The sequence below is a fragment of the Enterococcus sp. CR-Ec1 genome (assembly GCF_002850555.1).
Taxonomy (GTDB): domain Bacteria; phylum Bacillota; class Bacilli; order Lactobacillales; family Enterococcaceae; genus Enterococcus_D; species Enterococcus_D entomosocium.
In genome coordinates this window covers 1,353,186-1,814,558 of the sequence record NZ_CP025223.1, presented here as the reverse complement: position 1 = coordinate 1,814,558, position 461,373 = coordinate 1,353,186, and the positions used below count along the sequence as shown (strand labels likewise).

Genomic DNA, 461,373 nt, shown 5'->3' with positions numbered 1-461,373 from the left:
CCGTATGGGCAGAAATTTCTATTTCGATCGCTTGATCAGAACCATTTTCGATCTCTAAAGCCAATTCATCACGTTCTCCTGCCCCAAGATTTAAATCGAAATACCCCAACGCCCCTCCTTCCAGCTGACTTTCCGGTAAGATAGGCGTCACATAAAAGTTTAATTCTGATTCTGTCTGAGCATAGCTCATTCTTGGTGAAAAAAAGAATGATAGTAGGATGACCGCACAGGTAACCGTTTTTATCCATTTCATTCTCATACGTTGTTCAGTCAAAAGTGGTTCTCCTTCCAAAAAAGGCAGGAATAATTTACTATTCCTGCCAGTTGTTTCTTGTTGCAAGCTATGATCCTTCTTACGGATTTACTGTTTCGCCGCCACTATCAACAGAAGCAGTTAGCGTCCATGTCATTTCAGCAGTATAGTTAGTTGCTAGCTGCGTGGTAGAGCCTGGTACAAATAGTTGAATATCATCATTTCTGATCATTTCGCCTTCTTGTTTATTAAGATTTTGTTCCGTCAATTTTTCCTGATCTCCCCAGTAAATCGATGAAGCGCCCGCGCCTTGACCGACCGAAGCACGCATGACAGGAATGTCTTGATCGTTGACATCTAGGATCAACGCATTTTGTTCTTCATTATTGATAACGGCACTTGGCTGTAAGTCTCGATCACCCTCGCCTTTGTTGAACACGATTTCAGGGTTTGCCAACTTGATTTTTGCCCCAGTCAAGACATCTCCTGATTCAGAAGTAAAATCAGTTAGACTAACATTTAATGTCCAACCAGCATGCGTTCCTCGGGTATCTTGCACTTGGGCAAACGATACGTACGGTGTCGTCCCTGATTGATCAGCCAAATTACGTTCGTCAGCAACGATTGAATACCAACGATCACTGGTAGAAATAGCATTCTGACCAAAATCGAATGTTTGTGGTGCATAAGCAATGGTAAATGGGCCCGTTTGTCCTGGCGGTGTTGGTTCGATTGTTTCTACTTCTGGGTGCACGACTGGCGGTTGTACCACTGTTAGATCGCTTCCGTCTGAGGTAAACCCTACAACGTTATCGGTAGTCGTTTCTAATGAAGATTGGGCAAAGGCTTGAACGCCTCCTGCTAGTAAAGTGGTGGATAATACAGCGACCGTAGCTAAACGAATCTTTTTCATTTCTAGTTCCTTCTTTCTTTTTTTATTCAGTACAAAACCAAGTTACTGAACCGTTTCTCCGTCCGGTCCAGCTGTTGCAGCCAAAGTCCAAGTAAGAGTTGCTTCATAAAGAGCAGCGTCTTTTGCTGTTGATCCAGGAACAAGTAACTCAATTCCAGCATTTTCAACAACCTCTGCACCTGCTTCTACTTGTCGATTGATTTCTTCCTGATCGCCCCAAACGACTGACGATACGCCAGCACCTTTTGTTTGAGCAGCGGTCAGAACCGAACGTTCACTATTTGTAGCATCTAAAATCAATCCATCCGCATGAATTTGTGGCTCATTTTCTTGGTTGCTTCCGTTATATTCCAATTTTGGCGAATTAAAACGAATTCTTGCTCCAGTCAGTTCATTATTCTGTGTTCCTGATTCAAAAGCACTTAAGGAAACTTTTAAATCCCAACCAGCATTTGTCCCACGCGTATCTTGGACTTGGGCAAATGAAACATAAGGAACTCTTTCTTCACTATCTTCCGCGTCTTTTAGCTTGTGTAATTCAGCCACTAGCTTATATTCTTGATCTGTATTAGAAATCACTTGCTCACCGAAATTAAGCGTAGGTGCGTAAGAAATGGTCAATGGTCCCGTTTGTCCTTCCGGGCCGACTGGATTGATCTCTACATCTGGACCATTAGGACCAGGATTTGGTGGTTGAACTACTGTCGCTTCGCTATCGTTTGGTACAAAGAGAACTTTCCCTTCTGTATCATGGTTTGTTACACTCTCAGTAGCGAAGGCTTCCGCGCTAATAGTAAATAAAGTTGCAGCTAAAACAGCTGCCGATGCAAATCGTACGAATTTCAAATTCATCCCTGCTTTCAAATTATTTGTCTTTTCTTTTTAACCATCACAAATTTTGATCGATGTTTGGTATATTGCACATACAATACAACCAGTACAAGCAGTAATCCAAGAAAGATTACGCCGTAAGTTCTTGTCTCGTTGGTCTTTGGTAAAATACCACCTGGTTTTGCTACCTTGTTTGGTGGCGATATATTCTCTGTAGGGCCTGCTGGCGGTCCTGGTTCGGGTTGCCCAATAGGCTCATAAACACCGGTAAAGAGCACAGAGCTTTCTGTTTCAACCGACTGCACTTCCTGAGCATTCACCGCTGCCGTAGAAATAGTTATCCCATAAAAAAGAGTGCAAAACAGAACCATACGAACTAATTTCCATACCTTTTCTCCTTTCATTCTCCCTCCTCCTCTATACTTGCCACGTCTTATAAGTGATCTTTTCAAAACAGCGTTTGCCTAAGACCCGTTAACAAAAATGATTTTGAGATCGTTTCAGAATCATTTGAGATGTGCAACGCTTTTTCTGTCATTCGTAAAATAGCAGAGAAAGACTTATAACTTTTGACAAAGTTCACTATACTGATGATTTTCACAGATTTGAAATATTATTTTTCACCAATGGGTGAATTTTCTTATTAATTTTACGTTTTATTGACCAAAAATAAGCATTTTTATAAAAAGAAAGGGTAAAAATTTTGCGAAAGAAGCCCATCATACTAAGCTTACAAATAGTTTCAAAAAAAGGCGTATTGGAAGGTTCATTTCGCATCGAGCATCCCCCCCACACGATCTCTTTGTGAAAAAACACCTGATTTTGAGTGGTGTAAAAAAAAAATTCAGTAAGCTTATGTTTTTCCAGTTACTTGAAAGGGCTTCAATAAAGGGTATTACGTTAATCACCTGTTCTTTTATCAATTTATGCAAAAAAACGCTAAGCGATTTCGCTTAGCGTCTTGATCCTAGTTACTTTTGGTCTATGTTCACCATTAAATGGTTTTCTTCCCCTTCATGCGAAGCTTTCCTTCTTGGCACATCGCCAACAACGGGCAAATCTCACACTTTGGCGCCCGTGCTGTGCAATGATAACGGCCAAAGAAAATCATCGTATGGTGGGTTTTGACCCATAATGGTTCGGGAATCTTTTTCATCAACGTTTGTTCAACTTCTAGTACATTGGCATCTAATTTACAAATGCGCAATCTTTTTGACACCCGTTCGACGTGGGTATCGACAGCGATTGCCGGTATCCCATAGGCATCACCAAGTACCACATTCGCAGTTTTTCTGCCGACACCTGGCAAAGAAACCAAATCTTCTCTTGTTTTCGGCACTTCACCACCAAAACGTAGCAATAGTTCCGAAGCACAAGCTTTGATATTTTTTGCCTTGTTTCGATACAGACCGATCGACTTGATTTTTGCAATCACATCTTCTAAAGGTGCTTCGCTCAAAGCTTGCGGTGTAGGATAAGCCTCAAAAAGTGCCGGGGTGACTTTATTTACCGAGACATCTGTTGCTTGCGCACTTAAAATGACTGCGATCAATAATTCAAACGCATTTTTGGATACTAATTCACCATGCGCTTCGGGAAACATCTCGTACATTGTTTCGATGGCGATCATAGTTTTTTCTTTGCTGATCATAGGACTATTTGAACTCCTTGTCTATTACTCTCCTTCTAACCAATTATGCATAGGGATTTTAGGCATTGGCCCTTCTTCCTGTGAAATACTCTCATTTTGAAGAAATTGTTTTTTTCTTCTTTTTTGTTCTTCCTCAACTTGCGCTTTCGACGTGATATTCTTACGTTCCCAAGAAAGTAAGATACGATCGATGTAATTTAAGCTATAAGCCTGATTCAAAACCGCTTCTCGCAAAGCAAACTGAATCAGTTCCGGATCGTAATGGTCCTCATCCAACCACTGCCCGATCCGCTGGTATTCGATTGCTGACAATGGCCGACCAAACTCGCCTTCAAACAAGCGATATAACCCACGGATTTTTTCTTCATTTGATTCTACTGCCTCATTTTTCGATTGCTGTGTCAAGAGAAATTCTAAACGGTCATAGATTCCTGTGAAATCATAATAATCAACCATTTTTCCGGCAGCATCTTTTTTTGATTCCATTCGCAATACATCTTTTTTAAGTAATTGATTTAACCAATGGTAAATTTCTTTTTGATCACTCCCCATCACAGAGGCAATCTCACGTAAATCGGGGAAATCATTTCCTTGCTCATGACTGCGATACAACTGCAGCCATAACAAAAATTCGTCATTTGTCAATCCAAGATGATGGTAATTTTCTAAAAGCAAATTTGATATCGTTGTTTGCCCTTTTGCTAAATAGTCCTTTAACGAAACCATACTGTATCCTCTTCTCCTTGATTCACCTGAAACTCTATGATCCTTTGGTCCAAGATCGATCCAATAAAAAGGGGACGACGCAAAGGCGGACGTCCCACGATTCATTCTTGGTTACGCTTTTTCTTTGACTGCTGCGATGATCTCAACTTCAACCAAAACATCTTTTGGCAAGCGGGCAACTTCTACAGCAGAACGTGCAGGTAACTCTTCATTGAACAATGTGCTATAGGTATTATTGAAAGGAACGAAATCATTCATATTTTTTAAAAAACATGTCGTCTTAACGATGTCATCTGGCGTAAGTTCCGCCGCTTCAAGAATCGCGTTGATATTTTTCAATACTTGCTGAGTCTGTACTTCAATCGTCGTACCGACAACTTCCCCCGAAACAGGATCTAATGGCACTTGACCAGAAGCAAACAAAAAGCCGTTTGCGATTTTTGCTTGAACATAAGGACCGATTGCTTGTGGTGCTTGATCTGTAGAAATTATCTTCATTTTGTTTCCTCCTCTTTCACTTGGCATTCGGGACATAGACCATAAACTTCTAGTCGATGGTTATTTATTTGATACCCAGTTAATTTCGAAGCCGCCATTTCGACATCTTCCAATCCTGGATAGTAAAAATCAGCGATCTTTCCACACTTTTGGCAGATAGCATGATAATGAGGCTCCGTTGTAAAATCAAAACGACTGGAGGCATCTCCATAATTCATTTCTTTTACAAAGCCAATTTCTGTGAACAAACGTAAGTTATTGTATACCGTTGCGACACTAATACCAGGAAAATGAACTTCAATCGCTCGATAAATCTCTTCAGCGGTCGGATGGGCATCGTGACTGGCTAAAAACTCTAATATCGCTACTCGCTGCGGTGTAATACGAATATTTTCATGTTTTAATCGTTTGATCGCTTCATCGTAGATCGTACTCACAGGAGTTCCTCCATTTCTCTTATCTCACCTATCATACTATGTAAAACCTAAAAATTCAAACAGCTTTCCTTATTTTTTCAAAGGCAAAACGCTTTTTTCAGCCCGCTTCCGTCCCCTTTTTTCGAGAAAGAAAAGCAGACATTTCAATGCCTGCTTTCTCTCGATTGTTAGTCTTCAAACTGATACAGTGCTGTGGACAAATAACGTTCGCCATTGTCAGGCACGATTGCTAAAACTTTTTTGCCTTTGCCTAGTTCTTTTGCTACCTGTAAAGCAGCTTGGATCGCAGCCCCTGAAGAGATTCCAACTAAAATCCCTTCTTTCATCCCAACTTGCCGTGCAGTTTTCATCGCATCGTCACTGGCAATTGCAATGACTTGATCATAAATTTCGGTATCTAATACTTTAGGGACAAATCCAGTACCGATCCCTTGAATCTTATGCGGTCCTGGCTTACCACCTTCTAAAATCGCAGATTCAGCAGGCTCAACACCAACTATTTTCAAATTAGGATAGACGCGCTTCAGTTCTTTGCCCGCTCCAGTGATCGTTCCACCAGTGCCGATTCCAGCGACAAAAGCATCTAAACCTTTTGATTCAAATGCATCCTCAATTTCTTTTCCTGTCGTTTTTTCATGAATTTCTGGGTTAGCTGGATTTTCAAATTGTAATGGCATATAGTAGCCGTCTTGCTCCGCTAATTCTTTTGCTTTGTTAATGGATCCTGTGATCCCTTCAGACCCAGGCGTCAAAATCAACTCTGCACCATAAGCTTGTACGATTTTCCGTCTTTCGATACTCATCGTTTCTGGCATAACCAACACAACCCGATAGCCTTTTGCCGTACCGATCATGGCTAAACCGATCCCCGTATTTCCTGAGGTTGGCTCGATAATCGTATCGCCGGCTTTCAATAAGCCGCTTTTTTCGGCTTTTTCAATCATGGCTAAAGCAATTCTATCCTTTACGCTACCCCCAGGATTGAAAAACTCTAATTTCACATACACATCAGCAGAACCTTCTTCTACGATATGATTTAATTTGACGATTGGCGTATGACCAACTAATTCATTGACCGATTGATAGATTTTTGTCATTGAAAATCCCTCCCGTTCTTATTCTTCCATTCTACCTAAAATACCTCGGAGTTGCGAATAAAAAGTAAGCAATTTCAAATTTTTTTTCATATAGTTTTATACTTTGTTCTATTTCCACTGACCAGAGTTTGATTGCCACGTCAAAAAAACCTTAAGATTGGCTGCAATTGTAGCAATCCATCTTAAGGTTTTTAACTTACTTATACGATCAACTCTTGTCCGATAACGATGATCTCACTGGATAATCCATTCGATGCCATCAACGCATCAACGGTTGTGCCAAATCGGTTGGCGATATCCCAAAGCGTATCCCCAGAAGCAACTTGATAGCTCTGTGCTGAAGATGTACTACCTGAATACGTGGTCGTCGTTGTTTCGCTGGTCGTTGTGCTAGTTGTGTTTGTCCAGGCTGTATTTTGTGTCGTTCCTGTATCGAACCGTGTAAGCTGATAGGTTTCGATCAACCAGTTCAGTTTTTGTGCGTAACCTGGATCGGTAGCATAACGTCCCGTCAAGTAATTCGTTGCATCATAAAATGAGGTTGTTTGGCTTTTCCAGACACCACTGTAATGAGCAGTCCCTGTCGCGAAACTTGTACTTCGCAAGACGTTCGCATGATCCTGAAACGATTCCCAATAAGAGTTATATTGACGAAACGGTTCATTCATCTCTACCCACTGACCATTCAAATACTCTTGGGTAGGCATATACACACTTTGTCCGTTGTAACTGCCTTTGACCCCAAATAAATTGTAATAGGGGGCATTGGATAATGCGGAAGAACCATAGCCGCTTTCCAAAATCGCTTGAGCGATCATCACAGAAGCATATAGATCATTGTTGGCAGCAACATCTTGTGCTGACCAGCCAATTTGTTCGATGAACCCTGAGATGTCCTGCGTCGCATATTGATTCTCAGCAGCTTGTACCTGTTGAGGAACGAAAGTGACCGTCATTGGCGCTAACATCATTCCTGCACCCATCAAAGAGACCACCGCCTTTTTACTAGGTCTTTTCATCGTCTTCTTTGGTTGATGATGTCTTTCACTTCTTGTTTGATAACTTCCCATCTTTTTCCTCCAGTAACTGTACGTTTTTTCAAATAAATCAATACAGCTATTATACGGAAAAATGCCTAGCAGTGCAAACAATGTTCACTTCCGACCCGACAAAAGACTTTTAAAAAACTTCCTGGACATCCCTCTCAGTTTGTTAATCACTGAGAAGTTTTTAAAAAAACTATTAGAATGGGGTTGTATTGCTTCTCTCTTACTATTTAAAAAAGTCTATATCTTGTGGTGAAACCATTTTTCAGAAATCTTAGCCACTACTACCTTAAATAAGTCACTCTGGCACTTTCAGAGTGAGCAGTACTCGAAAAAAACACGCTCGAAAATCGAAAAGATTCTCGAACGTGCTAGCTTTGATTGATTGTCGATCAATTAATCGATTGATTTAAAAGTATTCACAACATTTTCAACACTAAAGCCGAATTCTGCTAATACTTTGTCGCCAGGTGCTGATGCACCGAAGTGATCGATCGCGATCACTTTTCCATGGCAACCGGTGTAACGTTCCCAACCAAATGGGGAAGCCGCTTCAATCGCTACCCGTTTCTTCACTGCTTTTGGCAAGACGCTTTCTTTGTATTCTGAGCTTTGTGCTTCAAACAAATCAAAGCTTGGTAAGGAGACCACCGATACATCGATGCCTTCTTCTGCCAATTTAGCTTGTGCTTGGACCGCAAGATTCACTTCAGAACCTGTGGCGATCAAAATACCCGCTGGTGTTTCACCAGCTTGTTTTGAAATCACGTAACCACCTTTTGCGACATTTTCATCCGCACCGGTTTGCGTGCCTTCGATCACTGGTAGATTTTGTCGGCTTAAGACTAAGACCGTTGGTTTATCCGTTGTTGTCATAGCCAGTTTCCAAGCAGCACGGGTTTCGTTGCCGTCTGCTGGACGAATCACTTGGACATTTGGCATGCAACGGACGCTAGCTAATTGCTCGATTGGCTCGTGGGTCGGTCCATCTTCCCCAACCGCCACGGAGTCATGTGTCAAGACATAGATCACAGGTGCATGCTGGATCGCAGACAAGCGCACCGCTGGACGCAAGTAATCAACGAAGACGAAGAAGGTCCCGCCATAGATTCGGGTACCGCCATGCAATTGGATGCCGTTCATGGCTGCCGCCATCGCAAATTCTCGGACACCAAACCAAATGTTGCGGCCTTCGTATTGGCCAGGTTCAAAGTCTTTTTCTGCTGCCACCATCGTGTTGTTGGAGCCAGAAAGGTCAGCCGATCCACCCCAGAGACTAGGGACGGCTTTGGATAAGGCTTGGATCATCTCTTTGCTAGAAACCCGACTAGCTTGTGAGCTGCCAACTTCGTAGCTTGGTAATGTTGCATCCCAATCTGCTGGCAATTCACCCGCAAAGGCTTGTTTGAATTGCGCAGCAAGTTCTGGGTAGGCTGCTTCATAGGCACGGAAGGTTTCGTTCCAAGCGGCTTCAGCTTTTTGCCCTTCATCGATCATGGTTTCTTTGAAGCGCGCGGCAACTTCTTCAGGTACGGTAAATTCTGGGTATTCCCAACCATAAATCGCTTTAGCTGCAGAAATGCCTTCGGCACCGATCGGCGCACCATGAACGGCAGAGGTGCCTTGATTTGGCGCACCGTATCCGATCACAGTCTTGATTTCGATCAAGGTTGGTTTGTCGCTTTCAGCTTTTGCTTCGTCGATCGCTTTTGAGATTGCTTCTAAATCATTGCCGTCTTCAACGAGAATGTGTTGCCAGCCATACGCTTCAAAACGCGCACCGACATTTTCTGTAAAGGCTTTTGAAGTCGGACCATCTAGGGAAATGTCATTTGAATCGTACAAGACGATCAGTTTATCTAATTTCATGTGACCCGCCATGGATGCAGCTTCTTGCGAAACACCTTCCATCAAATCCCCATCGCCACATAAGGCATAGGTATAGTGATCGATGACTTGATACTTGTCGCGATTGTAGGTTGCAGCCAAGTGGGCTTCGGCCATTGCCATACCGACTGCCATGGCGATCCCTTGTCCTAAAGGTCCAGTGGTTGCTTCCACGCCGTCTGTGTGATCGACTTCTGGATGTCCTGGCGTGCGGCTATCCCATTGACGGAAGTTTTTTAGATCCTCAATGGTCACATCGTAACCAGACACATGCAACAAGCTGTACAATAACGCCGAACCGTGTCCAGCAGACAAAACAAAACGGTCACGATCCACCCAGTTGCGAGAAGTCGTTGGATTGACTTTCAAGTGTTTGGTCCACAAGGCATAGGCCATGGGTGCTGCCCCCATCGGTAATCCTGGATGTCCTGAATTGGCTTTTTGTACGGCTTCGATACTTAATGTACGAAGGGTGTTCACTCCTAATTGATCGATTTTATCAAACAATGGTAGTTCCTCCTAATTTAGGTTTTTTTTACCTTTATTACATCTTTTATTATACGTGATTCAGATGCTTATTTCAATAGCAATGAAAAGGAATTCACAATTATCTGCCGTGGAGACCTTTTTTCTTTTGAATCTCTTTTAATTTCTCTGGTGTCACATCAGCACCTTCAGGATCAACGATCTTCATTCCTTCGATATGGTGACGCATTCCTCCACGAAAGGCGGTTAAATACTCGTCACGTAGAACTTTTTGTTCGTTCGTTTCTGCCTCAGTCAAACCCTCTGTTTTTTTCTTGTTGGCAAGTTCATTGATTCGAGCTAATTTTTCTTGAGATAGCATATTCGTTCCTCCTTTTCCCTCTTGATTTTACTACAAACTAGCGAATAAAAACAATAGTGTAAAAAGCGAACATTTGTTTGAATATTCGATATACCTATGGTACACTAATGTTATCAAATGAAAGAAGGTGTCAGTTTTGGCAAAACGAACAGAAAATCGACAAATCGAAATTCTTAAGTTCATTCATACCCGTGTCACTGAAAAAGGCTATCCGCCGACTGTTCGCGAAATTGGCGAAGCCGTTCAGTTATCTTCTACCTCAACTGTTCATGGCCATTTGTCCCGACTTGAAAAAAAGGGGTTGATCTTGCGAGATCCTACAAAACCCAGAGCCATTGAATTAACTTCTTCCGGTCTTGAAAAAATCGATGTTCAGCCAGCATCCATTCCGATGCTTGGTGTCGTAACTGCGGGAGAACCGATTTTAGCAGTGGAAGATGCATCCGATTTCTTTCCAATTCCGCCAGATTTAGCAAATAGTACCGGTAGTTTGTTTATGTTGACGATCCGAGGAGAAAGTATGATCAATGCTGGCATCCTTGACGGCGATCAAGTGATCGTTCGCAAACAACAAAGTGCGCAAAATGGTGATATTGTGATCGCTATGACAGATGAAGATGAAGCTACTTGCAAACGATTCTATAAAGAAAAGAATTACATTCGTTTACAACCGGAAAATGATTACTTAGAACCAATCATTTTGCCTGACGTAACGATTTTAGGATTGGTTGTTGGGTTGTATCGACATCTGCTTTGATGCTCAACGAGCTGACTAGGAAATCTTCGTTTTTACGAAGATTTTTTTTCTTTCCTCTTTACAAACCGAACAAACATTCGTATAATAAGTATACAAACATAAGTTCGTATTATTTAAGGAGTGAATGAGATGAAAGCAGTTCGTCGATTTGGTTTTATGTTATGGGTTTTATTGATGGGTATTGTTATTGGCTATTTTGGCGTTCTAAGTGCTGTTCTGATTTTTTGTCCTCTAATGATGCTTTGGTTCATGCTATGGGATGAAAAGAAATTCCGCCAAGCAGAGCGCAAACGTAACCGCCATTATTATCACGATCATGATTTTTATCGTTACGAACCATGATCCTTCCCCTACATACGCCATAAGGCAGAAGAAACAAAAAAGGACTCCTGCGAGTCCTTTTTTGTTTCTTCTTTTTTAGTATTCCATTAACGTCTTGATTTCAACACCTTGGATTTTATCTCTTCCATGTAAATCCATTAGTTCGATCAAAAAGGCACAGCCCACAACGATACCGCCTAGTTTTTCTACGAGTTCAATCGTTGCTTTGATCGTTCCGCCAGTTGCTAGTAGATCGTCACAAATCAAGACACGTTGTCCTGGTTTGATAGCATCGGCATGCAACGTCAAAACATCCACGCCATACTCTTTTTCATACTCTGCTTCAATGGTTTCCCGTGGCAATTTGCCTTTTTTACGTACTGGGGCAAAGCCGACACCTAACTGGTACGCAACTGGGCAACCAACGATAAATCCGCGGGCTTCTGGTCCTACCACCATATCGATGCCTTTTTCTTGTGCATACTCAACGATCTGCTGTGTCGCATAACGATACGCTTCTCCATCAGCCATTAGCGGCGAGATGTCCCGAAAAATAATTCCCTCTTGGGGATAATCCGGAATACTAGCAATATACTCTTTTAAATCCATTTTTTTTCCTCCTAGACTGTCAACCACTGACGTAGGGTTGATAAATCACTCATTAATAAAAATTCTTCTGTTTTGATCATTTTTTGTCGTTGCTGATACAAATGACTCTCTGTCAGCGGACGAGAAACAGGATCAGCCGTTTTATTCAAAACACCATCTTGTATTGTAACAAATTCCAGCTCAGAAAACACCTGAATCATAAAAATAAGTAATTTTTCTGGAATTTTTAGATAGTTAGCGACCATCTTTAATTTGTAGCGAATATCCAAACGAGGCTGCTGCTTGATCAATTGAAAAAGCCGACCATATTGCTCTCTGGTTCCTACCCCGTCTAAATAGGCATCTTCCGTCGAGTAAAACACAAACGCAATTCTTGAAGCATGAAGCGCTTGAACGACCTCTTTGATCACAGCAATATCAGCAGGACAATCTAAAAACGCGATCTCTTGGAACGGACCAGCACAAAATGTATCTTTCACAGCAGCCACCGAGTCGAATAAGATCGTTTGTCCACAAAATCCTTGCAGCTCTCGAGGCAGTTTCTTATTGAAAACGACCCCTAATGTTTCATTTCCCAGAGAGACACCTTGCCGACTCCTTTTCGAACGATAATCAAACAACTGCAGCCCTTCCACTGCAAAGTCATCCAACATCAGCTGCGGTTTTTTGTTGCCATTCCATTCATTGATTGAAAGCTGACCGACGATCGATAGTCGATCATTTTCAAACTCTACTGAGTCTTTTCCAAAACCAAAGCCAATCACATCTAGCTGTAGATTGGACTCATCTGTCATCACTAACTTCAAGTGCTGGTTTTCGGTACCAATCTGGCGGGCATTTTGAGTCGATAAATTGGAAAACAGAAATTTCGGTAACGGATTGTCCGTTCCGAAAGGCGCTAAAACGTTTAAAGACTCAATAAAGTTGATCGATACTTCCGCCAATGGCAGTTCCTCATCGATCGCTAAGGGGATTCCCTGACTAAGATCAATTCCATTTTCTTCCACATAGCGATTCATCTGAGCTTGTAGCATGTCCAAATGATCAATCGGGATACTTAAGCCAACCGCCGCATGATGACCACCAAAACTGGTAAACATGTCTTTCATCGTAGCCAACATTTCAAATAGATTCAACGCAGCGACACTTCTACCTGACCCTTTTGCTAACCCATTTTCTTTTTTGGTCAAAACAATCACGGGCTGTCCGGTACTTTGCATGATACGTCCAGCTACGATTCCTAAAACCCCTTCGTGCCAGTTATCACCTACGACCAGATGAACATGATTGGCAGGGTCGATTTTTTCTTGCGCTTCTTTCATGATTTCTTCAACGAAAGTTTTTCGCTGCTGATTGATCGTATCTAATGTCTTGGCTAAGGTTACTGCTTCTTCTTCATCAAATGTGGTTAACAAACGAACAGCAGGATTAGGATCTTCCAACCGACCAATTGCATTGAGGCGGGGGCCAACAGCAAAACCAATATCGATTTCGTTGACTGTTCGTTTTTTCAATCCACTGACCGTCAACAACTCATTCAAACCAAGCCGATCAGTTTGTTGGATCATTTTCAGGCCATTGCTGACTAGTAGTCGATTCTCATCTGTCAAAGAAACCATATCAGCAATCGTCCCAATTGCAACAAGGTCCAGCAGTTCGACGGGCACTTCTTCTAATAGGGCACAAGCCACTTTAAATGCGACACCGACTCCCGCTAAATCACCAAACGGATAGTTTCCTTCAGGGTGACGGGGATGAACGATGGCAAAGGCTTCTGGGAGTTCTGCAGGAAGTTCATGGTGATCCGTCACGATCACATCGACCCCTTGCCCTTGAGCATAAGCAATTGCCTCATGTCCAGATACCCCATTATCAACGGTGATGATCAATTGAGTCCCTGCCGCAATTTTATCTTGATAGACAGTTATGTTGGGACCATACCCATCTGAAAAGCGATTGGGCAGATAATATTCAGCTTCAGTCCCTAGCAACTCCAGTGTTTCTTTTAATACGGTGGTGCTCGTAATCCCATCTGCGTCATAGTCGCCATAAATCAAGATCCGCTCACCATTTAAAATGGCTTCATGGATCCGTTCCACGGCCTTATCCATATCATGAAAGAGAAACGGATCATGAAGGTATTGCAGATCCGTTGATAAAAAAGCGTCTAGCGCTTCTGCTGTTCGAATATTTCTTTGCCATAGCAACGCGCCGATGCGCTCAGGAATCTTTCTTGCTTGGATCAATTCTTTAAATACAGGGGTAGCTTCGCTATCTTGCGGTCGCACCCAATGAAAATTTGCACGTTTCACCAAATCACTCCTAACTAGGTTATTATAGCAAAGTTTATGTAAAAAGGAAAAACAACGAAAGAAACAATTTATTTTTTCATATCACAAAAAAGAGCTTGCAGCGAACGATGCGCCGGCAAACTCTTTTCTTAATTGCTCTCATGTATTCTAGGCTTGCGATTCAAAAGACTTCATTTCTTCATCAATCGTTGGCGGCGTTGAGGCGCCTGCAGCACGTGACGAAAGTTGCGCTTCTTGATCGTCGAGTTGTTGCTGCCTAGCTGCTAACTCCGCCTGCTTGTTGGTATATTCTCGTTCCAAGGCTTCTCGTTCATCTTGCAGAACTTTCTCGTTATTCGTGCGATAATCCGAGAGCTCTTTTCTCAATTGTTTTAGTTCTTTTTTTTGACGGAACATTGCACTTGTGGAAACCAGCAACAAAATCAATGCGCCTAACAAAGCAGAACCAATAATGACTAAGATCAGTGGCGATTGAATCGTTGTGAAGCCAAAATTGATCGGAACAGTCATATTGTTTGCAACCGCAAATAAAACGATCACTAAAATCAGTAAAATACCAACGATAACACGCCATTGATTTTTCATGGGTTTCAACTCCTATTTTTTGTTGAACATCGTTCCTGCCATATAATCCCCGATTGCAGGAAACAGTGTATACAGTTTTGCTGCCGCCCCTAAAATATGTGGGCGATTGATTTCTCGTTTTGGATGAATCATGGCTTTGACGATCGTTTGTGCCAATTTGTTTGGTTCAAGGACAAGGCTGCCCACCGATGATAAGTAACTACCGCTAGGATCTGCTTGGTCAAAGAATGCCGTTTCGATCGGCCCTGGGTTGACCGTTGTTACGTTGATCCCCAGTGGTTTTAGTTCTAAACGTAAGGCGTTAGAAAAACCAAGTACAGCAAATTTCGTTGCAGAGTAAACTGCGGTCTTCGGCGTAGCGATCTTACCCGCAATTGAAGCAACGTTTATGATATGACCATGCTTTTGTTCAGCCATTTGAATCGCAACTTGCTGAGTCAAAACCATCATCCCAAGTACATTGACTTCAAACATATTACGGATGACCGCAGGATCCATCTCTGTAAACTCTTGAAAGATCCCATAGCCAGCATTATTGACAAAGACATCGATCTTTCCGACTTTCTCACTAATTTTTTCTAATAAGCGCTCCACGCTTTCAGGATTTGCTACGTCCAATTGAAACGCATACGCTTCTTTGCCGCTTAATTCCATACATTGCTCTTTGACTTTCCCAATCAAATTCGTCCTCCGGGCACAAGTCACGACGATCGCACCACGTTTTGCGGCTTCATAACAGATTTGTTCTCCAAGTCCGGCAGAACCTCCTGTTACAACGACAACTTTATTCTCCAAGTTCATCTGATTCTTCCTCTCCGGCAAAAGGGATCTCGACAACATCAAAATCTTTGACGATCAACGTATTCGGAAATACTTCTTTTGCTTCATTTACTAAATTTGTAATATCTTTGCCAACATAGCGCGCGCTGATATGGGTCAATAGCAAACGCTTGGCGTGAGCTTCTTGGGCAACTTCAGCAGCTTGTCGCGTCGTCGAATGAAAATAAGCGCGAGCCAACTTGGCTTCTTCTTTGTTGAAGGTACTTTCATGTACCAAAACATCCGCATCTTTCGCTAAAAGCACGGCGTTTTGACATTTACGGGTGTCACCTAATATTGTCACGATCCGTCCTTTTTTGGCTTGACCTAAAAAATCAGCCCCATTGATTTGACGACCATCATCGAGGGTAACTACTTCACCTTTTTTCAAACGTCCGAAGACAGGACCAGGTTTCAGCCCAAGTTCAAGCAATGCTTGCACTTGCAACTCCCCTTGATGGCTTGCTTCGACAATACGATAGCCAAAACTATCAATCCCGTGATCAAGGCGCAGACAAGATACTTCAAATTGCTGATCTTTAAAAAGAATCCCTTCTTCTTCAATCTCAAAAAAATGCAATGGATAGCTGACTTTCGTCTGAGAAATCCGCAAAACGGTTTGAATGTATGCTTTGATCCCCTTGGGTCCATAAATCTCTAGAGGTGTGTCTCCGCCTTGAAAGGAGCGGCTGCTGATCAATCCTGGCAATCCATAAATATGATCACCATGAAGATGGGTAATAAAGATTTTTTCAATCTTTCTCGGTCTAATCGTAGAATGCAAGATCTGCATTTGTGTCCCTTCGCCACAATCAAAAAGCCAAACGGCATTGCGTTCATCTAATAATCGTAACGCAGTGCTGGTCACATTTCGATGTTTCGCAGGCACTCCAGCACCTGTTCCTAAAAATTCTAATTCCATAAGCTTCTTTCCTTTCATCTCTTTCCAATTTTAGCGGAAAAGAAATCAAGTTGCAATTGAAGCTTGCGGTTTTTATTTCTCGGATTGGCTATCGGATTCATCGTTATGGGAATTTTTCCAATCCTCTTGAACACGTGCCTTGGTGGATTCTTCGACTTTTTTGGCCGTCTCGATCTCTGCCTCGACATCATCGTAGTCAAAACGAGTGATGTCACCGCCTAATTCATTCATGATCTGTTGGTTCAAAGGACGATTGTCCTCTTCATCGGCAATCAATAATAACCCCGTATCGCCTACACCAATTTGGTTTCCGACGTGTTCGAAGAGCATTTGCGCATTTTGGATCTCTTTTGCGTCACGAGTAGCACCGATCATACTACCGCCAAACCAGCCCAGCATGATTCCCAAAGGCCCACCTAACACACCAACGAGCATCCCGATCAAACCACCAGTTGATGTCTTATTGTTTCCAGTAAAATCAAGAAAATCCTCGACTTTAAATTGATGTACGCCTTCATTGGTATGGGTAAGAACCGCCATTTGCTCTCCTTTGATCTTTCGTTCCATATGCATCCGTTTCACTTCAGAAAAGGCTTGATACGCTTTGGCACTAGCATCAAAGTTCATTACAATGACTCGTTTTGACATAAAAATCGCTCCCTTTGGTTTATTTGTTTTTTTCTTTATTTTAACAGTAAATCATTTAAATGAAAAAAGAAACCAAAAAGACTGCCGATCATTGATTTCTTAGAGAAAATCAATGATCGGCAGTCAAAACCAATTCAACTATGAAGGATTTTTTTAAAAAAATGATGTTCTTTTAAACGCTTATTCGACAAACTCAAATTCAAAATTACCGATACGCACAATATCACCGTCTTTGGCACCTCTCGCACGCAATGCTTCATCGACACCCAATCCACGTAATTGACGAGCAAAACGCATTACAGTCTCATCGTGATCAAAGTTCGTCATTTGGAATAGTTTTTCGATTTTCTCACCGCTCAAGATCCAAGTTGCATCAGGATCGCGATCGATTGCAAACTCCGGTTCATCCGATTGGAAGCCGTAATGAACCACATCTTCTTCGATTTCTTCATCGTACAAGAGGAACTCAGGAGTGACTTCCAATAGATCCGCTGTCGCATTCAGCAAGGCATCGATTCCCTTACGAGTGACACCAGAGATTGGGAAAATCATTGGTTCATCCGCGAACTCATCCGTTTTTTCTTTTGCCAGCTGCTCTTTGAAAAGGGCTAGGTTTTCTTCAGCATCCGGCATATCCATCTTATTGGCAACGATGATCTGTGGGCGTTCTAGTAAGCGCAAGTTATGGGTCGACAATTCATTGTTGATGGATAAATAGTCTTCATATGGATCGCGCCCTTCCATGCCGCTCATATCGATCACATGTAAAATAACCCGCGTCCGTTCGATATGACGTAAAAACTGAGTCCCTAAACCAACACCTTGCGAAGCACCTTCGATCAAGCCAGGCAGATCGGCTACTGCAAAACTACGACCATCAGTGGTCGTTACCATGCCTAAATTTGGTACCAGTGTTGTAAAATGATACGCGCCGATTTTTGGACGAGCAGACGAAATCACAGAGAGTAATGTTGACTTCCCAACTGAAGGGAAACCAACTAAACCAACATCTGCTAAGACTTTTAGTTCGAGCTCGATCTTTCTTTCTTGACCGGGTTCTCCGTTCTCTGCTAATTCTGGGGCTGGATTTTTTGGAGAAGCAAACCGAATGTTCCCACGGCCGCCCCGCCCGCCTTTTGCGATTACTAATGTTTGACCTTGCTCAATCAAATCACCTAATAAGGCACCTGTTTCAGCATCACGAACGGTGGTGCCTTGGGGTACTTTGATGTAAGTATCATCTGAGCCACGGCCGTGCATTCCTTTACTCATACCATTTTCCCCGGGTTGCGCTTTAAAATGACGATTAAAGCGGAAATCCATTAATGTACGCAAACCTTCGTCTACGACTAAAATGACATCACCGCCACGTCCCCCGTCCCCACCTGCGGGTCCGCCGTCTGGGACATATTTCTCTCGGCGAAAAGCAACCATCCCGTCGCCGCCTTTTCCTGCTTTGACATCGATTGTCACTTGATCTAAAAACATGGACATTATTTGTCCTCCATTCTTTTTTTACTACCTTCTATACTTTTTGATTATCAGTTATCTCACTTTAAGTGGTTACTATTTCTCTAATAAGAAAGTCTATTTTATTGTAACGACCGAAACGCCTTTTGTCTATCTTTTCTCATGGGTTTCCGTAAGAAATCGCGAATTCTTAAGGGTTATTCTTTGACAGTCACAGGAAATCGTAGCAAACTTTTAAGTGTACCAGTACACAATCAAAGGAGGAAACAAGAAATGACAGTAAAAGTTGGAATCAATGGTTTTGGACGAATTGGACGTTTAGCTTTTCGTAGGATCAGAGAAGTTTCTGCCGATATTGAAGTTGTGGCAATCAATGATTTAACAAGCCCCGTAATGTTAGCACATCTATTGCAATTTGACTCGACCCACGGCACGTACCCTGGAACTGTTACTGCAACGGATAATGCTATCGTTGTCGATGGCAAAGAGACCCGAGTGTACGCTGAACCAGACGCAAGCAAAATCCCCTGGGCAAAAGAAAATGGCGTCGATATCGTATTAGAATGTACGGGTTTTTACACTTCCGCAGAAAAAGCCCAGGCCCATCTTGATGCAGGTGTCAAACGAGTCGTTATCTCCGCACCAGCTGGTAATATGAAAACGATCGTTTACAATGTCAACTCAGACACGTTAACACCGGATGATACTATCATATCCGCAGGTTCTTGTACGACCAACTGCTTAGCTCCAATGGCCTACTTTTTAAATGAGGAATTCGGGATCGAAGTTGGTACGATGACGACGGTTCATGCGTATACTTCTACTCAAATGCTATTGGATGGTCCTGTAAAAGGCGGAAACTTAAGAGCCGCTCGTTCCGCTGCTGACAACACGATCCCTCACTCAACGGGTGCCGCCAAAGCAATCGGTTTGGTTATCCCAGAATTAAATGGCAAATTACAAGGCCACGCCCAACGGGTTCCGGTCGTCGATGGTTCTTTAACAGAGTTAGTCTCAATTTTGAAAACCAAAGTAACCGCCGATGAAGTCAATGAAGCGATCAGAAAACACACCGTCGATAATCCGTCATTCGGTTACGATGACCGTGAAATCGTCTCTGGAGATGTGATTGGTACCACTCAAGGGTCTATCTTTGATCCGACACAAACAGAAGTAACCACTGCTGGCGATTTCCAACTGGTGAAAACCGTCGCTTGGTATGATAATGAATACGGCTTTACTTGCCAAATGATTCGCTTGCTAGAAGAATTTGCTCGTTTATAAGCTAAAGGTCAAGCAAAAAGTGCCGGTTCTTTTTTAGAACCGGCACTTTTTTATTCACTTGCTGGATGATCGTATTTGTCCAAAAAAGCTGCAATGTTTTCTTTATAAAGGTCTGGATCTGTTTTGTAGCTTTTCGCATGCTCGGCACCTGAAACAACCCACTTTTCTTTTGGTGCATCGGTCGCGTTATACAAAATATCCAGCATCGAATAAGGAACAAACGTATCCGCATCGCCATGGATAAAAAAGATCGGACGCGTATTCCTTTGCAGTTGTTTGACTGCATCTGCTTCACCGAAGAAATACCCCGCTCGGATTTTTGTGACAAGACTAGTGACATTCATCAATGGAAAGGCCGGTAGACCAAACAATTGATCGAGTTGATAACCCAATTCTTCATTGACGTTGGTATACCCACAATCTTCAATAATAGAAGTGACATTTTTCGGCAAGTCTTCCCCACTGGTCATCATTACCGTGGCAGCCCCCATACTGATGCCATACAAAGTGATCGTTTCTTCAGAACCATTTTTTGCGAGTACCTCATCGATCCATTGCAAATAATCCTTACGTTCGTGCCACCCAAAACCAATATAATCTCCTTCGCTTTGACCATGCCCTCGAGCGTCTGGAACCAAGACATTATAGCCTAAATCATGATACATCTTAGCGTAGTCCGCCATCGTTTCTGCGTTCCCCATATAGCCATGCGCGATGATCGCCGTTTTCCCGCGATTCTTCTCCTCCGCCGGTAGATAAATGGCGGATAATTTTAAATCATCTTCAGAAGTTAGCTGCCACATCTCACGATTTGTTGGATCTGTAAACCAATTTTGCGATTCATTTCCCGTCTGATTTTCATCAGTCCCCGGGGTATCTCCTTCCAAAAAATCTTTTTCTGAAGGAACCACCGCATAATCATAAAAATAATTTCCAGCATATCCTAACCCCGCAATCGCTAATACAGCCACTCCGATGGCAATCTTCCAGCGCAATTTCACACTTGTCACGTCCTCTTGTTATATAGTTTACATAATATTATTATGGTTTCGTCATTCCTCAAGGAAAGAACCCACTACTTAAATTACCGTTTTTTGCCCATGTTTGTCAATCGCAAGCGCCCAAAAAGAAAACCATTGCCAACAATCTTTGTTGGCAATGGCTGATTTTCGTGGTAATTAGTTATTTTCGACCAATTTAAAACTTGACCAAGGTTTCAAAAATTCTAATAAGAATAGTTCCTCATCAGCGATCTTACCAACGACATTGACTCGACCATCATTTTTCATTGCTTTCAAGGCGATTTGCGTCTCCCCTTTGTATTGTCCATAGCCAGCATTATCGATCAAGACATCCCCTCTTACCATATCACGGGTATCATGAGGTGGAAATTCCTTGTCTTTATAATAGATCCGCGTCATCGTTGAACGCAAGATGTATTCCGAACGATCTCCTCGATAGCTGTGCAGATTATCGAAGAGACAAATTCGTTCATCTTCAGTGATTCCGTCAACGACATCGACTCTTAATGTCGGATAATCCGCGTGAAACGCTTCAGCCATTGCTGCCAATTCTGCTTCTGAAGCATAGGCATTTCCAACAGAGATATCATCGATCAAACCCGTCAACACTAAATGTTTGACTTGCGTAGCTAGTGGCAGATCACGATGATCTTCCAAAGAGCATAAACCATCTTGTGTTGGCCATGGACCGAAATCAGCTTCGTGAGAATTCACGAAAGCCATCGTATTTAAATTGTATTTGCGGAATTTTTCCGAACAAAAAACGAAATGGTCGTAGCCCAACCCTGAATAGCGATGAGGATAGAAGTTATGCGAGCCGAGTAAATTTTCAGTATTAGGTGAATAACTCATGATGTTATCCACGTAGCTCGTACCACTGCTCATATTGATTTCGATTTTAATCCCGTAAGGATTACGCGTCATTTTGGCTTCTTCTGAACCAGTAAAACCAATATCTAACCGAACACCGTAAGCGCCCATCTCATCAAAGAAGGATAAATCATCATAAGAAATACCTAGCTGTTCGAATAAACCAGGATTGATATCTACCATGACTTCCATTCCTAACTGATTGGCATAATCCACGACTTGTTTAAAGTCTGCCAAGACTTTTTCTTTGTCATCGTTGATTTGCAGCAAACTGGTAAATACCCGTTTAAAGCCGTATTTGTGTGCCAAGTCTAAATACGCTTTGTCCTTTTCAAACGTTGAGCGCTCTGGATAAATCGATATCCCTAATTTTCCCATCAAAAAAACCTCCTGTAAATTCTATCCGTTTATTATAATGAATCCTCTTTCATTATAGCAAACATCTAAAAAGTGGTCTACACCTTTCCGCCTGTTTCTTTCTCATTCCACAAAATCTGCGCTTTCTTCTATGTCTCTTTTTTGTTATGATTATCATTAAGAAAACTGGAAGGAATGAAAGAATGAAAAAAATCCTATTCACACTGACAGCAGCTGCTAGCCTTTTATTATTAGCTGCTTGTACAGGTTCAAGTACCACCGATCCCTCATCAAGCAATTCGGCAGAAAGCACGTCGACCTCAGAATCCGTTGACTTGAATGCCCTGGAATTGCCGCAATTATCAACGGATGTGCAAGAGAATGAAGCTTTAGTTGAAATGGTGACGGAGGAAGGCTCGATCAAAATCAAACTTTTCCCAGAGATTGCACCCAAAGCAGTCGAAAACTTTTTGACCCATGCCAAAGATGGTTATTATGACGGCTTGACTTTCCATCGTGTCGTAGAAGAGTTTATGATCCAAGGGGGCGACCCTAATGGTGATGGCACTGGCGGAGAAAGCATATGGGGCGAAGGATTCGGCGAAGAATACTCGAACCAGCTTTATCACTTGCGAGGCGCATTGGCAATGGCAAAATCAAGTGCGCCAAACAGCCAAGGCAGTCAATTCTACATCGTTCAAAATGATCAAGACGTATCCGACGGTCTAGCGATCCAACACTATCCTGAAAAAATCATCGAAGCCTACAAAAATGGTGGAACACCACAATTGGACGGTAGCTATACCGTTTTTGGTCAAGTGATCGAAGGCATGGATGTCGTAGATAAAATTGCGCAAGCAGAAACCCAAGACTCTGGCAATGGTGAGAATTCTCAACCGGTTGAGCCAGTGAAGATCGAAACGATCAAGGTCTTACAAGAAGCCAAAGAATAAATAAAAAAACCGCTGAAGTCTCCGATACTCGGGAATTTCAGCGGTTTTCTTTTACTTTTGGTCGCCAACTATTTAATATTATTTTTCTATCTTTCCCTATTTACTTATTGTTTCAAATTCCCGTTAAATCAAGAATTTACAACATGATTTACACCTAAAGAGGTTTTCAAAGTTTTCTCACTATTCTTGTCTTTCATTTAGCAATCACCAAAACAATCACCAGAAATTTAATTCCGTGTTCGCTTTACCACAAGAACAAACGTTCGTATAATTTCCTTGAGGGGGGGACAAAATATGAGCGTTCTAAAACCATATGAAGACAGAAAAAAATTGAAGTGGATAGGATTCTTTTTTGTCAGAGCATACAGCCGACATCGCAAGAATAGATAAAGAGTTGAAGTACACCTGCCCTGCTAAGCCGGAAATGGCAGAAGAAGAAATAAATGAATTCTTACAAGCAGCAATCACAAAAAGTAAGAAGCTAGCTATACAGCTCAACTATACTGTCGATGACAAATTCATGCCTGTTGTTACAGGAACACTGAAAGGTTACGATGATATAGGAATTTATTTAGACGACACTCTTGTCCATTATGATGAAATTCGAAATGTTGACTATTATAATGATGTAAAATGGTTTGAAGTATGAATCTTATTACTCAATATGAGCAAGGGTACCTATCTCTTTATTAGTTTATAAATGAATTTTCCCGGACTCAATTTCTGAAGCACAGGAAGCTTTATACGGCTCAAAATGTGTCGATTTCTATGTTGCTGTCACTTTAGGTAAAACGGATTGCTGCTATTATATACAACACTATGGAGGCGATTGTTATGAAATAGATGAAAGACTATGTATCGAAGATGCGAGTGTTGAAGATGAGCAAGATCCCTTTGGTGCGGTTTTCGCTTGATAGAGTGAACTGTTTGATTGCTTCGCATAGTTTGAACTTTTTAGCCGATGTGCATGAAGGAATGCAGATCTTGGTAGCTGGTGAATATAATAGTAGGAAACAATTTGTTGTTAGGAAGTATTCGGTGATTGGCAAAACGAGGATTATGATTGAATTTGAAAATATCAATGTTCGCTAAGCGTATTACTTTGCCTATTCAGTAAATTACTATATGATTATTATGATGACGGAACATAGTTCCACTTGCACGGCATATGAGAATATGCTGTGCTATTTTTTTGCAAAAAAACAACCACTCCCGGGGAGGAGTGGCACAATTAGATAAAAAAGTTTTTTATAAGGTAAATTAAGTATATGAGTTATTTACAAGTTGTTCAAACTTTTTGCTCAAAAATAGCCACTCAGAAAAAAATTGGCTCCGCACAAAAAACTAAAGATGTTTGCCTATATTACCGCTATGAATACTATTCTAAAATCTTTCTCAAAGTAATTCAAGCAATTTACTTTTTCAGGCAAAATTATCCAAGCTTTATTTATATCTATTTGAATTTTTTAGTGCTACAATCAAAAACGAGCAATGGCCAAAAGAAGACTTCCCCAAGCCGCTTTTGCCATTGCTCTAAGTGTTACTGAGAGACCATACTTAAATGTTAGGTTAATTATTATAATATTTCAATTAAGTTGCTCTCACAAAGATATTCTATAGTTTAATTTATATAGAATAATAATAAGAGTACTAGGCCTTGTCTCTAAATTCCCCAATTTAAGCCTAGTACTCTACATTAGTGCATATGCACCATTAATATGATATTCGATTAAAATACTTATTGCAACAGAGAAAGATCTGCCTTATTAAACATAAAGTAAGTCCCAAATGAGAATGAGGAAAATTAAATTGCTTGGTATGAGTCCAAATTGTGACTCTATACTAATTTAAACTGAATCTATTTATGACGGTTTACTAATCAATAATATCTATTAAATAGTAATTCATGATAAAATATAAAAATCGAAGAGTAGCAGGCACACTTCCCCAAGCATTGCCGCCTAATACTCTTCGTAGAGTATTGCACGCATCTCCTAATCTAAAGTATAAACTCTGTTAATGCAAGTAAAACGAATATGATTTATATATAAGCCTGTCATAGCGGGCTATTTATTTACACTAAAGACAGTTGTTCAACGATCATTGCAACTATCTATATTGAAAGCCCTCTCCGAGATCATTCATAAATAACAAAGCAACATAAGACAATCTCAAGTAATCTAAACAATTGATTAAAGTACGCAAAAAGCCCATTCTAATTAAAGAACGGGCTTTTATAAAGAAGTAAAAATGAAACAAAGTTTTAACTGATACGGGTATCTTAATGCTACACCCCGGATCCTTTTTGTGCAAATAAAATGCCCACTTCTTGGGGAGAAGCGGGCAAATAGAACTTTGAAAAAGATATTTTATAGGATAATTTAATCTTGTATCGGGTACTGATACTTGTCAATAAATTGTATCTAAAAAAGAAACCTAGATCGATATTCTGAACAATCGTGTCTAATAGTGCTGATTGATTATAAAATAGAAAAGAAGAGTACCATGCACACTTCCCAAGCCTCTCCGCCTAATACTCTTCTTTTTATGCACGTTACATAATTATGGTATGCTAAAGGGAATGTTATCACAAACAATACGTCCTATCTTAAGTATCTCTTATAAAAAAACGATTTGTATCTTTGGGATTAACAAAATTTTATCTCTGATCTAATGTGAGCAAGATGATATTTTGTCCGGTCCAACACTATTAATATTTCTCAATCGTAATTGCTAGGTAAGCAGGTTTTCTTGCCCAATCGATAGTTTGGTGTATAATTACATTGATGACGGAATATAGTTCCACCTGCGCGGCGTATGAGAATATGCTGTGCTTTTTTTCGCAAAAAAATAACCACTCCCGGAGAGGAGTGGCATTGTAAAGAAGGTTAAAAATGAAAAAGTGTTAGCTAAGGGTAGTTTAAGGTTACTTTTTATTCGAATTTTGTGCAAATAAAAAGCCCTCTCCATGTAGTGAAGTGGGCATGCTCTAAAGAAGTTTTAGATACATTCATTTGTGTACAAATCACAACCAATAACAATAGTAGTAGTAATCTCTCTCCTGCACGACTCTATTAAAGATAGTTTTTATCGTTAAGAAAATACCATATTTTTTAAATTATACACCAAAACAAAAGTTATTGAAAATCGATTAATTCGTATAGATAAGAATTAATCGATTCGACTTACAGACAACTTAAACATTACAATGTAACCGTAACCAAATATTAAGGAGGTTTTCATATGTTGTCAAAGAAATCTGTTTTAACTGCTGCCTGTTTCACGCTTATTAGTTCCGTTGTATTTTTGGCCTTTCCGAAAGAGTCACATGCTCATGGATATGTAAGTACGCCAATCAGTCGAGGATATCAAGGTCAATTACACAATAGGGAATGGGGTTGGAATGCTGCGCATCAAGTTTATGGAAACGTAATTTCAAATCCGCAATCTTTAGAGTATAGAAAAGGTTTCCCAGAAGCTGGTCCTCGAGATGGAAGAATTGCATCTGCAGAAGGTGGATTAGGTCAGATTAACGATTTCGTTCTGGATAATCAGGATGCAGATCGTTGGACAAAGCAATCAGTTAAAACTGGCAACTTGGATTTGAAGTGGACCTATACTGCTTTGCATCGTACAACTAAATGGCACTACTATATTACAAAACCTGGTTGGAATCCAAATGAACCCCTGAATCGTGCATCATTTGAAAAAATAGCAGAAGTATCACACGACGGTACATTGCCTGTAGTTGGTGATACGCACAGTATAACAATACCTGAAGATCGAATTGGATATCATGTAATCTTAGCAGTTTGGGATATCGCTGATACTCAAAATGCATTCTATAATGTGATTGATGCGAATATTACACCTGGTTTAGGTATCTAAGTTATTTAAGACAGAATAATCTAATCTATTCTTTTCATATGAAAAATCGAAAGAACCTCTTGCTCGAATCTGAGTAAGAGGTTCTTTTACTTCATAATTGAAATCCCATATTTAAATAAGCTAGTATTTAAGATCTAAGTAAAGTAGATTGTACTTACTCAACAACAGATATCGTATTAAAATTTTTTTCTAATACTCTCATACTTCTTCCAAACTTATCCTCTGCTTCATCAATTTGAGAATAACCCCATTTTTCATAAAGACCAACGTGTTGCGTTACAATATAAACATCTTGAAATCCCTCTGTTATCAATTGTTGTTCGGCAATCTCAACTAACTCTTTACTTATTCCCTTCCCTCTAAAAGTTGGATCAACATATACAATTGCTATATATGGGCTATATGCTAAATCAACAATATCTTTAAGAACAAACGAACAAAAACCAACAATCTGATCATTATTTTCTGATATAACAAGTCCTTCCCATTCTTTAAAGTCATAATTTTTCATCTTTTTTGCTAAATACTTAGCAGCTTTCCAATCAGCCTTGTTTATTTCTGCAGCTACTGACAACCATTTAGAGTCTTTTTTTTTCAGCACATAATAACTCATAGCGGTCCTCCCTCTCTGAAAACACTGATCCTTATTATACCTCAAAAATTTAAGTGAAAATTCGTTTAATTGATAAATAGTGACTGATACTTACAAAACCGAAAGAGGTTTGTTAGCTTATTAAATTTCAAAACACTTGTTTTCCATATATTCTTTAAGAATACTAAAGGAGGTTTTATCTATGACATATTCAGAGAAAAAAAATTGCTGGCTTTCTTCAATACTACTAATTCCCTACGGATTGGGTTTTTACCTGTCATTGATGCAAATAGCAGGTTTTTTCGTCACAAATAAAGGTATAGCTGACCCCACAATACCTGGTTTTAATTTAATTAACTCACTTTCTATTACTATTTCAAATTTTCTTCCTTTAACAACGGATTTACTATATTTGGGTATCATAATAGTAACAATCTTAGCGTCACTCATCACACCACTTTACCTTTTCACAAAAAATATTTATCGTCACTTTTCAGGTTGGCTTTTTGTCCTAAATCTGATTATTTCAGCACCTACGTTACTATTAATATTTATTGGTGTTGCTATGAATATATAATTCTGAGAGAAAAATTTAACTAGATTAGAAGTACTCGGAAAATCATTATTTCTTTTGTTAAAATAAATTAGGGTGCTTACATTTTTTATAAAGTTTATTTGTATTTTAAAAAGTATCCGTTGATCCTATAGCTTATCGTAAATTTACATCATATAAATAAAATTTAGATCTGTCATATCAATTGAACCTATAAAATGATAAAATAAAAAAGAAGAGTATTAGGCACACTTCCCCAAGCTTCTCCGCCAAATACTCTTCTTTTTGCACATGCTACATAGTGATGGTATGTTAAAAATAATGTTATCGCAAACAATAGGTCTTATCTAAATTCGATTGGTATTTTCTGGAATAACACAAAATATCTCTCATTTTCTATTAAAGCAAAAGTTCTATTCTCAAAATACGTTTGAACAATGCAATTCAATGATGTCAAAATCTATAGCTAATATTTGAAAGTCTTATCCTATTGAAGTTGAAGAGAAATACAAACCATACCTTGCAGACATGCTTATCATTAATAAAAATTCACAAGAAAAAAAACTGCATCTTTCGTTTAAATAAGCCCCGGTTCGCCTACATGAGCGGGGCTTATTTAAGTACTCTCTGGATTTCACAAAACAGTTACTCTTTAGATTTTGACTCTTCCTCTTTTTTGTTATCTTTATTAGGCACTTGTTTCTTCTCCTGATGTATTAAAGAATCCATAATATTGTTTAATGTTGCATCTTTGATTTTCACATTTGCAGCTTTTAATTCCTGACTTATTGATTGTTTTACAAATTCTTGATCAGCTAATTGCTTTTCAATTGCAATTTTCTTTAACTCGTCAGAATATTTTTCAATATCATCTCCTTTTTCCTGATTCTGAATCATTTTAACTATATAGTAGCTCGTTTGTTTTGTCATGAGATTCTTCACCGGAATAATATCAGAAATATCTTTGTTATTTAGTTTGAAGCTCGCTTCTTTCACTTCTTCTGGTACAGATGATGTATGTGAATGAAATGTCACTTTCCCATCATTGGAATTTGATTTTTGATCTATTGATTTTTCCTTCACCAACTTCGAGAAATCTTCTCCCTCATCTAAAGATTGCTTTGCTTTTTTTGCATCCTCTTCATTTTTAAATTTAATTTGCTGCACTTTTACTTCTGGATGGAAGGTCTCCCATATTTTTTGTATTTTCTCTTGATTTACTTCTACATTGGTTTCAAGCCCCTTTTTAAAGGCTAGTTGTTGCTTTATCTTCCGCTTCAATTCTGCTTCCGTATCGCCAGACTTAGCTAATTGAGAATTAAATGATTTACCAGCTTGCTCTTTGATTTTATTAAACTCTTTCTCAATATCCTTCTCAGTTATTTCCTCTCCATACTTATTCTCATAGACTCGTTTAATTACCATCTGCTGAATAGCTGAATCAGCACCTTTAATTTTTTTTAATTGATCATTAATGTCTTTTTGTGTTATCGTACCACCTTTAAAACTTACTGCAGTTTCTTTTTCATCACTCTTAGAGCATGCAGAAAACAAAAGCAATCCTACTGACATAGCTACAAATAAAAGCTTTTTTCTCATCTTACCGATCCTCCATTTTTATGAATGTTTGATAATCAAATACGTATTTTCACTTAAAGAAGTCCTGGTTCTCCTGTTTGAACCGGGACTTCTTTAACCATTATCTATAATTGATAGACAAATTTATTCTTGCGTTTTCCGATTATTTGTTTCCTTTGACTTTGATTCATCTCTTTGTTCATTATTTTTATTAGGTTCTTGTTTCTTAGGCGATTGTTTCTTAGGTGTCTGTTTTTTAGGCGTTTGTTTTTTGGGTGTCTGTTTTCTTTGAGCCGGTTTCTTCGACGATTGCTCGGTACTGGATTTGTTTTTTTGCTTTTGCTCGATTTGTGGTGATTTTTCTGGGTTTTTTTTTGAAGCTCCAGGACCACATGCTGCTAAACCAATGACTGCCAATGCCGCTGTTAATACCAAAAAAACTTTTTTCATAAAATCCACTTCCAATCTATTTTTTTGTGTCCTAGACACACTTTTAATTTAAACGATAGGAAGGAATATTTTTATTTCATTTCTTTAATTATCATTTAAGTTAAGCTTACATTAACGAAAGGTAACAATTGTTCGAAAATTAAGTTTGAATAAACAAAGTCTTTACCACATTTAAAAACAATCGTTCTTAATAAAATATTCTTTTATTACACAAATATGGTCCCAATATGATTTTTTTGCTTATAAATAATTATTCAACTCTATTTTATATAAAATCTTCTTTCATATATTTGAAGTATTTAAACAGTTTACTCCGATTAATTGGATGCTGAAATTAGCTAAATACTCGCTTTCTGACTTAATAAAATGTAAAATTAAACAAAATATAAAGGAGGTGTTTATTATGTTAGTTATATTAAAAAGAAATTTTAAGAGTCACGCAATTCTCAGAGCTATTATCTATATAATTTTTGGGATAGCTATTACAATTAATCCAGCTGGTTTCTTCAATTTTATTGGGTATGTACTTGCTGGTTACTTAACTTTGATCGGCCTAATTAATATTCTAGAAGATTTTAAATCGAGAAAAGAATCTGGACACTGGGGATTAGGACTATTCAGTGGAATATTTTTACTTGTATTAGCCCTTGTCGTCCTTCTATTTGCCACTACCATTGCATCTATTCTCCCGATCCTATTAGGTTTATCTATCATTTCTAATGGGGCCTTTCAATTAGTACTGGGTCTTAATACTAAATCTATGGTTTGGATTATTTATAGTGTAATTTTAGTTATAGGTGGTGCATTTTTGCTATTTAATCCATTCGCAAGTTTGTTGATTCTTCTACAAGTATTTGGCTATACATTAATTGCAATGGGAATTCTAGAAGTCATTGGATACTTTATGTTTCGATCTCAATTAAAACAATAGGTCATCATCAATCAGTTCGAGTTTTAAGCCTAAGTATATTTTTATTTGCACAGCGTTCGAAATTACGCTGTGCTTTTTTTAAAAGAAACAATATTAAACAAAAAAAGAGTGGATTTCTCCACTCGATAAACTTTTTTTTCGATTGATAAATATAGCAATTACTATTTTTCAATTAAGAACCCCACTTGTTTTCATCCCAATCAACTATTATTATTTCCAAAATTTTTAAAACCTCTTCGCATGAAGGATCATATTCGACTTTTTTTTTTACAATAATAAGGTCTTTCTTCAAGAAACATTTGTTTCCAAATTTCTTCTGACCTTAAGTTAGAATTTACAGTGAATCTATAAGAATTACCAACTTGAACTAAATCTGTTTCAGTTTCTGTGACCTCAATCCGACCACTTAACTTACTATACGCTCCGTCAATTATCTTTCCCTTTAACGAGAAAATACGATCTTCAGTAAAAGTTCTTTTTAGAGAAGATTTCTTTATCTTGCTAATCAAAGAAGATTACATCTTTTTGTTCTGATTTTTCACTACTTGAAATCTCAATAGAATTAACTTTTTGACCATCAATCTGCTTAGAAATTCTAGTAAATTCAGGAACAAGTTTTAATGCTTGTTCAGGGATTCCGGGATATACATTTATAGTTAGATTATCACCTGTATTTCGATCAACATAAACATTAACGCCTTGTTCTGAAGCCGTTTGATTTACGCTCACTTCCTTCCCCTCCCTCTTTGCCGATAATTTTGCTTTTAAAAAATCATACGAGGCTTTGACAGTATTCCAGATTACTTCTTTATTTTCTACAACTACAGGAACCAAAGGAATAATCACACTACTATATATTATTTTACACTCAGACAAAAATGACCCTTCACTTACATCCATTAGTCTTATTGTAAAATCTTCATTATCCTCATACGAAAATTTACTTTTTCCAACCAGACTCAAATAAACCTTTTTCGAAGCACTCTCAAATGAACTTAATGTAGCTAAGACCTCACTTAGATTATACCCTTCTGCTTTGTTCATTTGCTGTCCGGATATCCTAATTTGAATATCTTCAATATACTTTACAGGTAATTCTTCTGATACTACTTTTTCATTATATTTTGCCATAAAATAATACTTACTTTTCAATTATATCTGCTAATTAAATTAAAACAAAAGGAAGCCTCGAAAACAAGCGTTTTCTAAGACTTCCTAAAGCAGATATAATCTCTTGAGGATTATGTGCTAATTATAGCAAACATCAGTTTGTATTTCAATAAAGAGATTTATGTGCTCTCTCTTTGCTTGATAAGATAGTTTTTACAAAAAACTCTGCCCCCAATGACAGGACAGAGCTTGGCCAAATATGTAGGTTATTACCGTAACCTACATTTGAATACTAAAGCAATCTCTCGAATTACTAAAGAGGATTAAATAATTCTTATAATTTTCAATCCAAATGAAGCAATTTTAGAAGTTTGAATCGATACTTACAAAAACGAAAGAATTTTGTTAGCTTATCAAATTTCAAAACACTTGTTATCTGTATATTCTTTAATTCATCTTGAGGAGGTTTTATCTATGACAAATTCAGAGAAACACTTTTACTGGTTTTATCCTATTCTACTAATCTTCTATGGAATAGGATTCTATTTATCATTAATGCAAATAATGGGCATTTTCATTTTAAACCAAGGAATAGCGGATCCTACAATACCAGGTTTTGATTTTATTAATCAATTTTCTATTAATCTTTCAAAATTCCTTCCTTTAATGACAGAATCATTGTACTTTGGAATCGTAATAACAATTATTTTAGCTTCTCTCAGCATACCGCTTTATTGTTTTATCAAAAATATTGAACGACACTTTTCAAGTTGGCTTCTAGCTCTAAATCTTATCGTTTCTGCTCCTACATTGTTACTAATATTTATTGGTATAGCAACAAACATGTAAATATAAAAATAGCCTAAAGATATTTCTTTGAAACTTAAGTATCCATCTGTTAAAATCAATTAAAAAGCAGGTGTGATTATGGAAAAATTTACAGGAAAGTTAATAAGAATCAGTGTGATAAACATGTATCCTGCCCTTGTAAAATTTACTTTAGAATCGCCGGACCTAATGCTCAATTGTTTAACACTAAACCCAAATATCATTGAAAATATCCTAATGATTGGAGAAAATAAATATATTGCTACTGTCAGTGGGAATTTCAACAGTCGTAATCAACTTATTGTCACTCAATTTCAAACTTTTAATCCAGATGATACAATCAAGGAACTTGGTATATGAAAATTGTATAGACTAAAAATAAAAGCCTTACAAAATCGTTAGCATACATTTTCCCCACAACATGATATTCTGATCTACTATTCACAACTAAAATTAAGGAGGGAATATCATGAATGGAAAATTTAAATCAATCGTTTTAATTAGCGTTTCGTCACTACTCTTCGGCTTAGTTTGCCCAGGGATCAATGCATTGGCTGATGAGGAACGAAATGGGCAAGTTACATTGTGGGACATTGAGGAAGAGAACGAAGTTCAGTATGATAATAAAGGAACATCAGCTACAGTTGAAGTAACAAAAAACAAGCTCATCATAAATGGCGTACCATATAACGAATCAAAGTTAATTAATTTACTAAACACTGCTTATGAGACATCCCCCACAAGTAGCAGTAATCGTCAGGCCCGTTTTGCTGCAGCAGCTGGAGTCTATTTGATTCCTGGTGTGGGCGAAGTTGCACTGGCCGCTACTGGGGCCATCATCCTTGGCGGGGTAACAATTGGTGCTGGTCACTGGGCATATAAGACCATTAAAAATTATTTCTCCAATAAAGGAAGTGGTCCAGTTGGCAAACCCAATCTAAAAAAACAGGGACGCGAGTTGAATAATAAAGCTAGAAATAATAAAAATTTCAAATCAAGATCAAATAAGAATCCAAATAGGCCTATGAAAAAACATACACCTAGTAAAAAACACAATGGGGGAAAATAGTGATAAAATTATCTGTAAGACCTACAGTCAATAAGCTAATAGCAAAAAAAATAACCAACTATATTGATTGGCTTTCAAAAAATTACGATTTTCCGTTGCCAGTAGATATAAATATTACAGGGGCTAAATTTGTATATAATAGCATAACTGTTGAAAAAGTACTTGGAACTTTCTATGCACCTTTTGATAAAGAAAAAAGATCAAGAATAAAAATTTCAACAGGCGACTTTGCTCAATTGATGAAGTTACATGGAAAAGAAGACGCTATCTTCTATATACTGGAAACTATCTCCCATGAGGTTCAACACTATTATCAATGGGTTGATGATTTAGATTTTGACGAGGAAGATGCCAAGTATGGGGCAACAGAGTTAACCGCAGAGTATATGGAAAGTCTAACATCTGTGTGATTGATGTTTTGTATCTAAGATCTTTTCGTTAAAGTAAGCCAAAAAATCCCGCATACTCGATTCTGAGCATGCGGGATTTACTATGTACCTTATAGGACTCGAACTTACGACCGGACGGTTATGAGCCGTCTGCTCTAACCAGCTGAGCTAAAGTTACAAAAAAACCATTCCGTGGGGCGGAATGGTTAAAAGAAAAATAAACAAGTTATTTTTACTAAGGTAAGTTCAATTTAACACAAATCACAAAAGATTCAATAGCAATATTTATTTACACTCGCCCTACTTAATAAGGCGGGAATTTTTGTTATTAAAACGGTGAGCGACCAGCATTTAGATCACGCTGAATTGCCATGACTAACTGACTTTGCGGTGCACTGATAAATCCATCTGCAGTTGTGCCTTTGGCACGCTGCATCGCAGTAATTGTTTGTGGACCGCATAACCCATCTTGCTTAATCCCAAGACGTCTTTGTGTGTCTCGGATGAGGTTGGATCCTTTCAACGAGTTATCGAAAATAGCCGCATGAATATTTTGATTCTGAGTCTGTCGCCATTGGTGACTGATACGTCCATCTTGAATCTGCATCTTAGTTACTTCTTGCCAACGTCTCGCCGTCAAAGGTCCAAGGGATCCATCTACTGCAAGCTGTTTCGGTTGGGTTGGTGTTGGCGTAGGGCTAGGAGTTGGCTGTGGTGTTGGTGTTGCTACTGTAGATCCACCATCATTGCTTGATCCTCCGCTAGAAGTGGAATAGCCCATCGCTTTCAAGGTTGCATTTACCGCATCGTCCATTTTTTCGCTTAGAATATCCATGTCCCGCTTGCTATCAATAAAGCCCCACTCAATCAGCACTGCGGTACCCACAGAAACGCGGATCACGTAAAAAGACGTGGTAGCTTTTGCTCCTCGGTTTGCCCATCCTGTTGCTTTACAAACCTCATCGCAAATCGCCTGCGCTAGTTTCCGAGCAGTTTCGTTTCCTGCGAAGTACCAAACTTCAAAACCATTCGCTTGGCCATTGAATGCATTCAAATGGTGACTGACATGAAAGCTAATACCTACACGATTCATTTTTGCAACAATATTTACTAGATTCGCATTTGCAGTAGTTCCGGCATCATCAGTACAATCAACTGCCCTCGTTTCTTTGATAAATTTTTCGTGGATCGTTTGGGCCACTTCGTGCTCTCTTAATCCGTTGCCGGCAGCCCCTGGTGTGCGAGCATTATGACCACGGTGTGAGGTTGAGTTATTGTATTTTGTCATTTCTTATTCCTCCATCCCTACATAATAAAAATCATCGATTTTTTCAGTTGGATCATCCGTCTTTTCACGTTGTTTGATCTCGAACTTAAATGAAACTAGTTTATTTTCTTTGGTGAAAGGCGCAATTAATTGATAAATGGTGCCGCCGATATGGTGCATAGTGTGTGCCGCATCTTCTACCGGATCTACTTCCTTCACAATTTCTGGTGTTGCTACTAACTCAAAATCTTTGATAAACTGCTCTTTGTTTCTCATAATTCTTCCCTCCTAATTTTTCGTATAGAAAAAGATCAGCCCTTCGACTGATCTTGATTCTCATAGATTGTGTTTTCTGTTTCTGATTGACCATCGCCATAATCTGGTGGATCATCACTGTGAATCAAGTGATCTCCCTGAATCACAAATTGATGCCCTAATACTGCAGCACCAGTCACTAGAACTGCTTGCACGAGATGTTCGGCCGTGTATCCTCCCAGAAAAAGTGGAGTAAATACGAAACTAATCCCTAACAACAAAAAAGGAATCCACTCAGTGCGAGTAATTCCTAAGTGTTTGATGAAATAGCCCATGATCCACAAAATAATGATCATTACTAGCCCCTCATCCATAATAAAATCTGTTATACTCATTTCTTTCCTCCTACTTAATTTTATCGTTGATCTTGTCCAATAATAATTTGATGTGATCCATGTCACCAAGAGACTTCGTTAATCGTTCGATCGTATCCTGATACCGTTTCTCACGTGAATTATTTTGATACATCACCCAAACAAGTAAGCCAGAAAAAAGCAGTCCCATGATTGTTTGTTCTGGATGCTCTGCAATGCTTTTAATCAATACATCCATAAGTCACCTACCTATCCGTCAATTCCTAAAATAGTATTTGCCTGTTCCTCTGTGATCGCACCAAGTGCCAGAAACTGATTGACATCCTCTTCTGTCATCCAGCCACGATTGTACCAATCTTGAATCGTCTCAAAATTAAGCATGTTCTTGCCCTCCTTGAGTCAATTCTCTTACTTGCTGTGACAGTTGAAGGTTTTGTAACGTCAGCTGTACAACTTGTCTGCCCAATGTATCAGTTGTTTCTTGTAACTCCTCAACCTCTTCTGGTGTTGCAGCACTTACCACATTCCAACCTTGGCGATTAAAATCAAAACCAATAACCACCACGTGCGGATCAATTGGTGGTGCGACTTCCGTATAGGGATGGAACACTTTTCTATCTTCCGGCGTATATAGCGCTCGCAGATCTTGTAAGTCCCTTGTATCATAAATTGCTTTGTGTTCTTCCATTTGTATCATCCTCCTACTTGTTTTAACAGATTTAACTGTTCTCTTTCTGTTCGTCATAAAAAACTTTATACTTTTTTTATCAGTTATTGCATGCTGAAATTTTGAAAGTGGGGGTTACTTATGGCGGCAGTCGATACTAAAGATATATTGGATTTAGTTAACAAAAAGATAGTTGATATCCAACATCCTACGTTTGATAAGTCCTTGAATGCAATCTGGGACCAGATTGGAATCTTGTTCCCAGATAGAACATGGACCGACTATGAGGCAGATGCACTATCTAACGCTATCTTGTTACAATCAAAAGCTACATCTCTCGCTACCATAGAAATCATGATAGAGATTTTTATAGAACTAGGTTTCTTGGAAATGGAGAAAGAGAGTAAATAACGTTGTTTTTAACGGTAAATGTTTTTTAACTCTGTTTCTTTAGCCTGGATTGGTTTTCCTTTCCAGGCTTTTTCATTTTCAATCTTGTCTAATTCACTTCAATCATCCTTTCTTTTCTAATTCGTTGACGCGTTGGGCTAATTGATTAAACATATCAATAGTTGGGCTCGACATCTGATCGATTCTTTTTGATACATAGAGATCTGACAGACGAAATTCAACCGTATACTCCACTTTTGCATAACGCACTCGTATCGTGTTCTGACTTGTAGTTTGACGATCCGGTCCTCTTAAATACACAACAGCTTTCCCTAAACTAGCGTTCGTTGTTTCATTCCCTCGCTTAATAACAAGTTCTACAGGAAAAGAGAGCGCTTCTGGCGTTGTCGCCTCATGAGTGGCCATTTCTTCCCAAGAAGTACTTGTATTTGCCGGCGGTCTTCTATAGCCGATAATCGGGTGAGCGGTCGTCGAATTGATAAAAGCATAGGCCGTGAACTGGATTTTTGTGACTACTCGTTGAATGATCTGCAGCTCTTCTTCTCTCGTTTGTGGCGAGAAAAAAGCAAACAACTCCGGAAATCGTCGCTTCATATCTTCTAAAATATCCCATGCAAATAAGACATACATACGCCCATTAGATGTAGTGCTGCTGATAGCAGAAACTGATTCATCATCACGTGCAATTGCATTGTATTGGGCTTGCGTGATTTCTGTTCCTGCAACCGAAGAACTCGGTACTGATGTAGTCAGATTCCCCGAGGCTCTATGAAGATTTTCAACAAAGCTTCCTCTGATTTTGCCAGTATAATCAATTGACGGGTTCCGAATCAGAGGCTCGCCAAACATAAATTTACCTACTGTTTGATCCACACTTTCTTCAGTAACAAAATCAGCATCATCCAGCCGTTTCTCAATATCACTTAACCGTTCTTCGACAGTTGTTCGTATCTCTGCTTCGATTTCTTTTGCCAGTGCCTCGATATCAAATGCAGCGAGGCCCGATTCAATTTGATTGATTCGGTTCTCAAACTCGGTTAAATCACGATCGATTCCCGCTGCTTGTTCTAGAACGAGGTTTCGTAGGTCCTCGAATCGCTTCACATAAAACTGCGCCATTTCTTCCAGATCTTGATCAATCCAAGATTCTTGGAACTCCGTACTAAATGCTGGATAGTCCAATGATTGACCGTTGGAAAATTCGACAAAGACATAAATAATCACTGAGCCAGAGTACGCATAGATGTCATTTGGCAACATCACATTCACTTTTCCGGCGGTAGGATCTTCAATTACGATTGATTCATCAGCACTTTCAAAAATGACTGACTGACCTGCAGTCACGAAATCAAAACCCAGAATGACATTGGCTTCTGATAGGTCCAACGGCTCTCCTTTAAACTGAAAGTTGATCGTCTTTTTTGCAACACGCTGATCATAACTGAAAAACTCTGTGTTAGTTGGTACTGGAGAAGAACGTTTTTCCGCCGTTTTGTTTAACGTGATCTCACTGGTTACGTAGAGATTTTCCATCGTTCGTCCCCCTTCAAGCTTTGTCTTCTAACGCCCACAGTTCTTTCAAAAATTCTTGAATTCCTTCACGGCAAGTTTTTTTGTTCTTTTGGTACAATTCTGGATCTTGGATACTGATACTAGGTGAGGTTGAAACGTCTTGATCTCCATCAATCGATGCAGAGAGGTAGACAACCATCTTTTCGTCGATCATGACCTGTCCTGTAAATGTGCTACTTGTATTAGTCTTTAACATCTTGATTCTCCTCCTTTTCAAATTCATCCATTAGTCGATCGTAAATGTCAGCTTCTTTTCCTGAAATCACACCATTGTAATCGGCAAGCACTTCTCCAAACTTCTCGAAATTTCTAGCGTATAGCCCACTCTTGATCACGATTTCTTCATCTAGAAGAACATTCATTTCTTGGTAGAACTGATTGCGATTTTCCGGTTTAACTTCATAGCCAGTTTTTTCTTCATTGACAATCAATTGTCCCTCATCATCTTTCCTTCCGTAGAGATCATACAATTCCAACTCTGACTCCTGCAGTCCTTGAACGGCTTCCATCAGAGCTTTTTTAAACTTCGAACGATGGCGACTATCCGCAGCTTTAAGTTCCATATTTTGGATAAATAAAAGAGCAGCCCCTAATTCATAATTCTTTAGTGTGATTTTCATGCGATTTTCTCCATTTCTCGTTCTAATTTTTGAATACGCTTTTCTTGTTTTTCAACGATGGCGATTAACTCTTGATTTGTCTTCGTATTAAGATTCACTTGCTTGTTCAAGTCGATAGACAAATAATGGTTTTCTCCATCAACTTTTGCTTGTAAGAAAGGCACCTCTTGAGCAATCATGCCAAATTGACGTTCAGTAGATGGGGGATTTTCCTTGTCTATCGGACGATAGTTCCGTTTCCAGTCAAAATCAACCATACGAATCCGCTTCGTTTCTTTGATTCCTTCAACAGAGGTTTGTTCGATATTTTCTTTCAATCGAATATCTGACTGATTGGTGATGCTCCAATTATTCATATTTATGTTGGCATGCATTTGAATTGCTGCAGTATTCCCTCGAATCTCCATCAAAGGTATTCGCTGCTCGCTAGATCCTGTTGAGCTAGTGATCCTCCCCAATACAAGGCTATAAGCATTTCTTGCAAAATATGCAACACAGGTTCGTCCGCTAATGCTACTACGTTCAAAACCGCCAATTGCTGTGCTTTGCCCTGTATAAAATTCAAGTCGCGTACCGGTCATTTCCATAAATCGAACAGTCGAACTTTGCCAAAATGCCAACGAAGTAGGAGTCAATCTAAGGCTATTTCCCATTGAGTTGAACCCAACTTGAATGGCATTCGTAGCTAACTTATCCGCAGAAACAGCACGTGCTGCAATCGTAGTAGCGGTGACTGCGCCTGCTGCAAGTTTAGCTGTCGTAACAGCCCCACTCGCTATTTTCCCAGCAACAATTGAATTAGCAGTAATATGACGAGCAATAATAGCGTTAGAGGCAATACTGTCTCCAACGATCGTCTGCGCACGAATTTCATTTGCAGTGATTGTATTCGCTGCAATCTGCGCTGCTGTAATAGTGTTAGCAGAAATTTTTGCTGCAGTAACAGCTTCAGCATCCAACGTCACTGTTGTCACAGCATTTGAAGCGATTTTCACTGCAGTGATCGCTCCGGAAGAGATTTCTGTTGCTGTAATTGTTCCAGCAAAGATGTGACTTCCTCGAATCGTATCCGCCGCAATCTGAGTTCCTGTGATCGTTCCTGCTGCGATTTCCGTCGCTGTGATTGTTCGTGCCGCAATCTCATTGGCAGTAACTGCGTTAGTTGCAATATGCCTTGTAATAATCGCATTTGTGGCTATCTCATTAGCCGTAATGGTTTGAGCATTGATTTCTCTTGCTGTGATTGTATTTACCGCCAAATCATTACCAACGATGCTTCCTGCTTGAATTTGAGTAGTTGTGATACTTCCAGCAATTATCGATAACGCTTGGATCGTGTTGGCACGAATTTTGCCGCCATCAATTTCCACCGTATCTTGCCACTGCCAATCCGAAAGGAGATCCTCAACTTCTCGAATATCTGCCATTGCATCATAGATTCGTTTTTGTGCATCAAGGAAGTTTTGTTCCGCTGACTTCAAGCGCTCATCCAATAATGGCAGAGAAACATTATTCAATTCATTCAACGCAAGCTCGTTATCAAGTAATTTCTGCTCAAGTCCCGGTAACTTTACCGTGGTGAGTATGTCCATTTCAACTTCGAGGTCTTTCAGCCGTCCTTCGAGATCCGGCAAAATGTTTTGCTTCAGATCATAAAGTGCCTGATCGTTTTCTGTCAGACGTTCATCTAATTCCGGAAGAATCCGATTGTTTAAATCGTCCAAGATGCCTTCTAGCTCGTCGAGATCTTTGGTATTTGCCGTTTGGCCAAACACTTCCGCACTAAAAGGACCAGCAACATCATGATGGTTGACCGCCCTTACTCGGTAGTACCATTGCAATTTTGTTTCTGTTCCGTGGCTATACGCGTTGACGTTTGTTTTTCCAAGTAAATTACTTGGACCCGGAACGAAGCCTTTTTCTTGCGAACCATAAATCTCGTACTCCCTTACCGTCAGGCCCTGCATATCCCAATGAAGCAGTACTTGACTAAAACCGCCATAGGCGACTAGATTTGTAATCGTGCCAGGTCGAACGTTGGCTATGTTTCCGGGTCCAATCACTGGTGGTCGATTGATCTGTTCCTCACGATCGCGATCCTGTTCTTTTTGGTTGGACCCCAATGTCGCTCTTGGGTCGCCAATCTCAATCGATTCGTACTTATCTAACAGCACGTTCCAAACCGTCTGATTGATCTTTGCATTGACGTTGACACCTAGCTTGTTAAAAGCCACGGTGACTGTGTCATAGAGTTCCAACTGCTCGAGCAGCCGATGTTGTTCTTCACCAGTTGCGCTGTATAGATCCGCAAACTTTACTTTCAGATTCACACGAGGCAACCCGACCTGATTGCTTGAAATGTAATACTGACCAAACTGACGAAGTTCTGCGACTGTTTGAGGGTTTCGACTGCTTAGATCCACCGTCTGCACCCGACGTTCCGGAAACTTGTCGACATGGGAACTATCTAAAATGACTTCTGGAAGAACTAACTCACTTGCCCCCTCTTCATTCGCTCGAGCATATGGCCGAATCGATGTATAAGTGCTCTCGATCGTTTTCTCTTGTACGAGATCCACTAGATTCTTGCCATAAGCAATGACCACTCCAGTCTCCTTGCCACCTTCTCGCATCAAGCGGATTTCGTTGTTATCAAAAATATACCCACCGTTATACTTTTGAAGAATAGAGCCTTCCTTTCCTCCCAAAGCTTCGGCGGCACTTTCGAAATGGCCAACTTCGGAAAAGTCCATGGCAGTGACGGTTGTCAGATCTGTGAATACGTTGAAATCACGTTGAGGAACTAAAAGAGCACGCCACTGATTCAACGCTTCTTGCGCTGAAATAGCGGAGTGCTTCTGTCCTTTATTTAACGCTGTTTTTTCAGTTAAAAGTGAAATATGATCACATTTAATAGAAATAATGCCGTGTTGAGGTTTAGTAATCTTAGTGATTTCAAATCGTTGCCTCTTCGATCGAGTACCCGGTCCTACATCAACTACTACTTTCTTGCCTTCCTTCAACTGAGAAAACAGCTGGCCGTTGATCGGATAGTTGAAGGTAAGATATGGAAATTGATTTCTATGCCTTACAGCCAACACGCTGCTTGCCTCATTCAAAAGACCTAAACCGAGCGTGCTGTAATCGTTATTCGATTCATTGTAAAGAATTGGCACACTCATATCGCTATCGACCTCCATCTTGGTGTAATCATCATTTGTGTGATTTGTGTAGTAAATGAAATAGTATTATTACCTGCTCGCAACTGTGGCACATGATAGCCATCAGATTGCATTAGAATTGCATTGGATATATTGGCTATACCATCCCGATAAGCGGTGCCTAGTTCGCTGTCAATCGTAATCACCCCAGCTCCGGCAGCTCTTAAAATGCGGAACTGCTTTCCATTGATGGTCAAGGTCGCATCAGCCGTGCCGCTATATCTAAATTGGATCACCGGCAATGATTCAATTGGTTCGGGGTTCTCCAAGGTTCGCCCGGACACATGAGCAGTTGCAGTTTGGCCATCTAGTCGAAACATTACTGGCTTGCATCGAAAAGGCAAGGCCACGTCAAAGTGATCACGCCATCGATCGAGAATACGAACTTGCGAGTGAAAGATGCCCTCGTAGAAGTATTCCGGATCCTCAGAAAAAAGAAGCCGACTATATCGCTTGGGTTCCTTCAGCCAGTGAGTGATCTCTCTGACTTGTTGGAAAAGCGACTTGCCTGCTTCTTTTCTAAGTTCCATGGGAAATGTTTTGATGATATCTTTTTCTCGCTCATTGTCATAAATGATTGCGCCTTGTCGACCATCCACCTCGTCAAATCGAAGATCTGATTCAGGAATCGTCAACTCCATCTCATTCAGGAGATAGAGGTTCTTGTCGATCGACTTATGGCCGTTAAATTCAAAATAAGGTTCTCCACTTGTCACTCTAATCTCCTCCTTATTTCATCTGCCGTGTGTTCCGCCAGAAGCTCCGATATTTCAGCAATATCACGATTGTCATTGATTGTGATTTCATCAAAATGAATATCGATATGCGGTGTATTATGGATCGTTTGGTTGGTGGTTTTCGATTCACTCTTAACCGCTGGCAGTGATAACCCAAAACCAGAATTACCAGCAATGGCTACCGATTCAGCTTGGATATTCGGTAAGACAAGTTGCGCACCTAAATCCTCAATGGCATCTAGTGCAAAATGCTTGAATCGTTCAATCCCTTCACCTATTCCGGCAGGGATCCAACGTCCTACATCCATCATCATCACTTTCGATGGTGAATTGATATCTAAGGCGCGCTGCATCGTTTGAGCCACTTGATTGGCAATCGTAGCTGCAGTATTCAATACTTGTGCTTGACCTGCGATTAAGCCATTGTTGAGCCCAATCATGGAGTTTTGTCCGATGTGATAAAACTGATCAGGCAAATGACTCATCTGATCTGGCATGAGTTGAGCACCTTCACGGATTGTGTCGTTCGCCTCTCGCATCCCCTCACGGTAGGCTTGATTTGATTCACGCATAGTGGCTGCGGCAATTCTTGGCATGTTCTGCAAGGTTCGATCAACATCACGATCCATTTTTTCAAATTCCTTGACTACGTCTTCTGCAGCCTTTTTGGACTTTTTAATCATCTCATCTGTCATTTTTGCAATCGATGCCAGGACTTTGGAAGAATTCTGATCAATCCCTTGGGCGATTCCTTCTACCATCGGCTGCCCGATTTGTTTGCCCATCTGATTGGCATTTAATTCCTTATCTAATAAAGACATGAGCTTCTTGGCCAACTGTACGATCGCTCGTTCAGGTGCGCTGCTATTTTGCTCGATCCCTTGGGCAAGACCGGTCGTAATGTTACCCCCATATTCTCGGTAAACACCGGACGGTGAGTTGATATCATTTTCCTTACGGAAAGCTTTGTTTGCCAACTCAGCCATCTGTTTCGTGGCATTTTCAACTTGCGGTGCAGATTGATCTATCCCTCCAGCTGCACCTTCTCCAATATTTACGCCGAATCCTTTAAACGTTTCTGGATCCATTTCTTTTTCAAAGACTTCTCGTGGCACACCTGATAATTCGGCGGCACTTGCCTGAACTGCTTCCTTACTTCGATCGATGCCTTCCACGTATCCTTTACCCGGCGTCTCACCGTGAGCGACAAAAACATCTTGATCGATCACTTCACCAAATAGTTTCTCAGGTGTTTCAGCTAGCTCTTTCGATGCATCTCCTACAGGTTGGATCCCTGCCAAAATGCCGTCTGATGTCCCCTTGGCAAGTGGATCTGTAATTTCTGCGTAATTGGTATTAGCGATCGTTTCTTCAATCACTTGACCCGGAACTTGTGCGATATTCTCTGCTGCTTCTGCAACTTGGGCTTCACCTTCAGCCATTCCTTCTGCAGTTTCTTCAGGAATTTTTTTGCCGACGGAGGTCAAATCTGCTTTATCCAACTCATCCCGAAGAGTACCCACGGATACATTGGCTAACTCTCTTGAAGCGAGTCGCACATCTTCTTCCCCAAGACCATGGGTTTTGGCGAATTGTTTCGGTGCATTTTCACCAATTTTGGCGTATTCCTCTAATAATTTCGACATTTCCTCTTCAGAAGCATTCACCATGTCTGCAGCTAAAGCGCGCATCTCCGGTGTGCCTTCTGCCATCTTCTCAAGCAAACCTGTATCCATACCATCCCCGGCTCTAGCCCACAATTTCTCCATATTGTCGGCGTGTTCGGCTTGATAGGTGAGGTGATCTTTCAGATGTTGCCTAGCCTGCCCCATGCCGTACTCTACTTTTTCAGGGACATCTTTGAAAACATCCTCGTTCTTCTTTTGAAAACTATCTAGCTGACTATTTAACTCGTCGACTACTGCCTTTTGACTGTCACTCAAATTCGCATAAGAAACGATCATCATTTCGTTTGCTTCTGCGGTAGCTTCAGATGTTTCTTGTCTTTTCGCTTGCTCTTCATCCGAAAGTCGGTCTTTTTCGGCATAAATGCCTTCGAGATTCCCCATAGCCTCTGCTTCTTTAGCATCCAATTCTGCTAGGGATTCCTGAACAGCTTTCTTGCCATCGACCCCTGATACAGCAGCATCATATTCAAGCATCGCTCGTTCTTTCGCAACTTCCTTAAGGGTAGTCTCATAATCAGCGGCTTCTTGTGTCAATTGGTTTTGACGTTCCACCAGACTATTGACTTTTTCCATGCCTTTAGAGGCTTCAATGCGTTTTTGAATTTCTTCGGTTGTGGCATTTAAAAGGCCAGATTCTTCATCATAGGCAAGATTCAACCCAGCAACTGAACTATTTAACTCTTCGACGGTATCAGCCATCAATTGCTTTTCAGCAGCTGACTTGCCTTCTATTGCGGTCAATCGCTCTAATTCTGCAGCTAAGTCTTTGTTTCGTTCGGCATTGGAATCAATGACTTTTCCTTGTGCTTCAAATGCTTTTGCGTTGGATTCCGTTGCATCATTTAGGCCATCAAATTCATCACCTAAACCATCAATTTCACTTGCCAATTCTTTGGCTGCTTTTCGATTATCATTCCATTTTTTGGTTAACCACGCTGCCCCACCAGCAAGCAAGGTTAATGTCCCTCCAAGCGGATTCATAACCATTTTTAGCGCCATCTTCGCCGCAGTAAGGGCTCCGGTAGCCAATGTATAAGCTTTGGTTCCAGCTGCCGACCCTGCCATAAGAGCCTTTGTTTTGGCTGTTTCACTTAAATGTGTTTTCTCCGCAACAGTTAATGTTTTAGTCACTGCAGCCGCAGCTGTCTTAGCACCTGTTAAGGTTTTGATTGACGCAATAAAACCACGAGTGTACAATTCTGCTTTCTTGATGACCATATAACCAGCGATTGCTGTGGTTACCCCAATAATCGCTGGTGCCAAGATAACCGATGATTCTTTAAGGTCAATAACCCCGCCTACCATCGTATCGATTGCTGAAACAACTGGCGGAATAACACCTGCTACACCGTTTAACACACCTTCAAAGGTTTTCCCAAATCCTTGGACATTTTCTTTCATGGATCCAAAGCGAGTTTCTCCAAATGCTTCATCAGTAGATTGAATAATGCTTGCGGTTCCCCTTGCAGTGGCGGTGGCCATGTTCGCAAATGAGCCTTTCCACGTATCTCCTGCTTGTTGGGCCATCCCGGTAACAGAAGCGAGTTCGTTACCCCCTTCACGCATCGCATGCTCCACAGCATCGAAAAACTCGTTTGCTCCCATCTCGCCATCGCGCATGGCATCTCTAACTTCGCCGACACTACGACCTGTAGCATCTGCATAGATTTCCCAAGGATCAACGCCACGTCGGACCATCCGATCCATTTGTGACATGTTGACCGTGCCAGTGGCACGCATCTGGATCATCGCATCCATGACGTTATCCATCGCATCGGCGGATCCATCACCATAGAAAGCTACGGCATCTCCCCAAATTTTGTAACTCTCTGTGGATTTTTCAAGATCCTTATTCTGCATAACCAGTCTCTGGACAGTTTGAGCCGCACTATCTAGCATGTAGTTCGTTCCTACTACCGCATCACGAACACCCTCCATCCCTTCAGCCGCTTCTTCTGAGCTTCCAGTCAAGCGTGTCATCGTGTTTTCAAAGTTATTCAAGGTATCGATTCGACCAAAAGCACTGTCCAATGACCCTTTAGCCATAGACAATGCTGCTGTTGCACCTTTCGTGATTAACATTGCGGCACTTAATTGTCCGATCGTTCCGGTTAGTTTTTGCGCCTTCGGTTCTGGAATATGAAAGGCATTGCCTGTTTGATTTCCTACCTGTTCTGCACTATCTCCGAGATCTCCCAGATCCTTTTTCATGATAGCAACTGCATCTGCAATCGATCGTGCGCCATCTTTCCCAGCAGCCTCTAGGTGTCGATACAAGCTATTTCCAGCTGCTGTTGCCGCCAGATTTACTTCTGGCACCATTTTAGCAGAGGATTGTTTGATCGCATCCATTGATGCGGTGGCATGTTTCGAACCGATAATAAACGGCTCGCTGATTGCTCCACCGAGACCTGGCATGGCTATTTCTACTGAACCAACCATATTCGATACAGATTTAGTGATTCCATCTGTGGAGTTGCTTGCATCTTTGGCACCTGATTCGAAGCCTTTGGCTATTGAATTGGATGCTCGAGTCGCATGGGCTTCAACAGCTCCACTCATTTCCCCTGTCGCATTTGAGATCTTGTACGTAGATGCTTCTGAATCTTTCGCAGCGCTTAAGAAAGTTTCACTAATGCTGCGCCCCATAATTGGTGCAGAAGATTCGACAGATGATGCAAGATCTGCGACAGTCTTGGCCACACTATCAGTCGCTTGATTGGCTTCCTTTGATCCTGAATCAAAGTTATCACCGATTGATTTACCTGCTTTGGACGTTGATGATTCAGTCGTCTTACCTAGATCTGAAACCGTCTTTTCCACCGAATCCACCGCTTTATTAGCGGACTTGGCACCTGATTCGGTGTTTGTTCCCATATCAGAACCGACTTTTTTCATCACATCGTCGGCATTTTTACCTAGTCGGGAAAAACCTTGTTCGACTGTGTCGATTTCTTTCGTGACTTGTTTCCCATTGACAATAATGTCGATCGTTACCTTGCCATCACTTCTGCTCATCTTCTTCACCTTCTTTCGGTAGTGCATAGAGTTTCTTCAATTTCCGAAGCTCATCCTTTGCTTCATTGTTCCCTTTTCCTGTTGGCATTTTTTTCGTCCGAATGGATACGATTTGGCGGAATCTTGTTTCATCCGGCAATCCACCAAACAAAGCAATAAACTTCTCCCACCTCATTTTTCCTCGCTGATCAAACAAATCAATTCCGTAAGCTTGGTAAAAGGCTGCGTAGATATTTGGCGCATCATAATCGAAAGAAAAATGCTGGTCCGCGATCTCTTTCATTTTTGGTTTTAATTTTTTGCCTTTCTTGTCGTATCGTGGTTTCGGCTTTTCCCAAATATCAAAAGTCTCCAAGATCGACAAAAAAATCGTATTTTGCGTTTCGATGTCATATAAAAAGGAAACACCCAGCAACAGATTGATGCCTAAAAGTATTTTTTCTGACTCCGATAGAACCGGGTCTTTTAATAAATCGAAAAGGCGAAGTACCGTATCGAAAGAAAGATCGATCGGATAACTTACACCTTCGATTTCCACCGTGTCTTCTAATCGATACTGTAATTTCATTGATTTAACCTTCTAAGTAGTGCTGCATTTTTTCAAAATACTGCTTCTTTCGACCACCAAGCTCTTCTCCTACCGCTGAACAAATCTCCATATAATACTCAGAAATGAAGATATACTCTGGGGAAAGCTCGTACAGCTTTTCAAATGCGCCATCACCTAAAAGTTGATCAATCACTCTTTCAAGCTCTTTTTTTGCTTGCTTATCCGCTCTTTCAGGTGTGATCGTCTCTTTTTCCACTTTTTCAGTAATCTTTGCTGACTTGGACGCATACCCTGAAACTAACTTCCAAAAGGCTTCTGCACCTTTTTCCGATGTGTCGACGTAAAATGTATGTTCGCCAATTTCAATTGGTAACTGTGTTAGTTTTACTTGGATTTTTACCATTGTTGTTGCCTCCATTCGTTTGTATGTAAAAAAGAGAAGCGATAAACGCCTCTCTTACTTGGTTTCTTCCTTCTTATTTGCCTTGGCATTAACTGGCGCCGAATTCAACGCCGCATCTGCATTATTCCCCCCAGAACCCGGGACACCTTCCGTTGGGGTTGCGTCATAGGTAATCGTACAAGAAAAGTCCTCCGTAGTATCTGCTGCACCAGATCCTGCCACGATGTCAGTAACTGTCGCATGCCCAGTCCATTGTTTCGTCTTGTCGGCACTTACCACTCGATGCCAAACTTTTCGACCAACACCCGTTTTGTATTTCATATCTGCGACAATTTTCTGCGCTGGATCTTCAGAATCGTAATCTCCGCTGATATTGTAGGCACCAGATACACGGTTAACTAAGTTTGTTGTTACGCCATTGTAGTAAGACTTTTCTTCTGTAGCCTCCGTACTTGCGTCCGAAATGTCTTCAATTCCGTCAGCCAATTCTACCCACGCTGATTCCGTAGGTGCTGTGTTGATACTCGTAAATGGTGCAATGAAATGGCCACGCTCGCTGTTTACATTTTTCATTTAGTCTTCACTCTCCTGTTTTCGTTTTTTGATATAAAGTTTTGCTTGTACAACTAAGCGATAGTATAGATACTGTTGATTGTCACGACCTGCAAAGAACGGCTCGTTGACGATCGTTAGTCCCATAAAGCTATAAGAATCATCCTGCGAAGGAATTGATCTGGCATTTTCGATAATACTTGCTAGTCTCGCCATCACCTGATCACCAGTCGCTTCTTTTGTCTTCAAAACAAATTCGAACGGGATAACTTTGATTTTGTCACCGTTCATGTAAGATTTTTCCGTACGTCCACCAGCTTGCGTTGACAATCTGATTGAATCTTCCTGATCCATCGCATGGGCAATCACTGGTACATCGATCTGACTTGCTACTTCTTGTAGTCGATGAATAAAATCCATTAGAGGTTCGCTCCTTTCTTAAAGGCTTGTAGCCAATCATTGATAAAAATGGGCTTCGTAGTTTCATCCCAATAGGGACCCGTCCCCGGTTGTTTATTAACAAACGGAATCCAGACACCTGTCGTTGGATGTTTTCGACCACCATAGTACTGAGGGCCTGCATAAGGAACATCCCAAACCAACTGACTTCCCACCCCTGATACATGACCGCTATCTCGCAAATGCTCGGTGTCCCAAGGGACGACTGTCTCATTTATTGTTTGGAGCATACGATTGGCCATGTTCAATTGTCCACGCCCTAAATTGTCTTCGCTTAGTTTGGAGCGGACACCTGAAAGATCGATGTCAATCTTGATTCCAGCCATCAAACCACCTCAATTTCATAGCCAAACGGTTCAGGTGAATCAGCAAGTAATGGGATTACATGAGCAATCGTGTACTGCTTTCCTCCGAATTCGATTTGATCAGCAACAAAAAAATCTAGCAATGGTCCAGTGTACTTGCTTACCATCGAAATCAAAGCATTAGGTATTTGAACCTCACCATTAATATCTCTTGGTGAGAATTTGACAGAAAAATCAAAGCGAACATTTCGGATCACTTGTTCCTCTTCTTCAAATAGAGTTTCACCAATCGGTGAAATCCCCGTTTTCTTACGATAAATCACTTCATGGGGAAAGAACTTTTTTGGTGGTAATCTCATTCTCATCGGCTCACTCCTCTGTACAATAATCCAGTTCCCGAAAGCTGCATCATAGCGTCGCCAGAGAGTAAAGGAGTTTCTTCCTTTAAAGCACTCCCCTTTGAACTAGAAACACTCATCCGATTAATGGACCAACTGTCAGGCTCCTGCATGCCAAATGAGGTAGTGGCATCTGCTTCATGCATGTACTCGATTTGATAGGCAACAGCCAATTTAAAAGCGTTGCGCCGCATTGGAATATCTGATTCGAGATCATTGCGTTGATAGAAACGTCTCGTTTGGATGTCCAACAATGCACTGGCTCTCCTAAGAAGCTTTCGGAAATCTTTTTCTGTCAGTTCCGGTTCTTTGTCAACCAAACGTTTGTACTCTTTAAGAGATAGGTAGCCACAAGACTCGATGCTTTCCTGATCGTCAAAGATTTCATTCAACGGCTTTCTACGTAATCTCTCCATGGTTTCACCTCCATGAAAAAAGAGAGCGATTATTCACTCTCTTTTAACAGCTCTATTAATTCTGGTTTCTTGGCAGCAGCCGGGTACTCAATCCCGAGACGGTCTAACTCGGCTTTAAGCTCATCAACTTTCATGTCATCGATAACAATTGATTTACCTTCTACCCCAGACTTCCCCGGTTCTTCCGGGGTTACGCTTTTGGGTCGTCATAAGAGATATAGATCGCAGGACGTGCCTTCTTAAGTACCAAGCAGTCGTAATAGTCCAACCCTTTGATGGTGTCACGGTAACCGCCACGATCCTGGTCAGCAGGAACCAAATCAATCGTATTGTACTTCTCGATTGGCTTAGCAACGGTGATAGGTGTCATAATGAAGTTAATATGCTTGTCTTCATCGACCTGCAATCGATTTTTTGCAACCTTTTGAATGATGATATTCGTGCCGTCCAGCATTTCAACACGTCGATCGATACCGTTGAATTGAACAGTATTGGTAGTAAAAGTCTTAGAAACGCCATCTGCATTCTTCAATGCTTTGTATGCATCACTAGACATAAACGCCACAAACTGCCCAATGACTTCTGTATCAGTCATGTACGCTTCAGCATCATCGAAACTATCTAAAATGTTAGATTTAGTGATTGTTTCTTTGACCGTTTTTCCTTTGTAAACATTGTCAGAAGTGTCAAATCCGGCTTCAAGTAAACGAGCAACAGCGGTTTGATCTTTCTCTGGAATAGTAACCAGTCGAGTGTGCTCTTCAATGACAGCACCTACTTGATACGCTGCATTTTCCGATTGATCCAAGCGATCCATATCGTAGCCCATCCAACGTTCCTTTTCCAATTTTAAAGTTGATTTCTCAACTGAAATATTGTTCCGTTCGTTTTCTTTATTCCGCTTATAATCAGCAGCAGTAAATCCTTGCATTTCATTTACACGTACTTCATGAGTCCCCACAAAATCCTCTTCTGTGATATCTTTTGCCCCTTGCGTTAATACTTCCCATACTTGCGACTCGGCAGCAAATTCCTTGTCGATTTTCGCTAAATCTTTACTGTCTAAAATTACTGGCATTTAAACCACTCTCCTAATTATTTTTTGTTTTTGCGATATTCTCGGCTAGATTATCTTTCCAGCTTTTTTCTTTAGGTGGTTCGCCACCACCTGTATTCCCAGCAGCCACAAATTGCTTTTTCTTTGGCTGCGGTGTAGGATCATTCGTTTGAAACAAATAGCCTTCATCTTTTTTCAATGTGGCTACTTTTTCATCTAATCCTTTGACACCTTCGTCAGTAATTTCCAACTCATCTGTCTTCAACAAAGCTTTCACAGCTTTAATGTTCTTAGCTCCAGCTTGCGTTAAAGCTAATTCGATCGCAGCGTTCTTACGATCTGCTAGTCGTTCAGCGGTCACGGTTGCTAACTGTTTTTTATAGTCATCAATTTGCTTTTGCAAATCTTCGTTGCCACTGTTCGATGCTTTCAACTGCTCAACAAGCGCATTTGCGGCAATTAAATCCTCATTTGCCGTTTTCAACTTTTGAGACTTATCGTTAAAATCAGCTTTTGGCACTGCATTCTTTGGAAATTCTGATTTGATTTCCTTTGTTGCCCCGTCTAAATCAAACTTCCCATCCTCTCCGACGTGTTTTGACAAAATTTCTTTGATCCATTCCATAATTCATTCTCCGTTCCTTTTTATTCTGGTTGGTACCAGTTAGAGTGCGAGTTGTACCGCTCACTCGGTAAATCGAATAGTTTTATGTCATGTTCAGGACAAAATAAATAGCCATCGCTATGATGACTCTAATTCACAGTATATTTTTCATTTAACTTTTATTTATTTTCGTATATCATTTAGGTATAGTGAAAAAAGGACGGTGAGACTATGATTACCTATGTCTACAACATTTCTTTAGTATTAGATGATAAACAAAATTATGAAAGTCTATATAATTATTTAGATTCTTTCGGGGACGATTATTTCGCCATAACAAAAACGAGTTTCATAATTGCTACGTCTCTTAGAGTAAATGACCTAAAGAGCCAGCTTGTTAGCAAGACAAATAAGACTGATAAAATATACATTTTTTCCTTATCAAAAGGATTTGTAACTTGGCAAGGATTAGATGATTCAGAAGAAGCATTGCAATTAATACTTTCAAAAAACACATACAGATGATAAGCTTCCACAACTACCTTTCAGTTTTTGAGTTTAGGTATAGACTTGTTCTCTTGAATAATCTCGGCGTAACAATTGATCATGCTCATTGATAAATATTCGCAATGCTCCTTGTCGTCGTCTAATCAACTGTTTGAAATGCTGGACATCTTCTTTATTTTCAATCGTTATTGCGGCATTCAGTTGTCTTTTGGCACGACGAATAGCTACTTCCATGCGTCGCTGTTTGGCAACTAGGTCCGCATTGTCAATCGCTTCTTTGGGATCGTACTGCTTCATATGAACATCTAAATCAGGATCATAAATTTGAATGTACAATCGATGCCTGCAGTTTATCCCCTGTGTGCCATCAGGCTCACCGTATCCATGATCATAAATCGATGAAATGTGTCGTAATTCTTCCGGTGCATCTTCAGTGCGGACAAGCAACACCCATCCACCTTGAATATGGGCACATTGTGGTCGTGCAGCCACATGGCTACTCATTAAAGCTGTGACGATGCCATGATCTAAGCCTCGCTTAAGTCGCAGATCCTGATAAACACGGTGAGTGGTTGCTTTTAAAACCATCCGAACGTAGCGCTCAAGGCTCCATTCACGACCTGCTTTATCGACAAAGGTCGTCATCACCCCTTTTTCCACCATCGCATAGATTGATTCTCTAAGTGCCTGTTGCGGCGTTTTAACACCACCGATGATTTTAGCTACTGTATCGTTAAGAACTTGCTGATACATTTTCGCTAAAGGATTGTCAGGGTAATTGGTGTCGATCAGTGTTTGATTGACATGGTTGTCGAGATCACGCCACTGTTGGTTGAAATATGACTCCATCACATTATCGATTTCAGTCCTTGGAGGCGGTTCTGTTCCTTTTTGCTTAGACAAATTCTTGTCCAGATCAGAAACGACGTCAAAACCCGTGTCCACGACGATCTTACGTAGTTGATCATAAGAATACTGACTTGTTTCGTTTACTAGTTGCTGCAGCGATTGCTGATTCAACAAATTTAATTGCTGCATCTTCTCGATCTTCCACCGAAATGCGTTTTCTTCTGTGAGCGGCGTTCTTATCGGCATGTTTAACTGGCGGACAAGCATCTTCATGATTTCGTCTTCCATCGCCATATAAGCATCTTGAACGTAAGAAGCCTCAATCTCTAATTGTTTTGACGTAATTGTCATTCAATCACTCCTCAAAGTCTTCGTATCCAGAATCAAGTATTTTCCCAGTAGTTTCATCGACCACATCCAATTGCGCTTGGCGATAAAGATCCCTAGCTTTACTTTCAGGCAACTTCATTATTTTAGCAATGGTTAACCACCCTGGAATCAGCCCATCATTTTTCAGTTCACGATAATAATCAGATTCTGACTTTTTATCTAAGAAGATGCCATCATCAAAGTTAACGCCAATATCCTCACGATTTGGAGGTTCTCCGCCAAACAATGGTTTGCCATCAACTTCTGTGGCTCGGCCAAGCTCACACAGCGCTAGCACCACATCCTGAATAAATTCTTCTAGTTCGGTTGTTTGTTGGTTTCTTGATTGATACGTTTGCGAGTTCTCGCTAATAACTTCGGTTGCTGTCTTATTTGTAGTACGTACACCAGCACCATCAAAAACAAAAGTCCCGGTAGAAAGACCCACTTCCATTTCTAGAAGCCGTAAGCGGTGATTGATCGCCCCGATGTACTGTTCTGTTCGTATATCTTGTGTCAAATCAGTAATTTTAAACTCATCAGGGTTAGTACCAGGAACAATGACATAGAAATCATCGTTGGGATCAAAGGTCAAGTCAACTGTTCCTGTTTCTTTGTTAGAGACACCATCAAGCATAGATTCAGGAAAAGCCGTGCGTCTCTTTCCCACATCTATTTCATGATCAAATGCATCTAGAGCTTTGTTTAGTCGATCGAGCGTCCGCTTGCAGTTGTCGTAAACACCAACACCAAGTGGTGAGTACGGATGGATATTATTAAAACCAGCTGTTTTGAAATAAGAGAAGATAGGACGTTCAATTTCTTCCCCATGTCTCGATGGATCCAACTCTGCATATTGTTCCAAAGTGTCCAACGATACCTGCATCCCTAGAACATTAAATTTTTCACTTTCACAAAGCTCATTGAGCACCCAATATTCTCCGTCGATCCACTGATGAAACTCAAGAAGCGTGTAAAAGAATGTTTTGGAGCCTTCAGTTTTGATGGTTTTAAACGCAATCGCACACTGACTGATTTTATTGGTGCTACTCTCCAATGGATAAAATGCATCAGGCAGCGCCCACGAGAACTCAATTTGCCCTGATTGGTCATTGAAATAAGGGCGTACAACTAAGCCTCCTAGTGCCATTGCTGGCTCAAGGTACTTGCTGAGATTGCGCTTGAAGTCATTATGTCGAAAAACAGATTCTATCCAAGCACTAGCTTCATCATACTTTTTAGATTTATCCTCTTTCCCGATCGTGATTTCTGCCTGTTCATTGAACATTACCTTCGCGTACTCAGAAGCAACCTTGCGGGCCATATTGATATTAGCCTTTGTTCTTTGATCAGAATTACAATGCGTGTACCCTTGGTAATAAAGCAAGCTGTTTTGAATACGATCATACTCTTCTCTGCTCATTTGGATTTTAGGATGATCTAAAATACTTTGTAGCTCTTTTTTCGCACCTATCGCAACCGCCCCCTTTCCAAATACTCTTTTTATTGACTGCCAAATTGACACTGAACCACCTCCTATTAGAGAACATAGCGTTTCGTAAAGTAATTGATTGCGTACCGACATTCATCAAGAGCGTGGTTGTTTTTATCAACTGGGTAGCCATTATCATTACGGACATACATCCCTAGCTCCTTGATAAAATAATAATGGCCATATTTGCCTTCATGATCGTAAAGAAAAAAGCGTCCTTTTGACAAGGCGCTTTGCATGCGTTCAATCCCTATTTCAATTTTGGTGCCGTTACTCGTTACTTTATCTTTTGAATTGTTATCTGCTTTTGTAGTGACAATCCCCAATACACGCAACTCCTCACTCAACGACTTACACGCCGGATCGACAAAAAATTTCGAATGCTTAGGCAACCACGACCACTCTTTATAACACCATTCTTTGAACTGCTTGATTTCCTTGGCATATTCACTCATTGCTTTTGTGACACCAGTATCAGCGCCGCTATGATAAAAATTTGCCATTCGATAAAGATAATACTTTTTATCTTTCCACGTCACGAGATTCAACGAACAAGTGGTCGCATCACTTTGACCACCATCAGCACTAAAGAACGCTTCTACAGGCTTGCCTATGATTTCTTTTGTCATATGGGTATCTTCATTAAACATTGAATAGATCACGCCTTCGGGCATCACTCGATCGCCTAGCCAATCTCGTTTGTAGAGATAGTCAGAGACCTTACACTCTGCTTCCCATTCTTTTAATGATCTTTTCGTTAAAATAGGATTATCTTGTGGCCGCCAATGACGAAACTTGTAAGAACCCGTTTCAATGAACGGCTTCAGCGTTTCAAGATTCGGATGATTTGGAGCCGGTGGGTTTTGTTCTGCAAGATGGTAACGAAAACTAGAAGCCTTGGTCCGGCGAAAAGCTTCTTCGATAACCGCCTTATTCAGAAGATTAAACTCTAAAAAAGTGACCGTACCAAAGGACATCCCAGTGATAGCACCGACAGCATTCACTTTCCCGCCACCTTTGTAATAGATCCGCTTCTCTCCTGTCGGGAGATTGATCCATAAGTGGTCGCCGTGCTCATCGTGTCGAATCTCAGCACAGCTGGCAAAGATATGTTCAAGTCCAAATCCTTCGCAATCCATAAACATTCGATATGCTTGTTCTTGGTTATAAGCGAGTACAAGATGATTTGTATCGGGATGTCCTGCGTAGATTAAAGCCATCTTCTGAGCATCCGACATCGTCTTACCTGACCGAATCGTTCCCTCGTTCAGTTCCATCCGAATCCCTTGAGCGATTGAAAAATATTGTCTTGTTGCTTAGTCGATAATTTCAATTGATTCATCGGTATCACTCTCCTCATCTTCTTCTATTGGACCAATAAGTGCTTGGCCAATATCAATGAGACCTTGCACTTTACTCTGTTCTTTTTCATTTAACACAAGTTTTGATGCCTTATTTTCAATAATATCCGCCTCGGAATGAACTTTACGAATTTGCGCATCCATAATATTCAATTTCTTATGGCGCTCGTCTTGTTCATCAGCCAATGAGACAAACTGCTTGATAAGGTTCGATAAAGTAGAAGTCGCTCTTGTAATTGTATTGATATAGTTCGCATGTTTATCCCAAGCGTATTGAAGGGCATATGTTTCGGAGGTTCCACCCTCGCCGGATGACCATCCAGACACTTCTTTCGAATGATCTTCGTTGTCGGCGACATACATGATTTTGTGTGTTTGTAAGATTAATGCATGCGTTGTTGTGATTTGCCTCCACAGTAAGTCTGCTGGGTCCTCTGTATCGAAGGCCTTAGCAAGCTCATACGTTTCACTAGGAAGATACTTTGCATATAAACCATGCTTAAACGCATTACTGTTTCTTTTTGGTGGCGAGGCATTCTTATTGCCTTTGTTGCCAACAGCGTTTTTGTTTCGCGGAGGTGCCCCACCTTTATTTGTAGTACTACAATCATCTTTTGCAGTACTACATTTTCCGCTTTGTAGTACTGCATTCCATTTATCACGAGACTTCCAAGCTGAAATTGTCTTTTCCTGAACCTCTAATTGTTTTGCGATTTCTCTATTCGTAATTGTCCCTTTTGACTTTTCAAATAATTTAAACGCCTGATCACGTTTGGGATCACGTTGTCTTGCCATCCATTACACACCACCTCACATTCTTTATTGGTTGAGTTTCGTTTCGAAAACATTCTACCGTAAATACTGTACATTTATTTCTTAATAACTTCTTGATTCTTTTCAAAGACTACATCTTCTAATAAATAAAATCATTTAAAATTATCACTACTCCCATGATTAATGACTATTATTTGATATAATTGAAGAAAAAAAGGGCGGGTTAATATTCCTTGCTATGTAATCAAGAAGAAAAAATTAAAAGTTTCGAACAATCGATTCGTAATTCACGATCGTGATTGTCCACAAATTCAAAATAGCGATGTAGTAACAGATATTTGATTTCATACGGAGCATAACGGGGCACTTCTTCACATTAGTTTAAAAAGGCCTCCCGACAAGTTTTTCTTATGCAAGTTTTGTTGTAAAACACGATTCTAAAAGAATGATGATCCATTTATGCTATACTAAACTCAGACATAAGAACCTTTCCAGATGAATGTACAAAATACAAATCAATCTGCCTAACCACCGAGTTCCTAACTCTCGGTGGTTATTTTTTTCTTATACTCTAAAATTTTCCTCAAAGTATTTAGTACCAGTAATAGTACATAATCTGGTAAAATAAATTATCGGAATTTTTTTCTGAAATTTTATTTAAACGGAGCTGTTTCCACATGATTAACTCACAGTCGAGTGCTATTACTGAAGACTTGAATTACGTCTTGAAAAAGTTACCAGATGGATTCTATCTGACAGATGAGACAGAAAATGAGATTGTAAGTATTAAAGCAACCGGCCCATGGATCATTGAATTGATTTACGCTAACAACGAATCAAGTTTTGTACATTGTTCAAACATAAGAATTTTTTCAAAAAAGCGATAATTTTTAATTTTAATTAAAGATTATAGTTTTTTTGATACAATTTAAACAGGCAGTTCCACTTTACTCAAAACAAAACAGCTAACTATCTTAAAGTCGTTATCAGCCTAAAGCTGTCGGAATTGCTTCCGACAGTTTTTATTTTGCCTCGTATCATTTTCTACTTCTATACTCCATTCGAAATACTGAAGTGGCAATATCTGCTAATGTAAAGATAATAACCACTTCAAAACCAAATAACTTGTAAAACATAAAAAATATAATGAATTTCAAGAAATCATTTACTGCTTCCTAAATAACGGAATTCTTTCGGCTAATTTTCTTCATCATGATATAACTTCCTATTAATATGAGGATAGAAAGACTCTGTAACATCCAAGTTTATTTCGCACATTCTAAGTGATGGACTAGTATACCAAGTTTTATAAGGAAGATATGTTTTTACAAAACGTTGTACAAACAATTGACGCTTGAATTGCTTACGCGTCTTTATCTGATACTTTCTGACCATCCTTCTTTTTTCCGATTCACATAATTTATGCATGAAATCCATTTCTTTCATTGGTATAATAAATAAAAACGAGAGGTGAGCTTCTATCCCTGTTTATGTAATAAAAATGTTGTCAGAAAATAAGAATGTTTTTATGCTACACGACTGTGAATGCCCGCAAGTTAAAGACAGAATACGCATTTTAGAAATTGGGTTTCATACAGAACATCAAGCTGCGCTTCGACACCTAAGACTAAAAAGATCATCAAACAAATTTGTATTATGCAATCTCTGTTGTAAAACTCGTATATTAAAAAAATAAAAAGATTAATTTCCATATGTTATACTAAATTTTGGCAGAAGAACCTTTCATGATGAATGCACAAAATACAAATCAATCTGCCAAGCCACCGGGTTCCTAACTCTCGGTGGTTTTTTATGTGCTATTTTGTTACCATTTAGCTAAGCAGATCCGCTTTACTCAAAACAAAACAGCTAACTATCTAATAGAGTCGTTATCAGCCTAAAGCTGTCGGGATCGCTCGCGTCAGTTTTTTATTTTTGTTATAAGACCTATTTTCTTTCGTTAAACAATCCCTTGATTTTGATATAATCTTGTTATCAGCGCGCAAACTGAAATACTTACAATAAGGGGAGTTATTTATAATGGAAGAATTCAATGCCTTGGAACTAGCTGCTATGCATACAGCGTTAAGCAACTATTTATCTACACTAAACAGATTAGTTACCTACCCGATAGATACGAAGCTAGCCGGAGAAATTGCTGTCACTAAAAATTCAATTGAGAAAGTGACGGTTTTGTTTGCATCAAAAACTGGTGATATAAGTTTATTAGGCTAATTCAATATTCATCCAAAATAATTTAGATAATCGGAATCAGATCCATCAATCTACCGTGCTCCTTGCTACCTTCAATAGCTTGGAGCACTTTTTTTCAACTTCTGCGTATTTCATTCCAAATAAATTGACGCTTATAAAAAATGCAGCGGCATCCCTTTTGCGCAACAAACAATATCGTTTAATACTAGATCAACTAACGCCGTCAAAATAGCCACCTCCAAAATAAAAAGCCACTCGCAATAAGTGACTTCGTTAAGTAGTAAGATGATCAGGTGGGCTCTAACGGCCTAATCTTATCTATAAAGTTTCCCGCGGACATTATAGACCATCTCATTTTATCTGAATATCAACAAACCTGCAGTTTAGTACTAAAAAGACAACACGAGCAAATTCTGAAATGAGGTAATCCACCTCTTTCAAAAAATTGTGCTGTCTTTCTATATTCGTCAAAGAATTAACGCGATGAGGGATTAGCCCCCTTTCGGTTTATGAGTTATTTTGTGAGTAGCCCACCAACCACATCTCTTAATCTTTCGACACTAACATAATATCACCTTGAATCGAACGAACCCCCTAAAAAACCCCTAACATTTCCCTATAAAATCCCTATTTTTTTTGAGCTATTAACACACCACCTGAATATGCTTCTGCAAATTCAAATAAAGCCAGCGATCGAAGACGCTCGATATTCTTTTCACTATATAGAATACGCTCAAATTTCCCAGATGGCGTAACCTGGTAGATATCAAGTTTATATGCAATGTCTCGAATTGTAAGTTTGTTGGGATCACAATAACTGAAACGAAGGATTTTTTTAGAGATATCCGATAGGCTGTCAATCGCTTGATCAATCAGTATAATCTCTCTTGAATAATTTTCCATAAGTCCAACTAAACTTAATTGATGCAGCATGACTTTCTCTGTACCGTTCGTATTACTTCGATGAGCAGGATCATCGGTTATTTCCGGAGAACGGATCAATGAATATGGATCTATACTGGCACCCACTAAACGCCGTTTCTTTCTTCTGTATGTCATCAGAAGCTTTCTTGCGTTAGCGCGTGTTTTATTCTCATCTATTTCCTGTAATAAAGTCATAGCGCATATCCCTCCGATTTGGTGTAATTAATCTACCTCTAGTATCAATAATTTTGAGATGAATCTGTTTTTGTTTATTCTACATATTATGGAAATAAATATTCTAAGTTATTAATTAACTCTCCTTAACCTGGTTTGCAATCCATTATTCATAGGTGTATTTTGAACTTGAGGGTCAGAGCGATCATATCTTCAAAAATGAATATTCTGCTAATGGTTGCTTTCAAAGATATGCCTCCGCCCTCTCCTAGCGAGAGATAATAATCTAACATAATAACGCAGCTACGCTTTTTAAATCCTCGCTAGGATACATAATTATTCCAGAAGCATACGATTAATGATAGTCAGAGAAATCCAATTTTTTTGTTACTTTGAGATCTTAAGAAATAACCTGTTATAGATTAAGCTTTCTTAATCTGTTTGATAAATGTTATTTAAATATAGTAGTCTGTTTTCGAAGGCTAGTATCGAATCTCCTTTTAATGATATGGGTATTTAAATTAGAACATCTATTCGATAAATTGCTAGCCTTCTCCTAGCGAGGTTGCCTCATCCAACTAAGGCTCTGCTGTATCCATCGCGCCTCGCTAGGGTACATAGCTAGTTTAAATTAAGTGTCTTTTTGTATTTTCAAATAAGATATTGACCATTAGAAAATATTATTCAATTCTTCTAACTTACTTTATTATCTCTTTACTTTTACTTTTTATACTACAAAACTATAAGGAGTTGATTCCAAATGTATGTTGTGAAAGTATTGCATGGCTACATCACCTCTACTGGATGTCGAACACGTCTAAAAAGTAAAGCACGATTGTTTAAGTGTAAAGCTGATGCAGAAGAATTTGCATCCAAGATAGGTGGGAGAGTAAAGAAAATTGAATAGTACTGGATAATAAAGAGTGCACTTCTATAAATAGTAGGCACTTTTTATTTTACTTAAATTGTTTCAATTAATTTCGAACAAACATTAAATTAATTTATAGCTATATCGTTCAATTAATAACAATTTAAAGAAAAGACATTTTTTGTATCTTCCCTATTCCATCTGATTGACACTCGATATCATAACTATTAATATCTTTCATAATTTGAATAACTTACTAACCTTTAAAAACTGTTTTATGCTTTTCAGAGTACTTACTTCGTCTACTTAATTATCACTTTCATTTACTAAATATGTTGACCTTGCAAGAATTAAAACCCTTGTTTAAAGACTTGTTGGCAAATACATTGGCACCTGTTCCTAACTTGTCAAAGCCTACTTCAACTAATTCACCATAAAAACAAAAGTTATAGATTAAGAAAGCTTAATCTGATTGAATTCTATTTTCCATAGGAGTACTCTATTTATGAAGGCTGACATACAATGTTTATTTTTCCTTTAAAGCTTGTCACGATAAGAATAGATTAAGTTTAGATTCTTCAGCCTTCTCCTAGTGAGATAAGCAATAGCCACTTAGGTTAAATGCTACTCCTAAAGTTTCTCACTAGGATACATAATTAATTTCTAAAAAATGAGGTTGGTTGAAATGCAGTGCCTAAATTGTTATTGTTTCAAGATGTCTTTTATTCATCCACCGCAAAAATTAAAATTCGTTTGTTTAACTGTTGATGAAGATTTTTGCAATCCTGATAAAGGTAAAATAATTTTGGTTGATATGGCAGTTTGTAGAGATTGCGGTTTTGTTGAGTTATTTTGTAACGCATTCACTCACCAACCTATTAATATCAATCAATTATTTAAATCTAGTTGACTAATGTATAGATAACTAACTTGCAGCGGTTATTGCCGATAGTATTAATACTATAAAAGTTTTATTTTTCATCTTAATCACTTTTCCATTCCTTACTATTAGTATTTTTATACATTGATCTGATACAAAATAGCTTTAATGTGGAAAACTGGCAGTTCATTGTTTGAGGTGGCGAGTGGTTTGCCATCTCTTTTTTTGTAAATAGCATTTTTCTTGACGGATACGCAACACTTACTTTAGAATGTCTGCAATGCCTTTATATTCTTTTAATTAACCCTTTCAAGTTTTTAGGCATCGCCAGCAGCTATATAGCTGTTGGTTTTTTTATTTGCTCAAAAAGACTGATTAAAGTAATATTTAAAAAAGGCCACTCCTAACCAAATGAAATTGAGGCCCGATTCATTTTAAATTTAGCCTTTCCAGTACCCGGATGCTCCAAGGTACTGGTTTTTTTCGCATATATATAATTTTTTTACTTACACACTTTGTTCTGTTATCCTTTACTTCGAAGGTGCTTTTATGGATAACTGTAAGAGAATTGATATATGTGATTTATTTGATTCAAATAGCACAGATATAAACGACTTATTGCTTCAAGGTATCTATGATAGAGAAATGTATATTGTATGGTATGAAATAATTTTTCCTTACAAAAATATAAAGATATGTGATATTTTTGAAAATGATTATACGATGAAAGTTTCTTCAAAATATTTTTAGAGGAGTAGCATTGTGAAATTATTTTAAAAAATTTTTTTTATCTTTATTTTGTTTTCTACCTATGGTTGGTGTGGTTAGTTTGTTCACTGAAATCACCTTGATTTTTTCTACATTCTTGAAACATCTTTTTATATTTTCCGGTCTTTTTTTTGGCTATTTTTTTACTATCCTCTTTACTCAAGCTTATGAAAAGAAAATCAAAAAAGGTTGATTTGTTGTTTTAACTGTAAGCGGCTATCTTTCAAATTTGTTATATTAGTGTCACGACAAGTAAATAGATACTATGATAATATTCCCCTTAACAACAATTAGTTAAGGAGTACCTATGCAAGCCCTAAAAGTTATGATTTTATCTCTTCTTTTTATCTTTTTTTTGGTATTAATTTGCCTGATGATATGCATATTATTGTCACTTTTTAATAGTTTGTATAAGTTAGTTGGTGAAGATGTCCCTGCTAAACAGACTTTCAAAAGAACTTTTTTTAAATTAGTTACATTCATGTGTGATCCTTTAAAAAACTTATAGATTCTTATCTCGTATGATAGTTAACTCCCCGATTCTATTTTTGCAACGTGATCCAGATAATAGGACTCACTATCAATATCAACGTAATTTGAAAGTATATCCTCATCATCAACATCTACATTATCGGGATACTCACCGTTGGACCATTTCTGATACGCTTCTTCAATACTTTCAGCTTCAATTTCTAATGACACTTGTTGTCTTCGTTCCCAGCTGATATTAAAAGTAGTCACTTTCAAAAAACATCCTTTCTAGCCTGCTGTGTCTCCCCTAAAAAAAGGGCAATCATCACCCAAAGCTTTTTTACATGTAATTACACCAACGAAAATGATGATCACGCAAAAAACAAAACCGATTACTGATAGTCTGTTCATTCACTTATCTCCGCTGATTTACTATCTGGCTCTTCAAAAATTTCCTCGAAAGGATTGCCTTCATTTTTGAAAATCATCGGTTCACTAGCAGTATAAACGCATCCCCATGAATTTTTTTCGCCAGCTACACCTGTCGCAAATTTGTTATGGAGTTTCTCTTGACAATGTTTGCATTTCGAAAATGAATTTCCCCATCTAGTGTGAGCCTTCCCATAAAAGCCGCAAAAAGGACACGTGATTTCCACTGATACAGTTTCCCCTTTTTCAATCCATGCTGGTTTGCTACCAGAATCACTACTATTTTTCGTCTCATTTGCCAAAGGCTCTGGCTCTTGATCAGAACGATTCAGATCATCCGAATCGTCATTAACAAACAACGCTTCGAAATTTCCGGTGGCCAGCTGATGGCCCATCACAATCTCTTGTGTCGACAAATCTCTACCTGCAGTTTTTAATGTCACTGTTATTTCTTTTCCTTGAATCACGGTTCTCATAGCCCTGCCTCCAGTTTTTAATCCCAAACTGCCAACGCTTTTTCCTCTGCTCGTGCCGAAATTGCTGCCAGCGTTTCTAGATTTTCTACTTCCATCTTATTTACTCCAAAACGAATCTTTCTACCTGATCATGCTCCACATTATTACCAACGTAACTAATATCACGATGGCATGAATTGCTTTGTTACGATGTTCTCGTTCTTCCGCAAGATTGGTAACACTCGTTAGAACAATGATTCCTAAGAAGAATAAAAATAGATTCATTCATCCGCCTCACTTTCACAGTCCTTACAGTCTCTTGGATATCCAGGCGCTTCTCCGTCGACAAAACTGCCACATGTCTGACAGATAAATCCTTCAAGCATATCATCCACTACTTGTGACATTCACTTTTTTCCTCCTTTGGCACATTCTCTAATCGCCATTTCATCCATCGGTAATTACTGATCCCTAATGCATTGATAATTGCTTTCACACTATAGCCCTCATCAATTAAATCCATATAATCTTCGTAGGTAAATGTGTATAAATCGATTGGCTTTAGTGGCCTTGAATGATCCATGATCGGCGATCCTATTAATTTGCCGATCTGTTGGACTTTTTGCAACTCGTTTTTTGGGATCTCCTCAACAGTTCGATCCCCGATGATAAAAATCATTCTACGTCGATAAAATAATTTTTGCTGTTTGGTTAACATACGCTCCTCCTATCCAAACCGTTTCCTGATTTGAAAATCGTTGTTTATGAGTTCCGTCAACGTATCCTTTGGATACACTTTCTGTTTTCCTGCCCGCTTCTGATGCTGCTTGCATAACCACTCAAGCTTCTTTATTGTGTCATCATCCAGCGCATATCTAGGGCGTTTTTTCTTTGTCGGCACTAGGTGGGACACCTCCTATGTTAGGGTGGGACACCTTCTGATTTAATCCTTTATCCGGTAATACCGCTTTTTTCGGTCAGGTCGATTCCATCGCAACTTCCTGCTCATATTCGAGTGACTGATTCCAAATTCTTTGCGGACCTCTTCCCTATAACCAGTGAAAATAACATTTCCTTCGTATAGCACTTCTACCTGAACATTTGCCATGTTGGGAGTGGGATACTCGTTGCCTCCCTTGAGTCGTTCCCACTCCGCTCTTATGTTTGGGTTCGTTTCAAAATCCGGATGTTCGGCTAAAGCAACTAAACGATAGAGTTCCTCACGCCGTCGCTTACGATTTTCCTTTTCTATCGATTTTCTCCCCCTTTAATTTCTTATACAATCGCTGAGCCTCATCCCACAATTCATCAGTTGTCGCTTGAATAAAACTATTGCCAAAATAATCCGCGGGGACTTTTTTTTCTGAAATTAGCCAGTGGCGGTATAGCAACATAAATGTTCGAAATTTTGCTTCAGCACCTTTCCCCTCAGTATCACCAGTCTCTTCTACGTACCCAATCATAGAATCCAAAGGAAACTCCATTAGCTTCTGCTGCTCTTTGGGCAAGAGATTATGAATTAATTTGACCGGCTTACTAAAATCCCTCTTCTCTGTCTGAGACATTTAAGAATCTCCTCCGATCTTCTTCGGTCACTTTCGGCTTATTCGTAGAATAATCGATTGGTTCGGTCGCCCATTCCGGCAATGTTTCATTTCTCGTAAATATTTGTTGTTTCCGAACAGCTTGATTGTTGGGCTGTTTGTCCTTCTTCGCCCACGCTCTGATTGTGGCTAAATAATTCTTGTAAGACTTTCCTGTGACTTCACAGTATTCAGAAACTCGATCGATTCTTTGATCCCAATCGTTTGGAAATTCAGATTTGAGCTTTTCCATTTGGTCATCACTCAAGAGAACATTTTTATATTCACCGTATTTATGACGGACTGGCTTTTTTTTCTTTCTCTTTATCTCTTTATCTATCTCTATATCTTTCTCTAACTCTATCTCTATCTCTGGTGGATTTTTGTCCGGACATTTGTCCGACATTTGTCCATTGGTTGACAAAGCTTGTTTTTCCAACTCTATTCGTTGTCTGTATCCTCTTTTTCTGTCAGCTTCTGTTGACGATTCACCAATAAAATTCTGAATGTCCGCTAGATAGATCGCTCCATTGTCCAAAACCTCTATCAATCTGAGATCACTGAAAACTTGTATTCCTTTTTCAACATCTCCAACTGAGTGCCTTGTTACCTGAGCCAACATTGTAGAGTTAAAGGGGATTTTATCGTTAAACATTAATCTTCCTTGATATTTCAGACTTCTTAGATATAGCTTTAACAAAATATTTGAATAGATATATCCGTCAGGCATACTTTCCAAAATAATCATTTCGTCACTATCAAAAAAGTTATCCTTTAATTTCAAGTAATAATATTTTTTGTTATCCGCCATGCCTCAACCCTCTATAGCTTTCTTGAAAATTTCTTCTGTTTCATATTCTTTATCAAATCGTAAGATCTGAGCATTGTTCATAATTCCAATCTTAATCAGCGCTTCCTTGTCCAAATAGACAGGCGTAATCAAAAATTCATTAATTAACTGGATTTCCCCAATCGCATGAGCGATATTGTGATGCACCCAGCACAAGCTTGCGAATGGGAATAATCGGTGATTTACCTTGTTCCTGTTTCGTTTACCCACTGCCTTCACGTGGTGAATCTGGGCATGTGGCTTCCCACATATACAGCACCTGCGGTACTTACAGCAATAATAAAAGAACTTCTCGTACTCTAATAAATAGCTATATCGTTTAGGAAGAGAAATTCCTTCGCTTAGGACATGTTCAATCAGAAACTCGACCCAAGTGTTCATTTCAGTCATTGATGCTTCAGCATGGCTGAATTCAATGCCCTGACCTTCTTTGTACAAGTCTTTCAACATTTGTTTTGCCTTGTGCAATGGCCATTCCTGATGCTTTGCGATATCTTTGATCAATGCGTGTGCCAAAGCATTTTGTCTTGCAGACTTTGGCTCATTATCAATCAACTTCACATCCGTAAGATTTTCTTTGTCTCGTGCAAGTAACTTTAAAAACTCTGGGTTGATTTCCTCTTCAAACTCAATCATTAATCGATTACCTTCGTGATAAATGACCTTGCCTAGCATTATTCGCTCACATTGACGACTTCAATTCCTAATTTGACAATTGTTTTATTTAGCAAAAAGAATTGATCGTCGGTTCCTTTTAGTTTTAAAGTTACGACCTTTCCGATACTCGAAGTTTCCTTTTCTTCAATTGGGCTTTCTTGGATTTCACCTGTATCCTTATCAATTGGTACCGAGGGAACGTGCTCTTTTTGTCTGACTACTTGAACGACTTCTTCTGCTTTGGCAAGACGAGCTTTTTGTTCTGCGACCACTTGGTCAATTTTCGACATGATGTCATCAACAGTAAGTCCCTGATCAAGTAGAATTACCCATGAAACAGGATCTAATTGAGCTGCTTTCGCATACCCCTCTACGATTCGTTTATTGACAGCTGCTTGTTGACGCTTCTCGACAATTCCGTTGATCGTTCCTGTGATTTCATCGATAATTGCTTTTTTCAACTCTCCTTTGGTTGTTGTATAAGCTCCCTTATTAGTCCATTTATCAGGGATTTGAATATCTTTTGGATCAACTCCGACAACGGCGCACAATTCATTAATTTTCGCTTGCACCTTTTCAAGACGTGCATCTCGTTCCGTTGATTCGAATTGTTTTAAACTTTCGGAAATACCCTCTTTAGCTTCTCCCATTTGATTGACATACCCTTTGATTTTCTTTTCAAAAGCTTCTAAGGGCGCTGAGTATTCGCTCTTTATTTCTTTGCGCTTGGTTTCAAGAAGCTTGATTTTGTCTGTCAAAGATTTTTGTGCATGCTTTGCACCTTCGATATCTCCCTCGGAAAAAACAAGGCTTTTGTAATGTTTAACAGTATTAGTAACGAGTTCAGTTAACTCAGCTTCATTTTTGATTTCAATCGCACTTGGTTTGAAATCAATCTGAATCTTTGTATCAGATTTGATTAATTCATTCATTTATCATTTCCCCCATGTAAAGTTTGTCGTTTGTGGTGCCGAAGTTGGTTTCTCAGTCACTTTTGCAGCTGTTTCGTTCTCCTTTAACTGCAACTCAGCTCTTTTGCCCATTGCTTTGACAGTGCCGATTACCTGTGCATACATATCAGGACTCACATCCTCCAATCGAGCAAAAGTATTGACACCTAAGACATTCGCCTCGATTTCTTCATACGGCTTATTAGTCAATTCCGCAACTCCGTTGGCATAAAACTTAAAGTAATCGAAAAAGACTTCTTGCTCGGACTTTTCTGGTTCATTCTCACCATCATTTAATGAATCCGAATCAATTCCATCATCGATCAGGTACATGCCCTGTAGCGCGTATTTACGAGCATATGAAGATGCCGATCCAGTCACTTGGCTATCATCCATTTTAGGTTTCGAATCAGCTTCTCGGGCGTAAGCTTCCACTTTTAGCGAATCCTTTCCATCAGTTAGTGTTGCAGTAGCTTTAATATAAAAGCGACCATCCATAAAAATAGGTATATCTGTCAAAGTCAGCAAAAGTCCATTGTTTAAATTATGTGGCTTTACTGCTTTCAAAATATCTTCTGCATTTCGGAAGTTGTATCCTCCAAAGTCGCTATAATTACTTTTTGGGACCTTTAATTCCGCTTGGATTTTTAGCAGTTTCTGATTAAAAGTCAGTTCTAATTCCCTCATAGCGGCACCGGCTTTCCTAGTTTTGATTTGCAATACTCCAACAGATCATCCTCATGGATGAATTGATCATCAATGGAATAGACTAGTTCACCTTGGAAAAGAGGATTTCCACGCCAATCAAACGCAATCGGATCCGGTTCATCAGTTGGCAACTGTTTTGCCCCTAGACTGTCAAATTGATCCATGTTACACTCTCCTTAAATACATTTTGTTTGTGACTCAATGCTTTGGTCGGCTGAGTCACTTTTTTTGTTTCATTCGTTCAATATGTTGTTTAGCTAAAATAGATGGCTTTTCAACCTCATACATGCGATCAGCAATGACTTTACCGATGCGCAAAGCTTCTGTTCTAGTCATACCGTCTCACCTTCCTTTTGCTTTTGTAATTAAGGAATACTCCATAGGGGCCAGTATCCGCACTTAGGAAAACCGGTCCTTTTTTTGCGGCAAGATTGATGTCCCCATCCACCGTTTCTAAATTGAGGAATACGGGTGTTTCTGTGATTCTCAGATACCAAATGCATAGCTTTTTAATCATGATGATCCTCCTAAAATTCGTTATTCCAAACGCCATACTTAATCGCAAATTCTTTAACAATTGCCAAGTAGATTTCCAACAAACGTTTGTCCTGTGCAATAACGTCTAAACGGCTTGTTTTATCTCGTTGTGACTTTGTGGCACCTTCTCCAGCCATTCGATTCCGTAGATTTGTCAAACGGATTTTTAAAGAAGAACCAGCGCGCCGATCAAGTTCTTGATAAATGTCAGATTGGATCTCCCGATAAGCATCGTATCCGCCTTGGGTTTTTGCAATCTGGTTGATCAATTGTCTAGAATCCTTCCGCCAATCAGTAGAATTAAGAGCAACGATCTCAGAGATACTATCTACTTTTGTCGAAAGACGCTTTGTTGCCATTTCTTGACTAGCGACAGCTTGGAACAGTCCGTTGAACATTTGCAGCTCTGGACTAAGTTTCGAAGTATCAAGTTGGTGCTGCGTATATTCTTTTTCGACTTGAATAAAATACTGTCTAGCCTGCTTTCCTTTCTCTGTTCGCTGAATCATTGAAACTTCTTTCGCCATGTCTAATTTCAGAGAATGGTTAATTTGCGGACGACCTCCAAAAGGTTTATCGGATTTTTCCGAGAAACTAACAAAATCGATATTTTCTTCAAATCCATATTTAATCATTCGCTTAAACCAATCCGTGTAGTTGTCCTTTACCTCTAAAAATCCATGCAATTCTCGACCGCTAACTAACTGATCATTGTTTGCATCAATTGTAACTTTGACTAACTCTTTCATTATTTCACCTCATGTTTATTTGGCGATTAAGCCTATTTTGATACTGCAGATTTTGGTATTGTTCAAGTTCACAACGAGACGCTACAAGTTGCCAATCGCTTATCAAGCCTCTTTTTTCATGGACAAGGTGTTGCAAGTTTGAATAGCTTCTGCAACTAACTTCTTGCTCAAAAGTATATGGACTATCAGTTGTTACATTTTTCTTGTTTTGCTTTTTCCTTGGCACAGTTACTCCCTCCAATAAGTTATTGAGAATTTTTAATTTCCCACTTCTTAACTTCGTCCAAATCATATTGCAAGACACCACGGAGCCTTCTACTAGGTAGTGGATCATCTTTTTGGTTAGTCCACCTCGAAACTGTAGCTAAGCTCACACCAAGATAGCTAGCTACGAATTTAGCTTTTTTCCAATCAACTTTGGTTTGTTTACTTTTAGGTTTCCCTTGAGTATTAATAATTTGAATAGGCTTTGCTTTGGAAATCTGCACTCCCATTCAATATCCTCCTCTCAAACTTTCAATTTTTTTCAATGTATTCTTTGATTCTTTCAATTTGATGCTTTGGTTCATCTCGACCGTTTAAGATACGAGAAAGATAACCTTCATTAATTTCTAACTTGTTTGCTAACCACGATCGTGTCTTACTTTTTAAAGCAAGAAAAACATCAACCTCTTTTTTTAAGGTCATTACCTCACACCCTACTCTTACGTCATTTTTCTTCACTTGATTCACCTCACTTACAGTTATTGGCAAGAATATTTACAAATTTTATTGCAAAAAAGTATTGTTTACAGTACAATATAAACATACAGAATAAACCTAATTCACACATTAATACTTGCTGGGGAGCGGTTTTAATGGGTTCTATTTAGTAATTTATTTTGTAAATATTCTTGCTTACGAGATAACTATAACCGCAAACAGTACTTTTGTCAAATTAATTTCAACTGTTTTCGATACTTTTTTTCTCGAAGTTAGCATGGAGGGCTTTAAATGACCTTGTTTGATCGCCTAAAAGAGCTTTCAAAAAAAAGGGGGAAAAACCTTAAGCAAGTCGCTTTAGAACTTGGTTATGGAGAGAATCTTTTTTATACTTGGAAAAAGAGTACTCCCAATGCAGATAAACTAAAAGAAGTAGCTGATTACTTCAACGTCACTACAGATTACCTATTGGGAAGAGATGATTCCAAAAAAGTAGAGTTAGATCCTGAGGAAGATGAACTAATCGTAATGTTCCGGAAAAATACCGCAGATATGGATTCAGAAGAAAAAAAAGAATTCAATGAATCCCTAGACAAACTTATGTCTGTAGCTAGAGATCTCTTCGAGAGAGATAAGAAAAAGAAGTAAGGACTGCTGCTTATGTATAATCACGAAACTTATGAGTACAGAGAGATTGATTATCTAGACTATAACTTATATTCCACGCATGCTTACGATTTACTAAATAGTATTTCAGATTGGGCACAAACGCCCATATCTGAAATTACCTATCTGACAATCATTGATTATTTTAGTAACAAATTTGATATTGGAGTCGTTTATTTTGATAACAAACCCTGCCCAATTAATTCTAAACACGATTTCATCCATCCTGAAGTAATTGAAGTAACCAAAGCCTTTAGTAAGAGAGTATCAGGCTTTACTGTCTCTAGTGCTTCGGGCTCACGATTTAAATTATTTCTTCGCAAATATAATAGCAAGCAACGTATGATTTTTACTCTTTTACATGAACTAGTTCATATATATTTTCATTGCTCAGATAGAGATTATATGCAGATATTTGCATCTGTGGATGTAGACAGGTTTTATCCAGATGAAATACTCCCCTTTGAAGATGAGGCAAACGTAATCGCATCGATTCTTTATCTAAACAATGAAAAATTGATTGAGTACCTAGATGAAGGTTTATCATTTGATCGAATTTTAGTTAAACACTGTATTAGTCGTAAAGCTCTACACAACAGAATAAATAATTACCTAATATATGATGTTGGTTTAAATCCAAAAGTAGCATTCTTTAACTATTTATTACCCTATAAAGATGAAGTATATGGTAACGATGGCATAACTCACCTGCAGTCACTAATGGCTATGAGTAAAAACAACTACCGATAAACGCAAAAATCCCCCACAGAAGCTGCACACTTCAAGGAGGAAATTTTTTTAACCTTACAAACACAATTTTACCAGAAAGGAGAAAACCATAAAAGTTTTTTGAAGATATTTCACAAATATCGCACGTTTATTGAAAGGGAAGTAAGATAGGAGGATTTTAACAAAATGAAAAAGATTACCGCTCTAATGTTTTCAGCAATGCTCACGCTTCCCCCACCCGTGATTACGAATGCTGCAACTGTCTCTTTAATTGATAGCAATGATCAGGTTAAGGAAATACAGATCCCGATTCCTGAGTTTAAAGAAGATCGTATATGGATATGGCAAGAAGACGATGGTTTGTTAACGAAAGCAGAATTACTAGACTATGTTGAATATGATGGGAATAAAAATGAGCTCGAACTCACAATTGAATCGCACTCAGTTTATGTGATTAAAGGTGAAAATTCGTATTACTATCATGATCTTAACAGAGTACTAAAAAAAGCAAACTTTGATGATCTTTACAGTTTTGATGAAGAATATGCAAAGCGACTTGGCTTCACTGCAGCTAACGGAAGCTCGCCTTTTATCGACATGATTAACTTAACACACGGTGGAGGAACTTATTATTCACTTACTGTGTCTAATGAGCATGGATCATCCTACTCCTTTCTACAAGTTCACAATAGGTGGGTTCCTGAACCTGAGACACCGGTAGAGCCTGAGCCCCCTGTTATTGATCCCGATCCCGAACCTGAGACACCGGTTGAACCGGAACCACCTATAGTGATCGATCCTGAACCAGAGCCTGAGCCTCCTATAGTAGAAGAACCTGAAAAACTACCAAATCTAAAATTTATTAATCAACGTAATAATTTTTCTGTAAAACCTTACTCAACAATTTCCATGAAGGAATTACAAGAACTTGTTGAATTTGACAACAATAAAAAGGACTTGGAATTTGTTATATTCTCGGATATGGTTTACGTTCCTAAAGATAGTAAAAATTATCATTTTGATCTAGATGAACTTTTAAAAACTAGCAAGGTTGATGACATAACAGTTTACACTGAAAAAGATGCTATTTCAAAAGGATTAACTTCCTCAGATGAAAATGGATCAGCAGTTTCATTAATCAATCGAAGCTTGCCTGGGAAGTATACTTTTGAAGTGAGCTATGATTTTAGTGAAGAAGAAGGAAGAAGAATCTCAGTTACAGGAGAAATACTAATAACTGGTCAAACGGTAAAAGATCGCGATCCAGACGACTCTACTGAACCCGATGATGTTACAAATGATGATAATAAATCAGCTAGTGGATCTAATAACGGTTCTATTAATGGCTCTAAAAATATAAACACAAACAAACAGACTAGAAGTAATTCGAAACAATCTAAGTTACCGGCTACAGGTTCCCAACAGTCAGCAACTATTTCCATTATTGGATTAGGAATTTTCGCTGCTGGTGCATACATCTTATTTAAGAAAAAGCAATTTAATAAATTAGATTAGCCTTCGGGCTTTTCTTCTTAACGCTAAAAGAACGTACATTCGAATTTCATAAAAACTTGTACTGTAAAATAATTGTTTAGTATCTTTAATATTAAAAAAAAATAATCTTGTATGAAAGGATTTAATTTCATATGGTCAAGAATAAAACCACATCCGGTGATGGGATATACCCTTACTATCTAAAAAATGGCAAATTAAGATACGAAGCCTATGCTTTTAATGGTGTTGATAAAGGCACAGGAAAACAATCAAAAAAGCACAAAAAAGGATTCCTTACTTATACAGATGCAAAAAAATGGAAAAGAGTTACTGAAGGTGAATTTGCGGATGAGGAATACATTCATCACAACCCGAGCAGAGTAAAAATCAAAGATTACCTAAATGAATGGTTAAATGTCTATAAACCTAACTTGAAATTGGGTGCAAAAATCAACTATAGGCAAACTATCGACTTTTATGTAATACCTTATATTGGAAATTATGTTTTAAGCGAATACAATACACGCATCCATCAAAAGTACATAAATTCACTTATGTGCGATAAGAATATCGGGAAAGACAAAAATGGCTTATCATTAGGTTCAGTCAAAAAAGTACATGACTTAATCTCTAGTGCCTTTAATCAGGCTGTAGTGTTGGGAATAATGAAAAATAATCCAGCAAAAGGTGTTTCGTTTCCAAAAAAGAAACAAGATGACACCCTACATTATTTCACCTACCAGGAAACAGAAATATTTTTGGAAGAAGCACGGAATCAGAAAGATCCTGCTTGGTATCCTATTTTTCTAACTATTTTCGATCAAGGTTTAAGAAAAGGCGAAACGCTAGGTTTGGAATGGAAAGATATCGACTTCAGCAAAAACGTTATGCATATACGTCGTACTCGAATTTTTGCAGCCGAAAACAAAAAGAAATGGACCTACGTAGTGGATGATCCTAAAACAATTTCTAGTATACGTGATCTTCCTATGACTAATAGGATGAAGCAAGCTCTCCTCTCCTATCGGAACTATGTAATAGGAATCTTTGGTCACTTGCCTTATACCGGTGAAAACCAGTTTATATTTCTCAAAACCGCTTATAACAACGAAATCGGTACGCCATTCCGTGGGCAAGCGATTAATCCAGCAATGAACAGAATAATTGAATCACAAGATCTCCCTAAAATAAAAGTACACGACGGTCGACATACCTATGCTGTGAGGCTCAGAGAAGCTGGTGTTAGCCTTGATGATATAGGAGAGCTTCTAGGACACACAGACGCCAAAACTACCCGCATATACGCTCATATAACCCCAGAAATAAAGGAGCGAGCTGTAGATAAGCTCGAAACATATCTAATATCTAAACAAAACGCTTTAGTTCACTAACTCCTATCAATCACCAAAACAATCACCATCTACTTTCACATTTATCGTTGTTACAATCACCAAATAGCCAAGAATACTATTTTATAAGCATTCTTGGCTATCGATAAACAAACAAATTAAATCGTTTTTTACTTTTGGTCGCCTACAATAAAGGTAAATTCGCACTCAGCAGCTTTTTTGCCATCCACTGTCGCTACCGCATCAGCAGTTCCAACGGAGCCTTTGATTTTGGTGATCTCAAAAACAAGTTTCATAGTATCTCCCGGAACAACTTTTTGACGGAATTTGGCTTTGTTGATGCCGCCGATATACGCCGTTCTACCTTGGAATTCCTCGGATTTCAAGATCAGGATCGATCCTGCTTGTGCCAATGTTTCTAAAATCAAGGCACCCGGCATTACTGGATTTCCCGGAAAATGACCTTGGAAAAAGTCTTCGTTGATAGTAACATTTTTCGTTGCGATAATCTTTTTGCCAGACTCGATTTCATCGACATAATCAATATATATAATTGGGTAGCGATTTGGAATCAAATCCATGACTTCTGTTTCAGTCAATAGTTTTTTCATGGTTTCCCTTCCTTGCTTAAGAATTTATTATAGTTTGATTATCAAAGTATCATAGTTCAGCGGAATTCGCAACTAAATATTTATTAAGAAAAAAATAGTTTGACAATCAAACAATTATGCTTAATAATTAGAAATCAAGATAGTTTGATTTACTATTTGTCATTATACGTATTTTATTATTGTTGAATTTATTAAGGAGTGGAATTATGAGTTTTTTAACCGGTAAAAAAGTTGTCGTCATGGGCGTTGCCAACAAACGCAGTATCGCTTGGGGCTGTGCACAAGCATTAAAAGCACAAGGAGCCGAAGTGATCTACACGTATCAAAACGACCGCATGAAGAAGCCTTTAGAGCGCTTATTGGAATCTGATGAATTTGTAGTGGAGTGTGACGTCGCTAATGACGAAAGCATTGCTGCCGCCTTTGATACAATCAAAGAATATGCTGGAGAGATCCATGGTGTCGTCCATGCCGTCGCTTATGCTAATAAAGAAGATCTTTCTGGCGACATTTTGAATATTTCTCGTGACGGTTATGCTTTGGCGCAAGACATCAGCAGTTATTCATTGATTGCCGTCACTAAATATGCCAAACCAATCTTAGCTGAAAATGCTGGAATCGTTACCCTTTCCTACTTAGGTGCCGAACGGGCAGTACCAAACTACAACATGATGGGTATTGCGAAAGCTGCTTTGGAATCAAGTGTTCGCTATTTAGCTGCCGAACTTTCACCGCAAAAGATCCGTGTCAATGCGATTTCAGCTGGCGCCATCAAGACGCTGGCAGTAACTGGTGTAAAAGACTATCAAAAACTGATCCAATTGTCAGAGGATCGAACACCAGATCATATTGGTGTAACGATCGAAGAAGTCGGCAATGCTTGTGCCTTCTTGATCAGTCCTTTATCAAGCGGGATTGTCGGCGAAGTGATTTTTGTTGATAAAGGCGTTCATTTATCTTAATCAATAATTGTCATAGAAAAGTCTGCTATTTGCCTACCCGTTGGCTGAGCAGGCTTTTTCTGAAAAAAACAGGTATTTCAGAAAACCTCCTTTGCATTTCTATTTTATCTTCGTTAAAATAGATGCAGTAAGACTTGGAGGGATTTTATGAAACAACTGCTACTCGCAGCTAGCACGACCGATTCAAGTGGTTCCAGCATTACTGAACCAGCAGCTGCTCAGCTCAATGCATTGCAAAAATGGTGGGCGTCCATCGACTGGGAATCGATCATTGGCCTACTGATTCAAAAAGCATTGATGTTGCTTTTTTTATGTATCCTATTCGGTATTTTATTGAAAATAAGCAATATGATCATCGATCGGATCTATCGTTCCTATGAAAAAAAAGCCAGTTTCAATGTGAGTCGAATCAACACGATCCATACCCTGATCCGCAATACGGTTCATTACACATTAGGCTTCTTTTTTGTCTATGCACTCCTTTCAACCATCGGCGTACCTGTAGGCTCGCTACTAGCCGGTGCCGGAGTCGTCGGTGTCGCCCTTGGTTTAGGCGCCCAAGGTTTTATGAACGACTTGATTACTGGCTTCTTTATTATTACCGAGCAACAAATCAATGTTGGTGATTACGTCCGCTTGACCAATCTGACGCTTGAAGGTACGGTGACGGCAGTCGGTATTCGGACTGTTCAATTAAAATCCGTTGATGGAACCGTTCATTATATCCCAAATCGTAACATCACGACCATCAGTAATACATCAAGAGCCAATATGCAAGTCGTGGTCGACGTACGAATCTTACCATCTGAAGGCTTAGATGAAATACGTGCCATCATTGAAGAAGTCAATGAACAGATTGCTCAGCAGCATGAAGAAGAGATTCAAACGGCCCCTACGGTCTTCGGTTTAGTGGATCTGGGGAACAACAACTTTGCAATTCGTACGACCATGTATGTGACCAACGGTACGCAATGGAAAATCAAAGAGGAATTTTTGGCCGCATCGATCGATGCTTTAACTGCCAAAGGCTATACGATCCCCAATGCGCCGATCGTCGGTATTTAAAAAAGGTTATCCCGAAGCTGGGATAACCTTTTTTCTATACCACATGCAGTTCATCTGTCATCTTTGGGGCATCTTCTTTAGAAATCAGCAAATAGCGTCTTTCAATTTCGTGCGCCAAATGATTGACGGATTTTAAAATCTCTTTGCGGGTGATAATCCCAACAAAGACATTGTCATCATCAACGATCGGCAAGAATGCTTGATCTACTAACAAATGCAGCATACTTTCCAACTCATCGTTTTCTTTGATGCAATTCACATTGACTTCCATGACATCTGCCACAGTCAGCCCTTCAATATTTTCCATACTGAAGCCAGTGAGATCCATCATGCGTTCTACGATGTTTGAGAGGCTGATTAAGCCGACTAAATGGTCCTCACTATCTAGTACAGGGATCTTTGAATAGCCCACTTTTGATAAAACAAGCAATGCGTGACTCAAAGGGTGGTTATAAAATACCGATGCCACATTTTCTGCCGGCACCAAGAAATTTTCTTGGTTCTCGAGTAATATTTTTTCTACGGTCTGTCCTATCAATCTAATTGCCTCCATTTCACAGCTACTCTTCTATTTTACTTGAAAATGAGAATAGAAAGTAGAAACCTGCAAAATTATAATGAAATTTTTACTTTTTGATTCCGCTTACTTAGCGTGTGAAAACAAAAGCTAGCTCAGGGACTTTATGAAAGGAACGATCATAGTATTGGATTGCCCATTGTTCTGGCGTACTTTCGATAATCGCAAAGCTTTTGATTTGAATTTGCCCTCGCGGTTGGGAAATACTGCCGGGATTCAGGAAAAGTCGATTCCCGACTTTCTCACAAGCAATTTGATGCGTGTGACCAAACAGTGCGACCGAGGCATCGGCTTGTTGCGCTTGCAGCCCTAATTTCGTTACACCAAAACGGACATCTGCTAAGTGGCCATGAGTCATATAGATGGTGTCCAGCGGCGTTTTGATGATACGCTCATTGGGAAAACCACCGCCATAATCGCAATTGCCGCAAACGACTTGAAAAGTATCCCACAAAGGGTCTGTGTCAGGTAGTTCGGAGTCCCCACAGTGCAGGAATAAATCGACTTGATTTTCGAATTCATTTTTAAGATCATCAAGAATCTCACGATCTGAATGATTGTCACTGACAACTAAATATTTCATACATTTTCTCCTTCTAACCACTCCTGCCACTGTTCCTGCAGCTTTTTGATTGCTAGACCACGGTGGCTCACTCGGTTCTTTTCTTCTTGACTCATTTGGGCTGCGCTTTGCTCTGAACCATCAGGAATAAACAATGGATCGTAACCGAACCCATTTTCTCCACGAGGGATACGGCCGATTCTTCCCGGCCATTGAGCTTCAACCACCAAACTATCTTTTCCTGGCGCTGCGAAAACTAACGTACAGTGAAATTGAGCACTGCGCTTGTCATCTTCGACATCCGTCAATTCGTAAAGTAATTTTGCATTATTGGCAGCGTCACTTTTTTGCTCACCAGCAAATCGAGCAGAGTACACCCCTGGTCGACCCCCTAATGCATCGACTTTCAGTCCTGAGTCATCAGCTAACACCGGTCTTCCCAAAATTCTGGCGATGGTTTCCGCTTTAAGGCGGGCATTTTCTTCAAAGGTGGTGCCGGTTTCTTCAACATCTGGCAAGGAAGGATAGTCTTTTAAGGTGCGGACATCGTAACCTGCTGCGCCAAATACGGCTTTAAACTCCTTGGCTTTTCCTGGATTGCCTGTAGCAATGACAATCGTTTTTTCGGGAATCTCATAAGGGGGTTCATCTGGTAAAAACAGTGCCTCTTTTTGATAGGCAATCAATTCTTCGATAGCTGTTTTTCCGTAGATCAGCATCTCATTCAACTGCTGGCCATCAAAGGTTGCTTCTTCCCCAGTTCCTTGCAATTCGACAAATCGACCAGATTCCGTCATCACCAAATTCATGTCAACAGCAGCTGAAGAATCTTCTTGATAATCGAGATCAGTCACACAGGTACCATCTGGTAAGATCCCGACACTAATTGCTGCCAAATGCTCCTTGATTGGATCTTCCGTCAATGCTTTGTCACGCAACAAGGTATCGATAGCTAAACGCAACGCGACAAAAGCGCCGGTAATACTGGCTGTTCTGGTACCGCCATCCGCTTGGACGACATCACAATCGACGACGATACTACGTTCCCCTAATTTTTCTAAATCGACTACGGCTCGTAAGGAACGAGCGATCAGCCGTTGGATCTCCATCGTACGACCAGAAAGCTTGCCTTTGGCACTTTCTCGACGATTACGAGTGTTGGTCGCTCGTGGGAGCATACTGTATTCGGCTGTGACCCAGCCTTTTCCCGTATCTCGTAAAAACGGAGGGACCCGATCTTCAATCGTTGCCGAACAAATCACGGTTGTGTCACCAAAAGAGATCACAACCGATCCTTCGGGGTGTTTGTAGACGTTGGTTTGAATGTTGACTGGTCTTAACATTGTTTCTTTTCTGCCATCATGTCGCATTTAAAAGCCTCCTAAATCAGTGTGAATCGATGAGATCGTGTCTAAATCAAGCCAATCATTGGCAATCTCATCAAATATTTTCGGTGAACCAGTAGTAAAAAATGCATGTTGCGGATGCGGATCGTCCTGACTCGTTGCTGCAATGGAAAAATAGTCCAACAAGGTACTGACTTCCCCCACCGTTTCTGCCCCTGAATCAATCAGCTGGATATGGGCGCCTAATTCATTTTGGATCAAAGGGCGCAATAAAGGATAATGAGTACAGCCCAGAATCACTGTATCTAACCGCTTGTTTTTCAATGGACGCAACGTTTCTGCCACGATTTTCTTGGCGACCGAGCTATGGTATTGTTTGCTTTCTACGATCGGCACAAACTTTGGGCAAGCCAAACTGACGACTGACGCATGGGGCGCTTTGCCATGAAGAGCGCGCTTGTAAGAGTCGCTTTTGATCGTTCCATTTGTTCCGATGACACCGATTCGCTGGTTTTTGCTTGCTTTGACTGCTGCTCGACTACCGGGCAGGATCACGCCAATCACCGGGATCGCTAGTTTTTCTTTGATTTCTTCAAGGGCGACCGCTGTCGCTGTATTACAAGCGATCACCAACATTTTAATGTTTTTTTCTAATAAAAAACGGGTCATTTGCCACGTATACGCGATAACTTGCTCAGCAGGTCTCGGACCATACGGGCATCTGGCTGTATCTCCCAGATAAAGAATCGATTCGTTGGGTAATTGCTTGATTGCTTCTTTGACGACCGTCAACCCACCAACACCAGAATCGATAAAACCAATTGGTCTGTTGTTTGTCATAGTTTCCATCCTTTACATGAAAAAAAGAGTTTGGTGCGTTTTTCTCTCTTATTCATTTTGGACTTTTTTTGTCTATTTTTCAAGTATTCCTTTCGTTTGCTAAAAAAGCTTTCCCAAAAAATACGAAACGGTCAAAAAGAAAAAAGCCCCAACGATTGGCTCACAACCCACAAGTTGCACTTGCATGGGTAAAAGACCGATCGTGGGGATGTTTTTGTCGATTATTCTTTTTAGTAATCGTACTGACGTTTTTCCAAAAAGCCAGAAAGCAATGACAATGCATAACAAACCAAAAAGTATAAAACAGTCATTGCCAAAAACATAGGCAAAACATAGTTTGTATTTTGACCATAAATGATTCGAGCATGATGAGTCAGCTCTGGTAAAGAAATAATCACGGCTAATGACGTATCTTTGATCAAAGAGATCAACTGACTGACGATCGCTGGCAACATCGCTTTAAATGCCTGTGGCACGACGATACTCCGCAATACTTCGACATAGCTTAGCCCTGTTGACAAACCAGCTTCCATCTGCCCTTTTGGCACAGCATTCAAACCAGCACGAAAGATTTCAGAGAGCATCGCTGATTCAAAAATCGTCAACGCCACAACCGCTGACCAAAAAATATTAAAGCGGATACCGATCTGCGGCAATGCAAAGTAAGTGAAAAAGATGATCAAGAGCAAAGGCAAGTTACGAATAACATCGATCACGACACCTAATACTTTAGAAAAGACCGGGATCGAGCTGAAGCGCAAAATGCCGGCGATCCCTCCGATAATAAAGCTAAATAAAATCGATAGGATCGACACTTCAACTGTTACCCGCAAGCCATCGATCAAGAAGCGAATGTTAATCGCTGAAAAAGCTTCAAAAAAATCCATAGTTCGTTAGCTCCTTTCTATGAGCGGACAGCCCAACGCCGTTCCAAGTAAACCATCAAATAAGACAATGGTAGGGTAATGATCAAATAGAAAAGACCAACAATGATATACGTATCGAATGTATTGAAGGTCTCACTTGCGATCAAATCCCCTTGATACATAATATCTAATCCTGCGACCATCGCCAAAATTGATGAGTTTTTAACAAGATTGATAAATTGATTGCCTAACGGCGGTACGACGATCTTAAAAGCCTGAGGCAAAATAATGTAACGCATCGCTTGGCTGTACGTAAAACCAGAAGACAAGGAAGCTTCCATCTGGCCTTTAGGAACCGTTTGAATCCCTGACCGGATCGTCTCAGCGATAAATGCCGATGTATAGATCGTTAAGCCAATCGTTCCCGCTTGAAAACCGTCAAAAGAAACCCAATACATTGGCACAACGACATAAAAGAACATCACGATGATCAATAAGGGAATATTTCTAAAAAACTCAACATACGCTTTGGCAATCCCTTTGATGAGGCGATTGTCTGACAACTGAAAAATTGCCATTAAGGTTCCGATCAAAAGACTAAAAAACAGTGCGATCAAACTCGCCATGACTGTGTATTTAAAGCCTTCAATAAACTGACCGGTATACGTTTGAAATAATTCAACCATTCAGTTTCCTCCTACTCTACTTTTCCTGATTCGTCTTCAGGGAACCACTTGTTGTATATCTCATCATAGGTTCCATCTTCACGCATTTCCCGCAAGGCTTGATTCACTGCATCAAGAAACGGCTTTTGTCCTTTATTGATGGCAATCCCATAAGGTTCTTCTGTAAAAGTTTCGCCAACTAAATGGTAATTGGGATTTTCACTCGCCATCCCTAATAAGATCGCATTATCCGTGGTCATAGCATCCCCTTGACCAGATTGTAAAGCAGTAAAGGCTTCCGCATAATTCTCAAGTTCTAAAATTTGCGCTTCTGGTGCTGCTTCACGGATGTTCACAGCTGAGGTAGAGCCTTTAACGACCAATACAGTGGTGTCTGCGGTCAAATCTTCGATCCCTTGAATAAGACTGTCTTTGGCAACTAATAAAGATTGACCTGCATCAAAGTAGACATCGGAAAAATCGACCTGTTTTTTACGTTCTTCCGTGATAGTCATCGTGGCGATGATTGCATCGATGTTGCCGTTTTTCAAAAGAGGAATCCGGGTTTTTGAGGTAACTTCAACAAAGATGGCATTGCCATCACGACCTAAAATTTTCTCAGTGATTGCACGAGCGATATCAATATCGAATCCCCGTACTTCTCTAGTCGCGATATCCATCAATCCAAAAAGACGGGTATCGTTTTTTACGCCCCAAACGATCTGATTCGTCTCTTTGCTGTTTTCTAAAATATCGATATCTGCGGCACTTTGTCCTTTACAACCTGAGAAAGTCACAAGGGCAAAGGCTAAGACTAGAAAGGAAAATATTTTCTTTCTCATAAGGGTTCCTCCTATTGCTTAATGATTTGTGACTTTACTCAAGAATTGTTTTGCACGTTCGTCTCTGGGTGCATCAAAGAATCCATCAACATCGCGCCGGTCTTCTAAGACTTGTCCTTCCGCCATAAAGACGATTCGATCTGCTACTTCACGGGCAAAGCTCATTTCATGGGTAACAACGATCATGGACATACCTTCACTGGCAATTTTCTTCATGACATCCAATACATCACCAATCATTTCTGGATCCAATGCTGACGTTGGCTCATCAAAAAGCAGCATCTCTGGTTTCATCGCAAGCCCTCTGGCAATTGCGACCCGCTGCTGTTGTCCGCCGGATAACATGGAAGGATAGGAATCTTTTTTATCTAACATCCCTACCCGATCAAGAAGTTTTTCCGCCAAATTGATGGCTTCTTGCTCATTTTGTTTTAATACTTTAATCGGTGCCAACGTAATATTTTCTAACACGGTTTTATTTGGATACAAGTTGAAATGTTGAAACACCATGCCGATGTTTTTTCTAATTTCTGTCATTTTGACATCTTTGTCAAACAAGTTCTTACCATTGACCAATAATTGACCACCTGAAATGGTTTCTAGACCATTAATCGTACGGAGCATTGTACTTTTACCAGATCCTGAAGGCCCGATAACAACAACGACCTCACCTTTTTCAAATTCAAGGTTGATGTTTTTTAATGCATGGAACTTTCCGTAATATTTCTCTACGTTCTTAAATTCGATCATTGCCATTGATTCACACTCCTAGCTTTTTTTAAAATTAAATGAGTAATTGGAAAGATTTGATTCATATTATAGCTCAATCTTTTTTCATTTGTAAAGGTTCTTTTCCAATGTTCCCCCCTTATTTCTGAAAAGACAAGTGCTATTTTACTTTGATGTGAGGTTTTTGTCCATGAAAATTTTTCTCACCCCATCAGATCACAAGGAGAACCGGTTGTTTCTTTTGCTAAAAAAAGGTAAGATAAACCATATAACAAAGGAAAAGGTGGAAAAAAAGTGAATACGATTTTAACTGGCGACCGCCCAACTGGCAAATTGCATCTTGGCCATTATGTGGGGTCTTTAAAAAAACGGGTCGAAATGCAAGCTGACCCTGAAAATCAGCTTTATATCATGGTCGCTGACATGCAGGCACTAACAGATAATGCGAAAACACCTGAAAAGGTCTCAGCGAATATTTTAGAAGTTGCTTTGGATTATTTAGCCGTTGGATTGGATCCAGCAAAAACAACGATGTTTATTCAATCGCAAATCCCTCAGCTCTCTGAATTGACGATGTATTATCTCAATCTAGTCAGTGTTGCTCGAGTACGACGCAATCCAACCGTTAAAGCCGAAATTGAACAAAAAAAATTTGGTGAAGGCGTTCCTTCTGGTTTCTTCATCTATCCTGTCTCTCAAGCAGCGGATATCACCGCTTTTAAAGCAAATTTAGTCCCAGTCGGCGAAGATCAAAAACCAATGCTGGAACAAACGCAAGAAATCGTGCATAGTTTTAATTCTACGTATAGTGAAGTATTAGTCGAACCAAAAGCGGTTTTACCGCCAAAAGGCATGGGACGTTTAGCGGGGATCGATGGGAACGGGAAAATGAGCAAATCATTGAACAACGGTATTTACTTAGCTGATCCAGCCGATGTATTACAAAAGAAAGTGATGAGCATGTACACGGACCCAAATCACATTCATGTCAACGACCCCGGACAAGTTGAAGGCAATATGGTCTTCACTTATCTTGATGTATTTGGTACCGAAAAAGAAAAAATTGCTGAATTAAAAGAACATTACACCCGTGGTGGATTAGGCGATGTCAAAATCAAACGCTATTTGATTGATGTTCTGGAAGCCGAATTTGCACCCATTCGTGAGCGCCGTGAAGCTTTTGCCAAAGATCCCGGTGAAGTGATGAACTTACTAAAACTTGGTAGTGAAAAAGCTGAACAAGTTGCCGCTCAGACGTTAGCTGAAGTCAAAAATTCAATGGGCATCAATTACTTTGCTTAAAAAACAAGCCTTTACGGCTTGTTTTTTTGTTTACAAATCGGAATGAATTCTTTCATGCAAAACATATGTACAAACTCTGTGTTAGATTTCACGAGAACACTTCCTCCCCAGACTGACACTTTGTGTATTTTGATTTGATGCTGTTTCTTGCGCAATAACCAAGAGAGCTGTCCTAAAAAATAACTTCATAAAACGCTGATTAGAAAATGTATTTTTTCAGCCTAGCCAGTGTTTAAAAAAGGTTGTACCAAAAAAACTGGATTGCCTTCTATAGAGAAATCTTTTACGGCTTTCACTCAACTCCTAACATTCTTGTGTCATCTGAGCATCTATTATAATAGTAGAAAACGTTCCCCACCCAACTTCTTTGTATGGTGGAGAACGTTTTTCTACTTATTTGATTAGCGGATTTCTGCTTGAACGTTTTCTTCTAAGTTACGAGTAATTTTCGCTATTGCTTGATTGATCTCTTCATCCGTCAGGGTAGCTTCCGGATTGCTAAAGGTCAGACTGTACCCTAGAGATTTTTTACCTGCTTCAATGTTTTTCCCTTGATAAACATCGAATAAACGAATATCACTTAAGAAGCGACCTGCACTTTCACGAATGATTTCCATCACGGATTGGTTATCGATCGTTTCATCGAGCAAGAGTGCCATATCTCGGGTCACTGATGGGAACTTAGAAACTGGTTGATAGACCAATTGTTCTGTTTTAGCTGCTAACAACTGATCTAAGTTCAATTCAGCAACATAGGTTTCACTCACTTCGTAGGCTTTGGTGATCGATGGGTGGACTTGTCCCAAGAAGCCGATTTCTAGGTCATCTAGCAAGATCCTTGCCGTACGCCCAGGATGCATCTCTTTGATAGCTGCCGTTTTTTGATAACGAATACGGTCGGTTAATGCCAACGAATCAAAAAGATTTTCTAAAATGCCTTTCAAATGGAAGAAATCAACTTTTTGAGCTTGGGTTTGCCAGTCTTTCTCATGGATATTTCCCGTCAATGCTAGCCCTAAGTGATTGACTTCTGTTGGCAGTTCGTGTTTACTGTCGCCCGTTTGATAGAAGACGCGACCAATTTCATATAAAGCAACACGATTGTTTTTACGTGCCAAATTGTACGCAACGTCGTCTAACAAACCTGAAATCAGATTCAAGCGCAAGACGGCACGCTCTTCGGTCATTGGCCAATCCAATCGAGTCACTTGGCTCGATTTATCCGTAAATTGTTGCGCCTTCTCTTCCGTTGTCAAAGCATAGCTGATGGCTTCACTGACCCCGTTGCCTTCCAAAAGAGTCCGAACTTCTCTAGTCAGACGTTGCGCTTTGGTTAAATGACCGGCAACCGTTTCTCCTTGCGGTAAAGTCGATGGCAAACGATCATAACCGTAAATACGCGCCACTTCTTCAATGATATCTGCTTCGATCGTAATATCCCAACGACGAGGTGGGACTGAAACAATATAGCTGTCTGCTTCTTGACGATGACCAAAGCCTAATGCATCAAAGATTTCTTGCACTTCTTCATCAGTGATTTCTGTGCCTAAATAGCTATTGATCCGTGCTAAAGTAATCGCAACCTCCACAGGTTCTACTGCTACTTGGGAACCTATTACTGCCTCTTTCAAGACCGTTCCGCCAGCAAGTTCCGCAATCAGTGCTGCTGCTGCATCACAAGCTTTTGCAACCGTTGCTTGGTTGATCCCTTTTTCAAAACGAGCGGATGATTCGCTTCTTAAATTGAATTTTTTCGAAGTCAAACGAATCGCTAATGGATCGAACAAGGCCGCTTCTAAAGCGACTGTGGTCGTCGTTTCCGTGATTTCAGAATCAAGACCTCCCATGACGCCTGCGAGCGCAACGGGTGTCGTTCCGTTGGTGATAACGATGTCTTCTGGGGAAAGCTGACGAGTTTCTCCATCTAAGGTAACCAGGCTTTCATTTTCTTTGCCGCGACGTACCAGTATTTCCTTGCTGTCTAGCTTTTGATAATCAAAAGCATGCAATGGTTGACCAAATAACAGTAAGATATAATTCGTCACGTCCACGACATTATTGATTGGACGAATGCCTTCATTCATCAAGCGATTTTGCAGCCATTGTGGACTTGGGGCGATCGTTACGCCATCAATGATTCGAATTTGGTAGGCGGGTGCATCCGTTACTTCAGTGACCTTCACCTGAATTTTATCGGCAGCAGCTACTTCACTTTCGGTAAGCGCAATTTCAGGAAACTTCGGTGTTTGCCGATAGATTGCACCGACTTCATAAGCAACCCCCCGCATGCTCAACGCATCCGCACGATTCGGAGTGATCGATAATTCGATAATGTGATCATCCATATCAAGATAAGGAAAAACTGGTGTTCCTACTTCTGCTTCTGCTGGTAAATAATAGATTCCTTCTGCGTATTCTTTGGGAATCACGCTATCTGCATATCCCAACTCTTGCAACGAACAAATCATGCCGTTGGAAACTTCTCCCCGCATCTTGCCCTTTTTGATTTTTACGTTGCCCGCGATTCGAGAGCCTGGTAATGCCACGATGACTTTGATGCCGCTTTTGACATTCGGCGCACCACAAACGATCTGTGAGTCTTCATCCTCGCCAATATTTACTTGGCAAATTGATAGATGATCAGAATCTGGATGTGGTCGGCAGTCGGTCACTTCTCCGACAACGATTTTTTTTAAACCCTCTTCAGGCACGTCAATACCTTCGACTTCGATCCCCGTCACTGACATTTTATCCGCCAGCTCTTTGGGTGTGATCTCAGACAGATCAAGGTATTCATTTAACCATTTGTATGATACTAACATTTATTGTTCCCCCTTGAACTGGCGAATGAAACGCACATCATTTTGATAGAATTGGCGAATGTCGTTCACGCCGTAGCGCAGCATTGCCACTCGATCAGGACCTAAACCAAAAGCAAATCCTGAATATTGGGTTGGATCGATCCCTGACATTTCTAAGACGTTAGGATGCACCATTCCAGCACCGAGGATCTCGATCCAGCCAGTTTGTTTACAAACATTACAACCGGCACCACCGCACTTGAAGCAGCTGACATCGACTTCGACCGATGGTTCTGTGAAAGGGAAATAGCTTGGTCGCAAGCGAATTTGGCGATCTTCCCCAAACATTTTTTGCATCATGACTTCTAAGGTTCCTTTTAAGTCACCCATCGTAATATTCTTATCGATTACCAAACCTTCAATTTGATGGAATTGGTGGCTATGGGTCGCATCATCTGTGTCACGACGGAAAACTTTCCCGGGTGAGATCATCCGCAGCGGCCCTTTAGAAAAATCATGAGTCTCCATTGTTCTCGCTTGCACTGGTGACGTATGGGTTCGAATCAGCACTTCCTCTGAAATATAAAAAGTATCTTGCATGTCTCTGGCTGGATGATCCTTTGGCAGATTCATCCGTTCGAAGTTGTAATGATCTTTTTCCACTTCGTAACCTTCGACTACTTGGTAGCCCATACCAACAAAGATATCTTCGATTTCTTCCATGATTTGCGTTAGCACATGGCGTGTTCCTCGGTCCATCTTTTTACCAGGCAACGTCACGTCGATGGATTCTTCAGCAAGAGCTTTTTCCAAGTTTGCTGCTTCGATAGACGTCTTGGCTTCTTCAATCGCTTCTGTCAAGATATCACGAATCTCGTTGGCATAGCTCCCCACCTTCGGCCGTTCTTCCGCAGAAAGATCTTTCACTCCCCGCAGAACTTCTGTTATGGGACCTTTTTTTCCAAGCACTTCCACTCGAATCTGATTTAAGTCATTCATGGTTGGACTTTCTTTGATTTTAAGCAATGTCGTTTCCTTCAATGCTTCTAATTTCTCTTGTAAAGACATGTATTTCCTCCTTCTATGCTGTGAATAGTGTAAGAATAAAAAGACTGGATTGACTGAATAAAGTGAGTATCATTCGTATAAAGACAAAAAAAGACATCATCCCTTAAAAAAAGGAACGACGTCTCGTGTTACCATCCTCATTCGCGAAAAAAACCGCGCACTCACTTCGGCTAACGACAGCAAAACTGCCGACTGACTGTAATCAGCAAGCTCCAGAAGTGAAATTCATTTTTCGAATACAGGACTTGCTTTCAGTCTGTGACAAGTCTCCCTTTTTCTGATTCAGCCAAATTACTAGTTTCTATCAACGCTTTTTATCTATTCATTTAAGCTTAGTTTACCTAATTTCCGGTGAGAAATCAACTGCATTCTTCCTCACGCACCCAGGTTTCTGCCCAACGCTTCACACTCATCATACTCTTTTCAAGAGCAATACCTCTTGGCGTCAAGCAGTAAAGATTGTTTTCTTTGCAGACAATTTCTTCCCGCTCTAATTCTTTCAAGCGTTCGACTAACACCCGATCACTCACTTGAGGAATCTTGTTTGCTAACTCAACAAATCTTTGTTTGCCGTCTTCAAGAAGGACATCAATGATCAAGCCGTTCCACTTTTTGCCTAAAATAGAAAAAGCTTTTTCAAATTTAGGACAAAGGGCGTAATCCGATTCTACTTTTATCATTCTCCATCACCTCTTTTACCTATTATAGCATATGACTTACGAATTGTAAGAAACTAGGATCGATCAGCTAGAATGCCACGATCATTTTAGGTTTTAACAGCACTAAATAGGTCTGTTTCACTGATTTGTTCAATGCTTTCTCCAATGCTTGGCAGTAGAGTTTCAATTGACCATAATATCGTTCGCGCATTTTCTTTTCAATCTGAGCCTGACTGCCGAAAACATCATCTGTTTTAAAGTCATATAAAATGATTTCATCCGCCAATTCAATATAGCCGTCGATAATACCATGGATCAAAAGCGGCGCATCTGGTTCGTCAAACCCTTCAAAGATCGTATCAGCCTCTTTTAGCATCGAAAACGGCTGCTCCCGCTTCACCACATCAGAGGATCGGTTCAGCAGTTCACCTAGTTCAGTTTGATAAAACCACAAAATGCTCGATCGGTCAATTTTTTTGGCGATTTCTTCAGAAAAAAATTGCTTTTTCACGAGTTCAGCAATCAGGAGCTCCAAAGTATCTTGTGTTGGCGTCATTCCTAATGGGATCATTTGCAAAACCGTATGTGTTGCTGTCCCGATACTGCTGGCGAGAGGCTTCGTTTCTTGCAGAAATTTCGGTTTCGCCAATTCATCCTGTACGTAGCGATATTGCTGAGGATTCGTCTTCTCGGAAACCGACCGCCATTCCAACAAAGTGGTCTGTTGATCATCGGGATCGTTATAGAGTCTTTTCAATTCTGATACAGATTGATAACTAGTCGTTTGGGTCGCTTTTTGATAAGGATAGCGATATGCTAGGCGTTTCAAAAGATCATCGATATTGCTATCTGGCGCAAGCAATCGTTTAGACTCCTCGACTGGCACAAGGGTCTCTTGGACTTGTTGCGTGATCGTTTCTTGATTCCACCATGACAGACGAAAATGAGCAGGATGATCGATCGTCCGCTTGCGCTCTGACGCTTCAGAGAATACTGCTTCCATATCTGGATGGCGCATCAGGGTCCGTCCGACCCAATCCATCAAGCTCCCCCGGGCAACAAGCCGTAATGCAGGATCAAGAACCATCTCGGCTTGTGTCAGGCCAGATTGCCAAGTCTTAAAGGCATCCGCTTGATTTTTATAGGAGCCCACTAAAAAAAGCTTCTGCTCTGCTCGTGTCAATGCTACGTATAATTTTCGCATTTCTTCTGACAAGGCTTTTTTCAAACGAACTTGCTTGATGGCTTGAAACGGCAGTGTCTCAAATTTAAGGTTTTCTGCTGGATTCACATATTGGATCCCAGCCCCCAGCTGTTCTTCAAAGATATAGCGCTTTTGAAAATCTTGGTAGTTAAAGAATTTTGTTGTATCCAGTAAGAACACAACAGGGAATTCCAAGCCTTTACTTGCATGAACGGTCATCACTCGAACGGCATCTTCTACAGGAGTAGCCACAGGCTCCGCCAAATCTTTGTTTTTTTCTTGCATTTTTTCGATGAAGCGAATGAATTGGTACAAACCACGGAAACTGCTCTTTTCGTATTTTTCAGCTCTGTGGATCAATGCCACTAAATTTGCATAACGCTGCTGTCCTGCAGGAAGTCCCACAACATAATCCAAGTAAGCAGTATCTTCATAGATTTGCCATAATAAGGTTGGGATCGGTAATCTGCGTGCTTCTTCGCGCCATTGATTTAGTTTGGCTAAAAACCCATCCAACGTTTGCCACAAGGGTGACTCTTCTTGTTGAACATGATAATCCAATACTGCATCATAGTAGTCGCTGGAACGATTCGCTAAACGGATCTCAGCCAATTGATCTTCTGTTAGGCCGACGATTGGCGAACGCAAGACCGCCACAAGGGGGATATCTTGGTACGGATTGTCAATGATTTGCAGCAAAGAAACGACGGTTTGGATTTCCGTTGCCTGAAAATAGTTTTGAGCATCATTGACCGCCATCGGAATCCCAAACTGCTTAAAGACATCTAAAATGACAAGATTGTTTTTACGTGTAGGGGTCAATAAGACGATATCGTTGTAAGTGATTGGTCGATTTGTTTTGGCTTTTTTGTCATAGATCATGAATTTTGATTCAATCAACTCTCGAATCTTCAATGCAGTAATCTGCATTTCACCCTCTGTTTTGTCATCGATCAATTGTTCTTCGGATTCATGCTCTTTTTCATATAACAAGAGCTCTGTGGCAAAGGCGTCGCTTTCTGGAAAATGAGGAAAACCGGTAATCAAGGCTGCCGCCTCATCATAAGGGATTTGTCCAACCCGTTCATCCATCAGCTGTTGAAAAACTAGATTCGTAAAATCCAATACGTCGGAGCGAGAACGGAAATTTTCTGCTAAGACGATTCTCCGCCCACCATTCTCCGTTTCAAATGCCAAGTATTTTTCGATAAATAGCGTCGGATCTGCTAGTCGAAACGAATAGATCGACTGCTTTACATCCCCCACCATAAACATATTGCCGGGGTTATGATCGACTTGTCTCACCCAATATAAAATTGCCTCTTGCAGCCGATTGACGTCTTGATATTCATCGACTAAAACTTCTTCAAAGCGATCACGATAATAGGTCGACGCTTCACTTCCACTACCGTCTCCTTGTAAAATCTGCAAGGTGAAATGTTCCAAATCATTAAAGTCTAAACGGCCTTTTGAAAGTTTCCTTTCTTGGAATGCTTTCATAAACGCTTCGGTCATAGCTGCCATTTTTTCAACGACAGGTGCGGACCGATGAAGCAGCTCCATCATTTCAGCCGGTGGGTATGGAAAGGCCGCTTTCAATTGCTCAACCAATTTTTTCGCATCATCTCGCAAAGGTTTAATTTCTTGAGAGAGTTCCTTTTGTTCTGGTTTGCGAAAAGCTGGGTAGCGAGCAAAACGCAACACTTGGATTTGCTCATAGAAGCCATCAACATCGTCTGAATCAAGCAGAGCCTTTAAGGTTTCCACCATTCCTAATTCGGTATCGATCAATAGTGCCGCTTTTTCCATCGCTTCATCAGAACGGGCATAGTCTTGCGCCGCCTGCAGCAAATGCGCCGCTGTCTTCAAGTTTTCTTGCAAAGTCGGCTTGATTTGCGATTGGTACAGGGTATTTTCAGCAAAGGTTTCTTTGCCGATATAGTGATCACTTAGATGAGCTAACCAGTTTACTGGATCCGGATTTGCTCGGGCAAAGTCATAAAGAGACAGGATCAGATCCCCGACGCCTTCATCGGAACGATCACTAGAAAAATTTTCCGTCAAACGAAAGAACGCTTCATCATTGGCTTCATATTGTTGATCTCTCAGCTGTGTCCAGATTTCTTCTTTCATCAATAAAATTTCGGTTTCATCAGTCATCATGCGGAAATTTGGATCTAAATCGATCAAATAATAAAAACGCCGAATCACAGTTAAACAAAACGCATGCAAGGTAGAAATGTTAGCTGTCGGCAATAGCTGCAGCTGACGGACGAAGTGCTGGCGCTTTTGCTCGTCACTTTCTTGATTGATGGCCTGCTGCAATGCCGCTTGAATCCGTTCTTTCATTTCTCGAGCAGCTGCTTCGGTAAAGGTCACGATCAGTAAAGAATCGATCGTCGTTCCTGCTTTTAGCTTTTCAATCACTCGCCGAACCAAAACGGTGGTTTTACCTGAACCCGCTGAAGCGGAAACGAGGATATTATCCCCTTTATCAAAAATGGCTTGCCATTGGGTATCCGTAAAGGTTTCATTTTGCGGTTTTAAAGGGATCTTACTCATCTTCTTCCTCCCTTAAGCGATGGATAATCTCATCTTTAGATAAGTTTTCTAAACGGTGGTACTCATTTTCTTTCAATAATACATCAAAGTCACAGATGCTGCGAAACGGACAAAACTCACACGCCCTTTTTTTGTCTTTTAATTTATAAGACGGGTTTAAGGCGATTTCACCGCTCAACAGCTTCTCACCACTTTGTTGCATATTTTTCCGATTGTGTTTTCTTAATAGTTCAAGCTCTTCTTCTGTATAAAACTTGTTTTTCGCCTGTGTTGTTTTTTGATAATTGCCGTTTTTGTCTTTCCGAACAGGAAATACCGGCGAATTTTTGCTGGCTTCAACTTCCTCATCGAGTAACGGGAAAACAGCCGGTTCGTCAATAAACAACCCGTCATACTTGAAACGTTTTAAACGTTCTTCTTCACTGGCTTCTTGTCCGTCCAAAAGCGGATTATGCACATGCAGATAATATGCCCCCGCTGGTCGAACCTTTGGCGAACCAACCAGTTGGACAGCATCCGTCAATGCGACGTCGAGATACGTGATCAACTGCATCGCAAGTCCGTAGTAGGCTTCAGAAAGGTCAAAATCTCGGCTGCTAGATTTATAGTCAACAACGGAAAGCCATTGTTCTTCTTCCGTTTTCGCCGTATCGACACGATCAATCTTCCCCCGCACATGTAGTTTCCCGCCAGAACTTAATGGTAATTCGATCCCGTTGATCCCATTTGAGCCAGCGATCTGGCCGAATAGCACCTCCGTCTTTTCAGGACTAAAATGCATTTTTTGTCCTTGTTTCGCTAATGCCCACGCTACTCGCTGAATCGTCTTGCCTAATTGATACCGAATAAAATTCATCCGAGCAGAACTCGTCAGTAAGCGATAACGGCTTTCGCCAAAAATTTCCTGCAAAACGACTTCCACAAATTGCACGCGTTGGTCAGCAGTTAACTGGGTCAAGGAAATATTTTCAGCAATTAGGACTTTGACAAAGCGGTCCAACGCATCATGGAAAAACTCACCGGTCATTGCTGGATTTAAGCCATAAACTTCCCGTTCTTTTAACCGTAATCCGTAGCTGACGAAATACTTGTATTCACACTGATAGAACGTCTCCATCTGAGAAATGGAGCTGTAGATCGACGGGCCATATAGCGCCGCAGCTTGTGCTTGAGACAAAGGAATCGGAATATTTTGATGGGTTTGGCTTTCAAATACTTGGGCAGCTAAATCTGTCCATTCCGAACGTAACAGCGCTTGTTTCAGTTGCTCCCACACTCGAGGCAAATTCTCTTTGTTTTTTTGCGCTTGCTGACTGAGATTATTGATTTGGTAGATCAGGCCACGATAACTGCCAACATAGTCTCTCGGGTCACTGACTAGCGTCAAGATCCCCCGCTCTTGCAGTGGTACATCCAAATGCTTGACCACGCGGTCTAAATAAGGCGACATCTTGATGTTTTGCTGTGTATCAAAATTAACGGCATAGGACAGTGATAAGTGCTCTGTCGCTGAAAGCAAGACAGAATAAAAGGCAAATGGTTCTTTGACACTGCCTTCCACCACTGTGTCTCTAAGGTATTTCTCACCATTGAATAACTGATTGAAATGCTGACGTTCTTCATTCGTCAACAATGTTTTATTTTCCATTTTTCTTGGCAAAGCCGTTTCATTCAATCCCGGTGCAAATGTGATCTTCGCTTGTTTCGGACGCGCCAAATCAAGGCGGTTGATGTTGACTTGGTCGATCGCTGTTGGGATCTTTCCGAATGTGACATTTTCTAAGCCAGTCAATAAGACATCTTCAAAGAGCGCAAAATCAAAGGGCTCATCTCCATAGATCGTGGCATACTCATCCAGCAGATCCATTAAAGCTTGCCATGCTTGTTCATGATTGCGGGCTTGATCTAATTTTCCTTGTTGGATTGCCTGGTCTCGCCAATGCCTCAGCTGTTGCTCGACACCCGCATTCAGTAAAAAGCGATACAGCAGTTCTACGGCATCTCGATTTGTTCTAGCTGCTGTCAGCCAATCGAGTGTATCCACGACATCTTGCTTGAAAGCCCTGCGAAGCTGATTGGTGTACGCCGTCAAATCCACTTTGTCCACTGCTTCTTCTTCCGATTGTAAATACTCGATCAGTTCCCAATCTTCGTTTCTCGTCCAACTCGCTCCTTGGAAATCATGAGCCAGCGCTTTGTTCTCGGTAATATCCACCAACTTACGAAACTGGTCACGCCCAACAAGCCAATCTGCTTCGGAGCGATAGGCTGCCGGTAAGTAAAGTTCCGTTCTAAGCAACCGTAAAATATCATTTAAGCGAAAGCCATAGGATTGACAAGCAAAAAAAGCATTCAAAAACTCAACCAATGGATGTTGCGCCATCATCTGCTCTTCATCGATATAAAAAGGAATCTCAAACTCAGTAAAAATTTTAGGAATATACTGATGATAGACTTCTGGTTCGGCGATCAGTAATTGGATATCACGATACCGTAATGTTGGGTACCGTTTCTTATCACTCATCATCCCGCGGATCGACGCTGCGATTTGACGAATCTCTTCTTCGGGATTCCCAACTTTCCAGACAGCCAAGAAGTCTTTGACGGACGTCTGCTGATGATAATTGGCTTGTGATTGGGTCTGCCGCCAAAAAGTTTCTACTTCCTTGTATGCCTGCGGGATCGATCCCTCGTCTTCTTTGTCCACCTCTTGGTTGACGGAAAGTTTCTGATCTAAGTAAATGTTCACTTGATTGTCACGAGCAGAACTGATCAACTGATAATAGGTCCGTCCTGCTTCGTAAAATAAATTCAATGGCGTGGGCATCTCTTGTGGGTACCCGCGATCCAAAATAAGATCAATCACTACATGACTTCTCTTCATCAGTACTTGAATCAACTGTTGCTCTTGTGTTGAAAAAGCGGAGAAACCGCTGATAATAAATAAGGCGTGGGAAAGATCTGGCGCTTTGTTCAAAGAAACAGTGGTTGGCATTGCATGATCCACCGAGGAATCACCCAGCAAGGAACCTTCCAGAAAGCGTGTCAGTAAGGTGATCGGTTGTTCGACTTGCAAGGCACGCTCTAGAAGTTCTTGTTCAAATCGTTGAAAAATTATCGCTAATTCACTGTATTTTTTTTCTTCGTCTTGGGTTGCGCTTGGTGCAGCACCACCTGCTAATAAATCTTCGATCCCCAATCGACTTGTATGCATTTCTTGATAGAAAGCCAACAATTGTTGGATAAAACCCGCTTTGTTGATCTCACCACGGTATAAGACGAGTTCTTCTTCTAGTTCCAAAAGCAGCTTACGCATGATCATGGAGGCACCATTTTCAGTGATGGCATTTTGAGAAAGCAAGCCGGTTTGCTGCAGATAAAACCAAGCCAAACGGTGAAAACTATACACTTGCGCGCGAATAGAAGCAAAATCTTCTACGCGATCCTCTTTCAGTAATTGAAGGATCTCGCGCTCTCGTTCAAATTTGTTGTAGTTAGGTACCAGGAAAAATACTTCTTGATGGTCTTTTTCTAACCAGCTTTTTGCATTTTCTATCACTGCTTGATCATGACGACAACGGCCATCGCCAAGAATAAATCGTAAACTCATGAAAGGACTCCTTCTCTCCATCGTCTTTTAAAAAAATCCACTAAAAAATCAGCGACACGCTTTTTCGAATGCGTCTTTATTTTTAAGAGACTCTCCTTAAAAACAAAATAACAATCGCAGAATTTCATTCTTTGCCTACCATACCAAAATCGGCAATTGGCCAGAAAACAAATTTTACATCCCCCAAAATTGTTGATTCATCGATCAGACCTAATTGACGACTATCTTTGGAAATTCGACGGTTATCCCCTAACACTAAAATTTGACCTTCAGGAATGACTTCAACACCAAATAACCCCATATCAAAATCACTAGTCAACGGAAAGCCATCTGCGACAGCTGCTTTGAATTCATCCAAGTAGGGTTCATCATATGCTTGTCCATTGATATAAAGGGTATCGTTTTGATAGGAAACCTGGTCGCCAGGTAATCCGATTACGCGTTTGATATAGTTTTTGCCTGCTTCATCCGGTGCTTCAAACGTTATGATATCGAAACGTTCGATCTCGGTATTTTTCAAAGCAATCACCCGCTCACCATCATGTAATGTGGGGTCCATCGAATCTCCTTTTACGATCACAGGGGTAAAGACATACTGTCTTAATAACAAGAGGAATAAAGTAAAGATCACGACAAATCCTACTGTTTTTAAAAGCTCTTTTACTTGTTGCACGCGTCCCTCACTCCTTGAATGTTTTAACTATATTTTCCAAGAATCGAACAAACATTCTTATTTTTCTATTCTACCATAAAATGAAAGGAGCAGGACATCTCCTCTCTGGTTCTTTATGAAAATTTGGGGAATCATTGGACTTGCGTATGAATTGTCATCTTATCTAATCCGTGCTACGGTTGAAATAGAACCCATTATTGAAAGGAAGTGCCAAAATGAACCAACAGTTACCACAAGTGCCCACGAAGTTATTGATTGACGGAAAATGGCTTGAAGGAACAAAAGAGTCGGTTTCGGTTACCAATCCTGCCACTAATGAAGAACTGGTAAAAGTCAGCCAAGGAGGCATCGATGAAACAAAACAAGCGATCGATGCCGCCGCGAAAGCCTTCACAGATTGGTCAAAACGTTCGCCTCGAGAACGAGCCGATTTGATGAACAAGATTGCTGATTTAATGGAACAAGAAAGCGACCGTTTGGCAAAAATTATGAGCATGGAACAAGGAAAACCATTAAAGGAGGCAGAGGCAGAAATCCAATCCAACGTAGACAATTTCCGTTGGAATGCCGCCGAAGCACAACGGGTCTACGGCGAAGTGATTCCAGCTCCTGCACACAATCATTGGCTGGTGCGAAAAGAAGCCATCGGTGTTGTTGGTGCGATCACGCCTTGGAACTTTCCTTCCAATATGATTGCTCGAAAAATCGCTCCTGCCATGGCAGTTGGCTGTACCCTTGTTATGAAACCATCTAAAGAAACACCCCTATCAGCATTGGCTTTAGGTGAACTTTTTCAACAAGCGGGCCTTCCTGACGGAGTCGTCAATATCGTCTTAGGGGATTCTTCTGAAATCGGGAAAGAATTGACTGAGAACAAACAAGTCAAAAAAATCACCTTTACCGGCTCCACGAAAGTTGGGATGAAATTATACGAACAAGCTGCACCAACTCTGAAAAAAGTTTCATTGGAGTTAGGCGGCCATGCCCCGTTTCTTGTTTTTGCTGATGCTGATTTAGATTTAGCTGCTGAAAAATTAATTGCAGCAAAATTCCGCAACAACGGTCAGGTCTGTACATCCCCCAATCGAATTTTTGTCGAAGAATCCATCAAAGAAGCCTTTACTAAAAAGCTATTAGGGCAAATGGAAGCCGTAACTGTTGGTAATGGTTTAGAGAACCCCACCGTTGGTCCTTTGATCAATCAAGCAAGCGTTAAAAAAATCATCGACCAGCTGGAAGACGCGGTAAATAAAGGGGCTAAAGTCTTATTCGGTGGGAAGAAGCTTACTGAAGGTGAATACGAAAAAGGCAACTTCTTTGCACCAACGGTCATCGACGGCATCACTCCTGACATGACTATTTACTATGAAGAAACCTTTGGACCCGTGATTCCATTGATCTCATTTACGGATCGACAAGCAGTCATCGCTGCGGCAAATGATACGGAATTTGGATTAGCCTCTTACTTCTTTTCAACGAATCTGCAAACAATCTCGGATGTAGCCCAAAACCTCCAATATGGGATGGTTGGGGTCAATGACATTGCGATCTCAAACCCGGCGGCTCCCTTCGGCGGCGTCAAACATTCCGGTTTTGGTCGTGAAAACGGCAAATATGGTCCTGAAGAATACGTGACTGTCAAATTTATCGCCATTGATGCCCAGTAAGAAAAAAAGTCAGGCGCGTTTGCCTGACTTTTTTCTTACAAAGCATTTTGTTTTACTAACATTAAGTAAGAATGTATACTTCATTCTATGACAATAGAAAAGGTGGAATACTATGACAAAATTTCTTGATACGATCAAACAGCGCCGTTCAATCTATGGATTAGGCAAAGATGTTTCACTCTCAGATACAGAAATCGAAGCCATCGTGAAAGAAGCAGTAAAAAACAGCCCAACTGCTTTTAACGCACAATCGCCACGTGCCGTGATTTTATTTGGCGATGCCCACGAAAAATTATGGACGTTAACGGAGGTTGCTTTAGAACCATTGACACCACCGGAGGCGTTTGAAGCAACGAAACAAAAACTTGCTGGCTTTAAAGCAGGTTATGGGACCGTTCTATTCTTTATTCACACAGATACCGTTAAGAACTTGCAAGACCAATTTGCCCTTTATGCAGATAACTTCCCGGTCTGGGCAGAACAATCGAATGGGATTGCCCAAGCGAATGTTTGGGTAGCTTTAGAAGAAGCCGGATTAGGCGCCAACTTACAACATTATAATCCAGTAATTGATGATGCTGTTGTAGCTGAATGGTCAATTCCTGAAAATTGGCAGCTGCGGGCCCAATTAGTTTTTGGTTCAAAACAAAGCGAACCAAATGAAAAAGAATTTTTAAATGATGACGAACGTTTCCGCGTTTTCCATTAAAAACGATTCCCGATTTTAAAAAAAAGACCCTTGATTACGGCCACATACGGCAGCAATCAAGGGTCTTTTAGTCATTTTTTCCTTGATCATGATCGACCAGAATATCGATCGGTGTTCCTTCATTCAAGTGCTCCGACAAAAAAACCACCAATTCAGCTAACGGTTGTTTGAATTTCATTAATGGTCCCCGCATCCCTTTTCGAAAATAGTTCATCTTGATGGGCTGCCCTTCCTTTTCTTGAAATAATACGACCCGATCAATGTCTTGGTACAGTACCCCTTTAATACTCATTGGATGGACAATAATTCGATCTAGGGCTAACCCGCGGCTGTCTAGCACAAAGCTTAAAAAGACAAAACCTGAAACGATTCCTCGCACCTGATTATCCAATTGGTCATCCATCATCAACATGGATAGGATAATCATTACTGAAAAGATCGTAATAGCGATTTTGCTTAGTTTGCGCTCAACAGCAATAAAGTGAATCTCTTTGCGTACCACCAATAAATAGAGGTACAAAACGATCGTAAAGGCACACATCAATAGCGTTAACCCACTCATAAAACTCTCCGTTCTGTTTTCTTTTCCCTATTTTACCAAAAAATGATCTGTTACAAAAGGCTTAGTCTATTTCCTAGGTTTTTTGATATCTATTTTCACCAGAATTCGGTACAATAAGAAAAAAAGGAGGAATTATCATGAATGCATTTTTTGATAAATTACAACGCTATGACTTGCTTCGTGCCGTCGTATATATCGTCTTCGGCTTCATTATCTTGATTGCACCACGATCTGTTTTCAACACGATCGTTTATCTCGTTGCCGGATACATCGCATGTCTAGGGATTATCAGCTTGTATACGAGCTACAAAGAAAAACAAAAGGGCTATCGCAATGTGCAATCCGTCTCTGGTATCTTACTGTTGATTGCGGCAGCTGCGATTTTAGTTTTTGCCAAAGGATTACTTGCCATCGTGCCATTTTTCTTAGGAATCATGATCACCATCAGCGGTTGCACCCGATTGATGGCAAGCTTTAACCAAAAACGCATTGGCTTACCTTATATCACTAGCTTGATCATCAGTCTATTGATCATTGCTGCAGGGATCATCCTAGTATTGAATCCCTTCGCCACTTGGTTGTTATTCTTCCAAATTTTTGGCGGGATCTTGATTTTCATGGGTGCCTCCGATGCGGTCAACCATTTTCAACGAAAAAGAGCCTAATAAATGAGAATGTTTTAAAATTTCCTACGAATCTAACATCTACATGTAGACTTTTCCCGCTATTCCTTTTAAAATAGGAGATATCAAACAGTCAGTCCATTGACACGCGGGAGGTGCGACATGAAGAAAATCAAGCAAGAAGCAAAACATCCAAACGATGTACCGGTAATTTTTTTGACCGATGCAACTGGCAAAGTCGTACGAAAAATCTCGATCAATGAGTGGCGTGCGTTAAAAGCGAATCCAGAACAAATCGAAGAACTCGATATCAAATTGTATCGTGAAGCGATCAGTTTCTATCTTCAAGAAGACTATGCGAAAGCAAAAGATCTCTTGCACTTCTTGATCAATAAAACGGACTATAGTCATTACGAATATGTTGAACGATTAGCCAATATCTATCGCATCGAAAATCGTCCTGCTAAAGAAAAAGTCCTATTGCTGACTGCTTATCATGCAATCAAACCGTTAGAATCCTCTGAAGGAATTCTAAGAAGGATCGAAAATCGATTACAAAAAATCGATGCCTTTGATTTTCCAACTTCGACACAATTCAGTCATTAAAAAAGCAGCTATCTTTCGATAGCCGCTTTTTTTATGCTTCTGGCAGTTTACGCAAAAGACGTAACCCGTTAAACAATACGATCAATGTACTGCCTTCATGGGCAAATACCCCCAACCCAATGTTCATCATGCCGAATAGATTCAAGCCGACTAATAACGCGACGATAAACATGGAGAAAAAAATATTTTGCCAAATGATCCGATCCATCTTCTTCGCTAAGCGATAGGCATATGCAAAACGCGAAAGATCATTCTTCATGATCACTGCGTCTCCTACTTCAATCGCAACATCTGACCCTTCCCCCATCGCAAAGCCGATGTCTGCTTGAACAAGTGCAGGGGCATCATTGATACCATCACCCACCATGGCGGTTTGTCCGTATGCTTCTTGGAGTGCTCGTACCGCTTCCGCTTTGTTCTCAGGCAAAACATTGGCAGCCACTTGGTCAACCTTTAAGCGCTGACCGATTGCTTCACCAGCAGAAGCACTGTCTCCGGTAATCATAACAGTATGGATACCTTCATTTTTCAAATAATGAATCACAGAAGCTGCCTGTTCGTTCGGCTCATCCATCAATGCGATGATCGCCGTAACCTCTTCGTTGATGGAAAACACGACCATTGTTTTTCCTTGCGCTTCCAATTGACGGTACTGTTGCTCCATCAAACCTGTTAACTGGGTGTTTTCGGTTCTTTTTCCTAATCGATAGGTTTTTGTTCCTGCGACGGCACCTAAACCGGAACCAATCTCGTTTGTGACAGTCAACTGTTCGATTTCTCGTATTTTCTCTGTCTTCTCGAAATAAGTAACGATCGCATCTGCTAATGGGTGGTTGGCTTGCTTTTCCATCGAAACGATGACCGCTGCTGCCTCTGCTCGATCGATCGTATCAGCGAAAACGGCTTCCGTGACTGTAGGTTTTCCGACGGTCAAAGTTCCCGTTTTGTCAAAAGCCACCGCTTTGATCTGAGCGAAATTGGTCAAGTAATTGCTCCCTTTAAAAAGAATCCCTTTTTTCGCTAGATTCGAGATCGCCGATAAACTAGCAGGGACGGCGCTTGCCGCTAAAGCACAAGGAGAAGCCGCAATCATCATTACGATCCCACGATAAAAACTTGTATACCAATCCCAACCAAAGAGAAACGGTGCAGTCAAAATGAACAAAGGAACTGCAATGAAAACAACTGTTACATAGATTGGTTCGATTTTTTTGATTCGTGTTTCGGTCGGTGATTGATTTGATTGCGCCGCTTCCACCACTGAAAGAATTTTTGCGAAGACTGTTTCAGAGCTGTCTTTCGTGACTTCCATCAAAAATGTGCCGTTTCCATTAATCGTACTCCCATAGACTTCGTCTCCTGTAGTCTTTTCTCGAGGAATACTTTCCCCATTGATCGAAGCTTCATTGATGGCACTCGTTCCAGAAAGGATTACGCCATCTGTTGCTAACTGATCACCAGGTAGCACTTGCAAAATATCTCCTTTTTTTATCTCAGAAGCGGCAATTTTTTTGGTTTTCCCATCCGGACCCATCAAACGGGCTTCCGTGGGATTCAATTTGAGAAGATTGGTGATTTCTCTTCGACTTTGTCCCTCGGCGTATTCTTCTAAGAAGTGAGCGCCTGCAAAAATCAAAATCAACAAAGCTGCTTCATTAAAATTTCCTATGACCATGGAACCAATCGCTGCCAACAACATCAAAAGATGTACATTCGGTGTGAATCGCCGATTGGCTCTGGTACTCTTTATGGTATCCTCGATTCCTTCCCACGAAATGTGATAACCTGCTAATAAAACCGCAGCAAAATAAAACCCATCTTTCACCCATTGGTTCGGAACAAAAAGTGCCAGTATAAAGAGCAGTAAGCCTACAAAATAAATGTTACGTGGGAGAGTCCCATGATCGTGAGTATGAGAATGCCCCTCCGTTTTTGTGTGATCATGTTGACAAGTATGTTCAGCCATCAGTAAAACCTCCTCTAGTCCATCTATCATATGAACGATCAATCATATTTATAGACTTATTATATATGAATAAACAATCATATGTCAACCGAAAGAAGTTTTTCTTGTGAAATGTAAGCGTTTTGGGTTTTGTGATTCCTTATGGCATGCTAGAATAAACTTAGGAGAGAAAGGAGTGTTGGTTATGAGAACATTTACTGGCGGTATTTCACTAAGTCCCCCATTAAAAATGTTAAAAGAAAAATTAATGATCGAACAAGATGAAATTCTTACCTTTTCACCCACGATGGTCTTTATCCCTTTAGCACAACATATTGGTGCTCCGGTGGAACCGATTGTTTCCGTTGGTGATTACGTCAAGCAAGGGCAAGTGATCGCTGAGTCTGATGCGTTTGTATCTGCCAAAATTCATGCATCTGTTTCGGGTAAAATCGTCGACATGGTCGATTGGCCGAATCAAAACAATGAAGAAGGAAAAACCATCATCATTGAAAATGATTATGCTTATCAAAATGATTTTTTGTCAGCCCCCTTCGACTGGCAATCTGCTGCTAACGAAACCATCCTCAACAAAATCCGTCAAGGCGGCGTCGCCGGCAAAGGCGGTGCAACGTTTCCCACCCATGTCAAATTCAGTATTGATGAAACCCAAAAAATCCATACTTTGATCTTAAATGGTTCTGAATGTGAGCCGTTCTTACGCAGTGATGCTTTCTTAATGCAAAAAGAAGCCCAGAAAATCATTCACGGTGCAAAGATCGCCCAAAAGTTACTGGATGGTCCAAAAATCATAATAGGCATCGAAGATGACAAACCAAGAGCCATTTCAGCCATGCAAGCCGCAAGTGCAGAGGATGACACGATAGAAGTCGTTACTGTCCCAACTGTTTATCCAACCGGTGGTGAAAAGCAGTTAGTAGAGTTATTGACCGATCAAGAGGTGCCGTTAGGTGGTTTGACTGCCGATATCGGTATCGTCTTGATCAATGTTGCCACCAGCTTTGCCATCGCCGAAGCGGTCTGTTATGACAAACCGTTGATTGAACGCTATACAACCGTTACCGGCGATGTTCAAAATCCCTGCATCGTCAAAAATCCGTTAGGAACACTCGCAGGAGAATTGATCGACTTTGCCGGCGGCTTTCAAGGAGCCCCCAGCAAATTGATTCTTGGTGGACCAATGATGGGAAAATCCGTCAAAACCTTGAAAGTTCCGGTCACCAAAGGCAGCAACGGCATCGTTGTTTTTAATGAAGAAACCGATTGGCTCTATGCCGAAAATCCCTGTATTCGCTGCAACAAATGTGTCGAAGCTTGTCCAATGCGCCTCATGCCAATGGAGATCGATCAGTTTTATCGAGCGGGGGATTATCAAAAGTGTGAAGAATTATTGGCAGAAGCATGTATCAATTGTGGTGCCTGTACCTTCGTCTGCCCAGCTAAACGTTCCTTAGCTGCCAATATCACTGCCGCAAAAGGCAAAGTTGCCCAGTTGCAAAAGGAGGCGAAGGAAAGTGCCTGATTATTACAAGGATTCCGATAGCGAACGTCTCTTTCAGCAAAGGAAAAATCAAGAAACACCCCCAAGCCCCCATATTCGCAGCAATGACGAGACCATTAAAATCATGGGGTGTGTGGTATTAGCCTTGCTGCCAGCAGTTTTATTCTCTGGCTACCTTTTTGGATTGAAAGTTTATGGCTTGTTTTTCATTGCACTAGCCACGGCGTTTGCTGCCGACGGACTTTGGTCCTATCTTGTCAAACGGCCGTTTCGCTTCGATTTAAGCATCGTCGTGACGGCCTTGCTTTTAACGATGAACCTCCCACCAACCGCACCTTGGTATTTTCCCGTGATTGGGGTGGCGTTTGCCGTAATCATCGTCAAAGAATTTTTTGGCGGTATTGGTTATAATTTTCTAAATCCAGCCCTCGGCGGTCGAGCCCTGTTGATTGGCTTGTTTTATAACCAAATGTTTCTAATCAGTTGGCCTGATCCACCTTTTGGCAGCATCGCACCTGATGTCGTTTCGCAGGCTACAGCGAACGATGTTGTTTCTGGTGCCACACCATTAGCTGTCATGAAAGCAGGAGAAACGTTGAGTGGCTCTGAACTAGTGGATGCCTTTTTAGGATTTACCGGAGGACGAATCGGTGAAACCAGTGCCTTACTTTTACTGTTGGGTGGGATTTTTCTCGTTTACAAGAAAATCATCTCCCCTCGTATCCCACTGATTATCTTTGCGACGATCGGGCTCTTTGCTTTTATCCTTGGTCCAGAAGGACTTTTTACTGGCAGTTGGCAAACGGTCATCGGTCATATCATCAGTGGTGGTGCCATGTTGGGTGCGATTTATATGGCGACTGATTATTCTTCGACACCAGGAACAAAAGCAGGAGAAAATCTTTTTGCCTTAGGCGTTGGCCTCCTCGTTGTGCTCTTCCGTTTCTTTGGTTTTACAAATGAAGGCATGAGCTATGCCATCTTGATCATGAATTGTTTCACCCCACTTATTGATCGCTTCTTACGCCTTCGCATATTAGGGGAAGGAAAAAAGACCCCGTTCAACCTTAAAATCATGAGCTAAATCGTAAAAAAGGAGGGTTCCTTATGATGATCGCCAATCGGCTAGTGGTCTTTCTAGTCATTCTACTCACAAATTACGCCTGTCAAAATTTGGCACCAACCGTCAAAGAGAAAAAACCGAACGTGACGACACGGGTGGTTTTCCTCTCAGGGATCATTGCGGTCGCTTACTTGTTCAGTGGGTTAAGCTTTTATCTTTTACTTCAAAATCGTTTCGTCTATGGCAATCAAGTGGTCACCAACTTGGTAAGTGCTGCCATCATCGCCTTGATTGCGGGGGGCTTGTGTTTACTGATCGTTCCTGCAAAAAAACGTTTCTTGACGAATGATCTAAAAAAGACGACCCTAGTCAGTGTCTTCTTGCTGACGATCGCCACCGTGACCCAATTTCCCTATACCGATTATTTAACCAATTTATTTGTTGCTGTAGGCATGTATTTCCTCTTTTCTTGTGCTTTGTCAGGGGTTCATACACGGAATCAAATTGCCACGATTCCGCCAATTCTAAAAGGTTTACCACTGGATATCGTAACACTTTTTCTATTCTATCTAAGCTTTTCCTTTCTCAATGGTGTCTTCTTCAATTATTTATTCTAAACAAAAAGCAAGTCCCGCTTTGGCAGCGGAACTTGCTTATTTTTTGCGGAATAACTCTCTGAAGGAACCGATCAAAAAACCAGTCGAAAAAGCATTTTGTGCTTTTTGCTCTTTTTCAGCAGCGATTTTTTGTCGGGTTCGCAGCCCCTTATTGGCATTTTTGGACTTCTTCCCTTCACGGAGTTCTTTCGAAGCCTTTTGAAACTCATTTGAGAAACGATTATACCCAACCATGTCGTTTCCCTCCTTTCTTTGTGCTTGACCTATAATAACGAGGATTTATTATAGGAATTGCCTTTCTGATGCAAATCAGGTAACATAACAGACAGAAAGATGATTTATCCCAGGTTTATCAGAAAGGAAGATCCCATGAACGAAACCCACACTGGATTGTTAGTCAATAGCCGCGTTTTTCAAGAAACGCCAATGATGCTGACAGGTATCCAACTTTTAGAAGACCACAAAATCGTAAATTGCATTATTAAGGATCGCTACTTAGCCAGCTATGTCTTACGCCTTCCATTAAATAAATACCAATTAGAAGTTGAAGGAAAATGGAACAAGCGGGAACAGTTAGTGATCAAACATATGAAGATCAAGAATATCGATGAATTTATTAAAATCGTCGGTACGCCAGAATAACAGGACTCACGAAAAGCAAGTGCAGACAACTGCCCTTGCTTTTTTTCTGAAAAAATCCAGCTGATTTTTCCCGCGTGTTCCTCCGATGTTTATCGCGACATTCTGGTAAACCGATCGATCAAGGCTTTTTGCTCCTCTTTGATACCGATCGCCAACGGTTTGATCATTAATTTGACAGTGGACGAAGGTGTCTGAATCTGAACTTTTTTATTTACCACACCGCCTAGTTGTAATTTTGTGATCTCATGGATCATAATTGTCTGCATCCCTTTTTCATGAAATTGCAGATCTAACTGAATCAAGTGGATTTTTTCTTCTTCAACCACCACGATAAAATACTTTGGTGTTGGCAGGGCAATCATTTTGGCTTCCTCGGCATAACCAGCCAGTTTTCCATGGAACTTCGCACGGTAGCTTTCTAAATCATCTTTTTTCACGATCCATTTCATCAAAAGCCACATCCTTCCTTAGCTACCTTAAGGATACCTGCAGAAAACGCTTTTGCACAACAATATGCCTGCTTGTTTCCTCACATAGCCCCATTCAACACGTTTGATTATCAAAGACTTTTCCTCTAGACATAGACGTTTTTGTCACCACGACTGCTGAGTCAAGCAAAAAGGGCTCTTTGTCAATAAGGACTGATGAGTTGTGCAAAATCAAATCTGGGTCAGAATGAACCGCATTCTGGCTCAGATTTTTTGTTATCTTACATTGATTAATTGATTGATCAAAAAGATTCTAATTCTCATGTTCTCGAATGATTTAAATCCGTAGGATACTCGTTTCATTGTCTTTATGTGGGTATTCTTCGCTTCTATTTTTCCATTGGAATAAGGATAGATCATTGCGTTGGTGATGCCTTCTTCATAGGTCAGAAGGTTTTGAAGCTTCTCCCGAAAGCCGTCATCTAACGTTTCGGGAAGTTCTGCCAATATGCAGAAAAATAAGTCAGGGTCTTTGTCTCGAAAGGCTTCAACTAATTCATGAAAAAAGGGATACGCCTCCTTCAGGGGCGTAGAAAACTCAAGCAATCGATCAATCATCATTGCTTCAGTAAGAAATGGGTATTTTGGTGCTCGGAAACTTTTCCATGTTTTGTATTCATAATGGTTGATGTTTGCACGATTTTTTAGCAAAAAGCGCCAGTTCTTTTTCAGTTTTTCTGCCTGGCTTTTCTGTCCTACTTTACGAAGTTCATTCATTTCACGGATACGCAACTCATTGAACGCTTGATTCATGTGTTTGACAATATGAAACCGATCAATCACTATTTTCGCATTTGGCAGAACACGTTTGGTGAGCTGGAAGTAGGCAGCGTTCATGTCTGTAACCAAGAATTCTACTTCTTCTGGATTGGTACAACCTAAGAAATAGCTTGTTAATCGAGGTAATTTACGCGTAGGCAAAACATCTATTAATTTTCCTGTTTCGCCATCTGCGCAAATAAAGCTCATTTTATCTTCTATGGAAGCATGCGAACGAAATTCATCAACCATCAATACTCTGGGGAGAATCTTCTTAGATTGCTTTGGTAAATAGCTTTTAAACTCTTTCAATGTACGAATAACGGTGGTCAAAGATACCTGACAGCTTTTCGCAATAAAAGATAAAGATACTTTTTCAGTCAGTAAAGAAGCAATTTTATATCTAACATGATTTGCGATTGAATGTCTGGGTTGGACAAAATAACTTTGAGCAGTCCAATGGGTTCGGCAGTTTTTACAGGTATAGCGCTGTTTTTTTAGGCGCATAACCAAAGGCATATGATTGTATTGTTCAAAACGGACAATCGTTTCCTTCTTCCCATTTTTCACTATAATTGCTTTCCCGTTTCCATCTACCACAGTAGAACCACAACTTCTACAAGCACGAGGAGCAGGCGAGAGAACAGCATCGACGACCAACGTCTTTTTCTTCTGAAGGGTCTCGTAAGAGACCTCTATAATCATCAAATCTTTCTCTATTATTCTCAGCATTTTTTTGATAGAATCATTCATATAGCATATCGTCCTCTCAGTTGTTTATTTTGTGGTGATTTAATCATACTAGAGAACGATATGTTTTTTAATACCTAAAATGAAAATGGGACTGAAGAATCAATTCTGATTCATCAGTCCCATAAATTATAGAGCCGCAAAAAGACAGCGAGGCGCTTAGTGCCCTTCGCTGTCTTTATTTGGATAGTAGTGTTGGAAAAGTCGCAGAAAAATCGGTGCCAGCATCAAATAAAAGATGCCATTCCCCGCTGCATGCAACGCATCAAAGCTCACTCCTTGAAAATAGTAAGCCCCAAAGCTAGGAAACCCATAAAGCTTGACACTGATCCAAGATATCACAAAGCCATACGCAAAACCTGCAAATACACTATAAATGACTTGTAAATACAACTTTTTCATAAACAGTTTGCTTTTTGATAATAGATACATTCCAAAAATTACGACGGCATAGCTAATCAATTGGGCAATCGTCCATACCCCCATTCCCATGTAAAAATTGGTAATCAGCATCGAGAGCAGACAAACGATCAATCCACGACTAAGACCTAAATGGATGGTTACTAATAAAAAGATCACCGTCATTGGTTGAACATTGGGTAAAGGTTGAAAAAGTGTCCTGCCGACGACGGCTGCTGCTACAAGCAACCCTAAATAAGCAATTTCTTTTCCAGCAAATACAAGTGGTTTATTCGAATTTTTCATAGGTGAAAACCACTTTATCGTTGTTTCCTAAAAAGGTATCATCTGCCCCAGTCGTAATCATTTCATCATTGATCGTATATGTCCAATAATAGCCAGCTTTTTCATCTTGGGCTAAACCGTCGATGCTGGTGATCATCCCTTGATTTTCTTCCAAGTCAAAGTTCTCTTTCATGATAGTCATCAAAGAAACCCCTTCTTTAAAAGTGACCGTTTTGGTTTCGATCTCCTGGTCTTGCTCTTCACTTTTATTATTGAAGCTGATTTGGGCAGTGCGCTCTTCGGCATTTTGTTGGACTGACGAAGAGTCACTAGAGGAGTTACCCGCATCCATCGATGGTTTGGCACATCCGGCAAAAACCAGACTTAGTAAAAAAATATAACTAAAAATTACTGTTTTCTTCATAATAATGGCTCCTTTGATTTTTTTTACAACACCTTATTGTACTAAAAATAAATAAAAAAGGCGAAATTTTTTTGTTCCCCTCTATAGAAAGCATTGTAAATCCATGTGACTATGGGTATACTAGCTTCAATCATTCGTAAGAAGAAATGAAGGAGTGTTGGAAAGATGGATAGAAAAAAAGCGTCCTGTACCACTTTACTAGTAGGAAAAAAAGCATCGATTGACGGCTCGACCATGATTGCCCGTAATGAAGATTCAGGGAGCGGTTCGGAACCGCAAAAATTCGTCGTCATCACTCCAGAACAGCAAGGAAATGAATTTTACGCCGTTTTAAGCGGCTGTCGAATCCGTTTACCTAAGGATCCCTTACGTTATACTTCGACACCTGAAGCAGATGAATCCCAAGGAGTCTGGGCAGCTTCAGGAATCAATGAAGTAAATATCGCCATGACTGCGACAGAAACGATTACGACCAATTCACGCGTTTTGGCCATTGATCCATATGTGGAAGATGGTATCGGGGAAGCTGATTTCGTCAGCATTGTACTGCCTTACATTCATTCCGCTAAAGAAGGTGTTCTTCGCCTAGGGGAACTCTTAGAAACCTATGGGACCTACGAAGCCAACGGGATCGCGTTTTCTGATGCCGAGGAAATTTGGTATATGGAAACCATCGGTGGACATCACTGGGCAGCTGTTCGCATACCAGATGATGCCTATGTCGTGGCACCCAATCGCTTAAACATTGATCACTTCGATTTCGCCTCAGAAATGACGTTGTGTTCGCAGGATCTCGAACAGTTGATTGAAGACTATCAATTAAATCCTGATTTTGAAGGCATTAATCTACGCCATATTTTTGGCAGCTCCTCAGAAAAAGATACCCGTTACAACAACCCGCGGGCATGGTACATTCAAAAACACTTTAGCGGAACAGTTGCTGAACCGATCGATCAAGAGCTCCCGTTTGTATGCTACCCAAAACAAAAGCTATCCGTGGAAGATGTAAAATGGGCATTGAGCTCCCACTTCCAAAATACGCCTTTTGACCCTTACGGTACAGGGACCGAGACACAAAAAACACAATTTCGATCGATTGCTCTTAATCGCAACCAGCAAGTCCATATTTTGCAGATCCGCAACCACGTGCCTGCAGCAATCGCTGGCATTCATTGGCTCGCCTTTGGCCCCAATACCTTCAACGGCGTTGTGCCCTTTTATGCAGCTATCACTAAGACCCCACTTGGCTATTGTGATACGACAAAGACCTACGATCCAACAAATAGCTATTGGTTAGGACGCACCTTGGCGTTGATTGGGGACAGCGACTACGATCGCTATAGTGATCTTGCCAACCGTTTTGAAATGGAAACGATGGCGGCTTGTCGCCGCATCCAACAAGAAACTGATCGTAAAGCTTCCGCTGAAAAGGAGCCTACTCGTCTGCTTGAAGAAGCCAACGCTGAGATGGCCGAACTGTATTTAAAAAATGCAACAACGTTACTAGGAAAAATGGTGGAGTCTGGCAGTAATAAAATGGCCTTGCGTTTTTCTTTAGCCGATTAGTCAATCGTTGAAAATAAAAGGATTAACAAAAACTTTACATGGAATTGCAGCAATCTAAACATTGCTCTCCTATACTAAAGATACCAATTCGTTTTCTTTTTCCTTGCTGGTACAAATCAAGCAATTGATTTGTACTGGTCCCCCTATTGAAGACCAGTTGGGAAAAAACGTTGGGAGGAATGAGCATGACTGCAAGTATTTATCGGACTGTCACCAACGAAATTGTTAAAGGTGAAATCATCAAAAGCCAGAGTCAGCAAGATATGCTGATCATTCAAGACAAAAAAGGCTATTTCCATGTCGTTGAACCAATCCCCGCTACTACTACATCAACTCCCCACAGGACGAAAGACTAAAAAATCCACTGGCGATCAGAAAGAATACAGGATCTTTCTGATTGCTCAGTGGGTTCTTTTTTGTTATGTCAAACTCAATGTGAATCGGTTCAATCCATCAATGAGTTTTTCTCGCGAACAGCCAACGTTTAGGCGTAAAAAATTTCTCCCTTCATTCCCATAGATTTCCCCTGACATAATCGCGACTTTTCCCTTACGAATCATTCGTTGCTGCAATTCCACCATCGTTAAATCCAGTGCTGTACAATCAATCCACATAAGATACGTGGCTTCGCTTTTCGTGACCACGAGTTCTGGATGATATTCCTGTAAATAAGCAATCACATAAGCAATGTTATCATCCAGATAGTCATTGAGCTGATCCACCCACTTACTTTCATTATCGTAGGCAGCAATCGTTGCGGTCATGCCAAAAATACTGGTGGAGCTCAACCCATCGGCTTCTTTTAACTGAGTTAAGAAGCGATCACGCAATTTGGAGTCAGGAATGATTCCATAAGAATAAATCAACCCTGGGAAATTAAACGTTTTGCTACCCGAAGTAACAAGGGCTACTTTTTTTTGCAACAAATCAATGATTGGTTGATGCCTTTGTCCTTTTCTTACAATATCCATATGAATCTCATCAGAGATGATAAATACATCATGGGTTTTCGCCAATTCGATCATTCGTTGCAACTCATCTTTTTGCCAGACTCTCCCAGTTGGGTTATGAGGACTACATAAGAGAAGAACTTTGTTTTCAGGCTGTGCCATCAATCTTGTTAGCTCTTCAAAATCAATGCGATACGAGTTGGCATCATAGATGAGTGCATTAGGTACGATTTTTCTTTTGTTCTCTTTGATCATTTTATAAAACGCATCATACGCTGGCGTCTGAATAATAATCCCATCTCCTGGATTGCTGAGTAAGGTGACGAGTAGTTTGATGCTATACATGACGGAAGGACTGTAGACCAGCCAATCGCTGTCGATCCTACTTTTAAAGCGTTCAGAATACCATTTGCAGACCGCTTGCTTGAATTCATTATGATTCCAACGTGTATACCCAAATACCGGGTGCTGCATCCGCTTGATAAGTGCCGCTTCAACTGCAGCTGGCACCTTGAAATCCGTATCGGAAATCGTAAATGGCAACAAGTTTTTTTCACCAAAACGGTCTTCCACATAATCCCACTGGGTACAATGGGTTCCTTTACGATTGATTGGCTCATCAAAAAACATTTTCTTCACTCCTACTACTTGACAATTTTGCTAAAGAATCGCATCAAGTTGATTTCTGACTGTTGTTACTTTCGTTCCAATGATTACTTGAACGTTCGTATCATCTAAGTGAACGACCCCAAGCGCACCTAGTTTTTTTAGCCGTTCATCATCAACCAATGTACCATCGTTTAGAACGAGGCGTAGCCGTGTAATGCAATTGTCTAAAGAATCAATATTGCTTGCTCCCCCTAAAGCTGCCAAAATACCATGGGCATCGTAGCCACTCTTTCCAGAATAGGTCATTTCCTCTTCCAACTCATTCGTTTGATCATTGTTCTCTTCTCTACCAGGTGTCTTCAAGTTCTTGCGAAGGATCACTGTTTTAAAAACAAAGTAATACAGGGCAAACCAGCAAGCTCCTACGATCAGAACGAGCCACCATTTTGTATATGCGCCTTGCATCACGCCAAAGATAAGAAAATCAAGCACGCCCCCATCGGTATTTCCAATCGTGACACCCAATAGACTCATTACCATAAATCCAGCACCTGTCATGATGACATGAAAAATCCATAATAAAGGGCTGATGAATAAGAATAAAAATTCGATTGGTTCAGTAATTCCTGTCACAAAAGTTGCAATGACGCCTGAAATCAACAAGCCTTTTATCTTTGAACGATTCTCAGGTTTTGCTGTCTGGTACATAGCTAATGCTGCTGCCGGTAAGCCAAACATAAAGGTTGGCATTTTCCCTTGAGACAAGAACGCCGTTGCACTTGGTGAGATGCTTAAACCGTTTTGTAATTCCGCATAAAAAATATTTAACGCCCCAAAGACTTGCTGACCATCGATCAGCTGACTTCCCCCTGCTTCGGTAAAGCGAATCATGGAAACCAAAATATGGTGTAACCCAAATGGCAGTAATAAGCGCTCACCTGAACCAAATAAGAACGGACCGAAAGGACCAGCTTGTTGGATCAAATGTCCGATTCCTGTGATGATCATAGCAAACAATGGCCAAATCATCGGAATGATCACCCCGACCACAGCTAAAGTAAGCGAGGTGATGATTGGAACAAACCGGGCTCCTGAAAAGAAGGCAAAACTATCTGGCAATTGAAAATGGTAGAAGCGCGTATGCAATTTATAAACGATCAATCCTGCGATAATACCACCTAGAACACCCATTGATAATGTTTGAATGCCAAAAACGATCTCTTGTCCTGCTTCTCGAAGTTGATCTGCAGTAGCTAATTGATTCGTTTCTTGTAAATAAAAATTGATGGATAAATGCATCACGACATAGCCCACAAAGCCTGAAAATGCCGCAACTCCCTTCTCTTTTCGTGCTAGACCTAAAGGAATCGCCATCGCAAACATGACGGGTAAGTAACTAAAGGCAAACCCACCGATCGTTGACATGAAACGAAAAACCACTTGAAGCCAAGAGGCACCTAAAAATGGGAAAACGTCGATCGTTGAAGAAGATGAAAATGAACTACCAATCCCTAAAAATAAACCCATGAATGCGAGTAAAGCGACTGGCAACATAAATGTTTTCCCAAGTCCTTGAAAAATTTCCATCCAGCTTGCTTTCTTTCCTTTTTGCATATCATTTCCTCCTAACACTTTTATCTCTTAAAATGTAAACGATATCAAGAAGGCTTACAATACAGTTACCAAAACAAGAATGACCATTCACAAAATGGAATGGTCATTCAGGATCAAGTCCTGGTTCGATTTGATTGGCGTATTGAATAATTAAAATATCCAGTAACGCTGCTAAAGAGATCCGTGGGCTCAAATCGACTTCATGATGATAAATCGTTGTCATTTCAACAGAAAAAGAGAAGGTGGCAAGCTTTTCCAACGTGCTTGTTGATTGACCAATACAGGCTAAAATCGGCACACCTCTTTGTTTCAACCGGTTAGCATAATTTAGCATCCCGATTGTTTCCCCACTATGACTAATAAAAATAGCCATATCTTTTTTTGATAGTTGATTAGCGATGGTTGTCAATTCATCCCAATCCGTTGAAGCGCCAACCGTTTTTCCTAAGAACCGCAACTTTCGACTCGCAGATAATGCAACCGGCGCACTTTGCCCTAAAGCAAAAAATTCGATTCGTTGTGCTTGCTGCAACATTTCCACAGCACGCTGAAAGTCAGCCTCTTCAATCATTGATAAGGATGTCGTCAGCTGGTCAATCATTTGCTTGATCAGTGGGGATAAGCCAAGAGAAGCTTGAGTAGATGATTTTCTTTCAAGAGTTTGATAATTCTTCAGTGAAAATTTGAATTCTTGAAAACCGGTAAAGCCAAGCTTTTTTGCCATTCTGCTGATCGTCGCTTGACTGGTGTACGTTTGGGAAGCTAACTCATCGGCCGTCATTTCTGAAACTTTCTCGGGCGCCCTTAAACAATAGTTAAGGACCGTTCTTTCTACTCGGTTCAGCTCTGGAATTTTGTATTGGATTCGTTTATATAAATGATTCATCACCTGCTTCTCCTCCCTACTATTGCTTCATTCTTCCGTCTCCACTATGCTTCATTTACTCATTATACCTTCCCTCAACAAAAGTACAAACTGATGATGAATGGCTTGAAATAAAAAAAGGACTCACCCTTTGAGGAGTGAGCCATCTTTGTTATTTTCTTTGCATCGGTCATCTGTAGACAGTCACTTCAGTAAACTCTTGCCCGTTGCCGTAATCATTTTCTTTCGTTTGACGCTTTCCATCAATTCGTTGTTTGCAACTGGCAAGTCCATTTTCGACATAGTTCACTGTATTTGCAACGATCCTTATTATAGTTGCTAGACCTTTCATCAAGGGATCATTTGATTCCATCCTCTATTCCCCCATTTCTATCACGCTTAAGCCGCTACTGGCTTTTTCTTATAACAAGTATAAAAGAAGTACCTTAAACGAAACTAAAAGAGAAGAACTTCGACAAAAAGAAAAGCAGACTAGTTTCTCTTTTTGGTAAAATATGGTAAATGTAATAGGAAAGGATGATCAGTCTCATGATAAAAACTTTAGTGGTAGCCAGCCATCCGGATTTCCACAATTCGCTTTCCCAACGATTCTTTAGTGAAAGTGCCAAGCTTCCTAACGTCACCATGCATTTCCTTGATGATCTTTCTGATTTTTCTCTCGCCAATGAACGGATGCTGTTGCAAACATGCGATCGTTTGATTCTACAATTCCCCCTATATTGGTACAGCGTTCCAGCAAAAATGAAAGCTTGGATCGATACGGTTTGGGAAAAATGTGCCCCTGCATTGGTGGGCAAGGAAATCAGTTTCGCCGTTTCTACCGGCGTTGCCGCCAAAGAATTTCAGCTAGGCGGCCGAGAAAATACGACCTTCAATGAAATTTTGCACCCACTGGTACTCATGGCAAAAAAACACCAAATGACGGTACTCCCCATCGTTGTCCTCGATCAACTGATGTATAAATCAGAACAAGAGAAACGAGCCTTTGTCATTGCCTATCAGCAACTTTTATTAATGCCGGCTCCCTTTACATTTGATCAAAAGCAACAATGGTTTAGCGAAAAGCTGGCGCGTTTGGTTTCTGAAAAACCGCAGCTTGCTCCTTTGCTATCCTTGTTGCAGGAAAACCATGAAACGTTGATCGAATTAGATGACGCTTTAACTGAATTGGAGGTGCTGTGATGGATCACGAATGGCTGAAGCCACTGATAGAGCAGTCAATAAAAGAAACAGCTGACTATCACGAAAAAGCATTTTTGCAAGAACTAGAGAAGTTGCTTCATCAGCAAGAAATTCGAATCGAATTGAAACAAGGAGAACTTGACGGAAAATTGTGGAATCCTAGTGAATGGTAAAATCTGCACTTGTATCCAAGAAAAAACTTTGTTCCACCTAGCTATAAAACATGCTGGGTGGGCCAAAGTTTTTTTGAATCGTTTCTTTTGCTTGTTAACTAGGATTCGCACATACTCTTTGTAGCAGCGATATAGGCTGCTTGCAAACGTTTCGTGATCGAACCCAATGTACCATTGCCAACTGATTTCCCATCTACTTTGACGATAGGCACAATTTCCCAGACAGAATTGGTCAAAAAACATTCTTGCGCGTTGTTTAGTGCCTCAACAGGGACAGGTTCTTCTCGATAAGGAATTTCTAATTGCTGACACAACTGTAGCACCTTCATTTTCGTGATACCTGGTAATACCAAGCGTCCATCCGGATGTGTATAGACGATACCATCAATGACAAACCAGAGATTTGATGCCGAAGCTTCCGTGAAACATCCATCTCGTTGCAGGAGTGCATCATCGAACCCCGCTTCGATCGCTTGATCTAGCGCTAACAGATTTCCTAACAAGCTCAATGATTTGATATCACAATGCAACCAACGCTCATCTGGAAGAACGGTCGCAGATAGCCCTGCATGCTGCATTTCCAGAGGTCGTTCAAAGGGGATCACATTTGCGGTCACGACTCCTTTGACTGCTCCAGCAGACGGAAACTCGTGATTGCGGGGAGAGGCGATTCCTCTGGTGATTTGAATATAGATCTCTCCTTCTGTGATTCCTTCGGTTTTAACCAGTAACTTAAGGTTTTCAGTTAATTGGGGAATTGTATAAGGCAACGTCAGTTTAATTTTTTGCGCACTACTTTCTAAGCGAGTCATATGCTCCCCTAACATAAAGCAGCGACCATTATAGATTCGAATCACTTCATAGATTCCGTCACCATACTGATAACCGCGATCTTCAATGTCAATTTTCACCGCTTCTCGATCAACGATTTGATCGTTCCATAAAACCTTCATTTCCTCACTCCTATCGTCCTTCTCGTTTCAATAAGTATAGCATTTGTCTTTAGGCCTTGCTACGTAGTGCTTAAAAACAAAAAAACCTGCTGATGGAGACCGCTCCAACAGCAAGGTAGAACATTTTCGTTATAATGAATCTTTATCAATTACAGATCGTTCTAATTTTCGTTCTTGAAAAAAACGCAACAATGTACCAGACATTGCCATCACGATCGAATACACTGGCAGTGCCACAATCATGCCTACAAATCCAAGCAAGTTGCCGGCAATCAATAATAAGAAAACCGCAATGATTGGATGGATATGCAATACTTTTTTCATCACTAATGGTGAAACAAGATATGATTCACCTAACTGAATGATCGTGATTCCGACAATCAGAAAAATAGCTGTTCGAATGTCTTGACTTAACGCAAATAAAAAGGCTGGTGCTGCTCCGATAAAGGGGCCGAAATAAGGAATAATGTCCAGAACGCCGCAAATTAATCCTAATAGTAAGGCATTTTGTAAGCCTAGCAAAGAAAAAATGAAATAGCTTGAAACCGCAACATAAGAACAAACCAGCAATTTTCCACCGATGTACGCTGACGCTGCTTGATGAAAATCACTACAAAGTTGTCGCATTAAGCCTTGATAGTTTTTCGGTGTCTTACTTGCCAAAAAATCAGGAACTTTCTCACCGTCTTTAAACATATACACTAATAACAGTGGGATCGTAAACAAGACGATCGCTGAATGAGAAACGATGGAGATCAAACTCGTCAGACTATTGGTTGCCCCGGTAATAAACTGTAAGGCAAAGTTGCTAGCTTGGGAAATATCAATCGAATCAATAAAAGGACCAAATAATTCTTCTAAATAAGAATGATCAATAGTATCGATCACCAAATTGATGATGATGGGAATTTGATTGATAAAACGCCCCATCTCATAGGCTAATGCTGGTCCAATCACCTGAACGATCAAATACGCTGCAAAAACGATCAGCAGCAATGTCGAATATAGCGCAATGCTTTTCTTTTTCGTTCTTTTTTTTACCCAATTAAAGAAAGGTAAAAAGATGTAAAAAATAAAAATTGAAATCAATACTGGTAAAAAGACACTAGAAAAGATGGCTTCCAGCGGTCGAAAGACAAACAGTATATTTGAATAGATCCAGACCGCGATCCCTAAGAGACAGACGATCACTAGACCTGCAAAAATTTTTGATTTTTTAAGAAACTCCAATAATAAATCCTCCTGATTCTAGAAAGTAATTCAACTTCTTTCAGTTTAGCATAATTTTAAAAACGAAGGATGATTTCAAGAAGAATTTTTCAAAAATCCATGTTTTTCATAGCAAACTTTCAATTAATTTAATTTTTTTCATCTCTACATCTCGAATCTAATCAATTTTGATGAGCTGAAAACGGCAACGGAATATGCAACCGTCTGACAAAGTAGACTGCTGAAGCAAACTGGAGCAACCCTAGCAAAAAGAAAATCACATGCAAGACATTCCATTCTTGTAATAAGATGACCTGCACGATGATCCAGACAACTAAACTCATGCCTAAAAGCATTACCCCGTGGTACCCTTTGTTAAGCCGCAAGAGGAAAACAACAATCAGATTACCCAAACCTAAGATAGCGAACAAAAACAAGCCGGGAATTAAGAAGGTCGTGAAGGGTGTTCCTTGCAGCATGGCCGCTTCCAAACCAGCAAATGTCTCCCCTTTGCTTAACGGCTCAATGCTTTTAAACGCCAATAGACTTCCTCCACAAGCGCCAACACCAATAAAGAGACACAAAAAAAGTAACGCAAAGCGCATCTTCATTTTTCTCCACTCCTTCTTAAAACCCAACGCAACTAAAAAAATATTCTCAGTGACACATCGATTTTCTTATTCCTTATTCGCTTTTTACTGAATAGATAAAAGCGGCAATTTGCTGCTCTTCCACAGAGGAAAAGCCACACGCCTCATAAAAATGACGCGTTTTTTCTGTGTTGTCCGTAATCAAAACCTTTTGCCGTATTGATGGATGATTCGCCAGCATTTTTTTGAGTAATCGCTGACCAATTTTTTGACCTTGAAACTCAGATGCTACTAATAGATCTTGAATATAAAGAATGGTTTGTCCATCGGTTATGCAACGGATAAGCCCCACTAGCTGCTCTTCAACATAGGCCGTGATCACCTCTGAGTGGGCTAACGCTTTTAAAAGACGCTCGGGATCTTTAGTATAGGCGCTCCAGCCAACTCCCTCATACAAAGCGAGTACTTGATTTGAATCAGATGGTAATTGGTCTTTAAAGACGATCTTCATACTTTTCCTCCTTGTAATAACTTAGCGACAGGGTGGAACAATAGAAATAGAGTTGACAGCTCTTTTCCAAACAAACTCTTGTTATTAAGCCGTAATGCATTGCTTGACTAAAGAGTATCCTGAGGAAAAGCGGCTGTCAACTCTAATTACGAAATACTTGAAGAACAAAATTGAACTGGTTCTGTTTCTAAGCCAGGACGTTAATCAATCAACAACTCATTTTTTAAACGTTGGCTCGTCGTCTGTTGCTCTTCAGGCGTTACTTCTTGATAGGAAATTCCATATTCTCCTCTGAAGCCATCGCCGGTGAACCCACTGCCAGCCATTTGGTAAGACTCGACAGTCCCTAATGCTGATTGATATTGGATAAATAATTGACTCATTTGCGAAAAAGTTAGATCGGTTTCGCCATTTTCTCCAATGATCGTTAGCAGATCCTGAATCCGCATCACGCTGGAAAGTGAAACTAACTCTTTTGCCAGAATCTCAGTCACTTCTCTCTGACGGCGCTGACGGCCATAGTCACCTTCTGGATCATCCTTTCGCATACGAGTATACTGAAGCGCCTCCCAGCCATCTAAATCGAGGATCCCCTCTGGGTAATCGATTTTCTCAGCAGTAAAAGCAAATTCATTTTCAACCGTGATGCCACCAATTGCATCAACAAGATCTGCCATCCCATCCATGTTTAAGGAGAAATAATGATGGATCGGTATATCAAGATATTGTTCGACGGTTTCAATCATCATCTTTGCCCCACCAAAAGAATGGGCATGATTGATTTTATCATGGTACCCTTGTCCCACGATTTCCACATAAGCATCTCTAGGAATACTCGTGAGGGTGGTTTTTCTTGTGGCAGGGTTCAACGTTGCTACCATAATGGTGTTGGCGCGAAAATCGGTTTTGCGACGAGAGTCATTGGCGATCCCTAACAAAAGAAGGCTTAGAGGCTCGGCATTTTCGATGACTTCCGCCTCTTCTCGTCCTTCGATTGGACGATGGATCGAGTGGGCAACATCCTCTACTTGAAAATACACCCTAACCGCATAGACAGTTCCTGCTGAGATAATTCCGGTCAGCAATATCAGGAAAATGATTATTAGTTTTTTTGCTGTACTCAATTTATCTCCCCCTAAGTACATATTTTTTGATTGAAAAGACGAAAGCATAGGTGATATAACTGATCCCACTTGCCAATAAAATACTTGCTAGCAAGTCGCTGGGATAGTGAACCCCAAATAGCAACCGACTCATCATAATCAGCAACAAATAGATCAATCCTAGAAATAGGGCCATGTTTTGGATAAAGTGACGCTTGCCTCTTTTGGCAGGAACTGTTTGCCCCAAGAAAAAGAGGAGAGAAATAATCAACGTGGTCGCTAATAATGTATGTCCACTCGGAAAACTTGCTGATGCCCGTTCCATACTGTCAGCAAAATCCGGTCTCGGTCGATCAACTACTTTCTTGATCACTTGACCAACACCACTGATCACAATCATATTCCCCATCAACCAAAGACTTTCTAACCGCTGCTTGCGCATAAATAAAAAACTTGCTAACAGGAAATGAACGAAAGCTATGGGAATGATCGTGGCCGTACTGGCAAGTGGGAGAAAAAGCGATTCCACAGCAGGTGTCCGCCATTGAGGCAACTGGGAAAAAAGGTTGTCGATGCTTTGGAACCAGCGTGGTTCTAATGCAACGAGGAAAAACAGCCATGCAAAACAGCTGCAGAGTATTCCGCCTATCACTCCTTTTTTTGCTGTTTTACTCATGTTAAGCCCCTACTTTCTTTTAATGTATACGACCTATTTTTGGCTTTTATCGGAAATTTGTCTAACCCAAAGATAATTCCCATAGCAATGCTGATCGCAATCAGAGAGGTTCCTCCTTGACTTAAGAATGGTAAGGGGATGCCGGTTAAAGGCAGCAAACCGATCGCCGCTCCGATGTTTTCAAAAATTTGAAAAACCAAACCAAACACATAGGTAATCGCAATATAGACCGATGCTTTGTTATTTGTTTTTAAAGCAGCAAAAATGATTTGATAGATCAGATAGAAATAAAGGAAGATGACTAAAGTACTTCCTAAAAAGCCATACGTTTCTCCAATGACTGTAAAGATCATATCTGACTCCCGAACCGGCACATACACCGTTGTATGGGTATCAGGTGCCCCCAATAAGCCGCCAGAACCAATCGCCCACATACTGCGGACTTGTTGGAAAGCGATGGAATCTTGGTACGCGAGTGGATCTGCCCAGGCTCTCACCCGATCCAATTGATATTGTGAAAAGTGAAGGCGAAACAACACACGATTGCCCCATTCCGTGAATACGAGTAGCAACAAAATAGCACCAAGAGCGGCAATCAAACCGATCACGACGGTCAGTATTTTCCAATGAACACCGGAAATGATGAATAAGGCACCTAACATCACGATAAACACCAAACTCGTTCCAAAGTCCCGCTGCATAAACATCAATAAAAATGTGGGTAAGCTGTATAGCAGGATCTTAGTAACATAGATCAAATCGGATTTGATTGTTCGTTCTGCTTTACGTTTCTCATAGACTAAAGTGAGATAGACCATAAAGAGCATAAAGGCCACTTTCATAAACTCAGAAGGCTGAATCGTAAACGCACCAAATCTGATCCACCGTTTGGTGTGCGTTTGTTCAAACATCGTTTGATCGTAAAACCAATGAAGAGAGGCCATCAAACCAAGTGATAGTAAGTACAAAAGACCAGAAAAGCGGAGGAGTAAATTCGTAGGAATCAAACTCGTTACAAAAAGAGCAATCGCCGAAAGGATACAAAAGAGGATCTGCCGAAAAACAATCCCTGAAGGATCATTGCCATCCATCACAGAAGCCTGATGTTGTACCCAGATACTTAACAAAAACAGCAGGAAAATCGGCAGCAATAAAGCATAGTTTGCTTCATGTCGTTTGAGGAACTTCATTAAGTATACCCTCCTCTCGTTCTAGTTTCAGGCATAAACTGAAGGCAAATGAAAGAATAAAGTAACTGGAGCCACCATAACTAATGAATGGCAAAGGTACCCCCGTCATCGGCATCAACCCTAAAATACTGGCAATATTGATACTTGTTTGTAATAACAGCAACGTGCTGGTTCCCAATAATATTAAGCCAATCTGAGGATTTGCGATTGCCGCTGATCGTATAAACAGACGTAAAATAATTACGAATAATAAAGCGATGACAAAAATGCCGAAAATCAACCCTAATTCCTCTACTAAAACGGAGAAAATAAAATCAGTCTCTGCTACTGGTAAAAAGCCTTTCTTGGTGATGCTATTTCCTAAACCAAGGCCCGTAAGACCACCATTGAACAAAGCATAGTAGGAATGGATCATTTGGAATCCTTGATTATATGGGTCGGAAAATGGATCTCCCACTAATCGAATTCGGTTATACACATGCATAAACATGTGGGGCAATAAATCATTGTTTCCTAAAAAGAGGATCAACATAGCAACCAAGAACAGACTGATTAATAACCCGCCAAACAAAAGAGCCGTGAGTTTAACGGGTACCTGAACCGTGGTAATCATGATAAAAGCCAAGAAAAGTAAAATCATCACGCCGGCTACTTTTGGTTGAATGAGGATCAACACACAGCACAAAAATAAAACGAAAAGCGGACGTTTCATTTCCTGCAAGGTAGTTTTTGCTGATTGAAAGTAATGAGCAAGGTATAAGACCATGCCCACATTCACGATCTCTGAGGGCTGAAATTGTATCCCTACAATCGAGACCCATCGTTGCGCTCCATTGACAGAAACACCGAAAAACGGCAAACGTGCCAATAGTAAAGTAAAGACGCCAAATGCCAACAGACCGATCGCTAAATATTTACTGAGCAGAATCTCACGCCGTGTTCGCTGAATAATGAAAAGGAGCACCCAGCTGAGTAACAGAAAGACAAGCTGACGCATAAATAAGCTTGCTGGCGGCTGATCTCTCGTTAATAAACGATAAGAACTTGCACTATAAATCATTAAAAGACCGATAAGGCTCAATAGCAAATAAGCTATGATCAGCAGCCAATCGATCTTCTTTTTTTCTATCATTGCTTCCACTCCTCTTGCCTTGGAGTAGGTGTTCAGACGGTACCAGTTATTATGCCCTTTGAGCTTAGTCATCCATCAAAGAGAAAAGCAAAAAAGTCTCACTTCTCTTAGGACGTCAGACTTTGCTAGCAATCTCATCGTCCGAGTTTTAGCACTATACAACGTAAAGAAAGTTGTTCCCTTTCTTAGCTATTTTATGAAAAGCCTTAATCCGACAATTCCTGTTTTACACATTGGCGTCTTTCGACGTTTCTGCGCAATAGCTTATGTTTGTATAGGAGCCTCACCTAACAAGGTTATATGTTATTTTCAATCCACTATGAATGGTACCCTTCCTCGTATAAAGATACAACCCATTCTTTGTTATTTTTATTTTTCTTTAACTTTTCTTAAAGAATTTAGATATTTCGAGTAATTTCCGACATTTAAAGAAAAATCAATGGAAATCATTCGACCATCATTGGATTCCCTTCAATCATACGCGTTATTAAAAAACGGTCATTTTCAAAAAAAGACAGCTCTTTTTCTAAAACTCGAAAAAGAGCTGCTTTCTTGATTTTATACTCCCGCTCTAAATATATCTGTGCCGATCAATCCAATGATCGTTTGGCCTGACGCTCTTGCGCTGCTTTTCGTAACTGCTTTTGCGCTTTTTTAGACCCACGTTCAATATCTCGGGTAAATTTACGTTGGGCAAAATCGGAAAATAATTGATCTAGATCATAGCCGGCTGGATAGAGTGCTTCTCGTTTGGTGAGCAGTTGCAATCGCCGAGCAGCAACAACGAAACATTGTTTCTCAATATAAATCTTCGCTTGTCCCTGTTCCAAGTATTCATAAAAGACTCCCCGTTTTTCATGCTCTGCTGAAAAGACCTGGTCTCCCTTTTGAAAAATGTGCTCAGACTTTGTTTCCTGAGGATCGGTTCGTTTTCTGGACGTCTCAAAAGGCTGCTTCTCAAAAGAATAAGATTTATTCTTTAAATAGTCCTTTGCCGTTTGCACGACCTCAGCAGGAATCGCCATTTTTTCGGCGATCCAAAACGCATTACTTTCACCGACCGCATTGGTCAACAAGCGGTATTTCGGCGTCAGGGTCTTGGCATCAAAAGCCATCGCCGCTGTTTCAAAATCTTGGTGATCAAGAGCAAACTGCTTGATTTCACCATAATGAGTCGTGGCGATCATTAACGCCCCCGATCGATAGATCGATTCCATAATGGCGATCGCTAAAGCTGCTCCTTCATTTGGTTCAGTCCCGCTGCCAATTTCATCTAACAAAACGATACTGTTCCGGCTGGCATTCGTCATGATCTGTGCAATATTCGACATGTGTCCAGAAAAGGTACTTAAAGAATTTTCTAGACTTTGCTGATCCCCGATATCCATCCAAAGACTTTTTAAAAACGGCACGCTGCTGTTGCCATTATGCGCTGGAAACAAGCCGTAATGTGCCATCGCACAAACGAGTCCGACGGTTTTTAAGACAACCGTCTTACCACCAGCATTCGGCCCTGTGATGACCATACATCGGTTCTCTTCTCCTAGTTTTAAAGATAGAGGAACAGCATTAGTGCCCAGTAAAGGATGCCGGACTTGATCAAGAAGCAAAACTTCTTCTTCAGTGATTGCTATCGGTTGACCATTGATTTCCCGACAATACTTTCCGCGAGCAAAAATAATATCTAGTACCACTAAAATATCAAGACAGGCAAATACTGCATTCATTTGTTCGGCGATTGCCCCGGTCAATTCTGATAAAACTTGGTATTGGGCGGCCGTTTCTTCCGCCTGTGCCAAAATCAATCGATCATTCAGACGGGCAGCTGCCTCTGGTTCAATAAAAACAGTCGCGCGTTTATTAGAACGTTCGATGATCGTCCCTTTAATTTGCTGTTGAAATTCGGCACGTACCGGCAGCGTATAACGGTCGTTCTTTTTGATCACACGGTTTTCTTGCAGATAGCGACTTTCTTTAAAAAACTTTGCAAAAACTTTTTTTAAATCGGCCTCATATTTCTCAATTGTGCCACGAATTTTCCGTAATTCTCGGCTGGAGTTACTATCTACCTGACCATTGCGAATTTTTTGGAAAATCATTTCGGCGATTTCAGAAAAGTCGGCCAACCCCTGAGCATAGTGATGCAATCTTGGGGCAATTGATTGATTTTTTTCAAACAATTGACGGATGATTCGAAAAGACCGTAAAAAGTCTCCGTATTCAATCAATTCCTGCGGCTCCAATACAAAGCCTTTTTCAATCTTCTCCGTATGATGTAAGACATGCTGAAGCCCCATGAAAGGGACTTGACGTCCGGCGTCTAATAGCGCCATCGCTTCAGTTGTCTCAGACACTCGTTTTTGGGCGGAATGGATCGTAGCTGCTGGTTTTTCATTGGCAAAACGTGCTTTACCATAATCGCTGATTATTTTTTTACTTACTTGTTCTTTAATTTGTTCAAATTCAGTTGCTTGAGGTATCTTCATGAGTGATCCTTTCTTGTGCCTGAGGATCCCGGTAACATCCCCGTCCAAAAAAGTGTACAAAAAAAGCGATAGTCTCCCATCACCTGATTCATCAATAACGATTTTTATCGGTATCTACAGGCACAACAAATAAACAGTCTGTTTTTGCTTATTTGTTTTAATTAGCTGATTAGATACCTACGACACTCATTAATATACCTCTTTCTTTTTTGAACGAGTTTTTTTCATTGTAATATAGAAACTGTCCTTCTGTCAACTCCCCTCAAATCTCCTTCCCCTCAAAGAAAAAACGTCTCAGAAGCTGCTAGAAGCTCCTGAAACGTTTCTGATCTAGATCAAATAATAAGCTACTTACCTACTTACGATCGAATCAGGTAATCAAACGCACCTAATGCAGCAGTGGCACCTGAACCCATTGAAGTGATGATCTGTTTGTATACACTATCGGTACAATCTCCCGCTGCAAAGACCCCTTCAATGTTGGTTGTGCCATGTTTGTCCACCACGATCTCATTACGCTCGTTTAAAACGATGCGGTCTTTTAACCATTCAGTATTCGGCATTAAGCCAATCAAAATGAAGACACCCTCCACAGCTAATGTGAATTCGCCATTCGTTTCGCGATCAACGTAGGTCAATTGTTCGACATGATCGGATCCAGCAATTTCCTTCGTTGCGGCATTCGTAATAACAGTCACATTTTCTAACGTGTTCAAACGGTTTTGTAGCACAAGGTCCGCTTTTAGTTCTGGTAAAAATTCAAGAACGTAGACATGTTTTGCCATGCCAGCTAAATCGATCGCTGCTTCGATCCCAGAGTTTCCGCCGCCAATGACAGCAACCTCTTTCCCAGCAAATAACGGGCCGTCACAATGTGGACAATAGGCAACACCTTTATTTTTGAATTCTTTTTCTCCCGGAACATTGATGTTGCGCCAGCGAGCACCGGTTGCTAAAATAGCCGTTTTGGTTTTTAATACTGCGCCATTTTCTAATTCAATTTCGATGACATCATTGCGACGAATATCCTTGGCACGCTGCCCTTTCATGACATCGACTTTATATTCGTTGATGTGCTCTTCTACCTGACGCATTAATTTTGGTCCTTCGGTATAAGGAGTACCGATCATGTTTTCGATACCAAGGGTTTCCATCACTTGGCCACCCATTGTTTCGACAACCATCCCAGTATTGATACCTTTACGCGCCGCATAAATCGCTGCACTTCCACCTGCAGGTCCGCCACCGACGACCAAAACATCGAAAAGCTCTTTTTCAGCAAAATCATCTTTACTCGTTGGACCAGCTGCTTTTTCCAATAATTGTTCGATCGTTTGACGGCCGCTTGCAAATTCTTCCCCATCTAGAAAGACTGTTGGCACAGCCATAATTTTTTTCTTGTCAATTTCTTCTTTGAACATCCCACCTTCGATCATGGTGTGACTGATGGAAGGATTTAGCACTGCCATAATGTTTAACGCTTGAACAACATCAGGACAGTTATGGCAGGTCAAACTGACATAGGTTTCAAAATGTAATGGCTTATCGATCGCTTTGATGCGCTTTTGAAGTGCTTCATCAATTTTCGGCGGACGACCGCTTACTTGAAGCAACGCTAAAATAAATGAAGTGAACTCATGTCCTAACGGTAAACCAGCAAAAGCGATGCCGCTTTCTTCACTGGGACGATTGATCGAAAAGCTTGGTGTCCGTTCACTTGCTACAGCTTGAATCGTGATTTTTGACGACATTTCTGCGATTTCTTCTAAGAATTCACGTACTTTCGTTGAAGAATCATCCTCACCTAAAGTCGCCGCAAAAACAACCTCTGATTCTAGCATCGCTAGATATTGCGTCAGTTGGTCTTTGATTGCCTTATCTAATGCCATGAGAGCCTCCTAAATCTTGCCTACAAGGTCTAAGCTTGGCGTTAAAGTTTCTTCGCCTTCTTTCCATTTTGCAGGACATACTTCACCTGGATGGGTACGGACATATTGTGCGGCACGGATTTTATCGATCAAACCACTAGCATCACGACCGATACCATCCGCATTGATTTCAACCGTTTGTACCACACCATCCGGATCGATGATAAATGTACCACGTTGAGACAAACCTGATGCTTCGTCTAATACATCAAAGATTTCTGAGATCACATGAGAAGGATCTGCAATCATGATATATTCGATTTTATTGATAGCATCAGAGTGGTCATGCCACGCTTTATGTGTGTAGTGGGTGTCAGTTGATACAGAATAAACTTCTGCGCCTAATTCTTTTAATGATGCATATTGGTCTTGCAAATCCTCAAGTTCTGTCGGACAAACAAATGAGAAATCTGCAGGATAAAAACAAACAACGTTCCATTTTCCTTTAAAATCTTCTGATGAAACATCGATAAATTTTCCATTGTGGTAAGCTTTCGCTTCGAATGAACCAATCTCTTTTCCAATTAATGACATATCATTTCCTCCAATTAGAATAATTATTTGAGAATAATCTCTATTAATTATTAGTATATCTAACTACAAAATGCAATAGTTTATTCAGAAATAGTCAAAAAAAATGTTATCATCCTCAGAAATGAGCATATTTATTTTTTATCGAAAGCAAATGGAGTATAGTAATAAGTTTGGCTAATCATTTCTAAGCAAAGTTCCTACCTGTTAGATTCTCAATTACATCTCTTATTCTCAATTAAACAAAAAAAGATTGCCTCTTCCTATGATTCCTCACAATGGAAAGTGAGTCATAAAAAAAGACAATTTTTTTATTTAGTATTGAAATAGTTGAACAATCCACCGATCGTTCGCTCCTTCAATGTAATCCGCTTGCCGTCTAGAAAAACTTCTTCGACTGGGTAATGATCTTGAAAAGGTGGAACTTCCAAGTATTGACTTGCGAGAAAGCGCTCTGGGGATTCAATTGTTGTTATTTCTTTGCTACCATTTTTCAGATAATGAATTTCTAACATATCCATTGCCTCTTTTCTTGTATTCTGAACTTTTGAAAAAGCATTGAGAGGATCTTATTTCTCGCTGTTCTTTTTGCTTGGTTCAGTTACAAGCCGTATTATAGTCTTCCTTTTTTTAAAAGTAAAGAAACCACTCTCGGTTGAAACATCTCTTATTTTTTGGCTTTTGTCTGACCGATAAAGTAGTCCTCTAAGACACCACCAATCACAAAAATGACCCAAGAGTATGCCCAGGCATGAAACATGAAGGACCAAAGCATATAAACGACCAAAATCACTGGCCAGTAGACTGTTCGAAAAAAGGTAACTCTACCAGCGGATTCGCCATATTTATGACGTGTTGCTCGATCACCAAGATTCTCTTCGTCACGAATAAAATACGTCTCAGTTGCCAGCTTCGCAAAGCCTGTACGAATAATACTTACATAAATAATAAAGAACACACCCACTGCAACTGTCAAGAAAAACAAGGAAATACCAAACTCAACAGAATAATAAAACAATTCACTTAAAAGTACAGGCGCAATTGATAAAATACAGGCACCAATTCCTAAAACAAGACCAATACGAAAACTTTTTTCATAATTTGCTAGTTGCTGAGCGGCTTCTCGTTTGGCATCCCTTTTGATTGGTCGATCATCTAACTGCTTACGAGCACCGGAAAAGTGCAAACTGCTAGAGATGATAAAACCAACCCCGATGGCGATGAAAAGAAACATCACCATTATTCCAAAGGTCTCAGCATAAACACTAACAAAGAGCATTAGGGCTGCTAGGGAGGCGATACAAAAGCCGATTCCTATCGACAACGAAAAAGCAAAGTGCCGCACAGTTCCCCAATAATCAAACGCATCGTCTTCTGTGATGGCATCGGACCAATCATCAATCGGCTCTTCTTCTTTTGAAACATCTAACTCTTGCAGCAGTTCATCCACCGAACCAAACTCGCTGATCACCGCACCGATGGCTTCATGCTCACTTTTCCCTTGGTGAATCAGTTCCAAGTAATGGTCTTCCATAATCGCTAAAAGATCTTCTTTTGCCTTCTTCGTTTCCGGTGTGATGGGTACTGATAAAAATAAGCTGTCTAGATAGTCATGAATGGTTTTCATTTGTCTCCTCCTTGTAAGAACTGGTCAACGACGATCTTCGTCTGCTGCCACTCCAATAGTTTCTCCGAAAGGCTTGCTTTTCCGTCTACAGTTATCTGGTAATAGGTCCGCTTTTTGCCATGTGTCACTTCTCCGGGATACGAACGGATCAATCCTTGTTTTTCTAACCGAGTAAAAGCGGAATACAACGTCGTTTCTTTGATCACATATAAAGCATCTGTTCCTTCACGAATACGCTTGGATATTTCATATCCATAAGAGTCTTCTTTCGAAAGAATGGATAAAATGATTGCGTCGTTATAGCCGCGAATTCCGTCACTCGAGATCACGCAATCGCCTCCTAAATTACTTCATCTGTCGTACTAATTATAAATCAATTACTACGACAGGTAAAGTAAAGCTGGATAACTTGTCAAAAATCAGTCGCAGGTCCTAGAAACAGTTCGAATAAAAAGACACGCTTTCTCAGTAAACTGATAAGCGTGTCCCTTATTACTTAATTTTTTTCACCTATTTATTCAACGGCTGGCTTGACATCATCCATCATCAATTGGATCGACTCCAATCCGGAACCAGCTAAATACCAAACCGCAGCATCTAATTCAATCACTTGATCGTTTTGCCCTGCATTTGTTTCTTGAACAATTTCATTTGCAACAAATTCACTTTCGCTTTCATTGCCACCGATCGCTTTTGTCCGATCGATCACGAAAATGACATCAGGATTTTTTTCAAGCAAGTACTCATAAGAAATACTTTGTCCATGTGTCGACGCCTCTAATTCCTCATCTACTGCTGGGAAACCAAACGTGTCATACAAGATACTGTAACGAGAACCTGGACCAAAAGCAGAAAGATTGCCTTCATTTACCATAACAACCAAGGCTTTCTCGTCAGCATTTTGCGCTTGCTCCTTCAAGGTATCAATCTGACCTTGTAACGATGCTAGTTGTTCTTGCGCTTCCTCTTCCTTACCAAAAATTTGACCAATGGTCGTAATGTTGGCTTCGATCGATGCCCAAGTATCACTATTGTCAACGCTTAAGAAAACGGTTGGCGCGATTGCAGACAATTCCTCTTGGAAATCACGTTGTCGACCAGAAATAATGATTAGGTCTGGCTGCAGTTGATTGATTTTTTCTAAATCAGGCTCTTTGATTCCCCCTGCTGATTCAACATCCGCATACGCTGATAAATAATCTGGCAAATTGCTGGTTGCGGCAGCAACGATTCGATCCCCAAGACCAAGTGCATCCATCGTATCTAATGCACTGTTGTCAAAGACAACAACTTTTTCCGGCGCATAAGGAACAGTGACAGTCCCATTGCTGTCCGTAATCTCGACTTCTGTCGGCGTTTGTGTACTTTCTTCTACTTGGGTTTGAGCTGTACCCGTTGAATCTGTTGTCCCTGTATTATTCGAGCCGCAAGCGGTCAACCCCGCTAATACGAAAATACTCATAAAACTTACTGCTATTTTTTTCATTTTTTCCTCCTTTGAAACATATTTTTTATTGGAAGGTGTAGCAAAATTGCCGCCCATCCACTTGTACCAGTTTGATTGGAATCTCATACAATGATTCTAATAATTGTTCTTGAATCACTGCCTCTGTGTCAGCCGCTTTAAAAATCTGACCATCTTTCATCGCGACGATGTGATCGGCATACCGTGCTGCAAAATTAATGTCGTGCAAAACGATCACAACAGTTTTCTGATAGTCTTCCACCAAGGTTGTCAATAGCTTCATCAGCTGGTTGGCGTGTTTTAAATCTAAATTGTTTAACGGTTCGTCCAAGAGTAGATAATCTGTATCTTGGGCTAAAATCATCGCCAAGTAAACTCGTTGTAACTGACCACCAGAAAGTTCATGAATCGATTGATCACTATATTCGGTTAGAGATAACTTAGACAAAGCGTCATCAATGATCCCATCATCTGCTGCCGATTGTCGCCCCCGGTTATACGGATAGCGACCAAATGCCACCAGCTCTCTTACAGTCAGATTGACGGCATAGCGATTGCTTTGCTGCAAAAAAGCCATTTTTTTTGCTAGCTCTTTGGACTTCCATTGACGAATCTCCGTTCCATCCAGATAAATATCACCGGTGCGTTGATCCAACATCCGACTGACTAAAGAAAGCAAGGTACTTTTTCCGGCACCATTGGGCCCGATGAAGGCAATCATTTTCTGTTCCGGCAACGCTATAGAACATTCCGTCAAAACTTGTGTTTTTGCATAATTCTTGGATACATTTTTGGTTTCGATCATGATTTTTTCCTTTCCAGCAGCAATTTGCTTATAAAGAAGATACCGCCTAATAATTGGATCACGGTGCCGATGGTCGTTTGCCATTGAAAGACCTGTTCCACTAGGAATTGACCTCCTACCAACAGGAGAAAACCAATCAAACTCCCACCGAAAAACAACCAGCCGTGACGATAAGTTGGGAAAAGCTGATAGGTGATCGTCGCCACCACAAAGCCTAGAAAAACTGCTGGACCAACTAAAGCAGTGGCGGTGCCTGTCAGTAAAGCAATCAAAAATAAAACACCTTTATGAAGCCATTGAACAGATACACCTAAACTTTTGGCTTGCCCACTTCCTAAATGGAGCAAATTCAATTCTGGAATCAGCAGAACCAGACAGATACTCCCTAGCAAAATGATCGCGGCAGCAATCAGTAGATGCTGGGTATTGATATTGCCAAAGCTGGCAAACAAACGACCTTGTAGTAAATCATATTCATTTGGATCCATCAACACTTGCAGAAAGGTGCTGAGACTACCGAACATCGTGCCACAGACCATCCCTGCCATCAATAACAAAAACAACCCAGCGACTGATTTTTGATAGAAAAAGCCAATTAAGAAGCTACCTAGAACGGCAGTTAAGCCGACAGAAAACAAAAACATCGTTGCTGTTTCTTGGCTCAGCATCTGAATTCCGCCGATAAAAAAGAAACAAAGGGTTTGAACAAGAACATACAGTTGGTCCAAGCCTAAAATTCCAGGGGTCAGATAGCGATTGCTTGTCAGTGTCTGTAAGGTGATGGTACTAAAGGAGATGGCGATTGCAACTAAGGCAAAAGCCAAGATTCGGCGTCCCCTTAATGCAAAAGCAAATGACCAGTTTCCATAGGTGTTATAGGTCAGATAGGCACCACATGCACAAAGGATCAGAAACAACAAAAGAAAAAGTTTTTTCTTCATCGAAATTTCCTCCCCAGAAGCAAAATCAAGAAACAGCAGCCACCCAGTACGCCGGCAACAACACTGACCGGCATTTCATAAGGTGCGATGACGATTCTCGCCAATACATCACACAATAGCAAGAACGCGCTTCCGGCAAAGCTGATCAAAAGCAGATTGTTTTTCAAGTGATCCCCAAAAACCATGCCGATCATATTTGGGATAACGATCCCTAAAAAAGGAATTTGCCCCACAGTCAATAAAACGATACTGCTAGCAAACGCCACCAGCGCAAATACAGCAAAACGCAAGAACAAGTAATTGATTCCCAGACTCTTAGCCGCACTTTCTCCTAAACCGGCGATCGTGATCTCATAAGCCAAGAAATACAATAGACCGAAAACGGGAATCGTCAAATACAAAAGTTCATACTGTCCAACCATAATGGTGGCAAAATTTCCTTGCAGCCAAGAAGAAACATTTTGAACCAATTGGAAGCGATAGGCTAAGAAGCTACTGATAGCCCCGATGATATTACCGAACATCACCCCTGTTAACGGCAGCATCATTGGATCTTTCTTTGGTAGAAATTGGCTTAAAAATAAAAAGAACAACACACCTGCGTAGGCAAACACAAATGCTGCTGTAGTGCGAATCAAATTTGAGGCATTTGGTAGAAAGAGCATAACCAGCAAAATTCCTAAACGGGCGCTATCCGTCAGTCCAATCGACTCCGAGGCCACAAATTTATTTTGCATCATGTGTTGCATAATTTTTCCACAGATACTAATGATCCCACCTGCAATGATCAAACTGATCGTCCGTGGAAGCCTAACTTTTACCAAAACAAGCCAATGATTCGGATCACCCTGCTGTAAACCTGATAAAGACAATTCATGGGTGCCTGCCAACAAGGAGCAACCCACTAGAAGAACAAAGATCAGCAGTAATCCGATTTTTTTAAACATGCCCCGCCCCCCTTATTGAGAATGATTCTCACTCTCTTTAATAGGGTAACGTATTTCACTTAAAATCACAAGAATTTTTTTTAAAAAATCCCTTTCCTATCGCAATTTCGAAAAAATGAGTGTGTAAAGAAAAGGATTATGTGATGTTTTTCTCTTATATCCTTGCGAGAAAACTTATTTTTATCTCAATATTGTCTATTTTATTGCTTTAATTATAAAATGCTCGCTCATACTATATTCATTTTATGAGGATCATTCAATAACAGATCACTTAGATTTGCAATTATTTTCATCTATTGAAACCCTTGTAAAGCCAGCACTTACTGATGCAATGGTGATGTAACTTTTCAGATAAAAGCAAATGACGCGCCGTCTCCTCCACCTAAACACCATTCGTCTATCGATAAGAAATTGTGAGTAAAAACAGTTTAGTCGTGGAACGAGTTTTATAGTTTTCGTTTTGAGTTTCTTCTTCCAAAAAATCATGATACCAGTTGAATTCAATCTCCGACAAAAGCCTACCTGTTTTCAATACGCGATACCAGTCACTGATTGTAATCGATAGTCTTTCCCGATTATCTGTAATTAAAAAAAATAAACCTACGATCATCGCAGGTTTATCAAGAGTTATTATTTTACTTTAACAAGCCATCAAGGGCTAATTGATTCAAAAAGTGCAAAGGGAAAGAAATGGTTGGATTGAAAAAGTAATCCATTGTCGCTAGTTGGTGCAAGGTCGTCTTGCTATTGATCAAGGTTGAGATCGTATTGATGATCTCCAAACTTCCACGATCACTCGTAATGATTTGTCCCCCCATAATCACTTTCGTTTGCTGATCAAAAATCAGTTTTAACGTTACTTCAAAATCCTCATCTGTCGCGAAAAATGTCCGAGAATGAAATGTCTGCGTCACTGAATCTACTTCAAAGCCGTAATACGGTGCCTCGGTCTCATTAATACCTGAACTGCTGACGAAATAGCCAAACAGTTTACTAACGACGGTCCGTTGCATTTTTGGAAAAGGAATTTTCGTCGTTCCCCGTTCATTTGCCAATAAATTGGTGGCAGCTACGATCCCCGTCCGATAAGCATTAGTCACTAAAGGGATATACAAAGAGCTATCCGAATGATTGAAAGGAATCGAAACCAGGTCACCAATTGCATAAATCGCTGGGTCAGACGTTTGTAAATATTCATTTGTAAATACCGTGCCATCGAGATTTAGTTTTAAAAAGTCTTCAACCAATGCGACATTCGGTCGCGGATTTACGGCATAAACGACCACGTCAGCTCGAATCTTGGTTCCGTTTGAAAGCTCGATTCCCTGATATTCACCCTTCTCGTCTTTGATCGTATGGGCGACATTGCTGTTAAGATAGATTTGTAAGTTCTCTGGAAAGCGCGCCATCAAAATTTCAGCAATTTCTTGATCAAAATAACGGAACAAAAGGGTATCCATTCGATCAATCAAATGAACGGCTTTTTGCTGGCCACTTAAAGATTCAGCCAATTCAAACCCAATCAGACCCGCGCCAACGATCGCCACGGTTTGCGCACTTTCGATTTTTTCTAACGCTTGCTTTGATTGACCAATGGTTTTGTAGGTCGTTATATGTGCTTCGACATCTGAGGCAAACTCCGAACGGAAAGTACTCGATCCCATCGCCAAAATCAAGCCATCATAACTCACTTCGTCTTCTTGCTGATAAGATTCCGTTGATGTGACAAAATGAACCGTTTGTTCTTGCGGAAAGATTTTTGTGACTTCACTGTTTAACATCACATTGATTCCTTCAGAAAGAAGCTCACTCGCAGTTGCCGTTCGGGAATCTTCCAATCGTTGAATGTAGCCTTCCAGCACTAAATTCAAACTGCTAGCAACATAACCCAGAACGCTTGATTTTTCAATAATTATCACATCGACTTTTGGGTCAACTTTTTTTAAATGACGGGCAGCAGCAATTCCTGCATGAGAGCCTCCAATAATCACTATTCTCATATCTTTTCCAACTCGCTTTCAAGGTTCTCATTGCGTATTTCATCCACGATTTGATGAAGCCGCTCTTCTTCAAATGGGGTTGCCCCACCTGTTAAAATCAATCGTTTTTTATAACGATAGCCTTCCGAGATCTCAGAATGATCAACGATCAATAAATCATAATCCTTCTCCTTCGTCCCCTCAAAATGAATATTCGGATAGCCAGCCAATTCTTTGATCAAAAAACGCCGCAAAAAGCCACTGCGTAATCGTGATTGAGTCAACAAAATGCCGACCGTAAATGCTTTTTCCTGTTTTACTTGAATCCATTGACGGATCAAAAGCAATTCATTGGTCAAATGCTGCTTTTTCTCAAGAGAAAAGGACTGGTTTACGTTTTTCTCCAACTGTTCGATTGCTTGCTGTGCCACTTCAATCAAGCTCTCATTCGCAACACTTTGAGGCTGAAATTCAGCAAAGGCAATAATGCCGCCATGAATATACAACGCTTGGATCGTCACACTCGTCAAGAAGACGCATAATTCCGTAGAAGTTTCTGTAGTCTTTCTCTCACTATCACCAATTGCCTGCAGCAACTCCCCATTTAACGCATCGATCTCTTGGAAGAAAAGTGATTTTTGCAAGGAGTCATCCAGTGAAGGGCGAATCAAGCCTTCAGCTAATAAAAATAAATAGAAATAAACCGTTTCATAATCGCTCCAGGATACGGCAAAACGACTGAGATAGCGTCCTAATATATTCCGCAAAAGCTGGAACATCGCTTCATTTTCCAATGACTTCAACAATGGATACGATGCTTCATGCTGCTGCGAGCCACGATAATCAAAACGGGCTTCCATAATACCTAACCACAGCCCGACTTTCCAGCGTTCGGATTGACTAAACGTTGTCTGTAGCTGTTTTTCGATTACTCGAATCAAATTGTTGATGGCTGGTGCATTCAAGCGAGCGATCAATTCTTCATTGGGATAACTTTGTGAAAAAAACTGATAATAGAAAAAGCGAATCTGTTTTTCATCCCCAAGCAATTTTTTATTTTTTAATTGGATGTCGAATTCTTTCAATAACTGATTGATGGCTTTGAATCGACGAAACAATGAAGCTTCACTCAACATCAGTTCTAACATCATTTTCGTCGTTGACTCATCTCGATGAAAAAACAAATACGACAATATCTGAAAATCGATTGCTTCTGAAAGATACGCATAAAAGAATTTTTTTAGTGAGAAATCAAGCGGAAGTGTTAACTGTACTTGATCATTTTCTAAATAAGTCAATGCCGCATCCTCATGGAAAGCGACTAAATTTTGATGAAGATTTTGAAGTTCTTTTTGCAAAGTGGGTGCGGAAATGGATAATGTTTTTGCAAGTTTCTTGTAAGAGATTTCTGAGCCGTTCTGAAAAAAAACAGCTAAAATTTGAAAATGAACCTGCTGATTTTTTTCAAGCAGCTGCATAACATTCATTTTTGAACCTCCTTCACCTTTCACATACTAATTTCCCAATTAATGGGTCGTTTGTCAACTATAAAAATTGCCTGAATGCCTTTGAGTTATATGGAAAAAGCGTTATTTATTGTTCCTAAAGCGCGGGAATGGTAAAATTCTTGAGAAGAAAGGTGGTGAACTATGGGAAAACGAATGTTAGCATTTTTTCGAACGGATCGATTATTTTCGATTTCCCTGTTACTAGCACTCATTGCGTGTTTTTTCGGCACCTTCCGTTGGTCATTTATTGACTTTAAAGTGATTTTATCACTGTTTGGGTTGATGTTAGTAATCAATGGGTTAGAAGAAGCTGGTCTTTTACGAGCATTTGGACAAAAATTAGTGGAAAAAAGTCGCAATCTGCGTGACTTGATCCGTTCAATCGTCTTGCTAAGCTTCTTCAGTTCGATGTTTTTAACAAACGACGTGGCTATCTTAACATTATTGCCCATCTACTTACTCTTAACGAGGAAAGAACAACAGCGCACCAGTGTCTTATTAGGCGCTGTCTATTTGATCGTGGCAGCCAATTTAGGAAGCAGCCTGTTTCCATTTGGAAATCCGCAAAATCTATTTTTATTTTCTTACTATCAGATTTCGCTGCCACAATTCATGTGGACTACCGGCACCTTTGTGGGACTTTCTTTGCTATTACTCCTTGTTTCGATCCAGCTCATCCCAAAGACTCCATTGGAAATCGCCCTGCAAGAAGAGCCCTTTGAAAAAAAGCCAGCGCTGCTCAATGCAGGATTATTTGTCCTTATGATTCTTGGTATTTTTAGTGTTCTACCTATTTCAATCGCTGTGCTCGTCGTCGCAGCCGTGGTTTGGTTTAGCAACAAACGATTATTCGCAAAAGTTGATTATCGGTTACTACTTACCTTCCTCTGCTTCTTCTTGATCGTTGGGAATATTCAAGACCAACCTCTGGTCACCGATCACATTCGACCATATTTTCAAGAAACACATCGCGCTTTTTTAGGTAGTATTTTACTCTCTCAAGGAATATCTAACGTTCCTGCAGCGATTTTGATTGCTCCTTTCACCGATTTAGAAAAAGCCGTTCTTTTGGGCGTCAATGTGGGTGGTTTGGGTACATTGATTGCTTCTTTGGCGAATTTGATTGGGTACAAATTACTGAAACAAGCCAGACCCAAAGAAGCGGGAATGTTTCAAAAGCTATTTTTTATCGTTAACGTCGTTTTTTTACTGTTATTAGGCAGTATCGTCTACCTTTTATTGTAGTAAATTCACTGTAAAACGAGATTCCAGCATAAGATGTTTCCAGTCAGCAGTCAACAGAACCCTACTTGCTGTACCTGTTTCTTGATCTTATGTCAGAATCTCGTTTTTTGATGTCTATTGTGTGATTTCTCCTAGGCTAAGAGAAGCTCAAAGGTGATTTTCGTTTGGCTTTCGACAGTCAATGCCTCACCAAAGACATGTTGAACCATTTCTTGCCGCTGTTCCAATGAATACTCCTCCTCAAAATAAAGATGAAATAATTCTTGATCGATCTCTTCCTTCAAAATATACTCGAATTGCCGACTCTGCCAATCGATCGCTTCTTCTGTAAACCACTTCTTGTAACAAGTATTTAGGTTCAGATCGTTCTTCGCTGAATGATTTTTTTCATAAGGCTGAAACACGTTCTCTTCTTCTGCGATCATTCTTAGAATAATTAATTGATGGGCCTTTCTTTGAAACTGAAGCAAAGTTTCTTTGTCTCTGACTGCTGGATTCATTGCCATAAAAATACAGGGCCAGTGCTGGTCTGCAGATAAAAAGTCTTTTTGGCTCTGCTGAACCAGATGGAGCTTGCTCATCGGATCTTCCATCGTTTCTTCGATGATTTTTAACATTTCTTTTGAAAAATCAATTGCGTAATACTCATCTACAAAAGGATAAAAAGCTGAAATGTAGCGACCAGTGCCCGCAGCAAAGTCAACGAAGGTCGATATCGGAAACACTTTCTGCTCCACCAAAAAAGCTGCTGCCTCTTCGGCGATTTTCAATTGGGATTCTCTTTGAATTTGCGCATATTCTTGCGCGAATTCATCCCAAAACAGCATCGCTTCCTCTTCTTCCATTTAGCGGACGCCTCCAGTGATCACTGTCTTTCCTTTCGTTCCTTGCTCAACCGCTTTTGTAGCGTGCTTTAAGGTCTCGATGGTAATTCCTCCATCAAACGTTTGGACCGCAGTCGTATGGATCTTTTTGTCAGCGAGCAACGAGGCGATCCGTTGCAAAATGCCCCCTTGTGTTTCAATCATCAACTGAGCATCTGTTTTTGTGAACATATACTCCCAATAAAAATCGATGCCGAGGTTTTTAAATGGATTTAAATCTAGCGCTTCTTTCGTATTCACGATCATTCCGACTTTGCCAAATGGCAAGATTGCTTTTGTTAATTGTGGCAAATAGGCAGATGCGTCATAAAAAAGTGCAACGGCTGAAAAAGGTTCAGTGATTTGTTCAGCTAACGGCAAGCGGTGATTCAGTACCTGATCCACTTGATTGTCTTTAAGCCACTGATCGTTCTTAGGACTCGCAGTGCCATAGACTGTCAATCCTGCCCATTTTGCTAGTTGCGCCGCAATCGAGCCAACACCACCGCTGGCATTGACCAATAAAATTGATCCTTCATTCGCGTTCTCTTCAGGCACATACCCAAATTTTTCAAAAAGCAATTCCCATGCCGTAATACTCGTTAATGGCATAGCTGCAAGATCACCGTCAGAAAAGCCGGCTGGCGCCTTTGCTGCGATTCGAAAATCAACGACTTGAAACCTTTGATTCGCACCAGGTCGTTGTGTGGTTCCAGCATAAAACACCCGATCACCAACGGCAAAGCCATTAACTGCTGAGCCGATTTCATGTACTATACCTACTGCATCATATCCCTGGATATGGAATTTCTCACTTAAAGTGGTTGTTTGGCGGCGTTTCGTGTCAATTGGATTCACAGAAACAGCTTGCACTTCCACCAATAGATCGTTTGCCTGACAAGTTGGCATTGGAAATTCCTTTTCAATAAATACTTCTGGATCATCTAAAGATCGTCCTTCATAAAAACCTAGTGCTTTATTTATCATCATACTGCTCCTTCCAAAAAAAGTGCTGAATAGTTATAAAAACCATTCTAGCACTTTTAACCAATTTAGAACATTTATTCTTCACCTTGAACGACAAGCGGAACCAAAAACGGATAACTTGTGAAGAAATCCAATAAAGATCGCTTCCATTGATCCGAGTCAATCGTGAGTAACGTTGATTCTGTGTACAAATGAATCGTCAAACGCTGATTTTTATCAAGCAGAACAAGGATCTCGCCTTTGTTTTCTGTGATAAAATCATACGACTGATTCTCCATCGTGATGATGAAAATTTGGTCAAGGACTTCCGCTGCAACAGGAAAATCTGTTTCCATATCGACAGCTAAGGTTTGGGTATTGTCGATCAAACTTGGCGAGACAGTAAAATCCAATTCTTTTAAATGAGCCAGTATCAAATTTACATCGTAATTAAACAGTGAAAGTTGATTGACTGAGAAAATATTATCGGCATGCCATTGACTGATCAGATGTAAAATCTGTTCATCGTTGACCACCACCGACTGGGAATTTGAATTGATTGTCAACAACGGCAAATAGTTTGATTGGTAACTTGAATTGACCGGATTTAACTTAAAACTAAACTCTAGTTCTTTTGTTTCTGTTAAACGAAAGCGGACATTGAAGTGCTTTGTCTTCCAGGTATCGTAATTGTCGGTAGCTGTTAAATGAATCACTTTTAATGGTTTCAAGAATTCATAGGCATAGTACTCAAGCAAGTTTTTTTTTGCAATGACAGAGATTTCTTGTTCTGTTAAGATCAAATGACGATAATGGTTGAGCAACCCGGAGAAATCAGCCTCCATGATTGATTTTCGCAATTTTAAATCAGCTAGTTCATTTTCGGCTTGTTCAATAAGGGACTCGATGCGCTGATGATCTTGTGCTTTTACAGCATAGTAATCATCTTCATATTTCGCTTCCTCTTCCTCTTCCACTAATTTGAAAGAATCATCCTCTACATTGTCTTCTACTAAAGAGCGATCATCAACTGTGGTAGACGCATTGGTTGCTGAATTTTCGTCGACCTCATTGACTTCTTCTGGTTGAACTTCTAGAGTCTCTTCCTGATCCATCAGTTGTGGTTCAAGAGGATTTTTCTGTGTTTCTTTCGTCAATTTCAATCAGCTCCTTTCCCGTATACTGAGCTAAGAAAGCCAATAATTTAGTATTGAATTCTTCAAAAGAACCAAAAAAAGTATCAATTTGTCGGAATTCTTTTTCTACGATTGCTTTCTTTAAACGCAATGTTTGATATTGCTGCTGCAGGCGTTCTTTTTCAGCAAAAACTTCTTCATTATTATTTGAATATCTTTCCCATTCTCTACGTTTGGCTTCTAGAGCTTTCCGGTCAGAAGTCAAACGCTCTAGTTCTTCATCGATTTTTGTCCGATTGAAAAAGCCCTTTGATTCCGTCAATTCATTTTCGGCTTCCGTAAGTTTATCGATCTGATTTTGGATTTCCTTCACTTCTGATAACGCAGTGATCCGTTTGGCTTCCAGCTTGTCCATCTGCTGTTCGATTGCTGTCAGCATCTCACGATTGCCTCGTTGGAACTTTTCCCATTCTTCATCTATCTCAGGGATAACAAAAATTTCGGGAATACTCGCATCGATACCAATCGTCGCTCGCTCATGATAATAGGTTCCTAACTTATAGTAATGCACCGTAGGAGATATTTTGGCACAATGCATCATAAATGGGAAAGCTTGGGTAAAGTTATCGTGGAACTTCCTTGATAACAATTCATCAATCTCATGATTTTGATTTGATGTTTCTTTTAACTGTTTGTGTAATCGACCATTATATATACGATAAATTTCAGGAATATCCTCTTTTTCGATCGCGACTTCAAAATCTTGCAGGTCTTGCAGCATCTGACCTATATTTTTTGAGGCCACTTGTTTTATATCGCCAAAGGATACTTCTTCATTCGTTGAAACTGAAACAACGTCTTGATCTTGAACAACATTTTGTTCTTTTTTGGCATCGTCAGTCATATGATCCCTCCTAAAAATACTTCACTACTAGTGTATCATTTTTTTCCATAAAAAGTTATTTTAAGTGATTGTTTTTAGTAAAATGATACATCGTTGTAATAACAAAAAAACACATGTCAATGAAGACATGTGTTTGACTGCGTGGCGACGTCCTACTCTCACAAAGGGAAACCCTTCACTACAATCGGCGCTAAGAAGCTTAACTTCTGTGTTCGGCATGGTTACAGGTGTATCCTTCTTGCTATCGCCACCACACTATTCAATTGAGTAAGTGTTGCTCACTCAAAACTGGATCGAAGAAATCAAAACGCTACGAGTTTACGTGCTTTTTCTTTTTGGTTAAGTCCTCGATCGATTAGTATCAGTCCGCTCCAACCATCACTGGCCTTCCACTTCTGACCTATCTACCTGATCATCTCTCAGGGATCTTACTTTCTTAAAGAAATGGGAAATCTCATCTTGAGGTGGGCTTCACACTTAGATGCTTTCAGCGTTTATCCCTTCCCTACATAGCTACCCAGCGATGCCTCTGGCGAGACAACTGGTACACCAGCGGTAAGTCCATCCCGGTCCTCTCGTACTAAGGACAGCTCCTCTCAAATTTCCAACGCCCGCGACGGATAGGGACCGAACTGTCTCACGACGTTCTGAACCCAGCTCGCGTGCCGCTTTAATGGGCGAACAGCCCAACCCTTGGGACCGACTACAGCCCCAGGATGCGACGAGCCGACATCGAGGTGCCAAACCTCCCCGTCGATGTGGACTCTTGGGGGAGATAAGCCTGTTATCCCCAGGGTAGCTTTTATCCGTTGAGCGATGGCCCTTCCATGCGGAACCACCGGATCACTAAGCCCGACTTTCGTCCCTGCTCGAGTTGTAGCTCTCGCAGTCAAGCTCCCTTCTGCCTTTACACTCTTCGAATGATTTCCAACCATTCTGAGGGAACCTTTGGGCGCCTCCGTTACCTTTTAGGAGGCGACCGCCCCAGTCAAACTGCCCATCTGACACTGTCTCCCAGCCCGATAAGGGCTGCGGGTTAGAGTGGCCATAACGCAAGGGTAGTATCCCACCATTGCCTCCATCGAAACTGGCGTCCCGATCTCTACGGCTCCTACCTATCCTGTACATGCGGTACAGACACTCAATATCAAACTACAGTAAAGCTCCATGGGGTCTTTCCGTCCTGTCGCGGGTAACCTGCATCTTCACAGGTACTAAAATTTCACCGAGTCTCTCGTTGAGACAGTGCCCAAATCGTTACGCCTTTCGTGCGGGTCGGAACTTACCCGACAAGGAATTTCGCTACCTTAGGACCGTTATAGTTACGGCCGCCGTTTACTGGGGCTTCAATTCGTACCTTCGCTTACGCTAAGCACTCCTCTTAACCTTCCAGCACCGGGCAGGCGTCAGCCCCTATACGTCATCTTTCGATTTTGCAGAGACCTGTGTTTTTGATAAACAGTCGCTTGGGCCTATTCACTGCGGCTGCTCGTTAGAGCAGCACCCCTTCTCCCGAAGTTACGGGGTCATTTTGCCGAGTTCCTTAACGAGAGTTCTCTCGCTCACCTTAGGATTCTCTCCTCGACTACCTGTGTCGGTTTGCGGTACGGGCCGTTGTTTTCTCACTAGAAGCTTTTCTTGGCAGTGTGACATCAGAAGCTTCGGTACTATTATTTCCCTCCTCATCACAGCTTGTCCGTATAGGTAGAAGCATTTGACTCCTACCAAGACTTACTGCTTGAACAGACATATCCATCAGTCTGCACTTCTTAGCCTCCTGCGTCCCTCCATTGCTCAAACAAAAACAACGGGTACAGGAATATCAACCTGTTGTCCATCGCCTACGCCTGTCGGCCTCGGCTTAGGTCCCGACTAACCCTGGGCGGACGAGCCTTCCCCAGGAAACCTTAGTCATTCGGTGGACAGGATTCTCACCTGTCTTTCGCTACTCATACCGGCATTCTCACTTCTAAGCGCTCCAGCAGTCCTCACGATCTGCCTTCAACGCCCTTAGAACGCTCTCCTACCAATGCACCTCATGGTGCACTCCACAGCTTCGGTAAACTATTTAGCCCCGGTACATTTTCGGCGCAGGGTCACTCGACTAGTGAGCTATTACGCACTCTTTAAATGGTGGCTGCTTCTAAGCCAACATCCTAGTTGTCTGTGCAACCCCACATCCTTTTCCACTTAATAGTTATTTGGGGACCTTAGCTGGTGGTCTGGGCTGTTTCCCTTTCGACTATGGATCTTATCACTCACAGTCTGACTCCCGGATATGAATGAATGGCATTCGGAGTTTATCTGAATTCGGTAACCCGAGATGGGCCCCTAGTCCAAACAGTGCTCTACCTCCATCATTCTCAATTCCGAGGCTAGCCCTAAAGCTATTTCGGAGAGAACCAGCTATCTCCAAGTTCGTTTGGAATTTCTCCGCTACCCACACCTCATCCCCGCACTTTTCAACGTACGTGGGTTCGGTCCTCCAGTGCGTTTTACCGCACCTTCAACCTGGACATGGGTAGATCACATGGTTTCGGGTCTACGACAACATACTCATTCGCCCTATTCAGACTCGCTTTCGCTACGGCTCCGTCTCTTCAACTTAACCTCGCATGCTATCGTAACTCGCCGGTTCATTCTACAAAAGGCACGCTATCACCCATTAACGGGCTCTAACTTGTTGTAGGCACACGGTTTCAGGATCTATTTCACTCCCCTTCCGGGGTGCTTTTCACCTTTCCCTCACGGTACTGGTTCACTATCGGTCACTAGGGAGTATTTAGCCTTGGGAGATGGTCCTCCCGGATTCCGACGGAATTCCTCGTGTTCCGCCGTACTCAGGATCCTCCTAGGTGTTATCCAAATTTCGCCTACGGGGTTTTTACCCTCTTTGACATACTTTTCCAAGTATTTCGACTATCTGAATAGACTACCATATCGGAGTCCTACAACCCCAACAAGCAAGCTTGTTGGTTTGGGCTTTTCCCGTTTCGCTCGCCGCTACTCAGGGAATCGAATTTTCTTTCTCTTCCTGCAGGTACTTAGATGTTTCAGTTCTCTGCGTCTACCTCGACTGCGCTATGTATTCACGCAGACGTAACATCCTATAAAAGATGCTGGGTTTCCCCATTCGGAAATCTCTGGATCATAGCTTACTTACAGCTCCCCAAAGCATATCGGTGTTAGTCCCGTCCTTCATCGGCTCCTAGTGCCAAGGCATCCACCGTGCGCCCTTATTCACTTAACCTTTGACCTTATGGTCGGTTTTGAGTACTTCTTCTAGCGATAGAAGGTTGCTCAAGAAAATAAGCGTTGAACTTATTAAAAAACTCTTTTAACATTTCAACTCGGTGTGTGTTACTTGTTTTGATTTTTTTCTTCGATATCCAGTTTTCAATGAACAAATTTTGTTTGAGAGTAAACCTCTCAAAACTGAACAAAGGCAAACGATGTGTAGTCTTCCGAAATATTCCTTAGAAAGGAGGTGATCCAGCCGCACCTTCCGATACGGCTACCTTGTTACGACTTCACCCCAATCATCTATCCCACCTTAGGCGGCTGGCTCCAAAAAGGTTACCTCACCGACTTCGGGTGTTACAAACTCTCGTGGTGTGACGGGCGGTGTGTACAAGGCCCGGGAACGTATTCACCGCGGCGTGCTGATCCGCGATTACTAGCGATTCCGGCTTCATGTAGGCGAGTTGCAGCCTACAATCCGAACTGAGAGAAGCTTTAAGAGATTAGCTTAGCCTCGCGACTTCGCAACTCGTTGTACTTCCCATTGTAGCACGTGTGTAGCCCAGGTCATAAGGGGCATGATGATTTGACGTCATCCCCACCTTCCTCCGGTTTGTCACCGGCAGTCTCGCTAGAGTGCCCAACTAAATGATGGCAACTAACAATAAGGGTTGCGCTCGTTGCGGGACTTAACCCAACATCTCACGACACGAGCTGACGACAACCATGCACCACCTGTCACTTTGCCCCCGAAGGGGAAGCTCTATCTCTAGAGTGGTCAAAGGATGTCAAGACCTGGTAAGGTTCTTCGCGTTGCTTCGAATTAAACCACATGCTCCACCGCTTGTGCGGGCCCCCGTCAATTCCTTTGAGTTTCAACCTTGCGGTCGTACTCCCCAGGCGGAGTGCTTAATGCGTTTGCTGCAGCACTGAAGGGCGGAAACCCTCCAACACTTAGCACTCATCGTTTACGGCGTGGACTACCAGGGTATCTAATCCTGTTCGCTCCCCACGCTTTCGAGCCTCAGCGTCAGTTACAGACCAGAGAGCCGCCTTCGCCACTGGTGTTCCTCCATATATCTACGCATTTCACCGCTACACATGGAATTCCACTCTCCTCTTCTGCACTCAAGTCTCCCAGTTTCCAATGACCCTCCCCGGTTGAGCCGGGGGCTTTCACATCAGACTTAAGAAACCGCCTGCGCTCGCTTTACGCCCAATAAATCCGGACAACGCTTGCCACCTACGTATTACCGCGGCTGCTGGCACGTAGTTAGCCGTGGCTTTCTGGTTAGATACCGTCAAGGGATGAACGTTTTACTCTCATCCTTGTTCTTCTCTAACAACAGAGTTTTACGATCCGAAAACCTTCTTCACTCACGCGGCGTTGCTCGGTCAGACTTTCGTCCATTGCCGAAGATTCCCTACTGCTGCCTCCCGTAGGAGTCTGGGCCGTGTCTCAGTCCCAGTGTGGCCGATCACCCTCTCAGGTCGGCTATGCATCGTTGCCTTGGTGAGCCGTTACCTCACCAACTAGCTAATGCACCGCGGGTCCATCCATCAGTGACGCAAAAGCGCCTTTCAACTTTCTTCCATGCGGAAAATAGTGTTATACGGTATTAGCACCTGTTTCCAAGTGTTATCCCCTTCTGATGGGCAGGTTACCCACGTGTTACTCACCCGTTCGCCACTCTTTTTCTTTCGGTGGAGCAAGCTCCGGTGAAAGAAAAAGCGTTCGACTTGCATGTATTAGGCACGCCGCCAGCGTTCGTCCTGAGCCAGGATCAAACTCTCATAATGATTTGTTTGAATGACCATACGGTCATTAAGCTCATAAAAATTAACTTTGCTAGCTATTGCTTGCATGTATTTGTTTCAATAAATTGAAACGTCCTACACATTGGTTCGTTTGCTTGCTTTGTTCAGTTTTCAAAGGTCTACAGTGCTGCGTTAGCAACTTTTATATCATATCAGAGCGACAATTGATTGTCAACTCTTTTTTAAAAGTTTTTTCCGCTCGTTGTTTTTCAACTTCGTAGCGGCTGTCTCAGCGACTTCATTAGAATAACAAATGATTTGTTATTTGTCAACAACTTTTTTAATTAATTTTGTTGATTTATCAACATCGATTAACCGTTTTATTATTGCGACCTTGTTATAATATCATCTGTTTCATTTTTGGTCAAGTCTTTTTTGAAGTTTTTTCAAAAGCTTTTTTGACCTGCTGGCTCAATTGCCAACGTTGAATACTTTATCATTCTAAGAATGAAAGAGCAAGCTTTTTTCTGAAATATTTTCAACTAAGTCGAGATAAACAAAAAAACTACCCAAAATAGGTAGTTTAATCAATATCGATCGTACGAAAACGGATCTGGTTTTGATCGTCTCGTTTTAAGGTTGTTTCTTCTTTCAGATAAGAAAACTTCTTCTCATTGATCGCTGGATTCTCAAGCATTTCTTCATAACCCGCAAAAATATCATGGATATATTTTTTATACGCTTTTTTCTTTTTGACTCTTTTCTTCATTTGGCACCGTCCTTTACGTGCTTATCTTAGCAAGCCGAAAGGATTCTGACAACCATTATCCGCATTTTCATACCAAAAATTCACTTTGACACAACTATTCCATTAATTCAGCCAAGTGACACTCATGGAATAGAATGTTCAGCTTGCGGTCAAACGTTTTTGAAAAGCCAATCGCTCTCCGTTCGGAAAAGGGAATGTTACCTCTCCTTTGTATTGATAGCCAGCTGCTTGGATATTCTTTTGCATACCAATATTGGCTTTATACGTATCGATACGTAAATCAACGATTCCTTGCTCTAATGCAACCACTTCAAGAGCTTGCAGCAATTTGGCGCTTAACTTTTGCCCTTTAAAATGAGAACTGACAACGACGCGATGAATGGATAGATATGGACCGTTTCCATCCCACCCTGCGCCGGTAATTGCGTTGTAGACAGGATCTTCACCGGATACTAACGCTGCCGATGCCGCAATTTTTCCATCTATCACCAACACATAGCTCTCATCGTTTGCAATATCTGCTTTGATTTGATTTTCTTTAGGACCGTATCCATCTTGCCATTGCGGAGATCCTTGTGCTTTTAAGAAAGCAATGCCTTCTTCAAAAAGCGCCATCAACTCAACCAGATCATCCTCCGTTGTTTTACGAAACTTCTCCATTAAAAACCACCTTTCTTCTATAAAAAGAAGCGGATAGTAAAGCATTCAAAGTCGTTCTTAATCAATCGTTTTTAATTTCCCCTGGAACTCACTGATTGATTGATACCCTTTTTCTTTCATGATCGCTGCTAATTCTTTCGTCAATCGTTCAAAGATCACCGGTCCTTCTTTTTGCAGCTCTGTGCCGATCTGCAACATAGAAGCGCCACATAACAAATGTTCGTACGCATCTTGACCATTACGAATCCCACCAGTACCGATAATTTTGATTTCTGGCTTGAGACGTGTATAGAAAGCCCGCACATTGGCTAATGCCGTTGGTTTCACATATTCGCCTCCCAAACCGCCAAAACCATCTTTTGGTTTGATAACTACTGAGTCAGTAGCAGGATCAATGAATAAAGCATTCCCAATACTATTGATTGAATTGATATAAGTTAACGGATACTTGTTCAATATCTTAGCCATCTCATCAAAGTGCGCCAAATCAAAGTATGGCGGCAATTTTACACCTAAAGGTTTTGTGAAAAAACCAAAGACTGTTTCCAGAATTTGATCGGTCAAAGGAAAATCATAGGCAACTTGGGGTTTTCCTGGCACGTTTGGACAAGAAAGATTTAACTCTGTGATTCCTTCAAAATCACTTTCTTGGATTTTCTTCAATAACTCAATGTTTTCAGCCACGCTCATACCAGCGACAGAGAAAAAGAAGGGCGCTTGCTGGGTCATTTCCTGCTGTTTTTTGATAGCATAGTCTAAGTAGTAGTCCACCCCTAGATTTGGTAATCCCATCGAATTGATGCTTCCTAACGGTAAATCGGTATAACGTGGTTCTGGATTTCCCGCACGTGCTTCTAGCGTTGCACTCTTCGTGACAAATGCCCCAGCTGCTGATGCCGCTAATTCATCTAATTCCTCGATCGTCATACAATGGACTCCTGAGGCGTTCATAAACGGATTTTTGTATGTATATTTCCCAAAATTCGTAGCTAACATTGATTCATTCCTCCAATCTTTTCAACTAGTTTACCGTTTCATTTCTGAAAATGCAATGCAATCTTCGCAAACTTTCTGCAAGCACTGACTAAAAGCAAGATAGTTAAAGACACGCATCCAACTTAAATCCAAAAAGACTCTTCTATCAACTTTATTCAGCTGATAAAAGAGTCTAAGACATTTATTTTCTACGATAAAATCCTTAACGAATCCCCAAAGCAATCCGTGCATAACGACTCATTTTATCAGTCGTCCATGCGGGATACCAGACTAGTTTTACTTCTGGATTTTTGACTTCTGGAATATCGCTTAATGCTTCGTGTATCGATTCAGTCAATACGTCGGCTAAGGGACAGCCCATTGTTGTTAAGGTCATTTTGATTACGGTATTGCCTGTTTCTGCATCAAATTCGACTTCATAAACTAAGCCTAGATTCACTATATCAATCCCCAACTCAGGGTCAATCACGGTTTCCAAGGCAGCCAAGACACGCTCTTTGATTGCTTCTGCTTCTACTTCAGTATATGCCACGGTTGAAGACCTCCTTTAATTCTTGTTTCAAATAATACCTTCTTTTGCAAGATTTGTAAATGGACGATCCTGGATTATGGACGGCTTTTCTTGTGTATTTTAAGTTCTGGGAAGACCCCTGTCGTTTTAAAGGTCCGTTGTTCATCATCTGTCGCAAAACGACCTGTGATCGATTGGGTCGGCACAAAGTTAATAAACGCATTGCCGTCTGCTTCTAAAACGGCTTGTTCTAAATCGTAGATCTCGTAGCGGGTCACGACCATCATGATCATATTGCCTGGTACGCCTGAATACCCTCCGACTGAGGGGAACAAAGTCATGCCACGAAACACATGCTTAGAAATATTTTTCCCAACAGCTTCCGCATTGGTCGTAATAATCATCGCCGTTACCTTTTGATGACTTGTGTGCAGCATGTCCACCACGTAGCTCATTGCGAAAATCGAAATGATCGTGTACAAGGCACTTTCCCAAGAAAAGACGAAACCTGAGACCATGACAATGATGCCGTTTAAAATAAACATATATTTACCGACCGTTTTTCCAGTCGTTTTTGATAATATCAACGAAAGGATATCCATTCCGCCGGTGGTAAAACCCATTTTCAGTGAAAACGCAACGCCGACGCCTAACAGTACGCCACCGAGCAAAGCGTTAACCAAAATATTGTCAGTGATTGCTCCTTGTGGAAGGATTATCGTTAAGACAGAAACGACAACGACATTGATAAAGCTCAATAGTGTCGATGATTTCCCGAGTTTGATGAACCCGAGAACAAAGATAGGCAAGTTTAAGAGGAAAATAAACAGCCCTGTACTAAGGTGAACGCCAAAATGTTCCAAGGCAAGTGCCACGATCAATTGGGCGACCCCGTTCATCCCAGCAGAAAGAACGTTTGCGGGAATCAAAAAGAAATTTAAAGCAATGGCTGCGGTGATACCTGACAGCAAAATAACCCCTATTTTTTTCAATCGTTCTGATTGTTCGTGCTTCGTTAATAACTTACTCACAATGATCTAGCTCCTTCACTAAAAATCTCCTTCCAAAGAATAGCAGTTTGTGTGAAAAAATGAAACAATTATTTGCAAAAATTTACTTTTGATTCCCGCATCGTTCGCCTCCATGTTAAAATCATAGGTAAGAGATGAGAGGAGTGATTGATTTTGGCAAAAGAAGCAAGTTTTGATGTCGTATCTGAGATCAACACGGAAGAAGTGAAAAACGCCATTCAACAGGCGGAAAAAGAATTGAAAAACCGATTTGATTTTAAAGGCTCCACGGTAGAAATCAAGATGACTGAGGGCAAACTGACGATCGTTGGAGATGACGAATTTAAGTTGGAGCAAATCAAAGATGTGCTCTTTGCGAAGCTGATCAAACGGAATGTACCAACGAAAAATATTCAATTTGGCGAAACGGAGCATGCCTTGGGGGCAAAAGCTCGTCAAACGGCAGAATTGATCAATGGGATCGATAAAGAAAACGCCAAAAAAATAACGACAGCGATCAAAAACGCCAAGCTAAAAGTTAAAACTCAAATTCAAGACAATCAAATTCGGGTAACCGGCAAAAGTCGTGACGATCTGCAAGAAGTGATCCAATTGTTGCGTAAACTGCCCCTGACGATCGATTTACAGTTTACAAATTATCGCTAATCAAAAAAAACTAGAACAGAGTCTAACGTGATGGTTAGGCAAAATCGGCCTTACCCGCTGATTTTGCACAACCTCTCCTGAAAGCTCTGCTTCTAGTTTTTTTCTTGCCAAAAATGAGTCAATGCCTTTGATAACTCTTGCGGCCGACGAATGTTTAAGGCATGCTGCCAGTGCAGTGGGAAAAGTTCTTGGTAACGCGGTGTCCGAAAACGTTGATCCAGCAATAACACCACGCCGCGATCGCTGACATCCCGGATCACTCGACCGGCTGCTTGCAGGACTTTATTCATCCCGGGCAGCTGATAGGCATACGCAAAGCCAGCTGCCTTTTTCTCATCGTAATATTCCCGAATCAATTCTTGCTCGTGATTGATTTGCGGCAGTCCGACTCCTACCACTGCCGCACCGATCAAGCGATCGCCTTTCAAGTCGATCCCTTCAGAAAAAATTCCACCAAGGACACAAAATGCCACTAATGTTTTTGGCTGGCTCTCTTGTCCGTCTTGACTTGTTTCTAGCAAGGATGATCGTTGCCGCTCAAGAGATTGAAACTGTGCAAGAAACGCCTCGCGCTCTACTTCGTTCATGGCTGTCCCCTGAATCAAGACCTCCACCTCTGGCGCCTGTTGGGAAAATGCTGCCGCCACATCATCCAAGTAACGATAAGAAGGGAAAAAGACCATATAGTTTCCCGCTTTCGCTGCAGTCATTTGCTGGATTGCATCAACGATTGCAGGAATGCTGGCTTCACGTTGGCGATACGTTGTTTGGATATAGTCTGCAATAAAAATCCCCTGATTTTTCGGATCAAAAGGACTTGGCAGGCGATAGCGCAAAGCTTCATTGCCGCCTCCTAACACCTCTTGATAATAGGACAAAGGAGTAAAGCTCGCAGAAAACAACAGGCTGGCCTTGCCCTTATCTAACACAGATTCCAAAAACGGCGCTGGTTCGATGCAAAATTGCCGTAGTTTGATATCATAGCGGTCGATCTCCACCGTCGTTTCGTAGTGATCATCATAAAATTCACTGATCTTCAAATAATGATTAGCTTCAAAATACACTTGCAGCACTTCTTCTTGCAATTCATGCTCAGGATTTGCCGGCAACCATTCCTTCATCAATTCAGCTACTTTGTAGAGCTGATTGACCATCGTTTCATGGGGAGCTGCTTGATGGTGGTATTCCCACTCTTCCTCTTTTGCTATTTGAGCAATAGCCGCAAATTCTTTGTCAACTTTGTTTAGGGCGCGTTTTAATTTTTGCTGGTCATTGGATAGTTTCTTCTTTAATTCCTTAAATGGCTGCCGGGTAATGGTTGCCGAATACATTTCTTTGGAACGGTTGACTAAGTTATGGGCCTCATCCACTAGAAAGAAATATTCTTCATCCGGCTCCTCAAAAAATCTTCGCAAATAAACGGTGGGATCAAACAAATAATTATAATCACCAATAATGACATCGCAAAAGACACTGACATCCAGTGAAAGCTCGAAGGGACAGACCGTATGTTTCTTTCCGTAGGTCTCGATCACTTCTCGGGTTATTTGGTTCTCGTGATGCAACAGATCCCATAATGTTTCATTGATTCGATTGTAATAGCCTTGCGCATACGCACAGTGTTCTGGCGTACAGTTTCGTTCATCTAAAAAACAGATTTTGTCTTTGGCGGTAATCGTGACACTTTTGGTTTCACTACCGTTGTCTGCTAACTTGCTCAGTGCATCTTCGGCCACTTGTCTGGTGATCGTCTTCGCCGTCAGATAAAAGACCCGATCAGCCCCTTCTTCCCCTAGCACTTTTAATGCGGGAAACAGCGTTGACATGGTTTTTCCAGTTCCAGTTGGCGCTTCCGCAAAAAGTCGCTTGCCATTTTTTAGTGTTTTATACGCCGCTGCTGCTAACTCTCGCTGCCCTTTGCGAAAGGTTTCAAAGGGAAAAGACAGCAGCTGCAAAGACGTATTGCGGACACGGCGCCAATTCTCTTGAAAAACTAACCATTTATGATATTCCTGAAGTAATTCTTCATAAAAAACAGCTAATTCTGAAAACTGAAATGTTCTTCTCGTACGGGTGGTCAGCTTTTCAGTGGTTTGATAATAAGTCAATTGTACGGCGATTCGATCGATGGGTCTCTTCGGATCATTACCTTCAGCAGTAGGTTCTGCTTCTGGTTTCTCTTGATTTTCACTGTCACTAAGCGCTGCTTGTTCATTTTCTTGTAGTAAAAACAAATAAGCATAAACCATTCCCTGGGCAAAAAACAAATCGATTTGATCTTCAGGGATATCTTCGAACGCTGGTTCTGAAGTTTTGATCTCATCGATCACCCAAGAATTAACAGTTGCATCAAAAAAGAGACCATCGGCACGTCCTTCGACAGTGATCGAATCTTTCTCAATTTGGCTTTCTCGTTTGAAAAAGACTTCTTTTTGATACGCATCCCCAGCCTCTTTTTGTAGTTGGCGATGGATACGGGCGCCTTCTTGCGCGGTATGATTACTGACTTTACGGCTATCAATATCGCCTCGGCGCAAAATAAATTCTACGATTTTTCTAACCGCAACTTTTCCTTTATACACGTGTTCACCTTCTCGTTTGCCATTATAGCGGATAGATTACTTTTGGAAAAGCGAACAGAAACAGCTTTTCATCCTCTGCGGAGAGTATCCTATTCAAACAGGTTTTATCACCATGAAAAAACCACTTGCAACAAAACACCTACTCATCAGATAATTGACTTCATTTTTTCTTCCAGAAAATGGGTTTGGCGAAGGATTTACAAAAAAGCCTACTCTACTCACCTAAGCAAGTAAAGCAGGGCTATTTTTTGAAAGATATTTATTGATCGACTTGAATATCATAACTGACACCATTTTGGTCAAAAGCTTGTTGATTGTCTAGATCTAAGGTGAACTCAAAGGTCCGTCCATCTGCTTTGATCGTCAAATGCTTCCCTTCAACCGTGTATGATGCATCTTGATAGGTGATCTCATAAATTTGATAAGGGTCGTTGGACAACTGTACCTCTGAATGGGAAAAATGACGCTGAAAATCACTTTCGATTTGTCCTTCATACAAGGCAACATCACTAAAGCTGGCTGAACTATCTTCTAAATCTGCCATCGGCAAATACTGCTTAACGATCGTCAACTCATTCTCATGAAAATCATAAACCCCTTGGCTTTGCGGAAAGATGACACTCTCATCTTGGATCAGCATCAAATCAAGGTCGCCATTTTCAACCGTTTTTGAGGCGGAAGTAACAGTTTCAGAAACTTCTTTCGAATCGTTGATGGTTAGCTCCTCTTGGCCACAGCTCACTAAAGCGAGCGCGGCGAAGCATAGAGTGAAAAAAAATTGCAGGGATTTTTTCATAAAAACACCTTCTTACAAAGAGTTGAGGTATACCAATCAAAACTAACGCAAGATACAGATCACACACTTTCCTCGAAGTTGGTCACGAAGAATGTTCATGCTTTCGTCAAAAACTAGACCCGTTTCAAACGAATCAACGCTTTCTTATTTTAATTAGTATAACAGCAGTTTTTTGCTAATGCAGTTTCTTAGAAAAATTTTCGAATTCCCACAATAATTCTAAGCTTTTCTCTCATCAAACTATTGGTTATCCTTATCACCTGCCTGCCAAAGGTTGATCACAGCATCTTCACGAAGTAAAGCCTATCCGTGCCAAGCACAGGTGTATCCGTAAGCACAGCAAACGGTTCGAAGCCGACTGCTTGGTAGAATTGCGGCGCTTGGTAGTCTTGGGTGGTAACCGTCACGGAACGACACCCCGCTTTTTTACCGTGATCAAAAAGTGCTTTTATCAATTGTTTCCCGATCCCCTGATTCTGATGGCTTGGATCAACTGCTAACAATTGAATATGGATCGTATTGCCTGTCCGTTTTCCAATCACCCCACCAAGTTGATCCTGATTGTCAAAAAAAGCAAATGAAAGCTGCTCTTGATCGGAAAAGGCACTCACTGCCTCTGTTTTTTTCGTTGAATGATTTAGCCATTGACAGACTGCCTGACGATTGTCTTCTGCGTTTATCGTTTTTATCATTAATTTTTCACTCCTAAAAACCTTTCTTTGTTTCCTCTTATACTTTAAGCTATACTTATAGTCAGACACAAGTATTTGTGATCCTAGGAGGTTTTAGCATGAAAATCATTGGTTTAGTGACAGGACCCGTTCAAGAAAATTGTTACCTAATTTGGAAAGAAGATGTTTTGTTGATTATTGATCCTGGAGCAGAAGCAGCGAGATTGATCGCTGAGATCGAAAAAACAGGCGCAAAACCAGCAGCGATTTTATTGACCCACACTCATTATGACCATATCGGCGCAGTTGACCATTTGCGGGATTATTATCAGATCCCCGTTTACGTGAGTCCGCTTGAGCAAGGATGGCTAAGTGATCCTATGAAAAACCTTTCTGGCCGTCATCCTGAATTAGGAACCATCACCGCACGTCCAGCTGAATTCGAGCTAGAGTTGAAAGAGTACGAGATAGCTGGCATGTCCTTTAAGGTTGTTGCAACCCCGGGTCATTCCATTGGCAGCGTCAGTTTTATTTTTGACAATTTTGTCGTTTCCGGAGACGCCTTATTTAAAGGTAGCATTGGTCGGACAGACCTGCCAACCGGAAATTTGGAACAATTGTTGACCAGCATCCAAACGCAACTCTTTGTTTTACCGAATCAAATGGCGGTCTATCCTGGCCACGGAGAACCAACAACGATCGAAATTGAGAAACGGACCAATCCGTTTTTTAACGCATAAACGTATGACGAATCAAAAGGAGGAATAACTAGTTATGGCAAAGACGGAATTGTATGTCGTGCGTCACGGAAAAACAATGTTTAACACATTGCAGCGGGTGCAAGGCTGGTGTGACACACCATTGACTCGAACCGGTGAACAAGGCATCCACTATTTAGGCCTTGGGTTACGCGATGTGGATTTTGTAGAAGCAGTATCCAGTGACAGCGGTCGAGCGATTGAAACCATGCGTCTGATACTGGGTGAACATGTCAGAGGACCGGAGATCCCTTATCACATCGACAAACGGATTCGTGAATGGTGCTTTGGCTCCCTTGAAGGGGCCTATGATGCAGAAATGTGGGGCGTTCTGCCGCGGATTCTTGATTTTCCTGATTATGATGAGATGATTGCTAATCATGTCACGTTTGAGGCGATCGCCAATGCGATCTACCACGCCGATACAGCCAATTGGGCGGAAACCTTTGATGTTTTGACCGAACGTGTCAAAACAGGGTTTGAAGATATCGCCTATCGCGTTGAGAAAAAAGGCGGCGGCAATGCGTTAGTTGTGTCTCACGGCTTAACGATCGCTTTTCTTTTGCATCTGATCAATGATGAGAACAATGTTCGTATGGATATTGAAAATGGTTCGGTCACTCGACTGATCTACGAAGACGGCAGCTTTACCATCGCCGAAGTTGGTAACACAGAATACATCAAAAAAGGCTTAGCGCTCTCTCAAGAGCTTTTGTCCTAAGAGAAACCTCTGACGGCTAATCAATTTCTTCAAGAAAGGAGCAGTTTTTGTTTTAAAAACTGCCCTCTTTTTTTAGGAAAAAGATTGGTATTCGAATCAGGAAACGGTATACTAAGAGTTGTATTTTGTCATAGAAAGGACTGGACCAATGTTTTTTACAAATTTTATAAAAGCGATTTTATTTGGGATCATTGAAGGGATCACGGAATGGCTGCCAATTAGCAGCACTGGTCACTTGATTCTTGCCGACGAATTTATCGGTTTGAATGTTACCCCCGAATTTATGACGATGTTCAATGTTGTCATTCAATTGGGCGCGATACTAGCAGTCGTCTACTTATATTTCCATAAACTGAACCCTTTTTCCCCACAAAAAAATGAAATAGAGAAAAAAGATACGTGGACGTTATGGTTTAAAGTTATTGTTGCGGTCTTGCCATCGGTTATTATCGGATTGCCGTTAGATGATTGGTTAGATGCGCACTTCTACAACTTTTTCTCCGTTTCGATCGTCTTGATCGTTTATGGGATCGGCTTTATCGTAGTTGAAAAACGAAACAAGAATAAAGCACCGAAATGTACCGATTTGAACAAATTCACCTACAAAGCGGCCTTGATTGTCGGCATGTTCCAGGTATTGGCATTGATCCCAGGAACTTCTCGTTCTGGTGCTACTATCTTAGGTGCTATCATGATCGGCGCTTCTCGTTATGTTGCTGCTGAATTTTCATTTTTCTTAGGTATTCCCACCATGTTTGGTGCCAGTGCCTTGAAAATCTTCAAGTTTTTGAAAGATGGCAATGCCTTTGATTTCCAAGGAACCGTCATCTTATTAACAGGAACCATCGTCTCATTCATCGTTTCGATCATCGCGATCCGTTTCTTGATGAACTACATCAAGCGTAACGATTTTACCGTATTTGGATGGTATCGTATCGTTTTAGGAATCATTTTGATCGGCTATTGGCTGATCCAATTATAAGCAAAAAGAGCAACTCTTGTGGCACTTACCTGCCCAAGAGTTGCTCTTTTTTTGTTTGAAAGGTCTCTAGTTCCTCACGTGTTTTTGATTACCATACCGTCAATAATATCCACCGCACTTTCGGTGTCGTTGATAATTGATTCAAAACGATCATAAACATCTTTCCATTTAATGATTTCAAGAACGTCCGTTTCGTCTGTGAATAACGCTTTTTTCATTTTTGAATACAAACGGTCTGCTTCTGATTCAATCGTATTCACATCATTAATCATTTGACGCAATGTTTTTGAATTTTTGAACTTAGGAAATTCTTTTAAGGCCGTTTCAACGCCTTGTGTCGCTTGAACGATCATTCCAGCAAATAAGTTGGTTTCAGGGCGGATCTTCGTAATGACCAAATTCTCAAATAAATAAGTCAGTCCCATAATGCCATCCAAAATATCATCTAGACGCTCTGAAATGACTAGGATGTCCTCGCGATCGATAGGGGTGATAAATGAATCATATAACTCATTGGTTAGCTCAGCGATCACTTTATCCCCTTCTTTTTCCAAAGCATGAATCTCAGCTGCTGCTTCGGTCAATGCTCGTTCAGAATAATCGTTGATCAAAAGCGAAAAACGTTTGGCAGCTAAATGGCCGTTCGTCGCCAACTGCTCCATTGCTGCAAAATAATCGAATCCTTTTTTTCGTGCCATTACTTTCTCTCCTCACAAAATTAGCAATAAAAATTTGACCATTAGAAACGCAATCAATCCACAGCCAGGAAAGGTTAAAATCCAAGCATAGATCATTTCTTTTACAATGCGCCAATCAACGCTAGAAAAACGCCGAGACGCTCCAACGCCCATGATAGCGGTCGTTTTCGTGTGCGTTGTTGAAACTGGGATACCAAATACGGAAGACAAGAACAAACAGATTGCTGCAGTAACATCTGCAGAAAAGCCTTGGTATTTTTCCAGTTTTACCATATCCATCCCCACTGATTTAATGATCTTCATCCCACCGACCGATGTACCGATCCCCATGGTCAAGGAACAAAGAACCATCACCCACAGTGGGATGGCAAAGCCATTGCCGGTCTTTTCAGCAAGATTGTTGTAAAAAAGGCCTAACATGAACACACCCATGAATTTTTGTCCATCTTGGGCACCATGCAAGAAGGCATTGGCACCAGCCGCGATGGCTTGACCAACCGTAAAAATTTTGTTGGCTTTTCGCCGTTGGGTATCGCGAAAGAGCCATACGATCAGTTTCGTGATCAAAAATCCACCAATAAACCCCATTAACGTAGACACAACGAGACCGATTAAGACTTTCATCCATTCTTCACCGTTGACTGCATGTAAACCACCCAGAGCCATGGCAGCCCCTGTCAATCCCGCAATCAATGCGTGAGATTCACTGGTTGGGATCCCAAAATACCAAGCTGCGACCGTCCAAACAACAATTGAAAACAAGGCAGCGGCTAATGCGATCTGTGAGACCCGAAAACTCCCGCCTGAGTCAAAAGTCACAATATTACTGATGGTTTCTGCAACTTGCGCATTAAAATACGTCATCACCAGCACACCTAAGAAATTCATGACGACTGCCATGCCAATGGCGATATTCGGGCGTAAGACTCTCGTGGAGACAGCGGTTGCAATAGCATTCGGCGCATCCGTCCACCCGTTGACGAAAATCACCCCTAATGACAAGACAATCGTTAGAAATAAAGCGATATTCACATAGATTCCCCCATTTAAAAATTCCGAAGTAATCATAGCATAGAAAGCTCTTTCTGTGTAAACTTTTTATAACTATTCAGTAAAAAATGTGCAAAGAAGCATTTTTTAAAACCATAAAGCAAAAAATAGCACGGTCAAAAAACAAATTTTTGTGTTAAGTAAAATTTCTTTACAACTTTTATTGCAATCACTCTTGGCATTAGGTATAATGACTAGTGTTGATTTATACGTTTTCTAAACGTAATTGAACTTTTTTTTCGGAGGTGAAATACATGCCAAACATTGAATCTGCAATCAAACGTGTTCGCACAAGCGAAGCGGCTAATGCTAAGAATTCATCTCAAGTAAGCACAATGCGTACAGCAATCAAAAAATTTGATCAAGCTGTTGAAGCTGGTGCTGATAACGTAGATGCGTTATATAAAGATGCTGTTAAAGCAATCGATATGGCTGAGACTAAAGGATTGATCCACAAGAACAAAGCTAGTCGCGACAAATCTCGTTTAAGTAAAAAAATTGCAAAATAAGCAAATTAAGAAAGGCGCAGCAATTATCGATTGCTGCGCCTTTCTTTTTGACTTACTGTTTGCCATGTTTTAAAACAAATAGCTGGAACAAATACTCTTTGTCCATCTGGCCACTTTTTACTAAGTAATCATTTTCGATCAATTCGTTATAGAGTGCCGCTAATTGCTTTTCTCCAAAGCCTCGCGCTTGCTGCATCGCTAACTTCACTCGGTACGGATGAATCCCCAACGTTTCTGCGATATTGGCTTGCTGGTAGCCAATTTTCATCAAAATCGCTGCCTGTAACAGTAGACGGACTTGGCTGATCAAAATAGCATTGATCTTGATCGTCTCTTCCCCTTGCAATAATAGATCGTCATACAAGCGCAACGCATCCGATACGTTCCCCTTTAAGACATCACTGGTTAATTCAAAGACATTATGTTCCAACGTCTTAGGGATCAACTGCAAGACGATCTCTTTCGTGATTTTATTGCCGTTTCCTGCATACAATCGTAGTTTCTGTAACTCCTGCATCGCTTTTGATAGTTGCAGATCCGTTAACCGTAAAAACAAATCAAACGCCTCTCGGCTCATCTCGATGCCATCATTGGCCAACGACTGTTGGAGATACTGACGCACGTCGGCTTCTTTCATAGGTGCGACATCAATCACAACTGCGGCTTTCTTCAGCTGCTTAGTAATTTTTTTCCGTTCATCTAATTTATCGACATCTGCAAAAATCACCATTACCGATGATTCCAATGGGTCTTTGATGTAATTCAAAAAATCATCTAGGTCATGCTCAGGTGCATTGCTCTTTTTTTCAGCCGTTAAGAAAAATGGCCGCTCAACGAAAAGTAATCGCTGATCGCCAAAAAAAGGCAACGATTGGGCTTCTTGGATCACCATATCAAGGGGATCTTTCTCCATGTCAAAGGAAGCAAAATTCAGATCATCTTTCCCAACGGAAAAACGCTCCAAAAAGGCCGTGCGAACTTGCTCTTGTAAAAACATTTCACTGCCGATGACTAGATAAATCGATTGCAACTCCTTGGTTCGAATTGCTTGCAACGCTTTTTGTAATTCCATCGTTCCCCCCGCTTTCATTCTTATCCTACCATTAGTCAATCGGATAGTCTAGCAGCGTTTTTATCAAAAATGATTGTTGTTTTTCAGACCAAATAAATTGGATCATGCCTTGCTGATCGGTTCGCAAAACGGTCTGATTTACCAACGTTTCAAGCACCTCTTCATGAGGATGCCCGTACCGATTGTTCCGTCCACTTGAAACGATCCCGAATTGGGGATCGATTGCCGCAACAAACTCAGGTGCCGTCGAGGTTCGACTGCCATGATGCCCTAGTTTCAATACATCAACTTTAAGATTCGGATAATCATGAATCAACTTTTTTTTCCCCTGCTTGTTCGAGATCGCCAGTAAATAAAAATGTTTTATCCCCTACCTTGGTTTTAATCACCAGCGAATCTTCGTTTTGCCCTGCACCTGATTCTGGTGCCAATACTTGCAACTGAAGGAAATCACCCACTACTTGGCCAACCGTCGTCCAAACAACGCTTGTCTGCTTAGGCAGTTCGTTTAAAAGCTTGGCGATGCGGTGATCTTGTTCACTTCCTGGTACGAGATATAACGTTTCAACGGGGATCGCCTTCATCAATGCTAGCGCATCTCCCATATGGTCCGTGTCCCCATGAGTTAGAAACAACCCGGTGATTTTCCTGACTCCCTCCCCTTTCAAAAAAGGAATCAATGTAGATTCCGCGGCAGCTTGTCGTTTGCGCTCTTGCCAGTTTTCTTTCGGAAAAGACAGAGAACCTCCAGTATCGATCACATAAACTTCGCGATTTTTTTCTGCCTGTAAAACGATACTATCGCCTTGACCAACGTCGACATAACTAATGGTGGGTAAAACGCGATTCTTCTGAAAGACGATTGGTACAACAAGCGAAAAACAGATCACCAGCAGCCACCGTTTCTTTTGGTAACAGAGCAAGCTGAGCAAACAACAACTAGCAGCCAATCCTGCAGGAACGGCACCCACCGTTATCGACACGCCTCCTACAGCGCCCACGACAACTTCCATAAGCAGCAAAAGCCCTTCAAAAAGGGCAATCAGCCCACTGATGGTTGGGAAAAGTGTCCCAGCAATGAACATTACGAAACAGGCTGGTAGCAAAACCAATTGAAAAAACGGTAAAAAGACAAACGTCAAAAAGCCCCCAAATAATGGGAATTCATAAAAGAGCGAGACAATGACAGGCGCAGCCAGCACCGTGAGGAACTGACAGCGCCAAAACCACGTCAATCCGATTGGTCGCTGCATTACTATCAAGAAGGTCATCAAAAGACTTAGTTGCCCCGATGTTTGAAGCAATACTTTGGGATCAACGAATAAAAGAGCCGTTAAGACGATCCCATAATGATCACTTGCCGATAGCCGTTGTTGATAAAGAGTGGTCACTTGAGTAACCGACAATGCCAAGACAGCACGCCAGACACTAATGCCGCCGCCACAAATCCCAATTACGACCAAGAAAAAGACCCCCATTGGCAACAGCATTTCTTTTTGCGTAAACCCCAATCGGCAGAAGCATCCGCGAAACCATTTGAAAAATAAGACAACATGCATTCCTGAGATCGTAAAAAAATGCAATAAGCCACTCGCACGATACATTTGACGTACTTCTTGAAAGTCATGGTCTTTAAAACCAAAGAGCAACGCATTGATATAGGCTGCTGAGCGTTCAGGAAAGATTCGTTGCACAGAAGAAATAACCTCTGCTCGAACTTTTGCAAGCGAAAAGCCTGAGTCTGCTTCTTCCATTCCTACAATTTTCTCAATATGGACTGTGCCAATAATCGATCGACTGGCCAAATAGGCAGAATAGTCAAAGCTATGGCGATTTCGTGGTTTTTCAGGAAGAGAAAAAAATCCTTTCACCAGCAGCTTTCTTCCCCAAACGGATCGATCCTGCCATTGCTGTTTTTCAGTCTCTGAATAAACCGTGTAACGGCCAATCACTTTACCTGCAGAGGATTTTGCTTCAAATGTAAGTAGATCGCCATTGACTTTGATCGTGTCTGGCAGCACATTGACTACCCCTTGATACTCACCTTCTTGTATGTTCCCAGTCCGAGAAAGAGAAACGCGGACACTTAACAGCAACAGTCCGACAAAACAAATCATGCACAAAAATGCTTGTCGTTTTAAGACAAGCATCCCGAAATAATAAAGTGCAATGAGTCCCAGTAAGATGGACTGCCGATAGTAAGCAGTCACCGAACAAGCAAAAATAATACTAAGAAATAAAAATGAATCAGTTCTTTTTTGTTGGTTGTGCATCATTCAGCACACCAAACGAAAGTTTTTCAAAATACACCGGATCGAGTTCAACTTGGTGGACGGAAGCACCTACTTGTTGAATCAGTTCCATTGCATACTGATTGTTGCGATAGTCATTCAAATAATGGATCTTTTTGACCCCTGCTTGCAAAATTGCTTTCGTACAGGGAAGACAGGGAAAATGCGTCACATAGATTTCCGCATTGTCTGTTGACACCCCTAATTTTGCACATTGCAATAAGGCATTCATTTCTGCATGAATCGTCCGAATACAATGGTCATCGACAACATAACAGCCATCGTCAATGCAGTGTACATCGCCACTGACGGACCCGTTGTAGCCTCCAGCGATGATTCGGCGATCTTTGACTAATGTAGCGCCGACTTCAAGTCGGGAACACGTACTGCGTAAAGACAGTAATACAGCTTGTGCCATAAAATACTGGTCCCATGGGATTCTCGTATTGCTCATTCGTTTGCTCCTTTGTCATTGATTAGTTCTATTCTAATCGAATTTCTTGAATTTTCAACCGTCATTTCTTAGTATTTCTTACATTTATTTGGTTCAGTCCGCCACTGTAATCATCTCTTTCAAGGACTCAAAGGTCTTCTCTCCGATGCCTGTGATCTTTTTTAGGTCATCAATCTGTTTAAAAAAGCCATATTCTTCTCGGTAAGCGATGATTGCTTCTGCTTTTTTGGCACCCACACCTGGCAGTTCTTGCAGTTGCTGTGCATTGGCTTGATTCAGATTGATTTGTGTCACTGCTGTTTGGCTGCCACCTACTCCTGAAGCATTCATCTCCATAAACGCTTGATCCTCTTTATGAGGGACGATCACCATCTGTTGATCTTGTAGCACTTGTGCTAAGTTTATGGCTGTTTCTAACGCCTCTTCTGTCAGACCACCTGCTTGTTCGATCAATTCATACATCCGCGCACCTGATTTCAAGCGATAAATTCCCGGTTGGTGCACTTCCCCTTTGACATCGATAACGATCTCATACTCTTCATCGTGAAGACTATCTTCTTGAAGGGCTCCACCTTCCCCCATTTCAGACGATTGACCTGCTGCATCTGCCATTGAATGCCAGTTTGTTTCTTTTTTTTGCGAGAACGGTACAAACCAGATGATCAGCAACACCATCAAAACAGCACCACCAACTGCAAATCGCCAATAGTCTTTGAACAGCTTCCATCGATCCATTTTCACCACCTCATAGATGAAATACGCAGATAATTCAGTATTATTTGGAAAACGGAAAAATAAAGACGATCTTTTTGCAGCAAAAAAATGACGGAACCAATCATAGTGCCATTTTCATAGAATGCAAATTCTTAGACAAAATGACAATGTATTGCAGAATTAGGGTGCTGTTAAGGCAAATCTTCAAAAAGCGCTTGAATCAGATTGAAACTATTGATACACTATTTGATAAAAAATCACAGGGAAATGTTGGATGTCTAAAGTAACCCAGCGTCTCAAAGTCCATGGATAAGAATGCTGCCAATGATAATCACCCTTGTGATAAATTGAACATTTCATTTGAAATTTTCCACAAAAAAAGGAGGCCGACTTGATTAAATCGTATAGATGGCAAATGATGCATATCTTACTGGGGAGTTTCTACCTAATCTTGATGATTTATTTCACTCACACTATTTATCAAACTACATATTTAGGCATTCGGGCTTACCAAATAAATGACGAATGGTTTATAAAACGTATTTATGATGGTGGTCTGGGAGCGGATACTTCGCTGCAAATCAATGATCAGCTAGTAGAGCTCGATGGAAATTTGCCAAAAGAGAATAAACAATTAACAAATTGGCTAGTTGTCGAGCAAATCAATTCACTCACGATCCAAAGAGAGCAGCAACGAATCACTTATCGCTTTGATTCGCCCAAAACATTTCTGCCGATATTTTTTACACTTTTAGCTTTTAGTGGATCGTTAGTTTTATTCTTGCTCTTTTTTTATCGAAAACAGCTTCTTTCAAAAAGATCACGGCTTTTTTATTTATGGCTCTTTGTATTTGCGTTTATTTTTTTAGCGGCGTTTCCTTCAAGTATTGGGAATACGTTAGGTAGAGTGATTTTGATTATCTCCTTATCCACTTTTCCATTTTTCTTGAATTCATTTTTGAAGATCAACAGCTCATATAAAATAAGCAATATAGGAATCTTTCCAGCACTGCTCCTCCTATTAAATCTAGCAGCAACCTGTTATGCCGCTTTTTTTCAGATTGGCTATGTACTCGCTGAATATTTAGCAGTCGGTTTTGTTTACAGCTTGATGCTACTGATGCTTGGCGAATATTGCTTCTCTTTTTTTAATAAAAGTCACAAAAAACATAGAACAGCTACCAAAGTCAACCTTCCAGTAATTCTATTTGTAAGTATTGCCCCTTTTCTTTATTTATATGCATTCCCTATTGGATGGAGTGCACCTTACTATATGCTGGTATTTTTTATCTTTCTGCCTTTTATAGGAATTTTCCATCGCTTAGCAATTGATCGCGTCTTGAAATTTCGGTACCGTATCACAACCAGATCGATCTATCTGATACTCTCACTATTTTTAACGGTAATCGTCATTTTTATCAGCCAACTTAACGCTTACGTTCCTAATCTACTAATTATTCTTTATCTCTTCCTTTTAATATATACTCTTTTGCCGCTTCTACAAGAATTATTCTATTTAGCAAGTCGCCATAATGAACCAATCAATTCACTAGATGTATTTTTAGCAGTTGAAAAAGAACGAGAGACAATTTCAAGCTATATTCACGATGGGATCATTCAAGAGATCATCCACTTGTTACGTCAAATTGAAAATGATAGACAAACAGTGCCAAAAGAAAAAATCATCCAGCAGCTTGATGAATTGATTTATGATTTAAGAGAACTTTGCTCAGATATATATCCTCTGCTTCTGCAAGAAATAGGATTAGAAAAAACATTGGCTTCTCTTTTCGTTCAAATACAGCAAAACCACCCTGTGCTCATACATTTTGCCTATGACCGAACCATCCATTCAGATTCACCTGAAATCAACAACTTCATCTTGCGCTCAGTCAAAGAATTGCTCAATAACAGTATTTTGCATGGACATGCAACAGAACTGATAATCACAAATGCAGTTGAGGATGATACAGTAGTATTCGAAATTAGTGATAACGGAACTTTTGGACAAGACTCTCTTAGTAAAGGTCCTCATTTCGGATTAAATGTAATTAAAGAAAAGCTTTCGTTATTGTCGGGTAGATTTTTCATTCACTACTCACCTACAACCATTCAGCTTAGAATTCCAAAAAATATTTTCGAAGGAGCAAACTATGCCGATTAAACTTGCATTGTTAGACGACCACGAACTCGTCCTTGAAGGAATCAAAAATACGCTGCAAAAAGAGCCCTCATTTTCGATTATAGGCGCATTTACAAAACCAACAGATTTTTTTCAAGCTATGGCAAACCAGTCAATTGATATTGTCCTCCTCGATATGATGCTAAAGGGCACGCATGCCTTTGAGCTGATTCCTCGTATTCATACCTTAACTGATGATACTTTGCCAAAAATAATTATGCTGTCGGGTTTTTATGAACCACTTCTTCATAAGCGTGCCTTTGAACTTGGTATATGGGCTTTTTTGAGAAAAGAAGCTTCGTATGATGAATTGATCACAACGATAAAAACGGTCTACCATGGCAATAAAGTTTCCCCTGAACACCTTTTTCTTGAAAAAGACATGCGTCTCTTAAGTGAGATAGAACGGCAAGTATTAGAATTGATTTCGCAGGAACAAACCAATGAAAAAATCGCAAAAAAACTATTTATCAGTCGCAGAACCGTCGAAAACCACGTTTCATCTATCTGCAATAAGTTGAACGTACAAACAAGGATCGGTGCTGTTCGAGAAGGAATCAAACTGAATTTAATCAAATGATGAACTCCGCAAAAAAACATTCGGATAATACGGATGTTTTTTTGTTTTTGCTTTATTAAGATAACAGTACATACAAGAAAACTTTAGGAGGATCAAAATGATCGAATTGAAACATATCAATAAATTTTATGGTGAAAATAATCGTAAAATCATTGCATTAAATGATGTGAGCCTCACGATCAATAAGGGTGAATTCACCATCATTTTAGGGCCATCAGGCTCAGGAAAAAGCACTCTTTTAAACCTATTAGGCGGTATGGATCGTCCAAGCCAAGGAGAGTTTCGCATGGGAGAAAAAGAAATCTCTCATCTTTCTGATGAACAGCTTTCAGATTATCGGCGTGACGTCGTCGGTTTTGTCTTCCAGTTCTACAACTTGATTCCTAGCTTAGCCGCTTTAGAAAATGTCGGCATTGCACAACAACTGAGTACAAATAATGAACCAGCCTCTCACTACCTTGAATCTGTAGGGTTATCCCATAGAAAAAATAACTTCCCTAACCAATTATCTGGCGGAGAAATGCAGCGAGTATCGATTGCACGTGCTTTGGCAAAAGCCCCAAAACTCTTACTTTGCGACGAACCAACTGGCGCTTTAGATTCACATACAGGGAAAAAAATATTATTTTTATTAAAAAAAGCTGCGGTGAATGTGGATACTGCTGTGGTGATGGTCACACATAATGCAGAGTTCGCTCAATATGCGGATAAAATTATTCATTTGCATGACGGAAAAATCAAGTCGATTGAACAAAATAAGCCTCTGAAGGTAAAAACAAAGGAGTCTTGATATGAAATTTCTGTCTATAAAACTGGTTAGAGATCTTAAAAGAAATTGGACGCAATTCTTCTCCGTCTTCTTAATGGCGTTTCTAAGTGTCCTTGTATTTGTTGGGTTACAAGGTGTTTGGGGCGGTTTGGAAAAAAGCCTGGACAACTTTATTGATGCAAATGGTCTGGCAGATGCTTGGGTTTATGGTACTGGCTTTACTGAAAACGATATCCAATCAATCCAAGCACTAGATGGGATAGAAAAGACATTCTCTCAGTACGAATTTACAGTTTCTGATTTGATTAATCAAGCGCCTTCCTCATCATCAGAACGCACTTTGACTCTTAGTGCACCACTTGGAAAACCTATCGCAGAGCCTTATTTCGTTCAAGGTACTACATTCCATGAATCCCCTGGCTTTGTTTGGATCAATCACGACTACGCACAGGCGAATGATCTTACCTTAAATCAATCACTGAGGATTATGGTTGACGGTCGCGAAATTGAATTGACCATAGCAGGGATGATTTTAACAACTGATAAGCTTTTCTTCACTGGTACACAAGAGTATATTGCCCCCGACCCGAAACGCTATGGCTACGGGATTTTATCAGAAGCGACTTTAGAAATGATGCTGGAGACATCCGTTTTACCTAACGTCGTCGAAGTCTCTGGGACTAACTCTCGCTTAAGAACCGAAATTGAATCGATTATGGGGGAACGCCATATTGCGTACTATGATCAAGCAACCTTGACGGAAGTTTCTGAAGCCTTGGGCCGCGTCACTCAAATTCGAAATCTATCCTTTATGTTTTCGTTCTTGTTTATCTTACTAGCAATTCTTGCAATGTATACAACGATCAAACGGTTGATTGATACCCAAACAAAAGAAATCGCAGTCCTTCAAGCGTTGGGGTTTTCAAATAGAACAATCGGGTTTCATTTCACTAGCTTCGGCTTGATCATCGGCAGCTTTGGCATCGCCGCTGGCTTGGCAGCAGCGCCCTTGCTTTCGCATTTTGTTTTAGAAACGCAAAAGAATATTCTATCTCTCCCACACTGGACAGTTTCCTACAATTCCCTTTCATTAATCGTTTGTCTGCTCGTGTTAATCATTTGTATGGCTTCTGCTTATTTTGCTTCTGATCAAGCATGTACTAGCCTGCCAGCGGACTTCCTTAGAGGGAATACAAAAGGCAAGAGTGCCCATTTGTTACTAGAAAAGCTTTCGTTCTTCTGGAACCCGTTAAGTTATGAAGCCAAATGGGGGTTTCGCGATGCTGCTTCTAACAAAATGAGAGTTTTAATGGGGATCATCGGAGTTGCTGGTGGTATGATGCTGATCACAGCCGGACTAGGCATGCCCCAATCCATCAACCACTTAGTTAACAAAGCTTATACAGAGGATTTTACTTATCATCAACGAATAAATACTAGTGATTCAGCATTTTTGGAAGAATCCTTTGGACAAGAGGTGCAAATTTTGCCTACCCGTTTTGCACCTGATGACGGCTACAATCGCTTACTGATGATCATTGATCAAGGGGATTTTGTTCATATGAAAACAACTGACAATGAGTTGATCACTCCTGGCGGTATTTATCTAACAGAAGGTTTTGCTAACAGAGCGGGCATTCAAAAAGGCGATCAAATAGAAGTCTTTCCTGCATTTCATGAAAGCTCATTTCGCTTTGAAGTATCTGGGATCATAACTAGTGAAACGAACCAAGGTGCTTATTTGTTAAAAAAAACTTGGCTGGAAGCTGGTGGGACTTTTCTGCCTCAGACGCTTTTAGTAGACGAGGAAACTGCTGAAGCATTGTCCGGCAATCCTGCAATCACATCAACGATTGCGCGACAAGATCAAATGGACAATGCGTATGAATTTGTTGATAGTCTAGGAGGGATCTTTACAATGATCATTGCTTTTGCAGTTTTGTTAGTCATCGTTGTCCTATACAATTTAGGGACGCTAAATTTTGTTGAACGAACTCGTGACTATACGACATTAAGCGTCCTTGGCTTTAGAAAAAAAGAACTTCGCCGAATCACCATGATTGAAAATGCTGCAACAACGATGGTTGGCTGGCTGATTGGAATTCCTGCAGGAAGTTGGTTCCTTTCACAGTATGTAAGCACCTTTTCAACCATTACGATTGAATACACCGCCCACTTCACCTGGATTAATGTCGCAATCGCCTCTATGATTGTTTGGCTTAGTTCGTTAAGTACAACATTTCTTGTCAGCCAACGGCTTAAAAAACTAGACTTGGTTTCTGCATTGAAAAATGTTGATTGATTCTCTGCAAAAGGAGGCACATCTATGATTGGTTTCTACGATTACACCGTCTTTCTAACCTATTTAAAGTTTTTTTGGAGGTATCGGTATTTATAGCACTTCAGTTTTCTGCATCTCTTTTTTCTTCTCTGTTCATTGACCACGATTGCTGCTTTTTTAATCGAAAAAGTGAATTGGGGTCTCTTTGGTACTTTCGGTATGTACTGGCTCGGACTAATTTGTGACTCATCACTAATTTTTTTCGTCATTGACAGTCTCATTCGGATATCTGGGAATATAGGAACGATCAACATTTCTGAAAAAGGAAAGCTGCTGATTGGTATAGGGTCGATCGTTTTAATCATAAGCTACTTGATTTATGGGATTGTGTCAGCAAATCGTATTGTCCATACGACGTATGAAGTAAAGATTGAGCTTGATGCTGCTAACGCAACAATCTCAAATGAGCAGTGTTTTTTAACTAATCAGTTTCAAGCAATTCAGGAATTCACGACGCCGATCCTCGGTGATACAACGTTGTATAATATGGCTGTTCGCTGGTATCGATCGCAATACCGATCCCGAGAAATTGATACTCATCGTTTAGAATCGTTGCCCGATGTCCCTCTGAATTCATTAAACCTTGATGGGCGTAAATACTGCTGGCTTGGCCAAATGCCAAATTCTCCCCTGCAGCAGTGAAGCTGATCCCGTCTTCTTGCATCCGATCAAATGGAGTCGATCCATCTAACCCAATATGGTCAAAATATCGATGTTCTGCCATGTCTTGGCTATGCTTCACGGCAGTCTCACTGGTTGCTTCACTGAATCCAAGGGGCGACAAACCAAATTTCACTCGGGTGGCATTCGTTAATTCAAATAACTGTGTTCGTAAGCCGCTTAAAATGGCGGCTTGATTTTGGCGAAAATCATTCGCATGGCGTGTTTCTAACGAGCGATTGATGATTTGAATCGCAGTCACTGTATCTTCGGCATGAACATCATAGAAAAAAGTAATCAATTGATCGTCTTGTAGGAACAGATCATAGTCGGCATCGGAATCGATGCGATACCGTCTTGATCCTCGTTGTAGACTTTCTTGGCGCGTACCCATCTGATTACGAACGCTGGCTTTTGAAGACCCGATACCTAGCGTGTCATCGATAAGAATCGTGTCTTGATTCGTATAGATCCCTTGCGCAATATCATGTTCATCGTACATCACCATCATGAAGTTACGAAAATCATCGTGATAGGAAGTCCAGTTCAGTCCATATCGATTCGCTGATTCATTGATCGCTTCTCCAAAGGTTTCTTCGATCACTTGTCGTGATTCATTATATAAATATGTCTGGGCAGGTGTTTCTGCCGATGGCCTGGCTGAAGTGTCTTGTGAAGGAGAAAATTGGGACGAGAGAGATTGAGTGATCTCGTTGAGTCGAGCATCCCAAAATGCCAAGCGCCCGTCTTGCCATGTAATCATCTGGCTTACAAAATAAAGAAGCCCGATGAGAAAAATGCTTTTGATTAAGAATTTTATTTTTTTCATATGACACCTCCGTCAATGAATCATTATGTGTTAGCTGTAGCGCGATCGTTTATCCACTCATTCATCCCTAGATTGGATCGCTGATAAACCGTCCTGCCTTTTCTAAAGACTATCATTCCTGTGGAAAATTGACCAGCTGCAGCATGAAACTTCTTAGATGGTCTATGTCTTTTTAAGCTCCTGTTAAGAAACTTTTTTACTCACGAAAACTTTGCAGCGCCATCGAACGCTCCATCAAAGGATTGGCAATTTTAGCTAAGGTATGACGATCGTATTCTTCTGGTCGCTTGATAGTGAGGTAAAGAATAAACTGTGGATCATCCGTTGGATAGATCGAGACCGCCGAATAAATATAATCAAACTCTCCTGTCATGTAACCTTGACCATTCTCATTGGCGATCTGAGCAGTCCCAGTTTTGACAGAAATCTCATGGTTCGTCAGTTGGTATACATCATAAGCGGTTCCATAGCGTTCATCCGTCACTACATCGGTCATGTATTCCAATACAGCATCAGCCGCTGTTTGTGAAATAGGCTGAGAAACGACTTCTGGAAAAACTTGGGTCTCTTCTCCCACTTGCCGAATCAATTGCGGACGAATCATCTCGCCACCATTGGCAAATGCGCTAAATAACTGCATCATCTGCATCTGATTGACCCCAATCGCATGGCCATAAGAACTCATGGCATAATCCACCCGATTTCTTGAAGGTAAGATACCAGGCACCTCACCGGGAAGCTCACTTCCTGTAACTTTCCCTAGTCCAAAATCAGTTAAATACTGCGCCCATGCATCAAAACCGATCCGTTGCTGAAGTCGAACCATCCCAGTGTTGCTTGACCAAGCTAACGCTTGTCGCATCGTCAACTCACCATTTGCTCCTGAGTCGTGGTCGTTGATGATTCGATCTTCAATCTGCATACTCACAGGATTGTAGCGTTCCGTCGGATCAAAAACACCTTCATCAATCGCTGCCGCAACGGTTGCCAGCTTCAAGGTCGAACCTGGTTCATACATCTCTTCCGTAAAAAGATTACGCCAAATAAAGTGCTCATCCGCAATTCCTTCTTGGGTCTCTGGATGAAAACTAGGTCTTTGAGCCATCGTTAAAATCTCTCCAGTTTTCGCATCCATTAATAAAGCCGTCAGATTCTCTGGTCGTGTTTGTTCCATAACTTCATCCATCACTGATTCAGTGAATAACTGCAGATGAGCATCTAATGTCGTCCAAACATCGTTCCCATCTACGCCTTCTTCTACCATTTGATTGGTTGCAGGAACAGGATTCCCTGAAGCATTGACTTGAAAAGACTCTCGCCCATTTTGATTCTTCAAAAAGTCGTTCAGTACATATTCTAATCCAGAAACTCCGACTCGAATTTCATCATCATCTGACGTTGTCCCTATCAAATGTGAAGAAAAGATGCCATTCGGATAGCTGCGACTTGAACGAGCATCGAAATAGATACCATTGATTCCAGCTGCATCAAACGCCGCTTCGATTTGATTTCGAGTGGTCACACTTAGACCACTGCCAACATTGCCAAATTCCACTTGAAAGACAGGCGGGTCTATTTGATTCGCACCGTCTGTCAAGATAGACAAAACTTGCTCGTTAGAAATAGGTAAATACTCCGAAAGAATCGTTGCGGTCTCCTCAAAGCGCGCTCTGTCTAAATACATGGGTCGTCCATTATCAATGTAATCTTCAGAAAGAACCGCTCGAACAGTATAGGAAAGAATATCCTGTGCGATCACTGTCCCCTGCCGATCAAAAATTGCCCCTCGACTTGTTTCGATGGATCGTGAACTATAATACAAATTTTCTATTCTTTCAGACAAAGAGACGCCAGCAATCACGCCGACTTGAACAATGTAAATCAAACGTGCAGAAAACCCCATAAAAAGCGCAAGACTGATTATGTATAACCAATGACCGACTAGCTTACGATTTTTCTTCGCTTTTTTCTTTTTGACTATATGATAGTCATACATCGCCAAAGCGCCCCTTTCGATCGAATATACCTCTATAGTATTGGGTATTTGTGATGATCTTGTGAGGGAAAGAACAATTATTTTTCAAAGAGTCATTTTCTTATTAATTCAGCGATTATGCTGTGATATACTTTAAAAAATATAAATTATTTTTAAGGATGTGAATAAAATTGCAAAAAATATTGATTGTCGATGATGACACTCATATGCGTGCCCTAGTGAAAACTTATGCGGAGATCGAAGGGTATCTATGTTTTGAAGCATCAGATGGAAAAGAAACTTTGGAAAAATTAACCAATCATTCATTCGATTTGATTCTCCTAGATGTCATGATGCCGGGAAAAGATGGCTTTCAGACGCTTTCGGAAATCAGAGGTAGCTGTAACACGCCAGTCATCATGATTACCGCTCGAAAGGAAGAGTATGACAAACTCTTTGGCTTCAATCTTGGTGCCGATGATTACATCGCCAAGCCATTTAGCCCTAAAGAGCTGATGGCTCGCATCAAAGCTGTGCTGAAACGAAGTAGTCAATTTCAGTTCGAAAAGATCGTTTATGGCGATCTCGAAGTCAATGTTTTTTCTCATACTGTAACGATCAAAGGGAATCCTCTGCCGCTTACGCCAAAAGAATTCGATCTGCTGGTCTATTTGACAAAAAATAATCATATTGCTTTGAGCCGAGAATCAATTTTAGAAGGTGTCTGGGGCTTCGATTATTTCGGTGATACCAGAACAGTGGATACACACATCAAGTCCTTGCGAGAGCGTCTAGGGGATTACCGAGAGTTGATCCAAACGGTTTGGGGCGTTGGGTATAAATTTGATTATGAAGACTAGTCGGTTAGGTTTTACTTACATCAAAAGTAAATTACTCGTGCGGCTTTGGTCCGCCAATATGCTGCTGGTCGTCATTGGCATTGCTTTTTTATGGACTGTTCAAATTTTGCTCTTTGAACCAAATTATATCAATGTAACAAAAGAATCACTTTTAGAAATAGTTCAAGAAACAGCTGCCGCTGTTGAAGAAATGGCAGTAGATCCAGATGATTTACCAGAAGATCCATTGCTTTTCCTCAGTAAAACGATCGTTGGGACTCTTTTTTTAGTCGACGAGTATGGCGAAATTCTGGCGGCATTTAACAATGGACAACAATTAAACATAGATGGGTTGAGCAACGAATACAGCTGGTTGTTATCTCATGCACCCACTGTCCTTAACGGTGAGAGCCTTAGTGCTGTAGAAGACTTTGAAAAGTCTTCTGCCATTCTTATTGGCGTTCCTACGACTCTTTTCCAACGCCCAGCTGCCCTTTTGCTCTCCAATACGATCACTCAAATCGAAGCGCTTCAAAGCATGAATCGACAGCAACTCTTTCTATTCACCATCATATTAACAATTTTTGCATCAACGATCTCCTTTTTTTTAGCACAGCATTTTATTCGCCCGATCAAAACCATCAAAGAAGCCATCATCCGCTTAACCAACGGAGAGCTTTATTCCGTACCCAAACTAAACCGTGGCGATGAATTAGGTACACTTTCTGAATCTGTTGCGGACTTAAGCACAGAACTTCAGCGAGTAGACGTGTTGCGAAAAGAAGTGATTGCCAATGTTTCTCATGAACTACGATCCCCCCTCGCGTTGATCACGGGTTATGGGGAGATGGTACGTGATGTTTCTGGAAGTGACGAACGCCTTCGAAAAGAACATATGGAACTAATTATCAGCGAAGCCCACCGTATGAGTGCCATGGTTGATGACATCATGGATTTCTCTATCATGCAAGCAGGCTACACACAACTTAAAAATGAAATCTGGAATACATACGAGGTGGTTTCCTCCGTCGTTGCCTACGCAAGAGGGATCGCCAATCAATATGACATCACTGTCGATTTTGAAGCAGATAGTAAGAATGGAATTGCTCTTTTTGATCGCATCAAAATGGAACAGGTTTTGCGTAATTTAATAAACAATGGCATCAACCATACACCTAAAAACGAGCGTCTTTTGATCAAATTAACGAATACATCTACAAGAACAAAAGTTGCTGTCATCAATCCCGGAAAAGATATCCCTCCAGAACAACTCGAACTCATTTGGGAAAGATACCAACGCGTCCAACATCAAGCAGGACATAAAGAAGGAACCGGCATCGGCTTAGCGATCGTGAAAACCATTTTGACTTCTCACGCCTTCGATTATGGCGCTGAGTCGAAAAATGGCGTGACTTCTTTTTGGTTTGTTGTGCCGAGACTAGAAGACCAATGAGAACCACGTTTATACCGTTCATCATAAGTAATGAATGTCTTACTTTCTTTGCACAAAAAAAGCCTTGATTTCTCAAGACTTAATGATTTCTTGTATTTCAGCCATGGATTGGACGGTATGGTCGGCGGATACATCTTTTAAGAGACCTTCTATATCATAAAATATCGTCTTGACACCTGCTCCTTGTCCTGCAAAAACATCCATCGTACGATCGCCGATCATGACGGTCTGATCTTTGTCTAAATGATATTTTTCGACAAGATAAATCAATGAAGTTGGATCAGGTTTACGGGGAAAGTTGTTTTCCGGTCCTACGATCTCAACGATCAGGTCTGCCATCTGTTCTTTTTCTAACAGCTCTTTTGTTGAAACGACATCGCGGTGGGTCAAAATGTAGTTCTTGCCACCAGCAGCAACCACGGCTTCTAATGTTTCTTTGGTTCCTACAAAGGAAAGCGGCAAACGATCATCCAGCGCTTCATTTGCTTTGAATGCTTTAGTGAACTCTTGAAAATCTAAGTTGTATTTTTCAGCAACTTTTTTGGAAGATGAATCTTTCAATATATAATAAATCTCTGCTGGATCTGGATCGAAGCCATACTCCTTCAATGTCTTAATAAAAGCTTTTAACATGATTGGGTAGCTGTCGTAAAGTGTTCCGTCAAAATCCCATATGTAAGATTGGTACATGATATCCCTCGTTTTCTCCCTTTTTCAAATGAATGAAAGTTCCATTCATTTTCTGTAACTCTAAAAAGTTTACCACACTTTGTTTGGTTTGTCTTATTTATCAAGGGATTTCCTCCACAAGAAAAAAGCCATTAACCTTGTAACAATTCCATTTGCACAAACCAAAATACAAAGGAATATGTTACAGGTTAATGAACGTTCATCTTTACTAAAAAAGCATTTGAAATAATTACCAGCTACCAGAAACACCGCCACCGCTGCTACTTCCTCCGCTAAAACCGCCAAAATCATTCGAAGAACTTTGTGTATCGGCAATGACTTGTTCTTGATGGGACACGTGATTATTCATCATCACAAAGAACAACGCCATATTCATCCCATGCGGGTCATACTCTTGGCGAGCATTATTTAAAACTGCTGCTCGATCAGAAGCATCAAATGAGGATAATTTGTTTGCTAAATCTGGGTGATTTTGATAAACCTGTTTCAAGTCAACTTGGAACAAGGCATCTGTTTTCACTTCCGCTAGAACATTAGAAACTTCTTTCGGAATGGCTTGTACCATCTCAGGATAGGTCGCTTTTTCCGTCACAAGTTGAGCTAAGTATCGCCCTTGCTCATTGCGTCTTCTGATCTCTTCTTTAGCTTGCTTGGCTATTTCTGCTCGATAAGCATCTGCTAAAGGCAGATTTTCGGGTAACACCGCATCAGTCAAATCGTAGTCTGCCATCCGTTCAGTCACTTCCCTGCCTAATTGGGCTTCATAGGTTTTTAAGGTGTCATGTTGTGTAAGGATCACCTGACCGAAATGTTTGACCGTGGTTTTTTTCTTCATCAGCAAGTTTGAAAAATAAGATCCAATTGCTGGATTCGTCAAGGCATGTTGGATAACTCGTTTATCCGCAGTCGACAATCCGGTGATCGAGCTCAATTTCGCTGGCACGTAAGTACTCGTCACATACTGCGTAAATGCTTGTTGACAATCTTTTGCTGTCTGATACTGATGGTAACGCTGATAGTTCTTTCTATTGCTAGCCCATTTCAAGAAATCTTTCTGTTGGAAGTGACTATCTTCTAACAGATGTTTCGGCAACGGCAGGTGCTCTTCAAATCGCCGTTTGGTTTTAAGATGGCGAAAACTGATGAACCCGACAAGGCTTGCAGCTGCTGCCGCTACGACACCACTGACGATTTTTCCAATAGTGAACCACATTTGCTTAGTGGCTTCTGCTTCTTGTGCCTGTTTTTCTGCTAACATTTGATTGCCATCTTGATAAATCGTCCCTAATCCAATCGTTTCATCCGCTTCTTTCATTCGCTGATAGACTTCATTAGAAGCTGCCAATATCGCTGTATCATAATCTTCATCTCGTAATGCGTCTTTGGCATCTTCATCCACTAAATCATCTTCCGATAGCTCACTGAAGACATAGGATAGTCCATCGCCATAACCCAGACGAAACTCACGATCATCAATGGCAAAGAGAAACAATAGTCCATTATTGTCCTCTGGATTCCCTAAACCATATTCATTGAACAGTTCCAAATTACGCTCTTCAATCGATTGCCCATCTAAGGAAGGGATCGTGATCACAGCATATTCTGGCGCGCCAGTCAATGATTGGAACCCCTCTTTATTCAAGGCATCGATCTGTTCGATCGTCTCTTGTGAAAGGACCCCGGCATCATCGCGAACAAATGTCTGTCCAAAGGCAATTGATGGTTGAAGGACAAAAAATCCCATCAAACCAACAAAAACCAACATCCCAAGTTGGAAGATTTTCTTCATTTTACCACCCCTTTTTATCGTGTTATCTTTCATTGTATTCGATTCCAAACAAAAAAACATCCGCCTTAGGAATGAAAAAAATAGTAACAGGACCAAAAAACCTTTAAAAGACAGCATTCTGATTAGTCTTTTAAAGGTCACTTTATCATATTTTCTTACAAAATGAACACGAGCTAGTTTTTAAATGAATGGATCGGTGCGGGAATACGGCCGCCACGCAAAATGAAATCAGTAGACTTCGCAGGATTGGTTTTCATCACTGGCGCTGTCCCTAATAAACCACCAAACTCGATGCGATCGCCGATTTCTTTGCCTTTCGCTGGAATGATTCGGACAGCTGTCGTCTTGTGGTTGATGACACCGATCGCTGCTTCATCCGCGATCATTGCGGCGATCGTCTCAGCCGAAGTATCTCCCGGAATCGCAATCATATCTAAACCGACAGAGCAGATCGCCGTCATGGCTTCAAGTTTTTCTAAATTCAATAAACCAGCTTCTACTGCTTTGATCATTCCTGCATCTTCAGAAACGGGGATAAAAGCACCCGACAGACCACCAACATGGTTGCAGGCCATTACGCCGCCTTTTTTGACTGCATCATTTAACAAGGCCAAAGCAGCTGTCGTTCCGTGGGTACCGACAGATTCTAAGCCCATTTCTTCTAAAATCAATGCCACACTATCGCCGACTGCAGGAGTTGGTGCCAGCGAAAGATCGACGATCCCAAATGGAACGCCCAAGCGCTCTGAAGCCACGCGCCCGACTAATTGCCCCATCCGCGTGATCTTGAAAGCTGTTTTTTTGACTGTTTCCGCCACGACATCAAAGGACTCGCCTTTGACTTTTTCCAAGGCACGTTTGACGACACCAGGTCCGCTGACACCGACGTTAATTTCCACATCAGCTTCACCGACCCCATGAAAAGCCCCCGCCATAAAGGGATTGTCTTCCACAGCATTGGCAAAAACGACCAGCTTCGCACAGCCCATATCTGATGCTTCGGCAGTCTTCTTGACTGTTTCTCCCATCAGACGCACTGCATCCATGTTGATCCCAGCTTTCGTTGATCCAATATTGACCGACGAACAGACAAAATTGGTTTGTGCCAAGGCTTCTGGAATCGATTCGATCAATGCAAGGTCACCGCCTTGATAGCCTTTTTCTACTAGCGCACTATAGCCGCCGATGAAATTGACCCCGACTTCTTGCGCCGCTCGATCCAATGTCTTCGCAACTTTGATACAGTCTCGAGGTGTCGGCTGGCAAGCTGCTACTACGATCGCTACAGGCGTAACCGAAATCCGCTTGTTTATGATCGGAATACCATACTCACTTTCGATTTCTTCACCAACTTTGACGAGGTCTTTGGCTTTTGTCGTGATTTTTTGAAAAATTTTCTCACAGGTACGATCAATATCGGCGTCGATACAATCCAATAATGAAATCCCCATCGTGATCGTACGAATATCTAAGTTTTCTTCTTCCACCATACGAATGGTTTCAAGTATTTGATTCGTCTCCATAGTGCCTCCTATAATTTATGCATGGTATCAAAAATCTCTTGATTTTGAATGCTGATTTTCACACCTAATGCCTGACCTATTTGGTGAAGCTCCTCACGAACACCGTCAAAATCCTGATTGGCATCCATGTTTAAAAGCATCATCATCGTGAAGTAATCTTCCATGATCGTTTGGGACACATCTAAAATATTGATTTCTAATTCTGCTAATTTCTGGCTGACACCAGCGATGATCCCAACCTTGTCTTTTCCAATAACGGTTAATACGGCTTTCATATTCTCCCGCCTTTCATTAAATTTTTCTTATTATAGCACAACAAAACCACATTTTCGATGTAACATCAAACGAAAATGTGGTTTATTCTTTAAATGTTCGTTATTACGCCCGTTCAATCAAGTTTGCTTGGCTATCAAACTCATAAATGATCGGCTGTGCGTTAGGAATATCGATCGTATCCATGTCATCTTTGGGCACGTCCTCCAAGTATTTGACTAACGCCCGCAAACTGTTCCCATGACCAGTAATGAGAATATTCTTATGATCTTTAAGTAACGGAACCACCTGATCTTGCCAAAATGGAACCACTCGGGCCACGACCATTCCCAGATTTTCTCCCTTAGGAATCAAGCGAGGATCCAAAGAATCGTAGCGTCGATCGAAATCATTTTCCTCCACATATAAAGGCGGTTCATCATATCCTCGACGCCATTTTTGCACCTGTTCTTTTCCATATTGTGCCACCATCACATCTTTATTGACCCCAACCAGTTGCCCATAATGACGCTCGTTTAAGCGCCATGTTTTGTGTACAGGGACCCAAAGCTGATTGCTAGCTTCCAAAACGGCATCACACGTGATGATCGTTCGTTGAAGCACAGATGCAAAGGCAAAATCAAAAGTAATCCCCATTGCTTTGATCTGTTCCCCTGCTACCCATGCTTGTTGCCGGCCTTTCTCGGTCAGCGAAACATCCAGCCATCCTGTCCAATAATTTTCGAAATTTGCTTCACTTTCTCCGTGTCGAATCAATACGACCTTCATCCTACCGCCTCCTCTTCACTTTTATTATCGCAAGAAATCAAAAAAATGTCTTATGTTTCGTTTTTTTTGGCTTCTTCTGAGACCATTTTCCATTTGTTCATTCAGTGTGGTCACATTTCTTTATTATCGGTTATTTTCAAAGTGAAAGATCGAATATATATGTTTAGAAAAAAGACGCTGTGCCTTCTTCACATTGCTCTTGGTTGGATTGCAAAAAAATTGAATAAATGGTTTTACGCTCTACAACATTTTTTGACTTTTTTTCTCTGACTTATTGACTTCAACTGATGTTATGCTATGATAGTTTCTATCACTTATATGTATTTTTATACATTTATTAGTTATTATTTGCATTTTTAATAGATGCGCAGAAAAAGTTAAAGGGGCGTTTACATGAAAAGGTTTAGTAAGGGTACTGTTTTATTAGGGATCATCACAGCATTGCTGCCGTTTTTCTTTGTCGGACAAGCACATGCAGAAGAAACTGATCCAATCTATGAAAAAGTCAAAGAAAATGGTGTATTAGTCGTGGGTTTATCTGCCGATTATGCACCTTATGAATTCCGTGCCAATGTTGACGGAAAAAATGAAATCGTGGGAATCGATATTTCCATTGCCCAAAAGATTGCAGATGACTTAGGGGTCGATCTGAAAATCGAGGAACTTGGGTTTGATGCGTTGTTAGGGGCGTTAAAAACAGGCAAAATTGATGTCGTCATCTCTGGGATGGCTGCTACGGATGAGCGCCGCAAAGAAGTCAATTTCACTGACACCTATATGGAAGTCCAACAGACCGTCCTGGTTCGAGCAGAAGATGCGGATCGTTTCCAATCGACGGCTGATTTTGATGGTGTAGCTGTCGGTGCACAACGACAAACCACCCAAGAAGAGCTGGCAAATACAGAATTGACTGGCTCGACCGTCACCTCTTTGCAAAGGGTGCCTGATTTGATCACCAATCTAAAATCACGCAAGATCGATGCGATCGTGATGGAAGGTCCCGTCGCCGAAGCTTATGTGATGGCGAATGATACCTTGGCATTAGCCGAAAATGTCACGTTTGAAAACGGCGTGAAGGAGACCGCGATCGCCATCTCGAAAGAAGCGCCAGTTTTACTGGAAAAACTCAATTCCTCCATTGAAACCATTATTAGTAATGATCTTTTAAGCCAATACAAAGAAGATGCCTATCGATTGATGTTTACCGAAGATGGCACGATCGATGAAGAGCAAAGCTTTTGGGAAAAATATCTGCCTTTTTACATCACCGGAACTGGCTATACCATCTTCCTAGCCTTGGTTGGGGTATTATTCGGCTCTATCGGTGGCAGTTTGTTAGCCTTTATGAAGCTTTCTAAATCAAAAGCACTGAAAGTCATTGCCGCTGTCTATATTGAATATGTTCGAGGAACACCTTTGTTAGTACAAATATTTATTGTATACTTTGGAACAGGCGTGTTAGGCTTAGAGCTTTCGAAATTAGCTGCCGGCTGTATTGCCTTAGCACTAAACAGTGCCGCCTATGTGGCAGAAATCATTCGTGCCGGGATCAATGCCGTCAACAAAGGACAGCTGGAAGCCGCTCGTTCATTAGGAATGAATCAGATCCAAGCGATGCGCTTCATCATTTTCCCGCAAGCCATCAAAAACATCTTGCCTGCTCTAGGAAATGAATTTGTCACGGTCATTAAAGAGTCTTCGGTCGTATCGGTGATCGGTGTGTCTGAACTGATTTTCCAAACAGGCGTCGTTCAAGGGGCCAGCTTCAAACCGTTTTTACCATACGTTATCGTATCATTGATCTACTTTGTATTGACCTTCGCCCTCTCACGTCTCTTGGGTGTTGCTGAAAGGAGAATGAAAACTAGTGATTAAAGTTGAAAAATTAGTGAAAACATTTGGCGAGAATACCGTCTTAAAAGAAATCGATCTTGAAGTGACACCTGGTGAAGTCGTTGTGATCATCGGACCATCAGGAAGTGGAAAAAGTACTTTCTTACGCTGCTTGAACCTTCTTGAACAGCCGACCGGCGGGAAAATCACCTTCGAAGGCAATGATTTATTGGCAAAAGGTGTGAAAATCGATCAGATTCGTCAAAAAATGGGAATGGTTTTTCAAAGCTTCAATCTATTCCCTCATAAAACGGTGTTAGAAAATCTGACTATCAGCCCGATCAAAGTCAAACAGCAAGAGCAAGCCGCTGCCGAAGAGACAGCGAAAGGATTGCTGGAGCAAGTTGGCTTAGCTGAAAAAGCGGATAGTTACCCCTCTAGCCTTTCTGGCGGGCAGCAGCAACGGGTCGCTATTGCTAGAGCGTTGGCAATGGATCCTGATGTAATGCTCTTTGACGAACCAACATCGGCTTTGGACCCAGAAATGGTCGGAGAAGTGTTGACGGTCATGCAAGCTTTAGCAGAAAAAGGCATGACGATGGTGGTCGTTACCCACGAAATGGGCTTCGCTAAAGAAGTTGCCGATCGTGTCATCTTTATGGCTGACGGTATCATTCAAGAACAAGGAACACCCGAACAAATCTTTGAGCATCCGCAAAATGCGCGGACACAGGATTTTTTAAGCAAAGTTTTATAGAAATTGGAGATGACAAAATGAACCGTCCGTTGATTGCAGAACGTTTTTTACAACCAGAAGAAAATCTTTTAATGGAGATCGCCACTCTTGCGAAGAAAACCCCAAATTTGATTGATTTGTCGATTGGTGATCCTGATTTGATTACAGATGCGACGATCATTGAAGCAGCTTTTGCTGACGTCAAAGCGGGTCATACAAAATACACCGCTTCAGACGGTAGTGCTGATTTTATCCAAACTGTCGTTGATTTTTATCAAAAGCAATACCAGCTTACTTTTTCTCCTAGCCAAGTACGAGGAACTGTCGGTGCATTGCATGGCATGTACTTAGCTTTGGCTGCCATCATTGATCCTGGTGATGAAGTGATTATTCATGAACCATACTTTTCACCTTATAAACAACAAGTCGAACTAGTCGGTGGTGTGCCGGTCTTTATCCCGACCTTTGAAAAAGATGGCTTTCAAATCGATGTCGAGGTCTTAAAATCCGCCATCACTGAGAAAACTCGGGCGATCATCATCAATTCACCAAACAATCCTACTGGTGCTGTTTTTTCTCCAGAAACTTTTGAAAAAATCGCAGCAGTTGCCATTGACCATGACTTGCTGGTCCTCTCGGATGAAGTCTATGAAGCCTTTTGCTTTGATGATACCTTTGTACCGATGGCAGCCTTCGCACCTGAGAACACCATCACATTCAGCAGTTTCTCAAAAGCCTTTGCCATGACTGGCTGGCGGATCGGCTACATGATCGCACTTGAATCGATCAATCTTACGGCAAAACTGATCAATGAGGCGATCGCCTATTCGGCACCAACCCCTTCACAACGGGCAGGTATTTACGCATTGAATCACTATGATACCCTCGTGCCGCAAGTGGTTGCTGTCTTTAAGGAACGACTGACTTACATTGAACAACGGGTTGCTGAGATCCCATTCCTTTCCTTATCCCCTGTCAAAGGAAGCATGTATGCCTTCATCAACATTGAACAAACAGGGTTGGACTCTGTCAGCTTTGTAGAGAAATTATTAAAGGAAACCAGTGTGCTGATGATCCCTGGGAAAGCCTTTGGAGAAACGACCGGTGATGGCTATGTTCGCTTAGCTGCCACCCAATCGTTGAACTTGTTAAAAGAAGCTTTCGACCGAATTGCCGCGTGCTCATTTGAATAAAGAAAATCCCACTCACTACTAGTGTGTGGGATTTTTATTGTTGATGGACACGACCAACATTTAGCAGCTGTTTCGCTAAATCACAAGTTTCATGTAGAAAAAGGGACAGAAGAATCCGATTTGATTCTTCCATCCCATGACTATCTACTCGTTTTTACTTTTTTGCTTCTTCAAGCAGTTTTGCCATCGCTTCTTTTTGATAAGCTTCTGTCAATTCAGCGATTTTTGCTTTTTGGGCTGCCTCGTCCATAGTTGGATCAGCCATTAATGCAGCTTGCATTTTTTCTTGGACATACGCTTGTCCTTGTGTTTTCATGGTGTCCGCTTGTTCTTTCGCTAAAGAAGCCAGTTTTTTTGCTTGATCCACACTCAAGACTTCCCATGAATCTGGTAATGAGAACGTATTGGTACGGCTGACATATTGGCCATCGTTATCAGCGATTCCGAACAAGAAGCGTGATAGGTCACTTTTATAAACCCAGCGCGTCGTTTTTGTTTCTAATTGAGCTGAATCAGCCCCTGTTTCCACGACATTGGTCACTTTATCAGTACCGGTTTGTTTTGGTTCCTCTTGATCAGCATCCGTTTTATACAGGTAGATTTTTTCCGTACCATCTCCTAATGGCTGATACAATAGTAAATCAAAATTCTCGTTATCGGCACTAGAAACCAGTGCTGTTGTTTTAGCAGTCGTTTCTTTTTCCATTCCAAAATGGTAAGTCAAATTGGCCATCAATGCGGCGACACTTGCTACGAAGACTAGACCTAAGACCAATGATAAACCTGTTTGCCGCTTGTTTTTGGCAAAAACATTCAGTACCGCAAACCCTAACACGCTAAGAACGATCAAAAGCAAGATCATTTGTCCGCACCTCCTTCAAGAACCGTCAATCGTGGTTCTTTTTTCTTTAAGGAGAAGGCGATCAAGAAACCTAAGAAACTAAAGACCGCTGCCACATAAAAAGCGGCATGGTAGCCAGATAAAGTCGCTTCGATTGCTTGTTCTTTGTATGCCAAAGGTGTTGCATCCAGCAAAGAATCACTTGGCAAGTTGCCTTTGGTGACGTTTGTCAAGACACTGATCAAGATAGCCGTACCAATTGAGCTGGCTACTTGACGGAACGTATTGTTTACTGCGGTACCGTGACTGATCAGATTACCAGGCAATGCATTCATTCCTGAAGTCGTTACTGGCATCATCACCATTGAGATCCCGAACATCCGAATCCCATAAAGAATGATGATATGCAAAATCGGTGTATCTTTTGTTAAGAAAGCAAATGGTAAGGTTGCGGCGGTCAAGATAAACATCCCGGTGATAGCTAAACGTTTTGCACCATACTTATCAAAGATCGCACCAGTGATCGGCATCATGATTCCCATGATCAACGCACCTGGTAATAACATCAATCCTGAATGGAACGCTGATTCACCACGAATGTTTTGGATATACAATGGGAGAACCATTTCAGCACCGATCATCGCCATATTCGTGACCCCGGAAAGGATCGATGCCAAGGTAAAGGTTGTTGATTTGAACACGCGCAACTCTAAGAAAGGATGCTCGATGTGCAATTGACGCCATGCAAAGAAAGCAATGAAAAAGACACCGGCTGCTAGAAAACCGATTACTTCAATACTGCCCCACCCTTTGTCACCGACACTTGAAAAGCCATAGAGCAATGTACCAAAACCAAGCGTTGATAAAATCGCTGAGAACAGATCGATTTTCGGATGCGACAATTCAATCACACTCTTCATTAGAAAGAGCGCTAAGACTAAGACTAAAACGACGATCGGAATGACCATTCCGAACAAATAACGCCAGTCATAATGATCAATGATCCAACCAGATAACGTTGGGCCTAAGGCTGGTGCCAACCCAATAACGATTCCAGACATGCCCATAGCTGAACCGCGTTTTTCTGGTGGGAAGATCGACAACATGATATTTTGCAAAAGCGGCATGGAGATCCCTACACCAGCAGCTTGCACTAAGCGGCCAATCAATAATGTAGAAAAGTTCGGTGCTGCAAAACAAGCGATCGTTCCAGCCAGGAAGATGCTCATTGCCGTTAAGTAAAGATTTCTTGAGCTGAACTTGTTGATCAGCCATGCGGTGATCGGGATCATGATCCCATTGACCAGCAAGAAACCGGTGGTTAGCCATTGGACATCAGATGCAGAGATGTCAAAGGCATCCATCAAGGTTGGAAAAGCCGTTGTTAACAATGTTTGGTTCAAAACAGTACAAAACGTACCGATCAGCAAAACCATAACCAGTAAGGAACGATTGTAAGGTTTGCCGTAGATATCTAAAGGACGACTCGTTGACATATTTCACACTCTTTTCAGTATATTTTTCATAAAACCTTCTTTACTTTAAATCTTTCCCTAACATTTGTCAACCTACTTGACATAAAAGTAAAACAAGTTACAATGTTAACAAATACCTTTACAAGAATGGAGTCCGTATGTCTCATCTTTTTCGAAAACTCGTTGATAATGAAAACTTGTTGGTCGGCATCAGCGAACTTAGCCAAATGTGTGATATCTCCCCTCGCCAATTGCGTTATTGGGAACAAAAAGGATTTATTCAATCGGTCCCACAAGAAGAAAATGCCCCACGAAAATACCGACTGCCCACGGTCGTCAAAGTGGAAATGATCAAAACGTTTTTAGATGAAGGCTTTACGTTAGCCAAGGCTGTTGAAAAAGCAGACAAAAAAATCAAGACCGCCCATCATATTCGCAAAGTGTTTTCTGGGGTTTTACAGAATTTAGAAGTCATCAATGAACGGTTTACGATCATCAGTCTGGGACCAGTAGACGAAGACGGAAAAATCCTCCATATCATTCACGATGAAGAAACAGAACGATTGCAATACGAAGTGCTGTCTGCTAATCAAACGATCGATTTTGAGAAGTTCAAGCAATGCACGTCAAAACAAGCGGAATAAAGGATTCCCTATCCTCACCTCCTAATGAAGCAAGCACCCTTGATGACGGTGCTTGCTTCTTTTTTGGTGTTCGCTTTCCTCTTAAAGAAGGTGTCGTTTCATTTACAAGGAAAAAGCCTCATGATATAGTCGAAGGGAGAAACGAACCTTTACAAGAATGGGAAGTGTCATATACATGGAAAAAGAAGTTTTTATCCAACAAATCAAGGACGGAGTGATCGTTTCTTGTCAAGCATTGCCTGGAGAACCCCTATATACCGAAAACGGCGGTGTCATGCCCCTATTGGCAAAAGCAGCTCAAGAAGCTGGTGCTGTTGGCATCCGTGCCAATTCCGTTCGCGATATTCGCGAGATCCAAGCCGCTGTTGATTTGCCGATCATCGGAATCATCAAAAAAGACTATCCACCGGAAGAACCATTTATCACAGCAACCATCAAAGAGGTACACGAATTAGCAGCTTTACATATTGCGGTGATCGCCTTGGACTGCACCTTGCGCAAACGTCATGATGGCTTGACAGTCAATGCCTTTATCAAGCAAATCAAAACTCTTTATCCCCATCAACTACTCATGGCAGATATCGCCACCTATGAGGAAGGCATCAATGCCTTTGAAGCGGGTGTCGATTTTGTTGGTACAACTTTGTCCGGCTACACGGCGAACAGTCCTACCAATGACGAACCGGACTATCAGTTGATCCAGCAATTGGTTGCGGCGAAGGTTCCGGTAATAGCCGAAGGCAAGATCCACACCCCGGAACAAGCAAAAAAAATTCAGGATATGGGTGTGACCGGTATCGTGGTTGGTGGTGCCATCACCCGACCAAAAGAGATCGCCAGTCGATTCGTGCAAGAGCTTCGCAACTGAGTCGTTCATTTCCTAAAATAAGTCTTTCTATGCGCCTTGTGACAGAAGGCGCATTCTTTGTTGTCTTTTTGAGAAACGTTTATACTTAAAAGAGAACGAATGACAACAGAGAAAGCGAGTGAAGAAAATGACAAAAATCAATGCTGGTACAGCAATGATCAAGATTTTTGAAGCGTGGGGCATCGACCATATCTATGGAATCCCCGGTGGATCTTTCAACTCAACGATGGATGCTTTGTACCATGAACGGCAATCGGTCAAATATGTTCAAGTACGTCATGAAGAAGCGGGTGCGCTGGCAGCGGCGGCTGATGCCAAACTAACGGGAAAAGTCGGTGCGGTTTTCGGTTCTGCTGGTCCAGGTGCCACCCACTTGATCAATGGCTTATATGATGCCCAAATGGATAATGTGCCTGTCGTTGCCTTATTAGGACAAGTGGCTTCAAGTTCGATGAACTACAATGATTTTCAAGAAATGAATGAAAATCCGATGTTCGCAGATGTCAGTATTTACAATCGCACGGTCATGTCTCCTGAAAGTTTGCCCCACGTGGTGGATGAAGCCATTAAAGCCGCCTATAAATTTAAAGGCGTTGCTGTAGTAACGATCCCGGTCGATTACGGGTTTGCAGAAATCGACGAACACGAGATTGCAACCGCCAAAAATCATAAGACGGGTGTTCTCCAGCCGGATGAAGACGATTTACGAGCTGCCCTTTCTTATTTTGAACAAGCAAAAAAACCTGTCCTTTATATCGGACAAGGTCTCTTTGGTCATTTTGATGCCATCGATGCTTTCTCGAAGCATTTCTCAATGCCTGTAGCGGCTTCTGTCTTAGCCAAAGGCATCGTGCCTGATCTTTATGAAAACTTTCTTGGATTTGCCGGACGGGTTGCGACAAAACCAGCCAATGAAGCTTTGGCAGAAGCTGATCTCATCGTTTTTGTCGGCAGTGACTTCCCTTTTGGCCGCCGCTTTTTCAATCCTGATGCCAACTTTGTCCAAGTTGATATCGACGCCTCGAAATTTGGTCGTCGTCATCAGACGGATGTCTCCGTTTTAGGAGATGGTGCGACCGCTCTTAGAAAATGGACAGAGATGGCAGCCCCTCGTCCTGCAGATGCCTGGATAAAAGCCAATCAAGAAAACGCTCGGAATTGGCATGCATGGCGCCATAGTTTTGACCATGATGCGCAAGAGCCCTTGCGTCCTGAACCTGTCTATCGAGAAATCAACCGTATCGCAGCTCCTGATGCCCTGTTTGTCACAGATGTTGGTAATGTGACGATCCACAGTATCCGTCATTTAGAAATGACGGGTGAACAGCGTTTCACAACGTCTGGCTGGTTTGCGACAATGGGCAATGGTGTACCTGGTGGGATCGCCGCTCAATTGAGCTATCCGAATCGCCAAGTATTTACCTTTAGTGGGGATGGCGGTTTTGCGATGCAAATGCAAGACATCCTTACTCAAGTGAAATATGATTTGCCAATCATCAACGTGGTCTTTTCCAATGACTCATTCGGCTTCATCGAAGCGGAGCAAGAAGATACCGAGCAAACCAAGTTCGGTGTGCAACTAGCCGGTGCTGATTTTGGTAAAGTTGGGGAAGCATTAGGTGCGAAAGGCTTCACGGTAACGAAGGCAGAAGAATTAGCATCCGTCTTTACACAAGCTAAAGAAAGCCACGGCCCCGTCGTGATCGATGTCAAGATCGCTAACGAACGACCTCTTCCCGTCGAAGAATTGAAACTGGATCCTAAACGCTTCAGTGCTGAAGAAATCGCAGCGTTTAAAGCAAAATACCAAGTCCATGATCTGCCAGCTTTGAGTGAGTTGTACGTGAATTCTGAGGAATAAAAAAAAAGAGAGAAAGACAGCAACCCTGTCCTTCTCTCTTTTTTTAATCGCTCATTTCGTGTTAATAATCCATCGCCTTACTTATTATAAATTTTCGGGCCTTTACGCATGTTTTTCCGATCATTTTTTGGGGATTCCATCTTTTTTGAACGGCCGCCGCCTTGTTTTTTCTTGATTAGTTCTAACATTTTTTCTTTTTGATCCATCGATTCCACCTCTATTTCTTAGCAATACGATCTGTCGGTTGAAAAGAAGTGTTCCTGACTTCTTTTATGTTTGCGAACAACTACTTTATTTCGATTGGGTTAGAAAACAAACGCTGCCTATTTACGTGTCTAGAGTCAGCAGTTCCTTTTGACATTTTTACTACCCTGATTTAATCTACTTTGATTTTGATTGTTTGTCAATGGCTCTTGAAAAAATCATGTGCTTTTGTTGCCTTCTCCCAAATAATAAACCACCATTTATTATATTATTTGATCATTTTATCTAATTAAATCGAATATTTTTATTATTTATTGGTATAATTATAACAGAATCTCTGTTCCTTTCTTTTGCTTCCTTCGTTCTTCTTCCGATTGTCTCCTAACTTTCGTCGTTCTCACAAATCACGCTATTTGAAAGGAGGTGGATATGTGCTGCACACTTATGCACCTGAGCAAATTTATTTGTATGTTTTGATTGGCTGTGCTATTTTAGCCTTTTTGCTGCTTCTGTTTGGGGATATCTTCGATTTCGACGGACCAGTCGATCCGATGTTAATTATTCCATGGTTTGCCTTTACAAGTCTCTTCGGTTACTTAGGAGAAACTTTTCTGTCTGGCTATTCGCTCCTACTTTTCGTCATTAGCGGCTGCCTTGCTACAGGGCTCGTTTTTCTCTTGAATTTTTACGTGCTGATTCCCATGCGAAATGCGGAAGCGACACTGTCAAGTTCTGAGAAAGATTTTGAAGGTCGCATCGCAACGGTGCTGACGCCGATTCCTTGTGAAGGAATGGGCGAAATTCAACTCACAAGTGTCACTGGTTCAAGCAATCGACCAGCTACGGCTTTCCAACCAATCGATGAACCATTAGCAGCTGGATCGAAGGTTTTGATTATTGAAGTCAAAGAACGAGTTTGCTACGTCGTTCCTTACAAAAAAAAATTTTTGGATAACTAAACTAAATCACTAAAGAGGTGTATCTATGGATATTCTATTATCACCAATCGTTTTCCCGATCGCCATCGTGGCATTCATTTTATTAATGCTTTTGATCGTCTTTGTCACGAAATATCAAACAGCCAAGCCCGATGAAGCATTGATCATCAGCGGAAGCTATCTAGGTAGCAAAAATGTACACGCCGATGAAAGCAACAACAAAATCAAAATCGTGCGTGGTGGCGGAGCCTTTGTTTTGCCAGTGTTTCAACGATCGAATCGAATCAGTTTGCTCTCCAGCAAGCTGGATGTCTCAACGCCGGAAGTCTACACTGAACAAGGGGTTCCCGTGATGTGTGACGGAACTTCCATTATTAAGATCGGCTCATCCGTGGAAGAAATTGCAACGGCAGCGGAACAATTTCTAGGAAAAACCCGTGAAGAATTAGAAAATGAAGCGCGGGAAGTGCTAGAAGGCCATTTGCGTTCGATCCTTGGTTCGATGACTGTGGAAGAAATTTATCAAAATCGCGACAAATTCAGCCAAAGTGTGCAAGAAGTAGCCTCTGTCGATCTAGCGAAAATGGGCTTGATCATTGTCTCCTTTACGATCAAAGAAGTACGAGACAAAAACGGCTATTTGGATTCTCTTGGAAAGCCTAGAATCGCCCAAGTCAAACGGGATGCTGAAATTGCGGAAGCTGAAGCACTGAAAGAAACCCGCATCAAAAAAGCCCAATCGGAACAAGAATCGCAAACAGCGGAATCAAAACGCATGACCGAAATCGCTGAAGCATTGAAGGAAAAAGAATTGAAGCTGGCGCTTTATAAGAAAGAACAAGACATCGCCAAAGCCGATGCCGATCAAGCCTATCATCTACAAAGTGCCATCATGAAACAAAAAGTCCGAGAACAAGAGATTGAAGTCGAAGTCGTTGAACGACAAAAACAAATCGAATTGGAAGAAAAAGAAATCTTGCGTCGTGAGAAGCAATTTGATTCAGAGATCAAGAAAAAAGCCGATGCGGATCGTTATGCGCTTGAACAAGAAGCGCTAGCCAAAAAAGCATCTGCCTTAGCTACCACTGAAGCCGAGCAATTTCGAACAGAGTCCTTGGCAAAAGCCGAAGCCGATAAGATTCGTTTGATCGGTTTGGCAGAAGCCGAAACCACTTTGGCGAAAGGAACGGCAGAAGCCGAAACGAAAGAAAAAGTCGCTGAAGCCTTCAAGAAATACGATGAAGCAGCCATTCTGAGCATGATCGTCGAGATCCTGCCACAATTAGTCAAAGAAGCAGCCGCACCATTAGGCAATATCGATAAAATTTCAGTCGTTGATACAGGATCAGGTGAAGGTGGCGGTGCCAATCGTGTCACCAATTACGCCACCAATCTCTTATCGACCACACAAGAAACGTTGAAAGAAACCCTCGGTCTTGATGTGAAATCGTTGATTGAAAACTTCGCCGGTTCCACTACGAGCGAGCCGCCTCAAGAGTAAATATCCACCCGTGAAACGGGTGGCTTTTTAACAGCCCTAGAAGGGCTCACCACTCGCTAGCCCCTTAAAAGGGGCTTTTTAAATGACCACCAACCGCTCACAGCCCTATCTCTCTTTAACTATTTAAATGGATCTACATACTCTTGTTTACTTATACTATCTCTTATTCGATCATCTGCTTCTTGTTCTCGAATATATTTTTCGATTGTTTTTTGATTTAACCCAACCGTACTCACGTAGTATCCTTTGGACCAAAAGCTTTTATTCCCATACTTATATTTCAAATTCGCATGTTTTTCATGGATTAAGGTTGCACTTCGTCCTTTTAAGTAGCCCATAAAACTAGAAATACTAATCTTTGGTGGTATTCTTACTAACATATGAATATGGTCAGGCATGGCATGAGCTTCAATGATTTCAACATCCTTCATCTCACACAATTTTCTTAATATCTGACCAATACTTACTCTTAACTTTCCATAAATCACTTTTCGTCGATACTTCGGGGTGAAGACTATGTGATACTTACAATTCCATCTGGTATGTGCTAAACTTTTATCGTCGTTAGACATAAAAAAACTCCTTTAGATCTGATATGCGGTTGGTAGCCACTATTAGTATATCGAAAGGAGTTTTTTATCGCTAAAGCTATTTCGTCCACGCGTAGAAACGCGCGGTTTTTTTGTTTCGTACGCTACGCGAACGAAACTGACTAAAGTCATTAATAAGAAAACTGCTGTTCGTCTTCATCGCTTTACAAGCGACAAGGCGAACAGCAGTTTTTTTCTTACTCATTGCTATTATGCTTACTCAGTAACCTCTTTGACATATTTTGCAGGTACACCAGCCACGATCGTGCGCTCAGCGACATCTTTGGTCACCACCGACCCAGCAGCAATGATCGCATGGTCACCGATGGTCACACCGGCAACGATCGTTGCATTTGAGCCAATCCAGACATTCTTCCCAATCGTAATGGGGGCTGGATAAAGCGTGCTACGATCTTCAGGGTGAAGGCCATGATTCAAGGTAGCTAGAACAACGTTATGCCCAATTAGGGTATCATCACCGATCGTGATCCCTCCTTGGTCTTGAAAATGACAACCCGCATTGATAAAGACATCTTTGCCAATGCTGATATTCTTGCCATAATCTGTATAAAAGGGTGGAAACAGCGAAAAAGTCGGCTCAACTGGTTTTCCTGTTAATTGGGCAAAAAGTTCTTGTAACTCATCAGACTCATGGTAGACTGTATTGATTTTCATCGTGATTTTTCTCGCCTTAGCACTCAGAGCTACCATTTGTTTGGAAGCTTGCGAACCGGCAAGTAAGGGTTCGCCACTTGCCATGAGTTTGTTTAATTGATCGATCGTCATGTGTTTTTCTCCTATTCATTTGTTATTCACGAGGATTTCTTAACGAAAAAATAACCTCTACGTCTTCCGCCCCAAGTACTTCTTTTAACCCCGTCGGATCTTCAATGACACCGATACGATTATAGCCACCATAAGAATTGGTAAAGGTCTGATAAAACAGCACCAACGTATGACTATTCCAGCTCATGATTTCTCCTTCGTGAATGATCTCCGGCCGTTCTGTAGTCATTTCTGGCAAATTCTCAGAAAAACGATAATATTTCTCGTTGTTGTTCAAATCACTCATTGTCACCGTAAAGGGCATTTGATTCATTAGGTGCTCAGACACCTCATTTTCATAAAACTTCGCTAGAAAATTCTGTTGACCAACCGTAATGACGACAGCTGTTGCTGCTGAAAACTGCTGGACATTCTCTTGGCTAGCTTCCGATGAAGTTTCGTTAGCGGATTGCATATTGGTTCTCTCTGTTTCGCTTGTCCCACAGGCACTTAATAAGAACAGCAAAATAGCGGATATCAATTTTATAAGCATCTCTTCGCTCCTTTCTGGTGATGATTCTATGTAGAAGCGGGCAACTGAATGCGTATTTTCAAAAAAACACGACTGCTCAGCAGAGGCAGAGTGACCGAACAGTCGTGAAGATCGTTGTGGCTATTTAGTTCAAATGTTCTTGGAAGAATTGGGTCATTTGATCAAAAGGAATTACGTCTGTTTGATCATATAGATCAACGTGCGAAGCATTAGGAATGACCGTCAACTCTTTGTTATCGCCTTGTAATTGCTCAAAGGCGTCTTGACTGAAGTAAAGAGAGTGGGCTTCTTCTCCATGGAGTAATAAAACGGCGCTTTGGATCTCATCGATATACGACAAGAGCGGCATATTTAAGAACGACAGCGATGATGTCATGTTCCAACCGTCATTGGAATTTAACGAACGTTCATGATAGCCGCGTTCCGTTTTGTAGTAATCAAAATAATCTTGCATAAAGACCGGTGCATCCTCCGGTAGTGTATCTGGCACTCCACCTGCTCTTTCGTAGCTACCGTTAGCAAAATCAACGGTCCGCTGGGCGTTCAGCTGTTGGCGCAATTCATGACGTCCTTCAGCCCCCATCTCATCAAAATACCCCTGAGCATTGACTCTCGACATGTCATACATCGTGGCGGAAACCGTCGCTTTCACACGGGTATCAATGGCTGCGGCATTCAATGCCATCCCGCCCCAACCGCAAATTCCGATCAAGCTGATTCTTTCTTCATCTACATTTTCTTGGACTGACAAAAAATCGACTGCTGCCTGAAAGTCTTCTGTATTGATATCTGGTGATGCCACATAGCGTGGTTCCCCACCGCTTTCGCCTGTGTATGAAGGATCAAAAGCGATCGTAACAAAACCTCGTTCAGCCATCGTTTGGGCATATAGACCAGATGTCTGTTCTTTGACTGCCCCAAAGGGTCCGCTAACCGCGATTGCTGGAAGTGATCCTTGCGCATCAATTGGTTCATAAAGATCAGCAACTAAAGTGATGCCGTAGCGATTTTCAAAAGTTACTTTTCGGTGATTCACCGTGTCACTTTCTGGGAAAACTTTGTCCCATTCATCTGTAAATGAAACATTTTCTGTCATCGTTTCTCCTCCTGAACTGGCTTGTGTTGCTTCGTTTGCCGCCTCGTTATTGCTGCTGCAAGCACCTAAAATAAGTGGTGCTAGCATCAATAGTGATACAAGTGTCTTTTTTTGCCAATTTTTCATTTCATTCGCCTTCTTTCATGGTCAATCATCCTGTACCTTAGGGCGACATATACAACTCCTTTTCTCTTTTGATCTTTTGTTGATTACCGGTAACTCATAGATCAAAAGAGTGATTCTCGGATTAAATCTATTGTACTTCGCGGTCTTTTCCATGTAAAATATCAATATCAAATACCTAACTATTCATTATACGAATAGCAAGAGGAGCATTTTAAATGGAATTAAAAAATCTGACCACCTTTTTAGCAGTTGCAGAAAAAGAGACAATTTCGGCTGCCGCAAAACATCTGCATCTTTCTCAACCTTCCTTGTCCCGACAATTGATGGAGCTAGAAAAAGAATTAGGCGTGACGTTGTTCACCCGAGGCAATCGCAAAATCACACTAACAGAAGACGGACTGTTGTTTCGTAAACGGGCGGAAGAAATCGTAGAATTATTAGAAAAGACCCGCTCAGAATTTTTGTCGCCTCGAGATACGATCGCCGGCAATGTATCGATCGGAGCTGGAGAAACTTATGTGATTCAGTTGCTAGGAGCAATCATCAAAGAAATCCAAGCTGAATACCCCAACATCAAATTTCACTTTTATAGCGGCAACGCCGATGAGGTCAAAGAACGATTGGATAAAGGATTGTTGGATTTTGGTGTCGTAATCAGTCCAGCAGACGTCAAAAAGTACCATTCCTTACGCTTACCTGCCAAAGATACCTGGGGCGTGTTGATGCGAAAAGACAGTCCTCTAGCTGTCAAAGAAGTCATTACCCCAAAAGATCTCTGGGACGTTCCCTTGATTACTTCGCGACAAAGTTTGGTCAGCAGTGAACTTTCTAAATGGTTGAAAAAAGACCTGAAAAAATTGACGGTCGTCGCCACATATAACCTTGTTTACAATGCATCAAAGCTGGTAGAAGAAGGTGTCGGTTACGGATTGACTCTAGATAAACTAGTCAACTTCGCCCCAGATAGCCAATTGTGTTTTAGAAAATTGAGCCCAGCACTGGAATCAAACCTTGACGTCATTTGGAAAAACACCCAAGTTTTTTCAAAAGCTTCTGGACTTTTCTTGGAGCGGATGAAGGAACGCTTTACAGTAGAATGATTTCAAATAAAAAAAGATTTATCTCAAAACAACTATGAGATAAATCTTTCTTTACGTTTTTTCTGATTCATTTTGGATGTGAACTCTTTAGACACCGCCATCCTCCAAGCTTAGCAAATTTCCTTCTGGATCGCGGAAATAAGCAACATGAAAAGCTTGGTCCCCTTCCCCCAAAACGGTTTTACTTACTTCAAACACTACACCAGCATTGTTCATTCTCGTATAATCTTCTTCAAAATCCGTAGTATGAAATGTTGCCGAAAGCGTATCAGATGAAATCCGATTCTCTGAAATCGGGTAGCCCTCCATTTGATCGATCACGGCATCCACTTGGAACATACCAAAAAAAGGCGCCTCCTCTTTCTTCGATGCAAAGCTTGTATAAGGACCTGACTCATCGCCATAAGTTGGTACCAAGCCGACTTTTTCCGTATAAAATTCATAACACTTCTGATAGTCTCCTTTGACTTGAACGCAAGCTGTGATTCGTTGAATGGTCAATTTGTCTTTTCTCCTTTTCGAATGTGTCTTTTATCTATTTAAAGTAATTAAAGCATATGTTAACCATAATAGCATATTTATCGAATAAAATTTATTGTATTGTGAATTCCATTCGACAATCTAATCAAAATTAGCGTTGGTTTTCCCAATAGTTACTTATATTAAAAATCAATCAGATGAAATGTAATAAACTTAAAGTCTTCTGATTGACTTTTACTTTTCTAAACCTAAAAATGGGTAAACTATAACAAAGATTCCTTTTTGATAGATGCAATAAAATCAGACTAGCCAAGTTAAATAAATCTTACTCTTACTTTATTTATTTTTTTTGAACACGATCAATTCGGTGATATCTTCAAAGAGTGATGGATTAGCGACATCAAAAATCACAGAAAAAAACTTCATTTTCGTGCCATTGGTCGGCGCTTTATGAATCCTTTCTTTTGTGTCATCACTGATTGGTAGAGACAATAACTGTGTTCGGACTTTCTCGCTAAAGTGAAAGGAGACTTTGAAGAAGCCCTCCCACATCGAAAGCCAAAAAATTGGTTTCACTTTATTCGTCCCACGAGTCGTTGTCCATTTGTATTCACCTTTGGACAACCACGCTTTTCCATCTTGGTAATAGCGCCAATCCATAAGAGAGATGCCCTCGTTTTCAAGCGTTTCGACAAAACGTTGATAAATGGCATATCCCTCACCCAGTGATTCCGCAATCAGTTGCTCTGTTGGTTTCACGTTTTTGTCTCGAAACAATTGCTCTTTGCCTTCCATCCTTTCGCTCAACTCCTTGCGCTTTTTTTAGGTTTTTGCTACGTTACAATTTAATTTTGTTGATATCATCAGTGATGACCCAATCATCCATATTTTTTTCACGATTGTACTGAAATGGCGTTATTTCTTCTAATTCAGCGATTTCATAGACCGCTAGATACTTTTTCCCTGCCCAACGATCGACTTGCTTTTTCGATAGATTCAACTCTTTTTCATAGCGTTCTACAAAATCTATGGATTCTTCTTTCGTCATCTTTTCAGATTCAGTCACATTGGCAATGATGCCCCGATGAGCGATGGTCAAATCGCCGCCGGTCTCCACAAAATAAACAAGATCGTTGATTTTGGCTCTTCCTCCTAAGGGTGATTTTCTGCCAGCTGCCCCCCGAATGATCATTGTTTTGTCGCCATGAATCAGTTTCTCAAGCTCTTTGGCTTCCTTATTTAAATAGACCAAATGTTCTGCCCGCCCAGCTTTTCCTTGATACCATTCTGCTGTTTTTGTCATAAGAAGTTCCTCTTTTCATATGAATTGTTTTTTAGCGTTGTCCATTCCATGCTGAATGGTTATTGGAACATTTTTTCAATCGTGTATAGGTGAGAGCTGCAACTGTTTCGATTGATGAATGAATAAAAACATTTGTGCAAAGGCATCTGGGATACCGCATTGGTCAAATGTTTCCGCATCTTCTTTCGTTTCGAACTTGGTGATGTCAGCCCAAATTTCTCAATCTACTAATCATTCAAAAGAAAGGTATCCTCTTTGTTTGAAAATGTATTCACGGTTGAATTGTTCAACGACTGGAACAAATTCTGCTGTTGAAGCACCTTTTATTAATTTGTATAAGTTATGAAATGCAACCTGTCCCATCGTGTGTTCCTCCTTTCCGATTCCCTCAAGAAACAGAGCATTTAAACAACTAATAGTCGTCGATTCAACATTCGAATGACTTTTTAACATCCCGTTGTATTTTTCCCTATAATTTCTAAACAGTTGCAACAAAAAGTCCGTTCATCTGAAGAGCATCCGATACTAAAACGATCACTCAATCACTTCCCCTAAAAGCTTGTCGTGGGGAACGATCAAACATTTCTCGATTGCTTTCCAATAGCTTTCATACAGCCTTTTTTGGGCTTTGCCATAGTTTTCTTCGGTATCAAACTCCCAATAGTGGGCATATTTCACACATTTTATGACTCTTGTCAATGGATCAGGCAGGCGTCCTTCCTTGATGGTGCTCATTTCTTTAATGTAATGGGTTCGTTTCATTAATCGAAAGAACAAAGCCCCCTCCATGGCCTTCATTGCCTCTGTTGCTTCCTGCATGATTGCTTCAAAGGTATCGACTTCACTTGGTTTTACTTGATAAATACTGATTTCTGAAAACACTCCGACCGCTCCTTTCACTTGTGATTTTCTTCTCAATTATAGTATACCAAGTTTACGCCGTTGATAGTTTGGTCATTTTATTCATTTCTCATTTATCTTCCGTTTATTATTGATTTGGCCTCCTATATGCGGGATCAAATTGCTAGATTTTAAATTCATAAAAGACTAGCAGCCAAGCTTTATCCGTAGTCACCTGCTTGCCATAGTCATTAAAAGGATCATAAAGCTTTCGCCTACAAAAAAAGCAATCAACTTTTGACAGTAGACTGCTTTTTCTTAACGCTCATTATTGCAAAAGGAACGGTTTTAGCTCTGTCTCGATAAAGTCGATTCGATCAAAGACAGTTGGCTTAAAATAAGCCGTAATAGCAATGACGCAATCTGATTCGGGATCAATATAAAGGACATTTCCGCTATTACCGATGGCGGCATAGGTGCTTTTCTCAGTATCCAAAATCCACCACAAATATCCATAACTCATGTTTTGAAATTTCTCTATGTTTGTCTCTAGCGGATTGACCATTTCAGTGAGCCATTGTGAGGAAATCACTTGTTTCCCTTGATGGATGCCTTGGTTCAAGCATAGCTCACCGATTTTGGCTAAATCTTTTGCTGAAAGGCATAGCCCGTAACCTGCCGCCCCAATATTTAAAGGATCGCAAAACCAAACTGGTTTTTTTGGTGCCTTGCTCATTGTAAAGTGCTTATGTTCTTGTGCCGTTTTCGCATAATAATTGGTTATTTCGGCTACACCAAGAGGGCGAAATAAATAATGGTTCGCATAATCAACGGTCGTCATTCCAGAAGCTTTCGCTAACAAACCAGTGAGGATCTGCAGACAAACGGTTTGATAATTGAATTCATTTGTCACTCCTTTTCTTCCTCCCAATAAATCAAGGGAGGCGCTGGTCCAGTCGTCACTCGAACAAACTTTTGTCCATGGATCACCTTTGCATTTATACGGGGCTCGCATCGTTAATAGGTGTTTGATGGTAATATCGTGAATCGTTTTTTCGCCCCGTTTTACGGAATAGTCTGGAAAATAATCGAGTACTTTGTCATTGACACTCCTGATGAGGCCTTGATCTATCGCTATTCCGACTAGTAGAGAAACGATACTTTTCGTAGCGGACATAAGGTGGCAAGTATCGTCTGGCTTATACTCATGCCATTCATCCGAGTAAACTTCCTTTCCATTTTGGTAGGCAGAAATTTGGCAAATATTGGGCTGTTTTTTACTGATACATGCATGCAGTTCTTGTCTGTTCATTTGTGAAGCCTCCCTTCAAAGATAAGCATAGTACCATTAAAAATTGTTTTCAATGTTATTTTTAAAATTGTTTTTGAAAGGACTTTTAAAAGACTACTTCAGAGGAACAAACAAAAAAGGCCCTCAATGATAGAGGTACCTTACATAAAACTTTCGAATATCGATTTTTGATTTCTATCCAGTTTTTTTGCGAGTATCGTTATCAGCAATTCTTCTAATGCTGAAATAGTGCCGATGACTCCCAAAATCAAGACAACAATTCTTTCATGGAATATTATGAGCAGCAATGGAAAAATACATAAAAGAAATCCGACTGCTTTGTTGAGCCATGTATGCAGACTGCTAAAAGACTGAAATTTTACATAGCCAATCAGATAACTGACGAAGCGGATGATAGCGATCACCAAGATCCAAACCATGATCGTTTGGGTTTCCAAAAGCTGCGGTAGAAAAGAAAGAAAGACAGCGAGAAAAAAGCTTACATCTGCGAAACTATCTAGTAAGGCACCGACCTCACTCGTGAGGTTCATCCTTCTTGCTAGTAGCCCATCGACAAGGTCACTTAAAAAACAATAGGAATAAAGCAGCCAAAACCAGCCAGACATTGGCTGAAGGAATAGTAAAAGTGGTGCTAGAATCAGTCGAGAAGTAGTAATGATATTGGGTAATTGCTTCATTTGTTCCCCCTGAAATACATTTTCTGAATACCTAAGATTGTTGCAAGTTTTTTAAAGAAGCTCAGAAACATTAAAATGTTCTTTCTTCTAAGCATTTCGGCGATGCCCCCTATCAAAGTCTCACAGCTAGTCCCTAATGCTCCTATAAAAATCGTATCCGTTCTGTACTATCTGGTATCTGATTCCGAACTTTTATCCATCGTCCTGCTCGGTAAACCTCGTATTCTTCAAAGCGGCAAGGCAGCCCTTTTGCATGGGCGATATCGTTACTGTCCATCACTTGAAAATGCAGATGAGGCGAAGTCGAATTGCCGGAATGCCCGACATTGCCAATCACCATCCCTTTGGTGATTTTTTGTCCTACGGAAACTTTGATGGATCCTTTTTGCAAATGGACGAATGCCATATATACGCCCTCAGAAGCTTTTATCACAATGTAGTTGCCAGCTATTTGTTGATACTCATCTTTTTGTTCATTAAAAAACAAGCCATTTTTTAAAGCGATCGAAAAATCGACAACCCAATGAACGACTTTGCGTTCCTGATAGCCCTCTCTTACAACAATCACTTCACCATCACAGGGCGCATAGATTTCTTTGCCCCAACAATAACAGTTCTCAAGGGGAACTCCTAAGAAGAAATAGCGCAGAAAGCTTCGGTCGTGAAAAGCTTTTGTTTTACCCTCAAAATCGACTTGTAAAAAATCAAACGCATAACGTAACCCCATTCGATCGGTGCCATGACTAGGAATCTTCTTGGCCGGTGTAGTCGGCGCAAGCCACTCACCTCTTAAGGGAAATTCAATGGTTATCGACTGCTCTTTCATAGGACTTTCTCCTTTTTGGATCAAATGATCTCTTTTATTTGGAAATGACTATCAGCCTCGCGGCAATCTATACCTGTGCTTTACTCCTTTTCACTATAGGTCACCTAAGCCTTTTTTTCAACTCTAAAAAAGTGGGCTAATAGGAGTAGCTAAAAAAAAACACCTCAATCATATAGTGATTCCAAAAAGTTAGATCAAAAATTCTAACTTCTAGAAGTCGCTTCATGGATGAGGCGTTCTCACATTCTATTTTACTGTAGGTCCTGTCGGTGACGACTCGTTCGACTAACTTTTTTTAACGGCTATTGTTTTCGCTCCACAAATCGGTAGTAGACTCTTGCAGTGATGAAATACACCATTAAATAGATCATTGTAAACAGCAGAACAGAGATAATCGATACCGTGATCAATAAGTTGCGATCTGTCAGACCAAAAAGAAGCAACAACTTCCGAATCATCGGCAAAGCAAATGCGAGATGGATGATCGCTGCCGCCAATGGAAATGAGAAAATCATCAAGACTTGCTGCTGGATCACTTGTTTGACTTCCTTATGGCTTAACCCAACTTTTTGCAAGATCTCGAAGCGTTCTTTGTCCTCCATCCCTTCGGAAACTTGTTTATAATAAATGATCAATGCGGCAGCTAAAATAAAGACCACACCAAAAATCAAGCCTAAGAAGAAGAAGCCGCCGGTAAAGGTTTTGGTCTCACCTTCAAAAAGATCTTTTGACTGAACGCTCGCATGAGCATCTGCTGCCAGAAGTTCGCTGCGAATCTCTTTTGCGATCGCTTCGCGATCGCTTGCTTCTGCTGCTTGAAAATTAAAGACTGTTGTTGTCATTGGTTGCTGGTAAAGTTGAAAATCTTCTTTTTGATACCAAGAGCTTAGCTTTTCAGTAAGCCACTGATCATCCGCCACAAGAACAAGATGCTGAACCGGGTTTTCTGTTTTCGTGAATGTTGGCAGTTCCTTCAATTCCCGCAAACGAAATTGACGATCATCGATCGTGGTCTTTTCTGGTAATGCTTGTTGGGTCCAAGTTGCGGGAAAAACAAATAATTCACCTTCAGCAGGTCCTGTTTTCCCACTGATTTCATGGTATTCAGACCTGGTAAGAAAAGTAAGGTACACGGCTTTATCTAAACTATCACTATTTTCTTCAAAAGTGGTTGAAGGAACAAAGTTTAGGCCCTCAAAGGTAAAAAGCAATGGTCTTGTTGTAGTGACTTGCTGGCGCTCTTTGATCGTTAGCTTCTCTTCAAGTCCATCAATCACTGTGTTGATTTGCTGGGAATCAGCCGCTGACTCAATTTGAACATCGTATGGAAAACGAGTTTCGATCACATTCTTTTGTCCAAAGTAAAGACTGGCGGTCGTAGCAACTGTCACTAACACCATCGTTGATAAAATACAAATACTTGCTAAACCAGCCGCATTTTGCTTCATCCGATACAGCATGGTAGAGATATTGATAAAATGGGTCGTTTGATAATAATAGGTCGTTCGTTTTCTTAAAAACTGCAATGCTTTGATACTACCAGCAATAAACAACAGATAGGTAGCCAAGATTACGAGGATGACGGCGACAAAGAACAGGCCTAAGGCACTGATGGGAGACTTGATCGTCACAGAGATCGTATAGCCCGCCACTAAACAAAGGACACCTAATAGTGCTAAAATGCCTTTCGCGCGAGGCTCTTTTTCATTACGCTTGCTTCCCTGTAGTAATTGAAGTGGATTGGTTTTGCGTACTTGCAACAGGTCAAATAAAAATAGACAACCAAACACGCACATAAAATAGAGGATCACAAATCCAATGCTCTCAAATGAAAGTTTAAAAACAAAGAATTCACCTACGGCTAAGATTTTCTTCAGAATCAAAAATCCTAATCGTGCAAACAATAAGCCGCTGATCAACCCGGCCGCAAGACTAATAAGAAAACTGTAAAAGAGTTCCCAAAAGACCACGAAGGCTATCTCGCGTTTTCCTAGTCCCAAAACATTGTAGAGACCAAATTCTTTTTTTCGCTGCTTGATCAAAAAGTTATTGGTGTAAAAGGAAAAGATCGCCGCAAAGATCATCAGGATGATATTTCCTAAATGAAACATGAAAATGGCGCTTTGACTACTAGGAAGTTCCTTCATCCCCGGATTGTTCACGATGATTTGCGTCATCATCAAAACAGCTACCAAGAAACTCATGGATACTAAAAAGGGTGTGTAGGCTTTGGCATTTTTACGTAAATTGGAGAAGGCGATTTTTTGAAAGAACATTCGTTACTCCTCCTTCGCAAAAACAGCAGTCATTGTTTCGGCGATTGCTTCTAGAAAAGCGGTATCACTCCGTTCTCCTCGATACAACTGGTGAAATACATACCCGTCTTTGATAAACAAGACGCGTTGTGCGCGACTGGCTGCGATCGAACTGTGGGTGACCATCACGATCGTCTGTCCGTTTTGATTGATCTGCTGAAATAATGTCAGTAGTTGATCAGAGGTTTTCGAATCCAGCGCTCCGGTTGGCTCATCTGCTAATAGCAGTTCTGGTTTTGTGATGATCGCTCGTGCGACGGCAACACGTTGCTTTTGTCCGCCAGACAATTCATACGGGTAATGCTGCAATAAATCGGCGATCCCTAAAGTTTGTACAATAGGCTGAAGCTGCAATTCCATTTGTTTGACGGAAACTTTCGATAAAACTAATGGCAATAAAATATTGTCCTTTACCGTAAAAGTGTCCAATAAATTAAAGTCTTGAAAGACAAAGCCTAAGTGATCCCGTCGAAAACTTGCTGCATCTTTTTCTTTGATGGTGGTCAAATCGATGCCATTCAGCTGCATCTCACCCGCTGTCGGTTGGTCTAACGTCGCCATCAAGTTCAGTAGCGTACTCTTCCGCGAACCTGATTCCCCCATGATGGCTACATATTCCCCTTCTTCTACCTTAAAGGTTATATTCTTCAACGCTTCGACGGGTTGCCCATTCAGCTGGCTTTGATAGATTTTTTTTACTTGTTGAATGTTTAAAAGTGTCATCTTGTTCCCTCCTTCCTTTTTAGAATAAGCTGACTGGCAGAAAAAAGCGACTTACAATAAAAACCGCAAACTTACAGTGTTGAAAGTTTGCGGCTATCGGTTATTTGTGGTGGGAAAATGAAGTGTGACGATGGTTCCCTGTCCCACTTCAGAATCAATCGCTAAACGGCAGCCGATTTTTTCAGCCGCTTGTTGACTCATATATAAGCCTAGCCCGCTCGCTCGTTGCTGAAAGCGACCATTTTGTCCCGTATATCCTTTCTCAAAAACCCGCGGCAAGTCTTCCTTACGAATACCAATGCCGCTATCTTGGATCACCAAGGCATTGTCTTTAGTGAAAACGTTGATGCCACCGGTTTCGGTATACTTCAAGCTGTTGAAAAGAACCTGTTCAAAAATAAAAACGAGCCACTTTCGATCGGATGTCACCGTCAAATCCACCGCCATGTCCAGTTGCAGATTCTTTTTCGAGAAAAACAAGGCATACTTTTTGATCGTTTGACGAACAAGGGGCGCTAAAGCAATCGACTCAAAGACAAAATCTTCATTGGCTAAATTTTGTCGTAAATAATTCAACATCATTTGCAAGTAATCATTCACCTTAAATAATTCCGCTTTGACCTCCGTCGGTGACAACGAATCGCTTTGCACCAAAAGATCTAGCGCCGCTAGAGGTGTTTTGATTTGATGAAGCCACAAACCGAAATCTTCATAAATTTCTTCATTTTTCATGGTTGCTTTGTAATCGGACAGCGTTTTTTCTTTTGCCAGCTGCCTTAGAAGGGCTTGGTATTCGTCTTCTAAACGATTTCGAGTGGCAGGCAAGAACGCCAACGCCGCTTCCGTCATACATTCTTTTCTTAATAAATGCTGTAGCTGCTTTCTTTTTTGTGCGTAACGAAAATAATGAAAAAGGGAAAGACCTCCTAAAATCACCCCTGAAAAAACCGCATAGTCAATGAAGGGTTCTAATGGAAGGCTGTGAAGAAAGAATAACCCTAGTAGACCCGCACTAAATAGCAGGTAAACGAGATAAAACTTTCCATACAACACGAAATATTCTTTCACATTAGTCATAGGCGTGTTCCTTTTCTATCAAATAGCCTTTATTCTTTACCGTTTGGATCAAATCGGATAGTTCGATCTGGCTCAATTTTTTTCGCAAACGAGTCATATTGACTGCTAATGTATTGTTATCGATGAACTCTTCACTATTCCAGAGCATTTCAATGATGGTCTCTTTGGCTACGATCTTCCCTCGATGCTGCAAAAGCAAGGAAAGAATCCGAGCTTCATTTGGAGAAAGCGGCAACTGTTCCCCCTGATTTTTTAATATATTTTCTGTTGGATAAAAGGTTACTTGCCCTATGTCAAAGGTCAGCGCTTGTTGGTGGCTATACTGATAGCTGCGCCGCAGCAACGCTTGGATTTTTGCCAAAACGAAGGCTAAATCAAAGGGTTTTGTTAAATAATCATCCGCCCCCATGTTCATCGCCATGATTTGATTCATCTGCTGATCCATCGACGAAAGAAAAATGATCGGTACTTCTGACGCCTTGCGAATTTCTTGGCACCAATGATACCCATTGTAATAAGGCAAGGAGATATCTAAAAGAACGAGATCAGGTTTGATGTCGTGAAACTCTTGCAAGAGTTCAGCAAAATTCTTGGCCGAATGGCATTCGTATCCCCACTGCTGCAAATAATCGGCTAAAACAGAGACGATCGTCGCATCATCTTCAACCAGATAGATTTTTTGCATGTCTTTCTCCCCTCTGTTGATTATTCGGTCGGTTCTTTAGAGACAGTGTACCAGAAAAGAAAAAGAATCGTCTAGATGGAGGAACATTCCAAAGGACTGTTTTTTCCTTAATCTTCTGCTAAGTGAGCAAGGATTTCTTGGTACCGTCGGGTGGCGAAGGAACTAATTTGTCCTTTTTTACAAAAATTCAGTTTCCCCAGTTTTGGTACAACCCGTTCTACAATAACATTGCCATTTTTAACTTTCGATTCAAACTGCTGCAAAGCCTCCAGAAACCGTGCGTCTTTTCTGGCAGAAGGATAAAAAGACAAGACATACAGATAATAAAAAAGATTGTACCCTCTAAAGGGGTATTCTGTCTGCATAAACAATGTGCCCATTCCGTAATGACAGGGACTGATTGGCTGACGAATCTCCCAATGAGCAAGCAAGCATTCGATTGCTTGATTAAGTGTTTCCATCTGTTCACGATCATGAGTATATCGAAAGGCATCAAGGACCGTTAACGTCGTCATCGGGGTTGAATAGCGGGTCTCCGGGCCGCGACCAAAACTGTATTTATTGCACTTCCAGCCGCCATCTGTTTCCTGAGTAGCAAGAAAATAGTGAAAGGTCTGTTGTAGCCGCGGGTCCCTTGCGTAACCAAGAGCACACAGCGTTCGCAAAGCCAGCGCTGTATGACAGGGATAAATCCCCCCTGATGGCGAAATTTTAAATCTGCCATCTTCTCTCCATCCTTGAAAGATCAATGCAGCGGTCTCTTTTAATAAGTTCTCCTCAGGCGACATACCAAGTTCAAGCAAATAATGAGGACACTCTAAGGTTGTAAAGGGTGCTCCTTTCAGTAATTTATGGTCTGGCGTCGACCATAAATCGGCGCCAAGATCATATTGACGGGAAATGATCGCTTCGATATCTTGCTGAACCGTCTGATCCATATTGTTCCTCCTCCATTTCTTAAGTGCCCTGCAATCAACGCAACAATCCTTATTGACCCACAATGCAACAGCTTCTAGAAAGATAAAATCGACGTTTTTCAACACATGAGTTAGATTTTTGTATTCGAATTGTCCAAATAAATTTTAGGAACCAACGAGTTTTTCAGGATGGACGTACTTAAAACAAGAGTGTTCAGATTTTCCTGATGACAGGTTCTAAAAAAGTTTCTCTCTAAACTCGCCTGATTATGCTAGCCCCTTAATGAAAGATCACCTTAATAAGAACGCGCTCACGCAATAATTTAATGCCACACTCTTCTAGTTAAAGGAATCAGGCATAATGAAATAGTTCAAAACGAATGCCTTCTGGGCTTTCAAAGAATAAGGCATAGTAGTTAGGAGCGATGCGCTCTTTGTACTCCATTGGTCGATCGTGAAGGATCTTTACCCCTAAGGCTTTTATTTTGGGAAAGATCGCATCTACTACTTCGCGGCTTTCCGCCTTAAACGCCATGTGCTGAACCGAGCCAGGTTTTCTTGAATCGATTTTCTCCTTCTTCCATTCTTTTCGTGGGGAACAAATACCGAAATCAAATGAATCCCCTATATATTCTACTACTTCCATATCGGCATGTTCTAAATACCCAGAATATTTCTTCTGAAGGTCGAAACCTAATAGTGCAAATAATTGATCATAAAAACCTTCTGCTTTTTTTACATCATTGACTGTGATTTGGATATGGTGAAACTGAATGTTCATAATCGCTCCTTTCTGGCTAACAAAATAAGTGTTTCAGGAAGAAAAGCCGCTTGCGGAAGTTTGATTCAATGGGATTAGCCAGGAAGCTCATTTAATGTAGAAATCACATTTCCCATTGCCTTTGCTACCTCTTTAGGCAACTTATTATAGCCATCATTTTCTGTTTCTTGAGCCAAAATAAAGTCCAGCCGTCCTTGCATCCGCTCTCTTAAATGAGCAACATAGGAGGCATCTTGAAAATCGACTTCGAACCCTGTTACTGGCAGGTAACTCATTTCTGTGATTTCACCAAACCTCTTAAAATTGGCCTCGCCTTTCACAATTTTTTCAATCGATGTCAGCGTGACTTCAGGTGTGACCTTCTTGTCTTTGTAAAAGCCTGTATTTAGAATATAACAAGCCGTTTGGTTTTCTTTGAATAAGTTCATGAAATGGGCAAAATCTTCTTTTAAAGGATAGACTCTAAATGGATTGGCATAAGGCTCGATGACCAGTTTATCTATATCCGTGGTCTCGACAACATGTTCAGCTGTCGTGCGCTTCGTAGCTAAGGTCAAACCAAAAACAGCGGCTAAAATCGGATCGTCAATTTTTACTACAGGAGGTAGCGTGTCATCTTTCATGATCCAAAATACTGCATCGATCGGCGAATCTAAATGATCCACCCGGTTAGGTGTGACATACCGTGACTTGACGGTTCGACCATTCCCGTTACGAATATCTTGGGTCACAAGCACCTTCTTTCCTTCCTCGTCTAAAGTAACCCCAACATTTTGACAGGTGATAAAGTAGCGGACATTTGGGTTGGTTAATGGATAATCCTGCGTTTTATCAAAATAAGAAGGCTCCAGAGCAGTGGACGCACCGTTTGTTTGATTGATCACAAACGCATCGTCATGCAGAACCTTGATATCATATTTGCCATCATGTTCTGCCAATGTAATGGTCGATTTTCCTGATCCTGAAAGACCAAAAGCAGCCATCGTAAATGTTCGATTCGGTAGCTGATATTGCTTCATTCCTCCATGACACGCCACAAAGCCATTGCGATGCGCGGTAGCCCAAGCCAAAGTTAATGTCGCTTTTTTCAATTCACCAAAATAGTTTAAGCCTAAGACTGCCGCAACATTGTGTTCAGGATCAAAGAGAGATAGCCCATAGGGAAAATCAGGATGTGTCCAGTCCGGATCAGCGTACAAGAATATATCTGTCTCTGGATAGTTCTTGGAGTGTTGATACCTTTCCTGCCATGATTTCGTCAGCATTTGAAAATTCAACAAATAAGAATAAAAATTGGTTTCATAGTACTCTGGTAGCAACAGGTGTGCTTTGACCATAAACGCTTCGTCTAACCCTACAACAACTTCACCGCCATAGAATTTTTTACGTGTCCCTTGAAATAAAGCATCTCTTAAAATCCCTTCATACAATTTTCGATCAATCCCGGGATGTCCGATGATGCGTCGAGCTGCCGCTGTCCGTCCAACAACTTTTCCGTCATTAAACACGATGACTTTAGCATCCTCTGGTAGTCCTAACTCCTTGGTGTGTGTGACCCGCATATCCGTAAGAATAGCACCAGAAGATTCTTTTGCTAAGCAATAGGCCGTGGCTAGATCATGAATCCAAGTGACATTGTTCCCATAAAAAGCTGACTCTATCAACACTTTAAAACTCGACAAATGCGTATTCTGCGGTGTAATCTCTTTGTGTGAAAATGCACGAATCGTTGCCATGTGTAATCCCTCCTAACAAAAATTTTCTATTCACTACGTTTATTATAATACTTTCTAATCACCACACGCCATATTTTTATACACATTAACTATAAATTGCCGACAAACCATTTTGTTAAAGGATTTGGCTGTCTGCATATTTGTAGCTTCACTGCTTTTTGCATTGATTTTGTCCCCGCTCATCATTAGTGAGAAAGAACAAAAAAACTGGAACAAAAAAGAATGTCTTTCTGTTCCAGTTTCTGGTTTTATATTTCATCCATTCTAAACGTCACAATCGACGTAACTAGATAGACAGATGGGTTTTAGTTGCTTATTTCTCAATTGACTTGCTTTCTCTAGTAACTTTGCTATCGTAAGATTTTATGACATTTACCATAAAAAGAATTCAAAATCAAAATTGCTGAAAAAAACTTGTTGTTTCTTAACCACGTTCTAACAACACGACACACTCCACATGGGTCGTTTGTGGGAACAAATCTACAGGTTGAACTTCTTTTGTCACATACCCTTCTTCCGCAAACAACGCGAGATCACGAGCCAAGGTTGCTGGATTGCAGGAAATGTAAACGATGCGCTCTGGTTTAACCGCAGCAGTCGTTTCGATAAAGCTAGCATCTAAACCTTTGCGAGGTGGATCAACGAAGACGACTGTCGGTTGAATGCCTTCGCGTAGCCATTGCGGCATGATTTTTTCGGCTTTACCGATAAAGTAATGCACGTTTTCGACACCATTTCTTTTGGCATTGGCTTTGGCATCGTTCACTGCTTCAGGAATGACTTCCATCCCTAACACTTCTTTCACGCGATCAGCCAAACTAATCCCGATCGTTCCGATTCCTGCATAAGCATCCACAACGACATCATTTTCAGACAGTTGCGCCATCTCGAAGGCGGTTTGATACAAGACTTCTGTTTGCGCTGTGTTGACTTGGTAGAAAGATTTCGCTGAGATTTGGAAGGTTTTACCTAATAATTGATCATCGATCGATGACTTGCCATACAACACACGCTCGAATTCCCCCATGATCACATTGGTTTTTTCTTCATTGATGTTTTGAATGACAGAAACAACTTCTGGAATCTCTTCGTGGATCACTTCCGCGATTTCTTCTCCTTTGAAGAATTTCGGTTTACGTGTCACTAATACGACCATCATTTCACCTGAGTGATGCCCACGACGAACGACAATGTGGCGTAAGAACCCTTCATGGGCTTCTTCATTGTAGGCTTTGACGTTGAACCGCTGCAAAATATCTCTGACTTTGATGATTGCTTGATCGATGTTTGGATCTTGAATATAAAAGTCTTCGATCGGTACCAGAGTATGGCTGTTTTTGCGGTAAAATCCAGTCGTTAATTCCCCATGGATTTTTTGCACAGGGATTTGCGCTTTGTTGCGGTAACCAAATGGTTTTTCCATTCCGATTGGCGCATTGACTGTGATTTCAGGCAATTTGGCGATTTTAGCCAAAACATTCTCTACTTGCTGCTGTTTGAAGGCTAATTGTTTGTCATAGCTCAAATGACTCAATGGAGCGATCCCGGTGCGCAACAATGCTTCATTCGGCAATTCTTGCCGATCAGGACTTGCTTGCAACAATTTCATCACTTTGGCAAAACCAAATTTGTTGCCGACTTTCAACACTTTGACTAAGGCACGTTCATTTGGCAGGGTGTTTTCAATAAATAATAAGTACCCATCGACTTTGGCGATCCCATTTCCTTCATGGGAAAGATCCAAAATATCAACTTCAAGTTCCTGATTCTTTTTAACAGGATAATTTTTCATAGATTTCTCCTTTGTGCTTGCTTTCTTCATTTTAAAAAGGAATGGCCGAAATTGCAAGCGGTGCTTATTCTAACGGTTCAACTTGACTTCGAGCAAAAAAGAACCGAAGGAGGGAAATCGGCTGATTGCTTTTTCTGGGTCCTGCGGCGAAGAGCCGCTGCAACACAGGAGCAATCCCTTTTCCATCCTTCGGAAAATCGAACAGATCAGAAGTGTTTAAAACTTTTGATCACTGTTTTAGTTATCAGTTATTTTTCTTTTTCTGTGATTTTTCCCGTTCGCTCTTGTTCAAGATTTGTTTTCTTAAACGAATGCTTTCTGGTGTTACTTCACAGTATTCATCATCATTCAAGAATTCCAGTGATTCTTCCAAAGAAAGAATACGAGGTTTCTTGATAACTGAGGTTTGGTCTTTGTTTGCTGAACGGACGTTGGTCATTTGTTTTGCTTTCGTGATATTGACCGTTAAGTCTTTGTCACGAGAGTTTTCACCAATGATCATTCCTTCGTACACTTCGGTACCTGGTTCAACGAAGACCGTTCCACGTTCTTCAATACTCATGATCGAGTAAGTCGTTGCTTTTCCTGTATCGATCGATACAAGTGCACCTTGATGACGGCCACCAATTTGTCCTTGGATCATTGGCAAATATTGATCGAAGGTGTGGTGCATGATGCCGTAGCCGCGAGTCATTGATAGGAATTCTGTCGTGTAACCGATTAAGCCACGAGCTGGTGCCAAGAAAATGATCCGTACTTGTCCATTCCCTGTATTGATCATATCTTGCATTTCTGCTTTACGCATTCCCAATGATTCGATTACTGATCCCATGTATTCTTCTGGGGTATCGATTTGCACCCGTTCAAATGGTTCGCATTTCACGCCATCGATTTCGCGTTCGATAACTTCTGGACGAGAAACTTGCAATTCAAAGCCTTCACGACGCATATTTTCGATCAAAATTGACAAATGAAGTTCGCCACGTCCAGAAACGATCCATGAATCAGGTCCGATTGGATCCACACGCAATGAAACGTCTGTTTGCAATTGCGCCATTAAGCGTTCTTCAATTTTACGAGCGGTTACGAATTTTCCTTCGCGACCCGCAAATGGTGAATTGTTCACGATAAAGGTCATTTGCAAAGTTGGTTCATCAATGTGTAAAACAGGTAATGAATCTTGATGATCGATTGGTGTAACAGTTTCACCAACGAAGATATCTTCCATCCCAGAAACGGCAATCAAATCACCGGCTTTGGCTTCTTGGATTTCTAAACGTTTCAAACCGAAGAAACCGAAAAGTTTCGTCACACGGAATTTTTTAACTTCTCCGTTTAATTTCATCAATGCAACTTGGTCGCCGACTTTGATTGATCCGCGGAAGACACGGCCAATACCGATACGTCCAACGTAGTCATTGTAATCAAGCAATGATACTTGGAATTGCAATGGTTCGTCGCTGTTGTCGATTGGCGCTGGAATATGTTCGATGATCGTATCAAACAATGGTGCCATCGTTTTTTGTTGATCAGCAGGATCATCTGATTCACTTGAAGTTCCGTTAATCGCAGAAGCGTAGATCACTGGGAAGTCCAATTGGTCATCGTCGGCACCTAATTCGATAAATAGTTCTAAGACTTCATCGACAACATGCTCAGGACGAGCAGATGGTTTGTCGATTTTGTTGACAACTACGATTGGCACTAAGTGTTGTTCCAACGCTTTTTTCAATACGAAACGTGTTTGAGGCATCGTTCCTTCATAAGCATCAACAACCAAAACAACACCATCGACCATTTTCATGATCCGCTCTACTTCACCACCAAAGTCCGCGTGTCCTGGGGTATCCATGATATTGATTTTTGTACCGTTGTATTCAACCGCTGTATTTTTCGCTAAGATCGTGATGCCACGTTCTTTTTCGATCGCATTTGAATCCATCGCCCGTTCTTGTAATTGGGTATGGCTATCTAACGTTTGGGATTGTTTCAATAATTCATCAACTAATGTAGTTTTTCCGTGGTCAACGTGGGCAATAATAGCGACGTTGCGGATATCATTTCTAATATTCAATTTATAAACTCCTTTTTTGGTGACATTGCACTCGACAAGCCATTATACCAGAATTTCTTTCTGAAATATAGTGCAAAGTTTTCATTTTTACAGAAAAAGCAGACATCTTAGCGATATCTGCTCCAATTTATCCTCGTTTTGGCATAGAATGCCTTACGGGAAACAGCAATTTCAGTTCAAACCAGCCATCTTCTGTTTGGATCACCATCGTTCCTTTGTATTTATTCACCGTTTCGCGGACACTTTTTAATCCATACCCATGAAAATGTTTGTCTTTCTTGGTAGTGATCGGCAAGCCGTTTTCAAACGTTAAGGGTTCTTCGTAGCGATTTTCTAGGCAGATCAAAAGCATCTCCCCTTTACGGCTGATTTTCAATTGAATCAAGCGATTATCTTCTTTGGTGATTTTGCGGACACTTTCAATGGCATTGTCGATAATATTACCAAAAAGCGTACTGATATCCACTGAATTCATAAAAGAAAGGCTTGCCCCATCTGCAATCACGGTGAAGGTGATTTTTTCTTTCTGACAAAAGATTTGTTTTCCTGTCAAAACAATATCTAACACACTATTGCCAGTGTCCATCCTTAAGTCATACGAGTTGATTTCTTTTTCCATGACAGCCAAATAATCCTGTGTCTCCTGCGAGAGAGGATCATTTTTCAAAATATTGATCAAGTGTTTCAGGTCGTGATACTTTTGATTAATGATCTCAATGCTTCTTTCCGAGGTTTGATAATTGATCATTTGATTTTTTAGCAAGCTTTCTAACTTCTGAACCTCAAATTTTTGTTTCATTTCATTCAATTGAACGTGGTAGGCAAACAGCAGCGCCACTCCCCCAAAATCCACCATCGTTCGAATATTAAAAATATCTCTAGCCATGCTGCCACTAAAAGGAGTATTTTGATACACATAGCTGATATTGCTCATGGTGAAAACAACGATCACGATAATCATCACCGAAGTGATTTCTCGATAGGTGATCACTTGTTCGGCACTTTCGATCACAAATCGTTTTTCCAATTTGTACAAAAGGCCTAACAGCATACTGCATCCCAAAAAAATAAACGCATAGGTCCCGATATAATCGAAGGAAACTTTGAAATCCAGTACAAGGAAATAGTAGATTTGATACGTGAGTGATGCAGCAAATTCACCTACGATAAATGCCCGTGCAGTGAAATACAAGGCATTTTTCCACGGAATCTCAGCAGTGGTAAAAAGAAATAGAAACATTATAAGTGCTGAAATTATAATGATCGGAATAAAATAGACTTGTGAGACATCGGCATTGATGATTTCCATATGCAGATACAAGATCAAAAGGAATACAAAGACCCGCCCAATTTTTTTCTTGGTTAGCTTCTCTGTTTTCGTCAGTAATACGAAAAGTAAGGTACTCATCCAATAAGCGATCGCATAAAAAATACCTGGAGTTTCTGATAGTTGATACGGGGACAAAATTGCTTCACCTCATCTAATAGTCATTTAGACATGCCATTGTTTCGCCAGTGTATCCATGATCAATTTGCGTTTTCCTCGGCTGATAGGCAACTCTGCTTCTCCAACGATCACAGTCGAATGATTAATACCCGTGATATGCCTCAGATTGACAATAAACCCACGATGGATCCGTAAAAAACGATCTGGTTGTAACTGCTGTTCCAATTCCCGCATGACACCGATCGATTCTAATTCTTGATCCGTTAATTTAAAAATCAATTTATGTCCTTGGCTTTCCACGTACTGAATCGCGTCTTGATTGACGCGATAATAATTCTGTCCGGCTTTAATACGCAGAAAACTGTCTTCTTTCATCTTCAGTCGCTTGATTGTTTTTTTTAAATACTCCGACAACGAATAATAATTAAAGGGTTTAAGGATATAGCCAATTGCATTGACATCATAGCCTTTGACTGCATATTGCGCCGTACTGGTAATAAAAATGACGAAGACATCGGAATCCCGCTTGCGAATTTCCTCGATCGCTGACATTCCATCGATCAATGGTAGATGGATATCCATCAACAGCAAATCAAATTCCGAGTCATAACGCTCTACGAAATCATACCCATCATGAAAGGTTTCTACTTGAAAAACGACTCCTTCTTTTTCTTGAAAAGTTTGTAAATAAGACAAGAGCTGTTGCCGATATTCTTCTTGATCTTCCACGATTCCAACACGGATCATGCGCTCACCAGCCCGCTGCGTTTTTTTATAGTCATAGTATTCAATCTCCCTCCTCATAAAAAGTAAAGCGTTTTTTTTGTCGTTTTTCTTTTTTTATTTTAACATAGTTCGTTATTTGTGAATCGATTGTTTTTACGCAGGAAAAGCATAGAGAACGAACGCTTTCACGTCATCTCTATGCTTTATTTTTTATCGCTTTAACCAGTAACTGTTTTCTTCTGTCCAACATCGAAAAAGGCTGCGATGACAGAGATCAACCAAGTGGCTACGAAGATAACGATGATCATGATGGCTTGTGAGCCCGCATCGAACGCCGCTTCATTGTTCATTTCAAGGTTAGAGCCGAAAATATAGCCAAAGGATTCAAGTCGCATGCTGATGAAGCGCACTCCACCTAAGATAATCAATAAACTAGCTACGATACGGCTGATATCAGCTGCCATTAACAGTGATTTGGTTTTTGCATGAAAGGATAACCCAATCGTCAAAAGCAGGAATACTAGCGCTGCTGCTAACAAATACAAAACATTGACTTGCATGTCTTGATAATACGCTTTATTAACGTTGGAGATATACAAGAAGACCAAACTCGTCGTAAGGACGAAAACCAGCAGATAGATATACAAACTGATTTTTTGTTTCTTTAGCATTGTCATCATTGTTCCGCTCCCTTCTTCTTCATTGAAATAAAGACATAGCCACCAAAGCTAATAACTGCTACTGCAAGGCCGCCATAGATTCCGACGGTCATGGCTGTCTCCCACCATGGCGTAATTCGGATCGTCTGAACATTTTGGGCGGCACTTTGGGCATAGGCATATAATTGATACTTCATGTTTTCTCTCGCTTGTTCAACAAATTGCGCATCTTGGGCTGCCAAATCAACGGTCAGATAAGGCCAAGCCTCTAAGACATTCGCCATCGTCTCATTTGAGGCAAAATCTGCCATCATCGTAACGCCTGCCATAATAATGGATTCTGGACGGAAGTAGCCGTTGTTGTTGACCATATCTGTCGTCAATAAGCCATTAAAGCCCCACTCTTCTCGTAAAATATTGATCAACATTGGGACAGAATTATTCCCATTCGTTGCTCCGATCCGACTGAAGGTCACCATTGCACCTAACGCGCCCGCATCCTCAAATGATCCTTGGAAGGCACGTAAATCGCCTTCACGGGCTTTTTGCTCCGTCATATAAGGCGCGATGCCACTTCGTTGTGTTTCTTGATCATTAAATGCCAGATGTTTTGGACCGATTATGATTCCGTAGTCCAAGGCACCTTTGACTGTATTTTCCGACATATAATTAGACAACATTGGGTCTTCCGAATAGTATTCATGGTTTCTTCCGTTGTAAGGGGTCCGATGAATATTAGCTGCTGTCCCCCAAATCAAGTAATTTCCACTCCATAGACCGTCATTACCAAGTAAGTTGCCCCATTCTTCTGCCAGCTCATGACTAAAGGTGCTGCCGATGATCGTAGCATTTGCCATCGTTCCTAGATGGTAATCAGCATTTTCATCATCTTCATTTAACCCTCGACCACTTAGCGTTGTGCCGAAACCATTCGGACCGTCATTTTGATAAACGAGTGGCGAATTGATTTCTTCAATGACATCACTCGTACTTCCACCTTTAGCGATTCGCGGTATCAAAATGTCTAAAGGAATCTGATTGACTAGCTGATCCCAACGAATATCATCGATGTCAGTGACCCCTGCCATATCAGAAAACATCAATGGGTCTTCGATTCCATCTACATTGGCTTCCCCATTTTCCGTAAATTGATAGTTTTCATTCGCAAGGTTTTGGACCCATTCTTCCACTTTGTCACCGTCGATCGTCAAATCGTCATAGGTTCGAGGAAAAGTTCCTGCCCAATCTTGTCGAGTAAGATAGGTGGCATAGTCTGGTTTGTAGTAGTTGATGTCGGCATCTTCCAGCTGATTCACGATCGCCGTGCCATTTTCAGAATAAGCAAATGTTTCTTCGTCAACGGTTCCTTCTTCACCGATCGCCACACTCACTACCTGAGCTTCATTTCCATCGGTATCATGCCCTTTAGCTGCCAATACTGCATTGACGGCTTCGTGTGCTCCATCACCAACAGCAAAATAATAATCGCCGCCATCTAAAATATACCCGCCTAATCCGTCTTTCGCTGTCGAATCCCAGCTAGCCATATATTTCATGTCAACTTCGATCGTAACTGTTTGCGATTCAGAAGGCTCTAATAGCTCTGTTTTCTCAAATCCGATGAGATTGACAGCTGCCTTTTCGATGTTTTGCTCACGATTATAGTCCGTGTATGGCGCATTAAAGTATAGCTGACTAGCAAATTTACCGCTTACATTTCCTGTATTGGTAACAGTCACTGTCGCAGTTACTTTATTGTTTTCTTCGTCGATATCGATCGCATCTAAACGCTGGTCAAAGGTCGTATAAGAAAGACCAAACCCAAAATCATAGGTCACTTCATTGGCATAATCCCAAACGTCTGCCCCATCGATCGCACCGACGTTGCTATCGGCTTGTCCAGCACCGACCACTGTATCATAATAGCGGGTTTCATAATATTTATAACCGGTATAAATTCCTTCGGCTTGGATCAAGTAGTGGTCGGCAGCTAATGACGCATCCCCACCAAAGCTTCCTAAAGGAGAAGTTGCTGGCAGTTCCCCCATCAAGGATTCCTCAAAACGAATTTGAGATAGATCATCCAACTCAATTTTACCAAAATTCTGCATCGCAGGGGAATTCGCAGTTGCAACAGCATAGGTGTCCGTCAAGCGTCCTGAAGGATTGACTGCTCCCGTCAAAATATCGGCAACACCTAAGAAGCCATAAGCACCAGGGAACCCAACGTACAAAATAGCATCGATGGCATCGTCTTTTTCCAGCTCGTCGATTTCCATCGTCGAACTGCTGTTGATCATAACGATCACGCGATCGAAGTTTTCTTTCGCAAGCTCAATCAAGGCTTTCTCATTTTCAACTAGACCTAGCGGCGTATCCGTACCATAAACTTCTTGATCGATGCCTTTTTCTCCAGGATAGTAATCACTGCCCTCAGAGCCTGGTCGTGAAATCACCACAATGGCGGCATCATTATACTCAGCAAAGCTTTCTGTAAAGTCGGAATCATCATTTTGTGCCGTCTCATAAAGATCTGTTGCTGGTTCAGATGGTTCATAAGGGGTTGAAAAATTAGCTGGACGATGCCCGTAGATCGGAACGGTATTCCCAAAACGCTCAAAAGAGCCGGTCTGGATCTCCCCCAGACCATTGTAGATCTCCGTCATCGTAGGATTTAATTCAAATCCTCGTTCCTCTAAAGCTTCTTGCAGATTGATTTGGGAATCGCCAACAACGGTACTCCCCATTGTCCCACCTAAAAATGGATAAGCACTCCCCATCCCCAACAAGGTGACCCGATTCTCTGTTTCCGCTAGGGGCAACGCTTGATTTTGATTTTTTAATAAAACGGTCCCTTCTGCTGACATTCGTTCACCCAGGTCACGATGTGCTTGGATCAGCTCCGCACTAGTTTCGTAATCAGAAGTGAATTTGTCATCATTGATGATTTTGGTACTTGAAGTCCCAAGGGCACCATCAATGATCGGGCGCCACTGATCTGCAACGCCGGTCAAGCCCATCAAAGCACCTGACATCGATAATGACAGTGCAGTCATCCCTCTGCATAGTCGTGATAGATTTTGATTCATGTAGATTTCCTCCTTTTTTCAACTCATGTTTTCCCTTTGGATATGTTTCTTGAATGGTATTTTCTTATCTACTCCCTCCTTTAGGTTTTCATCGCTTCTTGCGATTGTTTTGCCCGTTGTTCTTCTAAAATCAATCGTTCTTGGGGATCGATCCATTCTCCGCCAGATTGGAGAACCTTTTCCTTCTGACTAGCTAAGATCAGCGCCTGATCTTCTTTCGTGTGCTTTTCTACGGTTAGAAAAAGGAGCAAGATCGCAATACCCGCATAACAAATCAACTCAAACCCTAAAAATGCCCAAACAAGAACGGACGAAACTTGTGCGTTTTGGGTGACAGCAGTCGGGTCATAGCCGCTGAGCGTCAGCAAACTGTTGACTAAGGCATTCCCAACCCCTGTCAGACCTACCATGATCGAACCGTAAACAGACATCGTAAACCCATCGCTACGAAAGCCATTTTTGGCTTCTAAGTGATCCAGCACATCTGAAAGTAGCGCTAGTGTCACAAACATCGCAGGCACAGCACCGATCCCTTTTAAAACCAAACCGATGGCAACCGTTGTGAAATCATGGACATCGATAAAACTGATCAGGCCACCTACCACAGCAAAAACGATCCCTAGCAAAACGGAATTGCGTTTACCCAGTTTGTTTGCCAGCGGCCATGCCACCAACATCCCAATTGCGGTCGGTAAACCAGCGATCAAACCTAGTGAGCCCATTGCGACACCGGCAGAGGCTTCGTCGACCACGGAACTAAACATCCAGCGAGCGTAATACCCCATCGATCCGTTTTTTACGAGCCCACCGAACTGGAACAAGAAGAAGTAAGAGATGATCAACCACCAATACTTATCCGAAATACAGGCGGAGAACTGCTTTTTCAAAGAAATCTTCTCTTCTTTGATCGCTAGTTTGGCGTTTTCTTCAGTGATTCGTTCTCGGGTAAAGTAATACTCTAAGAAAATGGCTAGAAACGTCGTGACACATAAAAAGATCATCATCACGCGCCAGTTGTTATAGCTAGCTGCTCGATCGATCACACCCTCCGTCGAAACGAAAAGATAGCTTTGTAACAAGATCGGCACTAAGATACTTCCGCCTAACCCGACAGCCGCTACACCCGAGGCATTAGAAAATGTCGCTAATTTGCCGCGCTGATTACTATCTCGTGTGGATAAGGCGACCATGGAACTATGTGCTGTGTAAAAGAATGGATAGGCTACGGCGTAATAAAAATTATAGGAAAACGCCAGCCAGATCATCTGTAACGTCGGGGATGCGTTCGTTGGTGTAATGAATAGAAATACGATCGCTATCACCAATAACGGTGCAGAAATCAACATATACGGTCGAGCTTTTCCCTGGCTGGTTCGCGTATTATCGATTAATCGACCAACGAATAAGTTACCCAAAATGACAAAGACCACTGAGATTAATGGTAATAAGGCTGAAAAATGCCCGAACTGATTTGTATCTGTCCAACCAATCACATCTGAATAATAACGGTTCAAATAGGCACCGAAGATCGCATTGGAAAGCAATGCCAAAAAAGGCCCAATAAAATATCCTAGAAAAACTTCTTTCTTTTCGACTTTTGCGGTGGTGATTTTAGTCTTGAAGGCGGGCGCTTCAAAGAGTGTTTTGACTTTCATGCGCTGCTTCCTCCTATTGCTTCTGAAAAATGATACTGTCCGTTGGTCAACTGATGGCGCTGACCACTAGGCATTTGTAAATAAGCGGTCGTCCCGATAGGTACCTGCACTTCAATCGAAAAGTAACCATCAGCGATCTGCCAATTGCTGATAATTTCGCCATAACTACACCTTACTTTCGTCTTGGCAAAGGTCAGATCACCACCAATGATCGGTCGCACAGTGAACGCTTGATAGCCGCCTTTGATCGGTTCGATCCCGGCGATCCGCCGATAGAAAAAGTCGCCGACTGCCCCGCTGGCATAATGATTGAAGGAAACCATTCCATTGGTTCCATCATCGGCACCCGTATTACTAGTACCGTCTTCTCTCAAGGCATCCCAGCGTTCCCAAATCGTTGTGCCGCCAGCTTTTACTTGAAAAAGCCAAGATGGGCAGGTATCTGTTAAAAGCATTCGATAGGCTTCTTCTACATACCCATTATCTGCCAATGCAAACAAAATATACGGGGTACCAGGAAAACCGGTGCCGATATGATATTCGTTTTCTCGTACCAAACGTGCCAGGTTGGCTGCCGCTTTTTTCGCATCTGTCTCTGAAAGCATTTGGTAATAAAGCGGTAAGACATACGCAGTTTGAAATTCTTTTTTCACACGGGCATCTTTGTCCATCAGTAATTGGCGATAAGCAGTGGATGTTTCATGAAAAATTTTCTGATAGTACGTGCTATCTTCAGAATAGCCCAAGATCGTTGCAATCTGTGCTAAAAGATTGCTGGTGTTGGCAAGGCTAGCCGTGCCTGTCCATTTGCCCCGCAGCATCCACGTCCAAAGTTTGCCTTCAGGGGCGACCCAATCGCCATAATGATGCAGCAAACGCCAAATTCGTCGGTGCTTGCCAAAGGAAAACAGTTGTGCCCAAAACAGACACGCTTTGTGGTATTTCTTCATCGCATGGTATGTGGTGCGCAGGATTTCTGGATCACCACTACTTAAGTACTCCGCCCATGGAACCAAAATCACGGCATCTCCCCAGTGATCAACGGCCATTGGGATCATGATCTCCCATTGAAAAGGCACGACCACCAGCGGTACGGTTACTGGAATTCCGCCACTTTTTCTTTGTTCTGAACGGACATCTTGAAGCCACTTCTCATAAAAACGACGCATATCAAAGTTAGTAGAAGCCGTTCGAGCAAACAAAGCAATATCCCCGGTCCAGCCCATTCGTTCATCCCGTTGGGGGCAATCGGTGGGAATATCGACAAAATTAGATTTTGCTCCCCACAAAATGTTGCTTTGCAACTGATTCAACTGAGGATTAGAACAAGTAAAAGAGCCGGTTTCCCTTACGTCAGAATACAAAGCGATTCCTTCAATGGTGATTGCTTCTGGATCGATTCCTTCGACACTCAGATAGCGAAAGCCCATGTAGGTCAACCGTGGCTGATAGACTTGCTTTCCCTCCTTGCAGGTGTAAATAATTGCTTGCTTCGCAGTCCTGAGCGGTTCGGTAAACAGTTCGCCATCCATCAAAATTTCAGCATGTCTGATCGTTAGTTTCTGACCTTCATTTCCTTGAATGGTCAGCTTGACAATACCGGCAAAATTTTGCCCCATGTCATAGAGCCATTTTCCACTCGGTGATCGTGTCATTGACGTTGGCTCAAAAACCTCATGCTCTCGCACAGGTACACCAATTTGGGCAATGATCCGCGGCTTGATTTTGACTGTTTCAAGGGAAGCTGGTTGCCACGAGCGTTGCGTTTCATGGAACCGTGCATCGTAAATTTCGCCGTTGTAAAATTCCGCCTCTTTTAACGGACCCTCCATTGCTGTTTGCCAGTTTGTATCAGTAACGATCTTCTCAAAAGACCCATCACTGTATTCAATGTGAACCTCCGCTAAAAAGGCTTGTCTTTTGGCATAGACGCGGTTGCGTCGTGCGTAGGTAAACGCACCAGAAGCCCATCCTCCTGCCACGACAACTTCCATTTCGTTGCTCTTTGCCAACTGTTTTGTGATGTCATACGTTTGATACTGCAACTGATGTTTATAAGAGGTGAAACCTGGAGCAAAATAGTCGCGACCAATTTTTTCTCCATTCAGGGTCATCTCATAGATCCCTAACGCTGTGGCATAAATCCGTGCCTTAACAACTGACTTTTCACAGGAAAAGGTATGTTTGAAGTACATCGGTTTTGGCGATGCTTTCTTCTCCGTAAAACGATAACTTCCATTGGTGATCCATGATGCTAAAAATGAACCGTCCATCTTCCCCGTCTCAAAATCGCAACTGGCTGCTGCTTGATTTCCTTGATCATCTTCTACTGTCAAATGGACGGTATAGGTGGCGAAAGGCTCCAATGGCGGACCATCGTAATAATGATGGTTCCCACTGGTCGCATCGCACGTCCATTCCCCCAGCGTTAAGACTGCTTTTTTGATCGTTGTATTTTGTCTTTGACTGGCAACGGTATAGGAAAAACAAGGATTGGACTTATCAGTGACGCATTCTTTTTCTAAATCTTCAACAGTAAAACGCGTAATCTCTAGCATACATCCTCCTTCATTTCGTGTCATTGCTTTTTTTCACTACTTCGTTTATCTGAATGGCTGTACGCTCAGACCTACTTCCGTCAGCTGCCATCAGTTCGATTTCGTTTGCTTCAGAATCAGCTTGCACGATCGCTAGTGCTTCGCCATAATAGGTTTTCGTTTTCGAACCAGTATAGCCTTCTGGGTTGTAAGGACAAGCATGACCTAACCCTAATAGCTTACCGCCTTTGACAGAAACCGCGACTTCATGGTTTTCCATCGGCTTTAAAATGCCGTTGCGATCGGTATACCGCAAACGAATAAAGGCCAGCCCTCGAGGAGAAACAGTACTACTTTCAGGTTCAAGCGTTAACTGAGTTTCTTTTTGTGCGGTCACTAAAGAACTACGGCCAATTTCTTGCTCATTTTCGTCATAGGAAACAACGGTCAATGTGCCACTTTGATAAGTGGTCTTGACGACGGTTCGACAATCATTTTTCATTTTTTTCTTAACGACGAGCTGATCATTCAAATAAAGAGCGATTTGAGCCGCTCGAGCATAGACTTCTACTTCGGCTTTCTGACCTTCGCAGCCCGGCCATGTCCAAGAAGGCATCGCATCCGTCAATTTCCATGCGGATGGTGAATGTTTGCCTTTTTGATAAACAGGCTTCACCGCTAAAAGGGGCGTTGTGGTTTTTTCGAATGCCACTTTTGTGTAAAGGGTTTCGCCACCTGCTGCACCGGTGATATCCAAGCGACCGCTTCCAGCGGTCAACCAACCAGCTGGACTGGCATTTTTAGGATAGGCATCTTCATAAACCCACGAACCAATACCGGCTTCACCGATATAGTCCATGCCTGCCCACACGAAATCCCCAATAATACGAGGGTGTTTTTTTGCCAGTTCCAAGAAATAAAAAGCATCCTTACAGAAAGTTTCTGTGCCTAAAATCAGGCGCTTTGGATATTTTTTCAGGTCTTTTTTATAGCGTAAAATGCCGTAATTGTAGCCGGCTATGTCCATATTGGCAAATGATTCATAGGTCGTGCGGTCACTTCCTCTGAGGGTGGCCCCCAACTTCATGGTTTTATCGCCCAACAAACCAGCCAGCTTATTATAAAACTCACTTCCGACAGCTTTTTTCTTTTCTTTTTGGGCTTTTTCATCAGTATAGACCCCAAAGCCTAATGAGCTTAGATAATTGAAAAAGATGTTGACACCACATGTTACCGGTCGCGTTGGGTCCAACCCATGCAAGTGTTCCGTTAACTCTTTCGTCAGCTCGATCCCCCGTGGTTCGGCTGTTTCCGAGACTTCATTCCCCGTCGAATAGAGGATCACGCTAGGATGATTAAAATCTTTGTCCACCATATCAGCAAGATCCTGACGCCACCAATCACTAAAATCATTGGCATAATCGTAACGGGTTTTATGGGTGTACCACATGTCGACATATTCATCCATGACCAGCATTCCCAACTCGTCACAAGCATCAAGTAGTGCTTTTGAGCAAGGATTATGGGCTGAACGAATCGCATTATAGCCAGCTTCTTGCAAGAGCTTGACTTTTCGTCTTTCGGCATCTGGAAAAGCAGCGGCGCCTAACAAGCCGTTGTCATGATGTATACAGGCCCCTTTTAAGATGCGACGAACCCCATTGATCAAAAGCCCCGCTTCCGAATCCCAAGTCAAGGTCCTCAGACCAAAACGTGTCTGGTATTGACTCCCTTCGTACTCAACTTGACACTCGTATAAGTTCGGCTCTTCTGGTGACCATGCCTTTGCATTGGGCAGCGGTAGGTTGATCTGTGCTGATCCGTCGATCGAGACATTCGTCCTTGCGATCACTTCCTCCCCATCGACAATCGAGACCCGCGCTTCGCCGTTACTGTTGGATTTTAAAGTCAATGAAATCACTGGTGGTTTTGTTGATACAGTAGTGATTTTTATGCCATTTAGCAAAAGATGCTTTTTCGGTAAAACCAGCAGATTGACGGGACGGTAAATCCCTGTGCCAGTGTACCAGCGACTATTTGGCTGATCGGCATTTCGGGCAATGACCTCAATGGTATTTTCCGATCCAAAGTGCAAAAACGCATCCGCTTCGACATAAAAGTTGGTGTATCCGTATGGACGAAAACCAGCCTTTTTTCCATTGATGATCACTTCGGCGTTGCGATAGACTCCTTCAAATTCAAAAACGACTTTTTTATCTTGGTAGTCCTCAGGCACGAAAAATGTTTTCTTATAGAGGTAATCAAGTCCTTCATACCAGCCGATGTTGGCAGCGCCTAAACTCGATTCGCTTCGTGGCTCTTCGCGCATTGCATCATGTGGGATGGAAACAGGTTTCTGATTGTTTGTGCCTAAAACACCACAGACCCAACCTTCATTAAAATTTATGATCTCCAAAAGAATCCCTCTTTCTTCCTCAATTCTTTACGAAACCAATTATAGCGTGCACAACACGCAAAAAAACGCTTTCTCACGAATGGTCGACTTTTTTGCACGAACGGTTATGATCTCCAAAAAAAAGACAAACCTCATTGATTCATAAGGTTTGTCCACTGTCTTGAAATAATCTTATCTGAATTGATTTCCTTCAATTAAAGCCATAAAATTTTTGAGCAAGGTGGTAAAAGCCTAACGAAGCTTTTCGCCCGATGGCACCTGGGAAATGGACGCCGTGTCCTAAGAGACCGAACCGTAAACGAAAATACAGCAGCTGATCACGAGAGCGAATCAACTTCCACAGCTCCTTTTTCTTTAGCAAGCTTTCTTTCGACCCTTCTTTGATCAACAAAATCGTTGAAACAGTTGTGATTGCTTCTAAATATCGACGCATATAACGAGTGAGTTCTTTGCCGGTTTGATCCAGTGAAAGATAGTAATCGATCATTGTCCGGTTGACTTTCAATTGCTGGTCGATACGACTGATCATCACTTTTTCATTGACGGACTGATCCGATCGACCAATATAATAGCGATAAAAATCGACATTTAAGTAGACCATTTTTTTGACGTAGGGCAATGGTTCATAGACATACAGATTATCTACATAAAAGGTATGTTTGGGCAACTGCAAGTTTGCTTTTTCTAATACGCTTTTGCGATAGATCACCGAGTGCATCAATAGGTACTTACTGAACGGAAATCGCACGTCCCCCCAGCCGAATGGTTCATTTTCTGGCAAGAAGCGCTGATAATGAATGCAACGCTTGTTTTTCTTCCACTGGGTTTCATAGACGTAATTACTAATAACCATATCGACCGAATTTGCCTGTGGATCGCTTGTCAAAAAGATCAAAATTTGTTGATAGGCCTTTTCATCTACCCAATCGTCGCTATCTACGATTTTGATGAAGGTCCCACTAGCAGCTTGTAAGCCCGTATTGATCGCTTGACCATGACCGCCGTTTTCTTGATGGACTGCTTTGATTTGCCTTGGGTAAGATCGCTGATAGCGTTCAGCGATCGCTCCGGTTTGATCATGGGACCCGTCATTTACAATAATGATCTCAACGGTCTCTCCCCCTACTAATAATGAATCAATACAGCGTTCCATATAATCTTGCGAATTGTAGCATGGAACAATTATACTTAAAGTTTTCACACTTGATCCCTTCCCCACATTTAACTTTTCTGCTTCTTTCCCCAAAGTGTTGCAGCAGATTTATTTTTGTCTTTTGAAAAACATGTAACGATCAGTGAAGCTGCGATAGTTGTTTATTGTACTTTCTTTGAAGCTTTTTGTTGCGGATAAATGCCCGACAAAGCCCGAAGCTTCCTTTGAAGAAATGCCCATTACACATAACCAACAATTGGTCGATCATTGCCATGCTGACCATCCCATTGGTCATTTTGGCGATGCCACGAAACGGCATGTTCCAAATGAACAATAAGTTTAGATCCAATTTTCCTTTTTTTTCGTTGCGCTTCCTCATGGTATTCAAGACAAGAAAAACCAAACGACCTAGAGGACTTTTTGCCTGCTGCAACTCTGCAATGGTACTGTTTTTGGCTAATGGCTGACCGCTTGATTCTTGCGGTAATGGCTGGTTCAAAAACTGTGCAAAATCATGTAACGTTGCTTGTTCGATCCGCTCAGGATAAATAACTTGTTCGCTTACCGTTCTTGGTCGTAAAGTGGCGGCTTTCTGATCGATCAAAAGCGTGCCTTGAAGTTGGCTCTCTTCACAATTCCCACCAATAAACAGGGTATATTCTCCTGCCTCAACTGCCCAGCAATTTTGTTGGCTGTCATAAACACGAAAGGTCTTATCATCAAAAGGCAATCTGATCGTGCGTTTTTCACCACTGGCTAAGGCTACTTTTTTGAATCCTTTTAATTCTTTTTTCGGTCGCATCAGTTGACTGTCTTTCAAACCAACATACAACTGGACCACTTCTTCACCGTCTCGATTCCCAACATTTTCAATTGTAAATTTTACTTGATTTTCTTCAATGATTAAACCACTATAAGCAAATTCCGTATAACTTAGACCGTAGCCAAATGGAAACAAAACTGGTTTTTTAAACGTGTCATAATAGCGATAACCGACAAACAGTCGCTCTTTGTAATAAGCAAAACGACCTCTTGCTGGGAATTCTTCACCAAACAAAACATCATCATAGGAAGAGGGATAACTTTCTGCTAGTTTTCCGCTCGGATTATACCGACCGAAGATCACATCCAGCATCGCGGAAGCACCGGCTTGTCCACCTAAGTAGCCATGAAGCACACCAACAGCTTTATCTAGCCAGGGCATTTCAACAACCCCTCCCGCAGACAAAACAACGATTACTTTTGCAGTCGTCTGACAAAGTTTTTCGATCAACTGATTTTGATTTGCGGGCATCGCCAACGTCTCACGGTCGATCCCTTCGCTTTCATAGCTCTCATCAAGTCCGGCAAAAACCAGCACAACCTCACAGTCAGCTGCTAAAGAAACAGCTTCTTCGATCAATGCTGCTTGTTCTGTTGCTGTTTTACTACTACTTTTTCGGACATAGCCTTGTGCATAACCTGCCATTTCAGGAGTATAATCTCCAATCTTTTCTAAAATCGACTCGACTTGTTTCGCATTTACCATCGAAGACCCCGCACCTTGGTACCGAGGTGTTTGAGCAAAATCTCCAATAATTCCGACCTTTTGCTTAGGATTTAAAGGCAAGCAGTTGTCATCATTTTTAAGCAGAACCACGCTGCTTCTGGCTGCTTCTCTTGCGACTGTATGATGCTGTGCCCAATCGATCGCATCTTTCCCAGTTTGTTTCTTCGTCTCTGAGAAGACCACTGCTAGCTCAGCAACCCGTACATCAAGCTCCGCCTCAGCCAAACGATTCCTTTCAATTGCATCAATAATTTCTTGTGCGCCAGCGATCCCTTGCCCTGGCATCGCCAAATGGCAGCCATTTCTGACCCCTTCGACATGGTCATTATCCCCGCCCCAGTCGGAGACAACAAAGCCAGCAAATCCCCATTCATCTCGGAGAATCTCTTGTAATAAGCGTTTGTTTTCATTGGCGTAAATGCCATTGATCAAATTATAGGCGCTCATGATACTTTTCGGTTTTCCTTCAGTGACGGCGATTTCAAAATTTGTTAAATACATTTCTCGTAATGTCCGCTCATCAACGATGGAATCCGAGGCCATTCGTCTCGTTTCTTGACTATTGACAGCAAAATGCTTCGGGCAGGCAATCGTCCCGTTTTCTTGAATACCTCTGATATTTGCAGCCGCCATTTTCCCTGACAAATAAGGGTCCTCACTGAAATACTCAAAATTGCGCCCGCCTTTAGGATTTCGCTTGATGTTCAGACCTGGACCCAAAACGACATCAACCTCTAACGCTTTTGCTTCTGATCCAATACATTCACCAACCTTCGCAGCAAGTTCACAGTCCCAGCTGTTTGCAATTGTTGCCGCCGGCGGAAAACAAGTTGCTGGAACGCTTTCATTCAGCCCCAGGTGATCTGCTTCTCCCACTTGCTTACGAATACCGTGCGGACCATCTGCCATAAAAATCGATGGACAGATCGCTGGTAGCTCATGTGTCTCCCAAGTATTTTTTCCTGAAACAAACAATGCCTTTTGTAAAAGTGTTAATTCTGCAATTTTTTCTTGGCTATTCATCTAAACCCAACTTTCTGCTATGTATAAATCATAAGTCTATAAATCTACTAGCAGTAGTTTATCATGGAAACGCCAAGCAATGAGCGTCCTTTCATGAACGGTCGCTTTTTGCTCATGAATAACCAGCCAATTATAAAGATTCTTTGACTCTTTTAGAAAACGCTTGCTTTGCTCGGTGGCAGCCTTTATCTTAGAATTTGTATATCATAAACAAAAGCTGAGAGGAGCGAACACATGAAGACTGGCAACTACCAGTACTTGATCGTTGGTGCGGGCTTATTCGGGTCGATCTTTGCCCATGAAGCAGCCAGAAAAGGGCATCGTTGTCTGGTGATCGATAAGCGTGACCACATCGGAGGCAACTTGTATACTTATCAAGAAGACGGCATCACGGTTCATCAATACGGCGCCCATATTTTCCACACGGATAGCAAAGAGATTTGGGCTTATATGAATCGCTTTGCTGACTTCATTCCTTTTACCAATCAAGTCTTGGCGAACTACCAAGACCAACTCTATAACTTGCCTTTTAATATGAATACCTTTTATCAACTGTGGGGCGTGCGAACGCCTGCAGAAGCGCAAGAAGAGATTAAACAGCAAATTGAAAGTGCCGGTATAACAGGAAAGCCTAAAAACCTTGAAGAACAGGCGATCCAATTAGTGGGAACCGATATTTATCGTAAGCTGATAGCCGGTTATACGCAGAAGCAATGGGGAAAGCCCCCTAGCGAGTTGCCGAGCTTTATCATTCGTCGACTGCCGATTCGTTTCACCTATGATAACAATTATTTCAACCATCGGTTTCAAGGAATTCCCGAAGGTGGCTATACGCCGATTTTCCAGAAATTATTAGATGATGATCGGATCGATGTTTGTTTGAAAACGGACTTTGAAGCTGAAAAAGCAGCCTATTTAGCACGTTTTCCTAAAATAATCTATACAGGACCGATCGATGCCTTTTTCGACCAAAGATACGGTCCTCTAGAATATCGTTCGTTACGTTTTGAAACAACCAAACATCCATCACCAAACCTTCAAGGAAATCCCGTAATCAATTACACGGATGAAAAGATTCCCTTTACCCGCAGCATGGAATGGAAACACTTCGATAAGCAAGGTGAGTCAGATACAACCATTCTTACCAAAGAATATCCAGCCCCATTCACGATTGGTGCTGAACCCTATTATCCTATCAATGACGAAAAAAATAACCAGCTGTATAAAAAATACAAACAGCTGGCTGCGAAACAGCCGCAAGTCCTGTTCGGAGGACGTCTCGGCTCGTATCGGTATTTAGATATGGATCAAATCGTCAGTGAAGCATTAAAGCTAGCACAAAAAGAACTTACTGCGAACTAAAAAGGCTGGGCTGCCGTTTTCGCTACTTAGGGACAGCGTTGACTACCACCAGGTCCAACTAGTGGGAAACGGAGCCAGCCTTTTTTTCTATGAGCGTCAGTTCATCGGTTATCAGATAGTAGGCATGCTTTCTTATTGATTGACGATCGCCAATAATTCTTCAAAAGCTTTCGGTGTACCGCCGATAAACAATTCCCGTCCATTCAAGGATAGCGGCTCTCCTTTGATGTTTGCCATTTTTAATCCAAGGGTTTCTAACAAAACGCCCCCTGGCGCATAATCCCATGGCGCAAGATGAGAAAGATAGCCTGCTCTTTGTCCTTTAGCGAGGGCGATCAACTCTACCCCAGCACATCCAGTCATACGAATGCCTAATGCTTTGGCACTGACTTCAGTTTCGTGGTGGCGGTTATGGATCAACATGGGTGAATTCAAGCCAACGAGACCCTCGGATAAGGCAATATCTTTCGGCGGTTCGATCTTCTTGCCATTGTTATAAACACCAATCTCTGGACCCCCCCATAAGAATTCATCTTTCATGACATTATAGACAAAACCAAAGCGCCCTTTGCCCTCTTCGTAGATCGCGATCATGATACAAAAGTTTTCTTTTTCCAACACGAAATTCATGGTTCCATCGATCGGATCAATGATGAAGACCCGTCCACTCATGTCGGCAAGTGTGTCCAGTCCGTTTTCTTCACCTAAAATTTTGGCATCCGGATCATAGGATTGGATCTTACCAATCAGAAAATCTTGCGTGGCTTTATCCAATTCTGTCACTAAGTCTTTCCGTCCTGATTTTGTCTCGACCACCAAGTCTTCTTTATTTAAATTGCCTTTGATCCTTTCGCCTGCAGCGATCATCCACTGGCGAACTTCATTAACGATTTCATGCATTCGTTGATCTACCCTTTCATTTTTAGTTTTCCCTCAGTCTTTTTCGCTGCCTGCACGGCATGGTATAACGAATAGCCTGATAGTTCTTCAAATTCTCTACCTAAACGGCGTTCCTCGCCAATGCTGGGAACGACTTTCTTAAAGGCTTGATACGCCTCAAGAAACGTGCTGCTAGGAAGGCCTTTTTCATAGGCTTGTTCTAACCGTTCCCACATCTTCATGACGACGACCATTTCATCCGTCGACCAATCTAAGTCCAGAGGATATTGATAATCCCGCATATTACCACTCCTATTCATCTTATTCAGTGTACCACAAAATTGAAAATAGGTCAGAGCCTCCGCTGCAAAAAAGGTACATTCTGGCAATGAATGTACCTCTGGTTTACAAACTATTTGGATTTCTAGAAGCTGAACTCCATGAATCTCAAATAAGAAGGAAATTCCTTTGTTCTTTCAACGAGATCGCTTATTAAAAGATGACCGATTTCAAAAAGGTTCGTCTAGAAAAGCCCGCAAAAACAAAAAATTTTTAATGATAGCAATTGATTTCCACCACTGTTTACTAATGAAAAACTCTGGGTAATCTGTTCCCCATTGCCATGGAATGACAAATGATCCGTCTGCTTGTTGGTGTTCTAAAATTTCTTCGGCTTCTTTTTTACATATTTCTTCACTAAAAATCCCAAGCAGCTGCTCTCTTGTAAAGAAAAAATTTGAAGGTTTGCTGACATAAGATGTGAACCACTCTTCTGGCTCATTTGAGACTGCATGGCGAATTTGCCAGAATAAGATCTCGCGAAAGCGTTCATTTGCTAAAACAGGCTGATACTGGATTTCTTCACAGTCTTGTAATAATTCTAGATAGACGACTAATGTGTGCATTTCACTGGTTGGCTCCTTAAGAAAACTTGCAACTGCTGTTTCGGCGATTTCTTGTGCTTTTTGATAGAGGGTCGTTTCCCCTGTTCTTAAGATCGTACCAGCTAGACTGACCGTTGGGTTGTCTGCTGGCACGCCCACAGGACTCTCCCACCAAATCGCATGCGGATAGGATACCGTTGACGGCACTTGGTTGAGCCATTTCCCTTCAGAAAATTCTTTTCCACTAGCTAAATACCTTAGAATCCCTTGGACTTGTGGATTTGACGAATGAAGGCATTCAAGCTCTCGTAAAATTCGACATGCCTCCCACACTGCAATCGGTGTACTATTGGGATTCCAATAATCAGGTTCCAAACCATGCCCATAACCACCATCTTCATTTTGGTAGACTTGTAACGCCTGTAATACAGCCTCGCGAGATCCATTTTCAAAATGGTACTGCCAACGAGCAAGGTCTAAAGGGCGCGCGTTTTTGTAAATAAATTTTCGTGCTTTTTCGAATGCTTCCATATCTTCGCCTCCTTTGGCTTTCTTTTATTATCGCTTACTCCCCTAATGATTACAACGCTTACATCAATATCATTTCTCTGAACGACCATTCTCAGAATAGCTTCTTGGCATTTTTCAGGAAGCATACTTTTGGTGTTTCCCTTGGCATGATGTTACAGTAAGAATAACAAGAAAAAGGAGGAATTCTCTTGCGTTTAGAAAACAAAAAAATCATTGCCTTAGTCGACAATGATTTCGAAGATTTAGAACTTTGGTATCCGGTCCATCGGTTACGGGAAGAAGGCGCACAAGTCGATTTAGTCGGTGAAGAAGCGCATAAAACGTATATTGGCAAATATGGTGTACCCGCAGAATCAGCCTATGCTTTTTCTGATATTCACGCCGATGACTACGATGCCATCTTAGTTCCGGGTGGTTGGGCACCTGATAAATTACGGCGTTTCCCAGAGGTCATCTCTTTCGTGCGAACGATGGACAAAGACCAAAAAATCATTGGACAAATCTGTCATGCAGGCTGGGTCTTGATTTCTGCGAATATCCTGCAAGGTAAGACGGTTACCAGTACACCAGGCATCAAAGATGATATGACAAATGCTGGAGCCACATGGGTCGATACACCTGTGGTTACGGATGGTCATATCGTTTCCAGCCGCCGTCCCCCAGATCTACCAGACTATATGCGGGAATTTATTGCTGTTTTAGAAAAGAAATAGTACCCATTGATCAGATTCAAAAGAGTTGCGACCGAAGGAAATACGGCCGCAACTCTTTTTTCTACCTATCGATCATTCGCTTATGATCGCTAATTTTTTGTTGCTTTTAGGGATTTTTTTCACACCGATAAAGGTCAATGCAGCACCCAGAACGGCAAACCCAGTCCCAATCAAAAGCATTTCCCAGACACCAAAGCTTTGGATCAGCATCCCCCCTAAAAGGTTGCCGATCACGCCACCGATCGTGGTAGCGATAATGATAATCGTTTGTCCAAAAACCCGGTCTTCATCTGCCAAACTATGGTTGAACAAATAAGCAGAAGCAGGAATAAACAAGGCAAAACTAACCCCTTGCATCAAATGGCTCATTTCCATCAGGATGATGGAGCTGATCAACAGCATCAGCACCCCACGAATGGCAAAGGCAACACTGGACAGCAACAGCCAAAAACGGCTAGACCGTATCCTCACTAACTGTTCAAAGAAAATCATGCCCGGCAATTCGCATAACGCCGCAATCATCAGGGCGATGCCAACTTCCTTACTGCCACCGCCAATATCGGCAAAAATTTGTGCCAAAAAACTGTTGATCATCGTGTGGAAGCTGAAGAGAAAGCTAAATCCGACAAAGAGAAAGAGTAAAAAAGGATATTTTTTCAAAAAGGCACCTGAATGACTTTGTTCTGTATGCATCACGGGCATTTCTGGCTTCTTGATCGCTGGCAGCAAAAGCAAAATAATGAGAAACAAAACGGCTTGCCCGATAGCGATCATTGGTAAAAGGGCTGCCGAAAACTCCTCTAAGAGCTGCCCCAGTAAAAAGGAGGTACCCGCAAATCCTAGTGACCCACCGGCACGGGAAAAGCCAAAATTGATTTTGTTGCCGCTATTTGTGTATTCAAACGCCAAGGCGTTGAGAAAGGACTGCATGGAAACGAGCAAAATCCCTCCTAAAACATAGGTCAGTATTGATAATCCAGGGACCATCACACCTGCTAAGAGCACCGCGACCACGCCGATTGTCATCGTTTTCAAGACAACGATCAGTGGTACTTTGCTTTTTTTGATAATGACTTGACTGATGAAGGGCTGCAAAATCGTAGACGCAATATTGACTAGGGCTAAAATACCGCCAATTTTTGCTGGATCGACCTTGAAATAAATCAAAAAGAGTGTCGCAAAGCCATAGATTGAGCAAAACATCATCCAATAAAGAAATTGCAAACTTGTGTAGTAAAACCGAATCCTCTTGTCACTTGCATGATTACGCATACATCCCCCACCTTATCCATATTCCTTAGCAACTAAATATAGCATAGAACCGATGGATTTACTATCCTTCTATAAACAGAAACCGCAGTTTTATTTGAAACACTAACCCACAACAAAAAAGCGCAGCATAGTATCCTGCGCTTTTCCTACTGCTTCAACTATTTAGAGCTGTTGGAAGGCTTGCGTGAGATCTTCCAATAGATCGTCGATGTTTTCCAATCCAATGGATAGGCGAATCGTCTCTGGACGAATTTTGGCTGCTGCAAGTTCTTCTACGCTAAGCTGAGAATGGGTCGTCGAAGCTGGATGGATGATCAAGGACTTTGCATCGCCAACGTTCGCCAGTAGCGAGAATAGCTTAGTTGCGCCACAAAAGGTTTTGCTTGCTTCTGCCCCACCCTTTAATCCGAAGGAAAAGACCGAACTGGTCCCTTTGGGGAAATACTCCTGCGCCCGCTTAAAATAAGGACTGTCCGGCAGGGTTGGGAAATGAACCCAAGAAACTTCCGGGTGCTTGGCTAAAAATTCAGCAACTTGTTGCGCATTTTCTACATGACGTTCCATCCGCAACGAGAGGGTCTCGATGCCTAAAAGCAACACCCATGAATTGAAGGGAGAAATCGCAGCACCTGTATCCCGTAAAAGAATCGTTCGGGCCCGAGTGATATAGGCAGCGTTACCAGCGGCTTCTACCCATGAGATCCCATGGTAACTATGATCGGGATCGACCAGCTTGGGAAATTTGCCGTTTGTCCAATCAAAGTTGCCACTATCAATAATAGCCCCTCCTAAAGCAGCCCCGTGACCACCGAGGTATTTTGTCGTGGAATAAACGATGATGTCCGCACCATGCTCAAACCCTCGAAAAAGATAGGGAGTCGCAAAGGTGTTGTCAATGATGAGGGGAATCCCGGCTTCATGAGCGATCGCTGCAATCTTTTTAAAGTCGGCAATATCAATATCTGGATTGCCTAAAGACTCTAGAAAAACTGCTTTGGTATTTTCTTGGATGGCTGCTTTTAGTGCTGCCAGATCTTCACTATCGACAAAGCTTGTGGTGATGCCAAAATCTGGCAATGTATGGGCGAACAAATTATAGGTACCGCCATAAATTGAAGCGGCAGAAACGATATGATCTCCTGCTTGCGCGAGATTTAAAATTGCATAGGTGATCGCTGCTGAGCCAGAAGCCGTAGCTAACGCACCGACACCACCTTCTAATAGGGCTAATCGTTCTTCTAGAACCGCGGTCGTCGGATTGGTAATACGGGTATAGATATTGCCGCTCTCACTAAGACTAAATCTCGCTGCCGCTTGGTCAGCATCATCAAACACATAGGATGTGGTTTGATAAATGGGTACGGCGCGACTTCCTGTGGTAGGATCTGGTATTTGTCCTCCGTGTAATTGAATCGTCTCAAATCTTTCTGTCATACTATTCCTCCTTAATAATGCAAATAAAAAAGCCCTCTGATATCGAGATATCAAAGGACGTGTTTACGTGTTACCACCTTTATTCAAGCAGACTTTCCAGCATGCTTCTCAGCAAGTACGCGACAAATTAACGTCGTTATACTCTGACGCGATAGCGGGCGCACCCGGATCTCCTTATCTTTCGTACAAGTTCAGAAGATCACCTCTGAGGCCATTTTCGATTGATCCTACAAGTTCTTCTTGCACCTTACGAAGACTCTCTACGCTTGCCAAATCAATTTACTTTCCTCATCAACGGTTGAAATATTAAGAGCATCGTATCATTTCCAGAAGATTCTGTCAATAGGCCAGATCGTTTTATTTTTGGTGATAAAAAAACTCGTTCACCAAATGATGAACGAGTTTCACAAAGCTTAAATGTGGATTGGTAATCCTAGAGCTAACTCAGCAGCATCCATTGTGATCTCACCTAGAGATGGATGTGGATGGATCGTTAGCGCGATATCTTCTGCGTTCATGCCAGATTCAATAGCAAGAGCAAGTTCTGAAACCATATCGCTTGCTCCTAGACCAGCAATTTGCGCACCGATGATCACATTGTCTTCAACCGTTGTTACTAAGCGGATGAATCCTTCAGTTTTTCCTAGAGATAACGCACGACCGTTACCTGAGAATGGGAATTTGAATGCTTTTGCTTCAATTCCAGCATCTTTGGCATCTTTAATCGTCATACCGACAGAAGCCAATTCTGGATCAGTAAAGGCAACTGCTGGCATTGCTTTGTAATCAACGGAAACTTTTTTACCAGAGATTGCTTCAGCAGCGATTTTTGCTTCATAGCTAGCTTTATGTGCTAATGCAGCACCAGGTACGATATCACCAATTGCGTAGATGTTTGATACGTTGGTACGGCCTTGTTTGTCAACCGTGATCAATCCGCGTTCGCCTACTTCAACACCTGCTTGTTCTAAGCCCATGTCATCAGTATTTGGACGACGACCAACAGTAACCATCACGTAATCAGCAGTAACTGATTCTTCTTTACCATCTACGGCATATTTGACAGTTACGCTATCGCCATTGTCAATTGCTTCTTTCGCCATTGCGTTCGTAACGACTGTTACACCTTTTTTCGCAAAGTCTTCTTCAACCAATTTGACCATGTCTTTTTCATAGGTTGGCAAGATTTGAGGAGAGCCTTCAAGGATCGTTACTTCTGCCCCTAGGTTTGCATAAGCTGCACCTAGTTCAGAACCGATGACACCGCCACCGATAACAACGAATTTTTTAGGAACTTCTTTTAATGCCAATCCGCCAGTTGAATCAAGAACACGTCCGCCGAATTTGAAACCAGGGATTTCAATTGGGCGAGAACCTGTTGCGATGATTGCATTGTTGAAAGAGTATGTTTGTGCTGAATCTGGGTGGATGACACGCAATGTGTGATCATCAACGAAGAAAGCTTCTCCTTCAATCGTTTCTACTTTGTGTTTTTTCAATAGGAAACCAACACCTGAAGTTAACGTTTTAACGACTTTGTTGTCTTTCCATTCTTGTGTTTTGGTAAAATCAAGGGAAACATTTTCACTTGTTACACCAAACATTGTTGAATCCAAAGATTCTTGATAATGATGACCTGCAGCGATCAAGGCTTTTGAAGGAATACAACCAACGTTCAAACAAACGCCGCCGATGTATTCTCTTTCAATGATTGCTACTTTTTGTCCCATTTCAGCAGCGCGGATGGCAGCTACATAGCCGCCAGGTCCCGCACCGATTACAACTGTATCTAATTCAACAGCAAAATCTCCAACTACCATTTGTTAATCATCCTTCCATCATTAATAGCTCTGGATCAGCTAATAGACGTTTGATATTATTCATTGCTTGTTGCGCTGTTGCGCCATCAACGATACGGTGGTCGAAGCTTAATGAAAGTTTCATCACACGTCCGACAACGATTTCGCCTTCAGCGTTTACGATTGGTTGTTGCGCGATTGTACCTACACCCAAAATAGCTACTTCAGGGTAGTTGATTACTGGAGTGAACCAGCCGCCACCAACTGAACCGATGTTACTGATTGTGATGGTACCATTACGCATATCATCTGCAGCCAATTTGCCGTCATGAGCAAGTTTTGCTTTTTCGTTGATTTCATCAGCGATAGCAAACATGCCTTTACGATCTGCATCTTTTACGTTTGGTACATACAACCCATGGTCAGTATCTGTTGCGATACCGATGTTGTAATAGTTTTTGTATACGATCTCTTGTTTTGCATCATCGATCGACGCATTCAAGATAGGGAATTTTTTCACTGTTGCAGTCAATGCTTTTACAACATATGGTAAGAAAGTAAGTTTTGTGCCGTTTGCAGCAGCAACTTCTTTGAATTTCTTACGATTATCCCATAGGTTTGTTACTTCAACTTCATCATGCAAGGTTACATGAGGTGCTGTTTGTTTGCTGTTTACCATCGCTTTAGCGATTGCTTTACGTGTAGGTGTTAAGGCAACACGTTCTTCTAAATCACCTAAGTTTGATTTGAAGGCTTTTGCTGGAGCTGCTGGTTTGCTTTCAGTTGCTGCAGCTTTTGTTTCTTCTTTCGCAGGAGCTTGAGTTTCAGCTTTTGCAGCTTGTCCGCCACCTGATAGGAAGTTTTCGATGTCTTCTTTTGTTACACGTCCGCCTTTACCTGTTGCAGATACTTGGGAAATATCCACATCTTTTTCGCGTGCGAATTGACGGACAGAAGGCATAGCCAAGACACGTTTGTTAGGATCTGCTGCTTCAACAACACTTGCTGAACCAGAAGTTTCCACTTTTTCTTTTGGTGCTTCTGCAGGTGCGCTTGATGAAACAGGCGCACTGTTGTGACCAGGTGCGTCGATTTCAACTAAAACATCACCAACATTTGCAACTGTTCCTTCAGCAACAACGATGTTTTTCACTGTTCCTGTTACTGGAGATGGGATTTCTTCGACTGATTTGTCGTTTTGAACTTCAAGCAACGTATCGTCTTCATTGATGGTATCTCCTGCTTTAACGAACCATTTTACGATTTCGCCTTCTGCAATTCCTTCACCGATATCTGGTAATTTGAATTGGAAAACGCCTGCGCCTTCAGAAGAACCAGCTGATGCTTCAGCCGTTTCCGTTGTAGGTTCTGCTGCTGGTTTTGCTGGTGTTTGAGACTCTGCTGCTACACCTGCATCGCCTTCGTTGTCTTCATGTCCTGGTGCATCGATCTCAACAAGGACATCTCCAACGTTTGCGACTGTACCTTCAGGGACAACGATGTTTTTCACTGTTCCTGTTACTGGAGATGGAATTTCTTCCACTGATTTATCATTTTGAACTTCTAGTAAGGTATCATCTTCATTGATGGTATCCCCTGCTTTGACGAACCATTTTACGATTTCGCCTTCTGCAATTCCTTCACCGATATCCGGTAATTTAAATTGAAATGCCATTTTCTATTCTTCCCTTCTTCAACTATTAAAAGTTCACGATTTCTTTCACTTTGTCTTCGATGTCTTTTGCATTTGGCAACCAAATGTTTTCAGCTTGACCGAATGGGAAGATCGTATCTGGTGCAGACACGCGTCCGATTGGAGCTTCTAGTGATAGAACCGCACGTTCAGAAATTTCAGAAACGACTTGAGCGCCAACACCTGCTTGTTTTTGTGCTTCTTGAACGACAACCACACGACCAGTTTTTTCAACTGATTTGATGATCGTTTCAACATCAAGAGGAGCAACTGTACGCAAGTCGATAATTTCAGCGTTGATGTTTTCTTTCGCTAAGTTGTCAGCAGCTTTGATTGCTTCACGAACCATTGCACCATAAGTGATGATTGAAACATCAGAACCTTCACGAGTTACTGCTGCTTTGTCTAAAGGAACTTCGTATGCTTCTTCTGGCACTTCTTCACGGAATGAACGGTAAAGTTTCATGTGCTCTAAGAAAACAACTGGGTCATTGCTGCGGATAGAAGCAATCAATAATCCTTTTGCATCATATGGGTTTGATGGAATAACGACACGGATACCAGGTGATTGAGCGATCAATCCTTCCAAGTTATCTGAGTGCAATTCTGGTGTGTGCACACCGCCACCAAATGGTGAACGAATAGTGATTGGTAAATTACGTGTACCACCCATACGGTAACGAGTACGCGCCATTTGACCAACGATTTCGTCAAATGTTTCAAATACGAAACCAAAGAATTGGATTTCTGGAACTGGACGGAAACCTTCTAATGCTAAACCGAAAGCCAAGCCGCCGATACCAGATTCAGCAAGAGGGGTATCGAAGACACGATCTTCGCCGAATTTTTCTTGTAAACCTTCTGTTGCACGGAAAACCCCGCCGTTTTTACCGACATCTTCACCAAAGACTAAAATCTCTTTGTCATTTTCCATTTCAACAGCTAAGGCATCTGTAATTGCTTGAATCATTGTTTTTTGTGCCATGACTATTTCGACTCCTTCGCTTCGTAAGTTGCAATTTGTTCTTTAATGTTTTGTGGTTGTACTTCAAACATGTTTTTCAAGAAATCTGAAACTTTTTGTTTTGGCACGCGGTCCGCTTCAGCGATCGCTGCTTTGATTTCTTCTTTTGTTTGTTCAATGACTTGTTCTTCTTTTTCTTCAGACCAAAGTCCTTTTTCAGTTAGGTAAGTACGGAAACGTACCAATGGATCTTTTTGTTGCCATTCGCTGTCCATGTCTTTTGAACGGTAACGGGTTGGATCATCACCAGACAATGTATGTGGACCGTAACGGTAAGTCAAGGTTTCAATCAATACAGGACCGTTGCCGTTTGCTGCCCATTCACGAGCTGCTTTAGAAACATAGTACACTGCCAATGGATCCATACCGTCAACTTGGATACCAGGGATCCCAGCTGCTGCAGCTTTTTGTGCCAATGTTGGTGCCGCACTTTGTACTTCACGAGGTGTAGAGATCGCAAAACCATTGTTTTGGATATAGAATACAGCGTTTGCATGGTAAGCCCCTGCAAAGTTGATTGCTTCATAGAAGTCCCCTTGTGAAGAACCGCCATCACCTGTATAAGTGAATACAACATTTTTCTTGTTGCGTTTTTTCAATCCTAAAGCAACGCCGGCTGCTTGGACGTATTGTGCACCAATAATGATTTGTGGTGGCAATGCTTTTAAATCTTCTGGATAAAGGTTCCCAGCAACGTGGCCACGTGACCATAAGAAAGCTTCTTTCAATGGCAGACCGTGTTGGATCAATTGTGGTACATCACGGTAACCAGGTAATAAAACGTCTTCTTTTTCAAAAGCAAATTGACTTGCTAATTGGCTTGCTTCTTGTCCAGCAGTTGGCGCGAAGAAACCTAGACGACCTTGACGGTTTAACGCAGTTGAGCGTTGGTCTAATACACGAGACCATACCATACGAGTCATCAATTCAACTAATTCGTCGTCACTTAAATCTGGTACTAACTCTTGATTTACAATTTTCCCGTCTTTGTCCAAAGCTTGGTAAGTTGGAAAATCCGCATTGACTTGCTCCAAAATCGCTTGGAAATCAAGTGCTTTTTGTTTTTTTGCCATCTTGACACACTTTCCTCTCTGATATAAAAATTCACTTTCGTATGTAACAGGGTTTAAATCTGTACTATCGAAATTTCATTTACTCTTATAAATTATCATTTAACTTCGAAAATGACAAGTGAAAAGGGTATTTTTTTTAATAAAAGAATTCCCACTGTAGCAACTCTTAAGAAAACATTAGTGAAATTAATCACATTAAAGCAATCGCTTTCTTCAATTTTTTCTTTTCAGATTCTTTTTTTTATTTAAGAATAGTACAGCATCCACCATTCCGCTAAACAGATTTATCATTAACCTCCTTTTATCACTTGTGAAGGATTCGACTTGAATCAAAGCGAAATTTCTTAATATGAGAAAAAAATAATACAGAGAACGGATAAAAAGAAACAGATCGGCGATTCTCCCCCTGTTAGGAAGAACGCCGACCTGTTTTTTTAAATCCATTCTCTCGTGACATGAATGTAAATGCGTTTCGCAAACTCAACTGTTACTAAATAAGCTAGATTGATACCGACATACCATGGCCAGTAACTTGATGGCAGTGCTGCAAAATCAAAGACGGTATGCAATGGCGTCAAGATGACCAAGAAGCCAACTGCAATCGCTAGAACACTTGAAATCAAAACTGCAGGTGATGCGATACTTTTGATAAATGGTAATTTTCTCGTTCTGATCATGTGAACGACTAAGGTTTGTGTCGTCAAGCCAATCATAAACCATCCTGCTTGGAACAAGGCTTGCTCTTGGATGGTATTTGCACTAAAGACATGCCACATCATAAAGAAAGTCAAAATATCGAAGATGCTGCTGACAGGTCCAATGCCGACGGTAAACTTCAATAGTCCACCCACTTGCCATTTAACTGGTTTTTCTAACTCTTCTTTATCTACGTTGTCCCATGGGATCGTCAATTGGGCCATATCGTACACCAAGTTTTGAACCAACAGTTGAATGGACAACATTGGTAAGAAAGGTAAAAAGGCACTAGCAACTAAGATCGAGAACACATTCCCGAAATTCGAACTCAACGTCATTTTGATGTACTTCATCATATTGGTAAATACTTTGCGGCCTTCGATGACCCCTTTATCAAGGACATTCAAACTTTTTTCTAATAAAATGATCGAGCTGGCATCTTTGGTGATATCTGCTGCGGTATCAACCGAGATACCAACATCTGCTGTACGTAAAGCAGGCGCGTCGTTGATGCCATCTCCCATAAAGCCGACCGTATGGCCTGCCGCTTGAATGGTTTCAATGATTCGGGATTTTTGCATTGGATTTAATTTTGCAAACAGATTAGTTTTTGCAGCTTTCTCTGCTAACTCTTCATCTGACAGATGATCTATATCGGTTCCTAACAAGTATTCATCTGCATCAATACCAACATCTCGACAAACTTTTTGCGCAACGATCGCATTATCTCCCGTTAACACTTTGACATTGATGCCATGACCGTGTAAAGAAGCAATCGCTGTTTTTGCTGTTTCTTTTGCTGGATCTAAGAAGCCCATAAAGCCAATCATGATCATATCTTGTTCATCTTCTACAGAATAAACGGCATCTGCGTGGGCATCTCGTTTTACAGCAACAGTCAACACGCGCATTCCTTGTTTATTCAAGCGCAAATTCACTTGACGCAATTGTTTTCTCAATTGAGGAGTCAATTCCATCACTTTGCCATCAACTTCTACGTACTTGCAGACTTGTTCCATTTCCTCGGCGGCACCTTTAGTGACCATCAGTTGATGACCATCTGCATTGACAACAACCGTCAAGCGGCGACGTGAGAAGTCAAACGGAATCTCATCGATTTTTGTCACATCGTTAAATGGCGCTGCCAAGCCTTCTTCTTCATAGTAGTTTAAGACAGCAATATCCATCAGGTTTTTCCACCCTGTTTGATAGTAAGAATTTAAATACGTCATATCAAGGACTTGTTTATCTTCTACGCCAAATGGGTTTAAATGCTGTACCAGTACAACACGATCTTCGGTGATCGTACCCGTTTTATCGGTACATAGTACATCCATTGCACCTAAGTTTTGAATCGAAGGCAATTCTTTGACGATCACTTTTTCTTTTGATAAAGAGATCGCCCCTTTGGCTAAGTTACTGGTGACGATCATTGGTAGCATTTCTGGCGTCAAACCAACTGCTACTGCAATCGCGAAGAACAACGCTTCGCCCCAATCACCCTTGGTCAAACCATTGATCAATAAAACGATTGGGAAAAGAACCATGACCATTCGCAACAATAGCTTGCTGACTTTTGTTAAGCCATCTTCAAAGGTTGTTTTGCCCCGTTTCGTGGTCGCATTTTTGGCAATATCACCGAAGAAAGTACTTTGACCGGTTTTCAAAATAATGGCTTTTCCTTGACCACTTAAGACATCGGTACCCATGAAAACAAGATCTTGCATATCTAGTGCAGAAATTTGTTCATCGCTTTCTTTGATCCCAGCATCGACAAATTTTTCAACTGGCATTGATTCGCCTGTTAATGAAGATTGATTGATAAATAAATCTTTGGTCCAAATCAAGATCGCATCCGCAGGAATCATGTCGCCGGTTGCTAAGGTGACGATGTCTCCTGGAACGACTTCATCCATCGGAATTTCTCTCGTGATTCCATCTCGGGTTACGGAACAAGTATTTTCAATAAGTTCTTTTAACGCTAAGCTTGCTTTTTGGGAACGGTATTCTTGGACGAAAGTAATCATGACACTGGCTAAAATCATGATTCCCATCACGATCACTGCTTCAATATCGCCTGTTACAAAAGAAATAACCATTAATAATGCCAAAACTAACACAAAAGGATCTTTGAAAGCACCTAGGATCATCAACCAAGCAGGTGTTGGTTTTTGCGCATCCACTTTGTTTGGACCGTACTCTGCCAAACGTTCTGCAGCATCTTCTTCCGATAGCCCTTGGAAGGATGTCCGCATTTCCATCAGCAGTTCTCTTTCGGTCAATTTTGCCAGTAATTTTAGTTCTTGATCTTTCGATAGTTTTTTTAACATCTTTTTTTCCTCCTAGCACTTAGGAGTTGCTTACGCCACCCCTAGCGATTCGATAATTACTCCGCTGTTTCATCTGGGGACTGGGGTATTCCATGTGAATCTTCCTTTCTTTTTATTAGGTAAGTCACTGTGGAACATGCGTAAAAGACACAAAAAAACGCACGCTCCCAATAAGCATGCGTAAAAAACTCATGATCATTGTAGAGCTTTAGCACTATAGGGCGTAGATAGCAAATCTGCTATCAGCTACTTTGGGTTTAACCTTCACGATTAGACCTGTCCTACCAACTAAGTATCTCTCGATACTTTTGCGGCAGCAGCTTGTGTCCATATAGGAGCCTCACCTAACAATTATTTGTATAAAATGTCAGTTCGCCGGAAGTCTATCTTCCAACTACCCACATAATAACTGCTATCCTAGCCAATGTCAACCGCAACAATGGAAAAAAGCACCCTTTTTTCATAGATTTTCGTTGGTTTTCAAATGAAAGGTCTTACAATAAAATAACAACGTTAAAGAACTGGTGTGATTTTATATGTGACAAAACTTTTTTTACACGAACAGATAGAGAGAAATCCTCTCAGGGCAAAACCCAGAATTCATCAAGTCACTTCGGCTATCCCATTGAAGGAGAGAATGTAATAAATTTCCGAACTCGAATAAAAAATAGACAGCCATTTAAATAAACAGCTGCCTATTTCTCTTTCACATCCGATTCTGAAAAATGATTTTTTCGGTATTCTTTCGATCTAGCTCTCACGAAAAATGATCTGCTAAAATTTTCAAGATTCGCCGACTAGCTTTCCCATCGCCATAGGGATTTTCTGCATGTGCCATGGCATTGTAAGCTTCTGGATCCTCTAGTAGTCGCTTCGTTTCTTGATAAACCGCAGCTTCAGACGTACCGATCAGTTTTAACGTACCTGCAGCAATTCCTTCTGGGCGCTCTGTTGTATCTCGCAAGACCAAAACAGGAACGCCTAACGACGGTGCTTCTTCTTGGACACCACCAGAATCCGTCAAAATCAATGTGCTTTGATTGGCAACATTGTGAAAATCAATGACATCTAAAGGCTCAATCAGCGTGACATTTTCTAGTTCCCCAAGTATCTCCATAGCAATCCCTCGAACTTGAGGATTTTTATGCATAGGAAAAACCACTTTGATGGTTGGTTTCTCCTTAGCGATCTTCGCTAAAGCGCGGAAGACTTGCTTCATCGGAACACCTAAGTTCTCGCGACGGTGCATTGTCAGAAGAATCATGGTTTGATCTGCTGCAGAAAGTTCTGGATGCTGATAGTCCTCCGAGATCGTATAACGCATCGCATCAATGGCGGTATTTCCCGTTACAAAAATTGCAGCTTTATTGCGATTTTCCGCTAATAAATTTTCTTTGCTTTGGACAGTTGGCGCAAAATAAAAATCCGCTAATACATCGATCAGCTGACGATTGGCTTCCTCCGGATAAGGAGATTTTTTGTTCCATGTACGCAAACCGGCTTCCACATGCCCCACAGGAATCTGCTGATAGAAAGCTGCCGTCGCGGCTGCATAAGCTGTGGTCGTATCCCCGTGAACGAGTACGATATCAGGGGTTTCTTTTTGCAAGATAGGTTCCAGATCCAGCAAAACTTTGGTAGTGATTCCTGTCAAAGTTTGCCCTAAAGTCATAATATCCAGATCATAATCTGGTATGATTTCAAAAACCGTTAAAACTTGATCCAACATTTCTCGATGCTGCGCCGTCACCACAACGATCGATTCAAAACGCGGGTCGTTTTCCAATTCCTTTACTAGTGGCGCCATTTTGATGGCTTCCGGTCTGGTACCGAACACAGACATCACTTTGATTGTCATTTGGTCACCCGCTCCTCTACTTCTCATTGCTTCTATTATAACGAAGAAAACAGAAAAACAAAATGGTTGTTCCAACAAAAAAAAGAAACGACCGCTAAAAGGCCGTTTCTTCAGTATCCAGCTTAAATAGTATCTCCATTGAAAATCGAATTTTTCACGATTACGTAATCCACTTTACGAATCGATTCTAAATCTTTTCCACCTGCATAAGAGATCGATGACTGCAAGTCTTGCTGCATTTCAACTAACGTATCTTTTAAAGAACCTTTGTATTGAATCCAAATTTTCTTTCCTTCTACGTTTTTCTTTTCACCTTTTTGAAATTCTGATGCAGAACCAAAGTATTCTTTCATTACAACGCCATTTTCTACCTTGGTTTCCCCTGGTGATTCTTCATGCCCAGCAAACAATGAACCGATCATGACCATGGTTGCACCAAAACGGACAGATTTAGCGATATCGCCGTGTGTCCGAATGCCACCATCTGCAATGATTGGTTTGCGAGCAGCTTTGGCACACCAGCGTAATGCTGCCAATTGCCAGCCGCCAGTCCCGAAACCAGTTTTGATTTTTGTAATACAAACTTTCCCTGGTCCAATACCGACTTTTGTTGCATCTGCGCCAGCGTTTTCCAATTCACGAACTGCTTCTGGCGTTCCAACATTTCCAGCGATCACAAACGTTGCTGGTAAATGCTTCTTGATGTGTTGAATCATATTGATCACGGCGTTTGAGTGACCATGGGCAATATCGATCGTGATAAAATCAGGAACAAGCTCTTTCTCAGCTAGTTCTTCTACAAAGGCATATTCATTTTCTTTGACACCTACGCTGATAGAAGCAATCAAGCCGCGGCTTTTCATTTTTTTGATGAATGGAATCCGTGCTTCTTCATCAAAGCGGTGCATAATATAAAAATAGCCATTTTCAGCTAAAAATTCTGCGATTGAATCATCAATAATTGTTTGCATATTTGCAGGAACAACAGGCATTTTAAACGAGTGTCCGCCTAATGTCACCGTGGTATCACATTCTGAACGGCTGTTCACGATACACTTGTTAGGAATCAGTTGTATATCTTCGTAATCAAAAACTTTCATGTCAAACATAAAAAATATCCTCCAAATCTTACTAAGAGTGAAGCAAGCATCAAATGGCATCAGCCTATTTTTAACGCCCACAACAATTTAAACCACCTGGAAATGAAATACAAGCTTTTTAGAAATACTTTTTGAAAAAAAAGGATGAATGTTCGTCTTTCGCGAACATTCATCCTTATAACAACTGAATAAAACGGAATTTACGTATAAATTAAGGCAAGATGTTCCCTGCTGCTTTATACACTTCATACCATTCATGGCGGGTCAATACGATCGAAGAAGCTTGCGCGATTTCTTCGATTCGATGCGGGGTCATTGTTCCGGCAATCACTTGCATATTTGCTGGATGACGTAAGATCCACGCAGAGGCAATACCTGTCGGTGTCGTTTGATACTTGTCCGCTAGTTCGGTCAATTTTTCGTTTAACTCTGGGAATTTCTCGTTACCGATAAAGACCCCTTCGAAGAAACCATACTGATACGGAGACCAAGCTTGGATCGTCATCTCATGCAAGCGAGAATATTCAAGAATTTCTCCATCATGATCGACACTACCAGCATCCGTCATGTTGACATGAATTCCTTGATCGATCATTCCCGTATGCATGATCCCGAATTGCAGCTGATTCGCTACTAAAGGTTGGGAAACATATTTTTTCAATAGCTCGATTTGACCAGGTTTTTGATTGCTGACACCGAAGTATTTCACTTTGCCGTCTTTTTCTAATTGATCAAAGGCAGCTGCCACTTCTTCTGGTTCAAACAAAGTATCAGGACGATGCAGCAATAGCGCATCCAAATGATCGGTTTTCAATCGTTGCAAACTGCCTTCCACAGAAGAGATAATATGCTCTTTCGAAAAATCAAACATTTCACCAGGAACGATGCCACATTTTGATTGAATGAACAACTCTTCTCTTTTGGCATCCGTTTTTGCTAATGCTTCCGCAAAAATCGTTTCACACTCCCCGCGTCCATAGATATCGGCATGGTCAAAAAAGGTAATGTCATTTTCAATCGCAGTCGTCAAGACCTTCACAGGATCTTTGGCATTGTTGATTCGCATCAAGCCTAAAATCACGCTAGATACTTCTAAATCAGTGGGACCGAATTTAATTTTTTTCACGTAAAGTTCCTCCTTATTTAAGCTACACTCCTATTTTAGCACAACAAGATGAAAACGCTATACCAATGTCAAAAAAACCTCCCATAAAACGAAAACCACCAGCACAACCGATCGGTTCTACTGGCAGTCCTCCTTTACTTTCAATTTGCATTACGCATTGAAACGTTCTTTACTTCATCGCCTTTGATGAGTTGCTATAGTGTAAGGCTTTGTCACCAATGTCATTTCGATAAAACAAACCCGACAAAGGCAATTTATTGATTGCTTCATAGACGTTCTTTTGGGCAGTAGCTAAATCCTCAGCTGAAGCTTCCACAAGAAAAACACGACCACCAGCTGCCGTCAAATCGCCTTGATCAGCAGTCTCCTCCACTCCTGCATAAAAGAATTGCGTTCCTTCTCCTTCTGGGCTTGGGACAGGCATTCCTTGCTGATACTTGCCTGGATATCCTTGAGAGGCAATCACGACACCGATCGAAGCCGATTGATTCCATTGGATCGTAGGTACTTGGTCCTGTAAGAGATCATCAATGATCTGGGCTAGACTGCTTTCTAAGCGACTTAGCACGACTTGTGTTTCTGGATCGCCAAAACGCGCATTGAATTCGATGACTTTCGGTCCATCATTGGTAGCAATCAGACCTGCATAGAGAATCCCCGTAAACGGTGTATTGTTGCGAATCATCCCTTTCGCTGCAGGAAGTAAAACTTCTGCTACCGCTTGATCGACCATTTCTTGCGGAATCTGCGGTACCGGCGTATAAGCCCCCATACCTCCTGTATTCGGACCTAAATCGCCATCGAAGGCACGTTTATGGTCTTGGGCAATGACCATTGGATAGACGGCTTCGCCCTTCACAAATGCCAATAGCGAAAACTCTTCTCCAGCCAAAAACTCTTCGATCACCACTTTTGCACCACTTTCATCGAAAGCATTTTGCTCTAGCATCGCTTCGACAGCCGCATTCGCCTCATCAACGGTTTCAGCGACGACTACGCCTTTGCCCGCAGCTAAGCCATCCGCTTTGATAACGATTGGTGCACCTTTAAGCTGGATATATGCTTTTGCTTGCGCACTATCTGTAAAACTTTGGTAGTCTGCTGTCGGAATCTGATTGTCCCGCATCAATTCTTTGGCAAACTCTTTTGATCCTTCGATCATCGCTGCTTGTCGATTGGGGCCAAAAATTTCCAAGCCCGCCCCCTGAAAATCATCTACGATGCCATTTAGCAACGGAACTTCCGGACCAACGAAGGTCCAATCAACCTCCTGCTCTTGAGCAAAAGCAATTAGACTTTCATGATCGGACTCTTCAATTGCGACTGTCTTGATCCCGTCTTTTCGCATACCGGGATTACCCTTCGCACAAAAGACTGTTTCCACTTGAGGATCCTGCAGAAACTTTTTTGCGACGGCATGCTCTCTACCGCCACTACCAATAACAAGTATTTTCATCGTCTTCTCCTATTTCTTAGTGTTTGAAATGACGAACACCAGTAAAGACCATCGCCACACCGTATTTATCTGCCATGTCGATCGACTCTTGATCTTTGATACTGCCACCAGGTTGAATAATCGCTTTGATTCCTTGTTGCGCTGCATATTCAACACTGTCATCCATTGGGAAAAAGGCGTCGCTTGCCAGCACTGAACCGGCCAATTTATTGTTTTCACGGGCTTGTTCGACGGCGATTTTCACCGAACCCACGCGGTTCATTTGACCAGCGCCGATCCCGACGGTTTGCTGTTGATTGGCTAAAACGATGGCATTAGATTTCACGTGTTTCACCGCTTTCCAAGCAAATGCCAAAGCTGCGATTTCTTCTGGTGTCGGCTTTCTCTTTGTCACCACGGTCCAATCTTCTGGTGTTTCCATTTGATCATCTGGTTCTTGCACCAATAAGCCCCCAAGGACAGAGACAACTTCTGGCTGTTTGGCTGCTTTTTCGAAATCAACAACCAGCAGGCGCAGATTTTTTTTCTTCGTTAAGATTTCTAGTGCTTCTTCTTCAAATGCAGGTGCAATGATGATCTCAAGAAAAATTCGCTGCAGTTGCTCCGCAGTTGCCACATCAACTGGACGATTCAAAACAATGATCCCGCCAAAAATCGACACTGGGTCTGCTTCGTAAGCTTCTTGGAAAGCTTCAGCAATCGTTTCTCCACTTCCGATCCCACAGGGATTCATGTGCTTGAGGGCTACTGCAGTTGGCTCTGTAAATTCTTCTGCGATCCGCAAGGCAGCGTCAGCATCTTTAATGTTGTTGTAAGACAATTCTTTGCCGTGGATTTGTTTTGCGCTGGCAATCGAATATGGCACGGGTAATGCGTCTTGATAGAAGGAAGCTTTCTGATGACTATTTTCACCATAACGCAATGTTTGTTTCAAAACATAGGTTTTCGTCAAGGTCTCTGTTTCTGTTTCAGCCACCGCTTTGGTCAAGTATTCACCAATCAAGGCATCGTAAGCTGCGGTATGGCGGAAGACTTTGGCAGCTAATTTCTTTCTTGATGCCAACGTCGTATTGCCTTCCTTCAGCTCAGTTAAAACCCAGTCGTAATCCTTGGGATCAACGACAACAGTTACTGAGGCATGATTTTTCGCCGCAGAACGCAGCATACTTGGTCCGCCGATGTCGATATTTTCGATTGCGTCGGCTTCTGTGACGTCAAGCTTACTGATGGTTTCTTTAAATGGATAAAGATTGACGACAACAAGGTCGATCGGTAAAATGCCATGCTCAGCCATTGCCTCCATATGAGAAGGCAGATCACGCCGTCCTAACAGACCACCATGCACCCGTGGATGTAGCGTCTTGACCCTACCATCCATCATTTCAGGAAATTCTGTGACCGCTTCGATGCCGATCGGTTGAAGCCCCGCTTGTTCCAAGGCCATTTTTGTCCCGCCAGTTGAGATAATCTCAAATCCTAAATTGGTCAATTCTTGGACAAATGGTACGAGTCCTTCTTTGTCAGACACACTGATTAATGCACGTTTATTCACGATTCGATAGCCCCTTTTCCACGATTTCAGCTAAAACAGCTGGATAGATTTGATGTTCTACTTGATGAATTTTTTCTGTCACATTTGCTAATGTATCGTCGGTGTCGATCCGAACGATTTCTTGGGCAATGATTGGCCCTGTGTCAATGCCGGCATCGACATAATGAACCGTCACTCCCGTCACTTTCACGCCGTAAGCGAAGGCATCGGCGATCCCAGATTTACCTGGGAAACTCGGCAACAAGGAGGGATGGATATTGATGACTCTGCCTTCATAAGCGGATAATAGAGTGTTGCCGATGATTCGCATATACCCTGCTAAAACAATAAAATCGATGGCATGATCCTGCAATTCTTCGATCAGTTTATTTTCAAAGGCTGCTTTTGATGCAAATGCCGCTGGCTCTATGACAAGCGTTTCATAGTCTCTCGCGCGGGCTTTTTCTATTACTGGCGCTGTAGGTTTATCGGAAAAGACCAACCCGATCTGCGCTCCTTTGATTTTATTTGCTTGGATCGCATCGGCGATTGCTGTAAAATTGCTGCCCGTTCCAGAAGCAAAGACAGCGATCCTCATCGGACTGCCTCTTTGAAGCAAACGGCTTCGTTGTTACGTTTGGTCACTTTACCGATCCGGTATGCTTGTTCTTCATTGGCGGATAGAAGTGCCATCACAGCCGCAACATTTTCTGGCGCAACGGCTAAGACCATACCGATACCCATATTGAAAATCTCGAACATTTCTTGATGAGGAATCGCGCCATGAGTAGCGATCATATCAAATATTGGCAACTGCGGCCAAGTGTCTAAGGCGATTTCTGCCGCAAGTCCTTCAGGCAGCATCCGTGGAATATTTTCAACAAAGCCGCCACCTGTGATATGAGAAATTCCAGCTAACAATCCTTCTGTCAATAAAGGTTTCAGTGCATCAACGTAAATTCTCGTTGGCGTCAAAAAACTTTCTGCAAGCGTTTGGTTGCCAAGTTCCGCAAACGTTTCTGCTCCTGTATAGCCATGCTGTTCAAAAAAGATTTTTCTGACTAAAGAGTACCCATTGGAATGAATGCCTGAAGAAGGCAAACCAATCAGCTCATCGCCCTCTTTGATGGTTTCTCCAGTGATCAACCGACTTTTTTCGACGATCCCTACGGCGAAACCAGCAAGATCATATTCTTCCGGCTGATACATCCCCGGCATTTCAGCGGTTTCTCCACCAATCAGGGCAGCCCCCGCTTGCACACAGCCCTCTGCGACACCAGCAATGATTTGTTCGATCTTTGCCGGATCGTTTTTACCAACTGCAACATAGTCAAGGAAGTAGATAGGTTCTGCCCCTTGAGCGACGATATCATTCACGCACATCGCGACGCAATCAATGCCGATCGTTGTGTGCTGTTCTTGTTGGATCGCCAACAAAAGCTTGGTTCCTACACCATCAGTCCCAGAAACGAGTACCGGTTCTTTCAATTGGTACGATGATAAGTCAAAACAGCCGCCAAAGCCCCCGATTGCCCCCATCACGCCTAGTCGTTCTGTTCGTTTCACATGCTTTTTGATCCGTTCGACTACTTCATAACCGGCTTCGACATCGACACCGGCTTTTGCATATGCATTTGCCACGTTCGTTCCTCCTCAATCATTCATCCGCTTTTCTTCATTCAGCTCATTCGTCGTTAACGCAAGTAAACCAGCGGTCCTTCACTGCTTCGTTTGAAAAGCCATTTTTGCCTACAATTTATTCAGCTAAAGACGCGAGATAGTTTTCTTCATAATCATACAAAGGGGTTGGATAATCGCCATTGAAATAGGCCATACACAATCCTGAGTAAGGTGCGTCGAAATCTAAACCGATCGCTTCGATCAACCCGTCTTCACTTAAAAAGGCCAAAGAATCTGCTTCGATTTTTTCACAAATCTCAGCTTCCGTATATTTGGCTGCGATCAATTCTTTTCTTGTTTGAATGTCGATCCCGTAAAAACACGGATAGCGCAAAGGTGGCGAACCGATACGCACATGAACTTCTTTGGCACCTGCTTCTTTTAGCAGTTGCACGATACGGCGGCTGGTGGTTCCTCGGACGATCGAATCGTCGACTAGAATCACTCGTTTGCCTTCGACTACGCCACGAACAGCTGAGAGCTTCATTCGCACGCCTTGCTCTCTTAACTCCTGTGTCGGTTGAATAAACGTTCGTGCAATGTATTGATTTTTTACTAAGCCCAATTCATAAGGAATACCTGAAGCTTCTGCGTACCCGCTGGCAGCAGATAAGGATGAATTCGGTACACCAATGACCATATCCGCTTCGATCGGCGCCTCTTTTGCCAAGCGACGGCCCATATTTTTACGGGCACGATGAACATTGACGCCAGCGATGTTGGAATCAGGACGGGCAAAATAAATAAACTCCATCGAACAAATCGCCGGTTGTACTTCTTGGGTATACTGCTCGATTTGAATGCCTGCATCATCAATGATCACGACTTCGCCCGGTCGGACATCACGAATAAATTCCGCACCGATGACTTCCAACGCACAGGTTTCTGAAGCCACCACATAAGCACCATTGACCATTTTCCCGATTGACAATGGCCGAAAGCCATTGGGGTCTAGTGCTGCGATCATGGCATTTTCCGTCAGTAAAAGGTACGCAAATCCACCTTTAACTTGATTTAATGCCTCCTTGACCCGATCCATAAAAAGCGGTTCTTCGCTGCGACGGATCAAGTGCATGAGAATCTCTGTATCGGAATTCGAGTGGAAAATCGCACCAGCCTCTTCTAATGATTTCCGTAGACTTTTCGCATTCGTCAAGTTGCCGTTATGAGCTAAGCCAATCTGCTGATCAAAAAATTTGAATAAAAATGGTTGAATATTATCAACGCTACCATTACCAGCAGTTGCGTAACGAACGTGACCAATGGCAGCATCTCCTGTCAGACGCTGGAGGACACGTTCATCCGAAAACACTTCCGCTAGCAAACCTAAATCACGGTGACCATTGAGTTTTCCCGCATCATTCGTGACGATCCCAGCACCTTCTTGGCCGCGATGTTGCAAACTGTGTAGTCCGAAGTAGGTGACACGAGCGGCATCTGGATGACCCCAAACACCAAAAACCCCACATTCCTCGTTGAGGCTCTTTACTTCATTAAACATGGAATGGCTTCCTCCCATTTCAATTTCGCCTCAGTAAGGGGCATCTCGATCGTATCATCTTGTGCTTGCATGCGAATCTGGCCATCAGCAGTCACTTCCCCGATCGCTATTGCAGCAGCACCTACCAGTGCTTCAAAAGCTGCTTGCTTATCAGGTGCGACTGAAAGCACAAAACGGGATTGGGTTTCTGAAAACAATTGTGCTGCTGGCAATGACACGGTCACATTTAGACCAAAGCCCTTGTCAAAAGCGGATTCGGCTAAAGCGATCGCTAAACCACCTTCGGCACAGTCGTGGGCACTTTGAACAAGACCTGCTTGGATCGCTGCGGTAACCAAATGTTGGTTCGTTTTTTCTGTTTCAAGATCAAAGGACATTAAACGCCCAGCGATCTTTCCTGTCTGCAGTTTTTGCAATTCAGACCCATTGAAATCAGCATGGGTTTCCCCTAGGACATAGATCACATCCCCTGCTGCTTGGAAATGCTGCGTCGTGATATGCGCCAGCTCTTCGATCAATCCGACCATCCCAATTACAGGCGTTGGATAGACCGATTGTCCGTCCGTTTCGTTGTATAAGGAGACGTTCCCAGAGATTACTGGTGTCTCTAGTACACGACAAGCTTCTGAGATCCCGTCAGCAGCCGTAGATAACTCCCAGAATCCTTCTGGTTTATCTGGCGAGCCGAAGTTAAGGCAGTCAGTGATCGCCAATGGACGCCCACCGGAAGCGACGATATTTCGAGCAGCTTCTGCAACTGCGATCTGTCCGCCGACTTCAGGATCTAAGTAAAGGTAACGAGCATTACAGTCAGTCGTCATCGCCAAGGCTTTATTGGTTCCCTTGATTCGTAAAACGGCCGCATCACTGCCGGGTCCTACCACGGTATTGGTACGAACTTGCGAATCGTAGGTTTCAAAAATCGAGCGTTTCGAAGCGATCGTCGGCTGCTGCAGCAGATCCGCAAATACAGACGTTGCTGAATGAATCACTGGAACAAAGTCCGGTGTTTCCTTAAACACTTTGATCCGTGCTGGTTCTGCCATCTCTTTGTAGTAAGTCGGTGCATCTTCAGCTAAAGCATCCACTGGTAAATTAGCGACTTTCTGTCCATGATGGAACAAACGATAGTTGCCATCATCCGTCACTTCACCGATCACGACTGCTTCTAGATCGTATTTCTTAAAGAGAGCTTCCACTTCAGCTTCATGCCCTTTTTTGACACAGATCAGCATCCGCTCTTGGGATTCTGACAACATCATTTCATAAGGCGTCATATTGGTTTCTCGTTGTGGAACATCATCTAATGTTAAGCGCAAACCTGATCCGGATTTTGATGCCATCTCGGCACTAGAAGAAACCAATCCAGCAGCACCCATATCTTGAATTCCGACTAAAATGTCCGAATGATCCACGATCAATTCCAAACAAGCTTCCAACAAAAGTTTTTCCATAAAAGGATCACCGACTTGTACGGCGGAACGTTGTTGTTCTTCTCCTTCGACAAATTCTTCCGATGCAAAAGTCGCCCCATGTATCCCGTCGCGTCCTGTTTTTGCGCCGACATACATGATGGTGTTCCCAACACCTTTGGCCTGCCCTTTTTGAATATCCTTGTGGGCAATGATCCCTACACACATGGCATTGACTAACGGATTGCCTTCATAACAAGGATCAAATGCCACTTCACCACCGACGGTCGGAATCCCGATACAGTTGCCATAGCCACTGATCCCAGCAACGACTTCTTCCAAAAGATATTTCGTTCTTGGATTATCTAACTCACCAAATCGTAAGGAGTCTAAAACAGCAATCGGTCTTGCTCCCATACTAAAGATGTCGCGGATGATCCCACCAACACCAGTTGCTGCTCCTTCATAAGGTTCCACCGCAGAAGGATGATTATGGCTTTCCGCTTTAAATACGACAGCTAGATCATCGCCGATATCCACGATGCCCGCACCTTCTCCCGGACCTTGCAGTACTTGCGGCCCATCTGTCGGGAATTTCCGCAAAACAGGTTTGGAATTTTTGTAAGAACAATGTTCACTCCACATCACTGAAAAGAGTCCAGTTTCGGTATAGTTTGGTAAACGTCCCAAAATATCTTCTGAGATCATCCGATATTCTTCTTGGGTCAATCCCCATTGCTCGTATAATTTCGTATCTTTGATTTCTTGTGGTGTAGGTTCTTTTACGATCATTTTATCCATTTACCGGCACCTTCCCAAAATTTTTCAATAATGAAGCAAAAAACTTCTTGCCATCTTCTGAGCCTAATAAACTTTCCATCGCTCGTTCTGGATGAGGCATCATGCCTAGGACATTGCCTGCTTTGTTGCAGATACCAGCGATATTGTGTAGACTGCCGTTGACGTTATCTTCATAACGGAAAACGATTTGATTGTTGGCAACCAATTCCTGATAAGTCGTTTCATCACAATAATAATTGCCCTCACCATGAGCGACAGGAAGCGTAATGACTTGATCCGTTTCATATTCAGAAGTAAAAGCTGTTCGATTATTCACTTGCAGACGGACCGGCTTGCAAATAAAATGCAATGATTCATTTCTTTGTAAAACCCCTGGTAACAAGCCCGCTTCCGTTAAAATTTGAAACCCATTGCAGGTACCAAAGACAGGTTTGCCTTCATTTGCCAAACGAATGACCTCTGACATGATCGTAGAAAAACGGGCAATCGCTCCGCATCTTAAGTAATCACCATAAGAAAATCCTCCTGGAAGCAAAACACCGTCAAAACCGGCTAAGCTTTCTGCATCATGGCGCACATATTCTGCTTCTGCCCCCATGATATCTTTGATTGCCCACATCAAATCAACATCACAATTTGATCCAGGAAAGACGATCACTGCAAATTTCATAGGGCTGCTTCCTCCATTTGAACTATTTCATAACGGTAGGTTTCCATATTGACGTTTGCTAAAAGTTTGTCACAGATCGCTTCAATCTCCTCTGCTACTGCTGCTTGTGTTTGATTGTTGGAAGGTGTCACTTTGATTTCAAAGTATTTCCCGATGCGAATATCACTGACATCTTGATATCCTAAGCGATGAACAGCTCCTTTGACGGCTTCTCCTTGAGGGTCCAAAACAGATTCCTTATAAGTGACGTAAACTTTGACTAAATACATGTTGAATTCTCCTTTTCTAAACGATTTAAAACTTCTTCATAAACAGGAACGATGTCCCCTAAATCACGACGATAGACATCTTTATCAAGATGTTCATTTGTACCCATATCCCATAAGCGGCAAGTATCTGGTGAGATCTCATCAGCCAGGAGCAACTCGCCCTTCTTGGTTTTGCCGATCTCGATTTTAAAATCGATCAGTTGAATCTGGATACTTGCAAAGATTTCCAGTAACGCAGCGTTGACTTGTAGCGCCAGTTTTTTGATCTGGTCCAGTTCCTCTTTTGTAGCAAGACCCAGATAGAACACATGATCGTCATTGATAAACGGATCATCTAAGCGATCCTCTTTGTAGTAAAACTCCACGATCGGCTTTGGCAGTTTGGTTCCTTCTTCGATGCCCAAGCGCTTTGAAAAACTACCAGCAGCCGTATTGCGAACAACGACTTCTAAAGGAATCATGGTGACAGCTCGAATTAATTGTTCGTGTTTAGACACTAATTGAAGAAAGTGACTTGGGACATTTTTATCAGCTAAACGCTGAAAAAGATGCGCAGTGATCTGATTGTTTAGGGCACCCTTCCCTGCGACTGCATCTTTCTTTAAACCGTTCAGCGCAGTTGCTTGGTCCAGATAAAGGACTCTCAACACATCTTCTTCGTTGGTTTTAAACAATTTCTTGGCTTTTCCTTCATAAAGAAGCACTTCTGATTCCATATTCCACCTCAGTTAAGTATTATTTTTCACATAGCGATGACACACATCTTTATTTGTTTATTATTCTAACAACGCTGAAAAAGCGGGTCAACGATTATCTGTACATTTACACATTAATAAACACGAATGTTCGCCTTTTATCCCGTCAAGTAAGTTTACCTCTCCCGTTTGACTGGCGAAGGGTTTTATAAAGCGTTTACAACATTCTATTTTCATGCTATATTTAGGTCGTATTGTAGCTACATTCAAGGAGGAGTACTATATGTGGTCGCTAAAGAATCGTGCTGAACTTTTTTTAGCTCATCTAACAGACAAAGAAAAACAACATCTCCATAACGAATTATTGGCCGTGCAGCAAATCCTTTCCATTAACCAACAAACGAGTTTCTATGTATTCAGTCCCTTCAAAAAAGGGGCACGTCCTCACTATGCAGAAGAACAAAAAAGAGTTCTACAATTTCAAAATGGCCGCAATGACGAATTGATCATTCACCAGATACATCGTCAAAGCTTATTTAAACATACGTATTCTTTCCGTATTTATTTTAATTTAGAAGAAATGGACTTTTCTTTTTTAGACGATCTTTTGCATCTTTTGAAGGAACAAAGTCAAGCCCCTACCTTTAACTTAAGTCACGCTACGCACTGACGGGTGATCACTAAATAAAAATAAGATAAAAAAAACAAAAGCCCGAAATTTTACGGGCTTTTTTTGTTATACTGTTTTCAGACAAAAGAAAGGACACGATTATGCTATTTACAAAACAGTCATTTGATGCTTTTGCTTTAGAAACATTAGAAGAAAGAATGGAAAAAATCCGTTCAGAGATCCAGCCGGTTTTCCAAACCATCGGCGAGGCAGCGATCCCATTATTTGAAGAAAGCTGTCAAGACCCTTTTTATTTGCATATCGCACAGCATCGGCGTAGAACCGTCTACCCTCCTGCCGAAACGTGGGCGGGGATCGGCCCTAACAAGCGTGGTTATAAAATGGATGCCCACTTTCAAATTGGGATCAATCAAGAGTATGTCTTTGTTTGGCTCAGTGTGATCGATCAACCGAAAAATCAAGCAACGATCGCGGAATCTTGGCTGGCTCAAAAAGAATTATTTGATCAATTGCCAGCAGACTTTACGCTATCTCCTGATCATACCAAGTATGACCACTCTCCAATCGCTAAATGGCCAACCTACTTAGAACGATTACAGAAAGTCAAAAAAAGTGAACTTCAAATTGGCAAGATCTTTCCAAAAGAAATGATCGAAGACGTTGAAATGGCGGATATTTTAGCAGTTTATCAAACGCTGTTGCCGCTTTATCACGCCCGTTTGTCGGCACTAAAGGAGGAACAATAATATGTCAGAAAACCGGCGCTCTCGCAAAGAAAAACCAGCGAAAAAACCTAAGCGTTTCGTCTGGCTGGCACTCCCTGCCGCCTTATTAGTACTTGGTGGCGGTTATTATGGCTATACAGTCTATCAAAATCGACAAGAAGAAGCAGCAGCAAAAAAAGTCCTCAATTCCTTTATCGATGCTATATCTGATCAGAAGTACAGCGATCTATCTGCTTTACTGACCGAAGAAAGTTTGGAATCAAACGGCTTTACCGCAGACGAAGTCTCAGCAAAATACGAAGCGATTTTCACTGGTATCGGTGCCGAATCATTTAAAGCTTCAGGAATTGAGGTAACGCCCGATGATAAGGATTCCGATCAATTCAATTTCCAATACAACGGTTCCTTAACCACCTCGTTAGGTGAATTAACAGAGCTGTCTTATAGTGGCACGATTACTCTGACTGATGACCAAGCCAAGATCGATTGGTCGCCTCAATTGATTTTTCCGGGAATGGAAGGACAAGACAAAATCAGTATCTCTGTAGATAATGCCACACGTGGAGAAATCCTCGACCGAAATAATGAACCGCTAGCAGAAAATGGCACGCTCTATCAACTAGGCGTCATTCCTGGGCAGCTGGGTACGGGAGACGAAAAAACCGCCAATATCAAAGCAATCGCGGAGCGTTTTGACCTAACAGAAGATGCGATCGATCAAGCATTGGCTCAATCGTGGGTCCAAGATGAGTTGTTCGTTCCCTTAAAGATTATCGAACCAACCGATGAAATGCCAACTGGAACAAGTTTAAAAGAAACGACGGGACGGACTTATCCTCTTGGAGAAGCCGCTGCCCAGTTGATTGGTTATCTAGGGAACGTGACTGCAGAAGATATCGAAAAAGATGAAACACTAGCAAGTAACGGACAAATTGGTCGTAGTGGTCTGGAAGCTGCCTTTGACAAAGAGTTGCGGGGCGAAAATGGCGGAAAAATCGCCATCACTGATGAAGACGGTGCTGAAAAATCGGTTCTTTTAGAAAAAGAACGGGCAGATGGTAAAGATATCCAACTGACCATTGACGCACAAGCCCAAAAGACAGCTTTTGACGCCTTACAAAATCAGGCGGGCTCCACGGTCGTCACAGAACCAAAAACCGGTGATCTGCTAGTATTAGCCAGCTCACCAAGTTATGATCCCAATAAAATGACCCAAGGAATCTCACAAGAAGACTATGATGCGTATGAACAAAATGAAGCCTTGCCTTTCATCAGCCGCTTTGCTACGGCCTATGCGCCAGGTTCGACCTTTAAGACCATCACGGCAGCGATTGGCTTAGAAAACGGTACGATCGACCCTACCCAAAGTATTGCGATCGATGGATTGAAGTGGCAAAAAGACAGCTCGTGGGGAGACTACTTTGTCACCAGAGTCAGCGATGTAGCTTCTGTCAATCTAAAAGATGCACTGGTTTACTCTGATAACATCTATATGGCACAACAAACCTTAGCTATGGGTGAAGATGCTTTTCGTAACGGTTTGTCGAAATTGATTTTTGGTGAGACGTTGGATTTACCGATTGCGATGAATCCTGCTCAAATTTCCAATGAAGAGTCCTTCAACTCAGAGATTTTACTGGCAGATACCGGCTATGGGCAGGGAGAACTGTTACTGAATCCCATTCAACAAGCTGCTGCTTACTCGGTCTTTGCCAATCAAGGGAAGCTGGTCTATCCCCGTTTAGTGAAAGAGGCAGAGCAAAAAGACAAAGAAGTCTTTAAACCAGAGACGATTGAGCAAATCAATCAAGATTTGACAGCTGTTGTCTCAGATGCCAACGGAACGGCACACTCTTTGGCAGCGCTGAACATTCCGCTAGCTGCCAAAACAGGAACTGCTGAAATCAAAGAAAAGCAAGATGAAAAAGGCCAAGAAAACAGCTTCTTATTCACCTTCGATTCGCAAGATCAAGGATTTCTGATGGTTTCCATGTTAGAAGATCGCCAGGAAAACCAATCAGCAACTGGTTTAGCACCTGATCTATTGACCTACTTAGCTGAAAATTATTAAAAAAGCCGCAACCTTAAGACGGAGGTCTCAAGGTTGCAGCTTTTTTTATTCGGCTAAACCGACACGTTCAAAGATCGTGTCAACTTGTTTTAAATGATGGTTGTAATCAAAGGCATCGTCCAAATCAGCTTTGGTCAAAACATCCGTGATTGCTGGATCAGCTTCTAACAATGGGCGGAAATCCGTTTGTTCATCCCAAGCTTGCGCTGTTTTCGGCTGAACCAAGTCATAGGCTTGCTCTCTGGTCATTCCGTGATCGATCAATTTCAACATCACCCGTTGGCTGTAGATCAATCCAAAGGTCGCATTCATATTGCGCTTCATATTCTCTGGGAAAACGGTCAGATTTTTGACGATATTGCCAAAGCGATTCAGCATGTAATCGATCAAAATCGTCGTATCCGGAATAATGATCCGTTCTGCCGATGAATGTGAGATATCCCGTTCATGCCAAAGGGAGACATTTTCATAAGCCGTCACCATATGACCGCGAACGACTCTTGCAAGTCCGGCCATATTTTCAGAACCGATTGGGTTACGCTTATGGGGCATGGCAGAAGAACCTTTTTGTCCTTTGGCGAAGAATTCTTCAACTTCCCGCGTTTCTGATTTTTGTAGTCCACGGATCTCGGTGGCGAATTTCTCAATGCTGGTTGCGATCAATGCCATTGCTGAAAAATATTCTGCATGTAGGTCACGAGGCAATACTTGCGTGGAAATATCTTGCGCACGAATCCCTAGTTTTTCACAGACATACTCTTCGACAAATGGAGGGATATTTGCAAAGGTTCCAACAGCACCACTGATCTTTCCAGCTTCGACCCCTTTTGCTGCCCGCTCAAAACGTTCAACATTGCGTTTCATTTCTGAATACCACAAGGCTAATTTCAAGCCAAAGGTCGTTGGTTCCGCATGAACACCATGGGTACGTCCCATCATCACGGTATGCTTGTATTCTTTGGCTTTTTCGCCAATGATCGTCACGAAACGGTTCAAATCTTCACGAATCAAATCGTTGGCTTGTTTCATCAAGTAGCCATACGCCGTATCAACAACATCCGTTGACGTCAAGCCGTAGTGGACCCATTTACTTTCATCACCCAAAGATTCAGAGACTGCTCGGGTAAAAGCAACCACATCATGTCGCGTTTGCGCTTCGATCTCTAAGATACGGTCGATATCAAAGGATGCTTTTTCACGAATCAATGCAACATCCTCTTTCGGTATCTCTCCTAATTCCGCCCAAGCTTCGTCAGCTAAAATCTCGACTTCTAGCCACGCTTGGTAGCGATTTTGATCGGTCCAAATAGCACCCATTTCTGGTCTTGTATAACGCTCTAACATGTTTTTATCTCCTTTAATCCCAAATATTGGTTTGATAGATTTCTTCAGTGGTTTCTGCAATGTCTTCCGTCAAAATAGTGATATGTCCCATTTTGCGACCGGTTTTTGCTTCTTCTTTGCCATAGTAATGAAATTGCCAAGCAGGTTTTGTGGCAATCAGATCATAGGTTTCTGTCAATTCATCTCCTAAGACATTGACCATGACTGCTGGTGAAAGCAAAGAAACTTCCGGCAACGGCCAGCCACAGATGCCGCGGATATGAGCGTCAAACTGACTCATGGAGCAAGCTTCGATCGAATAGTGACCCGAATTATGCGGACGTGGCGCCAATTCATTGACATACAAGCCGCCGCTTTTGGTCAGGAACATTTCGATGGCTAAAACGCCTTGCAGATCCAAAGCTTTTGCAATAATGTGAGCGATCCGTTTGGCTTCTTCGGCAACTTCTGGATCAATGTGCGCAGGAGCGATCGTTTGATGCAAAATATTGTTACGGTGGATGTTTTCTACCACTGGGAAAGTGGTAAAGGTTTCTCCATTACCGGCAACTAAAATCGATAATTCTTTTTCAAAAGGAATCCATGCTTCTAATTCGCAAGTTCCTTCGCGAAGTAAATTCATGGAAGGCGCCAAATCAGCCGTACTGTAAAGCACGTGCTGTCCTTTTCCGTCATAGCCGCCTCTGGTGGTTTTTAATACACAAGGGTAACCAATGCTATCGATGGCATCTTGGATGTCTGTCGGGCTGATGATCGTGGCATAAGGTGCAATCACGATATTGTTTGCCTCTAAAAATGACTTCTCTAACAAACGATCTTGAGTGATTGCTAACAGATCGGTGCCTTGAGGGATATGTGAGTAAGGCAAAATAGAGTTCAATGCTTCAACACTGACATTTTCAAATTCATAGGTGATTACATCGGCACGTCGAGCCATTTCTTCTAAAGCAAACACATCATCATAGGCAGCAACAATATGCCAATCAGCGACTTGGGCTGTTGGACAATTGGCAGTAGGGTCTAAAACGCCAACCCGAAAGCCCATTTCTTTGGCACTCATTGCCATCATACGACCTAGCTGTCCTCCGCCAACGATTCCGATCGTTGCGTTGGGCATTAAAGGTTTAATCAAGTTGATCACTACTTTCCAATACGATTTCTTTTAATGTATTTCTTCGTGCGTCTAATTTCTCCGCTATCTCTAAATCATACATGGAAAGCATCTGGGCTGCAAGTAGTCCTGCGTTAGTTGCGCCAGCTTTTCCGATCGCCGTTGTTGCTACTGGTACACCACCCGGCATTTGCACGATCGATAAAAGGGAATCCAAACCGTTTAATGCGCGTGATTGGACGGGAACACCAATGACCGGCAATGTTGTTTTAGCTGCCACCATTCCCGGCAAATGGGCAGCGCCACCCGCTCCTGCAACAATGACTTTAATCCCTTTTTCTCGGGCTGTTTCTGCAAATTCGAACATCAAATCTGGTGTACGATGTGCCGAAACGACTTTTTTCTGATAAGGTATCGCTAACTCATCTAAAATCAAGCAGCACTCCTTCATTGTTTCCCAATCTGATTGACTTCCCATAATCACTGCAACTGCTGGTTTCATTCAATTTTCCCTCCACTGAATTTTTACGATTCTCTTCTGAATAAACCTCAGAAGTATTTTTCTTACGAAAATCATTTTGTTAGCAACCTTTTGAAGCTACGTCTGAGATATCCCAAAGGCACATGGCTCTGCTAACATTCACTTTCACCTCTAAATAGTAACGAGTTGCCCGAGCAATGTCAAAATATTTTCGAACTATTAACAAATTTTACTTTTCATTGTTCGCTTTTATCTCAAAGATATGTATTCAACACGTCAGATATCCGATAATAAGACAAATAAAGGAACAATACAAAAAATCCAGACGAATCCTCGTCTGGATCAAATAAACTTACTGTTGCAAGCGCAATTCCGTCACTTCGTCTGTTTCTTTCGGCAGTCCATTAAAGAACAGATTCAAAACAATGGCAGTCAAACTACTCATGACGATCCCATTGCCTGTAAACATTTGAACGGTTTCAGGCATTTGACTGAATAAAGTGGGCATCATATTGAACCCTAAACCAAAACCGATTGATACTGCAATCACTAACAAGTTCTTGTCATTCATAAAATCAACTTTGCTCAGCATTCTCATCCCTTGAACAGCCACCATGCCAAACATCACTAACATGCCGCCGCCAAGCACTGCCTCTGGAATGATCTGTGCGATGGCACCGACTTTTGGAAACAACCCTAATACGATCAAAAAGATTGCTGAAAAGAAAATCGGACGGCGCGTCTTAATGCCTGAAAGTTGAACCAAACCTACGTTTTGTGAAAATCCAGTATAAGGAAACGTATTGAAGATCCCACCAAGGATCACCGCCAAGCCCTCCGCACGATAGCCGCGCTTTAAGTCATTGCCTGTAATCGGTTTTTCAGTAATGTCTCCCAGTGCAAAATAAACGCCTGTGGATTCTACCAAACTAACGATGGAAATAATGATCATCAAGACGATCGACCACAGATCAAAGGTTGGTAAACCGAAATAAAAAGGCTGAGGCAAATGAAACACAGGTGCATGAGTGATGGCAGAAAGATCAACCAAGCCTAATAATGCTGCTAAAATAGTCCCACCGATCAAACCGATCAGTACGGCAATCGAGCGAATAAAGCCTTTGCCAAACACTTGCACGCCAATGATCAGGGCAATCGTCACAAAGCCTAACAATAAATTCGTTGGATCACCAAAGTTAGCAGCTGCGGCATCCCCTCCACCGATTTTGGTGATGGCGACTGGAATCAAGGTCAAACCGATGACGGTAATCACCGTTCCCGTCACCAATGGAGGGAACAAAACTTTGATTTTCGAAAAAATGCCGGCGATCAAGACAATGAAAATCCCAGCGGCAATGATCGCTCCGTAAATCGCACTGATTCCTGATTTGGTGCCAATCAAAATCAATGGGGAGACAGCTTGGATGGCACAACCTAAAACGACTGGTAGGCCGATCCCAAAAAAGCGGGTGACGACTAATTGCAAAAGCGTAGCGATTCCGCACATGAAAATATCGATCGAGATCAAATACGTCATCTGCGCTTCATTAAAGCCGAGGCCTGTTCCAATCAACAAAGGGACGGCAACAGCTCCTGCATACATCGCTAGCAAATGCTGCAAGCCCAAAACTGCTGAACGGCTATTCGTCTCTTTCATTAGGCATCTCCTTCTAAAAAGCTAACTTGGCCTTCCGACAATGAGGCGATTCGTGCTAAGGAAACAACGGGGATTCCCATTTCTTCAAGCAATTGTCGACCAGTTTGGAATGATTTTTCAATGACGATCCCAATGCCAACGACTTTTGCGCCTGCTTGCTGACACAATTCGATCAATCCTTTTGCAGCTTGTCCGTTTGCTAAGAAATCATCAATTATTAATACCGTATCATCTGAAGATAAGAATTTCTTAGAAATCGATACTTGGCTGGTCACTTGCTTAGTAAAGGAATAGACGGATGCGGTCAACAACTCTTCATCCATCGTCAGACTCTTTGCTTTTCGAGCAAAGATCATTGGTACCTGCAACTTTTCTGCAGTATAAAGTGCTGGTGCGATCCCTGAAGCTTCGATGGTCACTACTTTGGTGATCCCACTTTCTTGAAATCGTTCTGCAAAAACTGTACCGATTTCTCTCATCAACTCATAATCCACTTGGTGGGTCAAAAACTGGTCCACTTTGAGAACCCCTTCACCCAAGACGTTCCCGTGTGTTTTGATACGCTCAACTAATTTATCCATCCTAGCTCTCCTCGTTCCTTTCTATTCCATCCTGAAAAAAAAGACACTCTTTTTGCCAAAGCAAAAAAAGTGTCTAACAGGCACGATTTTTACTTATAGTCCGATATTTACGGTATCGGGTAGAGACTGTCGACCATATTTCGACGATATACAAGTAATTTTTAAATGATAGATTCGATTATGCCTGTCTTTGATTAAAAACACAAGCATGGAATGCCCTTTATAAATAAAAATATTCTCATTTGTGGATCATTTGCTACTCTGGTTTCTCCATATCACGATAGTGCTCCATCTTTTTACTGAAAAGCTCCCCGTTGGAAGGCGGCGTGTAAGTGATCGCATTCGCACCTGCTTCAATCGTTTCTAAGATGCTCTCCTCAGTTGGACCACCCGTTGCAATGATCGGCAGCTTCGGATATTTTTTACGGAAGAAAGCCACGGTATCCGCTGTGTCCTTGCCGGCACTGATATTGATGACCTTCACACCAGCTTCAAGTTTGGCATCAATTTCAGTATACTTACTCGTTACGGTACTGATAACGGGAATATCCACGACTTTACATACTTGCTCCACAGTTTTCAATGGCGTGGGTCCGTTTAAGACGACCCCGATCGATCCCTGAGCTTCAGCAAACATGCTCATATAAGAAGAGCGGAATCCTTGGGTCAAGCCGCCGCCGACACCAGAAAACACTGGAATATCCGCTGCTTCGATAATTGCTTTCGTAATTGCTGGGTGCGGTGTAAAAGGATAGACCGCTATCACAGCGTCCGCATTTGTATTACGGATGATCGCAATATCCGTAGTAAAAATAATGGAGCGGATTTGTTTCCCAAATATTTGAATGCCGCTAGCCTCTCGAATAACTTTAGGCACTTTGACGATATCTTTGCGTAAATCAGTGGTGATTTTTGGCATATATTTTTCTTCCATAAGCAGCCAACTCTCTTTTCTTATTGATCAAATCGATTCAATTGGTAGGTTTCAATGACTTGAATGATTTTGCTGGCATAATCTGGATCCGTTGCATATCCTGCATCTTGTAAGGCTTGTGCGGCACTGCGGTAGTCGTTTGCTGTCAAGACATCTACATAAAGCGCAGGATTCCAATCAACACCATTTACAAACAACATCGTATGATCATCCATTGATTCTTCCCAAGTATCATAGACACGAAAATCTCCTTGAATCGTGACCCATTCTCCATTATAAAACTCTTGGGTATCTAATGTCACCTTTTTTGAATGACCAAATGACTTGATGCCAAATAAATTATTGTATTTGCTGGCTAGAGAACTCTGGCCCCAATCTGATTCAAGAATCGCCTGACCTATAATGATACTTGGTAAAATCCCATAGCCTTTTTGCAGTTCTTGCGCGTAAGGAGCAATGCGATCGATAAATTCTTCATGAGAGATCGCTTCAGTATTTGTTTCTTCCTCTTTCGGAAGAGGATCCGCCAAACTATTTAAGGAAAAAATAAAAGCAATCCCAATTAAGAATAACCCTAGAAAGACTAATGGGAAACGAGTCTTCTGTTTTTTTCGTCTTGCGCTCATTTTTTCACTTCCTTTGTCTGACTAAACACGTTCTTAGCGAACAAATCGCCTCCACTCATCAACAACTCTTCTTGTGCTCGTTGACTATTTTCTTGATTTCTAGTAAGAGAATTAGTAAAGATCCAGTCCTCCTGCAAAGGATCTGCCAATTCGTGATACGACAGTTCTGCTTCTTTACGAGTGATGTGTTCTTTTGCCTCATCAAGAAACTCTTCGAATGTTACCTCATGTTCTTCAATATATGTCGCCACTTCGACGCCTACATAGCGTAAATGCCATGGTTCATAATCGATTTGGGTAATGTCATGTTTCCCTTTCGGATAACGGATGATGAACCCATACTCTCTCGCATGGGCTTGTAGCCATTTTCCACCGTCTGTAACGCCGAACCCCTCATTGAGAAGTTCGCCTGTATGATTTTGATACCAGTCTTCATCGATTACGTCAATCGCAAGACCGGTATGGTGCTCACTATATCCCGGTTCAGTAAAGGTCAGTTTCGTGATACGAATTGCTTCTTCTTTTGTATTCCCTTGGCGGATCAAGCTATTGACATTGGCATCGAATATTTCCTGTTGATACTCTACCGAACGGTAAGCAGAGACCATGACTAAAGGATGTCCAGCCACCTTTGCTGCCTCAGCTAGTTCTTCGTATGCCGAAACGATTCGCTTGTCCACAAGGTAGCCATTTGATAATTTCCCCAAATCTTCTTGCGCGATTTCGCTGACGATTTTATTTTTTGGTCCTACCAGAGCCAACGACCAATCATTCAATGAGACAGTTGGGAAATCATCTTCGTTCACTTCATCACTAACAGCTGCTTGTTCTTGCGCATCCTCTGAGTATTCCGTCGAAGTTTGACTGCTGGATTCAGTTGTTGCGCTCGTCACTGTTTGAGTAGTAGAACGAGCGATACTTAGATTCTTTATTGGGGTGACTGCGGTCACTCGATTCACTTGTATGGTTAGGAGAACCAAAAACAAGAATCCTGCTGCCGCAGCCATTCCATAATACTTTTTCAAAAAATACCCTACCTTTAATTATAAGTTTCTTCCAGATTTTCTTTAACCCACTCTAACAACTCGATTTTTTCATTGCGGATCTGCTGCTGAACAACAGCGGGCAATCGGAAGTTTAATATATCATCATAACCCCACTCATCATACGTAATACTGACTCTCAAATCAAGGTATTGGGCTGTTTCTTCAGATTCTGTTAACAATTCGACTTTTGCTAAATCGCTAGCTAGCCACGTTCTGGCGATTTGGGTTTTCATTTTTTTGAACTCGACGACCGCTTGATTGCGTTTTTCTGGATAAATGACGGTCTGGCGAATGATTTTTTGGATCAGCATCCATTCATAATCCGAAAACAGCAGTTTCACTTTCTGATTTTCAGCAGGCGATAAACTCATTGTGCCGTTTTTCCAAGCTTCCCATTGCTCCTCAGTGATTCCTAAATGTGTCTCATAAAACTGTTTTTCTGATGTGTATTGCTCGATAATCGTATTTAAAATAATGGCTATTGATACATTATGCATATGTTATCCCTCCTCTTCTATATTTTACTGAAAGTCAGCCGTAATGGAAACTTTTTGCGATTGTTTTTGATTATTTTAAAGAATTCATTTCTTTTGTTATACTAAATATGAAGGAGATGATCAATGATGAAAAAATACCGTTGGGGAATGATTGGACTTGGAGACATCGCGACGCAATTTGCCGCTGGTTTTTCCAATGAAGCAAGTGAACTGTATGGAGTCAGCGCCCGCAGTTTGCCAAAAGTCCATGCCTTTGCCGAAAAATACGCTATCCCCCATGCTTATGAAAGCACAGATGCTATGCTGGAAGATCCGCAAATTGATATTGTGTACATTGCAGTACCTAATGATCTTCATCACGAATTTATTATGAAAGCTCTAATGGCCGGAAAACATGTCCTCTGTGAAAAAGCCATTACGACCAGTGCCGATGAATTAGCTGAAGAATTGACCTTAGCCAAAGAAAAAAATCTGATCTTAGAAGAAGCTATGACGATCTTCAATATGCCGGTTTATGCACGTTTGAAAGAAGAGATCGATGCTGGACGCTTAGGAAAATTAAAAATGATCCAAGCACCATTTGGCAGCTACAAAGATCCAGACCCAAGCAATCGTTTCTTCAATCCAGATTTAGGCGGCGGTGCTTTATTGGATATCGGTACGTATGCTGTTTCATTTGCCCGCTTTTTCATGACGGATACACCAGAAGTGACGTTTAGCAGCATGAAGCACTTCTCTACAGGTGTGGATGAACAATCAGTCACGATCCTACAAAATCCAGCCGATGAAATGGCTAGTGTCACGCTGACTTTTCAAGCGAAAATGCCTAAAACCGGTATCGTCGCTTTCGAAGAAGGATACATTACCGTAGATGAATACCCTCGTGCGGACAAAGCCGTGATCCATTTCCGAGATGGAACAAATGAAGTGATTGAAGCTGGCGACAGCAGTCAAGCCCTTAATTATGAAATTGCCAATATGATCAAAGCCATCGATGGCGAGATCGAAGGATCGATCCATTTGACCACCGATGTCATTGACGTTCTTGATCAAATGCAAGCTTTTTGGGAACAGCAGTAAAATGAAAAAGACTCCTTTACGCTGATGCCAGATATAACAGGAATCAAAACACATAATACCTAATCATTCACCAATAGGATTGTCAAAAGAAAAGGTAGCAACGGAAGCGAAATTCCGTTGCTACCTTTTTTCTGTTCCAAACCACCACAGTTTTGGCGAAAATACACGCAGAAGAAAATACGGTCATAAGAAGATTTAACACTACCTATAGGCTGTAAAAAAGCTGATAATAGCACCAATTCTTTAAAACGTATCTGCCCATTACTTTACACCCTAACTGTGGAAGATTACCGTGTGTACGATCTTAAAGTGACTTCGGCAATTTTCCTGTCCATTTTAAGTAAGATTTGAGAAGGTTAACTATTCCGATGGTGTTCTGTTAGCTGGCTTTGCGTGTCAGCTAGTTCTTTATTTTGCAAGCCAATTTTGAAATCAAAGACAGTAAAGATTTTTAGCAGGTGTATGCTGATATGGACCTTTGTGCCTACGTCATCTGATCTAGGTAGTTGGGAAAAAGGTATTTCTTTTCCAAAGTCGGAGCCGTTCACTGTAGGCAGCTAACGCGGTAAAATATAGCGTTCGAATTGCATACATATAGCTATTTTACAGTGCGTTCGCGGCTATTGTTTGAATTTAGCATAAAGACAATTCCTGCTTTTACTAATCTGCATATGTGAGGCTTCGAACTAACTTAAAAGAAAATCTTTAACATGTTTATTGAAATCTTTCCCTTCTTCATAGCTCGCGTGTCCCAGCCCTTTATAGAGAAGCAAACGACCGTTTGGGATTTTATCAGCCATCTCCGCTGAAGAATTTGATCCAACTATTTTATCGCTATCACCGCCAATTATGATGGTAGGACAAATTATGTTTTCAAGTTTACTGAAAGTATCGTGTGCCAATACAGCTTTTGCCTGAAGTATGAACCTCTCAAAGCTTTTCGGCTTTCCAACCCTACATAGAAGTGGATACATCAGCCGATATGTTTTCAGTTTTTGGGATGAGTATGTTTTCTCCATTGTATCAATCATCAGTGATTTATAATCATTATTTTCCGCGTAATTCACCCATCCGTTGATAGCTCGATGAAGAGTTTCGTTTGCACGGGAAGTGGTAACAGCAAGAATAAGCTTTTTTACCATCATAGGATAGTCGATAGCAAAGTGCTGGGCTATCATACCACCCTGTGATATACCCATTAGGCAAGCACTTTTTATTCCAAGTTGGTCAAGTGCTGCTTTAAGGTCTTTTGCCATCTCCCTGGTGGTGTACCCATTTTCAATATTTGTTTTTCTACTAAACACATACACCTTAAAATCGTTCAAAAAAGCCCTAAAGTAATACGCCAATTTGATTGCTTGCCCCTCTACAGTTTTTAATCCATCTGATAACCCAGGCAAAATTATCAATGGAGATTTCCCCAGTCCAAATTCCACATAATCCATTTTTGATCCATTGATAGTTAATGAACTTCCTTTGGCACCATAAAACAAGATCTTCAACTCCTTCTAGTCTATAATCCCCTTTTTAAGTATATCTATATAGTCGGTAAGGTGGGTTACATACTCATTCCTAATTTGGTTAATTTCGGATTTATTTCCGTTTTGCACTTCTATTCTTTCGATAAAGTCGGCATTAAAACCTTGTAAAAACCATTTAAGCACATGAAGAACTTTTCTTTTATCCCAATTCAACGATTTCGTATCAACGTTTTCTAATACGCTATAATAAACATTCTGACCAGCATAATTAAATCTTGCTTCAACCTTTCGATAAATTTCTGTATCATTTTTGCTAAATGCTTTGATAATAAGCTTATATTTTTCTGGGTTTTGGATATACCATAAAAATTCCAATTCCGAGTATTGAATTATACGCTCAAACAAGTTGGTTGAAAGGGTGCCTAATTTTTGATATAGGTTTGCGTTTAGCTCGCCTGTGACAAAATCAAGCAAATAAAAATACAAATCTTCTTTGTTTTCAAAGTATTTAAACAAACTTCCTTTACTAATTTCAGAGGCCTTTACAATACGGTTGGTGGAACTATCTGCATACCCGTATTTTGCAAATTCTGAAATACTAACAGAAATGATTCTTTTCTTTTTATCTTCATGCAGTTCATGAAACAACTTTTTAGGCATAAGGTCCTCCGTTCAGTGACCACATGGTCATTTGTTTTCGAAATTTTAGTGACCAGGTGGTCACTAAAAAAATTATACCATACGAAACTCCCGCCATCAATATGTTTATCTGTAAGAGGAACCGATCTTCGGGAGTTATCCTATCTAATTACATGGAATTGGAAGAAGAACATGCAATGGAAGTGGCTATCCAACAGCATCAAGTCAACAGTAAAAAATAAAATTTGGCTAGGGGACATTACCTAAATCCCTCTGAAGGAAGAAACGCTTTATGTATCTGTTTTTATTGATGTCTATAAGAAAAAAAGAGAGCTGATCAATGACGCTCAATTTAGAGGATTTGATCAGGCTCAAATGGAGATATCTAAATAGTTTGAAACTTACTAAACACAAAATTCAACCGCTCTGCTCCGAGCTATCAATTTCCTAATGTCTTTGAAAAAAATTCCACTTACTCTCTTTACTAAGTGTCCAGTTTTTATTGACAACTCCAAATTTTTTCAATCCATAAAAGTCAAACTTTTGGGGTGACCACACGATAAAGCTGAACGAAAAATTGTAGCTATTTTTCCAATGGGTGTATGAAAACCATGTGACTGGCTCGCTGACTGAGAAACTTTTCCTACAGCTATCGAATGGATATGATACTCAACAAAAAGAATGTCTAAAACTGATTACAAGACTGGAAAAAGAAATAGATCAACAGGAATAACAGACTATACAGGTGAAGGAATTTATCTCTAAGTATAAGCAGTTTTCTGAACGGGTCGAATTGATGCCTGCTCTTCTCAACCATGTTGTTAGCAAGATGGTTGAGAAGAGCAGGTAGATTCTTCGCATTGCTATGCTCTCGTTGGGATATTACCGCCAATGAAGCGCTCAAGTTCTGCTTCCTATATTGGTATATTACGGCTGCCTTTTTGGGAGCCTTTTTTAGCGTGCCATTGTTTGCATTTGATCAGAAAAGTCGGCTTTGATTTCAATAAAACTTTTAAAGGTTTGCAGAAACTGAAACAGCTGGGCCCGATTTTCAAATTCTGCTCTTGTTTGCGGCAATGGTTTTTGTCGATAATCTTCGTATAAAGCTGCAATTTTTGCCAAGATCTCTTTTCCATCGTTATTTTCATGAAAGGACTGGGCGGTAAAGGATAGCAGCTCTTGAAACGCATTTGTATAGGCTTCTTCTACCCAAAACAATTGTAATAGATCAACCATTTCCAAGAGTAAGCGCGCTTGACTTTGCCGCATGGTGAAATACTCTTCATAATAAGAGGCTTCTCCTCGCCACTGGTTTTCACTATGAACCATCGCTTGCTGTTTGCCTTGCTTGATTTCTCCTAACAATGCTTGGCAAACATGAGGGAGCGTCGCCTTTTCTTTTTCTGTTAACGCGATCGACATGTCTTTTAAAAGACTTTTAAACGTTTCTTCCACCAACTGCTGTTTTTCTTTCAATGCCCGTTCGCCGTCTGGCATATACAAGTTAAATAAAAGTGCAAAGCCGATGCCAATACTCATCAACAAAAAAGCATTTCCAATCAATGGCCAAGCAAAAGAACGTTCCATCATATAATGGGTCACCAGGACCGAATTGACCACGATCCCATCGATTAATTTGAAATAGACTGCCGTCGGAATAAATAGGAAGAGAAAAAGAACAAAGCCCAGCGGACCAAAGCCTAAAAGATGAAAGCTGACAAAAGCTAGGAGCGTCGCGATCGCCAAGGAAACCAAGCGACCGATTCCTGTAAAGAGCGAGGTTTTCTTTGTATTCCCAACACTCAAAATTGCGATGATCCCTGCGGCTGGTGCATACAATAGACCGATCTGCTGAGCAAGAAACATGGACAAACCGGAAGCAACTGCTGTCTTCACTGTTCTCAATCCAATTTTCATTTTTGTCACCTCCTTTGAAAAGTATACTAAATTGTGAGGAATAAGACTAGAATTTCTCAACAGCATTGGGTATGATTAAGTAAAGGGGGCATTCTACCATGAAACTGGGGCGTTTTCGCTTAGGTATGCGAACGATAAAAACAGCCATCGCTGTCATGCTTTGTATTCTGCTCTTTCATTTCCTTGATCGCGGCCAGCCTTTGATTGCTGCCTTGTCTGCTGTCTTTTCATTGCGACAAGACCTGACAACAACAATCTCTTTTGGGAAATCACGGGTATTAGGAAATACGATCGGCGGCGGTACAGCCATTTTTTATTTTTTGACGAAGCAATATTTTCAAAATGATTTTCTGATCGAATTGTTTGTCCTGCCCGCACTGGTCATCTTTGTCATCGTTTTTTCAGATGGCATCAATAACAATTCTGGCATCATCTCTGCCATTGCGACGATGCTGTTGATCACTTCCAGTGTTCCACAAGGGGAATCGATCATCTTTGCATTGGACCGTGTGCTTGATACCTTTATCGGTACCTTAGTTGCCCTGTCAATCAATTTTGTTATTCGACCACCTGAGGAAGAGAAAAAGGATGAGATTCAAGAAGATTTGGTCGTGCTAAGGCAAAAAGAGCTTGAACTAAAAGCCATGCTAGAAGAAGTCCAAGGGGAAATCTCTGAGCAAGAAAAACAAGAAAAATAAAAACAGCCTTTTTCCAGAATGCTTCTGAAAAAAGGCTGTTTTTGTTACTCATTGGCTTTCAAGGCATCGATCATATTGACATGTTTCAACTTGAAATACATCGCGATCCCTACCACGCCTGAAAACAAGCAGGTCAATCCCGCTGCATACACATAGCTCATTGGTTCGACTGTCGGTGAAAACATGGCGATATCAACTTCGATGGTCTGTAAGACAAATTGATGCTGAAGCACCCCTAATAACAAGCCAAAACCAATACCGAAAATCGTTAAAAAGATATTCTCACGAAAGACGTACATCGTCACTTCTCGATCATAAAAGCCTAATACTTTGATAGTCGACAACTCGCGGATCCGTTCCGCTATATTGATATTGTTCAAGTTGTACAACACGATAAAGGCTAATGCCCCTGCTGACGTGATCAAGATCCAAATGACGATGTTCAAGGTTGCTGTCGTGTCATCTAAGGCATCCGCTGAAGCTGAGAGGAAGGAAACATTGATGACATTATCTTGTGCCATCAGGTCAGCTGCGATCGCTTCTTCATCTGTTTTGCTTAAGCGCTGATTGAATTTCAATAACTCACTATTGTAAGCAGGCGTTTCCTGAAAGATCTTTTCGTACGTTTCAGGTGTCAAATAAGCAAAATGGCCCGTGTAGTTTTCTGCGATGGCAGCTACCTTCAGTTGAAATTCCTCGCCGCTTTCATTCGTCAACGTTATCGTATCACCCACCGATAATCCAAACAACTTAGCAAGCTTTTCATTGATGATGGCACCCTCTCCTTCTAGCTCGTAAGCTTCTCCTGAAACCCGATCATTCAAGTGGACAAATCTCGATAAAGCCGCAGGATCTTCTGGCACGGTGACGGTTACTTCTTGCTGCGTGACCCCCGATTGAGCCAACGTCAGACTTTCCGTATGCAAGAATAACCCTGCTTCAAAGCCTTCAATATCTTCTGCGGCGGCTTTTGTTTCACTCATTGCTTCCGAATCCTCATCATCAAAGGTGATCACCGCCTGATACTGCCAGATTTTCTCAAACTGTAAAGGAATGATATTGCTGATAGAATCTCTTAGACCAAATCCAGTCAAGATCATGGAGGTACATCCCGCGATCCCTAAGATGGTCATGAGCATTCTGGACTTGTAGCGAAACAGGTTTCGCATTGTAACTTTTTGAATAAAACTTAAGTGCCGCCATAAAAAAGTGATTCTTTCTAAGAGAATTCGTTTTCCTGTTTTGGGTGCCTTTGGTCGTAACAATGAAGCCGATGACTGTCTTAAATCAAAACGTAAAACCAGCAACGCGATACCGATGGTGCAAAGCAAGCTGACTCCCACAGCAATCAATGAAAGCCGCAAATACCATGGGGTGTCATACTCCGTGAGATTGTAAAGCGGTCCATAAGCTTGAATGATGATTGCTGGAAAAAAGGAAAAGCCTACTGCTAGGCCCAATACAGCACCTGTGATGCCTGCTGCAGAGGAATAAAGCAAAAATTTCTGTCCAATCTCCCAGTTGCGATAGCCTAGTGCTTTCAACGTTCCGATCTCACTGCGTTTTTCATCGATCATCCGCGTCATAGTGGTTAGACTCACTAAGGCTGCGATCAAAAAGAAAATGACTGGAAAAATCGTCGCTAACGAAGAAACGCGTTCCGCATTGTCTTGGTATTCTGAATAACCAGGATTCGCATCGCGGTTCGCGACACGATAAACTGCCGGTTTTAGCTCCAACAATTCCTGCTCTTTTTCCGCAACTTCTTTTTTGACATCTTCAAGCTTTTCGCGTTCTTTTGGTGCTCTTTCTTTAAATTCGGCAAGCTTTTCTTGAAGGGTTGCTTCGTTTTCTCGGTATTCCAGCCAGCCCTTGTCTAGCAAAGACTGACCATTAGCTTGCTCAGAAGCTAAAGTCTCACGAGCAACACTCAGCTGCGATTCTCCTTGAGTGATCTGGGTCTGAGCCTGTGCCAATTCTTGGCGTCCGGCACTGACCTGGCTCCAGCCAGCGTTGACTTGCTGTTGCGCCCGTTGAAGTTGCACTTCTTGTTCATTGATTGCAGCCAGTTGTCCGCTTAATTGGGCACGTTGTTGCTCACCTTCAGCAATGAGTGGATTCAATGTATCTTCAGCTGCCGTCAGCATAGTAGCAATCATCGTTTCATCGATTTCCTCCAGATCAGGAATCGGACCAAGGACATCTGTCGGTAGGTTCAACTGTGCCAGAGCGGCTGTTACTTGTGCATAGACGGTAGGCAGCTGGGCCATTTGCTCCTCTGCAGAAAGTTGACCCACACTTCTGATTTGATCCATGCCTTGGTATGCCAGCGCAAGTTGCTCCTCCACTTGTTGGATGCCACTTTGTAGTTCTGACTTTTGTGCCGAAATGGGCGCTAACTGGGCTTGGGCTGATTTTACTTGGGCTTCTTGCTGAAGCAACGCTTGTTCGCTTTGATCCAGCAGTCGTTGGTTTTCCGCCAACGCTTGCTTACCCTCAGCTATTTTTTGTGCTTCACTATTCAACTGCTCTTGGGCAGCTTGAATTTCTGTTTGGAATGCTGCTTCTTGTTCCGTCAGTTCCCGGTGCGCCTGCGCTAATTTTTCTTGTGCGTCGTCGAGTTCCCTTTGTGCTTCTTGCAGAGCCGTTTCTCCGTTGCGGATCTGTTCTTTGGCTTCGTCAATGGCTGGTTGTGCTTCATCGATCAGCTCTTGTCTGCGTCCTTGCGCCCGAGGAGCCAACTTTTTCTCAACTTCAGCACTTATTTGATCTCTTTTCGTCTGATACGCCACTGAATAGCTTTCCATTTGAGATAAGTCATCAAAGCGAACTAAAAATCGGGCGTACGCACTTTCTTTAAAATCCTCCTCAGGAATCACCGCAAAGTAATCCACTGTCCCATTACCAACGGTACTGTTCCCCCGATGAAAGTTCTCAATATATTCAGGACTATTGACAAAGCCCACGATCGTGAAGGTATGGTTTTTTAATTGATTTTCGCCACTTTCTGGAAACTCAAAGGATTCATCTAATTCGAAACCACCACTATTTTGTGCCGCTTGATCTAAGGCGATTTCCCCTGATTTTTGCGGCAATCGACCAGAAGTCACCTCATATTGATTGACAGATCGATCTGTTGAAAGAGAGAAGACACGAATCACAGCACGATGATTTTCGGCATTGATATCAGCGATCTGCTCCGTCTCAACCGCTGTGACACCAGGCATTTCCTCAATGATTTGCCGATCGGTATCCGACAACCCCAAAGTTGAAGCAATTGTAAGGTCGGCTAATTGTTGGCGAGAAAAGTAATCTTCAGCAGCTTGTTTCATATTAGGGCCGGTGGCGCTGATCCCGACAAAAAAAGCGACTCCTAAAAAGATAATGCCTAAAATGGACAAAAACCGCCCGGGTGCTTGCCTAATTTCACGTAAACTGGAACGTAATAATGTTTTTTTCATAGGCATTTACCAAGAAATAGAGGCAATTGGAATCGGATGAGTATTTTTTTCCATCTTGCGAACCTTTGCGTCATTGATATGGATCACGCGATCCGCCATGGGAGCCAATGCACTGTTGTGTGTAATGATCAAAACGGTCGTCCCAGTCTCGCGAGCTGTTTTTTCTAAAATAGCCAAAATCTGTTTTCCCGTTTCATAGTCAAGTGCCCCAGTTGGTTCATCACAAAGCAGCATTTTGGGCTTCTTGGCTATGGCACGAGCGATCGTGACCCTTTGCTGTTCACCGCCAGACAATTGTGCAGGAAAGTGATCCAAGCGATCACCTAATCCAACTTGGGTCAAAATCTCAGCTGCATCAAGTGCTTCGGGTACGATTTGTGCCGACAGTTCCACATTTTCTCTAGCCGTCAAGTTCGGCACCAAATTGTAAAATTGAAAGACAAATCCGACGTCTTTGCGACGATAGGTCGTTAGTTGTTTAGCATCAAAACCAGCAATATCCGTTCCATCGACAATCACTTGGCCGCTGTCACATTGATCCATCCCGCCTAGTATGTTCAAAACGGTGGACTTACCGGCGCCACTAGGACCAAGGATCAGCGCGATCTCGCCTTTCTCTACGGAAAAAGAGACGCCATCATTGGCAGCAATCACCGTATCGCCCATTGTGTATTTCTTCACTTCTTTCACTACTTCAATATAACTCATTTTATTCCTCCAAGAATTCCAGCGCCGCATGCGCTTTCTCGCTTAACAGTGTATCACACTTTTTCCCTTGAAAGAAACCGCAAAAAAGCAGCACAAGGTCGTGCTGCTAAAAAACAAGTCATTTATTCAAAGTGATCCAGATTGGCAAAAGCAAAACAAATCATTTTGTGTGGTCCGCAATTCTTTGTTGCGTTTCTTGCCATAGTTTCTGTGCTTGTTGCTGCTCCTTCGGGATCTCGGTTAGGACTGCTTGACGATCAACAAAGTAGCGGCCACTGATACCCGCAACGTCTGGACTTAGCGCTAAGTAAATCGCTGTATCTGCCCCTTCTTCGGCTGTTTTAAAAAAAGGCGTCAACATTTTATAAATAGATTGACCAAATCCTGTTTGTCGACTGACACCTAAGCTGGTCGCCACAGCTCCCGGATGCAAGGAATTAGCAGTAACGGTCGTATTGCGTAGCTGGAACGCAAGCGCATCCGTAAATAAAATCAGGGCTTTTTTTGAGCGGCCATATTCCCGCCAAGGGAAAAAATCCGGTACATCGAAAAAGCGCTGATCCTTTTTCTTTACAAATTTGTAGGCGCCGGATGACACATTGACGATCCTGCCGGCATCGGCACGTTTTATTAGCGGCAATAACTGACGGGTCAGTTCAAAATGCCCCACGTAGTTTACGCCCAGCATTTGTTCAAATCCATCGGCTGTTCGCTCTTTTTTTAAATTGACGATGCCCGCATTATTGATCAGTACATCCAATTTCTCAAAGCGGGCGTTGATTTCAGCGGCTGACTTGCGTACGCTAGCCAACGACCCCAAATCACCGATCACTAGATCGATGCTTGGATTGCCTGTCTCTTCCTTCAAACGTTGCTGTGCTGCCTGCCCTCGTTCGGCAGAACGGCAATACAAAATCACATGCATCCCCAATTCTGCCAATTGTTTGGCTGTTGCAAAGCCCATACCGGCATTGGCGCCGGTAACTAAAATCGTCTTCAAATCCCCATCATCTCCTTCATAGGATGTCGTTTTCTTTCATCATAACTGAAAACAAAAAAATCTGCTCAAAAAACAGATCAAGAGAAGCTCTCTTCTTGTTTCTTTAAGCAGATTGTTTTATTTTACGCCTGGTAGCGGCAGACGCCATCTAAATAGGTGGCTGTTACATTCATTTCTTGATCCAAAACAATAAAGTCAGCTGGGCGACCTTGTTTGATCATGCCGCAAGCATGGTCAATTTTACAGCTGATTGCTGGAATCAAGCTGGCCATCATGACCGCTTCTTGAGGGGTAGCGATTCCCCAGTCTACTACATTTTTCACAGCTTCTTTTAGTTTCAAAATACTACCAGCAAGATTGCCAGTTTCCATTCGAGCCGTTCCGTCTTTCACCACTACTGGAAATTCACCTAAAATATAATCACCATCTGGCATGCCGCCAGCCATCATACAGTCAGTGATCAAGGCAACATGGTCGTGACCAGCTTTTTCCATCAAAATCTCAGCTGCTTGAGGATGCACATGGTGGCCATCACAAATCAACTCTGAAAAAACTTCTTTTAATGAAAGTAGGGCACCAACCATTCCAGGCTCGCGATGGTTTAATCCGCGCATACCGTTGAATGCATGAACAAAAACGCTAGCACCAGCTTCAACTGCTGTTTGCGCTTCTTGTAATGTACCGTTACTATGGCCTAGAGCAACCACTACGCCTTCTTCCGTCACTTGCGAAACAAACTCACTCACACCTTCTCGCTCAGGAGCCAAGGCGATTTTTTTGATAATTCCACCAGAAGCTTCTTGCCATTCATGGAAGGTATCGATATCAGGATCACCAAAATAAATTGGATTTTGTGCACCTTTATGTTCTTCAGTAAAGAATGGGCCTTCAAAATAGATCCCTTGGATTTTTGCTCCTGTAACTTCGTCTTTGACTTTCCCAACGGTTTCAGCAACATCCCGCAACCGTTCTTTGCTGGATGTTAAGGTTGTTGGCAAGAAGGAAGTCACACCACATGATAAAAGGCCTTCCGACATGGCTTTAATGCCTTCTGCATCGTTGTCCATCACATCATGGTTCATAAATCCGTGGATATGAGTATCCACAAGACCCGGTGCTACCCATTTGCCTGAATAATCTTCTACGTCTGCACCAGAAGGGACTTCATCGACGATCGCTCCGAATTTCCCCTCTTTGACCTCCAGGTAACCAGGGCCATGAACCGCTGATTTTAGAAAGAATTTGTCTGCGTAAATATATTTATTCATCTTGATCGCTCCTCTATTTCTTTTCTTCCTTAAAAGTACTCTTATTTAGGGAAGAAGTCAAGAAAGGTCTACACCACTTTGTCAGATTGGCGAATATCCATGACAGCACGATACAGCTGAAAACTTTTTTCGGCTGCATTTTCTTCTTTCAGTCTATAAAGTAAGTGTCCCTTCAGTTCAAACAATTCTTCTAGAAAATACAAACTGTTTTTTTCTCTGGCTAAGGAAATGCCTTCGTTCGTTACCTTTAGCGCGAGGCAATCTTCTTGTTGCTCCTTTAAAAAGACCGCATAATTGTAGTAAATTTTGGTCAATGATGTGGAGAGACGTTCCGGCGGCAGTGCGTGCATGGCATCGTAAGCTTTTTCTAAGTAAAAACGAGCCTCACCCAGTTGCAGCAAATCACTATAGACGCGGCCCATGCAGCTCAGGATACGAATTTCCATCACCGAAACATTGGTCTTATCCTGTTGATAGGAGTAGGCCAGTCCTTTTTTCAGCGCCTCAAGGGCGGCATCATAGTTTTGATCGAGGAAATAATCACAGCTGCCTAGATAGTAGTAATACATTTGCATATCTGAATCCAAATACAAATAATCCTTGATCGCCTTATCTTCCATTTTTTCCCGCATTTCTTGAAACTGCTTATGGACAAAATGTGATTCGATTTCGGCAAAGATTTGATTGGTTTTGTTGATCTCTTCCGAATGAAGCATCATTACTTGATCTAAGGTGACTCCTAAGCGTTGGCAGATTTGGTACATCACCCAGACATTCGGCAACTCTTCGTTGTTTTCAATACGGCTTAAAACACTTTGCGAACAAATATCTTCCGCTAACATCTTCTGTGTCATCTTTCGTTTCAACCGAATCGAACGGATATTTTGACCAAAAGATTCTTCTTTTTTCTTCATAATCGTCCTCCAGGGGGAATTCTTATAAAAACCGAACGTTTCTTGTCAAAAATGCGAATTCGCATTTTTAATTTTCTTTATTTTAGCACATAATGACAAAAAGGAAAGCAATTTCAAGAATGTCTTGTTATTTTTCCACAATTTCAAATGAGGTGTTAAGATGACGATCGACAGTACGATCTTTTTTACATGGGATGGCAAGAAGTATCAAGGGATCATCGAACGAGAATATGAGAACTCTGTTCTGGTTCAAGTCACCGATCCTAGTGCTGAAATGCTGGATAAATTTACCAATCGAATGATTGTGAGCAAAAAAATTTGTCAACCAGTTGCCGAATAAAAACATAAGCACCACTCCCTCACGGTTGTTGAAGGAGCGGTGCTTTTTTATATTCTTATTTCTGACGATAGGACGCCAAAAATTCTGTCATTTTTTCAGCAGTCGTTTTTAAGTCTTCCATATTAGGAAGATAAACGATTCGGAAATGATCTGGCTGTTGCCAGTTGAACCCACCGCCGTGAACCAGCAAGATGTGGTGCTCGTGTAAAAAGTCTAAAACAAATTGTTCATCATTGGTGATATTAAAGCGTTGAATATCAATTTTAGGGAAAATATAAAAGGCGGCTTTCGGTTTCACCGCTGACAATCCCGGAATGTCATTGATTGCCTTGTGGATAAACGCTCTTTGTTCATAAATACGACCACCTGGTAATAGTAACTCATCAGAACTTTGATAGCCTCCTAATGCGGTCTGAACGATTTGTTGCGATAAGACATTCGAACACAGTCGCATCGAAGATAGCATATTCAAGCCTTCGATATAGTCTTTCACATGGGACTTGTCGCCACTGAGGACCATCCAGCCCACACGGAAACCTGCCACTCGATGAGACTTAGACAAGCCACCTAGCGTCACAACGAATCGATCTGGCGCTAATGTAGCAATCGGCACATGGACATAATCATCCATGACTAATCGGTCATAGATCTCATCAGAGAAAATGATCAAGTCATGCTCACGAGCAACGTCGACGATTTGCTCCAAAATTTCTTTTGGATAAACGGCTCCTGTTGGATTGTTCGGATTAATAATGACGATCGCTTTGGTTTTGCTGGTGACCTTGGCTTTGATGTCCTCGATATCAGGATTCCAATCTGCTTGTTCATCACAAATATAATGGACGGGCTTTCCGCCAGCTAATGAGATCGAAGCAGTCCACAAAGGATAGTCAGGCATCGGCACGAGCACTTCGTCCCCATTGTTGCACAAACCTTGCATGCACATCGTGATCAGCTCGGAAACACCATTACCTGTGTAAATATCATTGATGGTCACATCAGGAAATTTCTGTAATTGATAATATTGTTCGATCGCTTTACGGGCAGAAAAAATCCCTTTCGAATCAGAATATCCTTCCGATTCTCGCACGTTCATAATCAGGTCTCTAACGATCTCATTTGGGGCTTCGAACCCAAAAGGCGCGGGATTCCCCGTATTTAATTTCAAGATACTGATGCCTTCTTCTTGCATCCGATCGGCTTCTTCTAAAACTGGGCCGCGCACATCATAACTGACCCCTTCAAGTTTTGACGACTTCGAAAATTTCTTCATATTCCATTTCTCCTTTAACCATAGGTCAACGTCAGGTTATTGGTTCTCGTCGTTGATCTCTTTTCAGATTGAACCTATTATAGCAAAAAACTTTTACCTATGGCGAAATTTTTTTGCTTCTCCTTCATCTGTGCTTGTCCCGCTCTCATCTCGTAAATAGTGCGACAGTCAGTAATTTTCAGGAAAATACGTCAAATACAATTCATTTAGTGCCAAGTGCCCCACAGAAAAATCAGTGATCCCTGCAGCGATAAACCGTTGCGGTAGCTGAGGATCGCTGATTTCTATCAGATAGATCCGTCCTTGCAGATCGATGGTCACCGTCGTTAATTCTGGAAAAGCCACCAAAAAATCTACCGAGTCCGTTTTTAAGTACAACGGTTGATTGACTAACGACTTGCGACCAAAGTATTCGTGAATGATCTTGCCGTCTTTTAAAAACAAGACCCGATCCGCGTAGGAATCCAAATTCGTCAAAATATGCGAAGCAATCACGATCGCTTTCTTTTGCGCTCGCAAGGCTTTTAATACGTTAGAGATCAATTCCACATTGGTCGGATCCAAGCCATTCATGACTTCATCCATCAGCATATAAGGCGTATCCGTCACGATCTGCATCGCAAAACAAAGACGTTGCCGCATGCCCAGCGAATAGGTACCCACAGGACGTTTGATATAGTCACTCATCCGCAAACGATCAATCGTTTCTTCCACTAAGTGTTCCTCTGAACGCCACATTCGCTGATACAGCTTGAGATGCTCGAAACCACTCAAATCATTGTACAAATCATTTTGGTCAGGAAAAAACGAAATTTGTTGATGCGCTGCCACTTCTGATTTTTTGGTCACATATACTTGACTGCCATTCAAAAATACTGCGCCTTCATTCGGCTGGATGAAATTCATCGCCACATTCAATAGCGTGGATTTCCCGGTGCCGTTAGGGGCGACTAACCCGACGATTTCCCCGGGAGAAAAGGCAATGGAAAGCTGATCCAATACTTTTCTCGTATACGTGACCGTCACATTTTTCAGTTCTAACATATCGTTCCTCCTATGCCAAATGAAATTTTTTGCGTTGGATCGTCACGAAGAAACACATTTCGATCAGAAGCCAAACGCCTCCTAATAAAAGCAACCCTTTTTCCATCGTAAACCCTGCAGAACCAAAATAAAAACGTGTCCAGCCTGAAAGGACTTGTCCCACATTTTGATACAGATAGACATACAGCGTTTTATCAAGGTAAGCACTGAACCAACGTCTTTGGAAAATATAGGGTGAAAGCAAGCAAAAACCAGCCAAAAGCAAATTAACCAGTTCTGAGCGAAACAGGGCACTGAACAACAAGATGCCGCGACAATAAATAAACTGCAAAAAAAGCGTCGCAAGAAAACATTGGCCTATAAAAAGACCGATGGCTTGTGTTTCAAAAGCGTTGAAATCTGTGATCGGGTAGCGAGCATCAAAGGTCGGTGATAAAATCGTGACCGGTAGTTCCAGGGAACCAAAGCCGAATTGAATGCCAGAACCCAACCAGAGAAAGAACATGGTCCCAAGCGTTGCAATTGCAGAACCGACCATCAATACTGCCGTTTTGCTCCAAAGGATCTCTTCTGCCGATAATGGCAGTGAAAGAAATAGGGATTTATGTCTTCGTTCTTTTGGCAAACAATCGATCGCCAAAAATAAAGAAACAGCAAGCAATAGAATCGGTAAATATCCAGTAAAACTTCGCTGCAATGCCTGTATCCCCGTTTTTTGCTCCATGACTGCTTGCGAGAGTTTCTTATTCGGCAACTGGCTGAAGGCTTCCATAAGCTTAGCGGTTGAAGCATAACCAAAGCGACCGTCATAGGCAGCGTAGTAATTTTGAAACGTATAATAATCCGGTGTATAAAAAACATTTCGTTCATCGGTAAACTGCAACGCCAACTGGTACCACGTAGTTGTTCCTCGTGCATAAGCTTGCCAGTTTTCATCAGCTAGTGCATCTAATCGTTGTTTTTCCGCTTCGTTCCATGGGGTAAACATTTCAACTGCTAAGCTTGCCGACCAATGGTCAGAAGGATTGGCTGCTTGTTGATCAAGAAAATCTTGTCGCACAGTATAGCGTTGTTGCATTTCTGTTTTATCTACTCGTTCAATCGGGCGAAAATCTTTTTGCCAAAAACTGTAAACGCCGCTATAGATAAGAAGCAAGCAAAAAAGACCAATAGTTTTCTTGCTCTTTAAGAGTTGTCGTAATTCAAATAAAAAATAGTCTTTCATCCTTTGCCTCCTCTCAACAAGCGATTCTGTTTATCCGCAACGAGCATCAAAGCTATACAAAGGAAGATCCACACCACCGTCAGCAGCCAACTAGCATAGACTCCCCAAGAAGTACCAGAACCCAATGCAAAGGCGCCCGAATAAAATTTATCCATAGCAGCTATATGAACTGGTAACAGTGGGATCTTTTGAAGCATCGGAATCAAGCCGAGCCCATAAAAAAGCACCAGCAAAAAGAAAGAGACGTATCGATTGGCTGCGATCATGTTCATGACAAAACCTAAGCATTCGATCAAACCAATCAGCAAGCCAAAAGAAACCAGGCTATATAAAACGCTCTGCCAAAAAGGTAAGGCTACCCAATCCCCATTGTGATAGACGGCTACTGGATACTGCCAATCCCCGAACTCCCCCAGAAGGCTCATTGAAAGAAAGACGCCTAAGAAGAACACAATCAAAACGCCTAAATTTGTAATCCCTTTAACCACAATTTTACTTAACATCCGAATCGGAAAAATCTGCGGGTACGAGCGAATCAAAGAGAAGTGTTCTCTTTCTTCTATCAAATTGTCACTGGCAAAAAAAGCCCAAAAGAAGAAGCCAAAATTAAGCAAAAAGGTTATTGCCAAAGCGACAGCGGTCTGGGCATTGGCAGCCGTGAGGACCGGCTCTTTTTCTTGCTCGACTAAAGCTTGATAGACCTTCTGATCTTGTTCGATTGCCCATAAAGGTGGCAAAAATCCTTTGTCATCAACTTCTGACGCCCAAATCTGCTTTTTTAGTTCTGCAATTTGAATACTCGTTTGATTAAATCGTTCGTATTCTTCCATAATCAAGTTGGATAACTGTCGCGAAGTCAGTGTATTGTTTTCAAGCAAAAGTTGATACACCTCTTGTTCAGCAGGTGAACCCGACTGATTGGCTTGGTAGCGATCAACAAGCCGTGAGGCTTCCGCTTTTTCTGCAGTGATCGTGGCGGGTAAGTTGATGGGTTCCATCAGCTTCAAATAAATGGAAAAACAGCAACCTAAACTAAAGGCACCAATGAGCAGGAAGAGGAACGTTTTCTGTTTGACAGATTTAGCTAACTGGTTTTTAAAGTAGTTCATTTGCTCTCCTCTCAAAAAAATAATTATTCATTCTTTTAGCATACCTTTTATGGAAAAAAATGCAATCTAAAGTCTGAAAATTCTTTCAAATAGCATTAGTAAAAGTTATTGACAAACCTGTTGAAAATCAGGTAAGATATTTTCTAGACGCGGCGTGACAGAACTACCTCAGCCTGCGTTTCCTTCTATAGTATTTGCGGAAATGACGGAATGGCAGACGTGCAAGATTGAGGGTCTTGTGAGCAATCGCTCGTGTGGGTTCAAATCCCATTTTCCGCATCCTTACAGCTTCCCCATTATGGGAAGCTGTTTTTTTGTTTGCTCAAAAGATTCCCCATGGCGATCCTTCGATGAATTCTTTCGATCGCTTTGATCTTGAGCGTCTACTCCTAGAAAGTTGATACGAAGCTTCCTTTCCCAAATGTAAAAATCGATAAAAACTCTTTTATCATTGCATTTCACACTATTTTTCATATAAAATGAATAATATAACGATTATTCTCAAAAGCTGGTTCGATGCTCCGCTTTTTCTTATTGGCGGATCAGAAACAGTTGCCTGAATTTACTGGTGATGAAAAATCTTTTCAGCATTTTTCCCATTCACCTTCTCTCCTCCTTCCCCCAGATAAACAAACCTCTTCCGACCGTTTTCTCAGTTACTTTCGATAGAAAGAAGGAGCCTAATGAAAAAAAGAGTACTGATCACCCTATTGTCATTCGTTATTTTGCTTATCGGTTGCGCAAAGGCAGATGAAGAACTGTCAGAGACCGTTGCACTTGGCATCGACGCACGACTGGAATATACAAACCAATCCGGAACGGGCTGGGCCTATTATCACCCAGCAACCTTAGAGTTGTTGATTGCCGGCAGTCAAGCCGAATTGGCTATTTTGGAAGAGCTTGATTCTTCCGACGAAGATCTTTATCAGTTAATCAGCCACACAATTGATTTGATTGCAACCGCTGAACGAGCGTTAGTGGAGCGTCGGATCGATGTCCCTGCTTGGTTTGCTGCCCGCATTGGTTATAGCCAGGCTCTGGCTGCGATTCATGAACGGAGCCCTATCATTCTCAGTAATCATGACAACCTCAACCGTCTACTGGAGGTAGCAAACGAAACGATTCCTGAAGCCGACCCGCGTCAAAAGCTGGGGCTTTTGGCAGACGATATTGCGCAGCTTCAGCAGCTCACCGAAGATGAGCTAACTCTTCATCGCAGAATCAAACTTGACGACGAACTCACCGCCACTGTTTACCACACAAGTGAAACGAATGTTGACGTCTTCGTTTTTTCGAAGCCCGAAGAGGAGTACGCATCTGGATTTACTGTTCTTAATCGGGAAACTGCCGACGAGCAAAAAGCTGCATTCTATGAAACGATTTTACGAGGGCTGGTCGTAAATATTCCTCGTGAATCGTTAATGTTTATGAATCGATTCGATCAATCTTCAGATGAACATCAGCTGGCGGTGATGACCTATGGCTTTGATCATGACATTGATCAAGACATGGTCACTACCGTGTATCAACAGCTTCAAGAAGCAAACGCAAAACAAGAAGCAGCTACGGCTTTGCAGCAAGAGCAAAGCCAGCAAAACCAGGACGAACAAACTCAGACCGAGAATGAAGGAGCTTCAGAACAAAGACGAGCGATCGCACGTGCCGAATCCTATACGAACCTCATGGCTTTCTCACGTGCACGATTGATCCAACAATTAGAATTTGAAGGGTTTACCCATAATGATGCGCAATGGGCAGTTGATCAGCTCACGATTGATTGGAACGAGCAGGCGTTGAAGAAAGCAAATAGTTACCATTCCTTGATGAGTCTTCCTCCAGACAACATTCGCCGGTTATTGGCTTCCGAAGACTTTTCAGAAGAACAAATCGACTACGCGATGACAAACATGGGTAACTAAAAACTAGCGAAGAAAAGGGCATCGCGATGCCATATGCTGTTGTAGTGACCCCAAAAAATTTGGTTTTTTGGTCTAACTTTGGGGGTCAGTTGATGTCCCTTATACTGTGACTATGTTTATACCCAAGAAAGTGCTCGTACTGATGCGTTCATTCGTACAAATTGGCGAGGTTTACTAGAGTCTCACGAGGAGGAGAAAAATGAAAAAACAAGTTTTGTTGCCATTATTACTGATACTATCCCTGATTTCAGGATGTGGGACGATAAATTTAGCAAGCCCTGAGGAACTTTCTGAGCGCATCGGTGCAGCTTTAGATGCTGGTTGGGAACATACCTATCATGCAGAAAATCTTACTTATGATTTAAGTATTGAAAATCTCGAACTGATGATTCGAGGCAAAGAAGCAGAATTGGCCTTTCTAGACCAGGTCAATAGCAACTCAAAACACAAGGCGGCATTCATTGAAAACACGGAAACAATGATCGCACTCGCTCAAGAAGCGATCGAAGCTCGCTATCTGGATATGCCCAGTTGGGTTGCCGCTCGCAATGGCCGTATCGAAGCCTTACTTGCCATCCATGAAGAGAGCCCGATCATCGTCAGTAGACGAGCAAAATTGCAAGAATTATTCAACGAATACGAAGAGGATTTAGCACTAGTGACCGCTGGAGCAAACAATCCTCTTGCCGATGAAGAAGGAATTAATGAAGATACACGAGAAAAGCTTGGTTTGACACCTGATACACTTGAACACTTACACCAACAAAGCGATGACCAAGAAATCGAGTGGCAGAGTGCTATTGATTTGGCGAACGGCGTGACCATGAATGTCTTTTCAACAAAACATGAGCCAGTGGAGATTCTCACATTTACGAATGCTGGCGAAAAATACCCTGCCGCAATCACTTTGTTTAATGGGCAAACGACGGAAATCGTTCCCGAGATAATGACTCCTTACGAAGCCGTTTCCGCTTATTTTTACGAAATTGCCGATGCAGTTTATGAAACGATTACAGTCGGTTATCGATTTCTGGTTGAATCACTATGGCTTGAACTGGAAAACGACAATCGTTTTCAATTTAGAACCTACGTGTTTGATAACGAAGTGACCGAGGAAACGATTTTAGCAGGGTTTCATTTCGCCCCGACTGTAGCAGCACGCTATGAGCGCGAAAACAATGCGACAGAACGAGAACGTGAAGCCTTTTTCCTCGTTAGAGCGCAAGGAAATCGTCGCTTTTATTCAAAACAAGAGATGGCAGAACTGTTAGAAACAGAAGGTTTCACTGCGGAGGAAACACAATGGGCACTAGAGACCCTTGACGTAGATTGGTATCGCCATGCTTTAGGGCGCGCCAATCAATCCCGCCGGGTGTTAGGGATCCGTCAAAGAAATATGGCCGCTCATCTTGAAGGGAACGGCTTCTTACCTGATGAGATCGAATTTGCGATTGAAAACATGGAAAATTAGTATGTAGTGGACGAGACAGATCCCATTCCCCATTTTTTCTTAGCGTAAACAAAAAACCGACCAATCTTCCTGTTTAAGATTGGCCGGTTTCTTTATTTTTTGGTTTTGATTGGTACCATGGCTTTGCGCCGATGCTGTTTCATTATTGCTTGAAGACCATAGACACCAACTCCGATAATTCCTGCAAAAGCCGAAAAAGCAATAAAAATCACAGGAGACGCCCCACTTTCTATTAATTGTTTCCCTTGGACAAAGAAAAATAAGCCCATGCTGATCAATAATGCTAGAAATAGTGATTGTCCCGCCCCGTTTTTTTTCATGCTTGCTCTCCTTTTACTTGATTATAGGTTATTCTCTCATTTCATGAATGAAAAAACCTCCATCTTAAGGCTGATTCTTTCTTTCGATGATCAGATTGATCCCATTCGGATCAGTCAAATGCAAGCGGCTGTCTGTTTCTAACTCATAAGAAACGCCACTTGCCTTTAGATGACTTCGTAACGTAGAAAAAGCAAAAGCTGGCAAAACGATCGTAAAGTACGCTAAGCCTAGATCCTTTTCCTCCATAGCTGGAACATTTCTTCCCATCCAAATATTCGATCCGATATGGTGATGATACGAACCAGCAGCAAAAAACTTTGCTTGGCTACCAAAATCTGAAGTCAAACGCATGCCTAAAACTTCGGTGTAGAATTCTTCTGTTTTTGCCAGATCCGCCACTTTCAAATGGACATGCCCCACCGTGGTGCCAACTGGAAAAGTCGTTTGTGATCGGTCAGCGGCTCCCAGCACGCCTTGCGCGTCCATTTCGATAGTAACGCCCACGATCTCACCGTCTGCTCGAATATCCCAGTCACTCTTCGGTTTGTCACGATACACTTCGATCCCGTTTCCTTCTGGATCGGTCAGGTATAACGCTTCACTATACCCATGATCGCTAGCACCATCCAGAGGGGCTTTGGCCTCCAAATAATGAATCAGCATATTTCCTAGGTCTTTACGGCTAGGCAAAAGAAACGCCGTATGGAAAAGGCCTGTTTTCCGTGTCAAAGGCAACGGATCACTCACCTTCTCTAGAACTAAAAGCTCTTGTGTCCCCACGCCTAATCGCGCGTGATCGGCACTTTGCTCCAATAAAGTCAGGCCGATCACGTCCGAATAAAACTGGCTCATTTTTTCCATATTCGCTACTTTTAAAACGACTTTGCCAATTGCGGCTGTTGCATCGATTTGATAGGTTGATTGAATCATTGTCATCGCTATTTCCTCTTTTCTAAACAGTTAAGTTCACTTGTACCTTTAAGTATAACACTAACTTTTAGTAAGTAAATAAATCTGCTTGTTGAGGAAAGGATTCCTTGATCTCCCGTGACTCCTTGTAACAAAGCTTTTCCTCATCAGTCACAATCAAAGACAGCTCGCTCACTTTTGCAATGCTTCAATCAGTGAAATGGTCGGCTGCATCGCTTCTTCGGTCGTCCCTTCTAACACAACATAACAAAATGGCTTGTATTCAGCGGTGATGGCCAATAGTTGTTGATAATCAATCCTTCCTTCTCCCAATGGCACTACCTTGATTTTACCATCGATTACTTGATAGTCCTTCAAGTGCAAGCAAACGATGGCATCACCAAAGCGGGAAAAAGCTTCCCTTGTCAAAGCGACTTGCTCTTGATAGTTCTTCGCCGTAATCAGATTGGTTGGATCAAAGATGATCCCTAAATAGTCAGACGGTACTCGTTCCAGCAATTCTTCGATTCGATCGATCGATGATAGTGGATGATTCAAGCCCGCTTCAATCCCTAGCATCACTTGATGTCTCTTAGCCACTTGGACCAAACGCTTGATCACCTGAACCAAATCATCTAAAACGACGTCACTGAAATTTTCCTCGGTATACCCCATATTTGGCAAAACCGAACCAGTTTCACTTGCAACCATAGCTGCATCAAAGTATTTGGCATGTGCGAGATAGGTCTCGAATCTGGATAAAATCGCTTCCCGTTTTTCCAGATCAGGATGGATCAGATTACTATAACAACTCAATAAAGCGACCTGAACATAAGATTGACCAAAAACACGTTTGAAAAAGCGGCCTAAACCAGGGCTTAATTGCTCTGGCTCTGCCCATTGCGGGAAGGATTTATTTAATGCAAATTGAATGTTATGAATGTTTTTGGCGGCAATTTTTTGCGCTAATTCTTCTGGGGACCCATAATTCTTTAAATCATGCCCCCGAACAGTTAGTTGAAACATAGCTTCTCCTTTCTTCACTGCTTTTGAAGCAAAAAGAAGACCAAGCAGCGAATCACTTCAACTGGTCTTGGTCTTCCAATCATTCAGCAGTAGCGGCTCCTCACTTCATCCATTCCTTCTCAACAGATGATCAGAACCTTTTGTGACCTTTATTGTTGTGAACGATAATCTTCCGTGAACTCATCAATGATTTGCTGTCCACCATTTCTTAAGAAGGTTTCGATCGCTGTATCAAACCCATCGATCTCGATTTCCCCAGTCATATATTGGTAGTAAGCGTCTGAGATTCCTTCAATCAAGCTTGACCATGAACGATCATAGGTTTCAGAGGTCAGCGATTGTGCAGGATTGATCACCGCAAATTCTTCATTTTCCCGAATCTTTTCATTGGCTAAGTTGACATATGGGTTGCTTGAAGGGAAAACTGTTACTAATTCTGATGGACGAGACGAAGAAAATGGTTGTACTTCTTGTTGCCACTTCGTATCATCTAAACGGACATAGACACCCTCATCATCAATTTCATAATGGACCCCTTCGATCCCTTGCGTCATCAAGGTAAACGGCTCTTCGTCCATCAAATCGTTGATAAATTTCAAAACAACACGTAAGTCTTCTTCGGTTTCAACATTGTTTTTCGGAATGGCTAACCAACCGCCCATTCCACCATTGGTATCAGAAAGGATACGACGTTCCACATTTTCATGGACGATATCATTGATCAAGACCCATTCCATATGCTCTTCATCAGTACCAGCTGCATCATCAATGTAGTTACGTACTTCTTGCAAACCACTCAATACAATCCCACCACGACCTTGAACGATATAGTTCTTCTGATCATTTTTCGCCATTACCGCAAAATCAGAATTCATCCAGCCGTTATCATAGATATTACGGAACCATTCCATTGCTTCTTTGTATTCTGGTTGCATAAAGGATGGCATCACTTCATCATCATCCGTGATCGTAAACCAATTGTCTGCACCAAAGTAACCTGAAAGTGAACGGAACCCAACATTAAAGGACTCATCACGTTCAACGAATCCGACCGTGTCATCTACCCCATTGCCATCTGGGTCTCCTTCTGTAAAGGCTTGTGCCACAGCTGATAATTCTTCTAAAGTCGATGGCACGTCCAACCCTAAATTGTCTAACCAATCTTTTCTTACGAGGACACCATAACGAGCGATCGGTTTTAGAAACGGTACACCATAGATATGACCATCGATCCGAGAAGATTCTAAGCGATCCTCAGAAATTTCTGCCAGATTCGGAAACTCTTCTAAATAGGGTTCCACATCCCAGAACATTCCAGATGCTAGCGAACTACGGACGGTTGTGTTATTGATTTCTGTCAAACTTACGATATCTGCTAAAGAATTTGACGCTAATGCTGCATTCAAGCGTTCTGTTTTTGATGCGTCCGGCACCCATGTAAAGTCGATCTCGACCCCTGTATATTCTTCTAACTTTTGTGTTACATCCCCAGACGGAGGTGAAGCGGTATGCAGCATTGCCATCCAAGAAATACTTGTTTTTTCATCACTTTCTGGTCCATCAGATGAACCTCCGCCATCGCCGCAGCCTGCTAAAAACAGTCCTGCACATAATAATAAACTTGCTACTTTCAACTTTTTCATTCGTTACCCTTCTTTCTCTATTTTTAGGGAATCATCATCGAGCGGATCTTTCCCTTGATACTTAAAGTACGTAAAATCGGCATAGCTTCCAGCAAAGTGATCTAGATCATGGGCACTGATTCCAATGAAATTCCCTGTAAAACCACCAGACAAGAACTGGATGTTTTGCTTTTTAAAGGGATGCCACGTTTGTGATTGCCGATAGAACCATTCTGCTTCTAGATAAGAACCGACTACTTTCAATCCGATCGGCTCACTTGAAGCAGCGAGGGGCAATTTATCTGGGAACAAGTGAAATTCTCCTTCACAACACCGAATCAGACGAAGGATCTTGCCGTCTTTTTCATCATAAGTCCCATAGAAAAACAAATAGTTTTCTTCGTTTAAGAACAGCGACAATCCAGCCATCTGATTAAACGATTGGGGGTGGTATTCCATCACTGTTTCAGCTTCAAAACAAAAGTCTTGTTGACGAATCGCCAATAAGTGCTTATGAAAGTTCGATTGCATCGATTCTCCGCCGATCAATCGCAAAAACCCTGGTCGCTTACTCAGATTGCACCACTCTTCATTGGGCAGCAATCGCCTACCGTTCCATGCTTTTTGCAATGATCCTTTAAAATCATCCATAAAAACAGCAGGTGATGCCCTTTGCTTCTGAGCGTCGCTAGCGAGTCTGATGGTTTGATCTGGGATCGTATCATCATTGCTAAGACGCAGCCATCCTTCGTGATCCCAATAGACGGTTTGGAGTGCCGTCTCTCGTCCAAGGATCGCTGCCTCTTCTACTGGCCGAGTCATCAAATAGCTCATGACCCATTCTCCTGATGGTGCAATCGTCAAACTGCCATGACCTGTACATTGAAAAGGGGAATCTTCGCGCTGATAGGCACGCATCATGGGAAAATGCGGATCTACTTCATAAGGCCCAGTGATGGTTTTACTACGACAAACCGTTACCGCATGACCTGCACCCGTTCCTCCTTCTGCCGTCAGTAAGTAATAACACTCATTGTGGTAATAAAGATGCGGTGCTTCAGTCTTCGCCAGCTGGCTTCCAGAAAAAATTGGCACTCTGTCACCGATCAAGCGGCCTTGTACTTCAGAGTATTCTTGGAGCACGATCCCCACCGATTTATTTGGTGTATCCTTACGATAATCCCAAAGCGCATTCAGTAACCAGATACGCCCCTCTTGATCATGAAACAAGGACGGATCAAAGCCACTACCATTTAAGTAAATGGGCTCACTCCATGGCCCATGAATCGTAGGAGCCGTGATGAGATAGTTTCGACAGTCTTTGAAGGGGCGTGTCGTGTTGCGAACATTTGTATAGACACAATAGTATTGTCCGTTTGCGTAACTGATTTGCGGTGCCCAAATGCTGCAATTTGCTGTGTTACCTAATAAATCCACCTGATTGGTCAGAATATCTGTTTCATGGGACCAATTGACTAGATCTCGAGAACAGTAGACCCGAATTCCTGGCAACCACTCAAAGGAAGAAACCGCTAAATAATAAGTATCCTCGACTTTTAAAATACTCGGATCAGGATGAAACCCTCTTAAAATCGGATTATTGATCACTGCCTTCATGCAACCCCTCCTTGTTTGCTGACTGTGTCCGTTGTTTTTTTGTTGTGTCGATCATCGCGATGGAGAAAACAAAAACCCGCCGCTAAAAAGAAACAAAAGGCAATCGGAAAAGCGATCATTTGACTACCAATCAATGTCACGACACCAGTCAAAAAATAAATAGCACAAGATTGCTTTCGATAATTACGATAGCGAACCAGCATCGTCGCCACTGAAACCAATATCAGGAGTGCCAACAGCGTGAAGCCAAACCAAGCACCGAGTGTTTGAAATTGCGCCAATGCTGCTTCTGCCGTCATTTGATTCAGTACAGTGGGAAACGCACGTTGAAAGATCTCTTCGAACTGCTGGACAGTCATTTGATTGATCGCCAAGGAAAAGCCGCCCATCAACACCAGAGCGAGAACCATCCCGATCCAGCCAGACCATTTTGCCTTGCTCATTTTTCTATCACTCCTTCGATAGTCACCCATTCAGGACGTTTGGGGCTTGATTGATAACAACACATTCGCTCCGTGAACGCGACCGTTTGGTGGTTTGCTGTTTTTCCCCAATCAGACCATCCGCAAGGGGCGAGCTGTTGATCAAAGCAGCAGGATAAAAAGGTTACTTTGGCTTCATTGCGCCAAGGGCGGCCTAGATAATAGGCTTTGTCCCCTGTCACCCGACACCGATCGAAGGTTAACCCGCTTGCTTGTTTGCTAGTTGAGGCAGCAGTAACGTAGTTCGTTTGTGGTGTATTTTTACAATGCAAGCGACACTCTTCAAAGGTGGCGGACCCACCGCCAAAAATAAAATCGACTGTTCCACTAATCCTGCAATGCAAAAACAAACTCTGTTGTTGGTCAAAGATTGTTTTTCGCCAAGGACTGATCATTGGTTCGCCTTCTTTGGTATATTTTGGCAATGGACCCAGACACAAGGTATCTTGAAAAGCATCGAGATGACAGCGTTCGAAGCGAATGTCATCCCCTTCGATATAGACGGCAACTGCTTGCCCGACTGCTTGCCCATACCCTGCGTCATTGATGATGGTCAGGTTTTTTACAAAGACTTCTCGGCTATTGATAAAGAGCGTCGCTGTTTGAAAGGTTCCTCTTTTTTGCCCATTTTCATCGGTTTGCTCGGCAGCCAAGTGGTAGCATAAGAACGTGTTAGGTTCCCCGATCAACGTAAGCTGGTTTTTATAGATTTTCACCTGTTCTTGATACACGCCAGAGGCGATCGTGATCTCACAAGGTGCGTTTAAGGCTTCAGCAGCCAACACGGCTGCTTGGATACTCGTAAAATCACCCTTTTGCGGCTCTTTACTAACCTTTAGCTTGATAGGAGGTGTTGTTTTAGAAATTCGATCCACTGCGCTCTCATCTCCTTGGTTTCTTCATGACCACCTGGCAAGCAACACGCCTGCCAATGCTCCTTGTAGCCTATTGCTTCATAATGCTGCCCGACCTGCTGATCCAAACGAGCGACGCCGCTTGAGGGGCAGCCACGATCCTCTTTGCCAACCAAACTTAAACGCGGGCGTGGTGCGATCTGTTTTTGGATCGCCGCAGTCGTAAAGTCTTTCAACACATTAGGAACATAATAGTAAAACCCATGTTTGCTTAGACGGTCCTCTTCGATCAATGCTTGATAGTCCACTTGTGCTGCCATGTCCACCACCACTGATATCCGTTCATCTAGCGCTGCCAACCACCAGCTCATCAAGCCCCCCATAGAAAGTCCCAATGTGGCGATAGCGGAACGTTTCACTTCTTTACGGGAAGCAAGATAGGTTAAAAACTGTTGATTGTCATAGATTCGTTGTCCCCATAATGTTTTGCCTTGCAACAGAAACCGCTTGTAGCTATCATTCTCACCGTTTTTTCGTTCGCCAAAGCCCCACATGTCGATCACTCCAACGGTGACGCCCAGCTTCATAAATGCAGCGAATAGGCTTTCTTTTTGCATATACGGTGGACTTTGTCGCAGTTCTTCTTTCCCCATCGTGAAGTCGCCGCCATGAGAATGATTGAACAAAACGAGTGGAGCAGGTTGCTGAGAGCTGGGATAAGCAAAGTATGCAGGGACATCCTCTTCTTGATTTAATCGTAGAAGTAAATGTTCCAAGGTATAATTTTGCACCTGCTCTTTTGTTTGCTGAACCACTTGTGGTGCAACTTTCATATCAGGACCTAGCAGCTGAAGTAACTGAGGATCCCTCACAAAAAATCTCCTTGAAATGCCAGAGGCTGACGATTCTCAAATGACTGTGTGACGGTGATTTCCCGGCTATTCTCGATATGGAACGCTTCAGTTACACCTTCCAAATTGATACGATCAAACTGAATATTCCGTCCACAGCCAATATAAAAACCTTGTTTTGTCATCTCTTCGATACCTGTCATCATCGCAGGCTTTCCTGGAATTGGGTGCTCAGCCATAGAGACGGCAATATCTTGGAAAGTGATATCTGAAATAAATTGTTCAGCCAAGCCATAAACAAACCCAGCGGCCGCATGGACATTCCGAGCCGAGATATTTGCAAAATGAATTCTCCGGAAATGAGGGGTTTCCTCGGTGATCGGGTACGGATTTTTATCCCAAACATACTTTTCTTTGCCTTTCGGTCCACAGAAATAGTAAAGATTTAAAGTGAATGGACAGATGACATTATCCATCACAATGTTATTCACTCGAATATCTTCGATCGTTCCGCCACGTCCACGACGTGATTTCAAACGAACCCCACGATCGGTATCTTGAAAAATACAATTACTAATAGTGACATTACGAATATCGCCGCTCATTTCACTCCCTAGAACGACGGCCCCATGCCCATGAAGCATATGGCAATTTACGATCGTGATATTCTCACAAGCGACCCGTTCTTTAGTGTCCTCCGTTCCTGATTTGATGGCGATGCAATCATCACCAACATCGATATGACAGTTACTGATGCGGACATTTTTACAAGATTCAGGATCGATCCCATCCGTATTTGGCGAATCCGCTGGATTTTTGATGCGAAGATTATCGATCGTTAGATTTTGACAAAGAATCGGATTGACGGTCCAACTGGGTGAATCGACAAGACGGATATCTTTCAACGTAATTTGCTGGCAAGAGTCAAAACTGATTAATTTTGGTCGTGGATAAGCAAGCTGTTCACGATTTTCCCGAAAGGTCTTCCACCATCTTTGCCCTTGCCCATCAAGCATTCCTAGTCCTGTGACAGCGATATTTTCCGCATTCTCGGCATATAAACAAGAGGCATAAACTTCCCGTTTGACCCCTTCCCAGCGAGACACGACGACGGGATAGTCTTTGGGATCATCAGAAAATACTAAGGTCGCCCCCAATAGTAGGTGCAGTTCAATGTTACTTTTTAAAAAGAGCGCACCCGTCGGATAGCGTCCTGCTGAAAAAGTGATTCTGCCTCCTCCTTGTTGATGCAATTCATCAATTTTTTCTTGAATCGCTTCTGTCAACAGACCTTCTTTTCCTTGTAAATCAGCTGTAGTCAATTGGATATTCATTTCTTGCTTCCTTCCTCCGTTAATGGTTGCAGCAGTAAACTCGCTTGTAAAAAGGCACCGTATCCTTTGAAATCATTCGTGATAACGGGTTCACTGATATAGTAAACAAACGTACCATCCCGATTATCTGGTCCACCAAGACCAGCAACTTCACAGTTTCTGATCAGATTCAACCAACCTTCTTTTGTTAAAAAGACAAACTCATCCAGCAATCCTTGATAGGTCTCTTGGGCAAACACTTGCCATTTTTGATCGATGATCCCTGCTTTGACCGCTTTCGCTGTTGCGTAACAAATCATTGAAGAAGCGGATGCTTCTAAATAATTCCCACGCTCCCTGCCTTTATCTAAGACTTGATACCACACTTTTTTCTGGGGATCTCTTACTTTAGCAAGAGGTTCTAGACAGGAGACAAACATGTTTTCTAATGGATTCTTCAGCTCTGATTCCCCTAATAGCACCATCGTATCTGTGAGAGCCATCATGAACCATCCCATTGACCGTCCCCAGAAATTTTTTGAACAACCGGTCTTGGGATCTGCCCACGGCTGGACTTTTTGTTCATCCCACGCGTGATACAAAAGACCCGTTTTTGGATCTAGGGTATGCGTAAAGCATAAGGTGAATTGCTTGATTACATCTGCCAATGCTTCTTCTTTATCAAATGTCAGTGCGTATTCTGTCAAAAATGGGGCCCCCATATATAAGCCATCTAACCACATTTGATACGGATAGATTTTTTTATGCCAGAACCCGCCTTCGCTCGTTCTTGGCATCTGCTGTAATTGTTGATACAGCGTGTCCAAGGCGATCTTGTATTTTGACGCTCCTGTTTCTTTGTATAGCAAGAATAAACATTTGCCATTATTGATGTAATCGATATTCATCGCATCCATCTGATAGTTTTTGATACGACCGTCTTCGTCAATATAAACATCCATCGTGTTTTGGATATAGTCGAAATAGCGTTTGTCACCAGTCTGTTCATAGGCTTCTTTCACGCCTTGCAAAACGACCCCGATGTCATAGGACCATTTTCCGTGATAAATTTTTTCTTTGCATAAGTAGTCATAGCGCTCAAATAATGTGTTCAAAGCAATTTCCGAATAGTTCTTCATGTACGATACTTCCTTTTATTGTAGTCTCCTCAATTCATAGAGCTGTTTCAATGAATCCGTTTTACTGGCTGTATTTCATGAGGGTTCAACTTGTTTTGCTATTTTTCAGGTGTTTTCTAGTGACCGTTTTGTTCACGGACCAGTAAAAGTCTTTGAGCCGTTTTCTTTAGATAATGACCTCATCTCCTTTACTGGCAACGGTTTGCTCCGTAGTCGATGCCGTTTTTGAAACCACCTGATCTGTTTCAATTGGGTGGATATCTTGAAGAATTTTTTTACCAGCAAGGGCAAAAACACCACCAACTAAGCTGCTCCCCATCAAAATGAGGCCGATCAAGAAATAGCTGCCAAGAACTAAATAGCCAACGATCAAAATCGACCAACTAATGATCGAATAATGCAGATAGCCTAAACCTAACAACGCACTCCCTCGCAGGATCTCAAACACGGTCACAAAGTTAGTGGCTGCCATGACGGTATACACGTGCATGAATAAAAAGAGAAACGCAATCAAAAAGAGGACATTCGCTACTTGGATAAACCATGGAAATGGCGCAAATATGTTGGTGATCACGATCGCTGCAATGATGAGAAACAACCAACTGATCAGCACCGATTGTCGGAACCGTTCTTTACTATAGTAGAAAAAACTTTTGATCAAAGGCGGTCGTTCGTGAAGACGAAGCCAGCGATCATAATATTTCATCATGGCATACGAGGCTGGTCCGATTCCCAAAAAGATTCCCCCCAGAAGTGTCACACTTAGCCAAAGAAAATGAAGGGCGATCAGGGTCAAAAACGCGGTTAGCCCATCGTTGATTTTCGTGATTTTCTCAATCGTCATATGATCCCCTCTTTCTTAATAGATACCATCTTCCCCAATTTTTTTCGCCAAACGATTCGCAAAAACAACGAGGATCAAACCTACAAGACCTTTAAACAGCCCAACAGCTGTCGAGTAACTCAATTGACCATTTTGAATCCCGGCGGTATAGACAAAGGTATCAAAGATTTGGGCAACCTCACGGTTCATTGAGTTCATTAATAGGAACATATGCTCAAAGCCCATATCTAAGATCGAACCGATTTTTAAAATCATTAAGGTCACAATCGTCGGACGAATACACGGCAACGTGATGTGCCACATTTTACGTAGTTTGCCAGCCCCATCCATATCCGCAGCTTCATAAAGCTGTTCATCAACATTGGTAATAGCGGCTAGATAGACGATCGTCCCCCAACCGGCACCTTTCCAAAGATCTTGGAAAATGTACATTGGACGTAGCCAAGTACGGCTAGTTAAGAATGGGATACGTTCCCCACCAAGACTTTCGATCATGTTATTGATCACACCGCCTTCAGTCGTCAACAGGACGTAGAAGATTGAAACTACGATCACCCACGACATAAAATGAGGCAAATAAATAATCGTCTGGATACTTTTTTTCAAGCGACGGTTATTTACTTCATTTAACATAAGCGCCAATAAAATAGGAAAAGGGAAGGAAATCGTGATATTTAAGAAAAACATGATCAGCGTGTTGCGCATCAACATCACAAAAGTATCTTCAGTAAAGAGCCGAATAAAATGAGTAAACCCAACAAAGGGACTGCCTAAGATCCCTAAGAATGGCTGGTAGTCTTGAAAAGCGATGACTAAACCGCCCATTGGAATGTAACGAAAGATAATAAAATATAAAATACCTGGCAATACCATAATATAGAGCGCACGATTTTTTCTGATTTGCGCCCATTTTTTCTTTTTCAACCGCAGTCGCTGTTCTTCTTCAGTAAGTGGCGAGAAGTAATTATCAACTTTTGTTTCCATACTTGTTCCTCCGAGTTTTTTTGATTTGATAGTCCCATGGTAGCGTGTAAGAAAGATAACGTATATAATCATTTTCTCAGCATTGGAAAGGCATACATTTTTTAGGATTATTTCTCGGTCGAATTGGAAAACCATTGATTTATCAACGTTTGTCATGATTGTGATTTTTTTAACATGTAAAAGTGATTATATACGTTGTCCCCGCCTCATGATACGTTGGAAATACCTATTTAAGTAAAAAAAGATGGAGGTTTTTCCTATGCAACAAACCCTAAAAAAAACGAACCGCCCGAAGAGTGAACGGGTTGTTCAAGGATTTATTATCGGTTTTCTACTACTCTTTACCTTAATGTGTCTCTTGCCTTTTCTGAACATTCTCGGAAGCTCCTTTGCTTCTTCTTCTGAGATTGCGACACGAACATTTATCATTATCCCACGTGAATTTAGCTTAAATGCTTACCGGTATATTCTCTCGACTCCCACGATTTTTACGAGTATTGGTGTTTCCCTTTTTGTGACCATCGTCGGAACGGTTCTTTCAATGATCTTGACCTCTTTTATGGCCTATGCTCTTTCAAGAAAATATTTGCATGGACGTGGCATCTTCAATTTTATTGTCGTATTTACGATGTTGTTTAGCGGAGGGATGATCCCAAGTTTTATTTTGGTACAAAGCCTCGGCTTGATCGATTCTCTCTGGGCACTGATCTTACCGAGCGCCATCAGTGCATATAATATGATCATTATGAGAAACTTTTTCCAAGGGATTCCTGATAGTTTAGAGGAATCCGCAAAAATGGATGGTTGCTCTGATTGGGGCGTCTTTTTCCGTATCATCTTACCTCTTTCCTTACCATCGATTGCGACGATCTCTTTGTTCTACGCTGTTAGTTATTGGAATACTTATCAATCAGCGATTTTGTACATCAATGATTCAGCGAAATGGCCGATCCAAGTGCTCCTTCGACAAATCGTGATTGTCTCCAGCGGGATGAACGCCGATGCCGCTAGTGTCGATGTTGTCCCCCCAGCACAATCCGTGAAAATGGCCGTGATCGTCGTTGCGACTTTGCCAATGTTGATCGCCTATCCATTTGTCCAGAAGTATTTCGTGAAAGGTGCCATGGTTGGTTCCGTCAAAGGGTAACCAACAGGCAGCAAAGAAAAAAAGCGTTTTTTGATCGTTGATCAAAAACGCTTTTTTTCTTTTAGTCTTTGGATCGTTTGCGATACTCTCCGGGTGTCATCTGTTCTTTCTTTTTGAAAAAGCGGATGAAGTTTTGAGAGTTGGTATATTGTAGGTTGGCGGCGATTTCTTTGATGGTCAAATCGGTTTCTCTTAACCACTTTTTCGCGACTTGCAATCGATAGTTTTGTAAGTAATCGGCAAAATTGATGGATAATTCCTTTTTAAACACATTACTTAAGTAATTGGCATTATAATGCAACTGTTCAGCAATGCTATCTAAGGAGAGATCTTGGTCGTATTGTTGGTGTACGATCAAGACCATCTTTTCAGACAAGGAGCGAATTTCTCGATCTGTTTTGGCTTGTGTCGTTTCAACGATAGGTAAAACTAACTCTTGATAGATGATTTGCTCAACTTTGAACAAACTGGTTTGGTTGAGCACGGATTGATAAACTTTACGACTATTCTGCAAGCTAGTATGATCTGCTCCTAAGAGTTGTCCTAGCTGAACGATACTGTTGATCAACTTAAACAAGGCACTTTCAATCGTCAACGGATTTTTGTTTTCATGAATGATTTCGCGTACGACTTCTGTGTAACTCGTTTTGATGGTCGCTAGATCCCCACTACGCATTGCATCCAAAAAGGTGCTTTCTTCTTCTCTAGGGTACTGAACGATCACGTTATTGTCTAATTGTGCCGCAATGTCGTCAAAAAAGATAATGACTTCTTCCCCTAAATTCATTCGATAGTGCAAGGCTTCTTTGGCGTTATCAACCGCTAATTTGGTTTCTACGAGGCGGTCGTAGGATTGTGAGACCCCACAACTTATTTTGATTTTCAAGTAATCTTTTGCTGCTTGATGGATCTTTTGACAATAGGTCAATACTTGTTTTTGGTCAACTGATTCAGGAAGCTTTAAAATTGTTCCTTGGGTTTCTTGACTGGAGATGATTGGCTGAAAACGCAAATTCGCCGGAATGATTTCAGAAACGAGATTCTCGATGGCAAGCAAGAAAATATCAATAGTCGCTGTTTCTCGTCCACACAAATCATCGATTTGAATCAGTAATACGGCAAAGTGTTCCGTTTCGGATACTTCATACCCAAATTGTGACAGTTTTAAGTGACTATCTGCTTCTGAGATACAGCCGCGGAACAAATTTAATAGAAACAAGGATTCTAACTCGGGCTTTTGGTGTTCAACTTTGACGGCGAGATCGTGGTTTTGATGTAAGACCTGGTCGATATCGGAAATCAACTGATTAACTTCTAATTTCTGACCTTGTTTTTTGGGCTTTAAAAGCTCTCCGATCCGATTGATGGGTGAGGTAGCCACGATCGCAATGCGATAGGATACTAATAAAAAGAGGATGATCAAAAGACTGCCAATCACGATCAAACCGCTTCTTAATTCACGGATTGCTTGCGAAACACTGGCAGGTGCCAGCCGGATCACATGATACCACTGATTGTAATCCGATTGTGTGACCACATACTTATTGTTTTCTTTGTCAGTGAAGATGCCATCGTCGTGGGCAGCTGCGATCATTGTTTCGTGTAAGTCAGAATCGATCACTTCACCATTATCGAAAAGTAGTTGTCCGTCCGCATGAAATATATTCAAAAAGGAATCGTCATGATCTGCCACCAACTGTGCAATGGTATGGTCTTGGATTTCAGCGATCCCCAAAGCAGTGGTTTCCTGTCGAAAAACAGGCAGCGTCATCACCATTTTTAAATAGCCATCTTCTGGCAACCAATACAAGTAGCGTTGGTTGTCAATCAACGCTTGAAAAGCAGCGAATTCAGTATCATCGATCTGTTTTAAGGAGCCTTCTTCGATTTTCCAATGCTGATTCAAATTCACCAATTGGTAGCTGGCGTTTTCGATCCCCATCACACCAATGTAAGCAAGTTGCGAATTGATCTCTCGCACTTGTCGATAATTCGTCACGGAAAATGGCTGTTCCATCGTATCGGAAAAGCTTTGAGTACTGCTATATGTAGAAAAGGCATACTCTACCATCTGAATTTTTTGATCCAGATTTTCTTTGACTTGGTTGACCAAATTATGTTGACTTTGCAAAAACGTTTCTTGAATGTTTTGATACGTTCGATGATAAATGACCCCACTAAACCCAATGATTAAAGCGCTACCAATTAGAAAAATCAAAATAAATATTTTATAAAACAAGTTGGATGTTTGATGATAGCTTAAAAAGAATTTCATAGACTCCCTCCCATTACCTAACTATCTTCTTTTATACTAGCACATCCCAGAAAAAGTTCCTATGTTATTTCGAAAAATGTTTCACGTGTGCATCCTTGGTGTATTGACATTCTCGTGGGAACAAGCTATGCTTGAATCAAGCAAAAAGGAAGAAGGTTTTCTATGGTCACGATCAAAGATATCGCCAAAGTCGCTGGTGTTTCACATACAACTGTTTCTCGTGCGTTAAACGATAGCCCATTAATCAAGCCAGAAACAAAAAAGAAGATCGCAGCCATCGCTGAATCTTTACACTATGTGCCCAATGTCAATGCCAAAAGTCTGGTGAATCAGAAATCTTATATCATTGGTCTTTATTTTTCTCATCTATCCATTGGTACTTCCGATAGCTTTTTAGTCGAAGTGATCAAAGGAATCAGTGATACCCTACCATCCGAATATACTTTGGCGGTTCATGAATTATTGCAATCCGATACATTTGATGAAGAGCCGAATCGCCTAGATGGAGCGATCGTGATGAGTCAAAGTGATCGTGATGACGGCTTTATCGCTGCTCTTTCAAAGAAAAACATTCCCATCGTCGTTTTGAATCGTCAATTGCAGGATGCAACCTTGATGAATGTCACTAGTAATGATGCCCAAGGGGTCTATCAAATGATGACCTATGTGCTTGAACAAGGCTTTCGAAAGATCGCCATGATCGAAGGGATCGCTTCCTTTGGTTCCGCTAGAGAGCGTCGCAAAGGATTTATGAAAGCGATTCAAGAAAAGCAGCTTGTCTGCCCGAAAGAATACTTCGTAGCTGGCGACTACTCGTTGGAAAGTGGTCAGCTGGGTGCCCAGCAACTACTCGCTTTACCTGAACCACCTGAAGTGATTTTTTGCGCCAATGATGATATGGCGATCGGGGCGATCAATGCCTGTCATCAAGCAGGACGAAAGATCCCAGAGGAGATCGGTATCATCGGTTTTGATGATAGTTCTTTTTCTCCCTATACGTATCCCCCTTTAACAACGATCCGCAAACCAGTCTATGAAATGAGTCAATTGGCAGCAACTCTGCTGTTGCAAGCATTTGCCAATCAAGTAGTTGAGAAACAACATTTCTTTGATACCTCGTTAATCATTCGTCAATCGCTGTAAGCCTCTTGTTTTCAAGAGCGCTTACGCAAAAATGTTAACGTGTGCATAACTATTTTTTAAGGAGGATTCTATGAAAAAAATTACCGAACAACCCCATCAAACCTATCCAGCCCGAGTGATTCAATTCGGGGAAGGCAATTTTATGCGGGGCTTTTTTAACTGGCAGCTGCAGCAAATGAACAAGCAAGGTCTTTTTAATGGCAGTGCCATTGTGGTACAGCCGATTGATCACGGCTTGAAAGAGCTGTTGGCACAACAAGAAAATCTCTACACCGTTATCTTAGAAGGACTTGTCGATGGCGCTCCTTCTCAAACATTTGAAGTCGTCTCCACCATTGATCAAGTGCTGAATCCTTATCAGCAATGGGAAGACTATCTTGCTTTAGCCGAAGATGAGCAACTCGAGATCATCGTTTCTAATACGACGGAAGCAGGTATTGCGTTTCACCCAGAGGATACCTTATACGATACCCCTCCCCACAGTTTCCCTGCAAAACTGACCGCTCTTTTGTATCGTCGTTTTCAACGACAAAAACCGGGATTTTTGATCATTCCTTGTGAATTAATCGATCGGAATGGTGAAAAACTAAAAGAGATCGTCTTACAATATGCCGCATTATGGTCTTTGGAGTCAGACTTCGTCAACTGGTTAGAAAAAGAAAACACCTTCTGCTGCAGCTTAGTCGATCGGATCGTTCCAGGATATCCTCGCGATAAAGTGGCACAATACCAAGAGATTCTTGGCTATGAGGATGCCGTAATGGTCACTGCGGAACCCTTTATGCTCTGGGTGATCGAAGGAAGCGGCGTAGCCGAAAAGCTTCCCTTGCAAGAAGCTGGGTTGAATGTGATCGTGACAGAAGATATGACCCCCTATCGTGAACAAAAAGTACATTTATTAAATGGTCCTCATACGGCGATGGTTCCACTCGGTCTTTTAGCTGGTTTAGAAACCGTTGAAGAAGTAATGAACGACCGTGATTTTGCAGCCTTTTTGGATGGTCTTTTTCTGGAAGAGTTGATTCCAATGCTTGATTTGCCTAAAGCGCAGCTTGCAGCTTATGCGGAACAAATCAAAGAGCGCTTCAGAAATCCTTATGTGAAGCATCAGCTGCAATCGATCGCTTTAAACAGCGTCTCAAAATTCCGTGCGCGTCTTCAACCAGTCTTAACTCGTTATGTCCAACAAAACCAGCAGTTACCAAAACGAATCACTGCCGCACTGGCAGGGTTGCTGACTTTCTATCTCACTCGACCTTTTCAAGATGATGACCTAGTGACAACCATATTTCAGCAAGTGAAACAATTACCAGCAGAAGAACAGATCGCCGCTCTATTAAAAAATGAGCAACTCTGGCATGCAGACCTGAGCTTTATGACAGCGACAATCAATGAAATGTGCGCATGTCTAAAACAAGACGGACCCCGCCAGTTACTTGCGTCGATTGACACCCCTGAGCCAAGTTTGAAATAAAGGAGAATCTTTATGTCCAGCACATTAACAGAAACACCCGCGCAACTATTGAAATTGCACCCTAATGATAATGTCGCAGTCGCATTAAAACCACTAGCTGCTAAAACGACCCTTTCATTTGAAGACCAAACGATCACCCTTTTTGAGGATATTCCACAAGGACACAAAATCGCCCTCAAAGATCTAGCACAATCACAAGACGTGATCAAATATGGCTATCCCATTGGACATCTTTTAGCTGACGTGAAAACTGGCCAATGGTTGCATACCCACAATGTCAAAACCAACCTTTCTGGTACCTTAGCATACACCTATGCCCCCGATTTGCATCCCGTCCGTTATCCAAAAAGGGCTGCGACGTTCCAAGGGTACCGTCGAGCAAACGGCAAAGTTGGAATTCGTAATGATTTACTGATCGTGCCAACAGTTGGTTGTATCAATGGTATCGCTGAGATCATTGTTGAAAACTTCAAGAAGAATCATCCAGATCTTGGCACCTTTGATCATATTACGATCCTTAAACATCCCTACGGCTGCTCCCAGTTAGGCCAAGATCATCAAAACACCCGTCAAATTTTAATTGATGCGGTGCATCATCCAAATGCCGGTGGCGTCTTGGTCTTTGGCTTAGGTTGTGAGAACAACACCGTTCCCGAGTTTAAGAAAAACCTGGGTGACTACGATCCAAAGCGCGTCAAATTTATGGTGGCACAGGAAAGTGACGATGAAATTGCGGTCGGCGAAAGCTTATTAGAAGAATTACTGGAAGCAGCAAAAGAGGATCAACGAGAAGCCGTTCCCTTGAGTGAGCTAAAGATCGGGTTAAAATGTGGGGGTTCTGACGGGTTTTCTGGGATCACCGCCAACCCTTTGTTAGGGGCATTTTCTGACTTTTTAGTTTCTCAAGGTGGCAGCACGGTCTTGACGGAAGTACCCGAAATGTTTGGCGCTGAACAAGTCTTGATGGCGCGTGCACAAGATGAAGCAACCTTTGAAAAAATTCTCCATCTAATCAACGACTTTAAAGATTATTTCCTTGCTTACGGTGAACCGGTCTATGAAAATCCTTCTCCTGGCAATAAGGCAGGCGGTATCACTACGCTAGAAGATAAGTCATTAGGCTGTACCCAAAAATCTGGGACTTCCGCTGTCGTCGATGTCTTAAAATATGGGGAAAAACTCCGTAAGCCAGGCTTGAGCCTGCTGGAAGGTCCAGGAAACGACCTTGTTGCCGCTTCTGCACTGGCTTCTGCCGATTGCCAACTCGTCTTATTTACTACTGGTCGCGGCACGCCATTTGGTGCCTATGTGCCGACCATGAAAGTTGCCACGAATCAAGAGATTTATCATAAGAAACCCCACTGGATGGATTTCAACGCTGGTCGCTTGTTGGAAGAGCCGATGGAGGTCGTGCTGGAAGACTTTATTCAAGCGATCATCGATACTGCCAGTGGAAAACCGACTCGTAATGAAGCCAACAACGTTCGTGAGATCGCCATCTTTAAAAATGGTGTGACACTATAACCAAAGAAAAGAGGTTCGACATGTTTTTAAATGAAAACTATTTACTGCCAAATGAAATTGCTCAAACCCTTTACCATGACTATGCCAAAGAGCTGCCGATTATTGATTACCACTGCCACCTAGACCCGAAAGAAATCTATGAGGATCGGCCCTTTAAAACTATCACCGAGGCATGGCTAAGTGGCGATCATTACAAGTGGAGATTGATGCGCGCTTGTGGCGTACCCGAAGAAGCGATTACGGGCAATGCCAGTGATTATGAAAAATTTTTGGCATGGTGTCAAACAGTGCCAAAATTGGTGGGAAACCCCCTTTACAGTTGGACCCATTTAGAGTTAAAGCGATTTTTTGCGATCGATCTTCCCGTTACTGAAGAAAATGCCGAAACTTTGTGGAGGCTATGCAACGAAAAATTGCAGCAAAAAGACTTTACCCGAAGAGCTTTGATTGCTCGCAGTAAAGTCGAGATCGTTTGCACCACAGATGATCCAGTCGATGATCTTCACTATCATCACCAATTAAGCCAAACAGAGCAACGTTTTCGGGTCTTGCCGACCTTTCGACCTGACAAAGCGTTACAAATCGACCATCCGAATTTTCTTACCTATGTTACCAAACTCGAAAAGAGTGTCGAAAACGCGATCACTACCTACGATGCTTTCTTGACAGCCTTGCGGGACCGTGTAACCTACTTTCACCAGCATCACTGCCGCTTGTCTGACCATGCGCTGGATACTTTAGTGTATGCTGCGGACGAACAGTTATCTCTTGAAGCAATTTTTGCCAAAGCATTAGCTGGAGAATCTTTGGAGGAAAACGAAGTCTCGTTCTTCAAAACCAATGTTCTAGTTGAACTGATGAAGCTGTATCACGAACATGGTTGGACGATGCAATTGCATGTCCATGCGTACCGTAACTGCAATCAACGAATGTTTGAGCACTTGGGACCAGATACGGGCTACGATGGCATCAATGATCAACCACTGACTCAAAACTTGCAGAAATTATTGAACGCTGCTGATGCGCAGGACCATTTGCCTCAAACGATTCTCTACTCCTTAAATCCCAATGACTATGATGCACTCGTCGCTTTGATGGGGTGCTTCCAGCAAGAAGGCAATAATAAATTGCAGTTAGGATCTGGCTGGTGGTATAACGACACCCGCGCAGGCATGCGTCACCAATTGACGAAATTCGCAGATGGCAGTGTGATCTTTAACTTTGTCGGCATGCTGACGGATTCAAGAAGCTTTTTGTCTTACACCCGTCATGAATATTTCCGACGCGTCTTTTGTGAATGGCTTGCTGAGATCGTTGTACGTGGTGAAGCACCTGCTGATCTTCGTCAGCTAAAACCATTAGTAGAAAATGTCTGTTATCAAAACGCCAACAACTACTTCAAATTTTAGGAGAAAGACAATGGAAAAAATCGTCATCGTCGGTGATTCCACCGCATCGATCAAAGAGCCTAGCGCTCGTCCAGAAACGGGCTGGGGTGAAAAGATCTCACGCTATCTCCCCCAGCATCAAATCGTCAACTTGGCAAAAAATGGGCGTTCCTCCAAAAGCTTCATTGAAGAAGGACGCTTGTTGCAGGCAAAAAAAGAACTATATGCTGGTGATTATCTCTTGATTCAATTTGGACACAACGATCAAAAAACAGATAGTCGTGGTACGACACCTGTAGAATATCAGCATAATTTAGCAACCTTCGTGCAAACGGCACGCCAGCAGCAAGCGACACCGATCCTATTGACCTCGATCACTCGTTTGCATTACGTGGACCAACAGCAACTTGATCCTTTGGCAGTCGGTCCTTACCCAGAAGCAATGCGTGCTTTGGCTACCTCCTTGGATGTGGTCTGTCTGGATCTTTTTGCCGCAACACAACGGTTCTTTTCAGCACTGGAACCACAACAGGCGAAAACCTATTTTCTTCATTTAGAAAAAAACCAGCACCCCAATTATCCAGCCGGCATTACGGATAACACGCATTTGAATAACCAAGGTGCTACAGCCGTCGCCAAATTAGTTGCCAAATGTTTGACAAATGCTCCATTACCGCTTGCACAACAAGTTTTGTTAGATTGAAACTCATTGTTCGTGTTGAATCTTCCCCATTTAGATTAGAAGAAACCATGTATCCCCCAAACTGGTTCGTTTCAGAATTTGAAAGTGACCGCTTAAAGTTAGCATTTTTCGTCTAACTTTGAGCGGTCACTTCCTCTATTCTACTTAGTTTAAAAGGCTATTTAATGATTGAATTTTGATAGAAAGAAAATGCTAACGAAGCTTAATGAGCATCGCACACCCCATTAAGGGAGAAGGAAAAGAAAGGTACCACTTATTTTTCTTCTTTTGAAGCTGGATTCCCTGGCATTCAAATCCACAGGTATGAAGAATCGTACGAAAATCCATAGGTAGTTCAACCATTGTTTGGTCAAAGTTATGAATGATGAGCAAGGCTTGATCACCAAGTTCCCGTTGAACGATTTGATAACCAGTTGGTTTTCGATAGGAAAGAATCTGACTTCGGACGACAGTTGTCGTTCCATCCTTGATCAAAGGACGACAGTGATCGTAAAAGACGAAACAATCATCAATCACTTTCCACTGCTCTTTGGAAAGCTCATTGATATCGCCGGATAGACATATTCTTCCTAAAAAGGTACTGATCAAAGAATAAAACAACCGTTGGGGTGAATCTCGCTTTCTAATGACCGCCCAAATCAGGCTTTGTCTCGGTAAAAGATGGTCATGCAAATTTGCTGCTATGATTGGGACACTGATTGCCTCATGAGCATCAGAAAAGCTCGACAGATCCGTCAGTTGGATCATTGAATACTCTAAGCGATGACCGCCTGACGAACAGTTTTCGATGATTAAATCAGGCAATTGCTGCTGAATACGCTTAATAAATGCCTGTGTTGCCAACAGCTGTAAGCGACTTTCTTCGCCAAAAGATTCCTTCCCATCAAAACCGATCCCAAAATTTTCATTATAATCGATTTTCAAATATCCGATATCATAGTACGTTAAAAAATTGATTACTCTCTCTTGTAAATAGTCAATGACCCAAGGATCTCGCATATTCCAAAAGCGTCGATTGCCGACGGTTAGAGGCTGTCCATCTTTATTCAATAGATGTTCAAAAAACGTACTGGCAACTGACTGATCTCCGACTGTTTCAATTTCAAACCAAATGCCCGGAATCAGATCATGCTGCTTGATAGCAGCGATCACCGTCTCTAATCCATTGGGAAACTGTGACGAACTTACTTGCCAATCAACATGACTACGTTCCCATCCATGTTGATTGGCATACCAGCCAGCATCAATGACATAATATTGAATCGCTTTCCCTTTTAAGGCAGCCAAATTTTTCAAAGTCATAGCTTCTGTTGGTCGTCCCCAAGATGTACAAAATTCGTTGAATTGGATTGCCAAATCCTCTTCCGTAGGATGCTGTTTTTGTGCCAAAGGTAACGTCAATATCTTTGTTAATCTTTGGGCGGCACTTGCTTCATTCCCGCAAGTGACGGTTAGGTATGCTTTTGGAGTGACAAAAACTTCACCCGGCATAACAGCTTTTAGCCAATGGCCATAATCTCGGTCTGCTAATCCACCCGACAAACAAAAATCCTCATCAAGACGATACGCATCAAACTGCCATGATCCTGGTTGCGCAAGACTAACTGCCCATGTAATATCCTTTTGTTTGTCATAGATTGCCGCTTGCGGAAACCACCCTCTAACTGGCATCGAACCCACTTGCCCAAATTTTTCTAATCCTACACCAGAAGGCTTCCATGAGGGCTCAAGCTGTAAGTCTTCAAGCAATTGTATGGTTTTACGCCCTTCAAAACTCCACTTGCTTTGATAGCGGATCAAGCTCAAATTGCCTATTGGATTCTCGTCATAAAATGGACTAAGATTACTCAATGAGAAGCTTGCCAACATTTCAAGCATCTGGGGAATCTTCGTCCGATTTTCAAAGGTCACATAAGTTTCTATTACTGGAAACCCTATCTGCCAGCTTACATTATGGGTATAGTGATTTCCTCTATCATCAGCTAAGATGGTAGCAATTTCTTTTTTATTCGATTCCTGTTTATCGATTTGTTTCACTAATCGAAGGCTTTTGACTGTTGCACTATTCCGCATCGTACTCCCTGTGCTGAACCCTTTTGGGTAATCATCACCTATCAGTTTTGCTTGAATCAAGGAATCAAATTTGGTCTTTTTAGGTAGCTGTACTTCATGATGCAAAGAAGTTGGGCTAAGGAGCCATTCCACAGATTCGGCGGATTGATAGTAGTCGATCGTCATATCGCCAAACACGACCGTGCGTAACTTTTGCATATAACGGCCTCCTTTCATTTGTATACTGCCTACTAATCGATTCCTTTAAAAAAAGCTCTGCGTAATAAGTCCTTGCAATTCAATCACCTGGTTTTTCCCAATTTCAATCTTCGTCGGATTCAAAAATTCCACTTGTTGAAGTTCCAGTTGAACACTTTCGTCCACCCGAAGAAAACAAGCTTCCCCTGTATAATCAATCTTGAGATTCTTAAATTGTAATCGGACCTGTTCACCGTTCCCAAAAAAGTTTGATGTCTTGCGAATCCCAGAAATCGAGCAATTCTCTATCAATAACTGGCGCAAAGGTCGATTATTTTGCATTAGTTTCTTTTCGCCATACTCGTAAACAAGAAACTTATCTGCGTCAGCGATTTTACTATCAATTAAGCGAATGTTTTGGGCATCTTTTTGAATCGTATCTGCCTCAATCGCATAGTATTTAAAAATGGCATGGGTATAATACGTATTTTCTGAAAGGTGAGGATAACGCCCTGGACCTTGAAACCTACAGTTTTTAAAGGTAATCGTATCGCCACCGATCCTCATTGCGTTGCAAGCTGTATTTAAAAAACAATCTTCTACCATCAGCTGCTCAATGTCATACCCAGCAAAGCAGTCATCTCCACAAGCTAAATGACAATCACTGACATAAATGTTGGTGGAATGATGTAAATTGAATCCGTCATGCCCCGCTTCGATGGTTACATTGTTTATTTGGACATTTTGACAGCCATCGATCGTATGACTCCAGTTAGCACTATTTTTAAAACAATAACCAGCTAATTGAACCCCCGTGATTTGGGAAAGGATGATCCCCATCGGTCCACGAAAGCCTTCTTCTCCATTTTCGTCGAAAGTATCTTGACCATCGATCAACGATCCAGGTTCCCCGATGATCTTCACATTTTCTTCTTTAAAAGCCGTGATCATGGCATAAAAATAATACTCAGGTAAATGCCAAATTTTTTTGTAGTATTCATCCTGCAAGTAGTTGATCGTACTTGGTACTTGAAAATCACAATAGTCCGCTAAGTTTTGGCTTCCCCTTAAGATTGCCCCAGATTTTAAACGTAAGGTGATATTTGAATAAAGACGTAAAGAGCCAATCAAATAGTCCCCCTCTGGTATGATTACTTCTCCTCCTCCAGCCTTTCGACAAGCATCGATGCATGATTGAATCGCCTTTGTTTGATTTTTTTCTGAATTTGTTGACACCCCGTAATCAGTGATAATAAACGTGTTCCTTTGGTCTTCCATTTTTCATTTCCTCCTGTCCAATAATCATTTTTTTCCACCCAATCATTTCTCAAAAATGAATACAATTCAATTATAATGCGGATCTAATTGTTGAATAACTGAAAAAACGATATAATTGGTGTCAGAAAGTTACCTTTCTAATGTCTTTGCTATGAAGGAGTATCGAATGATCTATCAGATTCATTTAAATCTACCAATTTTCAATTTATGGAGTGGGTTGTTTTCGAACAATAATAATCAAACATGGCGCCACAAAGAAACCCATCATTCCGAAAATTTTGAACTTATCTTGCCAATAAAAAACGATGTTTCCTTGACCATCAACGAAAAAGAGGTATTGATCAAAGAAAACGAATGCTTTTTGATACCGCCATATGCGAAAATCAAAGCTGCTGCTACAATTGAACATGAAGTTCATTTTTACTGGCTACATTTCATTGCTTCTTACCAAACGATTTCTTTAAAAGAGCCTATGTTACAAAAAGGCCTACAGGATCTAGCAACACTAACGATGCCAACAGAGCTAAATAATTTTATCTTTCTCCCACAACGTTTCCAGTTAAAGTATCCCGAACGAATCGTTGTTTTGCTTAATCAATTGCTTACAAACGGAAAAAGACAACAATACACACAACGGGGGAATGATTTTTCTTTAACCTTATTACTGATCGCTCTTTGTGATGATTACCTAAATCAATTGGCACATACCGCGAAAAATCATGTCAAAAAAACTGCATTGATTGCCGAGTGGATTCGGGTCAACCTTACAAGTGAACTCCACTTATCTGATATTGCTAACCATTTTGGCTTGAATCCCAATTATCTTAGCAGGCTGTTCAAAAAGGAACAGGGAATTGGTATCAAAGAGTATATGGTAAACATCAAAATTGATTATGCAAAAACACTTTTAGCAACAACCAATTTATCGGTCAATGAAGTAGCTGATCAAGCTTTCTTTTCCGATGCAAAGCATTTTATGAGGACCTTTAAACAGAAAAATGGCTTAACCCCTTCTGACTATCGAGCAGAAAATGCGCAAACCAACCTAAATTCTAGTCAAATGAATCTTTCCGCCCCGTTACCACAGCAATTAGGCAATGAGGCACTAAAGAAGCTTATCTATCAGATTTTGAAAGAAAATCATCAATAAAAAAACATTTGTCCACCTTTGGTCCGTTTTAACGGAACTTGTTCAAGGTGGATACAAATGTTTTTTGTTCTTTTATTTAGAAATCGTAATAAAAAAGCAATTTTTCTTCTTCTGCAAGTGCATTTGCATCAGTTGTTTGTTTTTGTCCTAAGACGAGTGTCAATTCAGGGTCTTGCTCTTTTGCAACTGCTGAAAGATCGATTTTTATGATTCGATCCTCATAAAACGGAGCGGTCAGAAAAACAAATCCTCGTCCCGTTCCCATGACAGAAAACGTCTCGCTTTCAGTAATTTCTGTTTGATTTGCTTTGATCAACTGATCACCCGCAGCATTTTTTTCATCTGTAATTGACAAGTAACAGTTTGCCGATTGGTTCCACAGTGCAACCTTCCCTCCATCCAGAGGTATTAGTTGGAAAAGATCAGCTTCAACATATTTTTTACTGATTTGTAGAAGACTTTCATCGTTAGTGGATAAATAAGAATTTCGTGTCTCATAAACATACTCGTCGCCTACTTTGGTTAAGGTTCTTTCATACCAAGGTTCTAAGCGTGTTCTTATTCGCAAAGTTAAGCTTGGCGCAGTCTCATAAATCGGGCCATTGTAAAAAGTCAACGTTGAAAAATTCAAATGATCATTATGGATGTACCCTTGGGCGCGCATTGCTGCAGCAGCTTTGCTTGTCCAGGTCGTATCAACGGGACTATCGTGAAAGCGTGCTGCCACTTGTTCATATATTGGACGCAACTCTCCGCGATTGATGCGTTCACTATCTAGCCGGGTCCAATACCCTCGATTCGGGTTTTGGAAAACGTTCATGAGGGGGGTGAATGGTACCTCTTCAAATAAATTGTACTTGGCAGCCCATTCAAAGGCTTTCACTAAGCGATAATCATGTAATGAATAAAGATCGATCCCTTGATTCGCAGCGGCTTCAGCCACAGATGCCAAATAGCTGATCCCTAACTGAGCATGTGCTTGGTCACGTCCACTTTCAACCGATTGCCCCGTATCACTAACATAGACAGCAATCGATCCATTGATATGAATCGACTGATACAGATTGATCGCCCGCTCAACGATCGGTTGACTATCTGTAAAAAGACCAATCGCCATCATCGCATTCATAGCCGCCGTATCCCAGTTGCCGTTTGCTAACATCGGAACCCCTAGATCTTCAATTACTGGATACACAGTATTAATTAGCATTTCTTGTGTTTGGCTGATATCTTCGGCAGTATATCCAGAATAACCACCTTGATAATGCGCAAGTATCTCTGCTGCTTCTATTAATTTCGAACTACTGATCGCAGCGCCCAAAATGCGATCACGGCCATCAATCACCTTTAAGGTTTGCGACCAGCCATTAATGATTTCTGTAGCTTTTTGTGCATAGTCATCCTCTTCTGTGATGACCCATTGTAGGGCTAAAAAGTACGCAGCATTGCTGGCGCTTTCAAATTTGCCGATATTGCCATGACCTTCTGGAGCACCGCGTCCCACTCCTTCTAAAGGCGTATCTATAAATGTCAATGCACTTTGATCATTGGAGACCCCTTGTTTAAGTTTTAAATAATCACTATACCAGGGTTCTTTTTTCTCAGCGATTCGTTGTTTCATCTGATCGAGATGTTCAGTGGTCAGTTGGATACCTGGATGGGTAAAGGATCTAGCTTCACTTACTCCTTTTACCGTATACGTTGCCTGCTGATAAGTAACTTCGATGCTTTCAGGCAAATCCGCTACTGGGAAAACAGCTTGAAAATAGTCGCTTGTTTTCTGAACTTTAGCTGAAACATTTAATTGATAATCATCTGGCAGATCATCACTTGTGATCGGCAACCATCGAACAAACACTTGATTTGCACGTATTTCATGGTCAACAATCAGCGCTCCTGAGAACTCAGTTTCTTCAAAAACAAAGTACGCTGGTCGATTTTGTTGTCGACTAGCAGTTAAGCTTCCTTCCTGCCAATGTAAAAACCAATGAGTAACGGAGGGTTCGTCTCGTAAAGTATCTAGATCTGAAGCGATCGTATAAAGGTTTGACTCAGGATAATAATGAATGGATAACCGTTCATTATCATTGACGGATGCGGCGGTAAAGTTGAATAAAAAGCGTTCGTCTTTCTTTTGATAATAGTTTTTTTGTTCATCTGATTCTGAAAAATAGTTTTGAAAGGTCAGAAATTTACCAGTGGTGGTTGATTGAATTTGAGCTGTCGGTTTTAAAGAACCAGTTATTTTGTGGATCGGTTCTGCCACATACAAAGCAAACGTCTCTGCTTCTTGTTCATTCCCTACTGTGTAAATTGCCCCATTTTCCCTAACGGCAAAGTAACTCCCCGAATCAGTTTTGATTTTCATGTACTTCACTGGTAATGAAGCGTTGGTGAAATAATTACCAATCTTATGTCCCTCTATGGTTTGGGGTACTTCATCAGTTGTCCGTATAATCTTGACATAGGGCGCTCTTGTCGAACGAATTGAAAAAAGTTCGGATGCAGCAATCGATTCATCAAGACTTTTTTCTGTATAAAAGTGGATGGTCACTTCTTGACGATTCGCAGCTTTGGCTTCTTTGATCAAATCAGTGATATCTAACGTAACTACTGCCTCTCCATTTGGCAGCGTGACTTCATACGTTTTCGTATCCTTCAATACGCTAGGCTTGTTGTCGTAAGTGATCGTATCAGAATCCCACTGACTCCCGGCTTGTCCTCCACTAGTCAATTCATTGGAAGCCTCTTGGAAAAACAACTGGTTGCCGCCATGAGTAGTCACCATTTCCAATTGGATCTGTTTGATCGTTTCTATGTCTGTCAAATCACTGATAGCTAATTTCATATAAGCTTCTCTTAATTTTCCTACAATTAATTTTTCTCTGTTTCGTTCTTTCATCACTTCTCCATGTTGACCATTAAAGTTTGAGACAAACGCATCATCAACAATGATGATTTCCTCTCTTTCGCTAGCAAATCCTACTTGAACACTTAAAATACTAAGAAACAGACTACCAAGCAACAAAAACCAAACTTTTGCGATCCCCATTTTCTGCCTCCTTTTTTTAAAAAATAGTCAAAATAATCGACCAACGTTATCAGCTATGTCTTGTCTCTTTTCACAAAAAAGCTATTTATGCTTTTCCAGATCTAAAACGCAATTGTGCTTGTTCTAAATGCCAATCGGCTACATTCAATTCATCTTTACGTCCATCTTTTAGCCTTACAGTCAAGGTGTTTTCTGAAATCGTTGCCGACTCAACTTTGCTTTCTTGATCGTACTGCTCGAGAATCGTTGCAAACTGGGCTGTTCGTCCCTCTTTGCGAATACCAACTACTCGCCGATGATCGGATTCATCTCCTAACGGATAATCGCCACCTATCACAATCTCTAATGATGCTGCATCAACGCCGCTGAGATCGATCGTTATCATTCCAGAAATCGCTTCTGCAATTGGCGTGGCTGGCAAAGCGGATTGGATCACTTGGGTTCCAAATTCGATAGGACCGCCAAAGTAATCTCGGTTCTCATATGGGGATTGTTTGATACCTTCTGTCACTCGTGGCAGTTGATTAATAGGAATTCTCTCCCCTGCGTGGGTCTTGATGACTCCTTCACCCCAAAACACTGCAGGCAAAGGCACGTCTTTTCCACTTCCGTATTCATTCGCAACATAAGTTGTCTTAGTTTCTAAAATGGCTGATTCACTTTACGCCCTCTCACGAATGGCTTTCCGTGTAAGTAAAGAAATCAAAATCTGCGTAGGATCGATGATTATCCATGTCTTGTGCACAGATACCTACCATTGCACCGGTAAAAGCTAGTTTCCCGTTTTCTTTGATAAAATCACTACTTAATTGGGCAGCTGAGACCGGATCACCAATCATTTGCCATGGTTCATCCCCGACAGCATATGAAAACTGTGCCCATTCATGATCCACTTCCACTGCTAAATGAATGGCAAGATTCGGTTGGATAACTAATCGTTCTGAAGCATATTGAAACTGATTGATCGCATCTGTTTCTAATTGGATATATTTTTCTTTGGTTTCCTCATCGTAGGAAACATGCAGGTAATGCCAATTATCTGTATCAAAAAATAAGGTCAAACCTGCTAATTGTTGAAACGACTGTGGTTCAAATTCCATTTTGGTTTCTACGCGAAAGGCAAAATGCTGCCAACGTCTGGCAATCAACGTCTGACGATGCAAACTCGTTATACTTTGTTGACCGTAAAGACGTAAATACCCTTTTCTTTCTGAAAGTGAGCACTGGCTGCCAATTGGCTGTCGAAGACTTTTAAAGTAACTTGGCAAAGTCGGCTCATCAAAATCTGTCCGAGAACTATGGTCTTTTTTTTGAATGACTTCTTTTGCGATACTTGGTTCATCAATCAAACGTTCTGGCGCAGAGGTACCAGTAGCTAAACGAGGCCAGCCATCGATCCATTCTATTTTTTGAAGGGCGGTTTCCCGACCTAATGGACAATAGCCACGCTCCGTCAATGGGCGTGCACAAATGTGAACGATATACCATTCATCAGCCGATACTTGAACAAAAGAAGCATGACCACTTTTTTGTAACGGATTTTTCGGATCATTTTTAGTTGTTAAAAAAGGATGATACGGTGAAAGCTCATATGGACCCATCACCTGTTTTGCTCGACATACTGTCGCAGCGTGACTATAATCGGTTCCACCAGCAGCTGCTAGTAAATAATACCAACCATCTTTTTTTAGGATCTGTGGCCCCTCACAGACCCCCAGATCTGTTCCTTCAAAGAATTTTTTTCTTTCCCCCACCAAAGATTTTGTAGCTAAATCGAATTCCTGCATCACAAGACCAGCAAACCGTTTCTTTTCCAAACGATGGTCAAAAAGCATACTCATTAGATAATGTTTTCCATCATCATCATGAAAAAATGCCGGATCAAATCCACTGGCAGTGACAAAGACAGGTTCACTCCAAGGTCCAGTAATTTCTTTTGCCGACAGCACATAATTCAGTGTGTCTTTGAATGCCGTTCCTGTTTTCACATCAGTGATCAACAACCAAAATTGCCCTTCGGAGTAGCTTAAGTGTGGCGCCCAAATACTACCGGAATTTAGATTGCCTACTAAGCTAACAGTGGTCTCGCCTTGTAACGGCCGAGCAACTAGCGTCCAATTTACTAAATCAGATGAATGATAGATTTCAACACCGGGCATCCATTCAAACGTTGAGGTTGCTAGATAATAATCAGATCCGACTTTGACTACACTGGCGTCAGGATTAAATCCTCTAAGAATTGGATTTTCTATCATTTGCTTTCCTCCTGGTGACATTCAGTGCCATAAATTTCAATTTGTGTTAGCGCTGGAAAGGGTGATTCATCATGATGCTTAATCAATTCCTTTAATAAAATTGAGGAAGTACGGATTTTGGTAAAGCTGAAATATTGACGATCGAGTTGATTCGTTGGTTTCAGGATTTCTTGTTGTCCGTTGGAAAATTCGAGTGTCACTTGCGTCCAGTAACTATCATGAGGATAGTCTCCTCTAAGAACCAAAGCGATTTTGTCGATCTCAACGTTGCGACCAAAATCGATCGTCAATTGCGCATCCGCTTGTTGATTGATACCCCATGATTGATATGGAAAAGACCCGTGGTTCTCGTTGGCGATCATGCCATCGATCGCATTTCTTGCAAAAAATGTCGAATCATTTCTAGTTTCAACATTGGCATAAGCATGAGGATAGGCGCCACTATGATTCTTTTGATCATGGGCATTCACTGCCAAATTTCGATAGGCGTTGATTTCGTATTCTTTTGCTAACCAGGCGTGTAGATAATGGCGTTTTCCTGAAAATAATTTAGGCGAATACGCTCGCCGTAGCGTGTCTTCTGTAATGATTGGAAAAATCCATTCACTTTCTTTCAAATAAACCAGACTTGGTGCAAGTGCCTCATCCACTTGCAGCCAGACGAATAGTGGCGCTTTCGTCGTTGTAAGCATAATTTTCTCACCGGCTTGATAAGTCCGATCTTTAAATGCAAGATAAACTTCTTCTGAGTGGGTATGTTCCTCGATCGTGTGCCCTTCATGATCAATTAGTTTTAGTGTCAGCATATTATGTCTCCTTTATCGGCATAATTTTCCATCTTGTTGCAAAAAAATCTTCCGACGGTTTGGGAATCATTAGTCCGATTTCCATCAACTCAGCGCCGGATCGTACCGTGTCATTGACTTGATATAGTTGGTCATTCTTTAAGGATTTCAGCTTTAAGCGCTTTGGAACTGTGTTTGGTTTATTTAAAATATTGATATGAGTAACGATCACTTCACTCGTCATTAAGTTCTGTTTTTGCCATGCGTATTCATTTTGTGAATCATAGACAGCGAGTCTCGTCTGTTGACCAAATTGGAGTGTTTGCCTTTCTAGCTTGTACTGCTTGATCTGCTGTGCCAAACAATCTTTTTCTGCTTCAGATAATGCTAAAAGATTCAATTCATATCCAAAATTGCCTTGTTGAGCCACAAGTGCTCGTGTGTGAAGGGAGGTCACTCTGCCTACTTGGTGATTCGGCGATGCTGTGACATGGCAGCCCATCGTGCTGGGCGGATAAAGCAGTGAGGTCCCTTTTTGGATTTCTAATCTTGCGATGGCATCAGAGTCATCACTTGTCCAGATTTGAGGCGTGTAATATAGCATGCCCGGATCAAAACGACCGCCACCTCCAGCACAGCTTTCTATCAAAACATTAGGAAATCGCTTAGTGATCGTTTCTAAGACATGATATAAGCCTAAAATATAGCGATGAGAAAATTCTTGCTGATGTTCTTTTTTCAATCCACTAGAAAAGCTGTCAGTGATATTGCGATTCATATCCCATTTCAAATAATTGATCTCATGGGTGTCTAACAACCAGGTTATCTGTTCAATCAAATATTTTTTGACTTCATTTAAAGACAAGTCTAAAACATACTGATATCGGACTTGCTGTGGTCGACGATTTGGTACACGTACGATCCATTCGGGATGCTGCTGGTAGAGAAGGCTTTTTTTCGATACCATCTCTGGTTCGATCCATAAACCGAAATCGAGTCCTAGCTCTTTGATGGCCGAAATCAGTTGTTGCAAACTGCCCCCCAATTTTTCTTGATTTGGTGTCCAGTCACCTAACGACGTTCGTTCATTTTCTCGCTTACCAAACCAACCATCATCTAAAACAAAGCATTCGATACCGATTTTAGCGCCCTCATTAGCTAATCGCAAAATGCGTTCTTGATCAAAGTCAAAATAGGTTGCCTCCCAATTATTCAATAAAATCGGACGCTCTTTGTTTTTAAAAGCACGAGGTACGACACAGTCCTCATAAAAAGCATGAAATTTCTGACTCATTTGATTCAAACCATCTGCATACAAGAAAATCGCTTCTGGCGTATCAAATGATTCACTCGGAGCTAATGTCCAACTAAAGTCGAAAGGATTGATCCCGATTTGCATCCGGGTGTTTTGATGCATGTCGACCTCGGCGCTTGCAACAAAATTCCCACTGTACATTAATTGACAAGCGATGACCGCACCAGCTGCTTCTGTGGTATCTGGGGAAACTAACGCTATAAAAGGATTTTGTCCATGACCACTCGCCCCACGTTTACTATCGATTCCCTGCAGCCCCTGGACAAGTTTGCGTCTTGAAAGATGCATTTCTCTACCCCAAGCCCCTGATAAAAGTAATAACTCAAAATCATCCGTTAAAAAGTCAAGATTGAGAGACATCGCTTTGGTCAATACGACCTCCTGATCTGAAGGATTACTAAAGGTGACCGATTGTGTAAAGACATCTTGCTCCTGAAACGCAGTGATCTTTAGGTGGAGACTCACTCCTGTATAACGATCGCTTAATTCAATAATTAGATAATCAAGCCTTTCAGTATTTGCGTAAGGCAATCCATTAAGCGGCTGTTTGATTTTACTAAATGAATGATCAACGTATCTAAAATCCGAAAGACGGCTGCCGTCAACGTAAATTTCTTGATGAGCTGGACTTCTTAGATCAGAATTGCCAAATGCAGGATAGCCTACAGGTAGCTGTTCCAGCTTAAAGTTTTCAATACTGTCGGTATCAGCCAGATAGCTTGCCCTTGGAATCTCCATGATCACATAGGATAGATCACTTTTAGGTAGTTTTTTTCCAAAATAAGCCAAAGTTAGATAGCCATTCTCTGTAACTATAAAGCTGAGTTGGCTGTGCTTTGTTGTAAGCGTGATCGTTTCTTTGCCTGAACAGTTCATTGGTCGCTCCTTTTACCAAATCAAAAAATCTTTATCTAGCAAGCGTAAAATCGCTTCGACAAAATAATAATCACTGTAAATGATCGGCACTTCTGACCACGGTTCATCGTGATAACTGCCTGTTGCGCAATCAATCAAACCGTCTTTTTCCTCATCCCAAATCGCATAGTTGGCCTCTGTCGCTTTTAAAATATTGATCGCCGCATCTGTGTAAAGATCTTTTTCTAAATCGTCTACGTGTTTTGCGATTTCCAATAGGCCACAGGCAGCACATAATCCAGCAGAAGTATCGATCATCACGGGATTTTTAGGTGAACGAAAATCAACAACTGGTACCCAGTCTGTTTTCGAGACTTCCGCAATAAAATAGTGAGCAACTTTTTTGGCTGTTTCTAAATATTCCTTTTTCCCCGTATGCAGATAACTTAATGCAAATCCATAGATTGCCCACGATTGGCCACGAGACCAAGCAGAACCTGAGGCATAGCCTTGTCCGGCTGGTGTTTCAACTAGTTCACCGTTTGTTGGATCAAATACACCGATATGATTGACTGAACCATCTGGTCGAACGATGTGATTCATTACTTTGTCGGCATGGTCTTCTGCCATATAACGAAAACGTGGATCACCGATTGCTTCTTCTGCCCAATACAACAAGGGAATATTTAGCATCGAATCAATAATGACCCAACCGGAACGATCGCGATTCCAAGAGCGAATAAAACCTCCTCTTGGATTGTAGCGACCCGCTAATAGATGTGCAGCATGTAATCCTCTTGCTTTTGAACGCTCATTTTCCGTCAAACGGTAATTAGCGACCGCTGTATGCAGCCACATAAACCCAACATCATGATGCAGTCCGGTGTATTGATCGAAAGCTTTATCCAACCGAACTTCATTTATTTCTGCTGTTTCTTTATAGGCTGTTTTCCCAGTTGCGTGATACATCTGCCACAACATCCCAGCCCAAAACCCATTGGTCCACCACACGGGATCTGTTACACCTTTATCTTCTTCATATAAACCTGTCATCTCATTAGGAATGTACGGGATTTTTTCCCCCACCCGCGCTACTTGTACTTCTAATTTGTGGTCGATTTTTTCAAAAATTTTTAGTGCCCATTGTTTGATTTCATCATTCATTTCGCAAATCGCTCCTTTTTAATTGTTAAATCAACGTTTCCCCTAAGTTGAAACGCATTATTCGTTTCATGAAAAGTAACTTTTGGAAGCAGCTGCTTGGTTTTTTGACCAATGATATGCGCAACCAAAACAGTCCGCCCAGCTTCGATCACAGTCGTTAACGTCGGAACTGCATTTTTTTCACTAGAATAAATATTGGTGTTAGGTCCTTGAGGAATCACTCTGGCAGTTCGCACATCACCAAGATTACGAATGATCGATTCCCCTTGTTCGTTTTCAATAGCGCAAGAATTCTCCTGAATGATCGCCTGATTGTATTTGCGGTTCCAATTTGCCAAAGGAAAACCACCTTCAACCACTTCCAACGGTTGGTTTGTATGAATCTCATGGATGCGGATATGATTGGCAGCATCGATTGGAACCAAATACGTCGTGATCGAAACCTCTTGCCAGACATGCCAAAAACTAACCCCATAGGAATCATACATCTTTGTTTTTTCAATTTTCCCACGGGTCATATACTGCTGATGACCGGGTATTGAAACTGCTAACGTCGAATCGATTGCAAATTGCTCGATTCCTTGGATATCCCGCGTGACATTAAAGCCAAAATAGCTTGAATAAGCAAACTTGCTGTACTTTTCAAAATGATGGTACAAAAGTGGATTATTGCTACATTGCAAACTACTTAACGCGGTTGTCTGATGTAAGTCGTGATTGATATGAAATCCAGCATGTGCTTGAACAGTTTTATCTCTTCGTTGGATGTTCATGGCGCTGATCGCCTGCCAAAACTCATGCTCTTCAGGGAGTGCGAGCACAACAAAGGTTTTAAATGCCCACATAGGTGACCCGGGGGCATTGTAATCTTCCGATAATAATTGCTGATTGTATCCATATCCGATCGAGAGGTTTTGTTCTTTAGGTAAAACGATAGGTCTTTTTTGCCAATCAGAAATATTTTTTTCCATTAGTCCTTTTATTTCGGACACAGACAAACTCGTTTCTCGATAGGCCTCTGTAAGCAAAAGCGCACTCCAAAACGAACAATGTGCAAAACGATAGGTCAAACTACGACCAAAAGGAATCGATCGACCCTCTGCGTCAAACCAGTGTTTAAACGATTCTGCAAAAATGATGGCTCGCTTTTTGTAGCGCGTTTTGATCTCTTCAGGAAAGCAATAATCGATCAGTAACCCATAAAAGTGAAAAGCAAAAGCAACATAATAATCTCTTTGGCGATTGACCCCATCTGAGTACCATCCTTCACCTAAATAACATTCTTCAATTATTGCCAATGCTTCCTCTATTTTTTCTTGAGAATAAGGACTATTATTTTTCTTCAACCCAAGATTGACCAATAGCAAAAAGAAAAACCAATTGCCCTTGGGCAGATCAATCTCGTTGATTTGATATAACCATGCGAGGAGTTCTTTTTTACCTTTGTTCGAAAATAGTTGAAAGAAGGAGGATGGATAACGACCCAATATAAAACCTAATACACCTAATTCCACTGCAATCTGGCGATTTTCTGTTGAGAGTTTAGGCAAATTTCCTTCTTCGACACAATCAATAAAATCTTGGACAGTGTCGAATGTCTTGAGCTTCTGAGGTTGGTCACCATACGCTGGGAAAATCCCCCAAAAACTCCTCATTATTGCTTCAAACGATCGAATTTCTTTGGTATAGCTGCTACCGCTTTGTGCCAGATATGAGTGATCGTTGGGCAACATCCTTTCCATCCACATCTGCAAGTCTTTTTTAGAAATCATCATTAAAAGAAATCCTCGATTGATTCTTTGATAGAAGGACGTAAGTTTTGAACAGTCATCCCCTTGCGCACCTCTTCAATAATTGCTGCGATCTGCTGTTCTGATGTGCTTTGACTAACTATAATTTCCATAGCAAGAGGGAGATTCATACCGGTAACTAATACGACGTTCGGTTGCTGGGTCAAACGCATGGCTGAATTACAAACACTGCCACCAGCAATATCACCTAGAATAACAACTTGTGTTTCCTCATCGATCAGCGCTTCGATTTGATTGGTGATCAAATCTGGATGGCCTCCTGGCATCAGTCCAAAGGCATATAAATTTTCCTGAGTGCCGATAATCATTTCTAATGCTTTTTTCAAGCCATTGGCTAATTCGTTATGTGAGATCAAAAAATATTTTTTCTTCACTTTGTTCACTCCTTGTTCGATTTTGCTATTCGCTTAGTTATAAGCAATATGTATGCCAACTTTCTGTCGAAAGTGGCGAACTGTTTGTTTTTCCTTTTCGAAAATGATGCCTGCAACTGTCTCGAACGAGGACCAAACGTATTTATGTCGATCAAAAGCTAAGAGAACTTCTCTGAATCAACCAGAAAAGTTCTCTATCAACTTATCCTGCAATACCTAGAATCGTCAAAACGACTGATGCTAAAAACATCACGACTAATGCTAAAACAGGACGATTGTGTTTACGCAAGTAGGCAAAGCAACCCATAGTGATCGCTAACGGTAATAAACCTGGCATGATCGAGTCAAACACATTTTGCAGGTTGAAGGTCGTTCCTGACAATTCTGCAACAAAAGTTGTTCTAAACGTTACAAATTGAGCCGTCATTGCTCCCGTCATGATCAATCCTAACACTGCAGAACCTTTTGTAATTGCCGCAAAGGTACCTGATTTGAGTGCCTCTGAGATGAACTGACGCCTGCTTTATAGCCTAACACCGTTGTAAACCAACGAATCAGCATGTTTGGTACATTTACGACTAATAAGAACAAGATCGGTCCTAAAATGTTTCCTTGTTCACTGAGCCCTAATGCGATCCCGGTTGCAATGACTCGTAAGACAGAAAGATAAATCGCATCACCGATTCCAGCTAATGGACCCATCAAAGAAGTTTTTAATGCAGAGATCGAAGTAGCATCAAAAAACTCTCCTTTGTCTTTCATTGCCTTATTCTCTTCTTCCATCGATAACCCTAAAGCAGAGATAAAGCCATTCATTGCAGGTGTGGTGTTATAGAAATCCAAATTACGATTCATTGCTTCATAAAACTCATCGGTATCTTTTCCATATACTTTTTGTAAAAAAGGTGCCATTAACCACCCATAGGTAATTCCTTGTTGCTTTGTATAACTTGTACAAAACATTAAATATTGGTTTCTCCAGAACATTTTCGAAACGATTTTTCGTTCTTCTTTGTTTAATTTAAGCATATCATTTTTAGTCATTGAAAAAGTCATCTCCTTCGTCTTCACTTGCGGTCGATACAGTTGGACCACTGCTGACAGCTGGATTCTTCGCTGCTCTCAACTCTGCCATCACAACTAATGCTGCAACGATAAATCCGATAAATGCAATCTGTACTAAAGACAAGATACTACTTGATTGGGTTGTGATCACACCATCTTTGACTTCGGTCGCACGTTGATAGAAAAAGAATGCACCTAAAGCAAATCCTAAAAAGTAATAGGGAGCCAAAGATTTTTGCCATAGCATTTTTAGTAGCAGAGCAAGACCAATTGCTGGTAACATGGTTGAAGCGACGGTCATAGAACTTTGAACCCACTCGGGTAACCAGTCAACAAACGTTTTTACTGCATCGGCACAAAAGGATAACGACAAAACCTAATAAGAAATAGCACAGTTCAAATCCCCAAAACTGAATATGCCATAACCGGCTGAATGCTCGATAATTGTGATCCTTAATATGTTTTTCAAATCGAGGAACTAATGAAGTGACAACCATCTTCATAACGGAATATAGCAAGGTACCTAACATGGAGATCGGTACAGCTAGTGCGATCGCTACATTTAAATCCGAACCAACGATCATGGCAAATGCAGCACCAAAAATGGATCCTAAAGTAATATCCGAAGGCATAACGCCTCCTAAACTAACATTTCCTAAGAAAATCAATTCCAGCTGAGCACCCATAATAATTCCTTCGGTCGGATGACCGAGAAGCATTCCTAATAAGGCAACGATAAAAATAGGTCTAGCTAGCTGAGTGGACCCCCACCAATCCAAAAATTTTGCTAAAGCGACGACAAATCCAACGATTAACGCATTGACTAACATAAGTTTAACCTCCTATTAATGATTTCAAAGATTGTGGGGTATCATCTGGTAACGGTTGATAGCTAAAATCATACCCAGCATCAAAGATCTCTTTCAGTGTTTCTTTGTCTTCTTCTGATAAATAGACAGTCTCTGTGATTTTTTCTTTGTCTGACAGACTACCGCCGATCCGTCCATAATTTGCCATATTCAACATTGGTTTCTCTTTAAGTTTTGGCACAAGACCAGCGACATATTTCGGTTCATTTGTAACAACTAAGATTTTTAATTGTTCCGAGCGTGGATCATTCAAAATAGCAATCGCTTTTTCTAATGAGAGCACTGCAACTTTCACCCCTGAAGGCCCTGCCATTTTTAACGCACTTACTTGAATTTCGTTTTGTGCGATACTATCACTAACGACGACGATGCGACTAATCCCCAACTCCTTCGACCATTTCACAGCTACTTGACCATGCACAAGACGGTCATCGATTCTTATCATTGAGATCATATTGTTTCCTCCATTTTTTGTTTTGTCGTATTACTAACAAGCAATTTCTGTGCCAAGTTTCTGGCGATAACAAATATTTCGCTCATCTTCTCACAAGAATAAATAAAAACGCTATCATAAAAGGCTTTCTATTTACTGATATAAAAAATTGTTCCTAGTTTAAAAACAAAAAAAATCCATTCTTTCCAGCAAAAAAAGTGAAAACGAAACACTTGATCATCTGTCGGAATGGATTGTTTTAGTGTCGAAGAAGAATTTTTATCAGTCGAAAATAATCTCACAGAGATAATTTAGCTCGTATTCGCTGATTTTGATATTGTAAGCCACCTCTAAGCCCTCTAATGCTTTGGCGATAGTTGCTTTTTCTTCCATAAACTTGCTCGGATCTCCTTGATAAATTGGGACTTCTTGATTTCGGATCAGACGTTCTACTAAGCTTGCGATATGTACATATAATATCGCTTTTTTACTGTTGGATAATTGAAGCTGTAAGTACCGCTCCAAACTAACAAATCCTTGGTCAATATAGGAAATGACTTTATTGACATCTAAGATCGTCACCGCCGAAAGCAGCCGTTCGATCGATAGATTTCGCACAAGATTGTCATTGATCGCTTTACGAATGGCCGGATCTTTGACAAGAACAAAAATATCATCAATGATTTCTTGTCCTTTACCAGAAATCAAGTCTTCTAAAGCGATGTATGGGACACCATCAATTTCTGGATCAGCTGTTCCCACGATTCCTTGCACATCATATTGTTGAAATAGACCATTCTTCTTTCCATACTTTTTCAAGTAATGGTAATCTACCGCTTCGATCTCAAACTTCGTTTCTTCAGGGATACTCGCTTTCAAAAATGATTGCAGCTGCTGTGCTGTTCCAAGACCAGTCTGACAAACAGTGATCAGCAGTGGCTGCTTTTGCTTTCTCGGATAAGTAACTTTGTATTCGATCGAGAGACCTTCCTTGATTTTATCGCCAATAATCTTAAGGTCGTAATTATTTTGCATCATTTCACCCACGAATAATGCTTGCTGTGTCGTGACGTTATTGATAATCAATAATGGCCCATCTAACAATGGTTCTAACGTATCTGCTAAGAACATAAGTGAACCCATGTCCGCTAAAACGATCAATCCTTTTGAGCAATCATTGGCTTTTATATAATGCGTCATAAATTCTTTGACTTTATCCACGCTGACATTAAAAGGCATATCAAAGGCATCAAAAATGTGTTCCTTCATAAAACGATTCACGACATCAGCGATACTGCTAGCAGTGGAAAATCCGTGGGCCAAAATGACGCCTCGGATCGCGTCTTGTTGACTTTCTAAACCTAATCCTTTGAAGTAAAAAGCCAGTAAGATTTTCTCCATTCTCATCAAAGTAACATCAAGCTTTGTCTCTACTAATTCCAATAAAGAATTGAGGAGCTTTGATTCCATCAATAAATGCACATTCATAAACGATTCGATCGAATCAATGGTCTTTTCGTCAATTTTGGGAATATTGAAAATAAAATTATTCCGTTTATACAAATAACTTGTCAGGGCGATAATCGAGTTGCCACGAATTTTAATAAAAAAACTAGCTTCTAAGAAATTTACTAGTTCCTTGACTGTATTACGCAATAACTTCAAGGTTGGTTTTTCTTCTGCATCCTCGTAAACCAACATCTCCACGACTGTGCTGGCTTCTCTAGAAAGCTGTTTGACTAAATAATCTTCAGTGATTCCACCGCTTTCATATTGCTGAAACAATTTCTCAAAAACTTTAAAGATTGCATGAATGATCGTACTATCCGCTGTTTCTAGGTGCACGAAATCACCGGCTTGGCTTTGGGGTGTGATGTGGATATCTTTGTTTTCTAGATTATCGATTTCTTTCAAAGAAAGAAATCGAGACAACAAACTATTTTCGATTGACTCGGAATTGATCAAAACATAGGGGTGATTTTTTTGACGACTATACGCATTTGCACAGATGATCTTGATCAAGTTTTTCAATTCACCGACATTGTCGCGATAATTTAAATACAACAACCGATTCAAGACCCATGACGTAATGACGATTTCTTTTGCAAATTTTTGACTTTCATGAATCAAAAACGTATACATATATTCAGAAATTTCTTTTTTTGTCCGTTGTTGCAAAAATCAAACGGACCTGCGCTTTTCTGGTATTATTACTTTCACCTATTCTCGAAAAGGTTTGATTATCCATAAAGGTAAATAATTTCTCTTGGCTTTCTGCTGGTAAACGATGGCATTCATCTAAAAATAAGATTCCCCCGTCAGCAGCTTCCAAAAGGCCTACTTGTTCTTCGTTTGCTCCAGTGAATGCACCTTTTTTATAGCCAAATAAGATACTACTCAATAACTCTTGATTATGATAGTACTGCGCACAATTTAATTCTAAAAAGGGGGCAGTTTCTCCAATGAGCTTTTTTTCAACGCAAAATTCATGCATCTTTTTTGCGAGTAAACTCTTACCAACACCGGTTTCTCCATGAAGCATGATTGGCAGTCCTGTGTCGGGATAAAATGAGGCAGCTTTGATTTGATCAATCACTCGCTGCAAACTTGAACGATTTCCGATCAATGTCGAAAAAACATCATTTCCCTGCTCTTGATTTTTTGTTTCATTTAGAAGCTCTTCATAGGTATCGTAGACGGTCTGTTTTGGTGTAAAAAAGCGTTCAGAAAAAACTGTTTTGTCATAAAAGATTGCCGGTCTACTACGAATCTTAAGGACCCGTTCTTCTTTTACTAATTCGTTCAAGTATTGGCTCGTGGTATTTCTTTGAATACCGACTTTTTCGGAAATCCCTTCTGTCGTTAAGGTCTCACTTGGTGCAATTTTTTCAACTTGATTCGTATGCTCCTTCAAAACAGTCAAAACTCTTTCTTTTGACATCTTTTCCCCTCTATTCAAAACTTTTTACAATAGTCTTTATTCTTCTTTGCTACGTGTTCTATTATCTTCTTGTAGCCCTTACAGTCTACAACAAAGGAGACAGCAATTCAAAAAGAATTCTGCCTCCTTACGATTGTTTTATTCAGGTTGTTTCCCGATATACGCCAAGATACCGCCGTCTACATATAAGACATGGCCATTGACAAAGTTTGATGCCTCAGAAGCTAAGAAAACAGTTGGTCCTGCTAAATCTTCTGGCTCACCCCAACGGGCAGCAGGTGTTTTCGCTACGATAAATTGATCAAAGGGGTGACGAGAACCGTCTGGTTGGATCTCTCGTAATGGTGCAGTTTGCGGTGTTGCAATATAACCAGGTCCGATCCCATTACATTGGATGTTTGCTGAACCAAATTCGGCACAAATGTTTTTCGTCAACATTTTCAAGCCGCCTTTAGCCGCTGCGTATCCAGCTACCGTTTCTCTTCCCAATTCACTCATCATTGAGCAAATGTTGATGATTTTTCCATGTCCTTTTTTGATCATTGACGGTAAGACTGCTTTTGAAACGATAAATGGAGCGTTCAAGTCCACGTCAACGACTTGGCGGAAGTCTTCAGCAGACATCTCCAACATCGGGATTCGTTTGATGATCCCAGCATTATTGACTAAGATATCGATCACGCCAACTTCTTCTTCGATCTGCTTGACCATTTCGTTGACTGCTTTTTCATCCGTTACATCACAGACATAGCCGTGGGCTTCGATCCCTGCTTCACGATAGTTTGCTAATCCTTTATCCACTGATTCTTGATCCAAGTTGTTAAAAACGATCGTTGCTCCTGCTGCTGCTAATGAACGAGCGATCGTAAAACCGATCCCATAGACAGCTCCTGTCACTAAGGCTATCTTACCATCTAAACGAAATTGATCCATTGAAAAATCCATAATTGATAAACCCTCTTTCTTTTTATTTTAAGTCGTCCATTGCCACCATATCCATGTCGGTATAGGTGATATTTTCGCCACACATTGCCCAGATAAAGGAGTAGTTACTTGTTCCAACACCCGAATGGATCGACCAGCTTGGAGAAATAACGGCTTGTTCTCCACTAACGACTAAATGCTTCGTTTCATCTGGTTTGCCCATCATATGGAACACTTTTGTGTCTTCGTTGGCAAAATCAAAATACACATATGCTTCCATCCGACGTTCATGGGTATGACTTGGCATCGTATTCCAAGCACTGCCTGGTTCTAAGATCGTATACCCCATTTGTAATTGACAGCTTTCGCAAACGTTTGGGTGAATATATTGATAAATTTTCCGTTCATTTAATGTCAAGCCTTCGCCAGTCTCCATTGGTGTGACTTGATCGATACTGATTTTTACATTTGGGTATTTCTTATGTGCTGGCACGCAAGATAGATAGAATTTCGCTGGATTTGCTGGATCATCTGAGTGGAACAAAACTTGTTTGGTTTCCTTGCCGATATAGTAACCGTCTTGTTTTTTCATTGGTTCTTTTTGGCCATCGATCGTGATCGCACCAGGTCCTCCAATATTGATGACGCCTAATTCGCGACGTTCTAAGAAGTATTCCACCCCTAATTCGCTGCTTAATTGCACTTCTAACGCTTCTTCTGTCGGTGTCACTCCGCCAAAGATCATCCGATCATTGTGGGTATAGGTCAGCATGATTTGTCCTGGTGTGAAAATTTTCTCTACCAAAAATTCTCTGCGTAATTCCTCGGTACTATAGTGACGAATATCAAGTGGACTATGGGTATAGCGTGTTTCCATGTGTTGCATGTTTTATTCCTCCTATCGGATAATTTTTCCTGAACCTGTTGCAATAAATTCTTGTATCTCATTGGCGCTAAACTGATTACAGTCGCCATGGATCGTATGTTTCAAAGCAGATGCGGCAGTTGCAAAATCAATGATTTCTTGGTCTTGTTTCTTCGTGACAAGACCATGTAGGATACCAGCTGAAAAGGCATCGCCACCTCCGACGCGATCAACGATTGGATTGATCTCATGGGTAGCAGAAACGACATAATTGCCGTTATGCCATAGGCTTCCTGTCAATTGATTGTGACTTGCTGAGAGCACCTGACGACTAGTTGAATAAAAGAGCTGGATATTTGGGTATTTCCGATGCATTTCTTGATAATAGTAGTCATCTTCGACTTCCTCTGTTGGAGCTGATACATCCATAAAGACTTGGGCATCTAACTGTCCTGCCGAGCAATAATCGACATAGGGGAGCACTTCTTGCAAAAAGACGCGTGCTTCAGCGGTCGTCCACAGCTTTCCACGATAATTGATATCGAAACTGATTTTACAACCAGCTGCTTTCGCTTCTTTGATCAACGTCAGCAAAAGTGTCTTCCAAGTCGTTGAAAGAGCGGGCGTGATCCCTGAAAGGTGAACAATATCAACCCCATCAAAAAGGTCAGATTGCCACTCATTTTCTTTCATTTGAGCAAAGCTAGAGCCTGCGCGATCATAAACCACTCGCGCTGCTCGTTCCCCGATACCGGTTTCAATATAGTAAGTACCTAGTCGGGAACCGCCACGAAGCACGTGGCGACAATCGACGCCATAGCTTCGTAAATGATGAAAAACGGCATCTCCTAAAGCATTCTCAGGCACTTTACTAGCAAAAGAAACGCGATGACCAAAATTCGCTAAGGAGATCGCAACATTGGCTTCTCCACCGCCATAATGGGCAGCAAACATCGAACTATGGGCGATTCGTTCGCCTAACGTTGTCGATAGACGCAACATGATTTCTCCTAGTGTCAGAATGTTTGCCATCTTACTTTCCTCGAATCTCTTTTAATTTTGCCGCATATTGTTTCGCTACTTCTGTTACTTTGTCAAAATCCCCACTTGCTGCTGGCGCTAACAAATTCCCCCCTACACCAACGGCTACAACACCCGCTGCAAACCATTCTTGCATGTTGTCTAAGCTGACACCACCGGTCGGCATAATGTTTAATTGTGGCAATGGCGCTTTGAAGGCCGAGATGATACTTGGTCCATACGCACTACCCGGGAATAGTTTAATGATATCTGCGCCTGCTTTTAAGGCGTCCTTCATTTCTGAAATGGTCATGCAACCAGGCAGATACGGGATTTGATATAAATTACATAATTCAGCCGTTTCTTGATCAAAGGTTGGGCTGACGACATATTCTGCTCCTGCCATGATCGCTAAGCGGGCGGTCACTGCATCAAGAACGGTCCCCGCACCAACAACTACCTCTGGATTCTCTTTGAAGATTGCTACTAATTCAGCGATTACATCCGCCGCTTGAGGCACTGTAAAAGTCAACTCAATGCCGGTGATCCCCCCTGCAACGATCGCTTTACTTGCTTGTAGTGCTTCTTCTTTTGAAGCGCCACGTACAACAGCGATCACACCGCTTTCCTTTAGTTTCATTAAATTCGCTACTTTTTTCATTAAGACCCTCCACTTATTTCCTATTTGGAAAATGGTATTTATTATAAAGAAACTTACACGTTCATTATACCGTTCTCGTTTTTATTTGCAAGGGCTTTCCATTAAAAAGTTTACAACGCTTGCTCAATTTGTTGTTTTGTCGCAATAATCGCATCGATCAATGTCGTTTTGTATTTTGGGGTCAAGCGGTATTTCGGTAGGCTGATAGAAAACGCCCCAACGATCTCCTGATCTTTTGTCAGTGAGGCGCCGATGCAATAGATTTCTTGTTCCATTTCTTCATCATCAAAGGCTACTTGGTTCGCTTTTGCCTGTTCCAATTCTTTCTTCAACTTCAACTGATTTGTAATGGTATTTTCGGTATAAGCGGTTAAAGGCGTTGCTGCCAAGTACTCCTCTACTTGAGGGGCATCAAACTCCGCTAAAACGGCTTTCCCCATGGCAGAGCTATACAACGGTCTTGTGATTCCTACTTTTGAAGACATGCGGATCGTTTGATTCTGAGGCTCCAATTTATTGACATAAAGAATCTCATTGGCGGTCAAGACCCCTAAGTGGATCGTTTCATCCGCCGTTTTCTGCAATGCTTCCAAGTATGGCAAGCTGATTTCCACTAAATCAAGCTCTTGAATGTTTTGATTCGCATACTTGATCAGCTTAGACCCTAAGCGATAATTCTTCTCTTTGTCGCGTTTGACATAGCCGATCATTTGTAGCGTTTCCAATATTTTCAAAGCTGTGGATGGGGTCAGTTTCGTTGCTTCTGAAATTTCTTGCAATGGTTTACTTGGCGCTTCTGCGAGGTAATCTAAAATGGTTGCTGCTTTTAGTAGTACGGTTCCATATGGTTTTTGTGTCATCATTTCTCCACCTTTATTTTCTATATAAGAAATTATAATATCTTTTTAGGAAATGCACAATCTTTTTCCTCTATAAAAGCATGACGCGATTCCTATTTTACTTTCTGTCGTTATTCATTGTATGATGAAGGCAAGACAAAGGAGTGCCGAACAATGGACTTAAATGTATTGATCAAAGGAAAAAAATTGACTGACAATGAGCTGCAAATTCTTGATTATTTGCTTGCAAATACCGCTGCGATCGATGGACTGCCCTTAAGAGAAATCGCTAAAACGATCTACACTTCCCCAGCAACCATCGTGCGGCTTGCGCAAAAACTAGGTTTTTCTGGCTATCTAGAGCTGCTTTACTTCTTAAAGAATCGCTTGAAAAATCAGACGATCACTGAAGCCGCCATCGATTACCAAATTGACGCTGCCAGTATTGCAGATACGATCGAAGCGATCAAAGAAATCTATGGACAAAACAAGAACAAGTTTATTACGATTTATGCCACAGGTTTTTCGGGGATCGTGGCAGAATACCTCCACAAAAAAATGCTTGTCAACGGCATCAAAACCTTATTAGTCAGTGCTTCTGACTCAGGTGGGATCATTAGTAACAACATTGAGAACATCAGTATGTTGATCACCATTTCTAAATCTGGCGAAACACAAAAAGTGCTGGAAAAGATGGCATTAGCCAATGAACATCACATACCAACTGTTTTGTTTTGTGGTAACGGTGAGCATCGCGCCAATCAACTAGCGACCTTTTCCTTTGAAGTGACAGATGAACGTCCCTACGACACCCAAAACATCCAGTACACCAGTTTCTTTGGCAAACTGCTCTTATTGATGGAATATATCGTTGACGCTTTCACGTGTGTTGAAAAAGAAAACCAGCAACCCTAGTGGATTGCTGGTTTTTGCTTATGCATGAAAATACGTTTTTGCCAGTTCTTGATAAAGCGCGTGGTTCTGCAGATCAGGAACAAATTTTTCATCTGGCTGATCTTGCCGCACAACAGAGCTTTTGTACAAATCATACAAGCCGAATATCGGTTCATTTTCATCGGAAAGATAACAGGTTAGCCCCAACACATCCGCGGTCATTTGACCTAATAGTTTTGTTTGAAAGAAACCACCACTTACAGTGACTGCCCCTTCCAACTGCGCCATTTGCTTTAATAAATCGATGTTCATCAGCATGCCTTCGAGGACTGCCCGTAACATATCTGAGCGATTGTGTTTCAGGGTCAAGCCAGAAAAGCCACCTGTGATTTCATTCGTCCAAAAGGGTGCCCGCTCGCCATTTAAATAGGGGAAAAAACGTAAACCGTTGCTGCCGATCGGTGATTCCTCCATGACTTGCGGCAGATAATGATAAAACCCATCAGGATCTTCTGATAAGGTCTCTTTTGCCCAAGCAAGCACACAACCGCCATTATTCGAAGGTGCCCCTACGACATAGAGGTCTTCTTGCAGATAGTAGCAAAAATTTTGTTTTTGGCGATCAAAGACCGTGGTCTCACTTACTTTACGAACCGCCGCACTGGTTCCGATCGTCAAGCTGTTGCGGATCCCTGTAGAAATATAGCCAGCATATGCTGCCAAACACCCATCGCTAGCCCCACACATCACTTCTACCTCAGGCTTCAAGCCACACCGCTGCGCCATCTCCTTGGTAATCAAAAAACGATCAGTCGGTGCACATAAAGGCGCTAATTGGGCTTTTGAAAGGGATAAATAGTTGAGAATCTTTTGACTCCATTGCTTTTCTTTCAAAGAAAAAAGACCGGTCGCTGATGCGGTACTATAATCGATCCGTGCTTGTCCAGTAAACAACGCCATTGCTAGTTCTTTTAAGCCTAACCATTTCGTCTCTTTGGAATATGAACCACTTGTTTGAAAATAAGCCAGTTTCGCAAAGGGAGACATCGCATGGATCGGTGTCCCTGTCTCTTCATAAAACGTTGCTGCCAGATCCGTTTGACGAAAGGCCGTCATCGTTTGATTCGCTTGATTGTCTGACCAAATGTAAATCTCTTCTGCTGTCTCACCAGCCACTGGCATCAAACTGTGCATGGCGGTACTGAACCCGATCACTGTGATTGCCGCTTTTAATTGAGCGGGAATCGTTGTGACACCACTGATTAATTGGCTACTGATCTGGGTCGCTGATTGGGTCTGTTTTAACCCGTGGCTATGGGTTTTGATTGGTAATGACTGTGAGTAAATGATTTTCCGATCTTCAATGACCCCAAATTTTATGGCTGTTGTGCCGATATCAATCCCTAAAAACATCGCATTGCTCCCTCTCATCTGATTCAATTAGCTTTATTCTACCATAGTTAGTGGCATATTCTAGCATACCTGTCTGATCGTTTTGTTGAGAAGACGTTTAGTGATGATTTTCTTCAGAGAAGTATTCTTCCACAGCAAAAATCAAAAAAAAGAAAGATTCTTGGAGAATCTTCCTCTTTCGTTATCCAACTAGCGAATGTTTCGCAAATGTGAAACAAATCAAGACAATCCTGGCCAGTAATCACCATTTTCCGAGACCAAATCATCGAGTAACTCTTTGGCTACTTTTGCGCTAGGAATCGTTTTGGAAAGGCTTAACGCTTGCCACATTTTTTGATAGCTCTTTTCCACATATGCTTCGACCACTAATTTTTCCACAGTCACCTGTTGGAACATGAGCGCTTGTTGGAAGGCAGGAATTTTTCCTTGAGCGAGGGCTTCTGGTCCATCAGAACCGACGATACATGGCACTTCCACCATGGCATCATCCGGGAAGTTCGCAATCGCGCCGTTGTTTTCCACAATCATGACCATTCGCTCATGAGTATTAAAAGCGATGGCGCGTGCCAAATCAACGATAAAGGTTGCATGGGCATCAATCTCAAAAGCGATCCCTTCAGCAGATCCTTGTGCAGTGATCTTTTTGGCATGATCGAACACTCGTCTTTCCCGTCCTTCCATCACTTCATTGGAACGCGTATACTCTGGGTGTTCTTTCATGTGTTCGTAGACGTAATCTGGGTATAAATAATACTTCAAGTACGTATTTGGCAGATATTCTGGTGTGAGAGCCAAGAGGTCTTTGGCTTTTTTGTGGGTGTCTTGCCAACTTGGGTCTGTATGTTGGGTATCCACTTCGATCTGCGTCAAATAGCCATGTTCTGCAACATAGTCACGTATGGTTTGAATGTACTCCGTGCCTTCTTTGTCTTTGACACTAGTCCACCAGCCAAAATGATTCAAGCCAAAGTAGCGAACTTCTAACTCCTCTGGCTGTTTGCCAATGATTTGCGACATGCGACGCAACGTGCCCACGGGCATGTCACAGATATTCAGAACTTTTGATTTAGGACGCAAGACTCGACATGCTTCAGCTACGATTGCAGCCGGATTGGAATAATTCAGCATCCAACAATCGGGGGAATACTTTTCCATGTAATCAATGATCTCCAGCATACCAGTGATGCTGCGCATCCCATAAGCGATCCCTCCTGGACCACAGGTTTCTTGACCAAAGACGCCATGACGCAAGGGAACTTTTTCATCTTTTTCCCGCATATCATACTTTCCTACTCGGATATGCGCCATACAGAAATCGACATCGCTGAAGGCTTCCTCAGGATCCGTCGTAAATGAAAATTCGATTTGCGGTGCTTGTTCTTTTAATAAGATCGCTAGGGCTTCACCGAGGATCGCTTGGCGTGCTTCATCATTGTCGTATAGTTTCAGCTTTCTTAAAGGAAAGCGTTCTTGATTATCAAGCAGCATCATAACGATTCCCGGGGTAAAGGTACTGCCGCCCCCTGCGATCACTACTGAAAAATTTTTCATCATTCAATCTCTCCTTCTCTTCCAAGATAATTTTCTAATTCTTCCCGCACTTTCGGCACAGTCAACCCGTAAACGACATGGACATTTTCACCATTTTTGATCACGCCTTTGGCTTGTGTTTCGTCTTTTAGTAGCGCTTCATCCACGAGTTCAGGATCCTTTAGTTTTAAACGTAAGCGGGTATAGCAGTTGTCGATGGTTTTGATATTGTCATCGCCACCTAGCGCTTTAGTGATGATTGCTGAGATACTTGTTTCACCAGTCGGACTAGTGGCGGCTTGGTCACTCGCCATGACCCCGACACCTGCTCCAGCAAGTTGTTTTTCTTTGTACTCTTTCTTCGAATACAGTTTGGTCTCTGTCCCATCTTCTTCACGCCCGACCGTTTTCAAATTCAGTTTCGTGATCAAAAAGCGGAACAAGAAGTAATAAAGAAAGAAGAAGACGACTCCGACGATCAAGTACACTGGCCAGCGAGTTTTCTCGATCCCTAAGGGCAAGTTGTACAAAAGAAAGTCGATGAAGCCATTCGGTCCGATGGCGCGAGAACCAAAGAGATTTAACGCCACCATGCTCAAGCCGCTAAGTGCAGAATGAATGACGAACAAAACAGGTGCCACGAACATAAAAGAAAATTCGATTGGTTCAGTCACACCTGCAATAAAGGAAGTGACGACAGCTGGAATCAAAATGGCTTTGACTTTGACTTTATTTTCTGGTTTTGCCGTTTGATACATCGCCAAACAGGCACCGATCAGTCCAAACATTTTTGAGATCCCACGAGCGTCCCAAATGACACTTTGCGATAATACGCGGACTGCTGGGTCAGCAATTTCCGCAAAATAAATGTTTCGTGCCCCTTCAAAGACTTGACCGCCAACTTCTGCGACACCGCCTAATGAGGTATACAAAAACGGCGTGTAGATCAAGTGATGCAAGCCAGTTGGAATCAATAAGCGTTCCAACATACCGTACAAGAAGATGCCAAAGTTGCCCGTTTGTTGAATGATGCCGCCTAAACCGTCGATGCCAGTTTGTATTACTGGCCATATAAACGTGAAAACGATGGCTAATAACACGACGACCGGAATCAAGACAATAAAGACGAAGCGCGCGCCGCCATAAACTTGAAAGGCGTTGTTAAAGGTCGTATCGATAAAACGATTATGGATCAATGCTACGACGATCCCTAAAATGATACCCAGAAAGATCCCCATATCCAACACTTGGATTCCTAAAACGATCGCTTGTCCTGAACCTTGAAGGGCATCGGCTGGAACCAACATCCCCCGAAGTTCCATGAATTTATTCATGGCATTCAAGAAGACGAAATAACCTAACAACGCGGTAAATCCCGCTTCAGCTTTTTTCTTATTAGCTAACCCTAGAGCAATCCCGACACAAAAAATAATGCCCAAATTGGTTAAAATCGGTAATAAGGAAGCGGACAAGATACTACCAAAACCGGTGGTTATCGGATTATCCAAAAAGGGAAACTGCTCAAGCAAGCGGACATTTGTAAACACATTCCCAACGGCAATCAATATCCCTGCGATCGGCAAAATCAAGACGGGCACAAACATTGCCTTGGAGAATTTCTGCATCGCATCCATCACTTTTTCTTTCATTGAGGAAACTCCTTTGTAATTGATTTGTAGGTTCATTATAGGAAACATTTGTTACTAATAGAATAGCAAACGTTTTCAATTCAATGCGTTTCAAAGATTGGAATGTGTTTCATCCTGTTTACTTCCTTGCTAGTGGCGATTACAAGCAACAAAAAAAGAGTGAATCAAGATTGATCCACTCTGTTTAGATGCAACACTTTTTGATAGAAATACAAGGGCCCAGACAGACAAAACAGATAGAAGATACCTGGTGCTGATTGCCATGTGAAGAAATAGCCGATCGCTGCTAGGACTAAGATTCCGATCCCTTTATGGTAGTGCATCATCGTAAAGAAAAAACTACTACGAAAAAGGTCAAACAGGTTTTGCCGATCTTGCATTTTTGATTGCATCACATACAGGTTAATGTTGTAGGACAACAAAAAAGTAAGAAAAATGATGGTCAAAAAAGAGAAAAACAATGAATTCGTCAAAGTAGCAGAACGCCACAAGCTGAGTCCGCATAAAAATGAGAAGAGATTGAAGACCCCTAGTGGCAGAGTCTTCAATAACGCGCTTTTGCTATTTTTCAAAAAGGGTTTTAGCAGTTTTGCTTCAGGATGTTCGTAAGCATCGACCACTGCTCGCAAAGCGGCTGGAAACGTGATGATCGGAAACGATACCACTAAAAACAAGAGATTCAATACCAGCATACGAAAAACGATTTCGCAAAGACGATAAAAACGACTCTCTAAAGCAAACATCACACTCACACACCTTTAGTTTAATTTTTCAATATTTTCAGCGATTTTCTCATTTCGATAATCAACGATTGCTGACCAACCATTATTTTCTCGTTCTTGTAAGTAATCTTCCCAAATCTGACGTCCCGTTTCTTCCGAGTCTGCCTGAATAAAGTTGACCAACGCTTGCACTCTTGCTGTGTTGATGGAAGTGAGGTTTCTTGCTTCAGAACCGGTGCGAGGATCAATGTCTTCGATCTCAAAACGCGGCGCCAATTTGTCTTGCGACCATTCCACCATCTGCCGAATCGATGTTGCTGGTTTTTGTCCCATTTGAATGGCGTAATTGTCATTGCCAACAAACCAATAAGAACCTAAACCAATTTCCTTATCAAAGCGAGCAATATCAGAATTTCGTAACGCTTCTGTTTCTTCTGAGTACTCAACCACGCCATCCACAAGATTGTATGTTTCCCCTTCGATACCAAAGGTAGTGACCATCGTGCCATACTCACTTGCTAAATAGGTCAAAAGTTCCATGGCTTTTTGGGGTTCTTTTGTCGACGTCGTGATGAAGGTTTGTGTCCATCCACCAATATTTCCGCCAGTAAAAGTGGAATCATCGCCATTCGAATTTTTCGGACCATCGACGGCAATATAGGTTTGCTCAGGATTACGGGCATTATTATCGGACATAAACTCATTGAGTCCCTTCGTATTCGTATGCAGGTAAGCAAAATAACGCCCTTGTCCTAGTTTTTCCTTCATCGTGTTGTCATTGTCTGAAAACTGGTCATTGTTGATGTATCCCTCATTGTACGCTTTTCTAAATGTCTCGATCCAAGTGATGTATTCCTCATCAGCGTCACGATCATTGAATTGACCGTCTACACTTGGTGCGATACTGAGAAAGTCTTGCAAAGTACCACCATAGGCGCCATCCCCACCATTGGAAATATCTAGTGCAGTCGAAGCAAATGGGACTAGAGCTGCACCATCATCTGCTGTCGGAAATGCTTCTTTTGCCCGTTTTAACGCATCTAAAAATCCTTCTGGCGTCGACATATCGGGTTCACCTAACGCTTCGTAAATATCTTTGCGGACAATGAAAACTTGGTCTCCCACTACATTGCCGTCCTCATAATCTTGTGCAGTCGTGGAAAAGCTCGGGTATCCATAAATGTTGCCATCTTCTAAAGTAAACCATTGAACAGATTCCGGTTTCGCTGCATGTTCTAAGAAGTAAGGGTCATATTTTTCTGCCAAAAGATTCAATGGCAAGGCAAATTTTGTCGCTTCATTTGCAGCAAACAGGTTTTTATCGAAGGTCATGATATCTGGAAGATCGCCACCAGCTAGCATCGTATTAAGGTTCTCGTCATTTCCTGAAATAAATTCGACATTGATATTCATGTCTTCTTTGATTTTTCGCGTCACAGTGTCTTTGCCCCACCCCGGCTGAGCATACCAATCAAAATTGACATACCATTTTAAGGTAGCTTCATGGTCGGTGTCTTTTTGCCAGCTTGGTATATCTTTGTCTGCTTCAAAGCGAGCTTCTGGCAGATCTTCTACCTCAGCAGCTCCTTTTGACTCGCTGCTGGAATTACCACAGGCACCTAATACCATGACTGATGTACATACGAGACCGATCCCTAAAAATAATTTGCTTGCTTTCATTTTTTTCTCTCCTTTTGTCTATTCTTTTACTGATCCAAGAGTCATCCCTTGAATAAAGTACTTTTGTAAAAATGGGTAGATCACGACGACAGGAACCGTCGTTACCACCATGGTTGCTAATTGCAATGACTGTGAAGTTGTATTTCTGACAACATTGGTTCCGGTCGCCACTGCGGGCGATAGATTTTCCGAAACGATCCGAAATAGTAGCATTTGTAAAGGATATAAACTACGATCATCCACATAGATATTGGCGGTCATGTAGTCGTTCCACTGAAAGACGCCGTGGAATAATGCAATGGTTGCCAAAACTGGAAGGGACAATGGCAAAATGATTTTCACGAAAATAATAAAAGGATTGGCGCCATCCATCATGGCAGATTCTTCCAGCGAAAATGGAATGCTCCGGAAAAAATTCATCAAAATCACCATATCGTAAAAAGAAAATAAGACAGGAATGATGTAAACCCAAAAATTATTTAACAATCCTAATTCTTTGAATAAGAGAAAGGTTGGGATCATTCCTCCGGAAACGAACATCGTTAAAATCCCCATGTTCATGTAGATTTTCCGTCCCATTAAGTTTCTGCGACTCATCCCATAGGCGACCATCGCCGTTAATGCCGTATGCAAAACAACGCCAATCACTGTTTTTGCAACTGAGATAACAAAAGCTTTATAGATCGCAGAATCTTCAAAAACGGTGTAGTAACTTTCTAGTGAAAATTCCCGTGGCCAGAAATAGATCCCCCCTCTTGCGGCATCGGTTGCATCATTGAACGACAAAGCGACGATATTCCATAATGGCAACGCAATGATGGCTAAAAAGAATACCATGAAAATCACATTGGCGGTATTGAAGATCTTCTCATCTTTTGAAAATGTTTGTTTCATACTTTTCCTCCTCTAAAAGACTGATTCATCACTGATTTTTTTGGTCAAAAGATGACTTCCTACTACGAGGATCAAAGAAACAACCGACACAAACAGGCCAACGGCGGTCGCATAGGAGAAGTCTCCTTGTTGGATCCCCATTTTATAGACAAATGAATTAATGACTTCACTGGACTGATAATTGACAGGGTTTTGTAAGACGAGTGTCTGATCGAGGTTTGAACCCAATAACCCACCCACTGACAAAACAAATGTCAAGGCGATAATATGACGGATCGAAGGAATCGTGATCCGCGTGATCTGCTGGAACTTCGTGGCGCCATCCATTCTAGCTGCTTCATAAAGAGCTGGATTGATCCCCGTCATAGCAGCGATGTATAAAATCGTATTCCAGCCAACTTCTTTCCAAATATCGGAAATGACTGCAATCGCCCAATATTTTTCGGGATCGGTCAAGAAGCGGATCGGTTCATCGATCAACCCAAAACCTAACAGTAAATTATTGACCAGACCGGTATCAGACAACCACGTAATAAACATGCCACCTAAGATGACCCAAGAAAGAAAGTGCGGCAAATAAGACACCGTTTGAACGACCTTCTTCAAGCGCACATGAACGATTTCATTGATCAATACCGCTAAACCAATCGCCGCTGGAAAGCCAATCAGTAGTTTAAAAAAGCTGATGCCCAATGTATTACTCATCACCGTCCAAAACATTGAATCACTAAAAAATTCTTGAAAATATTGAGTACCGACCCACTCCGCATTTGCGATCGAATCAAGAACTGAGTAATCTTTAAACGCGATAACGATCCCATACAATGGGATAAAATTAAAAATAATCATCAAGATAATACCTGGCCAAACCATCGCTTGATAAAAGCTTTGGCTTTTTAGTTTTTGCAAAAATGACCTTTTCTGTGGGGTTGCTTTTAGCATGACACCTTTTGATTCCATTTTTCCACCCTTTCTAAAACGCTTACTTTTTCACCCAAAGGAAATACATGCTTTCCTTTATTAGTTCATCAATTGATAGACCGCACCAATCATACCAGCATCATTTTTTAATTTTGCTCGTTGAATCGGTGCAATCGTGCGACCTTCTAAATAACCAATACTTTCATGGCGAGCTTTTAGCTGGCTCATGGTCTCTTCAAGCCTTGTCATGAAACCATCATTTTCACTGACCCCACCACCAACCAAAATCAGCTCGGGATCAAATGTACTGATCAAATTCAGTAAGCCCACTGATAAATCTTGGAAAAATTGAGCAATCACTTGGTTCGCTACTACTTCTCCTTGTTCTCCTCTCTGGAAGATCTCGACTGCATCTTGAGGCAGATCACTTCGCCCTTGTTGCTGAAGTGCCAGTTGATACTGATGGCAAAGACCACCCACGATGGCTGCTCGTTGATTCAAGGAAACTGACTCTAGATTTCCCTGTTCAGGCAATGTGTCGATCAGCATCCACCCAAATTCACCTGCCATGCCATGACTGCCTCGATAGAGCTGATTGTTGACGATGATCCCGCCACCAATACCAGTTCCCACAACAAGACAAAGATAGTTCTCACAAGCCTGTGCATGCCCAAGCCATTTTTCAGCAATCGCTGCAGCATTGGCATCATTTTCAACAAGGACTGGCAGCTTGACACGTTTCTCTAATTCCAACTTTAGGTTGATTCCATAAAGCGGTTTGATTGATCCTGCCGTGATCATCGTGCCATCTTTTTGGATGATGCCCGGTGCGCTAATACCGACACCTTCGATCACTGCATCTTGCTGCAGCGATTCGATCAATGCTGTGATGGATTGCAAAAATTTTTCTTTTTCATGAATGGTTGGCATCTGTCCTTTCTTCACAATTTCACCCGTTCTCAAAATCACACCATATTTGATAGCCGTTCCTCCAACATCAATTCCAATAAACATTGCTTCACCCTCATTATTCATTTACTTGTTTTGTCGATTGCTTAATACTCAATTCTCCTGGTAAAACGTAGGAGACACCACATGCATTTTCCTCAATCATTTCGATCAAGTGGTTTACTGCCGTGACCCCTTGCAATTGGATTGGATTTTTCACAGTCGTCAACCGAGGCATGAAATAGTCCAAGAGATCGATGCCATCAAAGCCAATTACGCTGAAATCATCCGGCACCCGCCACTTGGTCTCATGGATCGCCTTGACCGTTCCTATCGCACTAAGATCATTTCCCGCCAGAAACGCTGTGGGTAAATCTTTCTGCTCTAGCAAAAACTGTTGCACGCGGACTCTCGTTCGTTCTTCTTCAAAGAACCCCTGCAATTGATAGTCCGACCGTTTAGAAACCCCTGCCTCGTTTAATGCTTCTAAATACCCTCTTAAACGCTCATCACTATCATAAACACCAGTAATACCACTGATAAAGGCAATTTTTTTGTGGCCAAGTGACAAAAGATACTCGGTGGCTGCTTTCCCTTTTTCGAAAGAATCAAAGACTACACTGCCGAAGTTCTTCTCTTGAATGTTTCGATCGATAAAGACGGCTTTGATTTGTTCTCGTTCCATCGCAGCCAAATCCTGCTTCGTTAAAAAATCTTCAAATCCAATAATGCCATCAACAACACCACCTAAAATACTATTGAGGACAACGCGCTTATCTGCAGATAAAAACACGTTGACTGCATACCCATGTTTTTCTGCCTCTCTGGCAATGGCTTCAACTAGTACGCTAAAGTAGGGGCCCTTAATGCTGGTGGTGTAAAAACCAAGCATCTTGGTTTTCGTGTTTTTTAATTGTTTGCCCATCAAATTTGGGACATAATGCAACCGCTGCGCGGCAGCCATCACACGTTCTTTCGTTGCGGGCCGAACAACATCGACACCGTTTAATGCTTTAGACACGGTCGCAATCGACACGTTTGCCTCCTTTGCCACTTCCCGAATCGTGATTCGATTTGTCAAATGATTCTCCCCTCCTGAAGGATTCTTCCCAAAAATAAAAACGTTTTTATTTTTCTGAAAAAATCAACGACCACTCTAAGGTTGGCCATCCGATAAACCAACTATATATAAAAACGTTTTCACCCACAATGGTTCTAGGACTAGTTGGCGCATGTACCAGCACCTTGAAACCTGTGCCACTTTGGTACAAGTTGTACCCGAAAAAAAAAGCCTCGAAAGGCTTTTAAATCGTGAGCGTACCAATCAACTTCGCTGAGGCAGCAGCAAAGCCAAGGTATAAGGAAATCGTACCAGGATCACTTTCTGTCGAGAAATCGGAATGAACATAAGCAAAATCCTCTGGTGTAACATAGAATGAATGCTGCCTTTCTTCGGCTGCAGCAAGATGGATTTTTTGCCATTGTTTCAATTCCCTCATCGGTCGTGCTACTTCCGTAACATCGTCTCTGCTATAGAGTTGCAATGTCGTTGTATGCGGCACATCGCCCTCATTTTTCAGTGTGCAACTGATCTCAAATGGCGCACCCTTTTCCTGAGGAATAATGATTTGGGTGTGGGTAATCGTGCATTTACTATAGCCTATCCCCGAGCCAAAAGAAAACAACGGCTCATTTTTTTCATCCATATAGCGCGAAATATATTTTTGATCACTATTCTCTTCTGTCAGTGGCCGACCTGTAGAGAGTTGAGCATAAGTCAACGGCAACTGTCCTTCTGCCCTTGGAAAACTCATAGCTAAACGTCCTTGCGGTTCAGATTCGCCCATCAACAAATCTGCCAATGCATTACCGCCTTCTGATCCAGGGAACCAGGCAATCATGATTGCTTGACAAAGAGGCTCGATGGCGGTCAAAACCAGTGGTCTGCCACAGAAAAGAATCGTTGCGATCCTAGGATTGACCTGACTTACTGCTTCAATCAATGTTTCTTGCTTTCTTGATAAAGAAAGTTTGGTCAGACTTGCCGCTTCTCCCGCTTCCTCGCTGGTTTCCCCCAGAGCCAATAAAACGACCTCAGCTCCTTTAGCGACTTTACACGCCTCATCAAGAAAGGCGCTCGTCAACATTTCCCCATCAGGGTACGGTAAGACAGTTAAGTCAATTTCTTTTTGAGAAAGACCTTCCGCTAAGGAGACCGCAGCCTCTGGTTTGCCGATCCACGACCAAGCCCCCAAAAGATCCTTTGAATCTGCTTTGGGACCGATCAGCGCGACCTTTTGTTTTTTCTGCAAAGGCAACAGTGCCTGGTTTTTCAGAAGAACCGTTGTTTGCTTTGCTGCTTCTCGTGAAAGAAGACGGGTTTCCTTTAGGAGTCTAGGCGTTAAGTTTTCCGGTGCTAACCCTCTATAAGGGTCTTCAAAAAGGCCTAGCTTGTTCTTTAAATGTAGCACATGAAAAACCGCCTTATTCAACTGCTCTTTCATAGCAGGATCTGCCTGAATGATTTGCTCTAGTGCGTTCAAATAGCAATCACTCATCATATCCATTTCGACACCTGCAGTAAAAGCTTTCTGTGCGGCTTCCTTTCGATCAGCAGCTACACGATGCGCCATCAATTCCGCCACCGCTGCCCAATCTGAGATGATCAAGCCATCAAACCCAAGCTTTTCTCGCAATACTTCCTGCAACAATGGTTGATTGGCTGTGGCCGGCACACCATGGATCGTATTAAAAGAAGTCATGACCAATTCTGCACCAGCTTCAATCGCCGCCTGAAACGCGGGCAGATAATTTTGGTAGAGCTCCAGATCAGACAAATCGACAGTATGGTAATCCCGGCCGCCTTCTGCAGCGCCATAGCCGATAAAGTGTTTGACACAAGCAGCAATTCGCTGTTTATTTTCTGCAAGGGAAGCAGTTCCTTGATACCCTCGTACATAAGCAGCCGTCAACACCGCAGATAAGGTCGGATCTTCCCCATTACTTTCCAAGACCCTTCCCCAGCGCGCGTCTTTAACATGATCCGCCATCGGTGAAAACGTGACATGGACACCAGCTTCTGCCGCTTCTTTTGCTGAAGCTTTAGCAACCTCTTCCACTAACTGCGCATCAAAGGAAGATGCTAAGGCCAGTGGAATTGGGAAAATCGTTTCATACCCATGGATAACATCTGCCATAAAAACAAGAGGAATCTTTAAGCGACTTTTCTCAAGATAAGACGTTTGGATGGCATACACTTGTTCCGCAGTATGAGTGCCCAACACAGAACCAATCGAAAATAATTGGTCTTCACTCATGTGCCATTGTTGCATCGGACCGGTGATTTCTCCTCCTTGCGCAAAAAAATCTGGCGTCAATTGGACCAACTGGCCCACTTTTTCAGCTACAGTCATTTGGTCAATCAGTTCTTTTAGTTTTACGGTTTCCACTATTATTCTCTCCAATCATTAGGCTCTCTTCTTTTGCTTATCGAACTTGCGGCATTTGCTCCTTCTTAGCAGAAGCAACATGTTGCCGATTCCTTTCATTCAGTATAATTAAAAACGTTTTCAAAAAAAGACGATCTTCATACTTTGGTGCAACTCATGGCAAAAAGGAAAAATCTTCATCATGGTACAAGGTGTACCATAAATAATGGATAACACCAAATCCCCTGATACATCCGACATTGTGTCTTCTCCGATGCTAACAAAAAGAAGCTGCAAATCGCTGCAGCTTCTTTTTGTTTATTGTTAAGGAACAAATGAAAGTTCCCAAAGAATGGTTGCTGAATATCTCGTGGCTTGAGGAGTCGCACTAATTGGCACCTCAAGTTTGACACTTTGATCCATTGTTTCTCGATCGCCAAAGCGCTGGACCCAAGTGCCTCTGCCTTGGTTGGCACCTGCTTGTGCGATTATCTCCGCATTTCCAACAGTCAGTGCTGCTTGCTGTTTGTGAGTAGGTGGCTCAGACACGTTTTCTCGAGTCGTTACTACATCGATATTGTCTAATAAAATTCTAGCACCAGTCAGTTGATGCCCTTCATCACTTTCAAAAGGCTCTCGTAAGGTTGCACGGAGGGTCCAACCGGAATTTTCCCGCCTCCGATCTGAAACCTGCACATAATTAGGGCGTAGATTATCATTTGGATCAGCCGGCTGAAGCAGTTTCTGCGGCAGGGCATCGTAGGTCGTCGTTTCTGACCGAATGCCAACTGTCCCAAACTGGAATTGGGAAACAAAATCCAAGCTGACAAACCCTTGTTCTGCATCAATCTCAGGCGGATTCTCAGGATTTACTTGCGTATCCGGATCAAGAGGGTCTACTGGTTGCGGAGTACTTTCCAAACCATAAACCAGCCAGTATTCTTGTTCATCTCGGGTGACTCTTGTTTCCAGCGGCTGACCGTCCCGCTCGTAAAGATATTGGTAATAAGGAATCTCCTCAGGAAGGATATCGACCGATTCATTTACGAATTCTCCTTGATAGGTTGGTTCCCTCAATGCTACCCCTTCTTCATCTATGTGATTGATCTTGATGTTCGATGGCACGCGATCAAATAAAAAAGTAACATTCTGATGGAAAGGCTGCGGCATAATAGCAAATGTACCTGGGTCAAAGTGTTCTGTGACATACTCAACCCCGTAATAGTCATACCCTAACTGATAGGGTTCATCGCTCTCTCGGTTCTTGGGGTCAAGGGTATGAAGGAAACGTAATGGTAGTTCTAATGTTTCAGTTGGTAGAATATCCTCCCCTGTCTCTCGATCCAGATAGTTTACATGGACGGTTCCAGTACCAATGTGATATTCCATCCAATCAAAAGTAAAGGTATGGCGATCACTCCTTGCACCTGTACTTCCAGTAATAAGAAAAGCCATCGCAGAAACATCCTCAGGTTGCCAATCACTAATATCTCTACGCCATGTCCGATTGTCATAATCGACTTGAAACCATCTCCCATTTTCATCCGGCTGATATTGAATAAGTACATCCAAATCATGTCCCAAGCGATTTCCAGCTCTTTGCGGTAATGCATCATTGCCGGTATAGGTCGCCATCGTTCGCGGACCTGTATGATAGATGAATCCAGCGAATGGCGCACCGCCAACAGACATTGGATCTCTAATCACCTCAAATCGATTCGTGAATTCTTCAAAAACACTAGGTGTAGTGTTATAATTATTGTCCAATTTAAACCCAAAGCCATCGATCAAACCGCCAATACCAAACGCATTTCCTGGATACCCGACTTCATCTGTAGCCGAATTGTGAAAGCCAAAAGCAATGCCATCGGCTCCGTCTAATCTCGTTCCGATATTTGCTTTGCCTTTTAGCGTAAATGGACGATCCAAACTGAGCCTTTCTTTTAAAGTAACATTACCAACGTGATCTGATAGATTGGGCGTTAACAGCACTTCTCCTGTTTGCTCGTTATAAGTAGCATCGATAGGGTGTCCTTGCAAATCAAAATGATCTAAGAAATCTGCTCGCTCAATTCGAATTTTAGCTGTAGTATCACTTCTATCATCTACTTCTGCCTCTCTTCCTACTTCATCCGCAGCCTCATCTGCTTGATCTACTTCCGCAGAGTCATTCTCTTCTTCCGTCGAATCAGTGTCTTCGGCATCCGTATGATCTAAGATCAGCAGGCGCTGCGTAGCAGTCTCGGCAACGATGATCTCATATTCTCCGATCGTATCCACAAGAATCGGTAAGACAAAAGTCGTTTGTGGGGTCTCGCTGTTCAGCTGCCACACACCTTCGTGGTCTGTTGCTACCACCGTTAGTTCATCGTTCAAAGCTTCCTGATCAATGATTATTTCCTGAGGCAACGCGATGTCCACCGTTTCGAGGGCAACTTCTGAGTAGAAAATAAAATCTATTACGTGCTCGACCTCTCCTTGGATCAGTTCCTCCGCAAAGGAGATTTCTCCACTCACTTCATCGTCGGCCTTCTCCTCGTGTTCTTCCTCTGGTGTCCACGAAAAAATCGTCTCGGCATTCATGATTGTTAATGTTGTAATCAGTGGGAGTAAGGCAAGTAGAACCAGCAACCACTTATTTTTTTTGCGAAAAAATGAGTTCATCGCATTCACTCCTAAATGTCATTTCTCTTATTTTCCCCATGGGATCTAGCCCCACTTAGGGAATGTTGATTTCCCTTTTTTGATAAGTTGTTTTACTACGTATATGTTAAGTGCGGTGATCAGCAAGAGACTTCCAAGAATCACCCAATCCAACCGTTGAATGAAGTTTGTCTGGGGCAGCTGCCCGCCGGGTTTACCCGTGTCTTGCGGTGGACGCGGAACAGGACCGGTTGGTGGAGATGGTTCTGGTTGATCCAAAGGCTCATAAATCCCGGTAAACCCCACTGTCCCCTCCGTTTCCGTTGAACGTCTCTCCTCGCCAAAACTCGTTCTTGTAAACCCGAAAGCGAACAATAAGACCAAACATACTTTCAAAGCCCTTCCTCTAATAGATGCACCGTTGATATCCATTCTCCCTCCTCCTTGTGAGTTGTTCATTTCGAAAACGATCGTTTTTGAGACGTGTTATTTTATTAAAGCCAATCTCTTTACAAAAGCCTAAATAGTACTGTTTATATGGAATTCATTCTATCTTGATCGTAGTCGTACTTGATATCTCAAAAACCATGGTTTTCAAACATGTCATACTAATTATATCGATGTTCTACTTAGAATAAAATTCACGATATTCCTCGATCGATGAATATCCTGCATGAAGTTAAAAAAAACATACGTTTCATTCATATGTTATTGTTGCAACTATTTTAGAAACTTGCCATCTCCCTTTTATACAACAAAAAGCTCAATGATCTTAGATTACGTTATTCCTTTAATCCTCGACACCTTGAATCGACGCTTCATGTCAGGCGTCCCTCTCATTTTCTATCAACAAGACTGAACCGTAATTAGCTTGCTAAAATGCAAAAAAACAAACAGGTCCAAAAGTCATCAAAAGAAAAGTCTCTTGATCCATTAAACCTGTTTGTTTTTTTCATTTATTAAAGGAAAAATGTAGCTTATTCCCCTGCGGATAAAGAAAACTGACGAACCGTCTCCGACAACGCTTCGACTAAGAAAAGGCAAGGAATTTGCGTCGTCAAATCTTCATACTTGTTGATGCGTTTCACATCAACTGAATAGTCTAAGACATAATCGGACATTCGCCCCAGTGTGCTGTTGGCGTCACTGGTGATTGCTACAGTGGTGAAGTCAGGATTATTACGAAAGCCATTGACCACTTCAATGATCTCGGTGGTCGTTCCGGTGATTGAAAGGACCACGATCATATTGTCTGACGTATGTTTCAGCTTCGCAAAGATTGGATAGGTATTATCCACCAAAGCATAACTGTTAAATCCGATTGTGGCAAAACGGCGGGCAGCATATTCACACATTGAACCTGACGCACCGATGCCATAAAAAATAATATTCTCACATTCCAGCATTCGTTCAGCGATTCGCCGGATTTTTCCTTCGATGTCTCGCGGGAAGCGTTCCGGATCCAAAACGGTCATACTGCTAAAAAAACTGACAGCATCTAACTCAGGTGCTTTGAACTGGGTACGAAATTCTGTAAAGCTCTCATACCCTAATTTACGGATAAAGCGCATAACAGAAGAAGCTGAGGTGTGGGATTCAAGCGCGATCTCACGAACCCGCATATAGGGAATCTTATCACTTTGGCTCGACATATAATGATAAATCGCACGATCGGTCTCTGATAACTCATTGAAATCGATTTTTCCAAAAAAAGACATAGTAAACGCTCCTATTTTCTCATTCTCCTATCAATGTACCACAAGCTAGCAAAAACATCACAACTGTTTGATAAGAAATAATTCCATCGGCTGTTCAAATCCAGGACTTGTCAAAAGTAACCCACCGGCATCTTGGTAACCAAGGTTGCGATAGAAATGCTGTGCTTGCTCGTCGACTTGCGTGGAAGTCAAACAAAGAGCATGGCCGGCTGCTTTTTGCTGTTGTTCCCAATAAGTAACCAACCGTTTCCCAAGTCCCTTGCCTTGATGCGCTTCTGCGATCACTAACATGGTACAAAAAGGAATCGTGTCCCAGAAAAAATTGTAGCGCAGTAACCCTACTGGCTGTTCGTCTGCAACTATCACATAAGCAGTTTTTTCCATTATCTTTTTGGCGAAGACTTCCTTTGGTAAGTGAGTATCCAAAGAAAACCAAAACGCTTGATCTGCAGCTATTGCCGGTCGAATCGTAATCACTGATTTTTCGTCCCTTCCTGCTGTTTTTTTGTCTTATCGTAGAGAAAATGGTCTATTTTAGTCACTTTCCGTCTTTTCGTATTCAGAAAGCAATGCTAAAAAGGCATCGCCATACTTATCCAATTTGTTTTGGCCAACCCCTTTGATCTGTAAAAAATCGATCGGCGTTTTTGGCTGAACTTCCGCCAATTCTCGCAGTGTTTTATCAGAAAAAACGACATACGGCGGCAAATTTTGTTCTTGTGCGAGATTCAATCGTAAGGTGCGCAGTTGATCGAACAGTTCATCATCAACCACTAACTGTTTGACTTTGGTTTGTTTTCTATAAACTTTTGCTTTTCCAAGCAACACATCAATCCCCGCATTGGTCACACTTAACAAAGGGTATTGCCCTTCTGACGGCAAAAGATACCCTGATGCTGTTAAATAATCGATCAGCTGATTGACTTCCTTTTGAGACCAATCTTTCATTAATCCATAAGTTGGTAACTTTTCAAAGCCCCACTGTTTGACTTTTTGGTCGCCAGAGCCCGTTAGCACTTTCCCCACCAAGGCTTTCCCGAAGCGTTCGCCCATTCGTTTCACACATGACAACACTTTTTGTGTATCCACTGTGATATCCACTTGTTCTCTTTCATCAAGGCAATTGCTGCAACGACCGCAATCGGAACCATCTTCTCCAAAATAACGCAAAATATAGCGCTGTAAGCACAGTTGGGTATGTCCGTATTGGCTCATCTCCCGCAATTTCAAGTATTCGTTTTGGCGATAAAGAATATCTGATTCGGATTGATCGATAAAGAATTGCTGAATCTGCATGTCTTGTGGAGCATAAAGTAAGATCGCATCACTGGGTTCGCCGTCTCGTCCGGCACGCCCGGCTTCCTGATAATAAGACTCCAAATTTCCAGGTATCTGGGCATGGATCACGAAACGGACATTGCTTTTGTTGATTCCCATCCCGAATGCATTGGTCGCTACCATCACTTGCAGGCGGTCATAAAGAAATTCTTCTTGGAAAAATGAGCGCTCTTCTTCTGAAAGTCCGCCATGGTAATACCCGACGGACACGCGTTCATGTTTCAACAGGTGATAGATCCGTTCCACTTCCTTGCGGGTACTGGCGTAAATGATACCTGATTGTCCTTGGTTCATTTTCAAATACGTTGTGATGTAGGTATCTTTTTGATCCTTGACGACTTGAAAAGCCAAATTTTCCCGAGCAAACCCGGTTTTGACTTGATTTTCTGCCGGAATTGAAAGTAAGTTTTCGATGTCTTCGGCAACTTTGGGTGTAGCTGTCGCGGTAAGGGCAACGATCGTTGGCTTCTGCTCCCAGTTTTCGATCGTTTCGGCGAGTCGCAGATAGCTCGGGCGAAAATCATGTCCCCATTGGGAAATACAGTGGGCTTCATCAACGGCCAATAAAGCGATCGGCATCTGCCGCAATGAGTAGCGGAAAGATTCTGAGTCTAAGCGTTCTGGCGAAACATAAAGCAGTTTGATTCGCCCTTGGCGTGCTTCTTGCAAGCGTTGATTGATCTGTGCTCCTGTCAAGGAAGAATTGATATACGCTGCTGGGATCCCCATATCAACGAGGCTATCTACTTGGTCTTTCATTAATGAAATCAAAGGGGAGATGACCAAGGTCACTCCATCCAGCAAGAGCGCTGGCAATTGATAACAAATGGATTTCCCTCCACCTGTGGGCATGATTCCCAAAACATTTTGTTGTGTTAAAATAGATTGAATAATCGTCTCTTGACCTTCACGAAACTGTGAATAGCCAAAATGTTCTTTTAAGACTGTTTGAATAGTTTGCATAATACCCTCTTTTCCATTTCCTTATTATACGCAATTAAGTACGCAAAGAAAACGGCATTAAGAGAACTTTCGCTTTTTATTCGCTTTTCAATGAAATCAAACAAAGGAGTCTTCTACTATGAAAAAAGTTATGATTATCGGCAGTGGGATCATCGGTTTGACCCTCGCCAATTATCTTGATAAAACCAAATTTGACGTGACTGTCATTGATTCCCTCATCGGTCAAGCAACATCTGCCAGCGCTGGCATCATTTCCCCTTGGTTATCCAAACGCCGCAATAAAAAATGGTACCAGTTAGCACAAGACGGAGCCGCTTTCTTCCCGAAATTGGTACGGGATTTTGCTTTAGATGAATCCATCTATGCCCCATGTGGCACTTTGGTAGTGCGACCAGAAAAGGCGCTTCAAGAACTGGCAGAATTAGCTGAAAATCGACGTAAGGCGGCACCAGGAATCGGCGAAATCGACTTACTGACGGGCTCACAAACCAAAGAGGTATTGCCATTACTAAAAGAAATGCCCTCTTTACGAATCACAGGCGGTGGCCGCTTAGATGGTCAGGCTTATCTTGCCCACTTAAAAGCAAACGCTCAGCAGCAGCAAGTGACTTTTATTGAAGAAAAAGCTGAGATCGTCAGAACCGACAACCATTGGCAAATCAAAACCAAGGATCACTTTCTTGAAACCGAGATTCTTTGCCTGACAGCTGGACCGGGATTACTAGACTTGTTATCACCTTTAGGGTATCAGGTTGATATCCGTCCGCAAAAAGGCCAGTTGCTCTCTTTTGCCACCAACCTGCCGACAAACAGTTGGCCGGTCGCCATGCTAGAAGGCGAAGGCGACTTGATTCCCTTCTCTAATGGTCAAATTTTATTAGGCGCTACTCATGAAAATGATGCTGGTTGGGATTTGACACCTACTGAAGCAGCCCAACAGCAATTGATGACAGGAATCGGTGCTTTTCTTGAAGACCCCGAAGCACTCTTTGCTGCCCCAATGACTATGCGAGTCGGCACACGCGCTTACACCTCTGATTTTGCGCCTTTCTTTGGGGAAGTGCCTGATGAAACGAATTTGTTCGCCGCCAGCGGGCTAGGTTCTTCCGGTTTAACGACGGGACCTTACATCGGTTATCTTCTAGCAAATCGGATCAATGAGGTACATGCGCAACCAACAGACTTCTCGTGCTACACCAAACCGATGACAGAGTATATCAAGAAGCGCCTTTGATAGGAAACCACTAAAAAACCACCAGAACCGTTACGGTCTGGTGGTTGTGCTGTTTGATTCTTGTAAAATTACGGACAATTTCCTAACTACTAGTTAAACATATTCTCCTGTTTCCCAATAATCGAGTAAAACTTCATTGATGATCTCACGATCCAGTGGTTCACGGATATCATCATCAAAGGCATCTTCGATCGGGACATCGCCCACAGCTTTGATACAAACCGGGACGACCGGATTCGGATGATCCTCTGCTGTCAACACTTTTTCAATCTTGATCTTATGTGTCCAATCTGCCCCCATATCATAAATATAGGTCATGGACTTACAATACTGAAAATCTTGGTCAATAGCGGACGCATCCGTTGGAACGGAATTGCCTAAGCCGATCGATTTCGAGCCGGCAATAAACAAATACAAATGTTGATTCATCCACTCAAAGGCAATCTGGATCAAAATATGTAGCTGTTCATAGGTCAGCCCTGCAGGAATAATCAAACGACGCCAAATTGGCGGACGGTATCCTTCTAAATCAATACGGACCTGATAGGCGACCGGCGTATCTGCTGCGTCATCAAAGGCCGTATGTTTTGTTGGAAATGGGACGATTTTTGGCGAGATTGCAGCAATCCGTGGGTCATCAACGGGCAATAGATCATGTTCTTCGGGATCGGTGTCTTTAATCATTGCTAACATCGCTTCTTTCTTTTCAGCTGACCAAAACTGTGGTTTGGACATCCGAGCGAAAAAGATAGGTTGTTTTTCAGCCAATACAAAGGCAATTTCTAGGTATTGCGATTTGGTAATATGCTTTTCTTTATACATGCAGTAATAAAAGTCTTCAATGGCTGTTTTGGCAAACGGAAGAAAATTTAGACTGTACGGTACTTCTTGAGGCAGCATTTCAGTATATACCCATTCAACAAAGACTTTGTCTTTTAGTTTGGTCATGCCGCCATCTGTTTCCGCGCAAAAGATCAAGTAAAAAACAGGATCTAAGTAATGCTCAAGATCGTCGTCACTAACCACACTGGGTCCGCCATACAAATCAACGTGATCCATCATCCGGTCAATCACTTTCGCTAATTTCTTCAATGTTTTTTCCAAAAAAATCTCGCTCCTTCCTATCAAGTTTACTTTGACGAAAAGAGCGAAGATTGTCAATCTTTTTTTTAATGGGAGAGCATTTCCTGTGCAATTTCTAATCCGCTCATCCCCGTTGGGTAATAGGTCGGCCAATGCTCCATTTCCTCTAGTAACGCTTCATGACTCTCGTTGCCAAAGTAGATATGGAAATGATGTGAAGCACCTGGTGCGATCATATGGTCGCTAAATTGGATATATTTGAACGCCGCATCTTCATCGGTGCTTTCAAATAAGAAGCGTACGCCACGATTACCAGCTGAGTAGTTCAAAACCTCTTTGCCAGTATACACATACTTAGCTTCTTTCTCTGTACCATCATCAAAAATAAATGTCATTGTATTGTCTGTGATCTTGATCTGAGCAACATCCGTTTGATACCCTGTCGTATAATACTCTTTGTATTCGTCAGCTGTCATTTTCTTGTCCATTTTTGCTTTATAATCAAACACTTGATCCAATGTTCCGTCTTGTAAAAATGGGTAAACGGATTGCCAGTCTCCTGCCCAGTCAGATAAAGGACGGTCTTGTACATCGGCATCCTCAAAGTAGCCGTTATAAACTGTTTTTTCTTTTTCGGCTTCAGCCATTTCTTTGTCATTTGCTACATCGGTGGTTTTTCTCAAGGCATCGCGGTTTTGCTCCATAATTGAAATGTAGTCTTCCCCGTTATCCATCTGCTCTTGGGTCAAGCCTTCTAATGGATTCAAAACAGCCAGTTCGACTCCTGCTTCTGACGCTAACGTCCGGGCAATGCTGTCTTTGGCATTTTCTTCAAAATAGATCGTCTGAATGCCTGTTTCTTGAACGAACTCTTTTAGTTCTGCGATCCGTGAAGCGGAAGGCTCTTCACTTGGTGAAAGACCGGAGATCGGAACTTGGGTCAATCCGTATTCTAAAGCTAAATAACCAAAAGCGGCGTGCTGCGTTACAAAATGATTTTGCGCCGGATTGCTAAATGCTTCTTCATACGATTCATGAAGATCTTGTAACTGTGCTAAATAATTTGCAGCATTTTCAGCAAAGGCTGTCGCTTTCGCTGGATAAGCCTCACTCAGCTGGTCACGGATAGCCTCTACTTGTTTCATGGCTAAGCTTGGGGCTAACCAGACATGGGGATCTAATTCATGAGAATGACCATCATCGCCGTGGTCATGATCGTGATCGTGGTCGTGGTCATCGTCACCGGGTAACAGGACCATTCCTTCTGTGGCTTTAACCACTGTCACATCCCCGTCATTTAACGTGGCTTCAATCGAAGGAACCCACATTTCCATGTTCTCATTGTTGTAGACGAAAACATCCGCATCTTGGATCTTTGCCATATCTTTTGCAGAAGGTTCATAATCGTGGGAATCAGTGCCCGCGGGCATCAATAATTCAACCTCCCCTTCATCCCCTACAACTTGACGAGTAAAATCATACATCGGATAAAACGTAGCCATGACCTGGATTTGTTCATTATCAGAAGCAGCGTTGCCTGATTGTTCAGTTGCATCAGAGCCTCCTTGTCCACAGGCCGCCAAAGCTAGGGCTACTGTTGATAACATCGTTATTTTAAAAAACTTCTTCATTTTCAAAATACACTCCTTTTTATTTTTCCATATTTCCTTTTCCTCGGCAAAACACTGATAAATCAATTACGATTTACAAAAACAAAACGTAACGTTTACGTTTTACCATCGGTTTTCTACTTTACACAACTATTTACTCCTTGTCAATAGCTTTTCAAGATGTTTTTTTATATGTAAAAACTTTCATATGTACCACTGCTGATATCATTATTAACTTACTGAATGGATCGGTTGATTCGGCAACAATTGGCAAATGACGAAAATCGCTATCTATTGTCCTTTGTCGCCTCCTGTGCTACACTCGGGGGGTAATTGAATAGAAGATTATCCACTAGGGGCGCTTTATGCTGAGATAGACGTATGTCTGGTCCCTTAGAACCTGATTTGGTTAGTACCAACGTAGGGAAGTGGCAGCGCATGATTTTTCGCGTTCCCATTTTTTCTGTCTACGTGTGGATAGAAAAAGGAGGAACGCTTTTTTTGTAGACAGAAAAACCATCGAGAGGAGAAGAGAAAAATGACAAATGAACCAATCGCCTGTGCGGCAGATGGGATCGATATCACGGGGTGCCGAGTTAGCTTGTACCCAATGAAAGACCATTTCGCGCAACAAATTTTAACAAGTATCGAAAAAACGAATACGAGCGCTGTTTGGCAGCAGACCGATCTGTTCAGTACCCTTTTTCGAGGGGAAGCGCCTAGTGTCATAGACGCAGCAGAGGCGCTATTTATCAACGCCTACGAATCAAAGACACACCTCGTGGGTGAGTTTACTTTTTCCAAAGGCTGTCCCGGAGACACTGCGGGTGACACATTCTTGAATGGCGAACAGGCGCAACCCAATAAAGGAAAGAACCTTGCGAATGGTGACTTTTTGGTTGATTGCAAATATTCGTTTTACGTATTTGGCGAAAATCATTATATGGAAGAAATCGCCACGATCGTCCAACTGGCAGAGACTCATGGCTTGAGCCCTCGTTCCGCTCACTATGTGACGATGCTGACCGGATCAGCAAGCCAACTCTTTGCGTATTTTGAAGCCGCATTAGCTTATGCCCATGACCATCTCCCCCACTATGTTCTGGAAGCGACTGTTTCGGTCAATAGCCCTTCAAAAAAGGAGGCGATGCCACATGACTAAGTGGGCTTTGAAAGATGTCATCATGGTAGGAATTGCTTCGTTGATTTTTGGCGTGATCTATCTTGGGGCTGTCCATTTCGGATTGTTGTTAGGTACGCTTCTAACGCCCTTTGGTTTATCTGTCTTAGCCAATGAGTTTATCTTTGGTGTTTGGTTCATGGCGGCAGCTTTTGCCGGATATGTGCTACGTAAGCCGGGAGCAGCTACGATCACTGAAATGATTGCGGCTCTTTTAGAAGTGTTTATGGGAAATTTTTATGGACCTATCATTTTTATTAGCGGTTTTGTACAGGGGATCGGAACAGAAGCCGGCTTTGCATTAGGCCGCTACCGACGATACGGGTGGTTCCCTTTAGTTACTGGAGCCGTGGGCGCCACGATCACGAGTTTTCTTTGGGGAATCATTCGGTCAAATTTCATTAACCTACAATGGCAGTTGCTGTTGGCGATCTTTCTTATTCGCTTGCTTTCTTCGTTATTCTTTTCAGCCTTTTTAGTGAAGATCGTCTGTGACCACCTGACACGGATGGGGGTTCTCAACAGTTACCCCATTGCTGAAGATCAAACGGTCATCGTCAAACGGAAAACCGCATGAGCCTGTCGGTAAAAAACGGCAGTTTTTTGGTGGATCAAAAGCGACTTAAATTGACTCTGTCTTTGGCCCCTGGTGAAACAAAAGGGATTTATGGTGCTTCAGGAACAGGAAAAAGCACCCTTTTCCATCTCTTAGCGGGACTAAATGAGAAGGGGTTTGATGGAGGGACGTATACGATTGACGGCCAAACGATGAACCAGCTTTCCATCCGGGAAAGAAGCACGTCCGTCAGCTTATTGTTTCAAAATCCTGATATGCAATTTTGCATGGCAACACCTCGCGAAGAGTTGCTTTTCTGTTTAGAGAATCAATGTATTCCCCAAAAAGACATGCCAAACAAAGTGGCTGAAGCTTTGGCATTTTGCGAGATTACCCACCTTGCTGATCAACCTTTCACGACCTTGTCTGGTGGTGAAAAACAGCTAGCCGCATTGGCTTGTTGTCTGATATTAAAAAGTCGTTACTTGCTTTTGGACGAACCCTTTGCCAATTTGGATTCGGACACAAGTCAAAAAGTCATACGAAAGCTGCAGCAAATCCAACACAAAAATGCTCTTGGTATTTTATTGATCGATCATCAAATCAAAGAGACCGCTAACTGGGTCGATGAGTGGCTGCTGATTGAAGAGGAATTCAGAACGATCAATCAAGCAGCGCTCCGCCAACTTGATCAGCACCTACGCAAGTCGCTGCCGCTTGTGAACATTAAATCGACTTCTAACGAAAAACGGCTTTCATTTCAAAATTTCCGATTACCCATCCGAAACCATGAAATTGTTTTCCCAGATCTTGCCTTTGATAAGGGCTCACTGATTGGAATCACTGGACGTAGCGGCAGCGGCAAGTCTTCGTTTTTAAAAGCTATTTTACAGCAGCAGGCCTATAAGGGGGATATTCTTTTGGCAGGTAAACCAATCAAGAAGTATCCGTCACCTTTTCGCTCCATCAGTTGGATCATGCAAAATCCGCAAGACCAATTTTTGGCAGCTACCGTTGCGCAAGAGCTTAGCCAAGGAAGCGCCCCGACCGAGAGCGAAAAACTACTCGAAAAATTGCGTCTGCAAAACAAGAGTGCCCAGTCGCCTTTTCTACTGAGTCAAGGACAGCAACGACGCTTGGCTGTTGCCTCCTTACTGCAGCGCCCGGTCGACCTACTGCTAGTAGACGAGCCGACATATGGTCAAGATGTCACACAAGCTTGGCAGATCATGGAGCTATTAGCTGCTAAAGCAACCACTGGCACGTTAGTTTTGATCGTTAGTCACGATGTTTTATTGTTGCAACAGTTTTGCTCGCAAATCATTGATTTCAATTGCTATCAAAAGGAGGTCGCAGATGCGTACACTCAATCCCACAGTCAAGTTATTCGCCATTTTAGGACTCGCCTTAGTGGTTTCTTTTCAAAATAATTTCAGATTGAATTTATTGCTCTCTGTCCTATTCTTCGTTATTACTGTAAAAGAGCGCTCCTTGAAAAAAAGTCTTTTGCTCTTTTCTGCATTGACATTGGCAGCTGTAGGGGTCTTTTTCACTGGTCTCCTTTACTATCAAGACCATCAAGGCGATCCCTCCTCAACGACAGCTATTCACTATGGGCTTGACATGGCGAGCCGTATCTACTGCTTCGGTATTCTGGGCAGTTCCTTCAGTGTGACGACCACGATCAATGAATTGATTTATTCGCTGCAGCAACAGCTGCATCTACCTGCCGTTTTTGCGTACGGTCTGCTCGCTGCGTTTCAAATTGCTCCGATCATTCCAGCAGAGTATCAAAACATCCGCAATAGCATGCGTTCCAGAGGAATCTCAGTCAATTCGTTTTCTTTCAAAATGTTGATTCCTTTACTCGTCAAATCCATTCGCTGGTCCGAACTTTTGGCGACGGCAATGCTTTCAAGAGGTTTCGACGGTGAAGGAAAGCGAACTTATGCCAAGACATTTCGAATCACTTTTATGGATACGCTGTTTTTATCCTTATGTTTGATGGTGGGACTTGGCGGAACACTCATCCTATAAAGGGGAAAGAGACAAAAAGACAAAGAAACGTAAGGGTTTCTTTGTCTTTTTTCATTGATTTATTAAGAAGTGATCGTCTTTTTTACTGAGCCAGATTTGATTTGGTAAAACGTAACAAACATCGTCGTTGCTAATATATACAAGGCGAAAAGAAGATACATGTTTTTAAACAGCTGGATCGTCGTTTGGTTCAACCAGGCCCCTACTTTGGGAATATAAAATATCGGCTGGCCAATCAATTGACTTTTTTGAATTTCGTTTGGTTCCATCTGATTTTGATTGTCGCCAATGGTATAGAGCACCGATTGATTTTCCCCAACCGCAACGATTCGCCGCGTCCGCATCTGTCTACCTTGATCAACATAATACGTTACTTCGTTGCCAACCACTAAATTATCTTCAGAAGCTTTTTTTACAAAAAGGAGTGTCCCTTCAGAATATGTCGGTTCCATTGCATCACTAGCAACAATAGCCATTGTGAAACCAAACGCATGTGGGATCACCACAATTAGTACAGACAGCAGCATGAACATCAGTACAAAAAGTGAGAGCATGATACTTTGTTTTGGAAAAAGCTTCATTTTCTATTCTCCTTCTAAACCTCAGTTTCTTTTATGATTCTATAACATAACTCTATTTTTTTCAAATATTTAAAAACGTTTCATTGAATTTTTATACGAAGATTACTCGATTATTATTTGACTTTATTTAATTATTTATATTATGCTAAAGGCGATTAAAAAACAGAGGAGAAAAAGTATGCCTTTTTTAAATAACAAGTTTTTTTAAAAGCGTTGGATTCCCTTCATCCTTCTGGTCCTATTTTTACTGGGAAGTATTGTCTTTTTTCTCGTTCTTTTTTTATTCCCAACTTCTGATATCCATGCAGTGGAGAAAAAGGAAGACTGGATTTTCTATGCTGAGGACAATCCCGAATCTACTTTTATTAGTCGTTATGTGAAACATTTACCTAGTGTAAAAGCGAATGATCGTTTTGTGATGAAGCGAAAAATGACCAACGATTATAAATACCCTACAATGTTACTAATTGGCGATCATCAACACATGACTGTCTATCTCGATGACCAAGAAATTTACACCAACGATGAGCCCAATGATCCACTGACTCTCAATCATCCAGGCAAAACATTGTCTTTTATCACCTTGCCTGAGGATTATGTTGGTAAAACCTTGAAAATATACGTGACTAGTCCTTTTGACACCTATTCTGGCTTCCCAGCAGAAGTCTTTTTTGGCCCTGCAAATGCACTGATCGGCTATGTCTTCAGTCTGTCAATTTTAAATATTTACATTCTTTTATTTACTGGTTTTATTTGTATCATCAATTTATTTTATGTCTTAGTTTCTTTTATCAATCAACGAAGGCTGAAAACATCTTCTCTCTTATTCAGCGGCTTTGCCTTAACAGCAGGCTTGGAAGCGGGCTTCAGCGATATGCTTGGTGGACTACTGTTTCCCCCAATCGTCAACTCTGTAATGTTAAATATTCTTTCTATTATTACACCAATGTTTTTGATCGGCTTTTACTGCACGAATATGCATTTTATTCGCAAGTACTACCAGAAATGGTTATACTTCCACTATTCATTCGGTCTGTTAGCGATACTTTTCGCACTTTTCCAAGCACAAAGTTTGCCCGTCATCATGAATTATATGTTCTTGTTGAATATTACCAGTACCTTCGTTACTTCTTTTGCAGCAATCTATGAAGCATTGAAAAAAAATCCTTTTTATGTCATTTGTGCGCCTTGGATCGTGATTGCGGCTATTGGTCATTGTTTCTTGTATATTCAGGATATTTTAGTTTTGCCACAATCTGATATCAATTGGCGTTCGATCATCTTTTTCTTATTAATTATCATTTTTACTTGCTACGGCTTCCTTGAACTCTTTTTTGCCAGCGAGGGTAAAAATAAGCAGATCGATACAGCAGACATCAAAGTGCGTTTATATGAGAACCAACAAGCGATCAGCCCTGAACAAACGTTAAAATGGCAGCAAGTTTTACGGACCATCAAACAAAGAACCCATACGGTCAAGGATATGTTAGAAGATCAGCAGTTGGCAGCGGCCTATGAAGGCCTTAGTGAGATTGAAGAACAGATCAAGCAGCAGTTAACGAGTCCTTCCGTTGAAAAAGAATCACTCACGACGATGCTGCTTGCTAATTATAAACACACAGCTGCTCAAAAAAGGATCACCTTTGCCTGTGATGGCATCATAGAACCACTGGAACAATTGGCGGAAAATGATCGTCTATCCTTGATCGCTCATTGCCTAGAGTACGCCATCCGATACACTTGTGCGGTCACTGATCCTCAAAAGCGAAGACTCGCGTTGAGGGTGAATGACACGAACGGCCAGTTGCATATCGACTGCCAAATGCCGCTTCTCTCAAATGAAGAAGCAGAAAAACTACAGAACAATGAAACCAAACGACAGGCGATGCAGGCTGACATGCAAATGCTAGAACAACTTTGTTTAGCCTACCAAGGAAGTATCCGGATTGAAGAAACTGACGGGCTTCACCTCTTGCATTTGACACTTAGGGCGAAAATAGATCCGCTGTCTTTCGACTGACCGTCTTGCTACATTAGTTTTAAAGGAGCGATTTTAAGAAAAAGCGAAAAAACTCTTGCTTTTTTCGCTTTTTCGCTTTAGCATGATAAAGAACAGCAACAAGCATTGGAATAGTAGTTTTATGATGGTCTTAGAGAGTCGATGGCAGCTGAAAAATCGACACCCACTGATAAAATGAACCTACCCAATGGCAATGACCGCAAAACGGTCGGTGGAAAGGCCTTATCCTTTACGAGTTGGATTATCCCGATAGATAATCAACAAAGGTGGTACCGCGAAATCCAAGCATTTCGTCCTTTTTTAGGACGAGATGCTTTTTTATTTTTTTAAGGAGGAAAAAGAATGACACAAAAAAATGATTTTACAGAATGGTATATCCAAACGATCCAAAAAGCCGAATTGATGGCTTACTCCCCAGTGAAAGGCTCCATTATTTTCCGTCCTGACGGCTTCGAACTTTGGGAGCATATCCAAGAAGAGTTCAATCGATTCTTGAAAAAAGAGGGCATTCGCAATGCGTACTTCCCAATGCTGATTCCGCAAAATTTCTTTATGAAAGAAGCCGATCATATTGAAGGTTTTGCGCCTGAATTGCCATGGGTCACAGAAGTCGGCAATGAAAAATTGGAAGAACCTTTGGCCTTGCGTCCAACCTCAGAAACCATGATTGGCTCTGCCTTTTCTGATTGGATCAACTCCTATCGTGACCTACCTTACGAAATCAATCAATGGGCAAACGTCTTTCGTTGGGAAAAGAAAACATTGCCTTTCTTGCGTACCTCAGAGTTTTTATGGCAAGAAGGTCATACCGCTCATGAAAACGAAGAAGATGCACGTCAACGCACCATGAAAATCTTGGATGAATATGCCCGCCTTTGCGAAGAATTCCTAGCGATCCCTGTTTATCGCGGACAAAAAACCCCTTCTGAGCGTTTTGCTGGAGCAGTTGATACTTATTCGATCGAAGCGATGATGAAAGACGGCAAAGCAGTCCAAGCAGGAACCAGCCACTACATGGGGACAAAATTTGCTGAAGCATTTGATATTACGTATTTAACGAAAGAAAACAAGCATGTCCATGCCCACACAACCTCTTGGGGTGTCTCTACCCGCTTGTTGGGGGCCTTGATCATGACCCATGGCGATGAAAATGGGTTAGTTTTCCCACCAACCATTGCACCAACCCAAGTTGTGTTGTTACCAGTCGGTCCATGGAAAAAGAATCCAGCCATCTTAGAAAAATTAGAAGAACTGTATGCCAACTTTAAAGCCAAGGGCATTCGTGTTCGATTGGATGATTCTGATAACTCACCTGGCTATAAGTTCAATGAATGGGAACTAAAAGGCGCTTGCTTGCGAATCGAATGTGGCCCAAGAGATTTAGAAGCTGGCAAAGTGATGGTCAAAGTCCGCGACTTGACTGACAAGCAAACAGTCGCTCTTGAGGACTTGGAAGCCTTCGTTGATCAAGAACTGCAAGCAATGACCCCACGCTTATTGGCAGCTGCGAAGGAACGTAACAAAGATAATGAGTACACCAACATCGATACATTGGATGAACTAAAAGCCCATATCGAAACGTGCAAACAAGAAGACAAAGTGACTGGCTTTGTTTTGATCGGTTGGGACGGCTCGGAAGAAACGGAAGCGAAAATCAAAGAAGAAACCGGCTTTACTACCCGAAACATTCCGTTTGAAGCACCAATGGAAAAAACAGTCGATATCGTCAGTGGCAAACCTGCCAAGCATACCGTTTGGATCGCCCGCGCATACTAATAGAAAAAACGAAGCAGCCAGATTGAAAAGGCTGCTTCGTTTTTGATTAATAAATCAATGAAAGAAAATCTTCAGGCGTGATGTTGCCAAAATATTTTTTGACATCAATGTTGGCGATGACTTGTGCCAAATCTTCCTTGGCATAACGAGTACCGATCAGGGCTTGTTCGACATCTGCAATGTCCCCTAGTCCGAAAAAGTCGCCAAAGATTTTGGCATCCGTGATTTTTCCTTCTGCCACATTCAAACGAACTTCGATGGAGCCGATTGGGAAGCGATGACGGCGTTCAATATCAAAAGCTGGAGATTTACCGTAATTCCAATCCCAGTTGCGATAATACTTATCGGAAATCTCATTGATCTTGACCCAATCCTCTTCAGTCAGTTCATAGGTTTTGACTTCTTCCACGGAATCGACACCAAAAATCTTCAATAAGATTTCTTGACGGAACTCTTCAGTCGTCATGTCTTGCTTCTCTTTTGGCAAGAATGGTTTGATGTTGGTCACTCTTGAGCGGATCGATTTGATGCCTTTTGATTCGATTTTGTCTTTGCGGACTTTCAAGGCGTTGACCACTTCATTGATGTCACTGTCAAACATGATCGTCCCATGAGCAAACATCCGGCCATTCGTTGCGTACATCGCATTCCCAGAAAACTTCATGTCATTGATCACAAGGTCGTTGCGCCCTTTTAGTTGCGCCCCTTCAACACCCATCTCATGCAAGGCTTGGACGATTGGTTTGGTCAGTTTTTCAAAATCTCTGAAAGAATTGCCATCGTCAGGCATAATAAAGCTGAAATTCAAGTTTCCGAAATCATGATAGACTGCACCGCCGCCGCTGAAACGACGAACGACATGAATCCCATGTTCATCCACATATTCCTTATTGATCTCTTCGATCGTATTTTGATTGCGTCCAATGATAATCGATGGTTCATTAATGTAAAAAAGTAAGATTGGTTCATCCACTTTCATTTCTTGAAGAAGAAAAATCTCGATGGCTAAATTGATGCGTGGGTCGTTCAGTTCATTCGGTACAAAAAGCATACTATTCGTTCCTCCTAATTAGATGATTTCTACTATTTTTTGAACAGCCGCCAACTCAACAGGGATTCCATTGGCAGCTAGCGCAGCCTCTTCTCGTAACTGTTCTAAGTCACCGTGTTGCGGCAAATGCGTCAACATTAATTTTTTCACCTGCGCTGCATGGGCGATCTCCCCTGCTTCTTTTGAAGTAAAATGAGCCTTGTGCCGCTCATTTCCTGCAAAAAGATAAGTATCTGCCAAGAATAAGTCAGCCCCTTCAGCAAACGGAACGAAAGATTCTAAATAGCCAGAGTCTCCAGTAAAAACAAAGACCTTGCCCGTACTTTTCTCAACAAATCGCATGGCATAGCAAGTGACTGGATGAATCGTTTTCATAAAGGTAATGGTGAACGGGCCCAATTCCAACGACTCAGACTGAAGGTAATCAAATCCTTGGGTCACTCCCGGCATCGTCAGACTTTCAAAATGAACCCTGTCCTCCCCATGACCGTAGATCGGCAAAACCTGCCGTTCTTCGTTTTCGGGATATAATTGCCAATAGTATTGTAATACCCCCAGATCCGCAATATGATCGTGATGGTAATGTGTCAAAATCACTGCATCTAAGTCTAAGGGATCAAGGATCTTTTCTAATTGGACCAAGGTGGTACTTCCCGCATCAAGCAGCAAATGAAAGCCATCTGACTCTACTAAATAGCCAGTAGTCCCTTCACCATTATACGGATAGGCACCTAAACAACCTAAGACAGTTATTTTCACATGTGTTTCCTCCTCTTTGGCTCCAGCTGATTTTCTACTTCTTTTATGCTATCACATCTCAGCTGATTTGACTAAAATCTGACCATTTTTTTTTGCGAAAAAGGATCAAGAAAATGAGAAAAAAACGACGTCTATTGATGAATCCCTTGAATGAGTGTTCTACTCTATCCTTAAGGAACCATTCCAATGGTACGTCGTCTTTTTTTACTTATCTGATCAGCGCTCGTTGTTCATTGATCAATTCTTCATAGAATGCTGCGTTGACCGCATACGCATAGGCGTTTGCCCACAACATCCCAATCATAAGCGCCAAGAAACCCAGAATAAACCAGCCAATCAATGATAATTGCAGCCAAATGTATTGGCCCAGATGCGGTCGCAAGAGAGCGAAAGCTGCTTTAATTGATTGAAGGACTCCTAATTCAGGCTGATCATAGCGCAGATAGATTGCTAATTGGATCACACCGGTAACAACTTGCGACAAAAAGAAGAACAAGATGATGGAGAGAATCGTCCCAACCACAAAAGCGATCGAACCGTTAAACATCGATACATCAATAGAAATTCCCCGATTAAAATTGAATACCAAGCCCAAATATTGATTAAGGCCTGATAAGACAAATTGCGGTAAGAAAATCGCAAAACTCAAAAGATAATTTAAAAGCGCGCTCACTAAGTTTAATAACAAAAACGGTACATACAGACGCTTATCAAAGACGAGAAAAATATCCGCCACCTGGATTCCTCTGCCACGAACCAGATAGAGTGCCATAATACTCAATGCTACCGAAAACGCAAAGAAGACAAAATTGTCCAAGATCAGATCGATCCAGCTCTCTGCATTGTTTGCACCAAAAGAAGTCCCAATACTACTAAAAAGCGAGCTGACCACCGCTTGTACGGCAACCGTCGCTAAAATACTTAAGACGAACGTTCCCCAGAATCCGCGCAAGGAGTTTTTAGCCGTCTCACGAATCATTGTGTTTGATCTCATAAGCTCACCTTAATAACTGCGCAATGCTTTAACGGTTTTATCGTCTAAGCGGCGAACCACTTCCGTTACAAGCTTGACTGTATTGAAGTAGTCATCCTCATGAATGACAGAAGTATGAGAATGCAGGTAACGAACGGGCACGGTAATAGCGATCGAAGGGACCCCATCACGAGTCAAATGCATTTGACCAGCATCGGTTCCTCCACCAGTGATCACGGTATATTGGAAAGGAATTTCCATCTCTTCGGCGACATCGATCACAAAATTCAATAATTTCTTGTGAGGAATCATGGAAGCATCGAAAATCAAGACTTGTGGGCCTTTCCCTAACACAGAATCCGCTTCTTTTGGCGTCATTCCAGGTGTGTCCCCAGCAGTACCAGTATCTAGGGCGATAGCGATATCAGGATTCACTAAATGAGTGCTTGTTCGCGCACCTCTTAGGCCAACTTCTTCCATCACGTCACTGCCGGCAAACAAGCAGTTTGGATGTCCTTCTGCTGCCAAGGTTTCTAATACCCGCAGTGATACCGCCGTACCGATTCGATTGTCCCAAGCTTTTGCTAGCAAAAATTTGCTGTCGTTCATCCGTTTGTATTGGATATAAGGGGTGATCATGTCTCCAGGACGGATGCCCCAGCCTTTGGCTTCCTCTTCGCTTGACGCGCCAATATCGATGAACATATCTTTGATATCGTAAGGTTTGTTTCGAGTCTCTGGACTCAACACATGGGGTGGTTTTGAGCCGACGACACCGTGGATCACTTTGCCTTCATTGGTTTTGATCTCCACTTGCTGTGCCAGCATCACTTGCCCCCACCAGCCCCCAAGGGTTTGAAATTCAATAAAGCCTTTTTCTGTGATTTTTGTTACCATAAAGCCGACTTCATCCATATGTCCCGAAATAAAAATTTTCGGACCGCCGCCATCACCAACATGTTTGGCAATGACACTTCCTAAACCATCAAAAAAGATATCTTCAGCAAAGTCTTTGGCATATTCTTTAAAGACTTCACGCACTTCCTCCTCATTCCCAGGAACCCCACGTGCAGTCGTTAGGTCTATTAAAAGCTGTTCTTCTTTTTTCTCCATTTCGCTTCCTCCTTTGTCTCGTTGATTATGATTATACCATTCTCTTAATCTGGTACCAGAGGGAAATACAAAAAGATTGGTTAAATGAAAAAAACGCTCCTAGTTTCCTAGAATCGTTTTATCGTATAAATAGATCAAGTTTCAATAATCCGCAGACACAGCTTGACGGTAATCAAATAGGCAAACAGATAGACGACTGCTGCCACTGCTGCAAACAAATGAGCAACCCAATACCCGGGACTATCGATGATCTGTGTGAAAGTATTGATGGCAAATACCGCATGCAAAATCGCCAATAAGGTGCCAGGCATAAAAATCCAAATGTTTTGCCAGTACACCAACTTGCGCACTTCATTACGGGTGTAGCCTAATTTTGTCAATAGTCGGTAATTGTACTTTTCCCGCTCCGTGTTAGAAAATTGCCGAACGATCAAACTACTAGACGTGGTGATCAAAACGATCACCCCAACAAATAGCGATACGAACAAAATGATTCCTGCTTGTCGTCGCACCCCGCGCATTGTTGTAAAGCGATTGGCTAACGTTAGCCGATATGCGGTCGTCTGACCACTATCACTACTTGAATCCCGAGCGGTCTCTGGATAAAAGCGTACGTTTTTTTGGTCGTCGCTAAATTCATAGGTCAATGGATGCGCCCACTCGATTGGCAGCTCTTCATCCAACAACTGTGTCAGCGCGTCTGTTTGCACCTTTTCGGTCTGTAAATAAGCAATGGTATAGGTGAATCCTTTGATTTGTTGGTACGCCTCATCTTGAATGACAAGGACATTGGGTAAAGAATAGCGTAAAGCACTATCACCAAAATAATCTTGTTCGGCTTGAATGAGTTTAAAATTATGCTGACTGCCGACTTTGACTTCATCGCGATATGTGATAAATGAACGAGTTACGTCGTATTGACTGTCAAAAAGTACAGCTTGCTTATCAGTACTCAGTCGAATCTCAGGAGCACCCGGAACCAGTTTTCGCAGACGCTGATAATCCGAAAGTGCCACCAGATTCACCATCATATTTTCGACACTTTCATCTTGCAATTCTCCTAGGTAGCGTGTCTGCACCGTCATATTGGTCATTTTGTAGGGAATTGCTTGTTCCGCTGTAATTGGCACATCCGACTTTTCTAAAAGGGTACGCAAGGCCCCTGCCTGCTCTCCTGACACCTGAAAGGAAGTTGGATAGATACGGTTCGTTGCTTGGTAATTCAAAGAGATGACCCCCATTGTTCCCCCTATCAATGAAATCGCGATTGCAGTGATAATCGTCAAAAGGGCGTAGCTTTTCCACGTCCTTTGCAAGTAAGCACGCACGTTATTGTAAGCAATCAACTTCGCCCCTTTGATAAGGCGTTTTTTTGGTTTACTCAAAAAATACAACAGTGCTGGCAAGGAACAATCAAAAAAGAGATAGGTTGCCGTTATACAGCAAAATAGAATCAGTAAAGGGATCCATAGAATCGCTGAAAAATCTTGCGTATACGTGATATAGTTGGTCCATGTTTCCCTTAGGGTCAATGACAGATAATACCCTACCCCAAGTAAAATCAGACCTAGGACCCCCATCAATGTACGAAACGGAGTCATTTTCATTTTTTTGATCGGTAAGCGGTATTCGGTCTTGATCAATTCACTCATTGGGGTACGCCAAACAAAAAGGATCACTTGAATACTCAATATAATCATTGCGGCGATAAAGACAAAGACCGTCGAAAAAATCGATTGCGGTGAATTAAAGAAATGACTGGTCAAATTTAGGCCCATTGCCCGAATCAAAATCATTGAGAAGAATTTTGAAAAAATAATTCCCATAAAGATACCGGTCACTAGAGAGAAAAAATTTAGTAAAAACGTTTCCCGTAGCAACAGCCAAGCAAGACGACCTTGCCGCAACCCCAAAAGCTGGTAAACACTGATTTCTTTTTGTCGCTGACTAAGAAAAAAATGATTGGCACTCAGCATAAAAAACAAGACGACAAAGGCAACCACACTGCTGCCGAATCCTAAAACCCCTTCAATGCGGATGTCTTGCTGGACCCGTTGATTCAGCAGACGATCATTCATCAAGGCGTTAAAGGAATAAAAAATCATCACGGCGGTCATCATACAAATAAAATACACCATATAATTGCGAAACTGCCGCAAAAAACTCCGCCAGCCGATTTTAAACAACATGGCGCGGACCGCCTCCAATCGTAGCCTGCATATCGATGATTTTTTCGAAAAATTCCTGACGGCTGCCTTTTTTGACAACTTCCGCAAAGAAGACACCATCGCGAATGAACAGAATCCGATTGCAGTAGCTGGCGGTAAAAGGATCGTGGGTGACCATCAAGATCGTCGTTTTTTCTTGTTGATTGATCTGCGCTAAATACCGTAACAATTCTGTTGCCGCTTTTGAATCAAGGGCTCCCGTGGGTTCATCAGCAAAAAGGACCGCCGGACGACTGATGATCGCCCGAGCAGCAGCGACCCTTTGTTTTTGCCCTACAGACAATTCTTCTGGGTAGCGATCCAACAAGTGTTCGATCCCTAACAAATTGGCCGTCTCCTCGATACGTACTTGGGTTTCCTTCACGGGCAAACGATCAATCGCTAAAGGCAGCAAAATATTGTCTCTGGCTGTCAATGTCTCTAAAAGATTAAAATCTTGAAAGATGAAGCCAATCTGCTGACGGCGAAAATCGCTGAGGGCTTTTTCCGACATTCGGGTAATGTCTTTGCCATCGATATAGATCGAGCCTAAGCTAGGTCGCATGATTGAAGACAAAAGATTCATCAAGGTCGTTTTCCCAGCACCGCTTGGCCCCATGACCCCAACAAATTCTCCTTGATCCACTGCAAAAGAAAGGTTATCTAATACTTTGGTTTGATTGAAACGGGTGCCGTAACTTTTTGTCAGATGCTTCACATCGATCATATTTTTCACACAGAACCCTCCTTTAAAAAAATTCTCTCCTTATGGTAGCATACTTTATCATTGAATACTTCTGCTTCAAAACAGAGAAAAAATATATTTAAAAAAGTTTTTATTCATTATGTGAAACATGGAACAACCAAATCCTTAATCTTATCAAGTTTTCTCGAAAACACCTCAATGAATATACACCATATATTGTGTATATCCAAAACACAAACCCTTTTCGACTACTATATATAGTTGCTCATTTCTACAATTTGTTTTATTATATTGTGGAAGATAAGGAGTGGTAGAAATGATGAACATTAAGAGAAATCCTGAGCAAGGGTTGGAAAGACAGTCCGCTTTGCGTCAGTTAAAAATCGTAAAACGTGATGGACGGCTTGTCGATTTTGATGATCAAAAAATTTATGATGCGTTAGTGAAAGCCCTGAGAAAAATCAACGGTGAGCTTTCTCCCATCGACCACGAAAAAATCACCGAGATCGTTGACAGTGTCGATCACGAGATCGCGGAACGTTTTCGTACAAATGTAAAAATCTATGAGATCCAAAATATCGTCGAGCATATCTTGTTAGCAAAAAACGAGTATGCCTTGGCTGAAGAATATATCAACTACCGGACCCATCGTGATTTCGAACGCAGCAAAGCAACAGACATCAACTTTACGATCAATAAATTGATGAATAAAGATCAATCGGTCGTCAATGAAAATGCCAATAAGGATAGTAACGTGTTCAACACACAACGTGATTTGACCGCTGGGATCGTAGGAAAATCGATTGGTTTGAAAATGCTGCCTCCTCACGTGGCAAATGCCCACCAAAAAGGCGACATTCATTACCATGACTTGGATTATCATCCATATACCCCAATGACTAACTGCTGCCTAATCGATTTTAAAGGCATGCTAAATAATGGATTTAAAATTGGGAACGCCGAAGTGGAATCGCCAAAATCGATCCAAACGGCCACCGCTCAAATCTCACAAATCATTGCAAATGTAGCATCGAGTCAATATGGTGGCTGTTCTGCTGATCGAACAGATGAATTATTGGCTCCTTTTGCTGAGTTGAATTACCAAAAACATTTAAAAGATGCCGAAGAATGGATTGAGACACCCGAACGTCGGGAAGCTTACGCGAAGAGCAAAACCCGCAAAGATATCTACGATGCAATGCAAAGTCTAGAATACGAAATCAATACGTTATTCACCTCTAACGGACAAACGCCGTTTACTTCCCTTGGCTTTGGTTTAGGAACCAACTGGTTCGAACGGGAAATTCAACGAGCGATTCTCCAAATTCGCATCAACGGGTTAGGCAGTGAAAAGCGTACTGCTATTTTCCCGAAATTGATTTTTAGTATTCGCCGTGGGGTCAACTTGGCACCTACCGATCCGAACTATGATATTAAAGAACTGGCTTTAGAATGTGCCACTAAACGGATGTATCCGGATATTTTGAATTATGATAAATTGGTTGAATTGACTGGCAGCTTTAAAGTGCCGATGGGCTGTCGTTCTTTCTTGCAAGGCTGGAAAAACGAACGTGGTGAAGAAATCAATGTCGGTCGGATGAATCTAGGTGTCGTGACATTGAATATTCCACGGATCGCCTTAGAAGCAAATGGCGATCAAGAAAAATTCTGGTCACTGCTGGAGGACCGTCTGCAAATCGTTAAAGATGCCCTTGTCTATCGAGTGGAACGCTGTAAAGAAGCGAGTCCCGCCAATGCGCCGATCCTTTATATGTATGGGGCTTTCGGTGAACGTTTGGATCGCAAAGACAATGTCAACGAATTATTCAAAAACAAACGTGCCACTGTTTCGCTTGGTTACATTGGTTTATACGAAGCTGCTTCGGCTTTTTACGGTGGAACTTGGGAACAAGACCCAGAAGCAAAGGCCTTTACGATGGCGATCGTGAAAGAATTGAAAGCTCATGCCGATGCCTGGGGCGATGAATACGGCTATCATTTCAGTGTGTACTCGACCCCTAGTGAAAGCTTGACCGATCGTTTCTGTCGCTTAGATACCGAAAAATTCGGTGAAGTTGAAAATATTACCGACAAAGAATATTATACCAATAGCTTCCACTATGATGTGCGGAAAAATCCGACACCATTTGAGAAACTTGATTTTGAAAAGGACTATCCAAAATACTGTTCTGGTGGCTTTATTCATTACTGTGAATATCCAGTCTTGCAGCAAAATCCAAAAGCGTTAGAAGCAGTTTGGGATTACGCATATGATCGGGTCGCTTATCTTGGAACAAATACCCCTATCGATCACTGTTACGAGTGCGGATATGAAGGAGACTTTAATCCAACCGAACGAGGCTTTGAATGTCCACAATGTGGCAATCACGATCCAAAAAGTTGTGATGTTGTCAAAAGAACCTGCGGGTATCTTGGAAATCCTCAAGCTCGCCCGATGGTCAACGGTCGTCACAAAGAAATCTCTGCTCGGGTCAAACATTTGCAAGAATAATCATAAAAGGAGTGTTAGATTTCTTCTACACTCCTTTTATCGAACAACCCCTGTAATTCACAATAGAAAGAAGTTTTCGTATGAGAAATCCTAAGCCCCAAGAATGGAAAGCAAACGAGTACAGTCAAAATTATATTGCTGATTACAAAGCCTTCAACTTTGTGGACGGTGAAGGCATCCGAAATAGTTTATATGTGAGCGGCTGCCTGTTTGCTTGTGAAGGCTGTTTCAACAAAGCCGTCCAAAACTTTCGCTACGGCACACCTTTTACCCAAGAGCTAGAGGATCGAATCATTGAGGATCTGCGACATGACTATGTTCAAGGACTGACCCTCCTAGGCGGCGAACCTTTCTTGAACACGACGGTCTGTCTGAAAGTTGTTGATCGCGTTCGCGCCGAATTTGGTCATAGCAAGGACATTTGGAGCTGGTCAGGCTACACTTACGAAGAACTGCTCTTGGAAACCCCTGACAAACTAGAACTTTTATCCAAAATTGATATTTTGGTGGACGGCCGTTTTGAACTCAGCAAGCGAAACCTAAACTTGCAGTTTCGTGGTAGCAGCAATCAACGAATCATTGATCTTGCTGCATCTCGAGAACAAGGAAAAGCGGTTATCTGGGCAAAGTGCAAAGATGCTGAAGCAAGCTACGAACAAATCAAAAAACAAATTTAACGACTCAAAACACCGTGCATCTTGAGATGACCCCAAAAGTTAGACCAAAAAATCGAACTTTTGGGGTCACCACATCTTCCTTCAAAGATGATGCACGGTGTTTTTTTTGTTATATAAAAATCAGTGACCAAGCTTTTTAAAGGTACTTACTTGCTTCACGAACCGTCAAAGGCGCCAGACTTTTTTGATGGCGTAGAAGAAAATCTTGGACCCACTGAGGATTCGTCTTGGCATAGTCTCGCAAGCTCCAGCCAATGGCTTTGTTGATAAAGAATTCAGAACTCCCCAAATTGTTGACAAGGATCTCTTCAAGTAATGGTCGATCCATCTGTTCTTTTTGCAACAATTGGTGAAGAATCGCCACTCGCCGTAGCCAAAGATTATCCTCAAGACTCCAACGAAGCATCTCAACCTTTAACGCTGGCAGTCGGCGAACAAGCTTTCTGACGACCTCACTTAGTGCGTCCACGCTATCCCACCAAGATTTCGTTATGACTAACTGTTCAATTTTTGCTAGATCAACGGCTGATAAAAAGGGCTCCAGCGCCACTAAATAATCAATCGCAAGGTACTGGTGTTCCCGATAGCTGCTTTGCCAACATTGATCGATAAATTCCCAATCGATTCGTTTCATTTGTTTTGCTACTTTAAAGGCTGCTTTTTCCTGCTGACGGCGCAACGGTGTAGGGATGCCTAAAAACTCAAACTGATGCCGCATATAGGCGGCCATTTTTTCCCTTCGTTCTTCATCAGCCAAAGCAATCATCGTTTCATATACTTGATAGATCGTCATATTGGTCCTCCTTTTTAGGTCTACTGATCGTCAGATGTTTGCCATAAAGGCAGTACGATATTTTCATAGGTCAGAGGATCGAGATTTGTGACGGTGATTCCCAAAAGACGAATGCCTTTTTCAAGACCTAAAATCTCTTCCCAAATGAGACTGGCTTCCGAAAATAACTGTTCTTTTTTATGAACGTAAATCGGCAAAGTCACTCGTTTAGTGATCGTAGAGTAATCACTGTAACGGACTTTCAACACGACTGTTTTGCCATGTTTCTGTGTGCGCTTTAGTGATCTCTCAACTTCTTCTGCGATGGCGCGTAATTGACTTAAGACTTGTTCTTCACTCGTTAATGGATTGCCGTATGTATGCTCCTTACCGACTGATTTTCGTTCTCTGGTCACACTGACTGGTGAATCATGGATTCCTCTAACTTTACGATACAAAGAATACCCCATTTTGCCAAATTCGCGGATCAACGCCATCTCACTCCAAGTGTATAGATCTGCTCCTGTAAAAATGCCTAACTCATGCATCCTGGGGACAGTTTTCTTCCCGATCCCATGAAATTTATCGATGGGTAGTTGTTGTAAAAAGGCCACTGCCTCATCCGGCATCACCACTGTTAACCCTCGTGGTTTATGATAATCCGAGGACAATTTTGCCAAAAATTTGTTGTAACTGACGCCTGCCGAACAAGTCAAATGGGTCTCATGCCAGATGTCTCGCTGAATCAGACGAGCGATCTTAATTGCTGAAGGACAGTTGATTTTGTTCACTGTGACGTCCAGATACGCTTCATCAATTGAAACTGGTTCGATGATGTCGGTGTATCGGTGAAAAATTTCTCTGACTTGCTGGGACACTTCACGATACTTTTGATGATTCCCCGGTTTAAAAATCGCTTGCGGACAAAGCTCGTAGGCTTTTTGTGCGCTCATTGCCGAATGGATGCCATATTGTCGCGCCAGATAATTCGCTGTCGTGACCACTCCTCGGCCGCCGGTATCACTTGGGTGACGGGCAATGACAAGGGGATGCTTGGCCAGCTCAGGATCATCCCGTTCTTCCACCGAAGCAAAAAAAGCATCCATATCAATATGAATAATTTTGCGGCTCGTATCATTTTTTAAGGGAAATTGCAGTTCCGACATCGTTGCTCACCTCGCTTCTTATTATAAACGAACAGAAGTTCCCTATCAAGCAAGGAATCAAGACAAAGACGCAAAAAGGACCAATTTTCATTGGCCCTTCCCTATACGTTCGCTACTTTTGCTGCACGGTTCATGACCCAAGAAGTTCTGCTATAAGGCAGCTTCTCCTCGTTCATTGGTGCGAATCCGAATCGCTTCTTCCAAAGGGTAGACGAATATTTTGCCATCACCGACTTCATCTGTCCGACAGATCGATACAATCAGCTCAATCACGGCATCGACTTTTTCATCTGCCAAAACAAAGCGGACATTTACTTTCGGTAAGAGAGTCGTGATCACTTCTTGGCCACGAATAAACTCTTTTAACCCTTTTTGATTGCCACACCCGAGAACTTGACTGACCGTCATCCCACTGATCAGATCCGATTGATCCAAAGCGGCTTTTAGCTCCTCTAATTTTTCTTGGCGAATAATCGCTTCAACTTTTTTCATGACTGCTCCTCCACTCTTAAGAATCTAACCCCATAAAGGTAGGATAGGCCGTTTCATCATGTTCGATCCGATCCATCCCCACCGCTTCTTCTTGCTGAGATACGCGAATCGGCATCACCCATTTGATCAAGGTAATTATGACAAAGGATAGGATACCAGCGAACAAAATCGTAAATACGATACTTTCGGCTTGTGCGATAAAAAGATCAACACCGCCATAAAGCAATCCTGAATGTCCACCAACAGCGGGATCGGCAAAGATCCCGGTCATCAAACCACCGAAGATTCCGCCTACCCCGTGACAACCAAAGGCATCCAATGCATCATCTAACCCTAATCGATGTTTGATGACGGAAATAAAGAAGTAACAAAACGGACTGACTAAAGCGCCAATGATAAAGGAAGACCAAAGGGAGACAAACCCCGCCCCTGGTGTGATGGCAACTAAGCCCACCACTGCACCTGTACAAGCACCGACGATTGTCGGTTTTCCCACGACGATTTTTTCGATCAGCATCCAAGAAAGCATCGCACTGGCTGCTGCTGTATTCGTGGTCATTAGGGCGTGGATCGCTAGACCATCAGCTGCTAACGCAGAGCCAGCATTAAAGCCAAACCAGCCAAACCATAAAAGACCGGCACCTAGTACAACAAAGGGAATATTATGAGGACGATATTCGGTTTGATGAAATTCTCGTCGCTTACCGACAACGATCGCTAAGACTAGCCCACTGATTCCCGAACTGATGTGAACGACATTGCCTCCTGCAAAGTCGATCGAGCCGATCGCATCTAAGAAGCCACCGCCCCACACCATATGCGCCATTGGAAAATACACGAAAACCAGCCAGAAGCCAATAAATAGAAAAATAGCAGAGAACCGCATTCTTCCAACGACTGATCCAGTGATAATCGCCGTTGTGATCAAAGCAAACATCATTTGAAAGGCAGCAAACAACCCTTCTGGAATTCCCTCTCCTTCTGACATCGAAACATGATTGAAAAAGACTTTGTCTAAATTGCCAATAAATGATCCTGTCCCGCTAAAGGATAATGTATACCCTAGAGCGACCCAGAGGACGGACGCCAAGCCCATCGTACAAATCACCATCATCATGGTATTGAGGATGTTTTTGCGTCGTTCCAATCCTCCATAAAAAAATGCCAATGCTGGAGTCATTAGAAAAACCATACCGCTACAAATTAAAATAAATGCAATATTCCCTGTATCCATTTTACACGCCTCCCTTTCTATATGTTAGCTATCCTAACACCATATTTTCGAATAAGCTAGATTTTTCTGAGAAAAACATGAATTTTCTGAAAATAGCTGACTTTATATGTTAGGTAATATCACATAAGTGAGCGTGTGGTACAAAAAAATACCGAGAGAAGTCTCGGTATGATTACTCTTCTATTTGGTGATACGCTTGATAGACAAGCTGTTTCTTTACTTGATTACGTTTAGCCACTTCTTTGATTGCTTCTTTTGAGGACATTTCGGCCTCTTCCATCAAGGCAGCTACTTGTTCTGCGTAACTTCCTTCATAAACAATTTCATGTATTTCAGAAGAGCCTTCCACCAACAGACAGCATTCTCCTTTGATTGGCTGCTGCTCTAAATAGTCGATCAATTCAGAAAAGGTCCCTCGCAAGTATTCTTCATGGATTTTTGTCAATTCTCGGCAAATGACTGCCTGACGTTCACCAAATACCTCTAGCATTGTTTCAATCGTCGCTGCGATTCGATAGGGTGACTCATAAAAAATCATCGTTGCTTTCTGGGTCGCTAATTCACTCAAGGCTTGTTTTTGTTCTTTTTTCTTACGAGGTAAAAAGCCATAAAAAAGATTTGGTTGCGGCGATAAGCCTGAAGCAATCAACGCTGTCAAACCTGCCGTAGGTCCCGGAAGCGCAATCACCGCGATTCCTTCAGCTAGACAGGCCTTGACTAATTCATGCCCCGGATCACTGATGGAGGGCATACCAGCATCGCTGCATTGGGCAATGGTCTTGCCCATCTGCAGCTGTTCTACCAAATGCGGAACTCGCTCTTTATAATTGTGTTCATGTAAGCTTTTTTGCGGTGTCGAGATCTCAAAATGATTCAACAATTTCTGGGTATTGCGAGTATCTTCACTTGCGATCAGGTCCGCTTCTTTTAAAATTTTGACACAACGGACCGTCATATCTTCCAAGTTCCCGATCGGTGTCGGAACAAGATACAGTTTTCCAGTGTCTTGTTTATAACTTTGTTGCTTTTGCATGTACTGCTCCTTTCGAAAAAAAGACCAGTGGAAACTGATCTTTTTTCTAACGAACCTATTAGACTGTCAGTCAGTTATTTGCCGCTTTCACGATAGATCACTTCTAGACAAAATGCACAAGGTTCATCATGTTCTCTGCGAGAACCGTATAAGTCATAACAAACATGAAATCCTTCTTCGTAAATCTTTTCTAAATTCATTCGTGATTTAGAAAGTTCTTGTTTGACCGATTCAGCGGGTGCATCTGCCACTTGGTTCAACTCACGAATGTGTTCACGTAAGCGTTGATTTTCCAATTCTAATGTCGTATTTTTTTCGACGATTTCTTGCAAAGACTGCTTCATTTCCGCTAGATTATTTAAGGAATTTTGCAACTCCGATTCTAACTGATTCAATCCGTCATATATTGATCGTTTGTCCATGCTCATTATGGTCACCTACTTATTTTGTCACTAGTTCTTCATAATCATATTCGATTGGTGTTTGCCGATCATGCAAACGGACTTTGATCACTCGGCTCAACAGGTCCAGCCCAACCACACGTCCTTTGCCATCTGGCGTTTCAACTTCCTTGCCGCGATCCGGCAATTCTTTTTTCGCCCGCTCATATTCTTCACTTTCATACTTAAGACAGCACATCAAACGACCGCATAATCCTGAGATTTTCGCAGGATTCAAGGAAAGTCCTTGATCTTTAGCCATCTTGATGGATACAGGGATAAAATCCCCTAAAAACGTCGCACAGCATAGTTTGCGACCACAGGGCCCAACTCCGCCTAGTGCCTTCGCTTCATCCCTGACACCGATTTGGCGCAGTTCAATCCGGGTATGAAATTCACTTGCCAAGTCTTTGACTAATTCGCGAAAGTCAACACGGCTTTCTGCAGTAAACGAAAAAATCAGTTTTGTCCGCTCAAAGGTATAGGCTACTCGAATCAGTTTCATTGGCAACTGATGTGCGCGGATTTTTTCTTTTCCAATTTTTAACGCTTCATCTGCCGCCTTTTGATTGGCTGCTGCCTGTTCCAAATCTTTCTTCGTCGCCCGACGTAAGATAGGTTTGACTACCTGAGGCAAATCGCTCTCATTCATTTCTCTGCTTTTGGTGACGACTGTGGCAAGACATTTAGCATCTTGTGATTCCACGATGACTTGGTCATTTATAGTATAGGTCTGTTTTTTCGGTGTGTAAAAATAAATCTGGCCTACGTCATGATAACGCACTCCGACAACTTCGATCATCTCTGGTCTCCTTTTCCGGCTGCTGCGTTTTATCCATAGATGATTTTCACGGAAAATTGTTCTGCCACACCTTGGAAAGACACATTGGCTTGCAACTTTTTTTGTGCTTGCAATGCGGCTTCAATGGCACGATTGATCTCTTTTCCCCATAAACCTTGCCCCAACAATCGATCCCGCTCCTCTTGAAAGTAAAATAACAAGAGCAAAAAGATTTCTGATTGCTGATTTTTTTCTTTTGCTAGACCCAATAATTTTTTCTGAACAAAAATAAATGCTTGCGGGTCTTTCTTCAAAAGGTAATTCACCCAACGCTTAACAGCATCCTTAGTTTCATTAAACCATTCATCTTGCGAGATTTCAACTGCTTTATGATAACTATTGGTCAAGTGGCTTAGAAGTCGGCTTGTCTCTTTAGAAAGTCCCTCTTCTTGTAACTTTTCTTGCAGTTTTTCTTTTGACAAAGGAGAGAAATGAATGATCTGACAGCGAGACTGGATGGTTGGCAAAATACGACCAAGGCTCTCCGTTTCTAAGATCGCCAGAAAGTTTCCCACTGGTTCTTCTAAAAACTTTAGTAAACTGTTGGCAGCGCTGTTGTTCATTTTGTCAGCTTGAGACAAAATAAAGATTTTCAAACGGCTTTCAAAGCCGCTTTTTGAGAACTCCTCTTGCAGCTGTCGAATCTGGTCGACTTTGATCATCTGCCCATCAGGTTCAATTTGGATAACGTCAGGATGCTCTCCTTGGGCGATCCGTAGACAATTGCTGCATGCACCACATGGCGCTTCTTCTTGTACATTGGCACAAAAAAGGCGTTTTGCGAGCCATAGACTTAGTTCATGCTTGCCAGTCCCCTTGTCCCCTTCAAAAAGATAAGCATGAGCAATGCGCCCATGCTTGATACTTTTTTTTAGTTGGGCAAAAACAAGAGGCTGGTATTCTTGTAGAAATAACTCCTCCATGAAATGCTCCTTTTTTAATATTGATGGAATCCGTCAACTGGCAGCACGAATACGGTGGCGCCACCGACTTCGACTTCGACTGGATAAGGAACTTGACCATCTAAGGATATATCTAGTGACATCGGTGTCGAGACATATTGCTTTCTTGATTGACAGGTTTTTTTAATCAATTCTAACGCATCTTGCACACGGTCATCTTCAATACCAATGATAAACGTACTATTACCAGCCTTTAAAAAACCACCCGTTGATGACAATTTTGTAGCACGGATATTGGCATCAATAAACTCATTTGCCAAACGATTACTGTCTTTGTCTTGTACGATTGCCATAATTAATTTCATGGGACCATCTCCTTTGTGTTATCCAACCTACCCTAGATTGATTTGAAGTAAGCAGGATACGATTCAACGATTGCTGAATAGCTGGATTCAACAACTTCTTGTAACCCCATTCTAGCATCAATCTTATGAATGCGTACAGGATTTTCTTCCGCTAGCTTTAGATACGCATGACGAACCCGTTGATGAAACTCCAATCCTTCCGAATCTAGTCGGTCATATTGATGTGCACGATTTTCTTGGATGCGACGCAAGCCAGTATCAGAGTCAACATCTAGATACAAGGTAAAATCAGGGGTCGTTCCTTCCGTCGCAAACTCGTTGATCCGTGCGATCTCAGGAATCCCGATGCGACGTCCAGCTCCTTGATAGGCAAGCGAACTGTCAACAAAGCGGTCACAGATCACGATGTGTCCGGCGTTCAATGCCGGCAGGACAACCTCAATCAAGTGTTGGCGGCGTGCCGCTGCATAAAGTAAAGCTTCGGTCCGCTCATCCATTTCTTCATTTCGCGGATCTAAAATAATTTTACGAATTTTTTCAGCGATTTTAACTCCGCCAGGTTCTCTTGTTTTAACGATTTTTCTTGTTGCTTCAAGCTGTAACCGAGGATACAATTCTTCGATCACACTGGTTTTTCCAGCACCATCCGGTCCTTCGATGGTTATAAACAATCCATTCACCCTAATTGCCTCCAATATCTTTATAATTCTCGGCGACCTTCTACTGCTTTTAGCAAGGTCACTTCATCCGCGTATTCAATATCGCTGCCCACAGATAAGCCATGAGCCAAACGCGTGACTTTAATACCGGCAGGCTTGATCAAACGCGACATATACATCGCCGTCGCTTCGCCTTCCGTGGTCGCATTGGTCGCAATGATCACTTCTTTGACCTGATCATCATGCAGCCGCTGTATCAGGGATGCAATGTTGATATCTTCTGGACCTGTCCCTTCCATCGGGGATAACACGCCATGCAGCACATGATAAAGTCCATGATACTCGCGGACTTTTTCTAATGCCATGACATCTTTAGGCTCTTCAACTACTAAAATCGTTTCTTTGTCTCTTGTGGGATCACTGCAGATTTCACAAGGATCTTCTTCCGTTATATTTCCGCAAATACTGCAAAAGTGCAAATCTCGTTTAACACTAAGCAACGATTTAGCAAACTCATTGACGACTTCTTCTTTCATATCAATCGTATAAAATGCCAAACGTGTTGCGGTTTTTTGTCCAATTCCCGGCAGTTTCATGTAACTGTCGATCAATCGGGCGATCGGTTCAGGATATTGCACCGTCATTTCTCCTTTTATAGACCCGGAATGTTTCTTGTATATTTGCCCATTGTTTGTTCCGATTCTTTTTCAATTTTCTTTAATCCGTCATTGATGGCTAAAATGATCATATCTTGCAGCATTTCCACATCGTCAGCATCAACGATTGCTTCATTGATAGCAATGTCTTGTAACGTCTTATCGCCAGTAAAGGTCGCTTTGACATAGCCATTTGTCGATTCGCCGATAAATTCTTTGCTGTTTAGTGCTTCTTGTTCTTTCATCATTTCTTTTTGCATTTTTTGCATTTGTTTCATCATGCCTTGCATATTTCCCATGCCTCGCATCATTATTCATCACTCCATATTCATTAATTTTCTTCAATGCTGGTTAATTCACCAAATAACTCTTGCGCTTTTGTTACTAAGTCGTCATTTTCTGGTTCGACAGGAGCGGCTTCGGTCTCTTCTTGCTCTACTTCAATTTCTGACTCTTCCGTTGCTTGACCGCCAGCCAAAAACTCTTGTCGTAGCGTCGGCCAACTTTCTTTTGTAATAAAGACAGCCTGTGGGGCGTAGTCTTTGATCATACGGGACAATTGATTATGGATCATCAATTGAAACTCTTGGTCGTTACTTGCTCGCTGACATAAGATCTCATAGTCAAAAGCGATCACGACGCCCGATTCGCTGGCAGCTTTTGCTTCACTGGAGTGCAGCATAGCTCTTTGCGTCACGGAAAGAGACATCAAAAGATCGTCCCAAACATTACGAACATTTGCCAAGTCTTTCTTCGTTGCACTTTTCAGCACTTGGAACACGCGTTCCTTTGGTAAACGGAACGTAGTGGTCGCCTTGGTTTTCTTCACTGGCGCGGTGGTTTCAGCAACGGCACCTGTCGGTCGATTCTCTTGCAGTCGTTGCACCTCTGCCTGAAGTTTTTGCAGTGCTTGACGTAACTGCGCCACTTCTTGACTATTGTCAGCTGAATTGCTGGCAACAGCAGCACTTTCTGGATCATTGGCTAATTTGACCACAGCCACTTCCAAATAGATCGTAGGATTGTTCGTAAATCGTACTTCATTTTGCGTATCGTTTAAGACCGTGATCCAGTGATAGATTTTTGCTGGCGGGGTAATTTTTGCCAGTGTTTGAAACGCTTCAGTCAACTGCAGAGACTTTTCAGATAGCAGCTGCGGCGCTTGTTGATACATCAGCAAGTCTCGACAATAAACCAACAAGTTTTCCAATAAACGGCGGGCTTCTTTACCAGAGGCTAATAACTCCCGCAAGGTCGCTAACGCATCGGCAACTTCTTTTTCCCCACAAGCCTGCATCAGACGGTCCATCATTTCATAGGACAAGCTGCCCGTCACTTCTAAAGCATCTTGGGTCGTTACGGTTCCATCACTAAAAGCGATCGCCTGGTCGGTGATACTCAAGGCATCCCGCATACCGCCTTCTGCGGCTCGCGCAATGATCTGTAAAGCTTCTGCTTCGTAATTGATCTCGCTAGTAGTAAGGACCGTTTCCAAATGACCCACGATGTCTTGCGTATTGATCCGTTTGAAATCAAATCGTTGGGTTCGGGAAATAATCGTTGCTGGAATCTTATGGGGCTCTGTTGTTGCCAAAATAAAGACAACATTTTTCCGTGGTTCTTCCAATGTTTTTAGTAATGCATTAAATGCGCCTGTTGACAGCATGTGCACTTCATCAATGATATAAACTTTGTATTCTGCTTGGGTCGGTGCATAGTTCGCACGATCACGAATAAAGCGAATTTCTTCTACACCGTTGTTACTTGCCGCATCGATTTCGATCACGTCTTCTTGCGTTCCTGCTGTGATTGAGCGACACATGTCACACTCATTGCAAGGCTCGCCATTGACTTGGTTCGGACAATTGATGGCTTTGGCAAAAATTTTCGCTGCACTTGTTTTCCCGGTTCCTCGAGGGCCCGTAAACAAGTAAGCATGCGAGATTTGATTTTGATCGATTGCATTTTTTAAGGTTTGGGTAATTGCTTTTTGTCCGACAACATCATCAAAACGCTGAGAACGCCAAACACGATATAATGCTTGATAGGCCATAGTTTTCCACACTCATTTCAAAATTCGCTACCTTCTATTATACGTAATATCAGCTAAAAAAACCACCGTTTGCGTGGTGGAATCTTAAAAGAAATGGAAATTTAATTCGAAGAGCCATTCCGCGCGCTTTCACTCACTATATCCTTTTATTCCTCCCTATTTTCAAGAAAAAAGACCATTCCTCTTCTCCAACTTTAGACTGATAACGTAAATCTCACCTCCTATGGTATAATGAATCTACGTTCATCTATTGTGATGAAAACAATTTAAAGGAGGACTGAAAATGGGTATTATCAAAGCGGCAACAAGCGCAATTGGCGGCGGATTAGCAGATCAATGGCTAGAGGTGATCGAGCCTGACAATATGAGCGATTCGACAGTAATGACAAAAGGTGTCAAAGTGCGGCGTAATGACAAACGCGGTTCTAACAGAAAAGGCACGGAAGATGTCATCACTGATGGGTCAGTGATCCATGTCTATCCGAATATGATGATGTTATTGGTTGATGGCGGGCGAATCATCGATTATACCGCTGAAGAAGGCTACTATACCGTCAAAAATGAATTAGCGCCTTCGATGTTGAATGGTTCATTGAAAGATGCGATTTCTGAAACCTTCGACCGCTTTAAGTTTGGCGGCGTTACACCACAAAAACAACAAGTTTTTTATATCAATCTTCAAGAAATCAAAGGAATTCGCTTCGGTACTTCATCGCCTTTGAACTATTTTGACAACTTTTATAACGCAGAGCTATTCTTACGGGCGCACGGAAACTATTCCTTACGAATTACCGATCCAATTTTGTTCTATACGAATGCGATCCCAAAAAACAAAAGTCAAGTCGATATCAACGACATCAATGAGCAGTACTTAGCTGAATTTTTGACCGCCCTACAAACCGCGATCAACAAAATGTCCGCTGATGGCGAACGAATTTCTTACGTTCCATCTAAGAGCATGGAATTAAGCAAATATATGGGAACAGTTCTTGATGACAGCTGGCGAGAACTCCGCGGCATGGAAATCGTTTCTGTTGCCGTAGCGAGCATCTCTTATACGGATGATTCCGTAAAACTGATCAACATGCGGAACCAAGGGGCAATGTTAGGCGACCCTTCGATTCGTGAAGGCTATGTTCAAGGTTCGGTTGCTCGTGGTATGGAATCTGCCGGTAGCAATGCCGCTGGGGCTACGACTGGGTTTGTTGGCATGGGCATGGGGATGAACGCTGGCGGCGGTTATTTGAACCAAGCGTCTCAAAACAACCAGCAGCAGATGCAGCAGCAACAGGCTTCCGCACAAAACAGCGCAGATCATTGGGACTGTCCACAATGCGGCACCTCTAATACTGGTAAATTCTGCAGCAATTGCGGGACGCCAAAACCAACGAGCGATGGACCAAGCCTGAAAATGAAATGCAGCGATTGTGGTGAAGTGATCGATTTAGCCAACGGCATTCCAAAATTCTGTCCGAATTGCGGCAAACCTTTCAAAGGTGTCCCAGTAGACTAATTGAGGAGGATTGCTGATGGATGTTATCACACATAAGTGCCCCAATTGTGGGGGCGCTTTAACCTTTGAACCTGGTGATCAAAAATTTCATTGTCCATTTTGTCTGAGTATTTTTACTGAAGACGAAGTCACTGCCTTCGAAGAAAAGCAAAAAGAAGCGCAGATGGCCGATACTCCTGTCTCAGATCCTTCTGCAGCGACCGAGACTGAACCGTCCCTTCAAGAAGAAGTTAGAGAGCAAGCCGATGCACAAGCGGGGCAGATGGACCTTTTCACCTGCCCCAGCTGCGGTGCTGAAATCGTGACGGATGCGACTACAGCCGCAACCTATTGCTACTTTTGCCATAACCCGGTCGTTTTGTCGGGACGGCTTTCAGGAGAATTTTTACCTAACAAAGTCCTCCCTTTTGCCATCGAAAAGGAAGAAGCAACTGCGAAATTCTTAGAATGGGCGCAAAAGAAAAAATTTGTGCCACGGGATTTCTTCGATCAAGCACAAGTAGAGAAATTGACTGGTGTGTACTTCCCTTATTGGGTCGTCGATGCTGAGATGAATGGCTCGCTTTCAGGTATGGGTACCTCTTTGCGTATTTGGCGCGTTGGTGATATTGAATATACTGAGCACAAACAATACGATGTCTTGCGACGAGGAAAAATCAAGGTGAATGAATTGCTCAAGCATGCGCTGTCAAAAAACGTTCAGCAAAAAATGGTGACTGGCGTTCAGCCGTTTCCCCTTGAAAAAGCTGTTAATTTTCGCAGTCAATATTTAGCCGGCTTCCAAGCAGAAAAAAGAGACATTGAATACATTGATCTTTCTGACGAAGTCAAAAACGAATTATCGGGTTATGCTGAAAATCTGCTAGCAGGTACCGTCAATGGCTATACTAGTTTTAAACGCAACAATCGTTCCATCAATCTAACAAAAGAAGAAAACAACTACGTTTTGCTTCCTGTATGGCTAGTGACCTATCGAGCCGATGATGAAAACAAGAGTGCCTTTTATTATGCGATGAATGGGCAAACCGGAAAAGTCAGCGGTGTTTTACCGATTAGTTACAAGCGCTTGGGAATCGTCAGTGGCGCAATTTTCGCGGCAACGACCATCCTCGCATTGATTGGAGCGTATTTCTTATGAAAAAACTATCTTATTTGTTGTTACTGCTGGTTGGTTTTTTCTTAACCGCCCTGCCCGCCTTCGCAGCCGAAGAGACAGTCGCAGACCACGCTGGACTCTTTACCGAACAAGAGATCCAGAAGTTGAACGAAGAAGCAGAAGCGCTGAATGCAAAGATCAAAGGCGAAGTTTTTATTCAAACAACAAACAGCAATACGGGAGATATCGAGTTGTACACTGATCGATATCTTTCAAGACGGATCGGCAACGACAACAACGGTTCGGCATTGGTGATCGATATGGCGCAACGGAAATTTCACGTTTCGACTTCCGGAAATATGATCGATTATCTTACCGATTCACGTCTAGATAAGCTACTTGATGCGGTATTTGACCAGATGGCAGAGGGAAATTATTATCAAGCTGCATTGGTCTATCTGCAAAAAGCAGAGGGTTTTGTGGAAGCAGGTGTTCCTGCCGATCATTATCGTATCGATCGTGATACCGGAAAAATTACTTATTACAAAGTGATAACGCCACTAGAAATTGCTATTTGCTTAGCGATCGCGGCAGTGATCAGTATCGCTTTTTTCATCATTGTTAAATCCCGTTACCAATTAAAAATGGGCGGCTACAAATTTAACTATCTAGAAAAATCAAGTATTGATCTGACCCAAAAAGAAGATCGCTTAGTCAATTCCTTTGTCACAACCAGACGCATCCCCCGTCCTTCGAATAATGGTGGAGGCGGTGGTGGCGGTTTTTCTGGCGGCGGCGGTGGCAGTACGACCCACTCTTCTGGTGGCGGAACATTCGGCGGCGGCGGACGCAGCTTTTAATTTTTCAAGAGTTCCTTTAATCAGGAACTCTTTTTTTGTTGACAATTTTCATAAAAACATCTACTATTTAGGAAAATATAGGAAATGAGTTGATTATATGTTTGAAATTATTAGAAACAATAAACTTTTTATCAGTTTGAGTAGTTTGCTAGTTTTTTTGACTGTCCTGACAAACCTCGCTTTCCCTTTGCTTCTACAAGAAGATCACGCACTGCGCTTTGATCATCTCGTCGGCTTATTAGCGTTCATATTAAGTATTACTTATTGCGCGCAATTCTTATTGATTGTGATGAAAGAGCGCTATGCAGCTTCGATGAATGTTCGCCATCTCTTAGAATTGTTAAAAAAAATGAAAAGGAAGAGTTATGTAGAACTCTCTGAAAAGGAGCCCACTTATCTATTAAACCGCATCTTTGGCGTTGTTGATTCCTTATACTTGTTTATTTGCGGTAGTTTTAGCGAAGCCATTCGCTGCTTTTTCTTATTGCTGATCCCACTTTTTTTGTGTTTCCAATTGCATTATTTACTGGGTTTCATTTTACTATCGCTATTTCCCATCAATGTTTTTGGGTTTCGATGGATCAATCAACAGTTGAGTATTAAGATGAAAAATATGCAAGAAGCATTTGCTCTTAGCAATAAGGAAATGTTAACAACATTGTCCCATATTGATACAATGAAGCAATGGAGTGACGCTGTTCTTGAGCAGCTGTTTTCCTCTCAATTGACATCGATGTATCAAACATTAGCAAACACCAATACTTTTGCCCAAACGACTAGTTTAGTCCTTAATGCGATCAATCAGATCGCCCAGATCGGCGTCTATTTGTTTATGATTCAAGGAATATTACAAGATGAACTGCCAACCTCTGCGTTGATTTTGATTGGCGTGCTATTACCCATTTACTTTTCTGCATTAAGTGGTTTAACGAAAATCAATCTTGATACAGCTACTCTGAGGACCAATCAACGTTTTGTTAACGAAGAATTGGCTGCTCCCGATGACCGCTGGAACCAAACGTGTGAAGCTACTCTGAGTCTTACTTTCGACCACCCTGTCGTATCCATTGGCAACCACAGCTTTTCCTTTCCCATTGAAGAAACCTTGAAACCTGGTGAACATATTTACTTGGCTGGCGCTTCAGGAAAAGGAAAATCAACGTTTTTAAAGGCAATTGCTGGCCTTTATCCATCAGAAGGAATTTCGCTTTCAACGAAGAGTAAACGCATCAAGCCAAGAAACCCTGAAACAGATAAAACCCTCTACCTTGCTCAAGACCCTACGATTCTCTCTCGGACAATTGAAGAAAATCTTGTATGGGGAAGAAAAATGACGGGAGAAGAAAAAACAATTATCGAAACCTCTGGTATTTTAGCGCCCATTTTTCAACAGCGCTCATGGACTAGCAGGCTTGCGGAAAATGGTGCCGACTTGTCTGGAGGAGAAAAGCAAAGAATCGCTCTAGCTCGCATATTATTAAGTGATGCCGAAATCATTCTTTTAGACGAAGCTACCAGCAGCCTTGATGATGAAGCTGCCGAAAAGATTATGAAGTGTTTAAAAAAACATGCAGAAAAACGCATGATCATCTATACTAGTCATAAGAAAGAGGAGCAACGCTTTTGTGATCGTACAATCGCTTTGTAGGAGGAACCGATGAAAGATTATTATACCGTTGAAGAAGTCGCTGAAAAACTGGGCGTAACGACTCGAACCATCCGAAATTATCAAAAGACCAACCAACTTAAAGGGACAAAAATTGGCGGGCAGTGGCGCTTTTCTTACAAAGATGTGGCTTCGTTTATGGGCGAACCATTTGAAGATCCCCTGCTTTCTTTTGCTTCAATACGTTCAGAAAAACAGATACCCGAAAGCTTACTTGCCATTGATTTCTTTATTGAATCAGAGGAATTGCTACAACAGCAAAAAAAAATCGTTATTGATGAGTTCAATGCACTTTACTCAGGGGAAAGTCGGCGTTTTTACTTTGAAAAAATCAACCCAACGATGGCACGATTTACATTGGTCGGACCGTTGAAATATGTAACAACCTTTGGACAGTGGATCGAAACAATACTTTCTCTCCCAAAGTAATCATCTGAGCGCCTGCTTTGAATTTAAAAGAAGAGACCCAATTAGGAGAATGTCTAATCAGGTCTCTTCTTTCTTTTTTGGAAGGCTTGTTGCACTCAGATGATTTCCTTAAACACAGAGAAATCAATATTGCCGCCGGAGACCAATGCCACAGTTTTCTTTCCTCGAAGCAAATGATCGATCTGTCCGCTTAAAATCGCCGCCGTACTTAATGCACCAGCCCCTTCTGCGATGACTTTTTCCCTCAATGCTAAGTAATGGATCGCTTGTTCGATATCGGATTCTTCAACTAAGACCGTTTCATCGATACGGGTCTTTAAAACATCATAGGTCAGTTCCCCTGCCAAAGCAACATCACAGCCATCGGCGATCGTTCTACTGCGGCGATTGGCTACTAGCTTTTGCTGCCAAAGTGAGGCGATCATGCCATAAACGCCATAGGATTGAACGCCGATGATTTTGACTTCTGGACGAAGTTCTTTTAAGGCTAAAGCAATCCCAGCAATCAACCCACCACCGCCGATGGGAATAATGACATTATCAACATCTGGAAGATCCTCCAACAGTTCGATCGCAATCGTTCCTTGCCCCTCCATTACTGCACGATCATCAAAGGGAGAGACAAATACTTCGCCACTATCTTTCATGGCGTCTAGTGTCAGTTGTTTGGTTTCATCAAACGTCTCTCCTGCTAAAACGACTTGTGCGCCATAACTTCTTGTCGCCTCTATTTTTGTTTTGGCAGCCGTTAATGGCATAAAGATTCGGACATTGATCCCCAGTAACGATCCGGCGAGAGCAACACCTTGCGCATGATTTCCTGCAGAACAGGCAATGACACCGCGAAGTTTTTCTGCATCAGTCAATGACGCGAGTTTGTTATACGCCCCCCGCGCTTTAAAGGAGCCGGTACGCTGTAGATTTTCTAATTTCAAAAATATCGTGCCCTCTTTTTCTTTGCCTAAAATATTACTTGGTGCAAGTGGTGTATGGATCATGATTGGTTTCAATCGTCGATACGCAGCAGCGATCCCCAGACTGTCCGTCAACACTTCCTCAATCACAAACGTTCCCCCTTTTTTGTTTTTTTATACTCTCATTGAAGCACAGAACTTGTAGAAAAACAATCTGGGGAACTCGTACAAGCAAAGATCGGTTCCCCTTTCTTTACACGTCACTGTCACCAAATATTCTTACAGAAGAATTTTCAGAAAATAATGACATTTCTTTTCTGAAGTGCTATACTTAGAAAAATTAAAAAAGGGTGTGAACGAATGACAATCGATTGGTCAAATTTAGGGTTTTCTTATATCAAAACGCCATGGCGTTTTTTGGCAACATGGAAAGACGGTTCTTGGAATGAAGGCGAACTTACCGAGGATAATTATCTGCATATCCACGAGGGATCAACCGCTCTTCATTATGGACAGCAATGTTTTGAAGGACTAAAAGCCTACCGAAGAAAAGATGGCGGCATCAATTTGTTCCGTCCAGACGAAAATAGCAAACGGATGAAACGCAGTGCCTATCGCCTGCGTATGCCAGAGGTTCCTGAGGCCTTTTTCTTAGATGCGGTAAAACAAGTAGTAAAAGCAAATCAGGAATATGTTCCGCCTTATGGCAGCGGCGCCACCTTGTATATTCGTCCTCTATTGATTGGCGTCGGAGAAAATATCGGTGTAAGCCCAGCACCAGAGTATATTTTTACGGTTTTTTGTATGCCGGTCGGACCTTACTTTAAGGGCGGATTGACACCAACCAATTTCATTGTTTCTGATTATGATCGCGCGGCACCAAATGGTACTGGCGCAGCCAAAGTTGGTGGAAATTATGCGGCGAGTTTGTTACCTGGATACGAAGCCCATCAACGGAAATTTTCCGATTGCATCTACCTTGATCCAGAAACGCATACCAAAATCGAAGAAGTCGGTTCTGCCAACTTTTTCGGGATCACGGCTGCTAATGAATTTGTGACACCAAAATCTCCTTCTATTTTACCAAGTATCACAAAATATTCATTGCTGCATCTAGCGCAACATTCATTAGGATTGACCCCTGTGGAAGGTGATGTTTATCTCAATGAGCTGGATCGTTTTGTCGAAGTGGGTGCCTGCGGAACAGCTGCTGTTATTTCCCCGATCGGCGGGATCCAAAACGGCGAGGATTTCCATGTGTTCTATAGCGAAACGGAAGTTGGTCCACAAACAAAAGCATTGTATGACCAATTGACCGGCATTCAATTCGGCGATATTTCGGCACCAACCGGTTGGATCTTTGATGTTCCATTGGATTAAGCGAACCGGGCTACATCCTCTTCAACCGAACGATCACTACGGACCGTTCGGTTTTTCTCTTACTATCGATCAATTTATCATCACTGCATCAGAATTGATTGCCACAACTCTTTTGACTTGTTACAATCATAGCAAAGGGAGGCGTAATGATGGGCAAACGATTCGGCTATTCTTTGCTAGCAACAGCCTTGTATTTGGTGGTTTCCAATATTGGTAATCTCGTTTTTGGTATTAACCGCAGCTTTAGTTGGACCACAACGTTGTGGGAAGCATTTTTCTTTTTTATTTTCGTGTTCTTATTCCAACAATTTCGAAAAAAATAAGCAGCGATCCTCGCTCATAAAAAAACGAGGATCGCTGCTTATTACTTTTTAGGAATCTCAGCCTCTAACAAAAAAAGCGCCAAATCCCTTCATACAAAAGGATTTGACACTAAGAAAAATTATTTAACTGTTACTGAAGCGCCAACTTCTTCTAAAGCTGCTTTCAATGCTTCAGCTTCGTCTTTAGAGATGCCTTCTTTAACTGCTGAAGGAGCTCCGTCAACGACTGCTTTCGCTTCTTTCAAGCCTAAGCCAGTTGCTTCACGAACTGCTTTGATAACTTTAACTTTTTGATCGCCAGCTGCAGTCAATTCTACAGTGAATTCAGTTTGTTCTTCAGCAGCACCAGCATCGCCAGCTCCACCAGCTACAGCTACAGGAGCTGCAGCAGATACGCCAAATTCTTCTTCGATAGCTTTAATTAAATCGTTTAATTCTAAGATTGTCGCGCCTTTTAGCTCTTCGACAATGTTTTCAATGTTCAATGCCATTTTGTTTTCCTCCATTTAAGTAAGTAGTTTAGTTTTTAATACTGAAAAATTATGCGGCAATTATGCTGCATCTTCTTCTTTTTCTGCCACTGCTTTGACAGCGTAAGCCACGTTGCGGATAGGTGCTTGTAGCACAGATAGCAACATAGAAAGAAGTCCTTCGCGGTTTGGCAATTTCGCCAATGCAGTAATTTCTTCCAATGAAGAAACTTTGCCTTCGATGATACCGCCTTTGATTTCTAAAGCTTTTGCGTCTTTTGCGAAATCGTTAATGATTTTTGCAGGTGCAACAACGTCTTCGTTACTGAATGCTACGGCAGTAGGGCCAGTGAATACTTCACCTAAACCTTCTAGACCAGCTTTTTCAGCAGCACGAGAAAGAATTGAGTTTTTGATAACTTTCATCTCAACGTTTGCATCACGCAATTGTTTACGTAAGCGAGTTACTTCATCAACAGTTAGTCCACGGTAGTCAACAACGACTACAGATGCGGCTGCAGAGAATTTTGCACTCACTTCATCAACGATCGCGGATTTTTTAGCGATAGCTGCTTCACTCATTTATATTTCACCTCCTGATTTTGATGGAAGAGTTTCTTCGAAACAAACTGTTCCTTTGTCCTATAAAGGACAATAAAAAAACTCTATGCCACCGTAGACATAGAGGGACTATTGAAGATTCTCAATAAACGTCCTCGGTAGGAAATTAAGGCAAATGCCACCTACTGTCTTCGGTACAGTTAAACTTTTAACCTTGACTACTTTACCATAGATAAGGTAGTCAAGTCAATAAAAGTTTTGAATTTTTGTATTAAATTAGAAAGAAGCTTGTTCTACATGGATCCCAGGACCAAATGTTGTTGTAACTGAGATATTTTTCATGTATTGACCTTTTGCTGCTGAAGGTTTAGCTTTCAACAATGTTTCATGGATCGTTTTGAAGTTTTCAATCAATTTGTCATCTTCAAAAGAAACTTTTCCGATTGGTACGTGGATGTTTCCAGCTTTGTCAACACGGTAAGTAACTTTACCAGCTTTTACTTCGTTAACTGCTTTTGTTACGTCCATTGTTACTGTACCAGTTTTAGGGTTAGGCATCAAACCTTTAGGGCCTAATACACGACCTAATTTACCAACAGTAGCCATCATGTCAGGCGTTGCAACAACAACGTCAAAATCGAACCAGCCACCTTGGATTTTTTGAACCATATCGTCGTCACCAACGAAATCAGCACCAGCTGCTTCTGCTTCTTTGGCTTTATCGCCTTTAGCAAAAACTAAAACTGTTTGTGTTTTACCAGTACCGTTTGGTAATACAACCGCGCCACGGATTTGTTGATCCGCTTTTTTAGGGTCTACGTTTAATTTGTAAGCAACTTCAACCGTTGCGTCGAATTTTGCAATATTTGTTTCTTTTGCCAAAGCTACTGCTTCTTCAACTGAATAAGCTTTTGTAGCATCAACTTTTTTCAATGCTTCTTGCATTTTTTTGCTTTTTTTAGCCATTTTGTTTCCTCCTTGATGTGGTTATAACGGTAGAACCTCCCACGTGTCCCATATTTTTCAATATGAAGCCGACTGAGAAGCTACTTCCTTAGGGCTGTAATTATTCTACAGTGATCCCCATGCTTCGTGCAGTTCCTTCAACCATGCGCATTGCTGCTTCAACGTCAGCTGCGTTTAGGTCTTCCATTTTCAATTCAGCGATTTCTTTTACTTGATCGCGTGAAACTTTTGCAACTTTTGTTTTGTTTGGTTCGCCTGAACCTTTTTCAACGTTTGCTGCTTTTTTCAACAATACTGCTGCTGGTGGTGTTTTTGTAACGAAAGTAAATGAACGGTCTTCGTATACAGAGATCACTACTGGAATGATCAAACCTGCTTGATCAGCTGTACGAGCATTGAATTCTTTAGTGAATCCCATGATGTTGATACCCGCTTGACCTAGCGCAGGACCTACCGGCGGAGCTGGTGTTGCTTTACCTGCAGGAATTTGCAATTTAACGATTTTTTCTACTTTTTTTGCCACGAGACATACCTCCTTGAGTCCGTGATGTGGTTAATTGGAGATCCAAATTTCTCCTCCCACTTTGGTGATTCATGTGCACACACAAAAAACGTGTGACGAAAGCACACTGGAATATTATAGCATCTTTATGGAATAATTCAAGGTTTTTCAGCTGATTTTTTTGAAAAAATGCTCACCAGCGCTTTTCGTTAGTCCATCGCTAAAAAAAGAAATAAAAATCACTTGCTTTTGGTCTGCTTTTTTCATTCTCTCATTTTTTTATGCTACACTACTACTGGAATTCTTCCCTATTCGTTTACTACTATCGAGGTGAAAAAAATGGAACAATTAAAATACCGCAGTGTATTTGACATAATCGGACCCATCATGGTGGGTCCCAGCAGTTCTCATACCGCCGGTGCTGCCCGGATCGGAAAAATCGTTCGCAGTATTTTTGGCGAACAGCCAGACAGTGTAGATATCCTGTTGTATGAATCGTTTGCTAAAACCTATCGCGGTCATGGAACCGATATTGCGTTAGTTGGCGGTCTCTTAGGCATGGAGCCAGATGATGCTCGCCTAGCGGACTCTTTAAAAATCGCTTATGAGAAAGGGATCGAAGTCTTATTCGTCCCTAAAAAAGAAAAAGCGGAACATCCGAATATGGTCAAGATGATTTTGACAAAAGGTAGCCACAAACTATCTGTCACTGGCATCTCGATAGGTGGTGGCAACATTCAAATCTCAGAGCTTAACGGCTTCAAAATTTCTCTGACACTGGGTACCCCTACTTATGTGATCGTCCATCAAGATGTTCCGGGAATGATTGCGAAAGTAACCAATTTACTATCAGAGGCTCAAATCAATATCGGTACGATGACCGTTACGAGAGAAGCTGTCGGTGATAAAGCAATCATGATCATCGAAGTCGATCAGCGCAATGATCAGCTGGCGCAACAAATCAAAGTTTTGCCGCACGTTTACAGCGCTGCGTATTTTGATTAAAGGAGATAAGCACATGTTCTATACAATAGAAGAGTTAGTAATAGAAAGTAAAAATTATCCTTCCGTTGCAGAGATGATGATTGCGATCGAAGCAGAAAATACTGGTCGTAGTCGCGAACAAATCCTTGCAATCATGGAAAAGAATTTAGTTGTTATGGAACAATCAGTCGCTGAAGGTGTCGCTGGTGTAAAATCGGTGACGGGATTGACCGGCGGCGATGCGACTCGCATGAACGACTACCTTGCTGCCGGTGATTTTTTAAGCGGAGAAACCATTCTACAAGCGGTCCAAAATGCCATTGCAGTCAACGAAGTCAATGCGAAAATGGGCTTGATCTGTGCAACACCGACTGCCGGTAGTGCGGGTGTTGTTTCTGGTGTATTGATGGCCGTACGTGAGCGTTTGGCACTGACTCGAGCGCAACAAGTCGACTTTTTGTTTACAGCCGGCGCCTTTGGCCTGGTGATTGCCAACAATGCCTCGATTTCCGGTGCCGAAGGCGGTTGTCAAGCAGAGATCGGTTCTGCTAGCGCAATGGCAGCGGCGGCTTTGGTTTGTGCAAAAGGTGGCACCCCCCACCAAGCGGCTCAAGCGGTGGCGATCACCCTCAAGAATATGATGGGCTTGATTTGTGACCCTGTCGCGGGCTTAGTCGAGGTCCCCTGCGTGAAGCGCAATGCCTTGGGATCTTCCCAGGCCTTTATCTCTGCCGACATGGCATTAGCAGGAATCGAAAGTGTCATCCCACCTGATGAAGTGGTCTTAGCGATGTATCAAGTCGGACGACAAATGCCTAGCATTTTCAAAGAAACGGCTGAAGGTGGTCTAGCCATGACGCCGACTGCCCAACGCCTACAGGCAGAAATCTTAGAAGCCAATCGTTGATGTTTTTTTAGAAATGAACACGAATAAAAACCAACCAAGAACAACCAATCGTTGCTTGTTCTTGGTTGGTTTTCATTTTGGCTCTATAATTTATGGGACTGATGAATCAGAATTGATTCTTCAGTCCCATTTTCATTTTAGGTATTAAAAAACATATCGTTCTCTAGTATGATTAAATCACCACAAAATAAACAACTGAGAGGACGATATGCTATATGAATGATTCTATCAAAAAAATGCTGAGAATAATAGAGAAAGATTTGATGATTATAGAGGTCTCTTACGAGACCCTTCAGAAGAAAAAGACGTTGGTCGTCGATGCTGTTCTCTCGCCTGCTCCTCGTGCTTGTAGAAGTTGTGGTTCTACTGTGGTAGATGGAAACGGGAAAGCAATTATAGTGAAAAATGGGAAGAAGGAAACGATTGTCCGTTTTGAACAATACAATCATATGCCTTTGGTTATGCGCCTAAAAAAACAGCGCTATACCTGTAAAAACTGCCGAACCCATTGGACTGCTCAAAGTTATTTTGTCCAACCCAGACATTCAATCGCAAATCATGTTAGATATAAAATTGCTTCTTTACTGACTGAAAAAGTATCTTTATCTTTTATTGCGAAAAGCTGTCAGGTATCTTTGACCACCGTTATTCGTACATTGAAAGAGTTTAAAAGCTATTTACCAAAGCAATCTAAGAAGATTCTCCCCAGAGTATTGATGGTTGATGAATTTCGTTCGCATGCTTCCATAGAAGATAAAATGAGCTTTATTTGCGCAGATGGCGAAACAGGAAAATTAATAGATGTTTTGCCTACGCGTAAATTACCTCGATTAACAAGCTATTTCTTAGGTTGTACCAATCCAGAAGAAGTAGAATTCTTGGTTACAGACATGAACGCTGCCTACTTCCAGCTCACCAAACGTGTTCTGCCAAATGCGAAAATAGTGATTGATCGGTTTCATATTGTCAAACACATGAATCAAGCGTTCAATGAGTTGCGTATCCGTGAAATGAATGAACTTCGTAAAGTAGGACAGAAAAGCCAGGCAGAAAAACTGAAAAAGAACTGGCGCTTTTTGCTAAAAAATCGTGCAAACATCAACCATTATGAATACAAAACATGGAAAAGTTTCCGAGCACCAAAATACCCATTTCTTACTGAAGCAATGATGATTGATCGATTGCTTGAGTTTTCTACGCCCCTGAAGGAGGCGTATCCCTTTTTTCATGAATTAGTTGAAGCCTTTCGAGACAAAGACCCTGACTTATTTTTCTGCATATTGGCAGAACTTCCCGAAACGTTAGATGACGGCTTTCGGGAGAAGCTTCAAAACCTTCTGACCTATGAAGAAGGCATCACCAACGCAATGATCTATCCTTATTCCAATGGAAAAATAGAAGCGAAGAATACCCACATAAAGACAATGAAACGAGTATCCTACGGATTTAAATCATTCGAGAACATGAGAATTAGAATCTTTTTGATCAATCAATTAATCAATGTAAGATAACAAAAAATCTGAGCCAGAATGCGGTTCATTCTGACCCAGATTTGATTTTGCACAACTCATCAGTCCTTATTGACAAAGAGCCTTCATTTTCCCATTATTTCCAACGACGAAAAGGCAAGCACTCCCTACTTGTTAAACAAGTAACAAATGACATTGGCGGTTTTTCTACTCCCACTCGCCTACCCTATAGTGTTTCTTTTGGGCAACGGGTTTTAATACCTTCACAGGCTCGGAAAATTTAGGTTTTCCTTCTGTTTGATCCAATGGGACCAATGGCTGCTCGCTTTCTTGTGCTTTCAAGTCCATTTGTGGTTTTTCATCCTTGGTAGCTTGCGCCTGATCGGCTGATTTTTGCCAAAGCTGTTTGCTGAGATCCAATAAGGGAATGATCATCATGGCGACTAGCCCGCCAGAAAAACCATTGTTATACAGATTCAAACCTCCATGTAAGAAATCAATATTCAGTACCATTGAGGCGTGCACAAAACCGACCACCAAGCCGCCTTTCCAGCCATAGGCATTTGTTACTGCACAGAGCATCATCGCAAAAATCGCTGACGTGACTGTAACCGTCTCGTTGATGGTGTATACGCTCAATAGATTGGCAATCGTCACCCCTGCCAATAAAGGCAGCGAGTTAAAGACATGAGAGCCACAAGCAGAAAAGCCGATGACGCAAAAGATCGCACCGATAACTGGTCCATTTAAAACCGCACCAATACTGACGACATATGCCACAAGCAAAAACGTCATCAATCCCATGTTGATCATCGTATTATAAACGCCGGTATCACGTAAGATATCTCGTTCGATTTTGCCACTATGAGACCAAATCGCTCGCATATTCAATCGTTTTTTCTTGATTGCCATCAGTGACCCATAGCCTACGAACACACTTCCTAAAACCAGCATCATGAGAATCAAACGCGGCTGCTGTTCTTGCGACACCAATGTTCTTAGCTCAATCGTTAGGCCAAACATCCGACAGATAGCGGCGACTAATGTACACAACATTCCTGAAGTGAATCCAGCACTGTATAAACTGACGCTTTGAAATAGTCCTTGAAAATATAAGGCCATGGGAACCATCAAAAAACCGGTAAAAATTCCAATACCGTACCCCATCACCAAGCTAAAATAAGGCGGTAGTGAGTCATTGAATGCAAAATAGCTGACGATTGGAGAAACCGACGATCCATACAAGGCAATCAACAGAAATTTTTTCAATGGTTCATTCATAAAATACGAATACAGACGGACGCCTAAAAATATCGGGATAAAATTTAGTAGATTTTTCCCAAAAAAACCATACCCAGTCACCATAAAGATAGCAGACACCGCGCCTCCTGTGATCGGCACCCGATAATGATAGCAAATCGAGATCGCTACAATCGTCATCAAACTGCTGTTTAATAAAGCCGACCCTACAGAAGTCATAGCAATATAATCTGTCACAAGATGACTTTCCGAAAATAAAATCAACTTGAGCTCTTCGACTGCCACCCTTGGATCGAAAAACAACATGGCAAAGAAAAACAGCAGCAAATTAAAAAGAAACAACAAGCTATACCCATTATGTACAGAGATCATCCCTTTAGTATGGGGATGAAAATCATTGTGAAACTTTACTCTAAAAAAAGCAAATAATTTTGACATAAGACCCCTTCCTCTTATAAAGCGCTTACTCATTTTGAGAAAAAAAGTGGGCCAACGAATTGGTCCACTTTATTCTCATTACTGTTATTTTACCGTAAATGAGCCGTTCATGCTAGTCTATCCAGCAGTTAAATTTTATCTACTTGCTCAAAATCAAGTTCTGTACTGGTTTCACGACCGAACATATCGATGTTCACTTTTAGTTTTTGTTTTTCTTCATCGATTTCTGCTACTTGTCCTTCTAGACCAGAAAACGCACCTTCGATGATTTTGACGGTTTCGCCAATTTCGACTTCCAGTTCAACTGTCCGAGTACTCATACCGATCGAACGTAAAATTGAATTGATTTCTTCTTGTAATAAAGGCGCTGGCTTGCTTCCTGCACCATGAGAGCCAACGAAACCTGTTACCCCAGGAGTATTACGTACAACGTACCAAGATTCATCCGTCATGACCATTTCAACTAATACATAGCCAGGAAATGTTTTATGAACGATTTCTTTGGTTTTGCCGTTTTTTTCTTCTGTTTCTACTTCTTCGGGAACGACGACACGGAAAATATAATCACCCATCCCCATGCTTTGTGCACGTGACTCTAGGTTCGCTTTTACTTTGTTTTCATAGCCAGAATACGTATGCAGTACATACCAATTTTTTTCAAAAGATTCCATTTTTTTCGGACTCCCCATCTTTTTTGTAAAATAAAAAAACCTCAGCTGCACCGAAGTTTTTCCTCAAAGCGATTATAGCACGATTTGTGATAAATGACTAGCGCTATCAGTAAGAAGTGTTACTTTAGGATCCAATTGAAGACCGTTTGAATCAGTGTGTCCATCACAAAGAACATCAATGCAAAAATAATGGTTGTTTGAATCACCACAAATGTATCTTTGCGTAATTGTTTTTTTGATGGCCAAGAAACGTTTTTCATTTCTTCAACAACATTTTTCAAAAATTTCATTCGATTCCCTCCTTACTTCGTTTCACGATGCAAAGTATATTGATTGCAATACTTGCAAAATTTGTTGATTTCAAGGCGTTCGCCTTTTTTACCTTCACTGACTGATTTTGAATAGTTGCGGGATCCGCAGACAGAACAAGCCAAAGCAGCTTTTTTCGTTGCCATCTTAGTGTCCTCCCCCTTTTTATAAAGTTTTCCAACACTAAAAATACCATTTATTTAAGATTGTGTCAATTTTTGATTTTCTGTCGTATAAATATAGTTTCTGCTGATTTTGTGGTATGATAATGGTGATAAATGGGTATTTGGGAGGGAAAATTATGTTATTAAAAACAATGGTTTACAAAAAACGCGATTTAACAACGGTAAAGGAAACAGCTACCTTAGAAGAAGCGCTGGCAATTTTAGAAGAGTCTGGTTATCGTTGTGTGCCTATCCTAGATGAATCAGGAAAGATTTTTAGAGGAAATATTTATAAAATGCACATCTATCGCCATAAAGCAAATGGCGGTGACATGACTTTACCCGTCACCTATCTGCTAAAAAATGCGACGAAGTTCATTTATGTCAACTCTTCATTTTTTAAGGTTTTCTTTACAATCAAAGAATTGCCTTATATTGCGGTACTAGATGAAAACAATCAATTTTACGGCATCTTGACTCATAGTTCCTTATTGAATATGTTGTCACAATCATGGAGCGTCGAACAAGGAAGCTATGTGTTGACGATCGCATCAACAGGTCAACAAGGCGACTTAGCGGTTATCTCAAAAATAATCGCAAAATACAGCAGTATCGCTAGCTGTATCACTCTCGACATCGGTAAAGACGAATTTATTCGTCGTACGATGATCACTTTACCAGCGAACACATCAAAAGAATTATGCGACAAGATCGTTTCTCAACTGGAAGCAAAAAATTTCAAAGTTGTGGAGATCGAAGACCTAAAAGCAGAATAAAACAAAAGATCATTCCTAAAAAAGAAAGGAATGATCTTTTTTCTTGTTTTTTGAGAACCATCAAAGCAAAAAACAAGCTTTTTTTACACGCGCTTATCGAAGCGAACGGCACGATTGATGATATACATCACCGGTGCCGTAATCGTCATTACAATAAATTCACTCAATGCCGTTGTTGCAAATGTTGGCCAGAAAGGCAATGCTAAGGTGATATTTAGCATAATCGCAATCAGGAACATACTTAATGAAAAAACAATGGTATTAAATGCCAGTCTTACGAAAACATTTGGAATCTTCTTATATACCAATGCAGTTGCTCCTAAAGCCAAGAAGCTTCCGAAACCGCCGAATACGACATCCAAGATCCCCATTCCAAAGAACATGTTATACACTACAACCCCGCCAACGACACCCCACATCAATTTTCTGTTGAAAACGACCAAGTGATTCAATCCTTCAGATATCCTAAATTGAATCGCTCCTGAGGCAACGGGTGAGACTAGAACCGTTACAGCAACATAAAGTGCCATAATGATCCCATTGGCTGCGACGACACGCAAACGTTGATTGGTTAGATTTGTTGATTTTTCCATTTGATCCCTACTTTCTCCGAGTTTTGATTACGCGGGATGGTTGATGAACCGCGGTGCGCTTCGCACAAGTACTTATTATACACATTAATAGCCATATATCAATGTTAAACCGGCCATTTAATCATCAAATCATCTCGAAATCACCTGACAAAACTTTATGCAGATGGAATTGCTCCCTCTGTTCCTTCATTCGTTGATTCAAAGAAACACTTCGCAGCTTTCATTTTCTAGCCCTATTCGACTATCAATGAATCATCCATCGTCAGATTTCCTAATAGCTTGTGATTCAATCTTTAACCTTGAAAGAGATGGCAAAAATATTATTTTTACGCCTACCGAAGAAATGAACGATGAAGATGGTGGCTTTGTGTTGAAACCTCGCTAAATCAAGGCGCATCTCGTGATGAAAGGTTAAGTGCTGAATTACTTTAAGATTCGTCGGATCTACGCACAGAAATCATCTTGAATACGTAAAACATCCCTTTTCGCTAACGGAAAGGGATGTTTAGAATGAATCAGACGATTCAGTTACTTTTTGATCAAAAATAGCTTTCTTCTCGTTGCCTCGTTACCTTTTTGGTAAAGCAATTTCTCATAGATGTTTACTCAGCGAATGCCTGCCACACCTCTATTTAGCTGGTCGAAAGCCCGCTTTGTAGGCTTCCACCTCTGTCTTGAACATCCGAATTGGACTGGTCGTTTTATTATAATATTGACTCCCCGGTATATGATAAATCTTTTGTTTGGAGCCTTTGATCAGCCCTTTGCCCCGTTTGTCTACATATTTTTTCAGTCCATCTCTAAATGCATCATTCGTCGTTCCAGGTGCTTTCCCACCTTTTTTCACCAGTTTGACCTGGATTGCTTCCAGTTGAAAACCAAAGCCAGACGTTCCTGAAGACTGTCCGTTTTTCGCCCACCCCATCCAGCCAAATTGTTGTGAATTGACTCGATAATAGACATCGTAATACTTAGCGATCTCACCGGTGAGTTTGATTTGGATCGCCTCCAACCGTTGCCCTTTTCCACTTGTACCAGATAGAGTCCCATTTTTTCTAAACGATTTTTCCCATCCTTGTTTCTGAATGGAGGTTTTATATTCAATATTCCCTTTGTATTTTTCGTTAGTAATTTTTATCTTGATTGCTTCAAGTCGCTTGGCTTTCCCTGTGGTCCCTGACGTCTGACCGTTTGTTTTCCATGATTGCCACCCTTGAGACTGGATATTTGTTTGATAGCTCACACTTGGTGAAGATGCAGCAAAAACTGTCATCGGAAAAACAACAAAGCCAAGTAAAAGAACAAATAGTATTGACACTTTTTTCATTTTAAACCCTCCTTATTTTGATTATCTCAATATAATATCTAAAAAACAAACTTTTTATGAACAATAAATATTTTTTTATCAAAACACTTATTTAAACGTTGAACAGACTGAGAAATAAAAAAAGGAGTCTTAAGCGATGGCAACGAAAGTCAATTCATTTAGGGTTGGGGTCACTTATTGTATTCCTTTCAACACTCAAAGTTGAAAATTGCATGGTATCAAGCTAGCTTCTCGACGACTGATAAAATTTGCCTGTCAACGTACGATGAAAGAATCGTTGTTCATTTTTCTGAAAATCTAAGCAATTGACCGTCTGCAATGTGGTATAATCGACTTCGTTGAAATTTGTTTTGAGAGGATGGCATGATTGAACTTATTTGGATTGACCTTTGGCTTAAGAAATGTAAAAACTGGAATCAGTGTATTCCTCTGTATTTTGATTAGTGTTCTTTTGAATCGTGAAACCTACGTCGTATCAACGATCACAGCTGTTTTCACATTAAGAGAAGATCATGAGAATACCGTCAAATACGGGAAACATCGGATTGCCGGTAACAGCTTCGGCGCAATCGCTTCTGTATTTTGTATTGCGATATTTAACTTTTTCGGACATTCGTCCTTTATTCAAATGATTGCAATCCCTTTAGTGATCATGTTAATGATCGCTTTATTGGTCAAATTTGATTACTCCGAGGGAACAGTTGGTGCTTGTGCCACACTATTGACGATTTTATTTATGATTCCTCAAACTGAATCTTACTTGTATGCTTTTAATCGAATTGTTGATAGTTTTATCGGCATGACGATTGCAATATTGGTGAACCGCTTTTTTCCATTTCCGAATAAAAGTACCGCAGGGACGAAGACGACAACAAATGAGAGTGATTCATTTTAAAAATGAAAAAGAAAAAAACCATCTCAAAACAGCTTTGAGATGGCTTTTTAAGAATGGATCAGTTACTGAAAAGAACTTGTTGGTCTTCAATTAATGGATAAGAAATCGGTACATTACCTTCCAAATCTTCTTTATTCATATCAACTGCAACGATTTGACTATTTTCATACGTACGATAGTAATAGATTCCTTTATCTGTATTGCAGCAAGAAGAATAAATCGTGTACTCATAGCGCTCATTGCCTATGTCACAAAGTCCTTTTTGTTGCTCAACCGAACCTAAAATATGGAAGAACTGACTAATGCTTTCGGATTCAGATTCTCCAGAAACGGAATTCAATCGGGTAAAAGCTACTTTGACAAAGCGAGACATCGAAGAAAGATCTCCTGGCAGACCTAAGCCGCCCATTCCACGACTATATTCATCAAAATCCACCTTGTCAGAAAAATGAGTTTCCGGAGTTTTCGATGATAACACACGGTAATTATTCAAATTGAACAATTGATAGTCAAATGGTGGATTATTTGTCAAAACTCCCACCGGATTTTCATGAATATGAAGGCCATCACTCATACTTTCCACAACGATGGCACTTTTTTTATCAGCAATCATCCAATGCAAAGGCGATAGAGGCAAATCTTCACTAAAATTGATCCGAACGAGATTGACATTGGCTAATAGCCCTTTTACCTCTTCGACAGTAGCGCATTGTCCTAAGAGCCATGGGATGAACTCAAAAGGCGTAACATTCTCTTTTCCTTCTTGAAATTCATTGTAGACAGCATTTTCTGGAAAATTCAATCCAGCGATACCTAAACCTTTTTCATTGACCGCATCATAATACAGTGGATACTCAGCGACACCAGCAGCAATCCCAATCATTGCGTAATGGTGATCTATTTCACTTACTTTGCGAAATTTGAATGGATAATTTCTCGGAGTAATGGTCACTACTTCTTTATAAGAAACATCATAATCAAAATTTCTGCCAAAATAATGATCTTTCGTTACATAAGTTAACGCAGTACACATAATACTTCCTCCTAAAATAAGTTTTTTACACTTCTAATTTACTCCTATCGCTTTTTTTTAACAAGGAAAAAGCAATAAATAATAATAAAAAAATAATTAGATATATTATAGTTATTTTAATATCTTTTCTCCATAAAATGCAAACCTTTTGAATTTTTACACAAAATAAAAAAAACGCTTTTTTTATCACTATTTATAACAATATGCATAAACATAGTTAAATAATGGTTAAAATAACCAGATACTTCTTTATTCGTGAGGCTTTTCAAGGTAAAATAAATAAAGTATCTAAAAAAGAAAGGATATGTTCTTTTTTAGATACAAAAAAATATTTCTTCATAAATTATAATATAAGCAAAATATTACAATTTATTTTGAAAAAAAGGGGTTTAAAAATGAAAAAGATTTTATTTGGTTTTGTACTAGTATCCACTTTATTCCTGGCTGGTTGCTCTAGTGAAGATGTGGAAAGTGATACTGTCGAATCGTCACAACAAACAACTGAAACAACAATGGAAAGCTCCGAAGATTCTGAGGATGTCGCTGCTTCTGAAGAAGAAGAGATTGAAACTAATGAGAGCTCAGAAGAAGAAATTGACAGCCAAGCGAATGAGCAAGCTTCTGATGAATTGGAAGCACAACTTGAAAAATTATCTGATACGTACGCTGATCTGATCGCAGAAGTTGAAGGGTATATTGCCAATCCTGAAACTTATGATTTGTCCGCTTACACTTCTGTTATGCGTAGCTACACTGATTTGATGAGAGAATTTCAAACAACCACTGAGACAATTGAAGCGGCTGATCTAGGTGACGGCTGGGCTTACTACGATATCTATATGGATATTTTAGAAGAATCTGTGAAACTAACTGAAGCCTTCGCCAATCTACCAGAAATGCAGCAATAACTAAAGGAGCTCTCCTATGAAAAAAGTACTAATTAAGCTAGTACGGATTTTATGTGTGATCACAATAATCCTTAACATACTAGGCACCTCTGCTTTGTTTTATCTTGCCCATACTCAAAATTTACTGGGATTTATGTTTCAAACATGGCAAAATAATCCGTTTAATTTTAGTAATTACGATGTGCTGATAATCAATAATGCGATTATATTTTTAGTGGTTCCAATTTTGATTTTAATTTTTGTGAAAAATCCAAAAAAAGAATGACTGCTACTTTCTAAAAGACATAAAAGCAAAATCGAATGAAAACTCGGTTTTGCTTTTCCTTTATCTTTTATTTAAACTATTTAAATTTATCTAAAAGACAACTACCAAATCATGTAAGCGATTGCCAAAAGAGAAAAATGTGCTATACTATAAGTGTAAGGAGCAAGGATTCCCAGTAAAGCAGACGAAGCAGGTTCTGCAAGAAAAGAATTGTTGTCAACTTAGAATAAAAGACAAAGGATGTGGGAATTTGAGTTACTCCTTACTAATTGAATAGGATTCGGCGATGGGCATCATTACCTGAGGATCAAAGTGGACATAAGAACCTTTGAAAACCCAGAAAGCACAATCGTCGAATCTATTTTTTTGCTCTTTTTTCAGGCATCGTCTCCCCGCCTTCTGTCGAAACATGCTATAATTAACCGCATTGAACGAAAAAACGATATGGAGCTATTCATAAAATGAACTATTATTATCACTTCCTCGTAAACCCTGCTTCAGGTAGTGGACGAGGAAAAAAAGCGGCGGAACGTGTGCAAAGAATCGTAAAAAAACATCGTTTCCCCCATCAAATCTACCTAACCAAATCACCCGGCGACGAACGGTACATCACCAGAAAACTCTTAAAAGAACGCCTTTTGCCTTGGGATGATGTCTATTTAGAAAATGGCGAGATGCTTTATCCATTATTGGTGGTTATCGGCGGTGATGGAACGCTGCACCAAGTAGTATCAGAGTTACAACTTGAACAACAACAAATTCCCGTTGCTTACATCCCCGCTGGCTCGGGAAACGATTTTGCGCGAAGTATCGATCTGCCACGAGAGCCGGAAAAAGCGTTTTGGAAAATTGCCGGTACTACTAAGCCCCAAGAATTGGCCATTATCCGCTATGAAGAGCAGATCCAAGAGGAAAACGGCATCGCTCTTAATAATGTGGGTATTGGTCTTGATGCGGCAATCGTCTATACCACCAATCACTCTGTGGCAAAAAGCAGTCTTAATAAGTTCAACCTCGGCTCCTTTTCCTATATCGCTGCAATTATCCGCGTTTTGTTTCTTCAAAGAGGTTTTCCGATCTTAGTCGAGTGTAATGGGCAACAATTCAGTTATAAAAAAGCTTTTTTGTGCACCACGACCAATCATCCTTACTTTGGCGGCGGTGTTGCAATCGCCCCAACCGCTTCAGTCAGAGAGAAAAAGTTTGATTTCGTACTCGTTGAGCGTGTGTCGATTTTCAAGATTTTCTGGCTGATCGGTTTACTGATGCGTAAGAAACACATGAATTCACGCTACTTTCATCATCTCTCCACGTCGAAGCTGAGAATTATCTCTACCGTGCCCCAACATGGACAAGAAGATGGCGAAGAAATGGGCCAACGTCCCTTTGATATTACCTTTACTACTGCCAATCAATTATTTTGGTGCCCATAAAGAAAACGATACAAATCAGCAACGATTTGTATCGTTTTTTTCTGTGTACCTGTTAGTTTTTCGCTGAGTTGTACTGCCAACGAGGACTGCCTTCTTTTCCCAAAACAAAATGAATCATTGAAAATACTGCTGCAAATGCAACCAAGACAAAGCCATTGAACCAAAACGATTCAGTAAACCCTTGATTGTACGTGAGGGTCTCGCTAATCAAGGTATTGTTTTGAACAAACCAATACGTTGGTGTAAACGCCGCGATTTTATTGACGATATCTGGCAGGAAATTAGCTGATACAAAGACACCACCGATAAAACAGCTGCCGGTTATAAAGATATTGCTGATCCCGCCGATTGCTTCTGAATTTTTCACCAGGGAAGTGACACACGCCGAGACGCTGATGACTGGTAATAAAAACAAGAACGTGTTCAAAATGTGGTACCAAGCTGCTGTATCCCAAGACGTGCGGATCACTAATAACACCATCAGTAATAAAAAGCCGAAAGTTAAGAGCAGCGAATAACTGATCAAGCTTAACAGGATTTTCCGCTGTAAGACACGTTTAGCAAGAGGGGCGCTCTGGTTTCGCTTGCTGATTGCTTTGCGATTAAAGGCCATATTGATCACGCCAAACCCGCTAAATATTGATAGAAAGAGACCATATGACAATAAGTTAAAGGTCATGCCTGTTAACATTTTTTTCATTCGTTGACTATATTCTGTACTGAGTTCAACTTGCCCAGTGACGGCTAGCGCTGTTTGTGCTTGTTCTATCGCCTCACTAACTGTTTTACCTTCTTCTTTAAAAAGCAAAAGCGTCTGTAAGTACGTGTTCACTTGCTGGGTGACAATGGTTTTAGAGAAAGCATCTGGCCGGCTTTGAATCTCGATTGCTGGCATCTGGCCGGCCTCCACCTGTTCCTTGAAATCTACTGGTAAATGCAAGACGATGTTTATGCGATTAAAATAAAGGGCATCATCAATTTCTTTTTGTGAGGTACCCTCCAAAGTGACCAAGGTCTGCTTCTCCTTCAAGTAGTCCCGAAGACCGTCAACGACTGGCGACTCCTCTTCACTGATCAAAGCAATGTTGGCTTCTTGTAAAGAGGTGTTTTCGACGTCGATGCTTTGTGCATAAAAGAATGTAACTCCCACAGTGATCAGTACTCCAATTAGTAAGTTCGACTTATTGGCCTTCAGTAAAGTCCAAATCGTTTTATAAAGCGTCATAGCGCACCCCTCTTTCGATCCAAGTATTTCCAATTGCGAAAAGGACGATAAAGCCAGTCAACCATAAAAGATTGGTATAAAAGCTAGCCAGATCTGTATAGTAGTATAATTGATAGAGACTTTCACTGATCAAATTGACGAGATTTATTTGCCCCAGTATCGGCACATGTAGATCAAGCCAATACTTGATTTGTTCCGAGCCCATCATCCCGGCAAAAAAGCTCATCGCCATCGTCACGGAAATCAAAATGCCATCCTTTTGCACCAGATTCATTTTTGGCGTCAGATTTCCAATCAATGTTCCTAGCAAAATCGCACACAATGATCCCAACGCGGCAACCAGTAGTAGCCACTGCCATCGTTCACCAAAGTCTACTTGATAGACAAAACGAAAAACCGCTAAAATAATGTAGACTTCTACTAACACAATCGTAAAACTCGCCGCTAAATTCGCACTTGAAACCAATGTGCGTTTTCTTGGTATCAAGGAAAGCCGAATCCCATTCGCGGATTGATTGGCTTGCTGATCCTGAACATTGCGAACACCCCACATCGTCCCATAGAGGATCGCCATCCCAATCAAAGTAAAGAAATAAAAACTTTTAACACTCATGTCACGATCAGCATTCACTTCTTGAAAAGTCGCTTCCTGTTCAAACGCGGCCATAATTGGTGCAAGATCAAGCGTTTCAAGTTCTGCTGCTTTACTAGAAATAATCGCTGTACGTTGTAAAAATTGATCCATTACATTTTTCATCAACGTCTGACTCATGCCCGCTTGCCCCACATGGAGTGAAATCGTTTCGTCAGCTATCAGATAAAACCCAGCTAAATCACCCACATTCAGCTCTTCAACTGCCTCTGCTTCTGATAGTTCCTTAAGGTCAAATAATGGTTTTTCATTGATTTCCACTTGTTCAAGGACCGCGGAAAAATTTTCCGAAAGCGCTGATTGATCCCCGTTTTTTACGATTCCCGTCGTGATTGTCTCTAAATTTCCTGCTTGATCGATCTCCCCAAAGGCCGCCATAAACATTAGGCCTAAGAGAATGGGAAACGCCAACGTCCAAAACAGCATGGATTTATTTCGCAACAGCACTTTTGTGCGATATTTGTAAAAATGCCAAAACATGTTTTCCCCTCCTTTAGTCTCTCAATTCCTTGCCCGTGATCTCTAAAAAGACATCATTTAAGGTCGCTTCTTTGGTTGCAATTTTTCCGTAACTGATTTTCTCTGCTTGTAAGAGCGTCAAAATGGGGAGCAAGACCGTATTGAGTTCCGTCGTTGTTACTTGGAGCTGTCCCTCTTTATAAACGATCCCGTCAGCAGTAATGGTGGTTTGAATTGTAGCCAATACATGGTCTGGCAGTAAGGGGATGTCGATGGTCAAACGATCTGCCGTGCGTACCATGTCTTTCAGAGATTCCTTGGTCCCTTTGGCAATCACCTGTCCCTGATCCATAATCACGATCTGGTCACAAAGAATTTCCACTTCTTCCATGTAATGGGTCGTATAAACGATCGTTGCTCCTTGACGATTCAGCTCTTTGATGCTTTCCAAAATTTTATTACGACTTTGGGGATCGACGGCGACTGTTGGTTCATCTAAAAAAATCAAGCGTGGCTTATGAGCGATCCCACAGGCAATATTCAACCGTCGTTTCAAGCCACCACTCAGCTCTCCTGGATGAAAGGTCACGAAATTTTCCAATCCCACTAATTGTATGACTTCTTCGATCAATGCTTGCCGTTTCTCTTTGTCAGCAACATATAAACCACAAAAATAATCGATATTTTCTTGTACACTTAGTTCTTCAAAGACGGCAACATCTTGAGGAACGACGCCGATCATTGCTTTAACGGCATAGTTTTCAGGGGTCATGGTTGATCCAAACAGTTTAATGGTGCCTTTGTCATAATTTAGCAAAGAGAGCATACAATTGATAGCAGTCGATTTCCCACTACCGTTTGGTCCCAATAATCCTAAAACTTCCCCTTCTTGTACTTGCAGATCAAAATGATTCAATGCCACAAAATCCCCATAGCGTTTAACTAATTTATCAATTTCAATAATCATGATGAAAAACTCCTTCCAAATTTCTTGTTAATCTGACTATAATAAAGTTTAAGAAAAGAAACTAGTGACGATTGACCAAAACAACCATGACATTTGTCACAATGAAGGAGTCTGCCATGTCCAAATCTCGACTACTCAGCGAAGCTGGCTTTCTACTCGCTATCTCATTGCTTCTATTGGTAAATCAAGGATTTGTTGCCGTACAAGTCATTTTTTTGCTGATCGCTATTTTCTTCACTGGTGTCAGTTATTTATTGCCTAGGAAAGCAAGCTGGTTTTTTCAAGTTATTCTATTGCTTCTATGTACTTTTTGGCCAGAGCTTGCCCTCTTTCTGCCTGCAATGATGCGGGTGATCGCTCCTGAAGAAAGAAAAGATGACATTCTATCTTTATTAGGATTTTTATTGATCGCAACAGTTGGCAATCAATCCCCCTCCAAGATCGCCTTTGTCATCCTTTTGTTGCTTTTTGCTTTTTACTTACGTAAAAAAGAACAGCGAATGTCTGCTCTTGAGAAAAAGTACATCGCTTCAAAAGATACTCATTGGGAAAAACAGCAGCAATTATCGCAGCAAAACAAAGTACTAGCCTTATCACAAGAAACAAAATTGGCCTTACAAATTGCCGAAGAACGAAATCGAATCGCGCGAGATATCCATGACAATGTTGGCCATCTGCTGTCGAGTGCCATTTTGCAGATTGGCGCACTTGAAATGATCAATCAAGAACCAAAACTGAATGATCCCTTAGCAAATTTGAGTGCTACGGTTCACACTGGGATGGATCGTATCCGCCAAAGCGTTCATGATCTCCATGAGACATCGATTACTTTCCAACAGTCCTTAGAGTTTCTGATTGCTGATTTTCCATCTTCAGTCACGATTGAAGGAACCTTATTTGAAGGATTGAACGAAGCCCAGCAAAATTGTTTCTTAATGGTGATCAAAGAAGCCTTGACCAACAGCATCAAACACAGTCATGCCAAAACCGTTGTCTTGCATTTTCGGACACTGCCTGCTTTTTTCCGCTTGCAAATCACCAATGATGGCGTCCGCGGATCTCAAATTGCTAAAACTGGAATCGGTCTGAAAACGATGCGTCAACGGGTCCAAGAACAACAAGGACAAGTTCATATCTTACAAGAAAACCAACGCTTTCAGTTGACGATCATTTTACCAAAGGAGGAACACCAATGATTACTGTAGTTATTATTGACGATGATCCGTTTGTGACGACCTCGTTGCAAACCATTTTAGAAAGCACAGAAGAAATTCGTGTATTAGGCATCGGTCATTGTGCCAAAGACGCCATTGACCTCTATGAAACTCATCGTCCTGACGTTTTGCTGACGGACATCCGCATGCCGGAACAAACTGGGATCGATGCTGCTAAAGAAATACTGGCTAAATTTCCCCACGCGATCCTTTTGCTATTGACTACCTTCAAAGATGAAGAATACATTCGAGAAGCCTTTTCCATCGGTGTGAAAGGTTATTTGATCAAACAGAATTTACAGGCAATCATCCCTTCTGTCAAAGCCTCTTATAATGGCCAAGTTGTCTTTGGGAATGAAATCGTTGAGACCTTCACGCAGCTAATGAAGAACGAACCATCAATTGACAATCAAACTTCCTTTAGCGAACGTGAATTTGCGATCATCAAAGAAGTAGCAGCGGGTAAAAACAATAAAGAAATCGCCGATGCCTTGTATTTGAGTGATGGAACCGTTCGTAATTACATCAGCCAATTACTAGAAAAGCTGGGGTTACGGGATCGCACGCAATTAGCAATCTATTTTTATCACCATTTACAGTGAGTCTCGTTAGACACAAAAAACCTGAAGAAATGCGCCTTTGCATTCTTCAGGTTTCTTTCTATTCGATTATTCAACAGTTGGTTTCTTCTTGGTAGAAAATCATGGATTTCCAGGACTGCCAGGATTCGTTGGGTTATTTGGTGTGTTAGGCGGGAAAATCGGCGCCTTATCTAACGTTTTTTCTAATCCTGATTCTTCCCGTTCGCCTCGTTCTGCATCAGGGCTTTCATCTAATTTAAATTCTTTTTCCATCTCATCCAATTTCTTAAAGTCGTTGCCAGATTCTTTTGCGAGTTTTGCTAATTTATCTTCAGTTTCTTTCGCCATAATGTAACGCCTCCTTTTGATTTCAGCTTAGCATAAGAAGCTGAAAAACCAAAAGAAAGCGCTCACTAACAACCCATTTTTAGCATTTTCTCATCGTTATAATCCCTCGTTTTTTACGGGCATAAAGTCGTACGGAGAACAGTCCTTCATCCCAATCATTGGATCTACTAAATGCTTTTTGACCATCGTTAAGGTCAGCACACCATCGTTTTGCGTTTCTTCGATGAGTGCTTCTTCCCCCGTAGTCCCTTCACTTAGGACCTTATCCCCTGACAGAGGCTTGGCCGTTTCTGTCTGATTTGATGCCGACGGCTCAGGCTCGGCAAAAGCAAACAAGTCCAACCCACTATCTGGTGACTTTTCTGTCGCTTGCTGGTTAGCAGCAGCTTCAGTGCTGGGATTTTCCTTTGGCTTCGAAGCTACCATTTTTGCCTTCGTGTTCTCAGAGGAATCATTATAAAACGGATCATCGGCTTCCTCAAACTGAGCCAATTTCGCCCGTTGCAGCGGCGTCATTTCTTCCGTGCCATTGATACGTTCTTTTAATGTCGTTAAGCGAGTGGCAGATTCGTGACTGACACAGGTTTGGTAGGCTTGCAGTTCACCAAGTAAAATCAGCATCTCTTTGCTGCGAGTCACAGCGGTATATAGCAAATTGCGCTGCAGCATACGCTGGTATTGATGAACCATCGGCAAAATAACCATTTGAAATTCACTACCTTGGGATTTATGGATCGAACAACAGTAGGATAATGTGATCTTGTTCCATTCATTACGCTTATAGGTCACTTCATTGGCATCAAATTGAATGACCAGTTCGTCAACCTTGTCTTCCGACTGTTTGGCTAGAGTGATCCCAACGATTTGGCCCATATCGCCATTAAACACGTTATCTTCAGGAGAGTTTACCAACTGCAAGACCTTATCGCCGATACGATACACCGTATCATTGAAGGTGACCTCTTTTTTGGTTCCATCGTTGGGGTTAAAAATCTCTTGCATCATTTTATTCAGAGCATCGATCCCAGCTGCCCCACGATACATCGGCGCCAACACTTGAATATCTTGCGGCGTATAACCTTTGTCTTTCGCCCGTTTCACGATCTGAGCGATCAACGGTTCGATCTTGTACGCATCACACGCAAAGAAAGAACGATCTTTTTGGTTTTGTGTAAAATCAGCAGGCAGCTGCCCGTTTTTGATGGCGTGGGCCAGTGGAATAATACTTGATCCATCTCCTTGACGATAGATTTCCGTCAATTCTTGTTTCGGAATCGCATCGATCGCTAGCAAATCATGAAGGACTTGTCCTGGTCCCACAGAAGGAAGCTGATCTTTATCCCCCACAAAAATCACTTGCATGTTTGTAGGGATCGACTTAAAGAGCGTATTCGCCAACCACGTATCGACCATTGACATCTCATCGACGATCAGTAAACCGCCTTCTAACTCTTTGGGACTAATCGATGGTGCTTTTTCACGGCCATTCAATCCTAACAAACGATGGATCGTACCACTTGGCAAACCAGTCGTTTCGTTCATCCGTTTGGCGGCTCGACCAGTCGGTGCTGCCAAGAGAATCGGAAAGGTTTCGTCGCTGTATTTTGATGGTTCTAAGTCCAAATCGTTCAACTCAGCAAATAATTGTACGATCCCATTGATCACTGTTGTTTTCCCAGTACCTGGGCCACCTGTCAAAATAAACAATGGCGATCGGATTGCTTCTTTGATCGCTTCTTCTTGCGAGGAACCATAGGTGATGCCTAAGTGCTTTTCTATTTTACGTAACGTTTTACTGATTTTTTTCTCAGGATAGACGATTTCTTTTTTGCGGGAAAGCAAGCGTTCGATGGAACTGGCAATTCCCCATTCAGAAAAGTACAAACTATTTTCATATAAACGGGTTTCTTCTTGTTGGATCTTTCCTTCTTCCACTAGATGAATGATCGTTGATGCCAAATCGTCAGGCGCAATCTCAATGGGGCGGCTCGTTTCTAATAGGCGCAGTGTCTGCTCTAACAAATCTTGGGCGTGGATAAAGGTATTGCCCGTCTGCAAGGACTGGGCGAAGATTTGATGCAAGACCGCCGCTCGAAACCGTTGCGGTGACGAAGCTTCGATACCCAGCTGTTCAGCGATGCCATCTGCGCGTTTAAAGCCAATGCCTTCAATGTCTTCCACCAGCTGATATGGATTCTCCTCAATAATGGATAGCGCCTCATTTTTGTAGGCTTGATAGATAGCAAAAGATAGCTGGCTACCAAAGCCATAGCGACTCAAGCCAACGATTACTTGATCCATCCCATGGTTTTGCCGAACGGTATCTAAAATCATTTTTTGCTTACTTTCATTTAACCCTGGAATCTGCTCCAACAATGCCGGTTCTTCCAGCATCCGGTCGATCGCTTCTTCTCCTAAAAGATCAACGATTTTTTCAGCGGTCTTCTTGCCGATCCCAGGAAATTTTTCTCCAGAAAGGTAGGCGATCAACCCTTGTTCAGAGGTCGGTTGTTCTTGTTGGTAGCTTTCGGCCTTCAACTGGACGCCATACTTGGGATGATTGACCAGCTCACCAAAAAACCGATACTTTTCCTCTTCTTGGATTTCGCCGAAACTACCAGTAACGACGATCTCCGAGTCTTTGTAGTCGGCATTATTCTCAGTGACTTTAACTAATAGTACTTTATAAAAATTGCTGGGATTCTGGAAAAAGATGGCGGCAACATGGCCGACAAAAAACGTTCTTTCTGGAATCATGGTGCCGCTCCTTTCATGGTTTACAATAAAGCGTCTAATCCTGCCTGATTGCTTAAAAAGCTTGCTTCATTCCAAACTTTTAGTTCAAAAGGCAATACTTTTTGTTCATTCGTCTCTAATAAGCTAACGCTGTTATTGACTAATCCACCTTGCTCTCTTAATTCGGCTAATGGTTTGCCTGCAAGCCACTGGATAGCAGCCGTAAAGGATGCCCCATGACCGACGAACAATAATGGGCCTTCATGCTGCATCACCGCATCCATGACGACGGTCTCGATCCGGCTCAATGTTTCTTGGATCGGCTCTCCCTTAAAGGCACTGGGATCGTAGCGATCAAGATGATTACGCAGATCAGTCAATTGTTGAGGATACTTCTCATGCATTTCATCGATAGAACGTCCTTCTAATTCACCAAGTCCGATCTCACGCAGGTTCTCATTATAAATAATTTCAACAGGGTGATGGAGCCTTGTTTGGATCTCTTGGGCAGTTACTTTTGCTCGTAAAGACGTGCTTGAATAAATCTTCTCAAAAGGAATAGCAGCCAGATGATCACCGAGCAGTTTGATCTCTTCATGACTTTCCGGCAATAACGGTGAATCCCCTAGCATCCCTTGAAAGCGGCGCGCTTGGTTCCACTCTGTTTTTCCGTGACGGGTAAAGTATAATTGCATCGAACAAGCCTCGTTTCTTAATCTAGTTTGTCGTTCTCATAATGGTGTGTCAATTCCAGATGTGGGAAGCCTTGCTGCCGCAAAACTTCATAAATGATCAAAGCAGCCGTATTTGATAGATTTAGGGAACGAACATGCTCATCATTCATCGGAATGCGTAGGCATTTTTCGGCATGCTCACGCATAAAGCTTTCCGGAAGCCCCGTCGTTTCTTTCCCAAAAATAAAGAACTGATCATCATCTGCGGTGTAATCGACGTCAGAATACACGCGATTGGCAAATTTCGAGATCAGGTACAACGGACGCTCTCCTAAAAAGTCCATAAAAGTAGCCAAATCTTTGTGATAGGTGATATTGACATCATGCCAATAATCAAGTCCTGCCCGCTTCAATTGCTTGTCATCCGTTGAAAAGCCTAGTGGCTCTATTAAGTGTAAATGAGTATTTGTTGCTGCACAAGTACGTGCAATGTTCCCCGTATTGGCCGGGATCTGAGGTTCAAAAAGAACGATGTGATTCATAGATAAAAACTCCTTTCGATCGGATATTGCCGATCGGTTCTCGCATTGATTTGTGTTTTTACACCTTACGTTTTCCATTTCATTCTCAATAGCTTCTTCAATAACTTCTATAGTACCATATTTTGGCACACTTGTTTTTCTAGAAACAACATTTTTTGTGTGCTTTTTTGGGCATAAAAAAAACGTACCAACTCGGTGTCGATCACTGCGAGTCGTTACGTTAGTGAAGCTCTTTTCACTAACTTTTATCAGAACAGGAACCTGATAAAAACCAATGAAAAATGACTTGAGAACAATATATCACTCCCATGGCATGATTGCAAGAGTAAATAACAAAAAAGTTCAAAATATTTTCAGGAAATTTTCGCAATCAACACCTCAACATCAACAGTTATCTGTGCCAAAGGGGTTTGACGCAGCTTTTCTTTCCTTTCCTCCGAAGCCCCCCACTCTAACGGCGACATGGCAAGTAAATCTTGCCGATATTCTTCAGGAATCGCAAAAACATGCGTTACTCTTTGACGGGATGCGGTGGGATAGTGTTCAAAAAATTTGCTAACGACCCGTTCATTCGAATACTGCTGTTTTGTTTCGTCATCAGGATAAAAAGCGGCTCGTAGTTCTTTTAAATAATCCGCTGCTGGGACGACTTTGATCAACTGGCCACCCTTTTTTAGAATGCGGTTGAACTCCCCGTAATTTGACGGTGAAAACAGATTGAAAATCGTATCAAAGCTCGCTTCAGCAAACGGTAACTTAGTCAGATCCGCCACACACCAAAAAGCGGGTACGTTTTGATTGGTAGCTAGATAGACCCCGTCTTTGGCTATATCAAAACCGACAGCCGCTTGGGTCTTTTCATTGACCATCTGTGCAAGGAAACTGCCTTCACCGCAACCGACATCTAAAAGATACTCAGCATCCCCCAAAGCTGCTTTGATGGTCTCAAGGACTGGTGCATACATGCCGCTAGCGATCATACGTTGACGCGGCAAAAACAGTGCTTGATCATAATCTGCTTTAACTTGATGATCCAAAAAGAAAAGTGTGCCTTTCTTTGATAAGTCAAATCGATGACGATTTGGACAAACTAAGCCATTTTCGGTCGGGAAAAATGCTTGGCGGCACAACGGACATTCAAATAAGTGATAATGGGCGTTTAAAAAAAGGCGCCCGCGATCGATTTTTTTTAACATTCAACTTCCCTCATCTCTGCTCTACTTTAGCATATTCTTGTGGTAGAATGCTAGTGGATAGAATAACAAATCAATTGAACACCCATCTATTGGAGGTAAATCATGTTAAAAGAATTTTGTGCAGAAAATTATACCAATATTCCCTTAGCAATCGCCCGAGGTGCCCAACGCATCGAACTCTGTGATAATTTAGCAGTCGGCGGAACAACACCAAGTACCGGCGTGCAAGAAGAAGTCCTGCAATATGCTGGCGAAAAAGGAATACCCGTTATGACGATCATTCGACCTCGAGGCGGTGATTTTGTTTACAATGATACAGAATTGAAAATCATGCATACCGACTTGATCGAAGCAAAAAAATTAGGAACAGACGGCGTTGTTCTAGGTTGCTTAACACCTAGCGGTTGGTTGGACGAAGAAGCATTGGAGCTATTGTTAGAAACTGCAGAAGGCTTGCAGGTTACTTTTCACATGGCATTCGACGCGATTCCTGCAGCGCGTCAATTCAAGGCGATCGATTGGTTAGCTGAGCATGGCGTACAGCGGATTTTGACCCATGGTGGTACTGCAGGCACCCCTATCGAAGCAAATTTCGATCGTCTGAAAGAATTGATCGCCTATGCTGGTGAGCGTTTAACGATCTTACCTGGCGGTGGCATTTCCTATGAAAATGCCCAACAAGTTGCTGATATACTAGGTGTAAAAGAAGTTCATGGAACCAGAATCGTTGACCTTAACGATTGAGATTGAGGGACACAAAAGAATCACGCAAAGAAACCCCCACAAACGATGGTAACGCATCATTTGTGGGGATTCTTTTTATATGGCTTGCAGTAAGTCGTATTGTGATTGATACAAATGGTGGTACAAGCCTTTTTGTGCCATTAGCTGATCATGGTTACCAGATTCAGCGATCGTTCCCCCCGCCACGTAAAAGATTCGATCAGAATTTTTGATCGTGGACAGCCGGTGAGCAATGATAAAGGAGGTTCTGCCTTCTAACAGCTTCAACAATCCTTCTTGCAGCAATTCTTCTGTCTTCGTATCGATACTTGAGGTCGCTTCATCTAAGATCAAAATTTTTGGATCAGCCAACAACGCTCGGGCAAAGGAAATCAGTTGCCGTTGCCCTGCAGATAAAGTGCTTCCTCGTTCTTCGACGACGGTTTGATAGCCGTCTTTCAACTCCGTGATAAAGTCGTGAGCACGGACGATTTTCGCTGCTTCGATGATCTCTTCTTCTGTTGCATCTAATTTTCCATAGCGAATATTCTCTATGATCGTTCCTGAGAAAATAAAAGTATCTTGCAGCATGACCCCCATTTGTGAACGCAGCGATTCCAGCGTCACGTCACGAACGTCCATCCCATCTACTTTAACACTGCCTTCATTGACATCATAAAAGCGGCTCAGCAAATTGATGATCGTGGTCTTCCCTGCACCAGTAGGGCCAACCAAGGCAATGCTTTCCCCGGGTTCGATGTGGAAATTGACATCAGAAAGAATGTTTTTGCCTTCTTCGTATCGGAAGGTCACGTGTTCAAAATCAACGGTCCCTTTCATCGTCGGCAATACTTTTGCATCTGGTTTGTCTTCGATATCTGGGACTTCATCCATCGTTTCAAAAATCCGTTCAAGATAGGCTGTTGCTGTAATCAAAGAATTATAAAAATTCCCGATATTGATGACTGGATTCCAGAAATTATTGATATAACTGATAAAAGCGATCAGAGTACCTGTGCTGACAGCGACACCAATTTGGCGAATGCCGACAAAATAAATCAAACAAGTCGTAATGACTGAAATGTTTTGCACCCCAGGCCACATGAGAAACTGAATTTTGACAGCTTTCATCCAGGAAGTCCGATAATCATTGCTGACTTCTTGGAAAATCTCTGCATTTTCTTCTTCCCGTGCGAAGGATTGGGTAATCTTGATGCCGGCAATACTTTCATGAATGTAAGCATTTAAATTGGACTGTTTATTACTCAACTCCTGATAGGCTTTGCGCTGGTTATTTTTGATTACCATCACCATGATGAACAAAATTGGCAGCAACGCAAGGGAATATAGGGTCAATTTGAAGTCGATCGCAAACATAAAGATCAAGGTGATGATGACGTTGAAAACATCGGAAATCAAATTGATCAGGCCATTACTCAACAGGTCACTCAGTGTATTGATGTAGTTTACGATGCGGATCAAGATCTTGCCATGGGGCCTTGTATCAAAATAAGAAAACGGCAGCCGCTGCAGATGTTCAAAAATATCAAAGCGCATATCCTTCAAAACATCTTGCCCAATATTCGTGATATGGTAAATACGATAACGCATGCAGACGCCAATAACGATCAAGGTCACTAAAAAGGCAGCTCCTAAAAGCAGCAATTGATTGACATTTTTCTCAGGAATCGATGAGTCGATAGCGATCTTCGTGAAAACGGGCGCCAGCATTCCTGCTAAGTTTGCTAGGATGATCGTAAATAGTACTTTTCCAATACTTTTTTTATACGGTACGACGTATTGGGACAAACGCTTGAAATCCTTCCAGCTAAATTCCTGGTCTAATTCCTCATCCACATCAAATTTATTTCTCGCCATCGTCTTCACCTCCTGACAAACCTAATTGTTTTTGATACACTTCATAGTATTTACCTCGCAGTTTGACAAGTTCTTCGTGGGTGCCTTGTTCAACGACCCGCCCTTTTTCCATCATCAAGATCTGATCGGCTTCTCGAACGGAGGAGATGCGATGCGCAATGATGAACGTCGTTTTCTCTCCTGTTAATTTTGTCAGCTCTTGTTGGATCTTCGATTCTGTCTCCATATCGACGGCAGACGTCGTGTCATCCAAAATCAAGATCGATGGATCTTTGGCTAAGGCCCTCGCAAGAGAGATCCGTTGTTTTTGTCCGCCAGAAAGTCCGACGCCTCGTTCACCGACAATCGTCTCGTAGCCTTGAGGCATTCGAGAAATAAAGGTATCTGCATCGGCGACTACGGCCATTTGCCGAATAAAGCCTTCATCTGCTAAAGGATTTCCAAAAGCAATATTGTCAGAGATGGTATTAGAAAACAAGAAGACATCTTGCATCACCATTGAAATGTTTTCCCGCATTTGGCGCACAGGATACTCTTTGGCATTTTTTCCATCAATCAATACTTCCCCTTCAGTCGGGTCATAAAAACGTCCGACTAAATTCACTAAGGTCGTTTTTCCTGAGCCGGTTTCGCCTAAAATCCCTAACGTTTGTCCCGGCCCGATGGTGAAGTTGATGTTTTCCAACACATTTTGATCCGGGTCATCTGAAAAGTGGAACGAGACATCTTTGAATTCCACAAACCCATTGATCGGTTCTAATTTTTCTTGTTTGTGAACCGGTATTTTCGATTCTTGTGCTAGCATTTGTCGAATTTTGATACAAGCTGCAGAAAATCGCTGAACATCGTTGATCAACCAACCGCTCATACGCATAGGGTTATTCAACATCCATAGATAGCCATTAAATGCAACGAGATCACCTAATGTCATCTCCCCATTGATTACGAAAATTCCGCCTAAGACTAAGGCAATGACTGACAAACTTCCTGCTAAGCCATCAAGCCATGGCAGATAAGTGCGGGAAACTTTGGCAGATGCCATGTTGCGGGTCTTAAAATCTTCGTTGTACGAGCGAAATTTTTCGATCTCAAAATTTTCACGAGCAAAAGCTTTCACCACCCGATTGCCGCCAATATTTTCTTCTACCATTGAGTTCAAGCGCGAAAAGCTCTCACGAATATCAAAAAACAGTGGGTGTGCTTTTTTAGACATGCGATTCGTCAACAGAAAAATGATCGGTGTGACAGCCACCAATGTCAACATCAATTTCCAATCAATAAAGCTCATGACCACCACCGCAGAAAAGAACCACAAGATACATTCAGCGATATTATAGGTCACCCAAGAAACAAAGTGGCGTATGGCATCAGTATCCCCGGTCATTCGTGCCATAATATCTCCAACCCGTGTGTGATTAAAAAAGTCGAAATCCAATTCCTGCAGTTTCTGATACAAGTCTTCCCGTAAATCGTATAGCGTATTTTGTCCGACCCGTTCAAATAAAATTTGATAACTATAGCGGACAATGGTGCGAATGACGGTCGTTGCGATCATGATCAACAGTAATGGAATCAATAAGTGCGTTTTTTGCTGATTGATGACATCATCGATCACCATTCCTCCCAAGTACGGATTAACAATGATCAGCGCTGCATTGATCACTAAAAACAGGATCGCCAATATGATTTTTCCGCGGTTCTTTTTGGCATAGCGCCAGATCCATTGTGTATTACTCATCTAATTCCCCCTCTCGTTGTTAAGCTTAGCGTTTTGAAAAGCGATTTGAATGGTTTTTCTTACTCATTTTGATGTAAAATATTAGTAAGAAGCACCATTCCCTTTTTTTATCGGAGATGGGCACCCAATTGGAGTGAATCAGCCATGAATTTAGTTAACCCTCGAACCTTCAATCCCGAAATCATCTATCTCTTTGACCCATGGACGCAAGCAGAAAGTCATGGAGAAATGCACCATCATGACTTTTTAGAAATCAGCGTCTTGTTAGAAGGAGAAAGTACGTATTATTTTGAAAAAGAACCAGCGAAGAAAATTCGTGCTGGCAGTGTCATGCTTTTTAATCCTGGTGTCGACCACTGCGAGTTACAGCCTAAAGGCACTCGCTCCCACCAGTTGCATATTGGACTGAAGAATATTTCCTTGGAAGGATTCAAGCGAAATTTTTTCCCCAACAAGCACCCATTGTTAGAATTAGGCAAATACCATCATCAAGTTTTGGAAAAAGCGTGGCAGTTGGTGCGAGAAAGCAGTGAAGAGCGGGATGAGTTTCAGTTGATGCAAAAAGCTGTCTTGATGGAGATGCTCGTCTATATTTTACGCGGACTAAATGAAGACCACATCAATGTCGTTCCTTACCTTTCCAAAAGCCAAAGAAGACAACAACAAATCGTCAACTATACCGTCTATTATTTGGAAAATCATTATAAAGAAGAAATCACCTTGGAAAAACTGGCACAAGATCAATTTCTCAGCCCGACGTACCTTTCCAAGATTTTTAAAGAAGCGACAGGGGTCAGCCCCATTAACTATTTGATAGAAATCCGCCTAAAACGCGCCAAAGACATGCTAAAAAATGACAACCTCACGATCAAGGAAGTCGCCTCTGCAGTTGGCTATCAAGATGCCTATCACTTTAGCAAGTCTTTTAAAAAACTTTATGGCGTCTCTCCTTCTGGGGTGTTGCCAAAACCAAAAAATTAAAAAGCAAGCCAATGATTCTTCACTCGAAGAAAAATCATCGGCTTGCTTTTATTTTTTATTCATTGAATAAAATAGTTCATAAAAAGACTGGCAATATTGAAATAGATCAAAACACTGGTCAAATCACTGAGGGTCGTAATAAACGGACCGCTCGCCACTGCCGGATCAAACCCAAGCTTATCCATTAGCATCGGAATCAAACTTCCCGCTAAGTTGGCTACTGTGATGGCACACATCATAGCCATCCCGATCACAAACCCTAGAATCGGATTTTGTTTCCAGACAGCCACAATAGCAAAAATCGTCAATCCGGTAATAGCTCCTGTGAAAAGTCCTGTAAGCACCTCACCGACCACTGTTTTCATAAAGCTATTTTCTTTATCATCATTGATCGCCAAGCGGCGTACGGCTACCGCTAAAGATTGGGTACCGGCATTGCCGGCAGTTCCGGTGATCAGTGAGATAAAGACGGCGAGAATACTTGCTTCACTAACTAACTCTTCATAATGGCTGATTAAACTGGCGGTTGCCATTCCGAGAAAGAGTAAGGTGATGAGCCAAGGTAACCTTCTCGAAGAAGCTTTGATCGGGTTTTCACTGACTTCTTCTACATTGACCCCTGCCAAACCCGAGTAATCACTGGCTGCTTCATCATCGATAACGTCGATGATATCATCGACGGTCACGATCCCTAATAGGTGATCGTCATAATCGGTGACTGGCAATGCGAGAAAGTCATAATCCCGGAAGGTCTGAGCGACATCCTCTTGGTCATCTCCAACATGAACCGACATCACCCGCTCGTTCAAAATATCAGCAATCATGGTATCTTCATCATTGATGATCAAGTCTCTTAAAGAAATAACGCCCACAAGTTTGTTGTCGGTATCCACGACGTAAATATAATAAATCGTCTCAGCAACATCTGCGGCATTTTTTAAGACATACATCGCTGAACGAACCGTTTGGTTGGCAACAATGGAAACAAACTCGGTTGTCATCAATGATCCAGCTGTTTCATCTTCATAATGCAATAGTTCTTTGATCTCGCTAGCGGCTTCAGCAGTCATCAGACTCAAATATTTGGCCGTTTGTTTCTTGTCCAATGTATTCAGTAGATCGACAGCATTATCGGTATACATCTCTGCTAACATCGTTGCAGCATATGCCGGCCGCATTTCTGAAAGATAGTCCACCATGTTTTCATCGTCTTCTTCAATGACGTCAAACATGTCTGCCAATTCTTTCGGCGATAGATACGTATAGACGATTTGTCGATCGTCTGCTTCTAGAGATTGGTAGAATTGACCCTGCTCGTAGATATGCAGATCCAAGAATGCCTCACGAAATCCCTGGATATCATTGTCTTTTAGTGCTTGATTCAGTTGATCAAATCGTTCGGTTAATTCTTGATTTTCATCCAATCTCTTCACCTCATTTGTTATTGCTTATCGATAGCTGAACAAACAGCGGCCATGTCTGCAGGTAAAGGCAGTTCAAAAGCCAACGGTTCATTCGTAAAGGGATGCTGGAATTGCAGCTGACAGCAATGAAGTGCCTGTCGTCTGATCCCAAAAGCCATTGGTCCCCCATACATCTCGTCTCCTAGTAAGGGACAACCGATTGCAGAAAAATGGACCCTTATTTGATGTGTCCGGCCTGTGTGTAGTTGAATGTCGACTAATGCGCAATCTGAATTGCGCTGTTTTAGCCAATACTCCGTACGTGCCTCTTTTCCTTCTTCACTGACCTTGCGTTTCAAAAGCGAGGTCAGGTCCCTAGCGATAGGCAAATCGATCTCGCTATGGGCGGATAATGCGGAAAGATCTCCCGCAACGAGGGCTTGATATTTTTTAACAACTTGCTTCTTCCGTAACTGGCTATCCAGCTTCGCATGGGCAAAGCCGTGTTTTGCAAAAAGCATCAATCCTGATGTGTCACGGTCTAAGCGAGTCACTACATGGATCACTTGATCTTCATAGTGTAGCGCTTGATAGTAGGCCTTGACTCGATTGGCCATCGTGCCAGTCGGATGATATTGCGCAGGAATCGATGAGATGCCAGCCGGCTTATTCACGATTAACAGATGGGCATCTTCATACACAATCTCAATAGGTGTCGGATCAGCCAGCATCGTTTCATGTTCCCCTTCAGGAGGAATTACAATAGTTACCCTATCATTTTGCGCCAAAGAAAACAAGACGTTTTGCTCGTGGTCGTTCACAAATATCTTTCCGCCTTGAAATTTTATTTTCGCTAGCAGACCTTTGGATACTCCTTGTTCCTTCAAAAAATATTTGACTTGCTGCCCTTGTCCGGTATATTGATACGTAAATTCCATGAGTTTATTCTTCTCCAATAAAGGAATCTTTGACACGATTCCAAAAATGCATATGCCGATAAGACGCAAAATGAATCCGTTCATCGGCAATCCGGTAATAGATTGCGTCGATTTCTTCTTGCTCGATGGTAAATTGATCAATCGTCACTAAATAGTCGGTACTTTGTTGCAGTTGCACTTTGACCCACTCGTGATGACCCACGACGATCGGTGATCCAAGTGTCCGAAAGACGCGATTGTTCAAAGAAGCAATCTCTGCTAATTGAAACGCATTGATACTTGGGTGCAATACTGCCCCACCAACACTTTTGTTATAGGCAGTTGAGCCGGTTGGCGTTGAGATCGAGAGGCCATCCCCGCGAAACTTTTCAAAGAGGTCTTCTTTAATAGAAATATCGGCAACCATGGTGCGATTGCCGCGTTTGATCGTTGATTCGTTCAATGCCAGGAAATGCTTGTCTGGTTTGCCATTTGCATAAGTGATTCGGACATCCAATAAAGGATAACTGACACTCTTTTGATGGTCATTGCATAAAGACTCTACCAATTCATCCAATTCATAGTCACGCCAATCTGTATAAAAGCCGAGGTGTCCCGTATGGACCCCTAAAAATTGTACTTGGTCTAACTTATGGTTGAACAAGTGAAAAGCAGAAAGAAGCGTACCATCTCCACCAACAGAGATCACTAATTCAGGGTTCTCTTGATCGATCTTGTTTTCAGACTGCTCCAGGAGGACAGTTAAACGCTTCGTCACTTCTACTGACTTGCTTTCTTGATTATGGACGATTGCCACGCGGATGCCTTTCATTCTGATTCCTCCTTCGGCAACTTGGGCGTGTCATGTCCGCCGCGTTTGCCTTTCCCATGAGAAAACAACCGCTGTGCCTCTTGGATCTCTTCACGAATATTAGACATCTCTTCATCTAGCTGGTAGGCTGCTTCTGCCGAACGTCGTAGTCGCTCGCTAATTTCATCGGGAAATTCCCCTTGGTATTTGTAGTTCAATGAATGTTCAATCGTTGCCCAAAAGTTCATCGCCAGTGTACGAATTTGTACCTCTGCTAAGATAATTTTTTCTCCATCGATCAATTGAACTGGATACTCGATCACCAGATGATACGAGCGGTAACCACTGACTTTTTTATTGGTAATATAGTCACGTTCAATAATGACTTTCATGTCTTTACGTGTCCGCAACAGTTCAACGACTTGGTGAATGTCTTCCACAAACTGACACATGATTCGCAAACCGGCGATGTCAGACATTTCTTCTTCAAGACGATCCAGTGCGATTCCTCGTAATTTGCTTTTTGTTAAAATGCTATCTACTGGCTTGACACGCCCCGTGACAAATTCAATGGGAACATGTTTGTTTTGTTCCCGATATTGTTTTCTTATGCCTCTTAATTTTACTTTTAATTCTGAAACCGCCTGTTCATAAGGCGCTAAGAATTCTTCCCAATCTCGAATCATTCTTCTCCCTCGATTCTGTTCATAACATACCTCTTATTCTACCATACTCTTGGAATAAAACTGAATGGACAGAAGTGCAGAAACAAAAGATTTTTTTGTCTGCCCCAATCGTTTCCGCTTTTCTTTGTTTAGTTTCTTTGACGGAATAGCTGAAACAGCGTACACTATGTTTGCAATAGAAAGAGAGTGAAAATCAATGGTCGAACAAGTAGAGATTGAATATAAAACAATGTTGACGGAAAAAGAATACCACCAGTTGCTTGCTTATTACAAATTGTCAGAAAAAGCCTTCAAGACGCAAACCAATTATTACTTTGATACGCAAGACTTTAAACTGCGAGAAAAGCATTTTGGCTTACGCATTCGCACGACTCCTACCAATGCAGAATTAACGCTAAAGACCCCCATTGAACACGGTCTGTTAGAAACGACTGATCCTTTGACAATCGAAACCGCAGCGTCATTGATCGCGTCAGAAAAAATTTTAAAAACAGGTGTGGTTGCTCAACGCTTAAAAGCAGCGAATATCGAACCTGATTCATTACACATGATCGCAGCATTAAAAACGAAACGGGCGGAATTTCCGATCAATGAAGGATTACTTGCTTTGGATGAAAGCTGGTATGGTCAACAGCATGATTATGAGTTAGAGCTAGAAGTCAGTGAGCCAATTCAAGGAAAATTTGCCTTTCAATCGTTATTGCATTCTTTTGGTGTTCCTTACCGACCAGCAAAAAACAAGATCATTCGAGCCGTTGAAGAAAAATCATTGTAGGATGCCCTTTTGCTTACTTTTTTCGCGTTTTTTTGCTATATTTAATAAAACATACTTATTTTGTTTTTCAAGTTACTCAAGAATCTTAATTGGGGAGAGATTCAAATGATCGAACTTTTTTTATTTATTAATCCGATTGGGCCTATTTGTTATGATATCGAAAAAGAGATTCTCAACAAATTAAACACGAGCCGCAAAAAAATCCATTTGCAGATCCTGCCTTTCGTTAACTTGTTTTCCGTAGGTGTTTCAATGGACTATTTGTCCATGAATAAGGCGGATTTGGTCTTGCGAAATGAACAGACCAACCAAATCTATGCTGCGTCATTGGATTATAAAGCAGCCCAGTTGCAAGGAAAAAAAATTGCTCGGGATTTCTTATTGAAATTGCAACAACGGATAGGGATCGAAAAACAGGAATATTGTGACACCTTAGTGAAAGATCTATTTTCAGAAACGAATGGTGATTTAGAGATGTTCCTAGAAGATCGTACATCTGAGTTAGTGAAAAAGAACTTTGCCACCGATCAGAGGGTAGCGAAAGACATGGGCATCACGATCACACCTTCTGCTGTGGTGTATGATTTTTCAAGTGAAGAAGAATATGGGGTCCTTTTAGAAGGATCAGAGGAACTGAGAAGTCTTCCTCTCGTCTGTGGTACAGCAACAGAACTCGATACATTTATGCAAAAAGCTCAGTCTTTGAAAGCACCAAAACTTTCCACTATTCATGAAATTGATCGAGGGTTGATTCTTTTATGAAACCCTATTCAATAGCGACGCTGCGCAGCGAGCCAAACGATGATCTTGTGTTTGGCTCGCTGCGCAGCGTTTTTCATTGCGGGAGGAACAAAAAAAAACAAACCAATCCTTTTCGGACTGGTTTGTACTCTTTTCAATTATGCTTCGATTTCTTTTACGAGTTCTTCCAATTCATTCAAGCGTTGCTCAAATACTTTCATTGCATCTTCAATATAATCTGCTTTCGTCATATCTACGCCTGCTTTTTTCATGACTTCGATTGGATAATCACTACGTCCGGCTTTCAAATAGTTCAAATAGTTAGTTAAGGCATCCGGTTCGCCAGCTAAGATTTTCTTCGCCAAAGCAGAAGCTGCCGAAAAACCAGTTGAATATTGGTAAACATAGTAATTGTAATAGAAATGCGGAATGCGTGACCATTCAAGACGAATCTCCGGATCTTTTTCAACTGATGGTCCGTAGTATTTTGCATTTAACTCGGCATAGTTCTCGCTTAAGAATTCACTGGTCAACGGCGTTCCTTTCGCATCTTCCACGTGCATGAAGTGTTCAAACTCGGCAAATTGCGTTTGACGGAAAATCGTTCCTTTGAATCCATCAAGAAAATGATTCAAGACATAGGCTTTGACCCGCGGATCAGTCTCAGTCCGAAGCATGTATTCCGTTAAAATATTTTCATTCGTGGTTGAAGCGATTTCTGCTAAGAAGATCGAGTAATCCCCATAGGCATAAGGCTGGTTATTCCGTGTGAAGTAACTATGCACACTGTGTCCCATTTCATGAACGAGGGTAAAGAGTTGATCCAATCGATCATTCCAGTTCATTAAGATATAAGGCAGTGTGTCATAAGCACCTGAAGAATAGGCACCACTGCGTTTGCCTTTGTTTTCAACGACATCGATCCACCGATTGCTGAAGGCTTCTTCAACTACAGCTAGATACTCTTCCCCTAATGGTTTTAGCGCTTCTTTCGCTTTTTCGACTGCTTCTTCATAGGTATAGCGAATCGGTGCTTCCCCTAAAATCGGCGTGTACACATCATACATATGAAGCGTGTCGACAGCCAACAGGCGTTTTCTTAATGCCATATATCGGTGTAATAATGGCAAATGCTGATTAACGACGTCCACTAAGGTATCATAGACACTTTCAGGAATATGATTGGCACTCAAAGCGGCTTGGCGTGCCGAGTCGTATTTACGGGCTTTGGCTTTAAAGTTGTGGGCTTTGATATTCGTACTTAAGGTTTGGGCAAAGGTATTGCGGAATTGCTCATAAACGCCATAGAGACCTTTAAAGGCCGCTTCCCGAACAGACCGATCCGTGCTTTCCATCAACTCACCGTATACACCATGAGATAGCTGTACTTTTTCCCCGTTTTCGTCTTCAACTACTGGAAAATCCAAATCAGCATTGTTTAAAACAGAAAAAATGTTGCCGGATGCTCCAAAAATTTCGCCTGCTCCGGCCAATAGCGCTTCTTGATCGGCAGGCAAAACATGGGGCCGCTCGTTAATAGTTTTTTCGATCATATGACGATAAACAGCTAGTTTCGGTTCTTGATCGAAATAGCCCCAAATCGTTTCATCGGACATCGTCAATAATTCGGGATCAAACCAAGCAACGGCTTCACTTACTTGCGCAACTAAACTGCTGGCTTTCGCATATAAGCCTTGATAAGTCGTATTAGCGGTATCTTGATCATTTTTCAAATGACTGTAAACATACAGTTTCTCTAAACGGCGAGAAAGATCTAAGACAAATTCTAAAGCGGATAGGAAGGCTTGTGGCCCATCTGCTAAAGTGCCTTGGTAACTGCTAGCTTCTTTAAGCTGTGCTTGGATTTCTTGAAATTCTATGTCAAAAGCCGCATCATCGGCATAGATTTTCGTTAAGTCCCACGTTTTTTCGACTGGAATCGATTCACGTGCTGGTAATTGTTTTGTTTCTGACATTCCCTTCACTCCTTGTTCATTGGTTAAAAATATCTTATCACACTTTTCAACGAAACCAAATCATTGGCTTGAAAAAGAAACCGAATTTTCTAAATATTGGCATTCTTGAAAGATTTCTCTCAATATTTCTCTTTGATCAAGCAAAGGAAAGCACCATTGCCAATGCAGCTTCCTCAACTGAATCAACCACTGTTCAAAACTAATGGGACATTCACTTAAATAGAGAAAGCGAAAAATCAGTATGTGGTGTTCAAATAAAAAGCCAAACCGACTTTCACAATAGCACCAAAGAGGCAACTGTGAGACATTCCCATTCAACGGGTATACTATTTCTTGAATCTCTCTGATTTTAGGCAGTCTGTTTCGCAGTTTTCGAATCACCCACAAACGATAATCGACCGCTACCCATTCAATAGAATGGTGGGTATCTGATTCATCTGCTTCGTACAAAGGTCGAAGTGTCTCTTTCCTGTATGGCTCCCCTTTTTGTATAGCGCTTCGTCGACTGATTACCCCTTCTTGATAGTGCCATTTGATTTGGTGCAGCCGCACCAATGCCTGATTTCGCGTATCAATGAGCCACAAGCAAAAGCCAGTAGACTGATAAGTACAGCAGGCTTTTGCCAAAAGCGACCAATGGCGTTTCGGATACATTTTGGTCCCTAGGATCCACCAAGGCTGATAACCATTTGCTAAATAAGTGCTGGTTCGTTCCAGAAATCGTGAAAACTTGAGTGAAGAACACTGGACTTCAACGGCAATATTTTTGTAACAGAGATCAGGTCGCTGCTGAAGTTGCGGCAAGTAGGCTTCAAGTTCAATATCCATCTCTTGATACCATTCAAACAAAAGTTGTTTTGCTTCCAAGTGCTCCTTCGTCTCCCCTTCACTGTATGTCTGACAATCAGTGGTGGCTTGATGGGCAAAGTGGGACTGTCGCTTAAGTCCTTGCCTCAAAATCACTTCTTTCTGACAGCCTGGGCAATAAAAAGGGCCCGAGGATTTCTTTGCCCCTTTCGCTAGGATGACTTCTTTTCTTTGGTTCAACGCTTTCAACATCTGGCTCACCTCAATAAGAGGTACGCCAGATTCGTCAAACACAATTAAAAAAGCCAAAAACATTGTCAAAATGTCCTTGGCTGGAAATGATTTTCATTCATTAATCATTCTTAAAATAGAAACGAGTCAATTCAAGTGCATCGTTTTCCATGATCAACTCACCGTATTCTGATAAAACTTCGGGCGTCACTGAAGTCCTTTGGGCAAATTCCATCAAATAAGAAAGTGCATTTTCCACTTCAATATCAGTAATATCTGCATCCATAAATCGAATTTCAATATAATAATGATTGCCCATTTGGTAAAGATTGGTTGCAACGGAATCCAAATATACTTCGGATGCCAATTGAATCATATCTTCGAATCGCAACAACTCGAATACAAAACGATTGCCGATTTCTTCTGCTTGCTCTGACTCTTGTAATTGAGCCGCCACATGTTTTTTCAACATATCGGTAATGTCTTCATTCGCTTCATCGTTCATCTCATCAAAATTTTCCATTCCTTCTGGTGGAAGATTTTTGCTAATAAACAATTCTAACCCATCGCCTTTAGGCAAGACTTGGAAAGTTACAGCTTCACTGCCTTTAAATTCTTCGTCAATATCAACTTCTTCAAGAATACTGTAAAAGAAGTTTTCAATTTCATTGTGATTTCCTAGAAGGTCAAGAAAAGTGATGCCTCTCGCAGCTAAGTCTTCACTTTTGATCAATACACGAATGGTGTTCTCATTGATATGTTCCATTTCCATATTAGCTACACCTCACTTTTGCTACTCACTATAGGTTCATTGTATCGAAACCTGATAAAAAGTAAAGAGAAAACGAATATCCTCTTAAGAAAAACGTAAAAACTCAAAAAAAGACTCACTTTCTACGAGAAAGCGAGTCGATGAAGTCAAATTTATAAGCCTGCCATTAATTGCGCTTGTCTTAGTTCCAGTTGGCGAACATCCCTAGGTAAGAACCGACGAATTTCATCTTCGTTAAACCCAACTTGCAATCGTTTTTCATCGATCATAATTGGCCGACGCAATAATCCTGGATTTTCTTGAACAAGTGTCAATAAATCTTTTAGGGGCAGGTCATCTAGATCCATATTCAACTTTTGAAATACTTTGGATCTGGTGGAAATAATTTCTTCTGTGCCATCTTCTGTCATTTGTAGAATTGCCTTAAGCTCAGAAATATTTAACGGTTCTGAAAAAATATTTCTTTCAACAAAAGGGATTTCGTGCTCTTGTAACCACGCACGAGCTTTGCGACAAGATGTGCAACTTGGGGAAGTGTATAGTGTCAACAACGTGCATCTCTCCTTTTTAATTTTCAATCAAGCAAGTCCTGTTCCCTCGCTTGATTTCAATTATACAGGTTTAACTAAAAAAAATCTAGTCTAAATCTCATATTTTTTAATAAAACTCGAAAGTTATATTAAAAGCGAAACCTTTTAGGCAAAAGGTTTCACTCAAAAAGTTTATTTTTAAATGAGAAAAATCAAATTTTTTTTAATATTACTTCTTTTATACAACAGTGTGTCAAAGGTGTATCAAAAAGATGTCAGAATATTAAAATACTCTTTTAGTTGAATCCCGCGTTTTTTAATTTCCCCTCTGTAATTACATGTGTAATCAAAAAAATGGAGAAAAAAACCAAGTCCATGGCTCAATCGTTTTCAAAGGAAAAATTTCACGATCCCTTGTTGCCTTGGAAACGACAGGGCTACAATAAAAATATATGTTATTTTTTCCAGAGAAGATTCTCAACCAATGTCTTCATTCTTGATTCCATTGTATCACATTCCTTTTTAATCAGAAAACCATACAAGCATTTCTGTCATAATCGACAATAAAACAGTAGGAGAAATGAATATCTGCTTATAAATGAAAAGGGTTTCTCACAAAAATTTAGTGAAAAACGATCAACCTAAGAAACCCGTCTTTTATGCTTTTTCCTGACAAAGTATAAAAAGACTAGTGTTTTCTTGGATTGATCGTTCATTTCTTTCTTCTAAGGGAGAGAAGGTTCTCCATCACGAGCGAATTGCGCATCATGCAATGCGCGATAATGTCCCTTTTTCGCCATCAAATCTTCATGGGTCCCCTCTTCTAAGATGCCTTTATCACTAACGACAATGATGCGTGTCGCATGTTTGATCGTTGCGAGGCGATGGGCAATGATCAAGGTTGTACGGCCATCTGCCAAAGAATTCAATGACTCTTGAATCACTTGCTCGGTTTCCGTATCCAACGCTGATGTTGCTTCATCTAATATCAAAATCGGCGGGTTTTTTAAGAACATCCGAGCAATCGCTACCCGCTGCTTTTGACCACCGGATAATTTGACTCCTCGTTCACCGATGACCGTATCTAACCCATCCGTCATTTGATCGATGACCTTTTCTAAGTGTGCTAATTTGACTGCCTTTAAAATCTCTTCTTCTGTTGCATCAAGTTTGCCATAAGCAATATTTTCTCGAATCGTTCCCGGGAAAAGAAAGACATCTTGCTGCACAGTCCCAATCTGCTGACGTAAAGAAGCCAGGGTCATCTCCTGAATATTGATGCCGTCAATCGTAATGGCGCCTTCAGTGACTTCATAAAAACGCGGCAACAAGTTGCATAACGTGGTTTTCCCTGAGCCACTTTGCCCGACGAAGGCGATCGTCTCGCCAGCTTTGATCGATAAATCGATGTGATTCAAGACTTTCGTCGCATCCGCATAGGAAAAAGAAACATCTTGGTAGACGATATCCCCTTTTAATGATTGAACAGCCCGTGCCCCTGGTTTGTCTTTGATCGTCGGTTCTTTATCCAATTCTTCGGTCAATCGTTTGAAGCCAGCGATGCCTTTCGGATAGCTTTCAATCATCGTATTGACCTTCTCAATTGGTCTAACAAAGACATTCGATAATAAAATAAACCCAACAAACTGGCCATTCGTCAGTTCACCACGAATCACGTAGTAAGCACCAAAAATCAGAGCAAACAAGTTGATCAAGCGAATCAGAAAGTAATTATACGCTGAACTGATCGCCATTACCTTATAAAAAAGGATCTTCGATTGCCGATAGATTTCGCTCAATCCATCAAAGCGTTTATGTTCGAACGTTTCATTAGCAAACGATTGGGTCACTCGAATGCCGCTAACAGATGCTTCCACTCCGGCGTTGAACTCACCGAGGTTGTCATAGATCTGTGTATTGACTTTGGTCATTTTCTTATTGAAAAAAACCAAGGCAATCGTAATCAATGGAATCAACGCAAATGTCGCTACCGCTAATTGAACGTGCATATTCAACATCAATAGGAATGCCCCCACCAAAGTCATAATGGTAATAAAAACATCTTCTGGCCCATGGTGAGCGACTTCAGAGATTTCAAAGAGATCCGTGGTCAAGCGACTGATCAGCTTGCCGGTCTTTTGATTGTCATAATATTCAAAAGATTGGGTCTGCAGATGTCGAAACAGTTCTTGACGCATATCTGTCTCAATATTGACCCCAAGTTTATGACCATAAAAAACCACGATATATTGCAACACAGTATTGATCACATAAAACAAGAACAAGCCTAAGCAAGCCAATAGTATCAAGCGAAAGTTGTTCTGGGGCATGATCTTATCGATTACTTGGTTGACGGCAACGGGAAAGGCCAGTTCTAATAAACCAGCAAATACCGCACAAGTAAAATCTAGCATAAATAGTGACCGATACGGTCGATAATAACGAAAAAACCTTTTTAACACATTTCCCCCTCCTCAATAGCTATCATTATAAGCAACTCTCAGTAGAAATGCAAAATGAGAAACATGTGAAAATGGGTAAAATTCACTTTAATTTTGAAAACCTATAAAGACGCGGATTTCTAAAAACAGTAAATAAAACCTTTATTTTACAGGGATTTTCCTCTTTTTTTTACAGGAATAATGGCTTATGATTGATTCGAAAACAAACTGAAAATTTTCACTAATTCTGAAAGGCGTGTCTTTTTTGATCACTAGTATTCTTTTTGATGTCGATGATACCTTATATGACCAGCAACAACCATTTCACAATGCCGTAACCTCATGTTTCCCACAAATAGCCCACAAAGATTTAACTGCTCTTTACTTACGGTTTCGGGTGCACAGTGATGAGCAGTTTGGACGGGTATTGGCAAATGAATGGACGCTAGATCATTTTCGTTATTTTCGACTGACCCATTCATTAACGGATTTAGGGTACTTACCTATTACAATAGAAGAAAGCTGTAAGTTTCAGCTGTGTTATGAACAAGAACTAGATGCCATCACACTGCATCCTGAAGTTGAGTCAACTTTGAACTATTTGTCCACATTGCCAGTCAAACTAGGAATTATTACCAACGGTCCCACTGACCACCAGCAAAAAAAATTGGATCAGTTGCAACTGACTCGATGGATCAAACCAGAGCATATGATCATTTCACAAGCAACCGGTTATCAGAAACCAGAGCTAGAAATTTACCAATTGGCAGAAACCGCCTTTGCTCTTGATCCAGAAACAACACTGTACGTAGGTGACAACTTTGATAATGATGTAGTGGGCTGCAAAAAAGCCGGTTGGCAAGCCTTGTGGTTCAATCATCGTCTTCGTCAGGCGCCTAATGGATTGGAAGATTTGCCCGATGTGTCGATCACTGCTTTCTCGCAGCTCCAAGAAAGTATTGACGCCCTCTTGCAGCTTCCTGCATACGCCTATAACTAAAAAACATGGACCTTCGCTTCAAGCGGGTCCATGTTTTTTTGAATGCTTAATGTTCTTCGCCGATACTCAAAATTAAGCGAATATCTTCTTCGGTCATTTGTTGAAGCTGGGTTTCATTGCCTTGGATCACTTTTTGGAAAAGCTCACGTTTTTCTTGTTGCAATGCATCCATTCGTTCTTCAATGGTTCCTTCGGCGATCATTCGCCAGACTTCGACTACATTTTTTTGACCAATCCGATGGGCTCGTCCAGCGGCTTGTTCTTCCACTGCTGGGTTCCACCATAAATCGTATAAAATCACTGTATCTGCACCAGTCAGATTTAGTCCAGTTCCTCCTGCTTTTAATGAGATCAAGAAGACATCTTTTTCGCCACTATTAAAAGCATTGACCATCGTCAAACGATCTTGCGGCGGTGTGCTGCCACGCAAATAGAAGGATTCAAACCCTTCCTGGGCTAATTCTTCTTCAATAATCGAAAGCATACTGGTGAACTGAGAAAATAGCAGGACACGACGGCCATTTTCTTTGGCTGCTAAGAGTAAATCTTTGACCTGCTCAAGTTTCCCAGAAGACCCTTCGTAGTCCTCCACGAATAATCGAGGGTCACAGCAGATTTGCCGTAGACGAGTCAAGCCAGCTAAAATACTGATCCGATTTTTGCGGAAAGACGTAGAATCCATTTGCGCGATTTCTTCTCGCATTTGTCGCAAATACGCCAAATAAATTTTCTTTTGTTCCTCTGTTAGGACACTGTAATAATTTGTTTCCAGCTTTTGCGGCAAATCATGTAACACAGATTTTTTATCTCTTCGCAAAATGAAGGGTTTGATCATTTTTGCAATTTCTTGTGTAGACAGTTCCTTAAATTTCTGCTTGTTGGGGAAAAAGCCTGGCATAATCATTTGGAACAAGGACCACAATTCTTCTAAATTGTTCTCGATCGGTGTGCCACTGAGGGCGAACCGCTGCGGAACTTCCAAGGATCGCAATGCCTGTGCCGTTTTGGTCGCGCTGTTTTTGACCATCTGTGCTTCATCTAAAATCAAACACGATAACTCTAGTGCTTGATAGGCATCAATGTCCTGACGCAAGCTTGCATACGAAGTAATTCGGACATCCGCTGATTGCGCCATCTGCGCTTCTCGCTCTTCTTTCGTTCCACTGATGACAGTCGCTGAAATTGAAGGTGCGAACCGTTTGATTTCTTGCTGCCAGTTGAATGTTAGACTGGCTGGTGCCACGATCAATGCATTCAATTTTTGATGCTCTTGTTTCTCAGAAAGCAAATAGCTAATGGTTTGGACGGTCTTCCCTAACCCCATTTCATCAGCAAGAATACCGCCAAATTGATAATGGCTCAACATTTTTAGCCAACGAAAGCCAACTTCTTGGTACTGCCGCAACTCAGCATGCAAGTTGTCTGGCAACTGTGCCTCAAAGTTTTCTGGATGGATCAAATCTTCCGTCATTTGCTGAAAACCTGTACTAAAACTCGCTTGATCGGCAAACTGTTCTTGCAGTAATAGCCCTTGATTCAATGGGACTTGGATTGCCCCGTTTTTCGTATCTAACGAGAGCCGTAATTTTTTGAGGGCAGCACTTGCTTCTTGAAACTCTTCCGACTCCAGCGAAAGAACTTGACCATTTTCTGTGGTATAAAATTGCGCAGATTGCAACAGACTCCGCAAAACATCGTTGATCTCTGATTCTTGAATGCCGCTAACATCAAACTTGATATCCAACCAAGAACCATTCTCTTCAATCACGATTTCTGGTCGATGATGCTGGGCATCAAGGTAGAGTTCCCGCAGCTTCTTGCCGATCCGCACTTCCCCTAATTGTCTCAAGACCGGGATCTCTCTCGTAAAAAAGGTATAGAGTTGCTCGCCTAGTGGTAGATTTTTTTGCCAATTTTTGCTGCTGGCTTGATAGCCAAAGGTTTCAATAATGGCTTCGATCCGTGCTTCTTGTTGGAAATCACGTAAAATCTCTGGATGATTTTCTGGCATGTATTGATGTTTTTCATCACTTGAAAAAACGACTTCTCCATAAGTAAAATCAACTTGTAGATCTACTTGACCTTTGATTTTCCGCAAGGAGAAAACTGCTTTCAATTCAGATTCTTCGATGTCATTTTGAACCTCAGGAGCCACTTGGACACGCCCAATTTTTCGCAAATAAGGCAAAACTTTCATAAAGAGATTCGCCAGCTCTTCTTTTGGATAATCAATGATTGGCTGTTCAAAACGTTTAAACAGCTGCTGCATCGTGACATAGATCTCCTTTTGCTCGACAGTCAATTCATAAAATGTTCCGTCCAACAGCCCCCAGTTATAATAACTAAGTAAGTGGTCGAAGTCTTTTACGAACTGCAGCGGAAAATGATCCGTTTCTTTTGTAACTGAAAACGTCAATGGTTCCCCCGATTGGAAGTCTACTTGGCTGACCTTGGTTTCACCAATGGTGATTTGCGTGTAGACATCATTGAATTGCAATAGCAGTTCTTTGCCGAATTCAACGGGCAGAAGCAAGTATTTTTTATCAAGTTTGCCATTGATTTGAATGCCCGCTTGCCCCATTAATTGTTGGGTTTGCGCGATTCCTGTCAATCGATTCAATAAAGCTCGATTTTTCTCATCAAAGGCATCCGCAGAAAGCAAAAAGGTCTGTTGCTTATTGGCCGCATATTGCTTGTTCTCTTGATACATCTGTAAAAATTTATAAATGTTTTTGACGACATAGGTCCTGGCCGTGCCGCGATGCCCGACCTTCAAAGAGACCCCTAAAATATCCATCTCTTGGTGATAAGGATTTGTCGCAATCGTATCTACCCGAAATTCAATCTGTAATGGTTTACTCGCTTCCTTTTCGCTGTCTAAGCGAGCAAAACCATTGGAAAACATCTCTGAAGCAGAAAAGGCCTTTTTGATGGGGGTTTGTTCATTGATTTTTCGTGTTTTTCCTTGTTGGCGTAAATAGAGTTCGACGGCCACCGTATGTTTGCAATAATGATGTTCTTCCCAATAGGGACATTGGCAATAATCCACTTCTTTGGCAGTAGCATCCAAAGTAACTAAATACAATTCTGTTCCGAGTACTTCTGCATGCCACACATTTTTTTCTTTATCCGGGGTGACAGACAGGACACGGCCTTCATTAAGATACGTTCTCCCCCGCTCGATTACTTTTTCTGGAATACTCCACTTCATAAGAGCCCTCCTCTCCTTATTCTTTTATTCGGATCCGGCTTTGCCCGCTGCCGTTGGTTTCTACGAAAACTTGCTGCAGGATCCTTGCCCGCAGTTCTCGAACATGACTGATGATCCCAATCATGCGCCCTTCATTTTCGATCATTTCTAATGCTTCCATCGCCATTTCCAATGATTCTTCATCAAGCGAGCCAAACCCTTCATCGATGAAAAGTGCTTCGATCTCAATCCCGCCAGCTCGTTGCTGGATCACATCTGCTAAAGAGATTGCTAACGCTAAGGCTGCAATAAAGCTTTCACCGCCTGACAGTGTATGTGCTCTTCTGACTTGACCGGCATTATCGTCATAGATGTCAATTTCTAAGCCTGTTGAGCTTCGATAGCTACCAACTTTATCCGCTAATTCAAATTGATAGCGGCCACGGGTCAAACGGGACAAGCGTTCATTGGCGACTTCTAAGATCTCCGTCAAAAATTGTTGCAACACATACCGTTCCAAGCTGGTTTTCTTCGTGTTTTCGCCATTGATGGTTTCTGCCAACTGTTGAAGTTGGCCTAATTGGGCAAGTTCTTCTACATTTTTCTGATAAATGACTTGCAACTCGTCAAATAACCGTTGATTGCTGTTGACCTTCTCCTGTTTGCGAACCGTTTCTTGCTGTAATTTCTCCATCACAGTCTGCAACTGAAGGTAGGTCGTTTCCAATTGGATTAAATCCATTGTCGCCTGCTCTTTTAATTGGGTATCTAGCAATATCAGACGCTGTTGAACAAACGCCGTTTCTTGCTCATAGGTTTTGATTTCTTCTGTCAGAAGGGTTGTTTGAGGAGCTTGGGCAATCAATTCCCGCATTGCTTCTTCAGTCATCGCTGCTTCTTGCAATCGTTGCATCAGCCGTTGTTCTGCTTTCGCCTTGGCGGCTTGCTTTTCTTCGAAAAATTGTTGTACATTCTTCAACTTCTCTGAAAGGATCGCTTGCTGCTCTTTGATCTGTGCTTCTTGCCGGGCATCCGCCTCGATTTGTTGCGTATATTCCCTTAGTAAAAGATGAATTGACGCTAAATCGGCTTGTAGTTGTTGGTAAGTAGCACCACCAAGTTGTTCTTGCAAAGAGGCCAATTTTCCTGCCGCAAGTTGGCGCGCTTCCTCGGCCTTTTTTGCTTGCTCACTGACTTGCTGATAGGATTCATCTAACTTTGTCAATTGCCCCTTTACTGCCTGATATGTTTTTTGCGCTGCTTCGTAAGAGGAGGCTTTTTGCTGATTGATAGATTGTCGTTTTTTTAATTCCTGTGCAATCGTTTCTTCAGTAAGCTTCTCTTGCGTTTCGAAAGGCTGTAACCTAGCGTATGCCTGCTGAACGTCGTTCCAAGCAGCAGCCGCTTGCTTTTCCGCCGAAACGCTTGTCGCTTGCCATTCATTGATCCGCAATAACGCTTGTTCTTGAAGCGTTTGATTTGCCGATACCTGCTGTTGGACTATCGTCAATTTTTCTTGCATTTGCTCAAGTCTTTGCTCACTCGCAAGAATGTCCTCAATGGGATAGGTCGTATGCTCCTGTGCATTCGGATGATCCAATGATCCACACACGGGACAAGGTTCATTTTCTTCCAATAAAAGACGAAGCCGCGCAATTTGCATCCGAGCATTTTGACTGGTTTCTTGTTTTAGCGTTTTTTGCAGCTCTAGCAAAGATGTTTCTAGTTGCTGTTTTTCAAGGACCAAATCCGAATGAATTTGTTGTTGTTCCCCTGTTTTTTGCTCTGCTTCACGAACCAGTGCCTTTGCTTGCTGCCATTTTTCAATTAGCAATTGTGTTTCAGCTAGTTTTAATGCTTCTGTTTGAAATGTTCTTAACGTTTCAATTTTTTCTACCAGTTGCTGCTCTTGTGTTTTGGTGTTAGCAAGCACTTGAGTAATTTTGGTCAATTTGCTCGTTTGCTGCTGTGCTGCTTTTTCCTGCTGTGCCACTTCTTCTCGCTGCTTTTCTGTGCGTTGCGCCAATGGAATCTGCTGCTGGATCTGTTGGCTTCTTTGATTGGCAGCTTCATGCTTTTTCTTAGTCTCTTCGATCAACGGTCTTTGTTCTTGCCAGCTTACTTGTTGCCGCTGAACATCTTGCAACAGCTGCTTCGTTTCGTCGATTTGCTGTGCTGCTTGCTGCGCTTCATTTACGCGTTCTTCTTTTTGCTGCATGATTTCTTGATGTTCAAGCGCCCACACAAGTTGAGTCAATCGTGCTTTTTTTTGATCGATCTCGTTTTTTTGGGCATTCAACAGTTGTGCTTTTTCTTGTAGTTCTTGCCATTCGATCCGAGCATTTTCGATTTCTTTTGCACGGTAAAAGGCATCTTGCGCAGCTTTCATTTCTTGCGTTGCCTGGTCTTTTCTCTGCAATAACTTTTGAAGTTGAATCTGTTGTTTCTCTAAATCTTGCGCCCATAAAGTCAGACATTCCGCAACCGTTAAAACTTCTTGCACTTCTTCCCATTCAAAACGCTCCATGATCTGCGAAGCGACTAGTTGCTGATGTTCAAGCTTTCTACTTTGTGCTTTGACTTGCTCTTTTAGCCATTCATTAAATTGCTGGTACATTTCTGTACCAAATAGATTTCGTAAAACCCGTTCTTTCTCGTTACTACTGGCAATCAGAAAATTACGAAATTCTCCTTGCGGCAACATCATGATTTGAAAAAACTGTTTTGCATCCAGCTGCAGCAGATCCTTGATAAACGCATCAACTTCTGTCCGTTTACTGATCTGCTTTTTCTCTTTGCCATCGGCGTCAAAAATCGTCAATTGAACTTTTGCCGTTTGGTTAGTGACACCGTCACCACGTTTTTTTGCTAACGTCTGTTCCGGTTTCCGTTGGATCTGGTAGGTAAAACGCTGATGTTCAAAAGTAAACGTGACGCTGGTCTCTTCGGTTGGTGAAGCAAACATCGATCGCATTTCTTTGCCTGAGCGCAGATTCCCCGATGTTTCACCGAACAAGGCAAACGTCATTCCATCGAAAATCGTCGTTTTTCCTGCACCAGTTTTGCCGCTGATCAAAAACAACCCGCCAGCTTGCAGCTGACTAAAATCCAATTTTTCATCAATGAATGGACCAAAATTTTTCATTTGTAAAGACTTCGGTTGCATGACTATTCCCTCTTTTCCACGACAAATGCTTCATTTAATCCTTGTTCGATCCATTTGGTTTGTGAATCGAGCAATGAATCTCCCGTCATTTCTTGAAAAAAATGACTGATCAAGGTCTGCGGGTCGGTTTCTCGTGTCGTTAGCTGTCTTTTTTTCGTCTGTTCTCGTCCATTCAACCGTTCGACAGACAAAATAAATGGATAGATTTTTCGCAACTGATTCATCATATTTGGAATCACAGCACGATCCGTCAGCAGAAAATGCCAAAACGCCTCACGATCCAGATCACGGTAAAAAACCGGATCGATCAACTCCTCAAAGGACGCCGTCAGCTGCTGGATATCCCTTTTTGGTGTCAGTGGAATAAATTCATTGGTATCTTTTACGGTATCAATAAGATAGATCCCTTTTTGGTTCGTCCGTTCAGAAAGGGAAAATTTCAGTGGTGAGCCGCTGTACCCGATCTTTGGGTGTTTGAGAGCCGTATTGGCATGTAAATGGCCTAAAACAACCCGATCAAAAGGCGCAAAAGCGGTGGTCGGTACGCTGTCCAATCCGCCAACTTGAATTTTTGTTTCTGAATCTGTTTGGCTAGAACCCGCCACAAAAAAATGGGTCACTAGCACTTGCTTTTTGGACGAGTCAAAGTTCTTGGTCATCTCCTCAATGACTCTTTGGACACTATCAGAAATCTTCATTAATGGTTCATCAAAAAACAAGCGGGCCTCGATGGGTTCGAAATACGGTAGTAAAAAGAATTGTGTATCGTCAAACTCAACCGGGTGCAAACTTTGTTCGATGCTGGTGGACAGGTAAAAGCGTGTTTGTTGAAACCACTGACTGCCGGTTTCTAAACGAGTTGGACTATCATGATTTCCTGAGATAGCCAATAATGGCAGTTCATTCGTTAAATTGATTTCAGCGATTTTTTCATTTAGTAATTTGACTGCATCAACAGCAGGAACCGAACGATCATAAAGGTCCCCCGCAATGACGATGGCATCGACCTTTTCTGCTCTTGCTAGCGCTATGATTTGATCAATGATTGCTCGTTGGTCTTCCAGCAGATCATAGCCATGTAGTTTTTTTCCGATGTGCCAATCAGCTGTATGTATAAAGCGCATTTCTTCACCTTCTTAAAAAATATCCTTCCAATCATTATACCACTTTCCCTGATCGTTAGACATCTCTCTTCCAGCGAAATTTCATTTACCACCCATTTTTGATAAAAATAGCGAACACCTAACATCATTATGTTGAAATGTTTTTTCAATTATAAATTTATATCTTGAAATATAATTACACTTCATTTACAATGAGTGTGAAATCGAATTCAACAATCGCTTTCATCACTATTCTAAAAGAAAGGAGAAACGATATGCTTGCAATAGGACTCATGTCAGGAACCAGTTTGGATGGAATCGACGCTGCTTTAGTAAAAATCAACGGCTGCGGTATCGAAACTGACGTCCAGCTGATGGAAATGCTCACACTGCCCATTGATGAAGAATTGAAGGAACGAATAAAAACTGCTTGTGATCCGGTGGAATCAAATGTTCCCCTCATCTGCCAATTAAATACTGAATTAGGGTATCAATTTTTGAAAGCGTGTCAAATCCTCTGCCAAAAAGCCGGTATTGAAGAAAAAAGCATTGATTTTGTTGCCAGCCACGGACAAACGATCTGGCACTCCCCCGATGCTGATCCAGCGAAAAACAGCACCTTGCAAATTGGCGAACCTTCGATTATTGCTTATGGCTTACAAACGAAAGTCGTCGCCGATTTCCGAGTGATGGATATGGCTGCTGGCGGGCAAGGAGCGCCCCTTGTACCTTATACGGACTATCTGCTCTATCAATCAAACGATAAAAATCGTTTATTGCAAAATATTGGCGGCATCGGCAACGTTACGGTTCTGCCTAAAAATGGTGGCTTAAGCGAATTATATG

General features: G+C 41.7%; 419 protein-coding genes, 2 tRNA genes, 3 rRNA genes, 3 pseudogenes, 4 riboswitches and 3 other annotated features (2 of these 434 running past the window's edge). Of the genes and pseudogenes, 106 read left to right on the top strand and 321 right to left on the bottom strand.

Features of this window, described 5'->3' with window-relative positions; genetic code table 11:
• From CXM95_RS08725 to CXM95_RS08665, 13 genes are all read right to left on the bottom strand, one after another.
• Window positions 1-340, bottom strand: partial view of a DUF916 and DUF3324 domain-containing protein gene (locus CXM95_RS08725; RefSeq protein WP_005236047.1) — the 5' portion only. 788 nt of this gene lie to the left of the window's left edge; 340 of the gene's 1,128 nt are visible here — the first part of the coding sequence; its start codon is at window positions 338-340; its stop codon lies off the left edge, out of view.
• A 13-nt stretch (window positions 341-353) separates the two neighbouring features.
• Window positions 354-1,166 carry a WxL domain-containing protein gene (locus CXM95_RS08720; protein WP_008379817.1) on the bottom strand — a complete coding sequence of 271 codons (813 nt, stop codon included), beginning with the start codon at window positions 1,164-1,166 and terminating at the stop codon, window positions 354-356.
• A 42-nt stretch (window positions 1,167-1,208) separates the two neighbouring features.
• The gene (locus tag CXM95_RS08715) at window positions 1,209-2,012 is read right to left on the bottom strand and encodes a WxL domain-containing protein (protein WP_086299650.1); all 804 of its coding nucleotides are present in this window, start codon (window positions 2,010-2,012) and stop codon (window positions 1,209-1,211) included.
• 14 nt (window positions 2,013-2,026) lie between these two features.
• Window positions 2,027-2,401 (bottom strand): LPXTG cell wall anchor domain-containing protein, encoded by a 375-nt coding sequence (locus CXM95_RS08710; RefSeq protein ID WP_086299457.1) that lies wholly within the window; start codon window positions 2,399-2,401, stop codon window positions 2,027-2,029.
• A gap of 193 nt (window positions 2,402-2,594) precedes the next feature.
• Complete coding sequence (locus CXM95_RS18970) at window positions 2,595-2,774, bottom strand: hypothetical protein (RefSeq protein ID WP_061054153.1); 180 nt, start codon at window positions 2,772-2,774, stop codon at window positions 2,595-2,597.
• 217 nt (window positions 2,775-2,991) lie between these two features.
• The gene (nth, locus tag CXM95_RS08700; protein WP_005236053.1) at window positions 2,992-3,648 is read right to left on the bottom strand and encodes an endonuclease III; all 657 of its coding nucleotides are present in this window, start codon (window positions 3,646-3,648) and stop codon (window positions 2,992-2,994) included.
• A 24-nt stretch (window positions 3,649-3,672) separates the two neighbouring features.
• Window positions 3,673-4,374 carry a DnaD domain protein gene (locus CXM95_RS08695; RefSeq protein ID WP_016611727.1) on the bottom strand — a complete coding sequence of 234 codons (702 nt, stop codon included), beginning with the start codon at window positions 4,372-4,374 and terminating at the stop codon, window positions 3,673-3,675.
• A 111-nt stretch (window positions 4,375-4,485) separates the two neighbouring features.
• Window positions 4,486-4,872, bottom strand: a complete 387-nt coding sequence (locus CXM95_RS08690; RefSeq protein WP_005236057.1) for a RidA family protein — start codon at window positions 4,870-4,872, stop codon at window positions 4,486-4,488.
• Window positions 4,869-5,309, bottom strand: a complete 441-nt coding sequence (locus CXM95_RS08685; protein ID WP_005226158.1) for a Fur family transcriptional regulator — start codon at window positions 5,307-5,309, stop codon at window positions 4,869-4,871. The genes CXM95_RS08690 and CXM95_RS08685 overlap by 4 nt, the downstream gene beginning before the upstream one ends.
• A 167-nt stretch (window positions 5,310-5,476) precedes the next feature.
• Window positions 5,477-6,406, bottom strand: a complete 930-nt coding sequence (cysK, locus tag CXM95_RS08680) for a cysteine synthase A (RefSeq protein ID WP_005236064.1) — start codon at window positions 6,404-6,406, stop codon at window positions 5,477-5,479.
• A 200-nt stretch (window positions 6,407-6,606) separates the two neighbouring features.
• Window positions 6,607-7,476 (bottom strand): glucosaminidase domain-containing protein, encoded by an 870-nt coding sequence (locus CXM95_RS08675; RefSeq protein WP_016611726.1) that lies wholly within the window; start codon window positions 7,474-7,476, stop codon window positions 6,607-6,609.
• A gap of 372 nt (window positions 7,477-7,848) precedes the next feature.
• A complete protein-coding gene (tkt, locus tag CXM95_RS08670; RefSeq protein WP_086338184.1) occupies window positions 7,849-9,846 on the bottom strand; it encodes a transketolase in 1,998 nt (665 codons plus the stop codon).
• Window positions 9,847-9,946: 100 nt separating this feature from the next.
• A complete protein-coding gene (locus tag CXM95_RS08665) occupies window positions 9,947-10,186 on the bottom strand; it encodes a DUF896 family protein (protein ID WP_005236078.1) in 240 nt (79 codons plus the stop codon).
• Between the two features lie 136 nt (window positions 10,187-10,322).
• On the opposite strand from CXM95_RS08665, the gene lexA reads away from it, so the two are divergent.
• The gene (gene lexA / locus CXM95_RS08660) at window positions 10,323-10,943 is read left to right on the top strand and encodes a transcriptional repressor LexA (RefSeq protein WP_008381880.1); all 621 of its coding nucleotides are present in this window, start codon (window positions 10,323-10,325) and stop codon (window positions 10,941-10,943) included.
• Window positions 10,944-11,072: 129 nt separating this feature from the next.
• The gene (locus tag CXM95_RS08655) at window positions 11,073-11,285 is read left to right on the top strand and encodes a hypothetical protein (RefSeq protein WP_005236082.1); all 213 of its coding nucleotides are present in this window, start codon (window positions 11,073-11,075) and stop codon (window positions 11,283-11,285) included.
• A gap of 75 nt (window positions 11,286-11,360) precedes the next feature.
• Here the strand turns inward: CXM95_RS08655 and CXM95_RS08650 are convergent, their stop codons facing one another.
• From CXM95_RS08650 to obgE, 7 genes are all read right to left on the bottom strand, one after another.
• A complete protein-coding gene (locus tag CXM95_RS08650; protein WP_005226167.1) occupies window positions 11,361-11,873 on the bottom strand; it encodes an adenine phosphoribosyltransferase in 513 nt (170 codons plus the stop codon).
• 11 nt (window positions 11,874-11,884) lie between these two features.
• Complete coding sequence (gene recJ / locus CXM95_RS08645) at window positions 11,885-14,185, bottom strand: single-stranded-DNA-specific exonuclease RecJ (RefSeq protein ID WP_086299460.1); 2,301 nt, start codon at window positions 14,183-14,185, stop codon at window positions 11,885-11,887.
• A 147-nt stretch (window positions 14,186-14,332) separates the two neighbouring features.
• Window positions 14,333-14,770 carry a lipopolysaccharide assembly protein LapA domain-containing protein gene (locus tag CXM95_RS08640; RefSeq protein WP_086299461.1) on the bottom strand — a complete coding sequence of 146 codons (438 nt, stop codon included), beginning with the start codon at window positions 14,768-14,770 and terminating at the stop codon, window positions 14,333-14,335.
• 12 nt (window positions 14,771-14,782) lie between these two features.
• Window positions 14,783-15,571, bottom strand: a complete 789-nt coding sequence (locus CXM95_RS08635; protein WP_016612306.1) for an SDR family NAD(P)-dependent oxidoreductase — start codon at window positions 15,569-15,571, stop codon at window positions 14,783-14,785.
• Window positions 15,555-16,511 (bottom strand): ribonuclease Z, encoded by a 957-nt coding sequence (gene rnz, locus CXM95_RS08630; protein ID WP_008381890.1) that lies wholly within the window; start codon window positions 16,509-16,511, stop codon window positions 15,555-15,557. Before rnz ends, CXM95_RS08635 begins: the two co-directional genes overlap by 17 nt.
• A 72-nt stretch (window positions 16,512-16,583) precedes the next feature.
• A complete protein-coding gene (locus CXM95_RS08625; protein ID WP_086299462.1) occupies window positions 16,584-17,159 on the bottom strand; it encodes a DUF456 domain-containing protein in 576 nt (191 codons plus the stop codon).
• A gap of 180 nt (window positions 17,160-17,339) precedes the next feature.
• A complete protein-coding gene (obgE, locus tag CXM95_RS08620) occupies window positions 17,340-18,653 on the bottom strand; it encodes a GTPase ObgE (RefSeq protein WP_042890376.1) in 1,314 nt (437 codons plus the stop codon).
• Between the two features lie 249 nt (window positions 18,654-18,902).
• On the opposite strand from obgE, the gene gap reads away from it, so the two are divergent.
• The gene (gene gap / locus CXM95_RS08615; protein WP_042890377.1) at window positions 18,903-19,913 is read left to right on the top strand and encodes a type I glyceraldehyde-3-phosphate dehydrogenase; all 1,011 of its coding nucleotides are present in this window, start codon (window positions 18,903-18,905) and stop codon (window positions 19,911-19,913) included.
• A gap of 50 nt (window positions 19,914-19,963) precedes the next feature.
• Here gap and CXM95_RS08610 read toward each other — a convergent pair whose 3' ends face one another.
• On the bottom strand, window positions 19,964-20,914 hold the full coding sequence (locus CXM95_RS08610) for an alpha/beta hydrolase (protein WP_086299463.1): 951 nt from the start codon (window positions 20,912-20,914) through the stop codon (window positions 19,964-19,966).
• Between the two features lie 177 nt (window positions 20,915-21,091).
• The gene (locus tag CXM95_RS08605; RefSeq protein WP_005236098.1) at window positions 21,092-22,183 is read right to left on the bottom strand and encodes a DUF871 domain-containing protein; all 1,092 of its coding nucleotides are present in this window, start codon (window positions 22,181-22,183) and stop codon (window positions 21,092-21,094) included.
• Window positions 22,184-22,365: 182 nt separating this feature from the next.
• Here CXM95_RS08605 and CXM95_RS08600 point away from each other — a divergent pair, with 182 nt between their 5' ends.
• From CXM95_RS08600 to CXM95_RS08580, 4 genes are all read left to right on the top strand, one after another.
• Complete coding sequence (locus CXM95_RS08600) at window positions 22,366-23,115, top strand: peptidylprolyl isomerase (RefSeq protein ID WP_008381897.1); 750 nt, start codon at window positions 22,366-22,368, stop codon at window positions 23,113-23,115.
• 352 nt (window positions 23,116-23,467) lie between these two features.
• On the top strand, window positions 23,468-23,764 hold the full coding sequence (locus CXM95_RS08595; protein WP_233499116.1) for a hypothetical protein: 297 nt from the start codon (window positions 23,468-23,470) through the stop codon (window positions 23,762-23,764).
• Window positions 23,765-23,958: 194 nt separating this feature from the next.
• Window positions 23,959-24,207 (top strand): hypothetical protein, encoded by a 249-nt coding sequence (locus CXM95_RS18965; RefSeq protein WP_101699038.1) that lies wholly within the window; start codon window positions 23,959-23,961, stop codon window positions 24,205-24,207.
• 2,151 nt (window positions 24,208-26,358) lie between these two features.
• The gene (locus CXM95_RS08580) at window positions 26,359-27,003 is read left to right on the top strand and encodes a lytic polysaccharide monooxygenase auxiliary activity family 9 protein (RefSeq protein WP_101699037.1); all 645 of its coding nucleotides are present in this window, start codon (window positions 26,359-26,361) and stop codon (window positions 27,001-27,003) included.
• Between the two features lie 154 nt (window positions 27,004-27,157).
• Here the strand turns inward: CXM95_RS08580 and CXM95_RS08575 are convergent, their stop codons facing one another.
• Window positions 27,158-27,616, bottom strand: a complete 459-nt coding sequence (locus CXM95_RS08575) for a GNAT family N-acetyltransferase (RefSeq protein WP_101699036.1) — start codon at window positions 27,614-27,616, stop codon at window positions 27,158-27,160.
• 181 nt (window positions 27,617-27,797) lie between these two features.
• Between CXM95_RS08575 and CXM95_RS08570 the strand changes: the two genes are divergently transcribed.
• The gene (locus CXM95_RS08570; RefSeq protein WP_101699035.1) at window positions 27,798-28,172 is read left to right on the top strand and encodes a hypothetical protein; all 375 of its coding nucleotides are present in this window, start codon (window positions 27,798-27,800) and stop codon (window positions 28,170-28,172) included.
• 621 nt (window positions 28,173-28,793) lie between these two features.
• Here CXM95_RS08570 and CXM95_RS08565 read toward each other — a convergent pair.
• Both CXM95_RS08565 and CXM95_RS08560 read right to left on the bottom strand, forming a co-directional pair.
• A complete protein-coding gene (locus CXM95_RS08565) occupies window positions 28,794-29,747 on the bottom strand; it encodes a peptidyl-prolyl cis-trans isomerase (protein ID WP_101699034.1) in 954 nt (317 codons plus the stop codon).
• 123 nt (window positions 29,748-29,870) lie between these two features.
• Window positions 29,871-30,176, bottom strand: a complete 306-nt coding sequence (locus CXM95_RS08560) for a hypothetical protein (protein ID WP_101699033.1) — start codon at window positions 30,174-30,176, stop codon at window positions 29,871-29,873.
• A gap of 403 nt (window positions 30,177-30,579) precedes the next feature.
• On the opposite strand from CXM95_RS08560, the gene CXM95_RS08555 reads away from it, so the two are divergent.
• Window positions 30,580-31,107 carry a DUF308 domain-containing protein gene (locus CXM95_RS08555; RefSeq protein WP_101699032.1) on the top strand — a complete coding sequence of 176 codons (528 nt, stop codon included), beginning with the start codon at window positions 30,580-30,582 and terminating at the stop codon, window positions 31,105-31,107.
• A 501-nt stretch (window positions 31,108-31,608) separates the two neighbouring features.
• Here CXM95_RS08555 and CXM95_RS08545 read toward each other — a convergent pair.
• Complete coding sequence (locus CXM95_RS08545) at window positions 31,609-32,238, bottom strand: hypothetical protein (RefSeq protein ID WP_101699030.1); 630 nt, start codon at window positions 32,236-32,238, stop codon at window positions 31,609-31,611.
• Window positions 32,239-32,691: 453 nt separating this feature from the next.
• Here CXM95_RS08545 and CXM95_RS08540 point away from each other — a divergent pair, with 453 nt between their 5' ends.
• From CXM95_RS08540 to CXM95_RS08525, 4 genes are all read left to right on the top strand, one after another.
• On the top strand, window positions 32,692-33,066 hold the full coding sequence (locus tag CXM95_RS08540) for a hypothetical protein (RefSeq protein WP_101699029.1): 375 nt from the start codon (window positions 32,692-32,694) through the stop codon (window positions 33,064-33,066).
• A gap of 78 nt (window positions 33,067-33,144) precedes the next feature.
• Window positions 33,145-33,405: a hypothetical protein gene (locus CXM95_RS08535; protein WP_101699028.1), complete on the top strand. Its 261-nt coding sequence runs from the start codon at window positions 33,145-33,147 to the stop codon at window positions 33,403-33,405.
• Between the two features lie 109 nt (window positions 33,406-33,514).
• The gene (locus tag CXM95_RS08530; protein ID WP_101699027.1) at window positions 33,515-34,114 is read left to right on the top strand and encodes a hypothetical protein; all 600 of its coding nucleotides are present in this window, start codon (window positions 33,515-33,517) and stop codon (window positions 34,112-34,114) included.
• Complete coding sequence (locus CXM95_RS08525) at window positions 34,114-34,524, top strand: hypothetical protein (RefSeq protein WP_101699026.1); 411 nt, start codon at window positions 34,114-34,116, stop codon at window positions 34,522-34,524. Before CXM95_RS08530 ends, CXM95_RS08525 begins: the two co-directional genes overlap by 1 nt.
• An 83-nt stretch (window positions 34,525-34,607) precedes the next feature.
• On the opposite strand, the gene CXM95_RS08520 is transcribed toward CXM95_RS08525, so the two are convergent.
• The 7 genes from CXM95_RS08520 to CXM95_RS08490 all read right to left on the bottom strand — a co-directional run bounded on the left by CXM95_RS08520 (window position 34,608) and on the right by CXM95_RS08490 (window position 37,087).
• Window positions 34,608-34,681: transfer RNA gene (locus tag CXM95_RS08520), tRNA-Ile, on the bottom strand.
• 150 nt (window positions 34,682-34,831) lie between these two features.
• Window positions 34,832-35,791, bottom strand: coding sequence for an N-acetylmuramoyl-L-alanine amidase (locus tag CXM95_RS08515; protein ID WP_101699025.1), 960 nt, complete (start codon window positions 35,789-35,791; stop codon window positions 34,832-34,834).
• 3 nt (window positions 35,792-35,794) lie between these two features.
• Complete coding sequence (locus CXM95_RS08510; RefSeq protein WP_101699024.1) at window positions 35,795-36,046, bottom strand: hypothetical protein; 252 nt, start codon at window positions 36,044-36,046, stop codon at window positions 35,795-35,797.
• Window positions 36,047-36,081: 35 nt separating this feature from the next.
• Window positions 36,082-36,420: a phage holin family protein gene (locus tag CXM95_RS08505; RefSeq protein ID WP_101699023.1), complete on the bottom strand. Its 339-nt coding sequence runs from the start codon at window positions 36,418-36,420 to the stop codon at window positions 36,082-36,084.
• 10 nt (window positions 36,421-36,430) lie between these two features.
• Window positions 36,431-36,637 (bottom strand): hypothetical protein, encoded by a 207-nt coding sequence (locus CXM95_RS08500; protein WP_101699022.1) that lies wholly within the window; start codon window positions 36,635-36,637, stop codon window positions 36,431-36,433.
• An 11-nt stretch (window positions 36,638-36,648) separates the two neighbouring features.
• Window positions 36,649-36,780 (bottom strand): XkdX family protein, encoded by a 132-nt coding sequence (locus CXM95_RS08495; protein WP_101699021.1) that lies wholly within the window; start codon window positions 36,778-36,780, stop codon window positions 36,649-36,651.
• Window positions 36,773-37,087: a hypothetical protein gene (locus CXM95_RS08490; protein WP_233499115.1), complete on the bottom strand. Its 315-nt coding sequence runs from the start codon at window positions 37,085-37,087 to the stop codon at window positions 36,773-36,775. Before CXM95_RS08490 ends, CXM95_RS08495 begins: the two co-directional genes overlap by 8 nt.
• A 120-nt stretch (window positions 37,088-37,207) precedes the next feature.
• Between CXM95_RS08490 and CXM95_RS08485 the strand changes: the two genes are divergently transcribed.
• A complete protein-coding gene (locus tag CXM95_RS08485) occupies window positions 37,208-37,477 on the top strand; it encodes a hypothetical protein (protein WP_101699019.1) in 270 nt (89 codons plus the stop codon).
• Window positions 37,478-37,579: 102 nt separating this feature from the next.
• Here the strand turns inward: CXM95_RS08485 and CXM95_RS08480 are convergent, their stop codons facing one another.
• The 20 genes from CXM95_RS08480 to terS all read right to left on the bottom strand — a co-directional run bounded on the left by CXM95_RS08480 (window position 37,580) and on the right by terS (window position 58,450).
• Window positions 37,580-39,010 (bottom strand): BppU family phage baseplate upper protein, encoded by a 1,431-nt coding sequence (locus tag CXM95_RS08480; RefSeq protein WP_101699018.1) that lies wholly within the window; start codon window positions 39,008-39,010, stop codon window positions 37,580-37,582.
• Window positions 39,011-39,023: 13 nt separating this feature from the next.
• Entirely contained in the window at window positions 39,024-39,245 is a 222-nt protein-coding gene (locus CXM95_RS08475) for a hypothetical protein (RefSeq protein ID WP_101699017.1), read from the bottom strand.
• Window positions 39,232-39,669, bottom strand: a complete 438-nt coding sequence (locus CXM95_RS08470) for a DUF1617 family protein (protein ID WP_101699016.1) — start codon at window positions 39,667-39,669, stop codon at window positions 39,232-39,234. Before CXM95_RS08470 ends, CXM95_RS08475 begins: the two co-directional genes overlap by 14 nt.
• Window positions 39,666-42,851 carry a phage tail spike protein gene (locus tag CXM95_RS08465; RefSeq protein ID WP_101699015.1) on the bottom strand — a complete coding sequence of 1,062 codons (3,186 nt, stop codon included), beginning with the start codon at window positions 42,849-42,851 and terminating at the stop codon, window positions 39,666-39,668. The genes CXM95_RS08470 and CXM95_RS08465 overlap by 4 nt, the downstream gene beginning before the upstream one ends.
• Window positions 42,848-43,606 carry a phage tail protein gene (locus CXM95_RS08460; protein ID WP_101699014.1) on the bottom strand — a complete coding sequence of 253 codons (759 nt, stop codon included), beginning with the start codon at window positions 43,604-43,606 and terminating at the stop codon, window positions 42,848-42,850. Before CXM95_RS08460 ends, CXM95_RS08465 begins: the two co-directional genes overlap by 4 nt.
• Window positions 43,603-48,333, bottom strand: coding sequence for a tape measure protein (locus CXM95_RS08455; protein ID WP_101699013.1), 4,731 nt, complete (start codon window positions 48,331-48,333; stop codon window positions 43,603-43,605). The genes CXM95_RS08460 and CXM95_RS08455 overlap by 4 nt, the downstream gene beginning before the upstream one ends.
• The gene (locus tag CXM95_RS08450; RefSeq protein ID WP_101699012.1) at window positions 48,320-48,901 is read right to left on the bottom strand and encodes a Gp15 family bacteriophage protein; all 582 of its coding nucleotides are present in this window, start codon (window positions 48,899-48,901) and stop codon (window positions 48,320-48,322) included. The genes CXM95_RS08455 and CXM95_RS08450 overlap by 14 nt, the downstream gene beginning before the upstream one ends.
• Window positions 48,902-48,905: 4 nt before the next feature.
• Window positions 48,906-49,286 (bottom strand): hypothetical protein, encoded by a 381-nt coding sequence (locus tag CXM95_RS08445; protein WP_233499114.1) that lies wholly within the window; start codon window positions 49,284-49,286, stop codon window positions 48,906-48,908.
• Window positions 49,287-49,340: 54 nt separating this feature from the next.
• Window positions 49,341-49,859: a phage tail tube protein gene (locus CXM95_RS08440; RefSeq protein ID WP_101699010.1), complete on the bottom strand. Its 519-nt coding sequence runs from the start codon at window positions 49,857-49,859 to the stop codon at window positions 49,341-49,343.
• Window positions 49,860-50,258: a minor capsid protein gene (locus CXM95_RS08435; protein WP_101699009.1), complete on the bottom strand. Its 399-nt coding sequence runs from the start codon at window positions 50,256-50,258 to the stop codon at window positions 49,860-49,862.
• Window positions 50,258-50,623 (bottom strand): minor capsid protein, encoded by a 366-nt coding sequence (locus CXM95_RS08430; protein ID WP_101699008.1) that lies wholly within the window; start codon window positions 50,621-50,623, stop codon window positions 50,258-50,260. Before CXM95_RS08430 ends, CXM95_RS08435 begins: the two co-directional genes overlap by 1 nt.
• Window positions 50,623-50,967, bottom strand: coding sequence for a putative minor capsid protein (locus CXM95_RS08425; protein WP_233499113.1), 345 nt, complete (start codon window positions 50,965-50,967; stop codon window positions 50,623-50,625). The genes CXM95_RS08430 and CXM95_RS08425 overlap by 1 nt, the downstream gene beginning before the upstream one ends.
• Window positions 50,964-51,416 carry a hypothetical protein gene (locus CXM95_RS08420; RefSeq protein ID WP_101699007.1) on the bottom strand — a complete coding sequence of 151 codons (453 nt, stop codon included), beginning with the start codon at window positions 51,414-51,416 and terminating at the stop codon, window positions 50,964-50,966. The genes CXM95_RS08425 and CXM95_RS08420 overlap by 4 nt, the downstream gene beginning before the upstream one ends.
• A gap of 29 nt (window positions 51,417-51,445) precedes the next feature.
• The gene (locus CXM95_RS08415; RefSeq protein WP_101699006.1) at window positions 51,446-51,550 is read right to left on the bottom strand and encodes a HeH/LEM domain-containing protein; all 105 of its coding nucleotides are present in this window, start codon (window positions 51,548-51,550) and stop codon (window positions 51,446-51,448) included.
• Between the two features lie 56 nt (window positions 51,551-51,606).
• Window positions 51,607-52,494 (bottom strand): capsid protein, encoded by an 888-nt coding sequence (locus CXM95_RS08410; RefSeq protein WP_086316252.1) that lies wholly within the window; start codon window positions 52,492-52,494, stop codon window positions 51,607-51,609.
• 13 nt (window positions 52,495-52,507) lie between these two features.
• Complete coding sequence (locus CXM95_RS08405) at window positions 52,508-53,098, bottom strand: phage scaffolding protein (protein WP_101699005.1); 591 nt, start codon at window positions 53,096-53,098, stop codon at window positions 52,508-52,510.
• Window positions 53,099-53,635: 537 nt separating this feature from the next.
• Window positions 53,636-54,784: a phage minor capsid protein gene (locus CXM95_RS08395; RefSeq protein ID WP_101699003.1), complete on the bottom strand. Its 1,149-nt coding sequence runs from the start codon at window positions 54,782-54,784 to the stop codon at window positions 53,636-53,638.
• A gap of 4 nt (window positions 54,785-54,788) precedes the next feature.
• The gene (locus CXM95_RS08390) at window positions 54,789-56,327 is read right to left on the bottom strand and encodes a phage portal protein (protein ID WP_101699002.1); all 1,539 of its coding nucleotides are present in this window, start codon (window positions 56,325-56,327) and stop codon (window positions 54,789-54,791) included.
• Window positions 56,328-56,341: 14 nt separating this feature from the next.
• Window positions 56,342-57,571 (bottom strand): PBSX family phage terminase large subunit, encoded by a 1,230-nt coding sequence (locus tag CXM95_RS08385; protein WP_233499112.1) that lies wholly within the window; start codon window positions 57,569-57,571, stop codon window positions 56,342-56,344.
• A 39-nt stretch (window positions 57,572-57,610) separates the two neighbouring features.
• A complete protein-coding gene (terS, locus tag CXM95_RS08380) occupies window positions 57,611-58,450 on the bottom strand; it encodes a phage terminase small subunit (RefSeq protein ID WP_101699001.1) in 840 nt (279 codons plus the stop codon).
• A 2,019-nt stretch (window positions 58,451-60,469) separates the two neighbouring features.
• Here terS and CXM95_RS08370 point away from each other — a divergent pair.
• A complete protein-coding gene (locus CXM95_RS08370; RefSeq protein ID WP_101698999.1) occupies window positions 60,470-60,664 on the top strand; it encodes a hypothetical protein in 195 nt (64 codons plus the stop codon).
• 606 nt (window positions 60,665-61,270) lie between these two features.
• Here CXM95_RS08370 and CXM95_RS08365 read toward each other — a convergent pair.
• The 14 genes from CXM95_RS08365 to CXM95_RS08280 form a co-directional block, all read right to left on the bottom strand.
• The gene (locus CXM95_RS08365) at window positions 61,271-61,762 is read right to left on the bottom strand and encodes an ArpU family phage packaging/lysis transcriptional regulator (protein WP_101698998.1); all 492 of its coding nucleotides are present in this window, start codon (window positions 61,760-61,762) and stop codon (window positions 61,271-61,273) included.
• A 3,023-nt stretch (window positions 61,763-64,785) separates the two neighbouring features.
• A complete protein-coding gene (locus CXM95_RS08350; RefSeq protein WP_101698995.1) occupies window positions 64,786-64,998 on the bottom strand; it encodes a hypothetical protein in 213 nt (70 codons plus the stop codon).
• 137 nt (window positions 64,999-65,135) lie between these two features.
• The gene (locus CXM95_RS08345) at window positions 65,136-65,633 is read right to left on the bottom strand and encodes a hypothetical protein (RefSeq protein ID WP_101698994.1); all 498 of its coding nucleotides are present in this window, start codon (window positions 65,631-65,633) and stop codon (window positions 65,136-65,138) included.
• A 260-nt stretch (window positions 65,634-65,893) separates the two neighbouring features.
• A complete protein-coding gene (locus CXM95_RS19110; RefSeq protein ID WP_267892618.1) occupies window positions 65,894-66,019 on the bottom strand; it encodes a hypothetical protein in 126 nt (41 codons plus the stop codon).
• Window positions 66,007-66,330: a hypothetical protein gene (locus CXM95_RS08340; protein WP_101698993.1), complete on the bottom strand. Its 324-nt coding sequence runs from the start codon at window positions 66,328-66,330 to the stop codon at window positions 66,007-66,009. Before CXM95_RS08340 ends, CXM95_RS19110 begins: the two co-directional genes overlap by 13 nt.
• Before the next feature lie 514 nt (window positions 66,331-66,844).
• Window positions 66,845-67,177: a hypothetical protein gene (locus CXM95_RS08330; RefSeq protein WP_101698991.1), complete on the bottom strand. Its 333-nt coding sequence runs from the start codon at window positions 67,175-67,177 to the stop codon at window positions 66,845-66,847.
• On the bottom strand, window positions 67,149-68,006 hold the full coding sequence (locus CXM95_RS08325; RefSeq protein WP_101698990.1) for a phage replisome organizer N-terminal domain-containing protein: 858 nt from the start codon (window positions 68,004-68,006) through the stop codon (window positions 67,149-67,151). The genes CXM95_RS08330 and CXM95_RS08325 overlap by 29 nt, the downstream gene beginning before the upstream one ends.
• Window positions 68,007-68,009: 3 nt before the next feature.
• Complete coding sequence (locus CXM95_RS08320) at window positions 68,010-68,681, bottom strand: putative HNHc nuclease (RefSeq protein WP_233499111.1); 672 nt, start codon at window positions 68,679-68,681, stop codon at window positions 68,010-68,012.
• Window positions 68,682-68,719: 38 nt separating this feature from the next.
• Entirely contained in the window at window positions 68,720-69,634 is a 915-nt protein-coding gene (locus CXM95_RS08315; RefSeq protein WP_101698988.1) for a DUF1351 domain-containing protein, read from the bottom strand.
• 3 nt (window positions 69,635-69,637) lie between these two features.
• Complete coding sequence (locus CXM95_RS08310) at window positions 69,638-70,339, bottom strand: ERF family protein (protein ID WP_101698987.1); 702 nt, start codon at window positions 70,337-70,339, stop codon at window positions 69,638-69,640.
• Entirely contained in the window at window positions 70,336-70,524 is a 189-nt protein-coding gene (locus CXM95_RS08305) for a hypothetical protein (protein ID WP_101698986.1), read from the bottom strand. Before CXM95_RS08305 ends, CXM95_RS08310 begins: the two co-directional genes overlap by 4 nt.
• Window positions 70,525-70,887: 363 nt before the next feature.
• Window positions 70,888-71,646 (bottom strand): antA/AntB antirepressor family protein, encoded by a 759-nt coding sequence (locus CXM95_RS08295; protein WP_101698984.1) that lies wholly within the window; start codon window positions 71,644-71,646, stop codon window positions 70,888-70,890.
• A gap of 245 nt (window positions 71,647-71,891) precedes the next feature.
• Complete coding sequence (locus CXM95_RS08285) at window positions 71,892-72,140, bottom strand: helix-turn-helix domain-containing protein (protein WP_233499110.1); 249 nt, start codon at window positions 72,138-72,140, stop codon at window positions 71,892-71,894.
• A 22-nt stretch (window positions 72,141-72,162) separates the two neighbouring features.
• Window positions 72,163-72,369 carry an XRE family transcriptional regulator gene (locus tag CXM95_RS08280; RefSeq protein WP_233499109.1) on the bottom strand — a complete coding sequence of 69 codons (207 nt, stop codon included), beginning with the start codon at window positions 72,367-72,369 and terminating at the stop codon, window positions 72,163-72,165.
• Between the two features lie 270 nt (window positions 72,370-72,639).
• Here CXM95_RS08280 and CXM95_RS08275 point away from each other — a divergent pair, with 270 nt between their 5' ends.
• From CXM95_RS08275 to CXM95_RS08260, 4 genes are all read left to right on the top strand, one after another.
• On the top strand, window positions 72,640-72,996 hold the full coding sequence (locus CXM95_RS08275; RefSeq protein ID WP_101698981.1) for a helix-turn-helix domain-containing protein: 357 nt from the start codon (window positions 72,640-72,642) through the stop codon (window positions 72,994-72,996).
• Between the two features lie 12 nt (window positions 72,997-73,008).
• Window positions 73,009-73,764 carry an ImmA/IrrE family metallo-endopeptidase gene (locus tag CXM95_RS08270; protein ID WP_101698980.1) on the top strand — a complete coding sequence of 252 codons (756 nt, stop codon included), beginning with the start codon at window positions 73,009-73,011 and terminating at the stop codon, window positions 73,762-73,764.
• A 165-nt stretch (window positions 73,765-73,929) separates the two neighbouring features.
• The gene (locus CXM95_RS08265) at window positions 73,930-75,258 is read left to right on the top strand and encodes an LPXTG cell wall anchor domain-containing protein (RefSeq protein ID WP_101698979.1); all 1,329 of its coding nucleotides are present in this window, start codon (window positions 73,930-73,932) and stop codon (window positions 75,256-75,258) included.
• Between the two features lie 131 nt (window positions 75,259-75,389).
• Window positions 75,390-76,628, top strand: coding sequence for a tyrosine-type recombinase/integrase (locus tag CXM95_RS08260; protein ID WP_101698978.1), 1,239 nt, complete (start codon window positions 75,390-75,392; stop codon window positions 76,626-76,628).
• Between the two features lie 128 nt (window positions 76,629-76,756).
• Here CXM95_RS08260 and fabZ read toward each other — a convergent pair whose 3' ends face one another.
• Window positions 76,757-77,197 carry a 3-hydroxyacyl-ACP dehydratase FabZ gene (fabZ, locus tag CXM95_RS08255; RefSeq protein WP_005226178.1) on the bottom strand — a complete coding sequence of 147 codons (441 nt, stop codon included), beginning with the start codon at window positions 77,195-77,197 and terminating at the stop codon, window positions 76,757-76,759.
• 206 nt (window positions 77,198-77,403) lie between these two features.
• On the opposite strand from fabZ, the gene fabI reads away from it, so the two are divergent.
• A complete protein-coding gene (gene fabI, locus CXM95_RS08250) occupies window positions 77,404-78,159 on the top strand; it encodes an enoyl-ACP reductase FabI (RefSeq protein WP_086299465.1) in 756 nt (251 codons plus the stop codon).
• 147 nt (window positions 78,160-78,306) lie between these two features.
• A complete protein-coding gene (locus CXM95_RS08245) occupies window positions 78,307-79,224 on the top strand; it encodes a mechanosensitive ion channel family protein (protein WP_005236101.1) in 918 nt (305 codons plus the stop codon).
• 34 nt (window positions 79,225-79,258) lie between these two features.
• Here CXM95_RS08245 and cbpB read toward each other — a convergent pair whose 3' ends face one another.
• The 8 genes from cbpB to CXM95_RS08205 all read right to left on the bottom strand — a co-directional run bounded on the left by cbpB (window position 79,259) and on the right by CXM95_RS08205 (window position 85,678).
• The gene (gene cbpB / locus CXM95_RS08240; RefSeq protein ID WP_005226181.1) at window positions 79,259-79,762 is read right to left on the bottom strand and encodes a cyclic-di-AMP-binding protein CbpB; all 504 of its coding nucleotides are present in this window, start codon (window positions 79,760-79,762) and stop codon (window positions 79,259-79,261) included.
• A gap of 109 nt (window positions 79,763-79,871) precedes the next feature.
• Window positions 79,872-80,384 carry a metallophosphoesterase gene (locus tag CXM95_RS08235; protein WP_086299466.1) on the bottom strand — a complete coding sequence of 171 codons (513 nt, stop codon included), beginning with the start codon at window positions 80,382-80,384 and terminating at the stop codon, window positions 79,872-79,874.
• The gene (rph, locus tag CXM95_RS08230) at window positions 80,381-81,733 is read right to left on the bottom strand and encodes a ribonuclease PH (protein WP_061054088.1); all 1,353 of its coding nucleotides are present in this window, start codon (window positions 81,731-81,733) and stop codon (window positions 80,381-80,383) included. Before rph ends, CXM95_RS08235 begins: the two co-directional genes overlap by 4 nt.
• A complete protein-coding gene (racE, locus tag CXM95_RS08225; protein ID WP_008381904.1) occupies window positions 81,734-82,549 on the bottom strand; it encodes a glutamate racemase in 816 nt (271 codons plus the stop codon). It lies immediately after the preceding gene.
• 230 nt (window positions 82,550-82,779) lie between these two features.
• Window positions 82,780-83,436 carry an amino acid ABC transporter permease gene (locus CXM95_RS08220; protein ID WP_005236107.1) on the bottom strand — a complete coding sequence of 219 codons (657 nt, stop codon included), beginning with the start codon at window positions 83,434-83,436 and terminating at the stop codon, window positions 82,780-82,782.
• Window positions 83,437-83,453: 17 nt separating this feature from the next.
• On the bottom strand, window positions 83,454-84,101 hold the full coding sequence (locus CXM95_RS08215) for an amino acid ABC transporter permease (RefSeq protein WP_005226186.1): 648 nt from the start codon (window positions 84,099-84,101) through the stop codon (window positions 83,454-83,456).
• 11 nt (window positions 84,102-84,112) lie between these two features.
• Window positions 84,113-84,922: a transporter substrate-binding domain-containing protein gene (locus CXM95_RS08210; RefSeq protein ID WP_086299467.1), complete on the bottom strand. Its 810-nt coding sequence runs from the start codon at window positions 84,920-84,922 to the stop codon at window positions 84,113-84,115.
• 18 nt (window positions 84,923-84,940) lie between these two features.
• Window positions 84,941-85,678, bottom strand: coding sequence for an amino acid ABC transporter ATP-binding protein (locus CXM95_RS08205; RefSeq protein WP_008381909.1), 738 nt, complete (start codon window positions 85,676-85,678; stop codon window positions 84,941-84,943).
• A gap of 267 nt (window positions 85,679-85,945) precedes the next feature.
• Between CXM95_RS08205 and trpS the strand changes: the two genes are divergently transcribed.
• Window positions 85,946-86,953, top strand: a complete 1,008-nt coding sequence (gene trpS, locus CXM95_RS08200) for a tryptophan--tRNA ligase (RefSeq protein ID WP_086299469.1) — start codon at window positions 85,946-85,948, stop codon at window positions 86,951-86,953.
• 401 nt (window positions 86,954-87,354) lie between these two features.
• On the opposite strand, the gene pheT is transcribed toward trpS, so the two are convergent.
• From pheT to lepB, 6 genes are all read right to left on the bottom strand, one after another.
• Entirely contained in the window at window positions 87,355-89,775 is a 2,421-nt protein-coding gene (pheT, locus tag CXM95_RS08190; protein ID WP_086299470.1) for a phenylalanine--tRNA ligase subunit beta, read from the bottom strand.
• Window positions 89,776-90,822 (bottom strand): phenylalanine--tRNA ligase subunit alpha, encoded by a 1,047-nt coding sequence (gene pheS, locus CXM95_RS08185; protein ID WP_086299471.1) that lies wholly within the window; start codon window positions 90,820-90,822, stop codon window positions 89,776-89,778. It abuts the gene before it with no gap.
• A 359-nt stretch (window positions 90,823-91,181) separates the two neighbouring features.
• Window positions 91,182-91,502: a winged helix-turn-helix transcriptional regulator gene (locus CXM95_RS08180; RefSeq protein ID WP_005226192.1), complete on the bottom strand. Its 321-nt coding sequence runs from the start codon at window positions 91,500-91,502 to the stop codon at window positions 91,182-91,184.
• A gap of 67 nt (window positions 91,503-91,569) precedes the next feature.
• Window positions 91,570-95,247 carry a helicase-exonuclease AddAB subunit AddA gene (gene addA, locus CXM95_RS08175; protein WP_101698977.1) on the bottom strand — a complete coding sequence of 1,226 codons (3,678 nt, stop codon included), beginning with the start codon at window positions 95,245-95,247 and terminating at the stop codon, window positions 91,570-91,572.
• The gene (locus CXM95_RS08170) at window positions 95,240-98,857 is read right to left on the bottom strand and encodes a PD-(D/E)XK nuclease family protein (RefSeq protein ID WP_008381921.1); all 3,618 of its coding nucleotides are present in this window, start codon (window positions 98,855-98,857) and stop codon (window positions 95,240-95,242) included. The genes addA and CXM95_RS08170 overlap by 8 nt, the downstream gene beginning before the upstream one ends.
• 124 nt (window positions 98,858-98,981) lie before the next feature.
• Window positions 98,982-99,530 (bottom strand): signal peptidase I, encoded by a 549-nt coding sequence (gene lepB, locus CXM95_RS08165; protein ID WP_005236123.1) that lies wholly within the window; start codon window positions 99,528-99,530, stop codon window positions 98,982-98,984.
• 215 nt (window positions 99,531-99,745) lie between these two features.
• Here lepB and CXM95_RS08160 point away from each other — a divergent pair, with 215 nt between their 5' ends.
• Both CXM95_RS08160 and CXM95_RS08155 read left to right on the top strand, forming a co-directional pair.
• Window positions 99,746-101,197, top strand: coding sequence for an NAD-dependent succinate-semialdehyde dehydrogenase (locus CXM95_RS08160; protein ID WP_008381925.1), 1,452 nt, complete (start codon window positions 99,746-99,748; stop codon window positions 101,195-101,197).
• A gap of 112 nt (window positions 101,198-101,309) precedes the next feature.
• Entirely contained in the window at window positions 101,310-101,906 is a 597-nt protein-coding gene (locus tag CXM95_RS08155; protein ID WP_008381927.1) for a nitroreductase family protein, read from the top strand.
• A 67-nt stretch (window positions 101,907-101,973) separates the two neighbouring features.
• Here the strand turns inward: CXM95_RS08155 and CXM95_RS08150 are convergent, their stop codons facing one another.
• Complete coding sequence (locus CXM95_RS08150; protein ID WP_005236128.1) at window positions 101,974-102,468, bottom strand: hypothetical protein; 495 nt, start codon at window positions 102,466-102,468, stop codon at window positions 101,974-101,976.
• Between the two features lie 137 nt (window positions 102,469-102,605).
• Between CXM95_RS08150 and CXM95_RS08145 the strand changes: the two genes are divergently transcribed.
• Both CXM95_RS08145 and CXM95_RS08140 read left to right on the top strand, forming a co-directional pair.
• On the top strand, window positions 102,606-103,133 hold the full coding sequence (locus CXM95_RS08145; protein ID WP_005226199.1) for an HdeD family acid-resistance protein: 528 nt from the start codon (window positions 102,606-102,608) through the stop codon (window positions 103,131-103,133).
• 120 nt (window positions 103,134-103,253) lie between these two features.
• Window positions 103,254-103,697 carry a hypothetical protein gene (locus CXM95_RS08140; RefSeq protein WP_008381931.1) on the top strand — a complete coding sequence of 148 codons (444 nt, stop codon included), beginning with the start codon at window positions 103,254-103,256 and terminating at the stop codon, window positions 103,695-103,697.
• 31 nt (window positions 103,698-103,728) lie between these two features.
• On the opposite strand, the gene CXM95_RS08135 is transcribed toward CXM95_RS08140, so the two are convergent.
• Window positions 103,729-105,663: a heavy metal translocating P-type ATPase gene (locus CXM95_RS08135; protein ID WP_086299473.1), complete on the bottom strand. Its 1,935-nt coding sequence runs from the start codon at window positions 105,661-105,663 to the stop codon at window positions 103,729-103,731.
• A 184-nt stretch (window positions 105,664-105,847) separates the two neighbouring features.
• Between CXM95_RS08135 and rsxC the strand changes: the two genes are divergently transcribed.
• The 3 genes from rsxC to CXM95_RS08120 are packed head-to-tail and all read left to right on the top strand — an operon-like array spanning window position 105,848 to window position 108,844.
• Entirely contained in the window at window positions 105,848-107,185 is a 1,338-nt protein-coding gene (gene rsxC, locus CXM95_RS08130; RefSeq protein ID WP_005236138.1) for an electron transport complex subunit RsxC, read from the top strand.
• Window positions 107,178-108,248, top strand: coding sequence for an RnfABCDGE type electron transport complex subunit D (locus tag CXM95_RS08125; protein WP_005236139.1), 1,071 nt, complete (start codon window positions 107,178-107,180; stop codon window positions 108,246-108,248). Before rsxC ends, CXM95_RS08125 begins: the two co-directional genes overlap by 8 nt.
• Before the next feature lie 23 nt (window positions 108,249-108,271).
• Window positions 108,272-108,844 (top strand): hypothetical protein, encoded by a 573-nt coding sequence (locus tag CXM95_RS08120; RefSeq protein ID WP_005236140.1) that lies wholly within the window; start codon window positions 108,272-108,274, stop codon window positions 108,842-108,844.
• A 36-nt stretch (window positions 108,845-108,880) separates the two neighbouring features.
• On the opposite strand, the gene CXM95_RS08115 is transcribed toward CXM95_RS08120, so the two are convergent.
• A complete protein-coding gene (locus CXM95_RS08115) occupies window positions 108,881-109,078 on the bottom strand; it encodes a hypothetical protein (protein WP_005236143.1) in 198 nt (65 codons plus the stop codon).
• Window positions 109,079-109,213: 135 nt separating this feature from the next.
• Between CXM95_RS08115 and CXM95_RS08110 the strand changes: the two genes are divergently transcribed.
• Window positions 109,214-109,486: a hypothetical protein gene (locus tag CXM95_RS08110; protein WP_005226206.1), complete on the top strand. Its 273-nt coding sequence runs from the start codon at window positions 109,214-109,216 to the stop codon at window positions 109,484-109,486.
• Window positions 109,487-109,575: 89 nt separating this feature from the next.
• On the opposite strand, the gene CXM95_RS08105 is transcribed toward CXM95_RS08110, so the two are convergent.
• The 4 genes from CXM95_RS08105 to CXM95_RS08090 form a co-directional block, all read right to left on the bottom strand.
• Window positions 109,576-109,947: a hypothetical protein gene (locus tag CXM95_RS08105; RefSeq protein WP_101698976.1), complete on the bottom strand. Its 372-nt coding sequence runs from the start codon at window positions 109,945-109,947 to the stop codon at window positions 109,576-109,578.
• Window positions 109,948-110,190: 243 nt separating this feature from the next.
• Window positions 110,191-111,486, bottom strand: a complete 1,296-nt coding sequence (locus CXM95_RS08100; protein ID WP_086298954.1) for an ISL3 family transposase — start codon at window positions 111,484-111,486, stop codon at window positions 110,191-110,193.
• Between the two features lie 156 nt (window positions 111,487-111,642).
• Window positions 111,643-112,188, bottom strand: a complete 546-nt coding sequence (locus tag CXM95_RS08095; RefSeq protein ID WP_005236149.1) for a hypothetical protein — start codon at window positions 112,186-112,188, stop codon at window positions 111,643-111,645.
• Window positions 112,172-112,591 carry a DUF4430 domain-containing protein gene (locus tag CXM95_RS08090; protein WP_016612115.1) on the bottom strand — a complete coding sequence of 140 codons (420 nt, stop codon included), beginning with the start codon at window positions 112,589-112,591 and terminating at the stop codon, window positions 112,172-112,174. The genes CXM95_RS08095 and CXM95_RS08090 overlap by 17 nt, the downstream gene beginning before the upstream one ends.
• Before the next feature lie 165 nt (window positions 112,592-112,756).
• Here CXM95_RS08090 and CXM95_RS08080 point away from each other — a divergent pair, with 165 nt between their 5' ends.
• A complete protein-coding gene (locus CXM95_RS08080) occupies window positions 112,757-114,157 on the top strand; it encodes a C69 family dipeptidase (protein ID WP_005236152.1) in 1,401 nt (466 codons plus the stop codon).
• 185 nt (window positions 114,158-114,342) lie between these two features.
• On the top strand, window positions 114,343-114,513 hold the full coding sequence (locus tag CXM95_RS08075; RefSeq protein WP_005236154.1) for a hypothetical protein: 171 nt from the start codon (window positions 114,343-114,345) through the stop codon (window positions 114,511-114,513).
• Window positions 114,514-114,576: 63 nt separating this feature from the next.
• Here the strand turns inward: CXM95_RS08075 and CXM95_RS08070 are convergent, their stop codons facing one another.
• From CXM95_RS08070 to CXM95_RS08055, 4 genes are all read right to left on the bottom strand, one after another.
• The gene (locus tag CXM95_RS08070) at window positions 114,577-115,737 is read right to left on the bottom strand and encodes a MalY/PatB family protein (RefSeq protein WP_008381945.1); all 1,161 of its coding nucleotides are present in this window, start codon (window positions 115,735-115,737) and stop codon (window positions 114,577-114,579) included.
• Window positions 115,738-115,767: 30 nt separating this feature from the next.
• Window positions 115,768-117,330 carry a maltose/glucose-specific PTS transporter subunit IIBC gene (gene malX / locus CXM95_RS08065; protein WP_008381946.1) on the bottom strand — a complete coding sequence of 521 codons (1,563 nt, stop codon included), beginning with the start codon at window positions 117,328-117,330 and terminating at the stop codon, window positions 115,768-115,770.
• Window positions 117,331-117,433: 103 nt separating this feature from the next.
• The gene (locus CXM95_RS08060) at window positions 117,434-118,216 is read right to left on the bottom strand and encodes a MurR/RpiR family transcriptional regulator (protein ID WP_005236161.1); all 783 of its coding nucleotides are present in this window, start codon (window positions 118,214-118,216) and stop codon (window positions 117,434-117,436) included.
• A 169-nt stretch (window positions 118,217-118,385) separates the two neighbouring features.
• Window positions 118,386-118,568, bottom strand: a complete 183-nt coding sequence (locus CXM95_RS08055; RefSeq protein ID WP_008381949.1) for a hypothetical protein — start codon at window positions 118,566-118,568, stop codon at window positions 118,386-118,388.
• A 164-nt stretch (window positions 118,569-118,732) separates the two neighbouring features.
• On the opposite strand from CXM95_RS08055, the gene CXM95_RS08050 reads away from it, so the two are divergent.
• Window positions 118,733-119,398 (top strand): NAD(P)H-dependent oxidoreductase, encoded by a 666-nt coding sequence (locus CXM95_RS08050; protein WP_035007267.1) that lies wholly within the window; start codon window positions 118,733-118,735, stop codon window positions 119,396-119,398.
• Window positions 119,398-119,571 carry a hypothetical protein gene (locus CXM95_RS18835; protein WP_005236169.1) on the top strand — a complete coding sequence of 58 codons (174 nt, stop codon included), beginning with the start codon at window positions 119,398-119,400 and terminating at the stop codon, window positions 119,569-119,571. Before CXM95_RS08050 ends, CXM95_RS18835 begins: the two co-directional genes overlap by 1 nt.
• A 98-nt stretch (window positions 119,572-119,669) precedes the next feature.
• Here CXM95_RS18835 and dat read toward each other — a convergent pair whose 3' ends face one another.
• From dat to CXM95_RS07950, 20 genes are all read right to left on the bottom strand, one after another.
• Entirely contained in the window at window positions 119,670-120,524 is an 855-nt protein-coding gene (gene dat / locus CXM95_RS08045; protein ID WP_086338181.1) for a D-amino-acid transaminase, read from the bottom strand.
• A gap of 129 nt (window positions 120,525-120,653) precedes the next feature.
• Entirely contained in the window at window positions 120,654-121,754 is a 1,101-nt protein-coding gene (locus tag CXM95_RS08040; RefSeq protein ID WP_008381956.1) for an AI-2E family transporter, read from the bottom strand.
• Between the two features lie 161 nt (window positions 121,755-121,915).
• Window positions 121,916-122,344 (bottom strand): hypothetical protein, encoded by a 429-nt coding sequence (locus CXM95_RS08035; RefSeq protein WP_008381958.1) that lies wholly within the window; start codon window positions 122,342-122,344, stop codon window positions 121,916-121,918.
• Window positions 122,345-122,417: 73 nt separating this feature from the next.
• Window positions 122,418-122,834 (bottom strand): GNAT family N-acetyltransferase, encoded by a 417-nt coding sequence (locus tag CXM95_RS08030; RefSeq protein ID WP_101698975.1) that lies wholly within the window; start codon window positions 122,832-122,834, stop codon window positions 122,418-122,420.
• A 200-nt stretch (window positions 122,835-123,034) separates the two neighbouring features.
• A complete protein-coding gene (locus CXM95_RS08025; protein WP_008381960.1) occupies window positions 123,035-123,958 on the bottom strand; it encodes an LCP family glycopolymer transferase in 924 nt (307 codons plus the stop codon).
• 1 nt (window position 123,959) lies between these two features.
• Window positions 123,960-124,613: a phosphatase PAP2 family protein gene (locus CXM95_RS08020; RefSeq protein ID WP_086299476.1), complete on the bottom strand. Its 654-nt coding sequence runs from the start codon at window positions 124,611-124,613 to the stop codon at window positions 123,960-123,962.
• Window positions 124,610-125,803, bottom strand: a complete 1,194-nt coding sequence (locus CXM95_RS08015; RefSeq protein ID WP_008381962.1) for an FtsW/RodA/SpoVE family cell cycle protein — start codon at window positions 125,801-125,803, stop codon at window positions 124,610-124,612. The genes CXM95_RS08020 and CXM95_RS08015 overlap by 4 nt, the downstream gene beginning before the upstream one ends.
• Window positions 125,781-126,935 carry an FtsW/RodA/SpoVE family cell cycle protein gene (locus CXM95_RS08010; protein WP_008381965.1) on the bottom strand — a complete coding sequence of 385 codons (1,155 nt, stop codon included), beginning with the start codon at window positions 126,933-126,935 and terminating at the stop codon, window positions 125,781-125,783. Before CXM95_RS08010 ends, CXM95_RS08015 begins: the two co-directional genes overlap by 23 nt.
• A gap of 126 nt (window positions 126,936-127,061) precedes the next feature.
• Window positions 127,062-127,237, bottom strand: a riboswitch (M-box (ykoK) riboswitch).
• Between the two features lie 288 nt (window positions 127,238-127,525).
• Window positions 127,526-129,421 (bottom strand): endonuclease MutS2, encoded by a 1,896-nt coding sequence (locus CXM95_RS08005; RefSeq protein WP_101698974.1) that lies wholly within the window; start codon window positions 129,419-129,421, stop codon window positions 127,526-127,528.
• A gap of 359 nt (window positions 129,422-129,780) precedes the next feature.
• A complete protein-coding gene (ahpF, locus tag CXM95_RS08000) occupies window positions 129,781-131,310 on the bottom strand; it encodes an alkyl hydroperoxide reductase subunit F (protein WP_101698973.1) in 1,530 nt (509 codons plus the stop codon).
• Window positions 131,311-131,319: 9 nt separating this feature from the next.
• A complete protein-coding gene (gene ahpC / locus CXM95_RS07995) occupies window positions 131,320-131,883 on the bottom strand; it encodes an alkyl hydroperoxide reductase subunit C (protein WP_005226227.1) in 564 nt (187 codons plus the stop codon).
• 308 nt (window positions 131,884-132,191) lie between these two features.
• Entirely contained in the window at window positions 132,192-132,395 is a 204-nt protein-coding gene (locus tag CXM95_RS07990) for a hypothetical protein (protein ID WP_008381972.1), read from the bottom strand.
• Between the two features lie 152 nt (window positions 132,396-132,547).
• Window positions 132,548-133,507, bottom strand: coding sequence for a permease prefix domain 1-containing protein (locus CXM95_RS07985; protein WP_008381974.1), 960 nt, complete (start codon window positions 133,505-133,507; stop codon window positions 132,548-132,550).
• Window positions 133,504-133,836, bottom strand: coding sequence for a PadR family transcriptional regulator (locus tag CXM95_RS07980; RefSeq protein WP_008381975.1), 333 nt, complete (start codon window positions 133,834-133,836; stop codon window positions 133,504-133,506). Before CXM95_RS07980 ends, CXM95_RS07985 begins: the two co-directional genes overlap by 4 nt.
• A 185-nt stretch (window positions 133,837-134,021) precedes the next feature.
• The gene (locus CXM95_RS07975; RefSeq protein ID WP_008381977.1) at window positions 134,022-134,993 is read right to left on the bottom strand and encodes a siderophore ABC transporter substrate-binding protein; all 972 of its coding nucleotides are present in this window, start codon (window positions 134,991-134,993) and stop codon (window positions 134,022-134,024) included.
• A 25-nt stretch (window positions 134,994-135,018) separates the two neighbouring features.
• Complete coding sequence (locus CXM95_RS07970) at window positions 135,019-135,777, bottom strand: iron ABC transporter ATP-binding protein (protein WP_008381979.1); 759 nt, start codon at window positions 135,775-135,777, stop codon at window positions 135,019-135,021.
• The gene (locus CXM95_RS07965; protein ID WP_086299481.1) at window positions 135,774-136,718 is read right to left on the bottom strand and encodes an iron chelate uptake ABC transporter family permease subunit; all 945 of its coding nucleotides are present in this window, start codon (window positions 136,716-136,718) and stop codon (window positions 135,774-135,776) included. Before CXM95_RS07965 ends, CXM95_RS07970 begins: the two co-directional genes overlap by 4 nt.
• Complete coding sequence (locus CXM95_RS07960; protein ID WP_008381981.1) at window positions 136,715-137,665, bottom strand: ABC transporter permease; 951 nt, start codon at window positions 137,663-137,665, stop codon at window positions 136,715-136,717. The genes CXM95_RS07965 and CXM95_RS07960 overlap by 4 nt, the downstream gene beginning before the upstream one ends.
• A 635-nt stretch (window positions 137,666-138,300) precedes the next feature.
• Window positions 138,301-139,665, bottom strand: coding sequence for an FAD-dependent oxidoreductase (locus CXM95_RS07955; protein WP_008381982.1), 1,365 nt, complete (start codon window positions 139,663-139,665; stop codon window positions 138,301-138,303).
• Complete coding sequence (locus CXM95_RS07950; RefSeq protein WP_008381983.1) at window positions 139,662-141,131, bottom strand: helix-turn-helix domain-containing protein; 1,470 nt, start codon at window positions 141,129-141,131, stop codon at window positions 139,662-139,664. The genes CXM95_RS07955 and CXM95_RS07950 overlap by 4 nt, the downstream gene beginning before the upstream one ends.
• 162 nt (window positions 141,132-141,293) lie before the next feature.
• Here CXM95_RS07950 and CXM95_RS07945 point away from each other — a divergent pair, with 162 nt between their 5' ends.
• A complete protein-coding gene (locus CXM95_RS07945) occupies window positions 141,294-142,397 on the top strand; it encodes an SLC13 family permease (RefSeq protein WP_086317363.1) in 1,104 nt (367 codons plus the stop codon).
• A 131-nt stretch (window positions 142,398-142,528) separates the two neighbouring features.
• On the opposite strand, the gene CXM95_RS07940 is transcribed toward CXM95_RS07945, so the two are convergent.
• The 12 genes from CXM95_RS07940 to CXM95_RS07885 form a co-directional block, all read right to left on the bottom strand.
• Window positions 142,529-143,242 carry a class I SAM-dependent methyltransferase gene (locus tag CXM95_RS07940; RefSeq protein WP_086299484.1) on the bottom strand — a complete coding sequence of 238 codons (714 nt, stop codon included), beginning with the start codon at window positions 143,240-143,242 and terminating at the stop codon, window positions 142,529-142,531.
• Entirely contained in the window at window positions 143,243-144,250 is a 1,008-nt protein-coding gene (locus tag CXM95_RS07935) for a zinc-binding alcohol dehydrogenase family protein (RefSeq protein WP_016619978.1), read from the bottom strand. It lies immediately after the preceding gene.
• Between the two features lie 71 nt (window positions 144,251-144,321).
• The gene (locus CXM95_RS07930; protein ID WP_199559939.1) at window positions 144,322-145,383 is read right to left on the bottom strand and encodes a hypothetical protein; all 1,062 of its coding nucleotides are present in this window, start codon (window positions 145,381-145,383) and stop codon (window positions 144,322-144,324) included.
• Complete coding sequence (locus tag CXM95_RS07925) at window positions 145,352-146,266, bottom strand: hypothetical protein (RefSeq protein WP_008381990.1); 915 nt, start codon at window positions 146,264-146,266, stop codon at window positions 145,352-145,354. Before CXM95_RS07925 ends, CXM95_RS07930 begins: the two co-directional genes overlap by 32 nt.
• Window positions 146,267-146,405: 139 nt before the next feature.
• Window positions 146,406-146,521 (bottom strand): 5S ribosomal RNA (gene rrf, locus CXM95_RS07920).
• A gap of 80 nt (window positions 146,522-146,601) precedes the next feature.
• Window positions 146,602-149,516, bottom strand: a 23S ribosomal RNA gene (locus CXM95_RS07915).
• 230 nt (window positions 149,517-149,746) lie between these two features.
• Window positions 149,747-151,306 (bottom strand): 16S ribosomal RNA (locus tag CXM95_RS07910).
• The 16S, 23S and 5S rRNA genes sit together here, the layout of an rRNA operon.
• A gap of 541 nt (window positions 151,307-151,847) precedes the next feature.
• Window positions 151,848-152,033, bottom strand: coding sequence for a hypothetical protein (locus CXM95_RS07905; RefSeq protein ID WP_086299482.1), 186 nt, complete (start codon window positions 152,031-152,033; stop codon window positions 151,848-151,850).
• A gap of 138 nt (window positions 152,034-152,171) precedes the next feature.
• Window positions 152,172-152,693 carry a GNAT family N-acetyltransferase gene (locus tag CXM95_RS07900; protein ID WP_034872232.1) on the bottom strand — a complete coding sequence of 174 codons (522 nt, stop codon included), beginning with the start codon at window positions 152,691-152,693 and terminating at the stop codon, window positions 152,172-152,174.
• Window positions 152,694-152,750: 57 nt separating this feature from the next.
• Window positions 152,751-153,689, bottom strand: a complete 939-nt coding sequence (locus tag CXM95_RS07895; protein WP_005236221.1) for a dihydroorotate oxidase — start codon at window positions 153,687-153,689, stop codon at window positions 152,751-152,753.
• Between the two features lie 202 nt (window positions 153,690-153,891).
• Window positions 153,892-154,221, bottom strand: a complete 330-nt coding sequence (locus CXM95_RS07890; RefSeq protein WP_005231940.1) for a metal-sulfur cluster assembly factor — start codon at window positions 154,219-154,221, stop codon at window positions 153,892-153,894.
• Window positions 154,222-154,295: 74 nt separating this feature from the next.
• The gene (locus CXM95_RS07885; protein ID WP_005236241.1) at window positions 154,296-155,231 is read right to left on the bottom strand and encodes a YitT family protein; all 936 of its coding nucleotides are present in this window, start codon (window positions 155,229-155,231) and stop codon (window positions 154,296-154,298) included.
• A gap of 153 nt (window positions 155,232-155,384) precedes the next feature.
• On the opposite strand from CXM95_RS07885, the gene CXM95_RS07880 reads away from it, so the two are divergent.
• Complete coding sequence (locus tag CXM95_RS07880) at window positions 155,385-155,876, top strand: YajQ family cyclic di-GMP-binding protein (RefSeq protein WP_005230187.1); 492 nt, start codon at window positions 155,385-155,387, stop codon at window positions 155,874-155,876.
• A 92-nt stretch (window positions 155,877-155,968) separates the two neighbouring features.
• On the opposite strand, the gene CXM95_RS07875 is transcribed toward CXM95_RS07880, so the two are convergent.
• The 3 genes from CXM95_RS07875 to CXM95_RS07865 form a co-directional block, all read right to left on the bottom strand.
• A complete protein-coding gene (locus CXM95_RS07875; RefSeq protein WP_101698971.1) occupies window positions 155,969-158,458 on the bottom strand; it encodes an ATP-dependent DNA helicase in 2,490 nt (829 codons plus the stop codon).
• Between the two features lie 259 nt (window positions 158,459-158,717).
• Window positions 158,718-159,254 carry a hypothetical protein gene (locus CXM95_RS07870; RefSeq protein ID WP_005236248.1) on the bottom strand — a complete coding sequence of 179 codons (537 nt, stop codon included), beginning with the start codon at window positions 159,252-159,254 and terminating at the stop codon, window positions 158,718-158,720.
• Window positions 159,255-159,532: 278 nt separating this feature from the next.
• Window positions 159,533-159,946, bottom strand: coding sequence for a GNAT family N-acetyltransferase (locus CXM95_RS07865; RefSeq protein ID WP_008381348.1), 414 nt, complete (start codon window positions 159,944-159,946; stop codon window positions 159,533-159,535).
• A 98-nt stretch (window positions 159,947-160,044) separates the two neighbouring features.
• Here CXM95_RS07865 and CXM95_RS07860 point away from each other — a divergent pair, with 98 nt between their 5' ends.
• The 3 genes from CXM95_RS07860 (at window position 160,045) to CXM95_RS07850 (ending at window position 162,386) form a co-directional block, all read left to right on the top strand.
• Window positions 160,045-160,665: an MBL fold metallo-hydrolase gene (locus CXM95_RS07860; protein ID WP_005236256.1), complete on the top strand. Its 621-nt coding sequence runs from the start codon at window positions 160,045-160,047 to the stop codon at window positions 160,663-160,665.
• A gap of 34 nt (window positions 160,666-160,699) precedes the next feature.
• On the top strand, window positions 160,700-161,404 hold the full coding sequence (locus CXM95_RS07855; protein ID WP_005236258.1) for a histidine phosphatase family protein: 705 nt from the start codon (window positions 160,700-160,702) through the stop codon (window positions 161,402-161,404).
• Between the two features lie 148 nt (window positions 161,405-161,552).
• Entirely contained in the window at window positions 161,553-162,386 is an 834-nt protein-coding gene (locus tag CXM95_RS07850) for an undecaprenyl-diphosphate phosphatase (protein WP_005236259.1), read from the top strand.
• Window positions 162,387-162,460: 74 nt separating this feature from the next.
• On the opposite strand, the gene CXM95_RS07845 is transcribed toward CXM95_RS07850, so the two are convergent.
• Both CXM95_RS07845 and CXM95_RS07840 read right to left on the bottom strand, forming a co-directional pair.
• The gene (locus tag CXM95_RS07845) at window positions 162,461-163,084 is read right to left on the bottom strand and encodes a DUF47 domain-containing protein (RefSeq protein ID WP_008381351.1); all 624 of its coding nucleotides are present in this window, start codon (window positions 163,082-163,084) and stop codon (window positions 162,461-162,463) included.
• Window positions 163,085-163,096: 12 nt separating this feature from the next.
• Window positions 163,097-164,152: an inorganic phosphate transporter gene (locus CXM95_RS07840; RefSeq protein WP_005236263.1), complete on the bottom strand. Its 1,056-nt coding sequence runs from the start codon at window positions 164,150-164,152 to the stop codon at window positions 163,097-163,099.
• 236 nt (window positions 164,153-164,388) lie between these two features.
• Between CXM95_RS07840 and rpsT the strand changes: the two genes are divergently transcribed.
• Window positions 164,389-164,643 (top strand): 30S ribosomal protein S20, encoded by a 255-nt coding sequence (gene rpsT / locus CXM95_RS07830; RefSeq protein WP_005230162.1) that lies wholly within the window; start codon window positions 164,389-164,391, stop codon window positions 164,641-164,643.
• Window positions 164,644-164,695: 52 nt separating this feature from the next.
• Here rpsT and holA read toward each other — a convergent pair whose 3' ends face one another.
• The 4 genes and pseudogenes from holA to CXM95_RS07810 form a co-directional block, all read right to left on the bottom strand.
• Entirely contained in the window at window positions 164,696-165,715 is a 1,020-nt protein-coding gene (gene holA / locus CXM95_RS07825) for a DNA polymerase III subunit delta (protein ID WP_301389368.1), read from the bottom strand.
• Window positions 165,716-165,746: 31 nt separating this feature from the next.
• Window positions 165,747-167,991: pseudogene (locus tag CXM95_RS07820) on the bottom strand (DNA internalization-related competence protein ComEC/Rec2).
• On the bottom strand, window positions 167,963-168,460 hold the full coding sequence (locus CXM95_RS07815; protein ID WP_005236270.1) for a ComE operon protein 2: 498 nt from the start codon (window positions 168,458-168,460) through the stop codon (window positions 167,963-167,965). Before CXM95_RS07815 ends, CXM95_RS07820 begins: the two are co-directional and overlap by 29 nt.
• Window positions 168,461-168,553: 93 nt before the next feature.
• Entirely contained in the window at window positions 168,554-169,195 is a 642-nt protein-coding gene (locus tag CXM95_RS07810; RefSeq protein WP_008381358.1) for a helix-hairpin-helix domain-containing protein, read from the bottom strand.
• Window positions 169,196-169,565: 370 nt separating this feature from the next.
• Between CXM95_RS07810 and CXM95_RS07805 the strand changes: the two genes are divergently transcribed.
• From CXM95_RS07805 to CXM95_RS07790, 4 genes are all read left to right on the top strand, one after another.
• Complete coding sequence (locus tag CXM95_RS07805) at window positions 169,566-171,338, top strand: sensor histidine kinase (protein ID WP_158297429.1); 1,773 nt, start codon at window positions 169,566-169,568, stop codon at window positions 171,336-171,338.
• On the top strand, window positions 171,328-171,936 hold the full coding sequence (locus CXM95_RS07800) for a response regulator transcription factor (protein ID WP_005236276.1): 609 nt from the start codon (window positions 171,328-171,330) through the stop codon (window positions 171,934-171,936). Before CXM95_RS07805 ends, CXM95_RS07800 begins: the two co-directional genes overlap by 11 nt.
• 97 nt (window positions 171,937-172,033) lie before the next feature.
• Window positions 172,034-172,726, top strand: coding sequence for an ABC transporter ATP-binding protein (locus tag CXM95_RS07795; RefSeq protein WP_086317349.1), 693 nt, complete (start codon window positions 172,034-172,036; stop codon window positions 172,724-172,726).
• Between the two features lies 1 nt (window position 172,727).
• Complete coding sequence (locus CXM95_RS07790) at window positions 172,728-175,007, top strand: ABC transporter permease (protein WP_101698969.1); 2,280 nt, start codon at window positions 172,728-172,730, stop codon at window positions 175,005-175,007.
• 487 nt (window positions 175,008-175,494) lie between these two features.
• Here the strand turns inward: CXM95_RS07790 and CXM95_RS07785 are convergent, their stop codons facing one another.
• A complete protein-coding gene (locus tag CXM95_RS07785) occupies window positions 175,495-176,535 on the bottom strand; it encodes a CAP domain-containing protein (protein ID WP_087664190.1) in 1,041 nt (346 codons plus the stop codon).
• 196 nt (window positions 176,536-176,731) lie between these two features.
• Entirely contained in the window at window positions 176,732-178,531 is a 1,800-nt protein-coding gene (locus tag CXM95_RS07780) for a penicillin-binding transpeptidase domain-containing protein (protein ID WP_086299495.1), read from the bottom strand.
• 170 nt (window positions 178,532-178,701) lie between these two features.
• On the opposite strand from CXM95_RS07780, the gene CXM95_RS07775 reads away from it, so the two are divergent.
• Both CXM95_RS07775 and CXM95_RS07770 read left to right on the top strand, forming a co-directional pair.
• The gene (locus tag CXM95_RS07775; protein WP_005236299.1) at window positions 178,702-179,370 is read left to right on the top strand and encodes a response regulator transcription factor; all 669 of its coding nucleotides are present in this window, start codon (window positions 178,702-178,704) and stop codon (window positions 179,368-179,370) included.
• The gene (locus CXM95_RS07770) at window positions 179,360-180,802 is read left to right on the top strand and encodes a HAMP domain-containing sensor histidine kinase (protein ID WP_101698968.1); all 1,443 of its coding nucleotides are present in this window, start codon (window positions 179,360-179,362) and stop codon (window positions 180,800-180,802) included. Before CXM95_RS07775 ends, CXM95_RS07770 begins: the two co-directional genes overlap by 11 nt.
• Window positions 180,803-180,874: 72 nt before the next feature.
• On the opposite strand, the gene CXM95_RS07760 is transcribed toward CXM95_RS07770, so the two are convergent.
• The 5 genes from CXM95_RS07760 to CXM95_RS07740 form a co-directional block, all read right to left on the bottom strand.
• A complete protein-coding gene (locus CXM95_RS07760; protein WP_016613374.1) occupies window positions 180,875-181,492 on the bottom strand; it encodes an HAD-IA family hydrolase in 618 nt (205 codons plus the stop codon).
• Between the two features lie 229 nt (window positions 181,493-181,721).
• On the bottom strand, window positions 181,722-183,314 hold the full coding sequence (locus CXM95_RS07755) for a TPM domain-containing protein (RefSeq protein WP_101698967.1): 1,593 nt from the start codon (window positions 183,312-183,314) through the stop codon (window positions 181,722-181,724).
• Window positions 183,315-183,454: 140 nt separating this feature from the next.
• The gene (locus CXM95_RS07750) at window positions 183,455-184,804 is read right to left on the bottom strand and encodes a PFL family protein (RefSeq protein ID WP_086299497.1); all 1,350 of its coding nucleotides are present in this window, start codon (window positions 184,802-184,804) and stop codon (window positions 183,455-183,457) included.
• Window positions 184,805-184,812: 8 nt separating this feature from the next.
• Window positions 184,813-185,079 carry an ACT domain-containing protein gene (locus tag CXM95_RS07745; RefSeq protein WP_005236306.1) on the bottom strand — a complete coding sequence of 89 codons (267 nt, stop codon included), beginning with the start codon at window positions 185,077-185,079 and terminating at the stop codon, window positions 184,813-184,815.
• Window positions 185,080-185,182: 103 nt separating this feature from the next.
• Window positions 185,183-185,845 carry a 2,3-bisphosphoglycerate-dependent phosphoglycerate mutase gene (locus CXM95_RS07740; RefSeq protein WP_008381373.1) on the bottom strand — a complete coding sequence of 221 codons (663 nt, stop codon included), beginning with the start codon at window positions 185,843-185,845 and terminating at the stop codon, window positions 185,183-185,185.
• 393 nt (window positions 185,846-186,238) lie between these two features.
• Between CXM95_RS07740 and CXM95_RS07735 the strand changes: the two genes are divergently transcribed.
• From CXM95_RS07735 to CXM95_RS07725, 3 genes are read left to right on the top strand one after another with little or no spacing between them, the layout of a single operon-like run.
• Complete coding sequence (locus CXM95_RS07735) at window positions 186,239-187,720, top strand: ABC transporter substrate-binding protein/permease (protein WP_101698966.1); 1,482 nt, start codon at window positions 186,239-186,241, stop codon at window positions 187,718-187,720.
• Entirely contained in the window at window positions 187,713-188,435 is a 723-nt protein-coding gene (locus CXM95_RS07730) for an amino acid ABC transporter ATP-binding protein (RefSeq protein ID WP_005230134.1), read from the top strand. The genes CXM95_RS07735 and CXM95_RS07730 overlap by 8 nt, the downstream gene beginning before the upstream one ends.
• Before the next feature lie 17 nt (window positions 188,436-188,452).
• Window positions 188,453-189,607, top strand: coding sequence for a pyridoxal phosphate-dependent aminotransferase (locus tag CXM95_RS07725; protein WP_101698965.1), 1,155 nt, complete (start codon window positions 188,453-188,455; stop codon window positions 189,605-189,607).
• Window positions 189,608-189,761: 154 nt separating this feature from the next.
• On the opposite strand, the gene CXM95_RS07720 is transcribed toward CXM95_RS07725, so the two are convergent.
• Window positions 189,762-190,469, bottom strand: coding sequence for a DUF4811 domain-containing protein (locus CXM95_RS07720; RefSeq protein WP_101698964.1), 708 nt, complete (start codon window positions 190,467-190,469; stop codon window positions 189,762-189,764).
• Window positions 190,466-191,944: an MDR family MFS transporter gene (locus tag CXM95_RS07715; protein WP_005236311.1), complete on the bottom strand. Its 1,479-nt coding sequence runs from the start codon at window positions 191,942-191,944 to the stop codon at window positions 190,466-190,468. Before CXM95_RS07715 ends, CXM95_RS07720 begins: the two co-directional genes overlap by 4 nt.
• A gap of 137 nt (window positions 191,945-192,081) precedes the next feature.
• Here CXM95_RS07715 and CXM95_RS07710 point away from each other — a divergent pair, with 137 nt between their 5' ends.
• The 3 genes from CXM95_RS07710 (at window position 192,082) to spxB (ending at window position 195,296) form a co-directional block, all read left to right on the top strand.
• Window positions 192,082-192,567 carry a MerR family transcriptional regulator gene (locus CXM95_RS07710; protein WP_005236312.1) on the top strand — a complete coding sequence of 162 codons (486 nt, stop codon included), beginning with the start codon at window positions 192,082-192,084 and terminating at the stop codon, window positions 192,565-192,567.
• 175 nt (window positions 192,568-192,742) lie between these two features.
• Window positions 192,743-193,435, top strand: a complete 693-nt coding sequence (locus tag CXM95_RS07700; RefSeq protein ID WP_008381380.1) for an N-acetylmannosamine-6-phosphate 2-epimerase — start codon at window positions 192,743-192,745, stop codon at window positions 193,433-193,435.
• A 127-nt stretch (window positions 193,436-193,562) separates the two neighbouring features.
• The gene (gene spxB / locus CXM95_RS07695) at window positions 193,563-195,296 is read left to right on the top strand and encodes a pyruvate oxidase (RefSeq protein ID WP_101698962.1); all 1,734 of its coding nucleotides are present in this window, start codon (window positions 193,563-193,565) and stop codon (window positions 195,294-195,296) included.
• Window positions 195,297-195,373: 77 nt separating this feature from the next.
• Here the strand turns inward: spxB and CXM95_RS19105 are convergent, their stop codons facing one another.
• Complete coding sequence (locus tag CXM95_RS19105) at window positions 195,374-195,502, bottom strand: hypothetical protein (protein WP_005236316.1); 129 nt, start codon at window positions 195,500-195,502, stop codon at window positions 195,374-195,376.
• Between the two features lie 411 nt (window positions 195,503-195,913).
• Between CXM95_RS19105 and CXM95_RS07690 the strand changes: the two genes are divergently transcribed.
• Both CXM95_RS07690 and CXM95_RS07685 read left to right on the top strand, forming a co-directional pair.
• Window positions 195,914-196,459, top strand: a complete 546-nt coding sequence (locus CXM95_RS07690; RefSeq protein ID WP_101698961.1) for an NfeD family protein — start codon at window positions 195,914-195,916, stop codon at window positions 196,457-196,459.
• Window positions 196,460-196,484: 25 nt separating this feature from the next.
• Window positions 196,485-197,939 carry a flotillin family protein gene (locus tag CXM95_RS07685; protein WP_008381386.1) on the top strand — a complete coding sequence of 485 codons (1,455 nt, stop codon included), beginning with the start codon at window positions 196,485-196,487 and terminating at the stop codon, window positions 197,937-197,939.
• A gap of 119 nt (window positions 197,940-198,058) precedes the next feature.
• Here CXM95_RS07685 and tnpA read toward each other — a convergent pair whose 3' ends face one another.
• The 4 genes from tnpA to CXM95_RS07660 form a co-directional block, all read right to left on the bottom strand.
• Window positions 198,059-198,511, bottom strand: a complete 453-nt coding sequence (tnpA, locus tag CXM95_RS07680) for an IS200/IS605 family transposase (RefSeq protein WP_008382269.1) — start codon at window positions 198,509-198,511, stop codon at window positions 198,059-198,061.
• 234 nt (window positions 198,512-198,745) lie between these two features.
• The gene (locus CXM95_RS07670; protein ID WP_005236324.1) at window positions 198,746-199,315 is read right to left on the bottom strand and encodes a sugar O-acetyltransferase; all 570 of its coding nucleotides are present in this window, start codon (window positions 199,313-199,315) and stop codon (window positions 198,746-198,748) included.
• Window positions 199,316-199,337: 22 nt separating this feature from the next.
• On the bottom strand, window positions 199,338-199,847 hold the full coding sequence (locus CXM95_RS07665) for a cyclophilin-like fold protein (protein WP_016613361.1): 510 nt from the start codon (window positions 199,845-199,847) through the stop codon (window positions 199,338-199,340).
• Window positions 199,848-199,971: 124 nt separating this feature from the next.
• Complete coding sequence (locus tag CXM95_RS07660; RefSeq protein ID WP_199559947.1) at window positions 199,972-200,943, bottom strand: alpha/beta hydrolase; 972 nt, start codon at window positions 200,941-200,943, stop codon at window positions 199,972-199,974.
• A gap of 341 nt (window positions 200,944-201,284) precedes the next feature.
• Here CXM95_RS07660 and CXM95_RS07655 point away from each other — a divergent pair, with 341 nt between their 5' ends.
• A complete protein-coding gene (locus CXM95_RS07655; RefSeq protein WP_086338147.1) occupies window positions 201,285-202,169 on the top strand; it encodes a LysR family transcriptional regulator in 885 nt (294 codons plus the stop codon).
• An 87-nt stretch (window positions 202,170-202,256) separates the two neighbouring features.
• Here CXM95_RS07655 and CXM95_RS07650 read toward each other — a convergent pair whose 3' ends face one another.
• From CXM95_RS07650 to CXM95_RS07525, 26 genes are all read right to left on the bottom strand, one after another.
• Entirely contained in the window at window positions 202,257-202,670 is a 414-nt protein-coding gene (locus CXM95_RS07650; protein WP_086338146.1) for a VOC family protein, read from the bottom strand.
• Window positions 202,671-202,985: 315 nt separating this feature from the next.
• The gene (locus CXM95_RS07645) at window positions 202,986-203,444 is read right to left on the bottom strand and encodes a DUF3788 family protein (protein ID WP_086338145.1); all 459 of its coding nucleotides are present in this window, start codon (window positions 203,442-203,444) and stop codon (window positions 202,986-202,988) included.
• 43 nt (window positions 203,445-203,487) lie between these two features.
• The gene (locus tag CXM95_RS07640) at window positions 203,488-203,952 is read right to left on the bottom strand and encodes a hypothetical protein (RefSeq protein ID WP_086338144.1); all 465 of its coding nucleotides are present in this window, start codon (window positions 203,950-203,952) and stop codon (window positions 203,488-203,490) included.
• Window positions 203,953-204,183: 231 nt separating this feature from the next.
• Complete coding sequence (locus CXM95_RS19100) at window positions 204,184-204,315, bottom strand: hypothetical protein (RefSeq protein ID WP_008381400.1); 132 nt, start codon at window positions 204,313-204,315, stop codon at window positions 204,184-204,186.
• Between the two features lie 171 nt (window positions 204,316-204,486).
• Entirely contained in the window at window positions 204,487-204,852 is a 366-nt protein-coding gene (locus CXM95_RS07630; RefSeq protein ID WP_005236340.1) for a hypothetical protein, read from the bottom strand.
• A gap of 268 nt (window positions 204,853-205,120) precedes the next feature.
• Window positions 205,121-206,104, bottom strand: coding sequence for a serine hydrolase domain-containing protein (locus CXM95_RS07625; protein WP_101698959.1), 984 nt, complete (start codon window positions 206,102-206,104; stop codon window positions 205,121-205,123).
• Between the two features lie 140 nt (window positions 206,105-206,244).
• Window positions 206,245-206,781, bottom strand: a complete 537-nt coding sequence (locus CXM95_RS07620) for a CDP-alcohol phosphatidyltransferase family protein (RefSeq protein WP_005236344.1) — start codon at window positions 206,779-206,781, stop codon at window positions 206,245-206,247.
• A gap of 142 nt (window positions 206,782-206,923) precedes the next feature.
• On the bottom strand, window positions 206,924-207,607 hold the full coding sequence (locus tag CXM95_RS07615) for a M23 family metallopeptidase (RefSeq protein WP_101698958.1): 684 nt from the start codon (window positions 207,605-207,607) through the stop codon (window positions 206,924-206,926).
• Window positions 207,608-207,909: 302 nt separating this feature from the next.
• Window positions 207,910-209,883, bottom strand: coding sequence for an ABC transporter permease (locus CXM95_RS07610; RefSeq protein ID WP_101698957.1), 1,974 nt, complete (start codon window positions 209,881-209,883; stop codon window positions 207,910-207,912).
• Window positions 209,884-209,886: 3 nt separating this feature from the next.
• Window positions 209,887-210,645, bottom strand: coding sequence for an ABC transporter ATP-binding protein (locus CXM95_RS07605; protein ID WP_101698956.1), 759 nt, complete (start codon window positions 210,643-210,645; stop codon window positions 209,887-209,889).
• Between the two features lie 93 nt (window positions 210,646-210,738).
• Window positions 210,739-211,722, bottom strand: coding sequence for a sensor histidine kinase (locus CXM95_RS07600; RefSeq protein WP_008381413.1), 984 nt, complete (start codon window positions 211,720-211,722; stop codon window positions 210,739-210,741).
• Window positions 211,715-212,407 carry a response regulator transcription factor gene (locus tag CXM95_RS07595; protein WP_008381414.1) on the bottom strand — a complete coding sequence of 231 codons (693 nt, stop codon included), beginning with the start codon at window positions 212,405-212,407 and terminating at the stop codon, window positions 211,715-211,717. The genes CXM95_RS07600 and CXM95_RS07595 overlap by 8 nt, the downstream gene beginning before the upstream one ends.
• Before the next feature lie 107 nt (window positions 212,408-212,514).
• Window positions 212,515-213,345: a prenyltransferase gene (locus CXM95_RS07590; protein WP_008381415.1), complete on the bottom strand. Its 831-nt coding sequence runs from the start codon at window positions 213,343-213,345 to the stop codon at window positions 212,515-212,517.
• Between the two features lie 331 nt (window positions 213,346-213,676).
• Window positions 213,677-214,105, bottom strand: coding sequence for a VOC family protein (locus tag CXM95_RS07585; RefSeq protein ID WP_008381416.1), 429 nt, complete (start codon window positions 214,103-214,105; stop codon window positions 213,677-213,679).
• Between the two features lie 74 nt (window positions 214,106-214,179).
• On the bottom strand, window positions 214,180-215,841 hold the full coding sequence (locus CXM95_RS07580) for a phosphoenolpyruvate carboxykinase (ATP) (RefSeq protein WP_086317323.1): 1,662 nt from the start codon (window positions 215,839-215,841) through the stop codon (window positions 214,180-214,182).
• Window positions 215,842-216,265: 424 nt separating this feature from the next.
• Entirely contained in the window at window positions 216,266-217,633 is a 1,368-nt protein-coding gene (gene rlmD, locus CXM95_RS07575) for a 23S rRNA (uracil(1939)-C(5))-methyltransferase RlmD (protein ID WP_010749606.1), read from the bottom strand.
• A gap of 244 nt (window positions 217,634-217,877) precedes the next feature.
• Window positions 217,878-219,707: a translational GTPase TypA gene (typA, locus tag CXM95_RS07570; RefSeq protein WP_005236363.1), complete on the bottom strand. Its 1,830-nt coding sequence runs from the start codon at window positions 219,705-219,707 to the stop codon at window positions 217,878-217,880.
• Between the two features lie 127 nt (window positions 219,708-219,834).
• Complete coding sequence (locus CXM95_RS07565; RefSeq protein ID WP_061054025.1) at window positions 219,835-221,172, bottom strand: sensor histidine kinase; 1,338 nt, start codon at window positions 221,170-221,172, stop codon at window positions 219,835-219,837.
• Window positions 221,173-221,199: 27 nt separating this feature from the next.
• Window positions 221,200-221,901 carry a LytR/AlgR family response regulator transcription factor gene (locus tag CXM95_RS07560; protein WP_087627605.1) on the bottom strand — a complete coding sequence of 234 codons (702 nt, stop codon included), beginning with the start codon at window positions 221,899-221,901 and terminating at the stop codon, window positions 221,200-221,202.
• Window positions 221,902-222,098: 197 nt separating this feature from the next.
• Window positions 222,099-222,557 carry a hypothetical protein gene (locus tag CXM95_RS07555; protein WP_181159768.1) on the bottom strand — a complete coding sequence of 153 codons (459 nt, stop codon included), beginning with the start codon at window positions 222,555-222,557 and terminating at the stop codon, window positions 222,099-222,101.
• Window positions 222,557-225,628, bottom strand: a complete 3,072-nt coding sequence (locus CXM95_RS07550) for a glycoside hydrolase family 3 protein (RefSeq protein ID WP_233499104.1) — start codon at window positions 225,626-225,628, stop codon at window positions 222,557-222,559. The genes CXM95_RS07555 and CXM95_RS07550 overlap by 1 nt, the downstream gene beginning before the upstream one ends.
• 80 nt (window positions 225,629-225,708) lie before the next feature.
• Window positions 225,709-227,283, bottom strand: a complete 1,575-nt coding sequence (locus tag CXM95_RS07545; protein ID WP_016611074.1) for an MFS transporter — start codon at window positions 227,281-227,283, stop codon at window positions 225,709-225,711.
• Window positions 227,280-229,841: an alpha-L-rhamnosidase gene (locus CXM95_RS07540; RefSeq protein WP_228766594.1), complete on the bottom strand. Its 2,562-nt coding sequence runs from the start codon at window positions 229,839-229,841 to the stop codon at window positions 227,280-227,282. Before CXM95_RS07540 ends, CXM95_RS07545 begins: the two co-directional genes overlap by 4 nt.
• 10 nt (window positions 229,842-229,851) lie before the next feature.
• Window positions 229,852-232,236, bottom strand: coding sequence for a glycoside hydrolase family 2 TIM barrel-domain containing protein (locus tag CXM95_RS07535; RefSeq protein WP_101698954.1), 2,385 nt, complete (start codon window positions 232,234-232,236; stop codon window positions 229,852-229,854).
• A 190-nt stretch (window positions 232,237-232,426) separates the two neighbouring features.
• Window positions 232,427-233,437 carry a glycosyltransferase family 2 protein gene (locus CXM95_RS07530; protein WP_101698953.1) on the bottom strand — a complete coding sequence of 337 codons (1,011 nt, stop codon included), beginning with the start codon at window positions 233,435-233,437 and terminating at the stop codon, window positions 232,427-232,429.
• 91 nt (window positions 233,438-233,528) lie between these two features.
• On the bottom strand, window positions 233,529-235,961 hold the full coding sequence (locus tag CXM95_RS07525; protein ID WP_101698952.1) for a glycoside hydrolase family 3 C-terminal domain-containing protein: 2,433 nt from the start codon (window positions 235,959-235,961) through the stop codon (window positions 233,529-233,531).
• Window positions 235,962-236,195: 234 nt separating this feature from the next.
• Here CXM95_RS07525 and glf point away from each other — a divergent pair, with 234 nt between their 5' ends.
• Entirely contained in the window at window positions 236,196-237,323 is a 1,128-nt protein-coding gene (glf, locus tag CXM95_RS07520; RefSeq protein WP_086317311.1) for a UDP-galactopyranose mutase, read from the top strand.
• 132 nt (window positions 237,324-237,455) lie between these two features.
• Here glf and CXM95_RS07515 read toward each other — a convergent pair whose 3' ends face one another.
• The 3 genes from CXM95_RS07515 to CXM95_RS07505 all read right to left on the bottom strand — a co-directional run bounded on the left by CXM95_RS07515 (window position 237,456) and on the right by CXM95_RS07505 (window position 239,617).
• Window positions 237,456-238,223: an inositol monophosphatase family protein gene (locus CXM95_RS07515; RefSeq protein ID WP_101698951.1), complete on the bottom strand. Its 768-nt coding sequence runs from the start codon at window positions 238,221-238,223 to the stop codon at window positions 237,456-237,458.
• Between the two features lie 8 nt (window positions 238,224-238,231).
• Entirely contained in the window at window positions 238,232-238,504 is a 273-nt protein-coding gene (locus tag CXM95_RS07510; RefSeq protein ID WP_008381425.1) for a UPF0223 family protein, read from the bottom strand.
• A gap of 207 nt (window positions 238,505-238,711) precedes the next feature.
• Complete coding sequence (locus CXM95_RS07505; protein WP_005236371.1) at window positions 238,712-239,617, bottom strand: hypothetical protein; 906 nt, start codon at window positions 239,615-239,617, stop codon at window positions 238,712-238,714.
• 188 nt (window positions 239,618-239,805) lie between these two features.
• Between CXM95_RS07505 and CXM95_RS07500 the strand changes: the two genes are divergently transcribed.
• A complete protein-coding gene (locus CXM95_RS07500; RefSeq protein WP_005236373.1) occupies window positions 239,806-240,330 on the top strand; it encodes a type 1 glutamine amidotransferase domain-containing protein in 525 nt (174 codons plus the stop codon).
• A 72-nt stretch (window positions 240,331-240,402) separates the two neighbouring features.
• Here CXM95_RS07500 and CXM95_RS07495 read toward each other — a convergent pair whose 3' ends face one another.
• The 19 genes from CXM95_RS07495 to purC all read right to left on the bottom strand — a co-directional run bounded on the left by CXM95_RS07495 (window position 240,403) and on the right by purC (window position 265,771).
• Entirely contained in the window at window positions 240,403-241,602 is a 1,200-nt protein-coding gene (locus CXM95_RS07495; RefSeq protein WP_086317307.1) for an MFS transporter, read from the bottom strand.
• Between the two features lie 162 nt (window positions 241,603-241,764).
• Complete coding sequence (locus CXM95_RS07490; RefSeq protein ID WP_086317305.1) at window positions 241,765-243,036, bottom strand: O-acetylhomoserine aminocarboxypropyltransferase/cysteine synthase family protein; 1,272 nt, start codon at window positions 243,034-243,036, stop codon at window positions 241,765-241,767.
• 50 nt (window positions 243,037-243,086) lie between these two features.
• Window positions 243,087-243,340, bottom strand: a binding site (T-box leader).
• Window positions 243,341-243,449: 109 nt separating this feature from the next.
• Window positions 243,450-244,856, bottom strand: a complete 1,407-nt coding sequence (gene lpdA / locus CXM95_RS07485; RefSeq protein ID WP_086317303.1) for a dihydrolipoyl dehydrogenase — start codon at window positions 244,854-244,856, stop codon at window positions 243,450-243,452.
• A gap of 7 nt (window positions 244,857-244,863) precedes the next feature.
• Window positions 244,864-246,510, bottom strand: coding sequence for a dihydrolipoyllysine-residue acetyltransferase (locus tag CXM95_RS07480; protein WP_101698950.1), 1,647 nt, complete (start codon window positions 246,508-246,510; stop codon window positions 244,864-244,866).
• 25 nt (window positions 246,511-246,535) lie between these two features.
• Window positions 246,536-247,513, bottom strand: a complete 978-nt coding sequence (locus CXM95_RS07475) for an alpha-ketoacid dehydrogenase subunit beta (RefSeq protein WP_005230047.1) — start codon at window positions 247,511-247,513, stop codon at window positions 246,536-246,538.
• Window positions 247,514-247,515: 2 nt separating this feature from the next.
• Window positions 247,516-248,625 carry a pyruvate dehydrogenase (acetyl-transferring) E1 component subunit alpha gene (gene pdhA / locus CXM95_RS07470; protein ID WP_005231936.1) on the bottom strand — a complete coding sequence of 370 codons (1,110 nt, stop codon included), beginning with the start codon at window positions 248,623-248,625 and terminating at the stop codon, window positions 247,516-247,518.
• A gap of 434 nt (window positions 248,626-249,059) precedes the next feature.
• Complete coding sequence (mgtA, locus tag CXM95_RS07460; protein WP_005236382.1) at window positions 249,060-251,651, bottom strand: magnesium-translocating P-type ATPase; 2,592 nt, start codon at window positions 251,649-251,651, stop codon at window positions 249,060-249,062.
• A 187-nt stretch (window positions 251,652-251,838) separates the two neighbouring features.
• A riboswitch (M-box (ykoK) riboswitch) is annotated at window positions 251,839-252,010 on the bottom strand.
• A gap of 398 nt (window positions 252,011-252,408) precedes the next feature.
• Window positions 252,409-253,509: a non-hydrolyzing UDP-N-acetylglucosamine 2-epimerase gene (gene wecB, locus CXM95_RS07455; RefSeq protein ID WP_042890118.1), complete on the bottom strand. Its 1,101-nt coding sequence runs from the start codon at window positions 253,507-253,509 to the stop codon at window positions 252,409-252,411.
• Between the two features lie 122 nt (window positions 253,510-253,631).
• Window positions 253,632-254,609: a GMP reductase gene (gene guaC, locus CXM95_RS07450; protein WP_081487946.1), complete on the bottom strand. Its 978-nt coding sequence runs from the start codon at window positions 254,607-254,609 to the stop codon at window positions 253,632-253,634.
• A gap of 211 nt (window positions 254,610-254,820) precedes the next feature.
• Window positions 254,821-255,735, bottom strand: coding sequence for an aldo/keto reductase (locus CXM95_RS07445; RefSeq protein WP_016611032.1), 915 nt, complete (start codon window positions 255,733-255,735; stop codon window positions 254,821-254,823).
• A 169-nt stretch (window positions 255,736-255,904) separates the two neighbouring features.
• The gene (gene purD / locus CXM95_RS07440; protein ID WP_101698949.1) at window positions 255,905-257,191 is read right to left on the bottom strand and encodes a phosphoribosylamine--glycine ligase; all 1,287 of its coding nucleotides are present in this window, start codon (window positions 257,189-257,191) and stop codon (window positions 255,905-255,907) included.
• 16 nt (window positions 257,192-257,207) lie between these two features.
• Window positions 257,208-258,743 carry a bifunctional phosphoribosylaminoimidazolecarboxamide formyltransferase/IMP cyclohydrolase gene (purH, locus tag CXM95_RS07435; protein WP_101698948.1) on the bottom strand — a complete coding sequence of 512 codons (1,536 nt, stop codon included), beginning with the start codon at window positions 258,741-258,743 and terminating at the stop codon, window positions 257,208-257,210.
• Window positions 258,736-259,320 carry a phosphoribosylglycinamide formyltransferase gene (purN, locus tag CXM95_RS07430; RefSeq protein ID WP_086317291.1) on the bottom strand — a complete coding sequence of 195 codons (585 nt, stop codon included), beginning with the start codon at window positions 259,318-259,320 and terminating at the stop codon, window positions 258,736-258,738. Before purN ends, purH begins: the two co-directional genes overlap by 8 nt.
• The gene (purM, locus tag CXM95_RS07425) at window positions 259,317-260,363 is read right to left on the bottom strand and encodes a phosphoribosylformylglycinamidine cyclo-ligase (RefSeq protein WP_101698947.1); all 1,047 of its coding nucleotides are present in this window, start codon (window positions 260,361-260,363) and stop codon (window positions 259,317-259,319) included. Before purM ends, purN begins: the two co-directional genes overlap by 4 nt.
• Before the next feature lie 115 nt (window positions 260,364-260,478).
• Window positions 260,479-261,903: an amidophosphoribosyltransferase gene (purF, locus tag CXM95_RS07420; protein WP_016613330.1), complete on the bottom strand. Its 1,425-nt coding sequence runs from the start codon at window positions 261,901-261,903 to the stop codon at window positions 260,479-260,481.
• The gene (gene purL, locus CXM95_RS07415) at window positions 261,888-264,116 is read right to left on the bottom strand and encodes a phosphoribosylformylglycinamidine synthase subunit PurL (RefSeq protein ID WP_176462024.1); all 2,229 of its coding nucleotides are present in this window, start codon (window positions 264,114-264,116) and stop codon (window positions 261,888-261,890) included. The genes purF and purL overlap by 16 nt, the downstream gene beginning before the upstream one ends.
• The gene (gene purQ, locus CXM95_RS07410) at window positions 264,109-264,786 is read right to left on the bottom strand and encodes a phosphoribosylformylglycinamidine synthase subunit PurQ (protein WP_016613328.1); all 678 of its coding nucleotides are present in this window, start codon (window positions 264,784-264,786) and stop codon (window positions 264,109-264,111) included. The genes purL and purQ overlap by 8 nt, the downstream gene beginning before the upstream one ends.
• Entirely contained in the window at window positions 264,783-265,055 is a 273-nt protein-coding gene (gene purS, locus CXM95_RS07405) for a phosphoribosylformylglycinamidine synthase subunit PurS (RefSeq protein ID WP_005230018.1), read from the bottom strand. Before purS ends, purQ begins: the two co-directional genes overlap by 4 nt.
• On the bottom strand, window positions 265,046-265,771 hold the full coding sequence (gene purC, locus CXM95_RS07400; RefSeq protein WP_086372828.1) for a phosphoribosylaminoimidazolesuccinocarboxamide synthase: 726 nt from the start codon (window positions 265,769-265,771) through the stop codon (window positions 265,046-265,048). The genes purS and purC overlap by 10 nt, the downstream gene beginning before the upstream one ends.
• Before the next feature lie 214 nt (window positions 265,772-265,985).
• On the opposite strand from purC, the gene CXM95_RS07395 reads away from it, so the two are divergent.
• The 3 genes from CXM95_RS07395 to pbp4 all read left to right on the top strand — a co-directional run bounded on the left by CXM95_RS07395 (window position 265,986) and on the right by pbp4 (window position 269,177).
• Window positions 265,986-266,420: a hypothetical protein gene (locus CXM95_RS07395; protein WP_086372827.1), complete on the top strand. Its 435-nt coding sequence runs from the start codon at window positions 265,986-265,988 to the stop codon at window positions 266,418-266,420.
• Between the two features lie 101 nt (window positions 266,421-266,521).
• Window positions 266,522-267,127, top strand: coding sequence for a DUF1054 domain-containing protein (locus CXM95_RS07390; RefSeq protein WP_008381464.1), 606 nt, complete (start codon window positions 266,522-266,524; stop codon window positions 267,125-267,127).
• A 1-nt stretch (window position 267,128) separates the two neighbouring features.
• Complete coding sequence (gene pbp4 / locus CXM95_RS07385) at window positions 267,129-269,177, top strand: penicillin-binding protein PBP4(5) (RefSeq protein WP_086372826.1); 2,049 nt, start codon at window positions 267,129-267,131, stop codon at window positions 269,175-269,177.
• 45 nt (window positions 269,178-269,222) lie between these two features.
• Here pbp4 and purB read toward each other — a convergent pair whose 3' ends face one another.
• From purB to CXM95_RS07340, 9 genes are all read right to left on the bottom strand, one after another.
• Entirely contained in the window at window positions 269,223-270,521 is a 1,299-nt protein-coding gene (gene purB / locus CXM95_RS07380) for an adenylosuccinate lyase (protein WP_008381467.1), read from the bottom strand.
• Window positions 270,522-270,534: 13 nt separating this feature from the next.
• Window positions 270,535-271,653 carry a 5-(carboxyamino)imidazole ribonucleotide synthase gene (gene purK / locus CXM95_RS07375; RefSeq protein WP_172634721.1) on the bottom strand — a complete coding sequence of 373 codons (1,119 nt, stop codon included), beginning with the start codon at window positions 271,651-271,653 and terminating at the stop codon, window positions 270,535-270,537.
• On the bottom strand, window positions 271,646-272,134 hold the full coding sequence (gene purE, locus CXM95_RS07370; protein WP_005236418.1) for a 5-(carboxyamino)imidazole ribonucleotide mutase: 489 nt from the start codon (window positions 272,132-272,134) through the stop codon (window positions 271,646-271,648). The genes purK and purE overlap by 8 nt, the downstream gene beginning before the upstream one ends.
• Window positions 272,135-272,465: 331 nt before the next feature.
• The gene (locus CXM95_RS07365; protein WP_016613324.1) at window positions 272,466-273,770 is read right to left on the bottom strand and encodes a nucleobase:cation symporter-2 family protein; all 1,305 of its coding nucleotides are present in this window, start codon (window positions 273,768-273,770) and stop codon (window positions 272,466-272,468) included.
• Window positions 273,770-274,351, bottom strand: a complete 582-nt coding sequence (locus CXM95_RS07360) for a xanthine phosphoribosyltransferase (RefSeq protein ID WP_016613323.1) — start codon at window positions 274,349-274,351, stop codon at window positions 273,770-273,772. Before CXM95_RS07360 ends, CXM95_RS07365 begins: the two co-directional genes overlap by 1 nt.
• A 76-nt stretch (window positions 274,352-274,427) precedes the next feature.
• A riboswitch (purine riboswitch) is annotated at window positions 274,428-274,525 on the bottom strand.
• Between the two features lie 82 nt (window positions 274,526-274,607).
• Window positions 274,608-275,285 carry a hydrolase gene (locus CXM95_RS07355; RefSeq protein ID WP_008381475.1) on the bottom strand — a complete coding sequence of 226 codons (678 nt, stop codon included), beginning with the start codon at window positions 275,283-275,285 and terminating at the stop codon, window positions 274,608-274,610.
• Between the two features lie 20 nt (window positions 275,286-275,305).
• Window positions 275,306-275,911: a glycoside hydrolase family 73 protein gene (locus CXM95_RS07350; protein ID WP_005236425.1), complete on the bottom strand. Its 606-nt coding sequence runs from the start codon at window positions 275,909-275,911 to the stop codon at window positions 275,306-275,308.
• Entirely contained in the window at window positions 275,908-276,918 is a 1,011-nt protein-coding gene (locus CXM95_RS07345) for a M15 family metallopeptidase (RefSeq protein ID WP_101699590.1), read from the bottom strand. The genes CXM95_RS07350 and CXM95_RS07345 overlap by 4 nt, the downstream gene beginning before the upstream one ends.
• Before the next feature lie 32 nt (window positions 276,919-276,950).
• Window positions 276,951-277,454: a hypothetical protein gene (locus tag CXM95_RS07340; RefSeq protein WP_061054010.1), complete on the bottom strand. Its 504-nt coding sequence runs from the start codon at window positions 277,452-277,454 to the stop codon at window positions 276,951-276,953.
• A 123-nt stretch (window positions 277,455-277,577) separates the two neighbouring features.
• On the opposite strand from CXM95_RS07340, the gene CXM95_RS07335 reads away from it, so the two are divergent.
• Window positions 277,578-278,534, top strand: coding sequence for a Gfo/Idh/MocA family protein (locus tag CXM95_RS07335; protein ID WP_101698946.1), 957 nt, complete (start codon window positions 277,578-277,580; stop codon window positions 278,532-278,534).
• A gap of 686 nt (window positions 278,535-279,220) precedes the next feature.
• Here the strand turns inward: CXM95_RS07335 and CXM95_RS07330 are convergent.
• From CXM95_RS07330 to CXM95_RS07315, 3 genes are all read right to left on the bottom strand, one after another.
• The gene (locus CXM95_RS07330) at window positions 279,221-280,027 is read right to left on the bottom strand and encodes an alpha/beta fold hydrolase (protein WP_233499102.1); all 807 of its coding nucleotides are present in this window, start codon (window positions 280,025-280,027) and stop codon (window positions 279,221-279,223) included.
• A gap of 15 nt (window positions 280,028-280,042) precedes the next feature.
• A complete protein-coding gene (locus CXM95_RS07325) occupies window positions 280,043-280,675 on the bottom strand; it encodes a TetR/AcrR family transcriptional regulator (protein WP_086372824.1) in 633 nt (210 codons plus the stop codon).
• Window positions 280,676-281,608: 933 nt separating this feature from the next.
• Window positions 281,609-282,571 carry an aromatic acid exporter family protein gene (locus tag CXM95_RS07315; protein ID WP_101698944.1) on the bottom strand — a complete coding sequence of 321 codons (963 nt, stop codon included), beginning with the start codon at window positions 282,569-282,571 and terminating at the stop codon, window positions 281,609-281,611.
• Between the two features lie 98 nt (window positions 282,572-282,669).
• On the opposite strand from CXM95_RS07315, the gene CXM95_RS07310 reads away from it, so the two are divergent.
• Window positions 282,670-283,269: an FUSC family protein gene (locus CXM95_RS07310; RefSeq protein WP_005231932.1), complete on the top strand. Its 600-nt coding sequence runs from the start codon at window positions 282,670-282,672 to the stop codon at window positions 283,267-283,269.
• A gap of 44 nt (window positions 283,270-283,313) precedes the next feature.
• Here CXM95_RS07310 and CXM95_RS07305 read toward each other — a convergent pair whose 3' ends face one another.
• The 5 genes from CXM95_RS07305 to CXM95_RS07285 all read right to left on the bottom strand — a co-directional run bounded on the left by CXM95_RS07305 (window position 283,314) and on the right by CXM95_RS07285 (window position 290,620).
• Entirely contained in the window at window positions 283,314-286,736 is a 3,423-nt protein-coding gene (locus CXM95_RS07305; RefSeq protein WP_101698943.1) for an ABC transporter permease, read from the bottom strand.
• Window positions 286,737-287,438, bottom strand: a complete 702-nt coding sequence (locus CXM95_RS07300) for an ABC transporter ATP-binding protein (RefSeq protein WP_101698942.1) — start codon at window positions 287,436-287,438, stop codon at window positions 286,737-286,739. It abuts the gene before it with no gap.
• Between the two features lie 160 nt (window positions 287,439-287,598).
• Window positions 287,599-288,438: an SDR family oxidoreductase gene (locus tag CXM95_RS07295; RefSeq protein WP_008381487.1), complete on the bottom strand. Its 840-nt coding sequence runs from the start codon at window positions 288,436-288,438 to the stop codon at window positions 287,599-287,601.
• A 122-nt stretch (window positions 288,439-288,560) separates the two neighbouring features.
• Window positions 288,561-289,706, bottom strand: coding sequence for an N-acetylglucosamine-6-phosphate deacetylase (nagA, locus tag CXM95_RS07290; protein ID WP_005236444.1), 1,146 nt, complete (start codon window positions 289,704-289,706; stop codon window positions 288,561-288,563).
• A gap of 68 nt (window positions 289,707-289,774) precedes the next feature.
• On the bottom strand, window positions 289,775-290,620 hold the full coding sequence (locus CXM95_RS07285; RefSeq protein ID WP_008381491.1) for a helix-turn-helix domain-containing protein: 846 nt from the start codon (window positions 290,618-290,620) through the stop codon (window positions 289,775-289,777).
• A gap of 160 nt (window positions 290,621-290,780) precedes the next feature.
• Between CXM95_RS07285 and CXM95_RS07280 the strand changes: the two genes are divergently transcribed.
• Window positions 290,781-290,960, top strand: coding sequence for a hypothetical protein (locus tag CXM95_RS07280; RefSeq protein ID WP_005236448.1), 180 nt, complete (start codon window positions 290,781-290,783; stop codon window positions 290,958-290,960).
• Between the two features lie 55 nt (window positions 290,961-291,015).
• Here CXM95_RS07280 and CXM95_RS07275 read toward each other — a convergent pair whose 3' ends face one another.
• The 4 genes from CXM95_RS07275 to CXM95_RS07260 all read right to left on the bottom strand — a co-directional run bounded on the left by CXM95_RS07275 (window position 291,016) and on the right by CXM95_RS07260 (window position 295,611).
• Window positions 291,016-292,233 (bottom strand): pyridoxal phosphate-dependent aminotransferase, encoded by a 1,218-nt coding sequence (locus CXM95_RS07275; RefSeq protein WP_005236450.1) that lies wholly within the window; start codon window positions 292,231-292,233, stop codon window positions 291,016-291,018.
• Window positions 292,234-292,401: 168 nt separating this feature from the next.
• Entirely contained in the window at window positions 292,402-293,277 is an 876-nt protein-coding gene (locus tag CXM95_RS07270; protein WP_086317263.1) for an ABC transporter ATP-binding protein, read from the bottom strand.
• A gap of 10 nt (window positions 293,278-293,287) precedes the next feature.
• Complete coding sequence (locus CXM95_RS07265; protein ID WP_005236453.1) at window positions 293,288-294,502, bottom strand: ABC transporter permease subunit; 1,215 nt, start codon at window positions 294,500-294,502, stop codon at window positions 293,288-293,290.
• Complete coding sequence (locus CXM95_RS07260; protein ID WP_008381497.1) at window positions 294,499-295,611, bottom strand: hypothetical protein; 1,113 nt, start codon at window positions 295,609-295,611, stop codon at window positions 294,499-294,501. Before CXM95_RS07260 ends, CXM95_RS07265 begins: the two co-directional genes overlap by 4 nt.
• 196 nt (window positions 295,612-295,807) lie before the next feature.
• Here CXM95_RS07260 and CXM95_RS07255 point away from each other — a divergent pair.
• The 3 genes from CXM95_RS07255 (at window position 295,808) to CXM95_RS07240 (ending at window position 299,001) form a co-directional block, all read left to right on the top strand.
• A tRNA-Leu gene (locus tag CXM95_RS07255) sits at window positions 295,808-295,890 on the top strand.
• Between the two features lie 404 nt (window positions 295,891-296,294).
• Window positions 296,295-297,530, top strand: coding sequence for an Ltp family lipoprotein (locus tag CXM95_RS07245; RefSeq protein WP_008381499.1), 1,236 nt, complete (start codon window positions 296,295-296,297; stop codon window positions 297,528-297,530).
• 199 nt (window positions 297,531-297,729) lie between these two features.
• Window positions 297,730-299,001 (top strand): hypothetical protein, encoded by a 1,272-nt coding sequence (locus tag CXM95_RS07240; RefSeq protein WP_101698941.1) that lies wholly within the window; start codon window positions 297,730-297,732, stop codon window positions 298,999-299,001.
• A gap of 92 nt (window positions 299,002-299,093) precedes the next feature.
• On the opposite strand, the gene CXM95_RS07235 is transcribed toward CXM95_RS07240, so the two are convergent.
• From CXM95_RS07235 to CXM95_RS07180, 12 genes are all read right to left on the bottom strand, one after another.
• Window positions 299,094-299,321 (bottom strand): hypothetical protein, encoded by a 228-nt coding sequence (locus CXM95_RS07235; protein ID WP_005229963.1) that lies wholly within the window; start codon window positions 299,319-299,321, stop codon window positions 299,094-299,096.
• Window positions 299,322-299,385: 64 nt separating this feature from the next.
• On the bottom strand, window positions 299,386-300,258 hold the full coding sequence (locus CXM95_RS07230) for a VOC family protein (protein ID WP_008381503.1): 873 nt from the start codon (window positions 300,256-300,258) through the stop codon (window positions 299,386-299,388).
• 165 nt (window positions 300,259-300,423) lie between these two features.
• On the bottom strand, window positions 300,424-301,257 hold the full coding sequence (locus CXM95_RS07225) for a sugar phosphate isomerase/epimerase family protein (RefSeq protein WP_199559938.1): 834 nt from the start codon (window positions 301,255-301,257) through the stop codon (window positions 300,424-300,426).
• Window positions 301,258-301,406: 149 nt separating this feature from the next.
• A complete protein-coding gene (locus tag CXM95_RS07220; protein WP_016613309.1) occupies window positions 301,407-302,900 on the bottom strand; it encodes an extracellular solute-binding protein in 1,494 nt (497 codons plus the stop codon).
• A gap of 3 nt (window positions 302,901-302,903) precedes the next feature.
• Window positions 302,904-304,496 (bottom strand): glycoside hydrolase family 43 protein, encoded by a 1,593-nt coding sequence (locus CXM95_RS07215; protein WP_016613308.1) that lies wholly within the window; start codon window positions 304,494-304,496, stop codon window positions 302,904-302,906.
• On the bottom strand, window positions 304,493-304,939 hold the full coding sequence (locus CXM95_RS07210; protein ID WP_008381512.1) for a DUF4064 domain-containing protein: 447 nt from the start codon (window positions 304,937-304,939) through the stop codon (window positions 304,493-304,495). Before CXM95_RS07210 ends, CXM95_RS07215 begins: the two co-directional genes overlap by 4 nt.
• Window positions 304,936-305,853 carry a pectinesterase family protein gene (locus CXM95_RS07205; RefSeq protein WP_016613306.1) on the bottom strand — a complete coding sequence of 306 codons (918 nt, stop codon included), beginning with the start codon at window positions 305,851-305,853 and terminating at the stop codon, window positions 304,936-304,938. The genes CXM95_RS07210 and CXM95_RS07205 overlap by 4 nt, the downstream gene beginning before the upstream one ends.
• Window positions 305,814-306,704 carry a dienelactone hydrolase family protein gene (locus tag CXM95_RS07200; protein WP_016613305.1) on the bottom strand — a complete coding sequence of 297 codons (891 nt, stop codon included), beginning with the start codon at window positions 306,702-306,704 and terminating at the stop codon, window positions 305,814-305,816. Before CXM95_RS07200 ends, CXM95_RS07205 begins: the two co-directional genes overlap by 40 nt.
• Window positions 306,701-308,017 carry a glycoside hydrolase family 28 protein gene (locus CXM95_RS07195; protein ID WP_016613304.1) on the bottom strand — a complete coding sequence of 439 codons (1,317 nt, stop codon included), beginning with the start codon at window positions 308,015-308,017 and terminating at the stop codon, window positions 306,701-306,703. The genes CXM95_RS07200 and CXM95_RS07195 overlap by 4 nt, the downstream gene beginning before the upstream one ends.
• Complete coding sequence (locus CXM95_RS07190; protein WP_016613303.1) at window positions 308,014-309,135, bottom strand: glycoside hydrolase family 88/105 protein; 1,122 nt, start codon at window positions 309,133-309,135, stop codon at window positions 308,014-308,016. The genes CXM95_RS07195 and CXM95_RS07190 overlap by 4 nt, the downstream gene beginning before the upstream one ends.
• Before the next feature lie 166 nt (window positions 309,136-309,301).
• Window positions 309,302-309,979, bottom strand: coding sequence for a YesL family protein (locus CXM95_RS07185; RefSeq protein ID WP_005236490.1), 678 nt, complete (start codon window positions 309,977-309,979; stop codon window positions 309,302-309,304).
• Between the two features lie 15 nt (window positions 309,980-309,994).
• Window positions 309,995-310,963 (bottom strand): ABC transporter permease, encoded by a 969-nt coding sequence (locus CXM95_RS07180; protein ID WP_008381525.1) that lies wholly within the window; start codon window positions 310,961-310,963, stop codon window positions 309,995-309,997.
• Window positions 310,964-311,222: 259 nt separating this feature from the next.
• Here CXM95_RS07180 and CXM95_RS07175 point away from each other — a divergent pair, with 259 nt between their 5' ends.
• On the top strand, window positions 311,223-312,110 hold the full coding sequence (locus CXM95_RS07175; protein ID WP_008381527.1) for a carbohydrate ABC transporter permease: 888 nt from the start codon (window positions 311,223-311,225) through the stop codon (window positions 312,108-312,110).
• A 61-nt stretch (window positions 312,111-312,171) separates the two neighbouring features.
• On the opposite strand, the gene CXM95_RS07170 is transcribed toward CXM95_RS07175, so the two are convergent.
• Complete coding sequence (locus CXM95_RS07170; protein WP_101698939.1) at window positions 312,172-314,385, bottom strand: AraC family transcriptional regulator; 2,214 nt, start codon at window positions 314,383-314,385, stop codon at window positions 312,172-312,174.
• Between the two features lie 162 nt (window positions 314,386-314,547).
• Here CXM95_RS07170 and CXM95_RS07165 point away from each other — a divergent pair, with 162 nt between their 5' ends.
• The 5 genes from CXM95_RS07165 to CXM95_RS07145 all read left to right on the top strand — a co-directional run bounded on the left by CXM95_RS07165 (window position 314,548) and on the right by CXM95_RS07145 (window position 320,617).
• Window positions 314,548-315,528 (top strand): LacI family DNA-binding transcriptional regulator, encoded by a 981-nt coding sequence (locus tag CXM95_RS07165; protein WP_086338117.1) that lies wholly within the window; start codon window positions 314,548-314,550, stop codon window positions 315,526-315,528.
• A 70-nt stretch (window positions 315,529-315,598) separates the two neighbouring features.
• A complete protein-coding gene (locus tag CXM95_RS07160; protein WP_086338116.1) occupies window positions 315,599-317,002 on the top strand; it encodes a tagaturonate reductase in 1,404 nt (467 codons plus the stop codon).
• Window positions 317,003-317,014: 12 nt separating this feature from the next.
• Window positions 317,015-318,526 (top strand): UxaA family hydrolase, encoded by a 1,512-nt coding sequence (locus tag CXM95_RS07155; protein ID WP_016613301.1) that lies wholly within the window; start codon window positions 317,015-317,017, stop codon window positions 318,524-318,526.
• Between the two features lie 20 nt (window positions 318,527-318,546).
• Window positions 318,547-319,935 carry a glucuronate isomerase gene (gene uxaC, locus CXM95_RS07150; protein WP_086372815.1) on the top strand — a complete coding sequence of 463 codons (1,389 nt, stop codon included), beginning with the start codon at window positions 318,547-318,549 and terminating at the stop codon, window positions 319,933-319,935.
• A gap of 10 nt (window positions 319,936-319,945) precedes the next feature.
• Window positions 319,946-320,617 (top strand): rhamnogalacturonan acetylesterase, encoded by a 672-nt coding sequence (locus tag CXM95_RS07145; RefSeq protein ID WP_016621185.1) that lies wholly within the window; start codon window positions 319,946-319,948, stop codon window positions 320,615-320,617.
• A gap of 192 nt (window positions 320,618-320,809) precedes the next feature.
• Here the strand turns inward: CXM95_RS07145 and CXM95_RS07140 are convergent, their stop codons facing one another.
• Entirely contained in the window at window positions 320,810-322,888 is a 2,079-nt protein-coding gene (locus CXM95_RS07140) for a glycoside hydrolase family 36 protein (protein WP_158297428.1), read from the bottom strand.
• 45 nt (window positions 322,889-322,933) lie between these two features.
• Entirely contained in the window at window positions 322,934-324,145 is a 1,212-nt protein-coding gene (locus tag CXM95_RS07135) for a glycoside hydrolase family 28 protein (protein ID WP_016621187.1), read from the bottom strand.
• Window positions 324,146-324,311: 166 nt separating this feature from the next.
• Here CXM95_RS07135 and CXM95_RS07130 point away from each other — a divergent pair, with 166 nt between their 5' ends.
• Window positions 324,312-325,295, top strand: coding sequence for an AraC family transcriptional regulator (locus tag CXM95_RS07130; RefSeq protein WP_042890401.1), 984 nt, complete (start codon window positions 324,312-324,314; stop codon window positions 325,293-325,295).
• Between the two features lie 76 nt (window positions 325,296-325,371).
• On the opposite strand, the gene CXM95_RS07125 is transcribed toward CXM95_RS07130, so the two are convergent.
• From CXM95_RS07125 to CXM95_RS07035, 18 genes and pseudogenes are all read right to left on the bottom strand, one after another.
• Window positions 325,372-328,347 (bottom strand): alginate lyase family protein, encoded by a 2,976-nt coding sequence (locus CXM95_RS07125; RefSeq protein WP_052533185.1) that lies wholly within the window; start codon window positions 328,345-328,347, stop codon window positions 325,372-325,374.
• A gap of 85 nt (window positions 328,348-328,432) precedes the next feature.
• Window positions 328,433-328,942, bottom strand: a complete 510-nt coding sequence (locus CXM95_RS07120) for a hypothetical protein (protein ID WP_101698937.1) — start codon at window positions 328,940-328,942, stop codon at window positions 328,433-328,435.
• Window positions 328,943-329,018: 76 nt separating this feature from the next.
• Window positions 329,019-330,602 (bottom strand): glycoside hydrolase family 43 protein, encoded by a 1,584-nt coding sequence (locus tag CXM95_RS07115; RefSeq protein WP_086372811.1) that lies wholly within the window; start codon window positions 330,600-330,602, stop codon window positions 329,019-329,021.
• Window positions 330,599-331,408, bottom strand: coding sequence for a hypothetical protein (locus CXM95_RS07110; protein ID WP_016621192.1), 810 nt, complete (start codon window positions 331,406-331,408; stop codon window positions 330,599-330,601). Before CXM95_RS07110 ends, CXM95_RS07115 begins: the two co-directional genes overlap by 4 nt.
• A 1-nt stretch (window position 331,409) precedes the next feature.
• Window positions 331,410-333,578, bottom strand: a complete 2,169-nt coding sequence (locus tag CXM95_RS07105; RefSeq protein WP_016621193.1) for an alpha-galactosidase — start codon at window positions 333,576-333,578, stop codon at window positions 331,410-331,412.
• Between the two features lie 12 nt (window positions 333,579-333,590).
• Window positions 333,591-334,721 carry a glycoside hydrolase family 88 protein gene (locus tag CXM95_RS07100; RefSeq protein ID WP_016621194.1) on the bottom strand — a complete coding sequence of 377 codons (1,131 nt, stop codon included), beginning with the start codon at window positions 334,719-334,721 and terminating at the stop codon, window positions 333,591-333,593.
• Window positions 334,718-336,496, bottom strand: a complete 1,779-nt coding sequence (locus CXM95_RS07095; RefSeq protein ID WP_016621195.1) for a DUF2264 domain-containing protein — start codon at window positions 336,494-336,496, stop codon at window positions 334,718-334,720. The genes CXM95_RS07100 and CXM95_RS07095 overlap by 4 nt, the downstream gene beginning before the upstream one ends.
• Window positions 336,496-336,906, bottom strand: coding sequence for a PTS sugar transporter subunit IIA (locus tag CXM95_RS07090; protein WP_158297427.1), 411 nt, complete (start codon window positions 336,904-336,906; stop codon window positions 336,496-336,498). The genes CXM95_RS07095 and CXM95_RS07090 overlap by 1 nt, the downstream gene beginning before the upstream one ends.
• 202 nt (window positions 336,907-337,108) lie before the next feature.
• Window positions 337,109-337,869: pseudogene (locus tag CXM95_RS07085) on the bottom strand (PTS system mannose/fructose/sorbose family transporter subunit IID).
• A gap of 73 nt (window positions 337,870-337,942) precedes the next feature.
• Window positions 337,943-338,801, bottom strand: a pseudogene (locus tag CXM95_RS18955) (PTS mannose/fructose/sorbose/N-acetylgalactosamine transporter subunit IIC).
• 4 nt (window positions 338,802-338,805) lie between these two features.
• On the bottom strand, window positions 338,806-339,294 hold the full coding sequence (locus tag CXM95_RS07070) for a PTS system mannose/fructose/N-acetylgalactosamine-transporter subunit IIB (RefSeq protein WP_016621199.1): 489 nt from the start codon (window positions 339,292-339,294) through the stop codon (window positions 338,806-338,808).
• 261 nt (window positions 339,295-339,555) lie between these two features.
• Window positions 339,556-341,415 carry a PRD domain-containing protein gene (locus CXM95_RS07065; RefSeq protein WP_158297426.1) on the bottom strand — a complete coding sequence of 620 codons (1,860 nt, stop codon included), beginning with the start codon at window positions 341,413-341,415 and terminating at the stop codon, window positions 339,556-339,558.
• Between the two features lie 4 nt (window positions 341,416-341,419).
• Window positions 341,420-342,214 carry a sigma 54-interacting transcriptional regulator gene (locus CXM95_RS07060; protein ID WP_101698932.1) on the bottom strand — a complete coding sequence of 265 codons (795 nt, stop codon included), beginning with the start codon at window positions 342,212-342,214 and terminating at the stop codon, window positions 341,420-341,422.
• 138 nt (window positions 342,215-342,352) lie between these two features.
• Window positions 342,353-343,159 (bottom strand): gluconate 5-dehydrogenase, encoded by an 807-nt coding sequence (locus CXM95_RS07055; protein ID WP_005229917.1) that lies wholly within the window; start codon window positions 343,157-343,159, stop codon window positions 342,353-342,355.
• 22 nt (window positions 343,160-343,181) lie between these two features.
• Complete coding sequence (gene kduI / locus CXM95_RS07050; protein ID WP_008381541.1) at window positions 343,182-344,024, bottom strand: 5-dehydro-4-deoxy-D-glucuronate isomerase; 843 nt, start codon at window positions 344,022-344,024, stop codon at window positions 343,182-343,184.
• A 12-nt stretch (window positions 344,025-344,036) separates the two neighbouring features.
• Window positions 344,037-345,035 carry a sugar kinase gene (locus CXM95_RS07045; RefSeq protein ID WP_086372809.1) on the bottom strand — a complete coding sequence of 333 codons (999 nt, stop codon included), beginning with the start codon at window positions 345,033-345,035 and terminating at the stop codon, window positions 344,037-344,039.
• Between the two features lies 1 nt (window position 345,036).
• Window positions 345,037-345,684 (bottom strand): bifunctional 4-hydroxy-2-oxoglutarate aldolase/2-dehydro-3-deoxy-phosphogluconate aldolase, encoded by a 648-nt coding sequence (locus CXM95_RS07040; RefSeq protein WP_008381543.1) that lies wholly within the window; start codon window positions 345,682-345,684, stop codon window positions 345,037-345,039.
• A gap of 110 nt (window positions 345,685-345,794) precedes the next feature.
• Complete coding sequence (locus CXM95_RS07035; protein ID WP_016613298.1) at window positions 345,795-346,547, bottom strand: IclR family transcriptional regulator; 753 nt, start codon at window positions 346,545-346,547, stop codon at window positions 345,795-345,797.
• Window positions 346,548-346,697: 150 nt separating this feature from the next.
• Between CXM95_RS07035 and CXM95_RS07030 the strand changes: the two genes are divergently transcribed.
• Window positions 346,698-347,438, top strand: coding sequence for a MurR/RpiR family transcriptional regulator (locus tag CXM95_RS07030; RefSeq protein ID WP_008381545.1), 741 nt, complete (start codon window positions 346,698-346,700; stop codon window positions 347,436-347,438).
• 18 nt (window positions 347,439-347,456) lie between these two features.
• Here the strand turns inward: CXM95_RS07030 and CXM95_RS07025 are convergent, their stop codons facing one another.
• The 15 genes from CXM95_RS07025 to recQ form a co-directional block, all read right to left on the bottom strand.
• A complete protein-coding gene (locus tag CXM95_RS07025; protein WP_008381546.1) occupies window positions 347,457-348,830 on the bottom strand; it encodes a gluconokinase in 1,374 nt (457 codons plus the stop codon).
• A gap of 219 nt (window positions 348,831-349,049) precedes the next feature.
• Complete coding sequence (locus CXM95_RS07015) at window positions 349,050-350,381, bottom strand: 6-phospho-alpha-glucosidase (protein WP_086338716.1); 1,332 nt, start codon at window positions 350,379-350,381, stop codon at window positions 349,050-349,052.
• A complete protein-coding gene (locus tag CXM95_RS07010; protein WP_101698931.1) occupies window positions 350,381-352,009 on the bottom strand; it encodes a PTS transporter subunit EIIC in 1,629 nt (542 codons plus the stop codon). Before CXM95_RS07010 ends, CXM95_RS07015 begins: the two co-directional genes overlap by 1 nt.
• Window positions 352,010-352,173: 164 nt before the next feature.
• Complete coding sequence (locus tag CXM95_RS07005) at window positions 352,174-352,752, bottom strand: hypothetical protein (RefSeq protein ID WP_005236526.1); 579 nt, start codon at window positions 352,750-352,752, stop codon at window positions 352,174-352,176.
• 15 nt (window positions 352,753-352,767) lie between these two features.
• A complete protein-coding gene (locus tag CXM95_RS07000) occupies window positions 352,768-354,411 on the bottom strand; it encodes an ABC transporter (protein ID WP_101698930.1) in 1,644 nt (547 codons plus the stop codon).
• A gap of 18 nt (window positions 354,412-354,429) precedes the next feature.
• Window positions 354,430-355,305 carry a carbohydrate ABC transporter permease gene (locus tag CXM95_RS06995; protein ID WP_005236529.1) on the bottom strand — a complete coding sequence of 292 codons (876 nt, stop codon included), beginning with the start codon at window positions 355,303-355,305 and terminating at the stop codon, window positions 354,430-354,432.
• Window positions 355,306-355,317: 12 nt separating this feature from the next.
• On the bottom strand, window positions 355,318-356,265 hold the full coding sequence (locus CXM95_RS06990) for an ABC transporter permease (protein ID WP_005236531.1): 948 nt from the start codon (window positions 356,263-356,265) through the stop codon (window positions 355,318-355,320).
• A 60-nt stretch (window positions 356,266-356,325) separates the two neighbouring features.
• Window positions 356,326-357,240, bottom strand: coding sequence for an ROK family protein (locus CXM95_RS06985; RefSeq protein ID WP_176462023.1), 915 nt, complete (start codon window positions 357,238-357,240; stop codon window positions 356,326-356,328).
• A gap of 13 nt (window positions 357,241-357,253) precedes the next feature.
• Window positions 357,254-358,255 carry a LacI family DNA-binding transcriptional regulator gene (locus CXM95_RS06980; protein WP_042890402.1) on the bottom strand — a complete coding sequence of 334 codons (1,002 nt, stop codon included), beginning with the start codon at window positions 358,253-358,255 and terminating at the stop codon, window positions 357,254-357,256.
• A 223-nt stretch (window positions 358,256-358,478) separates the two neighbouring features.
• Window positions 358,479-360,623 carry a glycoside hydrolase family 3 N-terminal domain-containing protein gene (locus CXM95_RS06975; RefSeq protein WP_086372806.1) on the bottom strand — a complete coding sequence of 715 codons (2,145 nt, stop codon included), beginning with the start codon at window positions 360,621-360,623 and terminating at the stop codon, window positions 358,479-358,481.
• A gap of 303 nt (window positions 360,624-360,926) precedes the next feature.
• Window positions 360,927-363,266 carry a lectin-like domain-containing protein gene (locus CXM95_RS06970; protein WP_086338111.1) on the bottom strand — a complete coding sequence of 780 codons (2,340 nt, stop codon included), beginning with the start codon at window positions 363,264-363,266 and terminating at the stop codon, window positions 360,927-360,929.
• Window positions 363,267-363,311: 45 nt separating this feature from the next.
• Window positions 363,312-363,677 carry a hypothetical protein gene (locus CXM95_RS06965; RefSeq protein ID WP_008381556.1) on the bottom strand — a complete coding sequence of 122 codons (366 nt, stop codon included), beginning with the start codon at window positions 363,675-363,677 and terminating at the stop codon, window positions 363,312-363,314.
• A 545-nt stretch (window positions 363,678-364,222) separates the two neighbouring features.
• On the bottom strand, window positions 364,223-364,963 hold the full coding sequence (locus CXM95_RS06960) for a MurR/RpiR family transcriptional regulator (protein WP_005236546.1): 741 nt from the start codon (window positions 364,961-364,963) through the stop codon (window positions 364,223-364,225).
• A 57-nt stretch (window positions 364,964-365,020) separates the two neighbouring features.
• Window positions 365,021-365,440 carry a GNAT family N-acetyltransferase gene (locus tag CXM95_RS06955; protein ID WP_005236549.1) on the bottom strand — a complete coding sequence of 140 codons (420 nt, stop codon included), beginning with the start codon at window positions 365,438-365,440 and terminating at the stop codon, window positions 365,021-365,023.
• A gap of 57 nt (window positions 365,441-365,497) precedes the next feature.
• The gene (gene recQ, locus CXM95_RS06950) at window positions 365,498-367,264 is read right to left on the bottom strand and encodes a DNA helicase RecQ (protein WP_061053985.1); all 1,767 of its coding nucleotides are present in this window, start codon (window positions 367,262-367,264) and stop codon (window positions 365,498-365,500) included.
• A gap of 118 nt (window positions 367,265-367,382) precedes the next feature.
• Between recQ and CXM95_RS06945 the strand changes: the two genes are divergently transcribed.
• Window positions 367,383-368,498, top strand: coding sequence for an NAD(P)/FAD-dependent oxidoreductase (locus tag CXM95_RS06945; protein WP_061053984.1), 1,116 nt, complete (start codon window positions 367,383-367,385; stop codon window positions 368,496-368,498).
• 93 nt (window positions 368,499-368,591) lie between these two features.
• Here CXM95_RS06945 and CXM95_RS06940 read toward each other — a convergent pair whose 3' ends face one another.
• Entirely contained in the window at window positions 368,592-369,602 is a 1,011-nt protein-coding gene (locus CXM95_RS06940; RefSeq protein WP_008381564.1) for a plasmid pRiA4b ORF-3 family protein, read from the bottom strand.
• Between the two features lie 65 nt (window positions 369,603-369,667).
• Window positions 369,668-371,212, bottom strand: a complete 1,545-nt coding sequence (locus CXM95_RS06935) for a zinc ABC transporter substrate-binding protein AdcA (protein ID WP_101698929.1) — start codon at window positions 371,210-371,212, stop codon at window positions 369,668-369,670.
• Window positions 371,213-371,535: 323 nt separating this feature from the next.
• Window positions 371,536-371,635: riboswitch (TPP riboswitch) on the top strand.
• Between the two features lie 94 nt (window positions 371,636-371,729).
• On the opposite strand from CXM95_RS06935, the gene CXM95_RS06930 reads away from it, so the two are divergent.
• From CXM95_RS06930 to CXM95_RS06915, 4 genes are read left to right on the top strand one after another with little or no spacing between them, the layout of a single operon-like run.
• On the top strand, window positions 371,730-372,353 hold the full coding sequence (locus CXM95_RS06930; protein WP_005236559.1) for a YkoF family thiamine/hydroxymethylpyrimidine-binding protein: 624 nt from the start codon (window positions 371,730-371,732) through the stop codon (window positions 372,351-372,353).
• A complete protein-coding gene (locus tag CXM95_RS06925; RefSeq protein WP_005236560.1) occupies window positions 372,346-372,948 on the top strand; it encodes an ECF transporter S component in 603 nt (200 codons plus the stop codon). The genes CXM95_RS06930 and CXM95_RS06925 overlap by 8 nt, the downstream gene beginning before the upstream one ends.
• Window positions 372,945-374,357, top strand: coding sequence for an ABC transporter ATP-binding protein (locus CXM95_RS06920; protein WP_086372802.1), 1,413 nt, complete (start codon window positions 372,945-372,947; stop codon window positions 374,355-374,357). Before CXM95_RS06925 ends, CXM95_RS06920 begins: the two co-directional genes overlap by 4 nt.
• Window positions 374,284-374,964: an energy-coupling factor transporter transmembrane component T gene (locus CXM95_RS06915; protein ID WP_086372801.1), complete on the top strand. Its 681-nt coding sequence runs from the start codon at window positions 374,284-374,286 to the stop codon at window positions 374,962-374,964. Before CXM95_RS06920 ends, CXM95_RS06915 begins: the two co-directional genes overlap by 74 nt.
• 62 nt (window positions 374,965-375,026) lie before the next feature.
• Here CXM95_RS06915 and CXM95_RS06910 read toward each other — a convergent pair whose 3' ends face one another.
• Window positions 375,027-375,545 carry a signal peptidase I gene (locus CXM95_RS06910; protein WP_016613282.1) on the bottom strand — a complete coding sequence of 173 codons (519 nt, stop codon included), beginning with the start codon at window positions 375,543-375,545 and terminating at the stop codon, window positions 375,027-375,029.
• A 307-nt stretch (window positions 375,546-375,852) separates the two neighbouring features.
• Between CXM95_RS06910 and CXM95_RS06905 the strand changes: the two genes are divergently transcribed.
• Together CXM95_RS06905 and proS are read left to right on the top strand one after the other, a co-directional pair.
• On the top strand, window positions 375,853-377,565 hold the full coding sequence (locus CXM95_RS06905; protein ID WP_233499100.1) for a hypothetical protein: 1,713 nt from the start codon (window positions 375,853-375,855) through the stop codon (window positions 377,563-377,565).
• A gap of 96 nt (window positions 377,566-377,661) precedes the next feature.
• Window positions 377,662-377,866 (top strand) — a binding site (T-box leader).
• 41 nt (window positions 377,867-377,907) lie between these two features.
• Window positions 377,908-379,341: a proline--tRNA ligase gene (gene proS, locus CXM95_RS06895; RefSeq protein WP_008381577.1), complete on the top strand. Its 1,434-nt coding sequence runs from the start codon at window positions 377,908-377,910 to the stop codon at window positions 379,339-379,341.
• A 46-nt stretch (window positions 379,342-379,387) separates the two neighbouring features.
• On the opposite strand, the gene CXM95_RS06890 is transcribed toward proS, so the two are convergent.
• The 6 genes from CXM95_RS06890 to CXM95_RS06865 form a co-directional block, all read right to left on the bottom strand.
• Window positions 379,388-380,392: a lipoate--protein ligase gene (locus CXM95_RS06890; RefSeq protein ID WP_005236575.1), complete on the bottom strand. Its 1,005-nt coding sequence runs from the start codon at window positions 380,390-380,392 to the stop codon at window positions 379,388-379,390.
• Between the two features lie 18 nt (window positions 380,393-380,410).
• Window positions 380,411-381,151 carry an MBL fold metallo-hydrolase gene (locus CXM95_RS06885; protein WP_005236590.1) on the bottom strand — a complete coding sequence of 247 codons (741 nt, stop codon included), beginning with the start codon at window positions 381,149-381,151 and terminating at the stop codon, window positions 380,411-380,413.
• Between the two features lie 208 nt (window positions 381,152-381,359).
• The gene (locus tag CXM95_RS06880; RefSeq protein WP_228085134.1) at window positions 381,360-382,145 is read right to left on the bottom strand and encodes a DUF975 family protein; all 786 of its coding nucleotides are present in this window, start codon (window positions 382,143-382,145) and stop codon (window positions 381,360-381,362) included.
• A gap of 9 nt (window positions 382,146-382,154) precedes the next feature.
• Complete coding sequence (locus CXM95_RS06875) at window positions 382,155-383,237, bottom strand: M42 family metallopeptidase (RefSeq protein ID WP_008381585.1); 1,083 nt, start codon at window positions 383,235-383,237, stop codon at window positions 382,155-382,157.
• A gap of 134 nt (window positions 383,238-383,371) precedes the next feature.
• The gene (locus CXM95_RS06870) at window positions 383,372-385,426 is read right to left on the bottom strand and encodes an FtsX-like permease family protein (RefSeq protein WP_005236604.1); all 2,055 of its coding nucleotides are present in this window, start codon (window positions 385,424-385,426) and stop codon (window positions 383,372-383,374) included.
• Window positions 385,416-386,180 carry an ABC transporter ATP-binding protein gene (locus CXM95_RS06865; protein ID WP_005236606.1) on the bottom strand — a complete coding sequence of 255 codons (765 nt, stop codon included), beginning with the start codon at window positions 386,178-386,180 and terminating at the stop codon, window positions 385,416-385,418. Before CXM95_RS06865 ends, CXM95_RS06870 begins: the two co-directional genes overlap by 11 nt.
• 286 nt (window positions 386,181-386,466) lie before the next feature.
• Between CXM95_RS06865 and nrdD the strand changes: the two genes are divergently transcribed.
• Both nrdD and nrdG read left to right on the top strand, forming a co-directional pair.
• Window positions 386,467-388,662 (top strand): anaerobic ribonucleoside-triphosphate reductase, encoded by a 2,196-nt coding sequence (gene nrdD, locus CXM95_RS06855; RefSeq protein ID WP_005236607.1) that lies wholly within the window; start codon window positions 386,467-386,469, stop codon window positions 388,660-388,662.
• Between the two features lie 80 nt (window positions 388,663-388,742).
• Complete coding sequence (gene nrdG / locus CXM95_RS06850; protein ID WP_005236608.1) at window positions 388,743-389,339, top strand: anaerobic ribonucleoside-triphosphate reductase activating protein; 597 nt, start codon at window positions 388,743-388,745, stop codon at window positions 389,337-389,339.
• Window positions 389,340-389,475: 136 nt separating this feature from the next.
• Here the strand turns inward: nrdG and CXM95_RS06845 are convergent, their stop codons facing one another.
• From CXM95_RS06845 to dnaX, 13 genes are all read right to left on the bottom strand, one after another.
• On the bottom strand, window positions 389,476-390,132 hold the full coding sequence (locus tag CXM95_RS06845) for a DNA alkylation repair protein (protein ID WP_016621224.1): 657 nt from the start codon (window positions 390,130-390,132) through the stop codon (window positions 389,476-389,478).
• 20 nt (window positions 390,133-390,152) lie between these two features.
• On the bottom strand, window positions 390,153-391,277 hold the full coding sequence (gene dinB, locus CXM95_RS06840) for a DNA polymerase IV (protein ID WP_016621225.1): 1,125 nt from the start codon (window positions 391,275-391,277) through the stop codon (window positions 390,153-390,155).
• Between the two features lie 150 nt (window positions 391,278-391,427).
• A complete protein-coding gene (locus tag CXM95_RS06835) occupies window positions 391,428-391,769 on the bottom strand; it encodes a P-II family nitrogen regulator (protein ID WP_005229830.1) in 342 nt (113 codons plus the stop codon).
• Between the two features lie 16 nt (window positions 391,770-391,785).
• On the bottom strand, window positions 391,786-393,003 hold the full coding sequence (locus CXM95_RS06830; RefSeq protein ID WP_005236611.1) for an ammonium transporter: 1,218 nt from the start codon (window positions 393,001-393,003) through the stop codon (window positions 391,786-391,788).
• Between the two features lie 172 nt (window positions 393,004-393,175).
• Window positions 393,176-394,036 (bottom strand): 16S rRNA (cytidine(1402)-2'-O)-methyltransferase, encoded by an 861-nt coding sequence (gene rsmI / locus CXM95_RS06825; RefSeq protein WP_005236618.1) that lies wholly within the window; start codon window positions 394,034-394,036, stop codon window positions 393,176-393,178.
• A 74-nt stretch (window positions 394,037-394,110) separates the two neighbouring features.
• On the bottom strand, window positions 394,111-394,458 hold the full coding sequence (locus CXM95_RS06820; RefSeq protein ID WP_077452675.1) for a DNA replication initiation control protein YabA: 348 nt from the start codon (window positions 394,456-394,458) through the stop codon (window positions 394,111-394,113).
• Between the two features lie 19 nt (window positions 394,459-394,477).
• Window positions 394,478-395,278 (bottom strand): PSP1 domain-containing protein, encoded by an 801-nt coding sequence (locus tag CXM95_RS06815; protein ID WP_005236620.1) that lies wholly within the window; start codon window positions 395,276-395,278, stop codon window positions 394,478-394,480.
• Between the two features lie 29 nt (window positions 395,279-395,307).
• Window positions 395,308-396,240: a DNA polymerase III subunit delta' gene (gene holB, locus CXM95_RS06810; RefSeq protein WP_005236622.1), complete on the bottom strand. Its 933-nt coding sequence runs from the start codon at window positions 396,238-396,240 to the stop codon at window positions 395,308-395,310.
• Window positions 396,241-396,254: 14 nt separating this feature from the next.
• Window positions 396,255-396,584 carry a cyclic-di-AMP receptor gene (locus CXM95_RS06805; protein WP_005229817.1) on the bottom strand — a complete coding sequence of 110 codons (330 nt, stop codon included), beginning with the start codon at window positions 396,582-396,584 and terminating at the stop codon, window positions 396,255-396,257.
• Window positions 396,585-396,616: 32 nt separating this feature from the next.
• Window positions 396,617-397,264 carry a dTMP kinase gene (tmk, locus tag CXM95_RS06800; protein ID WP_005229815.1) on the bottom strand — a complete coding sequence of 216 codons (648 nt, stop codon included), beginning with the start codon at window positions 397,262-397,264 and terminating at the stop codon, window positions 396,617-396,619.
• Window positions 397,265-397,284: 20 nt separating this feature from the next.
• On the bottom strand, window positions 397,285-397,881 hold the full coding sequence (gene recR / locus CXM95_RS06795) for a recombination mediator RecR (protein ID WP_005229813.1): 597 nt from the start codon (window positions 397,879-397,881) through the stop codon (window positions 397,285-397,287).
• Window positions 397,882-397,895: 14 nt separating this feature from the next.
• On the bottom strand, window positions 397,896-398,210 hold the full coding sequence (locus CXM95_RS06790; protein WP_005236633.1) for a YbaB/EbfC family nucleoid-associated protein: 315 nt from the start codon (window positions 398,208-398,210) through the stop codon (window positions 397,896-397,898).
• Between the two features lie 20 nt (window positions 398,211-398,230).
• Entirely contained in the window at window positions 398,231-399,952 is a 1,722-nt protein-coding gene (gene dnaX, locus CXM95_RS06785) for a DNA polymerase III subunit gamma/tau (RefSeq protein ID WP_016621226.1), read from the bottom strand.
• A 283-nt stretch (window positions 399,953-400,235) separates the two neighbouring features.
• Here dnaX and CXM95_RS06780 point away from each other — a divergent pair, with 283 nt between their 5' ends.
• The 5 genes from CXM95_RS06780 (at window position 400,236) to CXM95_RS06760 (ending at window position 405,516) form a co-directional block, all read left to right on the top strand.
• The gene (locus tag CXM95_RS06780) at window positions 400,236-401,465 is read left to right on the top strand and encodes an SPFH domain-containing protein (RefSeq protein WP_016621227.1); all 1,230 of its coding nucleotides are present in this window, start codon (window positions 400,236-400,238) and stop codon (window positions 401,463-401,465) included.
• A gap of 16 nt (window positions 401,466-401,481) precedes the next feature.
• Window positions 401,482-402,603 (top strand): hypothetical protein, encoded by a 1,122-nt coding sequence (locus CXM95_RS06775; RefSeq protein ID WP_008381609.1) that lies wholly within the window; start codon window positions 401,482-401,484, stop codon window positions 402,601-402,603.
• Window positions 402,600-403,421: a TPM domain-containing protein gene (locus CXM95_RS06770; protein WP_005236637.1), complete on the top strand. Its 822-nt coding sequence runs from the start codon at window positions 402,600-402,602 to the stop codon at window positions 403,419-403,421. Before CXM95_RS06775 ends, CXM95_RS06770 begins: the two co-directional genes overlap by 4 nt.
• Window positions 403,422-403,518: 97 nt before the next feature.
• Window positions 403,519-405,069: an ATP-binding cassette domain-containing protein gene (locus CXM95_RS06765; RefSeq protein ID WP_016613270.1), complete on the top strand. Its 1,551-nt coding sequence runs from the start codon at window positions 403,519-403,521 to the stop codon at window positions 405,067-405,069.
• A gap of 9 nt (window positions 405,070-405,078) precedes the next feature.
• Complete coding sequence (locus CXM95_RS06760; RefSeq protein ID WP_101698928.1) at window positions 405,079-405,516, top strand: helix-turn-helix domain-containing protein; 438 nt, start codon at window positions 405,079-405,081, stop codon at window positions 405,514-405,516.
• A 95-nt stretch (window positions 405,517-405,611) separates the two neighbouring features.
• Here the strand turns inward: CXM95_RS06760 and CXM95_RS06755 are convergent, their stop codons facing one another.
• Window positions 405,612-406,580 carry a pyridoxal-phosphate dependent enzyme gene (locus tag CXM95_RS06755; protein ID WP_005236650.1) on the bottom strand — a complete coding sequence of 323 codons (969 nt, stop codon included), beginning with the start codon at window positions 406,578-406,580 and terminating at the stop codon, window positions 405,612-405,614.
• Between the two features lie 210 nt (window positions 406,581-406,790).
• On the opposite strand from CXM95_RS06755, the gene CXM95_RS06750 reads away from it, so the two are divergent.
• Window positions 406,791-407,810 (top strand): branched-chain amino acid aminotransferase, encoded by a 1,020-nt coding sequence (locus CXM95_RS06750; protein ID WP_101698927.1) that lies wholly within the window; start codon window positions 406,791-406,793, stop codon window positions 407,808-407,810.
• Between the two features lie 149 nt (window positions 407,811-407,959).
• Entirely contained in the window at window positions 407,960-408,133 is a 174-nt protein-coding gene (locus CXM95_RS18830; protein WP_005236653.1) for a hypothetical protein, read from the top strand.
• Window positions 408,134-408,252: 119 nt separating this feature from the next.
• Here the strand turns inward: CXM95_RS18830 and rplL are convergent, their stop codons facing one another.
• The 4 genes from rplL to rplK all read right to left on the bottom strand — a co-directional run bounded on the left by rplL (window position 408,253) and on the right by rplK (window position 410,653).
• Window positions 408,253-408,624 carry a 50S ribosomal protein L7/L12 gene (gene rplL, locus CXM95_RS06740; RefSeq protein ID WP_003127081.1) on the bottom strand — a complete coding sequence of 124 codons (372 nt, stop codon included), beginning with the start codon at window positions 408,622-408,624 and terminating at the stop codon, window positions 408,253-408,255.
• Between the two features lie 60 nt (window positions 408,625-408,684).
• On the bottom strand, window positions 408,685-409,185 hold the full coding sequence (rplJ, locus tag CXM95_RS06735) for a 50S ribosomal protein L10 (RefSeq protein WP_005236672.1): 501 nt from the start codon (window positions 409,183-409,185) through the stop codon (window positions 408,685-408,687).
• Between the two features lie 65 nt (window positions 409,186-409,250).
• Window positions 409,251-409,377, bottom strand: a sequence feature (ribosomal protein L10 leader region).
• Window positions 409,378-409,440: 63 nt separating this feature from the next.
• Window positions 409,441-410,130, bottom strand: a complete 690-nt coding sequence (gene rplA, locus CXM95_RS06730; RefSeq protein WP_005229790.1) for a 50S ribosomal protein L1 — start codon at window positions 410,128-410,130, stop codon at window positions 409,441-409,443.
• Window positions 410,131-410,230: 100 nt separating this feature from the next.
• Window positions 410,231-410,653 (bottom strand): 50S ribosomal protein L11, encoded by a 423-nt coding sequence (gene rplK / locus CXM95_RS06725; RefSeq protein WP_005229787.1) that lies wholly within the window; start codon window positions 410,651-410,653, stop codon window positions 410,231-410,233.
• Between the two features lie 318 nt (window positions 410,654-410,971).
• On the opposite strand from rplK, the gene sdaAB reads away from it, so the two are divergent.
• The 3 genes from sdaAB to CXM95_RS06705 all read left to right on the top strand — a co-directional run bounded on the left by sdaAB (window position 410,972) and on the right by CXM95_RS06705 (window position 414,034).
• Window positions 410,972-411,637, top strand: a complete 666-nt coding sequence (sdaAB, locus tag CXM95_RS06715; protein ID WP_005229781.1) for an L-serine ammonia-lyase, iron-sulfur-dependent subunit beta — start codon at window positions 410,972-410,974, stop codon at window positions 411,635-411,637.
• Between the two features lie 13 nt (window positions 411,638-411,650).
• The gene (sdaAA, locus tag CXM95_RS06710) at window positions 411,651-412,523 is read left to right on the top strand and encodes an L-serine ammonia-lyase, iron-sulfur-dependent, subunit alpha (protein WP_008381622.1); all 873 of its coding nucleotides are present in this window, start codon (window positions 411,651-411,653) and stop codon (window positions 412,521-412,523) included.
• 215 nt (window positions 412,524-412,738) lie between these two features.
• On the top strand, window positions 412,739-414,034 hold the full coding sequence (locus CXM95_RS06705; RefSeq protein ID WP_086298954.1) for an ISL3 family transposase: 1,296 nt from the start codon (window positions 412,739-412,741) through the stop codon (window positions 414,032-414,034).
• Window positions 414,035-414,199: 165 nt separating this feature from the next.
• On the opposite strand, the gene CXM95_RS06695 is transcribed toward CXM95_RS06705, so the two are convergent.
• The 4 genes from CXM95_RS06695 to rpmG form a co-directional block, all read right to left on the bottom strand.
• A complete protein-coding gene (locus CXM95_RS06695) occupies window positions 414,200-415,690 on the bottom strand; it encodes a DUF1576 domain-containing protein (RefSeq protein ID WP_086372740.1) in 1,491 nt (496 codons plus the stop codon).
• 128 nt (window positions 415,691-415,818) lie between these two features.
• Window positions 415,819-416,361 carry a transcription termination/antitermination protein NusG gene (nusG, locus tag CXM95_RS06690; RefSeq protein ID WP_005229769.1) on the bottom strand — a complete coding sequence of 181 codons (543 nt, stop codon included), beginning with the start codon at window positions 416,359-416,361 and terminating at the stop codon, window positions 415,819-415,821.
• A 119-nt stretch (window positions 416,362-416,480) separates the two neighbouring features.
• Window positions 416,481-416,651 (bottom strand): preprotein translocase subunit SecE, encoded by a 171-nt coding sequence (gene secE, locus CXM95_RS06685; RefSeq protein WP_005229766.1) that lies wholly within the window; start codon window positions 416,649-416,651, stop codon window positions 416,481-416,483.
• Between the two features lie 12 nt (window positions 416,652-416,663).
• On the bottom strand, window positions 416,664-416,816 hold the full coding sequence (gene rpmG, locus CXM95_RS06680; protein ID WP_005229764.1) for a 50S ribosomal protein L33: 153 nt from the start codon (window positions 416,814-416,816) through the stop codon (window positions 416,664-416,666).
• A gap of 155 nt (window positions 416,817-416,971) precedes the next feature.
• On the opposite strand from rpmG, the gene cbpA reads away from it, so the two are divergent.
• Entirely contained in the window at window positions 416,972-417,610 is a 639-nt protein-coding gene (gene cbpA, locus CXM95_RS06675) for a cyclic di-AMP binding protein CbpA (RefSeq protein ID WP_086372739.1), read from the top strand.
• 83 nt (window positions 417,611-417,693) lie between these two features.
• Here cbpA and CXM95_RS06670 read toward each other — a convergent pair whose 3' ends face one another.
• Window positions 417,694-418,203, bottom strand: a complete 510-nt coding sequence (locus CXM95_RS06670) for a QueT transporter family protein (RefSeq protein ID WP_008379785.1) — start codon at window positions 418,201-418,203, stop codon at window positions 417,694-417,696.
• 628 nt (window positions 418,204-418,831) lie between these two features.
• A complete protein-coding gene (locus CXM95_RS06660) occupies window positions 418,832-419,530 on the bottom strand; it encodes a sunset domain-containing protein (RefSeq protein ID WP_086299574.1) in 699 nt (232 codons plus the stop codon).
• Window positions 419,531-419,897: 367 nt separating this feature from the next.
• Between CXM95_RS06660 and CXM95_RS06655 the strand changes: the two genes are divergently transcribed.
• Entirely contained in the window at window positions 419,898-420,425 is a 528-nt protein-coding gene (locus tag CXM95_RS06655) for an FUSC family protein (protein WP_005236688.1), read from the top strand.
• A 58-nt stretch (window positions 420,426-420,483) separates the two neighbouring features.
• Here CXM95_RS06655 and bsh read toward each other — a convergent pair whose 3' ends face one another.
• Window positions 420,484-421,458, bottom strand: coding sequence for a choloylglycine hydrolase (bsh, locus tag CXM95_RS06650; protein ID WP_005236690.1), 975 nt, complete (start codon window positions 421,456-421,458; stop codon window positions 420,484-420,486).
• A gap of 395 nt (window positions 421,459-421,853) precedes the next feature.
• Between bsh and CXM95_RS06645 the strand changes: the two genes are divergently transcribed.
• From CXM95_RS06645 to CXM95_RS06635, 3 genes are all read left to right on the top strand, one after another.
• Window positions 421,854-422,366, top strand: a complete 513-nt coding sequence (locus tag CXM95_RS06645; protein WP_008379783.1) for a membrane lipoprotein lipid attachment site-containing protein — start codon at window positions 421,854-421,856, stop codon at window positions 422,364-422,366.
• A 16-nt stretch (window positions 422,367-422,382) separates the two neighbouring features.
• On the top strand, window positions 422,383-422,631 hold the full coding sequence (locus tag CXM95_RS06640) for a hypothetical protein (protein ID WP_005236692.1): 249 nt from the start codon (window positions 422,383-422,385) through the stop codon (window positions 422,629-422,631).
• A 461-nt stretch (window positions 422,632-423,092) separates the two neighbouring features.
• Complete coding sequence (locus CXM95_RS06635) at window positions 423,093-424,064, top strand: diacylglycerol/lipid kinase family protein (protein WP_005236695.1); 972 nt, start codon at window positions 423,093-423,095, stop codon at window positions 424,062-424,064.
• Window positions 424,065-424,116: 52 nt separating this feature from the next.
• On the opposite strand, the gene CXM95_RS06630 is transcribed toward CXM95_RS06635, so the two are convergent.
• Genes CXM95_RS06630 through CXM95_RS06620 form a run of 3 tightly spaced genes read right to left on the bottom strand, consistent with a single transcriptional unit; the run spans window position 424,117 to window position 427,367 of the window.
• Window positions 424,117-425,289 (bottom strand): ABC transporter permease, encoded by a 1,173-nt coding sequence (locus tag CXM95_RS06630; RefSeq protein ID WP_086299576.1) that lies wholly within the window; start codon window positions 425,287-425,289, stop codon window positions 424,117-424,119.
• Window positions 425,276-426,421 carry an ABC transporter permease gene (locus tag CXM95_RS06625; protein WP_086299577.1) on the bottom strand — a complete coding sequence of 382 codons (1,146 nt, stop codon included), beginning with the start codon at window positions 426,419-426,421 and terminating at the stop codon, window positions 425,276-425,278. The genes CXM95_RS06630 and CXM95_RS06625 overlap by 14 nt, the downstream gene beginning before the upstream one ends.
• 13 nt (window positions 426,422-426,434) lie before the next feature.
• The gene (locus CXM95_RS06620) at window positions 426,435-427,367 is read right to left on the bottom strand and encodes an ABC transporter ATP-binding protein (RefSeq protein ID WP_005236700.1); all 933 of its coding nucleotides are present in this window, start codon (window positions 427,365-427,367) and stop codon (window positions 426,435-426,437) included.
• An 86-nt stretch (window positions 427,368-427,453) separates the two neighbouring features.
• On the opposite strand from CXM95_RS06620, the gene CXM95_RS06615 reads away from it, so the two are divergent.
• Window positions 427,454-428,563 (top strand): sensor histidine kinase, encoded by a 1,110-nt coding sequence (locus CXM95_RS06615; RefSeq protein WP_375137362.1) that lies wholly within the window; start codon window positions 427,454-427,456, stop codon window positions 428,561-428,563.
• A complete protein-coding gene (locus CXM95_RS06610; protein ID WP_086299579.1) occupies window positions 428,560-429,183 on the top strand; it encodes a response regulator transcription factor in 624 nt (207 codons plus the stop codon). Before CXM95_RS06615 ends, CXM95_RS06610 begins: the two co-directional genes overlap by 4 nt.
• 99 nt (window positions 429,184-429,282) lie before the next feature.
• Here the strand turns inward: CXM95_RS06610 and CXM95_RS06605 are convergent, their stop codons facing one another.
• From CXM95_RS06605 to CXM95_RS06585, 5 genes are all read right to left on the bottom strand, one after another.
• A complete protein-coding gene (locus CXM95_RS06605; RefSeq protein WP_005236708.1) occupies window positions 429,283-429,510 on the bottom strand; it encodes a hypothetical protein in 228 nt (75 codons plus the stop codon).
• A gap of 96 nt (window positions 429,511-429,606) precedes the next feature.
• Window positions 429,607-432,267 (bottom strand): SF1B family DNA helicase RecD2, encoded by a 2,661-nt coding sequence (gene recD2 / locus CXM95_RS06600; RefSeq protein WP_086299580.1) that lies wholly within the window; start codon window positions 432,265-432,267, stop codon window positions 429,607-429,609.
• A gap of 20 nt (window positions 432,268-432,287) precedes the next feature.
• Window positions 432,288-432,941, bottom strand: a complete 654-nt coding sequence (locus CXM95_RS06595; protein WP_016621323.1) for a histidine phosphatase family protein — start codon at window positions 432,939-432,941, stop codon at window positions 432,288-432,290.
• Window positions 432,942-432,958: 17 nt separating this feature from the next.
• A complete protein-coding gene (gene trmL / locus CXM95_RS06590) occupies window positions 432,959-433,462 on the bottom strand; it encodes a tRNA (uridine(34)/cytosine(34)/5-carboxymethylaminomethyluridine(34)-2'-O)-methyltransferase TrmL (protein WP_086299581.1) in 504 nt (167 codons plus the stop codon).
• 353 nt (window positions 433,463-433,815) lie between these two features.
• Entirely contained in the window at window positions 433,816-434,658 is an 843-nt protein-coding gene (locus CXM95_RS06585) for a methyltransferase domain-containing protein (protein WP_086299582.1), read from the bottom strand.
• 102 nt (window positions 434,659-434,760) lie between these two features.
• On the opposite strand from CXM95_RS06585, the gene CXM95_RS06580 reads away from it, so the two are divergent.
• Window positions 434,761-435,402, top strand: coding sequence for a copper homeostasis protein CutC (locus CXM95_RS06580; RefSeq protein ID WP_016613255.1), 642 nt, complete (start codon window positions 434,761-434,763; stop codon window positions 435,400-435,402).
• Window positions 435,403-435,477: 75 nt separating this feature from the next.
• Here the strand turns inward: CXM95_RS06580 and CXM95_RS06575 are convergent, their stop codons facing one another.
• Together CXM95_RS06575 and CXM95_RS06570 are read right to left on the bottom strand one after the other, a co-directional pair.
• Window positions 435,478-437,259, bottom strand: coding sequence for an ABC transporter ATP-binding protein (locus tag CXM95_RS06575; protein WP_005236718.1), 1,782 nt, complete (start codon window positions 437,257-437,259; stop codon window positions 435,478-435,480).
• Window positions 437,246-438,997, bottom strand: a complete 1,752-nt coding sequence (locus CXM95_RS06570; protein WP_016613253.1) for an ABC transporter ATP-binding protein — start codon at window positions 438,995-438,997, stop codon at window positions 437,246-437,248. Before CXM95_RS06570 ends, CXM95_RS06575 begins: the two co-directional genes overlap by 14 nt.
• A gap of 144 nt (window positions 438,998-439,141) precedes the next feature.
• Here CXM95_RS06570 and CXM95_RS06565 point away from each other — a divergent pair, with 144 nt between their 5' ends.
• Window positions 439,142-439,978 carry an AraC family transcriptional regulator gene (locus tag CXM95_RS06565; protein ID WP_005236722.1) on the top strand — a complete coding sequence of 279 codons (837 nt, stop codon included), beginning with the start codon at window positions 439,142-439,144 and terminating at the stop codon, window positions 439,976-439,978.
• Between the two features lie 59 nt (window positions 439,979-440,037).
• Here CXM95_RS06565 and mgtE read toward each other — a convergent pair whose 3' ends face one another.
• From mgtE to CXM95_RS06545, 4 genes are read right to left on the bottom strand one after another with little or no spacing between them, the layout of a single operon-like run.
• A complete protein-coding gene (mgtE, locus tag CXM95_RS06560) occupies window positions 440,038-441,402 on the bottom strand; it encodes a magnesium transporter (protein ID WP_005229714.1) in 1,365 nt (454 codons plus the stop codon).
• Window positions 441,403-441,419: 17 nt separating this feature from the next.
• Window positions 441,420-442,319, bottom strand: a complete 900-nt coding sequence (locus CXM95_RS06555) for an RluA family pseudouridine synthase (RefSeq protein ID WP_101698925.1) — start codon at window positions 442,317-442,319, stop codon at window positions 441,420-441,422.
• 4 nt (window positions 442,320-442,323) lie between these two features.
• Window positions 442,324-443,121, bottom strand: a complete 798-nt coding sequence (locus CXM95_RS06550; RefSeq protein ID WP_301280263.1) for an NAD kinase — start codon at window positions 443,119-443,121, stop codon at window positions 442,324-442,326.
• A 5-nt stretch (window positions 443,122-443,126) separates the two neighbouring features.
• Window positions 443,127-443,795: a GTP pyrophosphokinase gene (locus CXM95_RS06545; RefSeq protein ID WP_005236729.1), complete on the bottom strand. Its 669-nt coding sequence runs from the start codon at window positions 443,793-443,795 to the stop codon at window positions 443,127-443,129.
• 196 nt (window positions 443,796-443,991) lie between these two features.
• Here CXM95_RS06545 and CXM95_RS06540 point away from each other — a divergent pair, with 196 nt between their 5' ends.
• Window positions 443,992-444,570, top strand: a complete 579-nt coding sequence (locus CXM95_RS06540; RefSeq protein ID WP_008379748.1) for a CYTH domain-containing protein — start codon at window positions 443,992-443,994, stop codon at window positions 444,568-444,570.
• A 105-nt stretch (window positions 444,571-444,675) separates the two neighbouring features.
• The gene (locus CXM95_RS06535) at window positions 444,676-445,332 is read left to right on the top strand and encodes a DsbA family protein (protein WP_008379746.1); all 657 of its coding nucleotides are present in this window, start codon (window positions 444,676-444,678) and stop codon (window positions 445,330-445,332) included.
• A 137-nt stretch (window positions 445,333-445,469) separates the two neighbouring features.
• On the opposite strand, the gene pepF is transcribed toward CXM95_RS06535, so the two are convergent.
• The 5 genes from pepF to CXM95_RS06505 form a co-directional block, all read right to left on the bottom strand.
• On the bottom strand, window positions 445,470-447,287 hold the full coding sequence (pepF, locus tag CXM95_RS06530) for an oligoendopeptidase F (protein WP_086372733.1): 1,818 nt from the start codon (window positions 447,285-447,287) through the stop codon (window positions 445,470-445,472).
• Between the two features lie 60 nt (window positions 447,288-447,347).
• Window positions 447,348-448,346 carry a competence protein CoiA gene (locus CXM95_RS06525; protein ID WP_042890434.1) on the bottom strand — a complete coding sequence of 333 codons (999 nt, stop codon included), beginning with the start codon at window positions 448,344-448,346 and terminating at the stop codon, window positions 447,348-447,350.
• A 100-nt stretch (window positions 448,347-448,446) separates the two neighbouring features.
• Window positions 448,447-449,097, bottom strand: coding sequence for an adaptor protein MecA (locus tag CXM95_RS06520; RefSeq protein WP_005236753.1), 651 nt, complete (start codon window positions 449,095-449,097; stop codon window positions 448,447-448,449).
• 152 nt (window positions 449,098-449,249) lie between these two features.
• Window positions 449,250-449,648, bottom strand: a complete 399-nt coding sequence (gene spxA / locus CXM95_RS06515) for a transcriptional regulator SpxA (RefSeq protein WP_003127030.1) — start codon at window positions 449,646-449,648, stop codon at window positions 449,250-449,252.
• Between the two features lie 704 nt (window positions 449,649-450,352).
• On the bottom strand, window positions 450,353-452,089 hold the full coding sequence (locus tag CXM95_RS06505) for an ABC transporter ATP-binding protein (RefSeq protein WP_005236757.1): 1,737 nt from the start codon (window positions 452,087-452,089) through the stop codon (window positions 450,353-450,355).
• A gap of 244 nt (window positions 452,090-452,333) precedes the next feature.
• Here CXM95_RS06505 and CXM95_RS06495 point away from each other — a divergent pair, with 244 nt between their 5' ends.
• The gene (locus CXM95_RS06495; protein ID WP_086299586.1) at window positions 452,334-453,068 is read left to right on the top strand and encodes an HAD family hydrolase; all 735 of its coding nucleotides are present in this window, start codon (window positions 452,334-452,336) and stop codon (window positions 453,066-453,068) included.
• Between the two features lie 46 nt (window positions 453,069-453,114).
• On the opposite strand, the gene CXM95_RS06490 is transcribed toward CXM95_RS06495, so the two are convergent.
• The 3 genes from CXM95_RS06490 to CXM95_RS06480 are packed head-to-tail and all read right to left on the bottom strand — an operon-like array spanning window position 453,115 to window position 460,548.
• Window positions 453,115-456,279, bottom strand: coding sequence for a DEAD/DEAH box helicase (locus tag CXM95_RS06490; protein ID WP_086299587.1), 3,165 nt, complete (start codon window positions 456,277-456,279; stop codon window positions 453,115-453,117).
• Window positions 456,280-456,295: 16 nt separating this feature from the next.
• Window positions 456,296-459,424: an AAA family ATPase gene (locus CXM95_RS06485; RefSeq protein WP_016613243.1), complete on the bottom strand. Its 3,129-nt coding sequence runs from the start codon at window positions 459,422-459,424 to the stop codon at window positions 456,296-456,298.
• A 2-nt stretch (window positions 459,425-459,426) separates the two neighbouring features.
• Window positions 459,427-460,548: an exonuclease SbcCD subunit D gene (locus CXM95_RS06480; protein ID WP_005236763.1), complete on the bottom strand. Its 1,122-nt coding sequence runs from the start codon at window positions 460,546-460,548 to the stop codon at window positions 459,427-459,429.
• Window positions 460,549-460,802: 254 nt separating this feature from the next.
• On the opposite strand from CXM95_RS06480, the gene anmK reads away from it, so the two are divergent.
• A protein-coding gene (anmK, locus tag CXM95_RS06475; RefSeq protein ID WP_086299588.1) for an anhydro-N-acetylmuramic acid kinase AnmK crosses the window boundary here: on the top strand, window positions 460,803-461,373 show its start. The gene runs 590 nt beyond the window's last position; 571 of the gene's 1,161 nt are visible here — the first part of the coding sequence; its start codon is at window positions 460,803-460,805; the stop codon falls past the right edge of the window.

Coding starts and splice junctions, on each gene's coding strand:
- CXM95_RS08720 (WP_008379817.1), bottom strand. CDS start 1,166: ATGAAAAAGATTCGTTTAGCTACGGTCGCTGTATTATCCACCACTTTA.
- CXM95_RS08710 (WP_086299457.1), bottom strand. CDS start 2,401: ATGAAAGGAGAAAAGGTATGGAAATTAGTTCGTATGGTTCTGTTTTGC.
- CXM95_RS18970 (WP_061054153.1), bottom strand. CDS start 2,774: ATGCGAAATGAACCTTCCAATACGCCTTTTTTTGAAACTATTTGTAAG.
- nth (WP_005236053.1), bottom strand. CDS start 3,648: ATGATCAGCAAAGAAAAAACTATGATCGCCATCGAAACAATGTACGAG.
- CXM95_RS08695 (WP_016611727.1), bottom strand. CDS start 4,374: ATGGTTTCGTTAAAGGACTATTTAGCAAAAGGGCAAACAACGATATCA.
- CXM95_RS08690 (WP_005236057.1), bottom strand. CDS start 4,872: ATGAAGATAATTTCTACAGATCAAGCACCACAAGCAATCGGTCCTTAT.
- cysK (WP_005236064.1), bottom strand. CDS start 6,406: ATGACAAAAATCTATCAATCGGTCAATGAATTAGTTGGTCATACGCCA.
- CXM95_RS08675 (WP_016611726.1), bottom strand. CDS start 7,476: ATGGGAAGTTATCAAACAAGAAGTGAAAGACATCATCAACCAAAGAAG.
- CXM95_RS08665 (WP_005236078.1), bottom strand. CDS start 10,186: ATGCTATCTCAAGAAAAATTAGCTCGAATCAATGAACTTGCCAACAAG.
- CXM95_RS08655 (WP_005236082.1), top strand. CDS start 11,073: ATGAAAGCAGTTCGTCGATTTGGTTTTATGTTATGGGTTTTATTGATG.
- CXM95_RS08650 (WP_005226167.1), bottom strand. CDS start 11,873: ATGGATTTAAAAGAGTATATTGCTAGTATTCCGGATTATCCCCAAGAG.
- CXM95_RS08640 (WP_086299461.1), bottom strand. CDS start 14,770: ATGAAAAATCAATGGCGTGTTATCGTTGGTATTTTACTGATTTTAGTG.
- CXM95_RS08635 (WP_016612306.1), bottom strand. CDS start 15,571: ATGAACTTGGAGAATAAAGTTGTCGTTGTAACAGGAGGTTCTGCCGGA.
- rnz (WP_008381890.1), bottom strand. CDS start 16,511: ATGGAATTAGAATTTTTAGGAACAGGTGCTGGAGTGCCTGCGAAACAT.
- CXM95_RS08625 (WP_086299462.1), bottom strand. CDS start 17,159: ATGTCAAAACGAGTCATTGTAATGAACTTTGATGCTAGTGCCAAAGCG.
- obgE (WP_042890376.1), bottom strand. CDS start 18,653: ATGTCCATGTTTTTAGATCAAGTGACAATCGATGTCAAAGCAGGAAAA.
- gap (WP_042890377.1), top strand. CDS start 18,903: ATGACAGTAAAAGTTGGAATCAATGGTTTTGGACGAATTGGACGTTTA.
- CXM95_RS08605 (WP_005236098.1), bottom strand. CDS start 22,183: ATGGGAAAATTAGGGATATCGATTTATCCAGAGCGCTCAACGTTTGAA.
- CXM95_RS08600 (WP_008381897.1), top strand. CDS start 22,366: ATGAAAAAAATCCTATTCACACTGACAGCAGCTGCTAGCCTTTTATTA.
- CXM95_RS18965 (WP_101699038.1), top strand. CDS start 23,959: ATGAAAGACTATGTATCGAAGATGCGAGTGTTGAAGATGAGCAAGATC.
- CXM95_RS08580 (WP_101699037.1), top strand. CDS start 26,359: ATGTTGTCAAAGAAATCTGTTTTAACTGCTGCCTGTTTCACGCTTATT.
- CXM95_RS08575 (WP_101699036.1), bottom strand. CDS start 27,616: ATGAGTTATTATGTGCTGAAAAAAAAAGACTCTAAATGGTTGTCAGTA.
- CXM95_RS08570 (WP_101699035.1), top strand. CDS start 27,798: ATGACATATTCAGAGAAAAAAAATTGCTGGCTTTCTTCAATACTACTA.
- CXM95_RS08565 (WP_101699034.1), bottom strand. CDS start 29,747: ATGAGAAAAAAGCTTTTATTTGTAGCTATGTCAGTAGGATTGCTTTTG.
- CXM95_RS08560 (WP_101699033.1), bottom strand. CDS start 30,176: ATGAAAAAAGTTTTTTTGGTATTAACAGCGGCATTGGCAGTCATTGGT.
- CXM95_RS08555 (WP_101699032.1), top strand. CDS start 30,580: ATGTTAGTTATATTAAAAAGAAATTTTAAGAGTCACGCAATTCTCAGA.
- CXM95_RS08545 (WP_101699030.1), bottom strand. CDS start 32,238: ATGGCAAAATATAATGAAAAAGTAGTATCAGAAGAATTACCTGTAAAG.
- CXM95_RS08540 (WP_101699029.1), top strand. CDS start 32,692: ATGACAAATTCAGAGAAACACTTTTACTGGTTTTATCCTATTCTACTA.
- CXM95_RS08535 (WP_101699028.1), top strand. CDS start 33,145: ATGGAAAAATTTACAGGAAAGTTAATAAGAATCAGTGTGATAAACATG.
- CXM95_RS08530 (WP_101699027.1), top strand. CDS start 33,515: ATGAATGGAAAATTTAAATCAATCGTTTTAATTAGCGTTTCGTCACTA.
- CXM95_RS08515 (WP_101699025.1), bottom strand. CDS start 35,791: ATGACAAAATACAATAACTCAACCTCACACCGTGGTCATAATGCTCGC.
- CXM95_RS08510 (WP_101699024.1), bottom strand. CDS start 36,046: ATGAGAAACAAAGAGCAGTTTATCAAAGATTTTGAGTTAGTAGCAACA.
- CXM95_RS08505 (WP_101699023.1), bottom strand. CDS start 36,420: ATGAGTATAACAGATTTTATTATGGATGAGGGGCTAGTAATGATCATT.
- CXM95_RS08500 (WP_101699022.1), bottom strand. CDS start 36,637: ATGGATGTATTGATTAAAAGCATTGCAGAGCATCCAGAACAAACAATC.
- CXM95_RS08495 (WP_101699021.1), bottom strand. CDS start 36,780: ATGCTTAATTTTGAGACGATTCAAGATTGGTACAATCGTGGCTGGATG.
- CXM95_RS08490 (WP_233499115.1), bottom strand. CDS start 37,087: ATGGAAGAACACAAAGCAATTTATGATACAAGGGACTTACAAGATCTG.
- CXM95_RS08485 (WP_101699019.1), top strand. CDS start 37,208: ATGGCGGCAGTCGATACTAAAGATATATTGGATTTAGTTAACAAAAAG.
- CXM95_RS08480 (WP_101699018.1), bottom strand. CDS start 39,010: ATGGAAAATCTCTACGTAACCAGTGAGATCACGTTAAACAAAACGGCG.
- CXM95_RS08475 (WP_101699017.1), bottom strand. CDS start 39,245: ATGTTAAAGACTAATACAAGTAGCACATTTACAGGACAGGTCATGATC.
- CXM95_RS08470 (WP_101699016.1), bottom strand. CDS start 39,669: ATGAAAATCACACTAAAGAATTATGAATTAGGGGCTGCTCTTTTATTT.
- CXM95_RS08465 (WP_101699015.1), bottom strand. CDS start 42,851: ATGAGTGTGCCAATTCTTTACAATGAATCGAATAACGATTACAGCACG.
- CXM95_RS08455 (WP_101699013.1), bottom strand. CDS start 48,333: ATGAGCAGAAGTGATGGCAAGGTAACGATCGACATTATTGTCAATGGG.
- CXM95_RS08450 (WP_101699012.1), bottom strand. CDS start 48,901: ATGAAATTACAGTATCGATTAGAAGACACGGTGGAAATCGAAGGTGTA.
- CXM95_RS08445 (WP_233499114.1), bottom strand. CDS start 49,286: ATGGTAAAAATCCAAGTAAAACTAACACAGTTACCAATTGAAATTGGC.
- CXM95_RS08440 (WP_101699010.1), bottom strand. CDS start 49,859: ATGAAAAATGTAAACAGCGAGCGTGGCCATTTCATTGCACCATTTACG.
- CXM95_RS08435 (WP_101699009.1), bottom strand. CDS start 50,258: ATGGATTTTATTCATCGACTACAAGAAGTAGCAAGTCAGATCGATGTA.
- CXM95_RS08430 (WP_101699008.1), bottom strand. CDS start 50,623: ATGGCTGGAATCAAGATTGACATCGATCTTTCAGGTGTCCGCTCCAAA.
- CXM95_RS08425 (WP_233499113.1), bottom strand. CDS start 50,967: ATGAGAATGAGATTACCACCAAAAAAGTTCTTTCCCCATGAAGTGATT.
- CXM95_RS08420 (WP_101699007.1), bottom strand. CDS start 51,416: ATGGAGAGATTACGTAGAAAGCCGTTGAATGAAATCTTTGACGATCAG.
- CXM95_RS08415 (WP_101699006.1), bottom strand. CDS start 51,550: ATGAAAGTTGATGAGCTTAAAGCCGAGTTAGACCGTCTCGGGATTGAG.
- CXM95_RS08410 (WP_086316252.1), bottom strand. CDS start 52,494: ATGCCAGTAATTTTAGACAGTAAAGATTTAGCGAAAATCGACAAGGAA.
- CXM95_RS08405 (WP_101699005.1), bottom strand. CDS start 53,098: ATGGAATGGATCAAAGAAATTTTGTCAAAACACGTCGGAGAGGATGGG.
- CXM95_RS08395 (WP_101699003.1), bottom strand. CDS start 54,784: ATGACAATTACGTCAAAACAATTAGAGATTGAGGCTTCTTACGTTCAA.
- CXM95_RS08385 (WP_233499112.1), bottom strand. CDS start 57,571: ATGGAACTGAACGAGGGAACGATTCGGTCAGGTAAGACGATGTCGGAT.
- terS (WP_101699001.1), bottom strand. CDS start 58,450: ATGGCAAGACAACGTGATCCCAAACGTGATCAGGCGTTTAAATTATTT.
- CXM95_RS08370 (WP_101698999.1), top strand. CDS start 60,470: ATGGAAGAATTCAATGCCTTGGAACTAGCTGCTATGCATACAGCGTTA.
- CXM95_RS08365 (WP_101698998.1), bottom strand. CDS start 61,762: ATGACTTTATTACAGGAAATAGATGAGAATAAAACACGCGCTAACGCA.
- CXM95_RS08345 (WP_101698994.1), bottom strand. CDS start 65,633: ATGAGAACCGTGATTCAAGGAAAAGAAATAACAGTGACATTAAAAACT.
- CXM95_RS19110 (WP_267892618.1), bottom strand. CDS start 66,019: ATGTCACAAGTAGTGGATGATATGCTTGAAGGATTTATCTGTCAGACA.
- CXM95_RS08340 (WP_101698993.1), bottom strand. CDS start 66,330: ATGTTAACCAAACAGCAAAAATTATTTTATCGACGTAGAATGATTTTT.
- CXM95_RS08330 (WP_101698991.1), bottom strand. CDS start 67,177: ATGTCTCAGACAGAGAAGAGGGATTTTAGTAAGCCGGTCAAATTAATT.
- CXM95_RS08325 (WP_101698990.1), bottom strand. CDS start 68,006: ATGGCGGATAACAAAAAATATTATTACTTGAAATTAAAGGATAACTTT.
- CXM95_RS08320 (WP_233499111.1), bottom strand. CDS start 68,681: ATGATTGAGTTTGAAGAGGAAATCAACCCAGAGTTTTTAAAGTTACTT.
- CXM95_RS08315 (WP_101698988.1), bottom strand. CDS start 69,634: ATGAATGAATTAATCAAATCTGATACAAAGATTCAGATTGATTTCAAA.
- CXM95_RS08310 (WP_101698987.1), bottom strand. CDS start 70,339: ATGAGGGAATTAGAACTGACTTTTAATCAGAAACTGCTAAAAATCCAA.
- CXM95_RS08305 (WP_101698986.1), bottom strand. CDS start 70,524: ATGGATCAATTTGACAGTCTAGGGGCAAAACAGTTGCCAACTGATGAA.
- CXM95_RS08295 (WP_101698984.1), bottom strand. CDS start 71,646: ATGAAAGAGTTAGTCAAAGTTACAATTGATGCAAACAATGATCAGTTA.
- CXM95_RS08285 (WP_233499110.1), bottom strand. CDS start 72,140: ATGGGAGTGCAGATTTCCAAAGCAAAGCCTATTCAAATTATTAATACT.
- CXM95_RS08275 (WP_101698981.1), top strand. CDS start 72,640: ATGACCTTGTTTGATCGCCTAAAAGAGCTTTCAAAAAAAAGGGGGAAA.
- CXM95_RS08270 (WP_101698980.1), top strand. CDS start 73,009: ATGTATAATCACGAAACTTATGAGTACAGAGAGATTGATTATCTAGAC.
- CXM95_RS08265 (WP_101698979.1), top strand. CDS start 73,930: ATGAAAAAGATTACCGCTCTAATGTTTTCAGCAATGCTCACGCTTCCC.
- CXM95_RS08260 (WP_101698978.1), top strand. CDS start 75,390: ATGGTCAAGAATAAAACCACATCCGGTGATGGGATATACCCTTACTAT.
- fabZ (WP_005226178.1), bottom strand. CDS start 77,197: ATGAAAAAACTATTGACTGAAACAGAAGTCATGGATTTGATTCCAAAT.
- fabI (WP_086299465.1), top strand. CDS start 77,404: ATGAGTTTTTTAACCGGTAAAAAAGTTGTCGTCATGGGCGTTGCCAAC.
- CXM95_RS08245 (WP_005236101.1), top strand. CDS start 78,307: ATGAAACAACTGCTACTCGCAGCTAGCACGACCGATTCAAGTGGTTCC.
- CXM95_RS08235 (WP_086299466.1), bottom strand. CDS start 80,384: ATGAAATATTTAGTTGTCAGTGACAATCATTCAGATCGTGAGATTCTT.
- rph (WP_061054088.1), bottom strand. CDS start 81,733: ATGCGACATGATGGCAGAAAAGAAACAATGTTAAGACCAGTCAACATT.
- racE (WP_008381904.1), bottom strand. CDS start 82,549: ATGACAAACAACAGACCAATTGGTTTTATCGATTCTGGTGTTGGTGGG.
- CXM95_RS08220 (WP_005236107.1), bottom strand. CDS start 83,436: ATGGATTTTTTTGAAGCTTTTTCAGCGATTAACATTCGCTTCTTGATC.
- CXM95_RS08215 (WP_005226186.1), bottom strand. CDS start 84,101: ATGGTTGAATTATTTCAAACGTATACCGGTCAGTTTATTGAAGGCTTT.
- CXM95_RS08210 (WP_086299467.1), bottom strand. CDS start 84,922: ATGAGAAAGAAAATATTTTCCTTTCTAGTCTTAGCCTTTGCCCTTGTG.
- CXM95_RS08205 (WP_008381909.1), bottom strand. CDS start 85,678: ATGGCAATGATCGAATTTAAGAACGTAGAGAAATATTACGGAAAGTTC.
- pheT (WP_086299470.1), bottom strand. CDS start 89,775: ATGTTAGTATCATACAAATGGTTAAATGAATACCTTGATCTGTCTGAG.
- pheS (WP_086299471.1), bottom strand. CDS start 90,822: ATGTCTTTACAAGAGAAATTAGAAGCATTGAAGGAAACGACATTGCTT.
- CXM95_RS08180 (WP_005226192.1), bottom strand. CDS start 91,502: ATGATAAAAGTAGAATCGGATTACGCCCTTTGTCCTAAATTTGAAAAA.
- addA (WP_101698977.1), bottom strand. CDS start 95,247: ATGAGTAAGATCCCTTTAAAACCGCAAAATGAAACCTTTACGGATACC.
- CXM95_RS08170 (WP_008381921.1), bottom strand. CDS start 98,857: ATGAGTTTACGATTTATTCTTGGCGATGGCCGTTGTCGTCATGATCAA.
- CXM95_RS08160 (WP_008381925.1), top strand. CDS start 99,746: ATGAACCAACAGTTACCACAAGTGCCCACGAAGTTATTGATTGACGGA.
- CXM95_RS08155 (WP_008381927.1), top strand. CDS start 101,310: ATGACAAAATTTCTTGATACGATCAAACAGCGCCGTTCAATCTATGGA.
- CXM95_RS08150 (WP_005236128.1), bottom strand. CDS start 102,468: ATGAGTGGGTTAACGCTATTGATGTGTGCCTTTACGATCGTTTTGTAC.
- CXM95_RS08145 (WP_005226199.1), top strand. CDS start 102,606: ATGAATGCATTTTTTGATAAATTACAACGCTATGACTTGCTTCGTGCC.
- CXM95_RS08140 (WP_008381931.1), top strand. CDS start 103,254: ATGAAGAAAATCAAGCAAGAAGCAAAACATCCAAACGATGTACCGGTA.
- CXM95_RS08135 (WP_086299473.1), bottom strand. CDS start 105,663: ATGGCTGAACATACTTGTCAACATGATCACACAAAAACGGAGGGGCAT.
- rsxC (WP_005236138.1), top strand. CDS start 105,848: ATGAGAACATTTACTGGCGGTATTTCACTAAGTCCCCCATTAAAAATG.
- CXM95_RS08120 (WP_005236140.1), top strand. CDS start 108,272: ATGATGATCGCCAATCGGCTAGTGGTCTTTCTAGTCATTCTACTCACA.
- CXM95_RS08115 (WP_005236143.1), bottom strand. CDS start 109,078: ATGGTTGGGTATAATCGTTTCTCAAATGAGTTTCAAAAGGCTTCGAAA.
- CXM95_RS08110 (WP_005226206.1), top strand. CDS start 109,214: ATGAACGAAACCCACACTGGATTGTTAGTCAATAGCCGCGTTTTTCAA.
- CXM95_RS08105 (WP_101698976.1), bottom strand. CDS start 109,947: ATGTGGCTTTTGATGAAATGGATCGTGAAAAAAGATGATTTAGAAAGC.
- CXM95_RS08100 (WP_086298954.1), bottom strand. CDS start 111,486: ATGAATGATTCTATCAAAAAAATGCTGAGAATAATAGAGAAAGATTTG.
- CXM95_RS08095 (WP_005236149.1), bottom strand. CDS start 112,188: ATGAAAAATTCGAATAAACCACTTGTATTTGCTGGAAAAGAAATTGCT.
- CXM95_RS08090 (WP_016612115.1), bottom strand. CDS start 112,591: ATGAAGAAAACAGTAATTTTTAGTTATATTTTTTTACTAAGTCTGGTT.
- CXM95_RS08080 (WP_005236152.1), top strand. CDS start 112,757: ATGGATAGAAAAAAAGCGTCCTGTACCACTTTACTAGTAGGAAAAAAA.
- CXM95_RS08075 (WP_005236154.1), top strand. CDS start 114,343: ATGACTGCAAGTATTTATCGGACTGTCACCAACGAAATTGTTAAAGGT.
- CXM95_RS08070 (WP_008381945.1), bottom strand. CDS start 115,737: ATGTTTTTTGATGAGCCAATCAATCGTAAAGGAACCCATTGTACCCAG.
- malX (WP_008381946.1), bottom strand. CDS start 117,330: ATGCAAAAAGGAAAGAAAGCAAGCTGGATGGAAATTTTTCAAGGACTT.
- CXM95_RS08060 (WP_005236161.1), bottom strand. CDS start 118,216: ATGAATCATTTATATAAACGAATCCAATACAAAATTCCAGAGCTGAAC.
- CXM95_RS08055 (WP_008381949.1), bottom strand. CDS start 118,568: ATGGAATCAAATGATCCCTTGATGAAAGGTCTAGCAACTATAATAAGG.
- CXM95_RS08050 (WP_035007267.1), top strand. CDS start 118,733: ATGATCAGTCTCATGATAAAAACTTTAGTGGTAGCCAGCCATCCGGAT.
- CXM95_RS18835 (WP_005236169.1), top strand. CDS start 119,398: ATGGATCACGAATGGCTGAAGCCACTGATAGAGCAGTCAATAAAAGAA.
- dat (WP_086338181.1), bottom strand. CDS start 120,524: ATGAAGGTTTTATGGAACGATCAAATCGTTGATCGAGAAGCGGTGAAA.
- CXM95_RS08035 (WP_008381958.1), bottom strand. CDS start 122,344: ATGAAGATGCGCTTTGCGTTACTTTTTTTGTGTCTCTTTATTGGTGTT.
- CXM95_RS08030 (WP_101698975.1), bottom strand. CDS start 122,834: ATGAAGATCGTCTTTAAAGACCAATTACCATCTGATTCAAATCAAGTA.
- CXM95_RS08020 (WP_086299476.1), bottom strand. CDS start 124,613: ATGAGTAAAACAGCAAAAAAAGGAGTGATAGGCGGAATACTCTGCAGC.
- CXM95_RS08015 (WP_008381962.1), bottom strand. CDS start 125,803: ATGAAGTTCCTCAAACGACATGAAGCAAACTATGCTTTATTGCTGCCG.
- CXM95_RS08010 (WP_008381965.1), bottom strand. CDS start 126,935: ATGATAGAAAAAAAGAAGATCGATTGGCTGCTGATCATAGCTTATTTG.
- CXM95_RS08005 (WP_101698974.1), bottom strand. CDS start 129,421: ATGAAGATACCTCAAGCAACTGAATTTGAACAAATTAAAGAACAAGTA.
- ahpF (WP_101698973.1), bottom strand. CDS start 131,310: ATGGCATTAGATAAGGCAATCAAAGACCAACTGACGCAATATCTAGCG.
- ahpC (WP_005226227.1), bottom strand. CDS start 131,883: ATGTCATTAATTGGAAAAGAGATTGGTTCATTCGAAGCGAAAGCTTAC.
- CXM95_RS07990 (WP_008381972.1), bottom strand. CDS start 132,395: ATGTTAGAAATTCATTATCTGAAAAATGGTAGCAAAGAAATAACAACA.
- CXM95_RS07985 (WP_008381974.1), bottom strand. CDS start 133,507: ATGAAAACCATTCATGACTATCTAGACAGCTTATTTTTATCAGTACCC.
- CXM95_RS07975 (WP_008381977.1), bottom strand. CDS start 134,993: ATGAAAAAAATAGCAGTAAGTTTTATGAGTATTTTCGTATTAGCGGGG.
- CXM95_RS07970 (WP_008381979.1), bottom strand. CDS start 135,777: ATGATCGAAACCAAAAATGTATCCAAGAATTATGCAAAAACACAAGTT.
- CXM95_RS07965 (WP_086299481.1), bottom strand. CDS start 136,718: ATGAAGAAAAAACTTTTTCTTTTGTTGTTTCTGATCCTTTGTGCATGT.
- CXM95_RS07960 (WP_008381981.1), bottom strand. CDS start 137,665: ATGTTTAAAAAAATCGGATTACTGCTGATCTTTGTTCTTCTAGTGGGT.
- CXM95_RS07955 (WP_008381982.1), bottom strand. CDS start 139,665: ATGAGAATAGTGATTATTGGAGGCTCTCATGCAGGAATTGCTGCTGCC.
- CXM95_RS07950 (WP_008381983.1), bottom strand. CDS start 141,131: ATGAATGTTATGCAGCTGCTTGAAAAAAATCAGCAGGTTCATTTTCAA.
- CXM95_RS07945 (WP_086317363.1), top strand. CDS start 141,294: ATGGGAAAACGAATGTTAGCATTTTTTCGAACGGATCGATTATTTTCG.
- CXM95_RS07940 (WP_086299484.1), bottom strand. CDS start 143,242: ATGGAAGAAGAGGAAGCGATGCTGTTTTGGGATGAATTCGCGCAAGAA.
- CXM95_RS07935 (WP_016619978.1), bottom strand. CDS start 144,250: ATGATGATAAATAAAGCACTAGGTTTTTATGAAGGACGATCTTTAGAT.
- CXM95_RS07925 (WP_008381990.1), bottom strand. CDS start 146,266: ATGACTGACGATGCCAAAAAAGAACAAAATGTTGTTCAAGATCAAGAC.
- CXM95_RS07905 (WP_086299482.1), bottom strand. CDS start 152,033: ATGAAGAAAAGAGTCAAAAAGAAAAAAGCGTATAAAAAATATATCCAT.
- CXM95_RS07900 (WP_034872232.1), bottom strand. CDS start 152,693: ATGGAGAAGTTTCGTAAAACAACGGAGGATGATCTGGTTGAGTTGATG.
- CXM95_RS07895 (WP_005236221.1), bottom strand. CDS start 153,689: ATGTTAGCTACGAATTTTGGGAAATATACATACAAAAATCCGTTTATG.
- CXM95_RS07870 (WP_005236248.1), bottom strand. CDS start 159,254: ATGAAAAAATCCCTGCAATTTTTTTTCACTCTATGCTTCGCCGCGCTC.
- CXM95_RS07865 (WP_008381348.1), bottom strand. CDS start 159,946: ATGATAAAAACGATAAACGCAGAAGACAATCGTCAGGCAGTCTGTCAA.
- CXM95_RS07860 (WP_005236256.1), top strand. CDS start 160,045: ATGAAAATCATTGGTTTAGTGACAGGACCCGTTCAAGAAAATTGTTAC.
- CXM95_RS07855 (WP_005236258.1), top strand. CDS start 160,700: ATGGCAAAGACGGAATTGTATGTCGTGCGTCACGGAAAAACAATGTTT.
- CXM95_RS07850 (WP_005236259.1), top strand. CDS start 161,553: ATGTTTTTTACAAATTTTATAAAAGCGATTTTATTTGGGATCATTGAA.
- CXM95_RS07845 (WP_008381351.1), bottom strand. CDS start 163,084: ATGGCACGAAAAAAAGGATTCGATTATTTTGCAGCAATGGAGCAGTTG.
- CXM95_RS07840 (WP_005236263.1), bottom strand. CDS start 164,152: ATGATTACTTCGGAATTTTTAAATGGGGGAATCTATGTGAATATCGCT.
- rpsT (WP_005230162.1), top strand. CDS start 164,389: ATGCCAAACATTGAATCTGCAATCAAACGTGTTCGCACAAGCGAAGCG.
- holA (WP_301389368.1), bottom strand. CDS start 165,715: ATGGAATTACAAAAAGCGTTGCAAGCAATTCGAACCAAGGAGTTGCAA.
- CXM95_RS07815 (WP_005236270.1), bottom strand. CDS start 168,460: ATGAGCAATACGAGAATCCCATGGGACCAGTATTTTATGGCACAAGCT.
- CXM95_RS07810 (WP_008381358.1), bottom strand. CDS start 169,195: ATGGATCGATGGAAGCTGTTCAAAGACTATTGGCGATTTGCAGTTGGT.
- CXM95_RS07800 (WP_005236276.1), top strand. CDS start 171,328: ATGCCGATTAAACTTGCATTGTTAGACGACCACGAACTCGTCCTTGAA.
- CXM95_RS07795 (WP_086317349.1), top strand. CDS start 172,034: ATGATCGAATTGAAACATATCAATAAATTTTATGGTGAAAATAATCGT.
- CXM95_RS07790 (WP_101698969.1), top strand. CDS start 172,728: ATGAAATTTCTGTCTATAAAACTGGTTAGAGATCTTAAAAGAAATTGG.
- CXM95_RS07785 (WP_087664190.1), bottom strand. CDS start 176,535: ATGAAAAAAATAAAATTCTTAATCAAAAGCATTTTTCTCATCGGGCTT.
- CXM95_RS07780 (WP_086299495.1), bottom strand. CDS start 178,531: ATGTATGACTATCATATAGTCAAAAAGAAAAAAGCGAAGAAAAATCGT.
- CXM95_RS07770 (WP_101698968.1), top strand. CDS start 179,360: ATGAAGACTAGTCGGTTAGGTTTTACTTACATCAAAAGTAAATTACTC.
- CXM95_RS07760 (WP_016613374.1), bottom strand. CDS start 181,492: ATGTACCAATCTTACATATGGGATTTTGACGGAACACTTTACGACAGC.
- CXM95_RS07755 (WP_101698967.1), bottom strand. CDS start 183,314: ATGAAAGATAACACGATAAAAAGGGGTGGTAAAATGAAGAAAATCTTC.
- CXM95_RS07750 (WP_086299497.1), bottom strand. CDS start 184,804: ATGGAGACGAATCAAATACTTGAAACCATTCGTATGGTGGAAGAAGAA.
- CXM95_RS07745 (WP_005236306.1), bottom strand. CDS start 185,079: ATGAAAGCCGTATTAACCGTTATTGGAAAAGACAAGGTTGGGATCATC.
- CXM95_RS07740 (WP_008381373.1), bottom strand. CDS start 185,845: ATGAAGGTCGTATTGATTCGACACGGAGAAAGTGAAGCAAATTTCGAA.
- CXM95_RS07735 (WP_101698966.1), top strand. CDS start 186,239: ATGAAAAGGTTTAGTAAGGGTACTGTTTTATTAGGGATCATCACAGCA.
- CXM95_RS07725 (WP_101698965.1), top strand. CDS start 188,453: ATGAACCGTCCGTTGATTGCAGAACGTTTTTTACAACCAGAAGAAAAT.
- CXM95_RS07720 (WP_101698964.1), bottom strand. CDS start 190,469: ATGATCTTGCTTTTGATCGTTCTTAGCGTGTTAGGGTTTGCGGTACTG.
- CXM95_RS07715 (WP_005236311.1), bottom strand. CDS start 191,944: ATGTCAACGAGTCGTCCTTTAGATATCTACGGCAAACCTTACAATCGT.
- CXM95_RS07710 (WP_005236312.1), top strand. CDS start 192,082: ATGTCTCATCTTTTTCGAAAACTCGTTGATAATGAAAACTTGTTGGTC.
- CXM95_RS07700 (WP_008381380.1), top strand. CDS start 192,743: ATGGAAAAAGAAGTTTTTATCCAACAAATCAAGGACGGAGTGATCGTT.
- spxB (WP_101698962.1), top strand. CDS start 193,563: ATGACAAAAATCAATGCTGGTACAGCAATGATCAAGATTTTTGAAGCG.
- CXM95_RS19105 (WP_005236316.1), bottom strand. CDS start 195,502: ATGGATCAAAAAGAAAAAATGTTAGAACTAATCAAGAAAAAACAAGGC.
- CXM95_RS07685 (WP_008381386.1), top strand. CDS start 196,485: ATGGATATTCTATTATCACCAATCGTTTTCCCGATCGCCATCGTGGCA.
- tnpA (WP_008382269.1), bottom strand. CDS start 198,511: ATGTCTAACGACGATAAAAGTTTAGCACATACCAGATGGAATTGTAAG.
- CXM95_RS07670 (WP_005236324.1), bottom strand. CDS start 199,315: ATGACGATCGATCAATTAAACAAACTCATGGCAAGTGGCGAACCCTTA.
- CXM95_RS07665 (WP_016613361.1), bottom strand. CDS start 199,847: ATGCTTATAAAATTGATATCCGCTATTTTGCTGTTCTTATTAAGTGCC.
- CXM95_RS07660 (WP_199559947.1), bottom strand. CDS start 200,943: ATGACAGAAAATGTTTCATTTACAGATGAATGGGACAAAGTTTTCCCA.
- CXM95_RS07655 (WP_086338147.1), top strand. CDS start 201,285: ATGGAATTAAAAAATCTGACCACCTTTTTAGCAGTTGCAGAAAAAGAG.
- CXM95_RS07645 (WP_086338145.1), bottom strand. CDS start 203,444: ATGGAAGGCAAAGAGCAATTGTTTCGAGACAAAAACGTGAAACCAACA.
- CXM95_RS07640 (WP_086338144.1), bottom strand. CDS start 203,952: ATGACAAAAACAGCAGAATGGTATCAAGGAAAAGCTGGGCGGGCAGAA.
- CXM95_RS19100 (WP_008381400.1), bottom strand. CDS start 204,315: ATGGGACAGGTTGCATTTCATAACTTATACAAATTAATAAAAGGTGCT.
- CXM95_RS07625 (WP_101698959.1), bottom strand. CDS start 206,104: ATGAACAGACAAGAACTGCATGCATGTATCAGTAAAAAACAGCCCAAT.
- CXM95_RS07620 (WP_005236344.1), bottom strand. CDS start 206,781: ATGAAGCAATTACCCAATATCATTACTACTTCTCGACTGATTCTAGCA.
- CXM95_RS07615 (WP_101698958.1), bottom strand. CDS start 207,607: ATGAAAGAGCAGTCGATAACCATTGAATTTCCCTTAAGAGGTGAGTGG.
- CXM95_RS07610 (WP_101698957.1), bottom strand. CDS start 209,883: ATGTTCTTTCAAAAAATCGCCTTCTCCAATTTACGTAAAAATGCCAAA.
- CXM95_RS07605 (WP_101698956.1), bottom strand. CDS start 210,645: ATGACACTTTTAAACATTCAACAAGTAAAAAAAATCTATCAAAGCCAG.
- CXM95_RS07600 (WP_008381413.1), bottom strand. CDS start 211,722: ATGACTAATGTGAAAGAATATTTCGTGTTGTATGGAAAGTTTTATCTC.
- CXM95_RS07595 (WP_008381414.1), bottom strand. CDS start 212,407: ATGCAAAAAATCTATCTGGTTGAAGATGATGCGACGATCGTCTCTGTT.
- CXM95_RS07590 (WP_008381415.1), bottom strand. CDS start 213,345: ATGGATCAGACGGTTCAGCAAGATATCGAAGCGATCATTTCCCGTCAA.
- CXM95_RS07585 (WP_008381416.1), bottom strand. CDS start 214,105: ATGAACATTCAGTTTCACCATATCCAAATCACAGTCAATGATGTAAAA.
- CXM95_RS07580 (WP_086317323.1), bottom strand. CDS start 215,841: ATGGCAACGATTCGTGCATTTTCACACAAAGAGATTACACCGCAGAAT.
- rlmD (WP_010749606.1), bottom strand. CDS start 217,633: ATGAAAAATTATCCTGTTAAAAAGAATCAGGAACTTGAAGTTGATATT.
- CXM95_RS07560 (WP_087627605.1), bottom strand. CDS start 221,901: ATGATCCGTGTTGGAATCGTGGAAGATCAAGAAGAATATCGGCAACAG.
- CXM95_RS07555 (WP_181159768.1), bottom strand. CDS start 222,557: ATGACAATGCTAAAGAAACAAAAAATCAGTTTGTATATCTATCTGCTG.
- CXM95_RS07550 (WP_233499104.1), bottom strand. CDS start 225,628: ATGAATCAAAATCTATCACGACTATGCAGAGGGATGACTGCACTGTCA.
- CXM95_RS07545 (WP_016611074.1), bottom strand. CDS start 227,283: ATGAAAGTCAAAACACTCTTTGAAGCGCCCGCCTTCAAGACTAAAATC.
- CXM95_RS07540 (WP_228766594.1), bottom strand. CDS start 229,841: ATGCTAGAGATTACGCGTTTTACTGTTGAAGATTTAGAAAAAGAATGC.
- CXM95_RS07525 (WP_101698952.1), bottom strand. CDS start 235,961: ATGAATAGCCAAGAAAAAATTGCAGAATTAACACTTTTACAAAAGGCA.
- glf (WP_086317311.1), top strand. CDS start 236,196: ATGAAGACTGGCAACTACCAGTACTTGATCGTTGGTGCGGGCTTATTC.
- CXM95_RS07515 (WP_101698951.1), bottom strand. CDS start 238,223: ATGCATGAAATCGTTAATGAAGTTCGCCAGTGGATGATCGCTGCAGGC.
- CXM95_RS07510 (WP_008381425.1), bottom strand. CDS start 238,504: ATGCGGGATTATCAATATCCTCTGGACTTAGATTGGTCGACGGATGAA.
- CXM95_RS07505 (WP_005236371.1), bottom strand. CDS start 239,617: ATGGAAGCATTCGAAAAAGCACGAAAATTTATTTACAAAAACGCGCGC.
- CXM95_RS07495 (WP_086317307.1), bottom strand. CDS start 241,602: ATGCGTAATCATGCAAGTGACAAGAGGATTCGGTTTTACTACACAAGT.
- CXM95_RS07490 (WP_086317305.1), bottom strand. CDS start 243,036: ATGACAGAAAGATTTGAGACGATTCAATTACACGGAGGACAAATACCA.
- lpdA (WP_086317303.1), bottom strand. CDS start 244,856: ATGGTAGTTGGAGATTTTGCTGTTGAATTAGATACAGTTGTAATCGGT.
- CXM95_RS07480 (WP_101698950.1), bottom strand. CDS start 246,510: ATGGCATTTCAATTTAAATTACCGGATATCGGTGAAGGAATTGCAGAA.
- CXM95_RS07475 (WP_005230047.1), bottom strand. CDS start 247,513: ATGGCACAAAAAACAATGATTCAAGCAATTACAGATGCCTTAGCTGTT.
- pdhA (WP_005231936.1), bottom strand. CDS start 248,625: ATGGCAAAAAAACAAAAAGCACTTGATTTCCAAGCGATTTTGGAGCAA.
- mgtA (WP_005236382.1), bottom strand. CDS start 251,651: ATGTTAAAAAAACTATCGAAAGATCAAGAACTAAAATTACTGGCAAAA.
- wecB (WP_042890118.1), bottom strand. CDS start 253,509: ATGACAATCAAAGTGATGTCTGTGTTCGGTACCAGACCGGAAGCCATC.
- guaC (WP_081487946.1), bottom strand. CDS start 254,609: ATGAAAGTTTTTGATTACGAAGATATACAACTGATTCCTAACAAGTGT.
- purD (WP_101698949.1), bottom strand. CDS start 257,191: ATGAAAATACTTGTTATTGGTAGTGGCGGTAGAGAGCATGCCGTCGCA.
- purN (WP_086317291.1), bottom strand. CDS start 259,320: ATGAGGATCGCTGTCTTTGCTTCTGGAACGGGCAGCAATTTTACAGCA.
- purF (WP_016613330.1), bottom strand. CDS start 261,903: ATGTTTAATGAAGTAAAGAGCCTCAACGAGGAATGTGGGGTTTTTGGT.
- purL (WP_176462024.1), bottom strand. CDS start 264,116: ATGGATAAAATGATCGTAAAAGAACCTACACCACAAGAAATCAAAGAT.
- purQ (WP_016613328.1), bottom strand. CDS start 264,786: ATGAAATTTGCAGTGATCGTCTTTCCTGGATCAAATTGTGATGTTGAT.
- purS (WP_005230018.1), bottom strand. CDS start 265,055: ATGTATTTAGTCAAAGTTTACGTCACTTATAAGGAATCTGTTTTGGAC.
- purC (WP_086372828.1), bottom strand. CDS start 265,771: ATGGAATCAGAAGTGCTTCTTTATGAAGGAAAAGCCAAGAAATTGTTT.
- CXM95_RS07395 (WP_086372827.1), top strand. CDS start 265,986: ATGCTATATTTAGGTCGTATTGTAGCTACATTCAAGGAGGAGTACTAT.
- CXM95_RS07390 (WP_008381464.1), top strand. CDS start 266,522: ATGCTATTTACAAAACAGTCATTTGATGCTTTTGCTTTAGAAACATTA.
- pbp4 (WP_086372826.1), top strand. CDS start 267,129: ATGTCAGAAAACCGGCGCTCTCGCAAAGAAAAACCAGCGAAAAAACCT.
- purB (WP_008381467.1), bottom strand. CDS start 270,521: ATGTTAGAGCGTTATACAAGACCAGAAATGGGTGCTATTTGGACCGAT.
- purE (WP_005236418.1), bottom strand. CDS start 272,134: ATGAAACCAGCAGTTGCAGTGATTATGGGAAGTCAATCAGATTGGGAA.
- CXM95_RS07365 (WP_016613324.1), bottom strand. CDS start 273,770: ATGAAAGAGACGAATAGCCGTTCAGCAGTTTTGGGCTTGCAGCATTTG.
- CXM95_RS07360 (WP_016613323.1), bottom strand. CDS start 274,351: ATGGATAAATTAGTTGAGCGTATCAAAACACACGGGAACGTCTTGGGT.
- CXM95_RS07355 (WP_008381475.1), bottom strand. CDS start 275,285: ATGGAAGAAAAATATATGCCAAAAATCACCACTGATTTACGCAAAGAT.
- CXM95_RS07350 (WP_005236425.1), bottom strand. CDS start 275,911: ATGAGCGCAAGACGAAAAAAACAGAAGACTCGTTTCCCATTAGTCTTT.
- CXM95_RS07345 (WP_101699590.1), bottom strand. CDS start 276,918: ATGGCTGCGGCAGCAGGATTCTTGTTTTTGGTTCTCCTAACCATACAA.
- CXM95_RS07340 (WP_061054010.1), bottom strand. CDS start 277,454: ATGCATAATGTATCAATAGCCATTATTTTAAATACGATTATCGAGCAA.
- CXM95_RS07335 (WP_101698946.1), top strand. CDS start 277,578: ATGATGAAAAAATACCGTTGGGGAATGATTGGACTTGGAGACATCGCG.
- CXM95_RS07325 (WP_086372824.1), bottom strand. CDS start 280,675: ATGCCTAAAAAGTTGTTTCATGAACTGCATGAAGATAAAAAGAAAAGA.
- CXM95_RS07315 (WP_101698944.1), bottom strand. CDS start 282,571: ATGAAAATTGGATTGAGAACAGTGAAGACAGCAGTTGCTTCCGGTTTG.
- CXM95_RS07310 (WP_005231932.1), top strand. CDS start 282,670: ATGAAACTGGGGCGTTTTCGCTTAGGTATGCGAACGATAAAAACAGCC.
- CXM95_RS07305 (WP_101698943.1), bottom strand. CDS start 286,736: ATGCCTATGAAAAAAACATTATTACGTTCCAGTTTACGTGAAATTAGG.
- CXM95_RS07300 (WP_101698942.1), bottom strand. CDS start 287,438: ATGAGTTATATTGAAGTAGTGAAAGAAGTGAAGAAATACACAATGGGC.
- nagA (WP_005236444.1), bottom strand. CDS start 289,706: ATGAATAAATATATTTACGCAGACAAATTCTTTCTAAAATCAGCGGTT.
- CXM95_RS07285 (WP_008381491.1), bottom strand. CDS start 290,620: ATGAAGAAAAAAGAAGAATCTTTTGGTCAAAATATCCGTTCGATTCGG.
- CXM95_RS07280 (WP_005236448.1), top strand. CDS start 290,781: ATGACGATCGACAGTACGATCTTTTTTACATGGGATGGCAAGAAGTAT.
- CXM95_RS07275 (WP_005236450.1), bottom strand. CDS start 292,233: ATGAAGAAATTTTCGAAGTCGTCAAAACTTGAAGGGGTCAGTTATGAT.
- CXM95_RS07270 (WP_086317263.1), bottom strand. CDS start 293,277: ATGTTAGAACTGAAAAATGTGACGGTCACGTATACGAGAAAAGTATTG.
- CXM95_RS07265 (WP_005236453.1), bottom strand. CDS start 294,502: ATGAAAGACTATTTTTTATTTGAATTACGACAACTCTTAAAGAGCAAG.
- CXM95_RS07260 (WP_008381497.1), bottom strand. CDS start 295,611: ATGAACTACTTTAAAAACCAGTTAGCTAAATCTGTCAAACAGAAAACG.
- CXM95_RS07245 (WP_008381499.1), top strand. CDS start 296,295: ATGAAAAAAAGAGTACTGATCACCCTATTGTCATTCGTTATTTTGCTT.
- CXM95_RS07240 (WP_101698941.1), top strand. CDS start 297,730: ATGAAAAAACAAGTTTTGTTGCCATTATTACTGATACTATCCCTGATT.
- CXM95_RS07235 (WP_005229963.1), bottom strand. CDS start 299,321: ATGAAAAAAAACGGGGCGGGACAATCACTATTTCTAGCATTATTGATC.
- CXM95_RS07230 (WP_008381503.1), bottom strand. CDS start 300,258: ATGACAATGATTCAATCAACCTATCAAATCGATGCAACAGCCGCAATT.
- CXM95_RS07225 (WP_199559938.1), bottom strand. CDS start 301,257: ATGTTTCAACTAACTGTTCGGGGGCATGATTTAAAGAATTATGGGTCC.
- CXM95_RS07220 (WP_016613309.1), bottom strand. CDS start 302,900: ATGAAAAAGTTGAAAGTAGCAAGTTTATTATTATGTGCAGGACTGTTT.
- CXM95_RS07215 (WP_016613308.1), bottom strand. CDS start 304,496: ATGAAGGCAGTGATCAATAATCCGATTTTAAGAGGGTTTCATCCTGAT.
- CXM95_RS07210 (WP_008381512.1), bottom strand. CDS start 304,939: ATGAGCAAGGCAAAATGGTCTGGCTGGATCGGGATGGTTCTCGCTCTG.
- CXM95_RS07195 (WP_016613304.1), bottom strand. CDS start 308,017: ATGAATATCCAATTGACTACAGCTGATTTACAAGGAAAAGAAGGTCTG.
- CXM95_RS07190 (WP_016613303.1), bottom strand. CDS start 309,135: ATGAAGAACTATTCGGAAATTGCTTTGAACACATTATTTGAGCGCTAT.
- CXM95_RS07185 (WP_005236490.1), bottom strand. CDS start 309,979: ATGACGATTGAGAAAATCACGAAAATCAACGATGGGCTAACCGCGTTT.
- CXM95_RS07180 (WP_008381525.1), bottom strand. CDS start 310,963: ATGGAAACAAAAGTTGATAATTACTTCTCGCCACTTACTGAAGAAGAA.
- CXM95_RS07175 (WP_008381527.1), top strand. CDS start 311,223: ATGCAACAAACCCTAAAAAAAACGAACCGCCCGAAGAGTGAACGGGTT.
- CXM95_RS07170 (WP_101698939.1), bottom strand. CDS start 314,385: ATGAAATTCTTTTTAAGCTATCATCAAACATCCAACTTGTTTTATAAA.
- CXM95_RS07165 (WP_086338117.1), top strand. CDS start 314,548: ATGGTCACGATCAAAGATATCGCCAAAGTCGCTGGTGTTTCACATACA.
- CXM95_RS07160 (WP_086338116.1), top strand. CDS start 315,599: ATGAAAAAAATTACCGAACAACCCCATCAAACCTATCCAGCCCGAGTG.
- CXM95_RS07155 (WP_016613301.1), top strand. CDS start 317,015: ATGTCCAGCACATTAACAGAAACACCCGCGCAACTATTGAAATTGCAC.
- uxaC (WP_086372815.1), top strand. CDS start 318,547: ATGTTTTTAAATGAAAACTATTTACTGCCAAATGAAATTGCTCAAACC.
- CXM95_RS07145 (WP_016621185.1), top strand. CDS start 319,946: ATGGAAAAAATCGTCATCGTCGGTGATTCCACCGCATCGATCAAAGAG.
- CXM95_RS07140 (WP_158297428.1), bottom strand. CDS start 322,888: ATGCAAAAGTTACGCACGGTCGTGTTTGGCGATATGACGATCGACTAC.
- CXM95_RS07135 (WP_016621187.1), bottom strand. CDS start 324,145: ATGGAAGACCAAAGGAACACGTTTATTATCACTGATTACGGGGTGTCA.
- CXM95_RS07130 (WP_042890401.1), top strand. CDS start 324,312: ATGATCTATCAGATTCATTTAAATCTACCAATTTTCAATTTATGGAGT.
- CXM95_RS07125 (WP_052533185.1), bottom strand. CDS start 328,347: ATGGGGATCGCAAAAGTTTGGTTTTTGTTGCTTGGTAGTCTGTTTCTT.
- CXM95_RS07115 (WP_086372811.1), bottom strand. CDS start 330,602: ATGATAGAAAATCCAATTCTTAGAGGATTTAATCCTGACGCCAGTGTA.
- CXM95_RS07110 (WP_016621192.1), bottom strand. CDS start 331,408: ATGCTGACACTAAAACTAATTGATCATGAAGGGCACACGATCGAGGAA.
- CXM95_RS07105 (WP_016621193.1), bottom strand. CDS start 333,578: ATGAACTGTTCAGGCAAAGAAACGATCACGCTTACAACAAAGCACAGC.
- CXM95_RS07100 (WP_016621194.1), bottom strand. CDS start 334,721: ATGAATGATGAAATCAAACAATGGGCACTAAAAATTTTTGAAAAAATC.
- CXM95_RS07095 (WP_016621195.1), bottom strand. CDS start 336,496: ATGATGATTTCTAAAAAAGACTTGCAGATGTGGATGGAAAGGATGTTG.
- CXM95_RS07070 (WP_016621199.1), bottom strand. CDS start 339,294: ATGATCTCAATGATAAGAATCGATGACCGTCTTGTGCATGGTCAAGTA.
- CXM95_RS07065 (WP_158297426.1), bottom strand. CDS start 341,415: ATGTATACGTTTTTGATTCATGAAAGTCAAAAATTTGCAAAAGAAATC.
- CXM95_RS07060 (WP_101698932.1), bottom strand. CDS start 342,214: ATGTCAAAAGAAAGAGTTTTGACTGTTTTGAAGGAGCATACGAATCAA.
- CXM95_RS07055 (WP_005229917.1), bottom strand. CDS start 343,159: ATGGATTTTTCAATGGATCAATTTCGTTTAGATGGTAAGATAGCCTTA.
- kduI (WP_008381541.1), bottom strand. CDS start 344,024: ATGCAACACATGGAAACACGCTATACCCATAGTCCACTTGATATTCGT.
- CXM95_RS07045 (WP_086372809.1), bottom strand. CDS start 345,035: ATGGCAAACATTCTGACACTAGGAGAAATCATGTTGCGTCTATCGACA.
- CXM95_RS07040 (WP_008381543.1), bottom strand. CDS start 345,684: ATGAAAAAAGTAGCGAATTTAATGAAACTAAAGGAAAGCGGTGTGATC.
- CXM95_RS07035 (WP_016613298.1), bottom strand. CDS start 346,547: ATGATGACACAAAAACCATATGGAACCGTACTACTAAAAGCAGCAACC.
- CXM95_RS07030 (WP_008381545.1), top strand. CDS start 346,698: ATGGACTTAAATGTATTGATCAAAGGAAAAAAATTGACTGACAATGAG.
- CXM95_RS07025 (WP_008381546.1), bottom strand. CDS start 348,830: ATGTTTTTAGGGATTGATATCGGCACAACAGCCATAAAATTTGGGGTC.
- CXM95_RS07015 (WP_086338716.1), bottom strand. CDS start 350,381: ATGAAAAATTTTTCAGTAGTGATCGCAGGGGGCGGCAGTACCTTTACC.
- CXM95_RS07010 (WP_101698931.1), bottom strand. CDS start 352,009: ATGAAAGAAAAAGTGATGGATGCGATGCAGAAATTCTCCAAGGCAATG.
- CXM95_RS07005 (WP_005236526.1), bottom strand. CDS start 352,752: ATGTTTGCTTTAGAGAGTCGTTTTTATCGTCTTTGCGAAATCGTTTTT.
- CXM95_RS07000 (WP_101698930.1), bottom strand. CDS start 354,411: ATGAAAGCAAGCAAATTATTTTTAGGGATCGGTCTCGTATGTACATCA.
- CXM95_RS06995 (WP_005236529.1), bottom strand. CDS start 355,305: ATGAAACAAACATTTTCAAAAGATGAGAAGATCTTCAATACCGCCAAT.
- CXM95_RS06990 (WP_005236531.1), bottom strand. CDS start 356,265: ATGGAATCAAAAGGTGTCATGCTAAAAGCAACCCCACAGAAAAGGTCA.
- CXM95_RS06985 (WP_176462023.1), bottom strand. CDS start 357,240: ATGTTTATTGGAATTGATGTTGGAGGAACGGCTATCAAATATGGTGTG.
- CXM95_RS06970 (WP_086338111.1), bottom strand. CDS start 363,266: ATGAACTCATTTTTTCGCAAAAAAAATAAGTGGTTGCTGGTTCTACTT.
- CXM95_RS06965 (WP_008381556.1), bottom strand. CDS start 363,677: ATGGATATCAACGGTGCATCTATTAGAGGAAGGGCTTTGAAAGTATGT.
- CXM95_RS06960 (WP_005236546.1), bottom strand. CDS start 364,963: ATGTCTTTTTTTGGAAAAATCGATTTCAATGAGTTATCAGAGACCGAT.
- recQ (WP_061053985.1), bottom strand. CDS start 367,264: ATGCAAACTATTCAAACAGTCTTAAAAGAACATTTTGGCTATTCACAG.
- CXM95_RS06945 (WP_061053984.1), top strand. CDS start 367,383: ATGAAAAAAGTTATGATTATCGGCAGTGGGATCATCGGTTTGACCCTC.
- CXM95_RS06935 (WP_101698929.1), bottom strand. CDS start 371,212: ATGAAGAAGTTTTTTAAAATAACGATGTTATCAACAGTAGCCCTAGCT.
- CXM95_RS06930 (WP_005236559.1), top strand. CDS start 371,730: ATGACAAATGAACCAATCGCCTGTGCGGCAGATGGGATCGATATCACG.
- CXM95_RS06925 (WP_005236560.1), top strand. CDS start 372,346: ATGACTAAGTGGGCTTTGAAAGATGTCATCATGGTAGGAATTGCTTCG.
- CXM95_RS06920 (WP_086372802.1), top strand. CDS start 372,945: ATGAGCCTGTCGGTAAAAAACGGCAGTTTTTTGGTGGATCAAAAGCGA.
- CXM95_RS06915 (WP_086372801.1), top strand. CDS start 374,284: ATGCGTACACTCAATCCCACAGTCAAGTTATTCGCCATTTTAGGACTC.
- CXM95_RS06910 (WP_016613282.1), bottom strand. CDS start 375,545: ATGAAGCTTTTTCCAAAACAAAGTATCATGCTCTCACTTTTTGTACTG.
- proS (WP_008381577.1), top strand. CDS start 377,908: ATGACACAAAAAAATGATTTTACAGAATGGTATATCCAAACGATCCAA.
- CXM95_RS06890 (WP_005236575.1), bottom strand. CDS start 380,392: ATGCTTTTTGTACCGAATGAACTGAACGACCCACGCATCAATTTAGCC.
- CXM95_RS06880 (WP_228085134.1), bottom strand. CDS start 382,145: ATGAGATCAAACACAATGATTCGTGAGACGGCTAAAAACTCCTTGCGC.
- CXM95_RS06875 (WP_008381585.1), bottom strand. CDS start 383,237: ATGGAGAAAAAAGAAGAACAGCTTTTAATAGACCTAACGACTGCACGT.
- CXM95_RS06870 (WP_005236604.1), bottom strand. CDS start 385,426: ATGTTGTTTAAAATCGGCTGGCGGAGTTTTTTGCGGCAGTTTCGCAAT.
- nrdD (WP_005236607.1), top strand. CDS start 386,467: ATGATGAACATTAAGAGAAATCCTGAGCAAGGGTTGGAAAGACAGTCC.
- nrdG (WP_005236608.1), top strand. CDS start 388,743: ATGAGAAATCCTAAGCCCCAAGAATGGAAAGCAAACGAGTACAGTCAA.
- CXM95_RS06845 (WP_016621224.1), bottom strand. CDS start 390,132: ATGACGATCTATCAAGTATATGAAACGATGATTGCTTTGGCTGATGAA.
- dinB (WP_016621225.1), bottom strand. CDS start 391,277: ATGTCGGAACTGCAATTTCCCTTAAAAAATGATACGAGCCGCAAAATT.
- CXM95_RS06835 (WP_005229830.1), bottom strand. CDS start 391,769: ATGAAAAAAGTTGAAGCGATTATTCGCCAAGAAAAATTAGAGGAGCTA.
- CXM95_RS06830 (WP_005236611.1), bottom strand. CDS start 393,003: ATGGATACAGGGAATATTGCATTTATTTTAATTTGTAGCGGTATGGTT.
- rsmI (WP_005236618.1), bottom strand. CDS start 394,036: ATGCAAAAGCAACAAAGTTATAAACAAGACACTGGAAAACTGTATCTT.
- CXM95_RS06820 (WP_077452675.1), bottom strand. CDS start 394,458: ATGGACAAACGATCAATATATGACGGATTGAATCAGTTAGAATCGGAG.
- CXM95_RS06815 (WP_005236620.1), bottom strand. CDS start 395,278: ATGATCGAAGTTGTCGGAGTGCGTTATCATGACGTAGGCCAGATTTAT.
- holB (WP_005236622.1), bottom strand. CDS start 396,240: ATGGAGGAGTTATTTCTACAAGAATACCAGCCTCTTGTTTTTGCCCAA.
- CXM95_RS06805 (WP_005229817.1), bottom strand. CDS start 396,584: ATGAAATTAATTATGGCAATCGTACAAGACAAAGACAGTAATCGTTTG.
- CXM95_RS06790 (WP_005236633.1), bottom strand. CDS start 398,210: ATGATGCGAGGCATGGGAAATATGCAAGGCATGATGAAACAAATGCAA.
- dnaX (WP_016621226.1), bottom strand. CDS start 399,952: ATGGCCTATCAAGCATTATATCGTGTTTGGCGTTCTCAGCGTTTTGAT.
- CXM95_RS06780 (WP_016621227.1), top strand. CDS start 400,236: ATGGGTATTATCAAAGCGGCAACAAGCGCAATTGGCGGCGGATTAGCA.
- CXM95_RS06775 (WP_008381609.1), top strand. CDS start 401,482: ATGGATGTTATCACACATAAGTGCCCCAATTGTGGGGGCGCTTTAACC.
- CXM95_RS06770 (WP_005236637.1), top strand. CDS start 402,600: ATGAAAAAACTATCTTATTTGTTGTTACTGCTGGTTGGTTTTTTCTTA.
- CXM95_RS06765 (WP_016613270.1), top strand. CDS start 403,519: ATGTTTGAAATTATTAGAAACAATAAACTTTTTATCAGTTTGAGTAGT.
- CXM95_RS06760 (WP_101698928.1), top strand. CDS start 405,079: ATGAAAGATTATTATACCGTTGAAGAAGTCGCTGAAAAACTGGGCGTA.
- CXM95_RS06750 (WP_101698927.1), top strand. CDS start 406,791: ATGACAATCGATTGGTCAAATTTAGGGTTTTCTTATATCAAAACGCCA.
- CXM95_RS18830 (WP_005236653.1), top strand. CDS start 407,960: ATGGGCAAACGATTCGGCTATTCTTTGCTAGCAACAGCCTTGTATTTG.
- rplL (WP_003127081.1), bottom strand. CDS start 408,624: ATGGCATTGAACATTGAAAACATTGTCGAAGAGCTAAAAGGCGCGACA.
- rplJ (WP_005236672.1), bottom strand. CDS start 409,185: ATGAGTGAAGCAGCTATCGCTAAAAAATCCGCGATCGTTGATGAAGTG.
- rplA (WP_005229790.1), bottom strand. CDS start 410,130: ATGGCTAAAAAAAGCAAAAAAATGCAAGAAGCATTGAAAAAAGTTGAT.
- sdaAB (WP_005229781.1), top strand. CDS start 410,972: ATGGAACAATTAAAATACCGCAGTGTATTTGACATAATCGGACCCATC.
- sdaAA (WP_008381622.1), top strand. CDS start 411,651: ATGTTCTATACAATAGAAGAGTTAGTAATAGAAAGTAAAAATTATCCT.
- CXM95_RS06705 (WP_086298954.1), top strand. CDS start 412,739: ATGAATGATTCTATCAAAAAAATGCTGAGAATAATAGAGAAAGATTTG.
- CXM95_RS06695 (WP_086372740.1), bottom strand. CDS start 415,690: ATGTCAAAATTATTTGCTTTTTTTAGAGTAAAGTTTCACAATGATTTT.
- nusG (WP_005229769.1), bottom strand. CDS start 416,361: ATGGAATCTTTTGAAAAAAATTGGTATGTACTGCATACGTATTCTGGC.
- secE (WP_005229766.1), bottom strand. CDS start 416,651: ATGAAATTTTTGAAAAATGTTGTTGAAGAAATGAAAAACGTTTCTTGG.
- rpmG (WP_005229764.1), bottom strand. CDS start 416,816: ATGGCAACGAAAAAAGCTGCTTTGGCTTGTTCTGTCTGCGGATCCCGC.
- cbpA (WP_086372739.1), top strand. CDS start 416,972: ATGTTATTAAAAACAATGGTTTACAAAAAACGCGATTTAACAACGGTA.
- CXM95_RS06670 (WP_008379785.1), bottom strand. CDS start 418,203: ATGGAAAAATCAACAAATCTAACCAATCAACGTTTGCGTGTCGTCGCA.
- CXM95_RS06660 (WP_086299574.1), bottom strand. CDS start 419,530: ATGAAAAAAGTGTCAATACTATTTGTTCTTTTACTTGGCTTTGTTGTT.
- bsh (WP_005236690.1), bottom strand. CDS start 421,458: ATGTGTACTGCGTTAACTTATGTAACGAAAGATCATTATTTTGGCAGA.
- CXM95_RS06645 (WP_008379783.1), top strand. CDS start 421,854: ATGAAAAAGATTTTATTTGGTTTTGTACTAGTATCCACTTTATTCCTG.
- CXM95_RS06640 (WP_005236692.1), top strand. CDS start 422,383: ATGAAAAAAGTACTAATTAAGCTAGTACGGATTTTATGTGTGATCACA.
- CXM95_RS06635 (WP_005236695.1), top strand. CDS start 423,093: ATGAACTATTATTATCACTTCCTCGTAAACCCTGCTTCAGGTAGTGGA.
- CXM95_RS06630 (WP_086299576.1), bottom strand. CDS start 425,289: ATGACGCTTTATAAAACGATTTGGACTTTACTGAAGGCCAATAAGTCG.
- CXM95_RS06625 (WP_086299577.1), bottom strand. CDS start 426,421: ATGTTTTGGCATTTTTACAAATATCGCACAAAAGTGCTGTTGCGAAAT.
- CXM95_RS06620 (WP_005236700.1), bottom strand. CDS start 427,367: ATGATTATTGAAATTGATAAATTAGTTAAACGCTATGGGGATTTTGTG.
- CXM95_RS06615 (WP_375137362.1), top strand. CDS start 427,454: ATGACATTTGTCACAATGAAGGAGTCTGCCATGTCCAAATCTCGACTA.
- CXM95_RS06610 (WP_086299579.1), top strand. CDS start 428,560: ATGATTACTGTAGTTATTATTGACGATGATCCGTTTGTGACGACCTCG.
- CXM95_RS06605 (WP_005236708.1), bottom strand. CDS start 429,510: ATGGCGAAAGAAACTGAAGATAAATTAGCAAAACTCGCAAAAGAATCT.
- recD2 (WP_086299580.1), bottom strand. CDS start 432,267: ATGATTCCAGAAAGAACGTTTTTTGTCGGCCATGTTGCCGCCATCTTT.
- CXM95_RS06595 (WP_016621323.1), bottom strand. CDS start 432,941: ATGCAATTATACTTTACCCGTCACGGAAAAACAGAGTGGAACCAAGCG.
- trmL (WP_086299581.1), bottom strand. CDS start 433,462: ATGAATCACATCGTTCTTTTTGAACCTCAGATCCCGGCCAATACGGGG.
- CXM95_RS06585 (WP_086299582.1), bottom strand. CDS start 434,658: ATGTTAAAAAAAATCGATCGCGGGCGCCTTTTTTTAAACGCCCATTAT.
- CXM95_RS06580 (WP_016613255.1), top strand. CDS start 434,761: ATGTTAAAAGAATTTTGTGCAGAAAATTATACCAATATTCCCTTAGCA.
- CXM95_RS06575 (WP_005236718.1), bottom strand. CDS start 437,259: ATGGCGAGAAATAAATTTGATGTGGATGAGGAATTAGACCAGGAATTT.
- CXM95_RS06570 (WP_016613253.1), bottom strand. CDS start 438,997: ATGAGTAATACACAATGGATCTGGCGCTATGCCAAAAAGAACCGCGGA.
- CXM95_RS06565 (WP_005236722.1), top strand. CDS start 439,142: ATGAATTTAGTTAACCCTCGAACCTTCAATCCCGAAATCATCTATCTC.
- CXM95_RS06555 (WP_101698925.1), bottom strand. CDS start 442,319: ATGGAATTTACGTATCAATATACCGGACAAGGGCAGCAAGTCAAATAT.
- CXM95_RS06545 (WP_005236729.1), bottom strand. CDS start 443,795: ATGATTCGAGATTGGGAAGAATTCTTAGCGCCTTATGAACAGGCGGTT.
- CXM95_RS06540 (WP_008379748.1), top strand. CDS start 443,992: ATGGTCGAACAAGTAGAGATTGAATATAAAACAATGTTGACGGAAAAA.
- CXM95_RS06535 (WP_008379746.1), top strand. CDS start 444,676: ATGATCGAACTTTTTTTATTTATTAATCCGATTGGGCCTATTTGTTAT.
- pepF (WP_086372733.1), bottom strand. CDS start 447,287: ATGTCAGAAACAAAACAATTACCAGCACGTGAATCGATTCCAGTCGAA.
- CXM95_RS06525 (WP_042890434.1), bottom strand. CDS start 448,346: ATGTTGAAAGCGTTGAACCAAAGAAAAGAAGTCATCCTAGCGAAAGGG.
- CXM95_RS06520 (WP_005236753.1), bottom strand. CDS start 449,097: ATGGAAATGGAACATATCAATGAGAACACCATTCGTGTATTGATCAAA.
- CXM95_RS06490 (WP_086299587.1), bottom strand. CDS start 456,279: ATGAAGTGGAGTATTCCAGAAAAAGTAATCGAGCGGGGGAGAACGTAT.
- CXM95_RS06485 (WP_016613243.1), bottom strand. CDS start 459,424: ATGCAACCGAAGTCTTTACAAATGAAAAATTTTGGTCCATTCATTGAT.
- CXM95_RS06480 (WP_005236763.1), bottom strand. CDS start 460,548: ATGCGCTTTATACATACAGCTGATTGGCACATCGGAAAAAAACTACAT.